The organism is Streptomyces sp. NPDC088147 (genome assembly GCF_044741565.1).
GTDB lineage: Bacteria > Actinomycetota > Actinomycetes > Streptomycetales > Streptomycetaceae > Streptomyces.
The window spans coordinates 114,682-576,054 of record NZ_JBIUSY010000004.1; the positions used below are offsets into that span (position 1 = coordinate 114,682).

A 461,373-nucleotide genomic window follows, 5' to 3' on the forward strand; every position below is an offset into this window, starting at 1 on the left:
ATCGGGGTCGACACCGCCCGTACCGTGCTGGAGGCGATGTACGCGGCGTCGCACGACCGGCTGCACGCCCCCGCGCCGATCCTCGGCCAGCTCAGCGAGGCCGGGCTGACCGGCCGCAAGTCGGGGCGCGGTTTCTATACGTACGAGGCGCCGGGCAGCGGCACGGTCGTGCCGGACGCGCTCACCCCGCGGTCCGGCCGGGAGGGCGGCGCGGGGCGGCCCGTCCGCTCGGTGGGCGTGGCGGGCTCCGGCACGATGGCGAGCGGTATCGCGGAGGTCTTCGCCAAGGCGGGATACGACGTCGTGCTCGCCGCCCGTACCCCGGAGAAGGCCGAGGGCGCCGTGTCCCGTATCGCGAAGTCCCTGGACCGCTCGGTCGACAAGGGGCGGATGACGGCCGAGACGCGCGCCGGCACGCTGGCGCGGATCACCCCGGCCGGTTCGCTCGACGCGCTGTCCGAGGTGGATCTCGCCATCGAGGCGGTGGCCGAGGATCTGGAGGTCAAGCAGCGGCTGTTCGCCACGCTCGACAAGGTCTGCCGGCCGGGCGCGGTGCTGGCCACCACCACCTCGTCCCTCCCGGTGATCGCCTGCGCCCGCGCGACCTCGCGTCCGCGGGACGTCGTCGGGATGCACTTCTTCAATCCGGCCCCGGCGATGAAGCTCGTCGAGGTGGTCCGTACGGTCCTCACCTCCGACGAGACGGTGGCCACGGTCCACGCCGTGTCCACGGCCGTCCGCAAGCACCCGGTGGACTGCGGGGACCGCGCCGGTTTCATCGTCAACGCGCTGCTCTTCCCGTACCTGAACAACGCGATCAAGATGGTCGAGGAGCACTACGCGACCCTGGACGACATCGACGCCGCGATGCGGCTGGGCGGCGGCTATCCGATGGGGCCCTTCGAGCTCCTCGATGTGGTCGGCCTGGATGTCTCGCTGGCCATCGAACGGGTCCTGCACCGCGCGTTCCGGGACCCGGGGCTGGCTCCGGCGCCACTCCTCGAACACCTGGTGGCCGCGGGCTGCCTCGGCCGCAAGACGGGCCGCGGCTTCCGCGAGTATGCCCGGCGCTGACCCGGGCGCGGGCTGGGGCGGGCTGCTCGATCCGGCGGACCGGGCACCGGACGGCGGGGCGCGGGAAACGGCGTCCGGCACGGCCGGCGGTACACCGGGCGGTCCGCCCCCGCAGGCGCGCTCTCCTGCACCGATGCAGTACGTTCACCTCATGTCCCAGCCCGCCAAGTCCTCCCGTACGAACCCCAGGACCGACGTTCCCGAGAGTGCCGCCGGTACCCGCGCCGCCGCCCAACGGCTCAAGATGCGCCGTGAACTGGCGGCCGCGGCCATGGAACTGTTCGCGACCAAGGGGTACGAGGCGACGACCGTCGACGAGATCGCCGCGGCGGCGGGGGTGGCCCGCCGTACCTTCTTCCGGCACTTCCGCTCCAAGGAAGAGGCGATCTTCCCCGACCACGACGACACGCTCGTACGGGCGGAGGCGGTCCTCAACGCCGCCCCCGCCCATGAGCATCCGCTCGACACGGTCTGCCGGGGCATCAAGGAGGTCATGCGGATGTACGCGGCCTCCCCCGCGGTCTCCGTGGAGCGCTACCGGCTGACCCGCGAGGTCCCCACGCTCCGGGAGCGCGAGATCGCCTCGGTGGCCCGCTACGAGCGGCTGTTCACCCGCTATCTGCTGGGCCACTTCGACGAGCGCGACCACACCGACGGCAACGACGACCCGCTGCTGGCCGAGGTGGCCGCGTCCGCCGTCGTCACCGCGCACAACCATGTGCTGCGCCGCTGGCTGCGGGCCGGCGGCCAGGGCGACGTGGAGGCGCAGCTCGACCACGCCTTCGCGATCGTGCGCGACACGTTCGGTACGGGCATCGGCGCGGGCCGGACCATCGGCGGCAAGCCGGAGCATCTGGCGGCCTCGGCACGCACCACCGGGGACGTCCTGGTGGCGGTGGCGCACACCGACGCCCCGCTGGACGAGGTCATGCGCACCATCAGGCAGGCGCTCAGAAACGCCTGAGCGCCCCCGGCATCTCCCCGGCGCATCTCACCCGGCGCACCGGACCCGCGAGGTCCGGTGCGCTTTCGTCCGCCGGCCCTCGCCTACGCCATGCGCTCGCTTGACCGCGCCCGGTGATATTTGTCGCGGAATGAGCGGTAGACATTGCTCATGCGTGCCCTACGGGTGACAAACGAGAGAAATTGTTGGCACCCAGTGCCTTGTCAGCTGTCACAGGGTGCCATAACGTGAAGTTGTCCGGCTGTTCCCGCAAGCCCTCTCGCTTGTGCGCCAGGACGCCTGCGTCACAGGCACCTCCGCGCCCACCCGGCGCCGCCGATCAGCACGAGCGGCTCGATCAGCACGCGTACCCGCACCCCGCCGAACCGACGGCACACCTCCACCGCACCAGCAAGCAGCCCCCCGCATCTCGCACCCTCAGCTTCGCCGGAGGCACCATCGTGAAGGAAATCCTGGACGCGATCCTTTCGCCGGACAGTACGTCCGCCGACTTCGCCGCACTGCCGCTGCCCGGTTCGTACCGGGCGGTGACCGTGCACAAGGACGAGACGGAGATGTTCGCCGACCTCCCCACCCGGGACAAGGACCCCCGCAAGTCACTCCATCTCGACGACGTGCCGGTGCCCGAACTCGGCCCCGGCGAGGCCCTGGTGGCCGTCATGGCCAGCTCGGTGAACTACAACTCCGTCTGGACCTCGATCTTCGAGCCGCTGCCGACCTTCGGGTTCCTGGAGCGGTACGGCAAGCTCAGCGAGCTCGCCAGGCGGCACGATCTCCCGTACCACGTCATCGGTTCCGACCTGTCCGGCGTGGTGCTGCGCACCGGGCCCGGTGTCAACGCCTGGCACCCCGGCGACGAGGTCGTCGCGCACTGTCTCTCCGTCGAACTGGAGTCGTCCGACGGCCACAACGACACGATGCTCGACCCCGAGCAGCGGATCTGGGGCTTCGAGACCAACTTCGGCGGTCTGGCGGAGCTGGCGCTGGTGAAGTCCAATCAGCTGATGCCCAAGGCCCGGCACCTCAGCTGGGAGGAGGCGGCGGCCCCCGGTCTTGTCAACTCCACCGCGTACCGCCAGCTGGTGTCCCGCAACGGCGCCGGGATGAAGCAGGGCGACAACGTGCTGATCTGGGGCGCGAGCGGCGGACTCGGCTCGTACGCCACCCAGTTCGCGCTGGCGGGCGGCGCGAACCCGGTCTGTGTGGTCTCCAGCGACCGGAAGGCGGAGCTGTGCCGGGGGATGGGCGCCGAGGCGATCATCGACCGCAGCGCCGAGGAGTACCGGTTCTGGAAGGACGAGCACCACCAGGATCCGCGCGAGTGGAAACGGTTCGGCAAGCACATCCGCGAGCTGACCGGCGGCGAGGACGTCGACATCGTCTTCGAGCACCCGGGGCGCGAGACCTTCGGCGCGAGCGTGTATGTGACCCGCAAGGGCGGCACGGTCGTGACCTGCGCCTCCACCTCCGGCTACACCCATGAGTACGACAACCGCTATCTGTGGATGTCGCTGAAGCGGATCATCGGCTCGCACTTCGCCAACTACCGCGAGGCGTGGGAGGCCAACCGGCTGGTCGCCAAGGGGAAGATCCATCCCACCCTGTCGAAGGTGTACGCGCTGGAGGACACCGGCCAGGCCGCGCACGACGTGCACAGCAACCGCCATCAGGGGAAGGTCGGCGTGCTGGCGCTGGCGCCGCGCGAGGGCCTCGGTGTGCGCGACGAGGAGCTGCGCGCACGCCATCTCGACGCCATCAACCTGTTCCGCGACGCCCCGGCGGGGCGGACCGCCCCCCACACCCGTGACAGCTGAGGGTTCCTCATATGCCTGACCGCCAGAAGGACCGGCCCTGGCTCATGCGGACGTACGCCGGTCACTCGACCGCCGAGGCGTCCAACGAGCTGTACCGGCGCAATCTCGCCAAGGGGCAGACGGGCCTGTCCGTCGCGTTCGACCTCCCGACGCAGACCGGCTACGACCCCGACCACGTCCTCGCCCGCGGCGAGGTCGGCCGGGTCGGGGTGCCGGTCTCGCACCTCGGCGACATGCGCCGGCTGTTCCAGGACATCCCGCTGGAACGTACGAACACCTCGATGACCATCAACGCCACCGCCATGTGGCTGCTGGCGCTCTACCAGGTGGTCGCGGAGGAGCAGGGCGCGGACATCGGCCGGCTCCAGGGGACGACACAGAACGACATCGTCAAGGAGTACCTCTCGCGCGGGACGCATGTCTTCCCGCCGGTGCCGAGCCTGCGGCTGACCACGGACATGATCACGTACACGGTGAACCACATCCCCAAGTGGAATCCGATCAACATCTGCAGCTACCACCTCCAGGAGGCGGGGGCCACTCCGGTCCAGGAGATCGCGTACGCGATGTCCACCGCGATCGCCGTACTGGACGCGGTGTTCGCGTCCGGCCGGATCCCCGAGGAGCGCAAGGGGGACGTGGTCGGCCGGATCTCGTTCTTCGTCAACGCGGGTGTCCGGTTCGTCGAGGAGATGTGCAAGATGCGGGCCTTCTCCCGTATCTGGGACCGGATCACCCGGGAGCGGTACGGCATCGAGGACGCCAGGCAGCGCCGCTTCCGCTATGGCGTCCAGGTCAACTCCCTGGGGCTGACCGAGGCGCAGCCGGAGAACAACGTCCAGCGGATCGTCCTCGAAATGCTCGCCGTGACGCTCTCCAAGGACGCCCGCGCCCGCGCCGTGCAGCTGCCCGCCTGGAACGAGGCGCTGGGGCTGCCCCGCCCCTGGGACCAGCAGTGGTCGCTCCGCATCCAGCAGGTGCTGGCGCACGAGAGCGATCTGCTGGAGTACGCGGACATCTTCGACGGCTCGCGGGTCATCGAGGCCAAGGTGGCGGACCTGGTCACCGAGTCCTTCGCCGAGATCGACCGGATCGAGGCGATGGGCGGGGTGATGACCGCCGTCGAGTCCGGCTATCTCAAGTCGCGGCTCGTCGCCTCGCACGCCGAGCGGCGGGCGCGGATCGAGTCGGGCGAGGAGAAGATCGTCGGCGTCAACTGCTACGAGTCCACCGAGCCCAGTCCGCTCACCGCCGATCTCGACACCGCCATCATGACGGTCGATCCGGCGAACGAGGCCGGGGTGGTGGCCGCTCTCCAGAGCTGGCGGGTCAACCGCGAGGAGGCGCGGGCCACCGACGCGCTGACCGCTCTGAAGAAGGCCGCCGCGGGCACCGACAACCTGATGGCCGCCACGCTGGAGTGCGCGCGGGCCGGGGTGACGACCGGTGAGTGGTCCTGGGCGCTGCGGGACGTCTTCGGCGAGTTCCGGGCGCCCACGGGCGTCAGCGGCGCCCCGATCGCGGTCTCCGCGGAGACGGGCACCGCGCTCGCGGCCGTACGGGAGAAGGTGGCCCGTACCGCCGAGGAGCTGACCTCGGCTGGGGGCGCCCCGGGCGGCGGGCGGCGGCTGCGGCTGCTGGTCGGCAAGCCGGGTCTGGACGGGCACTCCAACGGCGCCGAACAGATCGCGGTCCGCGCCCGCGACGCCGGCTTCGAGGTGGTCTACCAGGGCATCAGGCTGACGCCCGAACAGATCGTCAGTGCCGCGCTCGCCGAGGACGTGCACTGCGTGGGCCTGTCGATCCTGTCGGGCTCGCACGCGGCGCTGGTGCCCGAGGTCCTCGGGCGTCTGCACGAGGCGGGCGCGGGCGACATCCCGGTGATCGTCGGCGGGATCATCCCGAACGCCGACGCCGAGGAGCTGCGGGCGGCCGGAGTGGCCGCCGTCTTCACCCCGAAGGACTTCGGGATCACGGAGATCATCGGCCGTATCGTCGACGAGATCCGTACAGCGAACAAGCTCGACCCATGGGAGGTCCACGCATGACCGCGCCTGTTACCACCGAGACGGCCGGAACCGCCGCGAGCCGGCTGCGCCCGCGCCGCTCGTGTCTCGCCGTACCGGGGTCGAACCCGCGCTTCCTGGAGAAGGCCCAGGGGCTGCCGGCCGACCAGGTCTTCCTGGATCTGGAGGACGCCTGCGCGCCGCTCGCCAAGGAGGGCGCCCGGCACACCATCGTCGACGCACTCAACAAGGGCGACTGGACGGGCAAGATCCGGGTCGTACGGGTCAATGACTGGACGACGCACTGGACCTACCGCGATGTGATCACGGTGGTGGAGGGCGCGGGACACAATCTCGACTGCGTCATGCTGCCGAAGGTCCAGGACGCCCAGCAGATCATCGCCCTCGATCTGCTGCTCACCCAGATCGAGAAGACGATGGGCTTCGAGGTCGGCAGGATCGGGATCGAGGCGCAGATCGAGAACGCGAAGGGCCTGGTGAACGTCGACGAGATCGCCGCCGCCTCGCCGCGTCTGGAGACGATCGTCTTCGGTCCCGCCGACTTCATGGCGTCCATCAACATGAAGTCCCTCGTCGTCGGGCAGCAGCCGCCCGGCTATGGCGCGGACGCGTACCACTACATTCTGATGCGCATTCTGATGGCGGCCCGTACCCACGATCTCCAGGCGATCGACGGCCCCTACCTCCAGATCCGCGATGTGGACGGCTATCGCGAGGTGGCGCGCCGGGCGGCGGCGCTGGGCTATGACGGCAAGTGGGTGCTCCACCCGGGCCAGATTGAGGCGTCGAACGAGATCTTCTCGCCCTCCCAGGAGGACTACGACCACGCCGAGATGATTCTCGACGCGTACGACTACTGCACGTCGGAGGCGGGCGGCAAGAAGGGCTCCGCGATGCTCGGCGACGAGATGATCGACGAGGCGAGCCGCAAGATGGCGCTGGTCATCTCGGGCAAGGGCCGGGCCGCGGGGATGCGGCGTACCACCTCGTTCGAAGCCCCGGAGGCGTGACGATGCGGTTCGGACGCACCTTCGAGGAGTTCGAGGTCGGCGCGGTCTACAAGCACTGGCCGGGCAAGACGGTCACGGAGTACGACGACCATCTGTTCTGTCTGCTCACGATGAACCACCATCCGCTGCACCTGGACAGCAACTACGCGGAGAAGACGACCGACTTCGGGAAGAACGTCGTCGTGGGCAACTACGTCTACTCACTGCTGCTGGGCATGTCGGTGCCGGACGTCTCCGGGAAGGCCATCGCCAATCTGGAGGTGGAGTCGCTCAGGCACGTCGCGCCGACCTTCCACGGGGACACGCTCTACGGCGAGACGGCCGTGCTGGAGAAGACGCCGTCGCGTTCGAAGAGCGACCGCGGAATCGTGTACGTGGAGACCCGTGGCTACACGCAGGACGGGACGCTGGTCTGCGTGTTCCGACGCAAGGTGATGGTCCCCACCGAGGCGTACATCAAGGAACGCGGCGGGGACCAGCCCGGCCGCCCCGAGCTGCGGGAGAAGTGACAGAGACATGAGCCGACTCGCCCAGACAGCCGGACTGACCGACATTCAGCGGGAGATCCTGGCGACCGTGAGGGACTTTGTCGACAAGGAGATCCTCCCGGTCGCCACCGAACTGGAGCACCGCGACGAGTACCCGGACCAGATCGTCGAGGGGCTCAGGGAACTCGGCCTGTTCGGGCTGATGATCCCCGAGGAGTACGGCGGCCTGGGCGAGTCCCTGCTCACCTACGCGCTCTGCGTGGAGGAGATCGCCCGGGGCTGGATGTCCGTCTCCGGCATCATCAACACCCACTTCATCGTGGCGTACATGCTCAAGCAGCACGGCACCGAGGAGCAGCGGGCCGCCTTCCTGCCACGGATGGCGGCCGGCGAGGTGCGCGGCGCGTTCTCGATGTCGGAGCCCGGTCTCGGTTCCGACGTCGCGGCCATCACGTCCAAGGGGATCAGGGACGGCGACTCGTATGTACTGAACGGCCAGAAGATGTGGCTGACGAATGGCGGCACCTCGCATCTCGTCGCCGTACTGTGCCGCAGCGAGGAGGGGCACCCGGAGGGCACGGCTCCGCACAAGTCGATGACCACGTTCCTGGTCGAGAAGGAGCCCGGCTTCGGCGAGGTGCGGCCCGGTCTGACCATCCCGGGGAAGATCGACAAGATGGGCTACAAGGGGGTCGACACCACCGAGTTGATCATGGACGGACTGCGCATTCCGGCCAATCGGGTACTCGGCGGGACCACCGGCCGAGGGTTTTACCAAATGATGGACGGCGTCGAGGTCGGCCGGGTGAATGTCGCGGCGCGTGGCTGCGGGGTCGCACAGCGCGCCTTCGAGCTGGGTGTCTCGTATGCCCAGCAGCGTCATACTTTCGGCAAGCCCATCGCCCAGCACCAGGCGATCCAGTTCAAGCTGGCGGAGATGGCCACCAAGGTCGAGGCCGCCCATGCCATGATGGTCAACGCGGCACGCAAAAAGGACTCCGGGGAACGAAACGACCTGGAGGCAGGGATGGCGAAGTACCTCGCCTCCGAGTACTGCAAGGAAGTCGTCGAGGACGCCTTCCGCATCCACGGCGGGTACGGTTTCTCGAAGGAGTACGAGATCGAGCGCCTCTACCGCGAGGCGCCGATGCTGCTGATCGGCGAGGGTACCGCCGAGATCCAGAAAATGATCATCGGCCGCCGACTGCTGGAGGAGTACCGATTCCAGGGATAATTGTCGCTTCTGTCCGGGTTTAATGGCGAAGAAGATCACACCCTGTCGCCCTCTGGCGCTGGCTTCAAGCCGCTCGACTCGGGCCCTGGCTTGCTCAGTTGCGTGCCGAAACCAGTACCATCGCTGGAAAGCCGCCGCCGTCCCCCCGTTGCCAGCGCGGCATCATCCGCTACGAAGGTCATCCATGCCCCACAGCCAAACCTCTGCACCACGCGTTAGCTTCCTTGGTGGACGCCTCGCCCGCGGAGCATCGCCGTGGCTCCTGCCGACCGTCGCCACCGCGGCGATCGGTCTTGTCCGCGCACGTCACTCGAAGCGCGCAGCGGTCCTCGCTGTGCCCGCCACCGCGCTCGCGGCGGGCATGCTGTGGTTCTTCCGCGACCCCGAGCGCGAGATCACGCAGGGCCGGGTCATCTCCCCGGCCGACGGTGTGGTGCAGAGCATCATGCCGTGGAAGGACGGGCGCACCCGGGTCGCCATCTTCATGAGCCCGCTGAACGTCCACGTCAACCGCGCGCCCCTCGCGGGAACCGTGACATCCGTGGAGCACATCCCCGGCGGATTCGTTCCGGCGTTCAACAAGGAGAGCGAGAACAACGAGCGCGTTGTCTGGCACTTCGACACCGAACTGGGCGACATCGAGATGGTGCAGATCGCCGGCGCGGTTGCCCGGCGCATCGTGCCGTATCTGCCTCAGGGGACCAAGGTGGAACAGGGTGAGCGCATCGGCCTGATCCGTTTCGGCTCGCGTGTCGACATCTACCTTCCGGAAGGTGTCGATGTCGCCGTCGAGGTCGGTCAGACCACGACCGCAGGGGTGACTCGAATTGACCGTGATTGATCCTGACACGCAAGCAGGCTGGGCGGCGGAGGCCGAGGCCGAGGAGGAGGACGACGCGGAAGACATGCCGCTCTCTCTGCGGCTGTCGATAGCGGACACCCTCACGCTCGGTAACGCCACCTGCGGCTTCATGGCCGTCTACTTCACCACCACCGGCATCCTCATCCCGCATCTCACGGGCAGCGACGAGAGCGGCATGGCGCGGCACTCCGCCGCGACGGCCGTGATCCTGATGCTGGCGGCGGCGATCTTCGATCTCTTCGACGGACTCGTCGCGCGCAAGCTGCGCAGCTCACCGATGGGCGCGGAGCTGGACAACCTCTCCGATCTGATCAGCTTCGGCCTCGCCCCCGCATATTTCGTACTGGTGTACGGGATGGTCGCGGACGACGCGCATCAACGGGTCTCCGCGCTGGCGGCGATCGTCGTGCTGCTGGCCGTGGTGCTACGGCTGGCGCGATTCTCCTGCGTGACCGTGAAGAACGGCATGTTCCAAGGGATGCCGAGCCCCTTCGGCGCCCTGACCGTCATCTCGATCGTCCTGCTCGAACTGCGCTTCGTACCGACGCTGCTCGCGATCATCGGGGTGGCCTGGCTGATGGTGAGCCGGGTCGAGTACCCGAAGCCGCGGGGCGTGCTCGCGGTGGCGATGCTCGGCTGGATCGTGGCCGCGATGGGGCTGCTGGCGGCCTGGGCGTTCGAGGCGCCGGGTGGTCAGCTGCTGCTCCAGACCGGCTGTGCGCTCCAGGTGGTCGCGGGAGCCGTGATCCCGCTCTTCGCCACGGCCCGGCGCGTGAACACGTTCCGCGGCAACCGTCGCGAGGCGCGGGCGGCGCACCGCGAGGCACGGGCGGCGCAGCTGCCGTAGGCGGGGCTGTCGCCGTGCGGCGAATGATCGTGAAGGGCCCGGACGCGTGCGCGCGTCCGGGCCCTTTCCGGTGTGCTCCCTCTTCCGCGGGCCCTGCCCCTCTGGAATGATCGACCGCCATGACCGGGGGATCGATACATCAGCTTTTCGAAGAACGGGCACGGCTGACGCCCGACCATATCGCCGTCGTCACCGACAGTGACCGGATCGGTTATGAGCGGCTGGACGCCGAGGCCGGGCGACTGGCCGCGTATCTCGCCACGAACGGCGGACTGCCGGATTCCGGATCCACCGTCGCCATCTGTGCGCAACGCCCGGCCGAGGTGCTGGTGGCGATCCTCGCCGTACTGAAGGCGGGCCACGCGTACGCCGTCGTGGACCCGGGAACGCCGGCCCGGGAGCTGCACCGGTTACTCGGTCTCGCCCACGCCGAGGCCGTCATCACGAACACATCGCTGCTCCCCCGGGTCGACGACGGCCGCGGCCGGACGGCCATCTGCCTGGACACCGCCGCGGCGGACATCGCCCAGACGGAAGCCGCCCCGCGCGACGCGGCGGGCCGTACGTCCGGCGGACCGGCCGCCGTGCTGTTCACGGCCGGGACGACGGGCAGCCGCACGGCCGTCGCCACCGGGCACGACCGGCTGCTCGCCGCGTACGCCGCCTGGTCCCAGGTCTACGGGCTGTCGCCGGAGGACCGGCTGCTGGTGACCGCGCCGCCCGCGGCCGTCGAGTTCACCGGCGGCTGGATACGCGCCCTGTGCTCGGGTGCGACGCTGGTGCTCTCCGAAGGTCCGGTCACGGCCGGCCGGATCACCGCCAGGCGGATCACGGTCGCCGACATGAACCCCGCGACCGCGGCCGCGCTGCTGGACGAGGAGCTGCCGTCGCTGCGTCTGCTCGCGGTGGGCGGCGCACCGCTGCGCCTCGATGAGCAGCTGCGGCTCCAGGGGCTGCTGCCGGCCGTCGGGGCGCGTGTGCTGAGTGTGTACGGGACGGCGGAGGTCGCCGGCTGCGGTACCTGGTTCGAGCCCGAGCAGCTGCCCGGTCCCGTGGCGTATCCGGAGCGTGCCGCGTATCTGGGGCTGCCGTTCCCCGGGGGCGCGGCCGAGCTGCGGAAGGGGCGGATATGGCTCACCCCTCCGGAGGGCGGCGACGCGGTCCCCACCGGTGACATCGGCCGGCGGCAGGGCGAAGGGCCGCTGGAGTACCGCGGCAGGACGGCCGACCGGGTCACGATCGACGGCAGGACGGTCGACACCTACCGGGTGGAGACGGCGCTGGCCGACCACCCCCACATCCAGGACGTGGTCATCACCGGGGACCGGGGCCGCACCGGGAGCCGTCTGATCGCGTTCGTGGTGCCGAGCGCCGGGGCTCCGTTCGGGGCCGCACCGGAGGCCGCCTCCCTGCGGGCCGGGCTCACCGGCCTGGTCCCGGCGGGGGACGTCCCCGCGGCGGTGGTGCGCCTCAAGAAGCTGCCGCTGAACGCGGCCGGGAAGGTGGACCGGGCGGAGCTGCCGCTGCCACCGATCCCGGGGGCCGTGCGGGCGAGCGGCAAGAGCGGGGCGGGCGACGACGTGAACGAGGCCGCGGTCGCCGCCCTGGTCGGGGTCTGCTCCGCATTTCTCGCCGGCGCGCTCACCGGCGTGATCTTCCCCGGCGCCACGGATCTGACCGGGGTGCCGGGGCCGTGGAACGCGCTGTTCGTCCTGCTCTATCTGGCCGAGTGGCTCGCGTTCGGCGTCGGGATGGGGTTCCTGGTGGCGGGCCGGGGGGTGATGCTGCGACGGAGCGAGTCCCGGGGGCTGACGACGGCGGCCCATCTGGCGATCGTCTACCTGCTGGTGGCCTGGTGGCCGCAGGACAACCTCTACCGGCTGACCGCCAAGACCGACTGGCCGCAGCAGGCGGCTCTCGTCTACGCCTTCAATGTGCCCTTGATGATCGCGGCGCTGATCGTGGTGATCTGGATGGTGGCGTCACTGCCCGCCGTCAGAGAGCGGGACCGGTAGGAGCGGCGGGACGCGGAGGAGCGGCGAGGCGAGGAGGGGCGCCAGGGCCGGGAGGACCGTCAGGGCCGTGAGGACCGTCAGGGGCGTGAGGAGCGCCAGGGCCGGGAGGAGCGTCCGGGGCGGAAGGAGCGGCGCCGCCGGGAGGAGCCGCCGGGGCCGCTGGTCCGGGCGGCGTCGGCGAAGATCCTGCCGAGGTCCTGAGCCGCGCCGCGGACCAGCGCCTCGGCCGCGTCGAGACGGTCCGCCGTGCGGGCGGCCAGCACGACCCCCAGAAACGGGGCGGGGTCGAAGGCGGCCGTGGGGATCGAGGGCACGAACACCGCCCCGCTCCCGGCACAACGCTCCGTCAGTTCCCGAAGCCACGGCAGGAGTTCGGCGTCCGGGAGCCGGGCGCCGAGCGGGATGTGGTCCAGGGAGCGTACGAGATGATCGCCGCCCCTGGTCTCATCGAGGCGGGCCTTCACCATGAAGGCGACGGACGGTCCCGTCAGCCGCAGATTGATCTCCGTCGGTGCGAGCCGGCCGGCCGTGGCGGTCACGAAATCGACGTCGTACCAGCCGCGGTAGCCGCTCGCGGCTAGTTCGAGGCCGACGGCGTGCCCGAACCGCAGGGCGACCGAGGCGGCCCGGCCCGGGACGGCCCCGGGGCCGACGGTCGCTCCCCGGTACGCCGTGCCCGCCACGTCCATGCGCGCGGCGCCGACGTCGTGCACCACGCCGGCCATGTCCACGAGGCCGTCGTAGGTGAGGTCGCGCGGGCTGTCGCCCTGTTCCGGCACGGAGCCGTCCGTCGCGTCCGCCACGTAGTCCTCCACGAGGAGCGGGCCCCGGGGCAGTGCGCGCAGCACCGGCAGCAGAGCCCGTAGGGATCTGACCACGCGGGTACCCGAACCTCCCACGCCATGCTCGGTCTTGACGACACCGCCCGCGCCGGAGCGGACCAGTGCGAGGAGCAGCCGGGCCGCCTCGCGCCGATTGGCCGCCGTCCGCTGAACGGCCACGGTGATGGCGGGATGCGCGGGGGCCAGCCGCCGGAAGAGGCCGTTGGCCGCGCTCTTGGACTCGTAGCGCAGCGCCCCGGGCGGGAGGGGCTCCCCGGACAGCTCACCGGACGGCCCCGTGTGCCCCCACGGTACGAAGGGCAGCCCGAGCCCGCGCAGCCGACGGGTGAGGGCGGGGCGTGCGAGGACCGAGGCGGCGAGCACGGGGCGGGGGGCCTCGTCGGCCTCGGGGACCCCGTCGGCGTGGCGGGACCGGACGGCGGTGAGGCCGTCGTACACCTCCACCGAATCCCAGGCCAGTTGGCGGCACAGAAGCTCGGCCCAGCCCGGTGGCACCGTCACCTGGAGCACGACCGCGGCCGGGTGCGGACTGCCCAGCACGGCCAGGCAGGAGTAGTGTCCGCTCGCCCGGAGCGCGAGCGGGGTCAGCGCACCGAACTGCGCCTGGAACTCCGCGCCGTTGCCGAGTTGTACGGTGCGCAGTCCACGCGTCCAGGCCTGTACCCAGGCCCTGCGCGGAGGCGGTTCCACCAGCAGCCGGGACAGCGTGCCCCCGCCGGGGACGGGCCGCGCGCCCAGTGCCCGGTAGAAGTCCACCGCGTGCGGGTCGGAGTCGATGGTCAGCCGCTCGAAGCCCAACTCGCGAGCCCTGTCCAGGACATGGGCGTACAGTGCGCGGCCGATGCCCCGGCCGATCGCACGGGGTTCGACGAAGAGCAGGCCGAGCGTGCCGTCCGGGGCCCGGCCCTCCAGCGAGGCGACGCCCAGGGCCTCCCCCGATGTCTCGTCCTCGGCGACCGCCAGCCGACGGGCCGTCACCTCCCCGCTGGAGATGGTCAGTTCGTCACGGCAGGCGGCCAGGAACGCTTCGTCGTAACCCCAGTGCGCCTTGGAGCGCAGCACCAGCGCGCTCAGCGCGGGTGCCTCGTCGGGGCGCGCTTCCCGTATTCGCACACCCCGACCTTAGGCCCTGGCCCAGGGCCTGTCCTCGCAGTCCCGTTGCCGCAGTCCCGTTGACCGGCTGGGCTCTGAGCGGGAAGTCCCGCTCAGTGCGGGAAGTACCGCTCAGAGCAGGAAGTCCCGCGCGATCTCCGTCGCGAGGCGTTCCAGCAGCGGGCCCGCCTGCGCCATGGAGACGGCCGGATCCGGTTCCAGCCCGCTGAGGGCGTAGGCGCGGCGGATACCCGCCCTGCCCAGCGCCTCCGGAGGGAGCGTCAGCCGGCCGCAGACCGCGATGACCTCGATGTGCCGCGCGCGGGCCGCCGCCGCGACGCCCGCCGGGGCCTTGCCGTGCAGGGTCTGCTCGTCCAGGGAGCCCTCGCCCGTGATGACGAGGGTCGCCCGGGAGAGGGCGTCGGCGAAGCCCAGTACGTCGAGCATGACCTCGATCCCGGGACGGAAGCCCGCGCCGAGGCCGACCAGCGCGCCGTAGCCGATACCGCCGGCCGCTCCCGCGCCCGGCGAGAGGGCGAGATCGGCGGCACGGGAGCCGATGGCCGCCTCCAGGACCGTGGCGTAGTGGGCGAGGGCCGCGTCGAGGGTGGCGACATCCTCCGGGCTCGCGCCCTTCTGCGGCCCGTAGACCGCGGGGGCGCCCTTGGGACCGGTCAGCGGATTGTCGACATCGCTGGCGAGAACGATCTCCGTCCGGGCGAGACGTTCGTCCAGGCCGGAGAGGTCGGCGGTGGCCAGGTCGCGCAGCCCGCCGCCGCCCGGTCCGACCGGCTGCCCGGCCGCGTCCAGGAAGCGGGCGCCGAGCGCCGCGAGCATCCCCGCGCCGCCGTCCGTCGTGGCGCTGCCGCCGACGCCGAAGACGATGACGCGCGCGCCCGCGTCCAGCGCGGCGCGCAGCAGTTCGCCGGAGCCGTAGGTGGTCGCCGTCAGCGGCGCGAACACGCCGTCGGGCAGGCACTGGAGGCCCGAGGCCTCCGCCATCTCGACGACGGCCGTCCCGTCGCGCAGCGCGAAGGCCGCGGTCAGCTCGTCGCCGAGCGGGCCGGTGACCCGTACCTCGCGTCGCTCGAATCCGGCGGCCACGGCCGCCGCGACCGTACCGTCGCCACCGTCCGCGACGGGCAGGGTCTCGACCGCCACCTCGGGGACGATCCGACGCAGTCCCGCCGTCACCCGCTCCGCGACCTGTACGGCCGTGAGTGAGCCCTTGAACTTGTCCGCCGCGATGAGCACGCGTGCGGCCTCCGTTGCTGCTCCGTCCGTCACCATGTATCCCTTTGCTCTTCGAACAGGCAGTCGCGCCGTCCCCGACCCTATCCGCACGGCGGCTCCGTGCCCATAGGCCACCCTTGTGCGCCTATGGGCACCCACGTGCGTGACGCTCCTTGAACAGAGGAGACGCCCTAGGCTTTCCCGTGTGACACACACCGATACGGATACCGGGACCGATACCGACTATGCCGCGTACATCGCGGGTCTGCCCCGCGTCCTCGCCGGCGCGGCCGTGCTGTTCAGGGACGGCGCGGGGCGCGTACTGATCGTCGAGCCCAACTACCGGGACGGCTGGGCGCTGCCCGGCGGGACCATCGAGTCCGACGACGGCGAGACCCCTCGTCAGGGCGCCCGGCGGGAGACCCTCGAGGAGATCGGCCTCGACATCGAGCCGGGACGGCTGCTGGCGATCGACTGGGTGCAGGGGCGGGCCCGGCCGCCGATCGCCGCGTATCTGTACGACGGCGGGGTGCTGGACGAGGAGCGGCTGGCGGCGATCCGGATCCAGGAGGAGGAGTTGCTGTCGTGGCGGCTGCTCGACCGCGCCGAGATCCCGGCGTTTCTGCCGGGCTCGCTCGGACTGCGGGTACTGGCCGCGCTCGACGTACTGGATTCCGGCGCGGGCGCGGTGGAGCTGGAGAACGGGCACCGGGCCGGGCCCGGCCCGTCGTCACCGGCGTGAGGGCGGCCCGGGAGCCGGGGGTGGCGGTCCGGGGGCCGGGCGTGGCGGCCCGGGGGCCGGGCGTGGCGGCCCGGGGGCCGGGCGTGGCGGTCCGGGGGCCGGAAAAGGGTTCCGGGCAGGGGTTCCAGGGAGGAGTTTCGGCGGCGAGTTGACCTTCAGGTTGCCTGAACGTCGACAATCGCCGGCATGGACCTCGACACCAACGGCACCGCTCACCTCCTGGGCATCAGCGCCTTCGCCCGGCGCGTCGGCCTCGCGCCGAGCGCACTGCGTTTCTACGACGACTGCGGTGTGCTGCGGCCCGCGCACGTCGATACGACGACGGGCTACCGCTTCTACCGCCCCGACCAGGACATCCGGGCCCGGCTGCTGCGGAGTCTGCGGGCGGCGGGGCTGCCGCTGGCCGAGGTCACCGTCGTGCTCGACGGCGACGAGGACGAGGCCCGCGCCGTGCTGGAGCGGCACCGGAACACCGTACGGGACCGGACGCGGACGGCCGACGCCACGATCGAGGCGGTGCTGCGGTCCCTGCCGGGCGACGGAACGCGCGTGGAACCCGGGGCCGGGGCGGGGGACGGGACCGCGAGCGGGGCCGTCACGCTCGTACGGCTCGGGGGCGTGGAGCTGGCGAGCGCCTTCCGCCAGGTCGTGCCGGCCGCCGGGCACGACCCGGAGCACCCGGAACTCGGCTGCGTCCTCGTCGAGATCGAGGACGGTGAGGTCCGGCTGGTCGCCACCGACCGCTACCGGCTGTCGACGCGGGTCCTGAGACCGGTGGGGGCGGTCGAGGGGCCCGCTCGCCGGCTGCTGCTGACGGCCGGTTCCCTGCCCGGGATCGGGGCCTGGGCGGCGCGGTGCGCCGCCGTGACGATCGAGGCGGGCCCGGACGGGGCCACGCTCCACGAGACGGCGGGCACGGCGTCCCGCGAACTCCCCGTCTCGGCCGCCCTGTTCCCCGCGTACCGGGAGATGCTGTCCGCGCTGACACCGGCCCGGCACCGGCTGGTCGTGGACCGGACCGCCCTGCTCGACGCCGTCAACGACTGCGGCGAGGCACCGGCGATCGTGCTGCGGCTGGGCGAGGACGAGGTGACCGTCTCCCTGCCCGATGACTCGCGGGCCACGGCTCTGCCCGCCGTCTGCCCCGGCGAGCAGCCCCCGCCCATCGGCTTCGACCCCGCCGTACTGGCCCCGGCCCTGGAGGCGAGCGTCGGACCCGATGTCCTGCTGGAGATCGCCTCCGCCACCGAGCCCGTGGTGGTGCGCTCCGCCGACCAGGGCAGCTTCACCACCCTGGTGATGCCCGTCGGCCTCGTCAGCGTCGGCAGCCCTGGCGCCCCTGCCTTCTGACCCACCGTCCGACCGCGCCATCCGACCGCGCCGTCCGCCCCCGTCGGCGTGACGCATCGCACCACTGAGGAAATGAGGAGAGGTCATGGACCCCGAGAACCCCGTCGTACGGCTCTGCGCGCAGGGCATGACGGCAGAGACCGAGGGCCGGGAGGCCGACGCGCGCGAGCTGTTCCTCCGGGCCTGGGAAGCGGCCGCGGACGACTACGAGGCGTGCGTCGCCGCGCACTACCTCGCCCGCCACCAGCCGACCCCGGAGGAGACTCTGCGCTGGAACCAGGAGTGTCTGACCCGCGCCGACCGGGTCGGCGACGACCGCGTCCGCGGCTTCTACGCCTCCCTGCACGGCAACATGGGCCGTGCGCAGCTCGCGCTCGGCCGGCCAGGGCCGGCCCGTACGCACTTCCGGTCGGCGGCCGGGCATCTCGACGACGTACCGCCCGGCCCGTACCGGGAATGGGTCCGGCTCTGCGTCGCGAGAGGGCTGCGGGCCACCGACGACGCGCCGACGGCGGACGATCCCGTCCACGCCCTGCTGACGCGGCTGTGCGCACGCGCCGATCTCGAAGCGCTGAGCCTGCTCCTCCCCGCCTATATGGGCAGCCTCGGCGCACCCGAGGACGAGGAGCGCCTCACCACCGCCCTGCGCATGCTCCACGCCGAGAAGCGGCTGCCCGCCCCGGAGCAGTCCGCACTGAGCGAGGCCATCGCACTGCGCTCGGCCTGACTTGGGCGCTGCTGGGCGGGGTGGGTGAGAGGCCGTCATACGTGAGGGACCGTCAGGGGCGGTTCCCTCACGTTCATTCCACGTTGGCCCTCCGTGCACGGCCGCCCGGCATCATCCTGGAGTCCCAGGACTCGGAGGCATCATGCGAAGGCACCCGCGCGGCCGGTTCGCGGCCCTGTTCATGTCCGTGGTCGTCGTATCGGCCGTCGTCGCCGGGGTCGACGTCGGCACGGCGCGGGCCCTGTCCCCCTCCGAGGCCGCGCCACCCGCCCGCCCCACTTCCCTGCCCGCCTCCCTGCCCGGCCGTCCCGCCGCACTGCCCGCCCGTATCGACGGCGGTACATGGCAGTCCGGCCATCTCCAGGGCATGGCCATCGACCGGCGCAAGGGCCGTATGTACTTCTCCTTCACCAACCTCCTGGTGAAGACGGATCTGGCCGGCAAGCCCCTCGGTTCCGTCACCGGCTTCACCGGACACCTCGGTGACCTGGACTTCAACGAGGACGACGGGCGGGTCTACGGCTCGCTGGAGTACAAGGCCGCGAAGGCGTTCTACATCGCGGTCTTCGACGGCGACCGCATCACGCGGATGAACATGGACGCCGCGTCCACCGACGTGGTCTCCACCGTCCATCTCCAGGAGGTCGTGGAGGACTACACGGCCGACATGAACGGCGACGGCGTCTTCGACGGCGACACCGCCAACACCCCCGACCACCGGTACGGGTGCAGTGGCATCGACGGCGTCGCGTTCGGGCCCTCCTTCGACCGCGAGGGCGGTACGAGACTGACCGTCGCGTACGGGGTCTACGCCCACACCGGCCGCCAGGACAACGACAATCAGGTCCTGCTCCAGTACGACGTCCGGCGGTGGAAGCAGTACGAGCGCCCGCTGACGGAGGACGCCCCGCACACGAGCGGCCCTTCCTCCCCCGACGGCAAGTACTTCGCGTACACCGGGAACACCACGTACGGCGTGCAGAACCTGGAGTACGACACGGACAGCGGCAACTGGCTGATGGCCGTGTACAAGGGCACCAAGCCGGGCTTCCCGAACTACTCGCTCTTCGTCCTCGACGGCTCGAAGCGGCCCGTACCCGGCACCGTCCCGGGTCAGCGGCCCTCCGAGCGCGGCCAGTTGCTGACGCTCCTGCCGCGCGGGCTGCATGACACCGGCTCCGGGGTGTACGGCTGGGAGTCGGCCGGACAGTACGGGCTGATCTCGCTGGGCGGTGGCCGCCACTACGTGGCCGAGGCCGGCACGGTCCAGGTCGACGGCGTCACCCAGCAGACCGGCCGCGCGGTCCTGCACCGCTGGACGGGGCTGACCCCGAACCCCTTCGCGCCCGTGACACCGCCGCCGGTGGGGCCCGTACCGCGCCGGTGACGCCGGGAAGCCGGTGCCGGCCGGGGGCCGGTGACGCCGGGAAAGCGGTGGCGGCCGGGAGCCGGTGAAGCCCGGCAGACGGTGCCGGCCGGGGGCCGGTGAAGCTCCCCTGACCGGCGGGCAATCCGTTCGCCGCCCCCGGCGTCGCTGCGTACCCTCGCGGCATGACTCTCGTCGCGATCCTCAGCGGCGCCGGGATCTCCACGGACTCCGGCATCCCCGACTACCGCGGGCCCAACGGGCTGTGGCGGCGCGATCCCGGCGCCGAGAAGCTCGTCACGTACGACTCGTACATGTCGGACCCGGAGATCCGCCGCCGCTCCTGGCGGATGCGGAGCGAGAGCGCCACGCTGAGCGCCGAGCCCAATGCCGCGCACCGGGCGGTGGCCGAGCTGGCGCGGGCGGGGACGGCGGTCCGGGTGATCACGCAGAATGTGGACGGCCTCCATCAGCTGGCCGGCCTTCCCGCCCGCAAGGTGCTCGAACTCCACGGCACAGCACGCTCGGTGAGCTGTACGGGGTGCCATGCGCGCTCCTCGATGGAGGAGGCGCTCGCGCGGGTCGCGGCGGGTGAGCCGGACCCGCGCTGTCCGGAGTGCGGCGGGATCCTCAAGTCGGCGACGGTGATGTTCGGCGAGCGGCTCGACCCCGAGGTGCTGGCCCAGTCGATGGCGATCGCCAAGGCGTGCGAGGTGTTCCTCGCGGTCGGTACGACCCTTCAGGTGCAGCCGGCCGCCTCGCTCGCGGGGATCGCCGCCGACCATGGAGCCCGGCTGATCATCGTCAACGCGGAGCCGACGCCGTACGACGACCGGGCCGACGAGATCGTCCGCGAGCCGATCGGTACGGCGTTGCCCGCGCTGCTGAAGAGGTTCCACCCCGGCTGACCGACAGGGGCGACCGGGGTGGCGTCGTCAGAAGAGCGTGGCGGTGGCCACGGGCTCGGCCGCCGCTCCCTCGAAGACCAGCAGTCGCTGCTTGCGGTCCAGACCGCCGCCGTAGCCGGTGAGTCCGCCGGTCGAGCCGATCACCCGGTGGCAGGGCACGATGATGCCGACCGGGTTCTTGCCGTTGGCCAGTCCCACCGCGCGCGAGGCGCCCGGTTTGCCGAGGAGCTCGGCCAGTTCGCCGTACGAACGCGTCTCGCCGTACGGGATGCGCTGGAGCTGGCCCCAGACCTCGCGCTGGAACGGCGTGCCGTTCATCCGCAGGGGCAGATCGAACTCGGTCAGCTCGCCGTCGAAGTACGCGCCGAGTTGGCGCACCACCTCGTGGAAAGGCCTCGGATCCGGTTCCCCGAAGGTCTCCTCGGGCGGGCGATGCCGCTGGCCGACCATATAGAGGCCGCTCAGCGTGCCGTCGGTGGCGACCAGAGTCAGTGGTCCGTAGGGGCTGTCGATCACGGTGTGGACGACGCGCCGTCCTCGTTCCGCTGTCGTGGCTGTCGTCGCTGTCGTAGGTGTCGTAGGTGTCATGGCTGTCGTAGGTGCCGGAAGTGTCGCGTCGGTCGTGTCTGTCGTGTCTGTCATGGCGAACTTCCTTACACAGGCAGATGGTTGATGGCGTGGTCCTCGGTGGCCCACAGATACTGCACGGCATACGCCCGCCAGGGCCGCCACGCGGCGGCGCGCGCGGTGAGCGCGGCGGGTGTCGACGGCAGACCGAGGCCCGCCGCGGCCCGGCGCATGCCGAGGTCCGTGGGCAGGAACGCGTCGGGGTCGCCGAGCGCGCGCATGGCGATCACCTCGACCGTCCACGGCCCGAATCCGGGCATGGCGATGAGCTGTTCCCGCGCCCGGTCCCAGTCGCTGTCCGGGCCGAGCCGGAGCGAGCCGTCGGCGAGGGCCGCGACGAGCGTGGTGAGGGTGGTGCGTCTGGTGCGCGGCAGGGCCAGCGCCTCGGGGTCGAGCGCGGCCAGCGCCTCCGGGGACGGGAAGAGATGGGTGAGCCCGCCCTCGGGGTCGTCGACCGGCACGCCGTGCGCCGTGACCAGCCGGGCCGCGTGGGTGCGGGCCGCGGCGGTGGAGACCTGCTGGCCCAGCACGGCGCGCACGGCGAACTCGGCGGCGTCGACGGTACGGGGCACGCGCCGCCCCGGCGCCTTGTCGACCAAGGGGGTCAGCAGCGGGTCGGCGCGCAGTTGTTCGTCGACGGCCACGGGGTCGGCGTCCAGGTCGAGCATCCGGCGGCAGCTGCTGATGGCGAGCGTGAGATCGCGCGGATCGGTGAGCGAGAGCCGGCACGCGATGTGGTCGGGGCGCGGGCTGAGCGCGACGATGCCGTGTCCGTACGGCAGGGAGAGTGTGCGGCGGTACGCGCCGTCCCGCCACTCCTCGACGCCCGGTACCGCGGTCGCGGCGAGATGTCCGAAGAGGTTGTCCGGGTTGAGGGGCGCCCGGAACGGCAGCCGCAGCGAGATCACCCCGGGGGTGGCCGTCGGCGCCGTACCGTCCGTACCGCGCGCGCCGCTCGTACCGGCCGGGTCCGTACCGCGTGTACCGCGGGCGCCGCGTGTACCGCGGGCGCCACGCGCGCGCAGTTCGCTCGGCGACAGTGCGAACACCTCGCGAACGGTGTCGTTGAAGGCCCGGATCGAGGAGAAGCCGGCCGCGAAGGCGATGTCCGCCATGGGGAGGCCGGTCGTCTCGATCAGCAGCCGGGCGGTCTGCGCGCGCTGGGCGCGGGCCAGGGCGAGCGGTCCGGCGCCCAGTTCGGCGAGGAGCTGCCGTTCGATCTGGCGCGCTGAGTAGCCGAGCCGCCCGGCCAGTCCGGGGACACCCTCGCGGTCGACGACACCGTCCTGGATGAGCCGCACGGCGCGGGCGACGGCGTCGGCACGGGCGTTCCACTCCGGCGAACCGGGGCTGGTGTCGGGCCGGCACCGTTTGCAGGCGCGGAACCCGGCCTGCTGGCAGGCGGCGGCGCTGGGGTAGAAGGTCATGTTCTCGGCCTTGGGCGGTACGACGGGACAGCTGGGCCGGCAGTAGATCCCGGTGGTCAGGACCGCGGTGAAGAACCACCCGTCGAACCGCGCGTCCTTGGACCGCACGGCCCGCACACAGCGCTCGGTATCGGTGTACATGTCTCCAGCATCCGTGACACGGCGGCTCCCGGCTGGCAGGAATCCGACATCAGCCTTCGGCGGGACTCACCTCTCCAGGGCCGCCATCGCCGTCTCGAACGCCGTGTACGCCCGCTGGTTGAAAAGCACGAACCGCACCTCCTCGATGGTCCGCGCTCCGGCCACTCTCGCCCGCGTCCTCAGATCCGCCGCCTTCCCCGGACCCTGCGCCTTCTCCATGGTCTCCCAGGCCGCGAGGGTCTCCCTGACCGTGCGCACGGCGATCCGGGCGGCGTCGTCCAGCGGCCACCGGTGGTTGCCGGTGGAGATGGCGGGCATCGCGACCGTGCGTGCCCCCAGCTCGGCCGCGACCTCCAGCGACGTGCGGTAGCAGGAGGCGAGCAGGCTCGACCGGTCGTCGTATCTGTCCCAGCGCGGTCCCACTGTGTGGATCACCCAGAGGGCCTGGAGGCGGCCCGCGGTGGTGGCGGCGGACTGTCCGGTGGCCAGCCCGCGGCCGTAGCGGGTTTCGCGCAGCTCACCGCACGCCTTCGTGAGGGCCCGCCCGGCGCGGGCGTGGATCAGGCCGTCGACGCTGTCACGGCTGCCGCCCACCAGCTGGGAGTTCGCGGCGTTGACGAGCGCCTCGGCACGCTGCTCGAGGAGGTCTCCGAGGACGAGAGTCAGGTTCGTCATGCGCATGGCCTCCTCGGACCCGGTACGGGCCCTGCTCAGCGGCGGCTCGGTGGCGGCTCGACGGCCGTCGGGTCACGGGGGGCGACAGCCGCCGGGTCACGGGGGGGCGCGGCTCGGCAGCCGCCGGGTCGGCGCGGGAGTCGGCTCAGACGGCGCGCAGCTTTCGCCACACCGCCTTCGCCGCGTTGTGCCCGGACATCCCGTGCACCCCCGGCCCCGGCGGGGTCGCGGACGAGCAGAGGAAGACCGCGGGGTGCGGGGTGGCGTATGGGAAGAGGGAGATCTTCGGGCGCAGCAGCAGCTGGAGCCCCGAGGCGGCGCCGCACGCGATGTCCCCGCCCACATAGTTGGCGTTACGGGCGGCCAGCTCGGGCGGGCCCGCGGTGGCGCGGGCCAGGACGCGGTCGCGGAAGCCGGGCGCGAAGCGTTCTATCTGCCGCTCGACAGCGTCCGTGAGGTCGCCCCGCCAGCCGTTCGGGACATGGCCGTACGCCCAGAAGACATGCTTGCCCTCGGGCGCGCGGGACGGGTCGACGAGGCTGGGCTGCGCGGTGATCAGGAACGGCGTCGGCGGCGCCTGTCCGCCCGCGGCCTGGCGCAGCGCGGTGCCGATCTCCCCGCTGGTGGGGCCGATCTGGACCGTGCCGGCCCGTCTGGGCTCCTCGGCCGTCCAGGGCACGGGCCCGTCCAGCGCGTAGTCGATCTTGAAGGCGCTCGCGCCGTACCGGTAGCCGTCGTACGCCCTGCCGAGGCCGGCGATCCTGGCCAGGGCGGTCGGTGAGGTGTCGAAGACATACGCGCGGGCCGGCGGCAGATCGTCCAGCCGCTTGACCTCGTAACCGGTGTGGACCGCGCCCCCCAGGTCGCGGAGGTACGCGGTGAGGGCGTCCGAGACCGACTGGGAACCACCGCGGGGCATCGGCCAGCCGCCCGCGTGGGCGGCGAGCGCGAAGACCAGACCGACGGCGCCGGTCGCGAACCCGTTCAGCGGGGCGATGACATGCGCGACGAGTCCGGCGAACAGGCCCTTCGCCTTCTCGTCGCGGAACCGGCGGGCCAGCCAGGTGGACGGCGGCAGTCCGGTGAGACCGAACCGCGCCAGGGTGACGGGGTCGCGCGGCAGCGCGGTCGACGGCAGGGACATGAAGTCCCGCGCCAGACTGTCCCATTTGCCGAGGAACGGAGCGACGAGCCGGCGGTACGCGCCCGCGTCGCGCGGCCCGAACGACGCGGCCGTCTCGGCGACGGAGCGCGACAGCACGGCCGCCGTCCCGTCGTCGAAGGGATGCGCCATCGGCAGCTCGGGATGGAGCCAGTCCAGCCCGTACCGGGCGAGCGGCATCGTCTTGAAGACGGGCGATCCCGCGCCCAGCGGATGGACGGCGGAGCAGGGGTCGTGGCGGAATCCGGGGAGCGTCAGCTCTTCCGTCCTGGCGCCGCCCCCCACGGTGTCCTTGGCCTCGAACACGGCCACGGAGAATCCACGCCTGGCCAGCTCGACCGCGGCGGTCAGCCCATTGGGGCCCGCCCCCACGACGACGGCATCGAGCATCGAGGTCACCTTCGGACTCCTTTGTCAGCCGATGGCAAGGAGCCCCAGGATATTCCCGGGCACTGACAGCCCGAACCCCGGTACTGTCCGCGACGATGAACGCGACGATCGAAGCGATGGCGACACGCCTGATGTCCGTGCGCGGCGTACGCGCCGTGGCCCTCGGCGGCAGCCGCGCCCGGGGCACGCACCGCCCGGACTCCGACTGGGACCTGGGCGTCTACTACCGCGGCGAACCGGACGTCGCCGCGCTCGCGGCGCTGGCCGCCGAGGTGACCGGCTCCCCGGTGGAGGTCGCGGGCCCCGGCGGCTGGGGTCCGTGGGTGAACGGCGGCGCCTGGCTCTCCGTCGACGGGGTCGCGGTGGACTGGATCCTGCGGGATCTGGACCGGGTGGAACGCGTCTGGGCGGAGTGCCGGGAAGGCCGGTTCGAGATCGGCACGCAGCCGGGCCATCCGCTCGGCTTCTGGTCGCCCGCGTACGCAGGGGAGGTCGCCCTCTGCCGCGTACTGGCGGACGCGGAGGGCGAGTTGACGGCGCTGCGGGCGGCGGCGCGCCGCTATCCGGAGCCGCTGCGGACCGCGCTCACCGGGGCGGTCTGGGAGGCGGACTTCTCGGTGGCGGCGGCCCGCAAGGCGGCGGGCTCCGGCGGGACGAGGACGGGGGCGGAGGCGCGGGCGCGGGCGACGCGCTGTACGTGTCGCTGTGCCTGTCCCGGGCCTTCGGGATCCTCGTACAGGCCCTCCTCGCCCACCACCGGGTCTGGTGCCTCAACGAGAAGGGCGCGCTCGCGACAGCCGCCGCGCTGCCGCACACGCCGCCGGACTTCGCGCACCGGGTCGCGGCGGCGCTCCGGGCGCTGGACGCGCCGGCGGTGGAGGCGGCGGGCACGCTGGTACGGGACGTACGCGCGGTGCTGGACGGCGACGCCTGACGGCGTACGGGCACGACCGGGGCGTGACGGCGTACCGGCCCGCCCGGCCACATACCGGCGGTGACGACGTACCGGCGGTATGTGGTCGGGCGCACCGGCGGTGACGACGCTCAGCCTCCGGCGAGCAGCCGTTCCCGTACCCGCTCGGCCGTCGCCGTATCCCTGGCCGCCGTGAAGGGCAGCGCGTTGTCGCCCGTGATACGGAACCGCTCGCCCGTGAGCGTCAGCTGGGCGCCGCCCGCCTCCTCGACCAGCAGGAGGCCCGCCGCGTGGTCCCAGGCCAGCTCCCAGTTGAACGCCACGGCGTCGAGCGCGCCCCGCGCCACGCCCAGGTATTCGAGCCCCGCGGAGCCGCACGGGCGGGCTTCGATGCCCTCGGTGCGCAGCCCCAGGAGTGCGTGTTTCTGCTCGTCGGTGGTGTAGTCGGGGTGGGACATCGCGACATGGAGCGCCGCGCCGGGCGTGGGTGCTCCGGTGTGCAGGGGGACACCGTCGAGGGTGGCGCCCCGGCCGCGTACGGCGATCGCCATCTCGTCCAGCGCCGCCGCGTACGTCCAGGACGCCAGCACCTCGCCGCCCTGCGCGAGGGCGACGAGCGTGCAGAAGCCCCGCTCGCCGCGGACGAACGGGCGGGTGCCGTCGACCGGGTCGACGATCCATACGGGCGCGTCGCCGCGCAGCGCCTCGTACAGCGTCGGGTCCGCGTGCACCGCCTCCTCACCGACCACGACGGAGCCCGGGAGCAGCGCGGTGAGGGCGGCGGTGAGATGTTCTTCCGCGCCCCGGTCCGCGACCGTCACCAGATCGTGCGGGCCGTGCTTCTCGACGATCTCGTGCGCGGCGAGCTGGCGGAAGCGCGGCATGATCTCCGCGGCGGCGGCTGCCCGTAGCGCCTCCTCGACGGCGGACACGCGCGGGCCGCGGGCCGCCCCCGGGAGGGGAACCGTTCCGTACACAGAGTCATCGATCATGCCCCCAGCCAACCACGCCCGGCGGGCCTGGCGCGTGCCGGGCCGTATGACGGGACGGTGGACGGCCGGGGACCGGAGACGGTCCCGGGGGCGACGGCCCGGCCGCGGCCGTCGCCGGGCGGCGCTCAACGGCCCACGGCGTACCCCTGCATGCCGCGCGGGTTGGCCGCGGCCGAGAGGATGCCGGTCTCCGGATCCCTGGCGACCGCGCAGAGCCGTCCCTCCGACCAGGGATCGCCGACGGTGACCTCGTGGCCCCGGCGGCGCAGTTCCTCGATGACCTCCTGGCCCATCCGGGACTCCACGGTCACGCTGCCGGGGCGCATACCGCGCGGGAAGAAGGAGCCGGGGAAGCTGTCGTTGTGCCAGTTGGGCGCGTCGATGGCGCCCTGGAGATCGAGTCCGCCCCGTACGGACGGCCGCAGGGCGAGTGCCAGGAAGAAGTGGAGCTGCCACTGGTCCTGCTGGTCGCCGCCCGGCGTGCCGAAGGCCAGTACCGGTACGCCGTCGCGCAGCGCGAGGGACGGGGTGAGGGTGGTACGGGGCCTGCGGCCCGGGGTCAGTGAGTTCGGCAGCCCGGGGTCCAGCCAGGCCATCTGAAGCCGGGTACCGAGCGGGAAGCCCAGCTCGGGCACGACCGGGTTGGACTGGAGCCAGCCGCCGCTGGGGGTGGCGGCGATCATGTTGCCCCAGCGGTCGACGATGTCGAGGTGGCAGGTGTCGCCCCGGGTGGCGCCGTCCTTGGCCACGGTCGGCTCCCCCGCGCCGGGGATCCCGAGCGGGTCGAAGCCGGGCTCGCCCGCGGCGACGGCCGTCGCGTGGCCGCTGAGCGCGGGTGCGCGTCCCCCGGGGCTGCCGGGGCGCAGCTCGTACGAGGCGCGCTCGCCGATGAGGGCGCGGCGCGCGGTGTTGTACGGCTCCGACAGCAGTGCCGCGAGCGGGGTGCCCTCGGCGGCGGCGTCGCCGTACCACGCCTCCCGGTCCGCCATGGCGAGCTTGCAGCCCTCGATCAGGAGATGGACGTACTCCGCCGAGCCGTAGCGGGGCAGTTCGGCCGCGCGGGAGGGCAGCAGGGCGAGCTGCTGGAGGAGGACGGGGCCCTGGCTCCAGCCGCCGGCCTTGCACAGGGTCCAGCCGTTCCAGTCGTAGGTGGCGGGCGCCTCGTAGGTCGCGGACCAGTCCGCCAGGTCGGCGGCGGTGAGGGTGCCGGTGTGACGGGCGCCGCTGGTGTCCATGGTGGGGCGGGCGGAGTGCGCGACCAGGGCCTCGGCGATGAAGCCCGTACGCCAGACCGCTCTGGCGGCCTCGATCTGGGCCACCCGGTCCGCGCCACCGGCTTCCTCGGCCTCCGCTGTCAGCCGGCGCCAGGTCGCGGCGAGCGCGGGATTGCGGAACAGCTCGCCGGGCGCGGGTGCCTTGCCGCCGGGGAGGTAGACGTCCGCGGACGAGGTCCACTCCGTCTCGAAGAGTTCACGGACGCTCTCGACGGTCTCGCCGACCCGTTCGACGGGGGCGTGGCCGTCCTCCGCGTAGCCGATGGCGTAACGCAGCACCTGCGCCAGGGACTTGGTGCCGTGGTCGCGCAGCAGGAGCATCCAGGCGTCGAAGGCGCCCGGTACGGCGGCGGCCAGTGGCCCGGTGCCGGGGACGAGTTCGAGTCCGAGCGAGCGGTAGTGCCCGATGGTCGCGCCCGCGGGAGCCGGGCCCTGACCGCAGAGGACCCGTACCTCGCCGCCGGCGGGCGCGAGGATGATCGGCACCTCACCGCCGGGTCCGTTGAGATGGGGCTCGACGACATGCAGGACGAATCCGGCGGCGACGGCGGCGTCGTAGGCGTTGCCGCCGTCCTCCAGGACAGCCATCGCGGACTGCGAGGCGAGCCAGTGGGTGGAGGAGACCATGCCGAAGGTGCCCTGGAGGGTGGGACGGGTAGTGAACATATGACCTCTCGCCTAGCGGCTTCCGCCCAACGGCCCGCGCCGGTCGGTGCTCAGGACCGGCGCTGGGGAGAATCCGGGGAGTTTAGACCAGTTACCTCCCTCGCCCACACCCCCGGCAGGCGATCGACCGCCCTGCGCCCCCTCTTCCCCGCCTCCGGCCGTCGGCCGGTGTGGGCTCGTCGCGTTCGACGACCCCGCGGGCCAACGTCCCGAACTTTTCTTCCCGTCACGGACCTGTCGCGGCGAAAGGAATGCGCCCGCGCCCGCGTCACGACGCCGGCGAAGACATGCTCCGGCTGTCGTTCGTGGTGACCCGTGGGGCAGAGTCAGGGGCATGTCTACGTATCGGACGATGCCGTTCCACCTTGAGACCGAGCGGCTGACACTGCGGCCGTGGGCCGAGTCGGACGCCGCCGAGTTCTCTGCCCTCCTCTCCGAACGCGGCAATGGGACGCCCACGGTCGAGCACAGCCGGACGTCCATCGCGAAGCTGCTCGCCGCGACGGCGACAACGGGGATCGCCCTGCTGCCCATCCAGCGCCGGGACGAAGGCGACTTCATCGGCTACTGCGGGTTGATCATCGGCCGCTCCACCGTGGAGGAGCCCGAAATCGCGTATGAGTTGTTCCGGCGCGCGCACGGGCGTGGCTACGCCACCGAGGCGGCCGGCGCGGTGCTCGACGCCGCTGTCGCGACCGGGCGGAAGCGGCTCTGGTCGACCGTCGGCGCGTGGAACACACCGTCGCTCCGTGTCCTCGAGAAGCTCGGGTTCGAGCGGGATCACGTGTCCACGGACGACAGCGGTGAAGTGGTGTGGCTCACACGCGCGTTGCCGTGACGCGGGGCCCGCCCGGGGACGCGTTCGGCGACGAGGCCGATGAACACCGCCACCGCCGGGATCGCACCGGCCCGGTCACCGGGTGCGCAGCGCCCGGAGCCGGGTGTCCGCGCTGGCGAGCAGCATGTCCAGGGCGGCCGGGTAGGCGCTGTGGTTCATCCGGGCGGCGAGCAGTTGGGCGGTCGCGGCGATGTGCGGGTACTTCTCGGCCGGCAGCCGGGCGTAGGTGGACTCCCATTGCCGTTCGTCGGAGGTGCGGGAGGTGTCGGTCAGGGCCAGGGAGGCGGCGTCGAGGGCCGCGAAGGCCAGGCTCTGGTCGATGAAGGCGTGGAAGATCAGGACCGCGTCGGGGTCGGGGAAGCCGGCGGTGCGCAGGATGCCGAGGACGGCCTCGTCGGCGGCGATCTCGCGCGGGCGGCCGGTGACGCGGCTGGCGGTGAGCACGGCGGCCTGCGGGTGGGCGAGGTAGGCGCCGTGGATGCGCCGGCCGAGTTCGCGCAGGTCGGTGCGCCAGTCCCCGGTGGCGGTCCAGCCGTCGAGGGCTCGGCCGATCAGTTCCTCGCCGATGGCGAGGGTGAGGCCGTCCATGCCGTCGAAGTACCGGTAGAGGGTGCTGGGATCGGCGCCGAGGGCGATGCCCAGGCGGCGGACGGTGAGTCCGGCGCTGCCGTGTTCGCGCAGCATCCGCAGGGCGGTCTCGACGATCAGCCGCTCGGACAGGACGGTTCCCCGCCGGGTGGGGCGACGCCGTCTGCGCGCCTCTTCCGGTACCACCTCTTTGGGCATGGTGTGTGCCTCCCCTGCCGGGACGGACGGCCCCGGCCCCGCCGGGCGGTCGCCCACGGCTCTTATGCCAACACCATTGACCTTAACTCGCACGCCCGGCTTTCATCCCCTCCCATGGGGCGCGGACCCACGCGTACCCCACCGAGAACCGAGAGAGGGGTTCGTCATGCGTGTTCTGCTTGTCGGCGCCGGTGGCGTCGGTACCGCGATCACCCGGATCGCGGCCCGCCGGGACTTCTTCGGCCACTTCGTGGTCGCCGATTACGACCTCGCGCGCGCCGAGGCGGCCGTGGCCGCGCTGGACGACGACGGGGGCCGGTTCACCGCGCGCCGGATCGACGCCTCCGACCAGGCCGCGGTCGTCGCCCTCCTCACCGAGGAGCGGTGCGACGTGCTGCTGAACGCCACCGATCCACGGTTCGTGATGCCGCTGTTCGAGGCCGCTCTCGCGGCGGGCAGCCACTACATGGACATGGCGATGTCACTGTCCCGGCCGCATGCCGCGCTGCCGTACGCGCGGTGCGGGGTCACGCTGGGCCAGGAGCAGTTCGCGCGAGCGGACGCGTGGGAGAAGTCGGGCCGGCTGGCGCTGGTCGGCATGGGGGTGGAACCAGGGCTGTCCGACGTCTTCGCCCGGTTCGCGGCCGACGAACTCTTCGACGAGATCGAGGAGATCGGCATCCGCGACGGGGCGAACCTGACCGTCGAGGGATACGACTTCGCCCCGTCGTTCAGCATCTGGACGACCATCGAGGAATGTCTGAACCCGCCGGTGGTGTACGAGCGCGAGCGGGGCTGGTTCACCACCGAGCCGTTCAGCGAGCCGGAGGTCTTCGACTTCCCCGAGGGCATCGGCCCGGTCGAGTGCGTCAACGTCGAACACGAGGAGGTGCTGCTGGTGCCGCGCTGGGTGGACGCCGGGCGGGTCACCTTCAAGTACGGGCTGGGCGACGACTTCATCGACAAGCTGAAGACCCTGCACGCGCTGGGGCTGGACGCGACCGAGCCGGTCACGGTCCGCGGCGCGGACGGCGCCACGGTACGGGTCTCCCCGCGTGACGTGGTCGCCGCCTGCCTGCCTGACCCTGCCACGCTCGGCGAGCGGATGACGGGGAAGACCTGCGCGGGCACCTGGGTGAAGGGCGTCAAGGACGGCCGGCCGCGCGAGGTGTACCTCTACCACGTGGTCGACAACCAGTGGTCGATGCGGACGTACGGTTCCCAGGCCGTGGTGTGGCAGACCGCGGTCAATCCGGTCGTCGCGCTCGAACTCATGGCGGGCGGGGTCTGGACCGGGACCGGCGTCCTCGGCCCCGAGGCGCTCCCGCCGCGCCCGTTCCTGGACCTGCTGACCGCGTACGGCTCCCCGTGGGGGACTCGTGAGTACGGGTCCGGGCAGGGCTGACCGGACACCCCGAGCGGAGGGACCCGGGCGAGGCTCGGTGAGCTTCCGTCCACGGGGTGCGGAGCGCTCAGCGCCCCGTCCAGGGGAGGATATTCGAGGTGACACCCCGCGCGACCACCCAGTAGTCGCCGGAGGCCCCCATCGGGAAGGCGCCGAACTCGCGGGTGCCGTCGGCGTCGATGGTGTGGGTCCTCTGGTCGTACGGATCGTCGGTGGCGTCCGTGTCGGTGTACGCGTAGATCGTGACGTCCTCGTCCGGCGCGAAACCGGTCAGGTTGACGTTCATCTCGTTGCCGTGTCCGCGGACGATGAAGATCTTGCCCGGTACCTGGTCGGGCGTCGTGGGCTCGGAGGCGGTTTCCTCCGGCGGGCGCTGTGGCCGGGGAGGGGGCGGCGGCCCGGGTGCGGGGTTCCCCGACGACGCCTTGGGTGACGGGGATGGCCTCGGCGCGGGAGTGGCGGTCGTCCCGCCCGGGTCGTCCGGGTCGTCCGGAGCACGGGGCGGCGTCCGCGAAGGCGTTCGCGTGGGAGCCGCGGAGGCGGAGCGGGACTGCGACGCGCTCGGCCCGCGGGTGTGCTCGACCGGCTGTTTGGCGGCTCCCTGATCGTCCGGCCCGGAAGAGGAATGTGTCCTGACGACAACGGCGATCGCCACCACGATCGCCACCGCGAGCAGGACCGCGAGCAGAATCGCGGCCAGGCGTGTGACCCGGCTCGCGCGCAGGAGTTCCCGCAGGCGGCGCGGCTCCCGTGCGTTGCCGTCGAGCGCCACGGGGCAGGGCCGTGACGCATCGTCGTGCTCACCCGTAAGGACATCGGCCGACGGTGACGGAACGGTCTTCCGCGACGGGCCGGCCGGCTTCGGCGGTGCGTCGGGTTTCAACGAGTCGAGGGCATGCAGCAGTGTCCGTATCAGTTCCTCGCTGGGGCCCTCCGTGTAGTGCACATTGCCGGAGATGGCGATGGCGTGCGGTCCCGCGTGCGCGTCACCCGTGTCCTTGGCCTGCTGGCTCGATGTCCCGTTCGGCGGCCGTGCCTCTTCCTGTTCAGGGGAGTCCGTCTCGCCGGGCTGGTCCTTCCGCACCGCCATCCAAGCTTCCTTGCGGGCCCCTCGTCAGTCGTCGGCCGGTCAGCGGCAGTGGACACCCGAGCAAGCGAGGCCGGGGCCCTCCGCGATCGCGTCCCCGGACCGCTGGACCCTGGCCGACCTGCCATCGGCGCGGCTCTCGCGCAGCACGCCACTGATCGCCCGGCCCCCGTCACGTGCGCTCGACCGTCCGGTGTCGGTCGCGACATCAGTGGCATCAGCAACACCAGCGGCATCAGCGACGTCGGCGATATCGGTGGCCTCCGTCGCACGGGACTCAGAAGCGGGCGCAGGCCCGGCAGCGAGGGCGGCAGCGGGGGCGAGTGCAGGCTCGGGAACGGGTGCGGGCCCGGGAACGGCAGGCCGGGCGAGCAGACTCCATGCCAGAGCGATGACGCCGGTCGCGCCCTGGACGGAGGCGGCTGCCAACTGGCCGCTGTCAGGGCCGCCGAGCAGCCAGTACAGAGGCGTGGAGACGATCGCCGCGCCGGCGCTCGCCATGATCACGGCCTTGACGGCCTTCGGTACGAGCACGTGTTCCTCCCCCAGTGGTTCAACGATTCGTCGCACCCGTCGACTCCCACGGACGGTGGTCCGGCACTCGGAACAGATGCCCCGACCGTGGACAAAGACGGAGGCAATACGTCTAACGACGCTCGGCCGAAGAGGTGACGATCGTCGTCCGCTCCGGCTTCCGGGCGAACCGGCCGCCCGCACCGCCGAGTCTGAGAGCCTTGGGTATCCGGCGACTGACGAGGGGCAGACTGTTTTGGCTGTTGACATACCGGCGGACGTACAGGAGCGCTGCAAGGATCTGGGGCAAGGCGTGGGATACGCCCTGAAGGTGCTGTGCATTCAGCTTGAGGACAACCCGCTGCTGGGCACTCCCCTGGAGGATCCGTCCCTCTACACCGCTCGGATCGACGGTGAAACCTTCGAGGACTGCCCGGAACTGAACGTGCGCTACGCCTACGGCCCTCCTCTGCTGACGGAGGGACAGGTACAGATCAGGAGCGTCGAGGGAACGCGGTCGCTCGTCGGCGAGTCCGACGAGGACGGCGGGGAGGGCGGGGACGGCGGGGACGGCCACGAACAGGCGCCCGACCCCCGCCTGGAAGAGCTGGGGGCACGCCAAGTGGCTCGCGCGTGGCAGGGGATCGAGTCATGGCTGCGCGAACATGCCCCCGCTTCGTACGCGTCGCTCAGGGCCGGCGCGTCCGAGGACGAGATCGCCGCACTGGAGGCGGCACTCGGCGTCCAGGTCCCGGCGGGGCTGAAGGCGCTGTGGCGGCTGCGCGCGGGCGTCCACCGTGTCGCCGGGGCGGGGTTCCTGCTGGAGAACCAGGCCCTGATGACCCCCGACGCGGTGATCGCCTTCCATCAGCAGCAGATGCTCTCCCAACAGCAGGGCGGCGACGACGAGTTCACGATATGGAAGCCTTCCTGGATTCCGGTCTGCTCGTTCGGTGTCGGCGACCACACCTATGGCCTCTATCTGGACACGGAGACCGGACAGCTCTGCCACTGGAGCAGGTACGCGGAGCGTTGGCCCGAGTTCGAGTCGCTGACCACCTACCTGGAGGAGATGGAGGACGCTCTCGCGGCACCTTCCCTCGTCACGGGCGCCAAGCCCGGACTGGTGAACGGCGCTCTGATGTGGGGGCCGCCGAACTGGCCCGATCCGGGGGCTCCTTGGGTGCCGTTCACCAGGTGACTCGTGGGGGGGACCGGCCTGGGCCGGTCCCCACTACGTTCAGAATGCTCCTTGACCTCCACCGACGGAGGCGTCTGCGTCGGCGTCTGCGTCGGCCCGGTGGCGCAGTCCGAGGGCGTCCCTGCCCGCGTACCGGGCCTGGGTGCCCAGTTCCTCCTCGATGCGGATGAGCTGGTTGTACTTGGCGGTCCGGTCGGAGCGGGACATCGACCCGGTCTTGATCTGCCCGCAGCCGGTGGCCACGGCGAGGTCGGCGATCGTGGTGTCCTCGGTCTCCCCCGAGCGGTGCGACATCACCACCGTGTAGCCCGCCCGGTGGGCGGTGCCGACGGTGGCCAGGGTCTCGGTGAGGGTGCCGATCTGGTTGACCTTCACCAGGACCGAGTTGGCCACGCCGTTGCCGATGCCCTCGCGCAACAGCGTCTCGTTCGTGCAGAACACGTCATCGCCGGTGAGCTGGCACCGGTCCCCGAGCCGTGCCATGAGCAGCCGCCAGCCGTCGAGATCGTCCTCGGCCATCGGGTCCTCGATCGAGGCCACCGGGTAACGGGCGACGAGTCCGGCGAGGTAGTCGACGTGCTCCTCGGGCGTACGGCGACGGCCCTCGCCCGCGTAGTCGTAGACCCCGTCCCGGAAGAACTCCGACGTGGCCGGGTCCATGACGATGGTGATGTCCTCGCCGGGCTTGTAGCCGGTGCGCTCGACGGCCCGTACGGTGAAGTCCAGTGCCTCGTCGGCCGTGCGCAGGGCGGGCGCGAAGCCCCCCTCGTCACCGACGCCGGTGCTGTGACCGGCGGCGATGAGGTCCCGGCGCAGGGTGTGGAAGACCTCTGAGCCCATGCGTACGGCCTCGGCGAAGGTCGCCGCGCCGATCGGGGCGATCATGAACTCCTGGAAGTCCAGCGGGTTGTCGGCGTGCGCGCCGCCGTTGATGATGTTCATCATCGGTACGGGCAGCAGCCGCGCGTCGACCCCGCCGACGTACCGGTACAGCGGCAGCCGGTGGGAGGCCGCGGCGGCCTTGGCCACGGCGAGCGAGACGCCCAGGGCGGCGTTCGCACCGAGCCGCGCCTTGTTGGGGGTGCCGTCCAGCTCGATCAGCGCCGCGTCGACCGCGGCCTGGTTCTCGGCGTCGAGGCCCGTCACGGCGTCCGCGATGGTCTCGTTGACGGCGTCGACGGCACGGCGGACCCCCTTGCCGTGGAACCGGCCCGGGTCCTCGTCGCGCAGTTCCACCGCCTCCCGCGCGCCGGTCGACGCCCCGGACGGTACGGCGGCGCGGCCGGTCGAGCCGTCCGACAGTTCGACGTCCACCTCGACGGTGGGGTTGCCCCGGCTGTCGATGATCTCGCGGCCGAGAACGCGGGTGATGGCGGTCATGGTGCGGCTCCTCAGATCCTCGGATGTGATCCCGTGGAAGGCTCACTGATCCTCTAGAAAGTTCCCAGCTGAAACAAAGTGAGTTCCGAAAGGGAACTTACTATGGAGGCATGAGAACGCACAACGCCGACGCGGCCTGCGGCATCGCCCAGGCCGCCACGATCGTGGGTGACCGGTGGAACGTCCTGATCCTGCGCGAGATCGCCCGCGGCCATGTCCGCTTCGACGCCCTCGCCGCCGAACTGGGCCTGTCCCGCAAGGTCCTCACCGAGCGGCTGGGACGGCTCGTCGCCGCCGGCGTACTGCACCGCAGCCTCTACCAGCGCCGACCGGTGCGTTACGAGTACCTGCTCACGGAGGCGGGCGCCGGACTGCTGCCGCTGCTGGTGGCCATGCAGGACTGGGGCGACCGCTGGGTGCTGGGCGACGGAAGCGTGACCGCCACCGCGACGGAGGACGGCGCGGAACACGCCCGTATGCACGCGCTGACCGGCAGCAGGCTGCCCGTGGACCTCGAACTGCCCGGCAGCGACGGGGTCCTGCGCGACGCCGTCGCCCCTGACGCCGCCGCCACCGTCCTGTTCACCTACCCCGCCACCGGAGTCCAGTGGGAGGAGCCGCTTCCCGGCGCGGCCGGCTGCACCCTGGAGAACCGGCTGTTCCGCGACTCCTGGCCCGCCTTCCACGACGCGGGCGCCGCCGTCCATGGCGTCAGCACCCAACTGCCCCACGAACAGGCGGCGTTCGCCCACGCCGAGTCGGTGCCGTACCCCCTGCTGTCGGACACCCACCTGCGCCTGGCCGCCGCTCTGCGCCTGCCCACCTTCCGCGGCGCCGGACAGGTACGGCTCAAACGCAGTGTCCTCGTCCTCGATCCGCGGCGGACCGTACGGCATGTGCTCTTCCCCGTCGGGGACATCCCTCACGCGGTGGAGGAGGCCCGGCGGCTCGCGACGGCGCTCGCCACCGGTCACGGCTGAGCACCGCGCGCCTCCGCGCCCCGGCTCCGGCTCCGGCTCCGGGCAGGGCAGGGCAGCGCCGGGCTCGTCGCCAGCCCCTGCGCGTGCCTGCCCGTCGTGCTGTACTGGCCAGATGAAGCGCAAGCACACGCGGGCGTCCGCGCCCCGCGCTGAGCAGCCCGGCGAGGTGGCTTCTTCCGATACCGTCAGCGCCGAGCGGGCCGACGAGGTGCGCGCCAGGGTGCGGCTCATGATAGAGATCACCGCGCGGGCCGGATCGTACCGGAAAGGCCTGGTCAAGGCCGCCGAACGCCTCAGCCCGGAGGAAGCGGTGATCCTCGACGATCTGGAACGGCACGGGCTACAGGTACCGCAGTTGCGCGACGTGCTGCGCGGCGGGCATGTGCTGGTGGACGATCCGCGGCTGTACGAGCGCTGGCGGTTCGCCAAGGGCAGCCATCCGCGGATCTCCAGCCACCACCGCGACATCGACAAGACGCTCTACCCCGACATCGGGATGCGCGGACAGGTCGTACGGGAGAAACTGCACGGCCGCACGGCACAGGGCACCTGGGTGCAACTGGAGAAGACCCCGGCCGCGTTCGGCGGGTCCAAGCTGCCTCGTCCGAGCGACGTGCGGCATCTGATGGACTACGTGGTGTACAAGTTCACCAACAGCAACGTCGGGCCCTGGGGTCTGTCGCGGATGACCGAACGGCGCCCGCTGTACCTCTCGCCGGTTCTGGCGATGCCCACATCCCTGACACCGCCGATCGCGCGGTCTCTGACCCAGGCGCTGCGCCGGATCGAGGCGAACGACGACGTCACGGCCGTGTCCCAGGAACTCGCGGCCCGTTTCCCGCCACCGGACCGGCCGGATCTGGCCGGCGAGCTGGGCCAGGCGCTGTCCGGCAGGGCCGGCCGGGGCTTGTTCGGCAACTCCGACGTGTGGGTGACGCAGACCCCGTCCCGTACCGCCGCCGCGGTTCTCCGTGAGAGTCGCGAGGCGCCACCTGCGGGCGGCCGGCCGGCAGGAGGTTCGTCATGAGCGATGATCAACGCGGCACTTCTCCGGCGTCATCGCCGGAGCCGGGCGAGGCGTCCGTTCCCCAGGGGCTGGTCTCGGCCGTGGTGAATCTGGTGAACACCGGGCCGGTGCTGCTCGGTGCGTACACCATCGCCGAACTCACCGCCGTGGACGCGATCGTGGACTTCCTGGAGGCCCGGCCGTCGGACGAAGAACTCGCCGAGGCCGTCCGCTCGCTGGCCGCACGCCAACTGCTCCTGGCGGGCTCCTCGTCCGAGGAGGTCCAGGTACGGGGAGACCTCGGTATCGCCGTGGCGTTCCAGCAGCGGGCCAGGAAGGTGCTCGACGCCCGTACGACCGGGACGAGTCCGGGCGAGCCGTGGCGGATCCTGCTGCTCCCCCAGCCCGAGCGGATCTGCCTGATGGTCCGCATCGACGCGCTCGGCGTCCACCAGATCGGGCTGTACAAGCTCGACGAGGCGCTCCGTACGCTCACCGACTGGCTGCCCCGGGGCCCGTCGGCGGATGCCGATCCGTCGATGGACGCCGATGCCGTGCTCACCGGGTCGGAGCGTTCCGCGCTGGTCACCGTCACCCAGTACAGCGTGCGGGGTTCGGCCGAGACGGCGGGCACCAGTACCGACCTGATCCTGGCCCGTAACGAGGGGCGGCTGCACGTCCTTTCCCGGGACCCGCGGCACCGGGACGGGCTGGTCCCGGCCCCGTCGGGCGGCAGGGACGGTGTCCGCGACAGGCTGGTGGACCTGCTGGCCGCGTGAGGGCTCCCGGCACGTGAGGGCTTCCGGCGCCCCACCGCGGGCGTGCGCCGGGGTGGGCGTGCGCCAGAGTGGTCAGACGGGCTTGATCCGGGCCCGCAGCAGGCAGAATTCGTTGCCTTCCGGGTCGGCCAGGACGTGCCAGCTCTCGGTGCCGGTCTGACCGATGTCGACGGGCCTGGCGCCGAGAGCGAGCAGCCGCTCCAACTCGGCGTCCTGGTCGCGGTCGGTGGCGCTGACGTCGATGTGCAGGGGGAGCTTCCCGGTCCGCGGCGCGCTGCTGGGGCTGAGGACGAGGGTGGGCAGCGGACCGCCGAAGCCGGCGCCGGGCGGCCCGATCTCGATGCTTCCGTCGTCCTCCCGGCCGAGTTCGACGTAGCCGAGGACCCCGCTCCAGAACGCGGCGAGCCGATCGGGGTCGGCGACGTCGATGACCAGCTCACTGATACGGCATGCCATGCCCGTCAGTGTACGGAGGCGGCGTGAGGGGGTCGATGTACGGAGGCCGGCTTTGAGGGGGGCGATCGTCGGCCGCGCGCCGGAGTCGCCCGGCCCGCTCCGGTCAGGTCAGGTCAGGTCAGGTCAGGTCAGGTTCCGCGGGCACGGGCCACTCGTCCGCGAGGATCGACCAGACCTCGCTGTCGTGGCGGACACCGCGGTACGGATAGCACTGCCGGAGCACTCCGTCCCGGGTCATCCCGAGCCGGCGCGCGGTCCGGATGCTGCGGGTGTTGCCCGCCGAGGCCCACCATTCGACCCGGCTCATCCCGCGCTCCCGGAACGCCCAGTCGATGCACACGCGGGACGCCCTGGTGATCAGGCCGCGCCCCTCGGCGGCGGCCTCCAGCCAGCAGCCGAGCTCGCACACTCCGGAGGCGGCGTCGAACGTGCGGAACATGACGCCGCCGACCAGTGTGCCGTCCAGCCAGATGCCGAAGATCCGTGCCGTGTCCTTGGCCTGGTTGTCGGCGTAGCGCTGGAGGACGGCCGTGGCCGAGGGCAGGTCGGTGCTGAGTGTCGCCCAGGGGATCCAGGGGTCCACGGTGGGTCTGGCGCGGTCGATATGGGCCAGGAACTCCGGCGCCTGCCAGGGTTCGAGGGGGCGGAGCTGGGCGTCGTCACCCAGGGCGAGCGCGAACACGGGGGATCTCTTTCCTATGAGGTACACGAAGCCTGTGAGGCACATGAGAGGTACGTAACGAGCGTTCGGTATGTAAGGTAGCAGCATGCCGCCAGCACGAGGAGACCGTGACGCCCGCCGCGAGGACGTATCGGAGGCGGTGTGGCGGACACTCGCCGACAAGGGGTTCGGCGGACTGACCCTGCGCGCCGTGGCCGCCACGATGGGCGTCTCGACCGGGATGCTCATGCACTACTTCCCGACCAAGCGCGCGCTGGTCGTCCACGCCCTGGACGTGCTGGAGCGGCGGACCGCGGACCGTCCCCGGCGCGACCGCCCCGCCGAGGGCCTGGCGGCCCTGCGCGCGACGCTGCTGGACATCCTCCCGCTGACCCCCGACGACACCGTCCGCAACCGCGTCTGGGTCAGCTCCTGGGACCTCGCGCTCGCCGACGGGGAACTGGGCGCGGACCAGGCCGGCCGCTACGCACGTATGCGTTCCGCGATCCGCCCGCACTTGGAGGCCGCCCGGCGCCTGGGCGAACTGCCCGGGAGCGCGGACACGGACCAACTCGCCGCCACCGCCGTCGCGTTCACGCACGGTCTCGTCGTCCAGGCCCTCTTCGACCCCGAACGGTTCTCCGTGACCGTACAGACGTCGATGGTCGACGGTTTCCTCCGGTCCCTCGCGGCCGACGGCCCTCCCGCCGAGGACGGCGCGCGTACGCGGGACGCCGCGGCGCGTACGCCGGACGCCGCGGCGCGTACGCCGGACGCCGCGGCGCGTACGCCGGACGCCGCGGAATGAACCGCCCCGGCACGGACGTTGCGCTGAGCGGTACACGCCCCGGTCCACGGACGGGCCGGCGGCCGGATCTGGAGGCATGACCGTGCACGGTGAGTACAAGGTCCCCGGCGGCAAGCTCGTCGTGGTCGATCTCGACACGGAGGACGGACTGCTGCGCCATGTCCGGGTCGCCGGGGACTTCTTCCTGGAGCCCGACGACGCGATCGAGTCGATCGACCGCACGCTGGAGGGCGCCCCGGCCGACACCGACGCCGCCGGGCTCGCCGCCCGTATCGAGGCGGCGCTGCCGCCCGGCACCGTGATGTACGGGCTCAGCACCGAGGGCGTCGCCATCGCCGTACGCCGCGCGCTGGCGCGCGCCACCGACTGGACGGACTACGACTGGCAGCTGATCCACTCGGCGCCGGAGTCCCCCGCCCTCCATATGGCACTCGACGAGGTCATCACCACCGAGGTCGCCGCCGGACTGCGCCCGCCCACCCTGCGGGTCTGGGAGTGGGCGGCGCCCGCCGTGGTGATCGGCAGCTTCCAGTCACTGCGCAACGAGGTCGACGCCGAGGGCGCGGAACGTCACGGCATCACCGTGGTCCGCCGCATCTCCGGCGGCGGCGCGATGTTCATCGAACCGGGCAACACCATCACGTACTCCCTCTCCGTTCCCGACTCCCTCGTCAAGGGCCTTACCTTCGCCGACAGTTACGCGTATCTGGACGACTGGGTGCTCGGCGCGCTCGGCGACATGGGCATCACCGCCTGGTACCAGCCCCTCAACGACATCGCCACCGACGCCGGCAAGATCGCGGGCGCCGCGCAGAAGCGGATCGTGAGCGGTACGGGCGCGGTGCTGCACCACGTGACCATGGCGTACGACATCGACGCCGACAAGATGCTCGACGTGCTCCGCATCGGCCGCGAGAAGCTCTCCGACAAGGGCACCCGAAGCGCGAAGAAGCGCGTCGATCCGCTGCGCCGGCAGACCGGACTGCCGCGCGAGACCGTCATCGAGCGGATGATCGACTCCTTCCGCGGCCGGTACGGACTGACCACGGGCAAGGTCAGCGACGAGGAGATGGCGCGCGCCCGGGAGCTGGCCGCGACGAAGTTCTCCACCCCGGAATGGACGGCCCGCGTGCCGTAGAAGGGTCCGGACGGGCCGCCGCGGTGCGCATCGCCAGGGCGGCGCCCACGCGGTAGCCGATCACGGCGGCCCATCCGGACCAGGTGGCCGCCGTCGCCGGATTCCACCCCGGCTTCCTGGTCACCGACGCGCCGGACAGCCCGCACCGCCTCGTCTCCGCACTCACCGCCCAGGTCCACCTCGGCCTCGCCGAGAACGACATGTCGCCCGAGACGATCAGCGAGCTCAACCAGGCCCTGGACGCCGCGGGGGTCGGCTACACCACCGAGATCTACCCCGGCACCGTCCACGGCTACACCATGTCCGACACCGACGCCTTCGACGCCGCCGCACTGCGGCGCCATTGGGACCGCCTGCTCCCCCTCCTCGACCGCACCCTGGCCACGCCCTAGCCGGAGTCCTCAGACCCCCGCCCGCCCCGCCGAGCGCGGCAGCATCAGCGCCACGTACAACGCCAGCGATACCACCAGACCCACCGCCCACCCGTAGTCCGCGAGCGGCTTGAGGAAGGGGATCAGTCCGTCCTCGGGGAACGGGCCCTTCCCCGGGGCCGAGTGGGAGCCGCCCACGGCCAGGACGCCGCCGGCGACGAAGGCGAGGACCGCCCGTGGGTTCCAGCCGTTGCGGTACCAGTAACGGCCTCCCGGACGGTACAGATCGGCCAGGTCGAGGACGGTGCGGCGGATGATCCAGTAGTCCGCGATCAGGATGCCCGCGACCGTACCGAGCAGACCGCCCACCAGACCGAGCCAGGTGAAGATGTACAGCTCGGGGGTGGCGGTGAGCTTCCACGGCATGATGACGACCCCGACCACACCCGTGATCAGCGCGCCCGTACGGAAGTTGATGAGCTTCGGCGCGAGATTGGCGAGGTCGTAGGCGGGCGAGACGACATTGGCGGCGATGTTCACGGAGATCGTCGCGATCAGCACGGTCACCAGCGCGAAGAGCAGGCCGAAGACGTTGTCGGTCTTCGCGGCCAGCTCGACCGGGTCCCAGACGGCCGCCCCGTACACCGCCTGTGAGCCGGAGGTGACGAAGACCGAGAGCAGCGCGAAGAGGGTCATGGTCGTGGGCAGGCCGAGCGACTGGCCCCAGATCTGGGCGCGTTGGCCCGCGCCGAAGCGGGTGAAGTCGGGGATGTTCAGGGACAGCGTGGCCCAGAAGGCGATCATCCCCATCAGGGACGGGAAGAAGACCGGCCAGAAGTCGGCGCCCCAGCCCAGCTCGGACGGCTGGTCGAGCAGCGGTCCGAGGCCGCCCGCTTTGACGGTGATCCAGACCAGCAGCACCAGCGCGCCGACGATCACGAAGGGCGCCGCCCAGTTCTCGAAGCGCCGCAGGGTGTCCATCCCCCGGTAGATGATGGCGAGTTCGAGCGCCCAGAAGAGGACGAAGCAGAGCCAGAGGGTCCACGGCTGGCCGCCGATCGTCGACGCCTCCGCCCAGCCGCCGAAGATCTTGCCGAGCAGGACGAAGATGCCCTGGCCACCGATCCAGGTCTGGATCCCGAACCACGCGCAGGCGACGCCCGCCCTGATCAGCGCGGGCAGATTCGCGCCGCGCAGCCCGAACGAGGCGCGCGCGAGGACCGGGAAGGGGATGCCGTACTTCGGCCCCGCGTGCCCGGTGAGCAGCATCGGGAACAGCACGATCACATTGGCCAGCGCGATCGTGAAGACCGCCTGTTTCCAGTCCATGCCGAGCGTGACCAGCCCGGAGGCGAGCAGCCAGGACGGGATGTTGTGCGCCATCCCGACCCACAGGGCGGCGAAGTTGTACGTCGTCCAGCGACGGCGGGCCACCGGTACGGGCAGCAGATCCGCGTTGGCGAAGCGGCTGTCGTCGGGGACCACTCCGGGCGGGAGTTCGACGCGGCCCTGGGGATCGGTCCGCGCGGTGGCTATCGGTTCTCCGGAGCCGGGGTCCGGGCCGGCGGGCTGTGCGGTCGAGGTCATGGCGGTGGGACCCTTCGTTCGAGAGCGGGATTCGGGGACGTCGAACGAGGCCGTGCGGGCGGGGGTGGACCGGAGGAGCGCGGTCGCGCGGATCAGTCCCGGAGCGCGGGGATGATCTCGGCGCCGTACGCGTCGATCGTCGCTTCCTTCGCGTCATGCATGTCGTAGACGGCGAACTGGTCGACGCCCAGGTCGCGCAGCGCCCTCAGCTTCTCGATATGCGCCTCGGCCGGCCCCAGCAGACAGAACCGGTCCACGATCTCGTCGGGCACGAAGTCCGTGGACGGGTTCCCGGCCCGGCCGTGGTGGCTGTAGTCGTACCCCTCGCGCCGCTTGATGTAGTCGGTCAGCGCGTCGGGCACCAGCCCGGAGTGCTCTCCGTACCGGCTCACCAGATCGGCCACATGATTGCCGACCATGCCGCCGAACCACCGGCACTGCTCGCGCGCGTGCGCGATGTCGTCGCTCACGTACGCGGGCGCGGCGACGCAGATCGTGACGGAGTCCGGGTCGCGTCCGGCGTCGGACGCCGCCGTACGGACCGCCTTGACCATCCACTCGGTGAGGAACGGGTCGGCGAGCTGGAGGATGAAGCCGTCCGCCTTCTCCCCCGCCATGGCCAGCGCCTTGGGTCCGTACGCCGCCATCCACACCGGCAGCTTCCCGTCACGCACCCAGGGCAGCCGCAGCGGGCGGCCGTCGACCACGGCCTCGCGCCCCTCCCCGAGATCGCGGATGACGTCGATGGCCTCGCCGAGCCGGGCCAGTGTGTTGGGTTTGCGGCCCACGACCCGCATCGCGGAGTCGCCGCGCCCGATGCCGCACACGGTGCGGTTGCCGTACATCTCGTTGAGCGTGGCGAACGTGGAGGCGGTCACCTCCCAGGTCCTGGTGCCCGGATTGGTCACCATCGGGCCGACGGTCAGTGTGGTGGTGTGCTCCAGGATGCGGCTGTAGATGACGAACGGCTCCTGCCAGAGCACGGCCGAGTCAAAGGTCCAGCCGTACGTGAAGCCGTTGCGTTCCGCGCGCCGCATGAGGCCGACGACCGCCGACGCGGGCGGGTCGGTCTGGAGGACGAGTCCGAAGTCCATGGCCTGGTCACTCCTAGGTCTCAGGTGAGGTACTGGCAGAGGGAGCGGGGGGTGTACTGCCCGTGTCCCGCCCGTCCGGTGAACTGCCGTTTGTCGATGACGAGTTCACCGCGCGAGAGGACCGTCTCGACCTGTCCGGTGATCCGCTTGCCCTCGTACGCGGAGTAGTCCACGTCCATGTGATGGGTCTCGGCGGAGACGGTCTGCTCGGTGTGCGGGTCATAGATGACGACATCGGCGTCGGCGCCCGGCGCGATGGTGCCCTTGCGCGGATAGAGGCCGAACATCCTGGCCGGGGAGGCGCAGGCGATCTCGATCCAGCGGCGGCGGGTCAGCTTCCCCTCGACGACGGCCTGATGGAGCAGATCCATCCGGTTCTCCACCCCCGGCAGCCCGTTGGGGATCTTCGAGAAGTCGCCGCGGCCCATCTCCTTCTGGCCCACGAAACAGAACGGGCAGTGGTCGGTGGAGACCACCTGGAGATCGTTGGTACGCAGTCCGCGCCAGAGCGCGGCCTGGTGCTCCTTGGGCCGGAGCGGCGTGGAACAGACGTACTTGGAGCCCTCGAAGTCCGGCTCGGCGAGGTTGTCGGTGGACAGGAAGAGGTACTGCGGACAGGTCTCGCCGAAGACGGGCAGCCCCTTGTCGCGGGCGGCGGCGAGTTCGGCGACGGCTTCCTCCGCCGAGACGTGCACGACGTACAACGGCGCCTCGGCGACCCGCGCGAGCTGGATCGCCCGGTGGGTGGCCTCGGCCTCCAGCAGGACCTTCCGTACCTCGCCGTGGTAGCGCGGGTCGGTGCGTCCGGCGGCCAGGGCCTGTTCGACGAGGACGTCGATCGCGATGCCGTTCTCGGCGTGCATCATGATCAGCCCGCCGTTGTGCGCGGCGCGCTGCATGGCCCGCAGGATCTGGCCGTCGTCGCTGTAGAAGACACCGGGATAGGCCATGAAGAGCTTGAAGGAGGTGACGCCCTCCTGGACCAGGAGGTCCATCTCCTTCAGGGAACTCTCGTTGACGTCGGCCATGATCATGTGGAACGCGTAGTCGATGGCGCAGTTGCCGTCGGCCTTGGCGTACCAGGCGTCGAGTCCGGCGCGCAGTGCCTGTCCCGGCGACTGGATGGCGAAGTCCACGATGGTGGTCGTGCCGCCCCAGGCCGCCGCCCGGGTACCGCTCTCGAAGGTGTCGGCGGCGAAGGTGCCGCCGAACGGCATCTCCATGTGCGTATGGGCGTCGACCCCGCCCGGGATGACGTACTTGCCGGTGGCGTCGATCGTCCGGCCGGCGGTCCAGCCCTCGGCCACGTCGGACCCGTGCGCGGCGAGGGCGACGATCCGGCCTTCCTCGATCAGGACGTCGGCGTGGATCTCGTCGGCGGCGGTGATGACGAGTCCGCCGCGGATCAGGGTGCGGGTACTGCTGCTCATGCTGGTGGCGCTCCCTTTCGTACGGTCGGCCTGGTGCGGTCCGGGCCGGGCCGTCGAGGCCCGGCCGGCGAATCGGTCCGTCAGGGCCCGACTACGCCCCGCGCAGGGCCTGTTCGAGGATCGCGGCGCCCTCTTCCGCCTCGGCGACGGTCAGCGAGAGCGGTGGGGCGATCCGCAGCACGCTGGTGTTGTGGCCACCGCCCTTGCCGATCAGCAGACCGCCCTCGCGGGCCGCTTCGAGCACGGCCGACGCCGTCTCGGGGGCCGCCTGGCCGGTGCTGGGCTTGATCAGCTCGATGCCGATCATCAGCCCGCGTCCGCGTACCTCGCGTACGGAGTCGATCCCTGCCCCGATGGCCCGCAGCCGCTCGATGAGCAGTCCGCCGACGCGGCGGGCGTTGCCCTGGAGGTCGTGCTCCAGCAGATACGAGAGGTTGGCGAGTCCGGCCGCCATGGTGACGGGGCTGCCGCCGAAGGTCGAAATCGAGTTGGCGTCCAGGCAGTTCATGATGTCGGCGCGGGCGACGACACCGCCGATGGACATGCCGTTGCCGATGCCCTTGGCGAAGGTGAGGATGTCCGGCGAGCCGTTCTCACCGTGTGCCTGCCAGCCCCAGAAGTGCTCGCCGGTACGGCCCCAGCCGGTCTGCACCTCGTCGCTGATCCACAGGATGCCGTGCCGGCCGAGGACTTCGCGGAACGCGGCGTACAGCCCGTCCGGCGGGGCGGTGAACCCGCCGACGCCCTGCACCGGTTCGGCGATCAGCGCGGCGGGCGTGCGGGTGTGGCCGAGCAGATCCTCCAGATCGGCCACGCACGCCTCGATGAACCGCTCGTCGGTGAGCCCGGCGTACGGCCCCCGGTTGCGGACGCCGCCGTGCACGTACAGCGTCTGGAGCGGCGAGAGGCCGGTCGGCGACCAGCCGCGGTTGCCGGTGATGGACACGGTGGAGAAGGACCGGCCGTGGTAGCTGTTGCGCATCGCCAGGATCTGGTGGGAGCCGCGGTACGCGGTCGCCAGCATCAGCGCCGTGTCATTGGCCTCGGTGCCCGAGGTGGTGAAGAAGACCCGGGCGTCCGGGATGCCGGACAGGGCGGCGATCCGTTCGGCGAGTTCGACCATCGGACGGTTGAGATAGAGCGTGGAGGAGTGGATGATCCGCCCGGCCTGCTCGCTCACCGCCTTGGTGACCTCGGGGAGCGCGTGGGCGGTCATGGTGGTGAGGATGCCGCCGAAGAAGTCGAGATAGCGGTTGCCCGCCGCGTCCCAGACATGGCGGCCCTCGCCGTGGGTGATCTCGATGGGCTCGTCGTAGTAGAGCGCGAGCCAGTCGGGGAGCACGGCGCGGTGGCGGCCGTACAGATCGTTCGCGAGTGGACGGGTCACGGCCGCACCAGCCCCTCGTACGCGTCGGGGCGGCGGTCCCGGTAGAACGCCCACTGCTGGCGCACCTCGTCGATCAGGCCGAAGTCCAGGTCCCGTACGACCAGTTCCTCCGCCTTGTCGCTCGCGGGCTCGCCGACGAACTGGCCGCGCGGGTCGACGAAGTAGCTCGTCCCGTAGAAGTCGTTGTCGCCGTACTCCTCCTGGCCGACGCGGTTGATCGCGGCGACGAAGTACTCGTTGGCGACGGCGGCGGCCGGCTGCTCCAGCTGCCAGAGGTAGCTGGAGAGACCGCGGGAGGTGGCGGAGGGGTTGTAGACCAGCTGCGCGCCGTTCAGTCCCAGCTGGCGCCAGCCCTCGGGGAAGTGCCGGTCGTAGCAGATATAGACACCGACCTTGCCGACCGCCGTGTCGAAGACGGGCCAGCCGGCGTTTCCCGGCTTGAAGTAGTACTTCTCCCAGAACCCCTTGACCTGCGGGATGTGGTGCTTGCGGTACTTGCCGAGGTACGAGCCGTCGGCGTCGATGACCGCCGCGGTGTTGTAGTAGAACCCGGACTGCTCGACTTCGAAGACCGGGACGACGATCACCATGCCGGTCTCGCGGGCGAGCTCCCGCATCCTGGTGACGGTCGGGCCGTCGGGGACGGGTTCGGCCCACCGGTAGTGCTCAGGCTCCTGCACCTGGCAGAAGTAGGGCGCGTTGAAGACTTCCTGGAACCCGATGACCTTCGCGCCTTGCAGGGCAGCCTCGCGGGCGTGCTCCTCATGCTTGGCGATCATGGATTCGGTATCGCCCGTCCAGGTCGCCTGGACGAGTGCGGCGCGTACGACTCTGGCCACGAGCTGCTCCTTCGGCGGGTGCGTCGATGAGCTCTACGCACGTAGATTCGATGCGTAGGAGGAGAACGTAAGCCCCGTCTCACACTGGGGCAAGACCATCGCCGTTAACCCGCAGAGTCGATCAAGTTTCACACCCGAGCGGTCGACATTGGGCAAGATGCATCAAATCCATCACCTCCCGGGCGGTCCCGATCACGCCCGGGGACGGCCCCGATCGCCTCCGCGACCGGCCGCCGATCACCTCGGGAGCCGGTCAGGTGCTGACGATCCCGGCCACCCGCAGGGCGTGTACGAGATCGCGCTCACGGGCCACCGAGACCGCGCGGGCGGCGTCGATCAGCTGGGGAACCAGCCGGCGCGGGTCGGGCGCGGCGATGAGCACCGCGTCCTCGGGCGTACGGGCCTGGACGAAGGCGCTGAGCAGCGCGTGCGCTTCGTGTGCGCGGCCCGCTTCGCCGAGGGCGAGTACGGCGTCGCTGATCTCCCCGGCGGGACGGGAGACGCCCTGGCGCAGCAGCTGTCCGCAGTCGCCGTCCCGGCCCGCCGCGGCGAGCGCCCCGGCCGCCGCGGCGAGCCGCGCGGGCGGCAGGAAGGCCGCTTCCCACAGCAGCTCGGCCCAGTCGGCGCCGAGCCCGGCGCGGTGCAGTTCGGCGGCGAGCAGCGGGAACTGCTCGGGGGGCCTTCCGGCGGCTTCGCAGAGGACGACATGTGCCTCGCCGGTCCGGCCGTCGGCGCGCAGCCGGACGAGCGTGGCGACCGTCTCGGCGGCGGCCCGCAGATCCTCGGCGGAGTGCCGGGGCGCGGGCGGGGCGACGGGCGCGGCGGGCACGCCGCCGAAGCGGGCGCCGCGCGGGGAGGCGGGGGCGGACGGCGGCGGGGCGGGCAACGCGGGCGCGGACACCGGCTCGTCGAGGTCGTCGACTTCGAGCCCGGCGAAACGGGCGCCACGAGGCTTGCGCCGGGGCGCGGGCGCGCGTTTCTTCTTCCCTTCGGGCTTCCCGTCGGGCTTCTCTTCGGGCTCCGGCGCCCCCTGGGGGGCGGTGGAGGTGGGTTGAGCGGCGGATGCGGGGGCCTCGGGCGCCGGTTCGGAGCCGGGCCGGCCCCGGTCTGCCCAGTGCGGAAACTCCCTCTCCCCGGCATTATTTGACGCAGCGTCAGTAGACGCGGCGGCAGTCGGCGCGACGTCGGTCCGCCCGTCCGGTATCCCGCCGGACGGCTCGGCGCCGGGCCGGTCGAAGACCGAGGGCTCCTCCGCGCGGAACCAGCCTTCCGGGGCCGGCGGGCGCGCGGGCCTGGCGGCGCGGGCCGGGGGCTCCAACGACGCCAGCCGGGTGCGGAGTTCGACGCAGCGGGCGGAGGCGCGGGCATGGTCGTCGCGGATCCAGGCGAGGTCGTGGGAGAGCTGTTCGGCCCGGGGCGAACGCTCCGGGGTGGTACCGAGCAGCCGGATCAGCTCCTCGGCCCGGCCCGCCGCGTGCGCCTGTTCGCGCACCATCAGCCGCAGCCGGTCGGACAACGCCTCGGAACCGCCGGGGCGCCGGTCGTGCGCGGCGGCGGACGCGGCGTGGAGCAGGCCGGCCCGCTCGGTCTCGGCCGCCACCACCCGGTCGTCACGTCCGGCGGCGAAGTCCTGGAGCAGCGATTCCACCACGTCCCAGGGCGGCACCTCGGTGCCGTCGAAGCAGGCGCGCAGACCATCGGGGTCACGGTGGCGGAAGACTCCGTACCAGCCGCCCTCCGGATCGAGGAGGGACGTCAGATCCCTTAAATACCGCGCGAACGCCCCGATTTCCGCTGGAAGTTGATGCACCGCCATCGCCGGCCCCGTCCCTGCCCCGCCGTGCTCCGCCGAAGGGAGCCCTCCGGTCCGCTGGCATTCGACCTCAGCCGTGTTACAGGGCGGCTACGGACAGTTTTCCGGGACGGTTCGGTGACCTCACCGCGGCGCGGGGGCGGCCGGAGTCAGAAGGTGACGACGATCCCGGTGTGCGGCTGCTTGCCGCGCCGTGCGACCCTGGCCGGCCAGGAAACCAGCCAGAACTGCCAGGTGTACTTGCGGGCGAGCAGCTTACGGATCCGGTCCAGCGCCGCCGTCTCCTCGACCAGCCGCGCCGTGCCCTCGGCGCTCGGCGCGCCCTGGGCGATCCGCCCGCGCACATCACACGCCGTCACCACGACTGTGCCGTTGTTGCGGATCCGCTTCACTTTCCAGGCGTCGGACCTGGTCCAGACGACCAGTTCGCCGTCCGCCACCGCGTGCCAGACGGGGGTGGCGACCGCCGTACCGTCCTTGCGGTAGGTGGTGAGGCTGACATAGCGGCTGCGGCCGAGTGCGTCGAGGGTGGTCACGGGCGGGAGACTACGCGGTCCCCGCCGTCCTCGACAGCCCTGACCACCCGCGATCGCGGAAGAGACCGGACCGGGACCGGACCGGAATCAGACCGGCACCAGCACGCAGCTCGCGGCGATCTCGTCCATCGACAGCCCCAGCGCCCCGGCCAGCGCCGCCACGGTGAAGAAGGCGGGCGTCGGCGCCCGGCCGGTCTCGATCTTGCGCAGGGTCTCGGCGGAGAGTCCGGCGACGGCGGCGATCTCCACCATGCTGCGCGCGCCACGCGCCTCACGGAGCAGCCGGCCGAGCCGCTCGCCGCGTTCGCGCTCTTGAGGGGTGAGAGGGCTACGTACCATCTCGTCATTCTAATACCGCCGCACAAGGGTGCCCCGAGCCCTTCGCGACCGGTATAGTTATTGGAATGGTGGAGATCAAAACCGAGGCGTCCCTGGACGCCATGCGCGCCGCGGGCCGGGTTGTCGCGCAGGCACTGACCGCGGTACGGGACGCGGCGGCCGTGGGCAGCACGCTGCGCGCCCTCGACGAGACCGCGCGCGCCGTCCTGCGCGAGGCGGGGGCCGGTTCGCCCTTCCTCGACTATCACCCCGACTGGGCGCCCACCCCCTTCCCCGCCGTCATCTGCGCCTCCGTCAACGACGCGATCGTGCACGGCATCCCCGACGGCTACCGGCTGCACGACGGCGATCTCGTCAGCATCGACTGCGGCGCGGTGCTCGACGGCTGGGTCGGCGACGCGGCGATCAGTTTCACGGTCGGCCACGCGCGCCCGGACGACGTACGGCTGATAGAGACGGCCGACAGGGCACTGGAGGCCGGTATCGCGGCGGCCGTCGTCGGCAATCGCATCGGTGACATCGCCCATGCGATCGGCCGTGTCTGCCGCGGCGCGGGCTACGGCATCCCCGACGGCTTCGGCGGCCACGGGGTGGGCCGGACGATGCACGAGGACCCGGGTGTGCCCAACGAGGGGCGGCCGGGGCGCGGCATGCCGCTGCGGCACGGCATGGTGCTGGCGATAGAGCCGATGCTGATAGGCAGCGGCACCGACCGGCACTTCACGGACCACGACGGCTGGACGATCCGCACCCTGGACTCCAGCCGCGCGTCCCACGCGGAACACACCGTCGCGATCACCGACGACGGGCCGCGGATCCTCACGGCGCTCTGAGCACACGAGCGCGAGGCCCCCGAGCGCGCGGCACCCGAGCGCGGGGGCGGGCCGGGCCGGTCAAGCCGGGCGGGACCGGTCATCCCCGGCCCCGCCCGTCCCGCCCGTCTCCGCTCGGAAGGCGTTCCGCGAGCGCCCTCGGCCGTCCTACTTGCCGTCCGGGCGCACCACCATCGCCGAGCCGCCGCCCCTGCGGACCTTCTCCGCCGCGGCCAGCCAGCGGCCGTCCGGCAGGCGCTGCACACCGGTCGCCGCGCCGATCTCCGGGTTCTGGCTGAACACATGCCCCAGCGCTTCCAGTTGCTTGCGCACGGGGCTGTTCCAGAGGCCCGGCTCCAGTTCCGTGGCCGCCGTGTTGCGCTGGCTGGCCCGGGGCGCCGCGATCGCGTCGACCAGCGGCAGACCGCGGTCCAGCCGGCCGGTCAGCGTCTGGAGCACGGTGGTGATGATGGTCGCGCCGCCCGGCGAGCCGACCGCCAGCACCGGCCGGTCATGGGAGTCCAGCACGATCGTCGGGGAGATGGACGAGCGCGGGCGCTTGCCCGGTCCCGGCAGGTTCGGGTCGTGGACGGCCGGATTCGCCGGGGCGAAGGAGAAGTCCGTCAGCTCGTTGTTGAGCAGGAAGCCCCGACCGGGCACGGTGATCGCGCTGCCGCCCGTCGACTCGATGGTCAGCGTGTAGGCGACGACGTTGCCCCACTTGTCGGCCGCCGTGAGATGCGTGGTGTTCTCGCCCTCGAAGGTGGTCGGCGCCGCCGTCCCGCCGGGCGCGCACGGCGTGGGATCGCTCGGATCACCGGGCGCCAGCGGGCTCTTGAGGACCTCGTCGTCCTTGATCAGGCAGCCGCGCGCGTCCGCGAAGCGCTGGGACAGCAGCCCCTGGGTCGGTACCTTCTCGAAGGCCGGGTCACCGACCCAGCGGCCCCGGTCCGCGAAGGCGATCCGGCTCGCCTCGATGAACCGGTGCAGATACTGCGCCTGGCTCGCCTTCGAAAGGTCCGTTCGCTCAAGGATGTTGAGCGCTTCGCCGACGCTCGTACCGCCCGAGGACGACGGCGCCATGCCGTACACGTCGAGTCCGCGGTACGAGACCTTCGTCGGCGCCTGGCGCTTCGTGCGGTAGGCGGAGAGATCGCGCGCGGTGAGATCACCGGCGCGCGCGTTGCGGCCGGAGTCCGGGGCCACGGGGGGTTTGCGTACGGTACGGACGATGTCGCGGGCCAGCTCGCCCTCGTAGAGCGAGCGGGTGCCGGTGCGCCCCAACTCCTTGTACGTACGGGCCAGATCGGGGTTCTTGAAGGTGGAGCCGACGACCGGGAGCTGTCCGCCGGGCAGGAACAGTTCGGCGGTGGCCGGGAAGTCCGCGAACCGCTCCTGGTTCGACTGGGTCTGCGCGCGGAAGGTGTCGTCGACGACGAAGCCGTCCTTCGCCAGCCGTTCGGCGGGCTTGAGCAGGTGGGAGAGCGAGCGGCTCCCCCAGGCGTCGAGCGCGGTGTTCCAGGTGGCCGGCGTCCCGGGCGTACCGACGCTCAGCCCGCTGGTCACGGCGTCCGCGAACGGGAGCGGCTTGCCGTTCTCCAGGAAGAGCGAGGTGTTGGCCGACTTCGGGGCGGTCTCGCGGCCGTCGATGGTGTGCACCGTACGGGACTTGGCGTCGTAGTAGACGAAGTAGCCACCGCCCCCGATACCGGCGGAGTACGGCTCGGTGACGCCGAGCGCGGCGGCCGTGGCCACGGCCGCGTCGACCGCGTTGCCGCCGTTCCTGAGCACCTCGATACCGGCGGCCGAGGCATCGGCGTCGACGCTCGCGACCGCTCCCCCATACCCCGTCGCCACCGGTGTCTTGGCCGGCGGACGTGTCTGTGCGCTCGCACCCGTCGCACCCGTCGCGCCCTTCGTGCCCGTCCCCGCGACCGACGGGGGCGCGCAGGCGCCCACCGAGAGCAGGGTCGCGGCAACGGCCGCCATCGACACATTCCGCACAGCGGTGCGACGCATCCGTACCTCCAGTCGAGAACCGTTCGCGCAGCGTAGCGCCGACGCCCCCGCCCCGTCAGGACCGTCTCGAACTGTGTTCGCCTCGTCCCGCTACGATGCGCGCCCATGACTGACGACATACGCACCATCGTGCTCGGCGTAGTCGCCGCCGGTATCTGCGCTTCCCTGGGCTGGCTCGCCCGTACCCATCTCTGGCGCCGCAGGCTCCGCCGCAAGCAGGCGTTCTTCGGCCTGCCGGGAAACTCCGAATGTCTGCTGGTCGTCAGTCGTGAGGCGGGCGGCGACGGCGCGGTCCACCGCTACGACGTCTCCGCGCTGCTGGAGCTGGCCGCGCTGATCAAGGACTGCGGCGCGCACGCCGAGATCGTCCAGCACGACACCGCGCGCCAGGGCTTCGGGGAGCGTACGGAATTCTGCCTGGGCGGTCCGTACGCGAATCGTCGGATGGCGGCCCATCTCGGTTCGCTGCTGCCCGGTGTGAAAGTCGACACGAGTACGGAACCCGGGCCGGACCGGGGCTCGTTCCAGATCGGCTCCGAGCGCTACCGCGCGGAGGGGGGCGTCACCGAGTACGTCCTGCTGGCGCGGCTCACCGTCGGGGAGGGGGCACGGCCCGTCTTCCTCTTCTGCGGCCAGCGGGCCATCACCAACCAGGCGGCCACCCGCTATCTGTTCCGTCACCACGAGAGGCTGGCGCGCAAGCACGGCCGCGACTCGTTCTGTCTGCTGCTGAAGGTGGTCAACTCGCTGGCGTACGGCCCCGATGTGGTGGAGCTGGTCGCGGATGTGACCCGGGCGGCCCACGAGCCGGTCCCCGCCGGTGCGTGAGCGACAGCGCGGAGGCGCCCGGCGCCGGGGCGAACGGCGCCGGGGCGAACGGCGCTTCCCAAGTGGCCCGCCCGCCGGGTGCGCTCCCCGTGGAGCACAACCCGACCGGCGCACAGCTGACCTTCTTCCCGTCCGTACGAGATCCGCACGAGAAGTGATCTCCGGCTGCCGCCGGACGGGCCACTGCCCCTGAGCTACTGCCCGCCCGGCAGCAGCGTCCCTGGGGAGGCCGGGTCGACGCCCACAGCCTCTGTTCTCGGGTTGCGCCGCTGCCGCCCGGCCAGCCAGTGGGCGAACCAGGAGAGCAGCATGCACATCCCGATGTAGATCGGTGAAATCACCATCACCACAGGGATGAACGGCAAATCGTAGTCGAGATTCGAGGCGATGAGCTTTCCGGCATGGAGGAACTCCTCATAGGTGATCAGATAGCCGAGTGATGTGTCCTTGAGAGCGACCACCAGCTGGCTGATGATCGTGGGCAGCATGGCGCGGACCGCCTGCGGCACCAGCACGTACGTCATGACCTGCGTTTTGCGCATGCCGAGGGCGTACGCCGCCTCCCGCTGACCGCGCTCCACCGAGTTGACTCCGGTACGGAACACCTCGGCGAGCACGGAGCCGTTGTAGAGCGTCAGTCCCGCCACCAGCGCGGGCAGTGCCTGCACCTTCAGCGCCACGAAGATGAAGAAGATCATCACCAGTACGGGCATGGCGCGGAAGAACTCGACCAGCGAGGTGGCCAGCCAGCGCACCGGCCGGTGCTCGGAGAGCCGGCCGCAGGCGAGGACCGCGCCGAGTACGAGCGAGAACACCGCCGCGAACGCGAAGGCCTTGAGGGTGTTGCCGAGGCCGCGCAGCAGCAGGTCCTGGATGCCCTGGTACTCGAAGGGTGTCCACTTGGTGGCGGTGAACTGGTCGGTGGCGAAGAGGAGATGGAGCAGCCAGCCGAAGAGCGCGGCGACCGCGGCCGTCGCCAGCACGCCGTACCAGCGGTGCCGCCGCTCCGTCCGGGGCCCGGGAAAGTCGTACAGCGCGGTCGAGTCGCTCCGGGACGTCTTCGTGGTCCGCGGGGGCCTGGGTGTCTTCGGGGCCGTCGAGGTCATCGGGCGACTCCCCAGTGCTTCTCCATGAAGTGGAACAGCGCGCTGATGGACAGGGTGATGATCAGATAGCCGACGGCGATCCAGACGAAGGTCCAGATGATGCTGTAGCCCATCTCGCTGAGGCTCTTGTACGTGCCGAGCAGTTCGGTGACGCTGAACGCCCCCGCGATCGCGGAGTTCTTGGCGAGGGCGATCAGGGTGGATCCGATGGGCGGGATGACCGCACGGAACGCCTGCGGCAGGACGACACCGCCCAGGGTCTGCCCGAAGGTCATCCCGAGGCTGCGGGCCGCCTCTCCCTGCCCCTTGGGCACGGTGTTGATGCCGGAGCGCAGCACCTCGCAGATGAACGCGGAGGTGTAGCAGCCGAGCGCCAGGACCGCGAAGAGCTGGAAGGGGAGGACGAGACCGAAGCGCGGCAGTCCGAGGACGACCGCGAAGAAGAGCAGCGTCAGCGGGGTGTTGCGCAGGACGGTGACCCATACGGTGCCGAGCGCCCGCAGGGCGCGGACCGGCGCGACCCGGAACGAGGCCATCACGAACCCGAGGGCCAGCGCGAGCAGTGAGGCGTAGACCGTCAGCTCGACCGTACCGAGGAAGCCCCTGCCGTAGAGCGAGAGGTTGTCGGTGAGTACGTCCATGGCTCCTGCCTCAGCTCGCCGGGTAGCGGTCGATCGGCGGGGGCGGGGTGGCCCGGCGCCCGGAGAGGCCGAGGGTCGCGTCGTACGCCTTCTGCCAGTTGCCGTTCCTCTCGTTGACCGCGAGGGCGTCGTCGAGCGCGAGACGCAGCGCGTTGTCGGCGCGCGGTACGCCGATGCCGTAGGGCTCCTTCGAGAAGGGCTTGCCGACCACCTTGAGCTCGTCGGGCACCTTGGCCGCGTAGCCCTGGAGGATCGTGTCGTCGGTGGTGACGGCGGCGACCTGGTACGTCAGCAGATTGTCCACACAGACGGAGTACGTGTCGTAGCCGACGAGTTGGATGCGCGGGTAGTCCTGCTGGATCCGCTGGTACGGGGTCGATCCCGAGGCCGAGCAGACGCGCTTGCCGTCGAGGTCCCGCGGCCCGTGGATGCCGTTCTCGTCGGTCCTCACCAGCAGGGACTGGCCGGCCATGTAGTACGGGCCGGCGAATCCGACGAGCTTCTTGCGGTTCTCGTTGATGGTGTACGTGCCGACGTAGTAGTCGATCTGCCCGTTCTGGAGGGCGGTTTCCCGGTTCGCGGAGGCGATCGTACGGAAGCGGATGGTCTTCGGATCGAAACCGAGGGACGCCGACATCATCTTGGCGATCTCGATGTCGAAGCCCGAGTAGACGCCGGTGGCCGGGTCCTTCTCCCCCATGTAGGGCTGGTCCTCCTTGGCGCCGACGATCAGATGGCCGCGCCGCTTCGCCTTGGTCCAGGTCGGTGAGCCGGGCAGCCGGAAGGCGGTGTCCACCCGGTAGTGGGGCAGCGCGTCGGCCCGCGGGCCCTTCACGGGCGGGCTGCCCGGCTTTCCGCAGCCGGCGGCGAGCGCCGCCAGCAGGGCGAGCAGGAGCGGCAGGAGCGGTGCCGTGAGCGTTCTCCCGCGCGGTGCCCGACCGGAGATCATGGACCGCACCCCCTCAGTGCTTGAGGATCTTGGAGAGGAAGTCCTTCGCCCGGTCGCTCCTCGGAGCGGTGAAGAAGTCCTCCGGGGTGCGGTCCTCGACGATGCGGCCGTCGGACATGAAGACCACGCGGTTGGCGGCGGAGCGCGCGAAGCCCATCTCATGGGTGACGACGACCATCGTCATGCCCTCACGGGCGAGCTGCCGCATGACTTCGAGCACCTCGTTGATCATCTCCGGGTCGAGCGCCGAGGTGGGTTCGTCGAAGAGCAGGACCTTGGGGTCCATGGCGAGCGCGCGGGCGATGGCGACGCGCTGCTGCTGGCCGCCGGAGAGCTGCGCGGGCAGCTTGTCGGCCTGCGGGAGAAGTCCCACCCGGTCGAGCAGCTCCCGGGAACGCCGGTCGGCGTCCTCCTTCTTGCGCTTGCGGACCTTGATCTGCGCGAGCGAGACATTGTCCAGCACGGTCCGGTGCGCGAAGAGGTTGAACGACTGGAAGACCATGCCCACTTCCGCGCGGAGCCGCGCGAGCCCGCGGCCCTCGGCCGGCAGGGGCGTTCCCTCGATGGTGATCAGGCCCGACTCGATCGTCTCCAGCCGGTTCATCGTCCGGCAGAGTGTGGACTTCCCGGAGCCGGAGGGGCCGATGACCACGACCACTTCCCCGCGGGCGACCGTCAGATCGATGTCCTGGAGCACATGCAACGGCCCGTAGTACTTGTTGACGCCCCGCAGTTCGATCAATGAATCGACGGCCATGCGCTGCCCCACCCACTCCCGGCTGTGTCGAAGTCAGCGCAAACTATCCAGCCGGACAAGGGACTTCGCGCTCGACACGCACACATGGGACATAAGCCGTATTTACTGCAAAAGAGGCCGGACTCAGGCCTCGGCGGCCTCCGCGTAGACCTGGGACAGCTCGGGCGCCCCGGTCGCCGCCCACTCCAGACCGGACTCGACGACCTGGATCTCACGCCCGGAGACGAGCCGCACCACGGGGTGCCCGCCGGGCCAGATGTGCCAGACGGCGCCGGGCACCGTACGGACGATCACCGTGCCGAGATACAGCCCCGCGTCGTTGCCCAGCCAGGGCAGTTCCTCGGGGTCGTCGCGCCAGCGCGGCGGCAGCTGGTCGAGCGCCTCCAACGAGGCCGGGGAGTCGTCCAGTTCGAGGCCGTTCTGCCCGGCGCGGGCGCGCAGCAGCTCGCACTCGGAGAGCAACTCGGCCACGCCCTCCGGGTCACCGTCGACGACGGAGGCGAGCGAGGCCCCGTCCTCGCCGCCGTGCCGCTTGCGCCAGTTGTCCAAGAAAGGGATGTTCATACCACTCAGCCTGCCATTCGCCCCGCCGGGGCACCATAGGGCGCGCGCAACGGCCGGTGGGCCGCGAGCGAGTGAACCGAGCCTCTACAGAGGGACCTCGATATCGACGACCACCGGGGCGTGGTCGGACGCGCCCTTGCCCTTGCGCTCCTCACGGTCGACATAGCTGTCCTTGACCGCGCCCGCGAACGGCCCGTTGCCGTAGACCAGGTCGATACGCATGCCCTTGTTCTTCGGGAAGCCCAGCTCGCGGTAGTCCCAGTAGGTGTACGGACGGTCGTACTTGAGCGGACGGGGCACCACATCGGAGAGCCCCTCGCCGCGCAGCGCGGCGAGCGCCGCGCGCTCGGCGGGGGTGACATGCGTGGCCCCCTCGAAGCGGGACAGGTCCCACACGTCCTCGTCGGCCGGGGCCACGTTGAAGTCGCCGAGGACCGCGAACGGCCGGGCGCCCGCCGCGTCGTCGGCCACCGCCTCGCGCAGCGCCTCCAGCCAGCGCAGCTTGTACGCGTAGTGGTCATGGCCGACCTCGCGGCCATTGGGCACATAGACGGACCAGAGCCGGACCGGGCCGCAGGTCGCGGCGATCGCGCGCGGTTCCGTCACGCCTTCGTACTCCGGTCCGCCGGGAAGCCCCTTGACGATGTCCGTCAGACCGACCCGGGAGATCAGCGCCACTCCGTTCCACCTGCCGGTGGCGTTGACCGCCGACTCGTAGCCCAGCTCACGCAGCTGTTCCGCGGGGAACTGCTCTTCCGTGCACTTGGTCTCCTGGACGCACAGCACGTCCGTACCGGTGCTCTCCAGCCAGGCCAGCAGCCGGGGCAGCCGGGCGGTGATCGAATTGACGTTCCAGGTGGCGATGCGCATGCGGGACAGCCTATCGGCGGGGTCCGACAGTCACAGCTCGGCCGAGCGGCCCGGGGCGAGCCGGCAGTGCTCCGCGCCGCCCAGGTTGCCGATCTGGGTGTCGTAGATGGGCCGGGCCAGCTCGGTGAGCAGTGCGTCGTGGACGTCGAAGGAGCGCCGCGGTCCGACCTCGCGCACGTACTCGATCACCTCGGAGATCTTGTTCCAGGGCGCCTGTACGGGCAGCAGGAGCGTGTCGACCGGGTGGTCGGGAACGGTCAGCGCGTCGCCGGGGTGGAAGACCGAGCCGTCCACGAGATAGCCGACATTGGTGATCCGCGGGATGTCCGGGTGTATCACCGCGTGCAGCTCGCCGTGGACCCGGACGTCGAAACCGGCCGCGGAGAACGTGTCGCCGTGGCCGACCGTGTGGACACGGCCGGGGAAGGCGGCGGAGATCTGGTCGGCGACGCTGCGCAGCGTCCACAGCTCCGCCGCCGGGTTGGCCTCGAGGCCGGCCCGCAGATGCCCCTCGTGGAAGTGATCGGCGTGCTCATGGGTGACGAGGATGACGTCCGCGCCGTCCGTGGCGTCGTCCTCGGTGAATCCGCCGGGATCGATGACGAGCGTACGGCCGTCCTTCTCCAGCCGGACGCAGGCGTGTGCCTTCTTGGTGAGCTTCACCGCTGACCGCCTCCCTCGCTGTCGGTGCCGCGTGCCCTCTGTGCCGCGTACTGTCCCGCGTACGGATGCGCGCGTACTGCCATCCTGCTACGCATCGGGCGTGGTCTCCTCCTGGATCACGGTCCGTGCCACCCGGAACGCCGTGTTCGCCGCCGGTACGCCGCAGTACACGGCCGTCTGGATCAGCACTTCCTTGATCTCGGCGGGCGTGAGGCCGTTGCGCAGCGCGGCCCTCGTATGGAAGGCCAGCTCCTCCAGATGGCCGCCCGCGACCAGGGCCGTCAGGGTCACGGCGCTGCGGGTGCGGCGGTCCAGGCCCTCCCTGGTCCAGACCTCTCCCCAGGCATAGCGGGTGATCAGCTCCTGGAAGTCTCCGGTGAAGTCGTCGGCGGTGGCCATGGCGCGGTCCACATGGGCGTCGCCCAGGACCTGTCTGCGCACCCGCATGCCCGCCTCGTACGGGTCGGGCCGCCCGGAGGTCACGGCCTCGGGCTGCTCGGCGGGCGCGATCTCGGCGACCGGGCCGATCGTCGCCGAGAGCGTGGGCGCGGGGCCGCGGTCGGGCAGCACGGTGAGGCCGGTGGAGGTGTCGGACGGGTTGTACCAGGCGGTGGAGAAGTGGTGGACGAGCAGATCCGTGACGGCGGCGGGCTGCTCGACGGGCGCCAGATGGGACGCTCCGGGCACCAGCGCGAGCCGGGCGTCCGGTATCCCCGCGACCAGCGTGCGCGCCTCGGCGGGCCCGGTGACATGGTCCTCGGCGCCGACCAGGACGAGGGTCGGGACGGCGATACGGCCCAGCTCCGCCCGGATGTCGAAGGCGGCCAGCGCCTCGCAGGAGGCGATGTAGCAGCCGGGGTCGGTCGTACGGACCATCTGGACGGCCCATTCGACGATGGCCGGCTGGGCGGCGGCGAAGCCGGGGGTGAACCAGCGCTCGGGCGCGCTGCGGGCCATCGGGTCCAGCCCGTTGGCGCGGACGATCACCCCGCGCTGCCGGAACTCGTCGGCCGTGCCGAACCGGGGCGAGGCGGCCACCAGCGCGAGCGAGGCGATCCGGTCGGGACGGCGCAGAGCCAGCTCGGCGCCGATGGCACCGGCGATGGAGCAGCCCACGTAGCCGAACCGCTGCACCCCGATCTCGTCGAGCGTGGCCAGCAGCCGTTCCGCCAGCTCGGGAACGCTGGTCGCGGCGTGCGCGGGGGCGCCGCCGTGGCCGGGCAGGTCGAAGCGCAGCACCCGCCATTGACGGGCCAGCTCGGGCACCTGACGATCCCACATGTGCCACGTCGTCCCCAGGGAGGGGCCCAGGATCAGGATGGGGGCGTCTTCCGGCCCGTCCATGCGGTATTGCAGGGTCTTAGTCATCGTCTCGCTCACCCGCCCACGCTCCCATATCCCGCGATTCCTCACGGGAGAGGGTCGGGGTCGGCACGGGAAAGGGCCGGGGTCCGCACGGGAAAAGGCCGGGGCGGTGGCCGGACCTGCCCACGGATCCGCCGACGGATGAAGATCCTCGGCGGCCGGCTTCACCTGTCGGCGCCTCGGAAGTGTCCCGTCCAGGATCAGCCGGAGCGTTCCTCCCCGTCCTCGTCGCTCGTGCGGGGTGGCGTCGTACCGGCCCGGCGTGCCGGGCCGGTCTCGCTCACCGGAGGGCGTCGCTCACCGGAGGGCGTCGAGCAGCCGGTTCGCGGCCACCGTCGCTCCGTCGGTGCGGATCCTGGTGCCCAGAGCCTTGGCCCGCGCCCGGGTCCCGGGCGCCAGGGCCGTCTTGAACGCGATGCCGAGGGACTCGACGGTCGGAGCCGGACCGTCGGGTGCCGCGCCGATTTCCAGGTCCGCCACCCGGCCGGCCCAGTACGGGTTGTCCGCCAGCCGGAGAGCCACCACCACTTGCGGCACGCCCGCACGGGCGGCCGTCAGCGTCGTACCCGCGCCGCCGTGGTGCACCACGGCGGCCACCCTGCCGAACAGACGCTGTTGGTTGATCTCGCCGATGGCGAAGCAGTCGTCCCGGTCGTCGACCGGGTCCAGGTCCGCCCAGCCGCGGGAGACGAGTGCGCGGTGGCCTTGTGCGCGGATCGCCTCGATGGCCCCGCGGACGATGTCCGGCGACGGGCGCATGCTGCCGAAGCCCACGTAGACCGGCGGCGCGCCCGCGTCCAGGAACGTCACCAGGTCCGCCGGGAGCGGGCGTTCGTCCGCCAGGGTCCACGCACCGGTCTGTATCACGTCGAGTCCGGGGGTCGCCCGCCACGGCCCCAGGACCGGGTCCGCCGCCAGCCACGGCCGGCCGGTGAAGACGTGGTCGCGGACGTTGTCGACCGGTGGCAGACCGATCGACGCCCGGTGGCCGTTGAGCGCCTCACCGAATTGCGCGTTCACGTGGTGGGCGTCCCGCTCCCACAGCGTCCGGTTGTCACTCACCTCCGGCTCCGGCCAGCCCGCCCGCGGGGGCGGCGCATGGTGCGGCGACGGCAGGTTGACCGCCGAATAGCTCGCGTGCACGTAGCGGATGCCCGCCGCCTCGGCCACGGACCGGGCGGCGATCTGCGCCAGGCCGGCCACCACCATCGCGTCGCATCCGTCGGCCGCCGCGGGGAGGATGTCGAATTGCGCGTCGACCAACTCGTCCCGGTACCGGGACAGTTCCGCCGCCGACGGCAGACTCGTCCCGCGCATCAACGCCCGTACCGGTGGCCCGACCGGCACCAGTTGCACTCCGATGCCCGCCAGCCGCTCCGCGAACTCCTCGTCCGGCGGGGCGCACATCCGCACCTCCACGCCGAGCGCCCGTAGCCGTACCGCGAGTGCCACCAGTGGTTCGACGTCGCCACGCGTCCCGTATGTGGACAACAGCACCCGCATTCCGCGCCCTCTTTCGCTCTGTCTTCCCCTACCGTCCCGGCCTGTGCCGCCTAGGGCGTGTGCGGCAGCAGTGTACGTCGCGTGGTACTGAACGCGGCGGCGGGCGAGTGGGTCAACTCGGCTGTCCCGACGCAGACTTCCGGCTCCGTGGGCAGCGGAGAGCCTCCGCCGGGACCCCCTCGCCGACGATCTCGTCGATCATCAGCGCTCCCTCTCGCGTGGAGCCGTCCCCGGTGACTACGGTGAGCGCCGGCGTGCCTTTCAGGCCGACGACGGCGTCGGCCCCGGGCCGCCCGTATCCGCCGAGGCGCGCAAGGTTCCCGATCGTCACCACAACCTGAGAGCCACTCCATGCAGAGTTCGTCCGTGCCCGGCCCCGATGTTTCGGTCATCCTGCCCTGCGCCGGATTCGGAACGCGCTTCGGGGCGCCCTACTCGAAGGAGCTGCACTGTCTGGCTCCCGGGGTCACTGTGCTGGACCGCAGCCTGGAGGCCGTCGTCGAACTGGCCAAGAGCGGACTCCACGTGCGTCTGGTCGTCGTATTCGGGACGCACAAGCTGGACACGGTGCGTTATCTCGCGCGGTACGCCGAGACCTTTCAGATGGTCTTCGTCTACCAGGACGAGTCGTTCGAACCGGGGCTCGACGGGGCGATCCGGTCCGCCCTGCCGATGACGCACGGGCCGGTGGCCCTCGTCCTGCCCGACATCGTTATCACCGGCGCGGGCAGTACCGGCAGTCTTCTCGCCGCATTGCGGCAGACAGAGGTGGCGGGTTGGAGCGTCATAGCCGCCGAAGAGCGAGATCCCGACACACTGCGGCAGATGGGCGCGCTGGCCGTGGTCGAGGGGGGCGGCGTCGCGACAGTGGAGGCGGCCACCGACAAACCGGCGGACCCTTCGGGCTTCAACGCGTTCTGGGGCATGGTGGCGGTCACCGCGGAGGAGGCACACCGGTTGCCCGACGTGGTGAGCGAAGGCGCGGACAGCCCGCTGGCCGGTGCGGTCGCTCTCATGGTGGAGCGCATCGTCAACTACAACACCGCCGCGGGCTGACGCCCCGGGCGCGGACGCCGACGAAGCTCGTGCGTGGTCTTCCTCGGAACGGCGGGCGGGTTCAGAGGTGGTCGTCGTGCGTGGCCGGCCGGCGCGGAGGAGCTGCCGCGCCCGTGGTGGACCGGCGACGCCACCGCCACAGCAGCGCGGCGGCGAACGGGATGAGGAGCAGCACCACCAACAGCGCCTGCGGCGTTGCCAGGTCCCGTACGGACCAGCCCGACCCGTCGCCGGACGGGCCCGGTCCCGCCGCCTGGCGCGGGGTCGGGGCGCCGAGCCACAGTGCGGACGTGTCCCCGCCGGCCGGCCGCGTCAATGAGGTGTCGACGTCCTTGAACAGGTCCCCGTACCGTGCGTCGACCGACCGGTCCGAGAGCTGCCGGAGCGGAACGGAGGTGAGGTCGACACCGCCGTAGAAGTAGCTGTACGTATAGAGGTAGTTCCCTTTTCGCACCTTGCGCGTGAAGTCGTAGTCGCCCTTGGTGTACGAGCGGACATACTGGTCGAACGTGTCGGTGGGCTTCCAGTCGGCCTTCGTCGTCCACGCGGCGATGTCGCCCCGGTCGATGAGGTCGCCGTAGGTGGTGTCCTGGGACCTGCTCAGTTCGCGGTACCACTCGGCCGCGACGCGCGCGAGGTGGACGCGGCGCAGATCGGCGTACTGCGCACCGGAGTTGACCTGTTTCGTCAGCTCCGGGAGAACCAGGCCGCGGAAGAGAGCCTCGTTGCGGGCGACCGTCGCGTCGTCCTGCTCCGGGCAGTTGCCCAACGGGCCCTCGTCGGCGGGGAGGGCGACGTACTCGGACTCCATCTTGACCTTGAGCGGCGCCTTCAGGATGTACAGCTTGTCGCCGTCACGGTGGACGTCCGCGGTCCCGGGCACGATCCACACCCGTGTGGGCATGCACTCGCCCGTCAGCCGGTCCAGGTACTCCTTGCCCAAGGCCGTGTCCGGATGGATGATCCGGCCCACATCCTTCTTCAGCCGGAGGTCCGCCTGGAGCATGACCCGGCCCACGTCCGTACGGCCCATGTCGGCGTCGACGACACGGTCGGGCTCGGTGGGGTTGAGGTTCACCCAGTACGTCGAGGGGTCGAGCTCCAGCCAGACGAAGAACGCGTCGGAACTGAGCCGGGCCGCGTCCACACCGCCGGTCGGGGAGGTGCCGCCGGTGGTGGACGTGGGGGCCTCGAAGGAGTACTGGAGGCCGCTGCCGTCGCCCGGATCGGAGAGATAGCGCAACTGGAGGGAGGAGAAGTCGATGCCGCCGGGGGCTTGGGAGACTGGTTCCGACAGCGCCCTGACCAGGCCGCTGTCGGGTACGCCGCCCGCGCCGCCCGTCGTACCGTCGCCGCAGTCCGCCTGCACGGCGCCGGGCCGGTGGGCGAATGCCGCCTGGTGCACGAAGCCGCCGGACCGCGCGACGGACGCCGCCTGTTCCGCACCGGAGGCCGCCGGACCGCGACCGAGCCCCAGCGCACAACTGCCGCCGGTCTTGAAGACGTTCTTCGTCTGCTCGGCCCGTTGGGCCCGGCGCTTCTGGTTCGCCGCCTTGCGCTCCTGGAGTCGCTGCCGCTCCCGCGCGACCTCCTTCCCGAACTCCGCGTTGTTCTCCGTGGCGGGCTTCGCCGCCCGGATGCCCTGCGCCAGATTCTCGGTCGACCCCTTGCCGTCCTTGACGAGGTAGAAGACGTCCGCGTTCTTCGGAATCCGTGGAGCGCAGGTCCGGCAGGGTGAGCGATCGCTTCCCACGGCGAAGATCCTGTCGGGGTCCCCGACCCCGAGGTAGGGCAGCTCCCGCACGATCATGAGGATCTCGGAGTGGTTGGCCGCAACGTCACTGGACGCGTCGTTGGACTGCCGGACGATGGCGAACTTCTGGATCTGCGGGCGGCCGGCGAGGCGGAGCTGCTGGTAGAGCGCGGGATCGGTCTGCTTCAGCTCCGCGACGTCCATGACCTCGTAGCCCGCGGTGTCGACGCCGTCCAGGCCGGTGATGTCCACGAAACCGACGGCCATGTTCCGGAACGGCTTGTCGTCCAGGCGCCTCGCTTCCCGGGCGACGTAGAGCATCCGTCCGACGGGGTTGCCGAAGAAGTCGTCGACCTGTGTCATCGAACGGCCGGACGGTGTCGGCTCCTTGTCCGCGGCGACGGCCCGCACCGCCGCCGCGGGCTCGGCCGCGGCACCTCCCGGCAGCGACACGGGAGTCAGCGCCAGCAGGCAGGCGGCAGCCCAGGCGGACCACCTCGGCAGGGCACGTCGTCGCGGGCCTGGGCATACGACAGCGGGCGGCATCGGCTGCGGCTCCTTCCCGTTCCCCTACGGGTGTCCCGGACAGCGCCTGAGGCATGACGCGGGTCGCCTGGCATGACCGGCTCCCGAACAGGGTCCACCCGGGCATGAAGTCGTAAGGGAATACGCCGAATCGCTCACAAGCGGTTCCCATGTTCCTCACATGGAACGCCGGATGCTTTCGGCTTTCGACGAATGTGTTCGGACCGGTGCTCGGGCGTCCGCCTATCGGTCCGTACGGGTGTTCGTCATTCCCGCCGCCGTCACCGCGCTGCCGCCGAGGGCCGTCAGTGTCGCCTGGTAGGCCGCCTTCTTGTTGCCGTTGCGGTCGAACAACAGCGGGTTCTCCCCGCTGCGCCAGGAGTCGCTGTCGCGAATGCCCCATACGGTGATCCCGGTGCACCGCGAGACGTTCATACACGCCCGGACGGTGTTCGCGTACGCGGTCGTCGGCGCCTGGGCGATGTCGAGTTCGGTGATCTGTACGTCCACACCGAGTGCGGCGAAGTTCGACAGCGTCGTCTGGAAGGCGGCCGGCGGGCCGCCGGTGCCGAAGTGCGCCTGGAAGCCGACACAGTCGATGGGCACGCCGCGTGCCTTGAAGTCCCGCACCATGCGGTACACGCCCTGCGTCTTGGCGTCGCTCCAGTTCTCGATGTTGTAGTCGTTGTAGCAGAGCTTGGCTGCCGGATCGGCCGTCCGGGCGGTGCGGAAGGCTTCCTCGATGAAGCCGTCACCGAGCAGGTTCTGGAACACCGAGGGGCGGTGCCGGCCGCCGCTCCCGTCGGCGAACGCCTCGTTGACCACGTCCCAGGCCTGGACCTTGCCCCTGTAGTGGTTCATCACCGTACTGATGTGGGTGTTCATCACGCCGCGCAGTGTGTTCGCGTCCGTGAGGGAGCTGACCCAGGCGGGCAGCTGGGAGTGCCAGACCAGTGTGTGACCGCGCACGCGCTGGCCGCGCGCCGAGGCGCGGTCGACGATCTGGTCGGCGGGAACGAAGTTGAACGAGCCGCGGGACCGCTCGATGGTGTCCCACTTCATCTCGTTCTCGGGCGTGACCGAGTTGAACTCGCGGTCCAGGATCGTCACATACGTCCCGTCGCCCAGTTTGCCGGCCGCCACGGCGGTTCCGAAGTAGCGTCCGGACTGGGCCGCCTGGGCGCCCAGGGTGCTCGCCCGGATCATTTCGGGCTCCGCGGCGGGCGCGGGTACGGCGGCGACCCCGGTCGCCAGCAGCACGGAGGCGGTCAGCAGCCCTAACGCCGAGGCGCGGGACCTGTTGCGTCGCGTGGGGGGATTCATGGTTCTCCTCGTACGGTCGGAGACTGATACGGAAGCGAGAGCGGATGCGGATGCGGATGCGCTGTGCGTTGCGGAGGGGGCGGTACGAGCCATGGAATGTCGGTCGTTCGCTTTTCCTCGCGTGCGGATTCGAATCGTTTCGACAACGTGGCGCGAACCGCCCCCGGCTCTGGAGAACGAGACAGAGGGCCGCCCGTCCCGCGCGCTGGCGTGATGCACGCGGACCGCGTCGGGTCGGGTCGGTCATGGTGCGAGACGTGCGCGTTCGAAGTGTCGGACGCGTGCCGGGGCTTCGGGCAATCAGGATGATAGAAGTCCCAGCGAAGGCGTCAATACCCCTCGCTCCATGAGGACTTGGGTCTCGCGGCGGCCCCGGCCCGCCAGATGGGCCGACGGCTCTCAGAAGGCGATGCGGACCTTGAGGGCCGAGCGGTCGTCCATCGCGCGATAGCCGTCCGGGACGCCGTCCAGGTCCACCGTACGATCGAAGACCAGGCCCGGGTCGATCGCACCGGACAGCACATCCGGCAGCAGCTCGGGGATGTAGGCGCGGGCGGGGGCGACACCACCGGCCAGCGCCACATTCCGGTCGAACATCTGGGCGATGGACACGCCGGCGGAGCCGCCGTGCGGCACACCCACGTAGCCGACCGCGCCGCCGTCGCGGGCGAGCGAGATCGCGGTGCGCATCGACTCCTCGGTGCCGACGGCCTCCAGGACGGCGTGCGCGCCCCGGCCGCCGGTCAGCTCGTTGACGGCCTCGATCGCGGCGTCACCGCGCTCGGCGACCACGTCCGTGGCACCGAAGGCGCGGGCGATGTCCGTACGGGCCCGGTGGCGGCCGAGCGCGATGATCCGGTCGGCACCGAGCCGGCGGGCGGCGAGCACACCGCACAGGCCGACCGCGCCGTCGCCGACCACGGCGACCGTGACCCCCGGCCGGACCCTGGCGGCGACCGCGGCGTGGTGGCCGGTGCTCATCACGTCGGACAGCGCGAGCAGGCCGGGCAGCAGCTTCTCCTCGCCGGCCGCCTCCTTGGGCAGCTTGACCAGGGTGCCGTCGGCGAACGGCACGCGGACGGCCTCGCCCTGGCCGCCGTCCGAGCCGACCTCGCCCCAGATTCCGCCCTCGGGGCAGGAGGTGTGCAGGCCCTCCCGGCAGAAGTCGCAGCTGCCGTCCGACCAGACGAACGGCGCGATCACGAAATCACCGGGGGTGAATCCGTTCACCTCGGAGCCGGTCTCCTCGACGATCCCGAGGAACTCGTGGCCGATCCGCTGCCCGGCGACCCGGGACGCCACGCCCCGGTACGCCCACAGGTCACTGCCGCAGATACACGCGTTGACCACCCGCACCACGGCGTCGGTCGGCCGCCGGACCACCGGGTCGGGCACCTCCTCGATCCGGATGTCGTTGAGGCCATGGATCACGGTGGCACGCACGAAAACTCCTGGGCACTGCTCGGCACGGGTTGACGGAGACCAGAGTCGCCGCACAAGCGTTCCCATGTCCAGCTACATCTTCTACAGAATCTCTTTAAGATGAACTAATGCTCGATGTTCGACGACTCATTCTCCTCCGTGACCTGGACGTACACGGCACCGTGACCGCCGTGGCCGAACTCCACGGCGTCACTCCTTCCGCCGTCTCACAGCAGCTACGACTCCTGGAGGAGGAGACGCGCACCCGGCTCCTGGAACGCACGGGACGTTCCATCCGCCTCACAGCGGCCGGACGCCGGCTGACCGAGGACACCGAGAACGTGCTCACGGCTCTCGAACAAGCCCAGAACCGCCTGCACACCGGAACCGGGAGACCGGTCGGCCCCCTCCATTTCGCCTGCTTCCCCAGCGCCCTCACGCCCCTGGCCGCCCCACTCTGCGATGCCCTGGAGAGCGTCCACCGGGATCTGCGGCTGCACATCACCGAGGCCGAACCCGAAATCGCGGTCCGGCTCCTCCTCCAGCGTCACGTCGACATCGCGCTGGTCTACCGCTACACCAACCTCGCCACACCCCCGCACCCCGGCGTCGAAACCCACACCCTGCGAACCGATCCGCTGGTCGCGGTCCTGCGCGGCGATCATCCAGCGGTTCACCCAGAGGGATCCCCGGTCGAGCTGCGGGACCTCGCGAACACCCCGTGGATCACCGCCCCGCCGCAAACGGCGTGCGGGGATGCCGTCCTCCAGGCCTGCCGGTCAGCCGGTTTCACCCCGCAGGTACGACATACCTGCACCGACTTCGCCGCCATGATCGCCCTCGCCGCGAGCAGCGGCCATACGGTCCTCATCCCCCGCATGGCCACGGCCCACCTCCCGCCGGCACTGAGCGTACGACCGGTGACCGACACCACGCTCGCCCGCACGATCGAGACCGCCGTCCGCCACGGCACCGCCAACGAACCCGCGATCGCCGCATGCCTCACCGCACTGCACACCCTCACCCCCGACAGCCCGGCAGACACAACGAACACACCGGACACCCCCGAGGACAATCCCTCCAGGACAAGTGCCGGAGAACGAGGGCGGGTTCAAGCGGTCGGTACATGACCGCGGTTCGGGCGCTCGGCTCAGATCTCGGCCGGGCCGCCATAGCCGGCAGCCCGGTGACGGCGGCCGGCCGTTTCAGTGGCCGAAGTCGGGGCCGTCGCCCGGCGTCGGCTCCCCTCCCAGATCCGTGGGCCTGATGAGCGTCGGGCCGGACGTGCTGATGCCGGACGGGCCGCCGCGCAGGATCCGCACCGTGTCGTCGGCGCCGCTCTCGTTCCAGGTGCCGCCCGCCAGTTCGGCCGCGCCGTCGCCGTTCAGGTCCTGGATCGCCAGGGGCCCCATCGGGAGGCCCGTGCTCCGCGCGTTCGTGCCGGTCAGGCCCTCCGGTCCGCCGCGCATCACCAGGGTCACCGACTCGGTGCCCTGGGCGGTCTTGACCGGAGCGCTGAACGCGACGTCGGCGTAACCGTCCCCGTTCACATCACCTGTCGCCGGCGTGGAGCCGAAGCCGCAGTGGGAGGAGACCGGTCTGCCGGGCAGCCCCGCTGTCTTCTCGTTGATCGTCGTGGGCTTCAGGCTGGCGCTCTGCCCGCTCTTTCCGCCGTAGGCGACCATCAGCCGGCTGCCGCCCTCGGGCACGGCCACGTCGCCGATGCTCTCGCAGGTGAGGCTGACGATCACATCGGCGAAGCCGTCCTTGTTCACGTCGGACGTGAGGGTGACCGAGCCGTACATGTCCTTGCCGTGCGCGTCCTTGAGGCGCGGGCCCTTCTTCAGTACGCCGTCGGCCGCGCCGCGGTACACGACGGTGGCGCGGGGGACCGGCATCTCGTCCGCGTACACGTGCGACCAGGTGACCACCAGATCGTCCTTGCCGTCGCCGTCCACGTCGCCGACGCCGGTGGGCCGGGGCGTGTAGTACGACGACGTGCCGGGCGTGAGGTCGAGCGTCTTCGTACGGGCGGGCCTGCCCGCCCGGGTGAACGGGCCGAACCATACCGTCGCCTCGGAGCCCGTGTTTCCGGTCGTGACGAGGTCGGCTCGGCCGTCGCCGTCGAAGTCGCCGGCGACCGGCGTGGCGCCGGTCAGCCCGACCGCTCCGGAGAGCTTCTTCTTGCCGCCCCAGACCACGAAGACCGTGTGGGTGCCGGCCTGCGTGATGAGGTCGCCGCGGCCGTCGCCGTCGAGGTCGGCCGAGATGGCGTGGCTGCCGAACCGGCCACCGGTGCCCGCCTTGCCGAGGCCGAGGCTGTCCTGGGTGATCACCTGGTGGCGCCGGATGTCGGGGCCCGCCGTCGAGCCGGGCACCACGGCCACGTAGCCGGCGGCGTATTTTCCGTCGACCGTGGCCGAGGTGTCGGTGATGACGAGATCCTCGTTCCCGTCGCCGTCGAAGTCGGCGCGGGCCCCGTCGGTGTCGGGGTCGGCCGCGGGCCGCTTCGTGGCCGTGGCGGTCTGCGTGACGCCCGGAGGGACGGTGGAGTCGGGTACGACGTCGGGCGCCCCGCAGGCGGCTACCGCGATCAGGGCCAGGGGGGCGACACGTCGTTTCCTCATACGGGGTTGGACCGGGGCCGCCCCCGAATGGTTGTGGGGACCGCCGGACGGACCGTACGGCGGTGCCCACGACGATCGCGGTCGTCCGAAGTCGGCTTGTTCTCCCGCACAGGCGCCTCACCGCCCACTGTTCGCCGTCGTGTGCGCCTGGTTGGCTGAGGCGGGCCGGACGGGCGCCCAGCACGCTCGGACCACCGGCGTTCCATGAATCACCTTGTGCCCGACCACGGGATTCCATCGACTTGAGGAAGAGGTCCTTCATGCACGTGACACGCCGTCTCTCCGCCCTGGCCGCGACCGTCGCCGCGCTCACCCTGGCTCTCGTATCGCCGGCCGCCGCCTCCCCGGCCCCTGCCCCGGCTGCGTCGGCCACGGCCGCGGTGGGGCCGGTGCAGCTCTCCATCGGCGGTCTGGGGAGCGGCCCGTACAACGTCGCCGTGCAGTCGGCCGTCGCCACCGCCGCGGACAGCGCGGTGGCCAGAGGCTTCGACCCCGCCCGGTGCAACCTGGTCAAGGGCCCGACGATCGTCAACCAACTCCCCAACGGATATGTGCAGGTCGCCGTCGAATACCTCTGCGCGGGAGAACCGTACGCCCCGGGTCCGACGTTCATGCTGAACCGCTATCACAAGAGCTCCGACACGCAGAGCAACAGCTGGTACCACCCCGCCGGATACCAGTTGCAGGGGCCGCTGGGCTCGCTCTACACGTACGCGGCTCCCGGCACCACTCCGCTGTACCTCTGCCAGGTCAGGGGTGACCACTTCACCAGCACGGACGTCAACTGCGAGGGCCAGCAGTACGTGACCCGACTCGGCTGGCTCCACACCAGTCCCCCGGCGGGCGTGGCCACCGTTCAGTTGCTCCGCTGCCTGCGGAACGAGAACCGGCAGATCTTCGACTCCATCCAGCCCAACTGCGAGGGGCAGATCCACGGAGGCGTACTCGGCTACACCCTCGCCTGACACCCTGGTCGGGCAAGGGCCGGGGCACCGCTCCGCGCAGTGTCGTTTCGGCGATGAAATCGCTGGCCCATACGGGTGAGCTGGTGGCCGAGGGGCTGTCGCGGGCGTACGCGGACTGCCTAAAACCGGGGGTGTGATCAAGAAACTCGTGTGGCGCGGCCTTCCCGCGCTCGCCCTCGCGGCCCTGCCCATCCTGGCCGCCGTTCCCGCCGCCGACGCCGCGGGCAGTGACCGTACCGTCCAGAACACGCAACCCCGAGAGGCGCAGCGGGTCGATTCCCGTTTCTACGCGCCCGCCACCCTCGGCAAGAACCAGGCATGGACCTCCGGCAACGGCCGCGCCATCCTGCGCGTCCAGAGCGACGGCAATGTCGTCCTGTACAAGGACAACCGGGCCGCCTGGCAGGCCCCGAACGTCTACCCCAACGCCGACCGCCTCGTCATGCAGGAAGACGGCAACCTCGTCGTCTACAACAGGGCCGGCCGGGCCCTCTGGGCCGCCGGAACCTGGCAGAAGGGGCGCTACCTCGCCGTCCAGGACGACGGCAACGTCGTCGTCTACAACAGCGCCAACCGGCCCGTCTGGGCGACCAACACCGGCGACTGACCGGCATTCCCGATCCAAACGGCCGCCGCGCGCGTGACATCGCCGAACGTGCGCGTCGGCCGCTCGGAACGGGCGGCCGGGCCGGTGCCGGGTGAACCGAGGTGCCGGGTGAACCGAACGGTATGCCTCTTGGCCGGTCCTCCGACTCCGGGCCGGATACGCCTCGTTCAAGATCTGCACCAGGGCCGCGGTCGGCGGGAACCGCTGCGACGCCCTCCCGGCGGGCCCGATGATCTGACTCACGGCCGCGCCGGACGGCGAGTGCCCGCTGCCGGCCCAGTACGCCGACATCCCACGCACCGAGGTCCACTTCATGGAGACGGCGGACGCGATCGGCCCGCTGGGCACCACGTCACGAGCGAGAGCCCCTGCACCCCGCTCGCCCCCGCCTTCGCGAAGCGGGCGTGCCGGATCAGCCGAGGTCGAGCAGTTCCTCGTAGAAGCCGCCGAACCCGTTTCCCCGGTCGACGAGATGGATCTCCAGGATCCAGTGGCAGCGGCGCCCGGCCTTGTCGGTGCGCCGCAGCGGGGTGTCGTTGCCGGGCGCGATGTACGACTCGACGTCCGCGCCGTCGATCGTCTCGTGCGGGAACTCGCCGACCAGATGCCCGGCGTGCCAGCCGCCCAGTTCCCATCCGGCGTCGGTGGCGAGCCGCTCGACCTCGGCGTACAGCGCCTTGCCGGTGATCTCGGGCTCGCTCTCGAAGAAGCGCCGGCCGGCCGCGAAGACCCTCGGGAGGTCGTCCCGCAGCCGGAGCCTGACCGGGTCGTCGCCGAGGACGAACGTCCGCCCGAAGTCGGCCTCGTACTCCTCGAAGATCGGCCCGAAGTCGGCGAACACGATGTCGTCCGCGCCGATCAGCCGGTCCGGCGGATTCTCCCGGTAGGGCATGAGCGTGTTCGGCCCGGAGCGCACGATCCGCTTGTGCCAGTGCCGGGTCGTGCCGAACATCTCGTTCGCCAGGTCCCGGATCCGGTCGCTGAGCGCGCGTTCGCCCTCCCCCGGGGCGACAAGCCCGCGCTCCTCGATCTCCGCGAAGAGCCGGACGGCCTTCGCCTGGGCATCCAGCAGACGCGCGGCGCGCGTCGGTTCGTCATCCGCCATGTGGGCGACCGTATGCACGTGAATCATCGTCCCGCAACCGAATTCGCCGGGGCGGCGAACCCGTCGTCGCCGTACGCGTCGGTCGCTCTCGTCAGTGGCTTCACGGGCGTTACGGGCGTTACGGGCGTTACGGGGTCGTGGTGGAGACGACGTACACCCGGGGGAAGCCGGGTTCCGTCAGGTCCACCACCACGTCCTGGCTGGGGCGCGGGCCCTTCTGCTGGTGGCTGGTGCCCGCCCAGTCGTGGCCGGGGATGTCGAAGTTCCAGCCGACGGTACGGCGGTCGCGCGGCGTGATCGTGATCGCGTCGTCCTGGAGCGCGGAGCGGCTGGTGCCCATCTCGGTCAGGAACGTGTCGAGCCGTCCCGAGGTGACGTCGAACTGGACGTACAGCCGGCTGGTCTTCCAGTTGCTCGTCTCGAAGTAGCGCACCCGGGTGGCGCCCAGCGGTATCGGCACCTCGAAGATGCGGCGCTTCATCTTGGAGGGGCGCGTCGGCTGGAGACCGGTGGCCGCGGACTCGGCCTCCTTGTTCCGGCCGCTCTCGCGGCTCTGCCCGGCCGAGATCACCAGGTAGCCGGCCGGGATGCCGATGAGCAGCACGATGACGATGGCCGTCAGCCAGCGGCGGCGATTGCGGTGCCCGCGGTCCTCGGGCGGCTTGCTGCCGCCCTCGTCGCGCACGGGCACGGGGAGCTCCACGGTCATGAGGGCGGCTCCTGCGTCGTACGGGGTTCCTGCGTCGGGCGGGCGGTGCGGATGGCCTGGGCGTATCTCTCGTAGCGCTCATGGCGCTCCACCCGGCGGCGGTTGGCGCGGCGGAAGCGCCGGGCCACCAGCCGGGCGAGGTCGGCGGCGCCGACCATACCCGCCTCGGGGCCGAGCTGTGCCTTGGCGATCCGTGCCTCGGGGCGGTAGCCGCGGCCGGTGAGATGGCGGCGGAAGGCGTCGCGGGCGGGGCCGATCAGCAGATCGTCGGCGGCGCTGACCCCGCCGCCGATGACGAAGCAGGACGGGTCGAGCGCGGCGGCCAGATTGGCGATGCCGACGCCGAGCCACTGGCCGATGTCCTGGAACAGCTCGACGCACATGGCGTCGCCCTCGCGGGCGAGTTCGGTGATCAGCGGTCCCGTGATGTCCTGGACGTTGCCCTTGACGCGGTCGATGATGTTGTACGCGACCGGGGAGTCGGCGGCGGCCAGCTCCCTGGCCTCCCGTACGAGGGCGTTGCCGGAGCTGTACTGCTCCCAGCAGCCCCGGTTGCCGCACGGGCAGCGGTGGCCGCCGGGCACGACCTGCATATGGCCGAATTCGCCGGCGACGCCGAACTTGCCGCGCTTGACCCGACCGTCCTCCAGGATGGCACCGCCGATACCGGTACCGAGCGTGATCATGACGAGATGGTCCTCGCCGCGTCCGGCGCCGAAGCGCCACTCCGCCCAGGCCGCGGTGTTGGCGTCGTTGTCGACCATCACCGGCACGGCGAGCCGTGAGGAGATCGCGTCCCTGAGGGGTTCGTCGCGCCAGGCGAGATGCGGCGCGAAGAGCACCTTGGAGCGGTCGGCGTCGACCCAGCCGGCCGCGCCGATGCCCACGGCGTGCACATCGTGGCGGTCGGAGAGGTCGAGGACCAGCTCGACGATGGTGTCCTCGACGACCCGGGGGCTCTTGGACTTGTCCGGCGTCTCGGTCCTGAGCTTCTCCAGGATGTTGCCGTCGGGATCGACGACGCCGGCCATCACCTTCGTACCGCCGATGTCGATACCGACGGTCGGGACGCGGGGCGCGGTGAGGAGGGAGCGGCGCTCACGGGTGCCGACGGTCCTCAGGACGGTGGCGCGGGCGGTGCCGCGGTGTGCGAAGTCGCGGTAGGTGCTCATCGGCCCGTCCCGGTCTCGTCCGTCGGCGCGAGCGGCTCCGGCTCGCCGTGCCGGGTGAGTGGGCGGCTGCGTACGCGCACGAGTCGTGTCGTCCCTGCGGGGTCGGGGGCCGCCTGGCCCGGACGGGCGGCGGCGGCGGACGGTGTCCGCCGTGCCAGATTCTGCCATCCGGGGCGGGCGTGGTCGCTGTGCGGCCCGGCGGGGGCCGTACGGTGACCGCCGCGTCCCAGGTCAGTCCCTGTCGCCCGGACCGGCACCGGTGCGTCCGCCGGAGTGCCCGCCGAGATGGGCGGGCGCCGGGGCGCGCTCCAGTTCGTGGCTCAGCTCCTCCAGCTCGGAACCGCCCGCCATCTGCCGTGTCAGCTCATCCAGGGTGATCGAGTCCTTGGTGTGGCTGCCCGACATGACGCCCCGCTTGAGCAGGACGAAACGGTCACCGACCAGATACGCGTGGTGCGGGTTGTGGGTGATGAGTACCACTCCGAGTCCCGCGTCACGTGCCGCGGCCACGTACTTGAGCACCACGCCGGACTGCTTCACCCCGAGGGCCGCGGTCGGCTCGTCCAGGACGAGGACCTTCGCGCCGAAGTAGACGGCACGGGCGATGGCCACACACTGGCGCTCACCGCCGGACAGCGTGCCGATCGGCTGGTCGACATCGCGCAGGTCGATGCCCATCCGCAGCAGTTCGGCCCGGGTGGTCTCGCGCATTCGGGCGACATCGAGCCGTTTGAAGGGACCGCTGCCCCTGGTCGGCTCGGAGCCGAGGAAGAAGTTTCGCCAGACCGGCATCAGCGGTACGACGGCGAGGTCCTGGTAGACCGTGGCGATCCCGCGGTCCAGGGCCTCGCGCGGGGAGGCGAGGGTGGTCTTCTCGCCCTCGATCAGGAAGTCGCCCGCGTCATGCCGGTGCAGCCCGGCGATGATCTTGATCAGCGTGGACTTGCCCGCGCCGTTGTCGCCCAGCACACAGCTGATCTCCCCCGGGTGGACCTCCAGCGAGACGCCTTCGAGGGCGCGGATATTGCCGTAGTACTTACTGACGTCGTCGAGTTCGACCAGCGCGCCGCTCGTACCGCCCGTCGCAGCGCCATCACTCGCCGCGGCACCGTCCGCCGTAGCACTGCCCGCCGTCGTGTCGCCCGTCATCGTGTCGCCTCCGCACGCTTGCGCACCCACGCGTTCAGCAGGGTGGCGAGAAGGAGCATCGCTCCGAGGAAGAACTTGAACCAGTCCGGGTTCCACTCCGCGTAGACGATGCCCTTGCTGGTCATGCCGAAGATGAACGCGCCGACCGCCGAGCCGATCGCGGAGCCGTAGCCGCCGGTGATCAGACAGCCGCCGATGACGGCCGCGATGATGTAGATCAGCTCGTTGCCGACACCCTCGCCGGACTGGACGACGTCGAACGAGAACAGCAGATGCTGGCCCGAGACCCAGGCGCAGAAGGCCACGCCCATGTACAGCCCGATCTTCGTCCGCAGCACCGGGACACCGACCGCGCGGGCGGCGTCGGCGTTGCCGCCCACCGCGAAGATCCAGTTGCCGAAGCGGGTCCGCAGCAGGATCCAGGTGGCGAGCGCGACCAGTCCGGCCCACCACAGGATGGTGACCTTCAGCTCGACGCCGCCGAGGGTGAGCTGGGAGGCGAAGAGCTTCCTGGCGGAGGGGAAGCCCTCCATGTCGCCGATGCTCTTGGTCGAGACCGTGTCGCTGATCAGCTTCGTCAGCCCGAGATTGAGCCCGGTGAGCATCAGGAACGTGCCCAGCGTGATGATGAAGCTCGGCAGTTTCGTACGGGTCAGCATGACCCCGTTGAAGACCCCGAAGGCCAGCGTGACCAGCAGCGACACCAGGACGCCCACCCAGACGTTCGCGGTCATCTGGAAGCTGAACATCGAGGAGACCAGCGCGGAGCTGGTCACCATCACACCGGCGGAGAGGTCGAACTCGCCGCCGATCATCAGCAGCGCCACCGGGACGGCCATGATCCCGAGCGTGGAGGCCGCGTAGAGGACGGTGCCGAAGCTGGACAGCTGGAGGAACGAGTCCGCCACGAACGAGAAGAAGAGGAAGACGGCGAGCGCGCCGACGACCGAGCCCAGCTCGGGCCGGCCGAGCAGCGTGCGCAGCGGGGAGGCGTGCAGCAGCCGCTCGTCGTCGCCCGCGGGCCGGCCGGGGCGGTCCTCGGCCGGCGGGGCGGTCGCGGTCATCGGGTGCCCCGCTTCGTGTACGCGGCGAGCGCGCCGGCGTCCTTCCGCGTGATGATCTGCGGCCCGGTCAGCACGGGACGTCCGCCGCCGAGGACATCGGCGTTGTACCGGTAGAGCCAGAGCAGGTCCACGGCCTCGTACCCCTGGAGGTAGGGCTGCTGGTCGACGGCGAAGCCGAGCGCGCCGGAGGTGAGCGAGGAGGCGACCTTGGCGTTGAGGTCGAAGGTGTCGATCTCGGCCTCGCTGCCCGCGGACTCCTTGGCCTTGACGGCGGTGTCCGCGAAGGGGGCGCCGAGGGTGACGACGGCGTCGATGCTCCGGTCGGTCTGGAGCTTGGCTTCTATGGACGCCTCGACGTCGGGCATGTTCGTGCCGTCGACGTAGAGGTTCTGGAGCTGGCCGTCGAAGGTCTTCTTCGCTCCGGCGCAGCGCTGCTCGTGGCCGACGTTGCCCTGCTCGTGGATGACGCAGAGGGCCTTCTTCTTCCCGCGTTTGTCCAGTTCGTCGCCGACGGCCTCGCCCGCGATGGTCTCGTCCTGGCCGATATGGCTGAGGGCGCCGAAGGACGCGGATTCCGCCGCTCCGGAGTTGACGGTGATCACCGGGATACCGGCCTTGACCGCCTTCTCCACGACGGCCTTCATGGCGTCGGGCTTGGCGAGCGTGACGATCAGTCCGTCGACCTTCTTGTCGATGTAGGACTGTACGAGCTGGGCCTGCTGCTGGCCCTCGTCGCTGTTGGCGTAGAGGAACTTGATGTTGTCCTTGACCGCCGCCTGCTTGGCGCCGCTCTGGACGATGTCCCAGAAGGTGTCGCCGCTGCCCGAGTGGGTGACCATGGCCACGGTCCACTCGGGGGTGTCCACCGCGGCCCGCCCCTGGGCCGCCGCCTGCTGGGCCCGCTCCTCCGCGCGCTTGCCGCCGGTGCTGCTGCACCCCGCGAGAACCGAGGCCGCGAGTACCGCCGCCAGCACGGCGCTCGTCGCGCGTACCCCTGTCCGAACCCTTGCCACGACGCCGCGCCCTTCTTGCCGAACTCCGCTGTGCGGCCGGGACCCATTCGCTCCCGGCGCCGCCCAAGTATCGGTCATGCCTGTTCGGTGGCCGGTCGGCGGGTACCGGGGCGGGCGGACTCCCGGGCGAGCCCGGCCCGCTTCCCGCCCTCCGTTTCCGGTGGTTCGCGTGCTGCGAGGGGTTCGCGCCATGGATCCGCCTTCTCTCCCGGCCGCCCCGTTGCGGCTGGAGGGAGTTCTAGCCGGGCCCGCACGGACGCGTCAATACTTTGTCCGTACATGCTGACGAGGAGACGGCGGTGGTGTGGCCGTCACGGGCGCACCAGCAGCTGGAACTCGAAGGAGTAGCGCGAGGCGCGGTAGATGTGCGAGCCGAACTCCACGGCCCGTCCGGTGTCGTCGAACGTGGTCCGCTCCATCGTGAGCAGCGGGGCCCCGGTGGGTTCGGTGAGCCGTTCGGCCTCCTCGGCGGTGGCGGCCCGCGCGCCGACCGTCTGCCGGGCGCTGTGCAGGGTGATCCCGGCGGAGCGCATCATCCGGTAGAGACCGGTCGCCTCCAGACGCGGGGTGTCGCAGTCGAACATCCCGGTCGGCAGATGGTTGCGCAGATACGCCATCGGCTCGTCGTGCGCGTACCGCAGCCGTTCGACGAGCCGTACCTCCGCGCCCTCCGCCACCCCGAGCGCGGCGGCGACCTCGGCCGTGGCCGGTTCGACGGTATTGCGCAGGACGCGGGTGGCCGGGCGCTGGCCGGCCGCCTCCAGATCGTCGTAGAGACTGCTCAGCTCCAGCGGGCGCTTGACCTGGCTGTGCACGACCTGCGTGCCGACGCCCCGGCGGCGCACCAGCAGCCCCTTGTCGACCAGGGACTGGATGGCCTGCCGGACGGTGGGACGGGACAGCCCGAGCCGGCCCGCCAGCTCGATCTCGTTGCCGAGCAGGCTGCCCGGCGCCAGCCGGCCGCGCTCGATGGCCGCCTCCAGCTGCTGTGCGAGCTGGAAGTAGAGCGGGACCGGGCTGGTGCGGTCGACGCTGAGCTGGAGCGGCGTGTCGTGATCCGTCTCCGGTCCGGGCGTCTCCTGTCCGGGGTGGGCTGATCTCGGCTGCTGGGGCACGGGGCGAGCGTAACCGCACGGCATGTTGACGGGAAGTCGGTACGTTCGATTGTCAGGACAAACTCTTGACATGACGAGTGCCCTGTGGCCACCTTGGGGCCATGCGCATCGGACTTATCGGCACCGGCCGTATCGGCACCTTTCACGCGGACGTGCTCGGCCGCCACCCCGACGTCGGCTCGCTGGTGGTCGCGGACACCGACGCGGACCGCGCGGCTCAGGTCGCCGTCCGTACGGGATCGACCGCCGTCCCCTCCGTCGACGAGATCTTCTCCCAGGGCCTGGACGCCGTGGTGATCGCCTCGGCCACCGCGTCCCACGCCGAGCTGATCAGCCGCGCCGCACGGGCCGGACTCCCCGCCTTCTGCGAGAAGCCGATCGCGCTGGACCTGCCGGGGACGCTGGGCGCGCTGGGCGAGGTGGAGTCGGCGGGCACGGTGCTCCAACTGGGCTTCATGCGCCGCTTCGACGCGGGGTACGGCGCGGCGCGCGAGCTCGTACGGTCGGGCCGGCTCGGCCGACTGCACACCGTACGGGCGATCACCTCCGACCCGGCGCCGCCGCCCGCCGCGTATCTGCCGCTCTCCGGCGGCCTGTACCGCGACTGTCTGGTGCATGACTTCGACATCATGCGGTGGGTGACCGGACGCGAGGTGGTCGAGGTGTACGCGACGGGTTCGGACGCGGGGCCCGCGATGTTCCGCGAGGCCGGCGACGTGGACACCGCCGCCGCGGTCCTCACCCTGGACGACGGGACGCTCGCGACGGCCACGGCCACCCGCTGCAACGGAGCGGGCTACGACGTACGGATGGAACTGGCGGGCGAGCTGGACCAGGTGGCGGTCGGTCTGGACGACCGTACGCCGATCACCTCGACCGAGCCGAAGGGCCCGTCGGCCCCCGCCGGCCCGTGGCCGGGCTTCCTGGAGCGGTTCGCCCCGGCGTACGAGGCCGAGCTGGACGCCTTCCTGAAGGTCGTCTCCGGCGAGCTGGAGAACCCGTGCGACGGCCGGGAGGCGCTGCACGCGCTGCGGATCGCGGAAGCGTGCGAGCGGTCCCGGCGCGAGCGACGCCCGGTGCGGCTGTCGGAGATCCCCGCCCAGGATGGTTAGGGCGTGTTGCGAAAGTAGGAATAAGCGTCGTCCGCCCGCAGGGCGTCGCAGGCCGGACGGGACTTTCGCAGCACGCCCCGAGCGGGCCGCTCTTCCTTCTGTTCCTACCAGCGCACCGGCAGCCCGCGCACCCCGCGGATCAGCAGTCCTGGCAGCCACTCGTAGGGGCCCGCCGCCGGGTCGAGCGCCAGGTCCGGGCAGCGCTCCAGCAGCGTACGGATGGCGATCCTGCCCTCCAGCCGGGCCAGCGGCGCGCCCAGGCAGAAGTGGATGCCGTGGCCGAAGGCGAGATGGCCGGGGCCGCGGCCCGGGGTGGCGGAGCGGTGGATGTCGAAGCTGTCCGGATCCGGGAAGCGGGACCGGTCGCGGTCGGCCGAGGCCAGAGAGATCAGGACCATCTCGCGGGCCGGTATCACCGTGTCGCCGTAGGTGACCGGCTCGCTGGTGAACCGTGCGGTACTGGTCTCCACCGGCCCCTCGAACCGCAGTGTCTCCTCGATCGCGCCGTCGAGCAGACCGAAGTCGGCCCGCAGAGCGGCCAGTTGACCGGGGTTGCCGAGCAGCGTCCGGACCGCGTTCGCGATCAGGTTGACGGTCGTCTCATGACCGGCGATCAGCAGGACATAGGCCCAGGCGCGCAGCTCGGCCGCGGAGAGCCGGTCACCGTCCTCCGCGCTGGTGCGCAGCAGGGTGGAGAGCAGATCGTCGCCGGGCGCCGAGACACGCTTGTCCTCGATGAGCGCGTCGAGATACGCGCAGAGCTCGATGGTGTTGTCGCGCGCGCCGGTGGCCGTGGTCGGCGCGACGATCTCGTTCGTCCAGGCCCGGAAGGTGTCACGGTCCGCGTGCGGCACACCGAGCAGTTCGCAGATGACGGTGATGGGCAGCGGGAAGGCCAGCGCGTCGACCAGATCGCCCTGTCCGGCCGGGACCATGGCGTCCAGCAGGTCATCGGTGATCTGCTGGACGCGCGGGCGCAGCTTCTCCACTCTGCGCGGGGTGAACTCGGGGGCGACCAGCTTGCGCAGCCGCGTGTGGTCCGGCGGGTCGAGGGTCAGGACGTGCGGGCCCATGATCGCCTCGTCGGTCGACTCGTACCCCATGACGGAGAGCGACTTCGACAGCCGCGCGTCGGCGAGGGCGAGGCGCCCCTCCTCGTATCCGACGACCAGCCAGAAGCGATTGCCGTCCGGGGTCCGGATCTCGTGGACGGGGCCGGTCTCGCGCATCTTCTCGTAGTACGGATAGGGATTCGCGTTGAAGTCCGGTCCGTAATCTGCCAGTTCGATAGCCGCCATCGGATCAGCGTACGTCGCCGCCGCGGCCACCGTCCTCCCCCATGGCCGGATCCGCATCATGTACCAACAGGGCGATCTGGACACGGTTGTTGAGGCCGAGTTTGGCCAGGATGCGGGAGACATGGGCCTTGACGGTGGGGACGCTCATATAGAGCCCGGCGGCGATCTCGGCGTTCGACTGGCCGCGGCCCACGGCGAGCGCGACCTCCCGCTCGCGCTCGGCGAGGGAGTCGAGCCGGTCCGCCGCCGCGGCGTCCCTCCGGGCGCCGGCGGGCGCGCCCGCCACATGGGTCATGAGCTGGCGGGTGACCGCGGGCGAGAGCACCGGGTCCCCGGCCGCCACCCGCCGTACCGCGGTGACGATCTCGGCGGGCGGGGTGTCCTTGAGAACGAATCCGGCCGCCCCGGCGCGCAGCGCCCGCAGTACCTGTTCGTCCGCGTGGAAGGTGGTCAGCACGAGCACCTCCGGGGCGTCCTGGCGGCGGCGCAGCGTCTCCGTGGCCGTCAGACCGTCCACCGCGGGCATCCGGATGTCCATCAGCACCACATCGGGCACGGTCCGCTCGATCAGCGCCGGGACCTCGGCGCCGTCGGCGGCCTCCCCGACGATCTCGATGTCGTCGGCGCCGCCGAGCATGAACGTCAGTCCCGCGCGGACAAGGGGGTCGTCGTCGACGATGATCAGCCGGATACTCATGAGGCCCACGGTAGCCAAGCGCGAACGGCGAACCCGCCGTCGCCGGTGGCTCCGTGCTCGAACCGGCCGCCGGCCAGCAGCGCGCGCTCGGTCAGCCCGATCAGCCCCTGGCCGGAACCCGGCACCCGCGGGACCTCGCCCCGCGGCGCGGCGTTGCGCACTTCGACGGTGAGACCGTCCCCCGGCCCGCCGCTCACCTCGACGGTGGCCTCGGTGCCGGGCGCGTGCTTGCGGGCGTTGGTCAGGCCCTCCTGGGCGATGCGATAGGCGGTACGGCCCGTGGCGGCGGGCACCTCGGCCGGATCGTCGACCCGGGTGTCCAGCGTCACCTTCATCCCGGCCTCCCGCGACTCGGCGACCAGCGCGTCCAGGGTGGCCAGCGTGGGCTGCGGCCGGTGGCCCTCGTCTCCGGGCGCCCTCAGCACTCCGATGATCATGCGCAGGTCCTGGAGTGCGTCGTGCGCGCTGTCCCGGATCACCCCGGCCGCCCTGGCGACCTCGGGCGCCGGTGCGTCCGGCCGGAACTCCAGCGCGCCCGCGTGGACGCTGAGCAGCGTCAGCCGGTGCGCGAGCACATCGTGCATCTCCCGCGCGATGGCCTCGCGCGCGAGCCGCTGCGCCTGCTCGGCCCGCAGCTCGGCCTCGGCCTCCGCCCGCGTCGCCCGCTCGCGCAGCGCGACGACCAGCTGACGCCTGGCCCGTACGAGCATGCCCCAGCCGGTGACCATCAGGACCAGTACGACGGTCGCGATGAGCGAGGTCACCAGTGACGTCCCCGGATCGGGCCGGATCCACGCCTGGAGGCACCCGGCCACCAGGGACAGCCCGCCGACGGCCGCGACGGTGCGGAACGGCCGGTGCACGGCCACGCAGAAGAGCGCCACGAGAGCGGCCCCGCCGGTGACCGGCGCGACCACGTTGACCACGGCGAGCACGACCGCGAGCACCACGGGCCAGCGCCGCCGCGTCCACAGCGCGCAGCAGGCCAGCACGCCCACGATCATGTCGGCGAAGACGATGTTCTCGGAATTGCCGGCCTTCTCGCTGGCCTCCAGGGCGAGCAGGCCGATGGTGGCGGCGAGGAGGAACATCAGGGTGTCGATGATCCAGTCCCGCACGGTCCGCCGCGGTCGGGCACGGCCACGGTCGCCGGGCAGCTCGGGGCCTCGTGGGTCGATCATCTCCGAGGGGAGCAGCCAGGGGTAGTCCGTGCGTGTCATATCGACAATTTACGCAGGTGGGGCGGGGCCGACCGCGTCGGCGAGGTCGGAAGCTACCAAAGTCGGCCGAGAGCCGACGATGGTTTCGTCGGGTGCGCCTTCCGGCGGGGGGTGTGGGCAGGGGTGCGTCGCGACCCGGCCGTGCGCGAGGCGGCGGCACCCTCCCGGACCCGGCCCCGCCACGACGGCCGCACCCCCGCCGGAGGCGCACCGCACCGCAACCCGCCGCGCCCCGACTACCCCCCGCCCAGCTCCCCGTGCCGCGCCGCCAGCCTCGCCGCTCCCCCCTCTGTCAGCCCCCCGAACACCCGCAGTCGCGACACCCCGCCGTCCGGGAAGATGTCGAGCCTGACCTCCGTCGCCACCACCGCCGCCCCCAGTGCGAACCGGTGGCTCGTGTCCGGTTGCAGCCTCGTCCGGGGCAGCGTCTCCGTCCACTCCCCCGTCTCCCCGTCCCGTACCGACAGCGTCGCCCACCCCGCCGCGTTGCCCTTCAGGTACGCCGTGTCGATCTCGACCGCGCGGATCTCGGCCTGGGCCACCAGCCGGTAGTGGATCCAGTCGTTCCCCTTGTCCCGGCGGCGCCGGGTCTCCCAGCCGTCGTCCATCTTGTGGGAGCGGCCCGGCTGGATGGTGTTCGTGGCGGGCGAGTAGAAGCGGTCGGAGGCGTCCTCCACCCCGCCGCCGTTCTCCAGCGCGACGAGGTCGAACGTACCGAGGACGGCGAGCCACGCGGGGTCGGGCGCGACCTCGCCGTGGACGCGGAGCCGGGCGATGCCGCCGTCGGGGTGCTGGTTCAGCCGCAGATGCGTGAAGCGCTGTTCCACATCGACCGCGAAGCCGTTCGCGGCGTGGCCGCCGATGGCCGTACGGGGCACCAGTTCCGTCCACTTCACGCCGTCGCCGAGCAGGTCCTCGGGCGATGGGGAGCCGGGCAGCGAGGTGGCCTCCACCGAGACCGCCTGTGGGTAGTTGCCGCGGAAGTGGGCGGTGTCGACGACGATTCCCCGGATCACCCCCGGCGCGCCGAGCCGGACCAGGGCCCAGTCGTGGTCCGCGTCGGCCGGGTGCGGCGACCCGGCGCCGGAGCCTCGGCGGCGGCGGGTCTCCCAGCCGTCCATGATCTTGCCCTTGTGGCCGAAGCGCTCCGGGTCGAACTCCGCCGCTCCGGGCTTCAGCAGGTTCTCGCGTTCGGCGAAGAACTCGTCGTTGGCGGCGATGACACCGGCCCCCAGCCTGCGGTCGGCGAGATCGGCGAGGTGGGCGAAGGGAAACTCGGTGGTGCGGTAGTCGGCGTACGGATCGCCGCCGCCGTACGGGCGGGCGTCACCGGTGAACAGGGCTTCGGGCACGGTCAGTTGGTCCTTTCGAGCAGATGGCCGGTGGGTTCCGTGAGCACGCCGTCATGGATGATCCGGGTGCCGCGCAGCCAGGTGGATCTGATGACGCCGTACAGCGTCCTGCCCGCGTACGCCGTCACCTGATTGCGGTGGTGGAGGCGGGCCGGGTCGACGGTGAAGGTCTCGTCGGGCGCGAGGACCGCGAAGTCGGCGTCGCGGCCCGTCTCGATGGCGCCCTTGCGGGTCAGTCCGGCGAGCGCGGCGGGGGCCGTCGACATCCAGCGGACGACGTCCTCCAGCGGCCGCCCGCGGCGGCGGGCCTCGGTCCATATCGCCGGCAGGCCCAGCTGGAGGGAGGAGATACCGCCCCAGGCGGTCGCGAAGTCGGGGGTCTTGAGCTCGGTGGTGCAGGGCGAGTGGTCGGAGACGACGCAGTCGATGGTGCCGTCGGCGAGGCCCTGCCAGAGCGCGTCCTGGTTCGCGGCCTCGCGGATCGGCGGGCAGCACTTGAACTCCGTTGCCCCGTCCGGGACTTCCTCGGCGGTGAGGGTCAGGAAGTGCGGACAGGACTCGACGGTGATCCGGACGCCGTCCCGCTTGGCCTCGGCGATCAGCGGCAGCGCGTCGGACGACGACAGATGCAGTACGTGGACCCTGGCGTCGAGCCGCCGGGCCTGCGCGATCAGGCTCGTGATCGCGGCGTTCTCGGCGTCGCGCGGCCGGGACGCCAGGAAATCGGCGTAGGCGGGGCCGCCCGGCGGGGGCGCGGCCGCCAGCTCGCGCGGGTCCTCGGCGTGCACGATCAGCAGTCCGCCGAAGCCGGTGATCTCGGCGAGCGAGCGGCCGAGCTGTTCCTGGTCCAGCGCGGGGAATTCGTCGACCCCGGACGGCGACAGGAAGCTCTTGAAGCCGAAGACCCCGGCGTCGTGGAGCGGGCGCAGGTCCTTGACGTTGTCCGGGACGGCGCCGCCCCAGAAGCCGACGTCGATATGGGCCTTCGTCCGGGCGACCTCGCGTTTGGTGCGCAGATGGGCGGCCGTGGTGGTGGGCGGCAGGGAGTTCAGCGGCATGTCGAGGAGTGTGGTGATCCCGCCGGCCGCCGCCGCGCGGGTGGCGGTCCAGAAGCCTTCCCACGCGGTGCGTCCGGGGTCGTTCACATGGACGTGTGTGTCGACGAGGCCGGGGAGCACGACATCGCCGCCGACGTCCTCCAGCCGGGCGCCGGGCGGCACCTCCGCGTCGTACGGCAGTACGCCCGCGATCCTGCCGTCGGCGACGGCGATCGAGGCCGCCCGCGTCCCCTCCGGCGTGATGACGCGCGTCGAGCGCAGTACCAGGCTCACATCGGACACCGGTGCCCCTCACTGAGCGAGATTCAACAACCTGTTGAAGGAGTCTTCACTCCCGATCCTGACCAGTCAAGACGGGACCGGGCCTGAATGTTTCCGTGAAGTGAAAACTTGATTTCGCAATATAGAATGGACGGATCGCCCACAATTGACCGCGGACGCCGGACAGAAGCGTCCTGACCGGCGGAGACGCTCCACCATCGATCAAGTACCCGGCCGCACGGCCCGGTAGGCTGCTTGCCTGCACCGCTCGCCCTGAAAGGACCGTTGTCGTGCCGTCGTCCAGTGCCAGCACCACCGACGCCACCAAATCCGCCCCCGCCGGCGGCGTCCAGTCCCTTGAGCGCGCCTTCGACCTGCTCGAACGAATGGCGGACGCGGGCGGCGAGGTCGGGCTCAGCGAACTCTCGGCGAGCAGCGGGCTGCCCCTGCCGACCATCCACCGGCTGATGCGCACGCTGGTGGCCTGCGGCTATGTGCGCCAGCAGACCAACCGCCGGTACGCGCTCGGCCCCCGGCTGATCCGGCTCGGCGAATCCGCGTCGCGCCTGCTCGGCACGTGGGCGAGGCCGTATCTGGCCCGGCTGGTCGAGGAGACCGGCGAGACGGCGAACATGGCGCTGCTCGACGGCGACGAGATCGTGTATGTCGCCCAGGTCCCCTCGAAGCACTCGATGCGGATGTTCACCGAGGTCGGCCGGCGGGTACTGCCGCACTCCACGGGCGTGGGCAAGGCGCTGCTCGCGCACATCCCGCCGGAGGAGGTCCGCGCCCTGCTGTCCCGTACGGGGATGCCCGCCGCCACCGAGAAGACGATCACGACACCCGACGGCTTCCTGGACGCCCTGGAGCTGGTGCGCCGGGCGGGGTACGCGGTCGACGACAACGAGCAGGAGATCGGTGTCCGCTGCCTGGCGGTTCCGGTGCCCAACTCCCCCACGGCCGCGGCCATCTCCATCTCGGGTCCGGCGGGCCGGGTGACGGAGGAGGCCACGGAACGGATCGTTCCGGTGCTCCAGGAGGTCGCGCGGGATCTCTCCGAGGCCCTGGCGAACACGGCGCAGGCCCAGTCACACGCCTAGAGCGTGTCTTCGACGGAGTGCCGTCCGCCCGGAGGGCGGGCTCGGCGACGCCCGGCACGCGCGCTCGCCGCGTCCTCGGAGTCGTCCGTGAACGTCCGGTACGCAGAGGGTCCTCCGCCGCCGAGCGTGCTCACTCCACGGGTTTGAGTTCCTGTTCGGCCCAGACGATCTTGCCCTCGGCGCTGTAGCGGGTGCCTCGTTTCCAGGAGAGCCGCGCGACGATGAAGAGGCCCCGGCCACCCTCGTCGGTCGCACGGGCATGGCGCATGCGCGGGGCGGTGTCGCTGGCGTCGGAGACCTCGCAGACAAGCACGCGGTGCCGGATCAGACGGAGGGTGACGGGCGCGACACCATGGCGAAGGGCGTTGGTGACCAGTTCGCTGACGATGAGTTCGGTGGTGGCCGCGAGATTCTCCAGTCCCCATTCGGTCAGCTGAGCGGTGACCAACGCGCGGGCCCGACCGACGACGACCGGATCGTCCGCCAGCTCCCAGGAGGCGACCTGCGTCGGGCTGAGAGAGCGGGTCCGGGCGAGGAGCAGCGTGGCGTCGTCGAACGGTGCCTGGGCCGGCAAGGTGTCGATCACGGCCGAGCAGAGCTGTTCCAGGGGGCGGTCCGGCCGCGCCGCCAGGGCAGTGCCCAGTCGCAGCAGCCCCGCGTCGATGTCCTGGTCGCGGGTCTCGACCAGTCCGTCGGTATAGAAGGCGAGTACGGAGCCCTCGGGAAGTTCCAGCTCCGCGGCTTCGAAGGAGGCCAGCCCGACGCCGAGCGGCAGGCCGGACGGCAGGTCGGGGAAGGTGACCTGGCCTTGTGGCCCGATGATCGCGGGCGGCGGGTGCCCCGCTCGTGCCATCGTGCAGTGCCGCGTCACCGGGTCGTAGACGGCGTAGAGGCAGGTGGCCCCCACCGCCACGGTCGTGTGGTCCTCGCAGTCGGTGCCCTCCTCGGCGAGGCGGTCGATCGTGTCGTCGAGATGGGCCAACAGCTCGTCGGGGGGCAGGTCCAGGTTCGCGAGCGTATGCACGGCCGTGCGGAGCCTGCCCATGGTCGCCGCGGCGTTGATGCCGTGCCCGACGACGTCACCCACGACAAGCGCGACCCGGGCGCCGGACAGGGGGATCACATCGAACCAGTCACCTCCCACACCGTCCTCCGTGTCCGCCGGAAGGTAGCGGGAAGCCACCTCGACGGCGTCCCCGCCGGTGATGCGGCGCGGGAGCAGGTTGCGTTGCAGTGCGAACGCCGCGGCACGCTCGCGGACGTACCGGCGGGCGTTGTCCAGTGACAGCGCGGCGCGAGAGACGAGTTCCTCGGCGAAGAGCAGATCATCCGCTTCGAAGGGCGCCGGGTCCTCCATGCGGACGAAGACCGCCACCCCCAGTACCGCCCCGCGCGCGTGGATCGGCACGACCATCAGGGAGTGCATCCCGTAGTCGTGGATCTTCTCCGACCGCCCCGGATCCTGACCGAGCCACGTACTGCCGACGTCCAGCACCGGTTCCAGGTGGGATCTGCCCGAGGTCAGGACCTCGGTGAAGGGCGAGGACGCGGGGACGAAGACCTGCTCCCCCCGTGGCCAGAGGGACTCCGGGGCGCCCTCGTGGATCGATGCGACCCCGGCTCGGCGGAAGGCCGGTATACGTCCGTTCGTCGCGCCGAGCCGGGCCAGGGAGTCCTCGCCCAGCGGTACCGCCTCCGCCAGGTCGACGGTGACGTACTCCGCGATGCGCGGCACGGCGAAGTCGGCGAGTTCCTGCCCGGTCCGCATCACGTCCAACGTGCTGCCGATCCGTGTGCCGGCCTCGCTGAGGACGGACAGGCGCTCCCGTGCTCGCTGTCTGTCCGTCACATCCACGCTCATGACGCACACACCCAGGACATGGCCCTGAGCGTCATCGAGGCGGAAGAAGGAGGTCGAGAACGAATTCTCCCGGCGTGGCACCGCTCTGTCGGGCGCGCCCGGCAGACACACCCGGTATTCGAGGTCGACTGTCGGGATGCCGCTCTCCAGGACCTGCCGCATCACCGACTCGACCTTCTGGGCCTCGCTTCCCGGCAGTACCTCCGTCAGCCGCCGCCCGAGCCGTACTTCACGGGGGAGGCCGTCCTGGAGTGCCAGGGCGTCGTTCACCCAGGTACAGCGCAGTTCCGGATCGCGGACGGCGATGCCGATCGGCGCACTGGACAGAAGCGACTCGACCCCCGTCCCGTTCACCGGCCACGAGGAGATCCCGGTCATGTCGGCCACGGAGACGAGCCAGTGGGTCCCCGCGCCCTGCCCCGACAGCGGGCAGGCCCGGAGGGTCACGTCCAGAGGGCTGCCGTCGCGGTGGCGGAGCCCGGCGCCCCCGGGCCGGCCGCACTCGGCGCGGTCCCGCTCCGCGCGTGACCATGCCGTGGAGACACCGTCAAGGGTCGGCAGCACCTCCGTGGCGGCGCGGCCGACCGCGTCCGCGGCCGGGAAACCGACGAGTCGCTCAGCGGCCTGGGTCCACCCGACCACGGTCCCTTCCGCGTCGACGACCGCTATGGGCGCGCCGATCGTCCGTCCTGTCCCGCCTCCGGCGTTCGGCGGCATGTCCCTAGGCGTGACCATCGCGGCCATCCCTCCTGTCGGGTGCGTACCGGACGACAGGAGGACCCGTGTCGGCGATGCGATCGAGCCAATCCGCCAGCAGCGCGCGCTCGGAACGCGTCAGCACGGTGGTGCCGCGGTCGCGCAACGCCTCGCGCAGGGCCACGGCCCGCCCCGCGAGGTCCGTCGCCGCCTCCTGCTCGCACTCGCCCGCGGTCGTGATCGTTCGCAGTACGTGTTCGCGGGCGACCGCCGGAAGTCCGAGATCGCGCTCGGAGGGCGGGGTCGCGATCAGTGACAGCACGACACCGAGACCACTGGCGTGCATGAGCCGGGTCGCACGCTCCACGCTCATGCGGAGCCGGCCGGCGACCGCCACCCGGGTCAGGTTCCGGCGCAGGATCGCGTGGGTCTCCGACCCCTCGGGGATGTCCCCTCGGTAACGCCCTTCGCCGTACATGAGTACGTAGAAGCCCGGCCGCGAAAGGCCGAAATCCACATGCAGGTCCCACGAGCGGCGCAGATCGGCGAGGGGGTCGTCGGTCTCCTCCAGGGCCCGCTTCTCGATGAGGTACTGGCGGAACCCGTAGGCCGCGAGCGCGTCGAGCAGTCCCTCCTTGTCACCGAACAGCCGGTACAGCGTCGGTGGCTGAACCCCGGCCGCGGCGCTCACCGCCCGGGTGGATACAGCCGCGCGGCCCTCGCTCGTCAGGAGGTCCGCCGCGGCGCCCAGCACCCGTTCCCGGGTGCGCGCGGTCCGCTTCTGCATACACCTAATTTACAGGTGATATCACCATTTCGAACTCATTGATATGATTTTTACGAGAGTCCGACATCGCCATCATCGCCCCGGCGAGAAGCACGGGCTCCGTGAGAAGCACGGGCTCCGTCAGCGCCTGCGGGGCGCGTCCCCGAAGAGATCGACCGCGGCCCGTACGCCCATCAGCGCCTGCCCCAGCGCGCTGACCGAACCGATCGAGCCCACGATCAGCAGCAGCGAACGGCGCATACGGGATGCCTCGGGGGCGCCGCTCGCCACCATCGCGGCAAGGGCCGCCAACTCGTCCTCCGCGATGGCACGGTCCCTGAACTCGGCCTGATATCCGGCCAGTTCACGTCTGAGCCGGGACACCGCGGCCCGCAGCTCCGCGACCCTCGGGTCCTCGCCCTTCTCTGCCACCGGCGTCTGCCCCACGCTCCGTAACAAAGCTCTCCCCCTCGCACCTCGCCCGCACACGCCGTTGTGCCGGGCCCGTTCCTGTACCGCCGCACACCAAAGGCCGACTCCTCGGACGGTGGTCAAGCGCCAAGGTTCGCGGGCAAGTTAACGCCATTACGCGCGGTACGCGCCACTCCACAGAGCGAAGTACGACGGATTGAGGTACGCAGTACTCATGCCAGGCACAGCGAAGGACACGAGCCCGCCCTCTCCCCCGGTGGCCGGGCTGCTGCTCGCCGCCGGCGGCGGGCGCAGGCTGGGGGGACGGCCCAAGGCGCTGCTGACGCATCGGGGGCGGCCGTTGGTCGAGCACGGCGCGCGCGCCCTGCGCGAGGGCGGATGCGGACCGGTGCATGTGGTGCTGGGGGCGGCGGCGCGCGAGGTACGGAGCCGGGCCGAGCTGCCGGGATGCGTACTGGTCGACAATCCGCGGTGGGCCGAGGGCATGGGGTCCTCGCTGCGCGCGGGGCTCGCCTCGCTGGTGGGCACGGACGCGGAGGCGGTGGTGGTGCTGCTGGTGGACCAGCCGGGGATCGGTGCGGCGGCGGTGGCCCGGGTGGTGGGCGCGTACCGCACCCCGGATTCGCTCGTGGCGGCCTCGTACGACGGGAAGCGCGGCCATCCCGTGCTGTTCGGCGCCCGCCGGTGGGCGGAGATCGCGGCGGACGCGGAGGGTGATCGCGGTGCCCGCGCGTATCTGCGGGCACACGAGAACGAGATCGCGCGCGTGGAGTGCGGGGATGTCGCGCGGGCGTACGACATCGACACGGAGGAAGATCTGTCGCACCTGGAGTGAGGGCCCTGGCACGCGGAGCCACGGTCTGTCGACCCGGAGAATCTCGATATCAACAAACCATTGAACTTCCACCATGAGGAAACTATTATCCACAGGTCAGAAGCGCCCTATCCGCCGAACGGCGCCCGCGACCGTCCCCCCACGCCTCGGCACTCCGTGCCGTTCTGGGCCGAACGGCGGTCCCAGGCACCGCCCGTGAAGGAGTGACAGCTCATGTCCGCACCAGCGCCCTCCCCGCTGGCCGTCGTCGATGCCGAACCACTGCCCCGGCAGGACGAGGTGCTCACCGAAGCGGCCCTCACCTTCGTGGCGGAGCTGCACCGGCGGTTCACCCCGCGCCGTGACGAGCTGCTGGCCCGCCGCGCCGAGCGCCGGGCCGAGATCGCCCGTACCTCCAGCCTGGACTTCCTGCCGGAGACCGCGGCGATCCGCGAGGACGACAGCTGGCGGGTCGCGCCCTCGCCGGCCGCGCTGGACGACCGCCGGGTGGAGATCACGGGTCCGACCGACCGGAAGATGACCATCAACGCGCTCAACTCCGGTGCGCGCGTCTGGCTCGCCGACTTCGAGGACGCCTCCGCCCCCACCTGGGAGAATGTGATCCTCGGCCAGCTCAATCTGAGCGACGCGTACCAGCGCCGTATCGACTTCACCGACCCGCGCTCCGGCAAGTCGTACGCCCTCAAGGACGCCGATCAGCTCGCGACCGTCGTGATGCGCCCGCGCGGCTGGCATCTGGCGGAGCGTCATCTCCAGCTGAACGGCGAGCAGGTGCCGGGCGCGCTGGTCGACTTCGGGCTGTACTTCTTCCACAACGCCAAGCGCCTGATCGAGCTGGGCAAGGGCCCGTACTTCTATCTGCCGAAGACGGAATCGTATCTGGAGGCCCGCCTCTGGAACGATGTCTTCGTCTTCGCCCAGGACTACGTGGGCATTCCGCGGGGGACCGTCCGCGCGACCGTGCTGATCGAGACGATCACCGCCGCGTACGAGATGGAGGAGATCCTCTACGAGCTGCGCGACCACGCCTCCGGGCTGAACGCGGGCCGCTGGGACTATCTCTTCTCGATCGTCAAGAACTTCCGGGACGGCGGCGCCAAGTTCGTGCTGCCGGACCGCAACGCGGTGACGATGACGGCCCCGTTCATGCGCGCGTACACCGAACTGCTCGTCCGTACCTGCCACAAGCGCGGCGCCCACGCGATCGGCGGCATGGCGGCCTTCATCCCGTCCCGGCACGACGCCGAGGTCAACAAGGTCGCCTTCGAGAAGGTCAAGGCCGACAAGGACCGCGAGGCGCACGACGGCTTCGACGGGTCCTGGGTCGCCCACCCCGATCTGGTCCCGATCGCCCTGGCCTCCTTCGACGCGGTCCTCGGCGACCGCCCGAACCAGAAGGACCGGCTGCGCGAGGACGTCTCCGTCGCCGCGGGCGATCTGATCGCCGTCGACTCGCTCGACGCGCGGCCCACGTACGAGGGCCTGCGCAACGCCGTCCAGGTCGGCATCCGTTACATCGAGGCGTGGCTGCGGGGCATGGGCGCCGTCGCGATCTTCAACCTGATGGAGGACGCGGCGACCGCCGAGATCTCCCGTTCGCAGATCTGGCAGTGGATCAACGCGGGCGTCGAGTTCGACCACGACGGCCGTACCGTACGCGCCACCCCGGAACTGACCCGCACCCTCGCCGCCGACGAACTCGCCGCGATCCGCGCCGAGATCGGCGAGGAGGCCTTCGCGGCCGGCCGCTGGCAGCAGGCCCACGATCTGCTGCTGACGGTCGCGCTCGACGACGACTACGCGGACTTCCTCACGCTCCCGGCGTACGAGCAACTGCGCGGCTGACGCCTCCCGGTGTACGGACCGCCCCCGGTGTCCCGCACGGCGCCGGGGGTCTGCGCGTGCCGGATCTCAGAGGGTCTCGGGGGACGGAAGCCTCGGTACGCTCGCGATCAGCCGCCGCGAGTACGGATGCGAGGGCGAGCCGAGGACCGCCGCGGTGTCGCCCTGCTCCACGACCCGCCCGTTCTCCAGCACCGCCGTCCGCTCGCACAGCGCCGCCACCACCGACAGGTCGTGCGAGACCATCGCGATGGTCAGCCCCCGTGTCTCCTTCAGCTCGACGAGCAGGTCGACGATCCTGACGCGGGTGGTGACATCGAGCGCGCTGACCGGTTCGTCGGCGAGCAGCACGCGGGGGTCGCACACCGTGGCTCTGGCGATGGCGATGCGCTGGCGCTGGCCGCCGGAGAACTCGTGCGGATAGCGGCGGGCGGCGTCGGCGGGCAGACCGACCGCCTCCAGCGCGGCGGCGACGCGCGGATCCTCCGCCCCGCGCGCCGCCGGCCGGCTCAGACCGAGCGAGCGCAGCGGCTCCGCGACGATGCCGCTGACCCGCTGCCGGGGGTCGAGCGAGGAGTACGGGTCCTGGAACACGCTCTGTACGCCGCGCCGGAAGCGGCGCATCTGCTCGCGGTCGCGGAGCCTCAGCTCGTCCCCGTCGAACAGGATCCGCCCGCTCGTGGGGCGGGTGAGGCCGAGCAGCAGCCGCAGCACCGTGGTCTTGCCCGCCCCGGACTCGCCGACCAGCCCGAGGCTGCGGCCCGCGGTGATGTCGAGGGAGACGTCGTGCAGGACGGGGGGCGCGCCCCGGTAGGCGAACCCGGCGTCCCGCGCGGCCAGGATCGCGGGGGCGGCGGCCCGCGCGGGGACGGCGGCCCGGGGGCCCGGCGGCGGGGTGGCCGGCCCCGGGGTGCCCGTGATCGGAGTGGTCATCGGACGATCCGTTCCAGTGCGCTTTCGAGGTGCCGGGCGCTGTCCACCAGATCCCGGGTGTACGGGTGCCGGGGGCGCCGCACGATGTCGTCCACGCTGCCGGACTCGACGGCCGACCCGTCCTTGAGCACCAGGACGTGATCGGTGACGGACGAGACCACGGCCAGGTCGTGGCTGACGAACAGCAGCGCCATGTCCCGCTCGGCGACGAGCCCGTCCAGCAGCGCGAGCACCTCCGACTGGACGGTGACATCGAGGGCGGTGGTGGGCTCGTCCGCGATCAGCAGGGCCGGTTCGCAGGCCAGCGCCATGGCGAGCGCGACCCGCTGCCGCTGTCCGCCGGAGATCTCGTGCGGATAGGCGCGCGTGATCCGCTCGGGGTCGGGGAGCCGTACCTGATCGAGGGCGTCCGCCACGGCGCGGCGCAGCGCCGCTCCGCGCAGCCCGCGCCACCGGCGCAGCGGTTCGGCGAGCTGGCCGCCGATCCGCATCAGCGGGTCGAGCGCGGTGAGGGGCTCCTGGAAGACGGCGGTGGCGGCCCGGCCGCGCAGGGCCGTCAGCCGCTGCTCGGTCGCGCCGATGACGTCCGTGCCCGGTGCGTCCGGGGCCGTCCTCAGGACGATGCTGCCCGAGGCGGTCATTCCGGAGGGCAGCAGGCCCAGTACGGCGAGCGCGGTGAGGGACTTGCCGGAGCCGGACTCGCCGACCAGGCCGAGCCGCGAGCCCGCGCCGACCGAGAACGTCAGGCCGGAGACCAGGGTCCGGCCCTGACCGGTGCGGATCGTCAGTCCGTTGACGTCGAGCACCCGCGTATCGCGCGCGTTCATCGGGTCCTCCGCCGGGTGGGGTCGAGGGTGTCGCGCAGTCCGTCGGCGATCAGATTGACGCCCACGACCAGCATGACCAGCAGTACTCCGGGGGCGATGACCCCGGTGGGAGCGGTGAACACGGTCGCCTGTGCCTCGTGGAGCATGCGCCCCCAGGACGCGTTCGGCGGCGGGGCGCCGAGCCCGAGGAACGACAGGCTCGCCTCGGCCATGACGGCGAGGCCGAACTGCTGGGCGAGGTTCACCCCCAGGGTGGGCCAGATATTGGGCAGTACATGGCCGGTGATGACACGGGGCCAGGAGGTGCCCGAGGTGCGCGCCGCCGTGATGTAGTCCTGCGCCAGCACCCGTTTGACCAGGATCCGGGTCAGCCGGGCCACCACGGCCGTCATCGCGAGCCCGATGGCGAGGATCGCGGAGCTGAGCGAGGCGGAGCGGGCCGCCACCATCAGCATCGCCAGAAGGAGGGTGGGGAAGGCGATCAGGACGTCCAGCAGGGTGGAGAGGGTGTCGTCGAGCCATCGGGTGGCGAAGCCCGCGGCGAGACCGAGGCAGACACCAAGCACCGTCCCGATCGCGAGGGCGCCAAGTCCGGCCTCCAGCGCGATGCGCGCGCCGGTCATCAGCTGGGTCAGCAGATCGCGGCCGAGCTTGTCGGTGCCGAGCAGATGCGGCAGTCCGGGCGCCGTGAGCCGGCCGCCCGTCGTGTCGTCGGGGGCGTACGGGACCCAGAACAGCGAGACCAGCGCGGTGACGACGATCAGTCCGAGCAGGACGCAGCCGGCCACCAGGGCCGGGGAGCGCCGGGTACGGGTGGCCGGCCGCGCGCTCTCCACGGCGGGCACGGCCGCCGGGGTGAGGTCCGTGGCCTCGCCAGGGCCGGGGGTCAGATCGGTGCGCTCGCTCATCGGGTGCCTCCCGACAGTCGGCCGCGCAGCCGGGGATCGATCAGCCGCTGCGCGAGATCACTGAGGAAGCCGATGACCAGCACCGCGAAGGTGCTCACGAAGAGGACCCCCTGGACCGTGGGGTAGTCGTGCTGGGCGACGGCCTGGGCGAGCAGGCTGCCCAGGCCCGGCAGCGCGAACACCGTCTCGACGACCACCGCGCCGAGCAGGGTGGTGGCGAGTTCGATCCCGAGGACGGAGACGACCGGCACCGCGCCGTTGCGCATGCCGTGCCGCCACATCGCCCGGTTGAAGGACGAGCCCAGGGCCCTGGCCGTACGCAGATAGTCGCTGTCGAGGACGTCCAGCGCGGCGGACCGTACGTACCGGATGAGGGAGGCCGACATCACCAGCGCGACGGTGATCACCGGCAGGGCCAGCGAGGTGAGCGCCTCCCCCGGCCGCGCCCAGCCGTCCGGCGGGAAGCCTCCGGCGGGCAGCACCCCGAGGCGCAGCGCGAAGACGGTGATGAGGATCATCCCGATCCAGAAGACCGGGACGGCGATGCCCAGTTGGGAGATCCCGCTGATCAGCGTCCCGTACCAGGTGGCCGACCGGTGGGCCGCGATGAAGCCGACGGGGACGGCGATCACCACGGCGAGCAGGAAGGAGAGCAGCGTCAGCGGGACGGTGACATCGAGCCGGGAGGTGATCTCCGGGCCCACCGGGAGCGTGCTGACGAACGAGTTCCCCAGGTCGAAGGTGGCGAGTTGGTGGAGCCAGTGGACGAACTGTTCCGGTACGGGGCGGTCCGAGCCGATCTCATGGCGGGCGGCGGCGATCTGCTCCGGGGTGGCGCCGACCGAGAGCAGGGAGTTCGCCGGGTCGCCGGGGAGCAGCCGCAGCAGCAGGAAGAGCACCACGCTGGCCAGGAACAGTGAGCCGGCCAGGAAGGCCAGCCGTCGCAGCAGGTAGGAGATCATCAGGCAGGGGGACCGATCGACGGAAGTGGGGAGTCCGCGGTGCGGGCCCGGAGTGAGGCGGCCGGGCCCGCACGGCGGGGGCGAGCGTCAGCTCACATGGAGCGTCAGCTCACATGGAGCGTCAGCTCTTCTTGATGCCGTAGGCGTGGAACTGCGAGTTGAGACCGTTGAGCGGGTAGCCCGACAGCGTGGTGTTGGCCACGACGATCTGCGGGTAGAGGTAGAGCCAGTCGCTCGCCGCGTCCTCGGCGATCTGCCGGTTGACCTTCTTCAGCAGGGCCGTCTGCCCGTCGGTGGTGTCCGACTGCTCGGCCTGCTTCACCCACTCGGTGACCTGCTTGTTGTCGTAGCCCCAGTAGAAGTCCGGGTTGCCGTACCAGACGACATCCCGGTCGTTGACGTGCTCCTGGAGCGTCGCGCCGAAGTCGCGGTTCTTGTAGACCTTGGTGTACCACTCGTCCGGCGTGATGATGTTGATGTCGACCTTGATACCGACCTTGGCCAGTTCCGACTTGATGAAGGTGGCGGCCGTCGGGTGCGGGTCGTAGTTGGGGGTGTCGAGCGTGAAGCGGAAGCCCTTGGGGTAGCCGGCCTCGGCGAGCTGCTTCCTGGCGAGCGTCACGTCGTACGGGTTGACCTTGGTGAGGTCCTCGTACCAGGGGTCGGTGGGCGGGACCATCGAGCCGATCAGTGTGCCGTGGTCGCCCCAGACCGACTGGAGCAGCTTCTTGTTGTCGATCGCGGAGCTGACGGCCTTGCGCACCTTGACGTTGTCGAACGGCTTGACGCGGTCGTTGAAGGCCAGCAGCAGCTTGGTGGTCGAGTTCCCGTCGTTGACCTTGTAGTTCGGGTTGTTCTTGAACTGGTCGAGGGCGTCCGGGCTCTGCTCGCTGGTCACCACGTCCACGGCGTTGGTGAGCAGCGCGTTGTTGAGGGCGGTCGCGTCCTTGTAGTAGTGGAAGACGACCTTCGCGTTGGTCGCCGGCGTACCCCAGTACCCCGGGAAGCGCGCCAGGCTCAGCGCGGAGCCCCGGGTCCACTTGTCCAGTGTGTAGGGGCCGGTGCCGTCCTCCGAGGTCTTGAGGTCCTTGGCCGCGGAGTTGACCACCCACACATAGCTGAGGTTGTAGACGAAGGAGATCGACTTGGACGAGAGGGTCACCTTGACGGTGGCCGGGTCCGGGGTCGTGATCGACTTGACCATGTCGAAGCTGCTCTTGCGCGCCGACTGGGAGTTCTCGGCGCGGACCTTCTCGATGCTGTACTTCACATCGGCGGAGGTGAGCGCCTTGCCCGAGTGGAACGTCACGCCGTCGCGCAGGGTGAAGGTGTACGTGAGGCCGTCCGGGCTGACGGTGTAGTCCTTGGCGAGCCGCTTCTCTGTCTTGCCGCTGTCGGTGAGGGTGAACAGCCCCTCGTAGACATTGCCGTTGAGCGCCTCGGTCACGCCCTGGCCGCCGCCTCCGGTGTTGTCCAGATTCTGCGGTTCGTAGAGCGAGCCGATACCGACGGTCGCGTTCTTGTCGTACGAGCCGGAGGGTGAATCGCTCGTCTTGTTGTCGGTCCCGGCGCCGCAGGCGGTGAGGGCGAGGGACAGGGTGACCACCAGGGTGCCGCCGAGCAGCGGTACGGACTTTCTCATCACTTCTTCTCCTGATCGACTGCCGGACGGGGTCCCCGGGGAGGGGTGGTGGGATCCGGCCGTGGTGCCTCGGGTGTGCTCAGTTGACCGTGTAGCCGTCGCGGAAGACCGGAAGCTTCTCGCCCGCCTCGACGGGCAGGTGCAGCCGGTTCTGCCGCGGCGGCAGTGGACAGTTGTACTGAGCGGAGAATCCGCACGGCGGCACGAAGGCGTGGTTGAAGTCCAGTACGACCGTCTCGCCGCCCGGCTCGCGCGGGACGAACAGGAAGCGGCCGGCGCCGTAGGTGTCGCCGCCGTTCGTCGGGTCACCGAAGACCAGGAGGAGCGTCCCGTCGTCGTCGAAGGCCGACAGCGTGTAGTCCACACCGTCCAGTGTGACGTGGATATCGCCGGGGACAACCAGTTCGCGGCTGCCCCCGCTGTCGCGCATGTGCTCGAACGGCACCCGGCGCTCGGTGGATACCGGGGTGAAGGTGGCCTCGATCACCCAGTCCGGACGGAAGGGATATGAGGCGATATGCGAGAAATGCCGGATGGCCGGAGCGTTCGCGTCCCAGAAGCGCAGCGCCTCTTCCGGCTCGCCGGTATGGAGGTTGGTCCGGCGGACGGTGGTGAGGGTCACACCGTCCGGGACCACGGTCCTGGCGCGCTCCTCGGCGGCGTCCACTCCGGGATCCAGCCACCGGGTCTCTGTCAGCGCCAAGTTGCCGACGGGGCCGGTCACGGCGGTCCGCCGCGCGGCGTGCCAGGTCTCCAGCGCCGTCCGGGCCTCGTGGAGTTCCTGGGCCTCCTCGGCCTCCTGGGCCTCCTCGGCCTCCTGAGAACGCGTATGCAGGGACATGCGGGACTCGCTCCGGTCTGACGGAAGGGTTCGATCCCGCGCGGCATCGCTGTGGGGTCTGGAACGAGTGGATCGTACATACATAGGGTTATTTCCAGCCATGATTGACCATCCTTCGAGACAGGATGTCTCGAAGTGCTCCGGAGCGATGAGTTTCGGCGGCCGGGCCGGTCTCCCTCATATGGACACACAGACAGAGATGGAGCCGTTCGACCTGGGGCCCGCGTGCCGCGAGGTCGCGCGGTTGCTGGGCGGTATCAAGGATGACCAGCTCTCCGGCCCGACGCCCTGCCCCGACTACGCGGTACGCGAGGTGCTGGCGCATCTCGTCGGACTGACGGTGGCGTTCCGCGACGCCGCGGCGAAGAAGCCGGGGCCGACGACGGACACACCGCCGGACGCGGCCCTGCCCGTACTGCCGGACGACTGGCGCGAGGTGCTGCCCCGGCAGCTGGACGAGCTGGCCGAGGCCTGGCGTTCGCCCGCCGCGTGGGAGGGCGGCACCCGGATCGGCGGAGTCGATCTTCCGGGTGCGGTGGCCGGACTGGTGGCTCTCAATGAAGTACAGATCCATGGCTGGGACCTGGCGCGGAGCACGGGGCAGCCGTACGCCCCCGCCGAGGCGTCGCTCCGGGCGTCGTTCGCGATGCTGACCCCGCCCGCGGTGGCCGGATCCGGCGGGCCCGGCGGAGCCGACACGACCGACGCGACCGACGCGGGCGACGGCTCGGGCCAGGCTCCGGACGGGGTGTTCGGGCCGCCGGTCGACGTCCCCGAGGACGCCCCGCTGCTGGACCGGGTGGTCGGCCTGACCGGCCGCCGCCCCGACTGGCGGCCCGGGGAGTGAGCCGGGGCCGGCCGCCCGAGGGTCCGGGGGGCTCTGCGGTCGGCGGCCCGGGAGCGACGCCCCGGTCATCGGCGGGCCACCGAGTGCGGTCAGCCGGTGGCCGGGGCGTCGGTGCGCCGGGAGGCGGTGACGGTAGCGGTGGCGGTGCGCAGCAGTGCGCGGGCCTTCTCCTGGAAGCGCGCGTCCGAGGAGACCACGTCCGGTTCCACGCCCGTGCCCCACACCCGGTGGTCCCGTTCCGCCAGGCAGGCCAGCCGGTGGAGTTCGGGCTCCGTCAGGGATTCGGGGCCGAGGGCCGCGAGCGCTTCCAGGGCGCCCATCGGGTCGGCGTCGCGCTCGGCGCAGCGCAGCAGGGTGTCCGCGAGACGCACGCGGTGGGCATGGTCCGCGTGGTGGGCACAGTCCGCCCGGTGGTGCGTGACGGCTCCGATGGCGAGCAGGGCCTGGGCCATCGCCGGGGCCCGTTCGGGATCGGCCAGGCCCCGTTCCAGTGCGGGACGGAGCGCCGCCGCGGCCGGGCCGAGGCGGGCGGCGGCGCGGGCCGCGTTCACGGCGGTCCAGCGCATCCACTCGGTGTCCGTCGCCTCCAGGACGGCCGCGATCACCGGCAGCGCTTCCCCGGGATCACCGGTCACCCTCCACAGGGCCAGGGCGATGTCCAGGTCGGCGTCCAGGCGCGGTGCCGTCACGCGGTGCTCGTCCGTGCTGAGCGCCGCCCGCAGCCGCGGAAGCAGTACGGCGGCGTCCTCGCCGAGATCGGCCGTGGCGCGGGCGGCCTGCCGTATGCGGTGGGTGTCGTCCGCGGCGAGTTCCGCGGCGAGGACGGTCAGCAGCGGTTCCGGGCCGCCGGTGACGGAGTCGCCGGCGAGGGAATGGAGCGCACGCGCGGCGGCGAACCGGCCCTGCTCGGGGCCCGATACGGCGGCCTCCGCCAGCGGTCCGACGGCCCGCCCTGGGTCGACGGCCGCCAGCGCGGCGGGCACGAACACGGGGAACCTGCCCAGCGACGCGGCCAGTTCGGGGAAGGCGGGCGCGGCCCGCTCGCCCCAGGAGGCGAGCAGCCGGACGAGATGGATCGGCTCGTTCCCGCCGAGCTCCGGCGCGGTCAGCCTGGCCCTGGCGGCGGCCAGCAACTCCGGGTGGTACGGGAACGGTCCGTCGCGCCGGTCGTACGGGAATCCGCAGGCGGCCCCGAGGGCCGCCGGGCGCTCGGGCAGATCACGCGCGAGCAGCGGGGCGGCCCGCTCCGGGGCCACGCCGACCAGGGCCTTGAGCGCGCGGTCCGCCAGGTCCCGGGCAGGGCCCGCGTCGCCGCCGCCTGAGGCGAGCGCCGCCAGCGCGGGCGCCGCGGCGGCCGCGTGCGGTCCGAGCTTGTCCAGGGCGCTGAGGGCGGGCCGCGCGGAGACCGGGTCGTCCAGCAGCGCGATCAGCGGGTCCGCGAGCCGGGCGGGTGCGCTCCGTGAGGTCACGCACGCCTGTTCCGTCGCCCACAGGGCCTCCGCGCGGATGTCGTCGTCGGGGACGCGCAGCGCGAAGTCGAGCAGCGCCAGGGCGGCTTCGCGGTCGTCGGAGGTGTCGCGCTCCAGCAGGGCGTCGACGATGCGGTGGAGCGGTTCCGTCTGCTCCAGATCCAAGCGGCCGGCGACCAGGGGGTCGGCCGGCAGCAGGGAGAGCACCGCCCGGTGGTGCGTCCCGGTCCAGGGCAGTCCCAGGTCCAGCGAGCCCAGGACCGCGGCGATGCGCAGCTCCGCCGGCTCCCCCGCCTCCAGCGCGGCGGTGACCATGGCCGCAGCGGGGCCCGCGGAGTCGAGCAGCACCGCCCCGGCGAGCAACTCGGCCCGTACGAGCGGCTCTTCCTCCCGCTCCCAGCACCGCAGCAGTACCGGAAGAACCCGTTCCGCGGCCCCCGTGCGCGCCGCCGCCCAGACCGCCGCCTGCCGCACCGCCGCGTCCTCCGCGTCGACCAGAGGCAGGATCAGGGGCAGTTGGCCGATGACTGCGGCCTGGCACTCGCCGGGCGGCGTACCGTCGTAGACGCCCTCGCTCTCGGCTATCCCTCCGAGCAGGACCAGCAGGTCTCCGGTCCGCACCCCGGCGGCGGCCAGCCCGGCGAGATACGGCACGGCCCGCGCGGACGCCTCGTACACCGATCCCTGGTGGAGGATGCTGCTGTACAGCTCGCCCAGGGCCTCCGCCGCCGCCTCCTCGTCCGCGCCCGCCAGTGCCCGCAGCTGTTCGGGCAGGTCTTCGGCGCTGCCGTACGCGTGTTCGAGTTCCGCCCACGGCTGGGCATCGAGATCGGCTAATACCTGTACGAGATCCATGGCCGGAATGCTGCCACGAGGGTCTGACAACGGCCTCCGGCCGAGGGTGACACGCAGCGGCGCCACCGGGGACGGTATCGCCCCAAGTGACCGGCCCACACTCCTTCTTCACAGACGGACGGGTATACGGCACCTCCGGGCTTTGGTAGGAAAGCTTCCTAACAGATACGGCCGCAGGAACTCTCCCCACTTCCCACCCTGGAGGTCAGGTGCCCACCCCCCGCATTCGCACCGTTCTGCTCGCGCTGACGCTGGTCGCGGTCCCCACCGCGTCCGTGGCCCACGCGGCAGCGGAGCCCCCCGCCGCCTCACCCGCCACCTCTCCCGCCGCCTCGCCTGCCATCGGCGGCGCCGTGGCGGCGGCCGCCGGACTCGACGACCCGGCGAAGAAGGACATCGCCATGCAGATCGTCTCCAGCGCGGAGAACTCCTCGCTGGACTGGAAGGCGCAGTACGGCTACATCGAGGACATCGGCGACGGCCGCGGCTACACCGCGGGCATCATCGGATTCTGTTCCGGCACCGGCGACATGCTGGATCTCGTCGAGCTGTACACCCAGCGCAAGCCCGGCAACCCGCTCGCCGGCTACCTGCCCGCCCTGCGGGAGGTCGACGGCACCGACTCGCACGACGGTCTCGACCCGGGGTTCACCGCCGCCTGGAAGCAGGCGGCCAAGGACTCCGCGTTCAAGACCGCGCAGAACGATGAACGCGACCGGGTCTACTTCAACCCGGCCGTGAACCGCGGCAAGCAGGACGGTCTGGGCACGCTCGGGCAGTTCGCGTACTACGACGCCATCGTGATGCACGGCGACGGCGGCGACAGCACCAGCTTCGGCAACATCCGCAAGCGCGCGCTGGCCAAGGCGAAGACCCCGGCCCAGGGCGGCGACCAGACGGCGTATCTGCACGCCTTCCTCGACGCCCGCGTCTGGGCGATGAAGCAGGAGGAGGCCCACGAGGACACCAGCCGGGTGGACACCGCGCAGCGCGTGTTCCTCAACAAGGGCAATCTGAACCTGGATCCGCCGCTCGACTGGAAGGTGTACGGCGACAGCTTCCACATCGGCTGACACACCGACAGGTCCGGCCGGGCCGGGCCGGCGGGTACGGAACCGGGTCCGCCGGCTCCGTACCCGCCGCCCGCGTTCACGTCACCGTCTGAGCCACCGGCGCGGATTCCGGCGCCGGTTCCCGCGCGGCTTCCGGCGCCGCCTCCACTCGCTCCCCGTCCGGACTCCTCTTCGCTCCCAGGTGGTTGAAGGCCAGGTTCAGGACGATCGCCACCACGCATCCCGTGCTGATCCCCGAGTCGAGCACCACCAGCAGGTCCTTGGGGAAGGCGTGGTAGAAGTCCGGCGCGGCGATCGGTATCAGCCCTATGCCCACGGCCGCCGCGACGATCAGCGCGTTCTCGCCTTTCTCCAGCGCGGCCGTGGCCAAGGTCTGGATTCCGCTCGCGGCGACGGAGCCGAACAGGACGATCCCCGCGCCGCCGAGGACGGGCAGCGGTACGAGCGCGATCACGGACGCCAGCACGGGACAGAGCCCGAGCAGCACCAGGATCCCGCCGCCCGCCGCGACCACGAAGCGGCTGCGGACCTTGGTCATCGCGACGAGACCGATGTTCTGGGCGAAGGCGCTGCACATGAAGCCGTTGAACAGCGGGCTGATGGCGCTGCCGAGGGTGTCGGCGCGCAGGCCGCCCTCGATGGTCCGCTCGTCCGCGGGGCGTCCCACTATCCTGCCCAGCGCGAGCATGTCGGCGGTGGACTCCGTCATGCAGACGAGCATCACGACACACATGGAGATGATGGCCGCGATCTCGAACTGAGGGGCGCCGAAGTGGAACGGCGCCGGGAAGCCGACGAGACCGGCGTCCTTGATCGCGTCGAGGCTGGTCATCCCCATCGGGATGGCGATGACCGTACCGATGACGAGACCGATGAGGATCGCGATCTGCTGGAGGAAGCCGCGCAGCAGCTTCCGCAGCACCAGCACGACGACCAGGGTGAGGGCGGCCATCCCTATGTTCCGCGTCGAACCGTAGTCGCCGGCCCCGGCGTCGCCGCCCTGGGACCAGGTGAAGGCGACCGGCAGCAGCGAGACACCTATCAGGGTGATGACGGTGCCGGTGACGACGGGCGGGAAGAAGCGCACGAGCTTCGAGAAGTACGGGGTGAGCAGAAAACCCAGCACACTGGCGACGATGATCGCGCCGAAGATCACGGCGAGTCCGTCGGCGCCCCGGTCCTTGCCGATGGCGATCATCGGGGTCACACCGGCGAAGGAGACGCCGTTGACGAAGGGGAGCCGGGCACCGATCTTCCAGAAGCCGAGGGTCTGGAGCAGGGTGGCTATTCCGGCGGTGAAGAGGCTCGCGCCCATCAGGAACGCGGTCTCTTTGGCGTCGAGGCCCACCGCGGGCCCCACGATCATGGGCGGGGCCACCACACCCGCGTACATCGCGGCCACATGCTGGAGGCCGCTGGTGAACATCCTGGCGGGCGGCAGCCTTTCGTCGACCGGATGCTTCCGGTGGGGATCGACGTCGGCTGCCCCGGCGGGCCGGGACGTCGGCGGGGACAGTGGCTCTGTTCGGGGTTCGGTCGGCACGGCGGTTCCTCCGGTCGGTGACGCGCCGGCGGCGGCGCGGGTATCAGGGAGGTGTTACGAGGTGGGTACACCTGTCTGCGCGTGCGGGCACAGGACACATGTCACCGTCCCGGGAGGTGAGGTACCGGCAGCTGCGGTACGACACCTCCCGGTCACGGCTGCCACGGACCCCGCTCGGGTCCATGGCCTCCGGTCGCGGGCCGTCCCCCACGACCGGACATTCCGGCGGGATCAGCCCTGTGCGGCGATCCGCGCGAGACGCTGGGCCTCGCTCCGTGTGTCACGGGCGATGGCGTCCTCGTCCACCGTGGTCAGGTGGCCGTCCTCCACCACGGTCCTGCCGTTGACGAGGGAGAGTGTGACGGGGGCGGCGGCGCCGAAGATCAGCGCGGTCACCGGGTCCGCGATGGAGGCGTGGGCGAGGGTGTCCAGCCTCCACAGGACGAGGTCGGCCAGCTTCCCGGGCTCGATCGAGCCGATCTGGTCGGCGCGGCCGAGGACTTGAGCGCCACCGTACGTACCGAGGCGCAGCGCCTGGCGGGCGTTGAGCGCCGATTCGCCGTGGGCGCTGAGGCGGTTGATGAGCAGCGCGTTGCGCAGTTCGGTGTGGAGTTCGCCCGACTCGTTGGAGGCGGTGCCGTCCACACCGAGGCCGACCGGTACGCCGGCTCTCAGCATGTCGGGGACCCGCGCGATCCCGGCGGCGAGCCGGGCGTTGGACGAGGGGCAGTGGGCGACGCCCGTGCCCGTACGGCCGAAGGCGGCGATGTCGGCGTCGTTCATATGGACGCAGTGGGCCATCCACACGTCGGAGCCGAGCCAGCCGGTCGACTCGAAGTAGTCGGTGGGCCCCATCCCGAACAGTTCCTTGCAGAACTGCTCCTCCTCCACCGTCTCGCTGCCGTGGGTGTGCAGTCTGACGCCCTTGCGGCGCGCCAACTCGGCTGCCTGCTTGAGCAGTTCGGTGGTGACGGAGAACGGCGAGCACGGGGCCACGGCGATCTGGGTCATCGCGTCGAAGGAGGCGTCGTGGTGGGTGTCCATGGTCGCCTCGGTGGCGGCGAGCGCGCCGTCGAGGGACTCGACGGCGAAGTCCGGGGGCAGTCCGCCGTCCGAGACACCGCGGTCCATGGAGCCACGGGCGAGGGTGAACCGTACGCCCATCTCCGCGGCGGCCCCGATGATCGCGCCCGACAGGTCGCCCGTGCCACGCGGATAGACGTAGTGGTGGTCCATCGCGGTGGTGACACCGCCGCGGACCATCATCGCCAGGGAGCCCTGCGCGGCGGCGCGGACCATCTGTTCGTCGAGCCGCGCCCAGGTCGGGTAGAGCGCGACCAGCCAGTCGAACAGGTTGTGGTCGGTGGCGAGTCCGCGGGTGAGCCACTGGTAGAAGTGGTGGTGTGTGTTGACCAGGCCGGGGGTGACGAGATGGCCGGTGCCGTCGACACGGCGGACCACGTTCTCCAGGCGGGCCGGGGCCGGGCCCGCGCCGACCGACTCGATCCGGTGGTCCGCGACGACGACATGTCCCGAGGCGTACTCGGTGTCGTGTGCGTCCACCGTCGCGATGGCGCAGTTCTCGATGACGATGCGCGAAGCCGCCATGGCGGTTCCTCTTCCTGAGTTCGGGCCGGCAACGGGTCAGAGGTTGGTCAGATCGACCGGGATCTGCGGCTCGGTTCCGTCCCGCAGGACGGTCGCCTCGATCAGTCCGTAGGGGCGGTCCGCCGCGAAGTAGACCTCGTTGTCGTTCTTCAGTCCGAACGGCTCCAGATCCACCAGGAAATGGTGCTTGTTCGGCAGCGAGAACCGGATCTCGTCGATCTCGCCGCGGTTCTCGATGATCCTCGAACCCATCTGGTAGAGGGTCTGCTGGAGGGAGAGCGAGTAGGTCTCGGCGAAGGCCTGGAGCATGTGCTTCCTGGCCTGTTCGTAGGAGTCCTCCCAATTCGGCATGCGCGTGTCGTCGCTCGACCAGTGGTAACGCCACCGGGCGGACACCTCGGTCGCGAGAATACGGTCGTGCGCCTCTTTGAGCGTCGTGTACTTGTCCTTGACGTAGCCCCAGAATTCGGAGTGCGTCGAGTTCAGCACGGTCAGATCCTTCAGACCCGAGATGACCTGCCAGCGCTCGCCGTCGAAGGTGATCTGGGCGAGCCGGGTCTCCTGGCCCTTGCGGACGAAGGAGTGCCTGGCCTCATCGGCGCCGATGGACCCGGAGCCGGTGTCCGGCGTCCCGATACGTTCCCAGGAGTATTCCTCGATCCGGATACGCGCCTGCCTGATCGGTTCCTGGCTGGTGACGAAGTGCCGGGCGAGATGGATACCGAACTGCTCGGCCGATTCGACGCCGTGTTCCTTGGCGAACGCGTAGACCGTGTTCTTGGTGGTGTCGGTCGGCAGCACATGCGCGTTGGAACCGGAGTAGTGGACGTCCTCCATCTCGCCGGAGAGCGCGACGGAGACATTGAGGTCCTTGATGTGATGGGTGTCGCCGTCCCGCGTGATCTTGACGACGCGGTTCTCCGCCTTGCCGTACTGGTTCTGTCCGAGCATCACAGGGCGGCTCGGGCGGGACTGATCGGTCATGTCTGCTAGCTCCCTCGGTATACGGAGTAGCCGAACGGGTTGAGCAGCAGCGGTACGTGATAGTGCTCGCCGGGAACGACGGCGAAGGTGATCGCCACTTCCGGGAAGAACACACCGCTGTCCCTTGCGCGGGGGGCGTCCTGCTGCGCCTCGGCTTCTTGCCTGCTGATGAAGTACGCCTCGGTCTCGAAGCCGAGACGTACCTGTGTGGTGCCTTCCGGCAGGGCCGGCAGGTCCGTGCAGCGCCCGTCGCCGTCGGTTCGCGAACCACCGAGCGTCTCCCACCGCGTGCCGGGGCCGCCGCGGGCCGCGAGCGAGATGGTGACGCCCTTCGCGGGGCGTCCGATGCTGGTGTCCAGGATGTGCGTGGACACCGAGGCGGTGGTGGCGGTGCTCATGAGTCGTCGTCCTCCGCTACGAGACGGGTCAGCCGGATCCGGTTGATCTTGCCGAGTTCGGTGCGCACGATGGCACGCTCCCGTTCCGGTGTGTGGCCCATCCGGGTCTTCAGCGCGTCGCGCATCTGCTCACCGGTGGCGCCGGTGGCGCAGATCAGGAAGACATGCCCGAACCGCTCCTGGTAGGCCAGGTTGAGTGCGAGCATCTCGGCCTTCAGTGCTTCCGGGGCACCGGCCATCCCCCGCTGTTCACGGGCGGAGGCCGGGTCTCCCGGCTTCGGCCGGCCGATCGGCGGGTGACCCGCCATCGCCTCGGCCAGATCCGCGCCGTCCAGCGCCACCGTCGCGGTGTCGCTGGCGGCGAGGAGAGCGTTCAGGCCGGTGTACGGGCGGCGGGCGAGGAGTTGGGCCCCCCACGCCCGGCTGGCGCACACCTCGTGCAGTGCGGCCAGAGCCACGCTGTCGGGCGAGGTGTTGAACCGGGTGAGGCCCGGTTGCGGTGTCGACGTCACGGGAGCCTCCGTGGCTGTGCTGGGCGGGCTTCGCATAGCTAACGCCCTCGGCAACACCGCGTCAACACTTTGTTGAAATCTCGTATACGGAAACCCGGCGCCGGGGCCTACTCGCCCCCGGCCGTGCTTTCCCGCGCGCTTTCGCGCGCGTTTTCCCTGTTCAGGTAGTTGTAGACGGTGAAGCGGCTGACCCCGAGGGCGCTCGCCACCGTCTCGACGCCGTGCCGTACGGAGAAGGCACCGCGCGCCTCCAGTATCCGGACGACCGACTGCTTGGACTTGCGGTCCAGCTCGGCGAGCGGCATGCCGTGCCGCCGTTCCAGCGCCGCCAGGATGTGGTCCAGGGAGTCGGACAGCTGGGGCAGCCGTACGGCGAGCAGTTCCTCACCCTCCCAGGCGAGTACGACATCGTCGGGCTGGGCCTCGCCGGGCGCCATCAGCTCACCGCCCATGGCGTCGACCAGCGGCTTGACCGCCGCGACGAAGGGGTGGTCCAGCGGCTCGGCCATCAGCCGTTCTCCCCGTCCCCGGCCGCGGTGCCGTCCTCGGCCACACGACCGTTCCCGGCCGCATGACCGTTCCCGTTCACATGACCGTTCCCGATCACATTGACCTGGAGGGAGACCCGGGTCGCCCCGGCGGCCAGCGACCGGCGCAGCAGCGCGTCCACCGCGCCCAGCACCGCGTCCGCGCCGCCCTCCACCGTATTGCCGAACGGCCCGACGTCCACGGCGTCCAGTTCGGCACCCTGGACGACCTCGCGGGCCACCAGCGCGTGGGCGGGCGCCTCGTCCAGGTCGAAGGGCTCGGTCGTGAACTCCACTCTCAATCGCACGCGCTCAACCTACTGCGCGGGCGGCGAATTCCGGGAGCCCTCTTGACAGCCCCCGAGCCACCCGGGCAGTCTTCCATCAAGCAGAAGATAACTTCCGCAATACGGAAGGAGCGCCTGACTCCTCATGGCCCCTCTCCTCACGAACGGGCGCGGCACCGAGCAGCGCTTCGATGTGAACCTGTCCATCCTCTTCACCGAACTCCCGCTGCTGGAGCGCCCCGCCGCCGCGGCGGCGGCCGGCTTCGACGCGGTGGAGCTCTGGTGGCCCTGGACCGACACCCCCACCCCGCCACAGGCCGAACTCGACGCCCTGGAGAAGGCGCTCGACGACGCGGGCACGCGCCTGGTGGGGCTGAACTTCTACGCCGGACAGCTGCCCGGCCCGGACCGCGGGGCGCTCTCGGTGCCCGGCGAGGAGTCCGACCGGTTCGTCGCCAATATCGAGGTCGCGGCCGACTTCGCCGCCGCCACCGGCTGCAAGGCCCTCAACGCGCTGTACGGCAACCGCGTCGAGGGCGTCGATCCGCGGGCGCAGGACGAGCTGGCCCTGGAGAACCTCGTACGGGCGGCCCACGCGGCCGACCGGGTCGGGGCGATCCTGCTGATCGAGGCGCTCAACAAGCCGGAGTCCCCTCTGTACCCCCTGGTGAGCGCTCCCTCCGCGGTCGAGGTCGTGGACCGGGTCAACGCGGCCAGCGGACTCGGCAACGCCGCGTTCCTGCTCGATCTCTACCACCTGTCGATGAACGGCGAGGACCTGAACGAGGTCATCGACCGTTATGCCGAGCGGACCGGCCACGTACAGATCGCGGACAACCCGGGCCGCGGTGCGCCGGGGACCGGATCGCTGCCGCTCGGAGATCTCCTCGGCCGGCTGCGCAAGGCCGGGTACACCGGCTGGGTCGGCCTGGAGTACAAGCCGGGCGACCGGCCGAGCGCCGAGTCCTTCGACTGGCTCGCCGCGGGGGCCTGACCGGCCCGACAGGGCCCGGGTCCCCCGACCGCCGGCCCGCCAACCGACCGTATTCACGCGCGTGTTGCGATGTGCGCGGGTATCGAAAGAGGCACCCTGATGAGTAATCTCCCCACGATCGCGTGGATCGGTCTCGGCATCATGGGCTCCCCCATGTCCGAGAACCTGATCAAGGCCGGCTACTCCGTGACCGGCTTCACGCTGGAGCGGGACAAGCTGGACCGGCTGGCCGCGGCCGGCGGTACGGCCGCGGGCTCGATCGCCGAGGCGGTACGGGACGCCGATGTGATCGTCACGATGGTGCCCGCCTCCCCGCAGGTCGAGGCCATCGCGTACGGAGAGAACGGCATCCTCGCGAACGCCCGGTCCGGCGCGCTGCTGATCGACATGTCGTCCATCACCCCGCGGACATCGGTGGACCTGGCGAAGAACGCGGCCGAGAAGGGCATCCGCGTGCTGGACGCCCCGGTCTCCGGCGGCGAGGCGGGCGCCGTCGAGGCGGTCCTCTCCATCATGGTCGGCGGCGGACAGGCCGACTTCGACGAGGCCAAGCCGCTGCTGGAGGCGCTCGGCAAGACCATCGTGCTGTGCGGGCCGCACGGCTCGGGCCAGACGGTGAAGGCCGCCAACCAGCTGATCGTGGCCGTGAACATCCAGGCGTGCGCCGAGGCCGTGGTCTTCCTGGAGAAGTCCGGCGTGGACCTCGCCGCCGCGCTGGACGTCCTCAACGGCGGGCTGGCCGGTTCGACCGTGCTGACCCGCAAGAAGGACAACTTCCTCAACCGCGATTTCAAGCCCGGCTTCCGGATCGATCTGCACCACAAGGACATGGGCATCGTCACCGACGCCGCCCGCAATGTGGGCGCCGCGCTCCCCGTGGGCGCCGTGGTGGCCCAACTCGTCGCCTCCCTGCGCGCGCAGGGCGACGGCGGGCTCGACCACTCCGCGCTGCTGCGCTCGGTCGAGCGCCTCTCCGGTGCCGACGTCTGAGCCCGGCTGCCCCACTGCCCGCTGTTTCACTGTCCGGCTGTCCCGCTGTTTCACTGTCCGGCTCCATGACTCTCCGGCTCTCCGGCTCCCCCTGATCTCCGGGCAGCGGTGGCGCTGACACCTGTCCTGTCGCGCCCAGGCGCCGCCGCCGCCCGGAACCCACCCTGCCGCCGGGCCGCCGGGTAGCTGGGCAGTCGGGCAGTCGGGCCACCGGGAATCGGCATCCGGAACAACGATCTCCATGTTCAACAAACTGTTGATGTCTTGTTCAAGGCGAATTTACGCTTCTGAAACCGTCAGCGACCAGCAGCCACCGGAGAAACCCGGCCACTTCCACGCGGTGGTCCGGGCGTACGGCCGGCGCGTCGAGGGCGCGGTCCGCGCGTCGCGCGGGGACCGACGAGCCACGCACGGGAGATGACGGGAGGTCAGCTCCCGTGCGTCGTCCCGTACCACCGGCCCCGTATGAGGGGTGGCCGGCGGTACGGGCAGCGAAAGGACCGCGGCGGCGTGCGAGCCAGTGCGGTGGTGAAGGGAACGGCGGTTCTTCCCGGCCTGAGGGAAGGGCAGCGCGTCTCCCGTCGCCGCCGCCGCGGTCCCGACCTTCTTGCCCTCAACGCCCCGCGCACAGCGTGGAGTACGGACGATTCCCGTGCTCCACGCTCTTTCGCGTGCCCGGTGCCGGGCGGACACTGGAGCGGTGAGGACACTGTGGCGGAGGGCCGCTCCCGTGCTCGCCGTGTCGGGGATCGGGGCGTTCGTCGTCGGGGTCGGCTCCGCCGTTTCCGGTGCGGGGCCTTCCGGACTGGTCTGGCTCGGCGTCCTCGGGGGCGTGCTGCTGATGGTGATGAGCGGAGTCACCACGGACGCGGAACCGACGGGAGCGACGGAGCCGACGGGAGCGACCGGACCGGCGGGACCGGCCGCCGGTGCCGACGCCGGGCAGAGCGGCCACAGCTGGTGGGCCGACGACTCCGCGGTCGCGCACGCTTCGGGCGCGAAGGAACCGGAGCCGAAGGGGAGGTCCGGGACGGACTCCGGCGGCTGCGGGGGGTGACGGCGGCGGGGGATGCGGCGGCGGCTGTGGCGGATGCGGGGGCTGCGGCGGGTGACCGTACCGGCCCGGACGGGCCCGGACCGGCCCGTACGGGACGGCCCCCACGAGACGGCCCTCACGAGACGGTCACTACAGGGCGGTCACTACGGGTCGGCGGACACGGCAGAGGGCCTCGGTACCGGAGCGATCCGGTACCGAGGCCCTCGCTGCCGCCGGGTCAGGGTCAGGTCAGCGGCAGGATCTCCGTGGGCGCGTGCCACGGCTCGGTGGCGAGGTCCTCGAACTCGTTCACGCTCGCGATGTCGCTGCCGCTCATCGCGATATTGGTGACGCGTTCGAGGATCGCCTCGACGATCACGGGGACACGGAACTCGGCGGCCAGCTTCTTGGCCTGCTCGAAGGCCGGCAGCAGCTGGTCGGGCTCGGTGACCCGGATCGCCTTGCAGCCCAGGCCCTCGGCGACCTTCACATGGTCGACGCCGTAGACGCCCAGCTCAGGTGAGTTGAGGTTCTCGAACTCCAGGTTGACCTGGAAGTCGATGTCGAAGTTGCGCTGCGCCTGGCGGATCAGACCCAGATACGCGTTGTTCACCAGCACGTGCACATACGGGATGCGGTGCTGCGCGCCGACCGCCAGCTCTTCGAGCATGAACTGGAAGTCGTAGTCGCCGGAGAGCGCGACGACCGTGGCCTCGGGGTCGGCGGTGGCCACCCCCAGCGCGGCGGGGATGGTCCAGCCGAGCGGGCCGGCCTGGCCGCAGTTGATCCAGTGGCGCGGCTTGTAGACGTGCAGCATCTGCGCGCCGGCGATCTGGGAGAGACCGATGGTGGTGACGTACCGGGTCTCGGGACCGAACGCGCGGTTCATCTCCTCGTACACGCGCTGCGGCTTGAGCGGCACGTTGTCGAAGTGGGTACGCCGGTGCAGCGTGGCCTTGCGTTCCCGCGCGGAGGCGGCCCACGTGGTGCGGTCGGGCAGTTCGCCCGCGGCCTTCAGTTCCCTCGCCACCTCGACGAAGAGCGTGAGCGCGGCCCCGGCGTCCGAGGCGATGCCGTAGTCAGGGGCGAAGATCTTGCCGATCTGGGTGGGCTCGATGTCGACATGGACGAAGGTGCGTCCGCGCGTATAGACGTCGAGCTTGCCCGTGTGGCGGTTGGCCCAGCGGTTGCCGATGCCGAGGACGAAGTCGGACTCCAGGAACGTGGCGTTGCCGTAGCGGTGCGAGGTCTGGAGCCCCACCATGCCGGCGTTCAGCTCGTGGTCGTCGGCGATGACGCCCCAGCCCATCAGGGTCGGCACGACCGGCGTGCCGGTGAGTTCGGCGAACTCGACCAGCAGGGCGGAAGCGTCGGCGTTGATGACACCGCCCCCGGCGACGATCAGCGGGCGCTCGGACGCGTTCAGCATCCTGACGGCCTTCTCGGCCTGCGCGCGCGTGGCGGCCGGCCGGAAGACCGGCAGCGGCTCATAGGTCTCGGGGTCGAACTCGATCTCGGTGAGCTGGACATCGATCGGCAGGTCGATGAGGACCGGCCCGGGGCGTCCCGAGCGCATGAGGTGGAACGCCTGCTGGAAGACGCCGGGGACCTGCGCGGCCTCCAGGACGGTCGTCGCGGCCTTGGTGACCGGCCGCGCGATCGAGGCGATGTCGACGGCCTGGAAGTCCTCCTTGTGGATCACCGCGGTGGGCGCCTGGCCGGTGATGCAGAGGATCGGGATGGAGTCGCCGATCGCGGAGTACAGGCCGGTGATCATGTCCGTGCCCGCGGGCCCGGACGTACCGACGCAGACGCCGATGTTGCCCGGGTGCGTACGGGTGTAGCCCTCGGCCATGTGCGAGGCGCCCTCGACATGGCGGGCGAGCGTGTGATGCACCCCGCCCGCGGCCTTGAGGGCGGCGTAGAAGGGGTTGATCGCGGCGCCCGGCACACCGAACGCGTTGCTGACGCCTTCGCGCTTGAGGATCTCAACTGCCGCTCGGGCGGCGGTCATTCGAGGCATGAAGTGCTCCTGCTTCGGCCGGCGGATCAGGGCTCTGTCGCGCCACCTGAGAGCACTAATTCCGTGATGCGGAAGTTTAGTTCTACTATCCGGAATCAATCTAAGGTCCTCGCGGTACGCCGTCAAGGGATCGGCGAAGACCCTCCCCCCTGGGCCGCCCTTGGTGGACGATGAACGGGGAGGTCGGGATGGGAGAGGGCGTTTCGGTGTGCTGTCCGTCGTGCGGCAGCCGCCATACGTTGACGGCGTCGGTCTATCCGTGCGCGTGCGGTGCTCCGGTGGCACCGGCGCTGCCCGGGAGCGCCCTGGTGGAGACGGTCACCCGGCGCGCCTGGGCGGACGAGTGGGTGACGGTCCGCTGTACGGCCTGCGCGCGCGAGGGCCAGTGGCCACGGCCGGAGCTGGGCTGTCCGTGCGGGGCGATGCTGCGGATCGCGGTGGAGCCGGCGACACCCGGGCCGGCCACGCGCGAGCCCGCGACACACGAGCCCGTGCCGGCCGAGCCCGCGACACCCTGGCCGGTGACAGCCGAGTCCGTGCCGGCCGAACCGACGACGGCCGGAGAACCGGCTCCCGAGCCCCAGGCCCCCGAGCGGCCCCCGGCGCTACGGCCCGTCCACGAACAGTCCACGTCGGAACGGCCCGTCCACGAGCAGTCCGCGTCGGAACGGCCCGTCCACGAGCACCCCGCGCATATCCCGCTGCCCCGCACCGCCGCCGCGCCGCGCCCCGCGTTCCGCCCCGTGACGATCCGTACGGCCCGCGACGCGGTGACCACGGCCGCGCTCTATCTGCGCTGGCTCGGCTTCAAGAGCGTCGTCGAGTCCGCAGAGCCGCCCGCGTCCGGCATCGTCGCGCCGCCCGGCACCGGTCTGCGCGGACCCGATGTGGTCGCCCAGGTCGACCCGACCACCGGCCCGGCGTCCCTGCGCTCCGTCGAGTGCCTCTGGCTCAACGGCATGAACGCGTCGGCGGCGAGCGTCTACTTCTCCCTCGCGGGGTACGCGGCCGACGCCCGTGCCCGCGCGGACGCTCTCGGCCTCCCGCTCTTCGTACTCGACCTCACCGGCACGCCCCAGCCCGTCAACGGCCCGGCGGACGAGCTGGTCTCGGCCGGGGCGCACCACCCGTAGAAGCCGCGGGAACAGCCCGCGCCATAATCACGTCATGCTCATTCGTCCCGCCGCCCCCGCCGACCTCCCGCTTCTCCAGGACATCGAACGGGCGGCGGGCGAACCGTTCCGCGCACGGGGGATGGCCGCGATCGCCGATGACGCGCCGCCCGCGCTCGATCTGCTGGAGCGCTACCGGCGGGCGGGCCGCGCCTGGGTGACGGACGACGGGACCGGCCGGCCCGTCGCGTATCTGATCCACGACACCGTCGACGGGGCGGCCCATGTCGAACAGGTCTCGGTCCACCCGGACGCCGCCCGCCGGGGCGTCGGCCGCGCGCTCCTCGGGCATCTCGCCGAGCGGGCCGTCCACGCGGGACTGCCCGCCCTCACCCTCACGACGTTCGCCGAGGTCCCCTGGAACGCCCCGTACTACGCGCGGCTCGGCTTCCGTACCCTCACGGAGGACGAACTCACCGACGGGCTGCGGGAGATCCGCCGTACGGAAGCCGCACACGGCCTGGACCGCTGGCCGCGTGTCTGCATGCGACGCGCTCTCTGACAGACGCGAGGGAACGCGAACACACGCGCACACGGACACGGACACGCGAGCAGACGGGCACACGCCCACTCGGGCACACGGGCACACGGGCACACGGGCACACGGGCACACGGGCAGACAGACACACGGGCACACCGAAACCGGTCAGCCCCCGGAAGGCCCCGAGAACCGCTCGCGCAGCTCGATCTTCCGCACCTTCCCGCTCACCGTCATCGGGAACTCGGCCAGGATCTCCACCCGGCGCGGGATCTTGTAGTGCGCGAGCCGTTCCCGGCAGTACGAGACGATGTCCGCCAGGGCCGGCGGATCGGCCGGGTCGCGCGGGATCACACAGGCCAGGATCTCCTCCCCGTACTTCTCGTCAGGGACACCGACCACCTGGACGTCCGCGACCTTGGGGTGGCCATACAGGAACTCCTCGATCTCCCGGGGAGAGACGTTCTCGCCGCCTCTGATGATCATGTCCTTGATCCGGCCGACGATCTGGGCGTAGCCGTCCTCGCGTATCACCGCCAGATCGCCGGTGTGCATCCAGCGGCCCGCGTCGATGACCTCGGCCGTACGCTCGGGCTCGTTCCAGTAGCCGAGCATCACGCTGTAGCCCCGGGTGCAGAGCTCGCCCGCCGTGCCGCGCGGCAGTGTCACCCCGCTGACCGGATCGATCACCTTGACCTCGATATGCGGCAGGGCCCGGCCGACCGTGCCCGTACGGCGTTCCAGATCGTCGTCGCGCCGGGTCTGGGTGGAGACCGGTGAGGTCTCGGTCATGCCGTAACAGATGGAGACCTCGGCCATGTTCATCTCGCTGACGACGCGCTTCATCACCTCCACCGGGCAGGGCGAGCCCGCCATGATGCCGGTGCGCAGCGAGGAGAGATCGTACGAGGCGAATTCGGGGAGGTTCAGCTCCGCGATGAACATCGTCGGGACGCCGTACAGCGAGGTGCAGCGCTCCCGTTCGACCGCGCGCAGTGTCGCCCCGGCCTCGAACGACGGCGCCGGGATGACCACGCACGCGCCGTGGGAGGTGACGCCGAGGTTGCCCATGACCATGCCGAAGCAGTGGTAGAAGGGCACCGGCAGACAGACGCGGTCCTGTTCCGTGTAGCCGACCGTCTCGCCCACGAAATAGCCGTTGTTGAGGATGTTGTGGTGGGAGAGGGTGGCGCCCTTGGGGAAGCCGGTGGTGCCCGAGGTGTACTGGATGTTGATCGGGTCGTCGCAGGACAGGGTGGCCTCGCGCGCGGCGAGTTGACTCTCCGTCACCTCACCTGCGGTGGAGAGCAGTTCGTGCCAGCTCGGATCACCGATGTAGTGCACGGAGCGCAGTTCGGGGCAGCGCGCCCGGACCTCCTCGACGAGGGCGCGGTAGTCGCTGGTCCGGTGGGCGAGGGAGGCGACGAGCACGGAGATCCCGGACTGGCGGAGCACGAACTCCACCTCGTGTGCGCGATAGGCCGGGTTGATGTTCACCATGATCGCGCCGATCCGGGCGGTCGCGTACTGCACGAGCAGCCACTCGGGGCAGTTGACCGCCCAGATCCCGACCCGGTCGCCCTTCGCCACGCCGCGTCCGAGCAGCGCCCGCGCCAGTTCGCCGACCGCGGCGCCGAACTCCGCGTATGTCCAGCGCCGTTGGGAAGGGACGTCGACCAGCGCCTCCCGGTCGGGGAAGGCGGCGATCGCCCGGTCGAGATTGGCGCCGATCGTGTCGCCGAGCAGCGGGGTCGTACCGGTGCCGTGCGTGTACGAGTTCACCGTCGCGGCGCCCGCCGTCGTCATCGCAGGTCCCCCTCGTCGTACTCGGCACCGGATCCCTGGGCCGTACGCTCCCGCAGTTCGATCCGGCGGATCTTCCCGGACACGGTCTTGGGCAGTTCGGCGAACTCCAGCCGGCGCACCCGCTTGTACGGCGCGAGGACCGCCCGCGAGTGGGCGAAGATGACCTTCGCCGTGTCGGGGCCCGGCTCCCAGCCCTCGGCGAGGACGACATACGCCTTCGGCACGGCGAGCCGCACCGAATCGGGCGCCGGGACGACCGCGGCCTCGGCGACGGCCTCGTGCTCCAGCAGCGCGCTCTCCAGCTCGAACGGCGAGATCTTGTAGTCGCTCGCCTTGAAGACGTCGTCGCTGCGGCCGATGTAGGTGATGTAGCCGTCCGCGTCGCGCGCGCCGATGTCACCGGTCCGGTAGTAGCCGCCGGCCATCGCCTCGGCCGTACGGTCGGGGTCACCGTGGTAGCCCGTCATCAGGCCGACCGGACGGGCCGAGAGATCGAGCGCGATCTCGCCCTCCCGCGCGCCGGGCGCGCCGGTGACCGGGTCGAGCAGTTCGACCTTGAAGCCGGGCGTCGGCCGCCCCATGGATCCGGATGTGACCGGCTGGCCAGGGGAGTTGGCGACCTGCACGGCCGTCTCGGTCTGGCCGAAGCCGTCCCTGATCGTCACGCCCCACGCGCGCCGGACCGTCTCGATGACCTCCGGGTTGAGCGGCTCGCCCGCCGCGACGGCCTCGCGCGGCGGTGTGCGCAGCTGGGTCAGATCGGCCTGGATCAGCATCCGCCAGACCGTGGGCGGGGCGCAGAAGCTGGTGACGCCCGCGTCGTCCATCTCCGCCATCAGCCTCGCCGCGTCGAAGCGTGTGTAGTTGTGGACGAAGACGGTCGCCTCGGCGTTCCAGGGGGCGAAGAGGTTCGACCAGGCGTGCTTGGCCCAGCCCGGCGAGGCGATGTTCAGATGGACGTCGCCCGGCTTGAGCCCGATCCAGTACATCGTCGCGAGATGGCCGATCGGATACGAGACATGCGTGTGCTCGACCAGTTTGGGGCGGGCGGTCGTGCCGGAGGTGAAGTACAGCATCAGCGGATCGTCCGCGTGGGTGACGCCGTCCGGCTCGAAGACGGCGGACCGGTCGTACGCCTCCTCGTACGAGGACCAGCCCTCGGGGGCGCCCCCGGAGCCGCTTTCCGGGCCCGCGCCGACCACGATCCTGGTGAAACCGCCCGGTACCGCGTCGAACTTCCCGGTGTCCTCGGCGCGGACGATCACATGGGCGGCCCGGCCGCGCTCGATACGGTCGCGCAGATCGGCGGGGCCCAGGAGCGGGGTGGCGGGGATGACGACGGCCCGCAGCTTCATCGCCGCGAGCGCGGTCTCCCACAGCTCGACCTGGTTGCCGAGCATGACGACGACACGGTCCTCGGCCCGTACGCCCTGCTCACGCAGCCAGTTGGCGGCACGGTTGGAGCGGGCGGACAGCTCGGCGAAGGTGACGCGGACCCGGCGGCCGTCCTCCTCGACGATATGCAGGGCGACACGGTCGTTCCCCCGCCCGTCCGGGCCTTCGGCGATCCGGTCGAACCAGTCCAGCGCCCAGTTGAAACGCTCGGGACGCGGCCAGTCGAAGCCCGCGTACGCCGTCGCGTAGTCCTCCCGGTGCGCCAGGAGGAAGTCCCTGGCCGCCCGGAACCGCTCGGTCGGATCGGCCGGAATGTCGGCCGCCCTCGGCTTCCTCGCCGTCATGTGTCCTCCTCATTGCCGGACGCTCTCTGACATCGTGTAATCAGTGACGCGGGTCTCACCACCCCCGGATGGGGGTGAGGGACGGTGGCGACGGGAGGAAGAGGCGTGGCCGAGCCGGTCGAGGCGGCGGAGATGCGGGCCGCGCTGCTGCGGCTGCGCAGGACGACCGGGCTGCCGGTGGCGTTCGGCGGGCTGCTGCACGAGGCGGGACGGATGGACATCGCCGAGCTGAACGGCGCGTCGACGGGCGCGCTGCGCGGCCTGGGGATCTCCGCCGGCAACGGCCTGGGCGGCAAGTCCATCGCGCTGTCCCGGCCGTGCGCGGTGACCGACTACCGCGAGGCGCGGCACATCAGCCACGAGTACGACGCGGCGGTGGCGGCGGAGGGCCTGCGCTCGGTGCTCGCGGTGCCGGTGGTCGTACGGCGCGAGGTGCGCGGGGTGCTGTACGGAGCCCTGCGCAGCGCCCTGCCGATCGGCGAGCGCACCTTCGACGCGGCGGTCGCCGCCGCGCGGGACGTGGAACAGGCGCTGGTCGTACGGGACGAGGTGCGGCGGCTGCTCGACGTCAGCCGCGAGCCCACGCCCGGACCCGCGGCCTGGGAGGAGGTCCGCGCGGCCCACAGCGATCTGCGGGCGCTGGCGCCGCGCGTCGTCGACGCGGAGCTGCGCGCGGAACTGCTCGGCGTCTGCGGGCGTCTGGCGGGCGCGTCGGACCCGGGGGGCGCCCCCGGCCGGGCGGGCGGCGCGCCGCGCCGTACGCCGGTCGCGCTGGCGCCGCGCGAGGTGGACGTCCTGACCTGCGTGGCATCGGGCTCGACCAACGCGGCGGCGGCCGAACTGCTCGGGCTGCGGCCGGAGACGGTGAAGGGTTATTTGCGCGCGGCGATGCGCAAGCTGGGGGCGCACACCCGGCTGGAAGCGGTGGTGGCGGCGCGCCGGGCGGGCCTGCTGCCCTGACCTCGGCCGCGGCACGCCGGCCTCCGCACCGCGGACACTCACCGCACTGGCCTGGCGGCGTCCCCGGCATTCCCGTCACACTGTGCCCGTATGTGCGACTGGAGGTACTGACATGGTGTCCACGGACCGTTTCCTGGCTTTCGCCGCGATGTCCCTGCTGGTGATCGTGATCCCGGGGCCGAGCGTGCTGTTCGTGATCGGCCGCGCGCTGGCGCATGGCCGGCGCACGGCGATGGCGACGGTGCTGGGCAATGTGATCGGTTCGTACGCCCTGGTGGTGGCGGTCGCGCTGGGGATCGGCGCGCTCGTCGAACGGTCGGTGACCGTCTTCCTCGCGGTGAAGCTGGCGGGCGCGGCCTATCTGGTGTTCCTGGGCGTGCAGGCGTTCCGGCACCGCAAGGACATGCGCGCCTCGGCCATGGCGGCGCCCGCGGGCCCGGCGCGCGGTGATCTCCGTACCGTCGGGGACGGCTTCGTCGTGGGGATCACCAATCCGAAGGGTGTGGTGTTCTTCGCGGCCGTGCTGCCGCAGTTCGTGGACCACTCCGCGGGTCACCTTCCCGTACAGATGCTGCTGCTCGGGCTGGTACCGATCGCCATCGGTCTGGTCACGGACACGCTGTGGGGGCTGGGCGCGGCGGCGGCGCGCACCTGGTTCGCCCGCTCGGAGCGCCGGCTGTCGGCGGTGGGCGGAGCGGGCGGCTGCGCGATGATCGGGCTCGGTGTGACGGTCGCGGTGACGGGCCGCGCGGACTGAGGGCCCAGACGGGCCCGAGCGGGCCTGGCGGGTGCGGGGGCCGGTCACCGCGACCGTCACGCGCCGGTGCGGCGCCGCGCGGCGCGGCGCCAGGATCGCGTCAAGATGAGGTCTCCCCAGGTCAACGCCGCGTTATGGCCCGGCCTTTTCGCCCCGTCCGGGGCATAGCTTCCAGGTGTCGGAGCGGTACCCACCGCTCCGACGGGTCAGACAGCGATCGACTCCCCTGGGAGGAAACCATGGAGCGCCTCATTTCCGAGGACGCGGACGGCGGCTCGGAGCCCGCCCCGGCCGCGGACCCCGACGCCGACCCCGACGAACCCCGGACGGCCCGGCCGCTGTACGTACCCGTACGGCTCGGCTCGGCCGGCGGCCACCAGCTGCGGTTCGCGCGCACGCCGCTCGGCGCGCGGACCGCGATCGGTTTCACCAGCAGCCTGCGGCTGACGGCCGTCCTCGGTGAGGGGCAGGCGTGGATCAGGCTCGCGGAGCCCGCGCTGCGCGCACTCGCGGAACCGCTCGGCGCGGCCCTCGTCACCGTGGACCCGCAGCTGACCGCACCCGCCATCGGCGGCCGGCCCGCGCCGGCCGGCCCCTGTGCCCGGCGCGCCCTGGAGATGCCGGAGGCGATGGCCGTATGACCGCCCAACCCCAGCTGCTGGTCAGCGAGTTGAACACGCCGACGGTCTGGCCCGCGTCCGCGGCCCTGGCCCCCGGCGGCGATATCGCGGTGGCCGGAGTCTCCCTCGCGGAACTGGCCGAGCGCTACGGAACCCCCGCCTATGTCCTGGACGAGGAGGAGGTACGGGCCCGTGCGCGGGCCTGGCGGCAGGCGCTGCCCGACGCCGATGTCGTCTACGCCGCCAAGGCGTTCCTGTGCCGCGCCGTCGTCGACTGGATGGAGCAGGAGGGCCTCGGCCTCGATGTCTGTTCGGCGGGCGAACTGGAGCTGGCGGCCACACGCGGCTTCCCGCCCGAGCGGATCGTGCTGCACGGCAACGCCAAATCCCCGCAGGACCTGAGGACCGCACTGCGCCTCGGTGTCGGCCGCGTCGTCATCGACTCGGCCTGCGAGACGGCCAGGCTGGCGGCACAGGTGCAGGGGCCGGACGCCCAGCAGGTGATGGTCCGCGTACTGCCCGGGATCGAGGCGGGCGCGCACCCCAAGATCCGTACGGGAGCGGACGGCCAGAAGTTCGGGCTGTCCCTCGCGGACGGGAGCGCGGAGGACACGATCGCCCGCGTCCTCGGTCAGCCCCGGCTCGAACTCGTGGGCCTGCACTGCCATCTGGGCTCGCAGATCACCGAGCCCGGCCCGTACGCCGAGGCGGTACGACGGCTGGTGGCGTTCATGTCCGTCCTCCGCGACCGGCACGGGGTGACACTGCCCGAACTGGACCTGGGCGGCGGTTTCGCGGTCGCGTATCTGCCGGGCGATCCGGCGCCGACGCCCGCGGAGTACGCCGGGCTGATCACCGGCACACTGGCGAGCGCCTGCGCCGAGCACGGCCTGCCGGTCCCGCGGCTGACCGTGGAACCGGGCCGCTCGGTCATCGCCCCGGCCGGGATCGCCCTCTACCGGGTGCTGTCGGTGAAGCGCACCGCCGGGCGGGTCTTCATCGCCGTCGACGGCGGGATGAGCGACAACCCGCGGCCCGCGCTGTACGGGGCGCGATACACGGTCCGCCGGGTGGGCCGAGCGTCCGACGCGCCGATGCGCACGGCGACGGTCGTCGGCCGGCACTGCGAGGCGGGCGATGTGCTCGCGGAGTCGGTGGAGCTGCCGGAGGACATCAGACCGGGGGACGTACTGGCGGTACCCGCCGCCGGGGCCTACCAGGTGTCGATGGCGTCGGGCTACAACATGACGGGCCGCCCGCCGGTGGTGGCGGTCTCCGGGGGAAGATCGCGGCTGCTGGTGCGCCGGGAGAGCTTCGAGGACCTGCGCGCCCGGGATGTGGGCCTCTGAGGTTCCCCGGGGGATCCGTGTGGCGCCAAAGCACGGACCCGGAGGTCGTACGAGGTGGCCGAGGCCAGGGTTGTGAGCAGCCGCTTCCCCTCCTCGGCCGCCTCCGCCCGGTATACGCGGGGCAGTGGATCGAAGGCGGGACGATCGGCGTCGCGATGACTCCGTCTGGTTCTCCGTCACAAGCCGGACCCGGCGGGGACCCGTCCGCCTGCCGGGTCCAGTAAGTGATATCCCCCGCGTGACGCAGGTCCCTGATACGCGGGGGTGATCACCATGTTCTGGCGGGGGTGCGAAGAACAGCGGAGGGTTGGACTCGTAGCGCGGGTGGCGATCTTCCTGACATAGATGGTCTACAGAAGCGAGCTGTCGATGTGGGGCTGCGCACGCTCGGGCCGGACCCCGACTTCGTCACTGTGTCGGAGTGGCTTCGGTATGCGGTGAGCGTGGCGAGCGGCGGAGCGCCGGCTATGGCAGTGCGGCTGCGCAGATTCCCCCAGGACTGTGCGGATGAGGGGAACATCATCCGGCGTGGGCGAGCGACGTGAGACCGGCGTGAGGCAACAGCGCTCCCCCGGTTCTCAGCTTCGCGTTGACCGTTCACATGACCGCCTCCACATTTTGGTCACAACTCGATCACCTCTCGCGCACTCCGCTCACCTGTGACCTTCCTTCGCCGTTACCTTCATCCCTCCACAAACACCCTTGGGGGACGCATGTCGCAGAGCCACCAGCCGCCGTGGGGGCAGCCGCCCCAGCCGCCCACCGGTCCGAATCCCTACGTTGCGCCCGCGACCCCACCGGCACGGCCCAAGTGGACGCGGAAGCGGATCCTGATCCCAGCCGCGTTCCTGGTGTTCTTCATCGGCGTCATCGCAGGGACCGACGCCCCCGCTCAGACGGAGAAGGCGGCCAGCACCAAGGCGGCGCCTGAACCGACCATGACGGTGACCGCGACAGTCACGACCACGCCTCAACCCGCAATCACCAAGACCGTGACGGCCAGTCCGGAGCCGGCGCCCACCGTCACGAAAACCAAGACCGTGCGCGTCACCGTCGCCCCGGATGCCGACAGCGGGAACGACGACAGCGGTACGTCGAGTGACGGCGGCTCCACTTACTACGCGAACTGCACTGCGGTCCGAGCCGCGGGTGCCGACCCTATCTACTCGGGCGACCCCGGCTACGGAAGCCACCTGGACCGTGACGGAGACGGCGTCGCCTGCGAATAGCGCGTCGCATGACGAAGCCCTCCGCTGCCGCCAGCACGAGGGGGCGTCCGACGGTTCCGGCGGCGGGTCCATGATCCCTCTCCTACTGGATATCAGCGCCGCGGAGGGGGTCCGGTCCCAGGATCAGAATGCTGCTCGGCCCATGCTCCGAGGCGGGCGCTGTCCCGCCGGCACGCCGGAGCACCCGAGTCGTCCGCCGCGGGCTGAAGCGAGTAGCCGTCGGGAAAGGTCAGGCCGCCGGCTCCGTCCGTACCCGCAGGCCGGGCGGACTCTGCGCGGCGGCCGGGCCCGGCACCGCCGAGTCCCTCCCCGTCGCTCCCGATTGGCCGGGGGATGGGGGGTGACGCTCGGCGCCGCCAGGCCCTGTCCCCAGGCAGCCGACCGGACCGGACAGCCCCGGAATCGGCACTGCCACCTCGGCCCGGCTCGGCAGATCTCGAGACCGCGTGACTCTCCTTCGCGCTGGGGAGCCGGCCCGCGTCCGGATCCCGATCGCGCTTGTCAGCGGCCGTACTTGATCTGTTGTTCCCGGCCGAACCGACGACGGACACGCCGGTTGTTCGCCATCAGGCCGCCCTCCAAGTGCCCGAAGTCCTGAAAGTTTCCAGGTGAGTCAGCGCGTTCAGGGTTCTGATTCGTCCGACCATCGTGCGCCCTCATCCGGAATCAGACGATGCCCTCGCTCGAATCGAATCGGTTCCAGCCACCCCTGGATGGTGTGGCGCTTCCCGCTCGCTTGGGCATCGGCCTTCACGACGCGCCGAGTTGAAGGTTGATGCGGCTGATCAACTCGTCCCGGCGAGAGCGCAGTTCGGCCGGGGCGCAGGTGACGGCGATCCGGTGGGCCTCGACCAAGGGGCCGAGCTCCGGCGGGGGCTCGACCACGTCCGCGAAGAGCGGTGCCATCCAGACGGCTGTCGGTGCCTGTGACTCGGCGCCGCTGCGCAGGGCGGCCGGGGCGGGTGGAAGGTGGCCGGCTTGGCCGTGCAACATACGGGCAGTGAGGATGGCTGCCTCCCAGGCGCGCATATTCTCAAGGCGCACGTGCGAGGCCAGTTCGTCACGCAGCGCGCACAGGTCGCTCCAGGCCCGCTCATGCTCGCGCAGTGCCTCGCCTGCCCGCCGCACCTGCCAGGCGTACGCCATCCGGGCCCGCAGCAGGCCACGACGGGCCTCGGCGGCACTGTCCGCGTATGGATTGTGGGCGACGACCTTCATCGCTACGGCGGTGATCGCAAGCACCAGCATCAGTACGGCGACCCAACCGGGCGCGTAGCGGGCGCCCTCGACCTCCTCACCCGCCCCAGTGTCGCGGGCGCGCAGGACCGCCCACACAGTAACGGTGAGCAGCACGGATGCGAGGTAGAGGGCGGGAAGGGAGAGCGAACCGAGCAGCGACAGTACGGGGCGGCGCTCGCGGAGGGCGCGGAGCTGCTCGCGTACCCGATGCAGCGGGGCCGCGATCGCGTGCCCGGACAGCATCAGGGCCAGGGCCAGAATGACACCGGGCAGGAAAGAGACCGACTGTTCGATCAGCGAGACGGCCTCCTCACTTGTGGTGAGGTACTGGAAGACTCTCATGAAGTACCACGCGTCGAACACAGCCATGGCGGCGACGACTGGCCACCGCAGCAGGCGTATCCACATTTCGCGGCGACGCCGGTCTTCGGCCCCGTCCGCCGCGTGCCGCGTCTCGACCGCCTCTTGGGCAGCCCGGGTCGTCCGGAGGGAGGCGGCGGCTTCGAACCGGGCCAGGGACTGGACAGCCTCCTCTGTCCTTGCATGGGCGCCGATTGCGCGGGCCCGTGCGGCGGCCAACTGCCCTCGGTTGTGGCTGACGAGTTCGGCAACATCGCGGGCTGCGCGTAGGAGCATCCGCATCTCACCGTTGTCCAGGTGCTCCGGGTCGCGTTCGGGGCCCTCCTCAGCGCTTTTCACCAGGTGCCTGATGTCGCATCCACAGCCGTGGTGGCAGGGAATGCCTCGGTGGTTCTGGGACATGAACGACGTCCTTTTCTACGAGCTGCTTCTCGTATGGCAGTGGGTTCCGGCAAGACGATCAGCGACGCACCGTCACCGCGATCTCCACCCGGCGGTTGCAGGCCATGGCCGCGTAGTCGGGTACTCCATCGCGCTGCTCCGGGGAGCATTTGGGACGGTCGTCGGAGTAGCCATGAACGGAGGCCACCACGGTCCCGCGCTCAGCGAGGGCAGACCGGACGGCCAGCGCACGGGCCAGGGAGAGCTGCCTGCCGCGCCGCTCGCTGCCGCGCGAGTCGGTATGTCCGGAGACGGCTACCGAGACGGGATCGAGCTCCTTGATACGGCGCGCAGCGTCGTCCAGCGTGCTCCGCGCTGCCTGAGACAGCTCTGCGCGGTCCGTCCCGAACAGGACAGAGCCGGGGAGAATGATCGTCGTGATCCGGCCGGTCGGCTGCTCCGAGACGGCGGGGAAGGTCACCTCCGGTTCGGTCTTCCCCGCTTCGGTGTTGCTCCCCGCCTCGCGTGTACGGGCGCTGGCGGTCACCCGACACGCCGAGGCAGCAGTTGCCTCGCACATCCGGGTCCAGAAGGCGGCAAGCCAGGCAGTCTGCGGCGAGGACGGCACCTCGCCCCGGGCAGCGCGGCCTATGCCCACGAGGCTCACCTCTGCACTCTTCAGATCGGGCAGTTCGCCCGTCCTTTCACAGCGCGCCACCATCGCCGTGATCTCCGCCGTACCGTCGAACCCGGCGGAACGCAAGTCAGCACAGCCGGTGTTGACAAGCCCGTCCGTCGCGACGACGATCCGGCGGCGCCCCTCGGTGGAGCCCAGTTGATCAGCAGCCGCGGCGAGCGCACCGAGAACATCCGTACGATCGCTACTCGGCGTGTCGGCTGACATCTGCCGCAGCCGTTCCTCGAAGCAGCCGCGCCGACTGCTCCGATGGTCCCTCTTCCGCATGTCGTTGCCCTCGACAGGCGTGACGGACGCCCCGTCCACCTCCCAGTCGACGGTGGCCCGGGTTCCGTCGAAGCCGGCCACGGAAAGGATGCCGCCTTCCAACTCCGACTGTGCGAGCCCCCTGGCAGCCATCACAGTGGCCGCCCAGTCCGGTACCCGGGCTCCCTGCGTGGCCGCCGCGTCCGGCTGGGTCGAGGAGCTGCGGTCCAGGAGGACGACGGTCCGCTGCCCGGTCCCGCCCTTCTCGTCGGACGTACGGTCCAGCCAGGCGCAGGACCGTGCCTGGGGTGTGTCGAAGGCACCGCAGGCGCTGCCCGCCACAACGACGGTCAGAGCCAGAGCCACGGTGAGGAGTCGGCTGGGGCGCGTTCGGTTCAAGAGGCTCATTGCTCTCTCCAGGGTTGGTGAAATACACATTTATGACTGTTCTTGGGAGGTATCACGGGAGTTACTGGAGTCCTCAGCCGCTCGGTGCCAGGAGGTCTCCGTGTCCAGCCCCGCCCCCATCGCCGGAAACACCAGCCCAGACGCCCGCGCAGGCGAGGAGAAAGCCGTCGACCTCCGGTCGGGGCTGGCCGTTTACACCTCACTCCAGGCATCGAGCCAGTTCGCCGACGCGAAGGCCGGCATCCTCGGTGCCGTCCAGGCGGGACTGCTGGCCACCGCGGTCCCGCAGGGCGGTGTTGTGCGCGAGGCATGGGAGCGTGGCGGGCCCGGCGCCTGGGTCGGGGTCGGCCTTCTGGTACTGCACGTGGCGGCGTTCCTGCCCGCCGTGTACTGCGTGGCCCAAGCGCTGCGCCCCCGCCTGGGGCCCCCGCCCGCCCCGAACAGGTTCAGCCTGCCGCTGCTGGCCACCGCCGACGGCACTCCTCCCCCGCCGGACGAGGACAGCGAACGGGAGGAGATCTGGCAGCTCATTCCCATACTGGCCCGGGTGGCGATGGCGAAGCACCGATACATCGCCCGGGGAGTGGTCTGGACGGGGCTGATGGCGGTGGCCGCCGGTCTCTCCTTACTCGCCGGTCCGCTGTTGGCCTGAGCCACCGCGCCGGGTTGCCTCAGCTCAGTCCCGGGCCGGCTGGGGCAGCGGCTCGGACGGCCCGCCGCCGGAGCCCAGCTCGCCCGGCAGTGGCAGACCGAACACCCGCATCGCGTGCGTGAGCTGCTGCTCGTTCTCGAGGACGAACTCGAAGAGATCCTGCGCGTGATACGCCTTTATCTGCCGATCCAGGATCTTGGCGAACTCGTCGATCTGCTTGTGCCGCTGCCGGAACATGTCGCCGACCTCGGTGGCCGCCTGGTCCGGTCGCTCGGCCAGCAGAACCGCCCAGGGCGTGAGCCAGGACAGGGTGTCCTCGTTCTGCCGCGGACCGGCCAGCCCACCAGCGAGAAAGGCCCGCCACTTCTCGGCGACATCGCTCAGCCGCTCCACTTGGAGCGCTGACTTCGCATACCGGTGCTCGATGTCCTGGAGTTCCAGGGCGGCCTTGCGCTGCTGCTCAACCACCTCCGGCGCAAGGTGGAAAAAAGCGACGGTACGACAGCTCACCAGCCCGTTCTCGAAGCACTCCCCCTCCCGCAGAGCGTCGTTGACGGCGCGCTCCGCCTCCTCTGCATGGAACGGCTCATAGGCTCGGGCGACTTCGCGGACGCGTTCTATGAGCCGCTCGGGCATGGCCAGCTGATAGCCGTCGATGGCGCGGTTCAGCGTCTCCGAATCGAGTCGCCCCTCGGCGCACCAGTCACAGCGGATCTCGACCTGGAAGCCGAACCCGCCTCCCTTGGCAGGGGTCTCGAAGGTCACCGTGGACTCGCGGTGGACAGCCACGATCTCCGGTACGTCCATGGTCATGGCTTCCAGGGGCGGCACGGCGTGTCCCGGCCCGCCTCCGAAAAGAGTGCGCAGCCAGCTGAACGGGCCGCGGCGCGATGTGCTGGTCACGTCGACCACCTTTCCGTCACTAGAGAACCGATGTATCGGGCTGTTTCGTCATCGGGGAGCTGATGGCCCCACAGCCGCAGGTAGAACACGAACCGCTCGCGCATGCCGTCGCCCTCGGCTCCCGGCTCGGGAAGCTCTGCGATGAAATCGGCCACCAGGCCATCGAGGCCCGGCTCGTCTCCGGCCTGCTCCACCCACAGACGCATGGCGTTCCAGCCGCACTGACGGTGCTGGAGGCTGGTGCTGAGCAGGACCTGCCGGGTCAGCCGCAGCAGGTGGGCACGTGAACCCGGATCCTTCAGGAAGGAGGTGACCGCTCTCTCGCCGCGGAATCTACTGAACCGCTGGAGGCACTGGGCCGCGTCGTCGCGCAGCCAGTGGCGTGACGAGGCCGACCAGTCGGCCAGCCGTTTCAGGACCTGGACCTGCGATCCGGCCGCGTAGATCTCCCGTACTGCGGCCCACACGCTCTTCATCCCCGACTGGGCGATCCGCTCCAGACTGTCCAGGGACTCGGCCGGGAACATCGCGCCGATCCCCGTGCCGTACGCGGCCTGGGCGCAGGTTCGGAAGTCGCGCCGCTGGGACCAGCGCCACAGCAGACGCTGGACCCGGGAGACGAGTAACGGGTCGGCCACCGCCCGTTCCAAGGCCCAAGCCGCCGCGAATCGCTTCCGGTCGGCGTGCTCCCCCTTGTCGGATGCCCACCCTACGAGCAGTTCCTCATGCACATAGGCCCAGTCGAAGGTCGCCAGCAGACCGACCGTCTGGGCGGCCGATACCCTGATGTCCTCCTCACCCCTGACGACCAGGCTGTCCAGCCACTCCAACAACGGACCTCGTGCCCCGCTGTGGTCGTGCCACAGCACCTCCATGACCGCCTCACCGAGACCCCGCTGGCTGACCCGCACCAGGCACTCCGGGTGCCGGGCCCCGACCGGGTGACCGTTACGGTCGGTGAACTCCACGTCGGAGTGGTCCAGCCAGTCCTGCACGCTCTCCTCGAACAGCGGCATCTCGGGCGCGGAGGAGGGTGAGCGCACACCATGCAGCAGTTCCGCCAGCCGGTGGGACTCCCGGCTGACCCGGCTCAGCGTCGTCCCGTCGAGCACCACACAGGCCAGCAGAAACGCCCGGGACCACAGGGACACCGCGGGCTTTCTCGCACCGTCGGAGCCGGCCGTCTGTGGCTGTCCGAGCAGCTTCACCGCTTTGGCCCGCAAGCCGGTCGCGAGCCCCTGGACGATCTGGTCGGCGTCCTCACCGTCGTGCGCGCGTCGAGCCAGTTGACGGGCCAGAGCGGCAATCTCCGCCATGGATCTGCGCCCGCGCAGATCCTCCCGGAGACGCTCGTGCTCCAAGAGTTTGCGGCATGCCTCCGGCAGGTCGGCGAGCAGGACCGTCAGATGCCGTTCCAGCACACGGAGCCGAAGGTCATCCGCGACCTCGTGCTCGACTACGTGTCCTTCCAGACTGCCGACCGGCACCTGGTCGTCGACGGTGATCACCAGTGGGGAGCGGCGGTAGGTCTCGTCCCGCAGCCGGTTGAGCAACTGCGCGCGCAGTTCCCTCGCCCACTCCTTCCCATCGCTCTCGATGACATGACCCCGGCTCGGCTGAAGGCCCCCGTCCTCCTTCAGCAGCCGCCGTACGCCAGTCTCGGAGTCCAGGACGACGACGCCGGTGTCCATCGCCTCCCGCGCGGCGAGCAGCGCGGTGGTGTAACGCCCGGAACCGGGCGCCCCGCGCAGCACCGCGACCCCGTGCTTGGCCAGATGCTCCACCAAGACGTTGTGGGTGGCGGGTCCCACGTACAGTTCGCGCTCACGGTCCAGGTCGTCCTCCGGGACCCGGCCGTCGACCGGGTCGACCGAAGGGGTGCTGTAGTAGGTGTTCTTGTAGATGGTCCCGGCCGCGTCCCCACTGCCGAAGCCGACGGCTCCGCCTTCGATTCCCCCTTCAATCAAGGCCACAGGCAGGCCCCGCCGACGTAACCACCGAATGTGGTCGGCCTGTTCGTCCGATGCGTCCACGCCGGCGGGTGCGTACGCGGCTTCCTCTTCGTCCGCGGACGGCTCCGCGACGGTGTTGTCCTGGTTCTCGCTGGTGAGGTTGGTCATGCCGTCCATGCCTGGGGCCCCATCACCGGTTGTACTTCTTGTGCATGGTCTCGGCGGCGTCGCCACTGCCGAAGTGGAAGACGCCACCCTTGTTGTGCTTCACCACATTGCTGGGCGCCGGGGCCGGGGATCCATCCGGTTCCGGATCCGGATCGGCAACGTACGGCTCCAGTTCCTCCGGACCATGCTCCGGGACATGGATCCAGCCGTAGCCGCTGAACTCCTTCTCCCGGATGTGCACCCGGGTGTACCGCCCCGGATCCAGGCTCTGGCCCTCTCCTCGAAGTCTGACGACGTCCTGGTAGAGCTGGTCGGAGACGATCAACGCGAGATCGGTGGATTCCAAGGCCCCTAACACCCGCTTGAGCTGAGGCGCGTTGAGGTAGCGGGCCACGGAGATCGGGGCGGGCCCGCTGTAGCCGAGGGCAGCCGTACGCGCCACGCCGAAGTCGATCGCGAGGCGGAGCCGCATACGCTGCCCCTTGGCAAGGTTGGCGTTGCGTTCGCCGAGCCGCGTAGCCAGGTTTCGTACGAAGCCCCCGAGCACCACCGGCTCCGGAGTCTCGAGTGGCAACACCGCGAATTCCTGGTCGCCCTGCGGCTGACGCTCCCAGGTCGTGCGGTCCAGGCCACTGAGCACCGCCGCCTCTTCCAACACCCGGACAAGGTCTGCCTGAAAGCTCTCCTGACTCGGGGTGTCAAGGCGGCTGTACTTCTCCACGTCGGCGGCCATGCACAGATGGCGCGTGATGATCTCTTGCAAGTGAGGCTGTGAATGCGACTGCGATGTCATGGACTCGGGTCACCCGTCTGCCGTAGTTGAGGGGGTCGGGCGTCAACTGTGCAGCGAGAAAAGGGGAATACCGAGTGGGTCGTAGAAATACTGTTTTCGGCAGGAGAGACGGACGGCGCCGGCGTTACGGGACAACCGCGTCCAGCCGGGCGACTTCTCGCAGCCGGTCCAAGTCCAGGACGGTGGTACGGCGGTAGCCGGTCGTGATGAGACCGCCCCTGCGCAGTTCGGCGAGCGCCTTGTGGATGGTGACCTCCGCCGAACCTGTGAGCGCCGCCATTTCCGGCTGGGTGAGGTCGACTCCGATAACCAGACCACGCGGGACCGGGTGCCCGTACGAGGTCGCCAAGTCGGCGAGTACGCGAGCGAGCCGCACTTTCAGCGGATACCCCCCGAACTCCACTCGTCGTTGGTTCGCCCACCGCAGCCGTCGGACGACGATCCGGTTGATCGCCCGGGCAGCCTCGGAATGAGAGTCAAGGAAAAGCCGCAAATCGGACTCGCGAACTATGCTGGCGGCGACCTCCCCGCAAGCGGTGACCGTGGCCGACCTCGGCGCATCCTCGTCCATCGCGGCCATCTCGCCGACTATGTCGCCGCCGACCCGGATGGCGAGCAGTGCTTCGTGCCCGTTGTCCAGCCGGGAAGTGACCTTGACGAATCCGGAGCGCAGAAGCACCACATGGTTGGAGCGGTCGCCCTCGCGGAGCAGGGCTTCCTCATGCAGGTAACGGCAGCGGGTGCCGAGCTTGAGCAGCTCGGTACGGACGGGCTCCGACAAGCCGCCGAGAAAGCTGCGGGCGGGCCACCCTTCCCTGCCCGGTGACACGAACTGCTGCGTCAAGGACTCTCCTCGCTTTCTCCGCTTCAACTCTGGTCTGCCGCTGATCCGTGGGAATCATCTGTTCCAGAAGAGCAGTTGCCCGAGCACCGGGGCAGAGTGCGCGCGGGGCGGAGTTGATGCGCTCGGCGCGCGCCGGGGGCGCACGCCGATCGGTGAGCGCCCGGAATGGTCCGCTGCCGGGGGACCGATTCGCGCGACACTCGGGTTCGCTCACCTGGCCTCGGTCTGAGCCCCAGGCCAGGGACACGGCCCCGACACTCGCCGCGCTTCGGGCAGGGACTACGACTTCGCCCTCGGCGGCAACGGACACCTCTACCGAGGCAACCGCCTCGCCACTCGGCAGCAGCGTGCCTTGCGGACAGACTCCGTCCTCTACCGGTCACGGTGCGGTGAAAACATGGCGACACGCGGGCGCCCGGTTTGTTAGCTTCCGGACCATGAAGCCGCTCACCGAGGACGAGATCCGCGGATCGTTCGTCAACTGTTCCAAGGGCGAGGCCCGCAGGATGAACCTCCCCCGGGAGCTGTCCGACCTGCCCTGGGCCGATCTCGACTTCCTGGGCTGGCGTGATCCCGGGGCTCCGGACCGCGGCTATCTGGTGACGGAGCGCGCGGGCGCGTGGGTGGGCATCACTCTGCGTGGCGCTTCGTCCGGGCAGAAGAATTTCCTCAAGTCGAGCATCTGCTCGATATGTGTCACCTCGCACGCCGCCTCCGGGACGGACCTGATGACCGCGCCCAAGGTCGGTGCCGCGGGCCGGCAGGGCGATTCCGTCGGTATGTACATGTGCGCGGACCTGGCGTGCCCTCTGTACGTCCGGGGCAGGAAGAAGTCCCTCGGCCGGCGGCTGGAGGAGTCCCTCACGGTGGAGGAGCGGCTGGCCAGGGCCCGGACGAATCTGGACCGCTTCCTGGACAAGCTGTACGAGAGCGCGACGACGACAGCGGTCTGACGGCGCGGCCCGTGGTGCCGCCGGTACGTGGACGGCGGGGCGGCCCGGGTCTCCCCGGACCGCCCCGCCGTGCCCACTCAGCGCCGTGCCCGCTCCAGCGTCATGCCCGCTCAGCGCGCCGTATCCCAGGTGCCGTACAGGCCGAGCCCGGCGCCGCGGCCCGGGTCTCAGGCTCCGCCCGGTCCCACCGGGCGGCGGGACGGGCGCGCGAGGGTGTAGCCGCCGATGCCCGCGAGCGCGCCGAGCACACCGCCGGCCACGGTCCAGATCCAGCGGTCCGTCCACCAGCCTGAGGACCAGCCGTCCTCGGGCTCGACGCCGGAGGCGGCGAGCCGCGCGCCGTCGCCCGGCCCGCTGTCGGTCCCGGTCCCGGTCCCGTCTCCGTCGTCGGCCGCCGAGACAGTGGTACGGCCCGGGGTCAGCGGGACGGCCAGCCGCCCGCCGACCGCCGAGGCGCCGCCCTTGTCGGGTGTGGCGGCCTCGATCTCCGCCCGTACCGGCAGCCCGAGGTCCACCTCCTGCGCGTTCAGGACGGTCAGCCGTACGTAGTAGCTGCCCGGCAGCGGATCGTTGGACCACGGCTCCGCCCAGGCCCGTACGGTGCGCAGCGTGCACCGCAGCTCGACCGTGCGCGCGTCGGCCGCGAGCGCCTTGGTCCGGGCGCCGTACACGCACGGCTGGTGGCGGCGCAGTCCGTCGTAGACGTCCACCTGCCAGGTGGTCGCGCCCTTCCTGGCCGCGGCGGACTCGGGGAGCGTGACCTTCGCCGTGACGGTCGGGCGCTGCCCGGCGTCCGCGGGGAACACCCAGTACAGGTAGTCGCCCGAGGAACCAACCGCCGTGGCCCGCTGGCCCGGCCGGAACGCGGTGGCCGTACGGAACGAGGTCCCCGCCTCCGTCGGCGCCTCGGCGGTGCCGGAGCCGTCCGAGCCGTCCGAACCTTCGGAACCGTCGGCCGAGCTGCCGGCGGGCGTCGGGGTCTCGTCGGCGACGGCGCCGCCCGCCGTGCCGAGAAGCAGCACACCGGCCAGCAGGGAACCCGTGAACATACCGGTGATACGCATCAGTTGCTCCTCCATACGAGACGCAGGCGCGAGAGCCAGCCCCAGAGCAGTCCGGCGACCAGTCCGGTGAGGGCCAGGGTGCCGAGCAGCCACCAGCCGCGGCCGAGACCGAACGCGGCGAGGTCGGACGGCTCGTCGGGCGAGTCGACGAGGTCGACGGTCAGCTCGACGGGCAGGCCGGGGGTGGTCTTGACGGAGGGGGGCGCGGAGAAGGCGTTGCTGACCTGGAGACAGACCGTCTCGGCGGCCGGCTTCACCTCGTCCTCGTCCTCGTCGAGCGGTGGCTTGGGGTAGCGGAGCCCCGACGAGATCACGTCGGTGCGTCCGTCGCCCGCTTCCGAGCCGCGGACGATCTCCCTGCCGTGTACGGTCACGGCGCGCAGCAGCACGCCGTAGTCCCGGTTGACGGCGCGGTCGGCGCCGACGCTGACGGAGGCGCGCAGCTCCTGGCCGGGGAGCACGTCCACGCGGTACCAGCGGTGCTCGGAGAACTTCTCGCGGTCGCTGTAGAGACCGGGCTTGATCCGCGGGGCGTCGGCGCAGCGCGCGGCGCCCTCGGTGGCCACCGGAGTGACGACCGGGTCGGCGGCGCGGTCCACCAACTGCGTGACGCGGCGCGAGAGTTCATCGGTGTGCTGGACGGAGGTGAAGGTGCCGCCGGTGGCCTCGGCGATACAGGTCAGCTGCCGCCGGGTCTTGTCGTCGGGGACGAGGCCCAGGGTGTCGATGGTGAGATGGATGCCCTTGGCCGCGATCTCGCGCGCGACCTCGCACGGGTCGAGCGGGGCACAGGTGTCCTCGCCGTCGGTGATGAGGACGATGCGCCGGGTGGCGTCGTCGTCGCCCTCCAGGTCGTCGGCCGCGCCGAGGAGTGCGGGGCCGATGGGCGTCCAGCCGGTGGGGGCGAGGGTGGCGACCGCGGTCTTCGCCTCGGTGCGGTCCAGCGGCCCCACCGGATAGAGCTGCTTGGTGTCCTTGCAGCCGACCTTGGTGTCCTTGCCGGGGTAGTCGGCGCCGAGGGTGCGGATGCCCAGTTCCACTTCCCGCGGAACCGCGTCGAGCACCTCGTTGAACGCCTGTTTCGCCGCCGTCATCCGGGACTGGCCGTCGATGTCGCGGGTCCGCATCGAGCCGCTGACATCGAGGACGAGGTCGACCTTCGGGGCCGGTTTCCCGGTAGGTTCGTCGGCGGCGGCAGCGGCGGGAGGGAAGAGCCCTACGGCCAGGGTGGCCACCAGACCGCACACGGCGGCTGCCGGCCATTTACTTATGATCATCGCCGGATGATAGTGAGACTTCCCCCACCGGACCAAAAAGGAACTGATGGGTCGTCAGTTTCTTTTCCGACCCCCCGAGGTGACGTCATGCACGGGAACACCGAACCGTCCGAACGATCCACCGGGTCCACAGGCGGACCGGACAGGACCGGTCTGAACCGCCGCCGCTTCCTGGGCGCGGGAGCGCTCGCCGCCGCCTCGGTCGTCGCTGCGGCGTCCGCTTCTTCCGCCGCCCAGGCCCAGGCCACGGCCCCCTCCTCGGCCCCCGCGTCCGCCCGCCCGCGCGCCGCCTCCCGGCCGCTGTTCCTCGGGACGTACACCTCCGCCGGCGGCGGTACCGGTGTCGGCCTGGCGACGTACGACACGGTGACGGGCACGATCTCGGGCGCCGGTACGGTCACCGGCGTCGACAACCCCTCGTATCTCGCCGTCCATCCGGACGGCACCACGCTCTACACCGTCAATGAGCAACAGGACGGCGGCGTCACGGCGATCGCCCTGCCCGGGGCCGGGGGCGGGAGCCCGACCGTGCTGGGCACGCGCGCCACGGGCGGCGCCGGGCCCACCCATCTGTCGGTGCACCCCGGCGGAGACTGGCTGCTGAGCGCCAACTACACCTCCGGCAGCGTCGCCGTACACCCCATCGGGGCCTCGGGCGCGCTGGGCGAGCGTACGGACCTGGTCACGCACTCCGCGCCGCCGCCGGGCCCCGGGCAGCAGGGCCCGCACGCCCACCAGATCCTCACCACGCCGGACGGCGGCCATGTCGTCGCCGTCGACCTGGGCAACGACACCGTCTATACGTACCGCCTCGACACCGCGGCCGGGACGCTGGCCCAGGTCTCGTACGCGCGGCTGCGGCCCGGCGCGGGCCCTCGCCATCTCGCCTTCCACCCGTCGGGCGCGTTCGCCTATCTGGCCAACGAGCTGGACAACACCGTCGTCGTCTGCGCGTACGACCCCGCGACCGGTGAACTCACCCCCGGGGAACCGCAGTCCACCGGTGCGGGGCAGGCGGGCGGCAACTTCCCGGCCCAGCTGGTGGTCACCGGCGACGGAGCCTTCGCGTATCTCGCCAACCGCGGTCACAACAGTCTGACGCGGTACGCCGTCGAGGAGTCCGGCGCGAGGCTGCGGCTGCTCGACACCGTGCCGGTCGGCGGTGACTTCCCCCGGCAGCTCGCCCTCTCCCCCGCCGGGAACCTGCTGTTCGCCGCGAACCAGCGCTCGAACTCGGTGACCGTCTTCCATGTCGACCCGGAAAGCGGCGAACTGCGCTCAGCGGGCGCGCCGTTCGGGTCGCCGGTGGCTGTCTGCGCGCTTCCGCTCTAGGTGCTTCCGCTCCAGGTGCTTCCGCTCCAGGTGGGGATGTGGTGGTTCTCGCGTCCGGGCCGGGGCCCGTCGCTCCTGGGTGAGGCGCTCGGCGGCCGCGCCGTGAGAGGGCCGGGAGCGAACCACGAGTGGGCCGGGAGTCAGCCGCGAGGGGCTTCGGGAGGGGCGTGAGAAGGGTCAGCCGTCGACGGACACGCGCCGCGCCACCGCGGCCAGATGCTCGCGCAGGGCGACGGCCGGACGTTCGGGGTCGCCGGACTCGAACGCCGCCAGGATCGCCGCGTGTTCGTCCACGGCCGACTCGATGTCCGTCGTGCCGGGGTCGGCCGTCTGGCGCAGCCGCAGCACCTGGGCGCTCAGGGACTCGGCGGTCCTGAGGAGGAAGCGGTTGCCGGAGGCCCGGATGATCGTGAGGTGGAACTCCCAGTCCGCCGCGAAGCACTCGCGCAGATCGGGGAAGCCGGCCGGTCGGCCCCGGGCGCCCCGCGACGTCCGTACGCGATGGGCGTGGAGCACGTGCCGGGCGTGCGCGGTACGCAACTCGGGCAGCAGGTCACCGGTCCTGGGGACCGCGCGCTCCACGGCCGCGGTCTCCAGGATCGTGCGCAGGTCGAACAGCTCCGCGAGCTGCTCCGGTGACAGCGGCGGGGCGACGCGGTAGCCCTTGAGCGCCACCCGCGAGATCAGACCGGTGTGTTCGAGCTGGACGAGCGCCTCGCGCACCGGGGTCGGCGACACCTCCAGCTCCCGGGCGAGGGAGTCGATACCGAGCGAACTCCCCTGCGGGGTCGAGCCGTCGAGCAGCCTCTCCAGAATCGCGTCGTACACACCGTCGCGGAGGGCCCGGCGAGGCACTGCCGGCTTTCGGCCGGCGGCCGGGGCGGCCAGGGCACTGCTCTCGTTCCCGTTCATCTCGCCCGCCATCCTAAGTGCCCCTCCCGGCGATGTCCGCCCCGTCGCGGCGCCCGGCACACGCGCTGGCCGTCCCGGCGGCGCCGGGCCGGCCGGGTGAGGTCGGAGCGCCTCCAATTGAATAGATCCTATAGGGTCTATGATCCACATTCCCGGTCCCGGCCACCTCTGACAGACCCGGAGACGACGATGTCCCACACCGCACAGGACTGGCCCATCGGCGCCGCCGTCCTCCCGTTCCCGAACATCCAGGGCCCGAACATCCAGGGCCCGAACATCCAGGGCCCGAACATCGAGGGCCCGAACATCGAGGGCGGGGCCTCCGGCCCCGACCCCGAGGGGATCCGGCCGTGACCGTGCTGACGAACGACCCGCGCGCCTTCGCCGACGAGGCCCTCGCCGGGTTCGCCGCCGCCCACGCGGATGAGGTCCGTGCGGTGCACGGCGGTGTCGTCCGCGCCTCGGTCACCCCGCCGGGCCAGGTCGCCGTCGTCATCGGCGGCGGCACCGGCCACTACCCCGCGTTCGCCGGCTGGGTCGGGCCCGGCTTCGCACACGGCGCGGCCTGCGGCCAGGTCTTCGCCTCCCCCTCCGCCTCGCAGATCTGCTCGGTGGCACGGGCGGCGGACAACGGGGGCGGTGTGATCCTCGGTTTCGGCAACTACGCGGGAGACACCCTGCACTTCGGGCGCGCGGCCGAACAGCTCCGCGCGGAGGGCATGGACGTCAGGACCCTCGCGGTGACCGACGACATCGCGTCGGGACCGGCCGAGAACACCGCGCCGCGCCGGGGCATCGCGGGCGACTTCCCCGTACTGAAGATCCTCGGTGCCGCGGCCGAGGCCGGACTCGGCATCGACGCGGCCGTACGCACGGGCCGCAGGGCCAACGCGGCCACCCGCTCGCTCGGCCTCGCCTCCGGCGGCTGCACCCTGCCGGGCGCGGACCGGCCGCTGTTCACCATCCCCGCCGGGCGGATGAGCGTCGGCCTCGGCATCCACGGCGAGCCCGGGATCGCGGAACTCCCCCTGCCCACCGCCGACCGGGCCGCCGATCTCCTGGTGGACAGGATCCTGGCGGAGCGGGCGGCGGCGTCCGGCGGCGTGGGCGGATCCGACCGGGTGGCGCTGCTCCTCAACGGTCTGGGGGAGGCCACGTACGAGGAGCTGTACGTCGTCCACCGCCGCGTGGCCGAGCGGCTGGCCGCCGAGGGCCTGACCGTCGTCGCGCCGGTGGTCGGCGAGCAGATCACCAGCCTCGGGATGGCCGGGCTCTCCCTCACCCTGACCTTCCTGGACGCCGAACTGGAAGCGCTGTGGACGGCTCCTGCCGCCGCCCCCGCCTTCCGCCGTGGCGCCCTCGCGCCCCGGGTGGCGCGTACCGACGATCTGACCACCACCCACCGGGTGCCGCCGGTCGTACCGGGCGGCCCCGGCTCCCGGGCCCTGGGGGCGCGGCTGGCCGCGGCCCTGCTGACGGTGCGCGACACCGTGGCGGCCCATGAGGCACGGCTCGGGGACCTCGACGCCGTGGCGGGCGACGGTGACCACGGCATCGGGATGCGGCGCGGCGCCGAGGCCGCGGCGGCTGCCGCACGGGAGGCGGTCGCCCTCGGCGCGGGCGCCGGTACGGTGCTGGCGCACGCCGGTGCGGCCTGGTCGGAGCGGGCCGGCGGCACCTCCGGCGCGCTGTGGGGCGCGGCGCTGACGGCCTTCGGCGCGGTGCTCGGCGACCACGACGGCGTGACGGCCGGATCGGGCGCTACGGCGGCCGGCGGCGGTACGGCCGGACGCGACGCCGACGACGGTGCCCGGCTGACCCGTGCCGTGCGGGCCGCGGTGGACGTGGTGCTGCGGATCGGCGGAGCGAGACCCGGCGACAAGACGCTGGTGGACGCCGCCGTGCCGTTCGCCGACCGGCTGGAGGCGGCGCTGCCCACGGCCGGGTTCGCCGCCGCGTGGGCACAGGCCGCGCGGGCCGCGGGCGAGGCCGCCGAGGCGACCGCCGCCATCGCCGCGCGCCTGGGCCGGGCCCGTACCCATGGGGTCCGGGGCCTCGGCTCGCCCGACCCGGGGGCCGTCTCGTTCGCCCTGATCGTCGCCGCGCTCACCCCCGGGTCCTCCGACGCCCCCGGCCCGGCCGGCTCTCCGGGCCCCTCCGGCTTCCCCGATTTCCCCGGCCTCCCCGGCTTCCCGGGCTCCTCCGGCTTCCCCGGGGCGAAGCGCTGAGGCCGCGTGGCACCACGACCCGGGCCCGGCCGGGCGGTGGTGCTCAGCGGGTGAAGGTGCGGCGGAACGCGGCCGGGGTGCGGCCGGTGCGACGCAGGAAGAACTTGCCGAAGTTGGTGGGCTCGCTGAAGCCGAGCCGATGACTCACCGCCGCGACCGCCAGGTCGGTGTAGGCGAGCAGCCGTTTGGCTTCGAGGGTGATCCGGGCGTCCAGCAGTTCGCGCGCGGAGAGGCCGGTGGCGGCGGTGCTCGCCCGGGTCAGTGTGCGCACGCTGTAGCCGAGCCGGCCCGCGTAGTCGGCCACACGGTGGGTTCGGGCGAAGTCGCGTTCCACCGCGGCGGCGAACCGGGCGGCGACGCTGTCGGGGTCGCCCAGGGCGGGGCCGTCCGTGTCCGTGCGGCCGATGCGCAGCAGCATCACGCTGAGCAGATGCCGTCTGGCCTCGTCGCCGGACGCGGTGTGGCAGTCGGCCTCCAGACGTAGCTGACGGGCCATCTCCCGGATGCCGGCGTACGCCGCGGTGCCGGGGCGCCAGGCGGGGCCCCGGTGGATGTCCCCCAGCAGCCGCGCCAGTTCGGTCGAGGGCGAGGCGGGCGCCTCGTCGGTGAAGAGCACCAGCTCCCCGTCCACCGGGGGCCCGAACCGCTGTACCTGACCGGGGCGTACCCACAGCACGGTCCCGGGGCCGAGCCGGTACTCGACGAAATCCACCTCGTGCCAGGTCTGCCCCGCGTCGACCAGCATGAGCCGGTGAAATCCCGTGCGATGCGGTTCGCCGAGAGTGTTCACGGCGCGACGGCCGATTTCCGCGCGATCGAGCACTTCGAGTTCGAGGCCCGGACCGTCCGGTGCCTTGAACCCGATGTGCCGTACGCCATCACGTCCGATTGCGACCATGTCGAGTCCGCTCGTCACCTTTCCGGGCAAGTCCCCCATTTTAGAAGATCGAGGCATCAGGCGAAGCAGGAAGGTGACTGTCATGAGCAGGGTTGTTGTGTTCGGCGCGGCCGGGCAGCTCGGACGGCGGATCGTGGCCGAGGCCGCCCACCGGGGTCACGAGGTGACCGCGGTGGTGCGCCACACGGAGACCGCTACGGACCTCGCCGGGGAAGCGGCCGTGGTGGCGGGGGACGCCACCTCGGCGGAGTCCGTCGCCCCGCCGGCGAAAGACGCCGACGCGCTGGTGACCGCCGTGAGCGCACCGGGCCGGGAGATCTACCGCACGGTGGCCGAGACGATGACCGATGTCGTCGCGGCGCTGCCCCGTCCGGCGCCACGGATCATCCACATGGGCGGCGGGGCGACACTGACCACCCCGGACGGGACCCGGATCCTGGACCTGCCGTCCTTCCCCGCCGAGTACCTGGACATGGCCTCCGGGCAGGCCGAGGCGCTGGACTTCTACCGGACCAGCACCGGGGTGACCTGGACGTATGTCTCACCGCCGCCGGTGCACTACGCGGTGGGCGACCGGACCGGGAGCTACCGCACCGGGCGGGACCAGCCGGTCACGGGGGCCGACGGCGAGGCGCGGCTGAGCTACGAGGACATGGCCGTGGCCGTTGTCGACGAGATCGAGCACCCGAGATTCCTGAACACCCGGTTCACAGTCGGCTACTGAGCGCGTTCGCCGGCCGAACCACCCTCCCCCGCGGCGAGACCCGGCCGCGACGGCCCCCTCAGCGGCACCCACGCCGGTCGCCGCGGCGGCACCCGCGCCGGCCCCCGCGGCGACTTCTCCGCACAGCGGTCGGCGGCGGCGTACCGCCACCGCGGCACCACCGCCCCGTCCCCGGTGGTTGGATGGGAGCAGGCCCGTTCCCCGCCCGCACCGCGTGCCCCACCCATGGCGCTTCCCGTTCCGGCCGGCAGCCCCCGGGCCCAGACTGGAGGTCGCTCGATGGTGACGAAGGGCCGTACGGGGGGCCAGCCCACCCTGGAGGAGGTCGCCGCGCTCGCGGGGGTCGGCCGGGGCACGGTGTCCCGTGTCATCAACAACTCGCCCCGGGTGAAGGACACCACGCGCCATCTGGTCGAGCAGGCCATCGCCCAGCTCGGCTACATACCCAACCGGGCCGCCCGCGCCCTGGCGGGCAGCCGTACCGACGCCGTGGCGCTGGTGATACCCGAGACCGAGAAACGCTTCTTCGCCGAGCCGTACTTCTCCGAGATCGTCCACGGCGTGGGCGACGGTCTCGCCGACACGGATCTGCAACTCCTGCTCACCCTCGTCCGCACGGAGAAGGAGCGCGACCGCTTCCTCCAGTACGCGCGCGCCCGCCGGATCGACGGGGTCCTCCTCGTCTCCGTGCACGGCAGCGACCCGTTGCCCGATCTGCTGGCCGGGATGGAGATGCCGACGGTCCTCAGCGGTCGCAGGTCCGGGGACGAGTCCGTGTCGTACGTCGACTCCGACAACGTGGGCGGCGCGCGCGCCGCCGTGCGCCATCTGTCCTCGTCGGGCCGCCGGGCGATCGCCACCATCACCGGTCCGCTGGACATGTACGTGGCGCGGTGCCGCCTGCGCGGCTACGAGGAGGCGGTGGGCGAACACGGCACCGGCCCCGCCCCCTCCTGGATCGCGCACGGCGACTTCACCGAGGAGAGCGGACGCCGTGCGATGGCGGAACTGCTGCGCCTCCATCCGGATCTCGACGCGGTGTTCGCCGCCTCGGACCTGATGGCGGTGGGCGCTCTGCACGCCCTGCGGGCGGCGGGCCGCAGGGTGCCCGAGGACGTGGCCGTGGTGGGTTTCGACGACTCGCCCCTCGCCCGCCACACGGACCCTCAACTGACCTCGGTGCGCCAGCCGGTGGAGGAGATGGGGCGCACGATGGCCCGGGTGCTGCTGGAGACGATCAACGACTCCTCGGCGGCCTGGCAGCACGTGGTCCTGCGCACGGAACTGGTACGACGGGCGTCGGGCTGAACGGTCCCGCCACGGCGGCGCCGTTCCGTGCCGTACCCCGTGGGGGACACGGCACGGAACGGCGACCGTTCGCTCAGAGCGAGCCGAGCCGCTCCAGGGGGAACGGCGGCTGGGCCAACGGCCGTACGGCGAGCCGGGTGAGCGGCAGTACGTTGTCGTCGCCCGCCGTGCGGTTGGCGTGCAGTACGTCGCAGTGGACGCAGCGGTGGACGAGTACCCATTCGCCGTCCCCGCGTACGGAGATGGCGAGCGGCTCCATCCGGGCACCGCAGTCGGCGGCCCGGTCGCCCGGGGTGTCGTCGACATGACGGCTCCACAGGCAGTTCGGGCAGTGGTTGCGGTGGCTGGTGCCGGCCGCGGCCATCGGTACGTCGAGACCGCAGTGGAGACAGCGGAAGGACTCGGCGCGCGCTTCGAAGCGCGCGCGTCCGGAAGCACGTCCGGAAGCACGTCCGGACGTGTGTTCAGGGGTGTGTTTGGAGGTGTGTTCGGGGGTGCGCTTTGACGTGTGTCTGGAAGTGTCGCGGGACATCGTGAGAACGACTCCTGGTGTGATGCGCGGACGGTCGGGGATGAACGCCGTCTCGTACCAGGGAAGTCCGCTCCGGTCGGCGATGCCTGTCGGCCGTGCGTGTCAGCAGCGGTGCCGGGAAGACATCACGGAGAGAGAACTGCCTCGGTCAAGAGAACGGTTCCGACCGGCCACAGGCATACAACACCACCCTTTGAACATCGCCAGGAGCTCCCGGTGAGCGCCGCCTCGATGAAACAGGCGGCCGGGCCCGCGCGGCAACCGAATATCCGGAGGGCCGGACATCCGCTGATGAGGAGGGCCGGACATCCCCGTACGCCGACGGGACCCTCAGGCGACCGACCCGATCGCCCGCGTCCTCGGCCCGTCGTGGTGGATCGGGGTGTGCGCGCCCGTGAGCGGGACTCCGCTGCCGCCCCGCCGGACCGCGACGATCTCCGCCGCGATCGACAGCGCGGTCTCCTCGGGCGTACGGGCCCCGAGGTCAAGCCCTATCGGCGAGTGCAGCCGGGCGAGTTCGCGCTCGGTGACACCGATCTCGCGCAGCCGCCGGTTGCGGTCCTCGTGGGTACGGCGTGAGCCCATCGCGCCGACGAAGGCGACGGGAAGCCTGAGGGCCAGCTCCAGCAGGGGCACATCGAACTTGGCGTCGTGGGTGAGTACGCAGAGCACCGTACGGCCGTCGACCGGCGTCGACGCCAGATAGCGGTGCGGCCAGTCGACCACGATCTCGTCGGCGTCGGGGAAGCGGTCCCGGGTCGCGAAGACGGGGCGCGCGTCGCAGACCGTAACGTGATAGCCGAGGAACGCGCCGGTACGCACCAGCGCGGCGGCGAAGTCGATGGCACCGAAGACGATCATGCGTGGCGGCGGGACGCTCGACTCGACCAGGAGCGTCAGCGGCTGTCCGCACCGCGATCCGCGCTCCCCGAGCACGACCGTGCCCGTACGGCCCGCGTCCAGCAGGGCGCGGGCCTCGGCCGCCACCGTACGGTCCAGCTGCGGGTGGCCGCCGAAGCCGCCCTCGTACGATCCGTCGGGGCGCACGAGCAGGGCGCGGCCCCGGAGCACGTCCGGTCCTTCGGTGATCCTCGCGAGCGCCGCCGCGTCGCCGCGGGCGGCGGTGGACAACGCCGCCGCGAACACCGCCCGCGCGGCGCGTCCCGCGGCGTCCGACCGTACCGGCGTCACCAGGATGTCGATGACCCCGCCGCAGGTCAGACCCACGGCGAAGGCGTCCTCGTCGCTGTAGCCGAACCGCTCCAGGACGGTGGTGCCGTCCCGGAGGGCCTGTTGGCACAGCTCGTACACGGCCCCCTCCACACAGCCGCCGGAGACCGAGCCGATGGCCGTGCCCGCGCTGTCGACGGCGAGCGCGGCTCCCGGCAGGCGGGGTGCGCTGCCGGTGACCGCCACGACGGTGGCGACGGCGAAGTCGCGTCCCTGCCCGACCCACCGGCTCAGCTCTTCGGCGATGTCCAGCATGTCGGTCTCCTCGGGTCTGATGGCCACGGTCGGTGGGTGGGGTCGGGTGCGGTCGGGAGCGGGAGGCTGGGTCAGGAGACGCCCAGCCAGGATTCGATCGGGTGGAGCGCGTAGAAGACCACGAAGATCACGGTGAGGCCCCACATGAAGGCCCCGATCTCGCGGGCCCTGCCCTGGGCGATCCGGATCGCGACGTACGAGATGACGCCCGCCGCGACCCCGGCGGTGATGGAGTACGTGAACGGCATCAGGACGACGGTCAGGAAGACCGGGACGGCGACGGCGCGGTCGCCCCAGTCGACGTGCCGGGCGTTCTGCATCATCATCGCGCCGATGACGACCAGGGCCGCCGCCGCGACCTCGCCCGGGACGATCTGGGTGATCGGGGTGAAGAAGAGACAGGCCGCGAAGAGGAGGCCGGTGACGACGGAGGCGAAGCCGGTACGCGCTCCCTCGCCGACGCCCGTCGCGGACTCGACGAAGACGGTCTGGCCCGAACCCCCCGCCACCCCGCCGATGGCCCCGCCCGCGCCGTCGATGAACAGTGCCTTGGACAGGCCCGGCATGCGGCCCTTGTCGTCGGCGAGCCCGGCTTCCGTGCCGACGCCGATGATGGTGGCCATCGCGTCGAAGAAGCCCGCGAGGACGAGGGTGAAGACGATCATGCCGATGGTCATCGCGCCGACCTGTCCCCAGCCGCCGAACTCGGCCTTCCCGAAGAGCGAGAAGTCGGGCATGGAGACGGCACTGCCGGTCAGCTCGGGCGGGCCGCTGTTCCATGCCTTGGGGCTGATGCCGCCCGCGGCGTTGAGGACGACGGCGACGACCGTCCCGATGACGATGCCGATCAGGATGGCGCCGGGCACCTCGCGGGCCTGGAGCATGAAGATGAGCAGCAGGGTGACGCAGAAGATCAGGACGGGCCAGCCGGCGAGTTCACCGGCGGGGCCGAGCGAGACCGGTCCCCCGCCCTGCGAGGCGTGTACGAAGCCCGCCTTCACCAGTCCGATCAGCGCGATGAACATGCCGATGCCCATGGTGATCGCGTGTTTGAGCGCGAGCGGGATGGCGTTCATGATCATTTCCCGCAGGCCGGTGACCACCAGCAGGCAGATCACCACTCCGTACATCACGCACATGCCCATGGCCTGCGGCCACGTCATCACGGGCACGACCTGGCCGGCCACCACACCGGAGACGGAGAGCCCGGCGGCGAGCGCGAGGGGCACCTTTCCCACGAAGCCCATCAGCAGCGTGGTCAGAGCGGCGGCGAAAGCGGTCGCGGTGATCAGGGCCTTCTGGCCGAGAGTGTCGCCCGCGACGTCCTCGCCGGAGAGGATCAGCGGGTTGAGCAGCAGGATGTACGCCATGGCCATGAAGGTCGTGACGCCGCCGCGCAGTTCGCGCGCGACGGTCGAGCCGCGGTGGGACAGGTGAAAGTACCGGTCGAGCCAGGACCTGCCGGCCGGGGGACGTGAGCCGGTGCCGGCGTCCTCGGCGGTGGTCCTCGGCTCCACTGACGAATGGGTCATGTATGCCTGCTCCCAAGGTTCAAAGGGGCACCCGCGAAAAAACGGGGACTGCGGGATTTGGGATGGTGCGTGGGCTGCACGACCCGGGGGACGGCCCGAGACGAATCGAAGGCGCGGTCCCGGGCGGCACGAGCGGCGCCGCCCGGGGACTGCTGGTGGGACTGCTTGCGGGACTCTCTGTGGAACTGCCCGTGGAACTCCTCTTCGGTGGACGGCAATTGATGGTGTGTCAGGTGCCGGTGAGGTGCTCCGGTCGTACCGGCGTCCTGTTCAGCTCCAGACCCGTCGCGTTCCTGATGGCCGCCAGGACCGCGGGAGTCGACGACAGGGTCGGAGCCTCGCCGATGCCGCGCAGACCGTACGGCGCGTGTTCATCGGCCAGTTCGAGGACGTCGACGGGGATCGTCGGCGTATCGAGGATGGTGGGGATCAGATAGTCCGTGAAGGACGGGTTGCGCACCTTCGCGGTCCTGGGGTCGACGATGATCTCCTCCATCACCGCCACCCCCAGGCCCTGGGTGGTGCCGCCCTGGATCTGCCCCAGGACGGAGAGCGGGTTGAGCGCCTTGCCGACGTCCTGGGCGACGGCCAGCTCGATGACCTTGACCAGGCCCAGTTCGGTGTCCACCTCGACAACGGCGCGGTGTGCGGCGAAGGAGTACTGGACGTGTCCGTTGCCCTGTCCCGTCCTGAGGTCGAAGGGCTGGGTGGGACGGTGGCGCCACTCCAGCTCCAGGTCCACCGCCTCGTCCTCCAGCACGTCCACCAGATCGGCGAGGACCTCGCCGCCGTCGGTGACGACCTTGCCGCCTTCGAGCAGCAGCTCGGCGGTGGCCCAGGCCGGGTGGTACGTACCGAACTTGCGCCGGCCGATGTCCAGGACCTTCTCCCGGACGTTCTCGCAGGTGTGCTTCACCGCTCCACCCGTGACATACGTCTGACGGGAGGCGGAGGTGGACCCCGCCGAGCCGACCCGGGTGTCGGCCGGCTGGATGGTGACCTGCGAGACACCGAGTTCGGTACGGGCGATCTGGGCGTGGACGGTGACGCCGCCCTGGCCGACCTCCGCCATCGCGGTGTGGACGACGGCGACCGGCACCCCGTTGATCACTTCGAGCCGTACCCGCGCTGTGGAGTAGTCGTCGAAGCCCTCGGAGAAGCCGACGTTCTTGATGCCGACCGCGTAGCCGACACCCCGTACGACCCCTTCGCCATGGGTGGTGTTGGAGAGCCCGCCGGGCAGCGCCCGTACGTCGGCCGCCTCGCCCGCCACCAGCCACTGCTGCTCGGGCGGGAGCGGCCTGGCCTTGACCCGGCGCAGCAGTTCGGCGACCGGCGCCGGGGAGTCGACGCGCTGTCCTGTCGGCAGCAGCGAGCCCTGTTCCATGGCGTTGAGCTGCCGGAACTCCACCGGGTCCAGATCCAGCGCCGCCGCCAGCCGGTCCATCTGCGCCTCGTACGCGAAGCACGCCTGGACGGCGCCGAAGCCGCGCATCGCGCCGCAGGGCGGGTTGTTGGTGTAGAGGGCGATCGCCTCGATGTCGACGTCGTCGATGACGTACGGGCCGACGGAGAGGGAGGAGGCGTTGCCGACGACGGCCGGGGAGGCGGAGGCGTACGCGCCGCCGTCCAGCACGATCCGGCACTTCATATGGGTGATCCTGCCGTCGCGGGTCGCGCCGTGTTCGTACCAGAGCTTCGCGGGGTGCCGGTGCACATGGCCGAAGAAGGATTCGAACCGGTTGTAGACGATTTTCACCGGCTTGCCGGTGCGCAGGGCCAGCAGACAGGCGTGGATCTGCATGGAGAGGTCTTCCCGGCCGCCGAAGGCGCCGCCGACACCGGAGAGCGTCATCCGGACCTTGTCCTCGGGCAGGCCGAGTACGGGCGCGATCTGGCGCAGATCGGAGTGCAGCCACTGGGTGGCCACATACAGATCGACGCCGCCGTCCTCGGAGGGCACCGCGAGACCGGACTCGGGGCCGAGGAACGCCTGGTCCTGCATGCCGAAGACATAGTCGCCCGAGACGATCACATCGGCGCGCGCCGCTGCCGCGTCGGCGTCGCCGCGGACGATGGGCTGGCGGTGGACGATGTTCGGGTGCGGGACATGCCCGATGTGGTGGTCGTCGCGGTTCTCGTGGATCAGCGGGGCGCCGGGCGCGGTCGCGGATGCCTCATCGGTGACGACCGGCAGTTCGGCGTAGTCGATCCGTATCTTGGCGGCGGCGCGACGGGCGGTCTCGGGGTGGTCGGCGGCCACAAGGGCGACCGGCTCACCGTGGTGCCGGACCTTGCCGTGGGCGAGGACGGGGGTGTCCTGGATCTCCAGACCGTAGTTCTTGACGGCCGTCGGGAGATCGTCATAGGTCAGGACGGCGTAGACACCGGGGGTCGCGAGCGCCTCGGCCGTGTCGATCGACCGGATCTCGGCGTGCGCCACGGTGGAGCGCAATGTATGGCCCCACAACATGTCTTCGTGCCACATGTCGGAGGAGTACGCGAACTCTCCGGTGACCTTGAGTATGCCGTCGGGACGGAGTGTCGACTCGCCTATGCCGCCCCTGGTCTGCGAGCCCTGGCTGATCGTGGTGGGGGCTCCGGCGGGGGCCCCGGGGCTGGTGGAAGCTCCAGGGCCGGCGGAGGCCAGGGGGCCGGTCGAGACCCCGGGGCCTGCGGAGGCTTCGGTGCCGGTGGGTGAACCAGTCGTGGCCATGCTCAGACCGCCTCTTCCTGACGGGCGGCCGCGAGGCGGACCGCGTCGAGGATCTTCTCGTAGCCGGTACAGCGGCAGAGGTTGCCCGACAGCGCCTCACGGATGTCCGCGTCGCTCGGGGAGGGGTTGCGCTCCAGCATCTCGTCGGCCGCGACCAGCAGGCCCGGGGTGCAGAAGCCGCACTGCACGGCGCCCGCGTCGATGAACGCCTGCTGGATCGGGGAGAGTCCGCCCGCCTCGCCGGTCCGCGAGTCCGTACCGCCCGGCTGCCACCGCTGGGCGCTCCGCAGGCTCGTACCGCACGCACCCGAGGCGCAGCCGTCGCCGGGATGGGCGCTGTCGCGGTGCTCGGCGTAGTCCGCCAGGCCCTCGACGGTGATGACCTCGCGGCCCTCGGCCTGGCCGGCCGCCACCAGACAGGAACAGACCGGGACGCCGTCGAGCCGCACCGTACAGGAGCCGCATTCGCCCTGCTCACAGGCGTTCTTCGAGCCCGGGAGGCCCATGCGCTCGCGCAGTACGTACAGCAGGCTCTCGCCCTCCCAGACGTCGTCGGCTTCCTGCCTGCGGCCGTTGACCGTGAACGTGACGCGCATGGCTATGCAGCTCCTTCGAGGGTCCGGCCGGTGCCGCCGCCGTCGGCGCGGTACTGCTCCCAGGTCCAGCCGAGCTGGCGGCGGGCCATGATGCCGACCGCGTGGCGGCGGTACTTCGCGGTGCCGCGCACGTCGTCGATGGGGTTGCAGGCGCCCGCGACGAGGTCCGCGAACCGCGTGGCGACGGACGGCGTGATGGTCTTGCCGCTGTCCCAGAAGCCGCCCTCGTCGAGCGCCGCGTTCAGAAAGATCTCGGCGTCCCGCGCCCGTACGGGGGTGGGCGCCGCCGAGCCGATGCCGGTCCGTACGGTCCGGGTCCCGGGGTGCAGGGCCAGCCCGAAGGCGCAGACCGCGATGACCATCGCGTTGCGGGTGCCGACCTTCGAGTACTGCTGCGGTCCGTCCGCCTTCTTGATGTGCACCGACTTGATCAGCTCGTCGGGTTCGAGGGCGTTGCGCTTCACGCCGGTGTAGAACGCGTCGATCGGGATACGGCGCGCGCCGCGTACCGACTCGACCTCGACCTCGGCGCCCGCGGCGAGCAGCGCCGGGTGCGCGTCACCGGCCGGGGAGGCGGTGCCGAGGTTGCCCCCGACGCCCCCGCGGTTGCGGATCTGCGGCGAGGCGACGGTGTGCGAGGCGAGGGCGAGGCCCGGCAGCTCCGCCCGCAGGTGCTCCATGATGTGGGTGTACGGGACGGAGGCGCCCAGCTGGACGTTCTCTTCGCCGACCACCCAGTCACGCAGCTCGTCGATCCGGTTCAGGTCGAGCAGGTACTCCGGCCGCCGGTGATCGAAGTTGATCTCGACCATGACGTCCGTGCCACCCGCGATGGGCACAGCGGTGGGGTGCTCGGCCTTGGCGGCGAGCGCCTCCTCCCAGCTGGCGGGGCGAAGGAAGTCCATCTTGGCTCTCTTCTTGATCGTCTTGGTGATCGCTGGGGATCGCTGGTGATCACTGAGCTCCGGGGACGGCCGGTCTCACAAGTACACAAGCAGCGCTTCCGCCTGGTGCAGTCACCGAAACCATGAAGGAATTGGCTGGTCGCCTTCCGAGTCTTGTAGATTCGAACGAAAGGCGAAGACCGGGTAACCAGAAGGTCTTCGTGCCGAAACGCAAGGTGCGAAATCAGAGATCGGCGGCGACGAGATGCGGCTGCGCGCACTGCTGGAAACCGACGCGCTGGGCCTGCGACTGCTCGGCGGCGAGGAGGAGCTGGACCGGACGGTCCGCGGGGTGATGACCACCGACCTGCGGGACCCGAGCCGCTATCTGTCGGGCGGTGAGCTGGTCCTCAGCGGCCTCGCCTGGCGGCACTCCGCCGAGGACTCGGAACCGTTCGTACGTATCCTCGCGGGCGCCGGGGTGGCCGGGCTCGCCGCGGGCGAGGCGGAGCTGGGCGCCGTCCCGGAGGACCTGGTCACGGCGTGTGCGCGGCACCGGCTGCCGCTCTTCGCGGTGGACGAGGACGTGGCGTTCGCGACGGTCACGGAGTATGTGGTGCGCCAGGTGTCCGGCGAACGCGCCGGGGATCTCGCGGCGGTCGTCGACCGGCACCGCAGGCTGATGACCTCGGGCCCGGCGGGCGGTGGCCCGGATGTGGTCCTCGATCTCCTCGGCTCCGATCTCGATCTGCGGGCGTGGGTGCTCTCCCCCACCGGCCGGCAGATCGCGGGCGCCGGTGCCCCGCTGTCACCGGCGAGGGCCGCCGTGCTGGCCGGTGAGCATCTGGCCGCCACCCGCGCCGGTCGCCGTAGCCCGTATCGGACGACCGTCGACGGGACGGCATACTCCCTCTTCCCGGTCCGCAATGTGGGGCGCGGGACCACACCGACCGCCTTCCGGGATGTACGCGAGACCGTGCTCTCCGACTGGCTGCTCGCGGTCGAGGCGGATGCGGGCGACTGGCCCGCGGCCCGGCTGGACCTGCTCCAGGGGGTGACGCAGCTGATCGCGGTGGAACGGGACCGGCGCGAGGCGGCCCGTACGGTACGCCGCCGGCTCGCCCAGGAAGTCCTGGAGCTGGTACAGACGGGCGCCGCCCCGGCCGAGATCGCCGCCCGGCTGCGGGTGGCCGCCCCCGTGCTGCTGCCCGGACTGGGCACGGCGCCGCACTGGCAGGTCGTGGTGGCCCGGGTGGAGTGGGCGGGGAACGGCACGGACACCGGCGAGGGCGGCGCGGCAGGCACCGGCGGTACGGGCGGCTCCGCCGCGGCACTGGTCGAGGCCGGCGCGGTGGCCCAGTCGGTGCTGGAGGAGATCCTCGTCGACCCCGCGTGGACGGGGCCGGGCACCGGAGCCGGGGCCGGAGCGGACGCCACCGACCGGATCGCGGTGGCCCATACGGAGGACGAGGCGATCGCGCTCGTACCGCTGCCCGCGGCGCCCGTGGAACGCGTGCCCGCCGAGCCCGCGTCCGTCCCGGACGCGGGCGAGGGGGCGCTGCCCGGCGGCGCCGACGGGGCGGAGAAGCCCCAGGACGCCCCCGCCGCGGACCCCGGCCTCCACGCGGACGCGCTGCTGGCCGCCGTACGGAACCCGCTGTCCGCGGGGCTCGCGGACGACGGCCGGCTGACGCTGGGCGTGAGCGCGGCGGTGCACTCGGCGGAGGGCCTGCGCGGCGCGCTGGAGGAAGCCCGTCACGCCCGCCGGGTGGCGGCGGCCAGGCCGGGCCGGGTCTGCGCGGCGGGCCACCATGAACTGGCCTCCCACGTACTGCTGTTGCCGTTCGTCCCGGACGACGTACGGCGCGCCTTCACCGCGCGCCTGCTGGACCCGCTGCGCGACTACGACCGGCGCCACCGCGCGGAGCTGATCCCCACGCTGGAGGCGTTCCTCGACTGCGACGGCTCCTGGACGCGGTGTGCGGCCCGGCTGCATCTGCATGTCAACACGCTGCGGTACCGGGTGGGCAGGATCGAGCAGCTCACGGGGCGCGATCTGGCGCGCCTGGAGGACAAGTTGGACTTCTTCCTGGCGCTGCGGATGAGCTGAGATCGCGGACGGTGGCCGCCGGGTCACCGGGTGCCAGGGGACGGGTGGTTGACCGCCATCACCCGGATCGGTCACGAGAAGATCCTCTCCCGCCGCGAGGACGGACCGCGGTGCGCCCGCCGTGTCTCCCGCCATGCCGGTTGTCCCAGGTGAGAGCCCTCACGGCGGTCCGGTGCGCCCCGGTGGGCGGCCTCGCGCACCCCGGTCGCCCGTGCCCCGCGGCCACCGCCGACGACCACGTGATTGTGAAATTTTTCACCTGACCTATTGGCCCGGCGTGCCGATCCATGCTGAGATGCGTCCACACTCAACAGCACAATGGCGCGCTCGGGGAGGGCAATGTGGCGCATACCGCCATGTCTGGTTCCGGAACCACCGCTGGTGACGACCCTCTCCAGACCGCGGTATGGCGGCTGCGCTCGCGCGGCTGTTGGACCGACGCAGCGGCTCTGCTCGCACCGCACTCCGCCGTCCCGGCCCGGACGCTCCAGCGGGCCTCGCTGCTCATCGAGCGCTGTCTGTTCACGGGCGGCGGCTGGCCGGAGGCCGAGGACGCGCTCCGCTCGGCGGAGGCCACGGCGCGCGAGGACCACGAACGGGGCGCCGCCGCGTGCGAGCGCGGCCATCTCGCCTACGCCTCGACCGTCCTCGGCGTACGCGACCGGGCGGACGAGGCGCGGTCGGCGCTGGGGCGGGCGGCGGCGCTGCTGGATCCGACGGCTCCCGGGCGCGCGCTGCTGGACTTCCGGCGCGGTCTGGTCGCGGAACACCTCGCCGACTCCCCGCAGTCGGCGCGCGCCGCGTACCGCCGCGCCCACGCCGCCGCCACGGCGCACGGCGAGACGCTCCTGCTCTCCTTCACCTGGCGCCATCTGGCCGGACTGGCCCTGCGGGAGGGCGAGTTGGCGGAGGCGCGGCACGGCTTCGGCGAGTCCCTGCGTATCCGGGAGGAGTTGGGCTACCTGGTGGGCACGGCCCCGGCCCTCGCCGCCCTGGCCGACGCGGAACCGGAGCCGGAGGCGACCCGTCTGCGCGCAGAGGCCGGGCGCCTGTTCCGGCTGCTGGGCGGCGTCCCCACCTGGCTCGCGGACCAGCTCGCCCCTCCGGCGTCGCCGGCCCCCGCGGTCTGAGTGACGGGGAGGCCGCGCGGCAGCGCGCTCGCCGCGGTCCGGACGAAGCCCTCCGGCCCGGTGTAGACCGGCCCGCCCCACGAACGGGTGAGGAAGGGACGTTTCCGCAGCGGCTGTCCGAGTGAAGGGGCGCATACGCGCGTGACGAGGTGGCCAGACTGCCCCCGCTCCACCGCCACCTCCGGCTCCTCCACCTGTTCCCCGCCACGCGCGCGGGAACGGGCACACGCACAGAAAGAGGTCCCGTGAAGAGTCTCGGAAGGACCCTGGTCACCGCCGGCGCCGCCGCCGTTCTCTGTGTCGGCTTCCCGCTCAACGCCCACGCGGCCGAGGGGCTGCTCTTCTATACGTCGGAGTACGGCGCGATCGTCCTGGAGAACCCCACGGACGGCCTGTGCTACAGCGTCGGAACCGCCCAGGACCCGCAGAACTCCACCGACCGTGTCGCGACCTTCTACAGCGCGAAGCGATGCGCGGGCACCGCCACCCGGCTCAAACCCGGCGAGGAGGGCTTCCTCACGTTCGCTTCGGTGAAGTTCACCCGCTGACCGGGTCCCCCGGCAGCGGGTCAGTGGTCGGGATCGAGGTTGACCATCTTCCTGGGGTCGACGATGCGGTCGAAGTCCTGTGCCGTGATGTAGCCGGTGGCGAGGGCGGCTTCGCGCAGTGTGGTCCCCTCGTCGTCGGCCTTGTGGGCGATCCGGCCGGCCTTGTCGTAACCGATCTCCGGGGAGAGCGCGGTGACGAGCATCAGGGAGCGTGCGAGATAGGTGTCGATCTGCTCGCGGTGCAGGCCGGCGCCCTCGACGCAGTAGACGCGCAGCTTCTCGCACGCGTCCGCGAGTATGCGGGCGGAGTGCAGGAAGTTGTTGATGACGACGGGCCGCATGGCGTTGAGTTCGAAGTTGCCCTGGCTGCCGGCGAAGGCGATGGCGCTGTCCTCCGCGAGCACCTGGACGCAGACCATGACCATCGCCTCGCACTGGGTCGGGTTGACCTTGCCGGGCATGATGGAGCTGCCGGGTTCGTTCGCGGGCAGCGCGAGTTCGCTGATGCCGCAGCGCGGGCCCGAGGCGAGCCAGCGCAGGTCATTGGCGATTTTCATGAGCGGTACGGCCAGCGCCCGCAGCCCGGCCGACGCCGCCACGATGGCGTCCAGACTTCCCTGTGCGGCGAAGGAGTTGGCGGCGGTGCGGAACGGGCGGCCCGTCAGCTCGGCGATCTCCTGGGCCACTTGCCCGCCGAAGCCCTCGGGGGCGTTGAGGCCGGTACCGACCGCGGTCCCGCCGACGGCCAGTTCCCACAGGCCCGGCAGCGTCGCTTCGACGCGGTCGACGGCGCCGGACAGCTGGGCGGCGTAGCCGGACCACTCCTGGCCCACGGTCAGGGGGACCGCGTCCTCGAGGTGGGTGCGTCCGATCTTGACGATTTCCCACCAGTCACGGGACTTGGCGTCCATCGCCTGCCGTAGCTCCCTCACTTTCGGGAGCAGGTGCTCGTCGATCTGCCGTACGGCGGCGATGTGCATGGCGGTGGGGAAGGTGTCGTTGGAGGACTGGCCCATGTTGACGTGATCGTTGGGGTGGATCGGCGTCTTGGAGCCGAGGGTGCCGCCGACAAGCTGGATCGCCCGGTTGCCGATGACCTCGTTGACGTTCATATTGCTCTGGGTGCCGGAGCCGGTCTGCCACACGTACAACGGGAAGTGGTCGTCCAGGGCGCCGCGGATCACCTCGTCGGCCACGTGGGCGATCAGGTCGGCCTTCCACTTCGGCAGGCGGCCCTGGCGTCCGTTGACGAGTGCGGCGGCCTTCTTGACGTAGCCGTAGGCGTGGTAGACGGACGTGGGCATGCGGTCGTTCCCGATGGAGAAGTGGATCAGGGACCGCTGGGTCTGGGCGCCCCAGTAGCGGTCGGCGGGCACGTCGACGGCGCCCATCGAGTCGGTTTCGCGGCGGTGGCCGGTGGCGTTGATGCCGATCGGCACGTCCCGTACCCTCGGCGGCTTTTCCTCGGCGTTCTGATGACGGGTGGTCACGGCGACGCCTCCTTACTCGTCCTTCTCGTCCTTGTTCGTCCTTCTCCTCTTCCGTATCCCGCTTCGCTTCTCGCTTCTCGCTTTTTCGGGCAGTGGTCACAGGCCCGGCTGCCGCATGGCTTCCCTGTACGGCCCGGACCGGGTCACCCAGCCGACAGGGCTCGTCACTCCGCGCATTTCCCGCCCCTAATTCCATGCTTGGACTTTTCCGCCGCGGGCGCCACCGGAGGCCCTGGAGCAGCCGTTTCCATGCCGACAGCGCGGCTTTGGGCCGAGGCGAACCGCCGTGGCCGCCGCACATACCGTTACGGCCTCCGCACCACCTCACCACCTGCTCGCCATGAACGCACCGGGTTGACGTCTCCGGTACACCTCCACCGGCAGAACAAAAGGAACACATCACCCACAATGCGGGCAATAATTGCGGCCCGAGGCGGCCCGAGACGAACGAGGAACGAGCACCAACAGGCCCAAAAGGGGAACCTTGCTGAATTTCCGTCAGATGCCAGATACAGAACAGAACGACATGGACGTCGCCCCATCGTGTGGTGATAAGATCGCCAAGCTTGCCAAGCGGTGCCAAACCCGCTATGGCATAAAGGAAAAGTCAGCGCATCGGCCCAGAATTCCGCCACCCCCGGGGGAGAACTATGCCATTAGCCGGGCCTTTCAAGGCAGTCCGGCAGGCGACCATGCGCCGACCTGTCCCATAATCAGTGACCGCGATATGTCTGTGACCGCGAGATCACTCGAACGTACCCTCCAGACATTCAGTACCTGGTGGCCCAGTCGCCCGAAGAGAGTCTTATGACGCAATACTTCCAGGATCCAGCGCTTTGGGGTCTGATCGCTGGTACTCCTGTCGCCGCGACCGCGATCATTCGCGGAAGAAAATCGATCGCCGAGCTACGGAAGGAGAAACAGGAGCTCAAGGCTCATTACGCCACCCTTGAGGACCATTACGCGGAGGCCGTGGAAGAGGCCAAGGACAGGGCGGAAGAAGCCACCAAGACGGCGCTGAAGTCCGCCATGCGGACGCTTCAGGGTCTCGCCAGCGAACAGCAGCTGGCCATCACCAAACTTCAGGACAAGTACGGCGAACTCCAGATTCTCCAGGACCTCCTGGACATCGACCACATGAATTCGCAGTTCGCCCGGCGTGCGCAGTCCATCGCCGTGCTCTGCGACGGATGGCTCGGCCGTCAGCGCGATCCGGCCTCGCTGTACGACGTGGTCCGCAGCGCGAAGGGCCGTATTCGCCACTTCACCCGTGTCGAGATCCGGGCCCAGAGTAATTTCGCCATTGTCAGCCGGGCCGTCGAGCCGGTCGCGCTCACCCTCGCCGAACTGCTGGACAACGCCACCAGTTACTCGGCGCCGGAAACAGTGATCGAGATCAATATCCGGCCCGTGCCCAAGGGCGTCTGCATCATCGTGGACGACGCCGGTGTCGGCATGAACGAGGAGGAGAAGGCCAGGGCGGCCAAGCTCCTGTCGAGCGAACGCTCCCCCGGCGTCTCCGGTCTCGGCAATCCGCCGCAGTTCGGCTTCACCGTGATCGGCGTGCTCGCCGCTCGCTACGGCTTCACCGTGTCCGTGGATTCCACGTCACCCTACGGCGGTGTGCGCGCGGTGGTGCTGCTCCCCGACGAGCTCCTCACCGCCCTGCCTGAGCGCGCGCCCGAGCCCAAGCCCACGCCCGAGCCCAAGGAGTTCCCCACCGTGGCAGCGTCCTCCCCGATGCCGCCCGAGGAAAACCCGGTGGCTCCCTCGACCACATTCGGCGGTCTCCCGAAACGCCGGCGGAGAGGCGCGATATCCATCGTGCCGACCGCCGACAGTTCGGACGCCCCGGCTCGCTCCAGCGAACAAGCCGCCTCCGTCATGGGCGCGTTCCAGCGGGGTACGCAATCGGGCCGCCGTACCACCAACGCAAGCAGCGAAGGGCATGAGACTCAGTGAATTACGATCTGTCATGGATGCTTGACAGTGCCCTTGAAGTACCCGAAGCACGGCACGCGATCCTCGTCTCGGCCGATGGCCTGCTCATGGCCCGCTCGAAGGACGTCGGCAAGGATCACGCCGATACCGTCGCCGCGGCGATGAGCGGAATGCAGTCGCTGAGCCGCACGGTCGCCGACTTCTGCGGCGCACCGCCGAACAACCGGCCGCACTGGCGCCAGACGCTGGTGGAGTTCGATCACGGCTGGGTCTTCCTCATCTCCGCCGGCGAGGGCGCCTATCTCGCCGTTTCCGCGTCGCCCGACGTCGACATGGCCGAGATCACCTTCCGTATGCAGCAGCTCGTCGGCCAGCTCGGCAAATCCCTGACCAGTCCCCCTCGCGAGATTGCTGACACCAAGGCATGACCACAACAGATGAGCCGGATCAGGAACCAATAGCGCCGCAATTAGTGCGACCGTATGTCATCACCAACGGCCGCAGCCTGCTCGGTGACCATGAGTTTTCCTTGATCACTCTGGTCACAGCGGCCGAGGACGTACCCAGAGCGGCGAATCTCGACCCTGAGAAGCGCCGTCTGCTGGAGTTGTGTTCGGGTGGCTATCTCTCGGTCGCCGAAATCGTCGGACACTCTCATCTCCCCGTGGGTGTCGTCAAAATCCTGCTGTCCGACCTCACGGAGGAGGGGTATCTCTTCACGCGCGCCCCGATACCTGCCGCGAAACTCGTCGACCGGCAGATACTCGAGGAGGTGCTGAATGGTCTTCAAGCCCGCTTTGGATGACGGTGTCTATCTGCGCGAGTCGGTGCAGACCGCTGCGAAGATCCTGGTGGTCGGGCATTTCGCCGTGGGCAAGACGACATTCATCGGGACCATGTCCGAGATCCCGCCGCTGCGTACCGAAGAAGTGATGACGCAGGCCGGCGAGGGAATCGACGACCTCAAAGGCACGCCCGGCAAGACCACGACGACGGTGGCCATGGACTTCGGCCGCCTCACGCTCAGCGACAGGCTGGTCCTCTACCTCTTCGGCACACCTGGACAGCAGAGATTCGTCCAGGTGTGGGAAGACATGTCCCGGGGCGCACTCGGGGCATTGGTGCTGGTGGATCCCGAGCGTCTCGAAGAGTCCTTCCCCGTGATGGACCTCGTCGAACACTACGGAATTCCCTACACCATAGCGGTCAATCGATTCGACGACACAGCGACCCATCAGGACGAGGAAATACGAGAGGCGCTCGATCTGCTGCCGGAGACGCCCCTCGTCAATTGTGACGCGCGGGACCAGCGGTCATCAGCGAACGCGCTCATCGTCCTCGTCCGCTACCTCCAGTCACGCCTTCGCTAGGAGTTCGGCATGCAATCTCATTCGGAATTCCAGGCTCCGCCACCTGGCTGCCCGGCGCACAACAGCGGCTTGCGTGTGCCCCTGTACGGTCCCGAGTTCGCTGCCGACCCGGACGCCTTCTACGAGCACATGCGGCAGTACGGCCCGGCCGCGCCCGTCGAGCTGGCCCCTGGGGTGGAGGCCTCGCTCGTCACGGACTACGCGGCGGCGCTCCATGTGCTCCAGAACCCCGAGGCGTTCGCGCGGGACTCGCGCCGCTGGCGCGCGCTCAACGAGGGGCGGGTGCCTCTCGACAGCCCGGTCCTGCCGATGATGATGTACCGGCGGAACCCGATGTTCACCGACGGCGCGGAGCACTTGAGGCTCCGTCAGGCCGTGACGGAGAGCCTGGCCAAGATCGACACGCACCGGGTGACCCGGCACGTCGAGCGCGTGGCCTCGTACCTCATCAGCCAGTTCAGCGGCCGGGGCAAGGCCGATCTGATCGGCGACTACGCGCAGGTGCTGCCGCTGCTGGTCTTCAACGACCTGTTCGGCTGCCCGGCCGAGATCGGTGACCGGCTGGTCTTCGGGCTCTCCGGCATCTTCGACGGCATCGACGCGGAGAAGGCGAACGAGGTCCTGACGGAGGCGCTGAGCGAACTGGTCGCGCTCAAGCGGGCCACGCCCGGCGAGGACGTGACCTCCTGGCTGATGCAGCATCCGGTCCGGCTCACCGACGAGGAGATGATCCATCAGATCCTGCTGCTCATCGGTGCGGGCACGGAGCCGCTGTCGAACCTGATCGCCAACTCCCTGCGGGTGCTGCTGTCCGACGACAGGTACACCGACGGACCGCACTCGGCCGGCCTGCTGGTCGAGGACGCCATCAACGACGTCCTCTGGAACAGCACCCCCATAGCCAACTACGCCGCGCACTACCCGCTGTACGACGTGGACCTCAACGGCAGCAAGCTGGACGCCGGTGACCCCGTGCTCATCAGCTTCGCCGCCGCCAACACCGACCCGAGCCTGTCCGTGAGCCGTCAGACGCTCAGCAAGCGGGCGCATCTGGCCTGGGGCGCCGGCCCGCACGCCTGCCCGGCGAAGGACCCGGCGCTGCTCATCTCCGTCCTGGCCATCGAGAAGCTGCTCAACGGCCTGCCGGACATCGAGCTGGCGGTGCCCGCGGACACACTGCTCTCCCGGCCCGGCCCGTTCCACCGCGCGCTCAGCGCGCTTCCGGCCCGTTTCACCCCGGTTCGGAAAGAGAAGTCGGAATCGGTACCGTATCCGGCGAACATCGGGCGTACTGCCGGAAATGCCCCCGCTCAGGAGTCCCAGAACAAGCCGCAGAAGGGTAGCTTCTGGAGCGGATTCCTCGCCTGGTGGAAGGTGTGAGATCCGCAACAAAGCGCGGCCCTTTACCTTCGCATGAAGGTTCAACCGTAGGGGTAGACAGGGTGGGCGAATCTTACGTGATGCCTTGAAAAGGAGTCTCTGTGGAGCCCTCCCTGACTACCTCGTCAGTAGATCGACGCGCTGTAGTCTCCATATTCTCCCGTCTGCGTACATCCAATGGCCAATCGAATCCATTGCCTCTCTACGCAGAACTCAGAGCGATGGGAGATGTCATCCCCGCACCCTGGGGCGGGCATCTGGTGACCTCCTTCAACCTCTGCGACCAGGTGCTGAGGAACAAGGCATGGCTGGTTCCCGACAGCGAGTGGCGCGCCAGGCAGGGCGCGGCAACCCGCTGGAACGCCTCCTCTTCCCGGGAAATGGGAAAGACACTGCCCGCCCTGAATCCGCCGCACCACACCAGGGTGCGGCGGTCGGTCGGGAACACCTTCGACCGTAAATCCCTCGCGAATGCCAAGGATTCCGTCGAGAAGGCCACGGAGCGATTGCTCGACCGGCTCACCGATACATTGCGGAGCGGTCAAGCCGATTTCAGTTCGCTCGTCGGCGACGAATTGCCCATCATCACGATCGGCGAATGGCTCGGGCTACCGCCCTCCGATTACCACTTGCTCCGCTCACTCACCCGCGATCAGGTGTACTCGCAGGAATTGCTGCCGACACCGAGTCAGCTCGCGCTGTCGGACGCCGCCACCGCCCAATTGCGCGAGTACTTCACGGCGGTGATACGCGAGCGCCGCCGCGCGCCGGGCGACGATCCCATCTCGGAGTGGCTGCGGACCTGGGACGATCTCGAAGCCGACCAGGAGACGGTCGACGAGGCCGTCTACTTCCTCTCCTTCCTCTTCCTCCTGGCCGCGCCGGAGACGACGTCGACGCTCCTCTGCCACATGGTGTGGCTCCTGCTGAAGCACCCGCGCCAGCTGGCCTGGCTGCGCACGCATCCGGAGCACATACCGGGCGCCGTCGAGGAGGTGCTCCGCTATGACTCGCCGAACCATGTGATCAGCAGGGTCGCCGCGGAGGACACCACCCTGGGCGGCGCGGATGTCCAGCGGGACCAGATGGTGCATCTCCTCGTCGGCGCCGCCAACCACGACCCGGAGCAGCACGCCGAGCCGGAGCTCTTCGACGTACGGCGCAAGGCCGCGCACCTCAGCTTCAGCGGCGGGATCCACTACTGCGTCGGCGCCCCGCTCGCCCGGCTGGAGGCGACGACCCTGCTGACGTCCCTGCTGAGGCGGCTGCCCGATCTCCGTCTCGACGGGGATCCCGTCTGGGCGCCCCGCGTGGGTTTCCGGCGGATGACGGAACTCCCGGTGACCAGAGCCTGACCTGTAGTCAGGGCAAATGGGACGCGACATTCGCAACGCGGCGCATGGCGACGCGACACATTGAGAACCGACATCTACACAGGGAACAGCGTGGTGGACGAGTTCAAGGCACTCCGGGTCATACAGGACGGGCCCGTGCTGAAGGTGGAGTTGAACTCCCCCGAGACAGGCAATGCCGTCTCCGGCACGCTCCTGGACGAACTGCTCTCCGTACTGGGCACCCTTCAGAACGACCCCGGAATACGGGTGTTGATCCTCTCCGGCGCGGGAGACGACTTCAGTCTCGGCGGAGATCGCGCGGAATTCGCCGAATTCCTGGCCGCGGACCCCAGTGGGGCGAGTCTGCGCATCCTGGGCAAGAAGGCACGCCGGGTCTGCGACGCGCTCGCGACGGCCGACGTGGTCACCATCGCGCGCCTGCACGGCGGCGTCATCGGGGCGGGACTCGCTCTCGCGGTGTTCTGCGATCTGCGGGCAGGGGCGGACGACTGCCGTTTCCGTATGCCCGAACTCGCCCTGGGTATGCCTCCGGCCTGGGGAGGGGCCCTGCCGAGGCTGATGCAGGAGGCGGGAGCCGCCAAGGTCCGCGAGCTGCTGCTGACCGGCGACAATTTCGACGCGGCGACGGCGGTGGAGCTGTCCGTCCTGCACAAGGTCGCCCCGGTGTCCGAGCTCGACAACGCTGTCGACGCGTGGGTCAGGCCGATGGTCCGCCGGTCCCCGGCCGCGCTGCGTACCGCCAAGGTGATGCTGAACGCGTACGGGGGCGCGAGCCGTCTCGCGGACACCACCCTGCTCGACGCGGAGCTGATGACCTCGGCACTGACCATGGCGGCGGCCGCCTCCCGTCATCGCTGACGCCGGTGTGGCACAACGGGATCCGCACAACGGGATCCGCGGGGAATCCGCGCGGTGTCAGCCGGCCGAGCCCGTGAAGTGCTCCCGTATCAGCGACTGCACCACCGGCAGGTCGCGCGCCATCAACGCGTCGAGCAGCGCGGAGTGTTCCGCGGCGTCCGCGACCAGATCGGCACGCCGTACGGCCGGGGCGCTGACCAGCGGCCACTGCGAACGGCGGTGCAAATCGTCGGCCACCATGACCAGTTGCTCGTTGCCCGAGAGGGCGAGCAGCGCGTGGTGGAAGGCGCGGTCGCACTCCGCGTACGCCGCCCGGTCCCCGACGGCTGCCGCGGCGCCCGTCGCCTCCGCCAACGGGGTCAGCCGCGCCCACCGTTCCGCGGGTACGGTACGGGCCAGCCGCAGCATCACCGGCACTTCGAGGAGCGCGCGCACCTCGGCCAGTTCGGCCAGTTCACGGGCGCTGCGTTCGATGACGCGAAAGCCGCGGTTGAGCACGACCTCGACGGCGCCCTCCAGCGCGAGCCGCTGCATGGCCTCGCGTACGGGGGTGGCGGAGACGCCGAAGCGCTCGCCGAGCACGGGAGCGGAGTAGACCTCGCCGGGCGCCAGCTCACCGCTGACGAGCGCGGTGCGCAGGGCGTCGAGGATCTGGCCGCGTACGGAATGACGACGCACCGGCGGGGACGGGCAGGCGGGCGAGGACGGGGGCGGGGACGGTGCCGAGGACGGAGGCGGGGAAGGGGACGGGGAGTGCGCGGGGGCCCCGGCGTCCTCCCGCTCACTGTGCGTGTGCTCGCCGCGCGCCTGCTCCGGCACCTGCCGGGATCCGGGGGCCGGCGCCCCGGGCACATACGGCCGCGGCACGGCCGCGTCGCGCGCTTCGCCCTGCTCCATTCCTGTCCACCTCCTTCTCCTCGCCTGTGCACGATAGGCCGACCGGGCCGCAGTTCAAACCTCGATCACATCGGGTAAGGTAAGGCTTACCTGCAAACGATCCCGATTCGGTGGTCCCTGCATGACCCTGCCCACCCTGCTGCCCGGCCTCCTCGCCTCTCCCGTGACGGACGCGTACGCCCGTCTGGCCGAGGTGTTCCCCGCGCTGAGCATCGACCAGCTCACCGAGAGTGAGCGGCCCCCCGCCGGGAGCGGCTGGGTGAGCGCGGCGGATCTGGCGGCCGGGGGCGCGGCCCTCGATACGTTCCTCGCCTGGGACGAGGAGCAGGTGCGCCGGGACTACGGACAGGAGGCGCGCCCCGATGTGGTCGCCGGCTTCGCCTTCCACCGGTACGCCTGGCCGGCCTGTCTGCTGATCACCGTGCCCTGGTTCCTGCACCGCAGGGTGCCCCGCCTGCCCGTCGAGACCGTCTCCTTCCACCGGGCGCTGGGCCGGATGACCGTCCGGATCGATGAGTTCGCCTGCCTGCCGGACGACCCGGCCGCGACACTGCCCGGCGCCCGGATCGTCCCGGACGAGGAGGCCCTGCGCGCCGAGGTGCGGGAGGCCGTCGCCGGCCATCTCGCACCGGTCCTCGACGGTTTCGCCCCGCGGATGCGGCGCGGCCGGCGGGCGCTGTGGGGGATGGCGACCGACGAGATCGTCGAGGGCCTCTGGTACATCGCCCATCTGCTGGGCGAGGAGCGGTACGCGATGGCGGAGCTGGAACGGCTGATGCCGGGCACGACCGCGCCGTATGTCGGTACGGCGGGTTTCCGCGAGCTGACCGGACCTGACGGCGAATCTTTGCCGACCCGTGACCGGGCCAGTTGCTGCCTGTTCTACACACTGCGCCCCGAGGACACCTGCGTCACCTGTCCGCGTACCTGCGACAACGACCGGGTCAGGAAGCTCGCCGCGAGCGTCTGACCCCGCGTCACCCTCGGTCCCACGCCACCCGCAGGGGTGATATTAATCGAACATGACAGCCACCTGCCGAACGGCAGTGTCAGCCGTTCGTGCCTCTTCACGTGCTGCACCGCCTCGTTGGTGTTCTCTTGTCCCGAAACCCCCTGAGCGTCACCGCACTTCCGCCAAAATGGCGTCCCAAACGCCCTACTGCGATGCAAGGAACACCGCATGCGACTGACTGACATATCGCTGAACTGGCTGCTTCCCGGCGTCGTCCTGCTCGTCGGAATCCTGGTGGCGGTGGCGGTGTTCGCGCGCGGCAAGCGCGCGGCTGACAAGCCCGCACCCGTCGAGGATTCGTGGGAACGCAGCGAGGAGCGGCGCAGGCGCAAGGAAGCCATCTACGGCATCGCCTCCTACGCGCTCCTCTTCTGCTGCGCGGCGGTCGCCGCCGCGCTCTCGTTCAAGGGCCTGGTCGGCTTCGGCCAGGAGAACCTCGGTCTCAGCGGAGGCTGGGAGTATCTCGTCCCGTTCGGTCTCGACGGAGCGGCGATGTTCTGCTCCGTGCTCGCGGTGCGCGAGGCCAGCCACGGCGACGCGGCCCTCGGCTCGCGCCTGCTGGTGTGGACGTTCGCCGGTGCCGCCGCCTGGTTCAACTGGGTGCACGCGCCCACGGGTCTCGGCCACGAGGGCGCTCCGCAGTTCTTCTCCGGCATGTCCCTCTCGGCCGCGGTCCTGTTCGACCGCGCGCTGAAGCAGACCCGCCGCGCGGCACTCCGCGAGCAGGGCCTCGTCCCCCGCCCGCTGCCGCAGATCCGGATCGTGCGGTGGCTGCGGGCACCCCGCGAGACCTTCGGCGCCTGGTCGCTGATGCTGCTGGAAGGCGTCCGTACCCTGGACGAGGCGGTCGACGAGGTACGCGAGGACCGTCGCCAGAAGGAGCAGAACCGGCACCGCAGGCGGGAGCAGGAGAAGCTGGACCGGGCGCAGATCAAGGCGCTCAACCGCCAGCACCGGGCCTGGGGCCGGGCACGTGGCGGCCGTCAGGTGGCCCTTCCCGCCGTGAACTCGGGATCGGGCTCGCCGCCGGCCGTCGAAGCCGCCGCGGAGCCTGCCATAGTGGAGCCCGGCCAACTGAACCAGCACTCCAGGCTCTCCCTTCAGCCCGTGAAGGCCGCTGAGACTCCCCGTACGGTCGATCTGACCGCGGAGGACGACACCATGGCGCTGCCCAGGCTCGACTCCCTGGAGCGCAAGCTCAAGGATCTGGAGAAGCAGTTCGGCTGACGCGGGCAGGTCGGCCGACGCGACCTCGGGGGAACAGCACTCGGACCGGTGTGACGGACAGCCGTCACGCCAGTCCGCTGTTTCGTCCCGGCGCGCGCTCTCCCGCACCCGTCCTGCCTCCCTCACCGCGCTCTCCCACACCGCGCTATCCCCACACCGCGCTCGCCCACACACCACTCTCTCCCCCACACCGCGCACTCCCCCGCACCCCGCTCACTCGCTTATCGCGCGCTCCCCTTCACCGGCCCTACGCCGCCTCGCCGTTGAGCTCGAACCACACCACCTTGCCCACCGGCCTCGCCCGTATCCCCCAGTCGTCCGCGAGGCTCCGTACCAGCGCGAGCCCCCGCCCGTGCGTGGCGTCGTCGGGCACCGGCCGCTCCGGCGCGGGCGGCGTCGGCACCCCGGCCACGAAGTCCCGTACCTCCACGCGCAGCCGGGAGTCCGCGATGGTCGCGGTGACCACGGCGCCGTCGTCCGTGTGCACCAGTGCGTTCGTGACCAGCTCGCTGATCAGCAGCTCGGCCACCGCCGCGGAGTCCCGCTCCTGCCAGTGCCGCAGCATCTCCCGCAACGCGTGGCGTACTTCGGGGACGGCCGCGAGATCGGCGCCCCCGACTCTGCGCCGCAGACCTCTCATCACTCTGTCCCCCCGGTCATGACGTCCCTTTCCCCGATGGTCCCGACCCGCCCCACGCTCGTATGCGTACAGGAGATGCATTCCCCACCCGGAATAGACCACTCATCGTGTTCATCACCTGATCGCCGCAGCGGAGGCACGGGGCGCGCGGCGGGTGCGCGAGGACTGCCCGGGGAAGTGAGGGGGGAGTGAAACCGTGCGAACCGATCCCGAGGAGCGAGGAGCACCGATGCACGACGACCGATCCCTGGTGGAAGGGCGGCTGGAACGGGCGCTGCGCCAGTTCATCCGTCCCGCGCAGTACGCGGCCCGGGAGCCGCTCGCGCTCTCCGTCTGGCACGCGCCGGGCGAGCCCGTGCCGGTGGAGCAGGCGCTCCAGGGCGGCTACGAGCCGTTCGCGACCGGTACGGAGTGGGGTTCTCCCTGGTCCACCAGCTGGTTCCGGCTGGAGGGCGTGGTCCCCGAGTCCTGGGCCGGGCGGCCGGTCGAGGTGGTCATCGACCCCGGGTTCACCGGTGAGGGGCCCGGTTTCCAGGCCGAGGGCCTGGTGTACGACGCCGCGGGCGTCCCCCTCAAGGGGATCCATCCGCGCAACCGGCACATCCCGGTCGCCGCGCCCGCGGCCGGTGGCGAATCCGTACGGCTGCTGCTGGAGGCGGCGGCCAACCCAGCCGTCCTGCACGACTTCGAGCCGACGCTCCTCGGTGACGTACTGACCGCGGGCGACCGTCCGCTCTACCGCTTCGCCGCCGCCGACCTGGCCGTCCTGGACGAGGAGGTCTGGCATCTGGTCCTCGATGTCGAGGTGCTCACGGAGCTGATGCGCGAGCTGCCCGCGGACCGCTCACGCCGCCACGAGATCCTGCGCGCCCTGGAGTCGATGCTCGACGCGCTCGATCTGCACGATGTGGCGGGCACGGCCGGCGCCGCGCGCGCCGAGCTGGCGGAGGTGCTCTCCCGGCCCGCGTCCCCGAGCGCCCACCGGATCTCGGCGGCGGGGCACGCGCATATCGACTCGGCCTGGCTGTGGCCGCTGCGGGAGACCGTACGGAAGGCGTCACGGACCTTCGCCAATGTCACGGCGCTCGCCGCCGACTACCCCGAGCTGGTCTTCGCCTGCTCACAGGCGCAGCAGTACGCGTGGGTGCGGGACCACCAGCCGCACATCTGGGAGCGGATCAAGCAGGCGGTGGCGGACGGGACATGGGCGCCGGTGGGCTCCATGTGGGTGGAGTCGGACGCCAATATGCCGGGCGGTGAGGCGCTGGCCCGGCAGATCGTGCACGGCAAGCGGTTCTTCCAGGAGGAGCTGGGCGTCGAGACGGAGGAGATCTGGCTGCCCGACTCCTTCGGCTACACGGCGGCCTTCCCGCAGCTGGCGAAGCTCGCGGGGGTGAAGTGGTTCCTCACCCAGAAGCTCTCCTGGAACCAGTCCAACAAGATGCCGCACCACTCCTTCTGGTGGGAGGGCATCGACGGTTCGCGGGTCTTCACCCACTTCCCGCCGGTCGACACGTACAACTCTCAGTTCCATGGCAGCGAACTGGCCCACGCGGAGCGGAACTTCGCCGAGAAGGGGCGCGCGTCCCGCTCGCTGGTGCCGTTCGGCTGGGGCGACGGCGGTGGCGGCCCCACCCGGGAGATGATGGAGCGGGCACGGCGGCTGAAGTCCCTGGAGGGCTCGCCCCGGGTCGAGATCGAGCACCCGGCGGCGTTCTTCGCGGCGGCCGAGGAGGAGTACGGCGACCGGGCCCCGGTCTGGTCGGGCGAGCTGTATCTGGAGCTGCACCGCGCCACGTACACCACGCAGGCCAAGACCAAGCAGGGCAACCGGCGCGCCGAACATCTCCTGCGGGAGGCCGAGTTGTGGGCGACGGCGGCGGCGCTGCACTCGGGGGGCCGCGCCGCTTCGTACGCGTATCCGTACGAGGAGCTGGACCGGATCTGGAAGACGGTGCTGCTGCACCAGTTCCATGACATCCTGCCGGGCTCGTCGATCGCCTGGGTGCACCGGGAGGCGCGCGCGACCTACGCGGCGGTACGGGACGAGCTGAACGGCATCATCGGGGAGGCGCTGGCGGCGCTGGGCGGCGACGGGAGCGCGGTGGGGGTGTGGAACGCGGCCCCGTTCGCCCGCCGCGATGTCGTCGCGGCCCGCGCCTCCGAGGTGGCGGAGGGTGTCGTGACACAGCCGCTGGCCGACGGTGAGGTGCTCGCCCCGGCCCTGGCCAGGGCGGTGGCGCCGGGCACGTTCACCACGCTCGCCCCGGCCCCCGTGACGGCGGTACCGGCCGACGGCGGCTTCGTGCTGCGCGATCAGCGGCTGGAGGTGGTCATCGACGCGGACGGGCTGCTCGCCTCCGTATGCGATCTCGTCGCGGGCCGCGAGGTGCTGGCGCCCGGCGGCCGGGGCAATCTGCTCCAGCTGCACCCGGACCACCCCAACCAGTGGGACGCCTGGGACATCGACCGGCACTACCGGCATCGGCACACCGATCTGACCGCCGCCGACTCCGTCGAGCTGATCGAGGAGGGGCCGCTGAGGGCGACGGTACGCGTGGTACGGACGTTCGGGGCGTCCCGGATCACCCAGGAGATCGGTCTCACCGCCGACACCCGGCGGGTCGATATCGTCACGGAGGTCGACTGGCAGGAGTCGGAGAAGGTCCTCAAGGCCGCGTTCCCGCTCGACGTGCACGCCGAACGGTCCACCGCCGAGGTGCAGTTCGGTCATGTGCACCGGGCGACGCACGACAACACCGGCTGGGACGCCGCCCGGTTCGAGATCTGCGCGCACCGCTGGCTGCGGGTCGCGGAGCCCGGTTACGGCGTCGCGGTGCTCAACGACTCGACGTACGGGCACGATGTGACCCGGACGCCGCACCCGGACGGGCTCGGCACGACGGTACGGCTGACGCTGCTGCGCGCCCCGCACAGCCCGGACCCGGAGACCGATCTGGGCACGCACCGCTTCCGCTACGCGCTGCTGCCCGGCGGGACGGTGGAGGAGACGGTACGGGAGGGCCTGGCGCTCAATCTGCCGCTGCGCGTGGCACCGGCGCCGGAGCAGCCGCCGCTGGTGAACGCCGACCACCCGGCGGTGACCGTGGAGGCGGTCAAGCTCGCCGAGGACCGGAGCGGGGATGTGATCGTGCGGCTCTACGAGTCGGCCGGCGGCAGGGCGGAGGCGACACTGCGGGTCGGCTTCCCGGTGATCGGCGCGCGGGTGACGGATCTGCTGGAACGGCCGCTGCACGACGCGGAGACGGACGAGGAGGGACTGCGGCTGCGGCTGCGGCCGTTCCAGATCCTGACACTGCGGCTCACGCCCGCCTGAGCTTCAGGGCGAACCGGGCCACAACCATCGCGGCGCGGCGTACCGGGCCGCACCTGTCAGGGCCGTGGCACGTTCCGCAGGTTGGAGCGTGCCATCTGGACCATGCGGCCCACCCCGCCGTCCAGGACGATCTTGCTGGCCGAGAGCGCGAAGCCCGTCACCATGTCGGCACTGATCTTCGGCGGGATGGACAGCGCGTTCGGGTCGGTGACGACATCGACCAGCGCGGGGCCCTTGTGCTTGAAGGCGTCCTTGAGCGCGCCCGCGAGCTGCCGGGGCTTCTCCACCCGCACCCCGTGGGCCCCGGCGGCGCGGGCGACGGCGGCGAAGTCCGGGTTGTGGTTGGTCGTGCCGTACGACGGCAGCCCCGCCACCAGCATCTCCACCTCCACCATGCCGAGCGCGGAGTTGTTGAACAGCACGATCTTCACCGGCAGGTCGTACTGGACGAGGGTGAGGAAGTCGCCCATCAGCATGGAGAACCCGCCGTCCCCCGACATCGAGACGACCTGGCGCCCGCGGTCGGTGAACTGCGCCCCGATGGCCTGCGGCAGCGCGTTGGCCATCGAACCGTGGCTGAACGAGCCGATGACCCGGCGCCGTCCGTTCGGTGTGAGGTAACGGGCCGCCCAGACGTTGCACATGCCGGTGTCGACGGTGAACACGGCGTCGTCGTCGGCGAGTTCGTCCAGCACGGAGGCGACGTACTCGGGGTGGATCGGGACGTGCTTCTCGACGTTGCGGGTGTACGCCTTGACCACGCCCTCCAGCGCGTCGGCGTGCTTCTTCAGCATCTTGTCGAGGAACCTGCGGTCCGTCTTGGCCCGCACGCGCGGTGTCACACAGGTCAGGGTCTCGCGGACATCTCCCCAGACGGCGAGGTCCAGCTTGGAGCGGCGGCCGAGGTGCTCCGGCCTGATGTCGACCTGGACGATCTTGACATCGTCGGGCAGGAAGGCGTTGTACGGGAAGTCCGTGCCGAGCAGGATCAGCAGATCGCACTGGTGGGTGGCCTCGTAGGCGGCTCCGTAGCCGAGCAGTCCGCTCATCCCGACGTCGTACGGGTTGTCGTACTGGATCCACTCCTTGCCGCGCAGGGCGTGCCCGACGGGGGACTTGACGCGCTCGGCGAACTCCATCACCTGGGCGTGCGCGCCTGCCGTGCCGCTGCCGCAGAAGAGGGTGATCCGGTTCGCCTCGTCGATCATGCGGACGAGCTTGTCGATCTCCGCGTCCCCGGGGCGCACGGACGGCCGGGAGGTGACGAGCGCGTGCTCCTCCGCCTTCTCGGGGGCGGGCGCGGAGGCGATGTCGCCGGGGAGGGTGACCACGCTGACGCCGCTCCGCCCGATGGCGTGCTGGATCGCCGTCTGGACGAGGCGCGGCATCTGTCTCGGGTTGGAGATCATCTCGTTGTAGTGGCTGCACTCACCGAACAGCAGATCCGGGTGGGTCTCCTGGAAGTAGCTGAGACCGATCTCGCTGGACGGGATGTGGGAGGCGAGGGCGAGGACGGGCGCCATGGAACGGTGGGCGTCGTAGAGGCCGTTGATGAGATGCAGATTGCCGGGACCGCAGGAGCCGGCGCAGGCGGCGAGCCTGCCGGTGATCTGGGCCTCGGCGCCGGCCGCGAAGGCGGCGGTCTCCTCGTGCCTGACCTGGATCCAGTCGATCGCGCGGTTGCGCCGGATGGCGTCGACGACGGGGTTGAGGCTGTCCCCGACGACTCCGTACAGCCGTTGGACCCCTGCCTTGACGAGGATGTCGACGAACTGTTCCGCCACGCTCTGCTTGGCCATGGAAGCGCACCCCTTCTGTCCGGTGTCCATCAACGCACGCCGGACGGGGTTACGCCTCCCAGACGCCGACCGCTGTGCGGTCGTCGGCGTAACCCTTCACCCGCAGCCGGGTGTCCGCGAGGAACTCGGCCATGTCCGGTGGACCGCCCGGACCCCAGCGGCCGGCCAGTTCGCGGGCGAGCGCGGGCTCGCCGCGCAGCGGTTCGGCCAGACCGGCGCTGCACAGCAGGAGGGTGTCACCCGGCCGGGCCACCGACGCGCGGAACCGGAACGGCTCGGGCGGCGGAGGAGGCGGTGCCGCCTCGCCCTGCGGGGAGGCGGCGTGCGGGGAGGCGTGCGGGGAGGTGGTGTGCGGGGGTGAGGGGTACGGCGACGGGGGGTACGCGGACGAGGTGTACAGGGACGGGGGCTTGGTGATCGCCAGATCCAGCGTCAGCCTGTCGCCCTCGGGTGTTTCGGGCGGCGGGGAGCCGAAGCCGACCACGGGCGCGCCGGTGGAAGCGGCGGGATCGGCGAAAGGCGGCTCCAGGTCCTGCCACGCGCCGTCCCTGAGCCGGAAGAGGCCACCGTCACCGACGCCGAAGAACACACGGGTACGGCAGCCGGGATCGGCGGAGAGCAGCAGACAGCGCAGGTCGGCGGTGTACTGCCCCGGAGGCAGTCCCTGTTCGGCGGCGCGGGCCCGGAGCTTGCCGAACCCCCGGTCGGTCAGCCGGTGCAGCCCGGACTTGAGGTCGCCCCTGCGGCCCGCCCGTATGTCCGCGGAGAGGCTGCCGTGGCTGTGTCCGACAGCGCCGCCGATCCAGCGTGCCACGTCCGCCGCGGCGCGATGGGCGCCCTCGGTGGCGCGGGCCCCACTGGCCACGGCGACGAGGACGAGCGCGTCGGCGCCCTCCCCGAAGCGGGCGGTCAGGAGCGCGTCGCGGCGGGGATCGCCGCGGTAGCGGGCGGAGTCGCCCCGTACGGACATGGCCCGCAGGGTGTACGCGCCGTAGCGCGCGCCGTCGAGGACGGTGTCGGCGACGATCTCGTCCAGCCGGTCGGCGTGCGCGGCGGGCAGGGCGGTGGGTTCGGGGTCGTAGGTGGGCAGCCCGTCGCCCACGTGGGTGACGGGGGCGGGCGGGACAGGCGGGACAGGCGGCGCATACGGCGCGGTATGGGCCGGCCGGGCGGCGGAGGCGGGCGGGGTGGCGGGGGGCGCGGGCTCACCGGGCGCGGGGGGTACGGGAGTTGACCGACGCGGGTCCGGGGGCCGGGGCGGGTCCGGGGGCCGGGGCGGGTCCGGGGGTCGCGGAGAGGGCGCGGGCGGAGTCGGGTGCGGGGACGTGGGCGGGGGTGACCCGGCCGTCGCGCCCGGCAGCGGCCGTGCGTCGCTGGGCGCGTAGGGGGCGGCCGGCTCCCACGGCGCCCCCGCGGCGGGCCGCTGAGCGCCCGATCGCTCCGGAGTCACGTCTTCCGGCCGCGTCCCGGCCGCGTCCGACACCCGGTCCGCGCCCGCGCCCGGGTCCGGGTCCGCGCCCGGGTCCGCGTCCGGGTCCGGGTCCGGGTCCGACAGCGCGTCAGCCGCCGAGTCGAAGCGATCATCGAGCGTGTCACCCGCCGCCGGGCCGGGGCCGGTGTCCGGCGCGGACGCGTCGTACAGCCGGTTCCACCAGTCGCCGTCGGCCGGCCTCTCCCCCTGCTGGCTCATGAGCCTATTTTCGACCGCGGCGGGGGCGCGAAAACGGCGCGCGCGGAAAAAGCGGGGAGAAACCCGGAATCCGCCGGGCGACCCCACCCCCCACGGGAAGGACGCCCGGCGGACGTTCACAGATTCGAGCAGAGCCGAGTCATGCATACCCAGGGGGCATATGACCGGGTCTGTTGCTGCTGTGATGGCGCCACCTTGGCAGACAAAGGGCCTGTACAGGGATGATGGGGAGCGGCGGGTTTACGCCGTGGCCGGTTTCCGCCACGGCGCATGGCGGAAAGAGCGCGGCCGGGGAGGCCGCGCGGGCGTCCAGGGAGGGGTTGGCAGGGATGCTGGGAGCGATAGGTCTCGACGAGAGACAGGAGTCCGCGTACCGCGCGCTGGTGGCGATCGGCGCCGCGGAGGTGGCGGATCTGGCCCATCGGCTCGCGCTCCCCGAGCCCGACACCGAACGGGCCCTGCGCAGGCTGGAGCGGCAGGGCCTGGCCGCGCAGTCCTCGTCCCGGGCCGGTCGGTGGGTCGCGGCGCCACCCGCCGTCGCGCTCGGCGCGCTGCTCACCCAGCACCGCCATGAGCTGGAGCAGGCCGAACTGGCCGCCGTGCTGCTCGCGGAGGAGTACCGCGCGGAGGCCACCGAGCCCGCGGTGCACGATCTGATCGAGGTGGTGACGGGCGCGAGCGCGGTGGCCCACCGCTTCCGCCAGTTGCAGCTGGGTGCCGCGGAGGAGGTCTGCGCCCTCGTCACCGGCCGGCCGGTGGCCGTGACCGGGATGGACAACGAGGCCGAGGAGCGGGCGGCCGAGCGCGGGGTCGCGTACCGGGTGGTGCTCGAACGCGAGGTGCTCTCGCTGCCGACCGGTGTCACCGAACTGTCCGCCGCGCTCGGCCGCGACGAACAGGTCCGGGTGACCGAGCGCGTGCCGACGAAGCTGGTGGTGGCGGACCGCGCCCTGGCGATGGTGCCGCTGACGGGCCGTGGCGTCGGGCCCGCGGCCCTGGTCGTGCACGCCAGCGGACTGCTGGAGTCGCTGATGGGACTCTTCGAGGCGGTGTGGCGCGAGGCGCTGCCGCTGCGGCTCGGTACGGGCGGCACGGTCATGGAGCTGGACGCTCCCGGCCCCGACACCACCGACCTGGAGATCCTCTCCCTCCTGCTCGCCGGCATGACCGACGCGAGCGTGGCCAAGCAACTGGACCTGGGGCTGCGCACCGTACAGCGCCGGGTGAAGGGGCTGATGGAGCTGAGCGGGGTGACGACCCGTCTCCAACTGGGCTGGCACGCCTACGAGAAGGGCTGGGTGGCACGCGACCCCCGGCCCTGAGCCCGCGACCGCCTCCGGCCGACCAGGACGGTCCCGGGACTTACCGTCCAGGACGGTCCCGGGACTTACCGTCCAGGACGGTCCCGGGACTTACCCGTCCTGGACGGTTCCGGGAGTACCGTCCTGGACGGTGCCGGGAGTACCGTCCTGGACGGTGCCGGGAGTACCGTCCTGGACGGTGCCGGGACGGATGCGTCGCGAGAGACATCCGTGTGAGGCTGGGACCATGACCGAATTCAGTGAGGCCGAGCGCGCGTATCTGAGGTCCCAGAGGCTGGGGCGGATGGCGACCGTCGATCCCAAGGGACAGCCGCAGGCCAACCCGGTCGGCTTCTTCCCGCAGGACGACGGCACCATCCTGGTCGGGGGCCTGGCGCTGGGGACCACCAAGAAGTGGCGCAATCTCCAGGCGAATCCGCGGGTGGCACTGGTCGTCGACGACATCGTCAGCACCGATCCGTGGCGGGTGCGCGGCGTGGACATCCGGGGTGAGGCGGAGCTGCTGACCGGACCGCACGACCTCGGTCCGCACTTCAGCGAGGAGCTGATCCGCATCCACCCCCGGTGGATCCACAGCTGGGGGCTCGACTGACCCGCACGGCCGCCGCGTGACCGGTCACGCGGAGCCCGGATCCGGCTCCGCGCCCGTGGCCGTGCCCGTGCCCGCGTATACGGCGAGACCGGCGCGGTCCGCGTCGGCACCGTGCGGACGATCCAGACTCTCCGGACCGTCCGGACCTTCGAGACGCAGATGCCGGGTCGCGTAGGACCGCCAGGGCCGCCACGGCTCGGCGGCGCGTTCCCCCTCGGGCCCCGCGTCCGGCGCGACATCCGGGTCGCCGAGCGCCCGCATCCGGATCAGCGCCGCCGTACGCCGGGTCACCCCGGGCACGGCCAGCAGGGCCCGCTCGGCCTCGTCGCGGTCCGCTCCGGGGTCGAGCCGTACGGTGCCGTCGGCGAGCGCGGTGGCGAGCGGGCCCGCCACCGGGTCGGCACGCAGGGCCGCCGGCTCAGGGAACAGCCGGTCGACCCGGCCGTGGGGGTGGTCCACCGGCTCGCCGTATCTCTCGACGAGCCGCACGGCCTCCGCGTGGCCCACGAGCGCGCGCAGCGCGTACTCCTCCGGTTCGGCCGCGCCGGGTGAGCGCAGCCCGGGGCGGGCCGCGACGAGCGGGGCGAGCCGCGGGTCGGCGCCGAGCCGCTCGTCCACGGCGTACGGATCGGCGTCGAGGTCGAAGAGCCGGCGCAACCGCTGTACGGCGGTGGTGAGGTCGCGCAGCTCGGTGAGGTGGATCCGCGCCTCCAGCCAGCCGCTCCGGACGCGTGCGTCCCCCGTGCCGTCCGCGGCACGTCGGTCGCGACGGTCGCGTGCGTCGCCGGCCGGCCGGGCCTCGTCCACGGAGACGAAACCGGGACCGTGCGGCAGCCGCAGCGTACGGCGGTAGGTGCGGGTGCCGGGTTCGCCCGTCACCTCCTCCGTGTGCGGGAGCGCTTCGTCGGCGAGGAGGTCGAAGACCTCGCGCGCCGCGTAGGGACCCCGGTGGGCGAGCCGCAAAGGGATGCCGGTGAGAGGCGGCAGGTCGGTGCGCGACGCCCCGTCCGGCGGGAGCATCGCGGCCGTGGTCGAGGCGCGGGTCCCCGCCCCGGTCCCCGCCCGGGTCCCCGATTCGGCGCGCAGCGCGCTGGGCGTGCGGGCGTAGATCTGCCGGATCGTGTCGTTGAACTGGCGCACGCTCGCGAAGCCGGCCGCGAACGCGATCTCCGTGACCGGCAGCCCGGTCGTCTGGAGCAGCACCCGTGCCGTGTGCGCCCGCTGGGCGCGGGCGAGGGCGACGGGTCCCGCGCCCAGTTCGGCGGTGAGCTGGCGCTGCACCTGCCGGGCGCTGTAACCGAGGCGCCCGGCCAGCCCCGGCACACCCTCCCGGTCCACGATCCCGTCGCCGATCATCCGCATCGCGCGGCCGACGACATCGGCGCGTACGTTCCACTCCGCCGACCCGGGCACGGCGTCCGGCCTGCACCGCCGGCAGGCGCGGAAGCCATGGCCCTGGGCGGCGGCCGCGGTCGGGTAGAACCGCACGTTCTTCCGCTTCGGGGTCACGGCGGGGCAGCTCGGCCGGCAGTAGATCCCGGTCGTCTCGACGGCGAAGAAGAACGCGCCGTCGAAACGCGCGTCACGGCTGGCGACCGCCTCGTATCTCGTCTCCTCGTCCATCACGGTTCCAGTGTGCGACGGCCCGGCCCGCCGGACTGGCGGATTTCGGACGCCGCGGTCCACGTGTACGGCGCGTCCGGCGGTCCGGGGCGTACGCGCCCCCGGCCGCCGGGCGCGCGTACCCCCGTACGCCCGGCCCGTGGCTACCGGATCCGTCCGCGCTTGGCCTCCATGGCCGCGCGGCCCTCCGCGCCCTTGCGCTTCCAGTCCCGCCGGATCTCACCGCGCAGCCGGGCGTCGGTCTTCGCGACGATGCGCTGGTTCTCGCGCAGCAGCTTGCGGTAGCTCTCCAGCCGCCGCACGGACAGCGAGCCGTCCTCCACCGCGGCGAGCACGGCGCATCCCGGCTCCGCCAGATGCGCGCAGTCGTGGAACCGGCACTCCCCGGCGAGCCCCTCGATCTCCGAGAAGACCTGCCCGACGCCGGTCTCGGCGTCCCACAGCCCGACCCCGCGCAGCCCCGGCGTGTCGATGAGCACGCCGCCCCCGGGGATGGTGAGGAGATTCCGGGTCGTGGTGGTGTGCCGCCCCTTCCCGTCCGCGTCGCGGGTGGCCTGGACCTCCATCACCTCGTCCCCGAGCAGGGCGTTGGCGAGGGTCGACTTCCCCGCCCCGGAGATACCGAGGAGGACGCTGGTGCCGCCCGACAGCACGGCGGAGAGCACATCGATGCCCTCCCCCGTGGCCGAGCTGACGGACAGCACCTGCACTCCGGGCGCGGTGTTCCGTACGTCCTCGGCCAGATGGCCGAGGACGGCGGGGTCGGCCACGAGGTCGGCCTTGGTGAGCACGATGACCGGAAGGGCGCCGCTCTCCCAGCCGAGGGCGAGAAAGCGCTCGATCCGCCCGAGGTCGAGTTCGACGGCGAGGGAGACGGCGATGACCGCGTGATCGACATTGGCCGCGAGAACCTGTCCCTCGGACCGGGTGGAGGCCGTGGACCGTACGAACGCGGTGCGCCGCGGCAGATACTCCCGTACGAACCGGGGATCGCCGGCCGGGTCCACGGCGGCCCAGTCGCCGGTGCAGATCACCCGCAGGGGATCACGCGGCGTCACGAACTCGGTGTCGGCGCGCACCAGTCCTGACGGGGTGACGACATCACACTGGCCGCGGTCGACCCGCACCACGCGGCCGGGCACCAGACCGCGTTCCGCGTACGGGGCGAACGCGGCTTCCCAGCCCTCGTCCCAGCCGTACGGAACGAGCGGGTGTGACGTGGGGAAAGCCAGCAGAGAGGAGAAAGACAAGGGGAACCCTTCACAAGGGTGGCCCCGGCACGCGCGTGGGCGCGAGAGAGAAACAGAGGAAGGTCAGCCGGAGACCACGGGGGTGGGATTGATGAACTTCTGTTCCTGGGCAGCGCCCAGCGTGGTGACAGTCATCAATGTCCTCACCTCCGGATTCCTCGTTCCGTTCCGTTCCGATCCGGACTGATCCGCATCGGCCGGAACCGCGACAGCCGACAACCGACGGCGTCGGTCGGCCGTACGGCGCTCACCCTAGCCGTACCGGACGAGATGACGCGAGGTATTTATCCGGTCCCGTCCGCCGGTACGGCCGGGGCCGCCACCTCGGCGGACGCCGCCGCGTGGCACGCGCCGCGGCCGTCGGCGCGGGCGACGATACGGCCCGCCTCGACCCGTACGGCGGCCTCGGTCGCGTCGCTGACGGCGGGCAGGCCGGCCGCCGCCGCGAAGGCGCCCGACTCGTCGAACACCACTTGCAGCCGGGGCCAGGCCGGCGGCGGGAACGCCTGGCGCAGACAGTTGCAGAGGTCGGCGACGGTCAGCCGCGCCAGTGGCGCCAGTTCGGCGGGGTCGCCGGTGACGAGGACGGCGGTGATACGGGCGCCGGGCGGTGCGGCCCGTACCGCCTCTTCCACGGCCTCGATCCGGTGCAGACCGAGGATCGCCACCACGCCGTCGTCCGTGAGCCGCGCGGGCCCGCCGCGTACCGCGTCCCGCACCCGCGGCGGGTCCCACGGCTCGTCGGTCGGCCATGCCTGGGTGATCACATGCGGGGGCGGCCACCAGTCATGGAGCACGAGACCGGCCAACTGCTCGACGGCGCTGACGACATTGAAGGGCTCCACGAATCCGGGCGCCACGGCCGCGAGCCGGCTCGCGCCGTGCAGGAGGGTGAGCGCGGCCTCCGCGACCCGCACCTGGCTGCCGGACCCGTCGTACCCCTCGGGCGGCCGGAGGCGCTCCAGGGCCAGCCCGAGCAGGATCGCGTCCAGTTTCATCAACTGCGCGAAGGGCCGCCGGATCCGCCCCTCGGCGAGGACTTCCGGCATCACATGCATCCCGAGCCGGGCCGGGCCGTGTTCCTCGTCGGTGTCGGCGAGCGGCAGCCGTGCGACCCACGCGCGGGCGAGCGCGCCGAGCGCGTCACGGGTGGTCTCGGAGACGGCTTCGGGCGCGCTCTCACGTACGGACTCGGACAGGGAATCGGATCCTGACAGGGAATCGGCCAGAGATACGGATACGGACGCGCGCAGAGACACGGAAACGGACTCCTGCTCGGCGAGTCCGGCCAGGACGGCGAAGTAAAGGGCCCTTTTCCCGGGGAAGTTGGAGTAGACCGCCCCGCGCGTCAGTCCGGCGCGTCCGGCGATATCGTCGACCTTGGCGTCCCTGAATCCGCGCTCCGCGAACTCGTCCCTGGCGGCGGCGAGTATCTTGGCGCGGTTGTGCTCCTGCAGCTCCGCTCTGCTGAGCCGGCCCATCGCCCTCACTCGTCCCCGCTTTGCTGTTCAGTGCCGCTTCAAGATACCGTGACCGTTCAGATGGTGATGTCATATGGTCCAACCATGCGACTGCCGCACAACCGTTGAGGAGACGCTTCCCAGTGGCACACATCGGTGACGGCGGCGAACTGCTGAGGTGCACTTTCTGCGGGAAGAACCAGAAGCAGGTCAGAAAGCTCATCGCGGGTCCGAGTCCGGTCTGCATCTGCGACGAATGCGTCGGGCTCTGCAACGAGTTGATCGCGGAGGAGCTCGACGGCGAGCACGGGGACGGGCACTGGGAGCTGCCGAAGCCGCGCGAGATCCACGCCTTCCTCGACCAGTATGTCGTCGGCCAGACGAACGCCAAGATGGCCCTCTCGGTGGCGGTCTACAACCACTACAAGCGCGTCCGGACGGACGAGCGCGCGGAGGCCGCGCACGGCGGCGAGCCGGTCGAACTCGGCAAGTCCAACATCCTGTTGATCGGCCCGACCGGCTGCGGCAAGACGTATCTGGTCCAGACGCTCGCCCGGATGCTCGACGTGCCGTTCGCGATCGCCGACGCCACCGCGCTCACCGAGGCCGGGTATGTGGGTGAGGACGTCGAGAACATCCTGCTGAAGCTGATCCAGGCGGCCGACTACGACGTCAGGAAGGCCGAGACCGGGATCATCTACATCGACGAGATCGACAAGGTGGCCCGCAGGAGCGAGAACCCGTCGATCACCCGCGATGTCTCCGGCGAGGGCGTCCAGCAGGCCCTGCTGAAGATCCTGGAGGGCACCGTCGCCTCCGTACCGCCGCAGGGCGGCCGGAAACATCCGCAGCAGGAGTTCATCCAGATCGACACGGCCAACGTGCTGTTCATCGTCGGCGGCGCCTTCGCCGGTCTGGAGCGCATCGTCGAACAGCGGGCCGACCGCGGGGGCATCGGCTTCGGCGCGACGATCGCCGGCAAGGAGGAGCGGGAGCGGCGGGACGTCTACGCCGAGGTGATGCCCGAGGATCTGCTGAAGTTCGGGCTGATCCCGGAGATCGTCGGCCGCCTTCCGATGGTGACGACCGTCCAGCCGCTGGACCGGGCGGCGTTGACACGGATCCTCACCGAGCCGCGCAACGCGCTGATCAGGCAGTACCAGAAGCTCTTCGAAATCGACGGCGTGGAGCTGGAGTTCACCGAGGACGCCATCGGCGCGATCGCCGAACAGGCGCTGCTGCGCCGCACCGGCGCCCGCGCGGCCCGCGCGATCCTCGAAGAGGTGCTGCTCAATGTGATGTACGAGGTGCCGAGCCGGGACGATGTGGCGCGGGTCGTGGTCGACCGCGACACCGTGCTCGACAACGTCAACCCCACGCTCGTACCGCGCGAGAAGCCCGCCCGCGCCCGGGAACGCCGCGACCGCTCCGCGTAGCGCCCGGCGGCTGACCTGGGTGGGTGACCGGGGTGGGTGACCGGGGGGGGCGGCCGGGTGGGTGACCGGCCTGGTTCGGTGACGCGTTCGAGGGCGAAGCGGCGGACGAGGGCGGCGACGAGCAGCGGCCCGGCGCACGGCCGGACGCGCGCGGGGCGGCGGCCCACGGCCACCGCCCCGCGTGTCATACCGGCCCGCCCGGCCGGCCCTGTCGGGTTCGGGCTCCGCTTCCGGCTCGGGCTCCCGTTCCGTCGAGTCCCGTCAGGTCTCAGATCTCCCTCATGTCCAGCCAGACCGCCGTGTCCGGCGGCAGCAGCGTGATGTCCCGCTCGGCGCCGGCCGTCAGCTCGCCGCTCGCCAGCAGCGGCTTCGCCCCGGCGGGCAGGGCCAACGGAAGGGGCGCGTCGGAGAGGTTGACCCGGCAGACCAGGCCCGCGCCCTTCCTGAAGGCCAGTTCGCCCGGCGCCGACGGCAGCCACACGAAGCTCTCGTCGCCGAGGAAGCCCCGGCGCAGGGACAGCGCCGTACGGTACAGCTCCAGGAAGGAGTCCGGCCTGCCGGACTGGGCCTCCACCGACCATGTGCCCCAGTCGTCGGGCTGCGGCAGCCAGCTGCCGCCGGGGCCGAAGCCGTACGAGGACCCGGCCGTGGTCCACGGCAGCGGCACGCGGCAGCCGTCGCGGCCCTTCACCCGGTGTCCCGTGCGCTCCCACATCGGGTCGCGCAGCGCGTCCGCCGGCAGATCGGTGACCTCGGGCAGGCCCAGTTCCTCGCCCTGGTAGAGGTATGTCGTACCGGGCAGCGCGAGGGTCAGCAGCGCGGCGGCCCGCGCCCGCCGGCCGCTCAGGGCGTCGTCGGGCTCCGGGTCCCGGCCGTCTGTCCGCAGCCAGGCACGGAGGTCGATGCCCTCCGGCAGCCCGTACCGGGTGCGGTGGCGCACCACATCGTGGTTGGAGAGCACCCAGGTCGGCAGGGCCCCGGCCGAGGCCGCGCCGGTGAGTGAGGTGTCGATGACCTCGCGGAAGGAGCCGGCGTCCCATGGGCAGCGCAGATGGAAGAAGTTGAACGCCTGGTGCAGTTCGTCGGGCCGGGTGTAGAGCGGCAGCCGGGCGGCGCTCACCCCCGCCTCGGCGACCATGATCCGGGGCGGGGCGTACGAGTCGGTGATCTTCCGCCAGACGCGGTAGATGTCATGGACCTCGTCGCGGTCCCAGAAGGGGTGGTTCTCGCCGCTGGGCGGGGAGTTGAGGGGCGCGGTGTCACCGCCGCGGGTGTCGCGCAGCGGCGCGGTGAGGTCCTTCCGCAGCCCGTGCGCCACATCGATGCGGAAGCCGTCGACCCCGAGGTCCAGCCAGAAGCGCAGGACGCTCTCGAACTCCGCCGTGACGTCGGGGTTCTCCCAGTTCAGATCGGGCTGCTCGGCCGCGAAGATATGCATGTACCACTGGCCGTCGGGGACCCGCGTCCAGGCCGGGCCGCCGAACTTCGACTGCCAGTCCGCGGGCGGCTCGGCGCCGTCGGGGCCGCGTCCCTCCCGGAAGACGAAGCGGTCGCGGGCGGCCGAGCCGGGCTCGGACGCCAGTGCCTCGGCGAACCAGGGGTGCTGGTCGGAGCAGTGGTTCGGCACGATGTCGACGATCGTACGGAGCCCCAGCTCGCGGGCCCGGCCGAGCAGTGCGCGGAAGTCGTCGAGGGTGCCGTGCCGGGGGTCGACGTCCCGGTAGTCGGCTACGTCATAGCCTCCGTCGGCCAGCGGGGAGCGGTAGAACGGCGTGAGCCAGACGGCGTCCGCGCCGAGTTCCGCGACATGGCCGAGCCGGTCGGTGATCCCGCGGAGGTCGCCCATCCCGTCGCCGTCGGCGTCGGCGAAGCTGGGGACGTAGATCTGGTAGACGACGGACTCCCGCCACCAGTCGCGCCCGTGGTCTCTTCCGCCGTGGCCGCCGGTGCCGTGGCCGCCGAAGCCGTAGCCGGAGCTGTGGCCGCTTCCGTCGCCATCGCCATCGCCGTTGCCGTCGCCGTCCGGGAACGCGTGCTGAGTCACTGATACCTCTCGTGCTGGGCTGAGGGGGCGCTGAAACTGTAGTGGTGCGGTGCGATCATCCCTTCACCGCACCGGACGCTCAGCCCGTCCCCTCGTACGCCCGACGGCCCTCGGCGTAGGCCGCTCCACCGTGCGCGAGGCGCTGTGCGCCACGGCCGTCGCCGTGGCGCACAGCGCCGTACTGACCGATCCGTTCACCGCGTTCCCGCCCGCGCGGCGACGGTGAAGCGGACCGCGAGCGGGTCAGCGGCCCAGTTCGCGCATCAGCTCGGCCTTGTTCATGGACGAGCGGCCGTGCACATTGCGGCGCTGCGCCTCGGCGTACAGCTGGTCGTACGTCGGTCCCGCGGCCCCGCTGTGCGAGCGCTGCCCGCCGCGCTTGGAGGACGCCATGTCCTGGATCGACGTCTTGCTCGCCGTACGGGACTCCCCGGCACGGGCCCGTTCCTTGTTCACGGTGCGCGCGGCGATCTCCTCCGACCGCATCGCGCTCTCGCCGCGCTCTCGCGCGCTGTCCTTGATGTGTTCGTACTGGCGCTCACGTTTGGGGCTGGAGCCTCGTGGCATGTGGATCACTCCTCATGGTCCGTTTTATGGCGGATAGTGCGGATGATGCTCTTGAGGTCACCCTCCTACCCCCCTTCGGGACCGGCAACTTGATGGCGACGGCACGCGCGCGGCCGTACGGGTCCCCTCACCGGTCGCGCCGCGGACGAGGCGTTCCGTCCGGCGCTGCGCGGCGCCCCGCGGCACCGCCCGCCTTCCCGCCGGTCCGACCAGTCGGTACGTTCCAGGGCAACCGGATCGGCAAGCGGGCCACCCGGCCCGCCCGGGGCGACGGAGGGCCCGATGACACCACAGGCACCACACATACAGGGACACTGCGACGAACGGTTCGCCGCCGTGCGCGCCGCGTTCGAGCGGAACTTCCAGGAGCGCGACGAACTCGGCGCGGGCGTCACCGTGCTGGCCGGCGGCGAGACGGTCGTCGACCTGTGGGCGGGATGGGCCGACGGCGCACGGACCCGGCCGTGGGAGCGCGAGACCCTGGTCAACGTGTGGTCGACGACCAAGGGGCCGACGGCCCTGTGCGCGCATCTGCTGATCGACCGCGGACTGCTCGATCCGGACGCGCCGGTCGCCGCGTACTGGCCCGAGTTCGCCGCGGCCGGCAAGGAATCCGTGCTCGTACGGCATCTGCTCGCGCACCGCGCGGGGCTGGCGGGACTGCGTCGGCCGCACTCCGTCGAGCAGCTCTACGACTGGGAGCTGACCACGTCCCGGCTCGCCGCGACGGAGCCCTGGTGGGAGCCGGGCACCCGGTCCGGCTATCACCCGATCACCTACGGCTTCCTGGTCGGCGAGGTCGTCCGACGCGTCACGGGCCTGCTGCCGGGTGAGTTCCTGCACCGGGAGGTGACCGGGCCGCTCGGTATCGACTTCACCATCGGGCTGCCGGAGAAGGAGGCCGCCCGCGCCGCCGAGCTGGTGCATCCGCGCGTGCCCCTCACCCCCGAACAGACCGCCGCCTTCGGCCGGATGGAGCCCGTCGCGCTCGCGGCCCTGGGCAACCCCGCGACCGGCGCGGCCGAGGCCAACACGGCCACGTGGCGCGCCGCCGAGCTGCCCGCCGCCAATGGGCACGGCACGGCCCGCGCGGTCGCGGCGCTGTACGGGATCGTGGCCGGGCGCGGGCGCCTCGGCGAGCACCGCGTGCTCTCCCCGGAGACCGTGGAGCTGGTCCGCGAGGGCCAGGGCGCCTGCCGGGACCTGGTGCTCGGCGCGGGCTTCGCCCATGACACGGAGATCGGCCTCGGACTCTGGCTGAGCGGAGCCAACGGCTCGTACGGCCCCAATCCCAGGGCGGTCGGCCACGACGGCTTCGGCGGTTCCTGCGGCCTCGCGGATCCGGAGGCGGGCATCAGCATGGGTTACGTGATGAACCGGATGGGGTCGCACATCGCCGATGATCCACGCAAGATGGCCCTGATCGACGCGCTGTACAGCGCGCTGTAGCCCGCGTCGCCGCCGCGCCGCCAGCCCGCGTCACGCCGCGTCGCCGCCGTGCCGGGGCGCGGCGGCCCGCCGTGACCGTCCTCGGCTCATCCGCAGCACACGTCACACGGGTACGCAAGGGCGCCCCGCCGGTCGAATCAGCGCTCCATCTCGGGCCGTTGCGCACCCGTTCGACACCCGTACCAATGAAATTCAGCCATGATCAACACGAGGGCAATTCGGCGGTACGTCACATAAACGGGCGACGGACGCGCATAGATATGAGCGATCATCCTCCTCCCGCCGGGAACACGAAACCGCTGCGTCATACATCCAGCACCCTCGGTGAAGCATGTGTGTTTGTGACGGCTCTCCGCGTGGCCGAATGACGTCAGGACACAAATCCCCTGCCTGGCACGGGCTTTGACGGGCGTTTGCCGGCGCTTTGCCATCCGCACAGGCTTTGCAGCAGCTCACACGCCCGCCGTCGGCCGGGCCCGCGGGCCCGGCCGACAGGCCGGTCCGCCGCGGGACTTCGGGGAGCGCGGGGACCGCGACGGCCCGCTCTCGCAGTCGGTCCAGAAGTCGGCCTTGCTTCGAGGGCGGGCGGAGTCAACGATTCGGACCGTGCGGTTGACAGGTCCACGGCCAAAACCGAATGGCCATGGACGATCGCATCCCCAACGGCCTGCTCACCCAACGGGCCACGCGGTTCCCCCACCAATGGAGGATTTTGTGACCTTCAAGCGCTTCTCCCCCCTCGGCTCGGTTTCCAGACGAGCCCAGCTCATCGCCGCCGCCTCCGGTCTGGTGACCGCCGTCGCGATCGCCGTCCCGGCGGCCGTCGCCGCGCCCGCCCCGGCCCCCCAGCCGACCGCGGCGCAGTTCGCCACCGCCAGCGCCGCCATCGCCGAAGCGGACGTCGCCGGTACGGCCTGGTACACGGACAAGGCCACCGGCAAGATCGTCCTCACCGTCGACAGCACGGTCTCGAACGCGGAGATAGCCACGATCAAGGACTCCGTGGGCGACGCCGCGGGCGTCACGGTCAAGCACACCCCCGGCAAGATCAACAAGCTCATCGCCGGCGGCGAGGCCATCACCACCAGCGGCAGCCGCTGTTCGCTCGGCTTCAACGTCCGCAGCGGCTCGACGTACTACGCCGTGACCGCCGGACACTGCACCAACATCGGCGCCTCCTGGAACATCGGCACCAGGGCCGGTACGAGCTTCCCGACCAACGACTACGGCCTCATCCGCCACTCCAACGCGGCCGCGGCCGACGGCCGGGTGTACCTGTACAACGGCTCGTACCAGGACATCACCTCCGCCGCGAACCCCTCCGTCGGCCAGAGCGTCCGGCGCAGCGGCTCGACCACCGGTGTCCACAGCGGCACGGTCACCGGCCTCAACGCGACCGTCAACTACGGTAGCGGCCAGATCGTCTACGGCATGATCCAGACCAACGTCTGCGCCGAGCCCGGCGACAGCGGCGGCGCGCTCTTCGCCGGCAGCACGGCGCTGGGCCTGACCTCGGGCGGCAGCGGCAACTGCTCCTCCGGCGGCACCACGTTCTTCCAGCCGGTCGTCGAGGCCCTCAACGCCTACGGCGTCAGCGTCTTCTAAGCGACACCCTCCCTCGGACCGCCCGACGGGCCGCGCACCTGGTGCGCGGCCCGTCGTGTCGTTGTGACGTACGCGGGTGTCGTTGTGCCGTACCGGGGTGGCCACCCCGGGAGTCAGCCGGTGGCCGCCGCGGGCAGCGTGACCTCGAACCGGCAGCCGCCCGTCACATTGCGCACCTCGGCCCGGCCCTCGTGCGCCTCCACGATGCCCCGGACGATCGCCAGCCCGAGGCCCGCGCCCGCGGGCGGGGTACGCGCCTCGGTGCCGCGCCAGCCGGTGTCGAAGACCCGTGGCAGGTCCTCGGACGGGATACCGCCGCAGCCGTCCGTCACGGAGAGCACCACGGATCCCGCGCGCCGTTCGGCCGCCACCGCGACGGTGCCGTCCGCCGGGGTCCGGTGGATGGCGTTGACCAGGAGATTGGCGAGGACGCGGGTCATCTCCTTGCCGTCCACCTCGACCGGTACGGCCTCCACCCGGCCCCCGACCAGCCGTACGCCGTGCTGTCTGGCGAGCGGATCGGCGCCCGCGAGCGCCTCGCCGACCAGGTCGTACGCCGACATCCGGGTCGGGGCGAGCGCCAGCGCCCCGGCGTGGATACGGGACAGCTCGAAGAGATCGCCGACCATCGAGTTGAGCCGCTCCACCTCGGCCCTGATCTGCCGGAAGTAGCGCTCCGGGTCCTGGACGACACCGTCCTCCAGCGCCTCGGACATGGCGCGCAGTCCGGCGAGGGGCGTCCGCAGATCGTGCGAGATCCAGGCGACCAGTTCGCGCCGCGAGGTCTCCAGCGCCCGTTCGCGCTCCCGGGAGGCGGTCAGTCTGGCGCTGGTGGCCGCCAGCTCGCGCCCCAGCGCGGCGAGTTCGGCGGTGGAGGCGCCGCCGGGCGCGGCGAAGCTGCCGCCGTCGCCGAACGAGCGGGCGGCCAGCGTCAGATCGTGGCTGCGGGCGACCACCCAGCGCCCCAGCAGCAGCGCGGTGGCCAGCGAGACGACCGCGGCCATCGCCACGACCGTGGTGACGACGGAGAGGTCGTGGGCGGACAGGAACATCGCGCGGGCGACGACGAGCGTGCCCGCGAACATCGCGGTGACGGCCACGGCGGCGACGACGGTCAGGGCGACGGCGACGGAGCGGTCCCGCAGCAGCCGCAGGACCAGCGCGCCGAGCAGCCCGGCGGCAGCGGCGCCGAGAAAGGCCAGCAGCGCGATCAGCGCCATGTCACTCACGGTGCCCCCGGCTCCCTTCGGCGGGTACGTGTGCGGGAGGTATGGGTACGTGTACGTGTGCGGGCGCGGGTACGGGTACATGTGCGGGCGCGGGTACGGCCTCCACGGAAGCGCCCGCGTCGTCGGCCGGGGCCCCCTCGTCGGCCGGCACGTCGAAGCGGTAGCCCACGCCCCAGACCGTCCGGATCAGCCGCGGCCTGGCCGGATCGTCCTCGATCTTGCCGCGCAGCCGCCGTACATGCACGGTGACCGTCGACAGATCACCGAACTCCCATCCCCAGACGTCGTGCATCAGCGTCTCCCGGCCGATCGCCAGGCCGGGATGGCGCATGAGGTGGGCCAGCAGATCGAACTCGCGGAGCGTGAGCGCGAGCGGCCTGCCGTCCTTGGTGGCGCGGCGGCCGGCGAGGTCGAGGGCGATACCGGCCCGCCGCAGCTCGGGCTCCGTGGCCCCGGCCGCGCGCCCCTGGTCACCGCTGTGGCGCCGCAGTACGGACTCGACGCGGAGGACCAGTTCCCGGGGGCTGAAGGGTTTGGTGACATAGTCGTCCGCCCCTATCTCCAGCCCGAGGATCCGGTCGTCCTCGTCGCCGCGCGCGGTCAGCATGATCACCGGAACGGGCGCGGTGGCCCGCAGCCGCCGGCATACCTCCAGGCCGTCCATACCGGGCAGCATCAGATCGAGCACCACCAGCGCGGGCGGGCCGGCGGCGGCGAGCCGCAGCGCCTCGGGGCCGTCGGCCGCCCGGTCCACGGAGAAGCCGGCCCGTTCCAGATAGCCGGTGACGACCTCGGCGACGGTCGGATCGTCGTCGACGACCAGGATGGAGTGCATACGTCCAGTCTCCTCGGGCGGTGGCCGGTGCACCGCCTCTCACCTCTTACGAAACCATGACGGCCAGACCACGACGGCCCCGGATCCCGGCACGTCCGATTCGTTCAAGACCTGCCCGGCCCGTGTTCGTACGGTGGGCGCATGACCACTGATCCCACGGCCCCCGAGCCCATGACCACTGATCGCATGACCCCTGCTCCGGGCAGACCGCGACTCGACGCCGTCGGCCTGGTCGTCTCCGACATGGCCGCCTCGCTCGCCTTCTACCGCCTGCTCGGTGTGGACGTCCCCGCCGGCGCCGACGCCGCGCCCCACGCCGAGGCCACCCTGCCCAGCGGGCTGCGGATCCTCTGGGACACGGAGGAGACCGTCCGCTCCTACGATCCGGGGTGGACCAGGCCGCAGGGCGGCGAGCGGATCGGACTCGCCTTCCTGTGCGCCGGCCCCGCCGAGGTGGACGCGACCTACGAAGCGCTGGTCGCGGCCGGGCACACCGGGCATCTCAAGCCCTGGGACGCCGTCTGGGGACAGCGTTACGCGGTGGTGCTCGACCCGGACGGCTGCGCGGTCTCGCTGTTCGCCAGCGCCGCGTAGGCGCCGAGCGTGAGCCCGGCCAGCTCGCGGGTCTCCCGGGCGAGATGCGCCTGGTCGGCACAGCCCGCCGCGAGCGCCGCCGCGGCGAACGGCGCCCCGTCCCGTACGAACGCCAGCGCGCGCTGGAGCCGCAGCACCCGTGCCAGGGTCTTCGGCCCGTAGCCGAAGGCGTCCAGCGAGCGGCGGTGCAACTGCCGGGCGCCCAGGCCGACGGCATCGGCGGTGGCGGCGACCGTACGGCCCGCTTCCAGGGCGGCGACGACCGCCCGGAGCAGCGGGTCCGGCGGTTCCGCCGCGGCGGCCCGGCGCAGCGCGACGGCCTCCAGGGCGGCGGCCGGGTCCTGAGCCGCCGCCGGCCCGGCCGTCAGCCGGCGCACCTCGGCAGGCGACCACAGGTCGGCCAGCTCCACGCGCCGGTCGCGCAGCTCGTGCGCGGGTACGCCGAGCAGCGCCGGCGCGGTCCCGGGAGCGAAGCGCACTCCGGCGCAGTACAGCCCGGCGATCCCCTCAGGGGCGTACGCGTGGGTGTCCGGCCCCGCGACCAGCAGTCTGCCGCCGATCCACAGCAGGTCCATACAGCCGTCCGGCAGGACGGGATAGGGAGGGGAGCCGTCGTCGGCCCCCGCCGTCCGCGTCCAGACGATCGCGCCGTCCAGCCGCGACGGCCGTTCCTCGTACATACGGACCAGGCTAAAGCCTCGTCGTCGCCGCGGATCAGGCCAAAGCCTCGCCGGGACGCGGGCCGTTGATCCAGAATGGGCGTTCGGCAGGTCCGGCAGGACGTTGGACGTTTCGATCGCGGGGGCGACGATGACGGCACTGATGGAGTTCACGACCGACAGCGGTGCCACCGTCGTGGTCGAGGTCGACCGTGACACGCCGGGCGCCAGACCGGTGGCGCGCGGCAACTCTCTCGCACAGGCGGGCCACACCTTCGGCGAGGCGCTCCAGGGGATCCGCTCGGCCGCGGAATCCGCCCTCGCGGTGTTCCGGGACGGCTCGCTCAAACCGGACGGTGTGGAGCTGGAGTTCGGGGTGAAGCTGATGGCGGAGGCGGGGGCGGTGATCGCCAAGACCTCGGCCGAGGGCCATATGACGGTCAAACTCTCCTGGAACCCGGGCGCGACCGGGGAGCCGGGCGCGGCCGTCGGCCGGGGCCCGGCCACTGACCCGGGTCCGGCCGCTGACCCGGACGCGGCCGTCGGTCCTGCGGTCGCCGGGGACTCCGGACCGGCGGGGAGTCCGGGAACGGCCGGCCGGTGACGCGCTCCCCCGCCTGGCACGCCAGGATCGACGCCGACGGGGCGGTGGGCTCCGGCTTCCTCATCGCCGACCGTACGGTCCTGACGTGCGCCCATGTGGTGACGGGCGACCGGGCCTCGGTGGTGTTCCCCGGTGCGCCGGGGCTCGCCCCCGTACCGGCCAGGGTCGTCCTGCGGGGGCACACCTGGACGGGCGGCGACCGCGACCCGGGCGATCTGGCCGTCCTGGAGCTGGACCGGCCGCCGGGCCTCGCCCCCGCGGCCTTCGCCCCCCTCGACGCGCCGTACGCCTCGCCCACGCCGAAGCTGGTGGCGTACGGCTTCCCCTACGGGTACGACGAGGAGGGCGTGCAGAGCGAATTACGCTCCACCGCCCGCCAGTTGATCCGCGACGAGTGGGCGCAGCTGGCGGGCTGGCGCGGGTATGGGCAGGAGACCGACCACGGGTTCAGCGGCGCCGCCGTGATGCTGGAGGACACCGGCGCGGTGGCCGGGATGGTCGTCTCGCACGATCCGGTGAGCCACACCAGCCGGATGATCCCGGCCCGGATCCTCGCCCGGTACTGGGCGCCGCTCGCCGATCTCGTCCCCACCCCCGGCTATCCGGCGGAGGAGAAGCGGAGGCTGCGCGAGCTGGTGGCCCGCGCGGGCTTCCCCGGCTCCCCCGCCCTCTACGGCTCCCCCGGCCCCCACAGCTCCCACGCTTCCCCCGACCCCCACGGCACCTCCGCCTCCCCCGCCCTCGTCGGCGCCCTCGGCAGACTGCTGCGTGCCGCCGTCGGACCCCTGGGCGTCGAGCCGCCGCCCGGAGAGCCGGGCAGCCTCTGGGAGGCGGTCTGGTATCTGCTGTCGGAGGCCGGGCGGCCGGAGCCGGGAGCGCTGCCGCTCGCCGAGCTCACGGTACGGCTGGCCGGGCTGGTCGGTGACGAGACACTGGGCACGGAGCTGCGCGACTGGTCCCGCGCGCACCGCGCGCGGCACGATCCACCGCCCGTGGCACCGCACACCGGGAGCCACACGGCCGTGGGGATCATGAGCCACGCGCCACGGATGCCGTACGCCACCGAGCACGCCGCGCAGGAGGCCGCACCGTACGCGCCGGCCCCGTACGCGCCGGCGCCGTACACCACCGCACCGTACGAGGCCCCGCACGCGAGCGCGCTCCACGCGCCCGCCCCGGCCGTGTCCGTGATCCCGGCGCCCGCCGTCGGGATACCGTCCGTTCGCCCCTCCCCCCGCCGCTGGTCGCCGATCCTCGTCGAGATCAAGCGCAGCGGGGCCGACCGCGGCGCGCTGCTGGTCGGGGTGTCCGCGTACCGCGACGGAGGACGGCGCCTGGTCGGTGAGGAGCGGCTGCCGGAGCGCGAGGTCCGGGCCTGGGTGCTGGACCGTATCGATGACGCGTTCGCCGAGATCGACACCGAGGGAAGAGAGCTGATCGCGTTCGCGCTGCCGCGCGCCTGGCTCAACAAGCCGGTCGACCAGTGGACCGCGCGCAAGGGGATGAGCACACCGCTGGGGTGTGTCGCGCCGGTGGTGGTGATGGACCATGACCGGCGGAGCAGCAAACGGCTCCAGTTCCGGCTGAAGAAGATGTGGGACGTCCTCGACCGGCAGCCCGGCTCGCCCGTCCACCCGGTCAGCTGCGCGGGCTCCGCGCGGCCCGAGCTGCTGACCGTGCAGCTCCAGGACGTGCTGGGGCCCGTGGGGCTGACCAGACCGCCGCGGAGCAAGGGGGACCGGCTGCACACCGCGGTACTGGACGCCCCCGCCCCGATCGTGCTGTGGCCGCGCACGGGCTGCGCCGGCGGGGCGGACTGCGGTGACTCCTGCCGGGGCACCGTGTTCCTGAACGCGCTGGCCGACCAGCTCTCCGTCCTGCCGCCGGGCGATCTGCCCGAGCGGATCTTCGAGCTGCGCAAGCGCGCCTTCGGCCACGACGGGCCCGAGCCGCACTGGGCCGCCGGCCTCTCCTTCGTCTGGGAGGATCCGCGGTGGTTCCCCGACGTCCCCCCGCTGAGCCGGTCGCCGGTCGGCTGAGCCGGCAGCCCGACCCCGCCGAAGCCGAGACCTGGAGAACGGAATGCCTCTGTGGCCCGTCTACACCGGAGCCGATGAACCGCACGACGGCATCGGGCGGTTGCCCGAGCCGCCGCCCTGGCGCGCCTTCGACGGCGGTCCCGTGATCGAGCCGCCCCAGGACGACCCGGCGCCCTCGCCGGACCGGGTGCACCGCGCGCAGGCCTACCGCGCGACGGAGGAGAGCGTGCAACTGGTCAACGCGGCGCTGTACTTGAGGCGGCCCCTGCTGGTGACGGGCCCTCCGGGCAGCGGCAAGTCGAGCCTCGCGTACGCCGTGGCACGGGAGTTGGGGCTCGGTCCCGTACTGCGCTGGAACATCACCAGCCGGAGCGCCCTCGGCGACGGCCTGTACCAGTACGACCCGCTCTCCCGGCTCTACGCGGCGGGCCGGGACCCCGAGAGCGGCGATCCGGAGCACACCAATATCGAGGACCATCTGCGGCTGGGCCCGCTGGGCACGGCACTGCTGCCGTACGAGCGGCCCCGGGCGCTGCTGATCGACGAGATCGACAAGAGCGATCTCGATCTCCCGAACGACCTGCTGAACGTCCTGGAGGAGGGCCAGTACGAGATCCCCGAGCTGGTACGCGCCGCGCGCACCCGCACCACCGCACAGGTGCTGGTCGCCGACTCGGACCGGCTGGTGGCGCTGGAACGGGGGCGGGTGCGCTGCCGTGCGTTCCCGTTCACCGTTCTGACCAGCAACGGGGAGCGGGAGTTCCCGCCGGCGTTCCTGCGGCGCTGCGTCACGCTGGAGCTGAAGCAGCCGGAGGCGGCGCATCTGGAGGCCATCGTCCAGGCGCATCTGGGCCCGCTCGACGGGCAGGCACGGGAGCTGGTCCACCGGTTCCTGGAGCGGGGCAGCGGTGGCGAGCTGGCGACGGACCAGCTGCTCAACGCCATCTATCTGACCCGGGCCTCGGGGCTCGAAGCGCCGACGCGCGACGAGCTGGCGGACCGGCTGATGAGCTATCTGAGCCGGGCACCGGAACCCGATGACTTCTGACCGGGCGCTCTCCGGACCGGCCGCGCTGCACGAGGTGCTGACGGCGGCGGGCGGCGACCCGCCGACCGGCAGGGAGCTGGCCGAGGTCCTCTGGCTGGCGACGCATGTACGGCCCGAACCCGAGCCGGGCGCCGGGCCGGACTCCGGGGACGCCTGGCCGGACGCCGCCTCCGAAGCCGGGCGCGGGCACGTTCCACCGCCGCCCGAGCCGGACACAGCGCCTCGTACGGCCGTCCCCCGCGGGGAGGCCCAGAGCATGGGTCCCCGGGGGATTCCCGGCGGGGCCATGCCGGTCCCCGGCTCCGGAGGCGCCCCCTCCCCGAACGGTCCGGACGGCCGGGTCGCCCTGTACGGCCTGGCGCCGGGCGCCCTCGGCGGGCGGGCGGCGGCGCCCCCGGCTGCGGACGCGCGGTCCGAGGTGCTCGCCCCCGCACCGCCGATGATCTCCCATCCGCTCGCGGTCCAGCGGGCGTTGCGTCCGCTGCGCAGGACCGTGCCGTCGACGCGCGCACGGGAACTGGACGAGACGGGCACCGCGCACCGCATCGCCGAGCACGGCGCCCGGCGCGGCCGGTGGCTGCCCGAGCTGCGGCCCGCACCGGAGCGCTGGCTCCATCTGGCGGTCGTCCTGGACTGCGGCCCGACGATGGCCATGTGGCAGCCGCTCGCGCGCGATCTGTCCACGGCCTTCGGCCAGACGGGCGCGTTCCGCACGCTGGAGCTGGTACGGCTCGACGCGGACGGTTCCGTGCCTCCCCGGCAGTGGACGGCCGGACGGACGCTGGTGCTGATCCTCAGCGACACGATGGGCCCGCAGTGGCGGCCGGAACCGCGGGGAGCGGCGGGAGCCGCCGGCCGGCGGTGGTACCGGACGCTGCGGCGGTGGACCCGCGAACTGCCGGTGGCCGTGGTCCAGCCGCTGCCGGAGCGGATGTGGCGGCACACCCCGCCCGCACCGGTGCCCGGACTGTTCACGGCGGCCGGTCCCGGCGCCCCCACCACCGCGCTGCGCTTCACGCCGTACGACGGCGAGGCGCGGGGCGTTCCCGTGCCGGTGCTCGAACCGACGCCGGACTGGCTCGGCCACTGGGCCGGGCTGGTGGCGTCCCCGGCCGGCGCCGAATTCCCGGGGGCGGCGGCCCTGTTGCCCACGGGCCCACCGGCCGGGCCGTCCGCCGCGCTCCCCGAGGACGGAGTCGGAGACAGGGACGAGGACAGGGACGACGGACTGATCCCGCGTGACATGCCGGCCAGGGAACTGGTGCTGCGCTTCCGCTCGGTCGCCTCTCCGCAGGCGGTCCGGCTCGCGGCCCATCTGGCGGTCGGCCCACCGCATCTGCCGGTGATGCGGCTCGTACAGGCGGCCATCGAGGAGCGTCCGCAGCCGCAGCATCTGGCGGAAGTGGTGCTGAGCGGCATGCTCACGGCCGTACCGGGCCCCGCCGGTTCCTATGACTTCCGGCCCGGCGTGCGCGAACTGCTCCTCGGTGCGCTGCCGCGTACGGGGCTGGCCCGTACGGTCGGCCTGCTCGAACGGGTGGGGGCCGTCATCGAGTCGCGCGCGGGCTCGGCGCCCGGTGAGTTCCGGGCACTGCTCGCCGGCGGCGGCCGGGCGGGGTACGGCCGGGCGCCGGGCGAGCCGTTCGCGCTGGTGAGCCGGGAGAGCGTACGGCTGCTGCGGGGGCCCGAGCCGGAGGGCGGCGGACGGGAGCTGGTCGGGCGCTACCGGCTGACGGAGGTCGTCGGACGCGGTGCGGACGGTGTGGTGTGGCGGGCGCACGACCGCTACCGGGACCGGCGTCAGGACCGGGACCATACGGTCATCGTCAAGGTCTTCGACAGCCCGGGGGCGACGACAGATTCCCTCGTGGAAAGGGCGCGGGCGGAGCACGAGACCACCGCCCTGCTGCGGCACCCCGGTGTGGTGAAGGTGCGTGAGCACGGGGGCGACGGTGACGTCGGCTATCTGGTCAGCGAGGCCCTGGAAGGCCGAACCCTCGGCGAACTGCTGGTGGAGAACGGACACCGTCCGCTCCCCGTGGCCGAGATCATCGGCATCGCGGCGCAGGTGCTCGACGTCCTCGCCCATGCCCGGGAGAGGGGCGTCCGGCCGGATCCGCCGTCCCTGACGACCATCATGCGGCTGCGGGACGGGCTGGTGAAGCTCCGCGGGTTCGGGGGCGCTCCCCCGGACGACGCCTACGACGAACTCCACGCCCTGGGCCGTGTGCTGTACGAACTCGCCACCGGTGTCGAGCCCTTCGGCGCCACGAACGCCCTGCCGGCCCCGCTGGAGGCGGCGATCACGGATCTCCTCTCCGGCGCCCCCGAGACCCGCCGGCGCGGCGCCGACGCGCTGAGGTCGGCCGTACCGGACAGCGTCTGGCAGTACGGCGTGCTGGGCCCGCTGCGGGCGATGCACGGCGGGCGCGACCGTACACCCGCCGCGCGCCACGCACAGATCATCCTCAGCAGGCTGCTGCTGGCCCGTGGCGAGCCGGTGTCCGATTTCGAGCTGAGCCTCGCTCTGGGGGAGGCACCCTCGCACCGGGACTCGGCCCTCGTCGGGAACGTGATCGACACCCTGCTCGACGACGGGCACGCCGTGGAGGGCCCCGAAGGCGACTACCGTCTGCGGCTGGACACCGAGTTGGACCTCTCGCTCGCCGAACAGCTGGCCGCCTCCGCCGCGCGTGCGGCGGAGGCGGGCGGGACCGGGCGCGCCGCCGGGCTGTACGACGCGGCGCTCGGGCACTGGTACGGGGAGCCGCTGGACGGTGTCGAGGGCGCCTGGGCGGAGCGGGAGCGCGAGCGACTGCGCGCGTGGCGCCGCACGTTGGAGGCCGCACGCGCCGCGCTGCCGGAACCCGGCACGGCGAGCCGGCCGGGTTCCGGAACCGCGCCGGGGGCCGCACCGCCGAACACGCCGCAGACCGCACCGCAGAGCGCGCCCACGCCCCGGCCCGACACCGCGCCACCCGCCGAGGCCGCGCCGCCCCCCGAGGCCACGCCCGTCGCCCGGCCCTCCTGGCTGCGCCGTCTGTTCGGCGGCGGCGAGACCGCCGAGGACGAGAACACGGAGACCTGGGTGGGCAGAGAGAACGACGACACCGAGAGGCCCTAACTCCCCTGGCCGTCACGCCCCTTGTCGCGGTTCTCCCGCACCCCGTGCAGCCCCGACCTCATCCGCGACTTCACATCGTCCGGCGGCAGGAACCGGGACCAGCGCTCCGGGAACTCCGACGGCATGTCCGGGTCGGTCACATCGTCGTCCTGCGGCCCGTCCGGTCCCTCCGCCGCGACCGCGCGGGCCACCAGCTCCGCCGCCTGGGCCGCGCGCAGCCGCTCGTTGGCCGCCCGCGCCGCCGCGGTGGCGACCGACGGCCACACGCGGTCGATGGCGGCGTTGACCGCCGCGCCCACCAGCACCGCGAACGCCGAGACACCGATCCAGAGCAGTACGGCGATGGGGGCGGCGAGGGAGCCGTAGATGGTGGGCCCCTCGACCGTACTGGTCAGATAGATCCGCAGCAGGAAGCTGCCGAGCACCCACATCCCGAGGGCGACCAGACCGCCGGGAACGTCCTCGATCCAGCGCGACCGCGCCGGTACGGAGACGTGGTACAGCGTGGTGAGGAAGGCGATGGAGAGCAGGATCACCACCGGCCAGTACAGGACGCTGACGACCTCCGTGCCCCAGGGGATGAACTCCACGACCCGGTCGGGGCCGACCACGGCGAGCGGCAGGACCACCGCGCCGATCAGGATCGCGACGATGTAGAGCAGGAAGGCGAGCAGCCGGGTCGCGACGATGCCGCGCCGGCCGTCGAGCCCGTACATCACCGTGATGGTGTCGACGAAGACATTGACCGCCCGGGAGCCCGACCACAGCGCGATCGCGAATCCGAGCGAGATGACATCGGGCCGCCCGCCGTGCGTGATGTCGGCGAGCAGGGGTTTGGCGATCTCGTCGACACCGCGCTGCGAGAGCACCGTGCCGGCCGCCGCGAGGATGTTCCGCTCGATGGAGGCGACGGTGGTGGTGTTCGTCCAGTCGTCCACGTAGCCGAGCAGCCCGATGAGTCCGAGCAGCAGCGGCGGCAGCGAGAGGAGGGTGAAGAACGCCGCCTCGGCCGCGAGACCCAGGATGCGGTACTCGATGCACGAGTTGACGGTGTCCTTCAGCAGCAACCAGGCCATCTTCCGCTTGGATACGTCGCGATAGAGCACTCGGGCCCGGTGGAGTCGACCCGCTGGTCGCTCGGGTGTTTCTTTTGCTGCCTGCACCTCCTTACCGTATCGGCATGGCAGCCAGCACCCACACAGTGACCAACCAGGTTCCGCCCCTGGTGGGGTACGACGTCTTCAGCGCCGACCGTGCCCTGACCGAGGGCGTGGAGCGGCACAGCGCGCCCGCACTCCTCGACGAGACCCGTGCGGAGCTGACGGCCCTCGGCCGGGCCGCCGGATCCGCCGAGGCCCAGGAGTGGGGTGCGCTGGCCAACGAGAATCCCCCGAAGCTGCGCACCCATGACCGCTACGGGAACCGGATCGACGAGGTGGACTTCCATCCGGCCTGGCATCAGCTGCTGGGGCGCTCGGTCGGCGCGGGGCTCACCGACGCCTGGGGCCGGCCCGGTGGCCATCTGCGCCGTGCGGCCGGCTTCTTCCTCTGGACGCAGGTGGAGGCCGGGAACGGCTGTCCGGTGTCGATGACGCACGCCGCGGTGCCCGCGCTGCGTACGGAGCCGGCGCTCGCCGCCGAGTGGGAGCCGAGGCTGACCTCCCACCGGTACGAGCCGGGGCTGCGGCCCGCCGCGGAGAAGGCCGGCGCGCTCTTCGGGATGGGCATGACGGAGAAGCAGGGCGGCAGCGACGTACGGGCCAACACGACGCGGGCGGTGCCGCTGGACGCGGCCGGCGAGTATCTGCTGACGGGACACAAGTGGTTCTGCTCCGCGCCGATGTGCGACGGCTTTCTCGTCCTGGCGCAGGCGCCCGGCGGTCTGACCTGTTTCCTCGTACCGCGTGTGCTGGCCGACGGCACCCGCAACGTGTTCCGTGTCCAGCGGCTCAAGGACAAGCTGGGCAACCGCTCCAACGCGTCCGCCGAGGTCGAGTTCGACGGGACGTGGGCGCACCGGGTCGGCGAGGAGGGCCGCGGGGTGCGCACCATCATCGAGATGGTGGCGGCGACCCGGCTCGACTGTGTGGTGGGCTCGGCCGCGCTGATGCGGCAGTCGGTGGCGCAGGCGGTGCATCACGCCACATATCGCGCCGCGTTCGGCGGTGAGCTGATCGACAAGCCGCTGATGCGCAACGTACTCGCCGATCTGGCGCTGGAGTCGGAGGCGGCGACGACGCTCGCGCTGCGGCTGGCGTCCGCGTACGACACCGTCCAGAACGGCGGGGACGGCGCGGACCGGGAGCGGGCCTTCCTGCGGCTCGCGGTGCCCGCGGCCAAGTACTGGGTGACCAAGCGCTGTACGCCGGTCGCGGCCGAGGCCCTGGAGTGCCTGGGCGGCAACGGCTATGTGGAGGAGTCGGGTATGCCGCGGCTGCTGCGCGAGTCGCCGCTCAACTCGATCTGGGAGGGCTCGGGGAATGTGCAGGCCCTTGATGTGCTGCGGGCCCTCCAGCGCGAACCCGAGGCGCTGAACGCCGTGCTCCGGGAGGTCGGCGAGGCGCGGGGAGCCGATCACCGGCTGGACGGCGCGATCAAGGGGCTGCTGACCGAACTGGCCGATCTGTCCGGCGTGGAGGCGCGGGCCCGGCGGCTGGTGGAGCGGCTGGCGCTGGTGCTCCAGGGCTCGCTGCTGGTGCGGTGGGCGCCGCCGGAGGTGGCCGACGCGTTCTGCGCCTCCCGGCTGGGCGGGGACTGGGGTACGGCCTTCGGCACGCTGCCCCCCACGCTCGATCTGGCGTCGGTCGTGGACCGGGCACGGCCGGACGGGACTTAGCGGGGGCCGCCGGACAGGGCCGAGGCGCTGTCCGGCGGCAAGCCGGGGTGGCGCCGCGCCGACACGGCACCACCCCTGACTTGCTTTCACTTTCACGCGCTCACCCGCGGTCCGCCAGAGTTGCAGGCCGTTGCAAGCGGGTGCGCTGGATATTCCAAAGCACCGCAGGTGACACGGGGGCCCGATGAAGGACGTACCGCTGAAGGACGACGCACCACTGAACGACAAGGACACACCACCGCACGACGTGCCGCTCGATCTGGCACGGCTCATGGCCATGGACGGTGCGCGGGCCGCCCGGCTGCTGCACCGGGTACGGGACGCCGCGCTCGCGGGCGAGCCGCCGCCGGTGGCTCCCCGGCCGGTGATCGAGGCGTCCTGGCGGCGGATGCTCGATATCGGGCTGGATCCCGACCGGTCCGCGAACGGTGTGCCGCTGGAGCCGGACGAGCTGGAGCGGCGCAGACGGGCCTCCGCGCTGGGCGAGGCGATGGACACGCTCAGCGGTGCCCTCCGCGAGATCGTCCACTCCTCGCGCCAGGTGATGGTGGTGACCGACGACGAGGGGTGGGTGCTGTGGCGGGAGGGCGGTGTCGCCACGCTGCGGCAGGCGGACGACGTCAGGCTCGCGGAGGGCGCCGCCTGGTCCGAGCGGGTCATGGGGACCAACGCGATCGGTACGGCACTGGCGGTGCGCCGGCCGGTGCAGGTCCACTCCGCCGAGCATTTCGTCCATGACCTGCACACCTGGACCTGCGCGGCGTCGCCGGTGCACGATCCGCGCGACGGGCGGCTGATGGGTGTGGTCGATGTGAGCGGCCCGGCGACGGGCTTCCATCCGACGACGCTGGCGCTGGTCAGTTCCGTCGCCCGGCTCGCGGAGAGCGAGCTGCGCCAGCGGCACGGCCGGGCCGTGGAGCGGCTGCGTTCGGTGGCGGCGCCGATCCTGTGCCGGCTGGGGGGCCGCGCCCTGGCGGTCGACCCCGATGGCTGGACGGCGGCGGTGACGGGCATGCCGCCGGTGGACCGGCTGCCGCTGCCGAAGACACTGCGGGCGGGCCGGCTCTGGCAGCCCTCGCTGGGCATGTGCACGGTCGAGCCGCTGCCGGGCGGCTGGCTCCTGCAAGTGGACGAGGAGTGTCCGCCCACCGAGACGCCCAGCCGGGTGGTGCTGGACCTGAGCCGCCCCCGGCGCTGGTCGGTCGCGGTGTCCGGGTCGGCGGGCGGCTGGGCGCAGGAGCTGACCCCGCGCCATGCCGAGCTGCTGTACATCCTGGCGGTGCACCGGGCCGGGCGCAGCGCGGCGGAGCTGGCGGGCGATGTGTTCGGCGACCCCACCAGGACGGTGACCGTACGGGCCGAGATGTCGCGGGTGCGGCGCCATCTGTCGGGCGTGCTGGCGCACCGGCCCTACCGCTTCAGCGAGGAGGTCGAGGTGGAGGTCGTACGGCCCGAGGACCCCGCCGATCTGCTGCCGCACTCGACGGCGCCCGCGGTGCTCGGCGCGCGGCGGCTGCCCTGTCCGTGACGCCGGCGGAGCCCGAGTCCCCAGGGCCGCGTCCCGGAAGGTTCGGGCGGCGTGGTTCTCTGTCCGGTATGAGCATCTCCGTGACCACCTGGTCCCTGGAACAGACCTCGCCCGACGATCTGCGGCCCGCCGCCGCGCCCGGGGGCGACGTGCGGATCGTACGGGCGGAGGTGCCGTCGGCGGAGTTCAGCCGGTTCCTGTACACGGCCGTCGGTGACGATGTGAGCTGGCGCGACCGGCTCGCGCTGACGCGGGAGCGGTGGCAGGAGATCATCGCCGCGCCCGGGGCGGAGACCTGGGTGGCGTACGAGCGGGGCACCCCGGCGGGGTACATCGAGCTGGCGGCGCAGGACGGTGCCACGGTCGAGGTCGTCTACTTCGGGCTGATACCGGCCTTCCGCGGCCGGCGGATCGGCGGCCATCTGCTGTCGTACGGCGTGGCCAGGGCCTGGGACCTGGCCGAGCGGTGGCCGGGTACGGAGCCGACCAAGCGGGTCTGGCTGCACACCTGCTCGAAGGACGGGCCGTACGCCATGGACAACTACCTGCGCCGGGGCTTCCGGCTCTTCGACACCAAGATCGAAGAGGAGCCGTAGACCAGGCCCTAAACCCGCCGGGCCCGTGACGGGCACCACATCGTCTCGCATCATGGGACACCTGAGTCCAGATCATGGACGGCAGTGGACTGCCCGGAGATCCGCGTGACACGCTTCCGTCATGTCCCGAGCTGGAATTGCCTTGGTGAGTCGGCTGCACGTCGACCTCGGCCGCATGTCCAGCGCCATCTGTCCGGCGGGCTGAGAGTCCCGGCACCGCCGCGATCCAGCGCTCTCCCGCTGTCCTGAATTCTCTCTGAGATCCTCAGCCGCGCACCGCCGCGCCCACGCGCGGGTGTGCGGCTCAGAGCCGCCCTCCTGCATGTCTCGAAGGACGTATCCGCCATGGCCGCCACCCCGGAAAAGCCCTCCAGCGCCACGCCACGCCGCAAGGTGAGCCGTCACCGCGGCGAGGGCCAGTGGGCCGTGGGTCACTTCACTCCGCTCAACGGCAATGAGCAGTTCAAGAAGGACGACGACGGTCTCCATGTGCGGGCGCGCATCGAGAACGTCTACTCCAAGGCCGGGTTCGACTCGATCGACCCCAACGATCTGCGCGGCCGGATGCGCTGGTGGGGTCTCTACACCCAGCGTAAGCCCGGGATCGACGGCGGCAAGACCGCGATCCTGGAGCCGGAGGAGCTGGACGACGAGTACTTCATGATGCGGGTACGGATCGACGGCGGCCGGCTGACCACCGAGCAGCTGCGGGTCATCGGCGAGATCTCGCAGGAGTTCGCGCGCGGGACGGCCGACATCACCGACCGGCAGAACATTCAGTACCACTGGATCCGGATCGAGGACGTGCCGGAGATCTGGAACCGGCTCGAAGCGGTGGGGCTCTCCACGACCGAGGCGTGCGGTGACACCCCCCGCGTGATCCTCGGTTCGCCGGTGGCCGGTATCGCCGAGGACGAGATCATCGACGGCACCCCGGCGATCGACGAGATCCAGCGCCGGATCATCGGCAACCCCGACTTCTCCAATCTGCCGCGCAAGTTCAAGTCCGCGATCTCCGGATCGCCGTCGCTGGACGTGGCGCACGAGATCAACGACATCGCGTTCGTCGGGGTCGAGCACCCGGAGCACGGCCCCGGCTTCGACCTCTGGGTGGGCGGCGGGCTCTCCACCAACCCCAAGATCGGCCAGCGGCTCGGCGCCTGGGTGCCGCTGGACGAGATCCCGGACGTCTACACCGGTGTCATCTCGGTCTTCCGTGACTACGGCTACCGCCGGCTGCGCACCCGCGCCCGGCTGAAGTTCCTGCTCGCCGACTGGGGCGCGGAGAAGTTCCGCCGGATCCTGGAGGACGAGTACCTCAAGCGCGCGCTCGTCGACGGCCCCGCGCCCGAGCAGCCCGTCCACCGCTGGCGCGACCACGTCGGTGTGCACCGGCAGCGCGACGGTCTCTTCTACGTCGGATTCGCGCCGCGCGTCGGCCGGGTGGACGGCGTCACGCTGACGAAGATCGCCGAGCTGGCGGCGGCTCATGGCTCGGGCCGGCTGCGTACCACCGCCGAGCAGAAGATGATCGTCCTCGATGTGGCGGAGGACCGGATCGAGTCGCTGGTCGCCGGTCTCGAGGCGCTGGACCTGCGGGTCGACCCGTCTCCGTTCCGGCGCGGCACGATGGCCTGCACCGGCATCGAGTTCTGCAAGCTGGCGATCGTCGAGACCAAGCGGCGCGGCGCCACGCTCATCGACGAACTGGAGCGCCGCATCCCGGAGTTCGACGAGCCGATCACGATCAACGTCAACGGCTGCCCGAACGCCTGCGCCCGTATCCAGACCGCGGACATCGGTCTCAAGGGCCAGCTGATGCTGGACAAGGACGGCAACCAGGTCGAGGGCTTCCAGGTGCATCTGGGCGGCGCGCTGGGCCTGGAGGCCGGATTCGGCCGCAAGGTCCGCGGTCTGAAGGTCACCTCCGAGGAACTGCCCGACTATGTCGAGCGGGTGCTCGGACGGTTCCAGAAGGAGCGCGAGGACGGCGAGCGTTTCGCCAGCTGGGCGGCGCGCGCGTCGGAGGAGGCGCTGTCGTGAGTGAGCGCGCGGCCCCCTTCTACTGCCCTTACTGCGGCGACGAGGACCTGCGTCCGAACGAGCAGGGACACGGCGCCTGGGAATGCGCGGCATGCAATCGCGCCTTCCAGTTGAAGTTCCTCGGGCTGCTGTCCCGTGGACTCCAACGGAGCGATGGAGGCGAAGAGATATGACAGCGCTGACGGAGACCGACGATCCCCGTGCCCTCGCCGAGCGCGCGGGCCGCGCACTCGAGGACGCCTCGGCCCTGGAGATCCTCACCTGGGCCGTCGACACCTTCGGCGAGCGGTTCTGCGTCACGTCCTCGATGGAGGACGCGGTGGTCGCCCATCTCGCCTCCCGGGTGCGGCCCGGTGTCGATGTGGTCTTCCTCGACACCGGCTACCACTTCCCCGAGACCCTCGGCACCCGGGACGCGGTGGACGCCGTGATGGACGTCCGGGTCATCACGCTCACCCCGCACAGGACCGTCGCCGAGCAGGACGCCGAGCACGGCCCCCGCCTGCATGACCGCGACCCCGACCTGTGCTGCGCCCTGCGCAAGGTCGCGCCCCTGGAGGAGGGCCTGACGGCATACGACGCCTGGGCCACCGGACTGCGCCGCGACGAGTCCCCGAGCCGGGCCGGCACCCCGGTCGTCGGCTGGGACGAGAAGCGCGGCAAGGTCAAGGTCTCCCCGATCGCCCGGTGGACGCAGGACGACGTGGACGCCTATGTCGCCGAGCACGGTGTGCTCACCAACCCGCTGCTGATGGACGGTTACGCCTCCGTGGGGTGCGCCCCCTGCACCCGCCGGGTGCTGGAGGGCGAGGACCCGCGCGCCGGACGCTGGGCCGGACGTGCCAAGACCGAGTGCGGGCTGCACGGATGACGGGCCGTCAGGAGGAGGGACGTGCGAGCGTGACGGAGCCGACGGATGCGACGGGGACGGCGGACACGAAGGGGACAACGGAGCTGGGCGCGACGGTCTGGCTCACCGGACTGCCGAGCGCGGGCAAGACGACCCTCGCGAACGCACTGGCGGACCGGCTGCGCGCCGAGGGCCACCGCGCCGAGGTGCTCGACGGCGACGAGATCCGGGAGTTCCTCTCCGCGGGCCTCGGCTTCAGCCGCGAGGACCGGCACCTCAACGTGCAGCGCATCGGCTTCGTCGCCGAGCTGCTCGCGTCGAACGGCGTCAAGGCGCTGGTGCCGGTGATCGCACCGTACGCGGACAGCCGTGAGGCGGTGCGCAAACGCCATCGGACCGAGGGCACCGGGTATCTGGAGGTGCATGTGGCCACGCCGGTCGAGGTGTGCTCCGTACGCGATGTGAAGGGGCTGTACGCCAAGCAGGCGGCCGGCGAGATCTCCGGGCTGACCGGGGTGGACGACCCCTACGAGGCACCGGACTCGCCCGATCTGCGGATCGAGTCGCACACCCAGTCCGTCCAGGAGTCCGCCGCCGCGCTCCACGCACTGCTCACCGAGAGGGGTCTCGCGTGACCACCACCGTCGCCGCCGTCACCGAGGGCACGGACGCCCCGTACGCGCTGAGCCATCTGGACGCCCTGGAATCCGAGGCGGTGCACATCTTCCGCGAGGTGGCGGGCGAGTTCGAACGGCCGGTGATCCTCTTCTCCGGCGGCAAGGACTCGATCGTCATGCTGCATCTGGCGCTGAAGGCGTTCGCGCCCGCGCCGGTGCCGTTCTCACTGCTCCATGTGGACACCGGGCACAACTTTCCCGAGGTCCTCGAATACCGCGACCGTACGGTGGCCGCGTACGGACTGCGGCTCCATGTCGCCTCCGTGCAGGAGTACATCGACGCGGGGAAGCTGCGCGAGCGGCCCGACGGCACCCGCAATCCGCTCCAGACCGTGCCTCTCACCGAGAAGATCCAGGCCGAGCGGTTCGACGCGGTCTTCGGCGGTGGCCGGCGCGACGAGGAGAAGGCCCGCGCCAAGGAGCGGGTGTTCTCGCTGCGCGACGAGTTCTCGCAGTGGGACCCGCGCCGTCAGCGGCCCGAGCTGTGGCACCTCTACAACGGCCGGCACGCCCCCGGCGAGCATGTCCGGGTCTTCCCGCTCTCCAACTGGACCGAGCTGGACGTCTGGCAGTACATCGCCCGCGAGGGGATCGAGCTGCCGCAGATCTACTTCGCCCACGAGCGGGAGGTCTTCCCGCGCAGTGGCATGTGGCTGACCGCCGGGGAGTGGGGCGGCCCCAAGGAGTCCGAGACCGTCGAGAAGCGGCTGGTGCGCTACCGCACGGTCGGTGACATGTCCTGCACGGGCGCCGTCGACTCCGACGCCACCACGCTCGACGCGGTGATCGCCGAGATCGCCGCCTCCCGGCTCACCGAGCGCGGCGCGACCCGCGCCGACGACAAGCTGTCCGAGGCCGCGATGGAAGACCGCAAGCGCGAGGGGTACTTCTAGCCATGACGAGCACGAGCACGAGTGACAGCGCCACGGAGCGGTTCGCGGAGCGGCTGTCGGCCACCACACTGCTGCGGTTCGCCACCGCGGGCTCGGTCGACGACGGCAAGTCCACGCTCGTCGGCCGGCTGCTGCACGACTCCAAGTCGGTGCTGACCGACCAGCTGGAGGCCGTCGAGCACGCCTCCCGCAGCCGCGGCCAGGAGGCACCCGACCTGGCGCTGCTCACGGACGGACTGCGGGCCGAACGCGAGCAGGGCATCACGATCGATGTCGCCTACCGCTACTTCGCCACGCCCCGGCGGCGGTTCATCCTCGCCGACACCCCCGGGCATGTGCAGTACACCCGGAACATGGTGACCGGCGCCTCCACCGCCGAGCTGGCCGTGGTGCTCGTGGACGCCCGTAACGGCGTGGTCGAGCAGACCCGCCGGCACGCCGCGGTGGCCGCCCTGCTGCGGGTCCCGCATGTGGTCCTGGCCGTCAACAAGATGGACCTCGTCGAGTACGCGGAGCCCGTGTTCGCCTCGATCGCCGAGGAGTTCACGGCGTACGCCGCCTCACTGGGCGTCCCGGAGATCACGGCGATCCCGATCTCCGCGCTCACCGGTGACAACGTGGTGGAGCCGTCCGCACACATGGACTGGTACGGCGGCCCGACCGTGCTGGAGTATCTGGAGACCGTCCCGGTCAGCCATGATCTGGCCGAGTGCCCGGCGCGCTTCCCGGTGCAGTACGTGATCCGCCCGCAGAGCGCCGAGCACCCCGACTACCGCGGCTACGCGGGCCAGATCGCCTCCGGGGTACTGCGCGTCGGCGACCCGGTGACCGTCCTGCCCTCGGGCCGTACGAGCACGATCGAGGGCATCGACGCGCTGGGCGTCGGCGTGGGCGCGGCCACCACCGTGGACCTCGCCTGGGCCCCGCAGTCCGTGACCGTCCGGCTCGCCGACGACATCGACGTCTCGCGGGGCGATCTGATCGCGCCCACCGCGCAGGCGCCCGTCACGACCCAGGATGTCGAGGCGACCGTCTGCCATGTCGCCGACCAGCCGCTGACCGTGGGCCAGCGGGTGCTGCTGAAGCACACCACCCGTACGGTCAAGGCGATCGTGAAGGACATCCCGTCCCGGCTGACCCTGGACGACCTCTCCCAGCATCCGGCCCCGGGACAGCTCGTCGCCAATGACATCGGGCGGGTGAAGGTCCGTACCGCCGAGCCGCTCGCGCTCGACAGCTACGCGGACTCCCGGCACACCGGCTCCTTCCTGCTGATCGACCCCGCCGACGGAACGACGCTGAGCGCCGGTATGGCGGGCGACGCCTTCGCCGCGGCCCCGGCGCCCGACACCGTGCCCGCCGTCGACGACGAGGGCTGGGACTTCTGATGACATCCGGACAGGACCTGACGGTCCACGACGTCTACGCGACGTTCGCGAAGGAGGGCGGCCGGGTCGGCAGCGGCGCCCTCGGCGCGGGAACGGGCGGGGTGGCGCGATGTGCGCGATGACGTACGCGCACCGCATGCGCGCCCGCACCCCCCACCCGCGGTACCCGCACGACCCGCACCACCCGTTCCGCCGAAAACCCGCCGACTTCCCGGCCGCGCCCCCGACTCCGTAGAAAAGGGCGTGAGCACCGGGCCAACGAGAGGACCCCCTCCCGTGCCTGTCTCCCGCACCACCGCCCGCCGCAGACTCACCGCCGTGGCCGCGCTGCCGCTGCTCGCCGCCGCGCTCACCTCCTGCGGCTACGGCTCCGAGGCCGACAAGAGCGACACCGCCTCCCCGGCCGCCGAGGGCAAGGCGCTCTCCGTCGACACGGTGAAGATCGGTTACTTCCCGAACCTCACCCACGCCACCGCCCTCGTCGGTATCCAGGAGGGTCTCTTCCAGAAGGAGCTGGGCGGTACGAAGGTGGCGCCCTCGACCTTCAACGCGGGCCCCTCCGAGATCGAGGCCCTCAACGCGGGCAGCATCGACATCGGCTTCATCGGCCCCTCGCCCGCCATCAACGGCTACACCCAGACCGGCGGCAAGAGCCTGCGCATCATCGGCGGCTCCGCCTCGGGCGGGGTCAAGCTCGTCGTCGACCCGGCGAAGATCAAGACCCTGGACGACGTCAAGGGCAAGAAGATCGCCACCCCGCAGCTGGGCAACACGCAGGACGTGGCGTTCCTCAACTGGATATCCGAGAAGGGCTGGAAGGTCGACGCCCAGTCCGGCAAGGGTGATGTCTCCGTCGTCCGTACGGACAACAAGATCACCCCGGACGCCTACAAGTCCGGTTCCATCGACGGCGCGTGGGTGCCGGAGCCGACCGCGTCCAAGCTCGTCGCGGAGGGCGCCAAGGTGCTGCTCGACGAGTCGGATCTGTGGCCGGACAAGAAGTTCGTGATCACGAACATCATCGTGTCGCAGAAGTTCCTCGGCGAGCACCCGGACGTGGTCGAGGCCGTGCTGCGCGGCTCCGTGAAGACCAACGAGTGGATCAACGCCAACGAGGACAAGGCGAAGGCGTCCGCCAACGAGGCGCTGAAGACGCTCTCCGGCAAGGCGCTGCCGCCCGAGGTCCTCGACCCGGCGTGGCAGTCGATCCAGATCACCAATGACCCGCTGGCCGCGACGCTCCAGGCGGAGGCCGATCACGCGGTCAAGGCCGGGCTGCTCGAGAAGCCGGACCTGAACGGCATCTACGACCTGGGGCCCCTCAACAAGGTGCTCAAGGCCGCCGGTCAGCCCGAGGTGGCCGACGCCGGTCTCGGCGCCAAGTAGGCCAGGACCAGGACCGTATCCACCCGTTCCCAGGAGGTGACGACCATGGCCACCACGTTCGCCAAGGCCGCCGAGAGCACCCCGGCGGTGGACCACGCCGCCCGTATCGCGCATGTCTCGAAGTCCTTCGTGACACCGGCCGGGCAGCAGCTCGTCCTGGACGACATCACGCTCGACGTCGCACCGGGCGAGTTCGTCACCCTCCTGGGAGCCTCGGGATGCGGTAAGTCGACCCTGCTCAATCTGGTCGCCGGGCTCGACCGGCCGTCCGCCGGGTCCATCGAGACACCCGGCGGCCGGCCCGCCCTGATGTTCCAGGAGCACGCGCTGTTCCCGTGGCTGACCGCGGGCAAGAACATCGAACTGGCGCTGCGGCTGCGCGGCGTGCCCAAGCAGGAGCGGCGCGGCGAGGCGGAGCGGCTGCTCGGTCTCGTACGGCTGGAGGGCTCGTACGGCAAGCGGGTGCACGAGCTGTCCGGCGGGATGCGGCAGCGGGTCGCGCTGGCGCGCGCGCTCGCCCAGGACAGCCGGCTGCTGCTGATGGACGAGCCGTTCGCGGCGCTCGACGCGATCACCCGGGACGTCCTGCACGACGAGCTGACCCGGATCTGGCGCGAGACAGGTCTGTCGGTCCTCTTCGTCACGCACAACGTGCGCGAGGCGGTACGGCTCGCCGAGCGCGTCGTCCTGCTGTCGTCACGCCCCGGCCGGGTGGCCCGCGAGTGGCGGGTCGACATCCCGCAGCCGCGCCGTATCGAGGACAGCGCCGTCGCGGAGCTGTCGGTCGAGATCACCGAAGAACTGCGTGGGGAGATCCGCCGCCATGGCCAGCACTGAGACGACGCGCGAGGACACGTCGCCGGGGGACGCGGCGCGCGAGGACACGTCGCCGGGCGGCACCGCTGCGGGTGGCACGGCTCCCGGGGACACGGCTCCGGGGAACGCCTCGTCGCACGGCGACATGGCCGGCCTGGAGGCCGGGCTCGACGCGCTGGACACCGTACAGACCGGGCGTACGCCACTGCGCGAGACCCTCGTCAAGAAGGTGCTGCCGCCGGTCGTCGCCGTCGCGCTGGTGCTGGTGGTGTGGCAGATCCTCGTCTGGGCCCAGATCACCGACGACTACAAGCTGCCCTCGCCCGGAGCGGTGTGGGGCGAGGTGTCCGACGCCTGGACGCAGGGCACCCTGCTCGGCTACATCTGGACCAGTGTGTCGCGCGGCCTGCTGGGCTTCCTGCTGGCGCTGGTGATCGGCACACCGCTGGGGCTGCTGGTCGCCCGGGTGAAGTTCGTCCGCGCGGCCATCGGCCCGATCCTCTCCGGACTCCAGTCGCTGCCGTCGGTGGCCTGGGTGCCGCCTGCCGTGATCTGGCTGGGGCTCAACGACTCGATGATGTACGCGGTCATCCTGCTCGGCGCGGTCCCCTCGATCGCCAACGGCCTGGTGTCCGGCGTCGATCAGGTGCCGCCGCTGTTCCTGCGGGCCGGGCGTACGCTCGGCGCCACCGGACTGCGCGGAACCTGGCACATCGTCATGCCGGCCGCGCTGCCCGGTTATCTGGCCGGGCTGAAGCAGGGCTGGGCGTTCTCCTGGCGTTCGCTGATGGCCGCGGAGATCATCGCGTCCTCGCCCGATCTCGGTGTCGGTCTCGGGCAGCTGCTGGAGAACGGCCGTACGGTCGGCAGTATGCCGATGGTGTTCCTCGCCATCTTCCTGATCCTGATCGTCGGTATCGCCATCGATCTGCTGATCTTCAGCCCGCTGGAGCGACGTGTGCTGCGCGGCCGTGGTCTCCTGGTGAAGAGCTGATCCCATGCACGAGTCGCACCGCGCGCATCGCACGCACCACAGGTATTCCAGGTATCCCATGACCCACGCACACCCTCCCGTCCTGCTGGTCATCGCCCACGGCAGCCGCGACCCCCGGCATGCCGCGACCGTGCACGCCCTCGCCGGGCGGCTGCGGTCGCTGCGGCCGGGGCTGCGCGTGGAGACCGGCTTCCTGGACTTCAACGCCCCGTCCGTCCCCCAGCTGCTCGACCGGCTGGCGCTGGAGGACGTACGGGACGTGATCGCGCTGCCCCTGCTGCTGACGCGCGCCTTCCACGCCACATCCGACATCCCCGCGGTGCTGCGCGAGGCGTCGGCGCGCCACCCGCTGATGCGGATCCGGCAGGCCGAGGTGCTCGGCCCCTCGCCGCTGCTGACGGACGCGCTGGAGCGGCGGCTGTACGAGGCGGGGCTCACCCCCGCCGACAAGGGCTCGACCGGGGTCGTCCTGGCCTCGGCGGGCTCCTCCGACCCGGAGGCGATCGCGGTGATCGCTGAAATCGCGCGGGAGTGGCGGCACACCGGTTGGTGCGCCGTGCGGCCCGCGTTCGCCTCCGCATCACTGCCCCGCACCGAGGACGCGGTGCGCGCGCTGCACGCCGAGGGCGTACGGCGGGTCGCCGTGGCCCCGTACGTCATCGCCCCGGGCCGCCTGCCCGACCGCATAGCGGCCGGTGCCCGGGAGAGCGGCGCGGAGGTGCTGGCCGGGGTGCTGGGCACCGCCCCCGAGCTGGCGCGGCTGCTGCTGCGCCGGTACGACGAGAGGGCCTCGGCCCCGGAACGCCTCAGAACGCTGGCCCGCCCGGCGTAGCGGTACCGTTCGGCCCTATTCATTCCGCTCGTCCATACGGAGACTCGGAGGAGCGGAAGGTGGTAACCATGGAATCCAAGGAATGGACCGTGCGGATCCACATCACGGAAGAGGGTGACGAGACCACGGCCGATGCCGTCCTGACCAGCCTCGATACCTCACGCATCGCGGGCAGGGGCATGGCCCGGCGCAATCCGATCGACCGGACCGTACCCGAGATAGGCGACGAACTCGCCGCCAGCCGCGCGCTGGAGGATCTGGCCATCCGCCTGCATGACGTCGCCTCCGACGACATCGTCGACCTCGCGGGCCCCGCGGAGGCGTCCCGCAGATAACGGCGACCGGAAGTACCCCCTGCGAGCTGCGGCGGGAGGGTACGATCCGGTATGTCGTTCTGGACACCCTCACCGCCGACCGGCTGGAGCGGGCGCTCTCCCCGACCGGGATCGCCTCGGAACGGAACCGCTTCCCTCTCCTCGACCGGACCTCGGCCGCGGTGCCGCGTCTGTGCGAGGCCCACGGCCTCGCGTTTCCGCCCTGGTTCCCGTCGGCCAACGACGCGCTGACGTGGACACGCTCGAGGCGTCCACCACAGCTGCCACGCCCGCCAGGCCCACGGCGTCTGCCACGCCCGCCACGCCCGCCACGCCTGCCACGCCTGCCACCGACTGACGGAACCAAGGAGCACCTACGCATGACCACCGCGGCCACCGTGGTACGCGCGGAAGATGTCGATGTCGTCCGCGACGGAAAGCTGCTGCTGGACTCGGTCTCACTGACCGTACGCGGCGGGGAGCACTGGGCACTGCTCGGTGCCAACGGCGCGGGGAAGAGCACCCTGCTGGGGATGGTGGGCGCGGTCACGCACCCCACCCGCGGCACGGTCGAGATCCTCGGAGAGTCCCTCGGCCGGGTCGATCTGCGGCAGCTGCGCGCCCTGCTCGGCCATGTCAACCCCCGTCATCCGCTGCGTTCGCCGCTGCGGGTGCGTGATGTCGTACTGACCGGGCTGACGAACTCGGTCGAGCCGGTGCCCCGTTGGTCCGCCACCCCGCGCGAGCGCGAGCGCGCGGGCGAACTGCTGGCCATGCTGGGGATGGACGGCAAGGGCGAGGCGCGCTGGCCGACGCTCTCGCAGGGCGAGCGCGGCCGGACGCTCATCGCCCGCGCGCTGATGCCCCGGCCGAGGCTGCTCCTGCTCGACGAGCCGGCCACCGGTCTCGATCTCGCCGCGCGCGAGCAGTTGCTGAGCAGTCTGGACGCGCTGCGGCGGGAGCATCCCGAGCTGGCGACGGTGCTGGTCACCCACCATCTGGAGGAGCTGCCCGCCTCCACCACGCATGCGATGCTGCTGCGCGCGGGACGGTGTGTGGGGGCGGGGCCCGCGGACGAGGTGCTCACCACGGACCGGGTCAGCACCTGCTTCGACCATCCGGTGCGGATCTCCCGTACGGACGGCCGGTGGACGGCGCGCGCCGAGCGGGTCGGTCCGGCCGCGGCGCGCGTGCGGGAACGGGCACAGGAACGAGAGCGCGCACAGGGTCCCGGGCTAGTCGAACAGCGTGCCCTGGTGGAAGAAGAGCAGCCAGCGGTCATCGGTCAGCCGCCACAGTGAACTGCGGTGGGCCCGGCGGCCGTTGGAGTCGCTGTCGTAGGTCAGCTGCACCACATCGGGAGCGAGTCGCACGCCCCGCATCTTGGAGGTGGTGATCGGCCGGGGCACCGAGGCGCCGCCCTGCTCCGTGAGCATCGTGATGACCGAGGCGCGGTCCCACTCGCGGCCGGAGGCGCCGAACTCCCTGAAGTCGGGGTGGAGCAGCTCCGCGAGCAGGATCGGCGAGGACCGTACCGCCCGGTCGAGCAGCCGCAGTTCGGCCCGGATGGCGGCGGAGATCGCGGAGGTTCGGTCAGTCACGGGTGAGCTCCACCAGTTTGAGTACGGTGTTCCAGTTCCGGGAGGTGGCGATGACGCCCTTGAACAGAGCCGGCCTGGCCAGCGCCGCGGCGAGCTTGGAGCGTCCGAGGCCGTCCGGCGCGTACAGATACAGCGCGCGGTCGCCCAGCCGGAACTCCTCGGGGAGGTACGCGGCCGGATCGAGCGACGCGAGCCGCTCGGGGCCCACCGGCTCGGAGAAGCAGGTGAGATGGAGCTGCCTGCCCTCCAGCGCATGCGCCGGGAAGGGGCAGGCTTCGGCGACGGCCCGCAGATACGGACCGCCGCGCACCAGGCAGTCGACGGTGAACCCGAAGCGCCGCTCGATGGCGTGCTCCAGAGCGGCGGCGAGGGCGCTCTCGTCGTCCGATTCGCTGGTGAAGACGGCGTTGCCGCTCTGGAGGTGGGTACGGACATCGCCGTGGCCCAGCTCCGAGAGCAGCTCACGGAGGTCGGCCATCGGGACCCGCCTGTGGCCGCTCACATTGATCCCGCGCAGGAGGGCGGCGTACGTCGTGGTCATGAGCACACGATAGGACGGGAGGCCGCGCACGGGGCACCCGGCGCGAGCGGATCACGGCGGGCGGGGACGACGGGCCCACACGGGCGCGACGGGCACATGGCGGGCACACACGGCGCGACGGCCGCCGCACTCCGTGGGGGAGAGCGCGACGGCCGCCGGATGTGCCGAGCCCGCCGGATGTACCGGGACTACTCGACGATCTTGAGCAGCTTGTTCGGGGTGCCCGCGGACGGGTTGGTGATGACGTCCGGGACGGCGCCATCGGTCAGGGCCGTGGCGACCTGGTCCGGGGTGGCGTCCGGGTGACCGGCGAGGTAGATCGCGGCGGCACCGACCACATGGGGCGTCGCCATCGAGGTGCCGGAGATGGTGTTGACGCCCGTGTCGCTGTCGTTCCAGTCCGAGGTGATGGCGGAGCCGGGCGCGTAGAGGTCCACCAGCGTGCCGTAGTTGGAGAAGCTCGACTGGCCGTCGGTCTCGGTGGACGAGGCGACCGTGATAGCCTCCTCGACCCGCGCCGGCGAGGTCGTGCTCGCGTCGCTGGAGTCGTTTCCGGCCGCGACGCCGAAGGTGACACCGGAGGCGATGGCGTTGCGGACGGCCTCGTCGAGGGCGGGGTCGGCGCCGCCGCCGAGGCTCATGTTGGCGACGGACGGGCCCTGGTGGTTGGCGGCGACCCAGTCGATCCCGGCGACGACCTGCTCGGTGGTGCCCGAGCCGTTGTCGTCGAGGACCCGGACGGAGACGATCTTCGCCTTCTTGGCGACGCCGTGCGAGGCGCCCGCGATCGTACCGGCCACGTGTGTGCCGTGGCCGTAGCCGTCGTCGGCGGAGTTGTCACCGTCGATGGCGTCGTAGCCGTAGCTGGCGCGGCCCTCGAAGTCCTGGTGGCTGATCCGGACGCCGGTGTCGAGAACGTACGCGGTCACGCCCTCGCCCGCGCCGTCCGGGTAGGTGTAGGCGCTGTCACCGGCGGTCGCGGTCTGGTCGATCCGGTCGAGACCCCAGGACGGCGGGTTGGTCTGGGTGGCGCTGACGGTGAACGTCCTGTTCTGGACGACCTTGTCGACGGCCGGGTCGGCCGCGAGGCTCTGGGCCTCCTGCGCGGTGAGCCCGCCGGCGGAGAAGCCGTTGACGGCGGTGCTGTAGTCGCGCTTCAGCTGGCCTCCGTACTCCTTGGCCAGATCCTTCTTGTCGGTCTTCCTGGCGGTCTTCTGGTCCAGCAGCACGATGTAGCTGCCGGCGACCGCGTCCTTGGCGTCGGCGCCGTACACCACTGCCTGTGCCGGAGCCGCGCCCGCTGTGGGGGAGGTGAACGCGGTGATTCCGGCCGCGGCGGCCACGGCGGTGAGGGCGGCGGTGAGCTTGATCCTTCTCGCGCGCTTCTGTATGGCCATGAAGAGGGGACTCCTCGTCACTATCTGTGGGGGGATCGCCCGCCGGACGGAAGATCTCCGACGGACTGATGCGAAACCCTGGCCGATTGACGCGCTCAGATCAAGGGCTTCATACAGCCGTGACGCGGTAAACAACATTTCGTAATAAGAAATCGGCCAGTCCGGAACACATCGGTCCTGACCGCCAACCCCCGGGAGGCGCAGGGGGCTTCGGACCTCTTTCATGAGAGATGTCCGCACGGCCCCGGGAGGAGGGGATCCCCCTCCCGGACCGCCGGGGCGCGGAACGACGCGGCTTGAATCCGACCCTGTCCCAACCCGGGCGGACGGGAGGCCCGTTCCGTCAGCGCGCACCCTCCGTCAGCACGCGCCGTTCAGTGCGCATCCGCCGTTCGGTGCGAGCACCGCTCCTTCACGCCCCGCCCTCCGTTCACGCCGCACCCGAGGGTCACGCCCCACCCGCCGTTCGGTCCGCGCCCGCCGTTCGGTCCGCGCCTGCCGTTCGGTCCGCGCGCTCGGGCAGGGCCTCCTCGATCAGGTCCGCCGCCCGTCGCGTGCCGCCCTCCTTCGCCATCTCACGCCCGATCTCCCCGAGCCGCCGGGCCACTTCGGGGTCCGAGGCCAGGGCGAGCACCGCCTCGCGCAGGGCCTCGGGGGTGGCCGCTTCCGTGTCGAGACGGCGGGCCACGCCCAGCCCGACCAGCATGTCGGCGTTGCCGAACTGGTCGACGGCCTGCGGGACCGCGACCATCGGCGTGCCCGTCGCCAGCCCCTCCTGACTGCCGCCGGCGCCCGCGTGGGTGATGAACGCGTCGGCCTGCTTGAGGACGGCGAGCTGCGGCACCCAGCGGTGCACCTCCACATTGGCCGGCACGTCGCCCAACTCCGCCTCGTCGACGTACGCGCCGATCTGCAGGACGACATGCCAGCCCGGCAGCCCTCCGAAGGCTTCGACGCACGCCCGGTAGAAGGCGGGCTGCTTGGTGAAGGCCGAGCCGAGCGAGACCAGCAGCACCCGCTCCGCCCCGGCGGGCCGCTTCCACTCCCCCTGGTCCGCGCGGTCCCCCTGACAGGCACCGACGAAGGTGAACACGGACTCGTCGACGGACTCGGCCTTGTACTGGAGCGCCTTGGGGATCAGTACGAGGGAACGGGCGGGCCTGGCGATCAGCCGGTCCGGGTCGGTGTGGTCCATGTGGTGCTCGTCCAGCCACTCCTGGAACCTCGCGCTGTACGCCCGTCCGCGTTCGGAGGCGCCGAGTTCCGCGCTCATCGACTCGCCGACGTCCTTCTCGTACCCCTCCCAGGCGACCGCGTGCGTCGAGAACTGGAGGTACGGAACGCCCCAGCGGTGCGCGAGCAGGGGCGCCGGATAGGACGTGGTGTCGCCGAGGACCAGATCGGGGCGGTCGTCCTCGAACGCCTCGGCGAGCTGCGGCAGCGCCTGGATGGCGTCGTCGAGGAACGGCTCCAGATTGTCGATCAGTTCCGTGCCCCAGTCCTCGGGGTCGTCGTCGGGGCCGGGCAGTACGGAGGTGTAGATCACCGGTTCCGCGCCGGTGGCCGCGACCTTCTCGGCGAAGGAGGCGGGGATCGCGTAACTGACGCGGTGCCCGCGGGCGACCAGTTCCCGGATGACCTCCAGGCTCGGGTTCACATGCCCGTGGGCGGCGATGGAGAACATGGCGATATGGGCGCGCTTCGATGGGGTCATGGTCCGACCGTAAACGAGACGAGACGTCTCGTACAACTTATTAAGGGCCCAGAGGTGGTCCCGAGTCCGCGAATGCGAGACTTTGCCGGACGGGTGCGATCACGGAAGCAAGAGAGAGCCATCGATGGACGAGACGCGGGCGCGGGAGATCCTGGCCGCGACGGGGCTGCCGCGCGACGCGGAGCTGCTGGCCCTGGGCGAGAACGCGGTGTTCGCAACGGCCGGACTGGTCGTCAAGGTCGGCCGGGACGCGACGGACCACACCGAGCTGCTGGAGCGGGCGCGGCGCGAGGTCGCCCTCGCGTCCTGGCTCGCGGAGTGCGGGATTCCGGCCGTACGGGCGGCCGAGCCGGAGGCACGGTCGGTGGACGGTCATCCGGTCACCCTCTGGCACCGGCTGCCGGCCGCCGTACGGCCCGCCGGGCCCGGCGATCTGGCGTCCCTGCTGCGGCTGGTGCACGCGCTGCCCGCCCCGGACCCGTCGCTGTTCACGCTCCCCCGCCGGGAGTTGCTCGGTGGCGTCGAGCGCTGGCTGCGGATCGCCGGGGACGCGATCGACCCGGCCGACGCCGACTATCTGCGCGGCCGTCGCGACGGCTTCGCCGAGGCCGCCGCCACACTCGTCCCCCGGCTGCCGAGGGGGCCGATCCACGGCGATGCGCTGCCGCGCAACGTCCATGTCGGCCCGGACGGCCCCGTCCTGGTCGATCTGGAGACCTTCTCCTCGGACCTGCGGGAACACGATCTGGTGGTCATGGCGCTGTCCCGCGACCGGTACGGTCTGCCCGCCGAGGCGTACGACACCTTCACGGCGGTCTACGGCTGGGACGTACGCGAATGGGCGGGCTGCCCGGTTCTGCGCGGCGCCCGTGAGACGGCCAGCTGCGCCTGGGTGGCGCAGCACGCCCCGGTGAACCCCAAGGCCCTCGACGAGTTCCGCCGCCGGGTCGCCTCGCTGCGTGACGACGATCCCGAGGTCCGCTGGTACCCGTTCTGATCCGTGGCCCCGTTCCGCTCAGCCCCGCCGCGCCCTGGTGGAGCACATCCGACGCCCCGTCCGGCCTGCCGCGTCCTCGGCCTCCGTCCCGGTCCCGGCGGCCCCGGCCTCCGTCCCAGGCACCGTCAGGGCGTGACCCGTGACGAGGGCTCGGCCGCCGGCTCGCGCAGCGGCCAGACCCCGTCGATCACCGCGTCCGCGTTGCCCTTCTTCCGCAGGAACGCCTGGAAGTCGGCCGCCCACTCGGCGTACCAGCCGATCTGACGCTCATGCAGCAGAGCCGGGGTCAGCCCGGCCACCGAGGCATGCCGCTCCGCTATCGCCGTGGCCACCCGGACCGCCGCCAGCGCGTCCGCGCCCGCTTCGTGCGCGGCGTCCAGCACCACGCCGTACTCCGCGCAGACCGCCTCCAGCGTGCGCTTGCCGCGGCGGTAACGGTCGACGGCGCGGTCGATCGTATAGGGGTCGATCACCGGCCCGACCGGCTCCAGCGGCGGCAGTCCGTGCCGCCGCAACTCGGCGCTGAGCAGCGTCAGATCGAATGGTGCGTTGTACGCCACGACGGGCACCCCGCGCGTCCAGTAGTCACCGAGGACCCCGGCGATCTCCGCGGCCACCTCGGGCGCCGGACGCCCTTCCGCCGCGGCCCGTTCACTGCTGATGCCATGGACGGCGGACGCCTGGGCGGGGATCCGGATGCCCGGGTCGGCCAGCCAGGTCCGCTGCCGTATCACCTCGCCGCCCCGTACCTCGACGACCGCGGCCGTCACGATCCGTGCCTCCAGCGGCTCCGTGCCGGTGGTCTCCAGATCGAATCCGACCAGTGATTCCCCATGCCAAGTCATCGTGGCCCTCCCTCATGGTGCGGTGGTGCTTCCCCCGTTGGACATTCACCCTGCCACGCACCACTGACAGTGCCCCGGCACGGGCCCCGTTCCCGGCTCCGGCTCCCGGCTCCGACAGGCGGGGCCGACAGGTGCCGGCTCCGGCGGACGCTCGCGGCAGCCGGCTCAGGAGACCGGCCGTGAGTCGGTCCAGACCGACTCGAACTCCTCGCGGTAGGTCTGGAAGAGACCGTGCTCGGAGTCCTGCCCCGTACGCACCACCTCACGCCCGCCGCCCCGCAGCACCAGTACCGGCGCCTCCATGCCCCGGGCCCTGCGCAGATAGGACTGGACGACGGCCAGCCCGTCGGGGCCGTCCCCGTCGACGAGATACGCGGTGAAGCGCGGGGTCTCGTCGAAGACATGGATCTCGAACGCGCCCGGATCGCGCAGTTTGGAGCGCACCCGGCGCATATGAAGGATGTTCATCTCCACCGACCGGCTCAGCTCGCCCTTCTTGAGCCCCAGCTCGCGCTCCCTGCGCTTGACCGCGCTGCTCGCCGGGTTGAGGAAGACCAGCCGTATCCGGCAGCCCGACTCGGCGAGCCGGACCAGCCGCCGTCCCGAGAAGTTCTGTACGAGCAGGTTCAGCCCGATCCCGATGGCGTCGACACGCCGGGCGCCGCCGAAGAGATCCTCGGCGGGGATCTGCCGTTGCAGCCGCACCCGGTCGGGGTGGACGGAGACCACGTCCGCGTACCGGTCGCCGACCAGATCCTCCACCGCGTCGACCCGGAGCCGCACCGCCGAGGGCACCCCGCTGCCGCCGCCCAGGATCTCCAGGAGCCGGGCCGAGGCCCGCTCCGCCTGGGCCAGGACCGTCTCGGAGAGCGCGCGGTTGCGGGAGACGACGTTGCGCGCGACCTCCAGCTCGTCCAGCGCCAGCTCCACATCCCGGCGGTCGTCGAAGTAGGGCTCGAAGCAGGGCCAGTGCTGGACCATCAGCTCCCGCAGCTGCGGGAGGGTGAGAAAGCTCAGGACGTTGTCGTCGGCCGGGTCGAGCAGATACCCCTTGCGCCGCGACACCTCCCGTACGGCGACGGCGCGCTGCACCCACTCCTGCCCGGCGGGTCCCGCGGCGGCGACCACCCACTCCTCGCCGTGCACGGGCTCGTAGATGGGCCGCAGCACCGCGGCGACCACCGCGCGCAGCCGCTGTTCCACGAGATTCAGCCAGATATAGGCGCGTCCTGCCCGCTGCGCGCGCGTACGCACCTCACTCCACGCGTCCGCGCCCCACTCCAGTTCCGCCCCGATCTCCATCGGTCGCGCGAGGGAGACCGCTCCGGGCGGGATCTCGCCGGATTCCCCCGCATGACCTGCGTCACCAGGGGGCAACTCCAGCCCTCCCGAGCTCACCCGCGCACCGCCTTCTCTCCCCTTCAACGATCAAGGAAGGGTACTCCGCATCCCGGAGGCAGTGCAGCAGGATGCACAGGCTCCTTTCCCAACTCCCTTGATCGTGAGGCTTGTTCCCGGCGCCGAGATCGGCCGGAGTGAGGTGATTCATAGCGGTTGACCCCGATACGTTCCCGAGTCCGCAGGGACACCGGTAGTCGCGCGGGACGGCCGGGACCGTCGCGGCGAGCCCGGCGACGGTCCGTCACACGAGGTTGACGCCAGGGCCCCTCCCTTGGCGCCGTCCCCCGTATACCCGCTGGTGCCGTCCCCCGCACCCCCTGATGCCGTCCCCCGCACCCCTGATGCCGCCCCTCGCGCCGCCCCGGCCGGGAACCGGCAAGAAGAGGCAAGAACCCATCGGGTTCCTAGGTGGTTGCCCTTCTTTCGGGGAAGATCTGGCTCAAGAGCCCCGCAGCACCCGGATCAGAAATGGAAGAGTCTTATCTATGCAGGTCTGGCCGGGACAGACGTATCCCCTCGGCGCCACGTACGACGGCGCCGGCACCAACTTCGCGGTCTACTCAGAGGCCGCCAACCGAATCGAGTTGTGCCTGCTGCACGACGACGGTTCAGAAACGGCGGTGGAGCTGCGCGAGACGGACGCCTTCGTACGGCATGCCTATCTGCCGGGCATCATGCCAGGTCAGCGCTACGGCTTCCGGGTCCATGGCCCCTACGAGCCGGAGCGCGGACACCGCTGCAACTCCGCCAAGCTGCTTCTCGATCCGTACGCGCGTGCGATCAGCGGCAGTATCGACTGGGGCGAGTCGGTGTACGGCTACCACTTCGGCAAGCCGGACTCGCGCAATGACATGGACTCGGCCCCCCACACGATGTCCTCCGTCGTCGTCAACCCCTACTTCGACTGGGGCGACGACCGGCTGCCCCGTACGGACTATCACCGCACGGTGCTCTACGAGGCCCATGTCAAGGGCCTGACCATGCTCCATCCGGAGCTGCCCGAGGAGCTGCGCGGCACCTACGCCGGGCTCGCCCATCCGGCGGTGATCGAGCATCTGACGGAGCTGGGCGTGACCGCGCTGGAGCTGATGCCGGTCCACCAGTTCGTCAACGACCACCGGCTGGTCGACGCCGGCCTCGGCAATTACTGGGGCTACAACACCATCGGCTTCTTCGCCCCGCACAACGCGTACGCGTCCTGGGGCGACCGGGGCGAACAGGTCCTGGAGTTCAAACAGGCCGTACGGGCGCTGCACCGCGCCGGGATCGAGGTCATCCTCGACGTCGTCTACAACCACACGGCGGAGGGCAACCACCTCGGCCCGACGCTCTCCTTCCGGGGGCTCGACAACGCGCAGTACTACCGGCTCGCCGACAATCCCCGCTACTACACGGACACCACGGGGACCGGCAACTCCCTGCTGATGCGCAGCCCGCACGTACTCCAGCTGATCATGGACTCGCTGCGGTACTGGGTGACCGAGATGCACGTCGACGGCTTCCGCTTCGACCTCGCGGCGACGCTGGCCCGTCAGTTCCACGAGGTGGACCGGCTCTCGTCGTTCTTCGACCTCGTCCAGCAGGACCCGGTGGTCAGTCAGGTGAAGCTGATCGCCGAGCCGTGGGACGTGGGCGAGGGCGGCTACCAGGTGGGGAACTTCCCGCCGCTGTGGACGGAGTGGAACGGCAAGTACCGCGACACCGTACGGGACCTGTGGCGGGGTGAGCCCAGGACGCTGGCGGAGTTCGCGTCGCGGCTGACCGGCTCGTCCGATCTCTACCAGGACGACGGGCGCCGGCCGCTCGCCTCCATCAACTTCACCACCTGTCACGACGGTTTCACGCTGCACGATCTCGTCTCGTACAACGAGAAGCACAACGAGGCCAACGGCGAGTCCAACCGGGACGGCGAGAGCCACAACCGCTCCTGGAACTGCGGGGCGGAGGGCGACACCGACGACCCGGAGATCCTGGAGCTGCGCAACCGCCAGATGCGGAACTTCATCGCGACGCTGATGCTCTCGCAGGGCGTCCCGATGCTCAGCCACGGCGACGAGTTCGCCCGTACGCAGGGCGGCAACAACAACGCGTACTGCCAGGACAACGAGGTCTCCTGGGTCCGCTGGCCGGAGAAGGGCGCGGAGACCGACACCACCATGCTGGAGTTCACCCAGGCGATGGTGTGGCTGCGGCGCGACCATCCGGTGTTCCGGCGGCGGCGCTTCTTCCACGGGCGTCCGGTGGAGGGCACGCACGACGATCTGTCGGACATCTCGTGGTTCACGCCGGAGGGCGAGGAGATGACCCAGCAGGACTGGCAGGCCGCGCACGCCAAGGCCATGACGGTCTTTCTGAACGGTGGCGCGATCTCCGAGCCGGGGCCGCGCGGTGAGCGGATCTCGGACGACTCGTTCCTGCTGATGTTCAACGCGAGCGCCGAGGAACTGGAGTTCGTGGTGCCGGTGAACCACGGCGAGCAGTGGAAGATCATGGTGGACACGGCCCGGCCGGAGGGAGTGACTCCGGGGCAGGGCGAGAAGGTCGACGGCGGTGAGCGGTTCACGATGATCGGCCGCAGCATGGCGGTGCTGATGCGGCCGGCCTAGGGCGTGTCTTCCACGTCCCGTCCGGTCCGTACGGAGGGGCGGCGCGCAGGGCCCGGAGGCCCGGTCGCCGCGCCGCCCCTCCCCCGCCCCCCGGGGCGGACCCCCGGGCGGGGATCTCGTACGGTTCCCGCATGACACAGACAGCGCGAAGCGGGGTACGTACGATCGTATGACTCCCACCGCGACCTATCGGCTCCAGCTCCAGCCGGACTTCCCGTTCACGTCCGCCGCCAGGGCCGTCCCCTATCTCGCCGCGCTCGGGGTCTCGCATCTGCATCTGTCGCCCGTCCTGGAGGCCGTACCGGGCTCGACGCACGGCTATGACGTGGTCGACCACTCCGCCGTACGGGCCGAGCTGGGCGGCGAGGAAGGGCTGCGGCGGCTGTCCGACCGGGCCCGTGAGCACGGCCTCGGGATCATCCTCGACATCGTGCCCAACCACATGGCCGCCGCGCCCCGGCACAACAAGGCGCTCTGGGAGGTGCTGCGCGAGGGCCGCGACTCGCCGTACGCCCGCTGGTTCGACATCGACTGGGCGGCGGGCGACGGCAAGCTGCTGCTGCCGGTGCTGGCCGGGCCGATCGGGGAGGAGCTGGACTCGGGCGGACTGAGCGTCGAGGACGGGGTGCTGCACCACGGCGACCAGCGCTTCCCGCTCGCGCCCGGCACCGAGCACCTGGGGCTGCCCGAGCTGCTCGACGCCCAGCACTACCGGCTCGCCTGGTGGCGGCTGGCCCGTACCGAGCTGAACTACCGCCGGTTCTTCACCATCTCCGAGCTGATCGGGCTCCGGGTGGAGGACCCGGAGGTGTTCGCCGCCACCCACGCCAAGATCATCGAGCTGGTACGGGACGGAGTCGTCCAGGGGCTGCGCGTCGACCACCCGGACGGACTCGCCGACCCGGAGGAGTATCTGCGCCGGCTGCACGAGGCGACGGCCGGGCAGTGCTGGACGGTCGTGGAGAAGATCCTCGCCGACGACGAGGTGCTTCCGGCCGGATGGCCGGTCGCCGGCACCACCGGCTATGACGCGCTGCGCCATATCGACGGGGTGTTCACGGACCCGGTGGGCGCCGAGGCGCTGGAGATGCGCTACCGCGAGGTCGCCGCGCCCGTCGGGGACCGCGGCGGTTACTGGGAGGGGACGGTGCGCCGGGCCGCGTACAAGGTCGTCTTCCATGAACTGGCCGCCGAGATCTCCACTCTGGTCCGGACGGCACAGCGCGTCTGCGCCGCCGACCCCGCGCTGCGCGACCACGCGCCCTGGGCGCTGCGCACCGCGATCCGGGAGCTGCTGGTACGGGTCCCCGTCTACCGCCCCTATACGACGGCGGGCGGCCCCTGCCCCGAGGCGGCCGAGGCGGCGGTCTCGGCGGAGGCGGCGCGGCAGGCGAAGACCGTGTTCCCGGTGGAGCGCGAGGCGACGGCCGTGGACGTGGTGCGGGAGCTGGCCCTCGGCAGGCTCGGTACGGGCCCGGACCATACGAGCTTCTGCGCGCGCTTCGCCCAGACCGCGTCCGCGCTGCGCGCCAAGTCGGTGGAGGACACGGCGTTCTACCGCTATGTGCCGCTGCTCTCCGCGAACGAGGTGGGCGGCGATCCCGGCCGTCCCGCGGTGACCCCGGAGCGGTTCCACGCGTACTGCGCCCGGCTGGCGCGCGACTGGCCGGCCACCGGCACCGTACTGACCACGCACGACACCAAGCGCAGCGCGGATGTCCGGGCCGGGATCGCCGTCCTGTCCGAGTGCCCCGAGCGCTGGTACGAGCTGCTGGAGCAGGTGGCGGAGGCCGTGCCCGCGCCGCCGCCGGATCCTCAGGTGGCCTGGCAGGCCTGGCAGACGGCGGTGGGCTTCACCCCGGCGGACGACGGCATTCTCCCGGAGGGCTCGCGGATGGTGCCCGCGCTGCTGAAGTCCGTACGGGAAGCCGGGCTGCACACCAGCTGGACGGAGGCGGAGCCGCTGTACGAGCAGGCGGTGGCCGCGTTCGTGGAGGCCGGTCCCGCCGGTCCCGCGCGGCGTGCGGTCGCGGCTCTCAGCCGCTCGCTGGCGCCGTACGCGCGGGCCTCCGCGCTGGGCGCGGCACTGGTACAGCTGACCATGCCGGGGGTGCCCGACCTCTACCAGGGCACGGAGCGCGCGTACTTCGCGCTGGTGGACCCGGACAACAGGCGCCCGTTCAGGACCGGACCGCCGGACGACAAGACGGTGATCACTACGGCGGCGCTCCGGCTGCGCGCTGAACGGCCCGAGCTGTTCGGCGAGTCGGGGACGTACGCCCCGCTGCCGGCGGCCGGTCCCGCCTCGTCGCACTGTCTGGCCTTCGTCAGGTCGGGGCGCGTGATCACCGTGACGACCCGGCTGCCGTACGGACTGGAGCGCTCGGGAGGGTGGCGCTCGACCGAACTGGCGCTGCCGCCCGGCCGCTGGCGCGATGTGCTGACGGGGCGTGAGGTGTCGGGCGCGCCCCGGCTCTCGGAGCTGCTCGACCAGTTTCCGGTGGCGCTGCTGACGAGCGACTGACGGGGCCGGCCGACGAACCGGCCGACGAACCGGCGGACGGGCCGACGGACCGGCGGACACTGCCGGACGGACCGGCGGACGGACCGGCCGGCCACCGTCCCGGCGGGCCGGACGGACCGCACTCGAAGCCTTTCGCACACGAAGCGTTTACAGAGTGGGCGGGCCGCGCTACGTTCCGAAATGGGAGCGCTCCCATTCTCCATCCACTTGTCATGATCACGACGAAGGGACTCGCGTGATGAAGCACCCCCCACGACGGCCGCGGTGGCTGTCGCATCCCCGGAGAGCCGTCCTCCTCGCCCTGCTCGCCGTACTCCCCGCCCTGCTGCTGGTCGTCGGCACCAGCGGGACCTCGTCCGCCCACGGCACCCCCATGCAGCCGGCCAGCCGTACGTTCATGTGCTGGAAGGACGGCCTGAGCAGCACCGGTGAGATCAAACCCATCAACCCGGCCTGCAAGGCGGCCGTCGCCGCGGGCGGCACGACCCCGCTCTACAACTGGTTCTCCGTGCTGCGCTCCGACGGCGCGGGCCGGACCCAGGGCTTCATACCCGACGGGCAGTTGTGCAGCGGCGGCAACACCACGTTCACCGGCTTCGACCTGGCCAGGAACGACTGGCCGCTGACCCATCTGACCTCGGGCGCGTCGCTCGACTTCTCGTACAACGCCTGGGCGGCGCACCCCGGTTGGTTCCGTGTCTATGTCACCAAGGACGGGTTCGACCCCACCAAGACCTTCACCTGGGCCGACCTGGAGTCACAGCCCTTCCTGACCGTCGACCACCCGCAGGTCACCGGGCCCGTCGGGACGGTGGAGGGCGCCTACAAGTGGACCGGCGACCTGCCCGGCGGGAAGTCCGGCCGGCACATCATCTACATGGTGTGGGAGCGGTCGGACAGCAAGGAGACCTTCTACAGCTGCTCCGATGTGGTCTTCGACGGCGGCAAGGGCGAGGTGACCGGAGTCGGCGACCCCGGAAACCCGACCGACCCGACCGACCCGCCCACCGACCCCACGGCGACCTGCACCGCCACCCGCACGACCACCGGCACCTGGTCGGGCGGCTACCAGACGGAGGTCACGGTGAAGAACACCGGCGGCCACCCGATCCTCGGCTGGATGGTGGAGTTCACCCTGCCAGGCGGCCAGCGGGTCGACAGCCTCTGGAACGGCAACGCCACCTATGGCGGACAGGAGGTGATGGTCCATAACGCCGACTGGAACGGCTCGTTGGCGGCCGGTGCCTCCACCACCTTCAGTTACGTGGCCACGGGAGGCCCGCCGGACACCACTTCGGCATCACCCTGTTCCGTGCACTGACCCGTACGGTCGCGTGCACTGACCCATGCGGTCGCGGGCGCTGACCCGTACGGTCGCGTGCGCCGAACGCACGGTCGCGTGCACCGACCCGCGAACCGCCCGGCCCGCCGTTCCTCCACCCCACCCGGAACGGCGGGCCGGGCCCCGGCGTCTCCGCTTCCCCGTCAGTGTGAGGCGAGCCGGAAGCCCATCGTCCCGAAGCTCACCAGATCGCCGTCCCGCACCTCGGCCGTCGTGGTCACCCGCCGGCCGTTGACCGTCGTGCCGTTGGTCGAGCCGAGATCGCGCAGGATCCACCGCCCGCCCTGCATGCTCAGTTCGGCGTGCAGCCGCGAGACCGTGTCATGGCTGAGCCGCAGCCCGTTGACCGGATCGCGGCCTATCCGCAGCGGATACGGGCCGGGTTGGGGCAGCAGCAGCTTCGGCAGCCGCTCCGCCTGCCAGGCCCTGCGCAGCCGCTGCGAGAACGCGGACACCCGGCTCACCGTGCCGAACACCCGCCGGGACAACGGGCCTTCGGATTCCAGATCCGCGGTGAGCAGCTTCAGCTCATCGGCCCTGCGCGCCGCCAGCGCCAGATCCATCCGGCGCATGAAGGTGTCGTGCGACAGCTTGCCCTGCGCGGCGCCTTCCCGGAGTACCGCGAGGACACGGTCGCGCTCGGCGTCGGAGAGCCGCGCGGGATACGTGTGGAACTCGAAGGAGGACGTCACAGACGTGATTGTCCTTCCGACGCACCTGAGGTGTCCAGACGGTCAGGGGTTCCCGCCGCCCCGGCCTCGCCGCCGGACGCCCCCGCCCCTTTCGCCGCCGTCGCCGCGCCTCGCGCCGTCTCGCTTGTCACGATGGAATTTGTCACCGTGTGGCGGAGACGAGTGGACAGTGCCGACGACGAGGGGGAACCACCCGTGCGGTTCGAGGTGTGGGCGCCGCAGGCGCAGGACGGGATCGTGCTCCGGCTGGCGGACGCCGGAGACGACGGGGACGACCGGAACGGCGGGCACGACGCGGACAACCGGACCGGCACCACCGGAGAGAGCGGCCGGAGCGGCGGAGACGGCGTGGGCGACGCGGGCGCCGGACTGCCCATGGAGCGCGATCCGGAGCGGGCGGACTGGTGGACCGCCGAGGCGCCCGCCGCCGACGGTACGCGGTACGGCTTCGCGCTCGACGGCGGGCCCGTACTGCCCGATCCGCGCTCCCGCCGCCAGCCGGACGGCCCCGACGGCCTGAGCGCCGTCGTCGACCAGTCGGCGTACGCCTGGCACACGCCGTGGCAGGGCCGCGATCTGCCCGGCGCGGTCCTGTACGAGCTGCACATCGGCACGTTCACCCGCGAGGGAACCTTCGACGCGGCGGCCGAACGGCTCGCTCCGCTGGCCGAACTGGGGATCACCCATGTCGAGCTGATGCCGGTGTGCCCGTTCCCCGGGACCCACGGGTGGGGGTACGAGGGCGTCTCGCTGTGGGCGGTCCACGAGCCGTACGGCGGTCCCGCGGGGCTCAAGCGCTTCGTCGACACCGCGCACGGTCTCGGCCTGGGCGTGGTGCTCGATGTGGTGCACAACCATCTCGGCCCCTCCGGCAACCATCTGCCGCGCTTCGGCCCGTACTTCACCGACACCCACCACACCCCGTGGGGGGCCGCCGTCAATCTGGACGCCCCGGGCTCGGACGAGGTGCGCGCGTATCTGCTGGGCAGCGCCCTGGCCTGGCTGCGGGACTTCCGGCTCGACGGGCTGCGGCTCGACGCCGTGCACGCGCTCGCGGACCAGCGCGCGCTGACCTTCCTCGAAGAGCTGTCGACGGCCGTCGACGCGCTCTCCGCCGAGCTGGGGAGGCCGCTCTTCCTGATCGCGGAGTCCGACCTCGGCGACCCGCGCACCACCACCCCGCGCGCGGCGGGGGGCCTCGGGCTGCACGCCCAGTGGAACGACGACTTCCATCACGCGCTGCACGCGGCGCTCACCGGTGAATCCCAGGGCTACTACGCCGACTTCGCACGCGAGCCGCTCGCCGCGCTGGCCAAGACGCTCACCCGTGTCTTCTTCCACGACGGTACGTATTCGAGCTTCCGGGCCCGGACGCACGGCCGCCCCGTCGACCGTACGCGAACGCCCGCGCACCGTTTCCTCGGCTACGCGCAAACCCATGACCAGATCGGCAACCGCGCGCTCGGCGACCGGCTCGCCGCCACCCTCTCCCCCGGACTGCTCGCCTGCGCCGCCGCACTCGTCCTGACCGGGCCGCACACCCCGATGCTCTTCATGGGCGAGGAGTGGGGCGCGACCACCCCTTGGCAGTTCTTCACCGACCATCCCGACCCGGTGCTCGCCGAGGCCGTACGGACCGGCAGGCGCCGGGAGTTCGCGGCGCACGGGTGGGCGGCGGAGGACATCCCCGACCCGCAGGACCCGGCGACGCGGGAACGCTCGTGTCTGGACCGCTCCGAGGCCGGGAAGGAGCCGCACGCGCGCCTGCTGGCCTGGTACCGCGAGCTGATCGCCCTTCGGCACACCCACCCGGACCTCTCCGATCCGGATCTGGCGGCGGTCCGGGTGGCGTACGACGAGGAGGCGCGCTGGCTGGCGTACCGGCGGGGGGATCTGCGGGTCGCGGTCAATCTCTCCGGCGAACCCGCGGAGATCCCGCTGCTCGGCGACGCGGGCCGGGTCCTGGCATCCTGGCAGCCAACCGAACCACCGGGCGCGAACGGCGTACTGCGGCTGCCGCCGCAGTCGTGCGTGGTCCTGGCGGGCGGCTGACGCGGACCCGGCCGCCGCGCCGAATCGGCCGGGTCCGGATGACCGGTACACACCTCGGGGCCGGGTACGCGAAGACCGGCCCTGCCGCGTCCGCCGCCCCGCCCCCGGCGGCGGGCGCGTCGAGGGTGGCCTTCCCCCGGACGCGGCGGCCGAGCGGCGCCTACTCGACGATCGCCATCTCACGCGGGGTGTTGTTGAGGCGCCGGCCGCCGTCCTCCGTGACCGTGACGATGTCCTCGATCCGCACCCCGAAGCGCCCCGGCAGATAGACACCGGGCTCGACCGAGAAGCACATGCCGGGGACCATCGGACGCTCCTCGCCCTCGATCATGTACGGCGGCTCATGGGTGGTGACCCCGATGCCGTGGCCGGTGCGGTGGATGAAGTATTCGCCGTACCCGGCCGCGGAGATGACCGCGCGGGCCGCCCGGTCGACGTCCTGGCAGGCGGCTCCCGGCCGTACGGCTTCGAACCCGGCCTGCTGCGCCTCGCGTACGAGATCGTGGACACGCCGCTCCTCGGCGCCGGGCTCGCCGACATGGACGGTACGGGTGGTGTCGGAGCCGTAGCCGTACTTGAGCCCGCCGAAGTCGAGGACGACCATGTCGCCGTGGACGATGACGCGGTCATCGGCCTCATGGTGCGGATCGGCGCCGTTCGGGCCCGAGCCGACCACGGTGAAGTCGACCTGGGAATGGCCGTGTTCGAGGAGGAGCGCGGCGAGATCGGCGGCCACGTCCGTCTCCCTGCGCCCGGCGAAGCGGACCTTCAGGATCTCGCCGTACGCGGCGTCGGCCGCCGCGCCCGCCGCCGCGAGCCGGGTCAGCTCCCGGGCGTCCTTGACGGCGCGCAGCATCGGCAGCGCTTCGGTGAGCGCCACGTACGAGGTACCGGGCAGCGCCTGTTGCAGCGCGAGCAGATGCATCGCCCAGGCGTTGTCGCTGACGCCGAACCGCCCGGCGGGGTCGAGCAGCGGGGCCGTCACACCGTACGGATCCTCGCCGTCCGTCCAGTCGCGCAGGGTGAGCGCCGGAGCGCCGGGGGCCCGTGCCGCGTCCGGCGCCTCCAGCGTGGGCACCACGAGCACCGGGTCCTGGCCCGCCGCGACGACGAGCATCGTGAGCCGCTCGGTGTCGGCGGTCGGCCGGTACCCGGTGAGATACGTCAGATCCGGGCCCGGCGCGATCAGTACACCCGCCAGCCCTGCCTCGGCGGCGGACCCGGCCGCGCGGGCCATCCTGGCGCGGTAGTCGTCGGCGGTGAAGGGCGGGGGCGGGGCGGTGGTGGGCATAGGTGCTCCTTCTCGATCGCTCGCGGACCGGGAGGCCGTCCACGGCAGGAGGTCATCCACGGCCAGGAGGTCGGCCGGATATGTTCCCCGACCGGAGGTGTTACGTGACGGGACGGCGTCCCCGACTGGATGTCTTCCTCAGATGTCGTCCTGCGACTCCTGGCGGGCCAGCCGTTCCAGCAGCTCGTGGAAGTCGTCGCCGACGACGATCCGCAGCCCCTCGCCGTCCCTGGCACTCAGCTGCGTGAGCGTGCCGGCGCGCCACCAGTAGACATACGGGCTGACCGCCCCCGGCGCGTCCTCGTACCCGGAGGCGGCGAACGCGGTCATGGCGTTGAGGGTCGGGATGATGGAGGTGTCGTGGATGACATGGAAGGCGAGCTGGTGCCTGAAGGGCATCGCGACCAGCGCGCCCTCCGGCGGGACCGGCCGGCCGGTGACCTTCGGTACGACCGTGTCCAGGGCCAGCACCCGGCTGGCTGTGTAGAACGAGTCGCCGAGGAGCACCTCGAAGCGCATCCCGTCGGAGTCCTTGACGGTCTCGTGCCCCTCGATCGGCAGCTCCTGGAGATTGCTCAGGGCCCGGTCGCGGAGGTGCTGGAGCCGGCCGAGCGGCTCCAGGGCCTCGTCGGTGAGCATCATGACGCTCTCGGGGAGGTCGAGGGCGAGCACTTCGTACAGCCCGGGGGCGACGGAGCGCGCGTAGCCGAAGGTCTGCGGGTCGAGGCCGTCCTCACTGATCACCCGGGGGTAGAGCTGGGCCCGGATCTGCTCGGGCGGCAGGGTGTCGAGCGCGGACGGGGAGTCCATGGTGCGCAGCACCATTCCCGCGTGCCGCCGGGCCAGATCGCCCCAGACGCGGGGACCGCGCTCGTCGTGGTGGCAGACGGCGGCGAGATTGCCCAGCCCGAACTGGCGGCCGGCGCTGTCGGTCACCTGGTCCGCGTAGAGCGTGACCTCGAGGCCGTGCTCGGCGAAGGCCTCCCGGACCTGGCTGCGGAACAGCGCGGCCTCGTCGACCGAGAAGAAGGGGAACGCGAGGTCACGGGGCGTATCGCGGCTGTCGCGCTTCGGCCCTCGTCGGAACAGCCCCACACCATCGCCTCCTGCCCGGTCGTCCGGTGATCGCCCGTCCCGGTGATCGCCCAACCTCTGATGCTAGTCGGAGGGGGTGACAACATGGCGGGCCGCATCCCGCCATCCCTGCGCCCGCCCACTCTTGCTGGACACCGGTCATACGTATAACGTACGCCGTATGCCTTATATCGCCCTGGTCACCCTTGTCGTGGACGACTACGACAAGGCGCTCGCGTTCTATACGCGGGTGCTCGGCTTCGAGCTGATCGAGGACACCGAGCGGGACGACGGATCGCGCTGGGTCGTGGTCCGTCCGCGCGCCGTCGTCGGCGGCGGCCGGGACCGCTCGGACCGCTCGGACGGATCGGGCGGCCCGGCACGCTCCGTGGGCCTGCTGCTGGCGCGCGCCAAGGACGACGCCGAGCGCGCGAGCATCGGCGTGCAGACCGGCGGCCGGGTCGGCTTCTTCCTCCACACCGACGACTTCACCCGCGACCACGCGCGGATGCGGGCCGCCGGGGTCCGCTTCCTGGAGGAGCCGCGCCATGAGCCGTACGGCTCGGTCGCCGTCTTCGAGGACCTCTACGGCAACCGCTGGGACCTGCTCCAGCCCGCCTGAGCCCCAGGGCCGCTTCCCGCCCCGCGACCCGGCCGGTGGGGGCCTGACCGCTGGTGGTCCCCGGATGGATCGCCCCGGGAGCGATCGCCGGGCCCGGGACGGGGCCCTGCTCGGGCCGGCCATGCTCGCCGGGCGGGTCGGTACTCTCGGCTGAGGGACACCCGGACCCTGGAGGCGCTGGTGGGACTGCGGGAACGGATCGCGGCGGAACTCACGGCGACCACGCACGGCGGGGATCTCAAGCTGGAGCGGTACGCGGAACCGCCCGGTGATCCCGGACTCTTCGGGATCGCGCCGGGGAGCCCGGTGTGGCGGGTGCACGGGCATGCCACCGGGATGCTCACCGGCGGGTTCGCCGCGCTCATGCTCCAGTCGCTGCATCCGCTGGCCATGGCGGGCGTCGACCAGCACTCCGACTTCCGCGCCGATCCGGTCGGGCGGCTGAACGGAACCGTACGGTTCATCACCGCGACCACCTTCGGCTCCTCGGCCGCCGCCCGCGAGGTGATCGACCTCGTCCGGCGGATCCACACCCGGGTGCACGGCACCGCCCCCGACGGCAGGCCGTACCGCGCGGACGACCCCGACCTGCTCACCTGGGTGCACACCGCCGAGGTGAGCAGTTTCCTCGCCGGCCACCAGACCTACGCACCCCGGCCGCTCCGGCTGACCCCCGCCGAGTGCGACGCCTACTACCGCCTGACCGCACCCATGGCCGAGGCGCTGGGCGCGCGGAACGTACCGCGCACGTCTCTCGAAGCAGAGCACTACCTGGCCCGCCTCCGCCCCCAACTCCACGCCACTCCGGCCGCGTTGGACTCCGTACGGTTCCTCCGCCGGTTCGGACGCACACGACGGGAGCGGCTGGTCGTGGGCTCGCTCATGAACGCCTCGGTCGGACTCCTGCCCGACTGGGCCCGCACCGAACTCGGCATCCACCGCCCGGCCCCCGTCCGCACCGGCTGGGACCGGCCCCTGGCGACGGCCGTCGGACGCACCCTCCAGTGGGGGCTCGGGCCCTCCCGGATCCAGGCCGCCGCACGGGGGCGGCTGGCGGGAGCGCGGCAGGGATGACGTCATGCGCGGGGGGCGTGGTCAGCAGACGGGCGACAGGCAGCGGACCGTGTAGTACACGGAGCTGCTGACCGGCTCGTACCGCCGGTCCAGGGTGAACAGGCCCCCCGGGCACGACCCCGGTCCCGGCCTGTTCACCCTGCCGGGACCGGCCCCACCCGCGGCAGAACTCCCGCCTGCGCCGCGACGCCATGCGCCGCGGCGCCCGCCGTCCGGACGGATGGATGGATGGACTGGCTGACGGACGGACGGACGGATGAACCGACCGACGGACAGACAGACAGACAGACGAAGGGAGTCTGACGACAGGACCTAGGAAGGCGACTTGCGCAGCAGCCATAAGCCCAGTCCCGACCCCACCACTCCAAGCCCGGCCACGACGCTCAGCGCGATCTCCGTCCCGCCGTCGTCCACCAGGAAGTTCAAGTACACGTTGGCCAGCAGGCAAACGATGAGCACGATCCAGAGCAGGGCTTTCATGGGGATTCCTTCACCTTCCAGGACGCTTTCCTCAGCACGTTCACTCTGCCGTACCGGGCCCGCCCGCACAGGAGGGCAGTCCCCCGAACCGGGGGTTCAGCACACCCCCCGAACGCGGGTGTGATTCCCTGACTCCGCCCCTGCGGGAGCGGGGGTCTGTGCGCGCCGCCCCTCGCCGGACGGTACCTTCGTGCTGCCGAACTCGACGCCGCCCGAGCCGGGTTGACGGCCGGGGCACGCAAGGAACGAAGGGGGCCGGCGCATGAGCCTGGCGCAGCTGCACTACACCTCGGCCCCGCAGGGACCGGACGGACCGGGCGGACCCGATGGACCGGGCGGGCCGGGCGGGCCGGACGGGCCCGGCTCCCGGTTCACCGCGGTCACCCCGGGCATACCGGGGTCGCTGCTCAAGGAGGCCGAGCCGCTGCTCGGATACGAGTCGCCGCGCGATGCCCCCGCGCACCCCGGCGTCGCCGAACTCGCCGCGTTCCCGCAGGCGTTCAGCCACAGCCTGCTCTCCGACGGTACGCGTCTGCTCGCCCGCGCGGTGCGTACGGGCGCGAACGGCGGCGGCCCGGCCGGCTCCCACACCCACGCCGTGCTGCTGCCCGGGGACGCGGGACTGCCCGGCGGAGGGCTGCCCATCTCCGCCTGGAACTCATCGCGATGGGCCTCCGCCGCCCCGGCGGACGGGTCCCCCGCGCAGCTGGAGGCGCTTCCCCCGTCGGGCCTTCTCGGCCGGGAGGCGCTGGTCGGATTCGCCGCCTCGCGCGGCCCCTGGCTCCCCGGATTCCTGGCCAGTCTGCGCGAGCTGACCGACGAGGCCCCCGGGCGGCAGGACACGGAGCGGGCGGCGCAAATCGTCCTCGTGGAGCGGGACACCGCCGACGTGGCCCTGTGGATCGCGCTGGCGTGCGCCGTACTGCCGCGCGACCGCGCCGACCTGCTGACGTTCACCACCTATACGCGCCGGCCGCGCGACGCCCGGCAGCGGATCGTCGGCGTGCTGCCCGGGGACGCGCCGGAGCCGGACGGACGCGACCACGGCTGCCGGGTGCACGACTGCACCGCCCCCGCGCCCCCGGAGCACGCGCCGGCGCCGGACATCTGGGCCGGTGTCGCGGCGCGCGTCTGGCTGGGCCGGGCTCCCGAACTGTTCACGGAGGCGGCGGCGCTGCCGGGCGGGGTGTTCGCCCCCGGCGCGCTGGCCGTCGTGGCGCTCTGCGCGGACCTCGCGCCCGGTCCCGACGGCCGTACGGCTGCGGCCGAGTGGGCGCGGACGCACGCGCGGGCCCTGGGCGACGCCCGGCTGCGCCGGCTCGTCGAGGCGTTCCAGGCGGGCGCCGAGGACCGTACGGCGGCCGAATTCGCCGCGCTGACACGGCTGTTCACGGCGCTCCCCGATGATCTCGGGCAGCGTCTGGCCGCCGGGCTCGCTCCCGAACTGCGCGCGGGCGTCGCGGACCGCGGCCCCGGGACCGCCCGGCCGGTGGAGCTGCTGCGGGTCGCCGATGTGCTCGGGGTGGACTGTACGGATCTGCTGCCCGGTCTCGCCCAGCGGCTGGCCCGCTCCCTGCTCGCCGAACCGGAGGCCGACGGCACCCCGGATCTGCTCACCGTCCTGGAGGAGCATTTCGAGCTGCGTACCGCACTGCTCAGCGCCCTGGACGCGCTGGCCGCCGAGGATCCGCCCGCCGCCGTCCGGCTGCTCGGCCGTACCGCGCTGGTTCTGTCGGGGGTCCAGGCGCTGCCGCATCTGCGGATGTGTGCCGGCGCGCCCTGGGCACCGGCCGGCGGGGGCGGCGACGGACTCGCCGCGCTGCATGCCGCGCTGCGCGCCTGCGGCGTCTCGCCCTTCACCGATCCGCTGGTGCTGCGTACGGCCGTACAGCTGGTGTGGGAGGGCGGCGCGCCGGCCCCGGGCGAGGCGCGGCGGCTGCTGAGCGAGACGGGTTCGGACGCGCACCGCGCCGCGGGCACCTGGCGCACGCTGGTCCGGGCCGCACTCGACAGCCCCGCGGACCTCGCCACCGTCACCGGCATTACCACCGACACCGAGGACGCGGACGCCGCCGCGCTCGCCCACGATCTGCTGCGCTGCTTCCCCGACGAGCTGGAGCGCCGCGTACGGGGCGCCCTGCTGCTCCTGGAGTTCGCCGGCGAGATCGGCGCCGGCCGGGCCGGACCGCCGTGGACGGAACGGGTGCTGGCTCTGCGCGCCGAGGCCGAGCCGGTGGAACCGGCCGTCCTGGCCCGGGTGTTCGGAACCCTCACGCGCCGCCTCCTCTCCGAGGAGCGTCCTGAGGGTGAGCTGTACGCCCTGATCCACTGCGGCGAGCCCCAGCTGCTCACCGCGTACACGACGGCCGCCCAGGAGGAGCGGGTGCGCGACCGGCTCCGTACCGCCCCGGCCTACGCCGCCGACTGCTTCATCGCGTGGAGCTCCCTGCCCGGCGCGAACCGGGCGTGGGACGCGGCGCGTACCTCACTGCTCGACAAGGTGCTGCGGCCGGCCGTGCGCGCGCTCTCCGACGAGGACACCGCCTCCGTCGAGCGGAGCCTGGAGCGGGCGGGGCTCCACCGGGCGGAGGAGTTCAGGGCCTGGAACCGCCCGGGGGCCCTCAGCCGGCTGAGCCGCCGCTTCGGCGGCCTCGGACGAGCCCGCTAGACCCTGTCCGTGACGTGGCGGCCGTCCGGCCCGGGGGCGGCGGTTGTGCCGCCCTCGGTGCCCGTCCGGGTATCAGCGGCGGGACTCGATCGTCAGGTCCCCCGCGGTCACATTGCGGACGTGGTCACTGGCGAGCATGTCGTGCGGGAAACCGAGTCCCGTCGCACTGGCCTCGTCGAGGCGGGCCAGCTGGGCGGCGGTGAGGTCGACCTCCAGGGCGCCCAGATTGTCCATCAGCTGCGCGGGGGTGCGGGCGCCGATGATCGGTGCCGTCACGCCCGGCTTCCGCAGGGTCCAGGCCAGCCCGACCTGAGCGGGTGTGCGGCCCAGCTCCGTGGCGACCTCCTTCACGACATCGGCGATGGCGAGATTGCGTTCGGTGACCGTGCCCAGGGCGAAGTTGAAGCTCTTGCGGGTGCCGTCGTCGGAGGCGACGTTCGTCGCGATCAGGTCGTCGCGGCTGTACTTGCCCGTGAGCACCCCGCCGGCCAGGGGTGAATACGGGATCACCCCCAGCCCCATCTCGCGCGCCATGGGGATCAGGTCGCGTTCCCCGGTGCGCTCGATCAGGCTGTATTCGATCTGCGACGCGACCAGCGGCGACCAGCCGCGCAGGTCGGCGATCGTCTGCATGCGCGACACCTGCCAGGCCGGGGCGTTGCAGATCGCCACGTACAAGATCTTGCCCTGCCGGACCAGATCGTCCATGCCGCGCAGAATCTCCTCGACCGGTGTCGTGAAATCCCACACGTGCAGGTAGAGCAGATCGATGTAGTCCGTGTCGAGCTGTCGCAGACTCGCTTCCACCGAAGTGAACAGGCTCTTGCGGTGGCTGCCCCCGGAATTCGGGTCGCCGGGCCGGCGCAGCGTCGTGTATTTCGTTGCCAGCACCAGGCTTTCGCGCCGGCCGCGGGTGAATTCGCCCAGCAGCCGCTCGGAGCTGCCATTGGTGTAGGTGTTGGCGGTGTCGATGAAGTTGCCGCCTCGCTCCACGTAGAGGTCGAACAGCTCGCGCGCCTCGTCCCGCTCGGCTCCCCAGCCCCAGTCGGTGCCGAAGGTGGCCGCGCCCAGCGCCATCGGTGAGACCCGCAGCCCGGAGCGGCCCAGCAGCCGGTAGGTGTCGAGGGTGAGGGACATCATGTCCTCCTGTGCTCGTGATCCGTTGTCGAGAACAAGGCTGTGACCGCCGCGGTCCATGGGTAAGGGAAAGAGCTTCCTGGGAACGCCAGTCCTACCCTGGCTGTTGGAACGCACATGACGACCCACACCGTGGACACCACACAGGAGCTGGCCGCGTTCCTGCGGACCCGGCGCGAGCGGCTGGACCCGCGCGATCTCGGTCTGCCGTCGCGTCGGCAGGCCCGGCGGACCCCGGGACTGCGCCGCGAGGAGGTCGCCGAACTGGCCGGGGTCAGCGTCGACTACGTCGTGCGGCTGGAGCAGGGGCGCGGACTGCGGCCCTCGGCGGACGTGGTGGAGGCGCTGGCCGGAGCGCTACGCCTGTCCCCCGTCGAACGCGCCTACCTCTTCGACCTGGCCCAGCAGCGCCCCCGCAACGCCGGCACGCCCGCCACCACCGCGGCGCCGCCGCTGGCCCGGCTGGTCACCGATCTGTCGCCGCTGCCCGCCATGCTGATGAACCACCGGTACGACATCCTGGCCTGGAACCACGAGATGACGAGGCTGCTCCTGGATTTCGGCACCCTGCCCCCGGCGCAGCGCAATTCGATGTGGCTGTGCCTGATGCATCCGGAGACACGCGAGTTCTACGTCGACCGGGAACACGTCGTACGGGAGGGGGTCGCTCACCTGCGTGCCGCGTGGGCCGCGCATCCGGAGGACCGGGCGTTGACCGACCTCGTCGCCGCATTCATCACTCATGACGAGGAATTCGCGCGGTTGTGGGCCGAGCGGGACATCAAGGCCAACGGCCGCGGACACAAGGTGATGCGGCATCCCGACGTCGGTGTGATCGCGCTGCACTTCGAGGTGCTTGTGCCGCTTCAAGATCAAGATCACCGGCTGGTGATCTTCCGTGCCGCGGACGACGAGAGCCAGTCGGCACTGGACCGGTTGTGCGCACGGTGACCCGGACAGCCTCGCGTGCGGACGGCGGCCTCGGACGGCCCCGGCCCGGCAGGGCCTGACGGAGCCGTCCACGCCGTGCCTCGGACGCGTCAGCTCTCGTCCGGGGCCAGCCGCAGCGAGATGCTGTTGATGCAGTACCGCTGGTCCGTCGGGGTCGGATACCCCTCGCCCTCGAAGACATGGCCGAGGTGCGAGCCGCAGCGTGCGCAGCGGACCTCGACCCGGACCATGCCGTGGGAGCGGTCCTCGATCAGCTCGACCGCGTCCGTGTCCTTCGGGTCGTAGAAGGACGGCCAGCCGCAGTGCGACTCGAACTTCGTGTCGGACCGGAAGAGATCGGCGCCGCACGCGCGGCAGGAGTAGACGCCGGTCGTCTTGGTGTCCGTGTATTCGCCGGTGAAGGCGGGCTCGGTGCCGGCCTTGCGGAGCACCTGGTACTCCGCGTCGGTCAGCTCCGCGCGCCACTGCTCGTCCGGCTTGTCGATGTCGTACGGCATGCGCTCTCTCCTCAGTCGGTCGGGAGGGCCCGGCCCGTCCGGCGGGCTAGTCCCCCAGGCGGGTCAGGATGTCAGGACCGAGGTCCGTGACATCGCCCGCGCCCATGGTGAGAACGAGATCACCGGGGCGCGCCATTCCCGCGACCGCCTCCGGGACGGCTCCCTTGTCGTGGACGGCCGTGACGTCGGCGCCCGCCTTCTCGGCCGCGTCGATGATCAGGGCGCTGGTGACACCGGGCAGCGGGTCCTCGCGGGCCGGGTAGATGTCCAGCACCAGCGAGGCGTCGGCGAGGGCCAGGGCCTGGCCCATCTCCGTGGCCAGCTCCTGCGTACGGGAGAACAGATGCGGCTGGAACACCACCAGCAGGCGGGAGCCGGGAGCCGCGGCGGCCCGCATCGCCTCCAGGTCGGCGGTCATCTCGGTGGGGTGGTGCGCGTACGAGTCGATCACCTGCACGCCCGCTGCCTCGCCCTTGAGCTGGAGCCGGCGCTTGACCCCGGTGTACGCGCCGAGGGCCGAGGCCAGGTTGTGCGCCGGAATACCGAGGGCGATCCCGGCGGCGAGGGCGGCGACCGCGTTGTGCGCGTAGTGCCGGCCGGGGACCGAGACGGTGAAGGTCAGGAAGCGGCCGTCGAGCAGGACGGTGACCTCGCTGGTCAGACCGCGCGCGGTGACCTTGTGGACGCGTACGTCGGCGCCCTCGGCCTCCCCGTAGGTGACGACCTTGAACGTGCCGGAACCCCGGACCCGGGAGGCCAGCTCGACGGCGCCCGGCTGGTCGGCGGCGATCACCAGCGTGCCACCGGGGACGATCTTGCCGGTGAACGCCTCGAACGACTCGTAGATCTCGTCCATCGACGCGTAGTTCGCGTGGTGGTCCAGCTCGACATTGAGGACGATCGCGACCTCGGGGTCGTACTTCTGGAAGCTGCGGTCGCTCTCGTCCGCCTCGGCGACGAAGATCCCGCCCTCGCCGTGCCGGGCGTTCGTACCGGGCCCCGCGAGGTCGCCGCCGATGGCGTACGACGGGTCGAGGCCCAGTTCCGTGAGGGCGACGGCCAGCATGGAGGTCGTGGTGGTCTTGCCGTGGGTGCCCGCGACGGCGATCGCGCGCAGCCCGCCCATCAGCGAGGCCAGCGCGTCGGAGCGGTGCACGACGGGTACGGAGAGCTCGGCGGCCCGTGCCAGCTCGGGGTTGTCGGCCCGGATCGCGCTGGAGACGACCACGCACGAGGCGTCGTCCGCGAGGTGCTCCGCGGCATGGCCGATATGCACGGTGGCCCCCAGCGCCCGCAGCGACTCGGCGGTCTCCGACTCCTTCGCGTCACTGCCCGCGACCTTGGCGCCGCGCTGGGCGAGGATCTTGGCGATACCCGACATTCCGGCGCCGCCGATACCGATGAAGTGCGGCCGTTCCATGGCGGCGGGGATACCGGGTGCCGGTGCCATACGTTTTCTCTCCCAAGGTGCGGGCGGGGTACAGCGTGCGGCGTGCAGCTGTAGGGCCCCCAGCCTATTCGCTGTGCGCGAAGAGTTTGAGCACCGGTACGCCGACCTTGTGGCGCGCCCGCGACGCCCAGTCCCGGTGGAAGAACTCCTCCACGTAGTGCGGCTCGGTGAGCACGATCACCTCATCGGCCCCGGACTCGTCCACGACCTCCTTGAGCCGGTCGAGCGGATGTTCCTCCACGACCTGGCCGGCGGCGGCGGATCCCTGGGCGCGCAGCGCCGCCAGTGAGTGTTCGAGAGCGAGTTCGGCCGGCCGTCTGGCTTCCTTGCCCGCCAGCACCTCGTCCTCCCTGGTCGCGTCCCGCAGTTCGCCGATCGCGATGTCGTCGATGGCGCGCAGCAGCAGATCCGCCTGGTCGCCACGCGGCTGCATGAGCACCACGAACGAGATCTCCTCGTCGCCGTGGAGGGTGGTGACGAACTCCACGTCCTCCCGCGACAGGGGCTTCTCGATCATCAATACGCTTGTGAACACGACAGGCGCCCTTCTTCTTCCAGGGCCGTGCGGCCCACTGCTGAAACCATCCTTCCCCGTGCCCGCACGGGGTCTGTGCAGTAAGTCTGCCCAGCGGGGGCTAACCGGAACGACAAATTCCGCTGATTGTCAGACACGCGGACCCCGGGTGGATCAGGCGCGCCGGTACCGGCTGAAGAGGAATCCGTCCTGCTCCAGCAGCGACGCCAGCGCGAACCGTTCGGGCACGGCGGGAGCCGGCCCGCCCGCGATGCGCTGCGCGTACCCCGAAGTGAGCATCGGAGACACGGTCAAGCAGAGTTCGTCCAGCATCCCCGTGGCCACGAACTGTCCGAGGAGCCGCGGTCCGCCCTCGGTGAGCAGCCGGAACAGTCCGCGATCCGCCAGGGCGCGCACGACCCGCTCCGGGTCGGCTCCCGGGCCGTCCCCGGCGATCACCACCTCCACGCCGGCCTTCTCCGCGGCGAGGATCCGCTCCTGAGGCGCCGCGGCGCCGGTCAGGACGAGCGTCGGGACGAGGGGGGCGGCGAACAGCGGCAGCGTGAAGTCCAGCTCCAGACTCGCGCTGACCACGGCGATCACCGGCGCGGGCGCCTGACCGGCCGCCGCCCGGCGCGCGGCGAAGGCCGCACGGGCGCGAGCGGGCCTGTACCCCTCAAGGCGAACCGTTTCCGCACCCACCACCACCGCGTCGGCGAGCGCCCGGAGGGTGCCGAAGACACGCATGTCGGCGGGTGAGGAGATGGACTGCGAACGGCCTTCGTGGTGGGCGGCGCCGTCCAGCGTGGACACCATGTTGGCGCGCAGCCAGGGCCGCGCGCCGCCATCCGCGCCCGCGGTGCGGGGGTACGCGTAGGCGTCGGCCAGCTCGTCGAGCGTCCAGTCATGGTCCGCGCCGGGATCCGCCCCGGAACCAGCCCCCGAATCCGCTCCGGAACCGGCTCCGGAACCAGCGGCGGAGTGTGTCTGATCGGTCACAGGGAACAGGCGTCGCATGCGAAGCAGTCTGGCATGGAGCATAGAGTTACGAACTGTGTCGTCCTCCACCACGGCGTCCGGCCGTCAGTCGATAACCGAAGCGGCCCCGCTCTCCCTCTGCGCACGTGAGCCACACGTCCCCGCCGACCGGCTGGTCGCGGAGATGGTGCCCCCGCCGCGCTTCGACTCCGTACGCTTCGACACGTACGTACCCGACCCCCAGCAGCCCAGTCAGACCGAGGCGGTCTCGGTCCTGAGCGCGTTCGCGGCGGGGCTCGGCGGAGCGCACGCGGCCGGCGGCGGACACGGCAAGCGGCGCTGGTTCGCCAGAAAGCCCGTGGCGCCCACCGGTCCGCGCGGTGTCTATCTGGACGGCGGCTACGGCGTCGGCAAGACCCATCTGCTGGCGTCGCTCTGGCACGCCACTCCGGCCGCTCCTGAGCAGAAAGCTTTCGGCACGTTCGTGGAGCTGACGAACCTGGTCGGCGCGCTGGGCTTCCAGGAGACCGTGCGGACGCTCAGCGGCCATCGGCTGCTCTGCATCGACGAATTCGAACTGGACGACCCGGGCGACACCGTCCTCGTCTCCACCCTGCTCGGCAAGCTGGTCGACGCGGGCGTGGCACTGGCCGCGACCTCGAACACCCTGCCGGGCAAGCTCGGCGAGGGCCGGTTCGCCGCCGCCGACTTCCTCCGCGAGATCCAGGGCCTGTCCGCGCGCTTCCGTCCGCTGCGCATCGACGGTGAGGACTACCGGCACCGCGGACTGCCCGCGGCGCCCGCCCCGTACTCCGACGAACAGGTGACCAGGGCCGCGTACGCGACCGAGGGCGCCAGTCTGGACGACTTCCCCGGGCTGCTCGAACATCTCTCCCGGGTCCATCCGAGCCGGTACGGAGCGCTCACGGACGGGGTGCGGGCCGTCTGCCTCACGGATGTCGCGCCGGTGCCCGACCAGTCGACCGCGCTGCGGCTGGTCGTCCTCGCGGACCGGCTGTACGACCGGGAGGTGCCGGTGCTCGCCTCCGGGCTCCCCTTCGACCGGCTGTTCAGTGAAGAGATGCTGAACGGCGGCTACCGGAAGAAATACTTCCGGGCGATCTCGCGGCTGACGGCCCTGGCGCGAGACGCGAAGGGGCTGGTCGCCGAGTAGGTTCGGTGGCGTAACTCCGCGGCGTCGCAAGGCCGTACGCGCCGTGGCGGCGTGACCATCCGACGCCGCGGCATCTCGACGCCGTAACACCGCGCGTCATCGCGTCTGCTGTACTCACACCCGTATCACCACGACCAAGCAGAAGGGTTCCACCATGGCCACCACGCGCCAGGCGCACACGGTCTGGGAGGGCAACCTCCTCCAGGGCACGGGCACCGTCACCTTCGACTCCTCCGGCATCGCCGACCAGGAGGTCTCCTGGCCCTCCCGCGCGGAGGCGGCGAACGGCAAGACCAGCCCGGAGGAGCTGATCGCGGCGGCCCACTCCAGCTGCTTCTCGATGGCGCTCTCCAACGGTCTGACGAAGGGCGGCACGCCGCCGACCAGGCTGACCACCCAGGCCGACGTCACCTTCCAGCCGGGCACCGGCATCACGGGTATCCACCTCACCGTTCAGGGCGTGGTCCCGGGTATCGACGCGGCGGACTTCGAGAAGGCCGCCGAGGACGCCAAGGCGAACTGCCCGGTCAGCCAGGCGCTCACCGGCACGACCATCACGCTGAGCGCGTCGCTGGCCTGACGCGACATCTGAGGCACGGGCGTGTTGCGAACGTCCCGCCCGGCCCGCGCCGCGGGCGGGCGGCGCCACCTTCGCAACACGCCCTCGCCGTGACCCGCGTGGTTCACGTGTCACACCCCACCGTGCTACACACATGCGGGTCACGTTTCCTGTCCGCCAACAGGGAGTTGCCTCATGTCCGCAACACGACGTCAGATCCTCGCCCGCACCGGCGCCACCGCCGCGGGTATCACCTTCAGCGGAGCGCTCTCCGAGCTCTTCTCCGGCACCCCCGCCGCCGCCCAGGGACTCGGTCACCGCGGCTACGGTCCGCTGGTCACCGACCCGGACGGGCTGCTCGATCTTCCCCGGGGGTTCGGCTACAAGGTCCTCTCCAGGGAGGGCGATCCGCTGCGCTCCGGCGAGGGCGCGGTCCCCAGCAACCACGACGGCATGGCCGCCCTCCCGGGCCGCCGGGGACGCGTGCATCTGGTCCGCAACCACGAGAACCGCGCCACCGCCCCGTTCCCCGTTCCCGCCGTGCCCGGCCTCACCTACGACCCGATGGGCAAGGGCGGTTGTACGGCGCTGGAGCTGGACGGCCGCAACAACGTGCTCGGCGAACGCGTCGCCCTCGCCGGGACCGCCGTCAACTGCGCGGGCGGCCCCACCCCCTGGGGTACCTGGCTCACCTGCGAGGAGACCGAGGACAGAGCCGGCACCAACGGCTACACCAAGGACCACGGCTTCATCTTCGAGGTCGACGGCGCCGATCCGCGCCGCACCGGCGCCGTACCGCTGACCGCCATGGGCCGCTTCCAGCACGAGGCGATCGCGATCGATCCCGGCACGGGCATCGTGTACGAGACGGAGGACGCCTTCGACCGGCCGTTCGGGCTCTTCTACCGCTTCCTGCCCCGGAAGCCGCTCGGCGGGACGGGATCGCTGCGCGCGGGCGGCGACCTGGAGGCCATGCGGGTGCCCGGGGTGCCCGATCTGTCGGCCGTCCAGGAGCCGGGCACCTCCTTCGACCGGGTGGAATGGGTCCCCGTACCCGACCCGCTGGCGCGCGAGACCCCGGTCCGGCTCCAGGACTTCGGGCCCAAGGGCATCACCCACGCGCAGAAGCTGGAGGGCTGCTACTGGGGCGAGCGCGCGGTCTACTTCGTGTCGAGCTTCGCGCGCAGCGCGGAGGGCTCGGCGGCGGACCACTACGGGCAGGTGTGGAAGTACGAGCCGAAGAGGCGCCGGCTCACGCTGGTGATCGTCTTCGGCCCCGGCACGGACATCCAGCTGCCCGGCGAGTCCCCCGACAACATCTGCCTCGCGCCGAGCGGCGGCCTGATGGTGTGCGAGGACGGCGGAGGCGCCCAGCATGTGTTCGGCGTGACCCGCCGGGGCGAGGTGTACGCGCTGGCCAGAGGCGCCCAGAACATCGGCACCGCGGAGGAGCCCGAGTGGGGCGAGTTCGCGGGCGTCACCTTCTCACCGGACGGCGCGACGATGTACGTGAACTGCTATACGCCGGGCACGACCTTCGCCGTGACCGGCCCCTGGCAGGAGTAGCCGGGAGCATCCCTCCGCGGCGGCGTCAGCGGTCGCAGAACGCCCCGATCCGACGCACCCTCTAAGGAGCCTGAGGAGCCGACCTAAGGGGTGCGCAGTGGCCAAGAAGGACAAGAAGGACAAGGCAGCCGGGAAGCGGCGACAGCCGCCACCGGCGCTCCGTGAGCTGCTGCGCATCCCCGAGGGCGAGCCCGTCGACCTCTCCTCGTACGACTCCCGGGCCACGCCGGGCGGCCCGGCGGACAAGGCGGCGGCGCTCGCCGCCGTCCCTCCGCTGGCGCAGCGTCTGGCAGGTCTCCAGGAGCGGCTGTACGCGGCCAGCACGGCGGGCGGCCCGCACCGGGTACTGCTGATCCTCCAGGGCATGGACACCAGCGGCAAGGGCGGCACGATCAAGCATGTGATCGGCCATTTCAACCCGGCGGGCTGCCGGATCAGGGCCTTCAAGACCCCGACCCCGGAGGAGCGGAGCCACCCCTTCCTGTGGCGCGTCAGACGGGCGCTCCCCGAGCCGGGCGAGCTGGGGATCTTCGACCGTTCGCAGTACGAGGACGTCCTGATCGCCCGCGTACGGGAACTGGTCCCCCGCCGTGATCTGGGCCGCCGCTACGGCCAGATCAACCGTTTCGAACAGAGCCTCGCCGACAACGGCGTGACGATCGTGAAGGTCTTCCTCCACCTCGGCCGCGACGAGCAGCACGACCGGCTCCTGGCCCGGCTCGACAACCCGGACAAACACTGGAAGTTCAGCCCGTCCGACATCGAGGACCGCGCGCTGTGGCCCGCCTACCAGGAGGCCTACGAGCTGGCCCTGTACCGCTGCTCGACGGCGGCAGCCCCCTGGTACCTGGTCCCGGCGGACCGCAAGTGGTACCGCAACTGGGCGATCAGCACGCTGCTGCTCGAACACCTGGAGGCGCTGGATCCGGAGTATCCGGAGGCCGGCTTCGACGTCGAGGAGAGCCGCCGGCAGCTGCTGGCGACGGACTGATCCCGGGCGTCACCGGGAAGCCGGGCGTCACCGTACGGGGCGACTTCGGCGTGGGCGAGCGCCGTGCGACCGTTCCGGGTGGATCATCATATATTTTCCATGAATGACCACATATGTACGTATTCTCGCCGCCGTCGCCGTTCTGGGTGCCGCGCTCGCCGGCTGCGCCGACGGCGCCGGCAAGGCCGTGATCTCCGGTTCCTCCGGCGCGCGCGCCGCCGTGACCGCCACTCCCGGGGCGTTGAAGGCGCCGCCGACCCTGGCCCCCGGCCCCGACGGACTGACCCCGGTCTTCAAGCGTGGGAACCCGGCCGCGGGCAAGACCGTGGCACTCACCTTCGACGCCGATATGACGGCCGATCAGGGAACCCGGGCGGCACGCGGCGAGCGGTTCGACAACCCTTCGCTGATCGCCCTGCTGCGCCGGCTGGAGGTGCCCTCGACGGTCTTCATGACGGGCCGCTGGGCCGAGGAGTACCCGACGCAGGCGAAGGAGATCGGCGAGGACCCGCTCTTCGAGATCGCCAACCACTCCTACAGCCACCACGCCTTCACGGCCGACTGCTACGGGCTGCCCCGGGTCGGCGAGACGCAGATGAACGACGACGTGCAGCGGGCGTTCACCGCGTTCCGCGAGGCGGGGGCGCGCAATGTGGTGCCGTACTTCCGCTTCCCCGGCGGCTGCTACGACGACGCGGCGCTCCGGGCGCTGGCGCCCTCCAAGGTAACCGCCGTCCAGTGGGACGTCGTCAGCGGCGACGCCTTCGCCACGGACGCGGAGGCGGTCGCGCAGCAGGTGCTGGAGGGGGTGAAGCCGGGGTCGCTGGTGGTGATGCACTGCACGCGCAGCGCGGCGCCGGCGACGGAGGAGGCCGTGGAGCAGATCGTCCCCGAGCTACGGAAGCAGGGCTACCGGTTCGTCAAGGTCTCCGAGCTGATGAGCCACTGACCGACCGACCGACCGGGCGTGGCCGGGGGTGGGGGTGAGGGTGAGAGTGGGCGCGGCCGGGAGGGGACAGCAGGACAGCGGGAAGGCCGTCAGCCCGAGCACGCTGTCCGCTGGGCCTCCTGCCACTCGCAGACGGGACAGAGCGTCGCGCCCTTGACCGTTTCCGGGTACTCCGTCGGCTTCGCGCACAGGACGCAGTCCGCGTACACGACCTGCTCCGACCTCTCGTGGGCTTCCGCCCCCTCGCGGGCTCGGGCCAGGTCGTCCATCGCGTCGTCCGTCACATCTGCCATCGCGTCTTCCGCCATACCGGCGAGCGTACTCAGCCCCGCCGCGTCGCGACCGCACAGGCCACCGCGCCCGCCGCCGCGGCCAGCAGCGCGGCGGCGGCGAAGGGCAGCCCCGGCACCTGCACGACGCCCGTCCGCGAGCCCGTCACCAGCCCGGTGATCGCGTACTTCGCCGGAGACCCGGTGCCGATCAGGGCCGTCAGGACGGCCAGCAGCGTGACGAGCAGCGACCACCCCCGGGCGCGCAGCAGCGGTCTCGCGCACAGCGCCCCCGCCGCCGCCCCGAGCAGCAGACAGACCGCCGCGGCCAGCAGCCCGGCGCCCCCCGCGGCCACCCGGGACACGTCGACCGTGTGGTCCGCGTTCTTCGGCTCGCTGATCACCGTGACCGTCAGCGTGGCCGCCGTCCCGAGCACCCCCGCGACGACCACGGCGGCCAGCAGCGTGGCGAGATGGGCCCGAAACGTTCCCTTCGCGGCGGCGGTGACCGCACGGGCGGCCGGCGGTTCCTGGGTGACGCAGATCCGGACCAGCCAGGCGGTGACGGGCAGCAGCGCCGCGGCCGTGTAGCCGAGCGAGTCCAGGACCGGCTGCCCCGGCCGGACCCCGACCGCGAGGAAGACCCCGTACAGCAGGAGCGGCGGCAGCCAGCGCTGCGAGCGCAGCAGCAGGGCGGTCTGATAGCGCAGCAGGGCGGTCATGCGGAGGGGTGCCTCGTTGTCGTGGAGGAGGAGGCCGGTCCGGAGGACGGCGGGCCCGAACACGTCGTACCGGAAGGCGGGATGGCGGGGGCCTCGGCGGCGGGCGGCGGTTCGGCCGCGGCCCCTGCCTCCCTGATGTGCCACGGCGGGCGCGCCGTCAGCAGCGCCCGCAGCAGCGCGTCGGAGTGCACGGCCGGCACGGTCAGCAGGACGGATCCGTCCTGGCACGGCACGGACGCCGGGGAGCCCGGCAGTCCGACGGGCGGCGCCGCCCCCGGCGGGCCCTCGGCCACGATCCGTACGCGCGGTCCGTGTGCGGCGGAGGTCTTGTCCGTACGGCGCACCAGCCCCCGGTCCACCACCGCGTACACCGCGTCCGCGGCCCCCGCCAGCCGCAGCGGGTCGTGGTCGACGAACACGACGGTGCCGCCCGCCGCGACGCGTTCGGCGACCGCCCGGTCCAGTTCCGTACGGGCCGACGCGTCGAGCCCGGTCCATGCCTCGTCGAGCACCAGCAGTTCGGGGCCGGCCAGCAGCGCCTGCGCGACCGCGACCTTCTGACTGGTCCCCTTGGACAGTTGGGACATGGGGGTACGGAAGTGTCCTGCCGCCCCGAACCGCTCCAGCCACTCGGCGGCGCGGGCCTCGGCGGCCGTGCCCCGCAGCCCGTGGATCCGGCCCAGACGCACCAGATAGCCACCGGCCGTGAAGGGCAGCGAGACCGGGAAGCGCTCGGGAACGTAGGCGGTCCGCGGGCGGCCGGTGAGCCGGCCCTCGGTCGGCGTGTCGATGCCGGCGAGCAGCCGCAGCAGGGTGGACTTCCCGCTGCCGTTGGCGCCCTCGGCACGCACCAGGGTGCCCGCGGCCAGATCGAGATCGATCCCCCGCACCACCCAGGGTCCCCGGAGGCCGTAACGACGGCCCACGCCCCGCAGAGTCCTCACCATGGAGGGGCGGCCGGCCCCGGTCAGTGTGCGGCGGCCTTCTGCGGGGTGCCCTCGCTGGGCCGGACGATGACGAAGCCCTCGCCCTGGAGCATCAGCTGGACGGCCTCGCCCGAGCCGCCGCGGATCATCGAGCCGACGGACTGCGAGCGGTGCAGCGAGGTGCTGAGCTGCGCGCTCCACCCGACGACCGCGTCGGTGTCGACGTACACCGGGGCCTGGCCCGTGACGGGTATCACGATGGGGTTGCCCTCGCATATGACGCCGAGCTTCCCGTAGCCGGTGAAGAGGCTGTTGAAGAGCCCGCCGCCGGTCATCCCGGCGCCCTTCACCGTCTTGATCTCGTACGAGAGGGTCGGGTCGAAACAGAGCACGTTGCGGCCGTTGATGGTGAGCGCGTCGCCCTGCTCGATATCGACGATGAAGCAGTTGGCGGCTTCCTGCGCGAACCACGCCTCCCCCTGGCCGCTGACCGTCATCAGCGGCAGGCCCTCGCCTGTGACGGCGCGCTTGAGCAGACCGCCTATGCCCTGGCCCTTGCGTTCGAACTGGAGGCTGCCGCGGAAGGCGATCATGGATCCCTGCCGTGCGTACATCTCGCCATGGACGGCGTACTTGATCGACTTGGAGTTCTGCAGCGTCATCCCGGGGGCGGTGGCCGGCTGCGCCAGGTACTGGTCGGAAAAGAGATCGCTCTTCATGCCGTGCATACTCACCCGGACGCGTGTGTTCCGCCAAGAAGGGTTTGCCCAAGAACCAAGGAAAGCGGGACCCGCGCTGGCTGGCAGACTGGATCCGTGAGCAGTGACATCAGCGACCGCGGCGACCACGTACCCGACCGGACCTCGCGCGACGAGGCTCCCCAGTTCGTACTGCCGCTGGTGGTCCGGATCGAGAAGGCCGCGCCGCCCGCCCGTACCGACGCCCTGGAGACGGCCGCCCGCGCGGTGCTCCTCATGCTCTCCGACGAGCGGTCGGAGGGCGAGGGAGAGTGGGCGAGGGCCGTACGGGAGTGGCAGGATGCCCGGATCCGCAAGGTGGTGCGGAGGGCGCGCGGCGCGGAATGGCGCCGCGCCTCGGCGCTCCCCGGGATCACGGTCCTGGGCACGGGGCCCGCGACGGAGACGTCGTCCACCGCCGAGGTACGGGTCTTCCCTCCCGTCCCGCTCGACGGCTGGCCCAAGGAGCTGGCCAAGCTCCAGGTCTCCGGCACCGAGCTGGACGACGCCGGGGCACCGCCCGCACCGGACCCGGAGCTGCCCGTGCTCTGGTTCAGCCCCGAGCTGGCCATGTCGGCGGGCAAGTCCATGGCCCAGGCCGGGCACGGCGCCCAACTCGCCTGGTGGGAGCTGTCGGACACGGAACGCAAGGCGTGGCGCGAGGCCGGCTTCCCGCTCGCCGTACGTACGTCGGGCGCCGCGCGCTGGCGCGAACTCACCACCAGTGGACTGCCGGTGGTCCATGACGCCGGATTCACCGAGATCGCCCCCGGGAAGACCGTGGTGGCCGAGGGGGGCAGCCGCCTCTGCCCCCTCCCGCGTAAGCGGTAAGCGCCGGCAGTCGGCGAACTCCGAGCGTGCTCTCGCGCGCGAGCACGCTCGGGAACCCCTGGCGTCGCGGGCCCGGCTGTCAGTCGGAGACGACGTGGAGGATCGCCGTACCGTCCTCGCCCGTCGCCGCCTGGATCACCACGGCGTGCGGCTGGGGACTCGGCCGGGCGGCGTCCCCCAGACCGCCGCAGGAGTTGCCGCTGCCGTTGTCGCGCAGGACCGTGATGCACCCTTGCCCCGGGCCGGTCGCCCCGCCCTTGGACTCTCCGTTGTCCGACGTCACCACGTAGGCGACCGTGTCGGGCCCGACCTCGGTCACGGACAGGGTCGCCGGACCGGCCGGGCCCTTGATACGGAACGTCACCGGCTCGGTCACCGCGATCTCGCAATTGCCGTCCGCGCAGGCGCCCACGTCACGCCCGTCCGCCGTGGACACCGACGGCCGCGCGGAAGAGGGTTGCGCGGAAGAGGGTTGCGCGGAAGGGGACTTCGAGGTCCGCCCATCGGGTGAGGCCGCCTTGCCGGACTCATCCGAGCCGCCGCATCCGGTCACCGTCACGGTGGCCAGCGCGGCGAGTACGACGCCCGTCCCCCACCGGTACGAGCGCCCTGTTCGCGGCCCGCGTGCCGCTGCCGTCGTGCCCATCACGTTCCCCCGTTGTCCCGTCCCGCCCGCGTGGGCTCGGTGTCCGGCAGCCAGTCTTCCCCCGTGGCACCGTCGCCACGCGCCACACGCCACGCCGACGGGAAGAGAACGGAGCGCTCGGGAGGGAATCGGGAGGGAAAAGGAGCGCCGGCGCGGGCGCGTCGCTGATCATCCGGCGCCGCGGAGCTGAACGCTCCGGCCGCGGCGTACGTATCTCCCGGTACCGCGAAGCGGGTTGACCAGCCGGTCGGTCGGCGGTTGGTTCAGCGGAGTCGTCATTCGGTTCGGGAGGCACCACATTGTTGCGACGCATCAACGGTACGGCGCTCATCATCGCGGCACTGGTCGTCACGGTCGGGGCCCTGGCCTTCCCCGTCTGGTCGTACGCCGACCGCTCCGGTACCGGTCAGGCGAACCTCAACGCGTCCAGTGTGGCCACCCAGTGGGGCCCGCTCTCCGCGACGGACCGCGACCTCCTGGTGAAGGTGCGGCTGGCGGGACTCTGGGAGCTGCCGGCCGGGCAGCAGGCCATCGAGCGCGCCCCCAGCCAGGCGATCAAGGAGTGCGGTGACCATCTGGTCGTCGGCCACACCGATCTCGACAAGCGGGCCCGCAATGTCGCGGCGAAGCTCGGGGTCGAGCTGCCGAACCAGCCGAACGAGCAGCAGCAGGGCTGGCTCAGGGAGTTGTCGGCCGCCACCGGCCAGGAGTACGAGCGTAAGTTCGCCAATCTGCTGCGCAATGCCCACGGCAAGGTCTTCGCGCTGATCGCGCAGGTCCGGCACACCACCAGAAACACGCTGATACGGCAGCTGGCGAGTGACGCCAACCAGACGGTCCTGGACCACATCACCATGCTGGAGGCCACCGGCATGGTCGACTTCGACTCGCTCGCCAACGAGGCGGCGGGCACCATGACGGCCAGCCCGACCGGACCGCCGCCCCCGAACGGGAATCTGCCGCCCGCGCCGGACGCCGTGGCGCCTTCCGGCAACGACACCTTCACCTCCCGGCCCTCCACCCAGCCGGGCGCCCCGACGGCGATCAACACCAGCCGGCCGGCGCCGGGGACCGATCCGTAGAAACCCGTCGGCACGTGAGCCCCGGCGCCGGGAGACGACCCGGCGCCGCCGTGGAACCTCAAATCATCCTCTGAACGTCCCCCTCTGCGGATTCACCGGCGCGCCGCGGGGTCATCACCTCTGCACCGCGCCCGTCGCGGACGGCGGACGGGGGACGACCTCGGACACCGAGGAGGGGGAGCCATGAACGACACACCACAGCTGGGGATCGGCATCGGCTGGCGCCCGGAGATCGCGGACACGGTCGAGGCGCTGTCCGGTGTCGACTGGGTCGAGGCCGTCGCGGAGAACATCTGCCCCGGCCATCTGCCCGACTCGCTGGTACGGCTGCGGGAACGCGGCGTCACCGTCGTACCGCACGGGGTCTCGCTCGGCCTCGGCGGAGCGGACCGTCCGGACGCGCGGCGGCTCGCGGATCTCGCGGAGCGCGCCGAGGCCCTCGGCGCGCCTCTGGTCACCGAGCACATCGCGTTCGTACGGGCCGGCGGGGCGCTCACCGCGTCCCCCGTCCTGGAAGCGGGTCATCTGCTGCCGGTCCCGCGTACCCGGGACGCCCTGCGCGTGCTCTGCGAGAACATACGCATCGCCCAGGACTCGCTGCCCGTGCCGCTCGCCGTGGAGAACATCGCCGCGCTGATCAACTGGCCCGACGAGGAGATGAGCGAGGGCCGGTTCCTCGCGGAGCTGGTCGAGCGCACGGGCGTACGGCTGCTGATCGATGTCGCCAATCTGCACACCAACCATGTGAACCGGGGCGAGGACCCGGCGAAGGCCCTGGACGAACTGCCGGTCGAGGCCATCGCGTACGTCCATGTCGCGGGCGGCGTCGAACGCGACGGCGTCTGGCACGACACCCACGCGCACCCGGTCACCGCGCCGGTGCTGGACGTACTGGCCGAGCTGCGCGCACGGGTCGCCCCGCCGGGCGTCCTGCTGGAACGGGACGACGACTTCCCGCCCGCGGCGGAGCTGGCCGGTGAACTCACCACGATCCGCGAGACGATCACGGCCGCGGCGGCCGTCGCGCCCCCGTGCCCGCCGACAGGAACGGGGACAGGAGCGCGGACGAGAGAGGTGACGGGAGCGGTGACGGGAGCGGTGACGGAGGAGCGCGACGCGGGCGGCACCGACGCCGCCCGCGGCCGCCTCGCGCTCGGTGAGGCCGCCCTGCTCTCCTCGCTGGTCGCCGGCACACCCGCACCCGAGGGGTTCGATCCACGGCGGCTGCGCGTCCAGAGCCGCGCCCTCGCCGCCAAACGCGCCGGGGTCGTCGCCAAGATCGCACCCGAGCTGCCGGAGATCCTCGGCGAGGGCTTCCGCCCGGCGTTCCTCGCGTACGCCGCGCACACACCCATGCGCGGCGGATACCGCCGCGACGCGCTCGACTTCGCCGAGAGCCTGCTGATCGAGAGGCGCCCCGAGGACTCCGCCGCCCGGCGACGGCTGACTCTCTGGTGGCGTGAACGGGCCGCCTCGCGGCCACCGCGCCGGGCGACCCGTATCTTCCGCGTGGCCCGCGCCGCGCTGGCGGGGAGGTGAGGGCGGTGACGACGATCCTCCTCATCGCGGTCCCGCTCGCGGTCGCCGTCTCGTCCGTGCTGCTGATCGCCGGGGTGGTCCGCTCGCGCGGCGGGGTGACGGGCACTCCCGCCGTCCACGACGTGTGGGAGGCCGCCTTCCTCGGCGGCGGTCCCGGCAGGGTCGTGGACGCCGCGCTCGCCGGGATGCACGCGGACGGCCGGCTGGCCATCGGCGGCCCCGGGATCGTCGCCGTCATCCGGCCCGTCGCCCATCACCCGGTGGAGCAGGCCGTGCTCCAGGAGCACGCCATGGCGCCCAGCGGCGCCCTGCACGCGCTGCGCCTCGCGGTGATGCGCGCCCCCGCCGTACAGCAGGTGGGCGACGCGCTCGCGGCGCGCGGGCTGGTGGCACCCCGCGCGCGGACGCGCCCGTGGCGGACCTGGGGCGTCACTCAGGGGGTGCTCTGTTTCATCGCCCTGCCCGCGTCGTTCATCGCGGGCGCGGTGGCGACCTTCGGCTCCTCCGGGTCCGGTGCGGGCGGGATGTGGGCGTTCGCGCTGTTGCCGTTCCTGTTCGGGGGCACGGTCACGGGGTTCGTCTGCGCCGCCTTCGCCGGGCGGCGGATCACCGGAGCGGGGCGGCGGGCGCTGCGCGGCTTCGTCGTGGGGCTCGCGCACACCGACGCCTCGGCGGCGCACCAGGTCGCGGCGCACGGGGTGGCGGGGGTGCCGGACCCCGAGCTGCGGGAGCAGTTGCGCACCGCCGCGCGGCTGCGGCCGGGGCGTGACTTCGCGCCCGCGGCACATATGTCCGCCGGCGTGGTGGCCTGGTGCTCGGGCGCCGATCCCGGGTCGGGCACGGGATGCGGGGGTTCGGGGTCGGGCTGTGGCGCGAGCTCCTGCGGCGGCGGTTCAGGCGGTTCCGGCGGGTCAGGCGGGGACGGGGGCGGAGGCGGCAGCAGTTGTGGCGGCGGAGGCGGAGGCTGCGGGGGTGGCGGCGGAGGCACGTGAGGACCGGGTTCCGCGCGGCACATCCCGCCCCGTACGGCCACTCCTCGGACCCTTCGGAGTGGCCGTACGACGCATCGGGGTCATTGCGGCCGACACCGCGCACGGATGCTTGTCCGGCTCCGCCGCGCTGCTGACCCTCTGTCTGCGGATCACTCTCCGATCCGTACGCACCGAAGGGAACGCGATGAGAGCAGTAGCGAAATACGGGGCACTGGCCACCCTCGGCTCCGTGGTCCTGTCGGCCCTCGTCGCCGCCCCCGCGGACGGCGCGGACGCCACCGCCGGCGCGGCCCGTGGTGTCGTCCGCGCCGCCCAGCGCGCCGCCACCACCGGCATCACCTTCGGCGCCTGCCCCAAGGCCGAGCGGCTGCCCGCCCCCATCGTCTGCGGCACGGTCGAGGTCCCGCTCGACTACGCCGAGCCCGACGGCCGGACGATCCGTCTCACCGTCAGCCGTGTGCCCGCGAGCGGGGGTCCGGAGCGGCGGCAGGGCGCGCTCGTCTTCAACCCCGGCGGCCCCGGCGCCTCCGGCATGTACTTCCCGATGGCGGCCGAGGTGCCCCACTGGAAGCGGATCGCCGAGGCGTACGACCTCATCGGCTACGCACCGCGCGGAGTGGGCCGCTCCGCGCCGCTCTCCTGTGAGAATCCGGCGGACTTCGGCAGAGCCCCGACGCAGTCCCCGGTCCACCCCTCGGAGTCGTACAAACGCGAGCGGATCGCCGAGGCCAAGGCGTACGCGCGGGGCTGCGCCCGCGGCGCCGGCGCGGCGCTCCCCCACTACAACTCGCTGAACAACGCCCGCGACCTGGATGTGCTGCGCGCGGCGCTCGGCGAGCAGAAGCTGACCTTCATGGGCGCCTCGTACGGCACCTACTTCGGCGCGCTCTACGCGACGCTCTTCCCCTCGCACGTGGGCCGGATGGTCTTCGACTCCGCCGTGAACCCGGACCCCGAGCAGGTCTGGTACCGCAACAACCTCGACCAGTCGGCCGCCTTCGAGCGGCGCTGGGAGGACTTCCGTACCTGGGTGGCCAAGCATGACGCGACGTACCACCTGGGCACCGACGCCGAAGCGGTGCGCCGGAGTTACGAGAAGGTGCGCGCCGGGGTCGCGCACAAGCCGGCCGGCGGGAAGGTCGGGCCGGGGCAGCTCCAGGCGGCGATGCTCGGGGCGGGCTACTACGACGACTACTGGCCGTCGCGCGCCTCGGCCCTCTCCGCGTATCTGAAGGGCGATCAGCAGCCGCTGATCGCACAGGCCGCGCCCCGTCCGGCCGCCGCCGCGGAGAGCGAGAACGCCAACGCGGTCTATACCGCGGTCGAGTGCGGTGACGCGCCCTGGCCCACGGACTTCGCGGTGTGGGACCGCGACAACACCGCGCTCGCGCGGCACGCGCCGTTCGAGACCTGGGACAACGTCTGGATGAATCTGCCGTGCGCCTACTGGACTGCGCCCCGGCAGCGTCCGGCCGAAGTCCGCACCCTGCCGGGCCAGTTGCCGCCGACGCTGATCCTGGCCGCGGAGCGGGACGCGGCGACGCCGTACGAGGGCGCGGTGGAGCTGCACAAGCGGCTGGCCGGTTCGGCCCTGGTGACCGAACGGGACGCCGGTACGCACGGGGTGTCGGGCGGCGGCAACGCCTGTGTCACCGCGATCGTCGAGGACTACCTGCTGCACGGAAGGACACCGGCGCGGCGCGCCGAGTGCGCGCCGCACGCGGAGCCGGACCCGGTGTCGGCGGAACCGGCCAACAGGCTTGTCGACCTGCACAGAAGGCACAACCCGGGGGCTCGTTTCTGAGCGTGCGGGAGCACGACGTGGGAGCACCACGCGGGAGCACCGCGGGAGCACGACGCCGGAGCACCCTGGGAGCACCACGCGGGAGCACCGTGAGAGCCGCCGTCCGCCCACCGCTCAGCGTGGTCCGCCGGCCAGCACCTCCAGCGGGTCGGCCTCGCCCTCGCAGGAGAACGCGGAGGCGCGCATGGCGTCGATCCGTTCGCGCTGCTCCGCCTTCGGCAGCGCCGTAAGCCTCTTCCACGCGGAGCGGGCGGCCTTCTCCGCCATCTCGGCCGCCGGGCCGGGGGCGGAGGGCAGCATCCGGAAATCCCCCATGACCCAGCTCGACGCGACGCTCTGCACATCGAGCCCCCCGAAGGAACACTCCGGTGCCATGCCCAGGCCGAGCAGCGCCCGGGTCAGATCCTCGTCGGTCTTCGCGTAACGCACCACCTCGTCGTCGAAGTCGATGAGCACGTCCTCGCGGGACCGTTCCTTCACCTCGAGGTACGGCACGATCGTGGTGCGCTCCCGGATCCCGGCCGGTGCCCGGCTGCCCAGGGCTCCCTTCATCAGGCCCAGCGCCTTCTCGCCCGGACCCGTGAGGCCGGCCAGGCGGGTCCGCTGCATCGCGGTGACGCACACCGCGCCGTCACAGACCTTCTCCGCCGCGGCCTTGTCCAGGACGTACGTCTCCTCCGGCGTGGAGGGCAGGATGAGCAGGGCCACCGCCCCACCCACCACGGTGGGGACCAGTGCGAGCAGCCGGGCGCGCCTGCTGGCCGCGGCCAGCAGGCCGAAGCCCGTCGCGGTCAGCGCGATCACCCAGACCACCTGCCCGGCGTGCACGGACGCGGAGAGCGTGAAGAGCGTCTCCCGCGTTTCCCTGACCGCCGGGGCCAGCAGTGCGATCCGGCCCCACGGGCCCGCGCCCCTGGCCTCCTCCCAGGTACCCACCCCGCTCGCGAGGGGGGCCGACTGGATCAGCAGGAGCTGGCCGAGCAGGAAGGCCGCCATGGTCGCCATGGGCGGGGTGAACACGGAGGGCAGGCTGCGCCCGATCCCGATGCCCAGCACCGCCCCCGCGGCGAGGAAGAGCGCCCCCACCAGTGATACCGGCACCCAGCCGACGTGCGTGTACTCGGTGTGGGCGAGTACCTGGACCCCACCGATCACGACGAGGACGGCGAAGGCCGAGGCCAGCACGACCGCTGACGTCCCCCCGAGCGAGGCCGCGCGGTGCCAGGCGGGCCGCGGCGTGCTCGACAGCAGCTCGGGCATCTTCGAGCGGCTGTCCCGCAGCCCCTGCAGGGCCCCGGCGCCCAGGGCGAGCGGCCACGCGTAGAACAGCACGCCGCGGGTCCACATCGCCATGGACGTCCACTGGGCCGTCCACGCCGAGGAGTCCTCCGCCGCGTCGCCCCCCAGCAGGAACAAGAACACCACGGTGCTCGCCGTGATCCCCAGGCCCGCCCACGGGGCGAGGGAACGCCGTGTCTCGATGCGCAGAATCCGGCCGTTCACCAGGTGCCCTTTCCCTGCTCGGTGGGGGAGAGCAGCGCCGAGTAGCCGCGCTCCAGCGGGCTGTCGCCCACATGCCCGGAGGTGCCGGCCGCGGCGAGCTCGTCCGGGGTGCCCTGGAACACCAGCCTGCCCTCGGCGAAGACCACCACGCCGGTGCAGGCGGCGGCGATGTCCTCCACCAGGTGCGTGGAGACCACCACGCACGTGTCGGTGCCGAGCTGTTGCAGCAGTTCGCGGAAGCGCAGCCGCTGGGCGGGGTCCAGTCCGGCCGTCGGCTCGTCCAGCAGCAGGATCTTCGGGTCGTTGACGATGGCCTGGGCGATGCCGACCCGTCGCACCATGCCGCCGGAGAGGGCCTTCATCTTGTCGTCGGCGCGGTCCGCCAGCCCCACGCGATCCACCGCGTGCTGGACCTTCGCGGGGATGTCCGCCTTGGGCACCTCCTTCAGCCACGCCATGTACTCGACGAACTCGCGTACCGTGAAGCGCTTGTAGTAGCCGAACTCCTGCGGCAGGTAACCGATCCGGCGGCGTAGCGCGCGGTGCTCGCCCAGGCCGCCCGCCGGCTCACCGAGGAGTTCCAGCGTGCCTTCCGTCGGGCGCCGCACGGTGGCCATCGTCCGGATCAGCGTCGTCTTGCCGGCTCCGTTGGGGCCGACCAGCCCGTGCACCCCCGTGCCGAGCGACAGGTCGAGCCCGTCCACCGCCATGCGGTTCTTGCCGACCCTGACCTTCAGCCCCGTGGCCCGGACCTCCCAGGCGTACGTCTGCGGCGCGATCCCCGTCGCGCTCACCGCGGTCATCATGGTGCGTTCCTCTCCTGCGTCCACCGATGAGTTCCCAGCGCGGAGCGCGCGAGGGCGGCACGGCGCCCCGCCCCCTGAGGGGCCGTTCTCACTGGTCTCACGCCCGCTAGACGGACGGCCCGCACGTCAGGATTTCCCACCGCGTATGACCCCCGTCACATGCGGGGAGAACAGCTGACGGCGCGGATACGCAGTACTCGCACCACGCGATGTCCCAAGGGCGGGCCCGGGGCGAACGGAACGGCATGGGAGCTAGAACACGTCGCGCAGGGTCTCCAGGAGGCGGGCGATGTTCGCCTCGTCGCGGCGGTAGTAGGTCCACTTGCCCCGGCGGGTGGCGACCACCAGCCCCGCCTGCCGCAGCATCGCGAGGTACTGCGAGGTGGTCGACTGCCCCAGACCCGCACGCTGCTGGATGTCGGTCACGCAGACACCGATCTCGACGTCGTCGGGCTCCTGGCCGGGGAAACTCATCGGCTCCTTGAGCCACACCAGCATCTGGCGGCGGGCCGGGTTGGACAGGGCCCGGAACACAGCCAGCAACTCCGCCTCCGAGAACACGCGGTGATCGTAACGCATGTACATATTGACGATTCGCGATATCTCGATCTAATCTCATCGCATGCCGACTTCGATGCGTGTGATGGAACTCGTCCGCTTCGGTGCCGCGGACACCGCGTTCGCCGCCCGAGAGCTGCCCAGACCCACTCCCGGACCCGGCGAGGTGGTGGTGCGCGTGCTGGCCACGTCCGTGAACCCTCTCGACCTTCAGACCCGGCGCGGGGACTACCGCGACCAGGTGGCGCTGCCCGCGGTGATCGGCAATGACGTGTCGGGCGTGGTGGTAGAGACCGGCCCTGGGGCGGACGACTTCCGGCCGGGCGACGAGGTCTGGTACCTGGCGCCGATGTTCACCGGGCGGGGAACCTACGCCGAGTTCCACGTGGTCGACCAGGCCCTGGCCGCCCGCAAGCCCGCGCGGCTGTCGCACGTCGAGGCCGCCGGTCTCGCGCTCGTGGGCGTGACGGTGTGGGAGGCGCTGGTCGAACGCGCCGGGCTGCGGGTCGGGGAACGGGTCCTGGTGCACGGCGGAGCGGGCGGGGTCGGCTCGGCCGCGATCCAGCTCGCCCGCGCGATGGGAGCCGAGGTGGTCACCACCGCGCGGGCAAGGGATCACGAGTTCGTCACCGGACTGGGAGCCGACATCGCGATCGACTTCTCGGCCGGTGACTACGTGCCGCAGGTCCGCGCGCTGGGTGGGGTGGACGTCGTGCTGGACACGGTGGGCGGGGACACCCTCACCCGCAGCCCGGAGGTCCTCGCCGACCGAGGCCGTGTGGTGTCCATCGTGGACATCCCCGAACCCCAGAACCTGCTCGCCGCGTGGGGCGTGAACGCGACCTACCACTTCGTCTTCGCCGGCCCCGGCCGGGCGAAGCTCACGGCCCTCGGCCGGCTGGTCGACCGGGGCGGACTCCGGCCGGTGATCGGCGCCGTGCTGCCGCTGGCCGACATCGCACAGGCGCACGCACTGCTGGAAGGCGGCTCTGCCGGCGAGGGCCGCGGACGCCCACGCGGCAAGATCGCCGTCGCCGTGCACCCCCTGGACGAGTCTCCGCGCCGGACCACGTCCTCGCCTTGAGCGACTCGGCCGTCCTGGGCCGGGACGTTCGCGCCTCGATGCCAGCGAGTAGCGCGACAGCACCTCCGGCGTCAGGACGGCCTCGGCCACCCTCCAGCGGGCTCGGCGCGGTCGGCTAGACCAGGCGTATCACCGCCGCGGGGCAGCGGGCCGCGGCGTCGCGTGCCGCCTCGTGCCGCTCGGACGGGGGGCTGTCGTCGAGGACGACGACCAGGCCGTCGTCGTCCTGGTCGAACACCTCGGGGGCGGCCAGCACGCAGACCCCCGCCGCCACGCACTTGTCGGTTTCGGTATGCACACGCATCAGAGCACCTCGTCCCAGGCGACCGGCAGTGCGGTGGGTCCGGTCACCACCGTGTCGGTCTTGAATTCGATCTGCTCGAACGGAACGGCCAGACGCAGGCTGGGGATCCGGCGCAGCAGTGTTTCGAGCACGGTCTTCAGTTCGAGTCGCGCCAGTTGTTGCCCGGCGCACTGGTGCGGGCCGTGGCCGAATCCGATGTGCCTGGCGGCGTCGCGGGTCACGTCGAGCCGGTCGGCCTCCGGGAACTGTTCCGGGTCGTGATTGGCGGACTGGATGGCGGCGATGACGAAATCGCCCGCCGGTACGCGCTGTCCGCCGATCTCGGTGTCGCGGGTGACCACCCGCATGATGCCGACACCGACGCCGAGGAACCGCACCAGCTCCTCCACCGCGCCCGGTACCAGCGCCGGGTCGTTCCGCAGGGCCGCGAACTGGTCGGGGTGGTGCAGGAGTGCCAGCACGCCGTAACTGATCATGCTGGCCGTGGTGTCGAAGCCCGCGACGAGCAGACCCGCCGCCGTCGCGACCAACTCGGTGTCGGTGAACGGCTGTTCGCTGCGGTCGCCCCGTTCGATCAGGTTGCTGAGGATGTCAGCACCGGGCTCGTGTCGCCGTCGGCGTACGAGGGTGTGCAGGTAGCCGAAGAGCGCCTCGAACGAGGCGGCTTTCTGCTCCGGGTCGGAGGTCGCGGTGAAGAGCGCGGCCCCCGCCTCCTGGAACAGCGGGTGGTCGGTGGCGGGGACTCCCAGCAGTTCGGCGATGACGGTGGAGGTGAGCGGTACGGCGAACTGCTGGTAGAGGTCCACCGGCGGGGCCGACTCGCCGAGTGCGTCGATCCGTTCGTCCACGATCCGCTGCACTGTGGGGCGGAGCTGTTCGATGCGTTTGATCATGGAGAGTTCGGGCCCCAGGATCCGGCGGAACCGCAGGTGCTCGGCCCCGTCCATCCGTGAGAACGCGCCCTCCGTCACCGGCGCGTCGGGCGGCATGTCGGCCAGGACGTGGGCCGCCTGTCCTGAACGGTTGCTGAATCGCTCGGGATCGCCCAGCACTTCGCGTACGTCGGCGTAGCGAGTGACCAGCCACGCCTCGATGCCGGTGGGGCCCACCACTCTGGCCACCGGAAGGTCGGTCCTGAATCCGGCGACCTCGGGCGCCGGCCGGAAGGGGCATTCCCGCTCGCGTGGAAGCGGCAGCGGGAGCGGGGGTTCAGCGCCGGAGAGGGGGGCGTGAGCGGAAACAGCCATGGCATTCCCGTCGGTCGTGGGGGCATTGGTGCACGACATGCAAAATGTCTGCAACGGACAAATTAGCACTCGCGACCACACCCCGCACCCCTCACCCGGAGAATGACCGGATCAGTTGCGGCGGAGAACCACCGGGGGTACTTTGCGGCGACGCGTCATCCACAGGAAAGGTCGGGGCTGTTCGTGCGTACGAATGTCCCGGAGACGGCGGGGCTGCGGGAACGGAAGAAGCTGCACACGCGCCGGGCGCTGATGGAAGCGGCGACCGAACTGTACGAGCGCAAGGGTTTTCACGCGACGTCCCTGGAGGACATCGCCGCGGTGGTGAACGTCTCGCCCCGGACCCTGACCCGTTACTTCGGCTCGAAGGAAGGCGTGATCCTCGGATACGAGGACGACGACCACGCCGCCCTGCTGCGCGAACTCGCCGCACGTCCGCCCGGGGAATCCCCGCTGGAGGCTCTGCGGGCCGCCACCCTGGCCGTCATCGACGGCAGTTCGGGCGAGGACGGCGAACGCTACCTGCGCGTCCAGCGCCTGATCCTGGCCAACCCGCCCCTGCTGGCCAGGAGTCTGGAACGGACCACGGAGCAGTGCCATGTGCTGGCGGGTGTGCTCGCCGGACGCATGGGAGTGGACCCCGACGCGGACATGCACCCGCGGCTGGTCGTCGGAGTGGTGGGGGCGGCGGTGCAGACCGCGAAGGAACGCTGGCTGCGCGCCCCGGGCGAGCCGGCGGAGCGGTTGCCGGACCTGGTCCGGAAGGCCCTCGACCTTCTGGAGCCGTAGGCCGGGCACGTCCGGCCCGGACCACGCGGTGATGCCCACGGGCGGCGAGGATGTCGTCCCGGCGTCCGGCTGCCGGACGCAGCCGGACGCCGGCACTCAGCAATCGAGAATGGCCCGGCAGACCGCGAGGACCCGCGGTCCTGGCTCGCCGAGGGCGAGAGCCGTCGCCTGCTCCCGAATCGTGGGGTGGGCGAAGACGAGCCTGGCGCTCACGTCCTCGTCGAGGAGCGCTCCGATCCGCGTCGTCATCCGGGCCGCTTGCAGCGACGTACCGCCCAAGGAGAAGAAGCTCGTCTCCGGGTCGACCTCCCCGGCGAGGCCGAGGGTCTCCGTCCAGAGCATGGCGAGCACCGACTCCACAGGCCCGGAGGCTTCCCCCGTACGGGACGATCCGATCGGCAGGGCACGCGAGGCCAGTGCCAGTCGGTCCACTTTCCCGTTGGCGTTCAGGGGAAACGCCTCCAGGATCTCGATCGCCGCCGGCACCGCCACCCGTGGCACGCGGGCGGCGGCATGGTTCAGCAGTTCCGGTACCGAGACGCGCCCGTCCGGCTCGGGAACGACGTGACCGACCAGCCGCTTCCCCCCTCCTGCCTGGCGCAGGACGACGACCGCGTCCTTGACCGCCGCGTGTCGGCGCAACGCGGCCTCGACCTCCGCGATCTCCACCCGAATCCCGTTGATCTTGACTTGGAGATCGGACCTCCCCATGAACTCGATGGTGCCCTCGGGCCGTCGGCGCCCGAGGTCGCCGGTCCAGTACGCGCGCCGGTCGGAGCCGGCGCGTGGCCGGAAGGCCGTGCTCGTCTCCTCCCCGATATATCCGCGTGCCAGCCCGACCTCGCTCTCCACACACATCTCGCCGGTGACCCAGTCCGGGACCTCATGTCCCTCGGCATCGACGATGTAGTACCGCTGGTTGCGCATCGGGACGCCGTAGGGGATCGACGGGCCGTCGCAGACGTACCCCGCGGGGAGCGGGTTGATGATCGACCACACACACGTCTCCGCGGGACCGCCGGACGCGACGACCGAGATGCCCGGGAACACCTTCTCAGCGCGCGCCGGAAGATCGACGGGAATCCAGTCACCGGCGAGCACCACGGCGCGCAGCCCTTCCAGCGTCCGCCGACGCTGCTCGGCGTGGTCGACCAGCAGCTCGAACAGCGCCGGCGCGGAGTTCCAGACCGTCACACCTCGCGACTCGACGAGCTCCAGCCAGTGGGCGGGATCCACACCGCGGTCCGCGTCCGGCATCACCACCGAGCCACCGGCCATGAACATGCCGAAGACGTCGTACACCGAGAGGTCGAAGTGGAAACCGGAGACCGCGAGGACCCGGTCCCGGGACGAGACCCGCAGCTGTTCGTTCATATGGGCGAACGCGTTCGCCGCGCCTACGTGCGGTACGACGAGGCCCTTGGGCTTCCCGGTGGAGCCGGAGGTGTAGATGACGTACGCGTCGTCGCCGACCGCCGGCCCGCCTCGTTCGAGTGGCTCGTGGGTGAGGAGTTCGTCCATCCGTACGACCGTCTTCGTACCGAGGTCCCGCCCACGCTGTTCGAGTGACCGCTCGGTGATGATCAGCGCGGCCCCGGCGTCGTGCAGCACCGCCCGCAGTCGCGCGTCGGGCTGCTCGGCGTCGAGCGGGAGATAGGCCAGTCCGGCGGCGGCGACGGCGTGTGCGGCGAGTATCTGCTCCTGGCTCTTGGGCAGGAGCACGGCCACCGGGGCCCCGGCAGGGGCGAGTCCGACGATCCCCTCGGCCGCCCGGAGTATCCGCTCGGCCAGCTCTCCCCGGGTCACGACGGAGCCGTCCGCGGCGATGAGAGCGGCGTGGCCGGGGTCGTCACGCGCGCCGTCCAGCAGCGCCCGGGTGAGCGGCAGCCGGGGAACCGGGCCGTCGGTGTCGTTCATGGTCCGGCGTCGTTCGAGCTGCTCCGGCGGGATGAGGTCGAACCGCTCGCACTCCCATGCCCCGGGGTCGTCGACGAGACGCCGCATCAGCCGGCCGAAGGCGCCGAACATGGCGGAGATCATGCCGGGGGGAAAGGCGGAGAGCCGGTGGTCCCAGCTCCAGTGGAGCTCCCCGTCGAGCTCCGCGACCTGGAAATCGAGGCTCACCTGCGGGGTCTGGGTACTCGTGTGGACGGCCTCCCCCAACGCGGTGTGGAACTCCTGCGGAGGCTGGCCCAGCAGACTGGTCAGCACGACCGGGAAGCCGACCTCGGTCCGCCCGCGGAGGAAAGCCAGCTTACGGGCGACATGGATCCCGCTGAAGTCGCTGTGCGGCAGGTCCTCCCACAATTGGCGCTGGGCCCGCTGCGCGCGTGCGGCGAATGTCGCGCCGTCGCCGCGCATCTCCAGCAGCACGGTGCTCGTGAAGTCACCCACCACGCCGCTGAACGCGTCCCCGGCACGGACCGCCGGGAACACGGGAACGTTGACGACGAAGTCGGGGCCGCTCCCCCAGGCGCGCAGAACCTCGGCGAACACCGCGGCGAGCAGGGCGGTCGGGGTGACCGACCGGTGTGCCGCCTGCCGCGTGAGACGGCCCGTCGTCCGCGCGTCCAGCGCGTCCTCCAGCCGGACGAACGTGGTCTCGTCGCCGGTCGCGGAACCGGACCCGGGCAGTGCGGGAGCGGGCGGCAGCGTCTCCAGCCGATGCGTCCAGTACTCCTCGGCACGCCGCCACGCGGGACCGGTGGCCTCCTCGCGCTCGCGCTCCAGGACGAAGTCCCGGAACGTCACGCCGGGCGCGGGGGGCAGCGGCGCGCCCCGGTACAGGGCCGCCAACTCCGGTACCAGCACATGGAAATAGCTCCACGCGTCGGCGACCAGCAGATCGAGGCTGAAGTGGACGCGCTGCCGCCCGTCCGGCAGGAGTGTCACCTGGACGTCCCACAGCGGGAACGTCATGGGGTCGAACAGCCTGTGCGACTGGGCGGTGCGCAGGCGCCCGAGGCTCTCGTCCGCCTCCTCGGGAGACAGCCCGGTCCAGTCGTTGAGGGTGACCTCCCACGCAGGTGGGTCGGCCAGCACCCGTTGACCTCCCTCGGGGCACATCACCGTGCGCAGCGCCGGGTGGCGGTCCACCAGCGTGCGCCACGCGGCGGCGAGTGCCCGGGGATTCGCGGTCGCCGACTCCCACTCCCAGTAGCCGTGGCAGCCGACCGAGCCGTAGTCCATCCCGGCGTCGCGCCCCACCAGATAGGCCTCCTGAGTAGCCGTCAGCGGGAAGACGTCCTGGGCGTCGTCCGTGCCGTGCCGTTCCTTGGCCATACGCTCCCCGGTCATGGCAGCATCGCCTCCTTCGGACCGGCCGTGGCGGGTTCGCGCCTGGCCGGAAGGTCGTCCAGCTCCCCGCAGATCTCGGTCATCCGGCGGCGCGCCTCCGTACGGGCCGCGTCCGGCAACGTGTACGAGGTGTCACCCGTGACCTCCACGGCCCGCAGGACGTCGGCGACCAGCTCGGCCGCCCTGCGGGCGAGGCCGGCGTCTCCGCCTCGCGCCGCGAGCGCGTTCGTGCCGATCCGCAGGCCGCCGGACACGGCCGCGGGCCGTATGTCGCCGGGCACGGCGTTGCGGTTGACGAGGATGCCGCAACTCTCCAGCGCCTTCTCGGCGACCCAGCCGGTCATCCCGGTGCCACGCAGGTCGACCAGGATCATGTGGTTGTCCGTTCCCGAGCTGACGAGCGAGAACCCGCGTTCGGTCAACACCGCGGCGATGCCCCGGGCCGTCGCGAGGATCCGCCGGCAGACGTCGTGGAACTCCGTCGTGGCCACGTAACCGAACGCCCACGCCTTCGCCGCGATCGCGTTGGGCGCGGGGGTGCCCTGGACGCCGGGGAACACCGCGGCGCGCACCCGCCGCTCCAGCGCCGCCGGGTCGGGCACGTCGGTGCCCCCGAGCACCACGCCGCCCCGAGGACCCGCCAGTTGCTTGTAGGTACTGCTGGTCACGAGGTGCGCGTACGGCACCGGCGACGGGTGCAGACCGGCCGCGACGAGTCCCGAGATATGGGACACATCGGCCAGCAACGCGGCACCCGTCTCGTCCGCGATCTTACGGAACATGGCGAAGTCGATCTCGCGGGGATACGCGCTGCCCCCGCAGATGATCACGGCGGGCCGGTGTCTCCGCGCCAGTGCCCGCACCTCGTCCGGATCGATGAGGCCGTCCGGCGTCACACCGTAGTGACGCGCCCCGTACAGGGTGGAGGTGATCGACGAGCGGGCACCGTGGGAAAGATGACCACCCGCCTTGAGGGACATCGACAGCACCGTCCCGCCCTCGGGCATGAGGGCTCGGAGCGCCGCCAGATTGGCGTTGGTGCCGGAGTGCGGCTGCACGTTGGCGAACGGGGATCCGAATACCTCGCGGGCCCGTCGGCAGGCCAGTTCCTCGATGCGGTCGAAGAACTCGCACCCGGAGTGGTACCGGCGGCCCGGATATCCCTCCCCGGTCACGTTGGTCAGGACCGAGCCGTTGCACCACCGCACCTGCCAGGGTGCCGTCGACGCCGCCGCCACCAGCTGCAACGTCTCGCGCTGGCGCCGCTCCTCGGCTGCCAGCAGCGTGAACACCTCGTCGTCGACGGCCGTTCCGTTCCGTTCGGCGTCGGTTGCCGAGTCCATGTCGTCCCCTCCCCTGCGGGTGGCGCCGACCCTAGGTACGGCCGGTCAGAGCGGAGAGAGAAGAGGACGGTGAACTCTGAACCGATTCGTAACCGGCGTTCCTAGACTTGTGCGGGCTCCTTGTCGATTTCCTTATCCGGAGGCGAAAGAGAACCGTGACTGGGCCTGAACGAGACATCGGGGCGGCAGCGGAGAACGCCGAGCAGGGCCGGTCCGAACCAGACCCGCGCCGCTGGAAGTTATTGGCGGTACTCGCGACCGTGCAGTTCATCATCTTCCTCGACGCCACCATCGTGAATGTCGCGCTGCCGTCCATCCGGGACAGCCTCCGGCTCAGCGAACAGCAGTTGACGTGGGTCGTGAACGGATATCTGCTGGCGGCCAGCGGGCTGCTGCTCGTCGGCGGCCGGCTGGGGGACGTCTTCGGGCGGCGGAAGCTGTTCGCCGTCGGGGCCGGTCTGTTCGCGGCCGCGTCCGTCCTGGCAGCGGTGTCGGTCAACGCGGAGACCCTGCTGACGGCCCGGTTCGTACAGGGCGTGGCCGAGGCCTGCGCGGCTCCGGCCGCGCTCGGCATGATCGCCCTGACCTTCACCGACCCCAGGGAGGCACAGAAGGCCTTCGCCATCTGGGGTGGCCTCTCCGGGCTCGGAGCGACGCTCGGCGTCGTGCTGTCCGGCGTCCTCACCGATCTGATCAGCTGGCGCTGGATCTTCTGGATCAACCTGCCGCTGGCCCTCGTGCCTCTCGTGCTGGTGTTCGTCTACGGCCGGGAGAGCACGATGGACGGCAGGCGCGCCGTCGGCCCGGTGGGCGCGATTCTGGTGACCGGCGGAATGGTGGCGACGGTTCACGGCATTCTTCAGATCACCGCCCATCCGGTGGCGAGTGCCGATGTCGCCCTGCCGCTGATCGGAGGACTCGCCGCCCTGGCCGCTTTCGTCGTCCTCCAGGCGAAGTCCGCCCATCCGCTGATGCCACTGTCGTTCCTGCGCAACCGGGTACGGGCCGCCGGCTATCTGGGACTCTCCTTGCTGAACGCCGCGACGGCCGCGATGTTCTTCCTGCTGGTGCTGTACATGCAGAACGTGCTGGGGTACAGCCCTCTCGCCAACGGGCTCGCGTGGGTGCCGTACTGCCTGATGTTCCTGCTCGGCCTGCGCGCGGGGCTGACCGCCATGTCCAAGCTGGGTGCCCGCGCCGTCATCACGGCCGGGCTCGGCATCGCCGCCCTGGGGATGGGGTGGCTGGCTCTGGTCCCGGTCGACGGTGACTTCTGGACATCGCTGCTGCCCGGCATGGTGGTCCTCGGCTTCGGCGGCGGAGTCACCTTCCCCGCCGTCCAGACGGCCGCGCTCTCCAGTCTGTCCATGCAGGACGCCGGCCTCGGCTCCGGCATCATCACCACGCTGGGCCAGCTCGGCCAGGCCGTGGGCCTGACCGCCCTGGTCACCGTGTCACTGGCGGTGACGGCCGGCTCCGACGCGGGCGGCGACCAGGCCGTGGTGGACGGGTACGGCATCGGCCTGGCCATCGGCGCGTGCGTCCTCCTGGCGGGCGCGATCGCCACCCGGGCCACCTTCGGCACCGTGAACCGGGATGTCGCCAAACTGGCCTGAGAGAGGCCCACGCGGGCCGGCCAGCCGGGGCCGACCCGCGTTCCTCTCGCCAACACGCCTATGAATAAGGCGAGTTGTGCTGAATTTCATGGAAAGTCCTTGTAGAGTCACCTGGTATGACTTCACCCCATGTGGTCTTCTACCGGAGCATGAATCTCGGCCACGCCGGCAGCCCGGATCGAGCGACGCTGGAAGCGGCGCTCTCCGCCGCGGGAGCCGCCTCGGTCACGTCGTTCCAGACGAACGGCACCGTACTGTTCGAGGCGGACGACCCCGTGGGCGTCGTCGAGACGGCGTCCCGGACCCTGAAGTCGGCTGCGGGCTACTCCGAGGCCGCCGTCGTCCGCAATGTGGGTCTGCTGATCGATGTCCTCGACAGCAACCCGTTCGACGGGCATGAGGACAGCCGTACGTACCGCAAGACCTTCACCTTCTTCGACGGCGGAAAACCCATCGGGCTGAAGCTGCCCTGGACGAACACGAGGGACGACGTCGACATCGTCGGACTCCGCGAGGGCCTCGCGCTGAGCGTCATCCGCAAGGCCAAGTCCAACGCGGGGAGCCCGACCGCCGAGATCGAGCGGCTGACCGGAGTACCGGCCACCACCAGGACGCTGGGCACCATCGAACGGCTGGTGAAGGCGGCGGGACGCGGCTGAGCGGGAGGATCCGCGCCCGGTGCCCGTGCGACGCGGGTGCCGGCCTCGCTCCGGCGGGGCTATCGGCCCGGCCAGGCGGCCACCACCTGATGTGCCTGGGCCGGGTTGAGGCGCGGATCGCACAGGGGCTCCGGAGCTCCGGGCGGCCAGGCCCAGCCGGCCTCGTCCGAGACGCACTCGACGACGGGGGCCGGGGACACCTCCAGATGGAGCCCGCCGGCCACACCCCGCTCGGCCGTGACCGCGGCGTGGAAGGCCCGTACCTCCCGGACCAGGGAGCCGACCAGCCGGATCTTGCGGCCCTGCGGACTGCGGAAGGTGTTGCCGTGCATCGGGTCGCAGAGCCAGACGACCGGGTGTCCGGCCCGGCGCACCGCCGCGACCAGCGGGGGCAGCAGGGCTTCGACCCGCCGCTCGCCCAGCCGTGCGATCAGGGAGAGCCGGCCCGGCTCCCGGCCCGGGTCGAGCCGGTCGCAGACCGCCACCAGTTCGGCCGCCGTCATGCCCGGCCCGACCTTGCAGGCGACCGCGTTGGACACCTGGGACAGCAGCTCCACATGCGCTCCGTCGAGCTGCCGGGTACGGTCGCCGATCCACGGCCAGTGTGTCGAGGTCAGGACGGGCCGCCCGTCGTGGCGCCGTACAAGAGGCAGCTCGTAGTCCAGGACGAGCGCCTCGTGGCTGGTCCAGACGCGAGGCAGGGCGTGGCCGCTCCTGGCCGGACGGGCCGAGGCCAGGACTCCGGCCACCTCCGCGGCGGCCCGGTAGCCGGCGGTCATACGACGCGGGTCCGGCGTCCGCGACTCGGCGTCGAAATCGGGACCGTTGACCAAATGGCCGCGGAAGGCGGGGAGTTCACGGCCGTCCCGTACCTCGGTGGCCTGCGAGCGGGGCTTGGCGTACTGCCCGCCGATACGGCCGACGGTGACCACCGGCCGCCGTGCCCGTGCGCCGAGCGCGTCACCGAGCGCGTGGAGCAGGCCGGCCCTGTGGGCGATCCGCTCGGGCGTCGCCTGTTCCGGGACCTCCGCGCAGTCACCGGCCTGGAGCACCAGCAGCCGGCCCCCGGCGACCTCGGCGAGCAGGCCGCGCAGCTCGGCGGCCTCGGAGCCGCTCACCAGGCCCGGCGCCGATGCCAGTCGCGCGGTCACCCCGGCCACGGCGGCCGGATCAGGCCAGTCCGGCTGCTGCCACGCCCGACGGGCACGCACCGCGCGGACCACCGCCTCGGAAGCCGGGTGCGCACGCACGGAGCCGATGAGATCACGGCCGGCAAGGGACACGGTTCAGTCCTTCGTTTCGGGGACTCGACGGAAACGGCCAGGATCGCCCTCGCCCAGCCGCAGCGCCTCGGTGACGAGGGCGCGGATGACCTGCGGCCCGTGTTCGGTGAGCACCGACTCCGGGTGGAACTGGACCGAGGTGAAATCGGGGCCGCGCAGCGCGTGCACCTCTCCGGTGGCCGGGTCCCGGCTGACCTCGACCAGCCCGCCGTGATGGGGCTCCGTCACCTGGGAGATCTCCGACCAGGCGGAGAAGGTGTTGTAGAAACCGGCGTCGACGCTCTCACCGAACAGGTCGATCCGCCGTCGGACCCCCTGGTTGGGCTCGGGACGGCACCGGACATCGAGGCCGAGGAGGCGGCACAGCACCTGGTGCGAGAGGCAGACGGCGACCAACGGCTTGCGTCGTTTCAGGAATTCGCCGACCAGTGTGTGCAACCGGTCCATCTTCGGCTGGTCCGTGCGGCCCGGGTCTCCCGGCCCCGGCCCGGCGACGACGAGGTCGTAGCCGTCGGGCGCCGGAACGTCGGTCCACGGGACGACCGTGACCGCCAGACCGATCGCCCGCAGCTGATAGGCGAGCATCGCGGTGAAGGTGTCCTCGGCGTCGATCATCAGCACGCGCTGACCGGTCAGTTCGGGCACCAGCCAGTCCTCCGGGGTCCGCGGGGACAGCCAGAACCGTGCCAGCCCCCTGTTGCGCTCTCGCAGCAGCCTCCGGGCCCGGGGGTCACGGGCGATGTCCGGCCCGGCGGGCCGGGGTGCGGCGACACGGTCCCCGTGCAGGGCGGACAGGAAGCCGGCCACCTTCGCGTGGGTCTCGGCCACCTCGCTCGCCGGGTCGGAATGGCGTACGACCGTCGCGCCCACCCCGACGCTCAGCCGGGCGTCCGGGGTGAGCTCCGCGGTGCGGATCAGGATCGTCGAGTCCATCGTCGCCGCGCCGTCGGCGTCCCGGCCGATCAGCGCGGCCACCCCGCTGTAGTATCCGCGCCCCGCCGGTTCATACCGGGTCAGGACCTCGCAGGCGTTCTGGACCGGGCTTCCGGTGACCGTGGGCGCCAGCAGTGTGCGCCGGAGGATCTCGTGCGGCGGGAGCACGGTCCGGCCGCGGACGAAGTACTCACTGTGGGTAAGGTGCCGCATCCGCCGCAGATACGGGCCGTCCACGCGCAGGCCGGCGTGGCAGATGCCCGCCATCATCTTCAGTTCCTCGTCGACCACCATGTAGAGCTCCTCGATCTCCTTCCGGTCGGCGAGGAACGCGAGCAGACCGTCGAGGGTCGGCCCGCGCCCGGAATGGCGGTACGTTCCGCTGATCGGGTTCATGGCGGCCTCGCCCGCGCCGAGGCTGATGTGCCGCTCCGGGCTGGCGCCGACGAACGTCCGCCGTCCCGTGTGGATCAGGAACGTCCAGTGGGCTCCCGACTCTCCCCTCAGCAGCCGCCGGAACAGGGCCAGTTCGGTCGCCACCGAACTGTCGCGCAAGCGTGCCGAGTAGCTTCGCCTGATGACGAAGTTCGACCCGGACCCGGCACCGATCTCCCGCGCCACCACCTCGCGCACGATCGCCGCGTACCGGTCGTCGTCCAGGTCGAACCCCGCCTCGCCGAACGGGACGTCGATGTCCGGAGCCGTACGCAGAAACCCGTCCAGGTCCAGCGTCGACCGCTGCTCGATCCGCAGGGCCAGCAACGGTGCCCCGTCGTCGGTACAGGCGTAGCCGCGCTCCGCGACCTGCCGAAAGGGCACGACGACCAGGGTCGTCGGCCCGGCCGCCCGCGGGCCGTCCGCCGGCGGCTCCTCCGCCGGCAGCTGCGCGAGGTACGACAGCTCGGCCACCGGCCCGCGGAGCAGTTCCAGGACGCCGGGCGCTGTCATACCCGGGCGGTACAACAACGCGAACGGCTCCCCGTCGTCCAGACCGTCCACCGGCAATCCCTCCCGCGCCGCTTCCGCCACCGGTGGCACCGCGCTCAGGCGCGCGGCCGGATCGACACCTTGAGGTTCTCGGGCATGAAGAACCCCCCTTCGGCCACCGACAGCTCGTATGCCTCGGGGACCTCCACATCGAAGGAGCGCACGATCTCGGCCAGGGCCAGGCACGCCGCGTGCAGCGCGAACTGACGGCCGATGCAGGCGCGCGGGCCCGTCCCGAACGGCTTGTAGAGGTGGGGTTCCCTGGCCCGGACACGCTCCGCGCGGAACCGGTCGGGGTCGAAGGCGTCGACGTCGCCGCCCCAGGCCGCGTCCCGGTGCAGGCCCATGGTGAGCACCGCCGCCCATCCGCCGGCCTTCACCTCGTGCTGCCCGCCGATGACCGTGTCCTCCGTGGCGACCCGGAGAAACGCCGGGGTGGGGGCCCAGAGCCGGAGCGTCTCGTCCACCGCCCTGCGCAGGGTACGCAGCCGGTGGACGCTCTCGAAGCCGATCCGCGAATCGCCGGCGGTCGCGCCGATCTCGGCGCGCACCGCCGCCAGCAGGCTCGGATCCCGGGAGAGGAAGTAGAGGCAGAAAGTGATCAGCGACGCGGTGGTGCCGTAGCCCGCGACCATGAACGTCGTCACCTGGTAGCGCATGTTCTCGCTGGACAGCTGCTTTCCGGTGACCTCGTCGCGCGCGTGCATCATCGTGCCGAGGATGTCGCTGTGTGTGGTCTCCGCCGACCGGCGACGGGTGTCGATGACATCGTCCACGGTCTTGTTCATGGTCTCGATCCAGGCGCGGAACTGCTCCTCCCGCTGCTGCTGGACCTGCGGTGGCAGCACCGAGTAGGCCAGCGCGTTCACCATGGAGCTCACATAGGGGTGGTTCTGCCCACCGCCTTCGTACGAGCCGAAGTCGAAGCCGAAGCCGGCCTGCCCGATCATGTCGAGCGCGAGCGTGGTGGCGCTTTCGGCGAGATCGACCCTCTCGTCGTCGGCGGTCCTGGTCCAGTGCTCGACGAGCCTCGCGACGGAACCGGCCATCTCGTGGTGGTAGCGCTGCAACGCCTCGCGGCTGAAGGCCGGCAGGAGTATGCGGTGAGCGAGCGCCCAGTTCTCCTCGTCGTTGTAGGCGGTGAACAGCCCGTCACCCGTGACCGGCCGGAACGCCTCGATGCCGAAGCCGGTGAACTTCTCGAAACGGGTGTCGTCGAAGAGGTCCTTGGCGATGTCGGCGCCGGTGACGACCACCATGCCGAAGCCCGGCGCCTGGGTCTCGAAGATCGGCCCCAGTTCCCTCGACCACTGGTACATCCGCTGCATGGGCCGCACGAAGTCGGAGTTCTCCATGTCCAGGGTGTCCGGCCGGCGTCCGGCCGGGTGCGGAATGCCGTCGAGTCCCGGCCACATTTCCTTCAGGTCCACTGTGTTCCCTTTCCTCTCCGATTCACTTGCCGTGACACCCGGTCGGTACGTGCGGCACCGCCTTACGCCGGCCTCCTGGCCGGGACGCCCACGGGGGACCGGTCCCGTTCGCCGGCGAACTCGTCGGCCAGCAGGTCCGTGCCGGTGAGCTGCCGGTGCTCGCGGAGCACCCGGGCCAGCCGCGCCATCCGGACCACCATGCGGCGAAGCATCTCCATGCCCTCCTCGTCCGTGAGGACCTCGCCCTTCTCATTGCCGAACAACACGGCCGGGAAGCCGTACCCGGGGACGATCATGCGGTTCAGCAGGACGTTGTCGAGCAGTTGGTTGTGCACCTCGACGTGGGAGTACCTGCGTCCGGTGACGAAGACGCCGCCCACCTTGTTGGTCAGCACGCGGTCGAACCGCAGATGACCGGTTCCGGAGCGCTCCAGGAACGTGGGCATGGTCGGCGCTGATCCGAATCCGTGCACGGACGTGGCGTAGATGAGGGCGTCCGCGGCGGCCATCCGCTCGATCAGCGCCGGCAACCCGTCCTCGATCTCGCACGGCCTGCTGCGGAAGTTGCAGTCACCGCACGGCCCGCACGGCGACAGACGCAGGTCCCACAGGCGTACCACTTCGAGATCCGCGTCCTCGCCTGCCAGGATCTTCTCGACCTGTCCGAGCGCGTGCGTGATGTTGCCGTCCGGGCGCTCGGAGCCGTTCAGGGCGAGGAACCTGAGCCGCTTCGCGGACGTACCGGCGCCGTCCGTCCTGGTGTGAGTCATGACCGTCCCTCACCGAGTACGGCGAGCGCCGGGCCGGAACCGGACCGGAAGCCGGCTCAGCCGATGGACGGTGAAGCTCGGCTTCCAGGCGAGCTGCTCCTCGGGGACGGCCAGTTCCAGACCGGCCAGCCGGTCCACCGTGACGCGGAAGGCGATCTCGCCCTCCAGCCGGGCCAGGGGAGCGCCGATGCAGTAGTGGGTGGAGTGCCCGAAACTCAGATGCGGGTTGGTCTCACGGCGCACGTCGAAGCGCGCGGGGCACGACACGGCGCGCTCGTCGTGGTTGGCCGTGGGCAGGCAGATCGCCACGTGGTCTCCCTTGGGGATCCTCACACCCGCGAGTTGGAGGTCGTCGGCGGCGAAACGGTAGGTGATGCCCGATACGGCGCTGTCGTAGCGCAGCATCTCCTCCAGTCCTCGCAACGTCGCGTCGCGGGACCGGTCCTCGCGGAAGAGCCGCAGTTGCCCGGGGTGGCGCAGCAGTGCGAGGAGACCGTTGGCGAGCAGGTTGACCGTCGTCTCGAAGCCCGCCGACAGGAACAGGAAGGCATTGGACCGTGCCTCCCGCTCCGTCATCCGACCGTCGTCGACGGCCTCGGCCATCGTCGTCATGACGTCGTCGCGCGGGTCCCCCCGGCGGCTGGCGAGCAGTTCACCGGCGAACGCGTCGAACCACTCGCCCGCGGCGGCGATGTCGGCGCCGTTGGCAGAGGTGTTGACGCCGGTGATGACCGCGGCCCGCGCCTCGAAGTCGGCTCGCCGGTCCTCCTCCACACCGAGAACCTCGCTGATGACCGCGATCGGAAGGGGCAGGGCGACGGCCGGTATGAAGTCCGCCTCGCCCCTCTCGACGATCTCGTCGATGAGACCGTGGGTGAATTCCGTCATCCACGGACGGAGCTTCTCGACCTGGCCCCGGGTGAACGCCTTCTTGACGCTCTCCTTCATCCTGCCGTGGTCGGGCTGGTCGGCGAAGAGGAGGTGCCGGCTCAGCGGGAAGTCGCTGTTCGCCAGGGTGAGATAGGGCATCAGCTTCTCGTTGGCGGCCGACACGCTGCGGACCAGACCGGGGTGCGAGAGCGCCTCCTTCATCTCGGCGTTGCCGAGCACCAGCCAGGCCGGCATCCCGTCGGGGAGCAGGATGGGCACGCAACCGCGGCGCGTGCCCAGATCGCGCTCCAGGGACGCGACGTCACTGAAGTGCTCGACAGTCAGTGGTACGGCCTCGCGGACGGACATGTGCGTCAGCTCCTCTGTTCGCCGGAGGTCTCACTGTGCACCGCGGCGGTTATCCCGGCTCGTCCGTCGTCGTCGGCCGCTTAACCGTGGCTGAACCCCGTGGTGCGAGCCTCGGCCGTCCATAACGGCAAGCCCCCGGTGACGGGCGCTGACGGCAGGGGTTCTTCACATGACCACGGAAGAGAAGGAACACTCCCTCGGCAACGAGGCCGGCGAACGGCCCAACGCGTGCCGCATCTACGGCCGGCTCATCGGCGGGGACACCGTCGCCGAAGCCGACGGGGTGGCGCTGGCGCGCCTGTTGAGCATCAATCCGGGCACTCCGGCGGTGGCCCGCGAGAACCGCCGGTTCATGCTCCGTGCCGCCCGGACACTCGCGTCGGAGTTCGGGGTGCGGCAGTTCCTCGACCTCGGGTGCGCGTTTCCCACCGAGGACTCGCCGAACCTGCACGAGGTGGTGGCCGCCCGGCGGACGGAGACCAGGGTCGTCTACGTCGACGTGGAGGCCGACGCCGTGACCGCGTGGCGGGACCGGCTGGGTGACACCGAACACGTGGCAGCCGTGCGGGGCGCTGTCCAGGACCCGGCGGCCGTACTGGGGAACGCCCTGGTCCGTGACACGCTCGACTTCTCGCAACCGGTCGCCCTGGTGCTCACCGGCGTGTTCCCGTTCGTCTCCGACGAGGACGACCCGTGGGGGCTGCTGGCCCGCTTCCGGGACGCCACGGCCCCCGGCAGTTATCTGATCCTCTCCCATGCCCTGACGTCGGAGGACTGGCCGGAGGGCGCCGAAGAGGTGCTGCGGCTCTACCGGGAGGAGATCCAGCCGATGTTCCCGCGGTTCGAACGGGACGTCCTGCGTTTCTTCGAGGGTTACGAACTGCTGGAGCCCGGCGTCGTGTCCACCCCCGCGTGGCGGCCGGACGAGGAGATCCCGCCGGAGGTGGTGTCCTTCAAGCGGGCCGTGGCCGGGGTGGGCAGGAAGGTCTGAAGACGCCCGCCGTCGCCCGGACGGCCGGTGCCCCGGCAGCCCCTCCGGCTGCCGGGGCACCGGCCGTTCAGCGCTCGCCCAGCAGACGTTCGGCCTCTTCGTCGTCGAGGGAGGCCACGAACCGCACGAGCGCGTCCCGCTCCGCACGCGCCGCGTCCAGCAGCTTCCCCACGCCGCGCGGGGTGGCGTCCGAGAACAGGTCGTCCATGAGGAGTTCCAGGCCGAGTTCGTCCCTCGCCCTGGCCACGGTCCGCGCGACCGTCAGGGAGTGCCCGCCGATCTCGAACAGGTTGTCCGCCACGCCGACTTCGCCGCCCGTCATGGCCGACCAGCCGGCCATGACCCATTCCTCGTGCGGGGTCGGCTCGGCGGCGTCCGGCCCAGCCGGCCCCCGCGCCCGCCCCGTCACGGCGCCGTCCGCCGCCTCCTCGACGACCCGCCGCCGGTCGACCTTCCCCCTGGTGCTCAGCGGTACGGACGCGGACTGCCCCACGACCGACGGCACCATGTGCTCGGGCAAGAGTGCCGGGAGACGCTCCCGCACCGCACGGGCCGCCCCGTCCTCGCCGGTCACCAGGAGGTGAAGGGTGCCGTCCCGGACGGCCGCGGCGGCGTCCCGCACGCCGGGCGAGCGACGCGCGGCGGCCTCGATGTCACCGAGTTCGACGCGGTGGCCCCGCACCTTGACCTGGTCGTCGGCGCGCCCGAGGAACTCGAACGTGCCGTCTCCGCGACGGCGCGCGAGGTCACCGGTGCGGTAGGTACGGCCGGGTTCCGCCTCGACGAAGACGCGCGCGGTGGCCTCGGGCTGTCCCGCGTATCCGTCGGCGAGCGCCGGACCGCCCAGGCACAGCTCGCCGACGATGCCGGGCGCCAGCGGGCGCAGTGTCCCGGGGTCGGCCACCCAGGCGGTGTAGCCCGGCAACGGCGTGCCGATCGGGAGGTCGCCGCCGCTGTCGGCGTCGGTGGCGGACACGGTCGCGCCCAGCGCCCACACCGTCGCCTCGGTGGGCCCGTAGAGATTGACCAACTCGTCGGTACGGCGGGCCAGTTCGCCGGCCACGTCCGGCGGCAGGACCTCGCCGCCGGACAGCACCCGGGGAATCCGGTGCTCCTGCCGCCAGCCTCCGGCCATGAGGACCTTCATCAGCGACGGCGTGCCGTGCACCACGTCCACCGCCCCCTCCTGGATCAGCCGCACCGCGCGGCCGACGCCGTGCACGCCCGCCCCGCCGGCGAGCACAACGGTCGCCCCCGCGGTGAGGGGCAACAGAAGTTCGTACAGCGAGATGTCGAAGGTGGTGGCCGTCATGGCGAGCACACGGTGCCCGCTCCCTGCGAAACCCCTGCTCGCCATGGCCGCGGCGAACGTGGAGAGCGCGCGATGGCTCACCCGGACGCCCTTGGGCCGGCCCGTGGAGCCGGACGTGAACATCAGATACGCGGTGTCGCAGGACCGCCGGACGAAGGGCGCCGCGGCCAGCCCCTCCCCCGTGAGCGGTTCCCCGCCGCCGCTCCCCGGAGCCGGACTCCCGCCGGCCTCCGTGCGGTCGGACAACAGCGGCCCGTCGTCCCGGCCCGCCGTGGGCGCGTCCCGTACCAGCAGCCGGGCACCGGCGTCGTCGAGGATCATCCGCAGCCGCTCGGCGGGAAGCCTCGGATCGACCGGGAGGTACACGCAGCCCGCCTTGAACACGGCGAGCAGGGTGATCGGCACGAGGGCGGAGTGTTCCAGCAGGCAGGCGACAACGTCTCCGGGTCGGGTCCGCGCGGCCAGCCGGGACGCGAGCGCGTCGGACCGGGCGTCGACACCGCGGTAGTCGATCTCCGCGTCCGGTGTCCTCAGCGCGACGCGGTCCGGCCAGGTGCTCACCGCCGTGTCGAAGGACGCCAGTGCGGCCGGGGCCCGTACCGGCCCCGGTGTGACGGACACCGCGGCACTGTCGTAGGGGACGGTCAGCGAGCCGAGCGGCCCGTCTCCCTCGGCCATGCCCTCGACCAGTGCCACGAACTCGGCCGCCAGTTGTCCGATGTGGCGGCGTGAGTAGGTGGCGGTGGCGAAGTCGAAGCGGATCCGGGCGGCTTCCCCGTTCGGCGACACCGTCATCTGGAGGCCGACCCGGGCCGTGCCGTTGTGCAGCCCGTGGACGCGCCAGCCGAAGCCGTCGTCCACCGCCACGACATCGTCCGCGACGAACGGGTCCATGGTCACGAGCACCTCGTACAGCGGATTGCGGCCGGGGTTCCGTGGCGCGCCGAGGGCCCGTACCAAGGACGCGAAGGGCACCTCGTACGGGGTGCGCCCGCAGGCGGGCCCGTCGACGAGGGAGCGGACCACCTCACGCACCGTGCGAGCCGGGTCGGCGTGGACCCGGACCGGGACGGTGTCGGCGAACGGGCCCACGCACTCCATCTGTGACGAGGTGGACCGCCCGGTGACGGAGAGCCCGTATACGGCGTCGGGTGTGCCGGAGTGCCTCGACACGACAGCGGCGAGGCAGGCCAGCACCGCCGCCGCCTCTCCGCCCCCTTCGGTGTGCGCGACCGCCCGCAGCCGCTCCCACGCCGGGGCCGGCAGGTCGACGGTGACGTGGTCGCCCCGGTAGCGGCCGGCCGCCCCGCCGGGCCGCAGATCGCCGGGCAGCCGCGCGGGAGGCCGCCCGCCGAGATGCCCGCGCCACCACTCCGCGGCGGATACGGAGACATCCCCGCCGCCGAGTGCACCCTGCCGGGCGAGCCCCCGGAAGGCGGGCTCGTGCGGTCCGCCGGGCACCGAACGCCGCCGGTACCCGGTGGCCACCATGCTGACGATCTCCGCCATCGACATGCCGTCGGCGACCGCGTGATGGCCGATCAGCACCAACAGGTCCGGCTCGGTCCCCGAAGCGGACCGCAGGAGGGTCGCGGTGAACAGTCCGCCCCGCTCCATCCGGACCGGCTCGCGGGCCAGTTCCGCCGCCCGCTCCCACACCCGGGCCGCCTCCTCGGTGCGCACCCGCACCGGCGGCGTGCCGGCCACGACCGACCACAGGGCTCCGTGGCCGTCCGCCTCGAACCGGCCGCGCAGCACCGGGAGCCGGGCGGCCGTCTTCTCCACGACCTCGGTCAGCGCCGCCTCGTCGTACGTTCCCAGCAGCTCCAGCGCGAAGGGGACGGCGTACGGGGACGGTGCGTCACCCACGGCCTGGTCGACGTAGAACTGCGCGGCCTGCCCCACCGAGGCGGGTACGGGGACGGCGGGATCGGAGAGGTCCCGCCCGGCCGGGGCCGCGGCGCCGACGCGCTGTCGTCGCTCCTCCTGGCTCATCGCCGCCCACCGTTCGAGGGTCATCGGGCCCGTCCTTCCCGGTACGCGCCGTCCCCGGCGTCCCCGAGCCTCGAGACGATCACCTCGGCGAGCTCGTGCGGCCGGTGCTTGGAGAAGTAGTGCTCACCACCGCGGATGACCGACAGGGTCACCCCGGCGCCGTACCGGCCCCAGTCCGTGTACCGCTGCTCGAAACCGGCCGTGGCCGGGTCCTCGCTGCCGACGACACAGTGGACCGGTGCCGTGATCGGTTCGATGTCCCTGCCGTGCTCCTCGTGGTAGAGCGTGATCATCTCCCGCAGGTCGTGGCGGACCACCCGCAGCATTCTCGTCAGGTCGCTGTCGTCGAGTACGCCGGCCAGGCCACCGAGGCCCCGGATGTGTCCGAGGAGCAGGTCGTCCTCCGCCTCCCGTACCAGTCGCATCGAGCCCTCGGGATCCAGGTCGGGAAGCGCCGCGCCGAGGAACACGGCCCGCACCTCGACGCCCCTGGCCTCACAGGCACGCGCCAGTTGGACGGCCGAGGCGCAGCCCGCGCACTGACCGTAGATCACCACAGGGCCCGGGAGCCGGCCGGCGATCTCCTCGGCGCATCGCCGGGCCACTTCGCGGATGCCCCGCAGGTCGCGGCGGTCCGCCGGGTCGTGGCCCGGCAGGTTGACGGCCCAGACATCGAAGCGGTCGCCCAAGGCGTCGGCGAGCGGCTGGTAGACGACGGCGTTCCCGCCGCCGTGCGGGAGGCAGACGAGACGGTCCCGTTGCCGTCCCGGAGCCTCGCCGGGCGGTTGTGCCGGTCCCGCCGACAGGCGCAGCAGCAGGTCGAGTGCGCCGTGGTCCGCGCCGGCTCCCCCGTCCAAGTGCTCCGCGAGCGCCGCCACGGTCGGGTGTTTGAAGACCGCGGACGCCGGCAGATCGCGCGAGACCAGTTGTGCGGCGCGCACCGCCTTGAAGGAGTCGCCGCCCTGCTCGAAGAAGTCGTCGTGTCTGCCGAGGGCCTCGGCCCCGAGCACCTGGGTCCAGGCTTCGGCGACCCGGCGTTCCGTCGGTGTGGCCGGCGGCTCGGAGAGGGGTCCCGGCGCGGGCGGCGCCAGGTCGCTCGCCGCGAGGGCTCGGCGATCGGTCTTGCCGTTCGGTGACAGCGGGAACGAGCGCAGCACCTTGATCCTGGCGGGCACCATGAACCCCGGCAGCACGGTCCTGAGGGCACCTCGCAACTCCTTGGTGTCCACGTCGAGGTCGGTCGCCACATAGGCGACGAGCTCCTTGCCGCCGCCGGGCCCGGTGGCGGCCAGCACCGCGACCTTGTGGAAGTCGCCGAGCGCGTTCAGCGCCGACTCGATGTCCCCGGGCTCGATGCGCAGCCCGTGGATCTTGATCATGTCGTCGTCGCGGCCGAGCAGTTCCAGGTACCCGTCGGGACGCCACTTGGCGATGTCGCCGGTCCGGTAGCGCCGTGCGCCCAGCACATGCACGAACCGCTCGGCGGTGAGCTCGGGCATCCGGTGGTATCCGGCCGCCAGGCCGTCGCCGCCGAGAAGCAGGTGGCCGGGGACTCCGACGGGGCTCAGCCGGCCGTCGTCGTCGACCACGACCGCCGTCTGGTTCGCCATGGGCTTCCCGTACGGAATCGACTTCCAGTCCGGCGCGACCGTCGTGCAGGAGTAGTACGTGGAGTGGATCGAGGCTTCCGTGGCACCTCCCAGGACGGCGAACCGGCTGTCCGGGAAGAGGGCGTACCAGCGGGCGGGCGCCGTGAGGGCGACCCAGTCGCCGCCGAGCACCGCGCAGCGCAGGGGCGGCGCCTCCTCGGCCGAGCCGCTCTCCAGATGGCCGAGGAACATCTCCAGCAGGGCCGGTGCGGAGTTCCACACCGTCACACCGTGGCGTACCGCCCTCTCCTCCCAGTGCGCGGGGTCGCGGGCCAGCTCCTGGTCGACCACGACGGCGGCACCACCGAAGCCCGGCACGCCGAGCAGCTCGAAGACCGACATGTCGAAGCTCGGCGACGACACCGTGAGGACCCGGTCGTCCGGTCCCAGGCCGAGCCGTTCCGCCAGGTCGGCGAGGTTGTTGAGGATGCCTCCGTGGCGTACGGCGACCCCCTTCGGGCGGCCGGTCGAACCGGAGGTGAAGATGACGTACGCCACATCGTCGTGGCCCACGTCGGGCAGCGGGGTGCCACCGTCCCGTCCCTCGGCCTCCAGCACGGGCACGGTGACGTCGTCCTCGTCGATGAGCAGCGCGAGGGCGGCCGTACGGGAGATGAGCGCGACCCGCTCAGCGGGGTAGTGCGGGTCGATCGGCACGAAGGCGGCCCCGGCGGCCATGGCGCCGAGCACGGCACCGAGGTAGTGCGCCCCGGGCTCCAGGCGGACTCCGACCATGTCGCCGCGTCCGACACCCCGCCGCAGCAGGGCGGTGGCGACGCGGCCGGCCAGCTCGGACACCTGGTGGAACGACCACCGGTCGCCGGTGGCCTCGACGAGGGCGAGTGCTCCAGGCGTGACCCGTGACTGGCGGGCGAACAACCCGTGGAGGCTGTCGGGCAGTTCGAACTTCCGCGCGGTGTCGTTGTGCCGGGCCAGCTCGGCGGCTTCCGCGTCCGCCATCACCGGGAGGTCCAGGACCCGGCGCGCGGGATCGAGCACGCCGGCTGTCAGACAGGCCTCGTACGCCGCGAGCATGCGCTCCGCGGTGGAGCGGTCGAAGAGTTCGGCGTCGTACTGGAAGTGCAGCCGGGTGCCGTCGGGCCGGTTGCGCACGCTGACGAGGAGGTCGTACTTGGCGGTGCCCGCGACGAAGTCGTCGTCGAGGGTGGCGTCCAGGCCGGGCAGCCGCAGTGCGCTGTCGGGGGTGTTGTCCTGCTGGAACAGCACCGGTGTGACCGAGCGCCCGGTCCCGTCGCGGACGCCCTCCAGGGTGTCCACCACCAGTTCGAAGGGAATGCCCGCGTGCGGCTGACCGCCGAGCACGGCCGCCTTCACGGACGCGACGACGTCCGCGAAGGTGTCGTGGGCACGCACCTCGGTCCGCAGCACCAGGGTGTTGACGAAGAAGCCGACGACTCCGGCCAGGTCCTCGGAGTCGCGTCCGGCCGCCGTCGTACCGACCGCGACGTCGTCACGGCGCTGGTAGGCACGCAGCACCACGAGGAAAGCGGCCAGTACCACCATGAAGGGGGAGGCGCCGCACTCCGCCGCGACGGCACGCACCCGCCGCGCGACCCCGGACTCGACCCAGCGGGCCACCTCGCCACCGAGCTGGGCCGATTCGGCGGGACGCGTCCTGTCGGTGGGCAGCGCCGGGGGGCGCAGGTCCCGGAGCCGGTCACGCCAGTAGGCCAGCCCCTCCTCGAATCCGCCGGTCGATTCGCGTTCGGCCTGTTGGCGCGAGAACTCGGCGTAGGAACGGCCCGCGGGTGGCAGCCGCACCGCCTCCGATGCCGCGTTCGCCTCGTACACGGACGCGAGTTCCCGCATGAAGACGCCCATGGACCACTGGTCACAGGCGATGTGATGGATGGTCAGCAGCAACAGCCAGTGCTCGCTGTCGATCTCCACCAGCGCCGCGCGGAACACCGGTCCGCGTGCGAGGTCGAACGGCTTCGCCGCCTCGGCGTGGACCAGCCGTTCGGCGGCCTCCTCGCGGAACCGCGGGGGCAGGTCGGCGACCGAGTGCCGGGAGAGGACGGTCGCGGGCACCGGCCCGGCTTGCTGGCGCAGCTCGCCGTCCACCTCGTGATAGGTGGTTCTGAGCACCTCGTGCCGTTCCAGCATGATCGTCAAGGCGCCGGTCAGCGCCGGTACGTCGAGCCGTCCCGAGATCCGGTGCAGGATCGGCACCGTGAAGGCCGGTCCCGGCGCCAGCTCGTGGACGAGCCACATCCGGCGCTGCGCGTGGCTGGCCGGGGCGTCGGTGGCCCGCCGTACGGCCGGATCGGCGGCCTTGCCCGGCACGGAGTTCCCCGTCATCGACTCCAGCAGGCGGCGTTGTGCCGGAGAGAGAGCGGGCCACTCGTCCTCGATGGATGTCACATGGGCCTCCCGACGTGGTTGTCCGCCGAAAGCTAGGAGCGACGGGTTATGAGGGCCCCGTACCTCCCCGCGAGGTGCGTAACTTCCCTCTAACCGCGACGGACGACCATTCCGAGCGAGGAGGGGCCATGGAGACGTACGACGTGGTGGTGGTGGGCGCTCGGTGCGGCGGCGCGCCGCTGGCGACGCTGCTCGCCCGGCAGGGCCTGAGCGTGCTGCTCCTCGACCGGGGAGAGCGTGGCACCGACAAGCTGTCGACCCTGTACATCCATCAGCAGGGGGTCGCCTTCCTGCGGGACTGGCGGGTCCTGGAGCAGGTGAGGGCGACGGGGGCGCCGCCCATCACCGGGCTCACCTACCGGGTGGGGGACGTGGAGCTGCGCGCGCCCGGTCCGTTCGTCGGTGGTGGCGACGCCGCGTACGCGCCGCGGCGCAGCGATCTCGACGAGGTGCTGTGCCGGGCCGCCGAGGCGGCGGGCGTGGCCGTGGTCCACGGCGCGTCGGTCACCGGGCTCCAGGAGGAGAACGGGCGTCCGGCCGGCGTGCGGTACCGACGCGCGGGCCGCTGGCAGCAGGCCCGCGCGGGTCTGGTGGTGGGCGCGGACGGGCTGAGGTCGACGGTGGCGAAGCTGGTGTCGTCCTCCTCGTACGCGGTGCACTCGAAGCTGAGCTGTTGTCTGTACGGGTACTGGGCCGGGCTGGACGCGGGTTTCGAGCAGTACCAGAGCGACGGGCTGTGGGTGGGTGTCATCCCCACGTCGGAGGCGCATGTGGTCGCCTGCTATTTCCGGCAGTCCGAGTTCGCCCGGGTGCGGCTCGACGTGGAGAGCGCGTACGACCGCTGTGTGCGCACCGCCGCCCCGGGGGTCGCCGGACAACTGGCGGATGCCACCCGGATCGGGCGGCTGATCGGCATGGGCGACCAGCAGAACTATTTCAGGACGGCCGCCGGCCCCGGCTGGGCACTGGTCGGGGACGCGGGCCACCACAAGGACTCGCTGACCGCGCGCGGCATCACGGACGCGTTCGTACAGGCCGATCTGCTGGCTCGGGCCGTGGCCGGCGCGGGATCCATGGAACCTTCGCGGCTCGACGCCGCGCTGGCCGGCTACGCGGCGGAACGGGACCGCCGGATGATGCCGTTCTACCGCTCCACGCTCGCGGTGGCCCGGCTGGACGTGGAGGCCGAGCGGCTGGAGGAGCTGCGGCACGTCGCCGCCTCACCGGAGCTGAGCGCCCTGTACGGCGCGGCGGTCGCCGGTGCGATGACGCCCGAGGAGTACCGCCTGCATTCCGCGGCGCTGACGCCATGACACCAGGAGGACGAAGATGACCGGACCGACGGATGAGCCCACCGGCCTGCGCGGCGACGCCGACATGTACACCAAGCCGGTACTGATGATCTACGACCCGATAGCGCTGGGGATGGTCTGTCCCGTCGCGTGGCGGTGCTCGCGCCGGACGATGCTGTCCTTCTACAACGACAGTGTCCGGGGGCATCATCTCGACATCGGGCCGGGCTCGGGCTTCTTCCTCGACAAGTGCCGGTTCCCCGCGGGAAGGCCACGCGTCACACTGCTGGACCTGAACGAGCTGGTGCTGCGCACCGCGGCCAGACGCGTCGCCCGCTACGCACCGAGGACCGTGGTTCGCGACGTGCTCGGCGAACTCGATCTCGGAGACGAGAAGTTCGAGTCGATCGCCCTGCAGAACGTGCTGCACTGTCTGCCCGGGACGATGAAGCAGAAGGGCGTGGTGTTCGACAACATCCGGCCGCTCCTCGCCGACGGCGGGGTCCTCTTCGGCTGCACCGTACTCGGCAAGGACATCCGGCTGCCGGCCCACGGGCGCTGGATGATGGAGAAGTACAACCAGGCCGGCTCGTTCCGGAATACGGAAGACAGCCTGGAGGAGCTCACGTCGCAGCTCAGCGCACGCTTTCGCCGCTATTCCGTGCGGACGCGCGGTGCCGTGGCGTTCTTCGAGGCGCACCGCTGAGCGTCCTGAGACGGCGCCGGCCGGTCCGGGCGGGCGCGGTGCGCCCGCCCGGACCGGCCGCCTCGTGCCGGCGGTGTCGCGCTGCCGCGCGTACCGCCGCTACGTCGTCACGTCACATCGCCGCATGACCGCCGACAGCGCCATCCGCGTCTCCCCGCTGACCGATACACCGAGTTCACCGAGAAGACGGCTCTCGCAAACGCTGTACCATTTCAGCGCCATTCCGAGCTCTCCACGCTTTCCGTGGATTTCCATCATCAGGCGGTACGTTCCTTCGTTGTACGGGTCGATATCGCTGGCCCGCTGACACCATTCGATCGCACCGAAATCGTCTCCGCACTCGACGGCCAGTGCGCCGAGCCGCTGTACGACTTTCAGGGCCGTCGACTGATACCAGACCCTTTCCTCTTCCGCCCAGCGCGACTCCTCTGCCGGAAGAAAGGGGCCGCGGTACAGAGAGACCGCGGATTCGTACTCCCGGACCGCGGCGGCCCGGTCGCCTTTCCGTTCGAAAGACATCCCCCTCTTGGCGTGTCCGCGGAAGGCCTCGCAATCCACCCAGGCCCCCGGCGCCTGCAAGATGTACCCGAAGTCCTGGTACTCCACTCGCACACCCGAGCGGTCGTCCATGAGGGCCCCGTCGGCGAGCGCCTTGCGCAGGGCATGCGCGGCGACCTTCAGCGAACTACTGCTGGGCGACTTGTCCTCGCCCGGCCACAGCACCTCGCTCAGGATCTCGCGGGGCACCACGACACCCCTGCGGGTGATGAGGTATTGGAGCATGCTCCTGGCCTTGCCGGCACGCCACCGGGTGATGGACACCCCGTCGGCGGCCACCTCGAACCCGCCTAACAATCTGACCTGCACTTCACCACAGACCACGCTTCCCCCCAGCTTCCCCTGTGATCTCACCCCGTGTGAACGAATCGCCCTCCCCCGGCGCAGACACTTCGTCAGTACCTCCTGAAGCAACTGCCTACAGGGGCGACAGGCCAAGCTTAAATGATCCAAAATAAGAAAGAAAGCGTCCAAGGTGATCCCGACGTGGCATTTCCTCCTTTATCGATCATGAAATAAACACCCCTCCTTACCCTGGCAACCGACCTCCTAAACCTCCGCCGAAAGGGAGTAATTCCTTTTCGCATAACCCATCCCGAACCGGGGCTCATTAGCGTGCAGCGCATGACGCTCAGGATGGAAGTCGGCGCGCCGAAGGCCCCATCGCCCGACGACGAACAACATGCCTCGTACTACACATCGTTGCTGGACATCGAAGAGCGATGGGACGGCGATCCCTCCTCGGAGGTACTCCGCGCGTGGCGCGGACAGCGCACCGCCGAGGTGACCGACTGGGTCAGAGCCCGTTCTCCCTTCTACGCGGAGCGGTTGGGCCGCGAGCGGGAGGCCGCCGGGGGAACGTTCTTCACCACGAAGGACGACCTCGTGACCGCCGGCCTGTCCGTTCTCAGCGGTCCGGTCGGCGAGGCCCAGGTGTACTACGAGACGACCGGCACCACCGGTCCGCCCACTCCCTGCCCGCGTTCCTCGCTGGAGGTCGCGGCCAGCAACCGGGGCATCATCCGTGCCTGGCAGGAGATGCTCGCCCGGCGCTTCCCGGGTGAGCGGCCGTTCGTGGCCGTGATGGGCCCTTCGGAGCTGTACGCCTTCGGGGATGTCTTCGGCAATGTCGCCCAGTCCTGTGGGCTCGGCCATGTGAAGCTGTGGCCCGACTCACCGCGCGTGGGGTTCGCGAAAGCGCTCAGGCTACTGCGTCAGCTGGCTGTCTCCGTGGTGGTGTGCGCCCCGTCGATGGTGCTCGAACTCGCCCGGGAAGTGCTGCGCGCCGGCCACGACCCGGCCGATCTGCCGGTGTCGCAGTTCCTGGTCCTGGGCGAGGTGTGCACGCCGGAGTTCCGCCGCAACGCCGAGACGCTCTGGCCCCAGGCACGGGTCGGGCCTGGCATGTACGGATCGCAGGAGGCGATGTGCATCGCGGGAGGCTGGCCCGACGGAAGACTCAGACTGTCCGAACTGAACTACTCGGCGGAGCTGGTGGACCCCGGCACCGGTGAACCCGTCACCGGTGACACCGGCGAACTGGTGGTGACCATGCTCACGCCAGGTGTGAAGCCGCTGATCCGGTACCGCACCGGGGACCTGGTGCGGTTCGACCCCTGGACCCCGGGCGACCTGCCGGGCCGGGCGCTCACCGTGCTGGGCCGGGCGAAGGACGACGTCCGGTTCGCCGACGGCCGTTCGGTCACGGCGTACGACCTGGAGGAGGCCGCGCTCGAAGGGCTCGAACGATGCCTCGGCTACCAGATCGTCCTCGATCACCGGGCGACGGCAGCGGGCCCGCCGGCGGATCTGCTGACGCTGCGACTGCGGTTCGCCGACCCGGCACCCGGGCGTGATCACTGGGCGGCGGCCGCCGGCCGGATGACCGCTCTCACCGGAGCCGAGGTCCGGGTCGAGGTCGTGGACGACCTCGACGCCCGGACTCAGCAGGGCTCACTGATCAGCTGGAAGGCCGCGCGGGTCGCCGACCGTCGCCCCGGCCCCGTGCGAGCCCCCTGACCCCGCGACCGCGACCGCGACCGGCAGGGCTGGCCGCCCCACTCACCGGAGGAGAAGTGTCCGAAGAACGCGTCTCGTCATCACCACCGGCGCGGCAGCCCGGCGTCCGCATCGCCGGGGACCACCACGCCCCGCACCCCGCCATGAGCCACGCCGTGGGGGACCTCTCCGACGGAGAGGCCTCCGGTGTCTCCTTCCGGGCCGCCGTGCTGGCCACCATGGCCCGGTACTGCCGTGGCGGCCGCGTCGATGTCGCCGACCACCGGGAAGTGCGGTCGTACGACGTCGACATCGACTCCTCCCTCAGCGCGCTGCTCACGCTGGCAGCGACCCCCGGCGAGCCCGTCCCGGGGACGGCGGAGGCGTCGGTCGCGCTGCTTCCCGTCGGTACCGCCCCGGTGACGGACGCGGCGATCCGTGTGCACACGGACGGGCGGCAGTACGTGACGACCTCACCCGCGCGGCTGCACGGCCAGGTCGCGGTACGGCACTTCGCCCAGGCCGTCCGGACATTCCTCGACGTGTTCGCGGCGGCCGACGGCGAGACGCTGGACCGGCTGCCGGTGGCGGCCGTCGGCATTCTCTCCGCGGACGACACCGGTGCCGAACTCGCCCTCGGCCGGGGCGAGTTCCTGCCGCAGACAGAGGAACAGGTGCACCGGACGGTCGTCCGGCTGGCCGCCGAGGTTCCGGACCGGCCGGCCATCGAGGACGGGGACACCCGCTTGACATACCGCGACCTGGGGATCGCCGTGCTGGCGACCCGGGACCGGATGCGGGCGGCCGGGCTCGCCGGCCGGGGCACGGTCGCCGTGGCCATGGAACGCGGTGCCGGCAGTGCGGTGGCCCAGCTCGCGGCGTTCGCCTCGGAATGCCGTGTCGTGCTGGTCGACCCGGCGCTCCCGGCGGCCCGGATCGCGTACATGCTCCGCGACTCGGAAGCCGGGCTGGTGGCGGTGGCCTCCGACGACGACGGGGTGGCGAGGACGGCGGCGTCCCTGGGCATCGCGGTCCTCACCCCGTCACCCACCCCTGGCGTTCCCGACACGCACCGGACCGCCGCCGGCCTCCTGGAGGCCGCGGTGTCCTTGCCCGAACTCTCCGAGGACGCGGTCAGCCATATCGCCTACACCTCGGGCTCGACCGGTGCGCCCAAGGCGGTGCAACTGCGGCACGGCCCGATGCGGAACACCGCGGCGGCGCTCGGTGACGCCTGCGGGCTCTCGTCGAGCAGCCGCGGCTCCTGGTTCTGTCCGCCCGGTGTGGGAATGGTCGAAGTCGACATGTTTCCCGTGCTCGCCGCCGGTGGCACGGTCGTGGTCGCACCCCCGTCGATCAGCACCGATCCGACGGCCGTGCGGACGTGGCTGACCGACCGGAGCATCACCCACACACTGCAGACCACGGCCGTCGCCGAGCAGTTGCTCACGATGGAGTGGCCCGCGGCCCCGGCCCTGGTCTCGATGCGGGTCGCCGGCGAGAAGCAGCGTGTGTGGCCGGCCCCGGACTGCCCGTTCCAGGTGCTCAACGTCTACGGTTCGACCGAGGCGAACGTGGTCGCCGTCTGCGATCTCACCCAACTGGTGCGGGCGGGAGCCGGCCGGTCCGACCTCTCCCCGCCCATCGGCCGCCCGGTGAGGAACGTCAACATGTACGTCCTCGACGAAGAGCTGCGTCCAATGCCCAGGCACTCGGTGGGCGAACTCTGCGTCTCGGGGCGCGGCCTGTCGCGCGGTTACCTCCACCAGGACGCGGCCAATGCCGAACGGTTCCTGCCGAACCCGATACCGGAGGACGACTTCCCGGTGCTGTATCGCAGCGGGGACCTCGCGTGGATGGACAGTACCGGGCTCGTCAATGTCATCGGCCGCCTGGACGACGAGGTGAAGGTCGCGGGGTATCGCGTCCACCCCGGAGCCGTGGAGGGGCAGTTGTCCACCATCCCGGGGGTCGCCGCCTGCGCCGTCGTCGCCGCGGCCCTCGGCGAGGGCGGGTCCTACCTGATCGCCTACGTGGAAAGGGCGTCGGGCTCCCGCGGGGCCTCCCTCACCGGTACGGGCATCCGCGAGGAGCTGGAGCGGCTGCTCCCCGCGTACATGATCCCCTCCACCGTGCGGTTCCTCAGGCTCCCTCTGACCCGCAACGGCAAGGTGGACCGGGCCGCGCTCCGCGACGCGGACACCGGACGCGGCGGGCTGGACACCGAGTACCGGGCGCCTTCGTCGGATGCCGAACGCCTGCTCGTCCATCTGTTCACGGAGATCCTGGGCCGGAGCCTCGTCGGAGCCGACGACCACTTCTTCGAACTGGGCGGCAGCTCGCTGAGTGCCGCGGCACTCGTCCGAAAGGCCACCGACGCGTTGGGAGTGGAACTCACCATGGTGGACCTCATGGAGGCGCCGACGGCCGCGCGCCTGGCACGCCGCATCCCGGCGGGGTAGAGGTGATCCCGGCGGGAGCCACCGACTCGGGCTCCATCGGCCGCGATCGACGCGGAACGGGGAGGTACGGGGGAAGAATCGGCTTCTCCCCCGCGGGTCACCGCGTTCCGCGGGTCGGCGGCCGATGGGAACCCGGAGCCGGACCCGGTGTCGCTGGACGAGCGGGTGAGCGGCCATGAGCCGCCGCCGATCGTCTGATCTTCCGGGCGGGGTGGCCCGGCCGTCCCACAGCGGGCCGGCCGGGCCACCACATCCACATCGCTTCCGGAGGCCGGAAGCCGGGGTTACGCGAGCCCCGCCACGAGGTCCGCGACCGACTTGCGGCGGCCCGTGTAGAACGGGACCTCTTCCCGGACGTGCATCCGGGCCTTGGAGCCGCGCAGATGGCGCATCAGGTCGACGATCCGGTACAGCTCGTCGGCCTCGAAGGCCAGCACCCATTCGTAGTCGCCGAGCGAGAACGAGGCGACCGTGTTGGCGCGCACGTCGGGGTAGCCGCGGGCCATCTTCCCGTGGTCGGCGAGCATCGTGCGACGCTCCTCGTCGGGCAGCAGGTACCAGTCGTAGGACCGTACGAAGGGGTAGACGCTGACATAGTCGCGGGGCGTCTCGTCCGCCAGGAAGGCCGGGACGTGCGACTTGTTGAACTCGGCGGGGCGGTGCAGCGCCATGTTCGACCAGACCGGCTCCAGCTGCCGTCCGAACCGGGTGCGGCGGAAGCGGTTGTACGCGTCCTGGAGTTCGTCCGAGGTCTCCGCGTGCCACCAGATCATGACATCGGCGTCCGCGCGCAGCCCGGACACGTCGTAGGTGCCGCGCACGGTGACGTCCTTGGCGCCGAGCTGGTCGAACAGCTCCTGGACCTCGTCCGCGAAGCCGGTCCGGTCCTCGGGCAGCACGTCGCGCAGCTTGAAGACGGACCACAGCGTGTAGCGGATGACCTCGTTGAGGTCCTTGGCCTTCTTGCCCGCGTTCGGGGTCTTCTCTGGTGCAGCAGTCATGGGGCTATTCTCCCGCGCCCCGTCCCGTGCCCCGCGCCAGGGTCGACGTGGCGATGATCTCGTCGGCGGCGCGCCGGGCGGACGCGACGCAGGCGGGGATGCCGACGCCGTCGTACGCCGCGCCGCACAGCCGCAGCCCCGGGAGCTTGGCGACGGCCTCGCGGATCCGGGCGGTTCTCGTCCGGTGGCCGACCGGGTACTGCGGCAGACCGCCGGTCCAGCGGGTCACTTCGGTGGCCACCGGCTTCGCGGTGAGCCCGACCGCGTCGCCGAGGTCGTGCAGCGAGACGCCGACGAGATCGGCGTCCTCGCGCTCCAGTTGCTCCTCCTCGCCGTACCGTCCGATGGAGGTGCGCAGGATGAAGAGACCGGGCGCGGCGTCCGCGACCCACCCCCACTTCCGGGTGGAGAAGGTGGACGCCTTGATCGTGCGGCCGTCCACGGGCGGTACGAGGAAGCCGCTGCCGGACGGCATCGCGCCGAGATCCGCACGCCGGAACGCCATCGTGACCAGCGCCATCGAGGCGTACTCGACCGTGGCGAGTTCGGCGGCCGCGGCCGGTGACTCGTCGGAGAGCAGCGCCGAGGCGGACCACGCGGGGGTGGCCAGCACGACGCCGTCGGCGTCCAGGGAGCGCCGCTCGGTGCGGATCCGCCAGCCGTCGGGGGTGCGCCGGAGGCCGAGGACGGGCGTCTCCATGAGGATCTCGCCGCCGCCCGCCCGTACGGCGTCCGCGACGGCGCCCGGCAGGGTTCCCACGCCGCCGGCGATGCCCGCGAAGACCGCGCCCGGCGCTCCGCCGTCGCGCTGTCCCGCCGCGGCCGCGGCCTGGACGTCGCGTACACCGGCCAGCAGCGAGTCATGGGTTCTGGCGATGTCGAAGAGCTGAGGGACGGCCGCCTTCATGGAGATGCGGTACGCGTCGCCCGCGTAGACGCCGCCGAGCAGCGGTTCCACCAGCCGGTCGACGACCTCGCGGCCGAGCCGCTCGGCGACGTACTCGCCGACCGCGACATCGTCGCCGACCTCGGTGGGCGGCAGTTCCGGCTCACGGGCGAGCCTGGCGAGCCCTTCGGCGGAGAGCAGCCCCGCGAGGGCGGCCGGGTCGCCCGGCACCCCCATCACATGGCCCTTGGGCATGGGCCGCAGCTCCCCGCGCGACCATACCGAGGCGGTGGTGGCGGTGGGCGGCTGGAGCAGTTCCCCGAGCCCGACGGCCTCGGCCAGGTCGACGGCCTCGGGCCGGCGCGCGAGCATCGACTCGGCCCCGAGGTCGACGGGCGCGCCCTCGATCTCGCCGGTCCGCAGCTTGCCGCCGAGCCGGGCGGTGGCCTCCAGCAGCGTCACCCGGACCCCGGCGCCCAGCAGTCGGTGCGCGGCGGCGAGACCGGCGATACCGCCCCCGATGACCACGACATGACCTGTGTGCGTGTCCACGTGCTGCGCGCTCGACTCCATGCCCCCACTCTCTCAAACCGTCATGGACGTTCCATAACGAGTCCCGACCGTGACCGCTTCGGAACCGTGGATGAGCATCCGTACACGCGCCTCACACGTCGAACCGTCAGCACACTCTCATCAACCGTCCCTGGGGGGCCGACATGCGCGCGATGCCAGCGTTCGCGGCAGCACTACTCACCGTCTCACTCGCTCTCGCCGGATGCAGCGCCTCCGACGGCGGTGAGAACAAGTCGGCGGCGGACAGCGCCGCGAAACCGGTGCGGGAGGGGCAGGCGGACGCGGCGGACGCCCCGTCGGGGGCCGGTGCGCCGGCGTCCGGCAGCGAGGGGGCGGACGCCAAGCAGCGGCCCGCGCCGGCCGGTACGCATGTGATCCGCACCGCCGAACTCACCGTGCGCGTCAAGAACACGGAGAAGGCGCTCGCCACGGCGCGGTCCGCGGCCGTGAACTCCGGCGGTCTCGTCGAGGACGAGTCCACCGAGCGGATCGCCGGTGACCATGTCGGCTCGCGCATCGTGCTGCGGGTGCCGCAGGACGCGTACGACGACGTCCTGGCCGAACTGACGGGCACCGGCACGCTGGTGGCGCGCAAGGCCAACGCGAAGGACGTCACCGACCAGGTGGTCGACGTGAACAGCAGGATCGCCTCGCAGCGGGCGAGCGTCGCGCGCGTGAGGGAGTTGATGGACCAGGCGACGCGACTCAGCGATGTGGTGGCGCTGGAGGGCGAGTTGAGTACGCGTCAGGCCGACCTGGAGTCGCTGCTCTCCCAGCAGGCGTCGCTCAAGGACCGCACCACCCTGGCCACCATCACACTGGAGCTCACCGAGACTCCGCCCGTCACGAAGGAGAAGGAGGAGGACGATCCCGGGTTCCTGGACGCGCTGGGCGGCGGCTGGGACGCGCTGACCGTGACGGTGCGGTGGATCGCGGTGGTGATCGGCGCGGTGGCACCGTTCGCCGCCGTGCTCGCGGTGCTCTATCTGCTGTGGCGGCTGGTACGCGGCCGGCTGCCCCGCAGGCCGGAGCCCGTACCGCCGCCCTGGCCCACCCCCGCGCACACGCCCGGGGACGAGCCCTCGCCCGAACCCGCCAGGCCCACCGCCCGGAGGACACCCGAGCACTGATCCCGTGACGCCCGCGTAGCGTTCCCCCTGAGAACACGGGAGCGAGAGGGGCGCGCAATGGCGGCGGAGCGCATGGTGGTCATCGGCGGCGACGCGGCGGGCATGTCCGCCGCGTCGCAGGCCCGCAGGCTCAGGGGCCCGGAGGAGCTGGAGATCGTCGCGTTCGAGCGCGGCCACTTCACCTCGTACTCCGCGTGCGGCATTCCGTACTGGGTGGGCGGGGACGTTTCCGGCCCCGATGACCTGATCGCCCGGACGCCCGAGGAACACCGCGCACGCGCCATCGATCTGCGGATGCGCACGGAGGCCGTGGAGATCGACGTGGCCGGGCAGCGGGTGCGCGTACGCGATCTCTCCGCCGGTACGGAGAGCTGGACCGGCTTCGACAAGCTCGTCGTCGCGACGGGCGCCCGCCCGGTGCGCCCGCCGCTGCCCGGGATCGACGCGCCGGGCGTGCACGGCGTGCAGAACCTCGACGACGGGCAGGCGCTGCTGGACGCCCTCGGCGCCACCGAGGGCCGGCACGCGGTCGTCGTCGGCGCGGGCTATATCGGTGTGGAGATGGCGGAGGCGCTGCTGAAGCGCGGCTATCGGGTCACCGTGGTGTACCGCGACGAACAGCCGATGGCGACGCTCGACCCCGACATGGGCCGGCTGGTCCAGGAGGCGATGTCCGGGATGGGCATCACCACGGTGGGCGGCACGGCGGTCACCGGCATCCGCACCGGCGCGGACGGCCGGGTACGGGCCGTGGTCACCGACGCCGCCGAGTATCCGGCCGATGTCGTCGTGCTCGGCATCGGCGTGGAGCCGGAGACCACCCTCGCCCGCGCCGCGGGACTGCCCCTCGGGCCGCACGAGGGGCTGCTCACCGACCTGGCGATGCGGGTGCGCGGCCACGAGAACATCTGGGCGGGCGGGGACTGCGTGGAGGTCTTCGACCTGGTCGCGGGCTCGACCCGGCACATCCCGCTGGGCACCCACGCGAACAAGCACGGCCAGATCATCGGCGCGAACGCCGGCGGCGGCTACGCGGTCTTCCCCGGGGTGGTCGGCACGGCCGTCAGCAAGGTCTGCGACCTGGAGATCGCCAGGACGGGGCTGCGGGAGAAGGACGCCCACCGGGCGGGCCTCCAGTACGTCACCGCGACCATCGAGTCCACCAACAGCGCCGGTTACTACCCCGGCGCCGCCTTCATGACGGTGAAGATGCTCGCGGAGCGCCGTACGGGCCGGCTGCTGGGCACGCAGATCGTCGGCCGCGAGGGCGCGGCGAAGCGGGTGGACATCGCGGCGGTGGCGCTGACGGCCGGGATGACGGTGGAGGCGATGACCACCCTGGACCTGGGCTACGCCCCGCCGTTCTCCCCGGTCTGGGACCCGGTGCTGGTCGCCGCGCGCAAGGCGACGGCGACGGTACGGAAGGCGGGGGTGTAGCCGCGGACCGGTCGCTCAGCGGGCGGTCTGTGTGTGGACGTACTCCACGAGCCGCGTCAGGGCGTCGGGGTCCATGCTCGGCAGCACCCCATGGCCGAGGTTGAAGACATGGCCCTCCAGACCGGCCGCCGCGTCCAGCACCTCACGGGTCTTGGCCTCCACCGCCGCCGTCGGGGCGAAGAGCACGGCCGGGTCGAGGTTGCCCTGGAGCGCCTTGCCGGGGCCGACGCGGCGGGCCGCCTCGTCCAGCGGGACCCGCCAGTCGACGCCGACGACATCCGCGCCGGCCTCGCCCATGAGACCGAGCAGCTCGCCCGTACCGACCCCGAAGTGGATGCGCGGGACGCCGTACGGGGCGACGGCGTCGAAGACCTTCGCCGAGGCGGGCAGCACGGAGCGGGTGTAGTCGGCGGGGGCCAGGGCGCCCACCCATGAGTCGAAGAGCTGGACGGCGCTCGCGCCCGCCTCGATCTGCACCTTGAGGAAGGCGGAGGTGATGTCCGCGAGCCGGTTGAGCAGATCCGCCCACAGCTCCGGGTCGCCGTACATCATCGCCTTGGTGTGTTCGTGGTTACGGGACGGGCCGCCCTCCACGAGATAGCTGGCGAGCGTGAACGGCGCGCCGGCGAAGCCGATGAGCGGGGTGGCGCCCAGCTCGCCGGTGAGCATGCCGATCGCTTCGGTGACGTACGAGACGTCGTCCGGGGTGAGATCGCGCAGCCGGGCGAGATCGCCGCGGGTCCTGATCGGCTCGGCGACGACGGGGCCGATCCCGGGCTTGATGTCGAGGTCGAGGCCGATGGCCTTGAGGGGGACGACGATGTCGCTGAAGTAGATCGCGGCGTCGACCTTGTGGCGCCGAACCGGCTGGAGGGTGATCTCGGTGACCAGCTCGGGCCGCATGCAGGACTCCAGCATCGGAATCCCCTCGCGCACCTTCAGATACTCCGGCAGCGAACGCCCCGCCTGCCGCATGAACCAGACCGGTGTGTGCGGCACCGGTTCACGCCTGCACGCCTTCATGAAGGGCGATTCGTACGTCTTCGTCTGCTGGCCCGAGGGGCGGTCAATGGCGCTCACGCCCAGAATCTTCGCATGTACGGGGAAGCCGCTGCCCCGGCCCGGGTGTCCTTCCCTGCGCGAGACGCGCGTTCCGCCTACTCTTCCCCGCATGGCTGCGGCTCAGGGACAGTTTTCCGATCATTCCAACGGCACCGACGGAACGGGGGGCGCGGAGGGGGATTCCGGCCCCGCCGCGTTCCGTTCGGCGGTCGAAGCACTGCGAACGGCGCGGCTGCGTCCCGAGATCGAGGTCGACCCGACTCCGCCGCCCAAGCGGCTGGCACCGTACGCGTACGCCCTGGAGGCGGCGGTCGTCGACGGCGACGACGATCTCGCGGACGGCCGGCTCATCCTGCTCCACGACCCGGCGGGTCACGACGCCTGGCAGGGCGCCTTCCGGCTGGTGACGCTCGTACGGGCGGAGCTGGAGCCGGAGATGGCGGCCGACCCGCTGCTGCCCGAGGTGTGCTGGTCGTGGCTGACCGGTGCGCTGGAGGCGCGCGGACTGTCGTACGGGGAGGCCAGCGGCACCGTCACCCGCGCCGGGTCGCACTACTTCGGCGGCCTCGCCGAGCGCCGGCCCGCCACCCAGATCGAGATCCGCGCGTCCTGGACTCCGCGCGAGGGCCGGGGCGGGGTGCCCGACGCGGCGGCGCATCTGGCGGGCTGGTGCGATCTGCTCTGCCAGATCGCGGGGCTGCCGCCCGCCGCGACGGGACCGGCCGCGGGCGCGGCGGACCCGGGCGCCGGCGCGGGTGTGGTCTCACTGCCCCAGCGGCGCGGACCGCAGGTCTCCTGACCGTCCTCCCCCTCGGCTCCTCCGGTCCGCCGCTCGCACGGGAGACCGCGATACCGGCCGATGCCGCCCGATACCGGCGGCCACGACGACGCTGACGGCCCCTCACCGCACCGCCACGGGTGGGGCCAGTCGTAGGATGATCGATCACTCGTCCGAATTGCCCGAATTGTTACTCACCAAATCGTGATCATTCTCTAAAGGCGGGCGGGATTGCTGCCGAAGAGGTCAATGACCCTTCAAGCACGGATCGCCCCGGCTTCATCCCCAGAGCCGGCCCCGTCCCGCACCTTCCCAGGAGGCCTGGTGTCCGTTCTCCTCGAGCAGCCCGCAAGCCTGGTCGCCTACCGCCCGAACAAGCCGACGGCCATGGTCGTCGTGGCCGACCCACGCGTCCGCTCCACCGTCACCCGCCACCTGTGGGCCCTTGGAGTACGTGACGTCATCGAGGCGTCGTCCATCGCGGAGGCCCGCCCCCGCGTCGGCAATCCACGCGACATCTGCGTTGCCGACGTCCACCTGCCCGACGGTTCCGGGCTGACCCTGCTGTCCGAGACCCGAGCCGCGGGCTGGCCCAACGGCCTCGCCCTCTCCGCCGCCGATGACATCGGCGCGGTGCGCAACGCCCTCGCGGGCGGCGTCAAGGGCTATGTCGTCACCGGTACCCGTACGAACATCGGCCACCCGGGCCGGCCCGGCGCCGCCCCCATCGGCGCCGGACAGCGGATGCACCGCCGTCCTCCGGGCGCCCCGAGCCACCCGGGCGGTTACCGGGAGCTCTCCGGCCGCGAGGTCGAGGTGCTCCGGCTGGTCGCCGAAGGCCAGTCCAACAAGGCCATCGGCGTCTCGATGGGCCTGTCCGCACTCACCGTCAAGAGCCATCTCGCCCGGATCGCGCGCAAGCTCGGCACGGGCGACCGGGCGGGGATGGTCGCCGTGGCCCTCCGTACCGGAATCATCCACTGACCACTTCTCGCCCCCACCGCCCGTCGACGGAACGTTCCGTCGACGGGCGCCTTCCGTTCACGGATACCCTTGACAGGTGACCGACGCCCAAGAGACCGCAGCAGAGCCAGCACTGCGAACCACCGGGGGCCAGCGGCGGCAGCCGCTCATGTCGCTGCCCCCGGACGACGTCGACTCGGCGCCGATTCCCTTGCTGGAGCCCCGCGAGGGCATTCCGCCGGTGGTTGCCACCGATGAGGCGCTCGCCGAGGTGATCGCGGCCTTCGCCGCGGGCACCGGCCCCGTGGCCGTCGACGCCGAGCGGGCGTCCGGTTACCGGTACGGCCAGCGCGCCTATCTCGTCCAGCTGCGCCGCGAGGGCGCGGGCTCGGCGCTGATCGATCCCGTCGGCTGCCCCGATCTCTCCGGTCTCGGCGACGCGCTCGCCGGGGCGGAGTGGATCCTGCACGCGGCGACACAGGATCTCCCCTGCCTGCGCGAAATAGGCATGATGCCCACCCGGCTGTTCGACACGGAACTGGCAGGCCGGCTGGCGGGCTTTCCCCGGGTCGGCCTCGGGGCGATGGTCGAGAACGTCCTCGGCTACGCCCTGGAGAAGGGCCACTCCGCCGTCGACTGGTCGACCCGTCCGCTCCCCGAGCCCTGGCTGCGCTACGCCGCGCTCGATGTGGAGCTGCTCGTCGATCTGCGGGACGCGCTGGAGAAGGAGCTGGACCGCCAGGGCAAGCTCGACTGGGCGCACCAGGAGTTCGAGGCGATCGCCTCGGCCCCGCCGCCGCCCCCGCGCAAGGACCCGTGGCGCCGTACGTCGGGGATGCACAAGGTGCGCCGCCGCCGTCAGATGGCGGTCGTACGGGAGCTGTGGACCACCCGCGACCGGGTCGCGCAGCGACGCGACGTCTCCCCCGGCAAGGTGCTGAGCGACGCCGCGATCATCGAGGCGGCACTGGCTCTGCCGGTGAACGTGCACGCGCTGACCGCGCTGCCCGGTTTCGGCCACCGGATGGGACGCCGGCAGCTGGAGCAGTGGCAGGCGGCGGTCGACCGGGCCAGGGCGCTGCCCGACACGGAGCTGCCCCAGCCGGGGCAGCAGGTGGCGGGACCGCCGCCGCCGCGCTCCTGGGCGGACAAGGACCCGGAGGCGGCGGCCCGGCTGTCGGCGGCCCGCGCGGCGGTCTCGGAGCTGGCCGAGCGGCTGAACATGCCGCAGGAGAACCTGATCACGCCGGACACGGTGCGCCGGGTCTGCTGGGAGCCGCCGCACGAGCCGACGGTGGAGAAGGTGGCGGAGGCGCTCACGGGCCACGGGGCGCGGGCCTGGCAGGTCGAACAGGTGGCGCCGCTGCTGACGCGCGCGCTGTCGTTGCCGGACTGACCCACCACGTCGTACCGACCTGTCGTGTCGTACTGACGGTACGCCCCGGGCCCGCGGGTCCGGGGCGCGCCGACGTCGAAAGGGAGAGCGCGCGGAGGTTCGTGAGGAACGAGCGAATCGAGCACGGTCGACCGTCGACGTCGGCGCGCAGCGCCCCGGCGGCGAACCGAGCCCTCAAAAAAAGAGGCCGGGGCTGGGCAGCATGGTTACCCACAAGTAGCATAGAAGTGGAAGCGCGTCCCAAGCGCGCCCCGCAGTGCCACCCCGCACCCTGGAGGAGAGCCATCGTGCCTCGTACCGTCAGGGATGTCGTCTTCGTCGACGGCGTCCGCACCCCGTTCGGCAAGGCGGGCCCGAAGGGCATGTACCACGAGACCCGTGCCGACGATCTCGTCGTGAAGGCGATCCGGGAGCTGCTGCGCCGCAACCCGGACCTCGACCCGGCCCGGATCGACGAGGTCGCCATCGCCGCCACCACCCAGATCGGTGACCAGGGCCTCACGCTCGGCCGCACCGCGGGGATCCTCGCCGGGCTGCCGCAGTCCGTGCCCGGGTATTCGATCGACCGGATGTGCGCGGGCGCGCTGACCGCGGTGACCAGCACCGCGGGCTCCATCGCGTTCGGCGCGTACGACATCGTCGTGGCCGGCGGTGTCGAGCACATGGGCCGCCACCCCATGGGCGAGGGCGTCGACCCGAACCCGCGCTTCGTCTCCGAGAAGCTCGTGGACGACTCCGCGCTCTTCATGGGGATGACCGCCGAGAATCTGCACGACCGCTTCCCGCGGCTGACCAAGGCGCGTGCCGACGAGTACGCGGTGCGCTCGCAGGAGAAGGCCGCCAAGGCGTACGCGAACGGCACGATCCAGCAGGACCTGGTGCCGATCTCCATCCGCCGCACCTCCCCCGAGGCGGGGGAGACCGGCTGGGGGCTCGCGACGGCCGACGAGCCGATGCGGCCGGGTACGACGCTGGAGATGCTGGCCGGGCTGAAGACCCCGTTCCGGCCGCACGGCCGGGTCACCGCGGGCAACGCCGCGGGGCTCAACGACGGTGCGACCGCCTCGCTGATCGCCGCCGAGGACTTCGCACGCGAGCAGGGCCTTCCGGTCAGGATGCGGCTGGTCTCGTACGCGTTCGCCGGCGTCGAGCCGGAGGTCATGGGGTACGGCCCGATCCCGTCGACGGAGAAGGCGCTCGCCAAGGCGGGGCTGTCGATCTCCGACATCGGTCTGTTCGAGATCAACGAGGCCTTCGCCGTACAGGTGCTGGCCTTCCTGGAGCACTACGGCATCGCGGACGACGACGAGCGCGTCAACCAGTACGGCGGCGCCATCGCGTTCGGCCACCCGCTGGCCTCCTCCGGTGTCCGGCTGATGACGCAGCTGGCGCGGCAGTTCGAGTCGCACCCGCACGTCCGCTACGGGCTGACCACCATGTGCGTCGGCTTCGGCATGGGCGCGTCGGTCATCTGGGAGAACCCGCACTTCGACGGAGGCACCAAGTGAGCACCAGCACCGCCGAACTCCTGAAGGGCGCGGCCGAACTGTTCCCCGGCGAGGTCGTCACGCAGGCGCACGTACGCCATCTCGACCTGCCCTCGGGCGCCGGGCGCTTCGCGCTCATCACGCTGGACAACGGCCTGGACCACACCAAGCCGACCACCTTCGGCCCGCAGTCGCTGGCGAACCTCAACGCCGCGATCGACCAGGTCGAGAAGGAGGCCGCCGACGGTACGGTCGTCGGCGTCGGGATCACCGGCAAGCCGTTCATCTTCGCGGTCGGCGCCGACCTCAAGGGCGTGGAGCTGCTGGGCCGCCACGAGGACGCGCTGGCGATCGGCAAGGGCGGCCACGAGGTCTTCAAGCGGATCGCCGCGCTGGCCGTGCCGACCTTCGCGTACTACAACGGCGCGGCCATGGGCGGCGGTGTCGAGATCGGTCTGCACTGCCAGTACCGCACCGTCTCGGCCGCGCTGCCCGCGTTCTCGCTGCCGGAGGTCTTCCTCGGTCTCGTGCCCGGCTGGGGCGGCTGCACGCTGCTGCCGAACCTGATCGGCGCGGACCGCGCGGTCTCGGTCGTCATCGAGAACTCGCTCAACCAGAACAAGCAGCTCAAGGGCGTCCAGGTGCACGAGCTGGGCATCGCGGACGCGATCTTCGACGGCGCCGACTTCCTGGAGCAGTCGCTGATCTGGACCGCGTCCGTACTGAAGGGCGAACTGGCCGTCGTACGCCCCGAGGTGGACCGTGGCGAGGCGTGGGACCGCGCGGTGGAGCGCGGCCGGCAGATCGCCGACTCCAAGGTGCACGGCGCGGCTCCGGCCGCCTATCGCGCGCTGGACATCATCGCCGCCGTCAAGGACGGCGACCTCCAGGCCGGCTTCGACGCCGAGGACCGGGCCCTCGCGGACCTGATCATGGGCGGCGAACTGCGCTCCGGCATCTACGCGTTCAATCTGGTGCAGCGGCGCGCCAAGCGGCCCGCGGGGGCTCCCGACAAGTCGCTGGCGCGGCCGGTCACCAAGGTCGGCGTCGTCGGCGCGGGGCTGATGGCCTCTCAGCTGGCGCTGCTCTTCCTGCGCCGCCTCGAAGTCCCGGTCGTCCTGACGGACATCGACCAGGAGCGGGTCGACAAGGGCGTCGGTTACGTCCACGGCGAGATCGACAAGCTGCTGCTGAAGTCCCGTATCAACCTGGACAAGGCCAACCGGCTCAAGGGCCTGGTCTCGGGTGTGCTGGACAAGGCCGAGGGCTTCTCGGACGCGGACTTCATCATCGAGGCCGTCTTCGAGGAGATGGGCGTCAAGCAGAAGGTGTTCGCGGAGGTCGAGGCGGTGGCCCCGGCGCACGCGATCCTCGCCACCAACACCTCGTCGCTGTCGGTCTCCGAGATGGCGTCGAAGCTGAAGCACCCCGAGCGGGTCGTCGGTTTCCACTTCTTCAACCCGGTCGCGATCCTCCCGCTGCTGGAGATCGTGCGCGGGGAGCGGACCGACGACGCGTCGCTCGCCACGGCGTTCGGGGTGGCGAAGAAGCTGAAGAAGAGCGCGGTGCTGGTGAAGGACGCCCCGGCGTTCGTCGTCAACCGCATCCTCACCCGCTTCATGGGCGAGATCCAGAACGTTATCGACGAGGGCACTCCCGTCGCGGTGGCGGAGCGCGCGGTCGAGCCGCTGGGGCTGCCGATGTCCCCGCTGGTGCTGCTCGAACTGGTCGGCCCCGCCATCGGTCTGCATGTCTCGGAGACCCTGCACGGCGCGTTCCCCGACCGCTTCACGGTCTCCGGGAACCTCGCGGCGGTCGTCAAGGCGGGCAAGCGCGGCTTCTACGTCTACGACTCGGGCAAGCCGGAGCTGGACCCGGAGGTGACGGCGCTGCTCAAGCAGGGCGATGTCGTCCTCACCGAGGAGCAGACACGTGACCGGGTGCTGGACGCGGTGGCCCAGGAGATCGGTCTGATGCTGGACGAGGGCGTCGTGGCCGAGGCACAGGACATCGACCTCTGTCTGCTCACGGGCGCGGGCTGGCCCTTCCACCTGGGCGGCATCACCCCGTACCTGGACAGGGAAGGCGTCTCGGAGCGGGTGAACGGCAAGCGGTTCCTGGCACCGGGCGTGGCGAGCGTCCCGGCGTAGTCGGGCAGGGCCGGCGCTCGGGAGCGTACGGCGATCGGGCCGGTACGGAAGGGGACTTCCGTACCGGCCCGGTCCGTGGTGACGTCCGTGGGTGCCGGTGCGGGACGTGGCCTCCGTACGCCGCTCAGATCCGGGTCCACGCCTCCAGCGCCAGACCGGGCTCCGCCTTCTGACGGGCCGTCCGCAGGGTGCCGTCCTCGCCGGTCACCGCCAGGATCACCCGCCCCCGGCCGTCCAGCGCCAGCGCGGGCGCGCCGGCGCAGCGCTCCCCGGTCGGGGTCCAGTGGAGGCCCGCCGTCTCGTTCTCCGTCGGATAGGCGGCGATGTGCGGGCGGCCGTCGGCGCCGCGCTGGGCCAGGATCGTGCAGTCGTGGCCGTCCACGGGCGTACGCAGCAGGGCGAGCGGGCCGGTGCCGGGACCGCCCAGCCGGGCGGGTTCCGTCCCGGGGCGCCAGGCGCGTACGGTGCCGTCGCCGGCGTCGCGCCAGAAGTGGGTGAGCCGTCCGCCGCCGGTGCGGCAGGCGGTGATCGTGCCGGGCGCGACCCCGGCCTCCGGTTCGTCCTCGGCGCGCTCCAGCTTGGCGTCGGGTTTCGGGCGCAGCCAGCGCACCACGGTGCCCCCGGCCGGGACGAGGACGTCGATCAGTCCGTGGTCGGTGACGGCCGCGGCGGTCTCGCCGGTCAGCTCCGTGTCCTCGGCGTTGGCGCCGCCCCAGGGCTGCCAACGGCCGGTCGGCGACTGGTGCTTGGCGGAGAGTCCGCCGTTCGCGTTGCGGAGGAACAGATGCACCGAGCCGGTGGTGTCCAGGACCGCGGACGGCAGGCCGATGTCCACGCCCTTCTCACGGTCTTTCCCGTGCGGGTTGCCCAGCGACTGCCAGTCCCTGAGCGGGCGGCCCGTCTGGTACTGGACGGCGTGGACGAGATCGGTGTCGGCGGGCCCGTCTGCGCGCGGACGTTTCCGTACCCCCACCAGATGGACGAAGCCCTCGGCGCTCTGGGCGACCGACAGATACGGCAGCAGGCCCCGGGCGGCCAGCGGCTCGGGCCCCGACCAGTCGGGGCCGCCCGGCCGGGTCTCCGTCCAGCGGAGCACACCGTCGGCGGTCGGCGCGTACGCGGTGAGCCTGCCGTCCTTGCCGCGCAGCAGCCAGCCGGTGGTCGCGGGGAGGGTGTCGTCCATGAGCGGCGCGGGCGGCGTACGGCGTGGCTTCGCGCCCCGGTCGGGGGCCAGGCCCGCGCTGTCCCCCGACCGCTTCGACGTCCGTCCGGACCGCGGTGTCATGGCCCACTGCCACCTTCCCGAGCGCGGAAAACCCAGAGCTCGATAGTACTCAGGGGCGGCGGCGGGGGCTCCGGGAGGCCGTACCGGGCGGTGTTGTGCGAGGCTGCGGATGTGCTGATGCGGTGGATCGTCGACGCGGCGAATGTGGTCGGCTCCGTTCCCGACGGGTGGTGGCGGGACCGGCGTGGTGCCACCGAGCGGCTGCGCGACTCGCTGGTGCCGTACGCCGCGGAGGGCGCGGCCGGGCGTCCCGGGCCCGTCGAGGTCGTGCTCGTCGTGGAGGGCGCCGCGCGGGGCGTGGAGTCCGTCCCGGGGGTACGGGTGGAGGCGGCGGCCGGTGGCGGGGACGATCTGATCGTGGAGCTGGCCGCGCGGGCGGCGGCGGACGGCGCGGGCTGTGTGGTGGTCACGGCCGACCGTGAACTGCGCCGGCGGGTGGCGGCGCACGGCGCGGAGTGCGCCGGGCCCAGGACCGTACGCCGGGCACCGGAGCGACGGCCGGCCCAGCGCCGGCCGTCGGAGGCTCGGCCCCGGGAGGCTCAGCCGCCGGACGCGGGCCCGGACCTGACCGGGGACAGGACCGCGGGCCGGAACACGGACGGGCCGTCGGGCGGGCTGGCCGGAGGGCTCTCGGACGGGCCCTCGGACGGTTCGCCCGGCGAGGGGACGTAGAGCACCGCTCCGTCGACCGTCCCGGGCAGCGGTTCGTAGCCCCGGGCGAGCAGCCCGCGCAGCGTGGGCAGCCGGTCGGGGGCGAAGGGCTTGCCTCGTGAGTCGTCGACGACCAGGGCGGGCGGGCGCGCGCGCAGTTCGTCGACGAGTACCGGCCAGGTGCCCGCCATCGCGTACTTCTCGCCGACCCGGGGACCGTCCCTGCCGCCGCTGTAGTTGGTCAGCAGACCGGCCGTCAGATAGCGGCTGGCCGGGGCGCGGTCGGCGAGCCAGTAGATCTCCGGGTGTATCCCCCACACGAGGACCCGGTCCGCGGGGGCCGTACGGGCCCGTACGGCGTCCGCGAGGCGCTGGGCGTGGGCGAGTTCCGGCCGGGGCGCGAGGAGGCCCCAGGTGAGGAACAGCGCGCACGCGCAGGCCGAGGTGAGCAGCGCGGAGGCGAGCCGGTCCCGGGGCAGCAGGCGCAGCGCGGCGGTCGCCAGGAGCACCAGCGGCGGGATGAGCTGGAGGAAGTAGTGGCCGAAGAAGTGGAACCCGAGCAGGACGGCGGCGGACGAGGACGCGAGCCATACCCAGAGGTCGGCGCCCGGTCCGCCGGGGCCGCCGCGGGCGCGCAGGGCGCGGACGACGGGGGGCAGCAGTCCCGCGCAGGCGAGGCAGAGCAGGGCGGTGTTCGCCAAGGCCCGGGAGAGCACATGGAGTTCGGAGCCGGTGAGGGTGGCGTACGCGCCCGATCCGGTCACCGCCCAGAAGAGGAAGCCGGACGGTGAGGTGAGCAGGGCCACGGCCAGTACGGGCAGCACGAGCCCGGCGGAGAGCCTGCCGAGGGCGGCCCGGACGACAGGGGCGGGCGCGGTGCGCGAGTCGTTCCAGAGCAGCCACAGGACCGGGGCGAGGACGGCACCGCCGGTCTGTTTGGTCAGCAGGGCCCCGGCGACGGCGAGCCCGGCGGCGCCCCAGCGGCCCCGGCCCGCCCACCGGACCGCCGCGACGGTGAACGGCAGTATGAAGACCTCGAAGGTGGCGGCCTGGGCGTCCTCGGGGTTGAGCCCGATGGAGACCAGCGGATAGAGGACCCCGGCGGTACGGCCCGCCCGGTCGCCCCAGCGCTCCCGGGCGACGGCGGCGAGCAGCGCCGCGGTGGTCAGGTGGGCGAGAACGGCGAGTGCCTTCACCGCGTACAGGGATTCGTCGCCGAAGAGCGCGAACGCCGATTCGTAGAGCCAGGGCAGCAGCGGCGGTTTCCGGTCGACGACGGTGTCGTACAGGGCTCCCCCGGCCGCCAGTATCCGGGCCTGGACGGCGAGATAGCCCTCGTCGGGGCTCCACAGCGGCGGGCGGAAGGAGGGCAGCCGGGTGACAAGGGTCAGCAGCGCGAGAACGGGGAGCAGCCGGCGCCAGTAGCCGGTGGTGGGGCGGACCGGCCGGGCGGGGGCCGGTGCGGGGTGCGGGGCGGAACGCCGCGGGGGCGTGACGTACCGGAGGGCGGGCGGCTCGACGACCATGCGCGGCACAGTAACCGGCCCCGCCGCCCGTGCCGGAGCAGGACATACGGGGCCGGACCGCGTGGCGGACCCTCCCGTGGGGTGACGGGCCGTCAGCCGTTCTGTGCGAGGCGGCTGTGCGCGCGTCCGTACACGACGTACACGACGACGCCGATGACCATCCAGACGCCGAAGCGGAGCCAGGTCTCCGCGGGCAGGTTGAGCATCAGCCAGAGGGAGGCGAGCACGGACGCGATCGGCAGGTACGGCACCAGCGGGGTGCGGAACGAGCGTGGCAGGTCGGGGCGCTCCCTGCGCAGGATGATGACGCCGAGCGCCACCACGACGAAGGCGAACAGTGTGCCGATGTTGACCAGTTCGGCCAGTTCCTCGATGGAGGTGAAGCCGGCGACGATCGCGACGATCAGCCCGAGCAGGACGGTGGAGCGGTACGGCGTGCCGAACCGGTGGTGGACACGGGAGAAGGTACGCGGCAGCAGTCCGTCACGGCTCATCGCGAAGAACACGCGGGTCTGGCCGAGCAGCAGGATCATGCAGACCGAGGTGAGTCCGACGGCCGCGCCGAAACTGATCACCCCGGCCCAGAAGGGGTGGCCGACCGACTTGAAGGCGTCGGCGAGCGGGGCGTCCACCGTCAGCTGGCTGTAATGCTGCATTCCGGTGACGACGAGCGAGACGGCGACATAGAGCACGGTGCAGATGAAGAGGGAGCCGAGGATGCCGCGGGGGACGTCGCGCTGCGGGTTGACGGTCTCCTCGGCGGCGGTCGCGACGATGTCGAAGCCGATGAACGCGAAGAAGACGACGGCGGCGGCGGTGAAGATGCCCAGGACGCCGAAGTTGGTGGGGGTGTAACCGGCCATCAGCTGGATGAGCGGGGCCCTGAGCCCGCCGCCGCCCGCGGCGGGCTCGGACGGCGGGATGAACGGCTGGTAGTTGGCGCCGTTGACGAAGAACGCTCCGACGATGATCACGAGCAGGACGACGGTGACCTTGACGCCGACGATGATGCTGGTGACGCGCGAGGAGAGCTTGACGCCGACGACGAGGATGCAGGTCAGGACGAGGACGAGCAGGAACGCGAGCAGATCGAAGCCGAACTTCCCGTGCTGCGTGCCGGAGAGGAGGTCCGGCAGGCTCGCCCCGGCATTGCCCAGCAGCGAGCGCACATAGCCGGACCAGCCGACCGCGACGACCGCGCAGCCCAGCGCCAGTTCCAGCACGAGGTCCCAGCCGATGATCCAGGCGGGCAGCTCACCGAGCGAGGCGTACGAGAAGGTGTACGCGGATCCGGCGACCGGCACCGTCGAGGCGAACTCGGCGTAGCAGAGGGCGGCCAGCGCGCAGACGACCCCGGCGACGACGAAGGCGATGGCGGTGGCGGGCCCGGCCGTCTGCCTGGCCACGACACCGGTCAGGACGAAGATGCCGGTGCCGATGATCACGCCGACGCCGAAGACCGTCAGATCGAGCGCGGAGAGGGACTTCCTGAGCGCGAACTCGGGGTCCTCGGTGTCGCGGATCGACTGCTCGACGTTCTTGGTGCGGAAGACGCCGCTTCCGGCTGGTCCCGAGTCCTGCTGCGTACTCACCGGCGTACCTCCGTGTGCGCGTTCATCCGGCCATGATCGAGAGGCGTCCTCCCGCCAGGCACCCGATATGGGCGGATTTCACACGGATGGGCCGATTGGACCACCCTTACAGGGCGGCCCCACCGGCCCATCGGCCACGTCGGTACGTCGGCACGTCGGCGCACAGGTACGTCAGCGCGCAGATACGTCAGCGCGCAGGTACGTCGGCGCGCCGTGGCGACGACGGTTCAGTCGCGGGCGGCCTCCGTGGGCGAGTCCACCAGCCGGCCGTCCAGCCGCGCGACCAGGCCGGTGACCTGGCGCGCGATGTCCGGCGCGGTCAGCCCGATCTCGGCCATGACCTCCTTGCGGGAGGCATGGTCGAGGAAGCGCGGCGGAATGCCGAAGTCCCGCAGCGGCACGTCGACCCCGGCGTCGCGCAGCGCCTGGGCGACCGCCGAGCCGACGCCGCCGACCCGGCTGTTGTCCTCGACGGTGACGACCACGCGGTGCTGCTCGGCGAGCGGCGCGAGCGCCTCGTCGACCGGCTTGACCCAGCGCGGGTCGACAACCGTCGTCGAGATGCCCTGTTTATCGAGAAGGTCGGCGATGTCCAGGCACATCGGGGCGAGCGCGCCGATGGAGACGAGCAGGACGTCCGCCGTGCCCTCCTCGGTCCTGCGCAGCACGTCCATGCCGCCGACCCGGCCGACGGCGGCGACCGCCGGGCCGACCGCGCCCTTGGAGTAACGGACCACGGTCGGGGCGTTCTCCACCGCGACGGCCTCGCGCAGCTGGGCGCGGACCTGGTCGGCGTCGCGCGGGGCGGCGATCCGCAGCCCCGGCACGCACTGGAGCATCGACAGATCCCACATGCCGTTGTGCGAGGCGCCGTCGGTGCCGGTGACCCCGGCCCGGTCCAGGACGAACGTCACCCCGCAGCGGTGCAGGGCGACATCCATCAGCAGCTGGTCGAAGGCCCTGTTGAGGAAGGTCGCGTAGAGCGCGAACACCGGGTGCACCCCGCCGGTGGCGAGGCCCGCGGCGGAGACCGCGCCGTGCTGCTCCGCGATCCCGACGTCGTACACCCGGTCGGGGAAGGCCTTCGCGAACTTCTCCAGACCGACCGGCTGGAGCATGGCCGCCGTGATGGCGACGATGTCCTCGCGCTCGTGCCCGAGCTTGACCATCTCCTCGCCGAACACCGAGGTCCAGTCCATGCCGGCGGCGGCGATGGGCAGACCGGTGTCGGGGTGGATGGGACCGATGCCGTGGAAGTGGTCGGCCTCGTCCTGCTCGGCGGGCTTGTAGCCGCGGCCCTTCTCGGTGATGCAGTGCACGATGACCGGGCCGCCGAAGCGCTTGGCGCGCAGCAGCGCGGACTCCAGGGCCTCGATGTCATGGCCGTCGATCGGGCCCACGTACTTCAGGCCGAGGTCCTCGAACATGCCCTGCGGGGCGATGAAGTCCTTCAGGCCCTTCTTGGCCCCGTGCAGGGTGTCGTAGAGGGGCCTGCCCACGACCGGGGTGCGGTCCAGGATCTCCTTGCCGCGGGCCAGGAAGCGCTCGTAGCCGTCGGTGGTGCGCAGGGTCGCGAGATGGTTCGCGAGACCGCCGATGGTCGGCGCGTACGAACGCTCGTTGTCGTTGACGACGATGACGAGCGGACGGTCCTTGGCGGCGGCGATGTTGTTCAGCGCCTCCCAGGCCATACCACCGGTCAGCGCGCCGTCCCCGATCACCGCGACCACGTGGTCGTCCTTCTTCAGGACCTCGTTGGCCTTCGCGAGACCGTCGGCCCAGCCCAGCACGGTGGAGGCGTGGGAGTTCTCGATGATGTCGTGGTCGGACTCGGCACGGGACGGATAGCCGGAGAGTCCGTTCCTGCTCCTGAGCTTCGAGAAGTCCTGACGGCCGGTGAGCAGCTTGTGGACGTACGACTGGTGCCCGGTGTCGAAGAGGACCTTGTCCTTGGGGGAGTCGTACACGCGGTGCAGGGCGATGGTCAGCTCGACGACACCGAGGTTGGGACCGAGGTGGCCACCGGTCTTGGAGACCGCGTCCACGAGGAAGGACCTGATCTCTCCGGCCAGCTGCTCCAGCTGCTCCGGGCCGAGCCGGTCCAGATCGCGCGGTCCCCTGATGCGGGTCAGCAACGCCACCCGTGCCTCCTAAGCGTATGAGCTGTCGAGCATGCCGATCTGGCGAGTCTAATGTTCCACTCGCGCGAGTGGTCGGCGGGCGGTGGGTTCTACGTCACCCGATCGACGGTACGTACGTCATATCGGCTGTGCTCCGGGCCACGGCTGTGCCCCGCCCCGGAGCACAGCCGTGCCCGGCACCCTCGTGAGGGTGCCGGGCACGGCGCGCGGGACCGCGGTCAGGCGCGACCCGCGGTCTTCTGGGTCTTGCGGGTGACGGAGTCGATGACGACGGTGGCCAGCAGCACACCACCGGTGATCATGTACTGGATCGGGGTGGCGATGCCCTCCAGCGCCAGTCCGTACTGGATCGAGGTGATGACCATGACACCGAGCAGCGCGTTCCAGGTGCGGCCCCGGCCACCGAAGAGGCTGGTGCCGCCGATGACGGCCGCCGCGATCGCGTTCATCAGCAGGTCGCCGGTGCCGGCGCCCTGGTTGGCCGCGGCGATCTTGGAGGCGATGAAGAGACCGCCGATGGCCGCGAACGTACCGGCGATCGAGTAGACCGAGACCCGGATCAGGGTGACGTTGATACCGGCGCGGCGGGACGCCTCGACGCTGCCGCCGAGCGCGAAGACCTTGCGGCCGTAGGTGGTGCGGCGCAGCACGAAGTCGGTCGCCACCAGGATCAGCAGGAAGATGACCGGCGCGAGGGGCAGACCCTTGTACTGGTTGAACATGAACGCCGCGGCGAAGGCGACGACCGCCAGGACCACCGTGCGCAACGCCGTCTCGCTGACCGGCCGGGACGGGACTCCGGCCGCCTCACGGCGGCGGTTCTCCAGGAAGGACGTCAGGAAGAACGCCACGACCGCGACGAGGGCGAGACCGTAGGCCGCCGCGACATCGGTGAAGTAGTAGGTGGTGAGCTTGGCGACCAGGCCGTCGGGGTTCAGGTTGATGGTGCCGTTGTCGCCCAGGATCTGCAGCATGAAGCCGAGCCAGAACAGCAGACCGGCCAGGGTGACGGCGAACGCGGGCGCGCCCACGCGGGCGAAGAAGAACCCGTGGATCGCGCCGATGACCGCGCCGCTGACGATGGCGACCACCAGGGCCAGCCACTCGTTCATCCCGTGAGTGACACTCAGCACGGCGACGATCGCGCCGGACACGCCGCTGACCGAGCCGACCGAGAGGTCGATCTCGCCGAGCAGCAGGACGAAGACGATACCGACGGCGATCATGCCGGTGCCGACCATGGCGACGGAGATGTTGCTGAGGTTCTCCGCGGACAGGAAGTTCGAGTTCAGGCTCTGGAAGACCACGCAGATGATGAGCAGACCGATGATGACCGGGAGAGAACCCAGATCACCGGCGCGTATCTTGCGCTTGAACTCGGAGAGATAGCCCGCGAATCCCTGCTCGCGCACCAGCAGCCGGGGGTCCACCGCGGTGACCGCGCCCTCCGCCGCGGCGGGGGCGTCGACCGGGGCCGGGATCTGCTCTCCCGGGGTCTTCTCAAGAGACGTGGAGGTGTTGTCCGTACTCACTTCTGAACCTCCACGGTGCGCGACGCGCGGCGGGTCACGGCATTGTCCGTGGCGCCGGTGATGGCGGCGATGATCTCTTCCTGAGAGGTGGACGCGACGTCGAAGACGCCGTTGTTGCTGCCCAGCCTGAGCACGGCCACCTTGTCGGCGACGGCCTTGACGTCGGCCATGTTGTGGCTGATGAGGAGCACGGCGAGACCGCGCTCCCGGAGCCGCTCGACGAGGTCGAGCACCTGGGCGGTCTGCTCGACGCCGAGGGCCGCCGTGGGCTCGTCGAGGATCACGAGCTTGGGGTCGCCGAGCATCGACCGGGCGATGGCCACGGTCTGCCGCTGGCCGCCGGAGAGCGAGGCGATCGGGATACGGACACTGGGTATCCGGATCGACAGTGTGGTGAGCAGTTCGCGCGAGCGGCGCTCCATCTCGACCTCGTTGAGGACGCCCCAGCTGCGGAGCTCCCTGCCGAGGTAGAGGTTGCCGACGACGTCGATGTTGTCGCAGAGCGCCAGGTCCTGGTAGACGGTCGCGATGCCCAGGTTCTGGGCGTCGTGCGGCCGGCCGATCGAGACGGGGCTGCCCTCCCACTCGATGACGCCGTCATCGATGGGGTGTACGCCGGCGATGGTCTTCACCAGCGTTGATTTCCCGGCGCCGTTGTCGCCCACGAGGGCGACCACCTCACCGGAGTGGACCTCAAGCTCTACGTCGGTGAGCGCCTGGACGGCACCGAATCGCTTGGAGACCCCTCGCAACGCCAGCACGGGCGTAGCGGTCACGTGAACCATCTCCTTCGCCGCCTGACCGGCGGGGATGCCGCGCCGGGGGGAGGCGCGGAGGTCGAGCAGAAGAGACAAGCAAGGGGGCCGGCCGCGCGGGACCGGTCATGGACGACGCGCGGCACGGCACACGGGACGCACCGGAGGGGCCGGAGTGGTTCCGTCCGGCACCCCGCCCCAGCCGCGGGGCATTGACGGTCGGGGTGCCGGACAGGCTTTCACCGGGGGAGGTCACCGGGCGGTCCCTGAACGGGCTACTTCAGGCCGATCGCGTCGCAGCCGGCCTTGTACTTGGCGGTGCAGATCTCGCCGGGCGTGTAGATGCCTTCCTTGATGACCGTGTCGCTGATGTTGTCCTTCGTCAGCGAGACGACCGGGACGAGCACGGACGGGACACCCTTGGTGGTCGGGCTGTCCACGGTCGTCTTCGCGATGGAGTCGAGCTTCTCGCCCTTGGCGAGCGCGACGGCCATCTCGGCGGCCACGGCCGCCTCCTGCGGGTAGGACTTGTAGACGCTCATGAACTGCTCGCCCGTGACGATGCGCTGCACACCGGCGAGTTCGGCGTCCTGGCCGGTGACCGGCGGGAGCTTGCTGAACCCGGCGCCCTTGAGCGCGGTGATGATGCCGCCCGCCATGCTGTCATTGGCGGAGTAGACGCCGATGATCTTGTCCTTGCCGATGGCGGAGATGGCGCCCTCCATGTTGGCGTTGGCGTTCTCCGGCTTCCACTCCTTGGTGTCGTACTCCTTGCCGATGTTCACCTTGCCGTCGAGCTCGGAGTGCGCGCCCTTCTTGAACAGGGCGGCGTTCGGGTCGGTGACGGCACCGTTCATCATCACGATCTGACCGGACTTGGCCTTGGAGCCGAGCGCTTCGAGGAGCGCCTTGCCCTGGACCCGGCCGACCTCTTCGTTGTCGAAGGAGGTGTACGCGTCGATCGGCCCCTCGGCGAGACGGTCGTACGCCACGACCGGTATGCCCGATTCCTTGGCCTTCTTCACCGAGCTGGCGATGGCCTTGGAGTCGACCGCATCCACGACCAGCACGTCGACCTTGTTGGTGACCATGGTGTCGACCTGCTGGTTCTGCAGCGTCGCGTCCTGCTTGGCGTTGGCGTAGACGACCTTGCCCGTGCCGTCGGTCAGCTCGCTGACCTTCTTCTCGATCAGCGGCTTGTCGAACTTCTCGTACCGCGCGGTCTGGTTCTCCGGCAGCAGCAGGCCGACCGTGATCGGGCCCTTCTTGTCCGACGTGGACGCTTCGGCCTTGTCTCCGGACTCCTTCGCGCTGCCACAGGCGGCGAGGGAGACGGCCATAGCGGTAGCGGCGGTGGCCACGGCAGCACGACGCATCTTCGCGTTCACTTCAAAAACCTCCCTGACGAGGCCGCGTCGTTGCGGCCGAGGTGGCAGGAAGTCAACTCCGGCACGGGGCCAGCGTCAAGGAGTAAATCCTTAACGAGATGACAACGGTGCCATTCGTTATCTAAGTGAAGGCAGGCGTTCCCGCCGGAAGGGCGCTCTCCAGAAGGGTCGAATCGCCCATCTCGCTCAGGACGAGGGCGAGTGCGCCGAGCACCTCGGCCCGGCCGCCGAGCGCCCCCGGGAGCACCGACAACTGCCGTGCCGCGCTGGGGATCGCGTACCGGGAGACGGACTCGCGGATGGGCCCGAGCACCAGTTCCCCAGCCTCCGCCAGATCCCCGCCGAGCACCACCCGGCTGGGGTTCAGGAGATTGCACAGATTGGCCACGCCGCTGCCGATGTGCCGGCCGACATCGGCGATCACCCGGCGGCAGCCCGGATCGCCCTCCCTGGCGAGCTGGACGACGCGCTCCAGGGTGAGGTCCGCGCCGTGGCTGGGCTGGAGCAGCGGCAGTACGTAGCGGGCCGCCGTGAAGGTCTCCAGGCAGCCGCGGTTGCCGCAGCGGCAGACGGGGCCCGACTCGTCGAGCGTGATGTGCCCGATCTCGCCGGCCGTACCACCGGGACCGCGGTAGATCTGGCCGGCTATCACCAGCCCGGCGCCGACCCCGCTGGCGACCTTGATGTACGCGAGGTCCTTCACCCCCCGGCCGCTCCCCCAGACCAGCTCGCCGAGGGCGCCGAGGTTGGCGTCGTTGTCGACGTACACCGGTACGCCGAGCCGCCCGGCCAGCTCGTCGCTGGGGTTGATGCCGGTCCAGCCCGGGAGGATCGAGGTGGAGCCGAGGGTGCCCGACTCGACGTCTATCGGCCCCGGGACGCCGAGGCCGACTCCGATCACCTTCTGACGGCTGACGCCGGTGGTGACGATCAGCCGCTCGACGAGTTCCTCGGCCCGGCCGAAGCCCTGGGCGGACGAGGCGTCCACGTCGAGGGGCTCCGACTCCTCCGCGAGCACCTGGTGGGCGAGGTTGCCGATCGCCACCCGCAGATGCGTATGGCCGAAATCCACCCCGATGACCGTGCCCGCGTCCCCGCTGAGCGAGACACTGCGGGCCCGGCGGCCCCCCGCCGAGGTGGGCGTGACCTGGACCGTCCCGCCGTCCTTCAGCTCACGGACGATATTGGAGACCGTGGCCGCCGACAGCCCCGTGCTTCTGGCGATCTCCGCCTGGGTGAGCGAACCGGCCATACGCACCGCGCGTACGACCCGTTCGAGGTTGGCCCGGTGCAGAGACGACTGCGACCCCGGAGTCTCCACGACTCATCCACTCCTGCCCTTGGCAGGCGGCACGACCACCGCCCCCGGCCGGGGCCGCGCCAATGAGACCCCGACGTATCTCCAACTTGTGAACCCTAAGCTCAGCCCTCGGGGCACCTCCCCGTCAAGACCTTGAGCAATGGGAACACGCCGAACCGCCCGCCGACCGGGGCCGACGGGCGGTTCGTCCGGATCTCGGCTCCGGAACGAGCGGACTACTTGAGCGCTCCGGCCGTCAGTCCGGCCACCACCTGACGCTGGAAGATGATGTACGCGGCGAGCACGGGCAGCATCGCCATCACCAGGCCGGCGAAGAGACCGGACCAGTCCCCCTTGTACCCCTGGCTGACGGCGAGCTGCACCAGCCCCTGGGAGAGGACCTTGTTGTCGGGGTCGGTGTTGAGCACCGTGGGCAGCAGGTACTGGTTCCACTGCCCCAGGAAGTTGAAGATCCCGACGCTGATCAGACCCGGCTTGGCCATCGGCAGCATCACCTGGAAGAAGGTCCGGGTGTGCGAGGCCCCGTCGATGATCGCCGCTTCCGCCACCGAGGTCGGGAGCGTTCTGAAGAACGAGGTCAGGAAGAAGACCGTGAACGGCAGCGAGTAGGCGATGTAGACCAGGATCAGGCCGTGGATCGTGTTCAGCAGGCCCATGTTGTTCATGACGTAGAACAACGGGACCAGCGCGAGGATGATCGGGAAGCTCATCCCGCCGATGAACAAGTAATAGATGAACCGGTTCCCCGGGAACTCGAAGCGGGCCAGTACGTACGCGGCCATCGAGCCGAGCAGCAGCGTGCCGACCAGTGAACCCGCCACCACCAGAACGGTGTTGAGGAAGTAGTCGCTCATATGCGCCTGGGTCCAGGCACGCGACCAGTTCTCGAAGCGCAGCGTGTCCGGCAGCGACCACGGCGAGGTGAAGATCGACTTGTCGTCCTTGAAGGACGTCATGACCGCCCACAGCAGCGGCATCGCGACCAGGAAGGCCCAGATGACAAGCACGCCGTGGGAGAAGACATTGAGGACGCCGCCGGTCCTCGACTCCTTGTCGGGCGGAGCGGCCGTCTTGGTCACGGCGGGCCGGGTCCGTACGGCGTCGGCCGGCGGAGGCGTGTCGGCGGGGGGAGGGGTCTCAGTGGTCTTCATCAGAACTCCAGCCGCTCACGTCGACCCAGCCGCATCACGATGGCGGCGAAGGCCAGCGTGACGATGAGGAGGGCGACACCGATCGTGGTCGCATAGGCCGCCTGACCGTCACGGAACGCCTTCTGGTAGACGAGCAACGTCAGCACATTGGTGGAATCGGCGGGACCGCCCGGTCCCACGGTCATGATCTGGACCACCGCGAAGGACTCCGCGCCCAGGGCGAGGATGCCCATATAGACCCAGCCGGACTGCACGGTGTCCCACAGCAGCGGCAGGGTGATCCGGAAGAAGGTGGTGAAGCGGCTCGCACCGTCCAGCAGCGCCGCCTCGTAGAAGTCCTTCGGGATGGAGGCCATGCCCGCAGAGAAGAGGACCACGAAGAAGCCGGTCGTGCTCCACACCAGGACGGCCATCACACACCACAGCGCGAGCTTCGGATCGCCCAGCCACTCCGGCTTCACACTGTCCAGACCGACCGCGCTGAGCGCCGAGTTGATGGCGCCGCTGTTCGGGTTGTACGCGAACTGGAAGAGCAGGGCGACGATCGCGATCGAGAGCACTTGCGGGAAGAAGTAGACGATCTTGTAGAACGAGGATCCGCGGACCCCCGAGATGGCCGCCCCCTTCCGGCTGCGCCCGCCGACATTCAGCATGAAGGCGAAGAACAGCGCCAGACCGAGGACCACCACGGGCAGCAGGAGCGCGAAGGTCAGACTGTGCTGGAGGGAACTCCAGAAGGTGTCGTCATCGAGCATCCGGATGTAGTTGTCGAAGCCCACCATCGCGAAGTCGGGGCTGAGACCGGTCCAGTCCGTGAACGAGTAATAGATGGACTGGATGAATGGCCATACGACAAAGAGCGCGTATATCGCCAGGGGGAATACCAGAAACCCCACAATGAACCGGTATTTGCCGTGCTGCATGTCTCCCGACCCCGAATCTCCGGCGGGTATCGCCGTGCTGCCTTGGGGGGCCCGTGCGCCGGGCCGGAACCGGAAGCCCCGGCGGGGCCTCCGGTCACTTCCGCTCCTACTGGTGCTTGTAGTGCTTGATGGAGGTGTCCTTGGCGGCCGCGTCGGCGTACTCCTGGCACTTCTTGATGGCCTCGGCGGGGGTCAGGCGTCCGGCCATCATCTCGCCGAGCGCGCCCACACCGATCTTTTCCTTCTGGAGGGCCACGTACCAGTCCTGGAGCCGCGGGTTGAGCACGTTGGCGCCGGCCTTGGCCAGCGCGTCCACCCCGGATTGCAGCGCGGTGGAGAGGGTGAGTCCGTCGGTGCCGCCGTTGAAGGAGCTCAGCGACTTCACCTTGGACGTGAAGTTCTTCGACGACGCCTCGCTCAGCATGATGCGCAGCTGCTCCATGCCGCCGTCGGGGTTCTTGGCGTTCGCCGGCACGACGAAGGGCTCGCCGCCGGACGCCCAGAGCGTGCCGAACGGGAGCTTGTCCGAGCTGTCCAGGCTGGACGGCGCGGCCACCTTCATCTGGAAGTCCTTCGGCGTGGTCTTCGCCGCCTCGTTCTCCACCCAGGAGCCGTTCGGGATGAACAGGGCCTTGCCCTCGGTCCAGGCGGTCTGCGACTGGATGTGGTCGAGTCCCGGGGTGCCCTGGAGGATGTAGCCCTTCTTGAACAGCTCGAAGTACGCCTCGAAGGCGGACTTCACGGCCGGGTGCTTCCAGGCGTTGGGCTCCAGGTTGTCGATGGCGTCGAGGACCTCGCGGCCACCGATCTTGCCGATGAACGGGTAGAGCGAGAAGGGCACGTAGTACGGGTACTTGCCGGCGTACGTCCAGCCCGCGATGCCCTTCTTCTTGGCCTTCGCACAGAGGGCCAGCATCGCGTCCCAGTCCTCGGGGTACTCCGCGTCGAGCTTGTCCAGCGCGGTCTGCGAGTACCACACGCCGTAGACGGTGTACGCGTAGTAGAGGATCCACACCGGGTCGCCGTCGAACTGGCCCATCTCCACGACGCCGGGGCGCAGCGTGTCGCGGACCTTCTTGGCCGGGTCGTCGACGGAGGGCGCGTCCAGCAGCGGGGTGAGGTCGGCGAGCTGCTTCTTGCCGACGAGAACGCCCATGTCCATCTGCTCGGCGCCCGAGTTGTCGATCAGGTCGGGCGGGGTGCCGCCGTTGAAGCGCGGCTGGAGCTCGGACTGGATCTTCTGGGTCGGGGTGAACTTCACCTCCGCGTCGGGGAAGGCCTTCTCGTACTGCTTGACGGCGTCCGTCGCGTACTCCGTACCGAATCCGCCGTCGAACAGGACGAAGTCGAGAGGAGCGCTCGCGTTCACGCCGAGCGGGTTCTTCTCGGTCGCCTTGCCCTTCTCGACCTTCTTGTCGCTCCCGCTGTCGCTGCTGGCGCACGAGGCCAGGAAGCTCATCGTCGGGACGGTGATCAGACCGATCGCGGCGGACCGCTTGATCACATCGCGACGGCCGAGGCCCTCGCTGTTCTGAGCGGAGGTGGATCCCATGCTCAAGTCCTCGCCTTCTCCAGGACTCAGGCGGTGTACCGGTCGCCCGTCCTTCTCTTCTGAGGCGAAGGGCCCCGCCACCGCGGTCAAATGTAGCTGGGTCGTGCGGAATTGCTGCGCTCGATCGTGCCCGATCGTGCTCGATCGCATCGCTTGGGGGGACGCCGACAGGTATAGTCCACTTCCCGCCGACGGGGCAAGATCGAAAGCAGGTTTGGACGGCAGTCTTTCCCGAGTTGAGACCTCGTGGATATCTGAGCCGGGTGTGTACTCATTCGACCACCTCGGTCTCTCCAGAATGAGCCATTCCGAACACGCCATCCCCGCAACACCCTTGACACCACACGACACTTGGCCCCTACTGGACCCTGCGCTCCCGTTTGACAACGTTGTCCAACTTGGTACGCAGGACGAAAGGCTCGGTATGCGGCAGAGAACCGGACCCCGGCGCAGACAATGGCATACGGCCGCCCTGGTGGCGGCCGCCTCACTGCTCGTCGTAACAGCACAGTCGGCGGCTATAGCACAACCCGCTCAACCGAAGTCGGCGGAAAGGGAATTCACCTCCTCCTTCGAAGCGGACGAACCCCAGCCGGAGTGGCGCAACACCGTCGAAGTGGGACCCGACGGAGAGAAACGGGCATCCGGCGTCGACGGCGGCTTCACCAACGGAATTCCGGGCAATGTCACGGACCGGGTCGTGGAGCTGCGGGCCAGCGACGAGAACACGGGCGGCGGTGAGACCAAGGAGAACCTCGTCGATGTCCAGTCGGCGACGAAGTGGCTGGCGTTCGAGCCCACCGCCTGGATCGAGTTCGATCTCGACGAGCCGGTCAAGGTCGTCACGTACGCGCTGACCTCCGCGAACGACCACGCCGAGCGCGACCCCAAGGACTGGACGCTCCAGGGCTCCACCGACGGCAAGGAGTGGAAGGAGCTGGACTCCCGGAAGGGCGAGACCTTCACGGAGCGGTTCCAGACCAAGTCCTACGACGCCGCCGTCGAGGCCCCGGCCGCCTACCAGCACTTCCGGCTGGACATCACGGCGAACAACGGCGCCTCGGACGCGACCCAGCTGGCCGACGTGCAGTTCTCCGACGGGGACACGAGCACGCCCGCGCCGCAGGACATGCGCACCCAGGTGGACCGCGGCCCCTCCGGCTCCCCCACCGCCAAGGCCGGCGCCGGATTCACCGGCACGCGAGCGCTGAAGTACGCCGGTACGCACCAGCCGGAAGGGCGGGCGTACTCGTACAACAAGGTCTTCGACGTCCGGACGGCCGTGCGGCGCGACACCGCGCTCTCGTACCGGATCTATCCCTCCCTCCCGGAGACGGATCTGAACTATCCGGCCACGAACGTCTCGGTCGATCTCGCCTTCACCGACGGCACCTATCTGAGCGATCTGAAGGCGACCGACGCCCATGGCGGGCTGCTGACCCCGCAGGGCCAGGGCGACGCCAAGCGGCTCTACGTCAACCAGTGGAACCAGGTGGACGCCCGGATCGGCGCCGTGGCCGCCGGCAAGACCGTCGACCGGATCCTGGTGGCGTACGACTCCCGCACCGGCCCCGCGAAGTTCCAGGGCTGGATCGACGACATCAGCCTGGCGCCCAAGCCCGCCGAGAAGCGGCTCGCGCATCTGTCGGACTACGCCTCCACCACCCGGGGCACCAACTCCAGCGGCTCCTTCTCGCGCGGCAACACCTTCCCCGCGACCGCCGTGCCGAACGGCTTCAACTTCTGGACGCCGGTGACCAACGCCGGTTCCACCAGCTGGCTCTACGAGTACAGCCGCGCGAACAACGCCGACAACCTGCCGACCGTGCAGGCCTTCAGCGCCAGCCATGAGCCGAGCCCCTGGATGGGCGACCGGCAGACCTTCCAGCTGATGCCGTCGGTGGCCGCCGAGACGCCCGACGCGTCCCGTACGGCGCGGGCGCTGCCCTTCCGGCACGAGAACGAGACCGCGAGGCCGCACTACTACGGCGTGACGTTCGAGAACGGTCTCAAAACCGAGATGACCCCGACCGACCACGCGGCGATGATGCGGTTCACCTATCCCGGCGACAACGCCAGCGTGGTGTTCGACAACATCTCCAACGCGGGCGGGCTCACGCTCGATCCGGCGACCCGTTCCTTCTCCGGCTTCTCCGATGTCAAGAGCGGACTGTCGACCGGCGCGACACGGCTTTTCGTATACGGCGTCTTCGACGCGCCCGTCACCGCGAGCGGCAAGCTCACCGGCGGCGGGGGCGCCGACGTCACCGGCTATCTGCGCTTCGACGCCGGCAAGGACCGTACGGTCACCCTGCGCCTGGCGACCTCGCTGATCAGCCTCGACCAGGCGAAGAAGAACCTCTCCGACGAGATCCCCGCCACCACCCGCTTCGAGCGGGTCGAGGACCGGGCGCAGAGCGCCTGGGACGCCATCCTGGGACGGGTGGAGGTGGAGGGCGCGGACCACGACCAGCTGACGACGCTCTACTCCAGCCTCTACCGGCTGTATCTGTATCCCAACTCCGGCTTCGAGAACACCGGTACGAAGTCCCGCCCGAAGCAGCAGTACGCCAGCCCGTTCTCGCCGCAGACCGGGCCCGACACCCCGACGCACACCGGCGCGAAGATCGTCGACGGCGAGGTGTACGTCAACAACGGCTTCTGGGACACGTACCGCACGACCTGGCCCGCGTACTCCCTCCTCACCCCGAAGAAGGCGGGCGAGCTGGTGGACGGCTTCGTCCAGCAGTACAAGGACGGCGGCTGGATCTCCCGCTGGTCCTCCCCCGGCTACGCGGATCTGATGACCGGCACCAGCTCGGACGTGGCCTTCGCCGACGCCTATGTCAAGGGGGTCGACTTCGACGCGGAGGCGGCGTACGAGGCGGCGCTGAAGAACGCGACGGTGGTGCCGCCCAGCTCGGGTGTGGGCCGCAAGGGCATGGAGACGTCGCCGTTCCTCGGCTATGCCTCCACGGAGACCCATGAGGGCCTGTCCTGGTCGCTGGAGGGCTACCTCAACGACTACGGCCTGTCGAAGATGGGCGAGGCGCTCTACAAGAAGACGAAGAAGGCGCGGTACAAGGAGGAGTCCGACTACTTCCGCAACCGCGCCCAGAGCTATGTCTCGCTCTTCGACTCGAAGGCCGGCTTCTTCCAGGGCCGTAACCTCAAGGGCGACTGGCGGGTCCCCTCCGCCTCGTTCGACCCGCGGGTATGGGGGTACGACTACACCGAGACGAACGCGTGGGGCTACGCCTTCACGGCGGTGCAGGACAGCCGCGGGCTCGCCAACCTCTACGGCGGACGCCCCGGTCTCGCGGACAAGCTGGACACCTACTTCTCGACCCCCGAGACGGCCGGCCCCGAGTTCGTCGGCTCGTACGGCGGCGTCATCCACGAGATGACGGAGGCGCGTGACGTACGGATGGGCATGTACGGCCACTCCAACCAGGTCGCCCACCACGCCGCGTACATGTACAACGCGGCCTCGCAGCCCTGGAAGACCCAGGAGAAGGTGCGCGAGGTCCTGGGACGGCTGTACGTCGGCAGCGAGATCGGCCAGGGCTACCACGGCGACGAGGACAACGGCGAGCAGTCGGGGTGGTACCTCTTCTCCGCGCTCGGCTTCTATCCGCTGGTGATGGGCAGCGGGGAGTACGCGGTCGGCTCGCCGCTCTTCACCAAGGCGACCCTCCGTCTGGACAACGGCCGCACGCTGGTCGTCAAGGCGCCGAAGAACAGCGACAAGAACATCTACGTCCAGGGCCTGAAGGTCAACGGCAAGTCCTGGAACTCCACGGCGCTCCCGCACGATCTGCTGGCACGCGGCGGGCAGCTGGAGTTCGCGATGGGCCCGAAGCCGTCGTCCTGGGGCACGGGCAAGAACGCGGCGCCCGTCTCGATCCAGCAGGACGACAAGGCCCCGTCACCGCGCACGGACGTCCTGACCGCGTCGGGCCCGCTCTCCGACAACTCCTCGGGCACCTCGGCGCCGGTCGAGTCCGTGGAGCTGCCGGTGCCGTCGGCGACGAAGGCGGTCCAGTACACGCTGACCTCGTCCACGGCCGCGAAGGCCCCGGCAGGCTGGACACTCCAGGGCTCGGCGGACGGCACGAACTGGCGGACGCTGGACACGAGGACGGCGCAGTCCTTCGCCTGGGACCGGCAGACCCGGGCCTTCACGATCGCCAAGCCGGGTACGTACGCGAAGTACCGCCTGGTGAGCGACGCTCCGTCGACCCTGGCGGAGGTGGAACTGCTCCGCTAGCGGAGTGAGCCGAACAGCCGGAACGGGTCACCCGCACACGCGGGTGCCCCGTTCCGCCACGCCGGGACCCCGGTCCGCCCGGACCCGAAGCCAGGCCCTACCGGGTTCGCCGACGCCCTATCCGGTCCCGCACCGCGAGCGCGCGGGGGTCGTCGTAGTCGGCGAGGAGCGCCAGCGCCTCCGTCCAGTGCCCGAGCGCCGCTTCCAGATCGTCGGCGAACAGCGCCTCGGCCAGACCGTCGAGGGCCATGGCCTCGTCCCAGGTGTCACCGAGTTCACGGTGAACGGCGACGGCCCGCCGGTGGAAGTGCGCCGCCTCCTCGTGCCGGTCCATCCGCCGGTACACCTCGGCCGTGCTGTTCCAGGCGAGCGCTTCCCGGCTCTGGTTTCCCAGCCGGCGGTGCAGGGTCGCGGACCGCTGGTAGGAGGCGAGCGCGTCCGCCGACCGGCCGTTGGCCTGCTGGGCGTCGCCCAGCGCGAGGAGCCAGTAGCCTTCGAGCCGGTGATCGCGCAGCGTGAGGGCGATGTCCACGGCGTCGCGGGCCGAGGCGAGCGCCTTCTCCGCTTCTCCCTGTTCCCGTTCCAGGTGACTGAGGAGTCGCAGGATGTTGCCCTCGCCCCGTGGATTGTTCAGGGCGCGGTGGGACGTCAGCGCCCGCCGGGCGGCGGTGAACGCCTCGGGGAGACGGCCGGCGCGGTCGTGGGCTCCGGCGAGATTGGAGAGCACTGTCGCCTCCCAATGGGCGGCGTCCTGCTCCCGGAAGGCCGTGATGGCCTGCTCGAAGAGGTCGGCGGCCCGGGTGAGTTCCCTCCTGTGGAGATGAACCAGTCCGATCAGGTTGAGCGAGTGTGCCTCCCCGGCCCTGTCCCCCAGCTCACGCCAGATCCGCAGGGCCGCGCTGTGGTTCTCGTGGCTCTCGCCGAGGCGGTTGTTCCTGGTGTGGCTCATCCCCAGCTCGGTGAGCAGCTGAGCCTCTCCCCGGCGGTCACCCAGCCGGCGCGCCGCCGCCAGGCCGATGCGACCGACCGTCGGCCAGTCGGCGACGGGAGCGGAGGGAGAGTACGCGTTGGCCAGAACCGCTGACAGGTGCCAGGCGAGCCGGTCGTCTCCCGTATCGGCGGCGACGCGCACGGCCTGGAGCAGGTTGGTGTGCTCGCGCTCCGCCCAGTCCACGGCGGCGTCGAAGTCGGCGAAGGACAGAGGCCGTACCTCCGCCGCGGGCGGGGACAGCTCCAGATGGAGTTCGGCGGGGCTGATCCAGCTCTGCGCGGCGTCCGCGGTGTGCAGATACCAGTCCAGTACCCGGCGCAGCGCCGCCGTCCGTCCCTCGGGCGGTTCCTCATGCTGCGCCTGGTCGGTGGCGTAGGCCCGCAACAGGTCGTGGAACTGGTAACGGTCCGGCGCGGTCTGTTCCAGCAGATGGGCGCCGACGAGGGAGTCCAGCAGCTGCCGGGCACGCGGAGCGGTCAGTCCGGCGAGAGCGGCGGCGGCATGAAGGCCGAACTCGGGGCCGGGGTGCAGACCGAGCAACCGGAACAGCCGGGCCGCGCTGTCGGGCAGAGCACGGTAGGACCAGGCGAAGACGGTACGGACCGCTTCGGCCTCCTCGTCGTCCCCCGTGCTGAGAGCTTCCCAGAGGCCGCTCTCGTCCCGCAGGTCCGCGATCAGGTCGTCCAATTTCATATGCGGTCGGCTGGCGGCGCGTTCGGCGGCGATTCGCAGGGCCAGTGGCAGCCGGGCGCAGAGTCCGGCCAGTTCGGTGAGCTTCTCCAGATCGTCTTCCGGCCGGTAGCCCGCGGTGACGGCCCGCAGCAGGGCCACGGCCTCCGGCTGTGGCAGCGTTCCCAGGGTCAGTCGGCGTGCCCCGTCCCTGACGGCGAGTCCGGACAGCCGGCTGCGGCTGGTGACGACCACCAGACAGCCCCGCGCTGCCCGGCAGCAACGGGCGGACCTGGCCGACCGTGGCAGCGTTGTCAAGGACGATCAGCATCCGGCGGTCGGCCAGAAGGGAGCGGTACAGCGCGGCGGCGGCATCGACGTCCTGTGGCACCGACCGGGGCCGTACACCGAGCGCGCCGAGGAAGCGGTGCAGAGCTTCCGGCGCCGTGACCGGCTCGCCGGGGTCGTAGCCACGCAGATTGACGTAGAGCTGACCGTCGGGAAAGCGGTCCTGTACCTGATGGGCCCAGCGAAGGGCGAGCGAGGTCTTTCCCGCGCCGGCGGTACCGGCTATCACGCAGACGGAGATGACGAGCGGCTGACCGTCCTCATCGGCCAGAACGGCGTTCAGCTCGTCGAGTTCATGCGTGCGATTGACAAACCCCCGCACATCAGCGGGGAGTTGCCGGGGTGTGGTGTGCGTGGAACTGTCCTCGGCCTCCGCGGCGTGGTCATGGAAATGGATTCCCCCGCTCACGCTTCCGGCCTGGACAACATCGCGCGAAGTGCCCGACAGGTCATTGTGCGACCTGCCGGGGCGCTTCTCGTCTCCGCCGTGCTCGTTGATCGTCCTACTCCGCGTTCGTCGTCGGCGGGGGAAGATGCGCCACCTCGCGAGCGAAGTAGCTCTCCACGTCCTCGCCCGCCCCGTAGAGTTCCTTGATGTAGCTCTCCCAGCGTCCGACGATCCCGGTGTCGGAATAGCGGATCGCGCCTTGCGAAGCGCCGGACTCGTCATAGAGCACCTGGTAGAGCGTGCTTCCGCCGAGGATGACCACTTCCGGCAGGGGGCCTTCGCTCTCCGCCGCGGCTAATACTTCGGCATTCACCGTACGGATTCTCTCACCGTATTCCGCTCGCTGCCGCAGTGAATGGAGCTCCCATTGCAGATAGGGCGTCAGCGGCCGTTCCACTACACGCACCCGATGGAAGACGAAGCCACGACGTTCGTCGTCACGGGCGGACTCGAGGAGATCATCGCGTCGTTCGTCGATGAGTCGCAGCGCCTCTTCCCACGCGCCTCGGGAGAGCGCGTCCCGGCTGGCACTGCCCTGTTCCTGGAAGTGCTGCCGCCGTTCGAGCTTCCAGGACTCGGCGTCACGGATCGCCGCGTCCCGTTCCCGGAAGTCCCGCTTGTAGACATCTCGTACGAGCCTCTCGCCCCGCTCGGGCGGGAGAGTCGGAGCGCGCAGGTCAAGCATCCGCGATATCCGTCTTGGCGGCGCTGAGCATGCTTCCGGGGATGACGACCAGTCGTTCGTCGGCGGCGAGAGTGACGCCCTTCGGCAGCCGCGGACCGTAACAGGAGGTGAGGTCCCGGCCGATCACCGCGATATCACCGTTGTCGAGCTGCCAGATGTCCGGGCAATCGTCGCGTCCATCGGAATGGCCTAATTCCTCGGCCGACTTTCCGAGTCGCCGCTCGAATAACGCGGACGGATCTGCCTCCCAGGCACGTGCCATGCCTGCCTCCACTCAGGGTTGATTGAGTGCGCAACTGAGCCACAGTCTATGTGTGCCCGATTACTCAGAGCAACGTGCTGTGGGGGCGGGTTCTCGCCATAGAACGCGGTGAGAGCTGTGCCCCGTACGCGTACGTACGGGGCACAGCCCTCAACCGACCGTGATGGAGCCCTACTTGCGGATCAGGCTGCGCAGCACGTACTGCATGATGCCGCCGTTGCGGTAGTAGTCCGCCTCACCCGGGGTGTCGATACGGACGACCGCGTCGAACTCGACGCCCGTGTCCGTCGTCACCTTGACCGTGCGCGGGGTGGTGCCGTTGTTCAGCTCCGTCACGCCGGTGAAGGAGAAGGTCTCCTCGCCGGTGAGGCCCAGGGCCTGCGCCGAGGCGCCCTCCGGGTACTGGAGCGGCAGCACGCCCATGCCGATCAGGTTCGAGCGGTGGATGCGCTCGTACGACTCGGCGATGACGGCCTTCACGCCCAGCAGCGCGGTGCCCTTGGCGGCCCAGTCGCGGGACGAGCCCGAGCCGTACTCCTTGCCCGCCAGGACGACCAGCGGGGTGCCGGCGGCCTGGTAGTTCTGGGAGGCGTCGTAGATGAAGGAGACCGGGGCGCCCTCGACCGTGAAGTCGCGGGTGAAGCCGCCCTCCGTGCCCGGGGCGATCTGGTTGCGCAGCCGGATGTTGGCGAACGTGCCGCGGATCATGACCTCGTGGTTGCCGCGGCGGGAACCGTACGAGTTGAAGTCGCGGCGCTCGACGCCGTGCTCCGTGAGGTACGTGCCGGCCGGGGTGTCGGCCTTGATCGCACCGGCCGGGGAGATGTGGTCGGTGGTGACCGAGTCGCCGAGCTTCGCCAGCACGCGGGCGCCGGTGATGTCCTCGACCGGGGAGGTCTCCATCGTCATGCCCTCGAAGTACGGGGGCTTACGGACGTAGGTGGACTGCGGGTCCCACTCGAAGGTGTTGCCGGTCGGGATCGGCAGCGCCTGCCACTGCGCGTCGCCCGCGAAGACGTCCGCGTAGGACTTGTTGAACATGTCCTCGCCGATGGCGTTGGCCACGACGTCGTTGACCTCGGCCTCGGTGGGCCAGATGTCCGCGAGGTGGACCGGCTTGCCGTCCTGGTCGATACCCAGGGCGTCCTTGGTGATGTCCACCTTCATGGAGCCGGCCAGGGCGTACGCGACGACCAGCGGCGGCGACGCCAGGTAGTTCATCTTGACGTCCGGGTTGATCCGGCCCTCGAAGTTGCGGTTGCCGGAGAGCACCGAGGTGACCGCGAGGTCGTGCTCGTTGACGGCCTTGGAGACCTCCTCGGGCAGCGGGCCCGAGTTGCCGATGCAGGTGGTGCAGCCGTAACCGACGAGGTTGAAGCCGACCTTGTCGAGGTACGGGGTGAGACCCGCCTTGTCGAAGTAGTCGGTGACGACCTTCGAGCCCGGGGCGAGCGTGGTCTTGACCCACGGCTTGCGGGTCAGGCCCTTCTCGACCGCCTTCTTGGCCACCAGCGCGGCGGCGACCATGACGTACGGGTTCGAGGTGTTGGTGCAGGAGGTGATCGCGGCGACGGTGACGGCGCCGTGGTCGATCTCGTACGTCGTGCCGTCGGGGGCCGTGACCAGGGTCGGCCGGGTCGGCACGCCGTTGGCGGAGGCCGGGGCGTCGGAGGCCGGGAAGGACTCCTTGCCCGCCTCCTCGTCCTCGGAGACGTAGTTGCGCACGTCCTCGGCGAACTTCTGCTTGGCCTCGGCCAGGATGATGCGGTCCTGGGGGCGCTTCGGGCCCGCGATGGACGGGACGACCGTCGCGAGGTCCAGCTCCAGCTTCTCGGAGAAGTCGGGCTCGGCGGCCGGGTCGAGCCAGAGGCCCTGCTCCTTGGCGTACGCCTCGACGAGCGCGACCTGCTGGTCGCTGCGGCCGGTCAGGCGCAGGTACTTCAGCGTCTCGTCGTCGATCGGGAAGATCGCGGCGGTCGAGCCGAACTCCGGGGACATGTTGCCGATGGTGGCGCGGTTCGCGAGGGAGGTGGCGGCGACGCCCTCACCGTAGAACTCGACGAACTTGCCGACGACGCCGTGCTTGCGCAGCATCTCGGTGATCGTCAGGACCAGGTCGGTGGCGGTGGTGCCGGCCGGCAGCTCGCCGGTCAGCTTGAAGCCGACGACGCGCGGGATGAGCATGGAGACGGGCTGGCCGAGCATCGCGGCCTCGGCCTCGATGCCGCCGACGCCCCAGCCCAGCACACCGAGGCCGTTGACCATGGTGGTGTGCGAGTCGGTGCCGACGAGGGTGTCGGGGTACGCCTGGCCGCCCCGGACCATGACCGTACGGGCCAGGTGCTCGATGTTGACCTGGTGGACGATGCCGGTGCCCGGCGGGACGACCTTGAACTCGTCGAAGGCGGTCTGGCCCCAGCGCAGGAACTGGTAGCGCTCCTTGTTGCGGCCGTACTCCAGCTCCACGTTCTGCGCGAAGGACTCCGGCGTGCCGAACTTGTCGGCGATGACGGAGTGGTCGATGACCAGCTCGGCCGGGGCCAGCGGGTTGATCTTCGCCGGGTCGCCGCCCAGCTCCTTCACGGCCTCACGCATGGTGGCGAGGTCCACGACACACGGCACACCGGTGAAGTCCTGCATGATCACACGGGCGGGGGTGAACTGGATCTCCTGGCTCGGCTGTGCCTGCGAGTCCCAGGAGCCGATGGAGCGGATGTGGTCGGCGGTGATGTTCGCGCCGTCCTCGGTGCGGAGCAGATTCTCCAGCAGCACCTTCAGGCTGTAAGGGAGGCGTGCGGAGCCCTCGACCTTGTCCAGCCGGAAGATCTCGTACGACTCGTCGCCCACCTGCAACGTGCTGCGGGCGTCGAAGCTGTTCGCCGACACGACAGTCTCCTTCATCAATGTGCGCGTACTACCGTCATGCTGCCGCCACGACTCCTCGCCGATCCGCTAAGGTAAGGCTTAGTTAGGTCACCCTTACCGGCTGGCGGCCGCGGTACGCCTTCGGCAGATATCTCGATGTCGAGATAACTCTAGTACATGACCGCCGCGCGGTCATGCGCGGGTACGGCGCGGCCCGCTCCCGGGGCCGTCGGCCGGGGCGGCGGGGCGGGTCGATGCGGCAGGTCGGCGGGGCGGGCCGGTAGGACGGATCCATCGCGCCCGGCCGGTGAGCCCGTCAGCGGGTCGGCACGTTGTACGACATCAGGGCGGCCTGCCGCAGCCCGCCGGCCGGGGCCACGGGCACGCGCAGTTCGGTGATCGCGCAGTTGCGCATCGCCGGGAACACCCGCCGGTACTCGCTCCCGGGGATGCCCAGCAGACGGCACAGGACCAGCCGGAACAGCGTGTTGTGCGCGACCGTCAGCACGCGCTCCCCCCGGCGGGTGTCCGCGAGACGGAGCAGGGCCCCGGCGCCGCGGGCCGCCGCGGCCACCGGGTCCTCGCCGTCCGGCAGCGGATGGGCGGCCGGGTCGCGGCGGAACGCCGCCACCTCGCGGGGATGGGTCGCTTCGAGTTCAGCGATGGTCCGGCCCTCGGCGATCCCGAAGTCGACTTCGAGCAGGTCCGGTTCGACGACCGCCTCCAGCCCCGTCATCCGGGCCGCGGGCTCCGCCGTGCGCCGGGCGCGGGAGAGGGGAGAGGTCACGATCGCGTCGAGTCCGGCGCCCGCGGCCCACACCCCGAGCGCCTCGGCCTGCACCAGGCCGCGCGGGGTCAGATCGATGTCGCTGATACCCGTGTAGCGGTTCTCGTCGTGCCAGACGGTCTCGCCGTGGCGGGCGAGGAAAAGGGTGGTGCTGGTCGTCATCCGTGCTCCCGTGCGTAGGTGGCCGCGTCCGAGGGCAGCCAGCCGCGCTGTTCGAGGGCGTCGACCAGGGTCGCGAAGGGCCCGTCGAAGCGCCGGCCGGCCTCCGGGCGCGGTTCCAGAATCGTACGGACGCGCACCATGCGGCGGGCCGCGTCGTCGCCCGTCACCGCGTGGGCGGCGAGCACCGCCATGCCGAGGGCGGAGTCGGCGTGTTCGGGGAGGGCGGCGGGCCGGCCCAGGACGTCCGCGCGCAGCTGGTTCCAGTAGCCGCTGCGGGTGGCGCCGCCGGTGAAGGTGACCGGTCCGTCGATCGGGGCGCCCAGGAAACGTACGTATGCCAGACAGAGCCGCTCGGCGAGCGCGACGCCCTGGAGCAGCGCCGCGTAGTGATCGGCGTCGTCGGAGGGGCGGCCGAGCGTGAACGCCTCGGCGTCCGCGGCCAGGAACGGGAAGCGTTCGCCGCGCGAGACCAGGGGGTACGAGACGACGCTCGCCGGCTCACGGTCCGCGGCGAGACGGTCGAGGCGCGCGAGATCAGCTCCGGGGAACGCGTGGGTCAGGGCGCCGGCGCCGACGCTGGAAGCCCCGCCGGGGAGCCAGTGCCCGTCCGGGGAGCGGTGGTTGTAGAGGACACCGGCGGGGTCACGGAGGGGGGTGGCGGTGACGCCCTTGAGGACGAGTGTGGTGCCCAGGACGGTGTTCCACCGGCCCACCTCCCAGGCGCCCGAGCCGAGTTGGGCCGCGCAGCCGTCCGTCATGCCCGCGATGACCGGGGTGCCCTCGGCGAGGCCCGTGTCGGCCGCCGCCTCGGCGCACACCGTACCGAGCGGGGTGCCGGGGGCCACCACGGCGGGGAAGTCGAGGCCCGACAGGCCGAGCCGGTCGTGGACGGCGGTGGGCCAGGAGCGGGTGTGGAGGTCGTAGCCGGTCTTGAGGGCGTGGCTGGAGTCGGTCGCCACGGGCCGCCCGACCAGGCGTGCGGTGATGAAGTCCGGCTGGTGGCAGACGCGGGCGCCCCGGAGGGTGCCGGTGTCGCCGAGGCCCTTCGCGCCGATGCCGGGCGCGCCCCGGCCCGCGCCGGTGAGCCAGAGCAGTTTGGCCAGCGCCCAGCTCGGCTGGATACGGAGGCCGAGCGCGTCCCACACGTCGGCGCCGGTCTCCTGCGCGTACCGCGCCTCGGCCCCGGCCCGGCCGTCGTCGTACATCAGCGCCGGGGTCAGGGGCATCCCGCGCGCGTCGGTCAGCAGGACGGTGCCCGACGTGCCGCACACCGCGACTCCCCGTACGCGCGCACGCCCCCGCGTGGAGGCGGACGCGGGAGCGGAAGTGGAGGCGGAAGCGGGAGCGGACAGGGCGCTCAGCGTCTGGCGGATGGCGTCACCGGCGCCCCGCCACCAGTCGGCGGGCAGTTGTTCATGGCGGTCCCCCTCACGGTGACCGGTGAGGGGTGCGGAGCCGCGGCCGAGTACCCGCCCGTCGTCGGTGACAGCCAGAGCGCGTACGCTCTGCGTCCCCAGGTCGACCCCCATCCACACGTCCTGGTGGCGTACGTCCTGGTGGCGTGGGTCCGTCACGGGTTCCCGCCTTCTTGTCGTCGTCCGGTGTTCTCGTGGATGTTGATCTCACGATGCATTTCACACCCTGGATGCGGATTCCATTGAGGGCTTCGGTACGGCTTCATGAATCCGGACTCCACGTCTCACCTGGTAAGGAACGGGCTGACGCGGTGCCGGACGGGTTGACCAGGCCATCGACCGTGGTGAAGACTGCCGAACGGTACCTCAACAATCTATGTTATAACCTCAGGGCTTCATGTTATTCATGAGGTGAACAGGACCGAGGAATGTCACAGGACAAGAGCCAGCGGGGTCCCATAGAGCGCCGCCGGGAGATCTCCGACCATGTGCTGACCGAGGGCTCGGCATCGGCGTCGGACCTGGCGGAGCGGTTCGGCGTGAGCGTGATGACGATCTACCGCGATATCGACGAACTGGAGAGCGAGGGCGTCCTGCGGAAATTCCGCGGGGGTGTCACCGCGCAGCCCTCCGGGGTGTTCGAGAGCAATGTCGCCTACCGCAAGAAGTCCATGCGGCCGGAGAAGGAGGCGCTCGCCGCGAAGGCCGCGACGCTGATCGACCCGGGGATGTCGGTGATGATCGACGACTCGACCACCGTGCTGGAACTGGCCAGGCTCCTGCCCCGTATCGAACCGCTGACCGTCGTCACCAACTTCCGGGAAGCGCTGAATCTGCTCGCCGGTGAACGCGGCATCCATCTGATGGCCCTGGGCGGCGACTACGACCCCCTGCACGACTCCTTCCTCGGGGTGCCCTGTGTGGAGGCCGTCGAGGCGCTGCGGGTCGACATGTGTTTCGTCTCCACCTCGTCCGTCTACGGCGACTTCGCCTTCCACCAGGAACAGCGCATCGTCGCCGTCAAGCGCGCGATGCTCAAAGCCGCGGGCCGCAATGTGCTGATGATCGACCACTCCAAACTCGGCCGCACCGCGCTGCACCGGCTGACCCCGCTGTCGACGTTCGACCTGATACTGGTCGACGACCGCACCCCGCCCGAGGTGCTGCGCTCCCTCGACGAGAGCGGCGTCCACTACGAGGTCGCCGAGACCTGAGCCCGGCCCCCGGCCCCCCCCTCCGGTCCCGGCCCCCGTCCAGTCCCGGCCCCCCTCCAGTCCCCGTCCGCCCGCCAGTCCCGTCCCGCCCCGATCGTCAAGGAGACCTCAACGATGAGAATCCTCGCCGCCGGCGACCACTTCGTCGCCCCCGATCTGTTCACCCGGGAGCTGACGGCCGAGATCGGCACGGACCACAGCATCGGCCAACTGCGCCTCCCCTGGCCGCTGACGCCGTTCGGGCCGGTCTCCGAGGTCGACGAGGCGTCCGGTGACGAGGACACCCTCCTCACCGCGCTGCGCGGGGCGCGCGTGTGTGTCACGCAGATGGCCCCGGTGACCCGCAAGGTGCTGGACGGCTCGCCCGATCTGCGGCTGGTCGTCGTCGGCAGGGGCGGCCCGGTCAACGTCAACCTCGACGCGGCGAAGGAGCGCGGCGTCCAGGTGTGCAACACTCCCGGCCGCAACGCGGCGGCCACCGCCGAGTACACCGTCGGGCTGCTGCTGGCCGCGATGCGCCGGATCCCGGAGACCTCGGCGGCGCTCGCGGCGGGCCGCTGGGCGGGCGAGTTCTACACGTACGACAACTGCGGTCCCGGTCTGGACGGGGCGACCGTCGGGCTCATCGGCTGCGGCGCCGTCGGCAGCCGGGTGGCCCGCGCGCTGACCGCCCTCGGCGCGCGGGTCTGTCTCTACGACCCGTACGCCGACCCGGACACGCTGCGCGCGTCCGGCACGCCCGTCGCCGACCTGGACGAACTGCTGCGCCGCTCCGATGTCGTCTCGCTCCACGCGCGGCTCACGCCCGAGACACGCGGGCTGCTCGGCGCCCGCGAACTCGCCCTGCTGCCCGAGGGCGCGGTGGTGGTCAACTGCGCGCGGGGCGCGCTCCTGAACGAGGACGCGCTCTGCGACGCGCTGGAGTCGGGCCGGCTCGCGGCGGCGGGGCTGGATGTGTTCGCCGTGGAGCCGCCGCCCGCGGACTCCCGGCTGCGTACCGCTCCCCGTCTGGTCATGACGCCCCATCTGGCCGGGGCGAACATCTCGGTCGCGCACAACGCGGCGCGTATCGCCGCCGCGGAGGTGGGCCGGTTCCTGCGCGGGGAACCGCTCGCCCATCGTGTGATCTGACCGCGCGCCGTTTGACAGTACGTCGCCTGGCCTCACCTGTACGTCGCACGCTGTTGTGTGACGTCTTGTGAACGCTCGTCACGCTCGCCGCATCGACCGGAGGAGACAGGGTGTTCGTCGGACTGGACATGGGAACCTCGATCGTCAAGGCCGCGGCCTTCGCCGAGGACGGCACGGCACTGCGGGTGGAATCGAAGCCGATCTCGCTCGGCGGCCGGGGGGACGGTGTCGAGCAGGACGTCGAAGAGGTGGTCCTCGCCGCCACCGACGTCCTCGGCTCGGTGACCGGCGGACGCGCGCCCGCCCTGGTCGCGATCACCGGTCAGGGCGACGGCCTGTGGCTGGTCGACGCCGAGGGTCGCGCCGTACGCCCCGCCCTGTCGTGGATGGACGGCAGGGCCGGTGGTCTCGTCGCGGGGTGGATGGACGACGGCACCGCGGAACAGATGTACCGGCGTACGGGGAACGTGCTCTTCCCCGGCTCCCCCGGGCCTCTGCTGGCGTGGCTCGACCGCAACGAGCCGGAGTCCCTGGACGCCGCCACGACCGCCGCGTGCTGCAAGGACGTCGTCCAGTTGCGTCTCACCGGCGAGCGCGCCACCGATCTCTCGGACGCGTCCGTTCCGTTCCTCGATCCGCGCACCCGGACCTACTCCCCCGAGGCGCTCGCGGCCCTCGGGGTGGAGCACCGCGCGGGGCTGCTGCCGCCCATCGCGGCGACCCTGCCGTACGGCGAGGCCCATGGCCGCACCCCGGGCCTGTCGCGCGGTACCCCCGTCACCTCCGGTCCCTACGACCTTCCCGCGAGCGCGATCGGCGCGGGCGTGACCGAGCCCGGCGACGGGCTGCTGATCGTCGGTACCACTCTGGCGTGCCAAGTCGTGGTCGAGCGGGTCGCGTTCGACGACGACCCCGTCGGCTTCCATCTCGCGCTGGCCCGGCCCGACCGCCATATGCGGGCGCTGCCCGCGATGACCGGTACGGTCGCGCTCGACTGGGTGCTCGATCTCACCGGCACCACCCACGACCAGGTCTCCGGCATCCTGGACGCGACCCCGCGCGGCGCCCGGGGGGTCGCCGCGCTGCCCTATCTGTCACCGTCGGGCGAACGCGCGCCGTTCGTCGACCCCACCGCGCGCGCGGAGTTCACCGGTCTCGATCTGCGGGCCTCGCGCGAGGATCTGGTGCGGGGCATGTGCGAGGCGATCGCGTTCGCGGCGCGGCACTGTCTGGAGGCCGCGGGGCTCACCGGCGAGTTGGCCGTGTGCGGGGGCGGGACGCGCAGCCTCGCCTGGCTGCGGCTGTTCGCGGATGTCCTCGGCCGCCCGCTGCGGGTCGCGCGGGGGCCGGAGCCGGGCGCGCGCGGCGCCGTGCTGGCCGCGGTCGAGGCCCGCGGAGCGGAGCTGGGACAGAGCCTGGACGGCGCGGCGTGGACGGCGCCCGACGCCGTGGTGGACCCGGATCCGGCGGGCGTCGCGTTCTACGAACAGGCCTATGCCGACTATCTGTTCAGGGTCGGAAGCGCGCGTGCCCGGTGGCGGGGGCCGGCCGCGGCCCACTGAGCGGCGGCCGGCCCGCGCGGACGTTCACAGGGGCGGGGGCGGACATTCACGGGGTGCGCGGACGTTCACGGGGGGCGTTCACGGGGCGAGCGGACGTTCACGGGGTGGGTCCCGGCGGGCCGGTGATCAGCCGTACGGGGCCCATCAGGCCGGTGACGCGCTGCCCGGGGAAGACGAAGTGGGTCGGGCTCGTGGCGTCCAGGTACGGGGCGAGCGTGCCGAACACGGTGATCTCGACCGTACGCTCCCCCGGCCTGGCCAGCCCCGTCAGATCGAAGACGTACGGAGAGCACACCCGCACCCCGGCGGTGACGCCGTCGACCCGTACCTCCGCCGTGCCGCGTACGCGCCCCAGATCGAGCGAGACCTGGCCGGTACCGCCGCCCAGGGTCATCACGCGGCTGTAGCGCACACCGCCGCTGTACTCGGCGAGGCCGCGTGATTCCCAGTCCCCGGTGCGGATCCGCCCGGGGCCGACCTCGCACCGCACGGGGCCCGCGAGCGCGGCGCCGCCCTGGTGGCCGGGGCGGGTCTCCACCCGGAGCGTGGCGGTCCGGGTCCCGGAGGGGCCGCCGGCCGACAGATCGACGGTCACGGTATGTGTGCCGGCCACAGCGCCGCTGTTGGGTCCACTGCCGTCCACGGATGTCACGGTGTGTTCGCGACCGTCGAGAAACACAGCGGTCGCGCCTCGCGTGACGGCCGTCAACCGGTCCGCACCCGGCGGGAGTTCGCACCGGAACCACTCCACGTCCGGCTGGGCTCCGGGAACGGCGAAGCCGACCGGTACGACCGTGCCGTCGTCGGCGTCCGGGTCCAGCCAGGCGGCGCCCGGGAGCGGATGCGGCCGACGGCGCAGATACAGCGCGGCCGGATCCCCCACCTGTTCCCGGCGCACCACGACCGGCAGCTGTTCACCGGCGCGCTCGGCCCGCCATGTGCCGTCACTGTGCACGGTCGTCACGCACCGGCCATGGACGTCGTAGAGGGCCGCGTCCACCAGGACGGCGGGGTCCTCACCGTCATCCGTCTCCACCGCCAGCTGGTTGACGCCGATCCGCAGGGCCGACGCGATGTCGTGCCGTCGTACGCGCGGCACGGCGTGTTGGGCGTACGGGTCGAATCCGCCCTGTATGCCGACCACATGACCGTTGACGCGCAGGACGCAGCGCCCCCGCGCCGCGATCTGGACGATCGCCCGGCCGGGAAGATCTGTCACGGTGAGGGTCGTCGCCACGGAGGCGCGGCCACCGGGCGCGAGGATCCACTCGGGACGGCGGTAGCGCTCCGGATCGCGGACGAGCGCCACGTGCGCGCGCAGATCGATGTCCTGATTAGGTGTCAGGTCGAGTTCGAGGAGATGGCCGCCGGGCGCGAGCCGTACCGGCCCCAGGGCGAGATGGCCGCCGTCGTCCAGTGCGACGGGGACGCCCCCGAGCCGTACCGTCTTCGCCGCCGCGGCCCCGATCGCCAGATGTCCGTCGAAGGCGTCGTCCAGGAGCAGTTCGGTCCGGACGCGTGCCACCGTCCCGGCGGCGGTCGGGCCGATCCGTACGAACTCCTCGGGCACATGCCCCTTGGGGCCGAGGACGTCACGGTGGATCGGGTCCTTGTGGATGCCCCGGGTGTCGGACCATTCGAGCACCGATCCGCCGTCGCCACTGCCATCGGCACTGCCGTCGCCGTCGCCGTCGAGCAGGAGTGCGTGGGGCCCGAAGGTGGCGTGTGCCCTCGGCCGGGCCGGGTCGCCCGCGCGGCCCCGCCGGAAGGTACGGCACTCGACGACGGCATGACGCTGGCGCTCACCGGCGCCAACGGGAGCGGCAGCACCGCCGGAACCGCCAGGACCGCCGACTCCGCCGGACGGGACTGTCGCGGGCCGCGCGAAGTCGCCCCAGGTGTTGTCCATGGTCGGGACCAGCGTCATGTCCCACTCGGCGTCCGGCGGGACCTCGGCCACCGTGCGTACCGCCCTCGGCGTACCTGCCGTACCTGCCGTGCCCGCTGTGTCCGTCGTGTCCGCCGTACGAGCCGTGCCTGCCGTACGGGCCGCGCCGCCCGTGACCGGATCTGGGTCCCCGCCCCCCGTGCGCTCCGCCGTCCGCGTCGGAAAGACCAGGACCACCGCGGGCCCGCGGTCGAACGGCACCACGGCCTCCACGGCCCGTTCGTCGTCCTCGGCGGCCCGGACCGGTACGGTACGCGGCTCACCGCCGAAGGGATCGAGCAGTACGGCCGGTCCCTTCACATCCCGGACCCGCACGTGTGCCTGCCGCACATAGCGCCCGGGGTCGAAGTCGTAACGAGCGTCGATCCAGCCCTGTGCGGCGCCCCGTTCGTCGGGAGCGGCGACCGCCGCCCGGGTCGCGCGAGGCGCGTCGAAGGAGGCCGCGGTCAGGAACACCACCGTCGCGTCGTCCACCCGGCGCGCGAGCGCGGGAACGGATGCCCGTACGACCGGTTCCGTTCCGGCCCGCCCCAGGCCCTGTCCCGGGTCCCGTTCCCGCCGCAGCGCCTCGCCCAGACCGTCCGCCGTGGGGACGAGGACCGCGCGGCCGTCGGCGAAGCACGCGCGCAGTTCGTCCCGTACCTTGTCCGGTCCCGCTGCGCCGTCCCGGCCGATGACATGCTCGGGGAGCGCGCCGATCGCGATCAGCTCCCCTCCCCCCGAGGCGAATTCGATGAGGCGGAGCGCGGTGTCCTCTTCGAGCGCCGTGCACGCGGGCAGCACGACCCTCGCGTAGCTCTCGCCCGCCACGCACAGCCGTGTCCCCGCTGTCCCCGCTCCCACGTCCCTGACCTGGGCGCGGGCGAGGGAGTCGTCGTCGATCACATCGGCGTCCAGACCCAGCCGGTCGGCCACCCCCGGCACGGTCCTGAACCACGTCATGTCCCCGACGAGTTCGAGATAGACCGCCTGGGCCCTGCGCGCGTCGGCGGACACGCCGTCGAGTGCCGCGCCGGTCTGGGCGGTGGTCGTGGGCAGCAGGATCGCGGTGTCGCACAGATGGCTGCCGAGGCTGAGGATCGCGCACAGCCGGGTGACGGCGTCGGCGAAGACGCGATGGTGCGTCCAGTACGGCTGACGCCAGTCGGTGCCCGGCGGCGCCCACTCCCACCAGCCGCCCTTGGTCGTGTAGTAGACGGCGTGCGGGTTGTAGAGGGTCGCGCCGGCGCGCAGCCACGGCAGGAGCCAGTCGTAGGTCTCCTCCAGCGTGCCGCCCCAGCCGGTGGAGTGGAATGCCTCGATCCAGGTACGGGGCCTGCCGTACAGATGGGCGAGGGAGGAGTGGATCCGGGCGTCCCCGTGGTGGTCGGAGCCGGGCGCGGAGAACCAGCGGTGGGTACGGGCGTAGTCGGCGTACAGCTCGACTCCGGCGACCGGGTGTCCGGCGCGGGCCGGGTCCTGCTGGTCGCAGCCGACGACCAGCCCGTGCCGCTCGTGCCAGGCGGCGAGCGGGCGGAAGAAGGCGGCTTCGGCGAGTTCGGCGCGGGTCAGATGGTAGTCGTGGCGGATCCGGTGGACGTCGGGGCGGTCCGCGCCGTCCTCGTACAGGGCGTCCAGATGCGGTACGAGGTCGTAGCCGCGCTGCCGCCGGAAGGTGTCGGCGAACTCCGTCGACCAGGTGGGCAGGGAGGGCAGTTCGTCCTGGAACGAGCCGACGACGACGGTGCCGAGGCGGTCGCCGAGCCGCCGCTCGAACTCGCCGTGCACCCCCGCCAGCAGCGCCGCGCAGGCGTCCGCGCCGAGGTAGTCGAAGCCGAGGGCGGTGTGGTGATGGAGCGTCAGCCGCCACCGTCCGGGGCCGGGCGTCCGTACGATCGCGGCCCGTCCGTCCGCGACGAGCGGGAGCGGGATCGCGGGACCGGTGGGGGTTCCGTCGCCGTCGACCCGTTCCGCGAGGCCCGCCAGCGGCAGCGCGTGGGCGGGGCAGCGCAGTTCGCCGGGGCCGTCGACCACCGCGCGTACGCGGTCGAGCCGGCGGCCCGCGTACCGGGGTCGCTCATCGACCAGACGGGCCTGGAGGTCGGCTCCGGAGAATCCGAGCTGATCGTAGAACCAGAGCCCGATGCCCAGGTCGCGGGCGTCGTCGCAGACCCCTTCGAGCAGCGCCCACCAGGCGTCGGAGAGGAACGGCGGGTCGTCGGCGTCGGAGCCGAACAGCGGGCCCGACGGTGCGAGGTTGAGCAGGACGAGGTTGAACACCCCGCCCTCCGCGAAGCGTTCGAGCTGGTCGCGCAGGCGCGCACGGTCGAGCCGTTCCCCGCTCCACCACCAGATGGCGGTGGGCGAGAACGCGCGCGGCGGTTCGGTCAGGACCTCCGCGATGCTTGTGGGGAGGGAGGGTCCTACGTACGTCATGAGATGTTCCTCAGCCTTTGGTTCCCGGCCGTTTGGCTCTTCGGCCGTCAGCCCTTGAGCCCGCCCTCGAAGCCCTTGATCACATAACGCTGGAGCAGCAGGAAGACCACGAGGATCGGCAGGGCGGCCAGCGCCAGCCCGGCGAACACCAGGCCGTAGTCGGAGACGTACTGGCCCACGAACGAGAACACGCCCACGGGGACGGTCTCCTTGCCGGATCCGCCGAGGTACAGCAGCGGGGTGAAGAAGTCGTTCCAGATGAAGACCGCGTTCAGGATGATCACGGTGCCGGTGATCGGCCGCAGCAGCGGGAAGACGATCCGGGTGAACGCCTGGCGGTGGTTGCAGCCGTCGATGAGCGCGGCCTGCGCGTAGTCCTGGGGCAGGGCGCGGATGAACCCCGTGTAGAGGAAGACCGTGAACGGCAGCTGGATGCCCGTGTAGAAGAGGACCATGCCGTGGTACGTGCCGAGCCAGCCCAGGTCGTCGACGAGTTTGTACAGCGGGATCATGCCGAGCTGGAAAGGCAGCACGATGCCCAGCAGGAAGAGGACGTACAGCCCGTAGCCGAGTCCGCGAGCGCACCGCGCGAGGTAGTAGGCACCGGTGGAGCCGAGGACGATCAGCAGCAGCAGGCTGGTGACGGTGATGATCGTGCTGTTGAGCAGGGCGGGTCCGAGGGAGGCGGAGGACCACGCGTTGCCGAAGTTGGCGAAGGTGGGCGGCGCGGGCGGGGACAGCGGCGACTCCGCGATCTGCGCCGGGTCCTTCATAGCCAGCGTGACGAGCGCGTACACCGGGAACAGGAACACCACCGCGGCGGCGGCCATGACCAGTTCCAGGACATAACCGCCGTACCGGGGACGGCGCTTGCGGGGCGTGCTGCGGGCGGTCGTGGTGACGGTGGCGCTCACGCGGTGACCTCCCGGGCGCGCAGATACCGGAGCTGGACGAGGGAGACGGCGGCGACGAACAGCGCGAGGACGAGCGCCACGGCGGTGCTGTAGCCGAACTTCCCGAAGACGAAGGCCTCTTTGTACAGCACGGTCGAGAGCGTCTCGCTCGAGGTGCCGGGGCCGCCGTTGGTGGCCGCGTAGACCTGGTCGAAGAGCTTGAGGCCGCCGATGGTCGACAGCATGAGGTTGATGGTCAGCGCCGGGGCCAGCAGCGGCCAGGTGACATAGCGGAAGCGCTGCCAGGTGCCCGCGCCGTCGATGCGGGCGGCCTCGTGGAGTTCGGCGGGCACGCCCTGGAGGCCGGCGAGGAAGATGACCATCGAGTATCCGGCGTACTGCCAGACGACCATGGCGGCGACGGACCAGAGGGCGAGCGAGGGGTTGCCGAGCCAGTCCTGACGGAGCCCGCCGAGGCCGAGTGCGCCGAGGATGCCGTTCAGCCCGGCGCCGTTGTCCGGGTTGTAGACGTACTTCCACAGGAAGGCGACCATGACGGGGCTGACGACGGCGGGCGCGAAGAAGATCACCCGGAGCAGCGACCGGGACTTGATGTTGGCGTTCACGCCGAGCGCGAGCAGCAGGCCGATGCCGTTCTGGACGACGACCACCGCGAGGGTGAGCAGCAGGGTGTTGCGGACGGATTCCAGGGCGCGGTCGTCGTCCAGCAGGGTACGGAAGTTGTCCAGGCCGACGAAGGCGAAGTCGCCGATGCCGGACCAGTCGGTGAAGGCGTACACCACCCCGGCGAGGCTCGGGTAGAGGACGACCACGGCGTACACGAGGAGCGCGGGGACGACGAAGGCCCAGGGCGGGACGGTGGCGTCGCGATGGCGCCCGGTCCGTCCCGCCGGAGCGGGTGCGCCGCTCTTCACGGGCCCCGCGCCGACCGCCGCGCCCGGCTCCTCGCGGCCGGACGTGGCCGTGTCCGGAAAGGAGTTCACGATTTCTTCCCGTACGCCTGGTCCATCGTCGCCAGCGCGCCGGCGACGTCCGTCTTCCCCGCGAGCAGATCCTGTACGGCGGCGAAGTGGGCGGGCTGGACCTCGGCGTTGGGCCAGCTCTGGTCCATGAAGGGAACGGCGTGGTCGGCGTCGATGATGGGCAGGAAGTCGGCCAGGGCGGGGTCGATCTTTGTGGTGGCGTCGCGGGTGAAGGGGATCGCCGAGACGGCCGTCGCCCAGCGGTTGATGTTCTGCTGCTGCCCGAGGAATTCGATGAACGCCTTGGCCTCGGCCGGGTTCTTGGCGTGGGCGGCGACGCCGAGGCCGACGACGATGCCCGCCGGGATCCACGGCTCGGCGGCGTTGTCCCCGCCGGGGAAGGGGAACATGCCGAGGTCGTCGGGGGTGGGCGTGGCCTGCCGGAAGTTGGCGAGCACCGCCGAGACCTGGACGGCCATGGCCGCCTTCCCGCTCGCGACCAGCGAGGTCTGCTGTTCGTAGGTGGTGCCGTTGGGGTTGTCGTTGAAGAAGCCCTTGCGCTGGAGTTCCTGGTACTTGCCCATCGCGTCGGCCCATCCCGAGCCGGCGAAGGTGGCCCGGCCCGCCGCCATGTCGGCGTTGAAGCCCGGGGTCTTGGCGTAGACGGCGTTGGGGACCAGCGCGTAGCTGATGAGCTGGGTGACCCACGGGGTCTGGGCGCCGAGCGCGATCGGCACTATGCCCTTGGCCTTGAGCCGGGCGCAGACGTCGAGCAGTTCGCTCCAGGTCTTCGGCGGCTGGACGCCCGCCGTGGCGAAGGCCTTCTTGTTGTAGATGGCGCCGATGACGCTGCTGCCCGCCGAGTAGAGATAGGTCTTGCCGTCGTGGCGGTAGGCGGGGTCGAAGTTCTTCGGGATGCTCCGGGTCCACTTCTGTCCGCCGAGGTCGGTGAGCAGTCCCGCCTTGGCGAGTTCGACCATGGACATCGCGCTGCCGCTGCCGGGGTACAGCACATGCACATCGGGGGCGTTGCCGCCGGCGAGCTGGGTGCGTACGACCGTCTGCACCTGGTCGGTGGGGGCGAAGGAGGTGGAGAAGGCGGGTTCGGGGTGGCTCTCGCGGTAGAGCGCGAGCAGTTCCTCTATGGGCTTCTGCTGGTCGGCGACGCCGACGACACGCACCTTGTCGGAACCGCCGGAGCCGGAGCACGCGGTGAGCAGCGGGGGGAGCGCGGCCAGGGCGGCGACCCCGCCGCCGGCGCGGAGGAACCCCCGGCGGCTGACCGTGCCCGGGACAGACGCCGGCAGGCTGCGGGAACCCGTGGTCATGGTGTGTCCTCCTCGTGGGATCCGGCGAGCGACGCCGCCGGGCTTGGAGCACGTCGGGGCGCGGCGCTCGCGACGGGCGCCGTGGGGTACCCGCCCGTGGGACGCGAGGGGTACGTGGGACGCGAGGGGTACGACGCGGTGAAGCGGTAGACGCCCGAGCCGACGCGGTAGACGGAGTGTCCGGAGGCGGTGGCGGTGCGGGGGTCGGAGGCGGTGTCGGCGCTGTCCGTGGTGGCGCTGTCGGTGGCGGCGGTGCTGTCGGTGGCGGGGATGGTTGCGAGGAGCGTGAGGTGCTCGCCGTCCACCGGGACCGCGCCCGATTCACGGACGGAGCCGTGGTCGTCGGTCGGTACGTGCACCTCGGCGCTCGCGCCCGGCGGGACCTGGACGCGCAGGCCGATGGTGTGGTCGTGGCGTTCCCAGCGCACCGCGACGGTGCCCCGGGCGGATTCGTAGCCCGCGCTCGCGTGGCCGAGTCCGCCGGGCCGTGGCCGGATCAGCAGCCGCCGGTATCCGGTGGAATCCGGGCTCTGGTCGAGTCCGGCGACGCCCCGGTAGAGCCATTCACCGATCGAGCCGAGCGCGTAGTGGTTGAAGGAGTTCATCGAGGGGGCGCGGAACCCCGTATCGGGTGTCCAGCCGTCCCAGCGCTCCCAGATGGTGGTGGCGCCGTGGCGCAGCGGGAACAGCCATGAGGGCACGTCGGTACGGCGCAGCAGGGCGTGTGCCAGATCGGCGCGGCCGTACGCGTCCAGCACGGGCGCGGCGAGCGCGACGCCGAGGAAGCCGGTCTGGAGCGCGGGCCCGGCCGCCTCGACGAGTTCGGCGAGCCGCTGGGCCGCGGGGCCGGTCGCGTCCTCGGGCAGCAGGCCGAAGGCGAGGGCGACGAGATAGCCGGTCTGGGTGTCGCCCGCGATCCGTACGGTGGTCTCGCCTTCCGCGTTCTTGTCGGTCGTCACGAACCGTTCGGTGAAGGCGGTACGGATGTCCGCGGCCAGCCGGTGGTGGTCGCGCGCCACCTCCGGGAGTCCCAGCACCTCGGCGGCGCTCGCGGTGAGGTGGGTGCTGTGCGCGAAGTAGGCGGTGGCGATGACCTCGCGCGGGGTCGGAACCCCGGGGGCGAGCCAGTCGGAGAAGTGCGGCCCGACCTGCCGGCGCCAGATGAGGTCCGGGTTGTGACGGTGGATCAGATCGACCCAGGCGCGCATGGCGGGCAGCGCGCGGGAGAGGAAGCGCGGGTCGTCGTAGGTGCGGTACAGATGCCAGGGGATGATCACGCCCGCGTCGCCCCAGCCGGGGGCACCCTCGTCGGCGACGCCGGTGAGGCGCGGGGCCACATTGGTGAAACCGCCCTCGGGGGTGCGGGCGTCCTCGATGTCGCGCAGCCACTTGGTGAAGAACGCGGCGACATCGGCGTTGAGGGCGGCGGTCGGCAGGAAGACCTGCGCGTCGGCGAGCCAGCCGAGCCGTTCGTCGCGCTGCGGGCAGTCCGTGGGCACACTGACGAAGTTCGAGCGCTGTCCCCAGACCACACAGTCGTGGAGCCGGCGGATGTCGGGGTCGGAGCAGTCGAACGCGCCGGACCATGGTGTGTCGCTGTGCAGCGCCACGGCGACGACATCGGAGTCGTACAGCCGCGGCACTCCGCTGATCTCCACGAAACGGAACCCGTGGTACGTGAAGCGCGGCTCGAAGACGAGGTGTTCACGGCCGTCACCGATCAGTACGTCGGTGGCGGCGGCGGTGCGCAGGTTCGCGGTGTAGAGGCGGCCCGTCTCGTCCAGCGCCTCGGCGTGGCGTAGGACCACCCGCGCGCCGGGGGCGAGTCCGGCGACGCGGAGGCGTACCCGGCCGGCCAGGTTCTGGCCGAAGTCGACGATATGGGTGTCGTGCCGGCGGCCGGGAGGGGTGTCGTGTCCACCGTCGGCCGCGACACCGTCGTCGTCGTGGGGGACGCGGGTGATGGAGCGGGGGCGCAGGGCGGTCGTGGCCCGTACCGGTTCGTCGACGGACGCCACAAGAAGGTGATGGCCGGTGTCCGTGATCTGTGCCGGTGACCACTCCGTGTCGTCGAAGCCGGGCAGATCCCAGCCGTCGGCCGCGTGCCGCAGATCGTGGCACTCCCCCATGAGCAGGTCGGCGTGGCGGATCTCGCCGGTGCGGGTACGCCAGGTGTCGTCGGTGACGATCGTGGTGGTACGGCCGTCGGCGTGGTCGATGTGAAGCTCCGCCAGGAACTGCGGGAACGCGCCGTAGTGGGCGCCCGCTCTGCGGGGCTCGAAGCCGACGAACCCGCTCCACCAGCCGTCGGCGAGGGTCGCGGCGAGGACGTTCTCGCCGTCGCGGACCAGTTCGGTCACGTCGTACGTCTGGTACTGGACGCGGCGGGTGTAGTCGGTCCAGCCGGGCGCGAGTTCCGCGTCGCCGACCCGGGTGCCGTTGAGGCGGACCTCGTACAGGCCGCGCGCGCTGACATAGAGCCGGGCGCGGAGGGCGGCGGGGCCGGTGAAGGCGCGCCGCAGCAGGGGGCAGGGGGCGAGACCGTGGTCGTCCAGGGCGCGTTCGCCCTCGGTCGGCGCGTCCATGACCGGGATCGGGCGGGGATCGTGGCCGATCCATGAGGCACGCCACTCGTCCGCGCCGCGGAACGCGGTCTCGAACCAGGACGTCTCCTCGACGGGAGCGCCCGGATCCCTTCCGCCCGGATCGGTCCCGGCGGGGCCTCTGTCGCCCGGATCCGTCGCGGCCGGCCAGACGGCGACCCGCCAGTGGTAACGCGTACGGGACGTGAGCGCGGGGCCGGTGTAGACGGCCCCGATCGCGTCCGGGTCCTCGACCCGGCCGGTGTCCCACAGGGGCTGACCGCCCTCGTCCAGGTCCTCGGCCCGGTCGGCGACCCGTACGCGGTACGCGAGGGGCGCGTCGCCCCGGCGCGCGGACGCGAGCCGCCAGGAGAACAGGGGCGCGGCCTCGTCGATGCCGAGCGGGGTGGCGCGGTGGTCGCATCGCAGGGCGTAGGGCCGCAGGGACACGAGCACGTCCTTCCTTCGCGCCGGGAGCGGCGCGTCGACGTCGACTGTTCGTCAGTTCGTCTGCTCGTCGTCACGTGTACGGCGTGAAGACGACCATCTTCGAATGTGAAATCTAACGTGAATTCTGTGGCGTGGAGACTATGAGCCCCTCGCAAGAGGTGTCAAGAGTGTTACCGAGGTGCGCATTAGCCATCTCATGCCGCAATCGATCTTCGCTCGGGAGGCCCTTACAGTCGCCTACGACAAGCGCTGTAGCCCCACAGCGGGTGCTCTTGTACCCCGTTATTCTCATGTGATATTCACCGTGTGATTACAACATGAACGGACGTTAAATCAAGCGTCGATACCCCTTCGAGTACCTCGGCTCGGGCGGGGATCCCGCACGACGGAACGGACCAGCATCCATGCCACTGAACAGTGGGATCGACAGATCCAGAGGGTTGGGGCGACGCGCGATGCTCGGCGCCTCGGGAACGCTCGCGTTGGCGTTCGCCGCCGGCACCCTGTCGGCCGGCCGGGCCGGAGCCGCCGAGCGGTTCACTGAGGACCCCTTCACCCTGGGGGTCGCGTCCGGCGACCCCTGGCCGGACGGATTCGTCCTGTGGACCCGCCTCGCGCCTCACCCCCTCGCCCCCGATGGCAACGGCGGCATGCCGCCCCACGCGGTCACGGTCCTCTGGGAGGTCGCCGAGGACGAACGCTTCCGGCGTGTCGTACGCCGGGGACGGACCAAGGCGGTGGCGGAGCTCGCCCACTCGGTCCATGTCGAACTGACGGGCCTTCAGTCCGGCCGGCAGTACTACTACCGCTTCAGCGCCGGCGGCGTGATCAGCCCCGTCGGCCGCACCCGCACCGCGCCCTCGCCGCACAGCCGGCCCAAGGAGCTGAACTTCGCCTTCGTCTCCTGCCAGGCGTGGTTCGAGGGCTTCTACACCGCCTATCGCCATCTCGCGCAGGAGGACGTCGATCTCATCCTGCATCTCGGCGACTACATCTACGAGAACCCCATCGACGCGATGGGCGGCGTACGCCAGGTCCCCGTCGCCGCCGAGCTGCGCCCCGAGCCGATGGACCTCGCCCAGTACCGGAACCGGCACGCGCTGCACCGCTTCGACCAGGACCTGATCGCCGCTCACCAGGCCCACCCGTTCGCCGTCGTCTGGGACGACCACGAGGTGGAGGACAACTGGGCGGGCGACATCTCCAAGCTCGACAACGAGCCGGACCAGGACCCGGCGGTGTTCCGGCAGCGCGCCGCCGCCGCGTTCCAGGCGTACTACGAGCATCTGCCGCTGCGCCTGCCCAACAAGCCGAGGGGCTTCGAGGCCCGGCTGTACCGCAAGCTGGGCTACGGGCGGATGGCCTCGTTCCATATCCTTGACACCCGGCTGTTCCGCGATGACCAGCCCTGTGGTGACGGCACGAAGAGCGGCTGCGACGAGCGCCTCGAACCCGACCGCAGCATCCTCGGCGCCGAGCAGGAGAGCTGGCTCTACAACAGCCTCGGCCGCTCGGGAACGACCTGGAACTTCATCCCGCAGCAGATCCCGATGAACCAGGTCGACACCGACCCCGGCGCCGGCCAGGCGTTCGTGATGGACTTCTGGGACGGATACGCGGCCTCGCGGCAGCGGCTGTTCGACGAGATCGCCGCGCGCCGGGTGAGCAACCCCGTCGTGCTCACCGGCGATATGCACCGCCATCTCGCCGCCAACCTCAAGCGGGACTTCGACGACCCGGACTCCCCCACCGTCGGCGTCGAATTCGTCGGCACCTCCATCTCCACCAAGATGGACGGCATGGATCTGGACCCCTCGGGGGCGAGCCTGCTCGCGGCCAACTCGCACATCGAGTTCACCAACTACCAGCGCGGCTATGTCCGCTGCACGGCCACGCGGGAGTCGTGCCGCGCCGACTTCAAGGTGCTGCCCTACGTCACCCGGCCCGGCGCGCCCGTGTCGACCCGGATCTCCTATCTCACCGAGGCCGGACGGCCGGGGCTCCAGCGCGCCTGACGGCACGTCAGCCGTACTGACCCGTACGGCGGCGCTGCGGTTGCCGGGGCGGCCCCCGGCTCCCACCATCGGAGCGTGGGTGGCCGCCCTCGGCCCGTCCCGCGGGGATCCGTCCCGGATCGGTCCCCGGAGATTCCGTCCCCGGGGTTCCGTCCCCGGGGATCAGCCTCCGGAGATCCGCCCGGGTGGTCGTCACCCGGGCAGCTCACCCCCGCAGGGCGCTTATCTCACACCTGAGATAATCTTCCCCTATGGCAGACGACTACCTCGTACGCATCGGCAAGCTCATCCGTGACGCACGTCAGCATCGTGGCTGGACACAGAGTCAGCTCGCCGAGGCTCTGGCCACCAGCCAGAGCGCCGTGAACCGCATCGAGCGCGGTAACCAGAACATCAGCCTTGAGATGATCGCGCGCATCGGTGAGGCGCTCGACAGTGAGATCGTGTCCCTCGGCTACGCCGGGCCCATGCATCTGCGGGTGGTCGGCGGACGCCGGCTCTCCGGCTCCATCGACGTCAAGACGAGCAAGAACGCGTGCGTGGCACTGCTCTGCGGTTCGCTGCTCAACAAGGGGCGCACGGTGCTGCGCCGGGTCGCGCGCATCGAGGAGGTCTTCCGGCTCCTGGAGGTGCTCAACTCCATCGGCGTACGCACCCGCTGGATCAACGACGGCGTCGACCTGGAGATCTCGCCCCCCGCCGAGCTGGACATGGAGGCGATCGACGCCGAGGCGGCCCGCCGTACCCGCTCCATCATCATGTTCCTCGGCCCGCTGCTGCACCGGATGGACACCTTCCGGCTGCCGTACGCGGGCGGCTGCGACCTCGGCACGCGCACGATCGAGCCGCACATGATCGCGCTGCGCCGGTTCGGGCTGGACATCGCCGCGACCGAGGGCCTCTACCACGCCCAGGTGGACCACTCGATCTCGCCGGACCGCCCGATCGTACTGACCGAGCGCGGGGACACCGTCACCGAGAACGCGCTGCTGGCCGCCGCACGCCACGACGGCACGACCGTCATCCGCAACGCCTCGTCCAACTACATGGTCCAGGACCTGTGCTTCTTCCTCGAAGCGCTGGGCGTCCGGGTCGACGGCATCGGCTCGACCACCCTGACCGTGCACGGTGTGCCGTCCATCGACGTGGACGTCGACTACTCCCCCTCCGAGGACCCGGTCGAGGCGATGAGCCTGATCGCCGCCGCCGTGGTCACCGAGTCCAAGCTGACGATCCGCCGGGTCCCGATCGAGTTCCTGGAGATCGAGCTCGCGGTGCTGGAGGAGATGGGGCTCGACCACGACCGCACCACCGAGTACTCCGCCGACAACGGGCGTACCCGTCTGGTGGACCTGACCGTGCGGCCGTCCAAGCTGGAAGCGCCGATCGACAAGATCCACCCGATGCCGTTCCCCGGGCTGAACATCGACAACGTGCCGTTCTTCGCGGCCATCGCGGCGGTGGCGCAGGGCCAGACCCTGATCCATGACTGGGTCTACGACAACCGCGCCATCTACCTCACGGACCTCAACCGCCTCGGCGGCCGGCTCCAGCTCCTCGACCCCCATCGCGTCCTGGTCGAGGGCCCGACCCGCTGGCGCGCGGCCGAGATGATGTGCCCGCCGGCCCTGCGGCCCGCCGTGGTCGTCCTGCTGGCGATGATGGCGGCGGAGGGTACGTCCGTACTCCGCAATGTGTATGTCATCAACCGCGGTTACGAGGATCTGGCGGAGCGGCTGAATTCCGTGGGCGCGCAGATCGAGATCTTCCGCGACATTTAATCGGAATGCGCGGACTCATACGGACCCCGCCGGCCCCGGAATCATCTCCGGGCCGGCGGGGTTTCTCGCATTGATGCGGATCGCTTTCGCTGCCGCTATCGCTATCGGATCAGGCCGGTGGGCTGAGCGGCACCCACGACCTTGCCGAGGGCGTAGGCACCCGTGACGAGAGCCGCGCCTCCGGTGAAGGCGAGGGCCGGCGTGGCCAGAACCGGCGACGCCTCGTGCGCCAGCCAGCCGGGGGTCTCCTCGGTGAGCCCGCCGAGACTCTCCATCTGCGCGTTGAACTTGTCTTCGATCATGTGTCCCTCCCCATGAGGAATGTGCGGTGGACATGCGGAAGGCGGCCGGGGAAAGGGATGGATGCGCAGCCCTTTACGACCCGGACTCACCTGGGGAGAGATACAAGCATCTATTCGAACTGAGCGAGTATGACGCGGATCACAATTAAATGGAGCGGGGAATTCCGATGCTATTCCGGCACCATGACATTTATCAGCTATCTCCATGACATCCGTCAGCCGATGCCATGAGAAACCTCATCGCCGGCACCGGCCGCACGGTGATGCCGTATACACATATCTCCACGCTTGTGTGACCGAGGTCACACCCTCTCGGGCGGGGGTGGCACGCGCAACGCCGCGCCCGGGGAAGGACGTTCATCCCCCGGGCGCGGCCGACTACGGGTCACACAGCTCGGCGCGCTACTTCAGCAGGTACGCCTTCACGATGGTCGTCTCGTAGGTGTTGCCGTTCTTGTCGGTGAGCTTCGCCTTGAACGAGACCGACTTGGCCGTCTTCGGGTGGCTCAGCGACAGGCTCTTCTTGCCGTCCTTGCCGGTGGTCACCGGGGCCTTCGCCCACGTGGTCCCACCGTCGTAGGAGACCTGCACGGACAGGGACTTGAAGCCCTTGCCCGACGCCGGGCCCTCAAGGGTCAGCGGAACGGTGAGCTTCTTGCCCGCCGCCGCGGTGCTGCCCAGGTCCAGCTTCGGGGCGAAGCGGACGGTGGAGAGCGGAAGGTTCACGATGGTGTCATCGGCGGGCTTCTTCGAGGCGAACGTCCACGCCGCGGTGACACGGGTGCTGACACCGGCGACCTTGGTGGAGCGCGACGCGTCCGTGCTGATGCGGTACGCGGCGGACTTCGCGGGCAGACCGGCGATGAACTGGCAGAGGGCGTCCTTCTCGTCGAGGACGTTCTTGCCGTCGACGGTGATCAGCGTGCGCTGCTTGGAGACCTCCGACTGGCCGAAGTGACCGGCTCCGTCGGTGAACTCCGGGATGCAGACGGCCATTTCCTCACCCAGGCGCTGCGCGGTGTTGTTCGCGTCCACCTTCGGGCTGAAGACACCGACGTTGTACGTCTTCTCGTAGGTCTTCTTCGCCTGGTACGCGCGGGGCGGGTCGGACTGGAGGTACACGCCGCCCTCCTCGCCCGTGCCGTCCTGGCCGATGTTGAACTCCCACTGGAAGCCCTGGGGAGCGGTGACGTATGTCTTCGCCGTGGTCGGGAGGGCGAACGGCTGGGTGACCGTGCCGACCCCGAACGTTTCGTCCTTGCTCCAGAACGGGTTGACCGTGCCCTTGCGGCCCTTGGCCGAGGCGCCGGTCTTGATGTTCACCAGGGCCAGTTCGCTCTTGGACGCAATGTGGGTGAAGCCGGTGTACATCGAACCGGCGCGGTTGTAGAGCAGGTTGTAGCTGGTGCTGCCCTTCTGCCAGGTGCCGCCCAGCTGGTTGCTGAACTCCTTGGCGGGCAGTGCAGCGCCGAGCTGCGCGGTACGGAAGCCCTGGAACGAGGGCAGGAACCAGGTGCTGCCGAAGGAGTTGCTCCCCGAGTCAATGGTGTAGTTGAGATACGTGTCGAGCAGCTTGGCGGAGTCCGGCGCCGTGATCGAGACCGGCTTCGCCTTGCGGGCGTCGAAGGTGACCGTGGCGTTCTTGGTGACCGAGAACTTCGGCTGGACCATCAGCGCGATGTCCGGAGGCGTGTCGCCGCCCCTGGGGGTCTGGACCGGTGCGTCGAGCGTGTACACGCCCTTGGGGACCCGGATCTTGGCGATGCCGTCGCCGTCGGTGTCGTACGGGTTCTCCCAGAAGTCGGCGCCGAGGCCGTAGACGGTGGTCTCGGCCTGCGCGGGCTTGCCCTTGGTGTCGACGAACTTCATCGTGAGGTCGTACGACTCGACCTCGCGGGTCACCGCGAACGACGTACGGGCCTGCTGGCCGCCCTCGGTCGCCTTGGCGGTGACCGCGCCGGAGTACGTGCCGTCCAGGGTGCCGACGCGGGTGTCCGCGGTCAGCGCGACCTCGGCGGTGCCGCCTGCGGGGACGGTGACCTGCTTCGCGCCGAGCGCGAAGAAACCGGCCGGGGCGGGCTTGCCCTTGGGGCCGATGGTCGCCACCGACAGGTCGAGGGTGACCGGCTTCGTTCCGCTGTTGCGGTAGGTGATCGACTTGGTCACCGGCTTGTCGTCGGTGTGCGGCCACTGCTGGGTGCCGAAGCCCAGCGAGGTCTGCTCGCTCGCCACCGTCTGGGTGATCGCCCTGGCCACATCGGCACGGCCGGTGCCCTGCTGATGGGCCGTCAGTCCGGTGCCGGGCTTGGCCGAGGCGGTCAGCGTCTGCTTGATCCGCTGCCCCGTCCAGTCCGGGTGCTGCTGGGCGAGGAGAGCGGCGGCGCCCGCGACATGCGGGGTCGCCATCGAGGTGCCCGACATCGACACATAGCCGTCGGCGGCCGGGTCACCGATCTGTCCCTGGGCCGCCTTCGCCGCGACGATGTCCACCCCGGGCGCGGTGATGTCCGGCTTCAGCGAGCCGTCGGCCGTCGGGCCCACGCTGGAGAAGTCCGCGATCTGGTCGGCGCGGTCGACCGCCCCGACGGTGAGCGCGGAGGCCGCGCTGCCGGGCGAGCCGATCGTCGAGGCGCCGGGGCCGTCGTTGCCCGCGGCGATGACGAAGAGGATGCCCTTCTCGGCGGAGAGCTTGTCGACCGCCGTCTCCAGCGGGTCCGTCTCCGCCGTGTCCCCGCCGCCGAGGCTGAGGTTGGCCACCTTCGCGCCCTGGTCGGCGGCCCACTGCATGCCCGCGATGATGCCGGAGTCCTCGCCGAATCCGGAATCGTCCAGCACCTTGCCGTCGAGGATCTTCGCGCCGGGCGCGACCCCCTTGAACGTGCCGCCGGACTTGGCACCGGAGCCCGCGGCGGTGGACGCGACATGCGTGCCGTGGCCGAAGTGGTCGACGGTGTTGCCCGCGCCGGAGAAGTCCTTCTGGGCCAGTTCCACACCCTTGAGGTCGGGATGGGTCTCGTCCACGCCGGTGTCCAGGACGGCGATCTTCACGCCCTTGCCGTCGTATCCGGCCTTCCAGGCGGCGGGCGCGCCGATCTGCGGAACGCTCTTGTCCAGGCTCGCCCGGCGCTTGCCGTCCAGCCATACGCGCTCGATGCCCTGCGCGACCGTACGCTGCTCGCCCCGCCGCTCGCCGGCCGCGGTGAGGGCCTGCCACACCTCGGCCGTACCGTTCTTGGGCGCGGTCACGGCCTCGCCCTTGACCGCGGGCAGGGCCCGGCGTACCGAGACGTCCGCGGCCGAGATGGCCGACTTCGCCCGCGCCTTGTCCCCGGCGGCCGTGGCGTACGACACGATCAGCGGGAGCGTCGCGCGGTGCGCGTCGTCGTAGCGGTCCTTGATGAGCTGGCTGACATTGAACAGCCGCCGGTCCAGCTTGCCCTGGGCCACCAGCCGGGACGCGTCGGAGGGCAGCACGTACGTGGCGCCGGCGATCCGGTTGACGGTTATTCGGATGTTCTCGCGGCCCTTGGCCGGCTCCACCCGCGCCACCCGGCCCTTGGCGTCGACATGGACGCGGTCACCGGTGATCAGGGTGACGACAGACGACTCGCCCTTCGCCTGCCGCGCCTTCGCGGCGAACGCCTCCGCGCTGTCGCCGGCCGGTGCGGCGTCGGACGCGGCTCCCGTGGCGACGCCCGTCGTCAGGCCCGCGGTGAGCAGCGCCGCCACCATGGCCGCGCCCGCCCTGCTGCTGTTTCTGAGCAACTCTCCCCCAAAGGTGAGGTGTTGTGTCGAAGAACCCCCGAAGCGACGCATACCGGGAGGGTGCTGATCAACCGGAACCGCGTCGGCACGGAAGACGGAAGGCCGCCTCATGGGGTTCATCCGCACCACGGTCGAATTGACGCCACTTTTGACGGCGATGATCAGCCACGAGCGGTGCGGGTGGGCCCTCAACTGGGCCCGGGGGCCCTGCGCTTGGGCCCGGACCCATCCCTAGGCTGCGGAGACTCCGGGGGGAAACAGCAGACGACGTGCGCGAGGAGAACTGATGAAAGGTGCCGTACGGTTGCGCAGATGGCATGCGCATGACCACATACTCGGCCCCCCGCCACGTCGCGACCGGGGTCAGAGCGGGGCCGAGTACGCGGCGATGGTCGGGGTGGTGTCCCTGGTCGTGGCGGCGATCGTCGGGCTCAGCGTGCCCACCGACGAGGCGACCGGGCTGAAGAGCGCGGTCTGCCGAATACTTCACCCGCTGAGCGGCGCCGAAGCCTGCTCCTCCGGCGACTACGAGGACGACGGGGACGGCGGCGGGGGCGACGGGGACGGGGGTCCCGGCGACCCGTTCGTGCCCAACGGCGACCCGTTCGAGCCCGCGAAGTGTCTGCTGTCCCAGGACCAGACCAAGACCACCGTCGTCATCCAGATCCTCTTCATCAAGATCAGCAGCTCGGAGACGGTCAAACTCCAGCAGTGGTCCGACGGCACCGTCACCCTGGAGCGCGTGACCGAGAGCGGAGCCGGCGTCACGGCGAGCATCTCCGCCGGCATCCCGGGACTGAAGGACTGGGGCGGCAGCGCCTCGCTGAGCGGCAGCTATGTGAAGGGCAGCGGCAGCGGCGGGCAGTGGCTCTTCAACGGGAACAAGAGCGGCGATCCCCAGGCGGATCTGGCGGCCAACCTCGAAGACGCCCAGCAGTTCACCGAATACCTCAAGGCACAGGGCGAGTGCAACAGCAGGCCCGCCGGTCCGCGCTCCTCCGAGCTGGGGATGATCTGCGGCTACCACGCGGGCAAGAAGAAGCCCGACCTCGAACCGGAGAAGGCGCCCGACGTCGACATCACCAAGACCTCCACCGAGGCGTCCGGTGGTGTGAGCTTCGGAAAGACCTTCAAGAGCAACGGCAAGAGCGGCAAGGACACCAAGGGCGGTAAGGACGGCAAGGGCGCCGACGGCCCCAAGGACCTCGGCAGCATCTCCTTCGAGGGGCTCTCGGGCGCGATGACCGAGGACGTGGTCGTCATGCGCGCCAAGACCGGCCCGGACGCCGGGAAGATCACCTTCGTCTACACCTTCTCCGTCAGCGGCACGGCGGGCGGGGTCGCCCAGGCCAAGGGCAGCAGGATGCAGCAGGTCGCGGTCACCTACGACGCGGCGGCCTACGACCAGGAGGAGAAGGACGACAAACCGCACCACCCGCAGAAACTGACGATCACCACCAGCCAGGAATCCGGAGACGGCCCCGGCATCCAGACCGGCGCGGGAGCCAACGCCGGTCCGGTGACGATCGACGTCGGGGGCGGCGGCGGAACCGTCCAGTCGAAGATCCACACCGAGTCCGCCGAGGTCACCCTCGACAACGACACCGACAGCACCGCCGTCGAGGACTGGCTCCGCGGACGCGGCGACGCCCCCGCCAGCAACCCGCTCCCCACCCCCTCCGACGCCGCCGAAGCACTGGACGACGACGCGGGACCCATCGAGCGCCTGATGCACGACAAGGGCAAACTCTCCCGGCTCGACTACAACGCCAACACCGACTGGTGGAACGCCTCACTCGGCATCGGCTTCGGCATCTCCGCCGGACAGGTCAGCCTCGGCTTCAAACTCTTCGGCATCGACATCACCCACGAGGAGAAGAACCAGACCATCACCGGCGACCCGACCTACGCCACCGGCCCGCAGAGCGGCGGCGCCCGGCCCTGGGTGGAGTGGAAGAACTGCACACGGACCAAGCCCATCCCGACCTGACGGTAAGTGACCTGACGGTAAGTGAATTGACGGTAAGTGAACCGACGGTGAGTGACCTGAGGGGTGAGTCACCTGTCGGGTGAGCGACCCGAGGGGGCTGTTCGTGGGGGCCGGTGGTCCCGCGAACAGCCCCCTCGCGGGGCCGACGACGATCGGCCGGAGGGCCTCCGCGCGGCGGGCGGCGCGCGCCAACGGCCGCGCCGGTCAGGGCAGTACGGCGATACCGTCCAGCTCGACCAGCGCCTGTTCGTCCCAGAGCCGTACGACCCCGATCACCGCCATCGCGGGATAGTCACGCCCGGCCAGCCGGCGCCAGATCAGGCCGAGTTCGGCCACGTGGGCCCGGTAGTCCGCGACATCGGTCGCGTACACGGTCACCCGCGCGAGATCCGCCGGGCCGCCGCCCGCCGCCGCGAGGGCCGTGAGGAGATTGCCGAGCGCCGTCTCGAACTGGGCGGGCAGGGTGTCCCCCACGACGGCGCCCGCCGCGTCGAGCGCGGTCTGTCCGGCCAGCAGGACCAGCCGCCCACCGGTGGCGGAGACGGCGTGCGAGAAGCCGGTCGCGGGCGAGAGCCCGGCGGGGTTGAGGCGCTCCAGGCTCATCGGACCCCCTCCCGTTCCGCGTGCGAGGAACCGTACAACTCCCTGGCGATGATGGTGCGCTGGACCTCCGTGGCGCCCTCGTAGATCCGCGGCGCCCGGACCTCGCGGTAGAGATGCTCCAGCGGATGGCCGCGCTGGAGGGCGCGGGCGCCGTGCAACTGGACGGCGGCGTCGACGACGTACTGCGCGGTCTCGGTGGCGAACAGCTTCGCCATGGCCGAGCGCCGCGGCACGTCGGGGGCGCCCGTGTCGTACGCCGTGGCCGCCGCGTACACCAGCAGCCGCGCCGCCTCGGTACGGGTCGCCATCTCCGCGATCTGGTGCGCCACCGACTGGAGTCGGCTGAGCGGGCCGCCGAACGCCCTGCGTTCCGCGGTGTGTTCCAGGGCCGCGTCCAGCGCGGCCTGGGCCATGCCGACGGCGAAGGCACCGACGCTGGGACGGAACAGGTTGAGGGTGGTCATGGCCACCCGGAAGCCGTGGTCCACCTCGCCGAGGACATCGTCGCCGGTCACGGGTACGGAGTCGAAGGCGAGCGCGCCGATGGGGTGCGGCGAGAGCATCTCGATCGGGGTGCCGGTGAGCCCGGGACGGTCGGCGGGGACGAGGAAGGCCGTGACCCCGCGGGCCCCGGCGCCCCCACCGCCCCCGTCCCCGGCGTCCGTGCGGGCGAAGACGGTGTAGAAGTCGGCGTCGGGGGCGTTCGAGATCCAGCGTTTCTCGCCGGTCAGCAGCCAGCCGTCGCCGTCCGGGACGGCCCGCAGGGCGAGCGCGGCGGCATCGGATCCGGCGCCCGGCTCACTGAGCGCGAACGCCGCCACGGCCCGCCCCGCGCGCACCTCGGGCAGCCACCGTGCGCGCTGCCCGCCGCTCCCCGCCAGGACGAGCGGGTACGCGCCGAGGCCCTGGAGCGCGAGCGCGGTCTCGGCCTCCGTACAGCCCTGGGCGAGGGACTCGCGCAGCAGGCACAGTTCCAGCGCACCGGCCCCGAACAGCCGCTCCAACAGGCCGAGTTCACCGAGGGCGGCGATCAACGGACGGTTCACCTCGCCGGGTTCGCCCCGGTCGGCGATCGGGCGCAGCCGTTCCACGGCGAGGGCGCGCAGCCGCGCGCACCAGTCGGTCTGTACCGGATCGAGCGAGAATACGGGCATCCGGGCCCCCACTTCCAGCGCGTCTATCGCGGACCGTTGACTGTCGTCATCTTCACGATACGCTCGATGGGCGAGCCCGCCCCAGCACCGACCCACCCCAGCACCTCGATGGACGACCCCACCACCGCAAGGGGGCGCACCATGGAGCTGACACCGTCGGCCCACCGGGACACCTTCGCGCGCGACCATCTGCCGCCCGCGGACCAGTGGCCCCGGCTCCTTCCCGTCCCGTACGCGCCGGACTCCCCCGGCGGTCCCGACCGGCCCGACCGGCTGAACTGCGCGGCCGAGCTGCTGGACCGTACGGTCGAACGCTTCGGCGCGGACCGGCCCGCCTTCCGCGGGCCCGGCGGAGAGGTCTGGACGTACGGCGAGTTACGCGGGCGCGTCGACCGGATCGCCCATGTCCTCACCACCGATCTGGGCGTGGTGCCGGGAAACCGGGTGCTGTTGCGCGGACCGACCACGCCCTGGCTGGCGGCCTGCTGGCTGGCGGTGCTGAAGGCGGGCGCGGTGGCCGTCACCGTGCTGGCCCAGCAGCGGGCCGCGGAGCTGGCCACCATGGGCGAGATGGCGCGGATCGGCCATGCGCTGTGCGACATCAGGTCGGTGGACGAGCTGGTCCGCGCGGAGATACCGGGGCTGCGGATCACGACCTATGGAGCGGACACACCGGACGATCTGCTGCGGCTGACGGACGGCAAGCCGACGCGCTACACGGCCGTGGAGACGGCGGCGGACGATGTGGCGCTGATCGCCTTCACCTCGGGGACCACGGGCCGGCCCAAGGGGTGCATGCACTTCCACCGTGACGTTCTCGCCATTGCCGACACCTTCTCGCGACAGGTGCTGCGCCCCGGGCCCGACGATCTCTTCGCGGGCAGCCCGCCGCTCGGCTTCACCTTCGGTCTCGGCGGTCTGGTGATCTTCCCGATGCGCGCCGGGGCCTGCGCGCTGCTGCTCGAACAGGCCCGGCCCGCCCAGCTGTTGGCGGCGGTCGCCCGGCACCGGGTGTCCGTCCTGTTCACCGCGCCGACCGCCTATCGCCTGATGCTGGACGAGCTGGCCGCGCGCCCGTACGACATCTCCTCCCTGCGCCGCTGTGTCTCGGCGGGCGAGAATCTGCCGGCCGCCACCTGGCAGGCCTGGCGGGAGCGCACCGGGCTGCGGGTCATCAACGGCATCGGGGCGACCGAGCTGCTCCATATCTTCATCTCCGCGGCGGACGAGGAGATCCGGCCGGGCACCACCGGGGTGCCGGTGCCGGGGTGGCAGGCGCGCGTCGTGGACCGGTCGGGCGCGCCGGTGCCCGACGGGGAACCGGGGCTGCTGGCCGTCCGCGGCCCGGTGGGCTGCCGGTATCTGGCGGATCCACGCCAGCGGGAGTATGTCCGGGGCGGCTGGAATCTGACCGGCGACACCTATGTACGGGACCCCGAGGGCTACTTCCGCTATGTGGCCCGCGCGGACGACATGATCATCTCGGCCGGGTACAACATCGCGGGCCCGCAGGTCGAGGACGCGCTGCTGGCCCATCCCGATGTGGTCGAGGCGGCGGTGGTGGGCCTGCCCGACGAGCTGCGCGGCCAGGTCGTCGCGGCGTATGTCGTGGTGCGGGACGGGGTGGCGCGCGGCGAGGGGACGGCCGCGGCGCTGCGGGAGTTCGTCCGGGCCCGGCTCGTGCCGTACAAATGCCCGCGCGCGGTGGTCTTCCTGGACGCGCTGCCCCGTACCCCCACCGGCAAACTCCAGCGCTTCCGGCTGCGGGTTCCGGGCCCGGGACCCGCCCCCGACGGAGCCGGGGACCTCTCCGAGAGGCTCTAAAGTGATCAGGTGGCCGAGCAGCACACCCCCCGATCCCTGATCGTCACTCTGTACGGCGCGTACGGGCGCACACCGGACGACACCCCCCTCGCCGTGGCGGAGCTGATCCGTCTGCTGGGCGCCCTCGGTGTGGACGCGCCGTCCGTACGCTCCTCGGTCTCCCGGCTCAAACGCCGTGGCCTGCTGGTCCCCGAGCGTACGGCGCGGGGCGCGGCCGGATACGCGCTGTCGGCCGAGGCGCGCCAGCTGCTCGACGACGGGGACCGCAGGATCTACGCCCGGCCCGCGCCCGAGCTGTCCGACGGCTGGGTCCTCGCCGTCTTCACCGTCCCGGAGTCCGAGCGCCACAAGCGCCATCTGCTGCGCTCCCGGCTGACCCGGCTCGGCTTCGGAACGGCGGCGCCCGGCGTCTGGATCGCGCCGGGCCGGCTCCACGAGGAGACCCGGCACACGCTGCGGCGGCTGCGGCTCGACTCGTATGTCGATCTGTTCAGCGGGCAGCACCTCGGCTTCGAGGCGACGGCCGACGCCGTGGCCCGCTGGTGGGATCTGGACGCGATCGCCACCCAGCACGAGGAGTTCCTCGACGCGCACGAGCCGGTGCTGCACGCCTGGGAGGACCGGATCCCGGGCTCGCGCTCCGGCACGCACTCCGGCGCGGGCGGAGGCGCGGACGGAGACGCGGGCACAGACGCGGCGGAGGACGCGTACCGCGACTATCTGCTGGCCCTGGACTCCTGGCGGCATCTGCCGTACGCCGACCCCGGTCTGCCCGCAGGGCTGCTCCCGGAGAACTGGCCGGGCGCGCGGTCCGCGGAGGTCTTCACCCGCCTGCACCACCGGCTGCGGGACGCAGGGCTCGCGTTCGTGGAACGGCCGTTCACCGAAGAGTGAGGCGCGGCTTCGGATCGTCGGTGCGGCCGGCCGGGGGTGTGCGGCTGCCCGCGCGGTACGGCGGCGGCCAGGGCGCGGCCGGGCCCTCGTACCCCTGGGCCCCGGCGGCGTGCAGCGTCCACTGCGGGTCGTGGAGATGGGGCCGGGCCAGCGCGCACAGGTCGGTACGGCCCGCGAGCAGCAGGGAGTTGACATCGTCCCAGGAGGAGATGGCCCCCACGGCGATGACCGGCACGGACAGGGTGTTCCGGATCAGATCGGCGAACGGGGTCTGGTACGAGCGGCCGAACTCGGGCCGTTCGTCGGCGACGACCTGGCCGGTGGAGACATCGATCGCGTCGGCGCCGTGCGCGACGAAGGCACGGGCGATCTCGACGGCGTCCTCGGGGGTGGTACCGCCGGGCGCCCAGTCGGTGGCGGAGATCCGGACCGTCATGGGCCGGTCGTCGGGCCAGTCCGCGCGGACGGCGTCGAAGACTTCGAGCGGGAAGCGCAGCCGGGCGGTGAGCGAGCCGCCGTAGGCGTCGGTACGCCGGTTGGTCAGCGGGGAGAGGAACCCGGAGAGCAAGTAGCCGTGGGCGCAGTGTAGTTCGAGCAGATCGAAGCCGCTGCGCTGGGCCCGCCGGGCGGCGGCGGTGAACTGTTCGCGGATCGTGTCGAGCTGACGGCGGTCGAGCTGGTGCGGGACCTCGCTGACACCGGGGCGGTACGGCAGCGGTGAGGCGGCGACGAGCGGCCAGCCGCCCACGGGCAGCGGCTCGTCCATGCCTTCCCACATCACGCGGGTGGCGCCCTTGCGGCCCGCGTGCCCGAGCTGGACGCCGATGGCCGTGCCCGGTGACCGCGTGTGCACGAATTCGGTGACTCGGCGCCAGCCGTCGCCCTGTTCGCGGTTGTAGAGCCCGGCGCAGCCCGGGGTGATGCGTCCCTCCGGGCTGACACACACCATCTCGGTCATGACGAGTCCCGCGCCGCCCAGGGCGCGGGCCCCGAGATGGACGAGATGGAAGTCGCCGGGGACGCCGTCCACGGCGGAGTACATGTCCATCGGCGAGACGACGACGCGGTTGCGCAGGGTCAGCCCGCGCAGCCGGAAGGGCGTGAACATCGGCGGGGTGCCGGGCGGGCAGCCGAAGTCGCGCTCCACCGCCCGGGTGAAGCGGGGGTCGCGCAGCCGCAGGTTGTCGTGGGTGACCCGGCGGCTGCGGGTGAGCAGCCCGAAGGCGAACTGGCGGGGCGGCTGGTCCGTGTAGGTGGCCAGTTCCTCGAACCAGCGCAGGCTGGCGGCGGCGGCACGCTGGGTGGACTCGACGACCGGGCGGCGCTCGCTCTCGTACGCCGCGAGCGCGTCCGGCAGTTCCGGGCGCTCCTCGATACAGGCGGCGAGGGCGAGGGCGTCCTCGACGGCGAGTTTGGTGCCGGAGCCGATGGAGAAGTGGGCGGTGTGGGCCGCGTCGCCTATGAGGACCGTATGGCCGTGGCTCCAGCGCTCGTTGACCACGGTGCGGAACGCGCTCCACGACGAGGCGTTGGCGCGCAGCGGACGTCCGCCGAGCGCGTCGGCGAAGATCTTGGCGCAGCGGTCCGCGGACTGCCGCTCGTCGAGGTCCGCGAATCCGGCCGCCCGCCAGACCTCTTCACGCATCTCGACGATGACCGTGCTCCGCGCGCCGGCGGCGCCGTTCGCGTAGGGGTAGCCATGGAGCTGCATCACGCCGTGCTCGGTCTCGGCGATCTCGAAGCGGAACGCGTCGAGGGCGAAGTCGGCGGCGAGCCAGACGTAGCGGCAGCGGTGGGTGGTGATCGTCGGGGCGAAGACCTCGGCGTGTGTCCCGCGGGTGAGGCTGTGGACCCCGTCCGCGGCGATCACCAGGTCGTACGCGGTGGCGAGTGCGGCGGCGGGCGGGGCCTCGGTGCGGAACCGCAGCCGTACGCCGAGGGACGCGCAGCGCTCGTGCAGGATCTCCAGCAGCCGGCGCCGGCCGAGCGCCGCGAAGCCGTGGCCGCCGGAGGTGAGCGTACGGCCGCGGTGCACGATGTCGATGGTGTCCCAGCGTACGAACTCGGCCTGGAGCGCCCGGTGGACGACGGGATCCGCGTGCTCGATACCGCCGAGTGTCTCGTCGGAGAGCACGACACCGAAGCCGAAGGTGTCGTCGGCCGCGTTGCGTTCCCAGACGGTGATCTCGCGGGCCGGGTCGAGCCGCTTGAGCAGGGCGGCGGCGTAGAGCCCGCCGGGTCCGCCGCCGATGACCGCGACGCGCGGGACGCGGGCCATCAGCGGCCCTGCCACTTCGGGGGCCGCTTCTCGGTGAAGGCGGCGTGGAACTCGCGGTAGTCGGCGCCGTTCATCAGCAACGCCTGGGTGGCGGCGTCCAGTTCCACGGCGGCGGCGAGGGGCATGTCGAGCTCGGCGGTGAGCAGGGCCTTGGTCTGCGCGTACGCGAGCGCCGGGCCTTCCGCGAGCCGGCGCGCCAGCGCGGCGGCGCGCGCGTCGGCCAGGCCGTCGCCGGTGAGTTCACTGATCAGCCCGATACGTTCGGCCTCGGCGGCGGGCACCGGTTCGCCGAGCATCAGCAGCCGGGTCGCGTGCCCGAGCCCGACCACGCGGGGCAGCAGATAGGCCGCGCCCATGTCGCCCCCGGAGAGGCCCACCCGGGTGAAGAGGAAGGCGAAGCGCGCGGACGGGTCGGCGATCCGGAAGTCCGCGGCGAGCGCGAGGACGGCGCCGGCGCCGGCGGCGACCCCGTGCACGGCGGCGATCACCGGGAAGGGGCACTCCCGGATCGCCCGGACCACCTGGCCGGTCATCCGGTTGAAGTCGAGGAGCCGGGCGGTGTCCAGGGCGAGGGTGGCGCCGATGATCTCGTCGACGTCGCCGCCGGAGCAGAAGCCGCGGCCCTCGCCCGCGAGCACGAGGGCGCGTACGGAGCGTTCCCGGGACAGCTCGGCGAGCAGATCGCGCAGATCGGCGTAGGCGCCGAAGGTGAGCGCGTTGAGCTTCGCGGGGCGGGCGAGGGTGACGGTCGCGACGCCGGCGTCCCGGTCCCGGGTCAGTCGCAGATGGCGCCATTCGTCGGTGCCGGACGCGGAGCCGGTGAACGGGCTCATGGAGTGCGGCCTCCTTCGGCGTACCTCAGTCGAACCTGAGTGAACCTCGGCGAGCCTCGGCGGACGTCGGCGCGCTTCGGCGACGTCCGGCGCCACGGAGAAGTATCACCTGAATATGACCGTCGTCACAAGTACGCGATACGCCCGTGACAGGCTCGCGATGCGCCCGCGTCCCTTCCGTGACAATTCCGCGAGATTCCGCCCGTAGGCCGCTGAAGGTCCCGGTGGGCAAGGGCCATTGGTCCCGTGCCCGGCGGGCGGGCGCCTCTTGTTAACCCGCTCACGCTCCGTATGGTTGAACGTGATAGCAATTACCCCCGCACCCCCCGGCCGCACTTGTGCCTTGATCGGACCGCCCGCCATGCCAGAAGCCGCAGACTCCCCCTGGAGAGTCACGCTGCCCCACAGTGTCGAAGCCGTGCCGATCGCGCGCGCCGTCGTCCGTGACGCTCTGGCACATCTGGAGGAGCCGACGCACAGCGACACGGCGGAGCTGCTCACGGCGGAGCTCGTCGCCAACGCCATCCAGCACACCCTGGGGAGTGAGCCGATCGAGCTGGTCGTGGCGCTGCTGCCGACCGGCTGCCAGGTCGAGGTGCACGACTGCGACCCGGCCCCGCCGGGCAATCTCTCGCATCCCGGGACGATGCCGGACCCGTGGCAGGAGGGCGGGCGCGGGCTCCTGCTGATCAGTACGCTCAGCTCGGCCTGCGGCCACCGCACCACGGATCAGGGCAAGGCGGTCTGGTTCACGCTTCCGGCGGTCTGAGCCGGGCCCCGGGGCCCGGTCGCTCCACCTGGCCCCGGGACTCGTACGCTCCATCGGCCCCGGGACTCGTACGCTCCACCGGTCCCGCTACAGGGCGGCGTCGCTCCCGGACATCGTCGCCACGAGCACGGCCTTGATGGTGTGCATCCGGTTCTCGGCCTCGTCGAAGACGACCGAGTGCTTCGACTCGAAGACCTCGTCGGTGACTTCCAGCTCCGTCAGCCCGTGCCGCTCATGGATCTCCCGGCCCACCGCCGTGCCCAGGTCGTGGAACGCCGGAAGGCAGTGCAGGAACCTCACGTCGGGGTTGCCCGTCGCGCGCAGCACGTCCATCGTCACGGTGTACGGGCCGAGCGCCCCGATCCGCTCGTCCCAGACCTCCTTGGCCTCCCCCATCGACACCCAGACATCGGTGGCCACGAAGTCCGCGCCCGCCACGCCCTCGACGATCTCCTCGGTGAGGGTGAGCCGGGCCCCGCTGTCCGCGGCGGCCTCGCGGGCCAGGGCGAGGATGTCGTCCGACGGCCAGTAGGCGCGCGGCGCGACGATCCGTACGTCCATACCGAGCAGGGCGCCGGTGACCAGATACGAGTTGCCCATGTTGAAGCGGGCGTCCCCGAGGTAGGCGAAGGCGATCTCCGTCAGCGGCTTGTCGGTGTGCTCGGTCATCGTCAGCACGTCGGCGAGCATCTGGGTGGGGTGCCACGCGTCGGTGAGGCCGTTGAAGACGGGGACACCGGCGTACGCGGCCAGTTCCTCGACGGTCTCCTGGGCGTCCCCGCGGAACTCGATACCGTCGAACATCCGCCCGAGCACCCGGGCGGTGTCCTTGGCCGACTCCTTCTTCCCGATGTGCGAGCCGGCCGGGTCGATATAGGTCGTGGAGGCACCCTGGTCCGCCGCCGCCACCTCGAAGGCGCAGCGGGTGCGGGTGGAGGCCTTCTCGAAGATCAGGGCGATGTTCCTGCCGCGCAGCCGCTGGACCTCGGTGCCCGCCTTCTTCGCCGCCTTGAGTTCCGCGGCCAGATCGATCAGGCCGCGGAACTCCCCGGCCGTGAAGTCCAGCTCCTTGAGGAAGTGGCGGCCTTCGAGGTGTATCGCCATGATGGCTGCTCCTGGGGCACGAGTCGCGAAGAGTGGGGAGGATACCGGACACTGGAACTATATACGACGACCTGCATCGCTATACGGCCCACCTGACCCACACCACGCTCCTCGCGCCCCGCGCCCACATCCCCGCCCGCATCCGCATCCGCCGCGTCCGCCCGGATCCGCACTCGCGTCCGCCCGGACCCGCGCCCGCGTCCGCCCGGACCCGCGCCCGCGCCTACACGGCGTCACGTTCCACCGGGCAGCTCATACAGCGCGGCCCGCCCCGGCCCCGGCCCAGCTCGCTGCCCGGGATCTCGATCACCTCGATGCCCTGTTTCCGCAAATGCGTGTTGGTGGTGACATTGCGCTCGTAGGCGACGACGACCCCGGGCTCGACCGCGAGCACATTGCAGCCGTCGTCCCACTGCTCGCGCGCCGCCGAGTGCACGTCCTGGGTGGCGGTCAGCACCCGGATGTCTGCCAGGCCCAGAGCCGCCGCGATGGCACGGTGCATATGCTCCGGCGGATGGTCGGTGACCTTCAGCTCCCGGCCGTCGCCACCCGGTTCGATGGTGTACGAGCGGAGCATGCCGAGGCCCGCGTACTGCGTGAACGTATCGCCGTCGACCATCGTCATCACGGTGTCGAGGTGCATGAACGCCCGCCGCTTGGGCATGTCGAGCGCCACGATCGTGGTGGCGGAACCGGCCGCGAAGAGCCCGCGCGCCAGCATCTCGACCGCCTGCGGGGTGGTGCGCTCGCTCATCCCGATCAGCACGGCCCCCTTGCCGATGACCAGGACATCACCGCCCTCGATGGTGGACGGGTAGTCGTCCTGCCCCTCCGACCAGTGGTGGAAGGCCCCGGCGGCGGGCCCGGTGAACAGGGGGTGGTGTTTGTAGATCGCCTCGAAGTGCACGGTCTCGCGCTGCCGGGCGGGCCAGCGCATCGCGTTGATGCTCACGCCGTCATAGATCCAGGCCGAGGTGTCCCGGGTGAAGAGATGGTTCGGCAGCGGGTCGAGCAGGAAGTCGTCCAGCTCCATCGCGTGGAAGCGGACGGACACCGGCTCCGCGTGCTGCTCCAGATACTCCCGCTTGGTCATCCCGCCGACCAGCGCCTCGACCAGCCGGTCCGTGGGCTGTCCGTCGAAGACCGCCCGGAGATGGCCGGTGGCGAGCGGACCGTACTCCTTCTCGTCGAAGACCCGGTCCAGGACGAGCCGCCGGGCCGCCGGGAGGTCCAGGGACTCCCTCAGCAGATCGCCGAAGAGGTGCACCTGGACGCCCCGGTCGCGCAGGAGCGCGGCGAACGCGTCGTGCTCCTCCTGGGCGCGGCGTACCCAGAGCACATCGTCGAAGAGCAGTGTGTCCTTGTTGCCGGGCGTGAGGCGTTTGAGCTCCAGATCCGGGCGGTGCAGTATGACGCGGCGCAGCCGCCCGGTCTCGGAGTCGACATGGAATCCCATGTCTCCCATCCTCACCGTGTGGAGCGTGGTTCACGCGGCGAACGGCCGAGGTCCTGTCCCGAGGTCCTGTCCCGAGGTCCTGTCCCCGGGAGCGGGTCCTGCCCCGGGAGACAGGACCCGCTCCACCGTCAGAGCCGGGGGTCGACCGGTTCCGACTCCAGGGCCAGGACCGCGAAGACGGCCTCGTGGACCCGCCACAGCGGTTCGCCGTCCGCCAGCCGGTCCAGGGCCTCCAGGCCGAGGGCGTACTCCCGCAGCGCCAGCGACCGCTTGTGGCCGAGGAAGCGGTTGCGCAGCCGCTGGAGGTTGTCCGGGCGGGTGTACTCGGGCCCGTAGATGATCCGCAGATACTCCCGGCCCCGTACCTTCACGCCCGGCTGCACCAGCCGGTTCCCGTCGTCCCGTACGAGCGCCTGGAGCGGCTTGACGACCATGCCCTCGCCGCCCCGCTCCGTCATCTCCAGCCACCAGTCGACACCGCCGCGCACCGATTCCGCGTCGCCGGTGTCCACGATCAGCCGCCGGGTGACCTGGAGCAGACCGGTCGGGTCGTGCTCGACCAGCCGGTCCAGCCAGGCCAGCTGCTGGTCGTGCGGGACGCCGGCGAGGCTGCGGCCCTGGACGGCGAGCAGCTGGAACGGCGCCAGGCGCACGCCCTCCAGTCCCTCCGTCGGCCAGCAGTAGCGCCGGTACGCCTCGGTGAACGCGGCGGCGTCCGTCGCGCGTCCGCGCTGCGCGGCCAGCAGTCCCCCGACCTCGACGCCCCGGGACGCGGCGGCTTCGAGCGCCCGCGTGACGGCGGGGAAGGCCGCCCCGGCGGCGGCGCCCACCGCGGCGTACTGGGTACGCAGCAGGCCGGTGGCCTTCAGCGACCAGGGCATCAGCTCGGCGTCCAGCAGCACCCACTCGGTGTCGAGTTCCCGCCACAGCCCGGCGGCGGTGACGGCGGTGCGCAGCCGGTCGAGGATCTCCTCGGTGACGGCCTCGTCGTCGAAGAAGGGCCTGCCGGTACGGGTGTGCAGCGCGCCGGTCGGCCCGGCCACGCCGAAGCGTTCGCGCGCCGCCGCCGCGTCACGGCAGACCAGCGCCACCGCGCGGGAACCCATGTGCTTCTCCTCGCACACGACCTGTCCGACGCCGTCCGCGCGGTACTGCGCGAACGCCTCGGCCGGGTGCTCCAGGTAGCCGTCCCGCTCCGAGGTGGCGGTGGGCGCCATGGTGGGCGGGAGATAGGCGAGCAGCCGCGGGTCGACCGCGAACCGGCTCATCACCTCCAGGGCCGCCGCCGCGTTCTCCTCACGTACCGCGAGGCGCGCCATGTGGCGGGTCTCCACGATCCGCTTGCCCCGCACATCCGCGAGATCCAGCGGACGGCCCTCTCTGCCGCCGGGCGCCTCCGTGACCAGCGGTCTGGCCGGCTCGTACCAGACCCGCTCGGCCGGTACGTCGACGATCTCGCGCTCGGGCCAGCGCAGTGCGGTCATCCGGCCGCCGAAGACCGCTCCGGTATCCAGGCAGAGGGTGTTGTTGATCCATGAGGTGTTCGGTACGGGTGTGTGGCCGTACACCACCGCCGCCCGGCCCCGGTACTCCTCGGCCCAGGGGTAGCGCACGGGCAGGCCGAACTCGTCCGTCTCCCCTGTGGTGTCGCCATACAGCGCATGGGAACGGACCCGGCCCGAGGTGCGCCCGTGGTACTTCTCGGGCAGCCCGGCGTGGCAGACGACCAGCTTGCCGCCGTCCAGGACGTAGTGGCTGACCAGGCCGTCGATGAACTCCCGCACCCGGGTGCGGAACGCGTCGTCCTCCCGCTCCAGCTGCTCGATGGTCTCGGCGAGCCCGTGGGTGTGCTGGACCTGCTTTCCCTTCAGCCAGCGACCGAGCTTGTTCTCGTGGTTGCCCGGCACACACAGGGCATTGCCCGCCGCGACCATGCCCATCACCCGGCGCAGCACGCCGGGGCTGTCGGGGCCGCGGTCGACGAGGTCCCCGACGAAGACCGCCGTGCGGCCCCCGGGATGCGCGCCGTCCTCGTAGCCGAGCTTGCCGAGCAGGGTCTCCAGCTCGGAGCGGCAGCCGTGGATGTCTCCGATGATGTCGAAGGGGCCGGTGAGATGGGCGAGGTCGTTGTAGCGGCGTTCGAGAACGATCTCGGCGCTCTCCACTTCGCGCTCGCCGCGCAGGATATGCACCTTGCGGAAGCCCTCGCGCTCCAGACCGCGCAGCGAGCGGCGCAGTTCGCCGCGGTGCCGCTTGATCACATGGCGCGGCATTCCGGCCCGGTCGGGGCGGGCCGCGTTGCGCGCGGCACACACCTCCTCGGGCAGGTCGAGGACGATCGCGACGGGCAGTACGTCGTGCTCGCGGGCGAGCCGCACGAGCCGCTTGCGGCTCTCCGGCTGGACGTTGGTGGCGTCCACGACGGTGAGCCGCCCGGCCGCGAGGCGCTTGCCGACGATGTAGTGGAGTACGTCGAAGGCGTCGGCGGTGGCGCCCTGGTCGTTCTCGTCGTCCGCGACCAGACCGCGGCAGAAGTCGGAGGAGACGACCTCGGTGGGCTTGAACCGGCTGCGGGCGAAGGTGGACTTGCCGGAGCCGGTGGCGCCGATCAGCACCACGAGGGAGAGATCGGGCACCGGCAGGGGACGCCGTGCGGCGTCGGTGGTGACGGGAGCGGTGGTGCTGGTCATGCGGCCTTCTCCTCCTTCCGTGTGGTCTGTGTGGTCCGTGTGGTCCGTGTGGTCCGCGTGGTCCGCGGGTCGGTGGCAGTGGCGGTGAACACCGCCATCTGCGTGGGCGGGCCCACCTCGGGGTCGTCGGGGCCGACCGGCCGGTACGTCACGTCGTATCCATGGCGCCGTGCCACCTCCCCGGCCCAGTCGCGGAACTCCGCGCGGGTCCACTCGAAGCGGTGGTCGCCGTGGCGTACGTGTCCGGCGGGAAGCGTCTCCCAGCGCACGTTGTACTCGACGTTCGGTGTGGTCACGACGACGGTCCCGGGGCGGGCCGAGCCGAAGACCGCGTACTCCAGGGCGGGCAGCCGGGGCGGATCGAGATGCTCGATGACCTCGCTCAGCACGGCGGCGTCGTATCCCTTCAACCGCTTGTCGGTGTACGTGAGCGCGCCCTGCGTGAGCGTGACGCGCTCGGCCTGGCGCTCGCTCATCCGGTCCAGCTTGAGCCGGCGCGCGGCGATGGTGAGCGCCCGTACGGACACGTCCACGCCGACGATGTGCCGGAAGCGCGCGTCCTTGAGCAGCGCCTGTACCAACTGGCCCTGGCCACAGCCCAGGTCGAGCACCGAACTGGCGCCCGCGTCGCGCAGCGCGGTCAGGATCGCCTCACGGCGCCGGGAGGCGAGCGAGACCTCCTTCGACGGCGCGGCCCCGGCGGCGTCCCCGGCCTGGCCGACGTCCCGGGGCTCGGCTGCGTCCCCGGCCTCGGTGCCGTCCCGGGGCTCGGTGGCGTCCCCGGCCTCGGTGCCGTCAGCGTCCTCGGCGGGGATCTCCTCCACCGCGTTGTCGATCGCCTCGACGTCGATGTCATCGGCCTCGGCGAGCCTGACCAGCTCAAGACGGGCCATGGCCTGCCGGGTCAGCCCCCAGCGGCGGGCCAGATAGCGGCTGGTGATCAGCTGCTGCTCGGGGTGCTCGGCCAGCCAGCCCTCGCCCGCCCGCAGCAGCTTGTCCACCTCATCGGGCGCGACCCAGTAGTGCTTCGCGTCGTCGAGCACCGGCAGCAGGATGTAGAGCTGGCGCAGCGCGTCGGCGAGCCGCAGCTCGCCCTCCAGCACGAGCTGCACATAACGCGAGTCGCCCCACTGCGGGAAGCGCTCGTCCAGCGGCACCGGCTCCGCCCGTACCGAGGCCCAGCCCAGCGGTCCGAAGAGCGCCTGTACCAGCTCGGCGCCGCCGCGCGCGGGCACCGCCGGGATCTCGATCCGCAGCGGCAGCGGGTTCGCGGCCCGCTCGGGGAGCGCGGTGCAGACGCCGCGCAGGGCGCTCTTGAAGACGGTGCTCAGCGCGACCGCGAGCAGCGAGGACGCGGCGTAGGGGCGGTCGTTGACATACCGCGCGAGGGCCGCGTCGGGGGCGCCGCCCCGGCCCTTCCCCTTGCCCCGTCGCACCAGCGCCACCGGATCGATCTCCAGCAGCATGGCCGCCGTGCAGCGTTCGGTGGACGCCTCGGGATAGAACACCTGGGCGGTGCCGTGCGACGTGGAGAACGTCTGCGCCCGGTCGGGATGCTTGTGCAGCAGGAATCCGAGGTCGGTCGCGGGACGCTCCGGGGTGCCGGTCGTACTGATCGTCAGGAACACCCGTACGAGTATTGCCCGCCGGATCCGCCACGACCAGGGGTTTTCCCGATGGCTCCGTCGGCCCCGCGCCCGCCGGAGCCAACGGCGGCGCGTCGTCGGGGTCCGCTCAACGCCCGGTCAGCGCGGTCAGCTCCGCGATCCGCTCCGGCCCGACCCGGCAGCAGCCGCCGACCAGCCGCGCCCCCGCCTCCTGCCAGGACCGCACCCGGGACGGATCGAAGGTGGCGTCCCCGCGCCAGCTCCGCGTCCTCGCGTCCCAGCCCTCCCCGCTGTTCGGATAGACGACGACCGGCTTGCCCGTCACCGAGGCGGCCAGCTCGACCGCGCGGTCGGTGTCCCCCGGCGCGCAGCAGTTGATCCCCACGGCGATCACCTGGTCGTCACCGGCCGCCAGGGCGAAGGCGTCGGCGAGCGGCTGTCCCGCCCGGGTGCGCCCGCCCTCGACCGAGTACGAGAGCCAGACCGGCACCCCGCAGCCGGCGGCGGCCCGCAGCAGCGCCTCCGCCTCGTCGGTGTCCGGGACGGTCTCCAGCGCGAGCACGTCCGGACCGGCCGAGGCGAGGGTCTCGATCCTCGGCCGGTGGAACCGCTCCAGCTCCCGCACCGGCAGTCCGTACCGGCCCCGGTACTCACTGCCGTCGGCGAGCATGGCGCCGTACGGACCGACCGAGGCCGCCACCCACACCTCGTCCGGTCCCGCCGCGCCCGCCCGGCGTGCCAGCTCCACACTGCGGGCCAGCAGCGCGCCCGCCGTGTCACGCGCCACCCCGCGCCGCGCGAAACCCTCGTACGTCGCCTGATAGCTGGAGGTGATCAGCACCCGCGCGCCCGCCCGCACATACGCCGCGTGAGCCGCCTCGATCTGCTCCGGGCTGTCCACGAGGAGCCGCGCCGACCAGAGACCGTCGGACAGATCGCAGCCCTGCGCGGCGAGCTGGTTGGAGAGACCGCCGTCGAGAACGACGGTCCCTCCGGCGAGGGCGGCGGCGAGTGTGCGGGTGGGTTTCACGGTCGCTCCAGTACGCGGTACGGCGGGGACGAGCCCCCGGCCCGACCGGCTCGGCCCGGCCCGGTTCAATCCGGCTCGGCCCGGCCCGGCTCGGTTCAATCCGGCTCGGTCCGGCTCGACTCGGCCCGGTCGGCTCTCTAGCTCAGCTGCGACTGGATCTGCGAGGAGATCAGCTCCAGATGATCCAGATCGTCCAGATCCATCACCTGGAGATAGATCCGCGACGAGCCGACGGCGCCATAACGGCCGATCTTGTCGACCACCTCGTCGGGCGAGCCCGCGAGCCCGTTCACCTTCAGCTCCCCCACCTCCCGTCCGAGGGAAGCGGCCCGGCGGGCCACCTCCGCGTCGTCCTTGCCGACGCACACGATCAGCGCGTTCGAGTAGACAAGATCGTCCGCCTCGCGGCCCACGGCCTCGGCGGCGGCCCGCACCCGGGCGAACTGCCGCTCGGTGTCCTCGATGGAGGCGAACGGGAGGTTGAACTCGTCCGCGTACTGGGCGGTCAGCCGTGGTGTGCGCTTCGCGCCGTGGCCGCCGATCAGGATCGGTACCTTGCTCTGCGCGGGCTTGGGCAGCGCGGGCGAGTCGGTCAGCTGGTAGTGCGTGCCGTCGTAGGAGAAGGTCCGGCCGGTCTCCGTGGCCCAGAGACCGGTCACGATCGCCAGCTGCTCCTCCAGCCGGGCGAACTTCTCCTTGGGGAACGGAATCCCGTACGCCTTGTGCTCCTCCTCGAACCAGCCCGCGCCCAGGCCCAGCTCGATCCGGCCGCCGGACATCTGGTCCACCTGCGCGACCTGGATGGCCAGCACACCCGGCAGCCGGAACGTACCGGCCGTCATCAGCGTGCCCAGGCGGATCCGCTTGGTCTCCCTGGCCAGCCCGGCCAGGGTGATCCAGGCGTCCGTCGGCCCGGGGAGCCCGTCGGCGGACCCCATCTTCAGATAGTGGTCTGACCGGAAGAAGGCGTCAAAGCCCAGGTCCTCGGAGGCCTTGGCCACGGTCAGCAGTGTCTCGTAGCTCGCCCCTTGCTGGGGCTCGGTGAAGATTCGAAGATCCATGCCCTCCATCCTGCACCTTCGGGCAGGGCTCCCCTCTGCCGTCCCCGCCGATCCTGCTCTCCCGATCCCGCTCCTTCTCCCTCTCCCGACCCCGCTCACGCTCCCTCTGCCGCTGCCACTCCAGCCCCAGCTGCCGCTCCTCGCGCTGGCGCGCCCACTCCCGCTCCCGCGCGCGGTCCCGCGCCACGAGCAGGCGCAGCATCTCGCCCACGCGATCGTTGGACTCGTCGGCCGCGTCGATCGCGTCGATGCACTGCCAGTACAGCCCCTCCTCGTCCGTGGCACAGGCCACCGCCACCAGCGCGATCCCGACCTCCCCCAGCAGTGCGCCGAGTCCGGTCAGGGCCGCCCGGATGTCGGCCACCCCGGAGAGCTGTCCGGCCCGTATCCGGCGGATGCGCGGCCCCGGACGGTCCGGTAAGCCGTCCGGCGGCCAGTCGACCGGTCCGTACGGTCCCTCCGATCCGTACGGTCCGAACGATCCCTCCGGCCCGTCGAGCCCGTTCGGCCCGTCCAGCCCGTTCGGCCCGTCCAGCCCGTTCGGTGCGGTCAGCCCGTTCGGTGCGTCCGGTACGTCCGGGAATCCGCAGTCGCTCCCGCCCCCCTCGGCCAGCTCCCGCGCCTCGCTCTTCAGCTCCTTCGGTCCGTTCAGCGCCAACTGGACGCCGATCGCACGGGCGAGGCTCTGCGCCTGCCACGCCTCGGCGATGACATCCCATTCGTCCGTGCTCCCGGCCAGGGCATGCCGGCTCACTCCGATGAGCCGTTCCGCATCCATCCGCAGCCCCCGTTCGTACGACAATCCTGCCCACGCAACTCCACTACCCAGAGTGAGGGATTGGCGACGGAAAGGCCAGAGCAATGGGGAAATCTCTGGACAGCAGGCTCGTTGTGCATAACTTGCCCACTCCGTAGAGTGACGATCAGGGCGAATCGCGGGCATCTGTCGGTCGCTTGCGCGGGAAGCGGACCTCATTCCGGTCCATCTTGGCGGCGAGCGCCACGAGCGGGTCGATCCCCAGCACCTCGCAGAACTGGAGCAGATAGGCCAGCACATCGGCGACCTCGTCCGTGACCCGGTGGGCCGTCTCCGGGTCCTCCATCACCCGCGCCGACTGCTCGGGCGTCAGCCACTGGAAGATCTCCAGCAGTTCCGACGCCTCGACGCTCAGCGCCGCCACCAGATTCTTGGGGGTGTGGTACTGCTCCCAGTCGCGCGCCGCCGCGAACCGCGCCAGTCTGCGCTGCATTTCCGCTACATCGAGTTCCGTCACGGGTCCAGGTCTACCACCGTCACCCCGGCGGCCCCCCGCGCGCAGGAGGCGTCGCCGACCGCCCCGACCAGGCCGATCCTCCCCTCCGCGCACACCGACGAGGCCAGCGAGAGCAGTTCGCCCGCCTGCCGCCGGTCCAGGCTCCGGTCGAATCCGTCCGCGAGGACGGTGAGCGACCGCAGCCCGAGGGGCACCTCGGACGCCTGGTCCACGGCCAGCACGCCAGGACCGGTGAGCAGCACGAGCGCGAGCGCCAGATATCTCAGCTCGCCCTCGCCGAGCCGGCCGACGGGAGTGGCCGCCCTGACACCCGAGGAGTCACGGGCGAGCAGCGCGCGTACCGTACCGTCGGCGAGCCGCTCGACGGCGAGTTCGGTCACCGGCCCCGCGCATCCGGCCCGCGCCGCCGCGGCCAGCCGGGCCCGCCTGCGGGCGCAGCCGTCGCGCGAGCGGTCCAGCGTCCGGTCGAGGACCGCCGCCAGATTCTCGCAGCCACGGCGCAGCCGCCCCATTCCGGCGGCCACCGGATGCCGCATGAGCTGGGGCTGCGGATCGCAGACGAACACGGACCGCAGGGCCAGCACGGTCTGTTCCGCGGCGGCGAGCACCAGCGACTCGCCGGCCGTGCGGCCTCCCACCCGCAGCGGGAGCAGCGCCGTGCCCAGCCGGTCGTCGGGCAGCGGGGCCCGGGTCACCGGCACGGCGCCGGCCGTGTGCCAGGCCGCCTGGACCGTGGGCCGCCCCGGGTCGCGCAGCGCCGTGGTGAGCAGGGTCTGCCCGCGGCCGGTCAGCCGTTCGCCGACGATACGGAGTTCGGGCTCGGCCTGGACGGCGAGATCGAGCCGTACGGGACCGACCGGGCCGTCGACGGTGCAGCCGATCCGGAAGCCGCGCCGCCCCTGGGCGTCGGGCGCGGCCCGTTCCGGAACACAGGCGACCGGATCGGGGAAGACCGCGGCGAGGGGTACGCCGGCGCCGAGCCTGGCGAGCGCCTCGTAGGCGCGCAGCGCCGTGGACTTCCCGCTGCCGCTCGCTCCGGTGAACAGCGTCATGGGGCCCAGGGGAAAAGCCGCTCCGCGGTGCGAGGTGAAGGCGGAGAGCCGCAGTTCGGTGATGGTGGGACGCGCGCGGGTTGCTTCCATGGCCGGACCGTATGCGGCCCAAAAGCTGCCGAACCGTTACGCCTCGGCCACCTTCCTACGATCGGGGGACGACGTCCGCCGCGATCCCCTCGACCTCCGTGCCGATGGGGGCCAGCAGGAAGACGTTCTTGTCGACCCGGTGCATCCCGCTGCCGAGTCCGAAGACGACTCCGCTGCTGAAGTCCAGGATGCGTTTGGCCACATCGGGCTCCGCGCCGGTCAGATCCAGCAGCACCGGAATCCGCGCGATCAGATGGTCGGCGACCTCCCGCGCGTCCCCGAACACCTGCACCCGCAGCACGATGAAGCGCCGGTTCTCCGCCGTGAAGTCCTGGGAGGCGGTGCGGTGATCGACCCGTGAGGGCCATTCGTCGCGGCCGCGCAGCGGAACGACCTGGGCCAGGCCCTCCCACTGCTCATCGGTGGCGTCGTATCCGTCGTACCTGCCGTAGCGGCTCATCGGACCATCCCGCCCGCGCGTTGTGTCTGCATTCGGCCATCCTCCCGCGCCTCACCCGTTCGGCCCAACAGCGACACGGCCCGACGGCGACACGGTCCGGAAGCGGACCGGCTTCGCCGCCCAGGACCGGAAACCGCCGCCGACGCGCCACTGGAACGCCGGCAGAGCACAGCCGGAACGCCGCCGCAGCAGCACCGGAACGCCGACGGAGCACGGCCGGAGCCGCCGACGGGACCCCGCCCCCACGACAGCGAGTCCGCCTCGCCGGGGTCCCCTCCTCACACCACGCACCCATGGCATCAACGGGGCGTCACGGACTCCCTCTTCACCTCCAGGCCCGCCGGCGCCTCGATCTGCGCCGTACCGTCGGCCGCCACCGAGATGTCCAGGCGCCCGCCCGCGACGTCGAGACCCTCCACCGTCAGCGGCCGGTACGCCTCGGCGAACGCGGGCGCGACGGTCAGGGTGCCGCCGGGGACATCGGCCGAGAGCCCCAGCGCGGACTGGAGGACCATGACGGACGAGGCGGCGGCCCACGCCTGCGGCCGGCACGACGCCGGATAGGGCGAGGGCACCGAGTCGGTCGCCGAGCCATGACCGGCGAACAGCTCGGGCAGCCGGGCGTCGAAGCCCGCGGAGGCGGTGAGCAGCCCCGCGGCGAGCCCCGCCGCGGCGTCCGGGAACCCGGCCCTGGTCAGCCCGTGCACCGCGATCGCGGTGTCGTGCGGCCAGATGGAACCGATGTGGTAGCCGTACGGGTTGAAGCCCACGGAGTCGCTGCTCAGAGTGCGCAGCCCATGGCCCGAGTCGAGGTCGGGCGCGCTGAGCCGGGCGGCCAGCAGGGCGCTCTCCTCGTGGTTGAGCAGGCCCGTGCCCAGCAGATGCCCGAAGCCCGAGGTGACCGAGTCCACCGGCCGCTTGTCGCGGTCGAGGGCGACGGCCGGGTAGGCGCCGCGCTCGTCCTCCACCCAGAAGTGGCTGCGGAACCGGTCGGACAGCCGCTCGGCCCACTCCTCCCACTGATCGGCGCCGGGCCGGCCGAAGGCGCGCAGCAGCGCGGCGCCGCCGCGGGCCGCCTCGTACGCGTACGCCTGGACCTCGCACAGCGCGATCGGAGAGGTGGCGAGGCGTCCGTCGCGGTGCCGGATGGAGTCGCCGGAGTCCTTCCAGCCCTGGTTGGCCAGACCGCGTCCGGTGTGGTCGATGTACTTCAGGAAGCCGTCGCCGTCGGCGTCGCCGTGGTCACGCATCCAGGCGAGGGCGGCCTCGGCGTGCGGCAGCAGCTGTTCGACCTGGTCGGGGGCGAGCCCCCAGCGCCAGGAGTCGTGCAGCAGCGTGATCCACAGCGGGGTGGCGTCGACCGTCCCGTAGTAGGACGGCGGCAGCGAGAAGCCCTCGTTGAAGTCCTGGCTCCCGCGGCGCACTTCATGCAGGATCTTGCCGGGCTGCTCCTCGGTGTCCTGGTCCGTCCTGACGCCCTGGCGGCGCGCGAGCGTACGCAGCGTACCGGCGGCGAGTCCGGTGCCCAGCGGCAGCAGCATCCGGGCCGCCCACAGGGAGTCGCGGCCGAACAGCGTGAGGAACCAGGGGGCTCCGGCGGCCAGGAACTGGTCGTCGGGCGCCTCCGGGTCGGTGAGGCGCAGCCGGTCGAGGTCGGCGGCCGACTGGCTGAGCCAGTGGTCGAAGCGCCGGTCGGCGCTGCGCAGCACCGGGGTGCGCCAGGGGACGCTGTCCGCCGTGGGGGCGGGGAACTGGTCGCCGTCCTCGTGAGCGGCGTCACAGTGCAGAACGGCCGTCCAGACCGCTCCGGGCGCCAGCTCGATGTCGTACTCCAGCCGTCCGGACGCCGGGTCGACGGCGGCGGGCGCCGGGGTGGAGGTGAGGCGTACGGCGAACGCCTCCTTGGACCAGTCGAGTCCGCCGGCGGTGGCGGTCGCGGGAACCGGGCTCTGCGCGTGCCCGGTCTTGACGCGCTCCATCGCGGCGAGGTCGGTGGCGGCGGTGACGATCAGCCGGAGCCGGACGTTCTGCCGTCCCGCGTTGGAGACTTCGAGGGTCTCCTCCAGCCGCCCGGGGGTGACGCGCCGACGGCGGTGCAGGGTGACCGCCGGGTCCGGGGTCTCCTCGCCGAGGCCGCGCAGCACTCCGCGGAAGGCCGCCCGGTCCGCACCGTCGAAGGCTCCGCGTACCGGCGCGATCGCGATCCCGTCGGCCTCGACCGTCAGCCGGGCCAGCGCTCTGCTGTCGCCGTGGTAGAAGCCTTCGGCGCCACCGCCGATCTGCCCGTCCGCGTGGGATATCACGAAGCTCGGCGCGTACAGCGTCACACAGGCGTCGTGCAGGAACGGCTGGAGGCCCTCGGCCGAGGGGACCGCCGCTGCGACGGAGTTCATAGTGTCGTGGGTCTTGACAGTGGTGGACAACAGAGCAGAACCTCTCAGTCATTGGAGCGTTCCAAGAACCCTAACGACGACTTCAGCTCGTTGACAATGGCATTTGAACGCTCCAATCAACTCGTCGTTTCGCACAAACCGTTCCGGAGACCGTCATGCCCCGCTCCCCCAACGCGCCTTCGCCCAAGGCCGGTCCAGTGACCCTGGCCATGGTCGCGCGGCGCGCCGGGGTCTCTCCACAGACGGTGTCAAATGCCCTTAATTCGCCCGAACTGTTGCGTTCCGAGACGCTGGAGCGGGTCCAGCGCACCATCGACGAGATGGGGTACCGCCCGCACCGGGCGGCGCAGACGCTGCGTACCCGCTCCAGCAAGCTCATCGGCTACGGCATACGTCCCGCGCCGGGCAACTCGGCGCCGGTGATGGACCGCTTCCTGCACGCGCTGTCCCAGGCGGCCGACGAGGCGGGCTACCGGATCCTGCTGTTCGCCTCGCCGCCCGGCAACGCCAGTCTGGACGGGCACGAGGAGCTGATCGATCTGCACAGCGTCGACGGGTTCGTGCTCAGCGGCACCGACCGCGGCGACCCCCGTCAGACCTGGCTGGCCAAGCGCGGCATACCGTTCGTGGGCTTCGGACGGATGTGGTCGGGCCGGCAGATCGGCGACTGGGCGGATGTCGACGGCGCCTCGGGCACGGACGCCGCGGTCGAGCACCTGGTGGCCCTGGGGCATCGCAGAATCGCGTTCCTCGGCTGGCCGCGCGGCTCCGGTGTCGGTGACGACCGGGCCGAGGGCTGGCAGCGCGCCATGCGCCGGCACGGTCTGCCGGTACGCGGCCGGCGCGCGCAGAGCGTCGACGACACCGCCTCGGCGCGGGCCGCCGTGGCACCGCTCCTCGACACGGGGGCGACGGCCGTGATCGCCGCCAGCGACATGCTCGCGATGGGCTGCTACCAGGCGCTGCGCGAACGGAACGCCGCGCCGGGCAAGGACGTCGCCGTCATCGGCTTCGACGACTCCCCCACCGCGGCCCTGCTCTCCCCCGGCCTGTCCACCGTCGCCCAGCCGCTGGAAGCCGCGGGCCACGAGTGCGTACGCCTGCTGCTCGCCCGGATCGCGGAGCCCGGTGCCCCGCCCGAGCGTGTCCTGCTCGAACCGTCCCTTGTCGTCCGCGACAGCACACCCGCCCCGGGAAGCTGACCGCGCCGTCACCGCCCGGGGCGAAGAACGCTCCCGGGCCATCCCCGCACAGCACGCCCTTCCGGGCCGCTGAGCCGCTCGTTCCCATTACTTCTGGAGGAATTCATGGTCACCCGCACGGCCGCCGCCGCCGCACTCGTCACCTGCGCGGCGCTCCTGGCCGCCACAGGCTGCTCGTCCAACTTCGACAGTGGCAAGGACCAGGCACAGGACAAGGCCGAGAAGCAGAAGCTGACCGTCCTGATCGCCACCTCGGGTGACGCCGAGACCCAGGCGGTGAAGGCCGCGGCCGCCTCCTACGCGAAGAAGTCCGGCAACACGGTGACCGTCGAGGTCGCCAAGGACATGAACCAGCAGCTCGCGCAGGCCTTCGCCGGGCACAAGCCGCCGGACGTCTTCTACGTCAACTCCGACCAGTTCGCGAACTACGCCAAGGGCGGCTCGCTCTACGCGTACGGCGACCAGATATCCGACGCCTCGGACTTCTCCGAGCAGCTGCTCTCGTCGTTCTCGTACGAGGGCAAGCAGGTCTGTCTGCCCAAGGACACCTCCACCCTCGGTCTCGCCATCAACTCCGACCTGTGGAAGAAGGCCGGGCTGACGGAGAAGGACTACCCGAAGACCTGGAAGGAGCTTCAGAGCGTCGCGGACAAGCTCACCGCCAATGGCGTCACCGGCCTGGTGACCAGCGACGAGTACCAGCGCCTCGGGGTCTTCATGAAGCAGGCGGGCGGCTGGCTCACCGACGCGGACCAGAAGAAGATGACCGCCGACACCCCGGAGAACGCCGAGGGTCTCGCCTTCGTCCAGTCGATGCTGAAGTCGGGCTCGATGAAGTTCGCCAAGCAGGTGGACACCAGCTGGGGCGGCGAGGCGCTCGGCAAGGGCAAGGCCGCGATGACCATCGAGGGCAACTGGCTCGACGGCGGCATGAAGCTCGACTACCCGGACGTGAAGTACGCCGTCGCCCCGCTGCCCGCGGGTCCGAAGGGCGAGGGCACACTCGCCTTCAGCACCTGCTGGGGCGTCGCCGCCGACAGCACCCACCAGGCCGCGAGCGTCGACCTCGTCAAGCACCTGAGCTCCGCCGACCAGCAGCTCGCCTTCGCCGACGCGTTCGGTGTCATGCCGTCGCGGACGAGCGCGCTCACGACGTACGCCGAGAAGACCCCGCAGGCCAAGGCGTGGGTGGACGGCAGCGCGTACGCGCAGGGCCCGGTCACGATCGCCGGCTTCGACAAGGTGCTGAGCCAGTTCAACACCGACCTCCAGTCGCTGCGCACCGCCGACCCGAAGAAGATCCTCGCCGACCTCCAGCGCAACGGCGAACAGGCGATCGCGAAGGGCAACTGAGCCCCATGCCCCTCCGTACTGTGCGCGTGCCCCGCGCACACCGATCGACCGGCACACCGGGCGAACCTGACACGCCCGGCGTGACCGGTACGACCGCGACGGCCCGTGCCCGCGCCCCGCGCGCGGGCCGTCGCGGGGACCAGCGCAGGGAAGGCACCTGGGGCTGGCTGTTCGTCAGCCCCATGGTGCTGGTCCTCGGGCTCTTCCTGGTCCTGCCCATCCTGATGGCGCTGTGGGTGAGCCTGCTGAACTGGGACGGGCAGTCCAACCCGTTCAGCGGCGAGGCCGACTTCGTGGGCCTGGACAACTACCGGACGCTGTTCACGCAGGACGGTCTCGACCGCACCCTCTTCGCGACCGCCCTGCGCAACAACGCCTATTACGTCCTGCTGACCGTGCCCCTGCAGACCGGGCTGGCGCTGGGCCTGGCCCTGATCGTCAACCAGAAGCTGCTGCGGGCGCGTGGCGCGCTGCGTACGACCTTCTTCTTCCCGTCGGTCACCAGCTCCATCGCCGTCTCCACGGTCTTCCTCTTCCTCTTCCAGGGCAGTGGGGCCGTCAACTCCCTGCTGTCGTGGATCGGTGTGAAGGGACCGAACTGGTTCGCGGACCCGCGCGGGGTGCTCTCCCTGATCCTGGGCGGTCTCGGGATCGTCGATCCCGAACGGCCCTCCGGGATGCTGGCGGACCACTCCTTCATGGGGCTGTCGTGGTTCGAGTGGCTGTCCGGCCCCTCGATCGCGATGTGCACGATCATCCTGCTGGCCGTCTGGACGACCTCCGGCACCTTCATGCTGATCTTCCTCGCGGCGCTCCAGGACATCCCCCGGGAGCTGGAGGAGTCGGCCGCCCTGGAGGGGGTCAACCGCCGTCAGCTGCTGCGGTACGTGACGCTTCCCGCGCTGCGTCCCGTGCTGTTCCTGGTGCTCACCCTGGGGCTGATCTCCACCTGGCAGGTCTTCGACCAGGTGTATGTGATGGGCCAGGGCGCCCCGGGCAATACGACGCTCACGCCCGCGTTCCTGTCGTACTCCGCGGGCTTCGACAACGCGGACTTCGGGCAGGGCTCGGCGATCGCGTTCGTGCTGCTCGCCCTGATCCTCTGTCTGACCGCGTTCCAGCGCTGGGCCCTGCGGGAGCGCGGCGCACGTAAGGGGAGGAAGCGATGAGCGCCGGTGGTACGGCCGTACGCGCCCGCGTCGAGCGGGCCCGGCTCCGGCGCGCCGCCCGCAACCCGGCCCGCCCGCCGGTCCTGGGACGGTTCCCGGTCCCGCTGCGGGTGCTGGGGTACGCCCTGGTGGTGGGGGTGGCGCTGCTCTATCTGCTGCCGTTCCTCCTCCAGTTGGTGACCGGTTTCAAGACGGACCCGGACGCGGCGGCGCATCCGCTCTCCCTGCTGCCGACCACTCCGACGACGGCGGCCTACCAGCGGCTGTTCGGGCTGAGCGAGTCGGCGGACGGTGTGCCGTTCCTGCGCTGGCTCTCCAACTCGGCGCTGGTCGCGGTGATCGTGACCGCGGGCCGGGTGCTGTTCGACTCGATGGCCGGGTACGCGCTGGCGCGGCTGCGCTTCCGTGGCCGCTCGGTGCTGTTCGGCTTCGTGCTCGCCGTGATGGCGGTGCCCGGAGTGGCCCTGCTCATCCCGAAGTTCCTGGTGCTCAACACGTTCGGGATCTTCGACACGTACACCGGCATGATCCTGCCGCTGCTGGTGGACGCGGCGGGCATCTTCATCATGAAGCAGTTCTTCGAATCGGTGCCGCGCGAGGTCGAGGAGGCCGCGCGGGTCGACGGCGCGGGCGTGTTCCGGATCTTCTGGTCCGTCGTCCTGCCGATGGCCAGGCCCGCGCTGATCACGCTGACGATCCTGTCGTTCCAGGGATCGTGGAACGAGTTCACGCACTTCCTGGTCGCCACCCAGTCCGGTCAGTACGAGACGCTCACCACGGGTCTGGCCCGCTTCGTCTCGGGCGGTCTCGGCGGCGGCACGCAGTATCCGCTGAAGCTGGCGGCCGCGCTGCTCTCCACCCTGCCGGTGGCCGCGCTGTTCTTCTGCTTCCAGCGCTACTTCGTCAACGGCGCCAATTCGGGCGCGGTCAAGGAGTAGCGGCACACCGGAACACGGCCGGAGCCGGGCTCCGGCACTGCCCCGTCGCCTGGTAGGGCGACGGGGCAGTCGCGTATTGCGCCGAAGAGGTGAAACAGCCAGGGCTGTCGGGGATGTCCCACAATTCGGCGGCGCCCGCGTCGCGAATGTGTCGGTGACAGAGCGCGTACCCGCGGTGGTGCGGGCGCCGAGGAAAGAGGGGGCGTGATGGGCGCGGAGCACATCGACACCCGGCCGCTGGAACCCACGACGCGGGACGACATCATGGCGTTGCAGACCGCGGCGTCCCTGGAGAACCTCGCGGTGAGCGTCTACCGGACCGCCGCCGCGCTGCCGTTCATCAAGGACGGCAACGCGACGCTCCAGGAGTTCATCGCCACCACCACCCGGCACCACGAGGAACACGCCAAGGCGTTCAACACGGCCGCCGTCCAGGCGGGCGGGCAGCCGCAGACCGGGACCGACCCGAAGTACGCGGCCGTCGTCCAGCGGGCGCTGCCGGCCGCCAGGACCCCCGAGGACGTGATCGCGCTCGCCCTCTCGCTGGAGGACGTGGCCGCGCAGACGTACACCAGGAACGTGGGCGGGGCAGGCACCGCGCGACTGCGCCGGCTCTTCGCCTCCGTCGCCCCGGTCGAGGCCCAGCACCGCGCCACACTGCTGACCGTTCAGTCGCTGCTCGGCTCGGGCGACAGTGATCTGATCGGGATTCCGACGGACGCCGCCGCGCTGCCCGCCGCCGCCGGGACGGCCGGATTCCCCCACACCTTCTACCCGACCGGCAACGCCTCGCCGAACTCCGAAGGGGCCGTGCGGTGACGGCCGCGCCCGAGGGGACCGGCGGGGAACTGCCCGCTGCGGGCCCCGCCGACGAGGCCGGGGAGCACGGCCCCGGCCGCCGCGGGTTCCTGCTGGGGGCGGGAGGCGCCGGGGCCACGCTCCTGCTGGCGGCCTGCTCCGGCGGGAAGGACCTGTCCTCACGGTCGCCCGTCGACCAGGCCAGCGTGATCGCGCACCGGGTCGACTACCCCGGCGATCTGCGGACGGTCGCGCTGGCGGTCGCGCTGGAGAACCAGGCCGTGGGCGTCTACACCTCGGCGCTGGAGGCGGTCAGGGCGGGCAGGCTCGGGACCGTACCGCGCGCCCTGACGAGCTTCCTCACCCGGGCGAAGGCGCAGCACACCGACCACGCCAGGGCGTGGAACGCCGTACTGACCCGCGCCGGCAAGCCCGCCCTCACGGAGGTGCCGCTCTCCGACCAGAAGGAGATCACCGCCACGCTCGACAGGGCCACCAGCGCGGCGGACGCCGCCACGCTCGCGTTGCAGCTGGAGGAACAGGCCGCGCAGACCTATCTGATGGCCACCTACAGCGTGCACAGCACCTCGGAGATGAAGACCGCGGCCACGATCGCGCCCGTCGAGGCGATGCACGCCTCGGTCCTGCGCTTCATCCTGGGCGAGTACCCGGTGCCGGACGCGTTCCTGCCCGTCGACCGGGCAGCCAGAACGAGTCTGCTGACGGTGTGAGCGGGGGCTTGTCCGGCCGGGGGTGCGTGCCCCCGGCGGCGGGCAGCCCCCGGCTCCGGTGCGAGACTTGCTGACGGCTGTCCCGCCCACCAGGGATCACGGGGCGGCCCTCAGGCCCGTACCGCTCCGGAATCGAGACACCGCCTTGCCGTCCGCCCCCGCCGCCCGACCGTCCATGGCTCCACTGCTCGCGTCGGCACTGGCACTGGCTCTGGCGCTCTCCGGATGCGCCGCCTCCGACTCGGCGGACGGCTCCGGCGCCGCTCCTCCGCAGACCGGGGCCTCCTCCACCACCGATCACGCGGTACGCCCGCCCCGGGCGAACGACCCCTTCGACTACCAGCTCGGCGGCGCCTACGACCCGCCCGACGGGGTGCGGACGGTCATCAGGGACCGTACGGCGGCCCCGGATCCGGACCCCGGCATCTACAACATCTGCTACATCAACGCGTACCAGACCCAGCCGGACGCCGTGGCGTGGTGGCGGAAGAACCATCCCGACCTGCTGCTCCGCGACGCGGACGGTGCGACCGTCATCGACGAGGACTGGGCGGAACCGCTGCTGGACATCTCCACCGAGGACCGCCGCGAGCGGCTGGCCGGCATCGTCGGCGGCTGGATCGACGGCTGCGCCGACCGGGGATTCGACGCCGTCGAGGCGGACAACCTGGACTCGTATCTGCGCTCGGACGGCCTGCTCGACCGGGCGGAGGCCGCCGCCTTCGCCCGGCTGCTGGCCGGGCGTGCCCACGGGGCGGGCCTGGCGATCGGCCAGAAGAACGCGGCGGAGATGGCCGGGGTACGGGACGAGATCGGCTTCGACTTCGCGGTCGCGGAGGAGTGCGCGCGGTACGAGGAGTGCGACGCGTACGCGGACGCCTTTGACGACAGGGTGCTGGTCGTCGAGTACCGGCGGGCGGACCTCACCGCCGCGTGCCGGGAGTGGGGCGACCGGCTGTCCGTCGTCCTGCGGGACCGGGACGTCGTACCGGCCGGAGAGCCCGGCCATGTCAACGCCCGCTGCTGAAGGGCGACTTGGCCCCGGGACCGCCGGCCGCCGGCACCCCGCCCCGTCAGGCGTCGCGCCCCCGCTCCCGTCGCTGGGCCAGCAGCTCCTTGCGGCGCGCCTCCTCCTCGTTGAAGAGCGCCGCGAGCCGCTGTGTGTGCTCGTCGAGTTCGATGGGGGCGTCCTCGTCGTCGTCCTCGGAGATCAGCCCCTCCGCGACGGCCTGCTGGTGCTGCACCATCACGGGAGGCTGCGGGTCGGGGTCGGAGGGGCGCGGGCCCTCGGGGCCGTCCGGCCCGATGCGGACCAGGCGTTCGATCCGTACCACCCTGAACCGCCGTCCCTCCACCTCCACTTCATTGCCGCGCTCCGCGTCGAGCCGGTCCGCCGCTGCCGCGTACGGTGCGCGCCGGTCCGGTTCGAGGCCGAGCTGCCACGGGATCATGACGCGCAGCGCGACGGCGAGGGTGTCCCGCGCGCCCTGCGGTGTGGTGCACGTCCCGGTGGAGTCGGGCCGCCAGCGCCCGGACTCCTTCTCCGCCGTCATGAACGTCGCCGGAAGGAGGACCCCGCCGGGGTGCGTCCGCGCCGCGATCCGGGAATCGTCGCGGATCTCGTCGGGTACGGTGCCCGACTTGCGTACCAGCGAGAGCAGTTCGACCTTGAGGATGCCCTGGGACATACCGGTGGCGATGACGGGGTCGAAGACGAACCCGGCGGTGGGATCCGGGGCCTTGTGGGACTCGCCGGACTCCATGGGGTCGGGGTCGGTCGGGCGCGGGGGCTCCGGTCCGTCGGGTCCCGAGCGTACGTAGCACTCCGCGCGGGCGACCCGGTGGCGGACGCCGAGCACGGTCAGCTCGTCGAGGGTCTCCCACTCCATCCGCTCGGCGGCCCGCATGCACTCCTCGTATCCGGCCCGGTCACCGGCCTTCTCGCACTGCGCGGCCCGTCTGCGGAACTGCGAGCCCATGGTGTCGCGGCCGTCCTGTGGGGCCAGCCCCGAGAACGACGAGATCAGCTCCCAGCCGCCCGCCTCGCGTTCGCGCACCACTCCGAAGAGCGGTCCGCCCGCGGAGAGGATGTCCGGATAGCTCTCCCGCGCCCGCCATGCCTCCACATCGGCCACCGCCTCGACCGGCCCCTCCGGTCCTGACACCCGGATCGTCCGGTACGCGGGCACGTTCTCACCAAGCTCAGCCATGTCCATGAGCATGCCCGTACGGCCGGGGCGCACGGGGCGATTCCATGGAAAGAACCACCGACCGCGTGACACCGTGCCGTACCCGTACATACGTACGCCCATCCGGGCGGGCAGGGAGCCGAACCCGCGTACGGCTATCTCGGCCGGCGAAGGCGCCAGGGAAGTCTGAGTCCACGGCGGGCGGCCCATCGCGGCAGCGCGGGGCCGGAGAAACGGCCGCCGTACGGTCGCGGGCGGCCGGTGTCCGCGCCGGCGGCGCCGTCCGGCGCCGAGCCCGTGTCCAGCGGAGGGCGCAGGCCCTCCTTGTCGTAGCGGGTCGCGGCGATCGTCGCCACGAGCTGCTCCTCGGTGAACGTCTCGGAGCCCCGCACATGCGGGACGAAACCCACGAGGACGCCGTCCTCCACCACCTCGGCCCGCAGTCCGAGCACTCCGTCGATGTCCCAGATCGCCTCGCCACCCTCGGCGAGCACGATCTGCACCCCGCACTGGTAGACCCCCAGGTGCGCCAGATGGGCCATCACCCCGCGGGCCCGCAGCGACGACACGAGACGGCCGGCACGATCCTCATCCATCCGATGGCCATCTCCCTGTGCGGCAGCTTCTGGACGGATATGTCCTCTGGCACTCATGGTAGGCCGATTTCCGCGGAGGGCGACTTCCCGTTTTCCGCGGAGGGCGGCTTCCCGTTCTCTCCTGCCCCGCCGGACCGCACGGCGACCGACGGGGCCGGCGGTCAGCGCGAGTACTGCGGCGGTACGCGCCCGGAGGCCCAGCCGGAGACTTCCGGCTCGTCCAGCGAGCGGACCCAGAGGTCCACCAGCGCGACGGTCCGCGCGTCGGGCCAGGGGCCTACGCCCATGATGCGCATACCGGCCTGGTCCGCGGCCTGGATCCCGCAGTGGGAGTCCTCGATGGCCAGGGTGTCGGCCGGGTCGGCGCCGCAGAGTCTCGCCGCGGTGAGATAGACGTCCGGATGCGGCTTGGGCCGCATCTCGTCCTCGGGCACCACGATGTGCCCGAAGAGGTCGAGCAGGCCCGCGGTGTCGAGGCTGGATTCGACGACCTCGCGCGGGCAGTTGCTGGCGACGGCGAGCGGCGCGAACTGCGCTGCCATTTCGACGAGTTGACGTGCGCCGGGCATGGTCATGGGGTTGTCGGCGACCCGGGCGCCGAAGTGCGCGAGCAGCCGGTGGGTCATCTCCTCGCCGAGGTCCGGGCGCCCGGCCTCGTCCGCCATCAGGCGCCCGCATTCGCTGTAGTGGAGCCCTTTGGCCCGCTCCGCGAAGCCGGGAGCGGGGGTGAATCCGTACTCGCGCAACGCCAGAATGCGCGCGTCCTGCCAGTGGCATTCGGTGTCCATGAGAGTGCCGTCGCAGTCGAAGACGATGGCTGAGGGAGTCCAGGAAAGGATGCGTTGAGCTGTCATCCGCGTGCTTCCGTTCAGGAGTGCCCTAAAAGCGGCAGCGCTGGCCGCCGCAACGGTGCGAAACACCGCGGGCGTGTTGGTCACCCGTTGTCGGACGGGTGCGATCCCTGGCGGGCGCGGCCTTATGGAGAAGGCCAGTTCCGGCGACCGCCAGGAACATAACGATCGCTACGCTAGAGAGGACTACTCTCGGCAGTCAAGCGATTGCATTTAGTGTCTAAATCTGTTTATTGGTAGCGGAGGACTCCAAAGGCCTTCTGTTCGCCGTCCTGGAGAAAGCGGAAGACGCAGGTCGCGTGGTGCGGCACGCACAGAACGCGGGCGGCCGGGCTGTATTCGATGAAGCGCGCCGTTTTCAGCCGACCGGCGGTAGGCCGCAGCAGCCTTCCGCCGCTTTCGAAGGCCGCCGCCTGCCGGGCCGCCTCCAGTACGACCATGCCCGGGACGTGATCCGACGCGTGGTCGAAGAAGAAGGGATGCCGCATATCCGCGGGGTCCACCAGCAGGGTGGCGCCCTCGGTCCCGATCACGACATCGTGTGCGCCGGTCACCCCCAGCCGCCGGGCATCGGGGCGGGCCGGGGCGTCCGCGCGGGGGACGGACGGAGCGGCGGCCCCCGCGCGGCCCGCCCGTACGGTGCCGTACTGCTCGGGTTCGAGGAACCGCGCACCCCCGCCGGCCAGCGCGAAGAGTGCCCCGTCGGCCAGATAGGAGACCTGGAGACGCAGCCCGGTCGCGGATCCGTCCGGGGCGTGGCGCACATGGGCGACCCGCACCCGGCAGGTGACGCGGGTGGCACCGGAGGCCGCCCGCGGCTCGGACGCGGGGTCGAGGTCGAAGAACAGATCGGTGATGATCAGGCTCGCGGCGGGTGAGACCCCGAAATACCGCAGCGGAATGTAGATCCCGAGCTGACGCAGTGTCTCGACGATCATCAACGGGCTGTGCAGATCGGCGCCGTCGCGCGGAAACGTCGGATGAGAGCGGGGCCAGGAGGCGGCGGCTTCGAAATCGCCGTTTTCGGTCTGACGTACGTCGGTGAGCAGCACCTCCGCCACGGAGACGCGATGCACCATCTCGCGGTCGACGGTGCGCGACCAGGACAGCGGCCGGACTTCCCCGGCGATGTCACCAACCGATGTATTCATGCGATAAGAACATCGCAATTCTCCGGTACGCGCACCCCAGCCCGCCCCCGCCACACGCCGTCACGCCCCGCGTGAAAAGCCGCTACATTGCGTGCTGTCATTTAACGGAACGGGAATCCGGGGTACACGTGCAGGTTCGGGCGGAGCAGGTTCGGGCGAAAGCGACGCGCAGGTTTCTCCTGGAGGCTGCGGCACATTTGTTCGATGAGCGCGGCTATGCCGGTACCAGCATCAGTGATATCAGCGCGCGGTCCGGCCGTACCAGCGGGGCCATCTACTTCCACTACGCCAGCAAGGAGAATCTGGCCCTGGCCATTGTGGAGGAGCATTTCGCGACCTGGCCCGAGCTGATCGGCCGTTACAAGGCGGCCGACCGCCCCGCGCTCGAAAGGCTGGTCGCCCTGAGTTTCGATGTGGCCAGAGCTTTTCGCGACGATGTCGTCATCCGCGCCGGTTCCCGGCTGTGGGCGGAACGCGCGGCCATCGACGTCACGTTGCCCCGGCCGTTCGTCGGCTGGCTGGAGACGGTCACCGCGCTGCTCGAAGAGGCCCGCGCCGAGGGAGCGCTCGCCCCGGGCGTGTGTCCCGAAGTGGCCGCGCACGGACTGGTCTGCGCCTTCTTCGGGCTGCACACCGTCTCCGACGCCCTGGAGGGACGGCGGCAGATCGAGGAGGGCCTGTCGGATCTCTGGCTGCTGCTCCTGACCGCGCTTCAGACGGATCCCGACCCGGCGCTGCTGCTCGCGCGGGTGCGGGAACGGGAGCGCGCCGAGGGAACGGCGGACGAGCGCCGGGCGCGGTTCGGGGGCCGCGTACTCACCAAGAGCGGCTGAGCGCCCGGCCGCGCGTTTTCAACCAGGTCCCCCGTACGGCGAGTTGGGGCGCCGCCCGGTTCTCCCCGGGCGCTCAGGTCTCCTCGGGCGCTCAGTTCTCCTCGGGAGCTCAGTTCTCCTCGAAGTAGGCGTCCAGGACGGCGTCCAGCTCTTCCGTCCACTCCTTGAGCCGGTTCCTGCTGTCGGCCTCGACCTCCGCGTCGAACCAGCGGCGCTCCGACACATGCACCGTGACCGTGAACCGGCGCCCGAACCGCGGGGTCTTGATCTCGACCGCGCCGATCTCGTCCCACCAGAAGTCGGCCTCCTGGTCGTCCAGCCGGAACCGGACGCCCTCGCTGTTCGCGGTGATCGAGCCGCGCCGGTCGGCGGCCTCGAAGACGGGGCCGTCCTCGGCGGAGGCGTCCTCGGCGGAGGCGTCCTTGGCGGGGCCGTCGTCGGAGTCGTCGCCGCCGGAGGGGTCGTCACCGTCGGAAGAGGCGTCCTGCGAGGGGGCCTTCCCCTCCTCGGAGGCTTCCTTCGCCGCTTCGGCCGTGCCGGTGGCGCCGTCCGTGTCGAGGGCGGGCTCATCGGGGACGTCCTTCGCGGGGGCGTCCGAGGGGGCCACGCCTTCGGGCGCGCGCTCCTCGGTCTCCGCCCGCTCCGAGTCCGTCTCCGCTGTCCCGGCGGGGCGGGGGACCATGAGGCCGGGAACGTACGCCGGGTCTTTCCCCACGGCACGCTCGGGCCAGATATTCGAGTCTATGCGCTGCTCCACGTCCGGAAGTATGGACGAGAATCCTGTGCGAGCCCAGCCCGGCTCGCGTCCGGCCGCCCGCACGCGGCATCCGGCCGCTCGTACAGACGCACCTTGTTCGAACAGCAACTGCCCTCATCACATACCCTGTTACCGCTCGCGCCCACCCGCATCGCCCGAAACCGATGCCTCGTCGACGCGGGGCTCCTTCACCAGGTTCTTTCCCCGCCTCCACGCCATGGGAGCGTTCTATGACGGCCCAGACACCCAAGCCCTGGATCGACACGAGCAAGCCGCATCCCGCCCGTGTCTACGACTTTCTCCTCGGTGGCAAGGACAACTACGCCACCGACCAGGCGGTGGGGGCACAACTGCCGGCCGAGGCGAGGGCCGCCGCACGGCAGAACCGTGCCTTCATGCGCCGCGCGACCGCCTGGCTGGCGCTCAGCGGCGTCGACCAGTTCCTCGACATCGGCACCGGCATCCCGACCAGGCCGAACCTGCATCAGATCGTCCAGGAGATCAACCCGAAGGCCCGGGTCGTCTACACCGACAACGATCCCATCGTCCTGCGGCATGCCGAGGCCCTGCTGGTCAGTGCGCCGGAAGGCGCCACCGACTACATCCAGGCGGATGTCCGCGAGCCGCGGGCGATCCTGGAGCACGCCCGCGGTTTCCTGGATTTCAGCCGCCCGATCGCGCTCTCGCTCATCGCCCTCATGCACTTCATCCCGGAGGACGAGAAGCCCTACGACATCGTCGGGACCCTGGTGGAAGCCCTTCCCGGCGGCAGCTATCTGGTGCTCTCGCACGCCGCGTCCGATCTCTACCCCGAGCTGGTGGAACAGGTGGTCGCGCAGTACAAGCGGGGTGGCATCACGCTCGGCTTCCGTACCCGCGCGGGGGTGGCGCGGTTCTTCGAGGGCATGGACCTCGCCGAGCCGGGACTGGTCACGGCCCCGCACTGGTACAAGGACACGGCCGCGCCGACGGAAGAGGAGAGCGGCGGATACGACAGCGGTATCTACGCCGGAGTCGCCCGCATACGCTGACCCGACCGTTGTTCTGTCGCTCCGCCGCTTCCCACGTGCCGTCGTCGCGTCGTCGCGTCGTTCCGTGGAGATCGGCTCGTTTTGCCTGGGAGGGCGTGGTCCGGGGACACTGCGTGGTGCCGCAGATCCCCCCACCGTCCCGAAGGCAGCCTGACCGCTCATGCACGACCAGACCCCGCCCGACATCCCGGCCCGGACCGACACCGACCGGACGGACACGGACCGCACCGATACGGACCGCACGGATACGGGCGCTGCCGCGGCCACGGCCGCGGCGGCCACTCGGACACCGCTCGCCGGCGGGCTCAAGCAGCGCCATCTGACCATGCTCGGCCTCGGCGGGGTCATCGGCGCCGGGCTCTTCGTCGGCTCGGGGGCCGGGATCGCGATGGCCGGGCCCGGGATCGTCGTCTCGTATCTGATCGCGGGCGCGCTCGCGATGTGTGTGATGCGGATGCTGGGCGAGATGTCGGCCGCGATGCCGGCGTCGGGTTCGTTCTCCGTGTACGCCGAGCGCGCGCTCGGCCGCTGGGCGGGGTTCAGCGCGGGCTGGCTGTACTGGTTCCTGCTGGTCGTCGTCCTCGCGGTGGAGGCGACGGGCGCGGCGCAGATCGCGAACGGCTGGCTGCCCTCGGTGCCGCAGTGGGCGTGGGTGCTGGTCTTCATGGTGTTCTTCACCGGCACGAACCTCGCGGCCGTGAAGAACTTCGGCGAGTTCGAGTTCTGGTTCGCGGCCCTGAAGGTGTTCGCGATCGTCGCGTTCCTGGTGCTCGGGCTGCTGGCGGTCTTCGGCCTGCTGCCCGACACCGACCCCGTCGGCTTCACCCACCTCGCCGGGCAGGACGGCTTCCTGCCCGGCGGCTGGCAGGGCGTCATCTCGGGCGTGCTCGCCGTCGTCTTCGCCTTCGGTGGCCTGGAGGTGGTCACGATCGCGGCGGCGGAGTCCGACGACCCGGTGCGTTCGGTGTCCCGGGCGGTGCGCAGCGCGGTGTTCCGGATCCTGTTCTTCTACGTCGGTTCGATGCTGGTCATCGTGACGGTGCTGCCTTGGACGGCGCAGCGGGCCGGACTGAGCCCGTATGTCACCGTCCTCGACGCCATCGGTGTCCCGTCCGCCGCGCAGATCATGAACATCGTGGTGTTCGTGGCCCTGCTGTCGGCGCTCAACGCCAACCTCTACGGATCGTCCCGGATGGTCTTCTCGCTGGCCGAACGGGGTGAGGCGCCGACGTCCCTGCTGAAGGTGAGCGGCGGCGGTGTGCCCCGACGGGCGGTCCTCGCGTCCGTGGCCTTCGGCTTCGTGTCGGTGCTGCTCAATCTCCGATGGCCCGACTCGGTCTTCCTGTACATGCTCAACGCGGTCGGCGCGGTGCTTCTCTTCGTCTGGGCCCTGATCGCGGTGTCGCAGCTGCGGCTGCGGCGCCGTATCGAGCGGGAGGCACCGGAGCGGCTGGTGCTGAGGATGTGGCTCTTCCCCGGGCTGACCTGGGCCACGCTCGCCGCGATGGCGGTCGTCTTCGGCCTGATGCTGACGAATGACGCGGCGCGCCCGCAGCTGCTGTGGTCCCTGGGCGCGACGGCGCTCGTGCTGGCGGCGGCGGGGGTACGGGAGCTGCGCGCGCGGCGCGCCTGACCCGGGAGACGCGGGGACGCGGGACACGGGGACGGACGGGGAGACGCGCGAACGCCGGCAGGCCGGACAGGCCCTGAGGGCTGTCCGGCCTGCCGCGACGGGTGTGAGGGCCTGTCAGTAGGGGCCGTTCACGTTGTCGATCGAGCCGTACCGGTCGGCCGCGTAGTTGCTCGCGGCGGTGATGTTGGCGACCGGGTCGTAGCTGTCCGTCGACGTACCGGGCACGTGGTAGGCCTGGAACGTGGGGTCGATGACCTGAAGCAGGCCCTTGGACGGGGTGCCGGCGGCCGCGTTGGAGTCCCAGTTGTTGATGGCGGCCGGGTTGCCCGAGGACTCGCGCATGATGTTGCGGTAGATGCCCTCGTAGGAGCCGGGGATGCCGTGCTGCGCCATGACGTCCAGCGACTCCCGGATCCAGCCGTCCAGGTCGTCGGTGTACGTCTGCGCGGTCGTCTGGGTGGCGGCGCCGGTGTCGGCCGAGGCGGTCTCGTCCGTGGTGGCGGTCTCGTCGGCCGGGGCGGTCTCGTCGGCGGTGGCGCTCTCGTCGGCCGTGGAGTCGGCGGTGGAGTCGGCCGGGGCCTCCGACGCGGACTCCGTTCCCAGCGTCAGCGTGAGACCGGGGTGGATCAGCGACGGGTTGCCGCCGATGGCGTCGCGGTTGTCCTCGTACAGCTTCTGCCAGCCGCCGCTGATCGAGTACGCGTCCGCGATCTTGGACAGCGAGTCCCCCCAGACCACGGAGTAGGTCGCCGGGATGTCCGTCTGAACGGCGGCGGCCGGAGCCATGGGCAGCTTGGCGGTGGCGGCGGTGTGCGCCGGGGCCGCTTCCGCGGTGGTCGCGGCCAGCAGGGGGAAGGCGAGTACGGCACCGCCCGTGCCCGCGGTGACGAGGCCTCTGGCGACGGGGTTGTTCTTGGGACGACGGTGCTTAGCCTTTGAGGCCATGACGAATTCCTCTCCTCCGCCTGCGAGGTGAGCTGTCGGGTTCGGGCTGGAGATGCCCGGCCGCGTGCTGATCGCGGCTTCACCCCAAGCCGGTCCGGAGTACGGATCGGCGACTTACCTGGGTCCCCCGCTCCTGCCGTACGTGGGTGGGTGTGGGTTTCCGGATGGCGGCAGGATTAGGCGTTCCATCCGGAGTGACGAGAACGTAAGCGAGGACGACCGGGCGAAACAAGCCCTGAATTCACAACGGAATCCAATTCACGATTCCGACCCCGAAAGATCTCGTTACCCACCCGATACCGGGGCTCTCAACTCGCCTTCCCTGCGGACGAAATGAACGACGAGACGGCCCTCGCGACCCGGCACTTACGTGACACACATCACGCCCATGACGGAAATGTCCAGCTCAGGGCACCCCCCAGAGAGGAGAAAGTCGCATGAAAGACACCGAAATGGACTTCGGGAAGAACGGAGATAAATCGCCCATAAAGGAACGTTGCGCCACGCCCGGTCCGACCCCGGCACTCGGGCCCACAACCGGAAAGGCGCGCACCCCCGCAGGGCGCCGTATCGCACATGATCACGTAATACGGAAGCCGCCTCGTACGGTCCCTCACGGACCCCGGCGGATCCCATGCGATCCGCTTCGCTCGGCCATTGAACCGCTCAACGCCATGGAATTGGTGGAGCCTTGAGCCTTTCTGACTCTCTATCGCTTCCGGAAAATGGCGGGCCACGCACCGGCTCCGCGACGGACTTTCACCGGGGAACGGGCTGAATTCATCGAATCCCCTTTATTCAGAAGGCAGTTCACAGCGACCGTGGCGCGTACGGGACGTATTCGGTGCCGCGTACCCAACTCGCTTGGCCGGCGCGCCGGTTCGGGGGATCGGCCCGTCGGTACGGGGCGAGCCGGGTCTCGTCGACACCGTCCGCCGCCCGCGGAGCGGGGTCATACGCAAGCACCGCAGCGACAGGATGTCGCTGCGGTGCGTGGGATCGTGAGTGGGAAGGTCTCCTAGGGCGTGTCTGGCGCCGACGTCGGCCAGTCCGCCCGGCCCGCCGCGGTGAAGCCGAGGAGTTCGCGGCTGCGGGTGGTGTCGAACAGCGACGCGTGTCCGTCCAGCGCGCCCCGGATCTCGCTGGTGGGGTGGTACGCCTCCAGCAGCTCGCGGGTGGGCTCCAGCGCCGCGCTGTCGGGCGCGGCCACGTTGACGACATGGTGGCCCGTGAGGTCGGCCGTCAGGGCGGCCCGTACGGCTCGGGCGGCGTCCGGCGTGTGCAGCCAGCCCCACAGTTCGCGGCGGTTGGGCGCGGGGTCGCCGTGCACCTCGGCCAGCCGCTCCCGCAGCCGGTCGCCCGCCCCGACGAACGGGAACCGCAGCATGACCGTGGCCGTGCCGTAGCGCCGGGTCGTGAACTCCGCCGCCTTCTCCGACATGACCTTGGACAGTCCGTAGGAGTCGACGGTGAGGTCCGGGTGGTCCTCGTCGACGGGGACGTACACCGGGTGCAGGTCCCGGTCGGCCCACGCGATACCGACGGCCGCCGCGCTGGAGGCGCCGACCACGCGCGGCACCCCGAGCCGGCCCGCCTCCTGGAACACCAGGTAGGCGGCGAGCACGTTGGCGCGCAGTGTCTCCTCCTCCGACACGATGCCGGGCGCCGGGTACGCGGCGAGATGGACGACCCCGGCGAACACACCGTCCTCCCCCGCCGCCTCCCGGGCGGCCGCGAAGCTCTCCGTGACGGTCTGCGCCTCGCCGAGGTCGCCGGTGACGAACCGGACACAGCCGTCCTCGCCGTCGCCCCGCTCCAGGTCGGCGCCCACGACGCGGAAGCCCGCGCCGATGAGGTCGGCCACGACGGCCCGGCCAATCCCGCCGGCCGCGCCGGTCACCAGTACCGTCCGGCCGTCGCTCTCCCCTGCTGTCCGCCCGCTCATCCCTTGACCGCTCCCATCAGTCCGTTGACGAAGTAACGCTGGGCGCACAGGAACAGGACGATCACCGGGACCACCATGATCAGAGCCGCCGCCATCAGCGAGTTGTACTGCACGACGCTCTGCGACTGCATCGCCTGGAGCGCGATCGGCAGGGTGTACGTGTGCGGGTCGTTCAGCGAGATCCGGGTGAGCTGATACTCGTTCCAGGTCGGGATCGCCGTGAGCAGCGCGATGGTGATGACGGCGGGCCTGGCCAGCGGCAGATAGATACGGCTGAAGATCCGCAGCTCTCCCGCGCCGTCCATGCGCGCCGCCTCGCGCAGCTCCCCCGGTACCGATCTGAACGCGTTGGTCAGCATCAGGATCGCCAGCGGGGCGCTGCCGTTGACGAACGGCAGGATCAGGCCCCAGTGCGTGCCGAGGATGTCGAGCTTGCTCTCCAGCAGCACGATCGGCAGCAGTGTCACCACTCCGGGCACGAAGAGCAGCACGAGGAACAGCCGGTACAGCCACTTCTTGCCGGGGAACGCCAGCACGGAGAAGGCGTACGAGGCGGCCGAGTAGACCACCACGACCAGCACGGTCGTCAGGACGGTGACCTTGACGCTGTTGAGGAAGTAGTCGAAGAAGTCGAGCTTGTTCCAGGTGTCGGCGAAGGTACGGAGGGTCGGGTCGTGCGGTATGAGATGACCGCCCTCCTGCACCTCCTTGTTGGTCTTGAAGGCCGCCGAGACCATCCACAGGAAGGGATAGACGCTGACCGCCGCGTAGGCGGCGAGCACGATCCCGACGAGGGCACGGACGGCGGTCCTGCCGACGGGCCTGCGTCCGCCGGTCCGCGGCACGGTCCGGTCCTGGACGCGGATGCCCGCCCGCCGCGGTGGGGAAAGCGTTTCGCCGCTCATCCCATCCTCCTCATCACCCGCTGGTTGATGAAGGCGACGACGAGGGCCGCCAGGAACAGGAGCCAGCCCAGGGCGCTGGCGAGACCCAGCGTCGGGGACAGCTCGGAGAGGAAGGCGAGCCGGTAGGTCTCCAGCCCCAGGACGCTCGTGGAGTCGCCCGGACCGCCGTTCGTCATGATCAGGAAGGACTGGAAGCCCTGGAGGGAGTCGCGCACGTTGAGCAGGAGCACGACGACGGTGATGGGCTTCATGAGCGGCCACACGACGGTCGTGGTGGAGCGCAGCCAGCCGGCGCCGTCGATCTGCGCGGCCTCCAGCAGGGAGCTGTCCAGCGACTGGAGTCCGGTCAGATACAGCAGCATCGCGACCGGCACGGCCGACCAGACCATGACGACGATCATCGTGGCCAGCGCGGTGTCCGGGTTGCCGAGCCAGCCCTGCGGCTGCTGGAGCGAGCCGAGGCCGACGGTCTTGAGGAGCAGGTTGACGGCGCCGTTCGGCTCCAGGATGTAGTTCCAGGCGAAGTAGACGGCGATTCCGGTCGTCACGTACGGCACGAAGTAGACGGAGCGCAGGACGCCCTGGAAGCGCTTGACCTGGTTCAGGACGAGGGCCAGCGGAAAGGCGACGAGCACGGTGAGCAGGGGCACCGCGATGACGACCCACAGGGTGTTGACCGCGGCCTTCTTCACGATCGGCCAGTACGTCGGGCTGCCGCCGAGCAGATCCGTGTAGTTGCGGAAGCCGCGCCAGTTCCACTCGGGCCAGAAGCCGTTCCACTGGGCGAAGCTCAGTGAGAAGCCGTAGACGATGGTGTAGACGCCCATGACGGCGAACAGGACGATCGCGGGGGCGACGAAGAGGTAGCCCCAGGCGGCCTGCCTGCGCTTCTCGCGCAGTGCGCCGAAGAGTCCGCGGCGGGGTGCGCCGCCGCCCGGCTGCCCGGCGGACGAGGGGCCCGCGCCTTTCCCGGTGCCGGTGCCGACGGCCGTCGCCGTACCGGTTCCGGCCGTCATTTGTTCTGCTCCGCCCAGTAGGACTTCAGCATGGAACTCATCTGGGCACCCGTACTTTCCGCGCTGCGTGACTTCAGCGGGGTGAACTGGGCCAGTACGGCTCCGACCTTTCCGGGGTCGTACAGGCTGGGACGGTAGGCGGTATAGCCGGCGTTGTAGGAATTCGCGCCGGAGCCGAAGGCGGCTTCCATGGAATTCAGGACCGGACCGAGCGCCTCGCTCTGGCTCTTGTCGAGATCATTGGGCGGCACGTCGAGTGCCTGTTTTCCGAAGTCGGCGGCGACCTCGTCCCTGGAGAGGAACTTCAGCCATTGCAGGGCCTCGTCCTTCTTGTCCGATTTCCGGGTGATGGAGAGGCCCGTGAGCGAGAACGGCGAGAGCTGGAGGCCGGGGATGGCGGCGTCCTCAGGCGGCGGCACGGGAAACGTCATGAGGTTGTCCGCGTCGTAGCCGTTCTCGGCGAGAAACGCCAGCGTGTAGGTGCCGCCGATGTCGAAGGACGCCTTGCCCTGGGCGAAGGCGAGATCCGCCTCGTCGATCCCCTTGGACTGGGTGCCCGGCATCCAGTACGGGGTCACCTCGTTGTAGGTGTTCAGCACTTTCTGGCCGTTGGGCGACGACCAGCCCTGGGAGGCGTCCGGGCCGAAGAGCGCCTCGAACTTCTCCTTCCCGAGCAGGCCGAACGCCATCGGCTGCATCAGCCATTCGAGAGCCGTGGAGGGCTGCTTCACACCGACGGTCACCCCGCCGTTGTCCGGGTATGCCTTCTTCACCTTGTCGAGGGCGTCGATGAATTCCTCCCACGTGGCCGGCGCCCGGGTGACCCCGGCCTTCGCCGCGCGGTCCTTGTTCATATAGACGACGCCCTGGGTGCCGACGGTGAGCGGCACACTGAATCGCTGCCCCAGTCGCACGCCCTGGGTCTTGGAACCCTCGGTGAGCGACGCCTTGTAGACGTCGGGGGTGACCGTGCCGTCCTTGAGGACCTGGGGGAGGTACTGGTCCAGCCATTTCTGGTCGACGTCCTTGGAGAGGTCTTCCAGCAGGCCCGCCCCGCCGAACGCGAGGTCATCGCCGTTGGCGTGCACTTCGAGCACATCGGGCAGATCATTGGTGCGGGCCGCGGCCTGGACCTTGGTCAGAAAGGCGTCATCCGGCGTCACCGCCTGAATATTCACCTTTGTTCCGGTCTCGGCGGTGAACTTTTCCGCGGCCGCCCGCAAAGCGGCCACATGGGACTGCTTGAAGGTCCACATGGAAAGTTCATCGCGTCCGGCACCGTTCCCGCCGTTCGAACCGCAACCCGCGATCAGCACACCCATAGCGGCGACCGAAGCGAGTATCGAGGTGCGACGCGCGGCTGGGAGAAGTCGTATCACGTTCCCAGCGCCTTTCTTCGGGGCTGTCCGTCCAGCTCCTCTATGACGCAGCGAATCTAAATCGACTTGATGTACGGTGTCAACAGTTGTAACACCGGGAAAACACGGACGTGCCATCACCTCGGAGGGGACCCATGACGGCAGCGAAGACACGGGATACGACAGCGAGCACGGAGCGGGCGGAGACGGCGGAGGTGCTGGCCCCGGCCCCCTGGACGCGATCCGGCTCCTCGCAGGGTGCGGACTCCTCACGGAGCCCCTCGGAGGGCTCCGACTCCTCGCGGGGCTCCGACTCCCTGCGGGGCTCCGACTCCCTGCGGGTGACGGCGGTCCGCACGTTCCTGTGCGCCCCGCAGGGCTGCCCCTACGTGATCGTGCGCGTGGAGACGAATCAGCCCGGCCTGTACGGGCTCGGCTGCGCCAGCGACCCGCAGCGAACCCTCGCGATCCGTTCGGTCGTCGACGACTACTTCGGCCCGATGCTGCTGGGCCGCGACCCCCACGACATCGAGGACCTGCACCGGCTGCTGCTCAACAGCGGCTACTGGCGCGGCGGTTCGATCGCCCAGAACGCCCTGGCCGGCGTCGATGTGGCGCTCTGGGACATCAAGGGCAAGGCGGCGGGGCTGCCGCTGCACCAGCTGCTGGGCGGCCGGGCCCGGGAGGCCGCCGAGGCGTACACGCACGTGGACGGCGAGGAGGCGGGCGAGATCGCCGAGCGGGTGCTCGCCGCCGCCGAGCGCGGCTACCGCCATGTCCGCGTCCAGGTCGCGGTCCCCGGCACGGACACGTACGGCACGGCCCCGCGCGACGAGGCCGAAGCCCGCCGGCGCCGGCTGCGCGCGGGGAGCTGGGACTCACTGGGCTATCTGCGCCATGTCCCGCCGGTGCTGCGCGACATCCGGGAGCGGGTCGGCACGGGAGTGGAGCTGCTGCACGACGCACACGAGCGGCTGACGCCCTCGCAGGCCCGTGAGCTGGTGCACGAGGTGGAGGACGCCCGGCTGTTCTTCCTGGAGGACGCCCTCGCCCCCGAGGACGCGGCCCACTTCGGTCAGCTCCGCCGGGCCGGCTCGGTCCCGCTCGCGGTGGGAGAGCTGTACCACGACATCACGATGTACCTGCCGCTGCTGGAACAGCGGGTCATCGACTTCGCGCGGATCCGTATCCCCACCCTGGGCGGTCTGACGCCGACCCGCAAACTCGTCGCGGCCTGCGAGCTGTTCGGGGTGCGGACGGCGCCGCACGGTCCCGGCGACGTCAGCCCCGTCGGCATGGCCGCCAACCTGGCCCTGGACATCAGCTCCCCCGCCTTCGGCGTCCAGGAGGCGGCCCCCTTCAAGGAAGCCACCCTGGAGGTCTTCCCCGGCGCGCCCGTGCCGCGCGAGGGGCAGCTGTACCCCTCCGAACAGCCGGGCCTGGGAGTGGACTTCGACGAGTCGGCCGTACGCAGGTACCCGGTGACCGAGCCCCTGGAGCACGACCGCTGGGCGCTGCTGCGCAACACGGACGGGAGTGTGCAGCGGCCCTGACCGTGCCGTGAGCGGCCCCGGCCGTCGCCGTACGCGCGTGAGGCCCCGCCGGCCGGCGGGGCCTCACCCGTATCAGCGGCTCGCTCCCTGTCCGCGGCTCACCGCCCGCCCGCGGCTCACCCCAGCAGCAGGGATTTCGGCTGCGCGGAGAGCGTCCGGTCCAGGACGAGCGACGCCGCTCCCACGGCCGCGACGTTCTCGCCGACGGCGGTGGTGATGACCAGCGTGGGATGGATCGGCTTGACGAACGGGGACTGCGCGACCATCGGCTCGATGAGGGCGAGGAGCCGGTCGGCGAGGAGGTGCCATATCGGGCCGCCGAAGACGATGGTGTCCACGTCCAGGAGCGTGGCGGCCGCGCAGACACCCCGGCCGATCCGGACCCCCCAGCGGTCGATGATGCTGCCGGCCCGCTCCTCTCCCCGCTCGGCGAGGACCGCCAGCTGTTCGAGGCCGCGCTGGGCGTCCCCGGGATCCATGGGGGTGAACTCCCCGCCGAGCACACCGAGCGCGATGGCCTCGTCGACCAGGACCCGCGTCGAGCAGGCCGCGCCGAGACCGCCGACCTCGCCGACGTTGCCGGAGACGCCGCGCAGCACGGTGTCGTCGACGACCAGCCCCATGCCGGAGCCTGTGCCGAGGTAGAAGAAGAGGAAGTTACGGCTCTCGGTGGCCGCCCCGGACCAGCGCTCGGCGACGACGGCCGCGATCACGTCCTTGTCCAGCAGGGCGGGATAGCCGGTCGCCTCGCTGAGCTGGTCGCGCAGCGGAACGCTTCCCCAGCCGGGCAGTTCCGGCGGGTCCACGACCAGCCCGGCCGCCGCGTCGATCGGTCCCGGCGCGGCGATCCCCAGGCCCAGTACGCGTTCCCTGTCCACGCCCGACTCGGCCACCAGCGCGGTCACCGAGGCGGCGATGCCCGCCACGACCTGGTCGGTGTCGCCGCCGCGCGGAGTCCGTTCGCTGCGCTGGGCGACGACCGTACCGAGCAGGTCGAGCAGTACGTACGTGATGACGGCCGGGTCGAGATGCACGCCCACGGCGTAGCGGGCCCCGGGGGCGATCCGGAGGAGCGTACGGGGTTTGCCGCTGCCGGTGCTCTGCTTCCCTGACTCGCGGGCCACGCCCTGGTCGAGCAGTCGGCGGGTGATGTTGGAGACGGTCTGCGCCGACAGCCCGGTGGCCTGGGCGAGTTCGACCCGGCTCAGGCCCGCGGAGTGGCGCCGGATCGCGTCCAGGACGACGGATTCGTTGAAGTCACCCATGCGCGGCAGGTTGGTGCCGCGCCTGATCGACGCCTTCCCGGCGCTCGCCTTCTTGCTCGTCAAAGTCCGTCTCCCGGCCCCGGAAAGGGACGGCGGCCAGATGCCGCCGTTCCCTGGGTGCGTCAAATCGATGGAATCGTACCGGCTGGGGCGTGATGCGTGTCCGCAAAGCCCGCTTGTGCCGGTATCAGCCCAACTGCTCGATGAGGATGAGCGACCAGGGGCTGACGGCCGTGTCCAGCCGCAGCACCCCGTCCTCGCCGGCGGCGACGGTCCGTACCTCGGTGGCACGGGCCAGCCGGTCGAGATGGGCGAGCTGCTCGCGGGTGGGCGCGGCCGGCGAACCGAGGGCCCGCCAGGCCCCGATGGCGTCCCCGTGCGCGGAGTCCAGCACCTCGACCCGGAAGGGGGCGCCGGCCGCGAGCGCGCCGATCTCCAGTGCCAGCCGCCGGGGCCGCCCCTTGGCCTGGGTGATCTCGGCCACGGCCCGGTCGTCGAAGGAGGCGGGCACGGACTTGGGCTCCTCCTCCGGGTAGTGGTGGACGAGCGCGGTGATCCGGCCGGTGGCGGCCGAGCGGGTCACGACATGGTCCTCGCCGCGCTCGATCAGCTCGTCACCGAGTGTGTGCAGCATGCGGTACGCGTGGAAGGTCGGCTTGGGGATACCGGGCAGCGTGATCATGCCGAAGCCGCCGTGGAACAGCTCGTCGCCTGCCCCGCCCTCCTCGAAGACGTCCGTGAACGTCCAGTACGCGAGCGAGTCGACCGTACCGAGCGAGTGCAGGATCGAGCGCGTGACGTAGGTGGCGGCGGGCAGCGTGTCATGGGTGTGGTCGCGCGGCGAGGAGGACGAGGACCACTCGGTGAGATGGATCTCGGCGTCCGGGTACGGGCTCTTGGCGATCAGTTCGCGCAGCAGGGCCAGGTCGACCGGGGTGGCGTCCTTGCCGCGGGTGAGCTTCTCGCCCTGGCCGTGCTCGTCCAGCGCCCAGTCCGTGGGGTACGGGTGGGTGGAGACGAAGTCGACGGGCAGCCCTTCCGCGACGCAGTAGTCCAGGAAGGCCGCCATCCACACCGGACGCCATTCCAGGTCGTCGATGTCGTCGCGGCCCGCGACGATGCGCCGGGAGACATCCTCGGACTCGCCGCCGAAGCGCTCGTCGGGCACGAAGTTGGAGGTGGCGGGGCCGCCGACGCGCAGCCGCTCGTCCACGTTCTTCACCGCGCGCGCGGTGACCTTGTACAGCTCGAAGTACTCGGAGCGGGTGCCGTGGAAGAAGCCCCGGAGGTTGGCCTCGTTCCACACCTCGAAGTACCAGCGGCGCACCTCCTCGATCCCGTACCGGGTGATCCAGTGGCGGGTGATGCCGTCGATCAGCGCGGCCCATTTGTCGAGGTCAACGGGCGGGGCGCCGTGCGCTCCCCACCAGAAGACGGTGTTGGTCTCCCGGGCGAGGGCACGCGGGCTGAAGCCGAACTCCACGAACGGCCTGACCCCGAGGTCCAGCAGGAAGTCGAAGAGTGCGTCGACGTACTGGAAGTTGTGGACCGCGGTGCCGTCCTCACGCTCCGTGTACACGAACATGTCGTCGTGGAAGAGCCCGTGGAAGCGGATGTACTCGAAGCCGCACGCCTCGTGGGCCTCGCGGAGCTGGCGCTGCCAGTCGGCGCGCAGCCCCTCGTTGGCGCGCCCGGCGCCGACGACGCGGCTCCAGAAGTGCGGCAGCGGGGTCGCGGGGGCGTTCGCGAGGGCACTGACCGTGATGTCGCCCGACATGGTGGTTCCTTCCGTCCCGGTACGGCAGGCAGTGGTGCTGGTACTGATGCTGGTGCTGCTGGTGGTGGTACTGGTGGTGCTGTGCGACAGACGATAAATCAAAATGATTGATATATCTAATCCCGGGACGTGACCTGTCCGGACCGTTACCGCCCCTGCCGTCGCGGAGGCCGCCGGCGATACGTTGGATTCCATGTATGCGACGCGAGTCAGCCACCGCGTGAAGGCCCCCCGCGCGGCCGTCTACCGAGCGCTTCTCGACCCGGAGGCGCTCGCGAGCTGGCGAGTGCCCGACGGCATGACCAGCCACGTGCACGCGTTCGATCCCCGCGAGGGCGGAACGTTCCGCGTCTCCCTCACCTACGACGACCCGGCCGCCACCGGCAAGTCGGCCGCGCACACCGACACGTACCACGGCCACTTCGTACGGCTCGTGCCGGACGAGCAGGTGACCGAAGTGTTCGCGTTCGAGACGACGGACCCCGGCATGAGCGGCACGATGACGATGACGACCACACTCACGGACGCGGACGGCGCGACGGATGTCGTGATCGTGCACGAGGGTATGCCCGACGCCGTACCCGCCGCCGACAACGAGCTGGGCACCCGCATGGCCTTGGCGAACCTCGCGCGGCTGGTCGAGTCGGACGGGCGACCGGACGGCGAGAGCGCGGAGCCCGGATAACCGAACAGGCGCCCCGCGGCACCGTCAGCGCTCGTCAGAGCCGGATTCCGCGCTCCGCTCCCCCTTCGTCCCAGCCACCGGAAGCACATACTGGCCGGCGAGACGCGCCAGGTGCAGCGGGAGCGGACGGGCGAGTGGGGGGTAGTCGTCGTGATAGCGCAACTGATGCGCCAGCGTCTGTCCCTCGGTCTCCCGCTGCCGGCGTTGCTCCGCGCCGGCGCGGTCGACGGGCCGCCCACCCGCCGGGGTGGTCGCGTCGTCACCGCGGTCGCCCGCGCCCACGCTTGCCACGTCCGAGCCGGGAGTCTCGGAGAGGAGCAGCAACAGCTTCGGATACGGCACCCACTCGGTGCGCTCGGCGTCCCACCCTTCGATGACGCCGGGGCCGTCTCCGGGACGGACTCGCACCGCGACGAGACGGCGGGCGGGGCAGCGCGTGGGTCCTTTCCTCGTGTGGCGGACGAGCCAGAGCGCCGCGTACTGGATGTCGCCGGGGATTCCGGCTCCTGAGCGGACCCAGTTCAAGCACTCGGACAACGACGATCACCCGGTCGCCTACAGCACGTTCACGTTGGACGGCCGTGGACTGAGGCTGGACCGCCTCGCGATCGGCGGCTGCCGCCGATCGCGACGGTCCTGGAGCCTCCGCCCTTACGGTCCGGCTGCGCATCGTGATGCGGTACGCCTTGTCGGCCAGGACCACATCCGGCCTGGTGCGCTGGTGGCCAGGAGGCCTCCGCCGGCCTCCGACAGTCACGTCAAGTCGTTCTACGACACGGTGCCGAGCGGCGAGACCAGCGGCCGCAGCGTGAGCAAGCAGCCGCTGGACCCCAACGACCCGCTGTCCGGGTACAAGCAGGGCGGTCTGAACGCCCAGGCGTACGACGTGAGCGGCGTCGACACGCGTATCCGCTACGACAGCGGCCGCAACCCTCCGTTCACTGTCATGACGTCGATGCCCGCCAAGTCCTGGCGAAAGCCGAGAAAGGCCAGCACCACATGTCCGTCGACCAGACGTCCTGGGAAGCCGCGGTACGCCACTTGTACGAGGACGCGTACCCGTACGACGCCACGGGCCCGCGTCGTCACGAGAACTGGGTCCTCGACGTCCTCGCTCTGATGGCACGGGCCCCGGACCCCCGCGGCTGGACCGGTCTCGATGACGCGGCTCAGAACCCGGAGCGCGAGGCGTCCCCCACGTATCCCTTCGTCGCCCACCCGCCGGAGTACATCGCGAGGCGTCTCCAGGAGATCGGTCGGGACAGTGCCGAGAACCTGCTCCTCGCCCTTACGGACGACGGCTGCACCCTGTCCAACCTGAGTCGCTTCGCCGAAAGCGAGGAGGAGCTCCGGGCGATGGCGCGCACGATCCTCGCGCGCTACGGAGACTCCGCCCGTTTCCACACCAACGTCAACAAGCCCGGTCACGTGAGCGGCACGCTCGACTTCACGTCGTCGGGCTGGGCGTACAGCCCGCTGAGCGTGTACTCGGAGGACTACGGCCTGATCGTCGTCTCGGACACCGAGGTGGGCATGTTCTGGAACTTCGCCGACTACTGAAGCGCCTGCCACCCAGCGCCTCGGGGCCGACCGACCTGTTACACAGGGCGAAACAGGTCGGGAAACGACCCTGATACAGAAAGCCGCAGGTCAGACGCCCTTCGCCATGGGCTCAAGGATCGCCACGCACTCCACGTGGTGCGTCATCGGGAACAGGTCGAAAGCCCGCAGCGTGCGCGGGCGGTAGCCGCCCTCCCGGAAGTACGCCAGATCGCGGGCGAGTGCGGCCGGGTCGCAGGCGACGTAGGCGATGCGGCGGGCACCGAGGCTCGTGAGGTGTTTGACCGTCTGCTTGCCCGCGCCCGCGCGGGGCGGGTCCAGGACGATGAGGTCCGTCTCGGTGATCCTGGTGCGCGGCAGCAGCTGGTCGACCTTGCCCTGTTCGATCCGGACCCGGGGCATGTCCTGGAGGTTGTGCCGGGCGTCCTCGACCGCGCGCTTGCCGGATTCGATGCCCAGTACCGCGCCGGTCTCCCCGACGCGCTCCGCGATGGCCCCGGCGAACAGGCCCACTCCGCAGTACAGATCGAGCGCGGTCTCGCCCTTCCTCGGCATCAGGCCCTGCATCACGGCCTCCACCAGCAGCTGCGGCGCCTGCGGGTGCACCTGCCAGAAGCCGCCCATGCCGACGCGATACGTACGGCCGTCGGCGCGCTCGCGGACGAAGGCGCGGCCGTGGACGCGGTGCACTCCCCCGTCGTGCTCGTCCACCCGCAGCACGGACACCGGCTTGTCCAGTTCCACCAGCGGCAGCCGACCGCCCTCGCGCGGGGTGAGGATCACTTGCCGGTCGCCGGAGCCCGACGCGGCGATCGCCTCGACCGTGGCGATCTGCGGCCACTCGCGCCGCTCGACGCCCAGCTCGCTGACGCCTTCCGTGGCGATCATGCAGTGCTCGACCGGCTCGACCTCGTGCGACCGGTGCTTGCGCAGCCCCGCGCGTCCGTCCTCGTCGACCGCGTACTGCACGCGCGAGCGCCAGGCCGGTACCTCGCCCGCGGGCAGCTTGTCGCCGGGGGCGGGCATGACCGTACCGTCCCAGCCCGCCTCCTCCGGGGTGAGGCCCGCGAGCCGCTGGAGCTGTTCGGCGATGACCTCGCCCTTGAGGCGGCGCTGCACGCCCGGCTTGGCGTGCTGCCAGTCGCAGCCGCCGCACTTGCCGGGGCCGGCATACGGGCACGGGGCCTCGACCCGGTCCTTCGACGGCTCGACGATCTTCACCGCGTCGGCGCGGAGATAGCGGGAGTCCTCCTCGCCCTCCGTCACACGCGCGACGATCTTCTCGCCCGGCAGTGCGTGCCGTACGAAGAGCACGCGGCCTTCGGCGGTACGGGCGATGCAGTGGCCGCCATGGGCGACGGGGCCCACCTCGACCTCGTACTCCTCCCCGATCAGCGAAGCCTGGGGTTCTGTTGACATGGGAGGTGGCTCCAAAAGATCAGAGGTGGGAACGGCGAAGGGGAGGGGGAGGGGGAGGGGGAGGGGGAGGGCGAAGGGGAAGGGGAAGGGAAAACGGGGAGGAAAACGGGGAGGGGTGGACGACAGCCCACCAGTCTACGTGCGCGTCACCCACCCGGCTGCCACGAGCCGGATCCCCCTCCGCCCCCTCCGCCCGCTCGGCCGACTCCGCCCGCTCGGCCCCCTCCGTCCGCTCGGCCGGGTCCGCCCCCTCAGTCCTTCCGATCCCGGTCCCGGTCCCCCTCCTTCGGCCGCGCGTCCACGGGACCGCGCCTGACCGCGCCCGGCGCCACATACGCCGCGCGCCGCTTCGCCCGCTTCTTCGCCAGCTCCGAGGACTCCAGCTGGTACGGCACCGACGTCACCATCACACCCGGCGTGAAGAGCAGCCGCCCCTTGAGCCGCAGAGCGCTCTGGTTGTGCAGCAGATGCTCGTACCAGCGGCCGACCACGTACTCCGGGATGTAGATGCTCACCGCGTCGCGCGGATTCTCCGAGCGCAGACCGCGTACGTACTCGATCACCGGCCGGGTGATCTCGCGGTACGGGGAGTCGAGGATCTTCAGCGGTACGTTGATGCCCCGCCGCTCCCACTCGTCCCTGAGCTGCTTCGTCTCCGCCGCGTCGACATTGATGCTGAGCGCCTCCAGGGTGTCCGAGCGCATCAGCTTGGCGTACCCGAGGGCACGCAGGGTGGGCTTGTGGACCTTGGAGACCAGGACGATCGAGTGCACCCGGGACGGCCGGGCGCTGTCGTCGGACGGCCCCTCTGCGGCGGCGATCTCCGCGGAGACCCGGTCGTAGTGCTTACGGATCGCGGTCATCGTCCCGTAGAAGATCACCATGCCGAGCAGCGCGACCCAGGCGCCATGGGTGAACTTGGTCGCCAGTACGACGACGAGTACGAGACCGGTGAAGAAGGCGCCGAAGGTGTTGATCGCCCGGGACCGGATCATGTGGCGGCGCTTGGCCGGGTCCCGCTCGGTCCGCAGATGGCGGTTCCAGTGCCGGACCATGCCGGTCTGGCTGAGCGTGAACGAGACGAAGACACCGACGATGTAGAGCTGGATCAGCCGCGTGGAGTCCGCCCCGTAGAGGCCGACGAGCAGTGCGGCGGCCCCGGCCAGCAGGACGATTCCGTTGGAGAAGGCCAGCCGGTCGCCGCGGGTGTGCAACTGGCGCGGCAGATAGCGGTCCTGGGCGAGGATCGAGCCGAGCAGCGGGAAACCGTTGTACGCGGTGTTGGCGGCCAGGAAGAGGACCAGCGCGGTGGCCGCGGCGAGCAGGACGAACAGGAACGTGCCGCTGCCGAAGACGGCGGCGGCGACCTGGGAGATCACCGGGTTCTGGACATAGCCGGAGCCGACCGGGACGCCGTCGCGGAGCAGATCCGTGCCGGGCGACTCCGCCATCCGCACATCGGTGGCCATGGCCAGGCCGATGATGCCGCAGAACATCGTCACGGCCAGGCCGCCCATCAGGGCGAGGGTCGTGGCCGCGTTCTTGCTCTTCGGCTTGCGGAAGGCCGGGACGCCGTTGCTGATCGCCTCGACGCCGGTCAGCGCGGCGCAGCCGGAGGAGAAGGCCCGCAGCAGCAGGAAGACCAGCGCGAAGCCGGCCAGTCCCTGGTGCTCGGGCTTGATCTCGAGGTCGGATGTCGGGGCGCGCATGGTGTCGCCGAGTACGAGCCCGCGGAACGCGCCCCAGGCGATCATGAGGAACACCCCGCCGACGAAGACGTACGTCGGGATCGCGAAGAGCTTCCCGGACTCCCGTACGCCCCGCAGGTTCATCAGCGTGAGCAGCACGATTATCACGATGGCGGACAGGACCTTGTGCTCCACCACGAAGGGGATCGCGGACCCGAGGTTCTCCACGCCGGAGGAGATCGACACCGCCACGGTCAGCACATAGTCGACGAGGAGCGCGCTGGCGACGGTGAGTCCGGCCTTGGGGCCGAGGTTGGTGTTCGCGACCTCGTAGTCGCCGCCGCCGCTCGGATAGGCGTGCACGTTCTGCCGGTACGACGCGACGACCGTGAACATGAGGACCACGACGGCCAGCGCGATCCACGGGCTGAAGGTGTAGGCCGACACACCCGCGATGGACAGGACCAGGAGGACTTCTCCCGGCGCGTACGCCACCGAGGACAGCGGGTCGGAGGCGAAGACGGGCAGGGCGATGCGCTTGGGGAGAAGGGTCTCCCCAAGCCTGTCGCTGCGCAGCGCCCGCCCGATCAGGATGCGTTTGGGCACGTCGGTCAGTTTGGACACGGAAGGGATCGTATGCGTTCGAACAACATCGCGTGCGGGCACCACCCCCTCCCGCGGCCCGGCATGTCCGGGGGCCTCCGGGCACGGTACGCGCGCCTCACCGGGTGAGGGTCAGCGTGCACCGCGCGGTCGCCAGCGAACTGTTCCCCGCGTAGAGATCGATACGTCCCGGCTCCACGAGGAAACGGCCCGCGGGGTCGTTCGTCCAGAACCCGAGGTCCTCCGCGCCGAGCCGGAACCGCACCACCGCGCTCTCCCCCGCGCCGAGCGTGACGCGCCGGAAGCCGCGCAGGCGCCGCACCGGCTGGACGATCGAGGCGGCCCGGTCATGCACATAGAGCTGTACGACCTCGTCACCCGCGCGCTGCCCGGTGTTCCGTACGGCGACCGCCACCTCCACCTCGGCGCCGCCCGACAACTCCGCGACGCCGACGGCGTCCCGGCTCGGCTCCGGCGCGCCGATCTCGAAGCCGGTGTAGCTGAGGCCGAATCCGAACGGGAACCGCGGTCCGCGCCCGATGTCCAGATACGACGAGGTGAACGGCGCCCCGGGGCCGTCCGGTCCGGACGGGCGGCCGGTGTTCTCGTGGTTGTGGTAGACGGGGATCTGCCCCACCGAGCGCGGAAAGCTCACCGGCAGCTTGGCACCGGGGTTCACGTCTCCGAACAGGGCGTCGGCGAGCGCGTGACCGGCCTCGATGCCCAGGTGCCAGGCCGCCAGCACGGCCGGCGCCCGATCGAGCCAGCCGTCGACGGTGAGCGGGCGCCCGCCGACGAGCACGACGACGAACGGCCGGCCCGTCGCCGCGATCGCCCGGATCAGCTCCTCCTGGCCGGCGGGCAGCGAGAGGTCGCTGCGCGACGACGCCTCTCCGCTCAGCTCCGTGGGCTCGCCGGCCACCACCACGGTCAGGTCGGCGGAGCGCGCCGCCGCCACAGCGGCCTCAAGGTCCTCCGCGTGCCGGACGACGGCGGTGTCCGGGAGCGCCGCCCGTACGCCGTCGAGGACGGTGACCGCGGGGAAGCGGGACGCGCCGGGCCCCGACCAGGTGCCGTGCAGATCGGTGGAGTCCGCGAACGGGCCGACCACGGCGACCGAGGAGAGGCTACGGCTCAGCGGCAGCGTCTCCCCCTCGTTCTTGAGCAGCACCACGCACCGGCCCGCGGTCTCGCGGGCCGCCGCCCGGCTCTCCGCCGTCGGGCCGGTCAGCGCGGCGCCCTCGTCCACGTACGGCCGCTCGAACAGCCCGAGGCGGAACTTCAGCCGCAGCACGCGCGCCACGGCGTCGTCGAGACGCCCGGCGGAGAGCGTCCCGCCACGCAGCGACTCCCGTCCGTGGTCGGCGAGTTCCGTGCTGACCATCTCCATGTCGAGGCCCGCCTCGAACGCGAGCCCGGCGGCGGCCGCGGCGTCCTCGGCGAAGCCGTGCACGAGCAGTTCGTGGACCCCGTTCCAGTCGCTCACCACGACGCCGTCGAAGCCCCACTCCCCCTTGAGGATGTCGGAGAGCAGATGCGGGTGGGCGTGGGCCGGGACGCCGCTGACGGTGTTGAAGGCGGCCATCACCGTCGCCGCGCCCGCCTCCACGGCGGCCTTGAACGGCGGCAGATAGAGATTGCGCAGACGCTGTTCCGAGACATCGACCGTGTTGTAGTCACGGCCGCCCTCGGCGCCCCCGTACGCGGCGAAGTGCTTGGCGCAGGCGGCGATCCGGCGCGGATCGCCGAGGTCGTCGCCCTGGTGGCCGCGGACCTTGGCCGTCGCGAACGCGGCCGTCAGATACGGGTCCTCCCCGCAGCTCTCCGCGATCCGTCCCCAGCGCGGATCGCGGGTCACGTCCATCATCGGCGCGAACGTCCAGTGCACCCCGTTGGACCGGGTCTCGGCGGCGGCCACCTCGCCGTCCCGCTCGGCGACCGCCGGATCGAAGCTGGCCGCCTGCGCGAGCGGGATCGGGAAGGTGGTCCAGAAACCGTGGATCACGTCGAAACCGAAGAGCAGCGGGATACCGAGCCGTGACTCCTCGACGGCGATGCGCTGGAGGGCGTTGGTGTGCGCGGCGCCGTGCAGGTTGAGTACGGAGCCGAGCACCCCCGCGCGGGCCGCCGTCTCGATGAGATGGTTCTGCCCGCCGCCGGGGCCGGTGTCCCCGGTCCACGCCAGCTGCTGGAGCTGGCCCAGCTTCTCCGCGTCCGTCATCCGGGCCAGCAGCTCCGCGACGCGCCCGTCGTCCGTACGGTCCCCGTAGTCCGTACGGTCCCGGTCGTCCGTACGGTCCCCGTCGTCCGTACGGTCCCGGTCGTCCGTACGGTCCCGGTCGTCCGTACGGTCCTGTTCCTGGTCCATGCTCCCGCGTCCCAACGTGCCTGGAGGTGGGGGCCACAGGGCCCCGCCGCGGTACGGATCACCGTCGGCGCCGGTGATCCGTACCCCTTCCGACGGCGGGTAGGCCCACGACGTCCCCTCCCGGTGCGGACATCGCCGGGGACACCGTCCGCCGCGGCGGTCTCACACGTACGGGCGGGAGGGGTCGTACGGGATATAGGGGGAGACGAAGACGTAGTCCGGCTCGTGCTCCGTGTCATGGCCGGTGTGGCGGGCGACCACGAACTGGAAACCCCGGGGCGGCGCGCCGTCGCCCGTCCCCTCGTGCACGGACCGGGCCACCGAGTTCCGCAGCATCCGGTAGGCCGTGGTACGCGTCATGTCGCCGCCGGACTTCCGCATGACCGCGATCAGTTCATGGCAGATGTCGAAGAGCGCCTTCTCCCTGCGGCGGCCGGGGAACCACACCATCTGGACGGGACGGCGCGGTGTGATGGCCGACGCCTCCTCCCAGTCGGTCTGCCGCCCGTCGGCCGTCTCCGTGCGGAGCAGGACGTGGTAGTCGTGCTGCGCGGGCTCGGGGGCGAAGAAGCGCCAGTTCGGTACGGCGATGCCTGTCTTGTCGTACTCCGCGAGCCGGTCGAACTCCCGCTTGGGGTGCTGGCTCAGCACGGTCAGGGTGAACCAGGCGGCCAGACCGCCGATGGTCAGCGCGGTCACCGCGTCACGGCCGCCCGCCGCGCGCGATATAACGCCCGGTATACCGCCCGCTCCGCGCGGTACGCCCGGCACCGGAACGTCAAAGCCGCGAACGGGCATCGGCCGTCTCCTCCTCGCGATCGGCGGCGCCGTCGGCCAGCCCGCCGATGAACTCGGTCATCAGCCCCGCCACCCGCGTGGCCGAGGCCCGTTCACCGACCACGGCGTCGCGGTGCACGTCCAGTACATGCCGGACCGAGCGGGGCGCCACCTGCGCGTACTCGTCCTGAAGATCCTTCTGGGCCTCGGTCAGTTCGTTCGTCCTGGCGCAGGTGACCAGACACACCGGTACGCCGGTCGCGGGCAGCGGTCCCTCGTACAGCCGGAACCGCGCGAGGCTGCCGCGCCACTCGCGCAGCGCCGCCGACCACACGGCCGGGTCCCGGTACTGCGCCTCGGCCAGCTCGCGTACGCCGGAGGGCAGTTGGCCCAGCCAGTCCGGGCTCTTCAGCAGCGGACCGAGACACAGGCGCAGGGATATCGCCATCTGGCGGAGGACATCGGTCACCCGCTGCCCGTCCGGATCCTGTGTGCCGGTGTTCTCGCTCATCTCGCCCGGGTGGCTGGGGTCGATCAGCCCGAGGCCGACGACCTGTCCGGGCAGCCGCCGAGCGGCCCTGGCGACCAGATAGCCGCCGAGCGAGTGGCCGATGAGCACGACGGGCCGGTCGCCCGCCACATGTGCGACGAGGTCGGCCAGATCGTCGGCGCCGGAGTCGATGTCGAAGTGCCGGGATCCGGCGTAGCCGCTCCGGCCGTAACCGGCGCGCTGATAGGTGACCACCGGATGGCGCTCCGCGAGTTCGGAGACGAGCCACTCGGCGCGTTCGGGGGTCGAGCTGAGGGCGTGCTCCAGGACGACGACCGGCGCGTCGGGGCCGAGCGCCCCGGCCGGTTCCCCGGCCCACCGGTACACGAGGGTGTTGCCCGACGCCGTCGTCATCTCCCGCTCGTCGCCCCGCCCGCGCAGCACGGTCCAGCGTTGCCGGGTACGGGAGACGACGCCCGCGGCGAGAGCGGCCGTCAGCAGAGCGCCGACGGCCACGGGGAAGGCGTCGTCGCGCCGTTCCACCCGGCCGTCCGGCCATGCCCTGACCCGTGGTCCCGCGATGTAGAGCACGGCGGAGTGCAGGGAGCAGAAGGACGTGAGGAAGCGTCCCAGGCCCATCACGCCCGCGTTGGCGAGATGGAAGCCGCCGACCGCGGCCACCAGCACCGGGGCCGCCCGGCCCTTGGCCAGATGGACCACGGGGAACGCGCACTCCAGCGCGAGCACACCGGTGCTCAGCGCGTGCGAGGTGCGCGGATACTTCGTGAGCAGACGCCAGGTCGTGGCCTCGCCGTAGGACTTGGTACGCATCACTCCGGGCAGGGCCCGGCCGCTGCGCCAGGTCGGGCTGGACACCTTGACCCAGCCGGACGTCGCGTACGAGAGCACCGACTGAAGGCCGGCGAACCACAGGCAGGCGTCGACCGCCCGCGGCCGGTTCTCAAGGGCCCGCGCCACCGTCGCGGTGGTCTGTACGAGGAACGCCACCTGGTCGGAGCCGTCGGTGCCGTAGTGGTTGCGCGGGTACAGCGCCAGCGAGGTCGCCGACAGGACCAGGTCGGCCGCGAGCCGTCCGCGCCTCGGGAGCGGGGCGAGGAGCGCCGCCGCCGCGACGACCCGCGCGCCGTGCAGCACCCGGCTGCCCCGGGGGCCCGACACCACGTCGAGCACCTTGCGGACCGGCGCCGGCCAGGCACGGAACTGTTCCCTGCCAACGCGCCAGTCGTTCATCCCGCCGGGCAGCCGGTCCTTCTCCGTGACCAGGTATTCCAGGCTCGACACCAAGTGGGTCGTCGCACTGAGCCGTTCCATGGTGGTGACCGCCGAGGAGCGGCTCACCCTGGGCGGCGACACGGCGGCACGCAGCAGCCGCGGCAGTCTCGCCATAACAGATCTTCCCCTTCGTGCCGGCCGAGGAGCCGGCTGCGGTCGGCGGTGCGCCGGGCCGGACAGCCGCCGGACAACTGCCGGACAGCACGGTCCGGCGCACCGGTTGGGCCGGGAGACTCAGAGGTTGTAGCCGGCGACGAAGGCCGCCACCAGCGCCGCGCCGACCTGGACCGCCGCGGGGCAGCAGATGACGGAGTCGGGAACGTCGACCCGCTGCACCTCGGTGGTGTGCAGCGGAACGGTCGCGAGAGCGCTGCTCTCGTTCACATGGTTGGCCAGTAGGGACATGCTGGGCTCCTGATCAGATGGTCGGTGGAGAGGGCGAGGGAGGCGGTGAGGGTCACTGCTCCTCGGTGAGGCCACCGCCCAGCGCGTAGCCGAAAGCGATACCGGCGGCGAAGGTGACGAGCACGGCCGGGCAGCAGACGGCGGAGTCCGAGGGCTCCATCTGGTGCACCTGAGTCGTGTGCAGCGGCACCGTGGCCAGAGCACCGCTCATGTTCACCTGGCGGGACAGAGAAGACATCGCGTTCTCCTAGGGGGAGTCGGTCGTTTCGGGCGGGGATCAGCCTGTGTAGGAGACCCCGAAGCTGATGCAGCCGGTCACGAGCACGATGCAGATGATCGGCTCGATCTCGGAGTCCGCCATCTTCCGCACCTCGTTGCTGTGCAGCGGAATGGCCGTCAGAGCGGTGCTGTCATTGACACGACGGGCGAGATGGGACACGGGAGATCTCCTTCACACAGTGGGGTGAGCGGTCAGAGACGGGAGCCACGGGTCAGCCCCCGTGCGCCGCGAAAGCGACGTCGACCGAGGCCCCGTTGGTGGCCGTGTTGGCGATGCAGATCACGGGATTCGGTTCCGCCGGCCTCTGAACCGCGGTGACGTGCAGGGGAACAGCGGCCAGGACGCCGCTGTCGTTGGCGCTCCGCGCCAGATCGGACACGGGAACGTCCTTTCCTCTCAGGACGGTCGCGCGGACACGACCGGGCCTGGATCAGCCGATGTGACCGGCGACGTATCCCGCGGCGAAGGCGACCACCACGGCGGCGGCCGTCGCCGGGGTGCTGATGACCGAGTCCGGGGACTCGACCATCCGCACCTCGGTGGTGTGCAGGGGGATGGTCGCGAGGGAGTTGTTGTCATTGACACGCTGAGCAAGAGCTGACACAGAAATCCTTCCGGAGACAGGGATCTCAACTGCCGCAGGGAGCGCTTGAGTTGACGCGCTCATCATGTTGCGCACGCGGGAGATACGTCAACTGTTATGGATGTAACTTTGCATCGCATTCATATCAGCTAACGGCGCACGTCGGAGGTGCCCGCACGGACCCGGCCCCGGATCGCGTGGACCGCGGCGGAGTGCCGGAAGGCGTCGGTCACCCGGAGCAGCCAGGCCGCCTCCGCCTCGACCGTCCCCGGCATCGGCGGCGGGGTGTGCGCGGCCCGGCCGAGGAGCGCGCCGTCCTGCCGCTGTCCGGCGCGCTTGTTCTCCAGCGCCGCGGCGATGACGGCGGCCTCGACGACCGCGTCGTGATCACGCTCGTCCGTGCGCCGCAGCTCCTCGGCCACCCACACCGGAACGTACGGATGGAGGTAGGGGCGCAGGGCCAGATGGCCGTCGCGGATCTCGATGACCCGGCGGTACAGGGCGAACTCCGTACGCCGCGGACCGGGGCGGCGGCCGGCCGCGGACGCGGGCAGCGCGATCTCCGGGAGTTCGACGTACAGGGCCGCCCACAGCGGTTCCAGGGCGCGGTACGCGCGGTGGGCGCGCAGCCACCTGCCCGGCGCCGAGAGCCGTCCGCCCCACAGCGTGGCGCTGGCGCCGCCGGTGGCCAGGACGGCGGTGATCGCGCCCAGCACGCTGGACACCAGGTCCTCGCCCAGCCCCTGCCGCCCGTCGGCCAGATTGACGGTGATGTCGTGCAGGGCCCACGAGGTCCACACCACGCCGCACACGGCGGCGAGCGTCATCAGCCGCAGCCCCGTGCGCAGCAGGCCCGGTACGGTCCCCCGTGCGTGGCGGGCCAGTTCGCGGCCCAGGACGCACAGACACCAGGAGCCGTAGCCGGCGAAGACGGCGTTGTACCCGGCGAGCAGCGGGCCCCGCCCGTCCGGGACCACGAGGGAGTCGCCGAGGATCCTGGGGCCGGCGGCGAGGAACAGCGCGATGGACACCGTCTGGACGGCGAGTGCCAGGGAGACCTGCCGCCGTACGGCGGGGCGCGCGGGCCCCGGCGTCTTGAGCGCGAGGGCCACGAGGACGAGAAAGCTGAAGGCTCCCGTCTTCAGCTGGTGGGTGAGCAGCATGACGGCCTCCGACGCCGGTAAGAGGCGGCCCAGCGCGCTGAGTGTGGCCGGCGCGTTGAACAGCATCGCCAGCCCCATGCACAGCGCGAAGCCGACGACATGGCGCTGCGCGGAGTCGGCCCCCTTCCGGCGGATGACCACGAGCCGGTGCACGGCGTACGCGAGGAAGACGCCGGCCGCGAGATAGGCGGTGAGGTCAGCCATCCGCGCGGGTCCGCCGCCCGTGGGTGCCGAACAGCGTGTGCAGCCGGGATCCCCCCGGCTCCGCGGGCGGCGGGGCGGCGCTCGTCCGGTCGAGCCCGGCGGCGCGCGTGAGGATGAGGGAGGCGACGAGTTCCGCCTCCTGCTCCTGCGGCTCGGTGTAGACGCTGCGGCCGAGGACGCGCTGGACCAGCGAGGCGGGCAGATGGGGCATCAGGACCTGGGCGGCGGTGGCCGCCGCGGGAGCGGTCTCGTGGTGGCCGCAGATGATGTGGGCGGCCTCGTGGAGCAGGATGTGCTGCTGGTGCAGCGGCGTGGTGTCGGCCGCGTAGAGGATGCAGTCCGCGCGGTCCGTGGTGATCAGCAGGCCGCATGGGGTGTGCGGTCTGGCCACGACCGGGACGAGATCGATGGGTCGCCCCCGCGTCCGCGCGAGCATGTCGATGAACACCGTCGCGTCGAACGGGCTGGGCAGCTGAAGTGCCTCGACGGTTCGCAGGCAGCGCTGCCACTGCCGTCTGAGACCCCGGTCAGTCCTCACGCACCACGCACCGTTCCCCATCCTCGGCATCCTCGGGCTTCGTCCGGACGTCCGTCACCCGGAAGGTTCAGCCGCCGCCCCGCCCGGGGCCGTCCCGCTCCGCACCGTCCTGCTCCGAAGCCCGCTCCGGACCCCGTTCCGGACCGCCTTGCTCACGCCGGGCGATCACATCGATCAGATCGCTGATCGTGCCGACGCTCTCGGGGGAGAGATTGACGGCGCGCAGGGCCACACTCCGCACCCCGGCGTCACGCAGCGCGGCGAGCAGTTCCAGTTCCCGGGCGATCGCGGCCCCCTGGTCACCGTCGAAGAAATAGGCGACCGGAACGTCGAAGAACCGTGCCAGGGCTTCGAGATGCCGCTTCGTGGGGTTGTCACGCCGTCCGGTGCGCAACTGCCACAGATAGGTGGCGGAGAAGCTGTCACCGGTCGCCTCCCGGCAGGCGCGGGCCACTTCCTCGTGGCTGTACTGCTCCCGGTTGGGCCGGCGTACGGCTCTGAACAGCCCGTCGATCTTGTCGGCCAACGAGGATTCCGCGGACTCCGGCTCGGCCATCCTCTGCCTCTCGCACGACTGATCAGCCCAGATGGAACCGGGCCGCACTGCCCTTCACTCTAGCTGCCGGCTGACACGGACGGGTGAACCCGGCGGACTCCTGCCCGTCCGGCGGCGGCCCGCGCGGCAGGGGACAACCGACGGGGCACACACCTGATCTCCCGTTCCTGGTTGCCGATACGGTGGGCGTGAGCGCGGACGAGGGCGACATCCCCGGCACCGCTCGGGCCCATGACCGGCAATCCGTCGCGGCATGGTGCCCCGCGGGCCTCCAAGTGCCCGCAACGTGTTGCCCGGCGAGCCGAGAGAAGAGAAATGAGCACGATGTATTCGCAGTTCAGGTGGGGTATGAGGAGTGCGGGGTAGGGCCGTGCATATTGTCATCATGGGCTGTGGCCGGGTGGGTGCCGCACTCGCGCAGAACCTGGAGCAGCAGGGGCACACCGTCGCCGTCATCGACCAGGACCCCACCGCGTTCCGACGGCTCGGCTCCGGTTTCGGCGGCCGTCGCGTCAGCGGCGTCGGGTTCGACCAGGACACCCTGCGCGACGCGGGGATCGAGGACGCCGGCGCCTTCGCCGCGGTGAGCAGCGGCGACAACTCCAACATCATCGCCGCCCGGGTGGCGCGCGAGATGTTCGGCATCGAGAACGTGGCCGCCCGTATCTACGACCCGAAGCGCGCCGAGGTCTACCAGCGGCTGGGCATCCCGACCGTGGCCACGGTCCGCTGGACCGCCGACCAGATGATGCGCCGGCTGCTGCCGTCCGGCGCGGAGCCGCTGTGGCGCGATCCCAGCGGCGGCGTCCAGCTCGCCGAGGTGCACACCGCGGAGAGCTGGATCGGCCACAAGATCAGCACGCTCCAGGAGGAGACGGGCGTCCGTGTCGCGTTTCTGACCCGGCTGGGCGAGGCGATGCTGCCGACGTCCCAGACCGTGCTGCAGGAGGGCGATCTCGTCCACGTGATGATGCGTACGGACGACATCGAGAAGGTCGAGGCGGCATTCGCCGAGGGCCCGGAAGGAGGCGTGAACTGATGCGCGTCGCGATTGCCGGGGCAGGTGCGGTGGGCCGTTCCATCGCGGGCGAGCTGCTGGAGAACGGGCACGAGATCCTGCTGATCGACAAGGCACCGACGGCCATCTCGGTGGAACGGGTGCCGCTGGCGGAATGGCTGCTGGCCGACGCCTGCGAGATCACCTCGCTGGACGAGGCGGCGCTCCAGCGCTGCCATGTCGTGATCGCCGCGACCGGCGACGACAAGGTCAATCTGGTCGTCTCGCTGCTCGCGAAGACCGAGTACGGCGTCCCGCGGGTGGTGGCCCGGGTCAACAACCCCAAGAACGAGTGGCTCTTCAACGAGTCCTGGGGCGTGGACGTCGCGGTCTCGACGCCGCGTCTGATGTCGGCGCTGGTCGAGGAGGCGGTGAGCGTCGGCGATCTCGTACGGCTGCTGCGCTTCAGCCACGGCGACGCCAACCTGGTCGAGCTGACGCTGCCGCCGGAGTCGGCGGTGACCGGTACGCAGGTCGGCGATGTGACCTGGCCCGAGGACACCTCGCTGGTCACGATCATCCGCGGGACGCGCGTTCTCACCCCGAATCCGGAGGAGACCCTGGAGGCGGGCGACGAGCTGCTGTTCGTGGCGGCCCAGGCCCGCGAGGAGCAGCTGGAGGATCTGCTGTCGGTACGGCGCGAGGAGACGACCGGCTGACGCTCCCGGGCGCCGGACGGGACTCTCCGGGCCCGGACAAGCCTTCGGGCGCCGGACAGGCGAAACCCCGCCCGTCCGGCGCCCGAAGGCTGTCCGCTCAGACACGCCCTAGCGGCGGTGCCGCGGCCCCGACCCGTCGGTCGTCGCGGCGACGGCCGCCGCGCGCTCCTTCTCCGCCCGCTCCTCCGCCTCCATCTCGGCGAACACATCGATCGGCGGCGGCGCCTTCGCCAGGAAGACCCAGGTCAGATAGACCGCCAGCAGGAACGGCGGGATCTTGAGCGCGATCAGGATCCAGCCGAGCTGGGTGGTGTCCGCCCACCAGTAGAGCGGGAAGAGGATCGCGCACTTGGCGAGCAGGATCAGCCCCCAGGCCCAACTGGCCTTGGCGTACGCCTTCTTGCGGCCCGGGTTACGGGTGCGCCAGGAGAGGTTCTCCTTGAAGACGGGGCCGAGGATCAGTCCGATCAGCGGCACGCCCGCGAGCGTGGTGACGATGTACGCGACCGCCAGCCCCAGCGTGTAGAGCATGCCCGGCAGATAGAAGTCCTTGGCATCGCCGGTCATCATCGCGAAGACGACACCGAACGCGACGCCGAAGACGCCGCTGAAGGCGTGCTTGACGGTGTCCCGGCGGATCAGCCGGACCACGACGAGCAGCAGCGAGACGGCCAGCGCGGCGATCGCCGACGCGTGCAGGTCCTTGTTGACCGTGAAGATCGTGACGAAGAGCAGGCCGGGAAGGACCGTCTCCACCATGCCGCGCAGACCGCCGAAAGCCTCGAAAAGAGCCGCCTCGGTGACGGCTTTCGCATCACCGTCCGAAGCGGCCGGGGTGCCGGAGGACGCAGTGGCGGGTGAGGCGGAGGAAGCGGTGGGGGAAGGGGTCGAGGCGGCGGGCTTGTCGGGTGACGTCACCGGCTACTCCTGTCCGAGTGGTCGGAGTTCGTATTTGGGATTGAACAGCACCCGCCGGCCGTGGCTCAGGGAGATCCGGCCGGAGGCGATCAGCTTGCGGCCCGGCTCTATGCCCACGATCGAGCGCCGGCCCAGCCACACCACGTCCAGCGGCGCGGTGCCGTCGAACAGCTCCGCCTCCAGCGCGGGTACGCCGGCCCGCGGACGCAGGGTGACCGTCCGCAACGTACCAGTCACCCGGACGATCTGGCGGTCGTTGCAGTCGGAGATGCGCGTACAGCCCGAAGCCTGCGCGTCCTCCTGCAGTTCTTCCGACTCCAGATCCTCCTGGGAGCTGGAGAGCCGGTCGAGCATCCGGCGGAAACGGCCGGTCGGCTTCTCAGCACTCATGCACAAAGCGTACCGGGGTATGGGCGCGCCGGATCAACGCTCGAACCGATAGCCCATGCCCGGTTCGGTGACGAAGTGCCTGGGGTGCGACGGATCCGCCTCCAGCTTGCGGCGCAGCTGCGCCATGTAGACCCGCAGATAGTTGGTCTCGGTGCCGTACGACGGGCCCCAGACCTCCTGGAGGAGCTGCTTCTGGCTGACCAGCCGGCCGGTGTTCCGTACGAGCACCTCCAGCAGATGCCACTCGGTCGGGGTGAGGCGGACGTCCCTGCCCTCGCGGTGGACCTTCTTGGCGGCCAGATCGACGGTGAACCCCTCGGTCTCCACGACCGAGACCGTCTCGTCGCCGTCGCCGCCGACCGGCTCGGCCCGCCGGACCGCCGCGCGCAGTCTGGCCAGCAGTTCGTCCATGCCGAAGGGCTTGGTGACATAGTCGTCCGCGCCCGCGTCCAGCGCCTCGACCTTCTCGTCGGAGGTGTGGCGCGCGGAGAGCACCAGGATCGGTACGCGGGTCCAGCCGCGCAGGCCCTTGATCACCTCGACGCCGTCCATGTCCGGGAGGCCGAGATCGAGCACGACGACATCGGGGTGGCGGGCCGCGGCCAGTTCCAGCGCGCTCGCGCCGTCGGAGGCCGCGTCCACCTCGTACTTGCGCGCCTTCAGATTGATCACCAGCGCGCGTACGATCTGCGGCTCGTCGTCGACCACGAGCACCCGGGTCATAGGGGCCTGCCTTTCTGCTGTCCCGGTCATGTGAGGGACCGGGCGGGTGGTTCGGGGCGTACCGGCTCGCGTCCGGACGCCGCTGAGAGGGTGAGGACCATGGTCAGACCGCCACCGGGGGTGTCCTCGGCGGCCAGCGTGCCCCCCATCGCGTCCACGAAGCCGCGGGCGACCGCCAGTCCGAGGCCGACGCCGGCGCCGCGCGGCGCGTCGCCGTGGCGCTGGAAGGGTTCGAAGATCCGTTCCTTGGCATCCTCGGGGACCCCGGGGCCCCGGTCCACGACCCGTACCTCGACCCGCGCGCCCAGCGCGCTGGCCGCGACGGTGACGTGCCGTCCCTCGGGGCTGTACTTGACGGCGTTCTCGACGATATTGGCGACCGCGCGCTCCAGCAGACCGGGGTCGACGTTCACCATGGGCAGCGATTCGGGGATGTCCAGCTCCACGCTGTTCTCCGGGACGCCGCCGAGCGCCCACGGGACCACCTCATCGAGGTCGATCTCCCGCATCAGCGGGGTGACGGTGCCGGTCTGGAGCCGGGACATGTCGAGCAGATTGCCGACCAGATGGTCCAGCCGGTCGGCGCCGTGCTCGATGCCCTCCAGCAGCTCCGCCCGGTCCTCCTCTGACCACTCGACGTCGTCGGAGCGCAGCGAGGTGACCGAGGCCTTGATGCTCGCCAGCGGGGTGCGCAGATCGTGGCTGACGGCCGCGAGCAACGCCGTACGGATGCGGTTGCCCTCGGCGAGCGCGCGGGCCTGTTCCGCCTCCCCCACCAGGCGCTGCCGGTCGAGTACGACGGCGGCCTGGGCGGCGAAGGCGGCGAGCACCCGGCGGTCCTCGGCGGGCAGGACGCGGCCGGTGAGCGCCAGCGCCATATGGTCGCCGACCGGCATGTCCACATCGGCGGACTCGGGGCGGTCGACGGGGTGCGGTCCGACGCTGCCCGCCCGGGTCCAGGGGTCGACATCGCTCATACGTTCGAGAAGCGCCACGGACTCCATGGAGAACGTCTCACGCACCCGCTCCAGCAGCGCGTCCAGCGTGGTCTCCCCGCGCAGCACGCTGCCGGCCAGGAACGAGAGGATCTCGGACTCGGCGCGCAGCCGGGCCGCCTGGTGGGTACGGCGGGCCGCCAGATCCACCACGGAGGCCACCGACACGGCCACCGCGAAGAAGATCACGATGGCGACCAGGTTCTTGGGATCCGCCACGGTCAGCGTGTGCGTGGGCGGCGTGAAGTAGAAGTTGAGCAGCAGCGAGCCCGCGGCGGCCGAGGCGAGCGCGGGCCGCAGCCCGCCGAGCAGCGCGGCCAGCACGGTCAGGAAGAGGAACAGCAGGACGTCGTTGGCGAGTCCCAGGCTGTTGTCCAGCGCCGTCAGCAGCAGCGAGAGCAGTACGGGCGCGGCGACCCCGGCCAGCCAGCCCCAGACGATCCGGGAGCGGCCGAGCCTGGCCCCGCGCGCCACCGGCAGCCCGCGCCCCTTGGCGGCCTCCTCGTGCGTGACGATATGGACGTCCAGATCGGGCCCGGACTCCCGGGCCACGGTGGCGCCGACACCGGGTCCGAAGATGTACTGCCAGGTCTTGCGCCGGCTGGAGCCCAGCACGATCTGTGTGGCGTTGACCCCGCGCGCGAATTCGAGCAGCGCGGAGGGGATGTCGTCGCCGATGACATGGTGGAAGGTGCCGCCCAGATCCTCGACCAGCTTGCGCTGGACCGCCAGCTCCTTGGGCGAGGCGGCGGTCAGACCGTCGCTCCTGGCTATGTAGACGGCCAGGATCTCGCTGCCGGAGCCCTTCGCGGCCATCCGGGCGGCGCGGCGGATGAGCGTACGCCCCTCCGGCCCGCCGGTGAGTCCGACGACGATGCGCTCCCGGGCCTGCCAGGTGGAGCGGATGTTGTGCTCGCCCCGGTACTGCTGGAGGTATTCGTCCACCCGGTCGGCGACCCAGAGCAGCGCCAGCTCACGCAGCGCGGTGAGGTTGCCGGGGCGGAAGTAGTGCGAGAGCGCCGCGTCGACCTTGTCGGGCTTGTAGACATTGCCGTGCGCCATCCGCCGCCGCAGCGCCTGGGGTGACATGTCGACCAGCTCGATCTGGTCGGCGCGCCGCACCATCTCGTCGGGGACGGTCTCCTGTTGCCGTACACCGGTTATCGACTCGACGACGTCGCCGAGTGACTCCAGGTGCTGGATATTGACCGAGGACACGACCTCGATCCCGGCCTTGAGCAGCTCTTCGACGTCCTGCCAGCGCTTGGCGTTGCGGGAGCCGGGCACATTGGTGTGCGCCAGCTCGTCGACCAGCGCGACGGCCGGGCGGCGCTCCAGCACCGCGTCGATGTCCATCTCCGTGAAGACCGTGCCGCGGTACTCCAGCTCGCGCCGCCTGACGGCTTCGAGCCCGTGCAGCATCACTTCCGTACGCGGCCGGTCATGATGCTCCACGAACGCCACGACACAGTCCGTGCCGCGCTCCACCCTGCGGTGCGCCTCGGAGAGCATCGCGTACGTCTTGCCGACGCCCGGTGCCGCGCCCAGATAGATCCGAAGCTTGCCGCGTCCCATGGCCCCATTGTCTTCCAGAAGAGCCACCGCGTCCGACGCGTCGGCTGCGTCGAAAATACAGCCAGGAAAAGCGGCAAAAGGGGCGGCACCGGTCTCGTGAGTCGGTCTTGACACGATTCTGATGGTCAGCCGACCATCTCCCGCAGCGCGACGTTGAGCGCGAGGACATTCACCCGGGGTTCCCCGACGAAGCCGAGAACGCGCTGCTGGGTGTGGTCCTCGACCAGTTTCTCCACCTGCGCGACGGAGAGATGGTTCCGTTCGGCCACCCGGTGGACCTGGAGCCGGGCGTACGCCGGTGAGATGTCCGGGTCGAGGCCGGAGCCCGAGGAGGTGACGGCGTCCGGCGGCACGGCGGAGGCCGGGACCCGGTAACCGGGGGTTGAGTTGTCCTTGACGACGGCGGCCTTGGCGTCCTTGACCCACTTGATCAGCTCTTCGTTGTCGCCCGACCGGTTGGTGGCCCCGGAGAGGATCAGCTTGTACTGCGTGTTGACGCTGTTGCTGCCCAGGCCGTTGGACGGGCGCGGCTGGAACCACTTGAGGTCGGGCGCCGGGGTCTCCTGGCCCTTCTTCAGCGGCAGGTCGTAGCGCTGGCCGATGAGCGAGGAGCCGACGACCTTGCCGGCCTCCTTGACCTCGGACCCGTTCGCCTGATGGGGGAAGAGGCCCTGGGCGACGCCGGTGACGGCCAGCGGGTAGAGCACCCCGCACAGGACGGTGAGGACGAGGAGAGCGCGCGCTCCGGCTCCGAGGAGCCGCGCGGTGTTGCGTGCCGAGCTGTTCATGGATGTCATGCCGTTCACCCGATGCCGGGGATGAGGGAGAGGAGCAGATCGATGATCTTGATGCCGATGAAGGGGGCGACCAGTCCGCCGAGGCCGTAGATCCCCAGATTCCTGCGGAGCATCCTGTCGGCGCTCATCGGCCGGTAGCGCACGCCTCTGAGCGCGAGCGGTACGAGCGCGACGATGATCAGCGCGTTGAAGATGACCGCGGAGAGGATCGCGGACTCCGGCGAGGACAGCCGCATGATGTTGAGCCTGTCCAGGCTCGGATAGACGACCGCGAACATCGCGGGGATGATCGCGAAGTACTTCGCGACGTCGTTGGCGATGGAGAAGGTCGTCAGCGCGCCACGGGTGATGAGCAGCTGCTTGCCGATGCCGACGATCTCGATGAGCTTGGTCGGGTTGGAGTCCAGGTCCACCATGTTCCCGGCCTCCTTGGCGGCCGACGTACCGGTGTTCATGGCCACGCCGACATCCGCCTGCGCCAGCGCCGGGGCGTCGTTCGTCCCGTCGCCGGTCATCGCGACGAGCTTGCCGCCCGCCTGCTCGCGCCGGATGAGGGCCATCTTGTCCTCGGGGGTGGCCTCGGCGAGGAAGTCGTCCACGCCGGCCTCCTCCGCGATCGCCCGTGCGGTCAGCGGGTTGTCACCGGTGATCATGACGGTCTTGATTCCCATGCGGCGCAGCTCGTCGAACCGCTCCCGCATCCCCTCCTTGACCACGTCCTTGAGGTGGATGACACCGAGCACCCGGGCCCCGCCGGCGTCCTCCAGGGCGACCAGCAGCGGCGTGCCACCGGCCTCCGAGATCGCGTTGGTGAGTTCCCTGGTGTCCTCGGACACCGGGCCGCCGCGCTCCTCGACCCAGGCGATGACCGAGCCGGTCGCGCCCTTGCGGACCTTGCGGCGCGTCCCGTTCTCCACGAGGTCGACGCCCGACATCCGGGTCTGGGCCGTGAAGGCCGCCCATTCGGCGCCGGTCAGCTCGCCCTGGTGGCGCTCGCGCAGCCCGTACTTCTCCTTGGCCAGCACCACGATGGAGCGGCCCTCGGGGGTCTCGTCGGCCAGCGAGGAGAGCTGGGCCGCGTCGGCGAGTTCGGCCTCCGTCACCCCCTTGACCGGAACGAACTCGGCGGCCTGCCGGTTGCCGAGGGTGATCGTGCCGGTCTTGTCGAGCAGCAGGGTCGAGACATCGCCCGCGGCCTCGACCGCGCGCCCCGACATGGCGAGCACGTTCCGCTGGACGAGCCGGTCCATGCCCGCGATGCCGATCGCGGAGAGCAGCGCGCCGATCGTGGTCGGGATCAGACAGACCAGCAGCGCGATCAGCACGATCATCGACTGGCGCTGGCCCGCGTAGACCGCGAACGGCTGGAGCGTAACGACCGCGAGCAGGAAGACGATGGTGAGGGACGCGAGCAGGATGTTCAGCGCGATCTCGTTGGGGGTCTTCTGCCGGGCCGCGCCCTCCACCAGCGCGATCATCCGGTCGATGAAGGTCTCGCCGGGCTTCGTCGTGATCTTGACGACAATACGGTCGGAGAGGACCTTCGTCCCGCCGGTGACGGCCGAGCGGTCGCCGCCCGACTCCCGGATGACGGGCGCCGATTCACCGGTGATGGCCGACTCGTCGACGGAGGCGACGCCGTCGACCACATCACCGTCGCCGGGGATGATGTCGCCTGCCTCGCAGACGACCAGATCGCCGACGCGCAGCTCCGTACCGGGCACCCGCTCCTCGCTCGCGCCGATGACGCGGCGGGCGACGGTGTCGGTCTTGGCCTTGCGCAGGGTGTCGGCCTGCGCCTTGCCGCGCCCCTCGGCGACGGCCTCCGCCAGATTGGCGAAGATCGTCGTCAGCCAGAGCCAGATGGCCACGGCCCAGCCGAACCAGTCACCCGGTTCCAGCGCGGCGAAGACCGTACTCATGACGGAGCCGATGAGGACGACGAACATCACGGGCGACTTGGCCATCGACCGGGGATCGAGTTTCCTCAACGCCTCCGGGAAGGAGCGCAGGAGCTGCTTGGGGTCGAACAGGCCCCCGCCGACGCGTCCGTCATCGGGTTTGTGCCCGGTGGGAACATCGCTGTGCGGCGCGCGGGCCGGAGTGGTACTGGACATCGCGTCCTCATGCTTCGTACGAGTGTTCATGACGCCAGCCCTTCGGCCAGCGGCCCCAGCGCCAGCGCCGGGAAGTAGGTCAGTCCGGCGACGATCAGGATCGTGCCCACGAGAACCCCGCTGAACAGCGGTTTCTCCGTCCGGAGCGTGCCCGCGGTCTTGGGTACGGGGCTCTGCTCGGCGAGCGAGCCGGCCAGCGCGAGGACGAACACCATGGGCACGAAGCGGCCGAGCAGCATCGCCAGCCCGATCGTGGTGTTGAACCACTGGGTGTCCGCGTTGAGCCCGGCGAAGGCCGAACCGTTGTTGTTGGCGCCCGAGGTGTACGCGTACAGGATCTCGGTGAAGCCGTGCGGCCCCGAGTTCGTCATGGAGTTGCCCGGGGTGGGCAGCGCCATGGCCACGGCGGTGAAGCAGAGCACCAGCGCCGGGGTGATCAGGATGTACGACGCGGCGAACTTGATCTGGCGGCTGCCGATCTTCTTGCCCAGATACTCGGGCGTACGTCCGACCATCAGACCCGCGATGAACACCGCGATGACGGCCATGATCAGCATGCCGTAGAGACCGGAGCCGACGCCGCCGGGCGCGATCTCACCGAGCTGCATGCCCAGCAGCGCGATGCCGCCGCCGTATCCGGTGAACGAGGAGAGGAAGGCGTTGACCGCGCCGGTCGAGGTGAGGGTGGTGGCCACCCCGAAGATCGACGAGCCGGCGACCCCGAAGCGGGTCTCCTTGCCCTCCAGCGCGCCGCCCGCGATGTCGAACGCCGGGCCGCCGTGGTGGAACTCGGTCCACATCATCAGCGCGGTGAAACCGAGCCAGATCGTCACCATCGCGACGAGGATCGCGTAGCCCTGGCGGAGGCTGCCCACCATCCGGCCGAAGGTGCGCGTCATCGCGAACGGGATGAGCAGGATCAGGAAGATCTCGAAGAGGTTGGAGACCGGATTGGGGTTCTCGAAGGGGTGGGCGGAGTTGGCGTTGAAGTAACCGCCGCCGTTGGTGCCCAGCTCCTTGATGACCTCCTGCGAGGCGACCGCGCCGCCGTTCCACTGCTGCGCGCCGCCCATGAACTGACCGACCTCGTGGATGCCCGCGAAGTTCTGGATGGCACCGCAGGCGACCAGGATGATCGCGCCGATGACGGAGATCGGCAGCAGGATCCGGACGGTGCCGCGCACCAGGTCCGACCAGAAGTTGCCCAGCTCACCGGTGCGGGAGCGGGCGAAGCCGCGTACGAGCGCGACCGCGACGGCCATGCCGACGGCGGCCGAGAGGAAGTTCTGCACCGCGAGGCCGCCGGTCTGTACGACGTGGCCCATGGCCTGCTCGCCGTAGTACGACTGCCAGTTGGTGTTGGAGACGAAGGACGCGGCCGTGTTGAACGCCTGGTCCGGGTCGATCGACGCGAAGCCGAGCGAGCCCGGAAGACCGCCCTGCACCCGCTGGAGCAGATACAGGAACAGGACGCTGATCACGGAGAAGGCGAGGACCCCGCGCAGATAGGCGGGCCAGCGCATCTCGGTGGCGGGATCGGCGCCGATGGCACGGTAGATCCACTTCTCGGCCCTGAGGTGCTTGGGCGAGCTGTAGACACGGGCCATGTAGTCGCCGAGGGGGCGGTAGACCAGAGCGAGCGCCGCTATCAGGGCGAGCAGCTGGAGCACACCGGCGAGGACGGGGCTCATCACTCAGAACCTCTCCGGGAAGAGGAGGGCGAGGACGAGATAGCCCAGCAGGGCGACGGCCACGACCAGGCCGACGATGTTCTCGGCGGTCACAGCTTCGTCACCCCCTTGGCGATGAGAGCCACCAGCGCGAAGACCGCGATCGTGGTGGCGACGAAGGCCAGATCGGCCATCGGGTGCTCCTGAATGAGTGCGGGAGGATATGACCCCCTGAGGAAACCCGCTGTTTCGGCGGACTCCGCCTCCGTTGACGGGTCTCATACGGAGGGGAGCTCTCGCTTGACGCGTTTCCTACGGTCACACCCGTGACCAGTGAGGAGACAAGGGGAAACGACGATGGGCCGCACCCCGTGAAGGGGTGCGGCCCACGCTATTTCCGATCAGGTGTCAGCGCACTTCGGTGATCTCCGGACCGCGCTGGAGCTGTCCCATGCCACCGGAGAAGCGGGATCCCTCCTGCTCCTCCTGCTGGACGCCCTCGGCCACCATCTGCGCGTCGTCCGGCAGCTTGAGGACGATGGGGTCGCGGGGCGCCATCGGTCCCTCGCCGCGTACGACGACGGTGTCCCTGAAGATCTGTTCGAGCAGCCCCGCGGCCTCGGGCTGCACCGCGCCCTGCCCGGAGATCACACCGCGCAGGAACCAGCGCGGTCCGTCGACGCCGATGAAGCGCACCAGCTGTACGCCTCCGGTGCCGTCCGGCAGCTGAACGGGGACCTGGGCGCGCAGCTCCCAGCCCAGCGGGCCCTCGACCTCGTCGATGATGCCGCCCTGCTGGGTGATGCCGGAGGCGATCTCCTCGCGGACCTCGCCCCAGATGCCTTCCTTCTTGGGCGCGGCGAAAGCCTGGAGCTGTACGGCGCTGTCGCGCACGACGACGGTGGCGGCGACGATCGCGTCACCGGCGACCTCCACCCGCAGCTCCATGCCGTCGACGGCGGGGACGAAGACGCCCCCCAGATCCACCCGGCCCTCTTCGGGCTTGGAGATCTCGGAGATGTCCCAGGGACCGTCGGGCCTGGGCGCCGGCGGAAGGTTCGCCCGGCGGGGCGTGTCCCCCGCCTCGCTGTCATCGGCGTCCACGCCGACGCCGTCCGTGAACTGCCCGGCCTCGCCCGCTGCGTCCGCCGTGTCCTCTGCGGAACCACTCTTCTTGCGACGTCCGAACACGTCACTGTCCTTCCCGGTCGGATACGACCGAAGCGTATCGATTCCCACCCTGTACCCCGCCCACGGCGGAATGACCACCGGTGGAGCCGAAGCCCCCCTCGGCCCGCGCGGAGCCGGGAAGTTCCGCCACCTCATGGAAGCGCACCTTCTCGACCCGCTGGACGATCAGTTGGGCAATCCGGTCGAACCGCTCGAACCGAACGCTCTCGCGCGGGTCCAGATTGACCACGATCACCTTGATCTCTCCACGGTACCCGGCATCCACCGTCCCCGGGGCATTCACCAGAGCGACACCGCAGCGGGCGGCGAGCCCGGAGCGGGGGTGCACGAAGGCCGCGTAGCCGTCGGGCAGGGCGATGGCCACCCCGGTCGGCAGGACCACACGCTCACCGGGGGCGAGCTCCGCGGCCTCGGTGGTGACCAGATCGGCTCCCGCGTCACCCGGGTGTCCATACGACGGAAGCGGGGCTTCCGGATCGACACGGCGGATCAGTACGTCCAGGGGGCCGGCAGGGGCAGGGCTCATGGGTTCACCTCGAAGGCGCGGGCGCGCCTGATCTGGTCGGGATCGGCCATGGCCGCCCGGATCTCCTCCTGGCGGCCGTTGTCGATGAAATGATCGACCTTGACCTCGATGAAAAGGGCATCGGCGCGGACGGCGACGGGGCCCTCGGGGCCACCGAGCCTGCCGGTGGCGGTGCAGTAGATCTTCCGCCCGTGGACGGCGGTGGCCTCCGCCTCCAGATGGAGCGACGTGCCCACCGGTACGGGCCGTACGAACTCGGTCTGGAGCCGGCCGGTCACGGCGATCACGCGGAGCAGCCAGTTCAGCGAGCCGAGCGTCTCGTCCAGCGCGGTGGCCAGCACACCGCCGTGCGCGAGCCCGGGGGCGCCCTGGTGAGCGGGCTTGACCGTGAACTCCGCGGTGATACGGACTCCCTCACCGGCACGCGCCAGCAGCTGGAGTCCGTGGGGCTGTGCCCCGCCGCAGCCGAAACAGTGTTCGTAGTGCGCGCCGAGCGGCTCACCGGGGGCGGGAGCGTCGGGATGCCGTACCGGCGGTACGGCGTCGGCCGGCGGTGTCAGGGGCCCCGGCCCCGCGGGGGATCCGGGAGGCGCTCCCGGGGATGGCACGTTACTCACAGGCGCAGACCTTACCCGCGCGGTCGCCCGGGAGCCGCACCGTGCCAAGCTTGGCCTCATGGAGCCTTCCGCCACGCGCTACGACGAACGCCTGACCGCCCCCCCTTCCTGGTGGGGGATCGCCGCCCTGATCGCCGTCGCGGGCGGTCTGATCACGCTGCCGATGGGGCTGCTGCCGATGCTCGGCGGGGTGATCGGCGCGGGCGCGCTGGCCGCGGCCGGGGTGAGTTCCTACGGCTCGGCACGGATCCGGGTGGTGGCCGACTCGCTGGTCGCGGGCGAGGCGAGGATCCCGGTGTCGGCGCTCGGCGAGGCCGAGGTGCTCGACGACGAGGAGGCGCGGGCCTGGCGGCTGCACAAGGCCGACCCGCGCGCCTTCATGCTGCTGCGCAGCTACGTGCCGACGGCGCTGCGCGTGGAGATCACGGACCCGGAGGACCCGACGCCGTACGTCTATCTGTCGACGCGGGACCCGAAGGCGCTGGCGGCGGCGCTGAACGCGGTACGGACCGGCTGAGAGCCGCTCGGGGGCCTGCGGCTGTTCCCCAGCCCTTAGTGGCCCAGTTCCCTGGGCAGCTCGGCGGGAAGCTCCGTGGGCCGCTCCAGCGGGGGCAGCGCGGGCAGCGCGTCCCAGGGGATCTGGCGGGCCCGCAGGTCCTTGCGGATGCGCTCGGCGACCTTCTTGGTGTCCCGCCGGTTCATCATCGCGCCGACGGCCGCTCCGATCATGAACGGAACCAGGTTCGGCAGACTGCGGACCGTGCGCTTCATGATCTGCTGCCGCAGCTCGCGCTTCATCCGGCCGCTCAGCGCGCCGTTGAAGGTCGACGGTTTGGTGATGTCGACCCCGCGCTCCTCCGTCCAGGACGTCAGATAGGCGGCGCTGCGCTCCTTGAGCGAGCCGGGCGGGCGCAGTCCGTAGACCTCGTGCAGCTCCGCGATGAGCTTCAGCTCGATCGCGGCGACGGCGGTGATCTCGGCTGCCAGCTCGGCCGGCATCGCGGGCGGTACGGGCAGCATCGCGGCCGCGCCGATACCCGCGCCGACCGTCGAGCTGCTGTTCGCGGCGCCCGCGACCAGCTTGTCCGCCAGCTCCTCGGGACCCAGGCCCGGGAACTGCTTGCGGAGGGTGGCGAGATCGCGGACCGGGACCCGAGGAGCGTTCTCGATGATCCGGTCGGCGAGATGGGCCAGCGCCGCCTTGGCGCTGTCGCCGCCCCTGCGTACTCCCCGTTTGACGGTGTCCAGGCGCCGGCCCCCGGTCTTGGGGCCGCCGTGGTCTTCCTGGTCCGCCTCGAGCGAGGCCGGCCGGCCTCGCTCGTCGTCACCCGCGCCGGAACGGGGCGACAGGGCGGAGTGCTCGGCAGCGGGCTGAACGCCTTCTGCCGGGCCTGTGCCGCCCTCATACACCTCCGGTGAACTCTTACGCCGGAAGCGCCGTTTCCGGAACGGTGTGTCGCCTGCCACGGGCCTGACCTCAGTCGCAGTCGCGGCAGATGGGCTGACCGTTCTTCTCCCTGGCGAGCTGGGAGCGGTGGTGCACCAGGAAGCAGCTCATGCAGGTGAACTCATCCGCCTGCCTGGGCAGCACCCGGACGGACAGCTCCTCGTTGGAGAGATCCGCGCCGGGCAGTTCCAGGCCCTCGGCCTGCTCGAACTCGTCGACGTCGACCGCTGAAGTCGACTTGTCGTTCCGACGGGCCTTCAGTTCCTCAAGGCTGTCCTGATCGACGTCGTCATCGGTCTTGCGTGGGGTGTCGTAATCCGTTGCCATGTCGCTCTCCCCCTCTGGGTGTCTGTGGTGTCTCAGCGCGGGTAACGCGTGAGAGGCCGGACTTGTGCCCGACCTGAGGCGGAGATTTTGCCTCACATCAAGGTCTGTTACTCAATCGACACCCAACCGGACTCACGTGGAGTGATCGGCTTCGGGTGGCGAAGGGGACCGTACACGGTCCCAATGTCGTACTTCACGGGCGCCACCCCGTGTACTTCCCGTGATCCCGACCCCTGGAAACCCGGACTTTACCGGCTTTCCGTTGAAGGCTTGATCACGCAGAGTGGATAGGCGGGAATTCGCCCCTGTGATCGATCACACATGGGTCCGCCCAAAACTGATGGCGAGAATTCCGCGCAAAGCGAACAAAGCAATCTTGCTGCCTGAACACTCCGCGCAGTCTCTCAGACCGGGAGAGTGACACGCATCACGAGTCCACCGCCTTCGCGCGGTTCGGCGTGAATTCGTCCGCCATGGGCACGCGCGACGGATCTGGCGATCGAAAGCCCCAGGCCAACGCCCTTGTCACTGCCGGTGCGCTCGGTCCGTAGCCGCCGGAACGGCTCGAAGAGATTGTCAATCTCGTACGCGGGAACCACGGGACCGGTGTTCGACACCACCAGGACCGCCTGGCCCTGCTCGATGGCGGTGGTGACCTCTACCCAGCCGTCCTCCGGGACGTTGTACCGGACGGCATTCTGCACCAGGTTCAGCGCGATCCTTTCCAGCAGGACGCCGTTCCCCTGCACGACGGCGGGCACGCGCTCGCCGCGGATCTCCACGCCCTTCGCCTCCGCCTCGGAGAGCGCCTGGTCCACCGCGCGGGTCGCGACCTCGGCGAGATCGACCGGTTTTCGCTCCACGATCTGGTTGTCGCTGCGGGCGAGCAGCAGCAGGCCCTCCACCAGTTGTTCGCTGCGCTCATTGGTGGCCAGCAGGGTCTTGCCGAGCTGCTGGAGCTCCGTGGGCGCCCCCGGATCGGAGAGATGGACCTCCAGCAGGGTGCGGTTGATCGCGAGCGGTGTGCGCAGCTCGTGCGAGGCGTTCGCGACGAACCGCTGCTGCGCGCTGAAGGCCCGCTCCAGCCGCTCCAGCATCTCGTCGAAGGTGTCGGCCAGCTCCTTCAGCTCGTCGTCGGGGCCGTCCAGCTCGATGCGCCGGGACAGGTCGGAGCCGACCACGCGACGCGCGGTACGGGTGATCCGGCCCAGCGGGGAGAGGACCCGGCCGGCCATCGCGTAGCCGAAGGCGAACGCGATGACGCTGAGGCCGACCAGCGCGAAGAGCGAGCGGCTGAGCAGATCGTCGAGCGCCTGCTGGCGCTGGTGGTTGACGCAGGCGTTCATCGCCGCGTTGAACTCCTCCGGGGGCGCCTGGTCCGGGAAGTTGCAGACCTCGCTGCTGACCTTGCCCGTCACGATCTTGAACGGCAGCTCGCTGCCCACGTGCAGGGCCTGCGCGGCCAGCAGATAGATGATCGAGAGCAGCAGGATGCCGGCGATCAGGAACATGCCGCCGTAGAGCAGCGTGAGCCGTATCCGGATGGTCGGACGCACCCAGGGCAGCGACGGGTCCGGGCGTCTGGGGTCCCAGGTCGGTTTCGGCGGCGCCGCGGGGGGCGCGGGCGTACTGGACACCGACATCAGATCCGGTAACCGGAGCCGGGCACCGTGACGATCACGGGTGGCTCGCCGAGCTTGCGGCGCAGTGTCATGACGGTCACGCGCACGACGTTCGTGAACGGGTCGGTGTTCTCGTCCCACGCCTTCTCCAGGAGTTGCTCGGCAGAGACGACGGCGCCCTCGCTGCGCATCAGGACTTCGAGCACCGCGAATTCCTTGGGGGCGAGCTGGATCTCCCTGCCGTCACGGAAGACCTCGCGGCGGTTGGGGTCGAGCTTGATCCCGGAGCGCTCCAGTACAGGAGGCAGCGGTACGGTCGTACGACGGCCGAGCGCCCGTACCCGCGCGGTCAGCTCGCTGAACGCGAAGGGCTTGGGCAGATAGTCGTCCGCGCCCAGCTCCAGCCCCTCGACCCGGTCGCTGACGTCGCCCGAGGCCGTGAGCATGAGGACGCGGGTCGGCATCCCCAGTTCGACGATCTTCCGGCAGACATCGTCGCCGTGGACGACGGGGAGGTCGCGGTCGAGCACGACCACGTCGTAGTCGTTCACCCCGATCCGCTCCAGGGCCGCCGCTCCGTCGTACACCACGTCGACGGCCATGGCCTCCCGGCGCAGTCCGGTGGCCACCGCATCGGCGAGCAGTTGCTCGTCCTCGACGACGAGTACGCGCACGTCGCTGTTCCTTCCTCTGGGCCCGTCACCCGTGATCAGGGCAGGTTGTATCACTGGCTGTGCGGGGCCATCCTGCCCTTAACGGCCATAAACCGGCGGTAAGACGATGCTGGATGACCTGGCACATCCGGGAATGAACCGGATTTGTGGATGCGTTGAGGTTTCTCGACGGCGGAGCGTGGGGAAGACGATTTCACACCCGAGATCACGCCCTGTTTGTGGCATGCCACACCCTTATCTGTCATCCAGAGGCAGTGGGTGCGTGATCTTCCCGCCGTCGGCACACCCCCGTGCCACCGACCACGACGTCGGCACACCCCCGTGCCACTGACCCACGACGAGGGGGCGCAATGGACGCGTTCACCGCCGGGCTTCTGCAGCGTATAAGGGCCACGGAAACGGATCTCACTCATGCCCGTGAAACGGGCGACGACTTCCTCGCGGATGTCGAACAGGAAGAGCTGGACGACCTTCGCCGGCTTGCCGCCGAGCATGGCGTGGATGTGGAGGTCGGCGCCGCCACGGGCGTCTGACCTGCGCCGCGGTCGTACAGACACCGTCGTACAGCCATAGCCGTACAGACATACAGAATCACGACATTTACAGAGCCGTAGATACCTACAGAGAAGGGCCCCGGCACCGAGGGGAACGGTGCCGGGGCCCTTCCGTGTCCTGGCCCGTCCGTCCTAGTCGTGCCAGGCGCCGTACTCCTCCAGCAGCGCCTGGAGGGGTTCGAAGACGCCGGGGGTGGCGGCCACCGTCAGGTCGTAGCCGGGCCGGGTGCCGGGACGGCCGCCCGTGAGCGCGCCCGCCTCACGGGCGATGAGATCACCGGCCGCCAGGTCCCAGGGGTGCAGTCCGCGCTCGTAGTAGCCGTCGAGCCGTCCGGCCGCGACATCGCACAGGTCGGACGCCGCCGAGCCGCCGCGGCGGATGTCGCGCAGCTGGGGGATCAGCCGCTGGGCGATTCCGGCCTGGTGGGCGCGGACGGCGGTGACGTAGTTGAAGCCGGTCGACACCAGCGCGCGCTCCAACGGCGGAGCGGGACGGCAGCCGATCGGGCGGTCGTTGAGGAAGGCTCCGCCGCCGCGCACGGCGCGGAAGATCTCACGGCGCAACGGGATCGCGACGACTCCGGCCAGCGTCTCGCCGTCGCGTTCGGCGGCGATGGAGACGGCCCAGGTGGGCAGCCCGTAAAGGTAGTTGACCGTGCCGTCCAGTGGGTCGATGACCCAGCGGACCCCGCTGCTGCCCGCCGAGCTGGCGCCCTCCTCGCCGAGGAAGCCGTCGTCGGGGCGGTGCTCCGAGAGATAGCCGGTGATCAGTTTCTCGGCCGCGATGTCCATCTCGGTGACGACATCGATGGGGCTGGATTTGGTGGCGGCGACGGCCAGATCGTCGGGGCGGCCGTCACGCAGCAGCGCGCCGGCCCGGTTCGCCGCCTCCAGGGCGAGGGCGAGCAGTTCCCCGCTCAGGGCGTCGTCGGCCGCGGTGTCCTTGTGCGCGGTGTCCTCGTTCGGGGCGTCCTCGTGCGGGGCGTCGGTCACAGCGGGCTCCTTCAGGCGTACGGGCTGTCGGCGCCCGCCGCGGCGGGCCTGGGGGCACGGGCGGGGCAGCAGCCGACCGGGCAGAGGTCATGGCTCGGGCCGAGCGCGCCCAGGGAGCAGCGTTCCGTCGCGCGCCCCCGCTCGGTGGCGGCGCGTTCCAGGAGGAGATCGCGGACGGCCCCGGCGAAGCGCGGATCCGCCCCCACCGTCGCCGAGCGGCGTACGGGCAGCCCCAGCTCGGCGGCCTTGGCGGTGGCCTCGGTGTCGAGGTCGTACAGGACCTCCATGTGGTCGGAGACGAAACCGATGGGGGCCATCACGACGGCGGGGACTCCGGCGCCGTGCAGGGTCTCCAGGTGGTCGCAGATGTCCGGCTCCAGCCACGGGATGTGCGGGGCGCCGCTGCGCGACTGGTAGACGAGCCGCCAGGGGTGCTCCACGCCGGTCTCCTCACGGACCGCGTCCGCGATCAGCCGGGCGACGTCGAGATGCTGGGCCACATAGGCGCCGCCCTCCCCGTGGGCCTCGACGGGCCCCGAGGTGTCGGCGGCGGCGTCGGGGATGGAGTGGGTGGTGAAGGCGAGGTGCGCGCCCGCGCGTACGTCCTCCGGCAGGTCCGCGAGCGACGCGAGCACGCCGTCGACCATGGGGCGCACGAAGCCGGGGTGGTTGAAGTAGTGGCGCAGCTTGTCCACCCGGGGTACCGCGAGCCCCTCGTCGGCCAGGGTGGCGAGCGCGTCCGCGAGGTTCTCGCGGTACTGCCGGCAGCCCGAGTACGAGGCGTACGCGCTGGTGGCGAGGACCGCGATACGGCGCCGGCCGTCCGCGACCATCTCGCGCAGGGTGTCGGTCAGATACGGCGCCCAGTTGCGGTTGCCCCAGTAGACCGGCAGGTCCACCCCGTGCTCGGCGAAGTCCTTGCGCAGTGCCCCCAGCAGGGCGCGGTTCTGTTCGTTGATCGGGCTGACCCCGCCGAACAGGAAGTAGTGCTTGCCCACTTCCTTCAGCCGTTCCTTGGGGATGCCGCGGCCCCGGGTCACGTTCTCCAGGAACGGAACCACATCGTCCGGGCCCTCGGGACCGCCGAAGGACAGCAGAAGAAGAGCGTCGTAGGGGGAAGTCGCGAGCTGTTCTGGCATGTGTCCGATCCTCCCACCCGGCTCTCCGCGCGCGGCAACCGCGCCCCGCCCCGCACCGCCCAGTACCCCCCGGGGAGCCGCCCGGAGCTCCCGAAGCCGCCCGGCCGGAAATCGGGGCGCGCGCGGCGGGCCCCGGCCGTAAGCTGTATCGCCAGATTCATTCCTTACCGGAGCGTCCGTTGCCCAGTTCCTACCACGCGATATTCGCCGCTCCCGGTACCAAGGGATTCAGCGCGGCCGGTCTGATCGGCAGGATGCCGCTGGCCATGATGGGCATCGGCATCGTGACGATGGTCTCCCAGCTCACCGGGCGCTATGGACTGGCGGGGGCGCTCTCCGCGACGCTGGCGATGTCCGCCGCGCTGTTCGGTCCGCAGATCTCCCGGCTCGTCGACCGGCACGGCCAGGGGCGGATCCTGCGCCCGGCGACCCTGGTCGCGGTGACGTCCGTGGCGGGGCTGCTCGTCTGCGCCCAGCAGTCCGCCCCCGACTGGACCTTGTTCGTCTTCGCCGCGGGCGCGGGCTGTGTGCCGAGCCTCGGCGCGATGGTGCGGGCGCGCTGGGCCGCGATCTACCGGGGCTCACCGCGCGAGCTGCACACCGCGTACGCGTGGGAGTCGATCGTCGACGAGGTGTGCTTCATCTTCGGCCCGATCGTCTCGATCGGGCTCTCGACCGCCTGGTTCCCGGAGGCGGGCCCGCTGCTCGCGGCCGTCTTCCTGGTCGTCGGTGTCGTCTGGCTGACCGCGCAGCGCGCCACCGAGCCCGTACCGCAGCCGCGTGAGCAGCACACCGGGGGTTCGGCCCTCCGCTCCCCCGGGCTGCGCGTCCTGGTGGCGACCTTCGTCGCGACCGGGGCGATCTTCGGCGCGGTCGATGTGGTGACGGTCGCCTTCGCGGAGGAGCGGGGTCACAAGGCGGCGGCGAGTCTGGTGCTGGCCGTGTACGCGCTCGGATCCTGTCTCGCCGGGGTGGTGTTCGGGCTGCTGCACTTCACCGGGCCTCCCGCGCGGAGGTGGCTGGTGGGTATCTGCGTGATGGCCTTGAGTATGATCCCCCTCCAACTGGCCGGGAACCTGCCGTTCCTGGCCGTGGCGCTCTTTGTCGCGGGTCTCTCCGTCGCGCCGACGATGGTGACGACGATGGCCCTCGTCGAAGCGCACGTACCGCGCACCAAGCTGACCGAGGGCATGACCTGGACCAGTACCGGGCTCGCGGTCGGCGTGGCGCTCGGCTCGTCGGCCGCAGGCTGGGTGGTCGACGCGGCCGGGGCCGAGGCGGGGTACGGAGTGCCCGTCGCGGCGGGCGCGGCCGCGGCCGTGGTGGCGTTCCTGGGTTTTCGCCGGCTGCGCGGGCCGGTACCGAGTCGGGGAGGGCACGGGGCGGATGACCGGGAACCGTACGACGGCCACAAGAACGTGGCGTAACTGGGCGGGGACCGTCACGGCCCGTCCCGCCCGCGTGGTGTCCCCGGCCTCCGTCGAGGAGCTGACCGCGACCGTACGCCGGGCGGCGGAGGACGGTCTCCGGGTCAAGGCCGTCGGTACGGGCCACTCCTTCACCGCCGCCGCGGCCACCGACGGGGTGCTGATACGCCCCGATCTGCTGACCGGCATCCGGGAGACCGACCGGGCGGCGGGCACGGTCACCGTCGCGGCGGGCACCCCGCTGAAACGCCTCAACACCGCGCTGGCCAGGGAGGGACTGTCGCTCACCAATATGGGCGACATCATGGAGCAGACCGTCGCGGGCGCGACCTCCACCGGTACCCATGGCACCGGCCGGGACTCGGCCTCCATAGCCGCGCAGATCCGGGGCCTGGATCTCGTCACGGCCGACGGCTCGCTGCTGCGCTGCTCGGCCGAGGAGAACCCGGAGGTGTTCGCCGCCGCCCGGATCGGGCTCGGCGCGCTGGGCGTGGTCACCGCGGTCACCCTGGCGGTGGAGCCGGTCTTCCTGCTGACGGCCCGTGAGGAACCGATGAGCTTCGACCGGGTCACGGCCGAGTTCGACCAGCATGTCGCGGAGAACGAGCACTTCGAGTTCTACTGGTTCCCGCACACCGGCAACTGCAACACCAAACGCAACAACCGCAGCGCGGGCCTCGCGGCCCCGCCCGGCCGGCTCAGCGGCTGGATCGAGGACGAACTCCTCTCCAACGGGGCCTTCCAGGCGGCCTGTTCGCTCGGCCGCGCCGTTCCCGCGACGATCCCCGCACTCGCCAAGATCTCCAGTCGCGCCCTCTCCGCCCGTACGTACACGGACATCCCTTACAAGGTCTTCACTTCCCCGCGCCGGGTGCGCTTCGTGGAGATGGAATACGCGCTGCCGCGCGAGGCCGCGATCGGGGCGCTGCGCGAGGTCAAGGCGATGATCGAGCGTTCCCCACTACGGGTGAGTTTCCCGGTGGAGATACGGACGGCTCCGGCGGACGACATCGCGCTCTCGACGGCGTCGGGCCGGGAGAGCGCGTACATCGCGGTGCATCTGTACCGGGGCACGCCGTACCGCTCCTACTTCACCGCCGTGGAACGGATCATGACCGCGCACGGCGGCCGGCCGCACTGGGGGAAGATCCACACCAGGGACGCGGCCTATCTGTCCGGGGTGTATCCGCGCTTCGGTGAGTTCACCGCGCTACGGGACCGGCTCGATCCGGACCGGCTGTTCGGGAACGACTATCTGCGCCGGGTCCTCGGGGACTGAGTGCCGATGCCCGCTCTCGCGCCGGCCGGCGCACCGGCACTCTCCCCGGCCCCCGGGGCGGTACGGCTACTGGCCCGCCGTCCCTGCGTCGCCCGTCCCGGAGTCATTCGTTCCGGAGTCGCCCGCCCCGGTGTCACTCGTTCCGGTACTGCCGGAGCCGTCGGAGGGCGTCGGTCCCGGACTGGACCCGCCGGAGCCGGAGGGGGTCGTCGAGGGTGTGGCGGACGGGGTGGGCGACGGATCCTGGCCGCCGCCCGAGCCCGTGTCCGTGCTCGGTCCGGTGCCGGGCGAGCGGCTCGGGTCCGTACCGCCGCCGGTTCCGTCCGACGGCCGCCCGTCCGGTGTCCCGCCCGGATCCCCGGCGGGGCCCGGGGAGTTGGCGGGGTCCTTCGACGGGGTGGAATCGCCGCCACCGCCGCGCACGACGTATCCGACGGTCGTTCCCCCGCTTCCGCTCAGATCCCGCCCGGCGGCCAGTTCGAATCCGGTGATGCCGACCATCGCCACCACGAAGACGACAACGGCCGCGCGGAGCGGGCGCTTCCAGCCCCGTACCCGGGTGCCATGGGTCGTGGCCGCCCCGAACTCCCCGTCCGGCGGCGGCGGATGACCGGGGCCGTCGTCCCGCAGCAGGACCTGCCGGGCCCCCGGCTTCGCCTGGACGGTGACCTCGCGTATCTGTTCGCCGGTCCGCCGGAACAGGTGCTGGAAGACCGGGCCGCCGCAGGTGGCGATCACGCTCACCACACCGGCGCCGACGATCGTCCCGTACACGCCGAGCCGGGAGGCGAGCACGGCGGCGGCGACCGCCGCGAGCGCGCTGCCCGCGACCTGCGGCACGCTCAGTTCGAGCCGCTCCCGCCGCTCTCCGGATACCTCGCTCTCGTCCTGCCGCGTACCGCTGCCCGACCTCTGATGCATCTACAGTCCCTGATCGCCCATCTGCCCCACCTTGCACCAAGAAAGGACAACTGAGCGAAACGGATAGTTCCGATTTCGGGGATTCTGTGAAGCAGGACACCCGTTCGGGATCGTCACCACGACTCAACTCCCCTACCCTGGGAGAACTTGGGCGGCGCGCCGGTCCACCCCCGTGGCCCGAATGGAGTACTGTGGCGAGCCCTGGGGCCGGACTCCCTCATGGGCGTCCGGGACCTACGGGAAGGGGGCCGAACGTGGCACTCGATCCGGCGGAGCCGTGGCACCGTACGGGCACCTGCTGCAGAGAGTGACTGGGTTCGTCACTCCGCGTCGCAAACAGGTAACCGTGTCATCGGCGATCCAGGACCCATGCCCGACACGCCGGGCAGCACGGAAAGGTTGTGGCAGGCTGCACCCGGGCAGGCCACACTCGACTAGCGGAAGCAGCGACGCACGTGACGTCGGCAGGCACCACCCGGGAGGTCCCCATGCCCGAACTGCGTGTCGTGGCCGTCTCCAACGACGGCACACGACTGGTGCTCAAAGCTGCCGACAGCACGGAATACACGCTTCCGATTGACGAGCGGCTGCGCGCGGCCGTGCGCAACGACCGTGCCCGTCTGGGCCAGATCGAGATCGAGGTGGAGAGCCACCTCAGACCACGGGACATCCAGGCGCGGATACGAGCCGGTGCCTCCGCCGAGGAGGTCGCGCAGCACGCCGGGATCCCGGTGGACCGGGTCCGCCGCTTCGAGGGGCCGGTGCTCGCCGAGCGCGCCTTCATGGCGGAGCGGGCCAGGAAGACCGCCGTGCGCCGCCCCGGTGAGAACACCGGACCCCAGCTCGGTGAGGCCGTGCAGGAGCGGCTGACGCTGCGCGGCGCCGACAAGGAGACCGTGCAGTGGGACTCCTGGCGCCGGGACGACGGCACATGGGAAGTCCTGCTGGTCTATCTGGTCGCGGGCGAGCCGCACTCCGCGAGCTGGACGTACGACCCGCCCCGGCGGCTCGTACAGGCCGTGGACGACGAGGCGCGCGCGCTGATCGGTGACACCGACGACACGGTCGCCACGAAGGAGCCGAGCTTCCCGTTCGTGCCCCGGATCGCGCGGCTGCCGCGCGACCGGCCGCTGGATCGTTCCCTCGACCGGCAGTTGGAGCGGCCGGTCGCCCCGGAGCCGGACGATACGAGCGAGCGCGACTCGCTGACCAGCCTGCTGGAGGCGGTGCCGAGCTTCCGCGGCGACATGGTGGTGCCCGAGCAGCCCGCGGGCCCCGCGGCGGACCAGGAGGACGAGCCGGAGGCCGAGGAGCCGGTGGCGCCCGCCGCCTCCGCCGGTGCGGGGTCGGCGTACGCGGATGTGCTGATGCCGCGTTCGGTGGCCGGTCACCGGGACCGGCTCACGGGTACGACGGACCGGCAGGCGGAAGCGGACGGCGTACGTCCGGGCCGGCGGGCCGCGGTACCGAGCTGGGACGAGATCGTGTTCGGTACGCGCCGCAAGAAGCAGGATTAGCGCGTACGCACTCGCGTAAGGGAGGGCCGGTACTCACCACAGCTGGGTGAGTACCGGCCCTCCGGCGTTCATGGTGTGCCGGGGATCCGGCTCACTGGGGGTCCGGGCCCTTGGCGACCGGACGTGTGGTGTCGGCGGACCATTCGGACCAGGAACCGGCGTACAGCGCCGCCGGGATGCCAGCGATCTCCAGGGCCAGCACCTCATGCGCGGCCGAAACCCCCGAGCCGCAGTAGACGCCGACCTTCGAATCACCGGTGACGCCCATCTTCGCGAAGCGGGCCACGAGGTCCTGAGCCGGGCGGAACCCACCGTTTTCAGCCACATTCTCCGACGTGGGCGCCGACAGCGCGCCGGGGATATGGCCGCCGACGCGGTCGATCGGCTCGACGTCGCCGCGGTAGCGCTCGGCCGCCCGCGCGTCCAGGAGAAGCCCCTCGCGGGCCAGGGCCGCCGCGGCGTCCGCGTCCAGCAGCGGGAGCGCGCCGGGCGCCGGGGTGAAATCGCCCTCCGCCGGCATCGGGATCTCGGTGGTCACCGGGCCGGTCCAGCCGGCGAGTCCGCCGTCCAGGACCCGGACGTCCGGGTGGCCCGCCCAGCGCAGCAGCCACCAGGCGCGGGCCGCCGCCCAGGACTGTCCGCCGTCGTACACCACGACCGGCGTGTCCTGCGAGACTCCGGCCCGGCGCATCGCCGCACCGAAGGCCGCCACCTCGGGCAGCGGGTGCCGGCCGGCCGCGCCGGGCGGGCCCGCCAGCTCCTGATCGAGGTCGATGTAGACGGCGCCCGGCAGATGACCGGCCTCGTACTGCGCGCGTCCTGGCGGACCGCCGAGCTGCCAGCGGGCGTCGAGCAGGACGGGCGGGCGCGGCCCGTCCGACTCGCAGGCGAGTTCTGCTGCGGTGATGATGGCTGTCATGGAGGCCATCCTCGCGTACGTTCCGGGCCGCTCGTAACGCTGGAGAAACGGGGGGTAAACAGCGAATCGAGATCCCGCCAAATGCGGCGCGGCCGTCCGGCGCCGGATGGCGGTGGGTGACAGCATCACCACGGCCGTACGGCCATGTCCCGCACGGCGGCTCACGCTCGTCCCGGGCCGCCACCACGAAGGTCCGAGGAGAGAGTGACGATGACCGAGGCAGCGATCCGGCGCACACCCGGCACACCCTGCTGGGTGAGTCTGATGGTGCACGGCCTTGCCGCGACCGAGGAGTTCTACGGAGCGCTGTTCGGCTGGGAGTTCGAGCCGGGACCTCAGCAGCTCGGACCGTACGTCCGCGGACTGCTCGACGGCAAGGCGATCGCGGGCATCGGCCAGCTGCCGCCGGACCGGCAGCTGCCCATCTCCTGGATGACCTATCTGGCGACGGACGACGCCGATCTGACGGCCGAGACGATCAGGAGCTGCGGCGGCACCGTCGGGGTGGGACCGCTGGACGCGGCCGAGGCCGGCCGGATGGCCATAGCCGCGGACCCGTCGGGCGCGGTCTTCGGTATCTGGCAGGCGGCGGCGCATATCGGCACGGCCGTGGCCGGCGCCCATGGCACCCCGATCTGGAACGAACTGATCACGCGTGAGACATCCTCGGTCGGGAAGTTCTACGAGGCGCTCTTCGACTATGACGTGGAGGAGGTCGTCTCCGCCGACCTCGACTTCATGACGCTGCGTCTGGAAGGCCGCCCCGTGGCCTCTCTGCACGGCGTGGGCCGGTCCCTCAACCGCGATCTCGGCTCGCACTGGATGACGTACTTCGAGGTGGACGACCTGGACGCCGCCGCGGGGCTGGTGGCCGAGCTGGGCGGTCATGTGATCACGCCACCGCGCGAGGAGCGGTACGGGCGGCTCGCGACGGTCGCGGACCCTGAGGGCGCGGTCTTCACGATCGTGCGGTCGGCCACGCGCTGACCGGCGGCGTGCCGGTCACCGCCGCCCCGGTCCGTGACGCGGCCCGGCGACGCCGCTCGGCGGCACGGCTCAGACCGGGAGCACGTCCGGGGAGAGGGTGGCCGCCCGCGCGGTGGCCGCGGTCATCCGGCGGCGGTGATGGCGCCGGCACAGCACCTCGTACCCGACCTGGTTCCCGTTCTGGTGGACATCCCCGACCACGACCTGCGCGCCCTCGACCACCATGGCGCCGCCGACCGTCCGCGCGTTGTGCGTGGCCCGCGCGCCGCACCAGCAGAGCGCCTCGACCTGGAGGACCTCGACCCGGTCGGCCAGCTCCACCAGCCGCTGGGAGCCGGGGAAGAGCTTGGAGCGGAAGTCGGTGGTGATGCCGAAGGCGAAGACGTCCAGTTCCAGATCGTCCACCACCCGGGCGAGCTGGTCGACCTGCCCGGGTGCGAGGAACTGGGCCTCGTCGGCGATGACGTAGTCGCACCGGCCGCCCTTGGAGAGCCGGTCCACCAGATACGCGTAGAAGTCGAAGCCCTCGGCGGCCTCGACGGCGTCGGTCACCAGGCCGAGGCGGGAGGAGAGCTTGCCCTCGCCCGCGCGGTCGTCACGGGTGAAGATCATGCCCTGGAGCCCGCGCGCGGAGCGGTTGTGTTCGATCTGAAGAGCGAGGGTGCTCTTTCCGCAGTCCATCGTTCCGGAGAAGAACACCAGCTCTGGCATGAGGGGGTGACGGCCTTTCGGTGAGCGGAGAGAAGAGCCCGGAAACCGCGACGCGCGGTCCTTCAGGCGCTAAGAGCGTACTTCGAGGAGCGGGACGAGCTGCTCGACGGGGGTCATCGAACCATGCATCCCGACCATCGCCGACTCGTGCGGCTCCCGTACGGAGGCGGTGATCACCACATCGTCGTGGGCCGCCGCGACGACATCGCCGATCCTGCCGTACACCCGCTCGTCCATCGCGCCGGGCGGTCCGAACCAGCCCGCCGCGATCGCCTCGTCCCGGCTCGCCACCCAGAAGCGCTCGCCGAGCACCTCGCGCCAGACGGTGAGCACATCGGTTGCGGCACCCGGTACGGCGTAGACATGGCGGGCCCGGCCCTCGCCGCCGAGGAGCGCCACCCCGGCGCGCAGCTCCCAGTCCTCGTCGAAGTCGATGCGCGACTCCTCGTCGAAGGGGATGTCGATCATGCCGTGATCGGCGGTCACATAGAGCGCGGCCCGGGGCGGCAGTTGCTCGGCGAGGCGCTGGACGAGCCGGTCGACGTACATCAACTGGCCGCGCCAGGCGTCGGAGTCGACGCCGAAGCGATGGCCCTTGCCGTCAACCTCGCTGTAGTACGTGTAGACCAGCGACCGGTCCCCCGCGCCGAGCTGCTCGGCCGCCAGATCCATCCGTTCCTCGCCGGAGAGCCGGCCGAGGAAGGTCCCGCCGCTGAGCGCGACCTCGGTGAGCGGGGTGTGGGCGAAGGTCGGTGACGAGACCTGGGCGGTGTGGACACCCGCGGCGTCGGCGAGCTGGAAGACGGTGGGGTACGGCTGCCAGACGTGCGGCGCGGTCCAGGGCTTCCAGCGGAGCTGGTTCATCAGCTCGCCGGTCGCGGGGTCGCGGACCGTGTAGCCGGGCAGGCCGTGGACGGCGGGCGGCAGGCCCGTACCGACGGAGGCGAGGGAGGTCGCGGTGGTGGCCGGGAAACCCGCGGTGAGCGGGCGTCCCGTGTTGCCGCGCGAGCTGCCGAGCAACGAGGTCAGATAGGGCGCTTCGTCCGGATGTGCCGTGATCTGTTCCCAGCCGAGGCCATCGATCAGGAAGACGCAGTTCCGGTCGGCGGGGGTCAGTTCCGGGATGGCCGCGGTCAGGTTCGGTACGCCCTGGCCGGCCGCGAGCGTGGGCAGCAGATCGGCGAGCGAGCCGCTGCCGTACTCGGGCAGCGGCGCGGTGTCGAGGGCGAGCGGGACGGGGTCCTGCCAGAGGGCTTCGGCGGCCATCAGCGGCCGGGCGCCGTTCCGGCGGCGGTGGCTTCGGAGAGGGCCTGGGCGAACGCGAGCGTCTGGCGGACGGTGTCGGGGCCGTCACCGGCCTCGCTGACGCGCAGGCTCAGATCGTCGGCGGTGGAGCTGCCGGTGTAGCCGTGGTCCGCCTCGCAGTTGGGGTCGCCGCAGGCGGCGGGCTCCAGATCGATCCGTGAGACGGCGCCCCAGCCGATGGTGAGCACGACCTCGCGCGGCGGGGTGCCGGGGGTGTACGACTCCGGGTTGGCGACGACGCGGCTGACCACGACCGACGAGATCCGGTCGAGCTTGACCGACTCGGTGGAGGTGGTGGCGTACGGGGTCGGGGAGCTGGAGTCGGCGGCCTGCTCGTCGGTGTGGCTCACGATGAAGCGGTGGGCCGTCAGCACGAGGACGGTGACATGCCTCCGCACCTCGTTGGCGTCGAAGGTCGTCTCCTGATGCACCAGGTACGACGCGATCGGCTCGCCACCGACAGCGGCCTCCACCGCCTCGGCCACGAGAGCCGGGTAGTAGCCGCTGCGCTCGATCGCCGTGCGCAGCCCCTGGGTCGTCGTACCGGTCTTCGCCATGGGCTCCATCCTACGGTGGCCGGGTGGCTGCCGGAGACGCTCCGTAGGGGCCTCATCCGGCCGGAACCTCCGGGACCCGACCGGCGGTCGGCGCCGGTCAGTAGCTGGGGAGGCTGCGCGGGCCGAGGTCGCCGCGGGCGGGCGGCGGTGCGAGCCGGACGTTCGCGCCGAGGACGGTCAGTCCACGCGTGGCCACGACCACGGGCTCCAGGGTGACGGAGACGATCTCGGGGTGGTCGTCGACCAGCCGGGAGACCCGCAGGAGCAGCTCCTCCAGCGCGGGGGTGTCGACCGGCGTGGAGCCGCGCCAGCCGAACAGGAGGGGCGCCGAGCGGATGGACCGGATCTGCTCGGCGACATCGCGGTCGGTGGCCGGTACGAGCCGGTGGGCGAGATCGCCGAGGAGTTCGGAGGGTGCGCCGGCGAGCCCGAAGGAGAGCACGGCTCCGGCGGCGGCGTCGATGGCGGCCCGTACGACGGTGTCCACGCCGCGCGGGGCCATGGCCTGGACGACGGGCCGCAGCTCGGCGGGGCCGCCGAGGGATTCGGTCAGCTCGCGGTGGGCGAGGCGCAGTTGTGCCTCGTCGGCGAGGTCGAGCCGTACGCCCCCGAGGTCGGAGCGGTGGCGCAGATGGGGCGCGGTCGTCTTGAGCGCGACGGGGTAGCCGAGCCGCTTCGCCGCGGCCACGGCGTCGTCGGGACCGGGTGCGGGGAGGGTGGGGCGTACGGGGATGCCGTACAGCCCGAGCAGTTCCCGGGTGTCGGCCGCGCCGAGCGGCACGCCGTGGGGGTCGGGCGCGTCTCCGAGCAGCCGGGCGATGAGTGCGGCGGCGGCGCTCTCGTCGATGGCGTCGTCGAGATACTCGGGCACCTTGCCGGGCTCGGCGCTCTGCCGTCGCCACTGGGCGTACCGGACGGCTTCGGCGAGCGCGCGGACGGCGCGTTCCGCGGCGGGGTAGGCGGGGATGCGGCCGGACGCGGCGGGTGCGGGCGGGCCGGCGGAGGCGGGCGGTGCGGCGGGGGCGGGCGATGCCGTGGGGGCGGGCGGTGCGCCGGCGGGTCGCGGAGGCGCGGACGGGGGCGCGGCGGTGGGAGCGGGGGCGGACCCGGCCGGGCCGCGCGCGCTGCGCTCCACCACCGCCAGCGCCTCCGCCAGGCCCTCGATCTCGACATGGACCACCGCGACCGGCTTCCCCGGGACGCTCGTCACGGTCTCGCGCAGCACGGTGCCCAGGGCGCCGCCGTCTGCGGGGTCCGTCGTACCGGTCTCCCCCACGTGCGGGATCGCGGTCACCACCACCGCGTCGACGGCCGGGTCGGACAGGGCCGAGGCGAGGGCGGCGCGGAAGTCCTCCGGGGTCGCGGCGGTGGTCAGGTCGCGGGGCGGCGAGGGGCGCAGGCCCTCCGTCAGACAGGCGTCATAGGTGAGCAGACCGAGGGATTCGGAGTTGCCGAGGATCGCCACGCGCGGGCCGGCCGGCAGGGGCTGGGAGGCGAGCAGGAGGCCCGCGTCGACCAGTTCGGTGACCGTGTCGACCCGGATCACCCCGGCCTGCCGCAGCAGCGCCGAGACCGTCGCGTCCGGGATACGGGTGACCGGGACGGCGTGGCCGGGCGGCGCGCTGCCGCTGTGCCGCGCCCCCTTGACGACCACGACCGGCTTGAGCGCCGCCGTACGGCGGGCGAGCCGGGTGAACTTGCGCGGATTGCCGATCGATTCGAGGTAGAGGAGGGCGACATCGGTGTCCGGGTCCTCGTACCAGTACTGGAGGATGTCGTTGCCGGAGACGTCCGCGCGGTTGCCCGCGGAGATGAAGGACGACAGGCCCGCGCCGCGCCGGTAGAGCCCGGACAGCAGGGCGATGCCGATGGCTCCCGACTGGGTGAACAGTCCGATACGGCCCCGGTCGGGCGGCTCGGGCGCGAGGGAGGCGTTCAGCCTGACCGCCTCGGCCGTGTTGATGATCCCGAACGCGTTGGGGCCGATGATGCGCATCCCGTACGAGCGGGCCTGCCGCACCAGTTCGCGCTGGCGTTCCAGGCCCTCGGGGCCGCTCTCCGCGTAACCGGCGGAGAGGACCACCAGGCCGCGGACGCCGTGCCGGCCGCAGTCCGCCACCGCTTCCGGCACCTGCCGCGCCGGTACGGCCAGGACCGCGAGGTCGACGGGGTCGCCGATCGCCGCGACGGACCGGAAGGCGGGGACGCCGTCGAGTGCGCGCAGGTCCTCGGCGAAGGCGTGGTTCACCGCGTACACGCGTCCGGTGAAGCCCGCTTCGAGCAGATTGCGCAGGACCGTGCGGCCGACGCCGCCGGGCACGCGTCCCGTGCCGACGACGGCGACCGAGCCGGGCGTGAGCAGGCGCTGCACCGAGTGGGCCTCGGCGCGCTGTTCGCGGCCACGCTGCACGGCGAGGGATTCCGCGGTCGGTTCGAGGTCCAGGGTGAGACGTACGGAGCCGTCCTCGAAGCTGCGCTTCTGTGTGTAGCCGGCGTCCCGGAACACCTTGATCATCTTGCTGTTGGCGGGCAGCACCTCGGCGGCGAAGCGCCGGATGCCCCGTTCGCGGGCGACCGCCGCGATGTGTTCGAGCAGGGCCGAGGCGACGCCGCGTCCCTGGTGCGCGTCCTGGACGAGGAAGGCGACCTCGGCCTCGTCGGCGGGCGCGGTCGCCGGGAGCCCCCGCGCGTCGATGCGGTCGTACCGTACGGTCGCGATGAACTCGCCGCCCACCGTCACGGCGAGGCCCACCCGGTCCACGTAGTCGTGGTGGGTGAAGCGGTGCACGTCCCGGTCGGAGAGGCGCGGGTAGGGGGCGAAGAACCGGTAGTACTTCGACTCGTCGGAGACCTGTTCGTAGAAGCTGACCAGCCGCTCCGCGTCGGCGGTGGTGATGGGCCTGATCCGCGCGGTGCCTCCGTCGCGCAGCACCACGTCCGCTTCCCAGTGGTCCGGGTACGCATGGTCCGGCGGCGTCTCCATGGGCAAAGCCTACGGCGCGGGCGCCGCCACGGCCCGGGGCCGTGGCACGGGACAGGTCCGGCGCCGGGGCCGGGGTCCGTCCAGGGTCGGCACCGGAGCATTTCGTGGCACATGAGACGCTGGTCTAGACATCGTTTTTGAGACTTGAAGGGCAACACCATGGCTGAGCGCCGCGTCAATGTCGGCTGGGCCGAGGGCCTGCACGCCCGTCCCGCCTCCATCTTCGTCCGCGCCGCCACGGCCGCCGGCGTCCCGGTGACGATCGCGAAGGCCGACGGCAACCCCGTCAACGCCGCGTCGATGCTCGCGGTGCTCGGTCTGGGCGCGCAGGGCGGCGAGGAGGTCGTGCTGGCCTCCGAGGCGGAGGGCGCCGACGCCGCTCTGGACCGGCTGGCGAAGCTGGTCGCCGAAGGGCTCGACGAGCTTCCCGAGACGGTCTGAGCGTATTTCCACGACGGAGCCGGGGTCCACTTGAATTCAGTGGACCCCGGCTCCGTTTTCCGTGCGGGCAACAAAAAGGACACCCGGGTTATTTCTCTCCTTTGTATACGGCGCGATTGTTAATTGCGGACGCTCGCGATGTTTACGGCGTGTTGCGAAACCCTCACCTTTTCCCGGCCGCGCTCCGGCCGCTTCAGCCGGTGCACCGCCGCCGTACGCTCCGCGTGCAGCGCCGTCAGCGTCCGCGCCCGCTCCGCGTCGCCACGCGCCACGGCGTCCACGATCGCGCCGTGCTCCGCCCAGGACTCCACCGGGTTGGCGGGCTGGTCGACCACGTACATCCAGGCGATCTTGTGCCGGAGCTGGGTGAGCGGGGCGGTGAGCGCCGGGCTTCCCGACGCCTGCGTGAGCGTCTCGTGGAACCACGCGCCGAGTGAGCGCAGATCCTCGCCCTGACCTCTGCGGGCCCGCTCCTGCCCCAGTCTGACCAGGCCGCGCAGGACCTTGAGATGGGCTTCCGTACGGCGCTGGGCGGCGCGGGCGGCGCCCAGCGGCTCCAGCAGCAGCCGCACGTCGAGCAGGTCCGCCGCCTCCTGCTCCGTGGGTTCGGCCACACAGGCGCCGACATGGCGGCGGGTGGTCACGAAGCCCTCCGACTCCAGCGTGCGCAGGGCTTCGCGCACCGGGACGCGGGAGACGCCGTAGCGCCGTGCCAGCTGCTCCTCCGTGAGCCGACCGCCACGTTCGAATACGCCGGAGATGATGTCGTCGCGAATAGCCGTGCATACCGAGTGCGCGGGAATGCGCATGTCCGAACCTCCGCCTTAATCCGCGCGAAACGCTGCCGATCGACGCCTGTTCCGTGACTCTATTGCAATCATCGCGAATTTCCGATGGGTGCCCGGAATCCATGGATATCTTTTGGCCAGCGGACCGTGGCGGGCGCGGGAGGCGACGCCGAAGGCCCCGGCGCTGCGCCGGGGCCTTCGGGGGGGGATCGGGGTCAGACGTTCACGCCGTGCGCGCGCAGGTACGCGACGGGGTCGATGTCCGAGCCGTAGTCGGGGCCCGTCCTGGCCTCGAAGTGGAGGTGCGGCCCGGTGACGTTGCCGGTCGCGCCCGAGACGCCGATCGGCTGCCCCGGGGTGACGCTCTGGCCGACGGCGACGCCGATCGAGGAGAGATGGCCGTACTGGGTGTACGTGCCGTCGCTCATCCGCAGCACGATGTTGTTGCCGTACGAGCCGCCCCAGCCCGCCTCGACCACGGTGCCCGCTCCCACGGCCACGACGGAGGTGCCGGAGGCGGCGCGGAAGTCGACGCCCGAGTGGCTGCCGGAGGACCAGAGCGAGCCGCCCGCCCGGTACCCGGTGGTGACGTACGAGCCGGCGATGGGGAGCTGGAAGGCGTTGAGGCGCTCGCGCTCGGCGGCCCGCGCCGCGCGCTCCTTCTCCGCGCGGAGCTCCTGGGCGCGGGCCTCCGCCTCGCGCGCCGCCTCCGCCTTCGCCGCGGCCTTGGCCCTGACCTCGGCGGCGGCCCGGCGCTGCGCGTCGGCCTGGGCGTCGATGGTGCCGGCGAGGGAGTCGTTGATGACCAGGGCCTGGGTCAGACCGGTCGGCTGGGCGGCGGCCACGTCGGTGCCGGCGGCGAGCGCCGGGGATGTGGCGAGGGTGCTGATGACGCCGGTGGCGGCGAGGGTCGCGGCACCCGCGACGCTCGCGCTCCTGCGGCTCATACGGCTGCGGGCACGATGCTTCCCGGTGGCACGGGTGAACGCCATGGGGTGGCTGGTCCTTTCCTTCCTTCTCGCCTACCGGGTTAGCTGACGGGTTCGGAGCAGGAAGGTCTCCTACGGGCGCCCTTGCCGCGCGGAACGGCGGCGGCGCCCGATTCACCCCAGGGACTTCATGGGTCCCCGGCTCCCCAGGCTCGCGCCTGACGGGGACTCGGCGATGGCTGTCCGGTGCCGCGGACGCGGCGCAACTGGCGAACAGCCGGACCGACGTTAAGCGGGTGGTCTTTCAATCACCAAACAGACAGGCCCCTTTGTAGCGCACACCACAGGGCAGACAGCCACCCTCCCCCATAAAGAGGGACATAAAGGGAAACCCCGGCGGCCGAAGCCACCGGGGTTCCATGAAGAAGCCGGATCAGCCCGTGACGACCGTCACTTCGCCGATCCCGAGAGCCGTGACCGGCTCCTTGATCTGCGCGGCGTCGCCGACGAGCACGGTGACGAGCCGGTCCACCGGGAAGGCGTTGACGGCCGCGGCCGTCGCCTCGACGGTGCCGGTCTCGGCCAGCCGCGCGTACAGCTGCGCCTGGAAGTCGTCCGGCAGGAACTGCTCGACCTGGTCGGCCAGCGTGCTCGCGACGGAGGCCGCCGTCTCGTACTTCAGCGGGGCCACCCCCACCAGGTTCTGGACGGCCACATCGCGCTCGGCGTCGGTCAGCCCCTCGGCCGCGAGGGTCCGCAGCACCTTCCACAGGTCGTCCAGCGCCGGGCCGGTGGACGCGGTGTCCACGGAGCCGCTGATGGCGAGCATCGCCGCGCCGGTCGCACCGCCCGGCGCGTCGGGCGCCGAGGAGCGCAGCACCTGGCCGAAGGCGCGTACGCCGTAGGTGTAGCCCTTCTCCTCGCGCAGCACCCGGTCGAGCCGGGAGGTGAGCGTGCCGCCCAGGCAGTACGTGCCGAGGACCTGGGCGGGCCAGACCCGGTCGTGCCGGTCGGCGCCGATGCGGCCGATCAGCAGCTGGGTCTGGACGGCGCCGGGCCGGTCCACGATCACCACGCGGCCCGTGTCGTCGGCGGTCACGGGCGGCACGGGGCGGGGAGCGACGGTGTCGCCGGTCCAGGTGCCGAGGGTGTCGCCGAGGATCTTGTCGAGATCGACGCCGGTGAGATCACCGACGATCACGGCGGTGGCGGTGGCGGGTCGTACATGCGCCTCGTAGAAGGCGCGCACGCCCGCGGCGTCGATGCGCTCCACCGTCTCCTCGGTGCCCTGGCGCGGCCGTGACATGCGCGAGGAGGCCGGGAACAGCTCCTTGGCGAGCTGCTTCGCGGCGCGGCGGCCCGGGTTGGCGGTCTCGTGCGGGATCTCGTCGAGACGGTTGCGTACGAGCCGCTCGACCTCGCTGTCCGCGAAGGCGGGGGCCCGCAGTGCCTCGGCGAGCAGGCCGAGGGCCTTGGGCAGCCGGGAGACGGGGACCTCCAGGGAGATCCGGACGCCCGGGTGGTCGGCGTGCGCGTCGAGCGTGGCGCCGCAGCGCTCCAGCTCGGCGGCGAACTCCTCGGCGCTGTGCTTGTCGGTGCCCTCGGAGAAGGCCCGCGCCATGATGGTCGCGATGCCGTCGAGCCCCTCGGGCTCGGCGTCCAGCGGGGCGTCGAGATTGATCTCGACC

General features: G+C 71.2%; 384 protein-coding genes, 6 pseudogenes and 2 riboswitches (2 of these 392 cut by a window edge). Of the genes and pseudogenes, 163 read left to right on the forward strand and 227 right to left on the reverse strand.

Features of this window, described 5'->3' with window-relative positions:
• The 10 genes from ACIOGX_RS15670 to ACIOGX_RS15715 form a co-directional block, all read left to right on the forward strand.
• On the forward strand, window positions 1–1,074 hold the 3' portion of the coding sequence (locus ACIOGX_RS15670) for a 3-hydroxyacyl-CoA dehydrogenase family protein (RefSeq protein ID WP_356510122.1). 708 nt of this gene lie to the left of the window's left edge; 1,074 of the gene's 1,782 nt are visible here — the last part of the coding sequence; the start codon falls outside the window, past its left edge; its stop codon occupies window positions 1,072–1,074.
• Window positions 1,075–1,225: 151 nt separating this feature from the next.
• Window positions 1,226–2,038, forward strand: a complete 813-nt coding sequence (locus ACIOGX_RS15675) for a TetR family transcriptional regulator (RefSeq protein WP_193563919.1) — start codon at window positions 1,226–1,228, stop codon at window positions 2,036–2,038.
• Window positions 2,039–2,478: 440 nt separating this feature from the next.
• Window positions 2,479–3,852, forward strand: coding sequence for a crotonyl-CoA carboxylase/reductase (ccrA, locus tag ACIOGX_RS15680; RefSeq protein ID WP_384764970.1), 1,374 nt, complete (start codon window positions 2,479–2,481; stop codon window positions 3,850–3,852).
• A gap of 11 nt (window positions 3,853–3,863) precedes the next feature.
• Window positions 3,864–5,900 carry a protein meaA gene (locus tag ACIOGX_RS15685; protein WP_356510126.1) on the forward strand — a complete coding sequence of 679 codons (2,037 nt, stop codon included), beginning with the start codon at window positions 3,864–3,866 and terminating at the stop codon, window positions 5,898–5,900.
• Window positions 5,897–6,889 carry a CoA ester lyase gene (locus ACIOGX_RS15690; RefSeq protein WP_356510128.1) on the forward strand — a complete coding sequence of 331 codons (993 nt, stop codon included), beginning with the start codon at window positions 5,897–5,899 and terminating at the stop codon, window positions 6,887–6,889. Before ACIOGX_RS15685 ends, ACIOGX_RS15690 begins: the two co-directional genes overlap by 4 nt.
• A gap of 2 nt (window positions 6,890–6,891) precedes the next feature.
• Window positions 6,892–7,398 carry a MaoC family dehydratase gene (locus ACIOGX_RS15695; RefSeq protein WP_401913566.1) on the forward strand — a complete coding sequence of 169 codons (507 nt, stop codon included), beginning with the start codon at window positions 6,892–6,894 and terminating at the stop codon, window positions 7,396–7,398.
• 7 nt (window positions 7,399–7,405) lie between these two features.
• The gene (locus ACIOGX_RS15700; protein ID WP_356510130.1) at window positions 7,406–8,611 is read left to right on the forward strand and encodes an acyl-CoA dehydrogenase family protein; all 1,206 of its coding nucleotides are present in this window, start codon (window positions 7,406–7,408) and stop codon (window positions 8,609–8,611) included.
• A 184-nt stretch (window positions 8,612–8,795) separates the two neighbouring features.
• Window positions 8,796–9,452 (forward strand): phosphatidylserine decarboxylase, encoded by a 657-nt coding sequence (locus ACIOGX_RS15705; RefSeq protein WP_129768100.1) that lies wholly within the window; start codon window positions 8,796–8,798, stop codon window positions 9,450–9,452.
• Entirely contained in the window at window positions 9,445–10,320 is an 876-nt protein-coding gene (pssA, locus tag ACIOGX_RS15710; protein WP_356510132.1) for a CDP-diacylglycerol--serine O-phosphatidyltransferase, read from the forward strand. The genes ACIOGX_RS15705 and pssA overlap by 8 nt, the downstream gene beginning before the upstream one ends.
• Window positions 10,321–10,439: 119 nt before the next feature.
• Window positions 10,440–12,335 carry an AMP-binding protein gene (locus ACIOGX_RS15715; protein WP_401913571.1) on the forward strand — a complete coding sequence of 632 codons (1,896 nt, stop codon included), beginning with the start codon at window positions 10,440–10,442 and terminating at the stop codon, window positions 12,333–12,335.
• 77 nt (window positions 12,336–12,412) lie between these two features.
• Here ACIOGX_RS15715 and ACIOGX_RS15720 read toward each other — a convergent pair whose 3' ends face one another.
• Window positions 12,413–14,290: a GNAT family N-acetyltransferase gene (locus ACIOGX_RS15720; RefSeq protein ID WP_401913574.1), complete on the reverse strand. Its 1,878-nt coding sequence runs from the start codon at window positions 14,288–14,290 to the stop codon at window positions 12,413–12,415.
• A 111-nt stretch (window positions 14,291–14,401) separates the two neighbouring features.
• Window positions 14,402–15,559, reverse strand: coding sequence for a glycerate kinase (locus ACIOGX_RS15725; RefSeq protein WP_356510138.1), 1,158 nt, complete (start codon window positions 15,557–15,559; stop codon window positions 14,402–14,404).
• Between the two features lie 148 nt (window positions 15,560–15,707).
• Here ACIOGX_RS15725 and ACIOGX_RS15730 point away from each other — a divergent pair, with 148 nt between their 5' ends.
• The 5 genes from ACIOGX_RS15730 to ACIOGX_RS15750 all read left to right on the forward strand — a co-directional run bounded on the left by ACIOGX_RS15730 (window position 15,708) and on the right by ACIOGX_RS15750 (window position 20,595).
• Window positions 15,708–16,244 carry an NUDIX domain-containing protein gene (locus ACIOGX_RS15730; RefSeq protein WP_401913578.1) on the forward strand — a complete coding sequence of 179 codons (537 nt, stop codon included), beginning with the start codon at window positions 15,708–15,710 and terminating at the stop codon, window positions 16,242–16,244.
• Between the two features lie 186 nt (window positions 16,245–16,430).
• Window positions 16,431–17,594 (forward strand): MerR family transcriptional regulator, encoded by a 1,164-nt coding sequence (locus ACIOGX_RS15735; protein ID WP_401913581.1) that lies wholly within the window; start codon window positions 16,431–16,433, stop codon window positions 17,592–17,594.
• Between the two features lie 85 nt (window positions 17,595–17,679).
• Window positions 17,680–18,321, forward strand: a complete 642-nt coding sequence (locus tag ACIOGX_RS15740) for a hypothetical protein (RefSeq protein WP_356510144.1) — start codon at window positions 17,680–17,682, stop codon at window positions 18,319–18,321.
• A 142-nt stretch (window positions 18,322–18,463) separates the two neighbouring features.
• The gene (locus ACIOGX_RS15745) at window positions 18,464–19,708 is read left to right on the forward strand and encodes a hypothetical protein (protein WP_401913584.1); all 1,245 of its coding nucleotides are present in this window, start codon (window positions 18,464–18,466) and stop codon (window positions 19,706–19,708) included.
• Window positions 19,709–19,872: 164 nt separating this feature from the next.
• A complete protein-coding gene (locus tag ACIOGX_RS15750) occupies window positions 19,873–20,595 on the forward strand; it encodes a Sir2 family NAD-dependent protein deacetylase (RefSeq protein ID WP_356510148.1) in 723 nt (240 codons plus the stop codon).
• Between the two features lie 27 nt (window positions 20,596–20,622).
• Here the strand turns inward: ACIOGX_RS15750 and ACIOGX_RS15755 are convergent, their stop codons facing one another.
• The 4 genes from ACIOGX_RS15755 to ACIOGX_RS15770 form a co-directional block, all read right to left on the reverse strand.
• Window positions 20,623–21,183, reverse strand: a complete 561-nt coding sequence (locus tag ACIOGX_RS15755; protein WP_401914213.1) for a methylated-DNA--[protein]-cysteine S-methyltransferase — start codon at window positions 21,181–21,183, stop codon at window positions 20,623–20,625.
• Window positions 21,184–21,248: 65 nt separating this feature from the next.
• A complete protein-coding gene (locus ACIOGX_RS15760) occupies window positions 21,249–22,790 on the reverse strand; it encodes an AlkA N-terminal domain-containing protein (RefSeq protein WP_401913587.1) in 1,542 nt (513 codons plus the stop codon).
• Window positions 22,791–22,856: 66 nt separating this feature from the next.
• Complete coding sequence (locus tag ACIOGX_RS15765; protein WP_401766499.1) at window positions 22,857–23,465, reverse strand: macro domain-containing protein; 609 nt, start codon at window positions 23,463–23,465, stop codon at window positions 22,857–22,859.
• Window positions 23,466–23,610: 145 nt separating this feature from the next.
• Complete coding sequence (locus tag ACIOGX_RS15770; RefSeq protein ID WP_356510156.1) at window positions 23,611–25,026, reverse strand: NAD(P)/FAD-dependent oxidoreductase; 1,416 nt, start codon at window positions 25,024–25,026, stop codon at window positions 23,611–23,613.
• 86 nt (window positions 25,027–25,112) lie between these two features.
• Between ACIOGX_RS15770 and ACIOGX_RS15775 the strand changes: the two are divergent.
• A pseudogene (locus ACIOGX_RS15775) lies at window positions 25,113–25,951 on the forward strand (nucleotidyltransferase domain-containing protein).
• A gap of 110 nt (window positions 25,952–26,061) precedes the next feature.
• Here ACIOGX_RS15775 and ACIOGX_RS15780 read toward each other — a convergent pair.
• Together ACIOGX_RS15780 and ACIOGX_RS15785 are read right to left on the reverse strand one after the other, a co-directional pair.
• On the reverse strand, window positions 26,062–26,922 hold the full coding sequence (locus ACIOGX_RS15780) for an inositol monophosphatase family protein (protein ID WP_356510160.1): 861 nt from the start codon (window positions 26,920–26,922) through the stop codon (window positions 26,062–26,064).
• Window positions 26,923–27,047: 125 nt separating this feature from the next.
• The gene (locus tag ACIOGX_RS15785; protein ID WP_401913592.1) at window positions 27,048–28,862 is read right to left on the reverse strand and encodes a gamma-glutamyltransferase family protein; all 1,815 of its coding nucleotides are present in this window, start codon (window positions 28,860–28,862) and stop codon (window positions 27,048–27,050) included.
• Window positions 28,863–29,196: 334 nt separating this feature from the next.
• Between ACIOGX_RS15785 and ACIOGX_RS15790 the strand changes: the two genes are divergently transcribed.
• Window positions 29,197–29,700 carry a GNAT family N-acetyltransferase gene (locus tag ACIOGX_RS15790; protein WP_401766490.1) on the forward strand — a complete coding sequence of 168 codons (504 nt, stop codon included), beginning with the start codon at window positions 29,197–29,199 and terminating at the stop codon, window positions 29,698–29,700.
• A 75-nt stretch (window positions 29,701–29,775) separates the two neighbouring features.
• Here ACIOGX_RS15790 and ACIOGX_RS15795 read toward each other — a convergent pair whose 3' ends face one another.
• Window positions 29,776–30,486, reverse strand: coding sequence for a TetR/AcrR family transcriptional regulator (locus ACIOGX_RS15795; RefSeq protein WP_401766488.1), 711 nt, complete (start codon window positions 30,484–30,486; stop codon window positions 29,776–29,778).
• Window positions 30,487–30,652: 166 nt separating this feature from the next.
• Here ACIOGX_RS15795 and ACIOGX_RS15800 point away from each other — a divergent pair, with 166 nt between their 5' ends.
• The gene (locus ACIOGX_RS15800) at window positions 30,653–31,891 is read left to right on the forward strand and encodes a saccharopine dehydrogenase family protein (RefSeq protein WP_401913595.1); all 1,239 of its coding nucleotides are present in this window, start codon (window positions 30,653–30,655) and stop codon (window positions 31,889–31,891) included.
• A 67-nt stretch (window positions 31,892–31,958) separates the two neighbouring features.
• Here ACIOGX_RS15800 and ACIOGX_RS15805 read toward each other — a convergent pair whose 3' ends face one another.
• Together ACIOGX_RS15805 and ACIOGX_RS15810 are read right to left on the reverse strand one after the other, a co-directional pair.
• Window positions 31,959–32,981, reverse strand: coding sequence for a hypothetical protein (locus tag ACIOGX_RS15805; RefSeq protein ID WP_401913598.1), 1,023 nt, complete (start codon window positions 32,979–32,981; stop codon window positions 31,959–31,961).
• A 39-nt stretch (window positions 32,982–33,020) separates the two neighbouring features.
• The gene (locus ACIOGX_RS15810) at window positions 33,021–33,512 is read right to left on the reverse strand and encodes a hypothetical protein (protein ID WP_401913600.1); all 492 of its coding nucleotides are present in this window, start codon (window positions 33,510–33,512) and stop codon (window positions 33,021–33,023) included.
• A gap of 235 nt (window positions 33,513–33,747) precedes the next feature.
• Between ACIOGX_RS15810 and ACIOGX_RS15815 the strand changes: the two genes are divergently transcribed.
• On the forward strand, window positions 33,748–34,692 hold the full coding sequence (locus ACIOGX_RS15815) for an SMI1/KNR4 family protein (protein WP_401913603.1): 945 nt from the start codon (window positions 33,748–33,750) through the stop codon (window positions 34,690–34,692).
• A gap of 39 nt (window positions 34,693–34,731) precedes the next feature.
• Here ACIOGX_RS15815 and eno read toward each other — a convergent pair whose 3' ends face one another.
• Window positions 34,732–36,072 carry a phosphopyruvate hydratase gene (gene eno / locus ACIOGX_RS15820; protein WP_401913606.1) on the reverse strand — a complete coding sequence of 447 codons (1,341 nt, stop codon included), beginning with the start codon at window positions 36,070–36,072 and terminating at the stop codon, window positions 34,732–34,734.
• A gap of 110 nt (window positions 36,073–36,182) precedes the next feature.
• On the opposite strand from eno, the gene ACIOGX_RS15825 reads away from it, so the two are divergent.
• The 3 genes from ACIOGX_RS15825 (at window position 36,183) to ACIOGX_RS15835 (ending at window position 38,837) form a co-directional block, all read left to right on the forward strand.
• Window positions 36,183–37,052, forward strand: coding sequence for a winged helix-turn-helix transcriptional regulator (locus ACIOGX_RS15825; protein ID WP_401913608.1), 870 nt, complete (start codon window positions 36,183–36,185; stop codon window positions 37,050–37,052).
• 112 nt (window positions 37,053–37,164) lie between these two features.
• Window positions 37,165–38,079 (forward strand): hypothetical protein, encoded by a 915-nt coding sequence (locus ACIOGX_RS15830; protein WP_401913611.1) that lies wholly within the window; start codon window positions 37,165–37,167, stop codon window positions 38,077–38,079.
• Window positions 38,076–38,837: a hypothetical protein gene (locus ACIOGX_RS15835; RefSeq protein ID WP_401913614.1), complete on the forward strand. Its 762-nt coding sequence runs from the start codon at window positions 38,076–38,078 to the stop codon at window positions 38,835–38,837. Before ACIOGX_RS15830 ends, ACIOGX_RS15835 begins: the two co-directional genes overlap by 4 nt.
• 72 nt (window positions 38,838–38,909) lie before the next feature.
• Here the strand turns inward: ACIOGX_RS15835 and ACIOGX_RS15840 are convergent, their stop codons facing one another.
• Window positions 38,910–39,293 (reverse strand): VOC family protein, encoded by a 384-nt coding sequence (locus ACIOGX_RS15840; protein ID WP_401913617.1) that lies wholly within the window; start codon window positions 39,291–39,293, stop codon window positions 38,910–38,912.
• Between the two features lie 118 nt (window positions 39,294–39,411).
• The gene (locus tag ACIOGX_RS15845; RefSeq protein ID WP_387013601.1) at window positions 39,412–39,975 is read right to left on the reverse strand and encodes a GNAT family N-acetyltransferase; all 564 of its coding nucleotides are present in this window, start codon (window positions 39,973–39,975) and stop codon (window positions 39,412–39,414) included.
• 85 nt (window positions 39,976–40,060) lie between these two features.
• Here ACIOGX_RS15845 and ACIOGX_RS15850 point away from each other — a divergent pair, with 85 nt between their 5' ends.
• From ACIOGX_RS15850 to ACIOGX_RS15860, 3 genes and pseudogenes are all read left to right on the forward strand, one after another.
• Window positions 40,061–40,762, forward strand: a complete 702-nt coding sequence (locus ACIOGX_RS15850; protein WP_401913621.1) for a TetR/AcrR family transcriptional regulator — start codon at window positions 40,061–40,063, stop codon at window positions 40,760–40,762.
• 82 nt (window positions 40,763–40,844) lie between these two features.
• A complete protein-coding gene (locus ACIOGX_RS15855; RefSeq protein ID WP_401914216.1) occupies window positions 40,845–41,900 on the forward strand; it encodes a biotin/lipoate A/B protein ligase family protein in 1,056 nt (351 codons plus the stop codon).
• A gap of 65 nt (window positions 41,901–41,965) precedes the next feature.
• Window positions 41,966–42,292, forward strand: a pseudogene (locus ACIOGX_RS15860) (dienelactone hydrolase family protein); the annotation flags it as partial.
• Between the two features lie 9 nt (window positions 42,293–42,301).
• On the opposite strand, the gene ACIOGX_RS15865 reads toward ACIOGX_RS15860, so the two are convergent.
• The 8 genes from ACIOGX_RS15865 to ACIOGX_RS15900 all read right to left on the reverse strand — a co-directional run bounded on the left by ACIOGX_RS15865 (window position 42,302) and on the right by ACIOGX_RS15900 (window position 51,296).
• Window positions 42,302–43,858 carry an NCS1 family nucleobase:cation symporter-1 gene (locus ACIOGX_RS15865; protein ID WP_356510190.1) on the reverse strand — a complete coding sequence of 519 codons (1,557 nt, stop codon included), beginning with the start codon at window positions 43,856–43,858 and terminating at the stop codon, window positions 42,302–42,304.
• Window positions 43,859–43,950: 92 nt separating this feature from the next.
• Window positions 43,951–44,952 (reverse strand): TIGR03842 family LLM class F420-dependent oxidoreductase, encoded by a 1,002-nt coding sequence (locus ACIOGX_RS15870; protein WP_356510192.1) that lies wholly within the window; start codon window positions 44,950–44,952, stop codon window positions 43,951–43,953.
• 20 nt (window positions 44,953–44,972) lie between these two features.
• On the reverse strand, window positions 44,973–46,382 hold the full coding sequence (hydA, locus tag ACIOGX_RS15875; RefSeq protein ID WP_401913625.1) for a dihydropyrimidinase: 1,410 nt from the start codon (window positions 46,380–46,382) through the stop codon (window positions 44,973–44,975).
• Between the two features lie 91 nt (window positions 46,383–46,473).
• Entirely contained in the window at window positions 46,474–47,769 is a 1,296-nt protein-coding gene (locus tag ACIOGX_RS15880; protein WP_401913628.1) for an aspartate aminotransferase family protein, read from the reverse strand.
• A complete protein-coding gene (locus ACIOGX_RS15885) occupies window positions 47,766–48,608 on the reverse strand; it encodes a nitrilase-related carbon-nitrogen hydrolase (protein ID WP_129768134.1) in 843 nt (280 codons plus the stop codon). Before ACIOGX_RS15885 ends, ACIOGX_RS15880 begins: the two co-directional genes overlap by 4 nt.
• A gap of 253 nt (window positions 48,609–48,861) precedes the next feature.
• On the reverse strand, window positions 48,862–50,424 hold the full coding sequence (locus tag ACIOGX_RS15890; RefSeq protein ID WP_401913631.1) for a hypothetical protein: 1,563 nt from the start codon (window positions 50,422–50,424) through the stop codon (window positions 48,862–48,864).
• Window positions 50,425–50,570: 146 nt separating this feature from the next.
• Window positions 50,571–50,957, reverse strand: coding sequence for a PPOX class F420-dependent oxidoreductase (locus ACIOGX_RS15895; RefSeq protein ID WP_401913634.1), 387 nt, complete (start codon window positions 50,955–50,957; stop codon window positions 50,571–50,573).
• Window positions 50,958–51,044: 87 nt separating this feature from the next.
• The gene (locus ACIOGX_RS15900; RefSeq protein WP_129768137.1) at window positions 51,045–51,296 is read right to left on the reverse strand and encodes a helix-turn-helix domain-containing protein; all 252 of its coding nucleotides are present in this window, start codon (window positions 51,294–51,296) and stop codon (window positions 51,045–51,047) included.
• A gap of 65 nt (window positions 51,297–51,361) precedes the next feature.
• On the opposite strand from ACIOGX_RS15900, the gene map reads away from it, so the two are divergent.
• Window positions 51,362–52,129, forward strand: a complete 768-nt coding sequence (gene map / locus ACIOGX_RS15905) for a type I methionyl aminopeptidase (RefSeq protein ID WP_356510202.1) — start codon at window positions 51,362–51,364, stop codon at window positions 52,127–52,129.
• Window positions 52,130–52,276: 147 nt separating this feature from the next.
• Here map and ggt read toward each other — a convergent pair whose 3' ends face one another.
• Window positions 52,277–54,127, reverse strand: coding sequence for a gamma-glutamyltransferase (gene ggt, locus ACIOGX_RS15910; protein WP_401913638.1), 1,851 nt, complete (start codon window positions 54,125–54,127; stop codon window positions 52,277–52,279).
• 105 nt (window positions 54,128–54,232) lie between these two features.
• On the opposite strand from ggt, the gene ACIOGX_RS15915 reads away from it, so the two are divergent.
• Entirely contained in the window at window positions 54,233–54,955 is a 723-nt protein-coding gene (locus ACIOGX_RS15915; protein ID WP_356510206.1) for a hypothetical protein, read from the forward strand.
• Complete coding sequence (locus ACIOGX_RS15920; RefSeq protein ID WP_356510208.1) at window positions 54,952–55,113, forward strand: hypothetical protein; 162 nt, start codon at window positions 54,952–54,954, stop codon at window positions 55,111–55,113. The genes ACIOGX_RS15915 and ACIOGX_RS15920 overlap by 4 nt, the downstream gene beginning before the upstream one ends.
• A gap of 36 nt (window positions 55,114–55,149) precedes the next feature.
• Here the strand turns inward: ACIOGX_RS15920 and ACIOGX_RS15925 are convergent, their stop codons facing one another.
• The 9 genes from ACIOGX_RS15925 to ACIOGX_RS15965 form a co-directional block, all read right to left on the reverse strand.
• Complete coding sequence (locus tag ACIOGX_RS15925; RefSeq protein WP_356510210.1) at window positions 55,150–56,061, reverse strand: amino acid ABC transporter permease; 912 nt, start codon at window positions 56,059–56,061, stop codon at window positions 55,150–55,152.
• The gene (locus ACIOGX_RS15930) at window positions 56,058–56,702 is read right to left on the reverse strand and encodes an amino acid ABC transporter permease (RefSeq protein WP_356510212.1); all 645 of its coding nucleotides are present in this window, start codon (window positions 56,700–56,702) and stop codon (window positions 56,058–56,060) included. Before ACIOGX_RS15930 ends, ACIOGX_RS15925 begins: the two co-directional genes overlap by 4 nt.
• Before the next feature lie 10 nt (window positions 56,703–56,712).
• On the reverse strand, window positions 56,713–57,651 hold the full coding sequence (locus ACIOGX_RS15935) for a glutamate ABC transporter substrate-binding protein (protein ID WP_356510214.1): 939 nt from the start codon (window positions 57,649–57,651) through the stop codon (window positions 56,713–56,715).
• 13 nt (window positions 57,652–57,664) lie between these two features.
• Window positions 57,665–58,408, reverse strand: coding sequence for an amino acid ABC transporter ATP-binding protein (locus ACIOGX_RS15940; RefSeq protein WP_356510216.1), 744 nt, complete (start codon window positions 58,406–58,408; stop codon window positions 57,665–57,667).
• A gap of 123 nt (window positions 58,409–58,531) precedes the next feature.
• Window positions 58,532–58,972: a DUF6278 family protein gene (locus ACIOGX_RS15945; RefSeq protein WP_356510218.1), complete on the reverse strand. Its 441-nt coding sequence runs from the start codon at window positions 58,970–58,972 to the stop codon at window positions 58,532–58,534.
• Window positions 58,973–59,056: 84 nt separating this feature from the next.
• Entirely contained in the window at window positions 59,057–59,842 is a 786-nt protein-coding gene (locus tag ACIOGX_RS15950; protein WP_356510220.1) for an exodeoxyribonuclease III, read from the reverse strand.
• Between the two features lie 30 nt (window positions 59,843–59,872).
• The gene (locus ACIOGX_RS15955) at window positions 59,873–60,505 is read right to left on the reverse strand and encodes an MBL fold metallo-hydrolase (RefSeq protein WP_356510222.1); all 633 of its coding nucleotides are present in this window, start codon (window positions 60,503–60,505) and stop codon (window positions 59,873–59,875) included.
• Between the two features lie 87 nt (window positions 60,506–60,592).
• Entirely contained in the window at window positions 60,593–61,885 is a 1,293-nt protein-coding gene (gene pcaC, locus ACIOGX_RS15960; RefSeq protein WP_401913647.1) for a 4-carboxymuconolactone decarboxylase, read from the reverse strand.
• Window positions 61,886–62,167: 282 nt separating this feature from the next.
• Window positions 62,168–63,373, reverse strand: a complete 1,206-nt coding sequence (locus ACIOGX_RS15965; protein WP_401913650.1) for a glycosyltransferase — start codon at window positions 63,371–63,373, stop codon at window positions 62,168–62,170.
• A 351-nt stretch (window positions 63,374–63,724) separates the two neighbouring features.
• Between ACIOGX_RS15965 and ACIOGX_RS15970 the strand changes: the two genes are divergently transcribed.
• The gene (locus tag ACIOGX_RS15970; RefSeq protein WP_401913653.1) at window positions 63,725–64,429 is read left to right on the forward strand and encodes a hypothetical protein; all 705 of its coding nucleotides are present in this window, start codon (window positions 63,725–63,727) and stop codon (window positions 64,427–64,429) included.
• Window positions 64,430–64,490: 61 nt separating this feature from the next.
• Here ACIOGX_RS15970 and ACIOGX_RS15975 read toward each other — a convergent pair whose 3' ends face one another.
• From ACIOGX_RS15975 to ACIOGX_RS15985, 3 genes and pseudogenes are all read right to left on the reverse strand, one after another.
• Window positions 64,491–66,635, reverse strand: coding sequence for a hypothetical protein (locus tag ACIOGX_RS15975; protein WP_401913656.1), 2,145 nt, complete (start codon window positions 66,633–66,635; stop codon window positions 64,491–64,493).
• A gap of 351 nt (window positions 66,636–66,986) precedes the next feature.
• A pseudogene (locus ACIOGX_RS15980) lies at window positions 66,987–68,030 on the reverse strand (endo-1,4-beta-xylanase); the annotation flags it as partial.
• Between the two features lie 399 nt (window positions 68,031–68,429).
• Complete coding sequence (locus ACIOGX_RS15985; RefSeq protein ID WP_356510231.1) at window positions 68,430–69,473, reverse strand: zinc-dependent alcohol dehydrogenase family protein; 1,044 nt, start codon at window positions 69,471–69,473, stop codon at window positions 68,430–68,432.
• Between the two features lie 107 nt (window positions 69,474–69,580).
• Here ACIOGX_RS15985 and ACIOGX_RS15990 point away from each other — a divergent pair, with 107 nt between their 5' ends.
• On the forward strand, window positions 69,581–70,582 hold the full coding sequence (locus ACIOGX_RS15990; protein ID WP_401913659.1) for a LysR family transcriptional regulator: 1,002 nt from the start codon (window positions 69,581–69,583) through the stop codon (window positions 70,580–70,582).
• Between the two features lie 75 nt (window positions 70,583–70,657).
• Here ACIOGX_RS15990 and ACIOGX_RS15995 read toward each other — a convergent pair whose 3' ends face one another.
• On the reverse strand, window positions 70,658–72,079 hold the full coding sequence (locus ACIOGX_RS15995) for an FG-GAP and VCBS repeat-containing protein (protein WP_401913662.1): 1,422 nt from the start codon (window positions 72,077–72,079) through the stop codon (window positions 70,658–70,660).
• Window positions 72,080–72,339: 260 nt separating this feature from the next.
• Here ACIOGX_RS15995 and ACIOGX_RS16000 point away from each other — a divergent pair, with 260 nt between their 5' ends.
• Both ACIOGX_RS16000 and ACIOGX_RS16005 read left to right on the forward strand, forming a co-directional pair.
• Window positions 72,340–73,044, forward strand: a complete 705-nt coding sequence (locus ACIOGX_RS16000; protein WP_387013572.1) for a hypothetical protein — start codon at window positions 72,340–72,342, stop codon at window positions 73,042–73,044.
• A gap of 133 nt (window positions 73,045–73,177) precedes the next feature.
• Complete coding sequence (locus tag ACIOGX_RS16005) at window positions 73,178–73,651, forward strand: hypothetical protein (RefSeq protein WP_356510239.1); 474 nt, start codon at window positions 73,178–73,180, stop codon at window positions 73,649–73,651.
• 412 nt (window positions 73,652–74,063) lie between these two features.
• On the opposite strand, the gene ACIOGX_RS16010 is transcribed toward ACIOGX_RS16005, so the two are convergent.
• The 7 genes from ACIOGX_RS16010 to ACIOGX_RS16040 form a co-directional block, all read right to left on the reverse strand.
• Window positions 74,064–74,756 (reverse strand): M24 family metallopeptidase, encoded by a 693-nt coding sequence (locus ACIOGX_RS16010; protein ID WP_129768159.1) that lies wholly within the window; start codon window positions 74,754–74,756, stop codon window positions 74,064–74,066.
• Window positions 74,757–74,883: 127 nt separating this feature from the next.
• Entirely contained in the window at window positions 74,884–75,465 is a 582-nt protein-coding gene (locus ACIOGX_RS16015; protein ID WP_356510243.1) for a hypothetical protein, read from the reverse strand.
• On the reverse strand, window positions 75,462–76,637 hold the full coding sequence (locus ACIOGX_RS16020; RefSeq protein WP_356510245.1) for an ROK family glucokinase: 1,176 nt from the start codon (window positions 76,635–76,637) through the stop codon (window positions 75,462–75,464). Before ACIOGX_RS16020 ends, ACIOGX_RS16015 begins: the two co-directional genes overlap by 4 nt.
• A 231-nt stretch (window positions 76,638–76,868) precedes the next feature.
• Complete coding sequence (locus ACIOGX_RS16025) at window positions 76,869–77,786, reverse strand: ATP-binding cassette domain-containing protein (RefSeq protein ID WP_401913667.1); 918 nt, start codon at window positions 77,784–77,786, stop codon at window positions 76,869–76,871.
• Entirely contained in the window at window positions 77,783–78,850 is a 1,068-nt protein-coding gene (locus tag ACIOGX_RS16030; RefSeq protein ID WP_356510249.1) for an ABC transporter permease, read from the reverse strand. Before ACIOGX_RS16030 ends, ACIOGX_RS16025 begins: the two co-directional genes overlap by 4 nt.
• A complete protein-coding gene (locus ACIOGX_RS16035) occupies window positions 78,847–79,863 on the reverse strand; it encodes a sugar ABC transporter substrate-binding protein (protein ID WP_356510251.1) in 1,017 nt (338 codons plus the stop codon). The genes ACIOGX_RS16030 and ACIOGX_RS16035 overlap by 4 nt, the downstream gene beginning before the upstream one ends.
• Before the next feature lie 311 nt (window positions 79,864–80,174).
• Window positions 80,175–80,978 (reverse strand): GntR family transcriptional regulator, encoded by an 804-nt coding sequence (locus ACIOGX_RS16040; RefSeq protein ID WP_356510253.1) that lies wholly within the window; start codon window positions 80,976–80,978, stop codon window positions 80,175–80,177.
• A gap of 101 nt (window positions 80,979–81,079) precedes the next feature.
• On the opposite strand from ACIOGX_RS16040, the gene ACIOGX_RS16045 reads away from it, so the two are divergent.
• Complete coding sequence (locus ACIOGX_RS16045; RefSeq protein ID WP_356510255.1) at window positions 81,080–82,090, forward strand: Gfo/Idh/MocA family oxidoreductase; 1,011 nt, start codon at window positions 81,080–81,082, stop codon at window positions 82,088–82,090.
• Window positions 82,091–82,194: 104 nt separating this feature from the next.
• Here ACIOGX_RS16045 and ACIOGX_RS16050 read toward each other — a convergent pair whose 3' ends face one another.
• From ACIOGX_RS16050 to allB, 5 genes are all read right to left on the reverse strand, one after another.
• Window positions 82,195–83,388 (reverse strand): cytochrome P450, encoded by a 1,194-nt coding sequence (locus ACIOGX_RS16050; protein ID WP_356510257.1) that lies wholly within the window; start codon window positions 83,386–83,388, stop codon window positions 82,195–82,197.
• 4 nt (window positions 83,389–83,392) lie between these two features.
• Complete coding sequence (locus ACIOGX_RS16055) at window positions 83,393–84,085, reverse strand: response regulator transcription factor (protein ID WP_356510259.1); 693 nt, start codon at window positions 84,083–84,085, stop codon at window positions 83,393–83,395.
• The gene (locus ACIOGX_RS16060) at window positions 84,082–85,305 is read right to left on the reverse strand and encodes a histidine kinase (protein WP_356510261.1); all 1,224 of its coding nucleotides are present in this window, start codon (window positions 85,303–85,305) and stop codon (window positions 84,082–84,084) included. The genes ACIOGX_RS16055 and ACIOGX_RS16060 overlap by 4 nt, the downstream gene beginning before the upstream one ends.
• A 236-nt stretch (window positions 85,306–85,541) precedes the next feature.
• The gene (alc, locus tag ACIOGX_RS16065; RefSeq protein WP_401913675.1) at window positions 85,542–86,657 is read right to left on the reverse strand and encodes an allantoicase; all 1,116 of its coding nucleotides are present in this window, start codon (window positions 86,655–86,657) and stop codon (window positions 85,542–85,544) included.
• A 2-nt stretch (window positions 86,658–86,659) separates the two neighbouring features.
• Complete coding sequence (gene allB / locus ACIOGX_RS16070) at window positions 86,660–87,997, reverse strand: allantoinase AllB (protein WP_356510263.1); 1,338 nt, start codon at window positions 87,995–87,997, stop codon at window positions 86,660–86,662.
• A gap of 269 nt (window positions 87,998–88,266) precedes the next feature.
• On the opposite strand from allB, the gene ACIOGX_RS16075 reads away from it, so the two are divergent.
• A complete protein-coding gene (locus tag ACIOGX_RS16075) occupies window positions 88,267–89,076 on the forward strand; it encodes an IclR family transcriptional regulator (protein WP_356510265.1) in 810 nt (269 codons plus the stop codon).
• Between the two features lie 130 nt (window positions 89,077–89,206).
• Here ACIOGX_RS16075 and ACIOGX_RS16080 read toward each other — a convergent pair whose 3' ends face one another.
• The 3 genes from ACIOGX_RS16080 to ACIOGX_RS16090 form a co-directional block, all read right to left on the reverse strand.
• Complete coding sequence (locus ACIOGX_RS16080; RefSeq protein WP_401913680.1) at window positions 89,207–91,672, reverse strand: SpoIIE family protein phosphatase; 2,466 nt, start codon at window positions 91,670–91,672, stop codon at window positions 89,207–89,209.
• Window positions 91,659–92,420, reverse strand: a complete 762-nt coding sequence (locus tag ACIOGX_RS16085; protein ID WP_401913683.1) for a TetR/AcrR family transcriptional regulator — start codon at window positions 92,418–92,420, stop codon at window positions 91,659–91,661. Before ACIOGX_RS16085 ends, ACIOGX_RS16080 begins: the two co-directional genes overlap by 14 nt.
• A 120-nt stretch (window positions 92,421–92,540) precedes the next feature.
• Window positions 92,541–92,858 (reverse strand): DUF5955 family protein, encoded by a 318-nt coding sequence (locus ACIOGX_RS16090; protein WP_356510270.1) that lies wholly within the window; start codon window positions 92,856–92,858, stop codon window positions 92,541–92,543.
• 187 nt (window positions 92,859–93,045) lie between these two features.
• Here ACIOGX_RS16090 and ACIOGX_RS16095 point away from each other — a divergent pair, with 187 nt between their 5' ends.
• Both ACIOGX_RS16095 and aceB read left to right on the forward strand, forming a co-directional pair.
• Window positions 93,046–93,666, forward strand: a complete 621-nt coding sequence (locus tag ACIOGX_RS16095) for an NTP transferase domain-containing protein (protein WP_401913686.1) — start codon at window positions 93,046–93,048, stop codon at window positions 93,664–93,666.
• Between the two features lie 213 nt (window positions 93,667–93,879).
• Window positions 93,880–95,511, forward strand: a complete 1,632-nt coding sequence (aceB, locus tag ACIOGX_RS16100; protein ID WP_356510274.1) for a malate synthase A — start codon at window positions 93,880–93,882, stop codon at window positions 95,509–95,511.
• A gap of 66 nt (window positions 95,512–95,577) precedes the next feature.
• On the opposite strand, the gene ACIOGX_RS16105 is transcribed toward aceB, so the two are convergent.
• The 6 genes from ACIOGX_RS16105 to ACIOGX_RS16130 all read right to left on the reverse strand — a co-directional run bounded on the left by ACIOGX_RS16105 (window position 95,578) and on the right by ACIOGX_RS16130 (window position 101,621).
• Window positions 95,578–96,441 carry an ABC transporter ATP-binding protein gene (locus tag ACIOGX_RS16105; RefSeq protein ID WP_401913689.1) on the reverse strand — a complete coding sequence of 288 codons (864 nt, stop codon included), beginning with the start codon at window positions 96,439–96,441 and terminating at the stop codon, window positions 95,578–95,580.
• Entirely contained in the window at window positions 96,438–97,268 is an 831-nt protein-coding gene (locus ACIOGX_RS16110; RefSeq protein ID WP_356510278.1) for an ABC transporter ATP-binding protein, read from the reverse strand. The genes ACIOGX_RS16105 and ACIOGX_RS16110 overlap by 4 nt, the downstream gene beginning before the upstream one ends.
• Window positions 97,265–98,176, reverse strand: coding sequence for an ABC transporter permease (locus ACIOGX_RS16115; protein ID WP_356510280.1), 912 nt, complete (start codon window positions 98,174–98,176; stop codon window positions 97,265–97,267). Before ACIOGX_RS16115 ends, ACIOGX_RS16110 begins: the two co-directional genes overlap by 4 nt.
• Complete coding sequence (locus ACIOGX_RS16120; protein WP_383963012.1) at window positions 98,173–99,138, reverse strand: ABC transporter permease; 966 nt, start codon at window positions 99,136–99,138, stop codon at window positions 98,173–98,175. The genes ACIOGX_RS16115 and ACIOGX_RS16120 overlap by 4 nt, the downstream gene beginning before the upstream one ends.
• Window positions 99,139–99,259: 121 nt before the next feature.
• On the reverse strand, window positions 99,260–100,780 hold the full coding sequence (locus ACIOGX_RS16125) for an ABC transporter substrate-binding protein (protein WP_401913694.1): 1,521 nt from the start codon (window positions 100,778–100,780) through the stop codon (window positions 99,260–99,262).
• A gap of 79 nt (window positions 100,781–100,859) precedes the next feature.
• A complete protein-coding gene (locus ACIOGX_RS16130) occupies window positions 100,860–101,621 on the reverse strand; it encodes a DUF1684 domain-containing protein (RefSeq protein WP_356510286.1) in 762 nt (253 codons plus the stop codon).
• Between the two features lie 181 nt (window positions 101,622–101,802).
• On the opposite strand from ACIOGX_RS16130, the gene ACIOGX_RS16135 reads away from it, so the two are divergent.
• Window positions 101,803–102,468 (forward strand): TIGR03086 family metal-binding protein, encoded by a 666-nt coding sequence (locus ACIOGX_RS16135; protein ID WP_401766387.1) that lies wholly within the window; start codon window positions 101,803–101,805, stop codon window positions 102,466–102,468.
• An 89-nt stretch (window positions 102,469–102,557) separates the two neighbouring features.
• On the opposite strand, the gene ACIOGX_RS16140 is transcribed toward ACIOGX_RS16135, so the two are convergent.
• Window positions 102,558–104,792, reverse strand: coding sequence for a hypothetical protein (locus ACIOGX_RS16140; RefSeq protein ID WP_401913697.1), 2,235 nt, complete (start codon window positions 104,790–104,792; stop codon window positions 102,558–102,560).
• Between the two features lie 209 nt (window positions 104,793–105,001).
• Between ACIOGX_RS16140 and ACIOGX_RS16145 the strand changes: the two genes are divergently transcribed.
• Window positions 105,002–105,865: a chitosanase gene (locus ACIOGX_RS16145; protein WP_401766382.1), complete on the forward strand. Its 864-nt coding sequence runs from the start codon at window positions 105,002–105,004 to the stop codon at window positions 105,863–105,865.
• 76 nt (window positions 105,866–105,941) lie between these two features.
• Here ACIOGX_RS16145 and ACIOGX_RS16150 read toward each other — a convergent pair whose 3' ends face one another.
• From ACIOGX_RS16150 to ACIOGX_RS16180, 7 genes and pseudogenes are all read right to left on the reverse strand, one after another.
• Window positions 105,942–107,381: a nucleobase:cation symporter-2 family protein gene (locus tag ACIOGX_RS16150; RefSeq protein ID WP_401914218.1), complete on the reverse strand. Its 1,440-nt coding sequence runs from the start codon at window positions 107,379–107,381 to the stop codon at window positions 105,942–105,944.
• A gap of 258 nt (window positions 107,382–107,639) precedes the next feature.
• Complete coding sequence (locus tag ACIOGX_RS16155; protein ID WP_401913700.1) at window positions 107,640–109,016, reverse strand: 8-oxoguanine deaminase; 1,377 nt, start codon at window positions 109,014–109,016, stop codon at window positions 107,640–107,642.
• Window positions 109,017–109,052: 36 nt separating this feature from the next.
• Entirely contained in the window at window positions 109,053–110,000 is a 948-nt protein-coding gene (gene pucL / locus ACIOGX_RS16160) for a factor-independent urate hydroxylase (protein ID WP_401913703.1), read from the reverse strand.
• A 5-nt stretch (window positions 110,001–110,005) separates the two neighbouring features.
• Complete coding sequence (uraH, locus tag ACIOGX_RS16165) at window positions 110,006–110,398, reverse strand: hydroxyisourate hydrolase (protein WP_356510298.1); 393 nt, start codon at window positions 110,396–110,398, stop codon at window positions 110,006–110,008.
• Complete coding sequence (uraD, locus tag ACIOGX_RS16170) at window positions 110,395–110,910, reverse strand: 2-oxo-4-hydroxy-4-carboxy-5-ureidoimidazoline decarboxylase (protein ID WP_401913706.1); 516 nt, start codon at window positions 110,908–110,910, stop codon at window positions 110,395–110,397. The genes uraH and uraD overlap by 4 nt, the downstream gene beginning before the upstream one ends.
• 107 nt (window positions 110,911–111,017) lie before the next feature.
• A complete protein-coding gene (locus ACIOGX_RS16175) occupies window positions 111,018–111,419 on the reverse strand; it encodes a helix-turn-helix domain-containing protein (protein WP_129768187.1) in 402 nt (133 codons plus the stop codon).
• 83 nt (window positions 111,420–111,502) lie between these two features.
• Window positions 111,503–111,745 (reverse strand): annotated as a pseudogene (locus ACIOGX_RS16180) (hypothetical protein); the annotation flags it as partial.
• Window positions 111,746–111,869: 124 nt separating this feature from the next.
• On the opposite strand from ACIOGX_RS16180, the gene ACIOGX_RS16185 reads away from it, so the two are divergent.
• From ACIOGX_RS16185 to ACIOGX_RS16195, 3 genes are all read left to right on the forward strand, one after another.
• A complete protein-coding gene (locus tag ACIOGX_RS16185; protein ID WP_356510302.1) occupies window positions 111,870–112,718 on the forward strand; it encodes a TIM barrel protein in 849 nt (282 codons plus the stop codon).
• A gap of 99 nt (window positions 112,719–112,817) precedes the next feature.
• Window positions 112,818–113,708, forward strand: a complete 891-nt coding sequence (locus tag ACIOGX_RS16190; protein WP_356510304.1) for a 2-hydroxy-3-oxopropionate reductase — start codon at window positions 112,818–112,820, stop codon at window positions 113,706–113,708.
• A gap of 700 nt (window positions 113,709–114,408) precedes the next feature.
• Window positions 114,409–114,765 carry a hypothetical protein gene (locus ACIOGX_RS16195; protein WP_401913711.1) on the forward strand — a complete coding sequence of 119 codons (357 nt, stop codon included), beginning with the start codon at window positions 114,409–114,411 and terminating at the stop codon, window positions 114,763–114,765.
• Window positions 114,766–114,988: 223 nt separating this feature from the next.
• On the opposite strand, the gene gcl is transcribed toward ACIOGX_RS16195, so the two are convergent.
• On the reverse strand, window positions 114,989–116,758 hold the full coding sequence (gene gcl / locus ACIOGX_RS16200; RefSeq protein WP_401914221.1) for a glyoxylate carboligase: 1,770 nt from the start codon (window positions 116,756–116,758) through the stop codon (window positions 114,989–114,991).
• Window positions 116,759–116,955: 197 nt separating this feature from the next.
• On the opposite strand from gcl, the gene ACIOGX_RS16205 reads away from it, so the two are divergent.
• Window positions 116,956–117,900, forward strand: a complete 945-nt coding sequence (locus ACIOGX_RS16205; RefSeq protein ID WP_401913714.1) for a hypothetical protein — start codon at window positions 116,956–116,958, stop codon at window positions 117,898–117,900.
• 34 nt (window positions 117,901–117,934) lie between these two features.
• Window positions 117,935–118,441, forward strand: coding sequence for a GNAT family N-acetyltransferase (locus ACIOGX_RS16210; RefSeq protein WP_401766367.1), 507 nt, complete (start codon window positions 117,935–117,937; stop codon window positions 118,439–118,441).
• A gap of 144 nt (window positions 118,442–118,585) precedes the next feature.
• Here ACIOGX_RS16210 and ACIOGX_RS16215 read toward each other — a convergent pair whose 3' ends face one another.
• Window positions 118,586–120,223 (reverse strand): AMP-binding protein, encoded by a 1,638-nt coding sequence (locus tag ACIOGX_RS16215; protein ID WP_401913717.1) that lies wholly within the window; start codon window positions 120,221–120,223, stop codon window positions 118,586–118,588.
• A complete protein-coding gene (locus tag ACIOGX_RS16220; protein WP_401913720.1) occupies window positions 120,220–121,962 on the reverse strand; it encodes an AMP-binding protein in 1,743 nt (580 codons plus the stop codon). The genes ACIOGX_RS16215 and ACIOGX_RS16220 overlap by 4 nt, the downstream gene beginning before the upstream one ends.
• Window positions 121,963–122,067: 105 nt before the next feature.
• On the opposite strand from ACIOGX_RS16220, the gene ACIOGX_RS16225 reads away from it, so the two are divergent.
• The 5 genes from ACIOGX_RS16225 (at window position 122,068) to ACIOGX_RS16245 (ending at window position 126,877) form a co-directional block, all read left to right on the forward strand.
• Entirely contained in the window at window positions 122,068–122,922 is an 855-nt protein-coding gene (locus ACIOGX_RS16225) for a helix-turn-helix transcriptional regulator (RefSeq protein ID WP_356510316.1), read from the forward strand.
• Window positions 122,923–123,034: 112 nt separating this feature from the next.
• Window positions 123,035–123,679, forward strand: a complete 645-nt coding sequence (locus ACIOGX_RS16230) for a LysE family translocator (protein WP_356510318.1) — start codon at window positions 123,035–123,037, stop codon at window positions 123,677–123,679.
• Between the two features lie 239 nt (window positions 123,680–123,918).
• The gene (locus ACIOGX_RS16235) at window positions 123,919–124,320 is read left to right on the forward strand and encodes an SAV_915 family protein (protein WP_401913724.1); all 402 of its coding nucleotides are present in this window, start codon (window positions 123,919–123,921) and stop codon (window positions 124,318–124,320) included.
• On the forward strand, window positions 124,317–125,648 hold the full coding sequence (gene lysA, locus ACIOGX_RS16240; protein ID WP_356510321.1) for a diaminopimelate decarboxylase: 1,332 nt from the start codon (window positions 124,317–124,319) through the stop codon (window positions 125,646–125,648). The genes ACIOGX_RS16235 and lysA overlap by 4 nt, the downstream gene beginning before the upstream one ends.
• Window positions 125,649–126,361: 713 nt before the next feature.
• Complete coding sequence (locus ACIOGX_RS16245) at window positions 126,362–126,877, forward strand: excalibur calcium-binding domain-containing protein (RefSeq protein WP_401913727.1); 516 nt, start codon at window positions 126,362–126,364, stop codon at window positions 126,875–126,877.
• 750 nt (window positions 126,878–127,627) lie between these two features.
• Here ACIOGX_RS16245 and ACIOGX_RS16250 read toward each other — a convergent pair.
• Both ACIOGX_RS16250 and ACIOGX_RS16255 read right to left on the reverse strand, forming a co-directional pair.
• Window positions 127,628–128,878, reverse strand: coding sequence for a hypothetical protein (locus ACIOGX_RS16250; protein ID WP_401913730.1), 1,251 nt, complete (start codon window positions 128,876–128,878; stop codon window positions 127,628–127,630).
• 58 nt (window positions 128,879–128,936) lie between these two features.
• Entirely contained in the window at window positions 128,937–130,208 is a 1,272-nt protein-coding gene (locus tag ACIOGX_RS16255; protein WP_401913733.1) for an OmpA family protein, read from the reverse strand.
• A gap of 100 nt (window positions 130,209–130,308) precedes the next feature.
• Here ACIOGX_RS16255 and ACIOGX_RS16260 point away from each other — a divergent pair, with 100 nt between their 5' ends.
• Window positions 130,309–130,860, forward strand: coding sequence for a hypothetical protein (locus tag ACIOGX_RS16260; protein WP_401913736.1), 552 nt, complete (start codon window positions 130,309–130,311; stop codon window positions 130,858–130,860).
• Window positions 130,861–130,884: 24 nt separating this feature from the next.
• Here ACIOGX_RS16260 and ACIOGX_RS16265 read toward each other — a convergent pair whose 3' ends face one another.
• The 4 genes from ACIOGX_RS16265 to ACIOGX_RS16280 all read right to left on the reverse strand — a co-directional run bounded on the left by ACIOGX_RS16265 (window position 130,885) and on the right by ACIOGX_RS16280 (window position 135,520).
• Window positions 130,885–131,763 carry a hypothetical protein gene (locus ACIOGX_RS16265; protein WP_401913739.1) on the reverse strand — a complete coding sequence of 293 codons (879 nt, stop codon included), beginning with the start codon at window positions 131,761–131,763 and terminating at the stop codon, window positions 130,885–130,887.
• Window positions 131,760–133,892, reverse strand: coding sequence for a hypothetical protein (locus ACIOGX_RS16270; protein WP_401913742.1), 2,133 nt, complete (start codon window positions 133,890–133,892; stop codon window positions 131,760–131,762). Before ACIOGX_RS16270 ends, ACIOGX_RS16265 begins: the two co-directional genes overlap by 4 nt.
• 13 nt (window positions 133,893–133,905) lie before the next feature.
• Complete coding sequence (locus tag ACIOGX_RS16275; protein WP_401913745.1) at window positions 133,906–134,646, reverse strand: hypothetical protein; 741 nt, start codon at window positions 134,644–134,646, stop codon at window positions 133,906–133,908.
• 154 nt (window positions 134,647–134,800) lie between these two features.
• Window positions 134,801–135,520, reverse strand: coding sequence for a Crp/Fnr family transcriptional regulator (locus ACIOGX_RS16280; protein ID WP_401913748.1), 720 nt, complete (start codon window positions 135,518–135,520; stop codon window positions 134,801–134,803).
• A gap of 437 nt (window positions 135,521–135,957) precedes the next feature.
• On the opposite strand from ACIOGX_RS16280, the gene ACIOGX_RS16285 reads away from it, so the two are divergent.
• A complete protein-coding gene (locus ACIOGX_RS16285) occupies window positions 135,958–136,473 on the forward strand; it encodes an FBP domain-containing protein (RefSeq protein ID WP_356510323.1) in 516 nt (171 codons plus the stop codon).
• A gap of 167 nt (window positions 136,474–136,640) precedes the next feature.
• On the opposite strand, the gene ACIOGX_RS16290 is transcribed toward ACIOGX_RS16285, so the two are convergent.
• Window positions 136,641–137,537 carry a hypothetical protein gene (locus tag ACIOGX_RS16290; protein WP_401913751.1) on the reverse strand — a complete coding sequence of 299 codons (897 nt, stop codon included), beginning with the start codon at window positions 137,535–137,537 and terminating at the stop codon, window positions 136,641–136,643.
• Window positions 137,537–138,814 (reverse strand): VWA domain-containing protein, encoded by a 1,278-nt coding sequence (locus ACIOGX_RS16295; protein ID WP_356510327.1) that lies wholly within the window; start codon window positions 138,812–138,814, stop codon window positions 137,537–137,539. The genes ACIOGX_RS16290 and ACIOGX_RS16295 overlap by 1 nt, the downstream gene beginning before the upstream one ends.
• A gap of 87 nt (window positions 138,815–138,901) precedes the next feature.
• Here ACIOGX_RS16295 and ACIOGX_RS16300 point away from each other — a divergent pair, with 87 nt between their 5' ends.
• Entirely contained in the window at window positions 138,902–140,146 is a 1,245-nt protein-coding gene (locus ACIOGX_RS16300; protein WP_356510329.1) for a lactonase family protein, read from the forward strand.
• Window positions 140,147–140,323: 177 nt separating this feature from the next.
• Here ACIOGX_RS16300 and ACIOGX_RS16305 read toward each other — a convergent pair whose 3' ends face one another.
• Window positions 140,324–141,058 (reverse strand): GntR family transcriptional regulator, encoded by a 735-nt coding sequence (locus tag ACIOGX_RS16305; RefSeq protein WP_401913755.1) that lies wholly within the window; start codon window positions 141,056–141,058, stop codon window positions 140,324–140,326.
• Between the two features lie 189 nt (window positions 141,059–141,247).
• On the opposite strand from ACIOGX_RS16305, the gene ACIOGX_RS16310 reads away from it, so the two are divergent.
• Together ACIOGX_RS16310 and ACIOGX_RS16315 are read left to right on the forward strand one after the other, a co-directional pair.
• The gene (locus ACIOGX_RS16310) at window positions 141,248–141,412 is read left to right on the forward strand and encodes a hypothetical protein (RefSeq protein ID WP_401913758.1); all 165 of its coding nucleotides are present in this window, start codon (window positions 141,248–141,250) and stop codon (window positions 141,410–141,412) included.
• Window positions 141,409–143,286 carry a dihydroxyacetone kinase family protein gene (locus tag ACIOGX_RS16315; protein ID WP_401913761.1) on the forward strand — a complete coding sequence of 626 codons (1,878 nt, stop codon included), beginning with the start codon at window positions 141,409–141,411 and terminating at the stop codon, window positions 143,284–143,286. The genes ACIOGX_RS16310 and ACIOGX_RS16315 overlap by 4 nt, the downstream gene beginning before the upstream one ends.
• A gap of 43 nt (window positions 143,287–143,329) precedes the next feature.
• On the opposite strand, the gene ACIOGX_RS16320 is transcribed toward ACIOGX_RS16315, so the two are convergent.
• Window positions 143,330–144,214, reverse strand: coding sequence for a helix-turn-helix domain-containing protein (locus ACIOGX_RS16320; RefSeq protein WP_401913764.1), 885 nt, complete (start codon window positions 144,212–144,214; stop codon window positions 143,330–143,332).
• 52 nt (window positions 144,215–144,266) lie between these two features.
• Here ACIOGX_RS16320 and ACIOGX_RS16325 point away from each other — a divergent pair, with 52 nt between their 5' ends.
• Window positions 144,267–144,908 (forward strand): NAD(P)H-binding protein, encoded by a 642-nt coding sequence (locus ACIOGX_RS16325; RefSeq protein ID WP_356510339.1) that lies wholly within the window; start codon window positions 144,267–144,269, stop codon window positions 144,906–144,908.
• Window positions 144,909–145,187: 279 nt separating this feature from the next.
• The gene (locus ACIOGX_RS16330; RefSeq protein ID WP_401913767.1) at window positions 145,188–146,216 is read left to right on the forward strand and encodes a LacI family DNA-binding transcriptional regulator; all 1,029 of its coding nucleotides are present in this window, start codon (window positions 145,188–145,190) and stop codon (window positions 146,214–146,216) included.
• A 73-nt stretch (window positions 146,217–146,289) separates the two neighbouring features.
• Here the strand turns inward: ACIOGX_RS16330 and ACIOGX_RS16335 are convergent, their stop codons facing one another.
• The 6 genes from ACIOGX_RS16335 to ACIOGX_RS16360 form a co-directional block, all read right to left on the reverse strand.
• Window positions 146,290–146,748, reverse strand: a complete 459-nt coding sequence (locus tag ACIOGX_RS16335; RefSeq protein ID WP_387014812.1) for an RNHCP domain-containing protein — start codon at window positions 146,746–146,748, stop codon at window positions 146,290–146,292.
• A gap of 330 nt (window positions 146,749–147,078) precedes the next feature.
• Window positions 147,079–148,233 (reverse strand): XdhC family protein, encoded by a 1,155-nt coding sequence (locus tag ACIOGX_RS16340; RefSeq protein ID WP_401914224.1) that lies wholly within the window; start codon window positions 148,231–148,233, stop codon window positions 147,079–147,081.
• Between the two features lie 71 nt (window positions 148,234–148,304).
• Window positions 148,305–149,765 (reverse strand): NCS2 family permease, encoded by a 1,461-nt coding sequence (locus ACIOGX_RS16345; RefSeq protein ID WP_387014815.1) that lies wholly within the window; start codon window positions 149,763–149,765, stop codon window positions 148,305–148,307.
• Between the two features lie 229 nt (window positions 149,766–149,994).
• Entirely contained in the window at window positions 149,995–152,481 is a 2,487-nt protein-coding gene (locus tag ACIOGX_RS16350; RefSeq protein ID WP_401913771.1) for a xanthine dehydrogenase family protein molybdopterin-binding subunit, read from the reverse strand.
• Window positions 152,482–152,483: 2 nt separating this feature from the next.
• On the reverse strand, window positions 152,484–153,077 hold the full coding sequence (locus tag ACIOGX_RS16355; protein WP_384764071.1) for a (2Fe-2S)-binding protein: 594 nt from the start codon (window positions 153,075–153,077) through the stop codon (window positions 152,484–152,486).
• A gap of 2 nt (window positions 153,078–153,079) precedes the next feature.
• Complete coding sequence (locus tag ACIOGX_RS16360; protein ID WP_356510348.1) at window positions 153,080–153,982, reverse strand: xanthine dehydrogenase family protein subunit M; 903 nt, start codon at window positions 153,980–153,982, stop codon at window positions 153,080–153,082.
• 244 nt (window positions 153,983–154,226) lie between these two features.
• Between ACIOGX_RS16360 and ACIOGX_RS16365 the strand changes: the two genes are divergently transcribed.
• The 3 genes from ACIOGX_RS16365 (at window position 154,227) to ACIOGX_RS16375 (ending at window position 157,749) form a co-directional block, all read left to right on the forward strand.
• Entirely contained in the window at window positions 154,227–156,071 is a 1,845-nt protein-coding gene (locus ACIOGX_RS16365; protein WP_401913775.1) for a PucR family transcriptional regulator ligand-binding domain-containing protein, read from the forward strand.
• Between the two features lie 341 nt (window positions 156,072–156,412).
• Window positions 156,413–157,201 (forward strand): hypothetical protein, encoded by a 789-nt coding sequence (locus tag ACIOGX_RS16370; protein WP_129768926.1) that lies wholly within the window; start codon window positions 156,413–156,415, stop codon window positions 157,199–157,201.
• A 245-nt stretch (window positions 157,202–157,446) separates the two neighbouring features.
• Complete coding sequence (locus ACIOGX_RS16375; protein WP_401913778.1) at window positions 157,447–157,749, forward strand: hypothetical protein; 303 nt, start codon at window positions 157,447–157,449, stop codon at window positions 157,747–157,749.
• A gap of 20 nt (window positions 157,750–157,769) precedes the next feature.
• Here ACIOGX_RS16375 and fumC read toward each other — a convergent pair whose 3' ends face one another.
• A complete protein-coding gene (gene fumC, locus ACIOGX_RS16380) occupies window positions 157,770–159,239 on the reverse strand; it encodes a class II fumarate hydratase (RefSeq protein WP_401913781.1) in 1,470 nt (489 codons plus the stop codon).
• Between the two features lie 807 nt (window positions 159,240–160,046).
• On the opposite strand from fumC, the gene ACIOGX_RS16385 reads away from it, so the two are divergent.
• From ACIOGX_RS16385 to ACIOGX_RS16415, 7 genes are all read left to right on the forward strand, one after another.
• Complete coding sequence (locus ACIOGX_RS16385; protein WP_129768923.1) at window positions 160,047–161,201, forward strand: sensor histidine kinase KdpD; 1,155 nt, start codon at window positions 160,047–160,049, stop codon at window positions 161,199–161,201.
• Window positions 161,198–161,608 carry a roadblock/LC7 domain-containing protein gene (locus tag ACIOGX_RS16390; RefSeq protein WP_356510356.1) on the forward strand — a complete coding sequence of 137 codons (411 nt, stop codon included), beginning with the start codon at window positions 161,198–161,200 and terminating at the stop codon, window positions 161,606–161,608. The genes ACIOGX_RS16385 and ACIOGX_RS16390 overlap by 4 nt, the downstream gene beginning before the upstream one ends.
• Complete coding sequence (locus ACIOGX_RS16395; protein ID WP_356510358.1) at window positions 161,605–161,985, forward strand: DUF742 domain-containing protein; 381 nt, start codon at window positions 161,605–161,607, stop codon at window positions 161,983–161,985. The genes ACIOGX_RS16390 and ACIOGX_RS16395 overlap by 4 nt, the downstream gene beginning before the upstream one ends.
• Complete coding sequence (locus tag ACIOGX_RS16400) at window positions 161,960–162,550, forward strand: ATP/GTP-binding protein (protein ID WP_356510360.1); 591 nt, start codon at window positions 161,960–161,962, stop codon at window positions 162,548–162,550. Before ACIOGX_RS16395 ends, ACIOGX_RS16400 begins: the two co-directional genes overlap by 26 nt.
• A gap of 9 nt (window positions 162,551–162,559) precedes the next feature.
• Window positions 162,560–163,930, forward strand: coding sequence for a cytochrome P450 (locus ACIOGX_RS16405; RefSeq protein WP_356510362.1), 1,371 nt, complete (start codon window positions 162,560–162,562; stop codon window positions 163,928–163,930).
• A gap of 221 nt (window positions 163,931–164,151) precedes the next feature.
• Window positions 164,152–165,285 carry a cytochrome P450 gene (locus ACIOGX_RS16410; RefSeq protein WP_356510364.1) on the forward strand — a complete coding sequence of 378 codons (1,134 nt, stop codon included), beginning with the start codon at window positions 164,152–164,154 and terminating at the stop codon, window positions 165,283–165,285.
• Between the two features lie 90 nt (window positions 165,286–165,375).
• Window positions 165,376–166,143, forward strand: coding sequence for an enoyl-CoA hydratase/isomerase family protein (locus tag ACIOGX_RS16415; RefSeq protein ID WP_401913787.1), 768 nt, complete (start codon window positions 165,376–165,378; stop codon window positions 166,141–166,143).
• A 57-nt stretch (window positions 166,144–166,200) separates the two neighbouring features.
• Here the strand turns inward: ACIOGX_RS16415 and ACIOGX_RS16420 are convergent, their stop codons facing one another.
• Entirely contained in the window at window positions 166,201–167,040 is an 840-nt protein-coding gene (locus tag ACIOGX_RS16420) for a GntR family transcriptional regulator (protein WP_401913790.1), read from the reverse strand.
• A 121-nt stretch (window positions 167,041–167,161) separates the two neighbouring features.
• On the opposite strand from ACIOGX_RS16420, the gene ACIOGX_RS16425 reads away from it, so the two are divergent.
• Both ACIOGX_RS16425 and ACIOGX_RS16430 read left to right on the forward strand, forming a co-directional pair.
• Window positions 167,162–168,010 (forward strand): (2Fe-2S)-binding protein, encoded by an 849-nt coding sequence (locus ACIOGX_RS16425; RefSeq protein ID WP_356510370.1) that lies wholly within the window; start codon window positions 167,162–167,164, stop codon window positions 168,008–168,010.
• A gap of 210 nt (window positions 168,011–168,220) precedes the next feature.
• Entirely contained in the window at window positions 168,221–169,279 is a 1,059-nt protein-coding gene (locus tag ACIOGX_RS16430; RefSeq protein ID WP_356510372.1) for a DUF2637 domain-containing protein, read from the forward strand.
• Between the two features lie 247 nt (window positions 169,280–169,526).
• Here the strand turns inward: ACIOGX_RS16430 and ACIOGX_RS16435 are convergent, their stop codons facing one another.
• Entirely contained in the window at window positions 169,527–169,919 is a 393-nt protein-coding gene (locus ACIOGX_RS16435) for an ATP-binding protein (protein WP_193563969.1), read from the reverse strand.
• A gap of 229 nt (window positions 169,920–170,148) precedes the next feature.
• On the opposite strand from ACIOGX_RS16435, the gene ACIOGX_RS16440 reads away from it, so the two are divergent.
• Window positions 170,149–173,256 (forward strand): alpha-mannosidase, encoded by a 3,108-nt coding sequence (locus ACIOGX_RS16440; protein WP_401913795.1) that lies wholly within the window; start codon window positions 170,149–170,151, stop codon window positions 173,254–173,256.
• 56 nt (window positions 173,257–173,312) lie between these two features.
• Here ACIOGX_RS16440 and ACIOGX_RS16445 read toward each other — a convergent pair whose 3' ends face one another.
• Together ACIOGX_RS16445 and ACIOGX_RS16450 are read right to left on the reverse strand one after the other, a co-directional pair.
• Window positions 173,313–175,055, reverse strand: coding sequence for a pyruvate dehydrogenase (locus ACIOGX_RS16445; RefSeq protein WP_401913798.1), 1,743 nt, complete (start codon window positions 175,053–175,055; stop codon window positions 173,313–173,315).
• Between the two features lie 49 nt (window positions 175,056–175,104).
• The gene (locus ACIOGX_RS16450) at window positions 175,105–176,745 is read right to left on the reverse strand and encodes a protein phosphatase 2C domain-containing protein (protein WP_401913800.1); all 1,641 of its coding nucleotides are present in this window, start codon (window positions 176,743–176,745) and stop codon (window positions 175,105–175,107) included.
• A 329-nt stretch (window positions 176,746–177,074) separates the two neighbouring features.
• On the opposite strand from ACIOGX_RS16450, the gene ACIOGX_RS16455 reads away from it, so the two are divergent.
• Together ACIOGX_RS16455 and ACIOGX_RS16460 are read left to right on the forward strand one after the other, a co-directional pair.
• Window positions 177,075–178,067 (forward strand): helix-turn-helix domain-containing protein, encoded by a 993-nt coding sequence (locus ACIOGX_RS16455; RefSeq protein WP_401766294.1) that lies wholly within the window; start codon window positions 177,075–177,077, stop codon window positions 178,065–178,067.
• A 226-nt stretch (window positions 178,068–178,293) separates the two neighbouring features.
• Window positions 178,294–178,659, forward strand: a complete 366-nt coding sequence (locus ACIOGX_RS16460) for a PPOX class F420-dependent oxidoreductase (RefSeq protein ID WP_383963136.1) — start codon at window positions 178,294–178,296, stop codon at window positions 178,657–178,659.
• 24 nt (window positions 178,660–178,683) lie between these two features.
• Here the strand turns inward: ACIOGX_RS16460 and ACIOGX_RS16465 are convergent, their stop codons facing one another.
• The 3 genes from ACIOGX_RS16465 to ACIOGX_RS16475 form a co-directional block, all read right to left on the reverse strand.
• Window positions 178,684–180,282, reverse strand: coding sequence for an Ada metal-binding domain-containing protein (locus tag ACIOGX_RS16465; RefSeq protein WP_401913805.1), 1,599 nt, complete (start codon window positions 180,280–180,282; stop codon window positions 178,684–178,686).
• A 143-nt stretch (window positions 180,283–180,425) separates the two neighbouring features.
• Window positions 180,426–181,532, reverse strand: a complete 1,107-nt coding sequence (gene rsgA, locus ACIOGX_RS16470; protein WP_356510385.1) for a ribosome small subunit-dependent GTPase A — start codon at window positions 181,530–181,532, stop codon at window positions 180,426–180,428.
• A 284-nt stretch (window positions 181,533–181,816) separates the two neighbouring features.
• Window positions 181,817–183,013, reverse strand: coding sequence for a helix-turn-helix domain-containing protein (locus tag ACIOGX_RS16475; protein ID WP_401913808.1), 1,197 nt, complete (start codon window positions 183,011–183,013; stop codon window positions 181,817–181,819).
• Window positions 183,014–183,135: 122 nt separating this feature from the next.
• On the opposite strand from ACIOGX_RS16475, the gene clpX reads away from it, so the two are divergent.
• Window positions 183,136–184,428, forward strand: a complete 1,293-nt coding sequence (gene clpX, locus ACIOGX_RS16480; protein ID WP_401766282.1) for an ATP-dependent Clp protease ATP-binding subunit ClpX — start codon at window positions 183,136–183,138, stop codon at window positions 184,426–184,428.
• 268 nt (window positions 184,429–184,696) lie between these two features.
• Here clpX and ACIOGX_RS16485 read toward each other — a convergent pair whose 3' ends face one another.
• Window positions 184,697–186,313 (reverse strand): glycoside hydrolase family 13 protein, encoded by a 1,617-nt coding sequence (locus ACIOGX_RS16485; RefSeq protein WP_401914227.1) that lies wholly within the window; start codon window positions 186,311–186,313, stop codon window positions 184,697–184,699.
• Window positions 186,314–186,521: 208 nt separating this feature from the next.
• Here ACIOGX_RS16485 and ACIOGX_RS16490 point away from each other — a divergent pair, with 208 nt between their 5' ends.
• Window positions 186,522–186,698 (forward strand): hypothetical protein, encoded by a 177-nt coding sequence (locus ACIOGX_RS16490; RefSeq protein WP_401913811.1) that lies wholly within the window; start codon window positions 186,522–186,524, stop codon window positions 186,696–186,698.
• A 17-nt stretch (window positions 186,699–186,715) separates the two neighbouring features.
• Here the strand turns inward: ACIOGX_RS16490 and ACIOGX_RS16495 are convergent, their stop codons facing one another.
• On the reverse strand, window positions 186,716–187,039 hold the full coding sequence (locus ACIOGX_RS16495) for a plasmid stabilization protein (protein ID WP_129768904.1): 324 nt from the start codon (window positions 187,037–187,039) through the stop codon (window positions 186,716–186,718).
• 282 nt (window positions 187,040–187,321) lie between these two features.
• On the opposite strand from ACIOGX_RS16495, the gene ACIOGX_RS16500 reads away from it, so the two are divergent.
• Window positions 187,322–188,488, forward strand: a complete 1,167-nt coding sequence (locus ACIOGX_RS16500; protein ID WP_401913815.1) for a serine hydrolase domain-containing protein — start codon at window positions 187,322–187,324, stop codon at window positions 188,486–188,488.
• Window positions 188,489–189,202: 714 nt separating this feature from the next.
• Entirely contained in the window at window positions 189,203–190,093 is an 891-nt protein-coding gene (locus tag ACIOGX_RS16505; RefSeq protein WP_356510395.1) for a S1 family peptidase, read from the forward strand.
• Between the two features lie 113 nt (window positions 190,094–190,206).
• On the opposite strand, the gene ACIOGX_RS16510 is transcribed toward ACIOGX_RS16505, so the two are convergent.
• Both ACIOGX_RS16510 and ACIOGX_RS16515 read right to left on the reverse strand, forming a co-directional pair.
• A complete protein-coding gene (locus ACIOGX_RS16510; RefSeq protein WP_384764035.1) occupies window positions 190,207–191,322 on the reverse strand; it encodes a sensor histidine kinase in 1,116 nt (371 codons plus the stop codon).
• Window positions 191,315–192,148: a response regulator transcription factor gene (locus ACIOGX_RS16515; protein ID WP_401914229.1), complete on the reverse strand. Its 834-nt coding sequence runs from the start codon at window positions 192,146–192,148 to the stop codon at window positions 191,315–191,317. The genes ACIOGX_RS16510 and ACIOGX_RS16515 overlap by 8 nt, the downstream gene beginning before the upstream one ends.
• 180 nt (window positions 192,149–192,328) lie before the next feature.
• On the opposite strand from ACIOGX_RS16515, the gene ACIOGX_RS16520 reads away from it, so the two are divergent.
• Window positions 192,329–192,751 carry a VOC family protein gene (locus ACIOGX_RS16520; protein WP_356510545.1) on the forward strand — a complete coding sequence of 141 codons (423 nt, stop codon included), beginning with the start codon at window positions 192,329–192,331 and terminating at the stop codon, window positions 192,749–192,751.
• Here the strand turns inward: ACIOGX_RS16520 and ACIOGX_RS16525 are convergent.
• Window positions 192,691–193,431 (reverse strand): helix-turn-helix domain-containing protein, encoded by a 741-nt coding sequence (locus ACIOGX_RS16525; protein ID WP_356510401.1) that lies wholly within the window; start codon window positions 193,429–193,431, stop codon window positions 192,691–192,693. The genes ACIOGX_RS16520 and ACIOGX_RS16525 overlap by 61 nt on opposite strands.
• Window positions 193,432–193,561: 130 nt before the next feature.
• Between ACIOGX_RS16525 and ACIOGX_RS16530 the strand changes: the two genes are divergently transcribed.
• From ACIOGX_RS16530 to ACIOGX_RS16545, 4 genes are read left to right on the forward strand one after another with little or no spacing between them, the layout of a single operon-like run.
• Window positions 193,562–194,014, forward strand: coding sequence for a CU044_2847 family protein (locus ACIOGX_RS16530; RefSeq protein WP_401913820.1), 453 nt, complete (start codon window positions 193,562–193,564; stop codon window positions 194,012–194,014).
• Window positions 194,011–196,053, forward strand: a complete 2,043-nt coding sequence (locus ACIOGX_RS16535; RefSeq protein ID WP_401913823.1) for a trypsin-like peptidase domain-containing protein — start codon at window positions 194,011–194,013, stop codon at window positions 196,051–196,053. Before ACIOGX_RS16530 ends, ACIOGX_RS16535 begins: the two co-directional genes overlap by 4 nt.
• Window positions 196,054–196,096: 43 nt before the next feature.
• Complete coding sequence (locus ACIOGX_RS16540; protein WP_401913826.1) at window positions 196,097–197,101, forward strand: AAA family ATPase; 1,005 nt, start codon at window positions 196,097–196,099, stop codon at window positions 197,099–197,101.
• Window positions 197,091–200,225, forward strand: coding sequence for an SAV_2336 N-terminal domain-related protein (locus tag ACIOGX_RS16545; protein ID WP_401913829.1), 3,135 nt, complete (start codon window positions 197,091–197,093; stop codon window positions 200,223–200,225). Before ACIOGX_RS16540 ends, ACIOGX_RS16545 begins: the two co-directional genes overlap by 11 nt.
• Here the strand turns inward: ACIOGX_RS16545 and ACIOGX_RS16550 are convergent.
• On the reverse strand, window positions 200,222–201,388 hold the full coding sequence (locus ACIOGX_RS16550) for a YihY/virulence factor BrkB family protein (RefSeq protein WP_129768895.1): 1,167 nt from the start codon (window positions 201,386–201,388) through the stop codon (window positions 200,222–200,224). The two genes, ACIOGX_RS16545 and ACIOGX_RS16550, sit on opposite strands and share 4 nt — an antisense overlap.
• A gap of 17 nt (window positions 201,389–201,405) precedes the next feature.
• Here ACIOGX_RS16550 and ACIOGX_RS16555 point away from each other — a divergent pair, with 17 nt between their 5' ends.
• The 16 genes from ACIOGX_RS16555 to ACIOGX_RS16630 all read left to right on the forward strand — a co-directional run bounded on the left by ACIOGX_RS16555 (window position 201,406) and on the right by ACIOGX_RS16630 (window position 216,679).
• Window positions 201,406–203,061 (forward strand): acyl-CoA dehydrogenase family protein, encoded by a 1,656-nt coding sequence (locus ACIOGX_RS16555; protein ID WP_401913832.1) that lies wholly within the window; start codon window positions 201,406–201,408, stop codon window positions 203,059–203,061.
• A gap of 271 nt (window positions 203,062–203,332) precedes the next feature.
• Complete coding sequence (locus ACIOGX_RS16560) at window positions 203,333–204,589, forward strand: GAF domain-containing protein (RefSeq protein WP_401914232.1); 1,257 nt, start codon at window positions 203,333–203,335, stop codon at window positions 204,587–204,589.
• 68 nt (window positions 204,590–204,657) lie between these two features.
• Window positions 204,658–205,185, forward strand: a complete 528-nt coding sequence (locus ACIOGX_RS16565; RefSeq protein ID WP_383963179.1) for a GNAT family N-acetyltransferase — start codon at window positions 204,658–204,660, stop codon at window positions 205,183–205,185.
• Window positions 205,186–205,306: 121 nt separating this feature from the next.
• Window positions 205,307–205,390, forward strand: coding sequence for a putative leader peptide (locus ACIOGX_RS16570; protein ID WP_326614601.1), 84 nt, complete (start codon window positions 205,307–205,309; stop codon window positions 205,388–205,390).
• Between the two features lie 140 nt (window positions 205,391–205,530).
• Entirely contained in the window at window positions 205,531–207,228 is a 1,698-nt protein-coding gene (locus ACIOGX_RS16575; protein ID WP_129768891.1) for a nitrite/sulfite reductase, read from the forward strand.
• 169 nt (window positions 207,229–207,397) lie between these two features.
• Window positions 207,398–208,099, forward strand: a complete 702-nt coding sequence (locus ACIOGX_RS16580) for a phosphoadenylyl-sulfate reductase (RefSeq protein ID WP_384764014.1) — start codon at window positions 207,398–207,400, stop codon at window positions 208,097–208,099.
• The gene (gene cysC / locus ACIOGX_RS16585; protein WP_401766253.1) at window positions 208,096–208,713 is read left to right on the forward strand and encodes an adenylyl-sulfate kinase; all 618 of its coding nucleotides are present in this window, start codon (window positions 208,096–208,098) and stop codon (window positions 208,711–208,713) included. Before ACIOGX_RS16580 ends, cysC begins: the two co-directional genes overlap by 4 nt.
• A complete protein-coding gene (gene cysD / locus ACIOGX_RS16590) occupies window positions 208,710–209,648 on the forward strand; it encodes a sulfate adenylyltransferase subunit CysD (RefSeq protein WP_401913838.1) in 939 nt (312 codons plus the stop codon). Before cysC ends, cysD begins: the two co-directional genes overlap by 4 nt.
• A gap of 2 nt (window positions 209,649–209,650) precedes the next feature.
• Window positions 209,651–211,036 carry a sulfate adenylyltransferase subunit 1 gene (locus ACIOGX_RS16595; RefSeq protein ID WP_387014876.1) on the forward strand — a complete coding sequence of 462 codons (1,386 nt, stop codon included), beginning with the start codon at window positions 209,651–209,653 and terminating at the stop codon, window positions 211,034–211,036.
• Window positions 211,036–211,158: a hypothetical protein gene (locus ACIOGX_RS16600; RefSeq protein ID WP_356510423.1), complete on the forward strand. Its 123-nt coding sequence runs from the start codon at window positions 211,036–211,038 to the stop codon at window positions 211,156–211,158. The genes ACIOGX_RS16595 and ACIOGX_RS16600 overlap by 1 nt, the downstream gene beginning before the upstream one ends.
• Before the next feature lie 154 nt (window positions 211,159–211,312).
• On the forward strand, window positions 211,313–212,422 hold the full coding sequence (locus tag ACIOGX_RS16605) for an aliphatic sulfonate ABC transporter substrate-binding protein (protein ID WP_356510425.1): 1,110 nt from the start codon (window positions 211,313–211,315) through the stop codon (window positions 212,420–212,422).
• Between the two features lie 45 nt (window positions 212,423–212,467).
• The gene (locus tag ACIOGX_RS16610; protein WP_129768885.1) at window positions 212,468–213,259 is read left to right on the forward strand and encodes an ABC transporter ATP-binding protein; all 792 of its coding nucleotides are present in this window, start codon (window positions 212,468–212,470) and stop codon (window positions 213,257–213,259) included.
• Window positions 213,246–214,232, forward strand: a complete 987-nt coding sequence (locus ACIOGX_RS16615) for an ABC transporter permease (RefSeq protein WP_401913843.1) — start codon at window positions 213,246–213,248, stop codon at window positions 214,230–214,232. Before ACIOGX_RS16610 ends, ACIOGX_RS16615 begins: the two co-directional genes overlap by 14 nt.
• 58 nt (window positions 214,233–214,290) lie before the next feature.
• Window positions 214,291–215,064, forward strand: a complete 774-nt coding sequence (locus ACIOGX_RS16620) for a sirohydrochlorin chelatase (protein WP_401913846.1) — start codon at window positions 214,291–214,293, stop codon at window positions 215,062–215,064.
• Window positions 215,065–215,132: 68 nt separating this feature from the next.
• The gene (locus ACIOGX_RS16625) at window positions 215,133–215,399 is read left to right on the forward strand and encodes a DUF1876 domain-containing protein (RefSeq protein ID WP_356510429.1); all 267 of its coding nucleotides are present in this window, start codon (window positions 215,133–215,135) and stop codon (window positions 215,397–215,399) included.
• A 359-nt stretch (window positions 215,400–215,758) separates the two neighbouring features.
• Window positions 215,759–216,679 (forward strand): ABC transporter ATP-binding protein, encoded by a 921-nt coding sequence (locus ACIOGX_RS16630; protein ID WP_401913848.1) that lies wholly within the window; start codon window positions 215,759–215,761, stop codon window positions 216,677–216,679.
• On the opposite strand, the gene ACIOGX_RS16635 is transcribed toward ACIOGX_RS16630, so the two are convergent.
• The 4 genes from ACIOGX_RS16635 to mgt all read right to left on the reverse strand — a co-directional run bounded on the left by ACIOGX_RS16635 (window position 216,614) and on the right by mgt (window position 220,631).
• On the reverse strand, window positions 216,614–216,979 hold the full coding sequence (locus tag ACIOGX_RS16635; protein ID WP_129768880.1) for a DUF4440 domain-containing protein: 366 nt from the start codon (window positions 216,977–216,979) through the stop codon (window positions 216,614–216,616). The genes ACIOGX_RS16630 and ACIOGX_RS16635 overlap by 66 nt on opposite strands.
• Window positions 216,972–217,520 (reverse strand): DUF1697 domain-containing protein, encoded by a 549-nt coding sequence (locus tag ACIOGX_RS16640; protein ID WP_356510433.1) that lies wholly within the window; start codon window positions 217,518–217,520, stop codon window positions 216,972–216,974. The genes ACIOGX_RS16635 and ACIOGX_RS16640 overlap by 8 nt, the downstream gene beginning before the upstream one ends.
• A gap of 188 nt (window positions 217,521–217,708) precedes the next feature.
• A complete protein-coding gene (locus ACIOGX_RS16645) occupies window positions 217,709–218,917 on the reverse strand; it encodes a S8 family serine peptidase (RefSeq protein WP_401913851.1) in 1,209 nt (402 codons plus the stop codon).
• Window positions 218,918–219,365: 448 nt separating this feature from the next.
• Complete coding sequence (gene mgt / locus ACIOGX_RS16650; RefSeq protein ID WP_401913853.1) at window positions 219,366–220,631, reverse strand: macrolide-inactivating glycosyltransferase; 1,266 nt, start codon at window positions 220,629–220,631, stop codon at window positions 219,366–219,368.
• 124 nt (window positions 220,632–220,755) lie between these two features.
• Here mgt and ACIOGX_RS16655 point away from each other — a divergent pair, with 124 nt between their 5' ends.
• Window positions 220,756–221,628 carry a phosphotransferase enzyme family protein gene (locus ACIOGX_RS16655; protein WP_401913856.1) on the forward strand — a complete coding sequence of 291 codons (873 nt, stop codon included), beginning with the start codon at window positions 220,756–220,758 and terminating at the stop codon, window positions 221,626–221,628.
• 125 nt (window positions 221,629–221,753) lie between these two features.
• Here ACIOGX_RS16655 and ACIOGX_RS16660 read toward each other — a convergent pair whose 3' ends face one another.
• Together ACIOGX_RS16660 and ACIOGX_RS16665 are read right to left on the reverse strand one after the other, a co-directional pair.
• On the reverse strand, window positions 221,754–222,473 hold the full coding sequence (locus ACIOGX_RS16660; protein WP_356510440.1) for a 3'-5' exonuclease: 720 nt from the start codon (window positions 222,471–222,473) through the stop codon (window positions 221,754–221,756).
• A gap of 165 nt (window positions 222,474–222,638) precedes the next feature.
• A complete protein-coding gene (locus ACIOGX_RS16665) occupies window positions 222,639–223,871 on the reverse strand; it encodes an SAV2148 family HEPN domain-containing protein (protein ID WP_129768875.1) in 1,233 nt (410 codons plus the stop codon).
• Between the two features lie 488 nt (window positions 223,872–224,359).
• On the opposite strand from ACIOGX_RS16665, the gene glgX reads away from it, so the two are divergent.
• The 3 genes from glgX (at window position 224,360) to ACIOGX_RS16680 (ending at window position 230,325) form a co-directional block, all read left to right on the forward strand.
• A complete protein-coding gene (glgX, locus tag ACIOGX_RS16670; RefSeq protein ID WP_356510442.1) occupies window positions 224,360–226,480 on the forward strand; it encodes a glycogen debranching protein GlgX in 2,121 nt (706 codons plus the stop codon).
• Window positions 226,481–226,649: 169 nt separating this feature from the next.
• Complete coding sequence (gene treY / locus ACIOGX_RS16675; RefSeq protein ID WP_387014897.1) at window positions 226,650–229,004, forward strand: malto-oligosyltrehalose synthase; 2,355 nt, start codon at window positions 226,650–226,652, stop codon at window positions 229,002–229,004.
• Between the two features lie 238 nt (window positions 229,005–229,242).
• Complete coding sequence (locus tag ACIOGX_RS16680) at window positions 229,243–230,325, forward strand: lytic polysaccharide monooxygenase (protein WP_401914236.1); 1,083 nt, start codon at window positions 229,243–229,245, stop codon at window positions 230,323–230,325.
• A gap of 164 nt (window positions 230,326–230,489) precedes the next feature.
• Here ACIOGX_RS16680 and ACIOGX_RS16685 read toward each other — a convergent pair whose 3' ends face one another.
• On the reverse strand, window positions 230,490–231,038 hold the full coding sequence (locus ACIOGX_RS16685) for a DUF1707 and FHA domain-containing protein (RefSeq protein ID WP_356510446.1): 549 nt from the start codon (window positions 231,036–231,038) through the stop codon (window positions 230,490–230,492).
• Window positions 231,039–231,233: 195 nt separating this feature from the next.
• On the opposite strand from ACIOGX_RS16685, the gene treZ reads away from it, so the two are divergent.
• Window positions 231,234–233,090 (forward strand): malto-oligosyltrehalose trehalohydrolase, encoded by a 1,857-nt coding sequence (gene treZ / locus ACIOGX_RS16690; protein ID WP_401914238.1) that lies wholly within the window; start codon window positions 231,234–231,236, stop codon window positions 233,088–233,090.
• 160 nt (window positions 233,091–233,250) lie between these two features.
• On the opposite strand, the gene ACIOGX_RS16695 is transcribed toward treZ, so the two are convergent.
• Both ACIOGX_RS16695 and ACIOGX_RS16700 read right to left on the reverse strand, forming a co-directional pair.
• Window positions 233,251–234,381: an aminopeptidase P family protein gene (locus ACIOGX_RS16695; protein ID WP_356510448.1), complete on the reverse strand. Its 1,131-nt coding sequence runs from the start codon at window positions 234,379–234,381 to the stop codon at window positions 233,251–233,253.
• A 138-nt stretch (window positions 234,382–234,519) separates the two neighbouring features.
• Window positions 234,520–235,476, reverse strand: coding sequence for a hypothetical protein (locus tag ACIOGX_RS16700; RefSeq protein ID WP_356510450.1), 957 nt, complete (start codon window positions 235,474–235,476; stop codon window positions 234,520–234,522).
• A 160-nt stretch (window positions 235,477–235,636) separates the two neighbouring features.
• On the opposite strand from ACIOGX_RS16700, the gene ACIOGX_RS16705 reads away from it, so the two are divergent.
• On the forward strand, window positions 235,637–236,077 hold the full coding sequence (locus ACIOGX_RS16705; RefSeq protein ID WP_401913862.1) for a VOC family protein: 441 nt from the start codon (window positions 235,637–235,639) through the stop codon (window positions 236,075–236,077).
• A gap of 177 nt (window positions 236,078–236,254) precedes the next feature.
• Window positions 236,255–237,151, forward strand: a complete 897-nt coding sequence (locus ACIOGX_RS16710; RefSeq protein WP_401914241.1) for an oxygenase MpaB family protein — start codon at window positions 236,255–236,257, stop codon at window positions 237,149–237,151.
• 312 nt (window positions 237,152–237,463) lie between these two features.
• Here the strand turns inward: ACIOGX_RS16710 and ACIOGX_RS16715 are convergent, their stop codons facing one another.
• Window positions 237,464–237,631, reverse strand: a complete 168-nt coding sequence (locus ACIOGX_RS16715) for a hypothetical protein (RefSeq protein ID WP_165371888.1) — start codon at window positions 237,629–237,631, stop codon at window positions 237,464–237,466.
• 262 nt (window positions 237,632–237,893) lie between these two features.
• Here ACIOGX_RS16715 and ACIOGX_RS16720 point away from each other — a divergent pair, with 262 nt between their 5' ends.
• On the forward strand, window positions 237,894–240,299 hold the full coding sequence (locus ACIOGX_RS16720; protein ID WP_401913865.1) for a GTPase-associated protein 1-related protein: 2,406 nt from the start codon (window positions 237,894–237,896) through the stop codon (window positions 240,297–240,299).
• Window positions 240,300–240,371: 72 nt separating this feature from the next.
• Here ACIOGX_RS16720 and ACIOGX_RS16725 read toward each other — a convergent pair whose 3' ends face one another.
• Entirely contained in the window at window positions 240,372–241,436 is a 1,065-nt protein-coding gene (locus tag ACIOGX_RS16725; protein WP_401914244.1) for an aldo/keto reductase, read from the reverse strand.
• Between the two features lie 117 nt (window positions 241,437–241,553).
• On the opposite strand from ACIOGX_RS16725, the gene ACIOGX_RS16730 reads away from it, so the two are divergent.
• Complete coding sequence (locus ACIOGX_RS16730) at window positions 241,554–242,387, forward strand: helix-turn-helix transcriptional regulator (protein ID WP_356510458.1); 834 nt, start codon at window positions 241,554–241,556, stop codon at window positions 242,385–242,387.
• 89 nt (window positions 242,388–242,476) lie between these two features.
• Here ACIOGX_RS16730 and msrB read toward each other — a convergent pair whose 3' ends face one another.
• The 4 genes from msrB to ACIOGX_RS16750 all read right to left on the reverse strand — a co-directional run bounded on the left by msrB (window position 242,477) and on the right by ACIOGX_RS16750 (window position 245,865).
• Complete coding sequence (gene msrB / locus ACIOGX_RS16735) at window positions 242,477–242,884, reverse strand: peptide-methionine (R)-S-oxide reductase MsrB (protein ID WP_030350719.1); 408 nt, start codon at window positions 242,882–242,884, stop codon at window positions 242,477–242,479.
• A gap of 46 nt (window positions 242,885–242,930) precedes the next feature.
• On the reverse strand, window positions 242,931–244,334 hold the full coding sequence (gene murC / locus ACIOGX_RS16740) for a UDP-N-acetylmuramate--L-alanine ligase (protein WP_383963233.1): 1,404 nt from the start codon (window positions 244,332–244,334) through the stop codon (window positions 242,931–242,933).
• Window positions 244,335–244,398: 64 nt separating this feature from the next.
• Window positions 244,399–244,869: an indole-3-glycerol phosphate synthase gene (locus ACIOGX_RS16745; RefSeq protein ID WP_401913870.1), complete on the reverse strand. Its 471-nt coding sequence runs from the start codon at window positions 244,867–244,869 to the stop codon at window positions 244,399–244,401.
• 153 nt (window positions 244,870–245,022) lie between these two features.
• Window positions 245,023–245,865, reverse strand: coding sequence for a pyrimidine reductase family protein (locus ACIOGX_RS16750; RefSeq protein ID WP_401913873.1), 843 nt, complete (start codon window positions 245,863–245,865; stop codon window positions 245,023–245,025).
• Between the two features lie 37 nt (window positions 245,866–245,902).
• Between ACIOGX_RS16750 and zapE the strand changes: the two genes are divergently transcribed.
• From zapE to ACIOGX_RS16775, 5 genes are all read left to right on the forward strand, one after another.
• Window positions 245,903–247,000, forward strand: a complete 1,098-nt coding sequence (gene zapE / locus ACIOGX_RS16755; protein ID WP_356510467.1) for a cell division protein ZapE — start codon at window positions 245,903–245,905, stop codon at window positions 246,998–247,000.
• Between the two features lie 154 nt (window positions 247,001–247,154).
• Entirely contained in the window at window positions 247,155–247,580 is a 426-nt protein-coding gene (locus tag ACIOGX_RS16760) for an OsmC family protein (protein ID WP_356510469.1), read from the forward strand.
• Between the two features lie 174 nt (window positions 247,581–247,754).
• The gene (locus tag ACIOGX_RS16765; RefSeq protein ID WP_401913876.1) at window positions 247,755–249,125 is read left to right on the forward strand and encodes an alkaline phosphatase PhoX; all 1,371 of its coding nucleotides are present in this window, start codon (window positions 247,755–247,757) and stop codon (window positions 249,123–249,125) included.
• A gap of 97 nt (window positions 249,126–249,222) precedes the next feature.
• A complete protein-coding gene (locus tag ACIOGX_RS16770; RefSeq protein ID WP_383963245.1) occupies window positions 249,223–250,116 on the forward strand; it encodes a PPK2 family polyphosphate kinase in 894 nt (297 codons plus the stop codon).
• Window positions 250,117–250,219: 103 nt separating this feature from the next.
• On the forward strand, window positions 250,220–251,065 hold the full coding sequence (locus ACIOGX_RS16775) for a polysaccharide deacetylase family protein (protein WP_401913880.1): 846 nt from the start codon (window positions 250,220–250,222) through the stop codon (window positions 251,063–251,065).
• Window positions 251,066–251,154: 89 nt separating this feature from the next.
• On the opposite strand, the gene ACIOGX_RS16780 is transcribed toward ACIOGX_RS16775, so the two are convergent.
• The 4 genes from ACIOGX_RS16780 to ACIOGX_RS16795 are packed head-to-tail and all read right to left on the reverse strand — an operon-like array spanning window position 251,155 to window position 253,701.
• On the reverse strand, window positions 251,155–251,334 hold the full coding sequence (locus tag ACIOGX_RS16780; protein ID WP_401914247.1) for a hypothetical protein: 180 nt from the start codon (window positions 251,332–251,334) through the stop codon (window positions 251,155–251,157).
• Between the two features lie 53 nt (window positions 251,335–251,387).
• The gene (locus tag ACIOGX_RS16785; RefSeq protein ID WP_401913883.1) at window positions 251,388–252,056 is read right to left on the reverse strand and encodes an ABC transporter; all 669 of its coding nucleotides are present in this window, start codon (window positions 252,054–252,056) and stop codon (window positions 251,388–251,390) included.
• On the reverse strand, window positions 252,053–253,003 hold the full coding sequence (locus ACIOGX_RS16790) for an ATP-binding cassette domain-containing protein (protein ID WP_401913886.1): 951 nt from the start codon (window positions 253,001–253,003) through the stop codon (window positions 252,053–252,055). Before ACIOGX_RS16790 ends, ACIOGX_RS16785 begins: the two co-directional genes overlap by 4 nt.
• 20 nt (window positions 253,004–253,023) lie before the next feature.
• Window positions 253,024–253,701, reverse strand: coding sequence for an AIM24 family protein (locus ACIOGX_RS16795; RefSeq protein ID WP_356510483.1), 678 nt, complete (start codon window positions 253,699–253,701; stop codon window positions 253,024–253,026).
• 96 nt (window positions 253,702–253,797) lie between these two features.
• Here ACIOGX_RS16795 and ACIOGX_RS16800 point away from each other — a divergent pair, with 96 nt between their 5' ends.
• Complete coding sequence (locus ACIOGX_RS16800; protein WP_401766188.1) at window positions 253,798–254,550, forward strand: peptidyl-tRNA hydrolase; 753 nt, start codon at window positions 253,798–253,800, stop codon at window positions 254,548–254,550.
• A gap of 79 nt (window positions 254,551–254,629) precedes the next feature.
• Here the strand turns inward: ACIOGX_RS16800 and ACIOGX_RS16805 are convergent, their stop codons facing one another.
• The gene (locus ACIOGX_RS16805; protein ID WP_401913890.1) at window positions 254,630–255,196 is read right to left on the reverse strand and encodes a hypothetical protein; all 567 of its coding nucleotides are present in this window, start codon (window positions 255,194–255,196) and stop codon (window positions 254,630–254,632) included.
• Window positions 255,197–255,498: 302 nt separating this feature from the next.
• On the opposite strand from ACIOGX_RS16805, the gene ACIOGX_RS16810 reads away from it, so the two are divergent.
• The 4 genes from ACIOGX_RS16810 (at window position 255,499) to ACIOGX_RS16825 (ending at window position 260,613) form a co-directional block, all read left to right on the forward strand.
• Entirely contained in the window at window positions 255,499–256,278 is a 780-nt protein-coding gene (locus ACIOGX_RS16810) for a DUF4142 domain-containing protein (protein WP_356510489.1), read from the forward strand.
• A gap of 183 nt (window positions 256,279–256,461) precedes the next feature.
• Window positions 256,462–257,817 (forward strand): DUF692 domain-containing protein, encoded by a 1,356-nt coding sequence (locus ACIOGX_RS16815; protein ID WP_401913893.1) that lies wholly within the window; start codon window positions 256,462–256,464, stop codon window positions 257,815–257,817.
• Window positions 257,818–257,822: 5 nt separating this feature from the next.
• Window positions 257,823–258,809 carry a TIGR04222 domain-containing membrane protein gene (locus ACIOGX_RS16820; RefSeq protein WP_401913896.1) on the forward strand — a complete coding sequence of 329 codons (987 nt, stop codon included), beginning with the start codon at window positions 257,823–257,825 and terminating at the stop codon, window positions 258,807–258,809.
• A 184-nt stretch (window positions 258,810–258,993) separates the two neighbouring features.
• Complete coding sequence (locus ACIOGX_RS16825) at window positions 258,994–260,613, forward strand: alpha/beta hydrolase (protein WP_401913899.1); 1,620 nt, start codon at window positions 258,994–258,996, stop codon at window positions 260,611–260,613.
• Between the two features lie 114 nt (window positions 260,614–260,727).
• On the opposite strand, the gene ACIOGX_RS16830 is transcribed toward ACIOGX_RS16825, so the two are convergent.
• The 3 genes from ACIOGX_RS16830 to ACIOGX_RS16840 form a co-directional block, all read right to left on the reverse strand.
• Window positions 260,728–262,116, reverse strand: coding sequence for a hypothetical protein (locus ACIOGX_RS16830; RefSeq protein ID WP_401913901.1), 1,389 nt, complete (start codon window positions 262,114–262,116; stop codon window positions 260,728–260,730).
• Window positions 262,113–262,922, reverse strand: a complete 810-nt coding sequence (locus ACIOGX_RS16835; RefSeq protein WP_401913904.1) for an ABC transporter ATP-binding protein — start codon at window positions 262,920–262,922, stop codon at window positions 262,113–262,115. The genes ACIOGX_RS16830 and ACIOGX_RS16835 overlap by 4 nt, the downstream gene beginning before the upstream one ends.
• A gap of 252 nt (window positions 262,923–263,174) precedes the next feature.
• Window positions 263,175–263,483, reverse strand: coding sequence for a metalloregulator ArsR/SmtB family transcription factor (locus tag ACIOGX_RS16840; RefSeq protein WP_356510501.1), 309 nt, complete (start codon window positions 263,481–263,483; stop codon window positions 263,175–263,177).
• Between the two features lie 61 nt (window positions 263,484–263,544).
• Between ACIOGX_RS16840 and ACIOGX_RS16845 the strand changes: the two genes are divergently transcribed.
• Window positions 263,545–264,564 carry a zinc-binding dehydrogenase gene (locus tag ACIOGX_RS16845; protein ID WP_401913906.1) on the forward strand — a complete coding sequence of 340 codons (1,020 nt, stop codon included), beginning with the start codon at window positions 263,545–263,547 and terminating at the stop codon, window positions 264,562–264,564.
• 115 nt (window positions 264,565–264,679) lie between these two features.
• Here the strand turns inward: ACIOGX_RS16845 and ACIOGX_RS16850 are convergent, their stop codons facing one another.
• Window positions 264,680–264,868 carry a ferredoxin gene (locus tag ACIOGX_RS16850; RefSeq protein ID WP_356510505.1) on the reverse strand — a complete coding sequence of 63 codons (189 nt, stop codon included), beginning with the start codon at window positions 264,866–264,868 and terminating at the stop codon, window positions 264,680–264,682.
• Window positions 264,868–265,989, reverse strand: coding sequence for a cytochrome P450 (locus tag ACIOGX_RS16855; RefSeq protein WP_401913910.1), 1,122 nt, complete (start codon window positions 265,987–265,989; stop codon window positions 264,868–264,870). Before ACIOGX_RS16855 ends, ACIOGX_RS16850 begins: the two co-directional genes overlap by 1 nt.
• Window positions 265,990–266,298: 309 nt before the next feature.
• Here ACIOGX_RS16855 and ACIOGX_RS16860 point away from each other — a divergent pair, with 309 nt between their 5' ends.
• Window positions 266,299–266,904: a TetR/AcrR family transcriptional regulator gene (locus ACIOGX_RS16860; protein WP_401913912.1), complete on the forward strand. Its 606-nt coding sequence runs from the start codon at window positions 266,299–266,301 to the stop codon at window positions 266,902–266,904.
• Window positions 266,905–267,000: 96 nt separating this feature from the next.
• On the opposite strand, the gene ACIOGX_RS16865 is transcribed toward ACIOGX_RS16860, so the two are convergent.
• Both ACIOGX_RS16865 and glyA read right to left on the reverse strand, forming a co-directional pair.
• Window positions 267,001–270,201: an amino acid adenylation domain-containing protein gene (locus ACIOGX_RS16865; protein WP_401913914.1), complete on the reverse strand. Its 3,201-nt coding sequence runs from the start codon at window positions 270,199–270,201 to the stop codon at window positions 267,001–267,003.
• Window positions 270,198–271,544, reverse strand: a complete 1,347-nt coding sequence (glyA, locus tag ACIOGX_RS16870; protein WP_383963286.1) for a serine hydroxymethyltransferase — start codon at window positions 271,542–271,544, stop codon at window positions 270,198–270,200. The genes ACIOGX_RS16865 and glyA overlap by 4 nt, the downstream gene beginning before the upstream one ends.
• Before the next feature lie 260 nt (window positions 271,545–271,804).
• Between glyA and ACIOGX_RS16875 the strand changes: the two genes are divergently transcribed.
• Together ACIOGX_RS16875 and ACIOGX_RS16880 are read left to right on the forward strand one after the other, a co-directional pair.
• A complete protein-coding gene (locus ACIOGX_RS16875) occupies window positions 271,805–273,160 on the forward strand; it encodes an MFS transporter (protein WP_383963289.1) in 1,356 nt (451 codons plus the stop codon).
• 116 nt (window positions 273,161–273,276) lie between these two features.
• Window positions 273,277–273,819, forward strand: coding sequence for a DUF1697 domain-containing protein (locus ACIOGX_RS16880; protein WP_401913918.1), 543 nt, complete (start codon window positions 273,277–273,279; stop codon window positions 273,817–273,819).
• Window positions 273,820–273,878: 59 nt separating this feature from the next.
• Here the strand turns inward: ACIOGX_RS16880 and ACIOGX_RS16885 are convergent, their stop codons facing one another.
• From ACIOGX_RS16885 to ACIOGX_RS16905, 5 genes are all read right to left on the reverse strand, one after another.
• Window positions 273,879–275,102 (reverse strand): 3-deoxy-7-phosphoheptulonate synthase, encoded by a 1,224-nt coding sequence (locus tag ACIOGX_RS16885; protein WP_401767222.1) that lies wholly within the window; start codon window positions 275,100–275,102, stop codon window positions 273,879–273,881.
• Window positions 275,103–275,105: 3 nt separating this feature from the next.
• A complete protein-coding gene (locus ACIOGX_RS16890) occupies window positions 275,106–276,983 on the reverse strand; it encodes an anthranilate synthase family protein (RefSeq protein ID WP_401913921.1) in 1,878 nt (625 codons plus the stop codon).
• A 95-nt stretch (window positions 276,984–277,078) separates the two neighbouring features.
• Window positions 277,079–278,452 (reverse strand): cytochrome P450, encoded by a 1,374-nt coding sequence (locus ACIOGX_RS16895; protein ID WP_401913923.1) that lies wholly within the window; start codon window positions 278,450–278,452, stop codon window positions 277,079–277,081.
• Window positions 278,453–278,514: 62 nt separating this feature from the next.
• The gene (locus ACIOGX_RS16900; RefSeq protein WP_401913926.1) at window positions 278,515–279,222 is read right to left on the reverse strand and encodes a flavodoxin family protein; all 708 of its coding nucleotides are present in this window, start codon (window positions 279,220–279,222) and stop codon (window positions 278,515–278,517) included.
• Between the two features lie 9 nt (window positions 279,223–279,231).
• Window positions 279,232–280,461, reverse strand: coding sequence for a cytochrome P450 (locus ACIOGX_RS16905; protein ID WP_401913929.1), 1,230 nt, complete (start codon window positions 280,459–280,461; stop codon window positions 279,232–279,234).
• Window positions 280,462–280,630: 169 nt separating this feature from the next.
• Between ACIOGX_RS16905 and ACIOGX_RS16910 the strand changes: the two genes are divergently transcribed.
• Window positions 280,631–281,452 carry an SAM-dependent methyltransferase gene (locus ACIOGX_RS16910; protein WP_384763900.1) on the forward strand — a complete coding sequence of 274 codons (822 nt, stop codon included), beginning with the start codon at window positions 280,631–280,633 and terminating at the stop codon, window positions 281,450–281,452.
• 67 nt (window positions 281,453–281,519) lie between these two features.
• Here the strand turns inward: ACIOGX_RS16910 and ACIOGX_RS16915 are convergent, their stop codons facing one another.
• Both ACIOGX_RS16915 and ACIOGX_RS16920 read right to left on the reverse strand, forming a co-directional pair.
• Window positions 281,520–284,783 (reverse strand): amino acid adenylation domain-containing protein, encoded by a 3,264-nt coding sequence (locus ACIOGX_RS16915; protein ID WP_401913933.1) that lies wholly within the window; start codon window positions 284,781–284,783, stop codon window positions 281,520–281,522.
• Window positions 284,780–288,793 (reverse strand): amino acid adenylation domain-containing protein, encoded by a 4,014-nt coding sequence (locus ACIOGX_RS16920; protein ID WP_401913936.1) that lies wholly within the window; start codon window positions 288,791–288,793, stop codon window positions 284,780–284,782. Before ACIOGX_RS16920 ends, ACIOGX_RS16915 begins: the two co-directional genes overlap by 4 nt.
• Before the next feature lie 128 nt (window positions 288,794–288,921).
• Between ACIOGX_RS16920 and ACIOGX_RS16925 the strand changes: the two genes are divergently transcribed.
• Window positions 288,922–290,106 carry an FAD-dependent oxidoreductase gene (locus ACIOGX_RS16925; protein WP_401913938.1) on the forward strand — a complete coding sequence of 395 codons (1,185 nt, stop codon included), beginning with the start codon at window positions 288,922–288,924 and terminating at the stop codon, window positions 290,104–290,106.
• Between the two features lie 16 nt (window positions 290,107–290,122).
• The gene (locus ACIOGX_RS16930) at window positions 290,123–290,791 is read left to right on the forward strand and encodes a class I SAM-dependent methyltransferase (RefSeq protein ID WP_383975379.1); all 669 of its coding nucleotides are present in this window, start codon (window positions 290,123–290,125) and stop codon (window positions 290,789–290,791) included.
• 99 nt (window positions 290,792–290,890) lie between these two features.
• Here the strand turns inward: ACIOGX_RS16930 and ACIOGX_RS16935 are convergent, their stop codons facing one another.
• Window positions 290,891–291,628: a BTAD domain-containing putative transcriptional regulator gene (locus ACIOGX_RS16935; protein ID WP_383965028.1), complete on the reverse strand. Its 738-nt coding sequence runs from the start codon at window positions 291,626–291,628 to the stop codon at window positions 290,891–290,893.
• Between the two features lie 345 nt (window positions 291,629–291,973).
• On the opposite strand from ACIOGX_RS16935, the gene ACIOGX_RS16940 reads away from it, so the two are divergent.
• Window positions 291,974–293,368, forward strand: a complete 1,395-nt coding sequence (locus tag ACIOGX_RS16940) for a phenylacetate--CoA ligase family protein (RefSeq protein ID WP_401913942.1) — start codon at window positions 291,974–291,976, stop codon at window positions 293,366–293,368.
• Window positions 293,369–293,424: 56 nt separating this feature from the next.
• Window positions 293,425–295,809 carry a non-ribosomal peptide synthetase gene (locus ACIOGX_RS16945; RefSeq protein ID WP_401913945.1) on the forward strand — a complete coding sequence of 795 codons (2,385 nt, stop codon included), beginning with the start codon at window positions 293,425–293,427 and terminating at the stop codon, window positions 295,807–295,809.
• Between the two features lie 284 nt (window positions 295,810–296,093).
• Here ACIOGX_RS16945 and hemQ read toward each other — a convergent pair whose 3' ends face one another.
• Window positions 296,094–296,810: a hydrogen peroxide-dependent heme synthase gene (hemQ, locus tag ACIOGX_RS16950; RefSeq protein ID WP_356510511.1), complete on the reverse strand. Its 717-nt coding sequence runs from the start codon at window positions 296,808–296,810 to the stop codon at window positions 296,094–296,096.
• Window positions 296,811–296,814: 4 nt separating this feature from the next.
• Window positions 296,815–298,269, reverse strand: coding sequence for a protoporphyrinogen oxidase (hemG, locus tag ACIOGX_RS16955; protein ID WP_384763878.1), 1,455 nt, complete (start codon window positions 298,267–298,269; stop codon window positions 296,815–296,817).
• 143 nt (window positions 298,270–298,412) lie between these two features.
• Between hemG and ACIOGX_RS16960 the strand changes: the two genes are divergently transcribed.
• Both ACIOGX_RS16960 and ACIOGX_RS16965 read left to right on the forward strand, forming a co-directional pair.
• On the forward strand, window positions 298,413–299,399 hold the full coding sequence (locus tag ACIOGX_RS16960; RefSeq protein ID WP_401913949.1) for a DUF4349 domain-containing protein: 987 nt from the start codon (window positions 298,413–298,415) through the stop codon (window positions 299,397–299,399).
• Between the two features lie 57 nt (window positions 299,400–299,456).
• Window positions 299,457–300,836 carry an FAD-dependent oxidoreductase gene (locus tag ACIOGX_RS16965; RefSeq protein ID WP_401913952.1) on the forward strand — a complete coding sequence of 460 codons (1,380 nt, stop codon included), beginning with the start codon at window positions 299,457–299,459 and terminating at the stop codon, window positions 300,834–300,836.
• Between the two features lie 15 nt (window positions 300,837–300,851).
• On the opposite strand, the gene hemE is transcribed toward ACIOGX_RS16965, so the two are convergent.
• Complete coding sequence (gene hemE, locus ACIOGX_RS16970; protein ID WP_401913953.1) at window positions 300,852–301,916, reverse strand: uroporphyrinogen decarboxylase; 1,065 nt, start codon at window positions 301,914–301,916, stop codon at window positions 300,852–300,854.
• 91 nt (window positions 301,917–302,007) lie between these two features.
• Here hemE and ACIOGX_RS16975 point away from each other — a divergent pair, with 91 nt between their 5' ends.
• The 5 genes from ACIOGX_RS16975 (at window position 302,008) to ACIOGX_RS16995 (ending at window position 308,672) form a co-directional block, all read left to right on the forward strand.
• A complete protein-coding gene (locus ACIOGX_RS16975) occupies window positions 302,008–302,697 on the forward strand; it encodes a DUF3000 domain-containing protein (RefSeq protein WP_401913955.1) in 690 nt (229 codons plus the stop codon).
• Window positions 302,698–303,000: 303 nt separating this feature from the next.
• Window positions 303,001–303,660, forward strand: a complete 660-nt coding sequence (locus ACIOGX_RS16980) for a response regulator transcription factor (RefSeq protein WP_030350743.1) — start codon at window positions 303,001–303,003, stop codon at window positions 303,658–303,660.
• A 76-nt stretch (window positions 303,661–303,736) separates the two neighbouring features.
• Window positions 303,737–305,035 carry an HRDC domain-containing protein gene (locus ACIOGX_RS16985; protein ID WP_401913957.1) on the forward strand — a complete coding sequence of 433 codons (1,299 nt, stop codon included), beginning with the start codon at window positions 303,737–303,739 and terminating at the stop codon, window positions 305,033–305,035.
• A 287-nt stretch (window positions 305,036–305,322) separates the two neighbouring features.
• Window positions 305,323–306,543, forward strand: a complete 1,221-nt coding sequence (locus ACIOGX_RS16990) for an acetyl-CoA C-acyltransferase (protein ID WP_129768836.1) — start codon at window positions 305,323–305,325, stop codon at window positions 306,541–306,543.
• Window positions 306,540–308,672, forward strand: coding sequence for a 3-hydroxyacyl-CoA dehydrogenase NAD-binding domain-containing protein (locus tag ACIOGX_RS16995; protein ID WP_401767246.1), 2,133 nt, complete (start codon window positions 306,540–306,542; stop codon window positions 308,670–308,672). Before ACIOGX_RS16990 ends, ACIOGX_RS16995 begins: the two co-directional genes overlap by 4 nt.
• Before the next feature lie 124 nt (window positions 308,673–308,796).
• Here the strand turns inward: ACIOGX_RS16995 and ACIOGX_RS17000 are convergent, their stop codons facing one another.
• Window positions 308,797–309,957, reverse strand: a complete 1,161-nt coding sequence (locus ACIOGX_RS17000; RefSeq protein ID WP_356511610.1) for a hypothetical protein — start codon at window positions 309,955–309,957, stop codon at window positions 308,797–308,799.
• A 117-nt stretch (window positions 309,958–310,074) separates the two neighbouring features.
• Between ACIOGX_RS17000 and ACIOGX_RS17005 the strand changes: the two are divergent.
• Window positions 310,075–310,446: pseudogene (locus ACIOGX_RS17005) on the forward strand (NTP pyrophosphohydrolase); the annotation flags it as partial.
• A 50-nt stretch (window positions 310,447–310,496) separates the two neighbouring features.
• On the opposite strand, the gene ACIOGX_RS17010 reads toward ACIOGX_RS17005, so the two are convergent.
• The 10 genes from ACIOGX_RS17010 to ngcE form a co-directional block, all read right to left on the reverse strand.
• On the reverse strand, window positions 310,497–312,134 hold the full coding sequence (locus tag ACIOGX_RS17010) for a glycosyltransferase family 39 protein (protein ID WP_401913961.1): 1,638 nt from the start codon (window positions 312,132–312,134) through the stop codon (window positions 310,497–310,499).
• Window positions 312,135–312,226: 92 nt separating this feature from the next.
• Window positions 312,227–313,726, reverse strand: a complete 1,500-nt coding sequence (locus tag ACIOGX_RS17015) for an amino acid permease (protein WP_401913964.1) — start codon at window positions 313,724–313,726, stop codon at window positions 312,227–312,229.
• A 227-nt stretch (window positions 313,727–313,953) separates the two neighbouring features.
• On the reverse strand, window positions 313,954–315,867 hold the full coding sequence (dxs, locus tag ACIOGX_RS17020) for a 1-deoxy-D-xylulose-5-phosphate synthase (RefSeq protein ID WP_129768832.1): 1,914 nt from the start codon (window positions 315,865–315,867) through the stop codon (window positions 313,954–313,956).
• A 218-nt stretch (window positions 315,868–316,085) separates the two neighbouring features.
• Entirely contained in the window at window positions 316,086–317,399 is a 1,314-nt protein-coding gene (locus ACIOGX_RS17025; RefSeq protein ID WP_356511616.1) for an ABC transporter permease subunit, read from the reverse strand.
• Entirely contained in the window at window positions 317,396–318,184 is a 789-nt protein-coding gene (locus ACIOGX_RS17030) for an ATP-binding cassette domain-containing protein (protein ID WP_030350753.1), read from the reverse strand. Before ACIOGX_RS17030 ends, ACIOGX_RS17025 begins: the two co-directional genes overlap by 4 nt.
• 245 nt (window positions 318,185–318,429) lie before the next feature.
• Window positions 318,430–319,530 carry a substrate-binding domain-containing protein gene (locus ACIOGX_RS17035; RefSeq protein WP_356511959.1) on the reverse strand — a complete coding sequence of 367 codons (1,101 nt, stop codon included), beginning with the start codon at window positions 319,528–319,530 and terminating at the stop codon, window positions 318,430–318,432.
• A 133-nt stretch (window positions 319,531–319,663) separates the two neighbouring features.
• Complete coding sequence (locus tag ACIOGX_RS17040) at window positions 319,664–320,863, reverse strand: ROK family transcriptional regulator (RefSeq protein WP_129768829.1); 1,200 nt, start codon at window positions 320,861–320,863, stop codon at window positions 319,664–319,666.
• 215 nt (window positions 320,864–321,078) lie between these two features.
• Window positions 321,079–322,014, reverse strand: a complete 936-nt coding sequence (locus ACIOGX_RS17045) for a carbohydrate ABC transporter permease (RefSeq protein WP_193563963.1) — start codon at window positions 322,012–322,014, stop codon at window positions 321,079–321,081.
• Window positions 322,014–322,937: a sugar ABC transporter permease gene (locus ACIOGX_RS17050; RefSeq protein ID WP_356511620.1), complete on the reverse strand. Its 924-nt coding sequence runs from the start codon at window positions 322,935–322,937 to the stop codon at window positions 322,014–322,016. Before ACIOGX_RS17050 ends, ACIOGX_RS17045 begins: the two co-directional genes overlap by 1 nt.
• A gap of 106 nt (window positions 322,938–323,043) precedes the next feature.
• The gene (gene ngcE, locus ACIOGX_RS17055; protein WP_356511622.1) at window positions 323,044–324,489 is read right to left on the reverse strand and encodes an N-acetylglucosamine/diacetylchitobiose ABC transporter substrate-binding protein; all 1,446 of its coding nucleotides are present in this window, start codon (window positions 324,487–324,489) and stop codon (window positions 323,044–323,046) included.
• A 424-nt stretch (window positions 324,490–324,913) separates the two neighbouring features.
• Between ngcE and ACIOGX_RS17060 the strand changes: the two genes are divergently transcribed.
• Entirely contained in the window at window positions 324,914–328,759 is a 3,846-nt protein-coding gene (locus tag ACIOGX_RS17060) for a GH92 family glycosyl hydrolase (protein WP_401913968.1), read from the forward strand.
• A gap of 97 nt (window positions 328,760–328,856) precedes the next feature.
• Here the strand turns inward: ACIOGX_RS17060 and ACIOGX_RS17065 are convergent, their stop codons facing one another.
• The 6 genes from ACIOGX_RS17065 to ACIOGX_RS17090 form a co-directional block, all read right to left on the reverse strand.
• Window positions 328,857–330,674, reverse strand: a complete 1,818-nt coding sequence (locus ACIOGX_RS17065; protein ID WP_401913970.1) for a tetratricopeptide repeat protein — start codon at window positions 330,672–330,674, stop codon at window positions 328,857–328,859.
• A gap of 596 nt (window positions 330,675–331,270) precedes the next feature.
• Window positions 331,271–331,900 (reverse strand): DUF6879 family protein, encoded by a 630-nt coding sequence (locus ACIOGX_RS17070; protein WP_401913972.1) that lies wholly within the window; start codon window positions 331,898–331,900, stop codon window positions 331,271–331,273.
• The gene (locus tag ACIOGX_RS17075; protein ID WP_401767256.1) at window positions 331,893–332,162 is read right to left on the reverse strand and encodes a hypothetical protein; all 270 of its coding nucleotides are present in this window, start codon (window positions 332,160–332,162) and stop codon (window positions 331,893–331,895) included. Before ACIOGX_RS17075 ends, ACIOGX_RS17070 begins: the two co-directional genes overlap by 8 nt.
• Before the next feature lie 171 nt (window positions 332,163–332,333).
• Window positions 332,334–335,048 carry an aconitate hydratase AcnA gene (gene acnA / locus ACIOGX_RS17080; RefSeq protein WP_356511631.1) on the reverse strand — a complete coding sequence of 905 codons (2,715 nt, stop codon included), beginning with the start codon at window positions 335,046–335,048 and terminating at the stop codon, window positions 332,334–332,336.
• A gap of 295 nt (window positions 335,049–335,343) precedes the next feature.
• On the reverse strand, window positions 335,344–335,976 hold the full coding sequence (locus tag ACIOGX_RS17085; RefSeq protein ID WP_401913976.1) for a histidine phosphatase family protein: 633 nt from the start codon (window positions 335,974–335,976) through the stop codon (window positions 335,344–335,346).
• Window positions 335,973–337,505 carry an FGGY-family carbohydrate kinase gene (locus tag ACIOGX_RS17090; protein WP_401914250.1) on the reverse strand — a complete coding sequence of 511 codons (1,533 nt, stop codon included), beginning with the start codon at window positions 337,503–337,505 and terminating at the stop codon, window positions 335,973–335,975. Before ACIOGX_RS17090 ends, ACIOGX_RS17085 begins: the two co-directional genes overlap by 4 nt.
• Before the next feature lie 314 nt (window positions 337,506–337,819).
• On the opposite strand from ACIOGX_RS17090, the gene ACIOGX_RS17095 reads away from it, so the two are divergent.
• The 3 genes from ACIOGX_RS17095 (at window position 337,820) to ACIOGX_RS17105 (ending at window position 341,298) form a co-directional block, all read left to right on the forward strand.
• Window positions 337,820–338,605, forward strand: coding sequence for a DeoR/GlpR family DNA-binding transcription regulator (locus tag ACIOGX_RS17095; protein ID WP_129768821.1), 786 nt, complete (start codon window positions 337,820–337,822; stop codon window positions 338,603–338,605).
• A 114-nt stretch (window positions 338,606–338,719) separates the two neighbouring features.
• Window positions 338,720–339,736 (forward strand): 2-hydroxyacid dehydrogenase, encoded by a 1,017-nt coding sequence (locus ACIOGX_RS17100; RefSeq protein WP_401913979.1) that lies wholly within the window; start codon window positions 338,720–338,722, stop codon window positions 339,734–339,736.
• Window positions 339,737–339,846: 110 nt separating this feature from the next.
• Window positions 339,847–341,298, forward strand: coding sequence for an FGGY family carbohydrate kinase (locus tag ACIOGX_RS17105; RefSeq protein ID WP_401913981.1), 1,452 nt, complete (start codon window positions 339,847–339,849; stop codon window positions 341,296–341,298).
• A 97-nt stretch (window positions 341,299–341,395) separates the two neighbouring features.
• Here the strand turns inward: ACIOGX_RS17105 and ACIOGX_RS17110 are convergent, their stop codons facing one another.
• From ACIOGX_RS17110 to ACIOGX_RS17130, 5 genes are read right to left on the reverse strand one after another with little or no spacing between them, the layout of a single operon-like run.
• Window positions 341,396–345,661, reverse strand: a complete 4,266-nt coding sequence (locus ACIOGX_RS17110) for a glycosyl hydrolase (protein ID WP_401913983.1) — start codon at window positions 345,659–345,661, stop codon at window positions 341,396–341,398.
• A 47-nt stretch (window positions 345,662–345,708) separates the two neighbouring features.
• Window positions 345,709–346,575 carry a carbohydrate ABC transporter permease gene (locus tag ACIOGX_RS17115; RefSeq protein WP_356511641.1) on the reverse strand — a complete coding sequence of 289 codons (867 nt, stop codon included), beginning with the start codon at window positions 346,573–346,575 and terminating at the stop codon, window positions 345,709–345,711.
• A complete protein-coding gene (locus tag ACIOGX_RS17120; protein ID WP_401913987.1) occupies window positions 346,572–347,558 on the reverse strand; it encodes a carbohydrate ABC transporter permease in 987 nt (328 codons plus the stop codon). The genes ACIOGX_RS17115 and ACIOGX_RS17120 overlap by 4 nt, the downstream gene beginning before the upstream one ends.
• A complete protein-coding gene (locus ACIOGX_RS17125) occupies window positions 347,555–348,865 on the reverse strand; it encodes an extracellular solute-binding protein (protein WP_401913989.1) in 1,311 nt (436 codons plus the stop codon). The genes ACIOGX_RS17120 and ACIOGX_RS17125 overlap by 4 nt, the downstream gene beginning before the upstream one ends.
• A complete protein-coding gene (locus tag ACIOGX_RS17130) occupies window positions 348,862–351,903 on the reverse strand; it encodes a family 78 glycoside hydrolase catalytic domain (protein ID WP_401913992.1) in 3,042 nt (1,013 codons plus the stop codon). The genes ACIOGX_RS17125 and ACIOGX_RS17130 overlap by 4 nt, the downstream gene beginning before the upstream one ends.
• A 398-nt stretch (window positions 351,904–352,301) precedes the next feature.
• Here ACIOGX_RS17130 and ACIOGX_RS17135 point away from each other — a divergent pair, with 398 nt between their 5' ends.
• Window positions 352,302–353,912, forward strand: coding sequence for an alkaline phosphatase D family protein (locus tag ACIOGX_RS17135; RefSeq protein WP_356511648.1), 1,611 nt, complete (start codon window positions 352,302–352,304; stop codon window positions 353,910–353,912).
• A 251-nt stretch (window positions 353,913–354,163) separates the two neighbouring features.
• The gene (locus ACIOGX_RS17140) at window positions 354,164–355,693 is read left to right on the forward strand and encodes a UDP-N-acetylglucosamine 1-carboxyvinyltransferase (RefSeq protein WP_129768815.1); all 1,530 of its coding nucleotides are present in this window, start codon (window positions 354,164–354,166) and stop codon (window positions 355,691–355,693) included.
• A 101-nt stretch (window positions 355,694–355,794) separates the two neighbouring features.
• Here ACIOGX_RS17140 and ACIOGX_RS17145 read toward each other — a convergent pair whose 3' ends face one another.
• The gene (locus ACIOGX_RS17145) at window positions 355,795–355,995 is read right to left on the reverse strand and encodes a hypothetical protein (RefSeq protein ID WP_129768814.1); all 201 of its coding nucleotides are present in this window, start codon (window positions 355,993–355,995) and stop codon (window positions 355,795–355,797) included.
• Between the two features lie 402 nt (window positions 355,996–356,397).
• Window positions 356,398–359,760 carry a S8 family peptidase gene (locus ACIOGX_RS17150; RefSeq protein ID WP_401913996.1) on the reverse strand — a complete coding sequence of 1,121 codons (3,363 nt, stop codon included), beginning with the start codon at window positions 359,758–359,760 and terminating at the stop codon, window positions 356,398–356,400.
• 304 nt (window positions 359,761–360,064) lie between these two features.
• On the opposite strand from ACIOGX_RS17150, the gene ACIOGX_RS17155 reads away from it, so the two are divergent.
• Complete coding sequence (locus ACIOGX_RS17155; RefSeq protein WP_401913998.1) at window positions 360,065–361,750, forward strand: hypothetical protein; 1,686 nt, start codon at window positions 360,065–360,067, stop codon at window positions 361,748–361,750.
• Between the two features lie 204 nt (window positions 361,751–361,954).
• On the opposite strand, the gene ACIOGX_RS17160 is transcribed toward ACIOGX_RS17155, so the two are convergent.
• Together ACIOGX_RS17160 and ACIOGX_RS17165 are read right to left on the reverse strand one after the other, a co-directional pair.
• Window positions 361,955–362,353, reverse strand: coding sequence for a RidA family protein (locus tag ACIOGX_RS17160; protein WP_383964937.1), 399 nt, complete (start codon window positions 362,351–362,353; stop codon window positions 361,955–361,957).
• A complete protein-coding gene (locus tag ACIOGX_RS17165) occupies window positions 362,350–363,507 on the reverse strand; it encodes an acyl-CoA dehydrogenase family protein (RefSeq protein ID WP_401914001.1) in 1,158 nt (385 codons plus the stop codon). The genes ACIOGX_RS17160 and ACIOGX_RS17165 overlap by 4 nt, the downstream gene beginning before the upstream one ends.
• A 141-nt stretch (window positions 363,508–363,648) precedes the next feature.
• Between ACIOGX_RS17165 and ACIOGX_RS17170 the strand changes: the two genes are divergently transcribed.
• Window positions 363,649–365,331 (forward strand): AMP-binding protein, encoded by a 1,683-nt coding sequence (locus ACIOGX_RS17170; RefSeq protein ID WP_401914253.1) that lies wholly within the window; start codon window positions 363,649–363,651, stop codon window positions 365,329–365,331.
• A 9-nt stretch (window positions 365,332–365,340) separates the two neighbouring features.
• Window positions 365,341–366,225 carry a PaaX family transcriptional regulator C-terminal domain-containing protein gene (locus tag ACIOGX_RS17175; RefSeq protein WP_401914003.1) on the forward strand — a complete coding sequence of 295 codons (885 nt, stop codon included), beginning with the start codon at window positions 365,341–365,343 and terminating at the stop codon, window positions 366,223–366,225.
• Here ACIOGX_RS17175 and ACIOGX_RS17180 read toward each other — a convergent pair.
• Both ACIOGX_RS17180 and ACIOGX_RS17185 read right to left on the reverse strand, forming a co-directional pair.
• Window positions 366,212–368,503: a bifunctional salicylyl-CoA 5-hydroxylase/oxidoreductase gene (locus ACIOGX_RS17180; RefSeq protein ID WP_401914256.1), complete on the reverse strand. Its 2,292-nt coding sequence runs from the start codon at window positions 368,501–368,503 to the stop codon at window positions 366,212–366,214. The genes ACIOGX_RS17175 and ACIOGX_RS17180 overlap by 14 nt on opposite strands.
• A complete protein-coding gene (locus ACIOGX_RS17185) occupies window positions 368,503–369,336 on the reverse strand; it encodes an enoyl-CoA hydratase family protein (protein ID WP_401914006.1) in 834 nt (277 codons plus the stop codon). The genes ACIOGX_RS17180 and ACIOGX_RS17185 overlap by 1 nt, the downstream gene beginning before the upstream one ends.
• 361 nt (window positions 369,337–369,697) lie before the next feature.
• Here ACIOGX_RS17185 and ACIOGX_RS17190 point away from each other — a divergent pair, with 361 nt between their 5' ends.
• A complete protein-coding gene (locus ACIOGX_RS17190; protein ID WP_356511663.1) occupies window positions 369,698–370,105 on the forward strand; it encodes an ATP-binding protein in 408 nt (135 codons plus the stop codon).
• Window positions 370,106–370,192: 87 nt separating this feature from the next.
• Here the strand turns inward: ACIOGX_RS17190 and argF are convergent, their stop codons facing one another.
• The 11 genes and pseudogenes from argF to ACIOGX_RS17245 all read right to left on the reverse strand — a co-directional run bounded on the left by argF (window position 370,193) and on the right by ACIOGX_RS17245 (window position 384,322).
• Window positions 370,193–371,209 (reverse strand): ornithine carbamoyltransferase, encoded by a 1,017-nt coding sequence (gene argF / locus ACIOGX_RS17195; protein ID WP_401914009.1) that lies wholly within the window; start codon window positions 371,207–371,209, stop codon window positions 370,193–370,195.
• Between the two features lie 223 nt (window positions 371,210–371,432).
• Window positions 371,433–372,665 (reverse strand): arginine deiminase, encoded by a 1,233-nt coding sequence (locus tag ACIOGX_RS17200; protein WP_356511666.1) that lies wholly within the window; start codon window positions 372,663–372,665, stop codon window positions 371,433–371,435.
• 128 nt (window positions 372,666–372,793) lie between these two features.
• Window positions 372,794–375,355 (reverse strand): polynucleotide kinase-phosphatase, encoded by a 2,562-nt coding sequence (locus tag ACIOGX_RS17205; RefSeq protein WP_401914011.1) that lies wholly within the window; start codon window positions 375,353–375,355, stop codon window positions 372,794–372,796.
• On the reverse strand, window positions 375,352–376,983 hold the full coding sequence (locus tag ACIOGX_RS17210) for a 3' terminal RNA ribose 2'-O-methyltransferase Hen1 (protein WP_401914014.1): 1,632 nt from the start codon (window positions 376,981–376,983) through the stop codon (window positions 375,352–375,354). Before ACIOGX_RS17210 ends, ACIOGX_RS17205 begins: the two co-directional genes overlap by 4 nt.
• A 106-nt stretch (window positions 376,984–377,089) precedes the next feature.
• Window positions 377,090–377,992, reverse strand: coding sequence for a homocysteine S-methyltransferase (gene mmuM / locus ACIOGX_RS17215; RefSeq protein ID WP_401914017.1), 903 nt, complete (start codon window positions 377,990–377,992; stop codon window positions 377,090–377,092).
• 137 nt (window positions 377,993–378,129) lie between these two features.
• Window positions 378,130–379,053: an LLM class F420-dependent oxidoreductase gene (locus tag ACIOGX_RS17220; RefSeq protein WP_356511674.1), complete on the reverse strand. Its 924-nt coding sequence runs from the start codon at window positions 379,051–379,053 to the stop codon at window positions 378,130–378,132.
• A 148-nt stretch (window positions 379,054–379,201) separates the two neighbouring features.
• Window positions 379,202–379,831: pseudogene (locus ACIOGX_RS17225) on the reverse strand (DUF6099 family protein); the annotation flags it as partial.
• Window positions 379,832–379,976: 145 nt separating this feature from the next.
• On the reverse strand, window positions 379,977–380,327 hold the full coding sequence (locus ACIOGX_RS17230; protein ID WP_356511676.1) for a nucleotide pyrophosphohydrolase: 351 nt from the start codon (window positions 380,325–380,327) through the stop codon (window positions 379,977–379,979).
• Window positions 380,324–381,469: an ATP-binding protein gene (locus ACIOGX_RS17235; protein ID WP_401914020.1), complete on the reverse strand. Its 1,146-nt coding sequence runs from the start codon at window positions 381,467–381,469 to the stop codon at window positions 380,324–380,326. Before ACIOGX_RS17235 ends, ACIOGX_RS17230 begins: the two co-directional genes overlap by 4 nt.
• 55 nt (window positions 381,470–381,524) lie before the next feature.
• Window positions 381,525–381,929: a cell division protein SepF gene (locus ACIOGX_RS17240; RefSeq protein ID WP_356511679.1), complete on the reverse strand. Its 405-nt coding sequence runs from the start codon at window positions 381,927–381,929 to the stop codon at window positions 381,525–381,527.
• A gap of 299 nt (window positions 381,930–382,228) precedes the next feature.
• Window positions 382,229–384,322 (reverse strand): glycogen debranching N-terminal domain-containing protein, encoded by a 2,094-nt coding sequence (locus ACIOGX_RS17245; protein ID WP_356511681.1) that lies wholly within the window; start codon window positions 384,320–384,322, stop codon window positions 382,229–382,231.
• Between the two features lie 155 nt (window positions 384,323–384,477).
• On the opposite strand from ACIOGX_RS17245, the gene ACIOGX_RS17250 reads away from it, so the two are divergent.
• The 7 genes from ACIOGX_RS17250 (at window position 384,478) to ACIOGX_RS17280 (ending at window position 391,540) form a co-directional block, all read left to right on the forward strand.
• On the forward strand, window positions 384,478–385,524 hold the full coding sequence (locus tag ACIOGX_RS17250) for a LacI family DNA-binding transcriptional regulator (protein WP_356511683.1): 1,047 nt from the start codon (window positions 384,478–384,480) through the stop codon (window positions 385,522–385,524).
• 105 nt (window positions 385,525–385,629) lie between these two features.
• Window positions 385,630–386,877 (forward strand): extracellular solute-binding protein, encoded by a 1,248-nt coding sequence (locus ACIOGX_RS17255; RefSeq protein ID WP_356511685.1) that lies wholly within the window; start codon window positions 385,630–385,632, stop codon window positions 386,875–386,877.
• An 80-nt stretch (window positions 386,878–386,957) separates the two neighbouring features.
• On the forward strand, window positions 386,958–388,046 hold the full coding sequence (locus ACIOGX_RS17260) for a sugar ABC transporter permease (protein WP_356511687.1): 1,089 nt from the start codon (window positions 386,958–386,960) through the stop codon (window positions 388,044–388,046).
• Complete coding sequence (locus tag ACIOGX_RS17265) at window positions 388,043–388,984, forward strand: carbohydrate ABC transporter permease (RefSeq protein WP_383964890.1); 942 nt, start codon at window positions 388,043–388,045, stop codon at window positions 388,982–388,984. Before ACIOGX_RS17260 ends, ACIOGX_RS17265 begins: the two co-directional genes overlap by 4 nt.
• Before the next feature lie 207 nt (window positions 388,985–389,191).
• Window positions 389,192–389,803 (forward strand): ferritin-like domain-containing protein, encoded by a 612-nt coding sequence (locus ACIOGX_RS17270; RefSeq protein ID WP_401914026.1) that lies wholly within the window; start codon window positions 389,192–389,194, stop codon window positions 389,801–389,803.
• Window positions 389,800–390,513, forward strand: coding sequence for a ferritin-like domain-containing protein (locus ACIOGX_RS17275; RefSeq protein WP_401914028.1), 714 nt, complete (start codon window positions 389,800–389,802; stop codon window positions 390,511–390,513). The genes ACIOGX_RS17270 and ACIOGX_RS17275 overlap by 4 nt, the downstream gene beginning before the upstream one ends.
• Window positions 390,514–390,688: 175 nt before the next feature.
• The gene (locus ACIOGX_RS17280) at window positions 390,689–391,540 is read left to right on the forward strand and encodes an endo alpha-1,4 polygalactosaminidase (RefSeq protein WP_401914031.1); all 852 of its coding nucleotides are present in this window, start codon (window positions 390,689–390,691) and stop codon (window positions 391,538–391,540) included.
• Window positions 391,541–391,586: 46 nt separating this feature from the next.
• Here the strand turns inward: ACIOGX_RS17280 and ACIOGX_RS17285 are convergent, their stop codons facing one another.
• The 4 genes from ACIOGX_RS17285 to ACIOGX_RS17300 all read right to left on the reverse strand — a co-directional run bounded on the left by ACIOGX_RS17285 (window position 391,587) and on the right by ACIOGX_RS17300 (window position 395,300).
• Window positions 391,587–392,723: a DUF5954 family protein gene (locus ACIOGX_RS17285; RefSeq protein WP_356511696.1), complete on the reverse strand. Its 1,137-nt coding sequence runs from the start codon at window positions 392,721–392,723 to the stop codon at window positions 391,587–391,589.
• A gap of 134 nt (window positions 392,724–392,857) precedes the next feature.
• Window positions 392,858–393,298 carry a hypothetical protein gene (locus tag ACIOGX_RS17290; RefSeq protein WP_383964877.1) on the reverse strand — a complete coding sequence of 147 codons (441 nt, stop codon included), beginning with the start codon at window positions 393,296–393,298 and terminating at the stop codon, window positions 392,858–392,860.
• A 161-nt stretch (window positions 393,299–393,459) separates the two neighbouring features.
• On the reverse strand, window positions 393,460–394,152 hold the full coding sequence (locus ACIOGX_RS17295; RefSeq protein WP_129773421.1) for an HAD family phosphatase: 693 nt from the start codon (window positions 394,150–394,152) through the stop codon (window positions 393,460–393,462).
• Between the two features lie 227 nt (window positions 394,153–394,379).
• A complete protein-coding gene (locus ACIOGX_RS17300; protein WP_356511700.1) occupies window positions 394,380–395,300 on the reverse strand; it encodes a ScbA/BarX family gamma-butyrolactone biosynthesis protein in 921 nt (306 codons plus the stop codon).
• A gap of 128 nt (window positions 395,301–395,428) precedes the next feature.
• Here ACIOGX_RS17300 and ACIOGX_RS17305 point away from each other — a divergent pair, with 128 nt between their 5' ends.
• Window positions 395,429–396,133, forward strand: a complete 705-nt coding sequence (locus tag ACIOGX_RS17305; protein ID WP_356511702.1) for a ScbR family autoregulator-binding transcription factor — start codon at window positions 395,429–395,431, stop codon at window positions 396,131–396,133.
• Window positions 396,134–396,242: 109 nt separating this feature from the next.
• Here the strand turns inward: ACIOGX_RS17305 and ACIOGX_RS17310 are convergent, their stop codons facing one another.
• Window positions 396,243–396,890 carry a hypothetical protein gene (locus ACIOGX_RS17310; protein WP_401914036.1) on the reverse strand — a complete coding sequence of 216 codons (648 nt, stop codon included), beginning with the start codon at window positions 396,888–396,890 and terminating at the stop codon, window positions 396,243–396,245.
• A gap of 230 nt (window positions 396,891–397,120) precedes the next feature.
• Between ACIOGX_RS17310 and ACIOGX_RS17315 the strand changes: the two genes are divergently transcribed.
• Both ACIOGX_RS17315 and ACIOGX_RS17320 read left to right on the forward strand, forming a co-directional pair.
• Window positions 397,121–397,921, forward strand: a complete 801-nt coding sequence (locus ACIOGX_RS17315; protein WP_401767302.1) for an SAM-dependent methyltransferase — start codon at window positions 397,121–397,123, stop codon at window positions 397,919–397,921.
• 325 nt (window positions 397,922–398,246) lie between these two features.
• The gene (locus ACIOGX_RS17320) at window positions 398,247–399,554 is read left to right on the forward strand and encodes an amino acid permease (protein WP_356511967.1); all 1,308 of its coding nucleotides are present in this window, start codon (window positions 398,247–398,249) and stop codon (window positions 399,552–399,554) included.
• 114 nt (window positions 399,555–399,668) lie between these two features.
• On the opposite strand, the gene ACIOGX_RS17325 is transcribed toward ACIOGX_RS17320, so the two are convergent.
• From ACIOGX_RS17325 to ACIOGX_RS17345, 5 genes are all read right to left on the reverse strand, one after another.
• The gene (locus ACIOGX_RS17325) at window positions 399,669–400,499 is read right to left on the reverse strand and encodes a LysM peptidoglycan-binding domain-containing protein (RefSeq protein ID WP_356511708.1); all 831 of its coding nucleotides are present in this window, start codon (window positions 400,497–400,499) and stop codon (window positions 399,669–399,671) included.
• Window positions 400,500–400,503: 4 nt separating this feature from the next.
• Window positions 400,504–400,692: riboswitch (cyclic di-AMP (ydaO/yuaA leader) on the reverse strand.
• Between the two features lie 825 nt (window positions 400,693–401,517).
• Window positions 401,518–402,444, reverse strand: a complete 927-nt coding sequence (locus ACIOGX_RS17330; protein WP_356511710.1) for an NAD(P)-dependent oxidoreductase — start codon at window positions 402,442–402,444, stop codon at window positions 401,518–401,520.
• Window positions 402,441–403,349 (reverse strand): carbohydrate ABC transporter permease, encoded by a 909-nt coding sequence (locus ACIOGX_RS17335; RefSeq protein WP_356511712.1) that lies wholly within the window; start codon window positions 403,347–403,349, stop codon window positions 402,441–402,443. The genes ACIOGX_RS17330 and ACIOGX_RS17335 overlap by 4 nt, the downstream gene beginning before the upstream one ends.
• Window positions 403,346–404,365: a carbohydrate ABC transporter permease gene (locus ACIOGX_RS17340; protein WP_384763753.1), complete on the reverse strand. Its 1,020-nt coding sequence runs from the start codon at window positions 404,363–404,365 to the stop codon at window positions 403,346–403,348. The genes ACIOGX_RS17335 and ACIOGX_RS17340 overlap by 4 nt, the downstream gene beginning before the upstream one ends.
• Entirely contained in the window at window positions 404,362–405,687 is a 1,326-nt protein-coding gene (locus tag ACIOGX_RS17345; RefSeq protein WP_401914041.1) for an ABC transporter substrate-binding protein, read from the reverse strand. Before ACIOGX_RS17345 ends, ACIOGX_RS17340 begins: the two co-directional genes overlap by 4 nt.
• 191 nt (window positions 405,688–405,878) lie before the next feature.
• On the opposite strand from ACIOGX_RS17345, the gene ACIOGX_RS17350 reads away from it, so the two are divergent.
• Window positions 405,879–407,276, forward strand: a complete 1,398-nt coding sequence (locus ACIOGX_RS17350; RefSeq protein WP_401914043.1) for an enolase C-terminal domain-like protein — start codon at window positions 405,879–405,881, stop codon at window positions 407,274–407,276.
• Between the two features lie 116 nt (window positions 407,277–407,392).
• Here the strand turns inward: ACIOGX_RS17350 and ACIOGX_RS17355 are convergent, their stop codons facing one another.
• Window positions 407,393–408,604 (reverse strand): ROK family transcriptional regulator, encoded by a 1,212-nt coding sequence (locus tag ACIOGX_RS17355; protein ID WP_356511720.1) that lies wholly within the window; start codon window positions 408,602–408,604, stop codon window positions 407,393–407,395.
• Between the two features lie 124 nt (window positions 408,605–408,728).
• Window positions 408,729–410,318 (reverse strand): GH39 family glycosyl hydrolase, encoded by a 1,590-nt coding sequence (locus ACIOGX_RS17360; protein ID WP_356511722.1) that lies wholly within the window; start codon window positions 410,316–410,318, stop codon window positions 408,729–408,731.
• Window positions 410,319–410,511: 193 nt separating this feature from the next.
• On the opposite strand from ACIOGX_RS17360, the gene ACIOGX_RS17365 reads away from it, so the two are divergent.
• Entirely contained in the window at window positions 410,512–411,003 is a 492-nt protein-coding gene (locus tag ACIOGX_RS17365) for an SRPBCC domain-containing protein (RefSeq protein ID WP_401914046.1), read from the forward strand.
• 24 nt (window positions 411,004–411,027) lie between these two features.
• On the opposite strand, the gene ACIOGX_RS17370 is transcribed toward ACIOGX_RS17365, so the two are convergent.
• The gene (locus ACIOGX_RS17370; RefSeq protein ID WP_401914049.1) at window positions 411,028–411,540 is read right to left on the reverse strand and encodes an RNaseH domain-containing protein; all 513 of its coding nucleotides are present in this window, start codon (window positions 411,538–411,540) and stop codon (window positions 411,028–411,030) included.
• 462 nt (window positions 411,541–412,002) lie between these two features.
• On the opposite strand from ACIOGX_RS17370, the gene ACIOGX_RS17375 reads away from it, so the two are divergent.
• The gene (locus ACIOGX_RS17375; RefSeq protein ID WP_401914052.1) at window positions 412,003–412,563 is read left to right on the forward strand and encodes a hypothetical protein; all 561 of its coding nucleotides are present in this window, start codon (window positions 412,003–412,005) and stop codon (window positions 412,561–412,563) included.
• Between the two features lie 90 nt (window positions 412,564–412,653).
• On the opposite strand, the gene ACIOGX_RS17380 is transcribed toward ACIOGX_RS17375, so the two are convergent.
• The 13 genes from ACIOGX_RS17380 to ACIOGX_RS17440 all read right to left on the reverse strand — a co-directional run bounded on the left by ACIOGX_RS17380 (window position 412,654) and on the right by ACIOGX_RS17440 (window position 424,930).
• Window positions 412,654–413,982 (reverse strand): class I SAM-dependent RNA methyltransferase, encoded by a 1,329-nt coding sequence (locus ACIOGX_RS17380; protein ID WP_401914054.1) that lies wholly within the window; start codon window positions 413,980–413,982, stop codon window positions 412,654–412,656.
• Window positions 413,983–414,233: 251 nt separating this feature from the next.
• A complete protein-coding gene (locus ACIOGX_RS17385) occupies window positions 414,234–416,294 on the reverse strand; it encodes an APC family permease (protein WP_401914057.1) in 2,061 nt (686 codons plus the stop codon).
• 97 nt (window positions 416,295–416,391) lie between these two features.
• A complete protein-coding gene (locus ACIOGX_RS17390; protein ID WP_401914260.1) occupies window positions 416,392–418,494 on the reverse strand; it encodes a glycoside hydrolase family 3 N-terminal domain-containing protein in 2,103 nt (700 codons plus the stop codon).
• Between the two features lie 309 nt (window positions 418,495–418,803).
• Window positions 418,804–419,439, reverse strand: coding sequence for a DUF5819 family protein (locus tag ACIOGX_RS17395; RefSeq protein ID WP_401914059.1), 636 nt, complete (start codon window positions 419,437–419,439; stop codon window positions 418,804–418,806).
• Window positions 419,420–421,315: an alpha/beta fold hydrolase gene (locus ACIOGX_RS17400; RefSeq protein WP_401914061.1), complete on the reverse strand. Its 1,896-nt coding sequence runs from the start codon at window positions 421,313–421,315 to the stop codon at window positions 419,420–419,422. The genes ACIOGX_RS17395 and ACIOGX_RS17400 overlap by 20 nt, the downstream gene beginning before the upstream one ends.
• A 120-nt stretch (window positions 421,316–421,435) precedes the next feature.
• Entirely contained in the window at window positions 421,436–421,606 is a 171-nt protein-coding gene (locus ACIOGX_RS17405) for a hypothetical protein (RefSeq protein WP_165372062.1), read from the reverse strand.
• Window positions 421,607–421,658: 52 nt separating this feature from the next.
• The gene (locus tag ACIOGX_RS17410; RefSeq protein WP_356511777.1) at window positions 421,659–421,844 is read right to left on the reverse strand and encodes a hypothetical protein; all 186 of its coding nucleotides are present in this window, start codon (window positions 421,842–421,844) and stop codon (window positions 421,659–421,661) included.
• A gap of 39 nt (window positions 421,845–421,883) precedes the next feature.
• Window positions 421,884–422,045 carry a hypothetical protein gene (locus tag ACIOGX_RS17415; protein ID WP_165372063.1) on the reverse strand — a complete coding sequence of 54 codons (162 nt, stop codon included), beginning with the start codon at window positions 422,043–422,045 and terminating at the stop codon, window positions 421,884–421,886.
• Window positions 422,046–422,097: 52 nt separating this feature from the next.
• The gene (locus ACIOGX_RS17420) at window positions 422,098–422,265 is read right to left on the reverse strand and encodes a hypothetical protein (protein WP_356511779.1); all 168 of its coding nucleotides are present in this window, start codon (window positions 422,263–422,265) and stop codon (window positions 422,098–422,100) included.
• Between the two features lie 51 nt (window positions 422,266–422,316).
• Window positions 422,317–422,490, reverse strand: a complete 174-nt coding sequence (locus ACIOGX_RS17425; RefSeq protein ID WP_356511781.1) for a hypothetical protein — start codon at window positions 422,488–422,490, stop codon at window positions 422,317–422,319.
• Window positions 422,491–422,618: 128 nt separating this feature from the next.
• Window positions 422,619–423,836, reverse strand: coding sequence for an MAB_1171c family putative transporter (locus ACIOGX_RS17430; RefSeq protein ID WP_401914066.1), 1,218 nt, complete (start codon window positions 423,834–423,836; stop codon window positions 422,619–422,621).
• Window positions 423,829–424,374: a ParH-like protein gene (locus tag ACIOGX_RS17435; protein ID WP_356511785.1), complete on the reverse strand. Its 546-nt coding sequence runs from the start codon at window positions 424,372–424,374 to the stop codon at window positions 423,829–423,831. Before ACIOGX_RS17435 ends, ACIOGX_RS17430 begins: the two co-directional genes overlap by 8 nt.
• Window positions 424,375–424,441: 67 nt before the next feature.
• On the reverse strand, window positions 424,442–424,930 hold the full coding sequence (locus ACIOGX_RS17440) for an XRE family transcriptional regulator (RefSeq protein WP_356511786.1): 489 nt from the start codon (window positions 424,928–424,930) through the stop codon (window positions 424,442–424,444).
• Window positions 424,931–425,300: 370 nt separating this feature from the next.
• Between ACIOGX_RS17440 and ACIOGX_RS17445 the strand changes: the two genes are divergently transcribed.
• Complete coding sequence (locus ACIOGX_RS17445) at window positions 425,301–425,969, forward strand: TrkA family potassium uptake protein (RefSeq protein ID WP_129773550.1); 669 nt, start codon at window positions 425,301–425,303, stop codon at window positions 425,967–425,969.
• Window positions 425,969–426,646: a TrkA family potassium uptake protein gene (locus ACIOGX_RS17450; protein ID WP_129773552.1), complete on the forward strand. Its 678-nt coding sequence runs from the start codon at window positions 425,969–425,971 to the stop codon at window positions 426,644–426,646. The genes ACIOGX_RS17445 and ACIOGX_RS17450 overlap by 1 nt, the downstream gene beginning before the upstream one ends.
• 108 nt (window positions 426,647–426,754) lie before the next feature.
• Here ACIOGX_RS17450 and ACIOGX_RS17455 read toward each other — a convergent pair whose 3' ends face one another.
• The 11 genes from ACIOGX_RS17455 to ACIOGX_RS17505 form a co-directional block, all read right to left on the reverse strand.
• Window positions 426,755–427,564 carry a DUF3159 domain-containing protein gene (locus ACIOGX_RS17455; protein WP_356511789.1) on the reverse strand — a complete coding sequence of 270 codons (810 nt, stop codon included), beginning with the start codon at window positions 427,562–427,564 and terminating at the stop codon, window positions 426,755–426,757.
• Between the two features lie 3 nt (window positions 427,565–427,567).
• Window positions 427,568–427,954, reverse strand: a complete 387-nt coding sequence (locus ACIOGX_RS17460) for an OB-fold nucleic acid binding domain-containing protein (RefSeq protein ID WP_165372066.1) — start codon at window positions 427,952–427,954, stop codon at window positions 427,568–427,570.
• 33 nt (window positions 427,955–427,987) lie between these two features.
• A complete protein-coding gene (locus ACIOGX_RS17465; RefSeq protein WP_129773558.1) occupies window positions 427,988–428,677 on the reverse strand; it encodes a response regulator in 690 nt (229 codons plus the stop codon).
• A 26-nt stretch (window positions 428,678–428,703) separates the two neighbouring features.
• Complete coding sequence (locus ACIOGX_RS17470; protein ID WP_129773560.1) at window positions 428,704–431,247, reverse strand: sensor histidine kinase KdpD; 2,544 nt, start codon at window positions 431,245–431,247, stop codon at window positions 428,704–428,706.
• A 125-nt stretch (window positions 431,248–431,372) separates the two neighbouring features.
• Window positions 431,373–432,035: a potassium-transporting ATPase subunit C gene (locus ACIOGX_RS17475; RefSeq protein ID WP_401914263.1), complete on the reverse strand. Its 663-nt coding sequence runs from the start codon at window positions 432,033–432,035 to the stop codon at window positions 431,373–431,375.
• A gap of 14 nt (window positions 432,036–432,049) precedes the next feature.
• Window positions 432,050–434,191: a potassium-transporting ATPase subunit KdpB gene (gene kdpB, locus ACIOGX_RS17480; RefSeq protein ID WP_401914072.1), complete on the reverse strand. Its 2,142-nt coding sequence runs from the start codon at window positions 434,189–434,191 to the stop codon at window positions 432,050–432,052.
• Window positions 434,188–435,852, reverse strand: coding sequence for a potassium-transporting ATPase subunit KdpA (kdpA, locus tag ACIOGX_RS17485; RefSeq protein WP_401914075.1), 1,665 nt, complete (start codon window positions 435,850–435,852; stop codon window positions 434,188–434,190). Before kdpA ends, kdpB begins: the two co-directional genes overlap by 4 nt.
• Window positions 435,853–435,855: 3 nt before the next feature.
• Entirely contained in the window at window positions 435,856–435,945 is a 90-nt protein-coding gene (gene kdpF / locus ACIOGX_RS17490; RefSeq protein ID WP_037727062.1) for a K(+)-transporting ATPase subunit F, read from the reverse strand.
• Between the two features lie 294 nt (window positions 435,946–436,239).
• Window positions 436,240–437,022: a DUF3710 domain-containing protein gene (locus tag ACIOGX_RS17495; RefSeq protein ID WP_356511796.1), complete on the reverse strand. Its 783-nt coding sequence runs from the start codon at window positions 437,020–437,022 to the stop codon at window positions 436,240–436,242.
• A 1-nt stretch (window position 437,023) separates the two neighbouring features.
• The gene (gene dut / locus ACIOGX_RS17500; RefSeq protein WP_356511798.1) at window positions 437,024–437,548 is read right to left on the reverse strand and encodes a dUTP diphosphatase; all 525 of its coding nucleotides are present in this window, start codon (window positions 437,546–437,548) and stop codon (window positions 437,024–437,026) included.
• Complete coding sequence (locus ACIOGX_RS17505; protein ID WP_356511970.1) at window positions 437,545–438,108, reverse strand: PaaI family thioesterase; 564 nt, start codon at window positions 438,106–438,108, stop codon at window positions 437,545–437,547. Before ACIOGX_RS17505 ends, dut begins: the two co-directional genes overlap by 4 nt.
• 115 nt (window positions 438,109–438,223) lie before the next feature.
• On the opposite strand from ACIOGX_RS17505, the gene ACIOGX_RS17510 reads away from it, so the two are divergent.
• Window positions 438,224–438,682, forward strand: coding sequence for a DUF3093 domain-containing protein (locus tag ACIOGX_RS17510; RefSeq protein WP_356511800.1), 459 nt, complete (start codon window positions 438,224–438,226; stop codon window positions 438,680–438,682).
• Between the two features lie 35 nt (window positions 438,683–438,717).
• On the opposite strand, the gene ACIOGX_RS17515 is transcribed toward ACIOGX_RS17510, so the two are convergent.
• From ACIOGX_RS17515 to ACIOGX_RS17530, 4 genes are all read right to left on the reverse strand, one after another.
• Window positions 438,718–439,632: a hypothetical protein gene (locus tag ACIOGX_RS17515; protein ID WP_356511802.1), complete on the reverse strand. Its 915-nt coding sequence runs from the start codon at window positions 439,630–439,632 to the stop codon at window positions 438,718–438,720.
• A 10-nt stretch (window positions 439,633–439,642) separates the two neighbouring features.
• A complete protein-coding gene (locus tag ACIOGX_RS17520) occupies window positions 439,643–439,939 on the reverse strand; it encodes a DUF4193 domain-containing protein (protein WP_030350183.1) in 297 nt (98 codons plus the stop codon).
• Between the two features lie 404 nt (window positions 439,940–440,343).
• Window positions 440,344–441,576 carry a HAMP domain-containing sensor histidine kinase gene (locus tag ACIOGX_RS17525; protein ID WP_129773675.1) on the reverse strand — a complete coding sequence of 411 codons (1,233 nt, stop codon included), beginning with the start codon at window positions 441,574–441,576 and terminating at the stop codon, window positions 440,344–440,346.
• Window positions 441,577–441,581: 5 nt separating this feature from the next.
• A complete protein-coding gene (locus tag ACIOGX_RS17530; RefSeq protein ID WP_030350181.1) occupies window positions 441,582–442,235 on the reverse strand; it encodes a response regulator transcription factor in 654 nt (217 codons plus the stop codon).
• Window positions 442,236–442,585: 350 nt separating this feature from the next.
• On the opposite strand from ACIOGX_RS17530, the gene ACIOGX_RS17535 reads away from it, so the two are divergent.
• A complete protein-coding gene (locus ACIOGX_RS17535) occupies window positions 442,586–442,768 on the forward strand; it encodes a hypothetical protein (protein ID WP_129773576.1) in 183 nt (60 codons plus the stop codon).
• Window positions 442,769–442,921: 153 nt separating this feature from the next.
• Here the strand turns inward: ACIOGX_RS17535 and ACIOGX_RS17540 are convergent, their stop codons facing one another.
• A complete protein-coding gene (locus ACIOGX_RS17540; protein ID WP_356511972.1) occupies window positions 442,922–443,710 on the reverse strand; it encodes an inositol monophosphatase family protein in 789 nt (262 codons plus the stop codon).
• An 83-nt stretch (window positions 443,711–443,793) separates the two neighbouring features.
• Window positions 443,794–444,921 (reverse strand): ferrochelatase, encoded by a 1,128-nt coding sequence (locus ACIOGX_RS17545; RefSeq protein ID WP_356511805.1) that lies wholly within the window; start codon window positions 444,919–444,921, stop codon window positions 443,794–443,796.
• Between the two features lie 179 nt (window positions 444,922–445,100).
• On the opposite strand from ACIOGX_RS17545, the gene ACIOGX_RS17550 reads away from it, so the two are divergent.
• Complete coding sequence (locus ACIOGX_RS17550; protein ID WP_383967622.1) at window positions 445,101–446,348, forward strand: MFS transporter; 1,248 nt, start codon at window positions 445,101–445,103, stop codon at window positions 446,346–446,348.
• Entirely contained in the window at window positions 446,308–447,627 is a 1,320-nt protein-coding gene (locus ACIOGX_RS17555; protein ID WP_356511809.1) for a D-arabinono-1,4-lactone oxidase, read from the forward strand. The genes ACIOGX_RS17550 and ACIOGX_RS17555 overlap by 41 nt, the downstream gene beginning before the upstream one ends.
• 66 nt (window positions 447,628–447,693) lie before the next feature.
• Here ACIOGX_RS17555 and ACIOGX_RS17560 read toward each other — a convergent pair whose 3' ends face one another.
• Window positions 447,694–448,548: a hypothetical protein gene (locus tag ACIOGX_RS17560; RefSeq protein WP_401914082.1), complete on the reverse strand. Its 855-nt coding sequence runs from the start codon at window positions 448,546–448,548 to the stop codon at window positions 447,694–447,696.
• Between the two features lie 455 nt (window positions 448,549–449,003).
• On the opposite strand from ACIOGX_RS17560, the gene sepH reads away from it, so the two are divergent.
• Window positions 449,004–450,065 (forward strand): septation protein SepH, encoded by a 1,062-nt coding sequence (gene sepH / locus ACIOGX_RS17565; protein ID WP_356511813.1) that lies wholly within the window; start codon window positions 449,004–449,006, stop codon window positions 450,063–450,065.
• Window positions 450,066–450,156: 91 nt separating this feature from the next.
• On the opposite strand, the gene ACIOGX_RS17570 is transcribed toward sepH, so the two are convergent.
• Entirely contained in the window at window positions 450,157–450,984 is an 828-nt protein-coding gene (locus tag ACIOGX_RS17570) for a sulfurtransferase (protein WP_401914085.1), read from the reverse strand.
• 210 nt (window positions 450,985–451,194) lie between these two features.
• Here ACIOGX_RS17570 and ACIOGX_RS17575 point away from each other — a divergent pair, with 210 nt between their 5' ends.
• Complete coding sequence (locus ACIOGX_RS17575; RefSeq protein ID WP_401767368.1) at window positions 451,195–451,971, forward strand: VOC family protein; 777 nt, start codon at window positions 451,195–451,197, stop codon at window positions 451,969–451,971.
• A gap of 69 nt (window positions 451,972–452,040) precedes the next feature.
• On the opposite strand, the gene ACIOGX_RS17580 is transcribed toward ACIOGX_RS17575, so the two are convergent.
• The 4 genes from ACIOGX_RS17580 to ACIOGX_RS17595 all read right to left on the reverse strand — a co-directional run bounded on the left by ACIOGX_RS17580 (window position 452,041) and on the right by ACIOGX_RS17595 (window position 457,527).
• Complete coding sequence (locus ACIOGX_RS17580) at window positions 452,041–452,682, reverse strand: thymidine kinase (RefSeq protein ID WP_356511819.1); 642 nt, start codon at window positions 452,680–452,682, stop codon at window positions 452,041–452,043.
• Window positions 452,683–452,751: 69 nt separating this feature from the next.
• Window positions 452,752–453,948 carry an alkaline phosphatase family protein gene (locus ACIOGX_RS17585; RefSeq protein WP_401914089.1) on the reverse strand — a complete coding sequence of 399 codons (1,197 nt, stop codon included), beginning with the start codon at window positions 453,946–453,948 and terminating at the stop codon, window positions 452,752–452,754.
• Complete coding sequence (locus tag ACIOGX_RS17590; protein ID WP_356511823.1) at window positions 453,948–454,544, reverse strand: DUF5998 family protein; 597 nt, start codon at window positions 454,542–454,544, stop codon at window positions 453,948–453,950. Before ACIOGX_RS17590 ends, ACIOGX_RS17585 begins: the two co-directional genes overlap by 1 nt.
• Window positions 454,545–454,641: 97 nt before the next feature.
• Complete coding sequence (locus ACIOGX_RS17595; protein WP_401914092.1) at window positions 454,642–457,527, reverse strand: GNAT family N-acetyltransferase; 2,886 nt, start codon at window positions 457,525–457,527, stop codon at window positions 454,642–454,644.
• Window positions 457,528–457,686: 159 nt separating this feature from the next.
• Between ACIOGX_RS17595 and ACIOGX_RS17600 the strand changes: the two genes are divergently transcribed.
• Window positions 457,687–457,968, forward strand: a complete 282-nt coding sequence (locus ACIOGX_RS17600; protein WP_030350167.1) for an HPr family phosphocarrier protein — start codon at window positions 457,687–457,689, stop codon at window positions 457,966–457,968.
• Window positions 457,969–458,087: 119 nt separating this feature from the next.
• Here ACIOGX_RS17600 and ACIOGX_RS17605 read toward each other — a convergent pair whose 3' ends face one another.
• The 3 genes from ACIOGX_RS17605 to ACIOGX_RS17615 form a co-directional block, all read right to left on the reverse strand.
• Window positions 458,088–458,777 carry a GntR family transcriptional regulator gene (locus ACIOGX_RS17605; RefSeq protein ID WP_356511827.1) on the reverse strand — a complete coding sequence of 230 codons (690 nt, stop codon included), beginning with the start codon at window positions 458,775–458,777 and terminating at the stop codon, window positions 458,088–458,090.
• Window positions 458,778–458,971: 194 nt separating this feature from the next.
• Window positions 458,972–459,748 (reverse strand): M23 family metallopeptidase, encoded by a 777-nt coding sequence (locus ACIOGX_RS17610; protein ID WP_401914096.1) that lies wholly within the window; start codon window positions 459,746–459,748, stop codon window positions 458,972–458,974.
• Window positions 459,749–459,761: 13 nt separating this feature from the next.
• A riboswitch (cyclic di-AMP (ydaO/yuaA leader) is annotated at window positions 459,762–459,930 on the reverse strand.
• 188 nt (window positions 459,931–460,118) lie between these two features.
• Window positions 460,119–461,373, reverse strand: the 3' portion of a protein-coding gene (locus tag ACIOGX_RS17615; RefSeq protein WP_356511974.1) for a pitrilysin family protein. It continues 128 nt past the right edge of the window; the window shows 1,255 of its 1,383 coding nt (coding positions 129–1,383); the start codon falls outside the window, past its right edge — the gene reads right to left on this strand; it ends in the stop codon at window positions 460,119–460,121.

Coding starts and splice junctions, on each gene's coding strand:
- gcl (WP_401914221.1), bottom strand. CDS start 116,758: ATGACCGCCGCCCGAGCGGCAGTTGAGATCCTCAAGCGCGAAGGCGTC.
- ACIOGX_RS17090 (WP_401914250.1), bottom strand. CDS start 337,505: ATGGGGGTCGACCTGGGGACGCAGAGCGTACGCGCTCTGGCTGTCACC.
- ACIOGX_RS16175 (WP_129768187.1), bottom strand. CDS start 111,419: ATGGCCGAGCCGCTGGACCACCCCTTCGTCGCGGCGGTCAAGCCGCTG.
- ACIOGX_RS15735 (WP_401913581.1), top strand. CDS start 16,431: ATGGACCTCGACACCAACGGCACCGCTCACCTCCTGGGCATCAGCGCC.
- ACIOGX_RS16435 (WP_193563969.1), bottom strand. CDS start 169,919: ATGAGAGGTCTGCGGCGCAGAGTCGGGGGCGCCGATCTCGCGGCCGTC.
- ACIOGX_RS17010 (WP_401913961.1), bottom strand. CDS start 312,134: ATGGTCGTCGAGCCGCCCGCCCTCCGGTACGTCACGCCCCCGCGGCGT.
- ACIOGX_RS16425 (WP_356510370.1), top strand. CDS start 167,162: ATGACCCTGCCCACCCTGCTGCCCGGCCTCCTCGCCTCTCCCGTGACG.
- ACIOGX_RS16625 (WP_356510429.1), top strand. CDS start 215,133: ATGGAATCCAAGGAATGGACCGTGCGGATCCACATCACGGAAGAGGGT.
- ACIOGX_RS17395 (WP_401914059.1), bottom strand. CDS start 419,439: ATGCCCGTTCGCGGCTTTGACGTTCCGGTGCCGGGCGTACCGCGCGGA.
- ACIOGX_RS16930 (WP_383975379.1), top strand. CDS start 290,123: ATGACCGGACCGACGGATGAGCCCACCGGCCTGCGCGGCGACGCCGAC.
- ACIOGX_RS15990 (WP_401913659.1), top strand. CDS start 69,581: ATGCTCGATGTTCGACGACTCATTCTCCTCCGTGACCTGGACGTACAC.
- ACIOGX_RS16805 (WP_401913890.1), bottom strand. CDS start 255,196: ATGGGCACGACGGCAGCGGCACGCGGGCCGCGAACAGGGCGCTCGTAC.
- ACIOGX_RS16560 (WP_401914232.1), top strand. CDS start 203,333: ATGGCCATGGACGGTGCGCGGGCCGCCCGGCTGCTGCACCGGGTACGG.
- ACIOGX_RS17280 (WP_401914031.1), top strand. CDS start 390,689: ATGGCTCCACTGCTCGCGTCGGCACTGGCACTGGCTCTGGCGCTCTCC.
- ACIOGX_RS16530 (WP_401913820.1), top strand. CDS start 193,562: ATGACGGCACTGATGGAGTTCACGACCGACAGCGGTGCCACCGTCGTG.
- ACIOGX_RS16395 (WP_356510358.1), top strand. CDS start 161,605: ATGACCACAACAGATGAGCCGGATCAGGAACCAATAGCGCCGCAATTA.
- ACIOGX_RS17350 (WP_401914043.1), top strand. CDS start 405,879: ATGACGGCAGCGAAGACACGGGATACGACAGCGAGCACGGAGCGGGCG.
- ACIOGX_RS16130 (WP_356510286.1), bottom strand. CDS start 101,621: ATGTCCCTGCATACGCGTTCTCAGGAGGCCGAGGAGGCCCAGGAGGCC.
- ACIOGX_RS17590 (WP_356511823.1), bottom strand. CDS start 454,544: ATGGCGAAGACCGGTACGACGACCCAGGGGCTGCGCACGGCGATCGAG.
- ACIOGX_RS15750 (WP_356510148.1), top strand. CDS start 19,873: ATGACTCTCGTCGCGATCCTCAGCGGCGCCGGGATCTCCACGGACTCC.
- ACIOGX_RS17285 (WP_356511696.1), bottom strand. CDS start 392,723: ATGGCTGAGCTTGGTGAGAACGTGCCCGCGTACCGGACGATCCGGGTG.
- ACIOGX_RS16905 (WP_401913929.1), bottom strand. CDS start 280,461: ATGTCCGTCCGCGAGGCCGTACCACTGACTGTCGAGCACTTCAGTGAC.
- ACIOGX_RS16295 (WP_356510327.1), bottom strand. CDS start 138,814: ATGATCATAAGTAAATGGCCGGCAGCCGCCGTGTGCGGTCTGGTGGCC.
- aceB (WP_356510274.1), top strand. CDS start 93,880: ATGTCCGCACCAGCGCCCTCCCCGCTGGCCGTCGTCGATGCCGAACCA.
- ACIOGX_RS16345 (WP_387014815.1), bottom strand. CDS start 149,765: ATGACCCATTCGTCAGTGGAGCCGAGGACCACCGCCGAGGACGCCGGC.
- ACIOGX_RS15945 (WP_356510218.1), bottom strand. CDS start 58,972: ATGAACATCCCTTTCTTGGACAACTGGCGCAAGCGGCACGGCGGCGAG.
- ACIOGX_RS17270 (WP_401914026.1), top strand. CDS start 389,192: ATGGGCGCGGAGCACATCGACACCCGGCCGCTGGAACCCACGACGCGG.
- ACIOGX_RS16155 (WP_401913700.1), bottom strand. CDS start 109,016: ATGGCGGCTTCGCGCATCGTCATCGAGAACTGCGCCATCGCGACGGTG.
- ACIOGX_RS17375 (WP_401914052.1), top strand. CDS start 412,003: ATGTCCGTCGACCAGACGTCCTGGGAAGCCGCGGTACGCCACTTGTAC.
- ACIOGX_RS15695 (WP_401913566.1), top strand. CDS start 6,892: ATGCGGTTCGGACGCACCTTCGAGGAGTTCGAGGTCGGCGCGGTCTAC.
- ACIOGX_RS16825 (WP_401913899.1), top strand. CDS start 258,994: ATGAGAGCAGTAGCGAAATACGGGGCACTGGCCACCCTCGGCTCCGTG.
- ACIOGX_RS15700 (WP_356510130.1), top strand. CDS start 7,406: ATGAGCCGACTCGCCCAGACAGCCGGACTGACCGACATTCAGCGGGAG.
- ACIOGX_RS15765 (WP_401766499.1), bottom strand. CDS start 23,465: ATGACGAACCTGACTCTCGTCCTCGGAGACCTCCTCGAGCAGCGTGCC.
- ACIOGX_RS17460 (WP_165372066.1), bottom strand. CDS start 427,954: ATGAGTGCTGAGAAGCCGACCGGCCGTTTCCGCCGGATGCTCGACCGG.
- ACIOGX_RS17095 (WP_129768821.1), top strand. CDS start 337,820: ATGTCACAGGACAAGAGCCAGCGGGGTCCCATAGAGCGCCGCCGGGAG.
- ACIOGX_RS16795 (WP_356510483.1), bottom strand. CDS start 253,701: ATGAAGAGCGATCTCTTTTCCGACCAGTACCTGGCGCAGCCGGCCACC.
- ACIOGX_RS16220 (WP_401913720.1), bottom strand. CDS start 121,962: ATGACGGCGAGGAAGCCGAGGGCGGCCGACATTCCGGCCGATCCGACC.
- ACIOGX_RS16730 (WP_356510458.1), top strand. CDS start 241,554: ATGACGACCCACACCGTGGACACCACACAGGAGCTGGCCGCGTTCCTG.
- ACIOGX_RS16385 (WP_129768923.1), top strand. CDS start 160,047: ATGACGCAATACTTCCAGGATCCAGCGCTTTGGGGTCTGATCGCTGGT.
- ACIOGX_RS16655 (WP_401913856.1), top strand. CDS start 220,756: ATGGACGAGACGCGGGCGCGGGAGATCCTGGCCGCGACGGGGCTGCCG.
- ACIOGX_RS16400 (WP_356510360.1), top strand. CDS start 161,960: ATGGTCTTCAAGCCCGCTTTGGATGACGGTGTCTATCTGCGCGAGTCG.
- ACIOGX_RS16340 (WP_401914224.1), bottom strand. CDS start 148,233: ATGCTGGACATCGCCGAAGAGCTGAGCCGGTGGGTCGGGCAGGGACGC.
- ACIOGX_RS17325 (WP_356511708.1), bottom strand. CDS start 400,499: ATGGCCTCAAAGGCTAAGCACCGTCGTCCCAAGAACAACCCCGTCGCC.
- ACIOGX_RS17000 (WP_356511610.1), bottom strand. CDS start 309,957: ATGACACCGCGGTCCGGACGGACGTCGAAGCGGTCGGGGGACAGCGCG.
- ACIOGX_RS16620 (WP_401913846.1), top strand. CDS start 214,291: ATGACCCACGCACACCCTCCCGTCCTGCTGGTCATCGCCCACGGCAGC.
- ACIOGX_RS15940 (WP_356510216.1), bottom strand. CDS start 58,408: ATGGCCGTCGATTCATTGATCGAACTGCGGGGCGTCAACAAGTACTAC.
- ACIOGX_RS17380 (WP_401914054.1), bottom strand. CDS start 413,982: ATGTCAACAGAACCCCAGGCTTCGCTGATCGGGGAGGAGTACGAGGTC.
- ACIOGX_RS15925 (WP_356510210.1), bottom strand. CDS start 56,061: ATGACCTCGACGGCCCCGAAGACACCCAGGCCCCCGCGGACCACGAAG.
- ACIOGX_RS15685 (WP_356510126.1), top strand. CDS start 3,864: ATGCCTGACCGCCAGAAGGACCGGCCCTGGCTCATGCGGACGTACGCC.
- ACIOGX_RS16125 (WP_401913694.1), bottom strand. CDS start 100,780: ATGAGAAAGTCCGTACCGCTGCTCGGCGGCACCCTGGTGGTCACCCTG.
- ACIOGX_RS17290 (WP_383964877.1), bottom strand. CDS start 393,298: ATGGATGAGGATCGTGCCGGCCGTCTCGTGTCGTCGCTGCGGGCCCGC.
- ACIOGX_RS16630 (WP_401913848.1), top strand. CDS start 215,759: ATGACCACCGCGGCCACCGTGGTACGCGCGGAAGATGTCGATGTCGTC.
- ACIOGX_RS17610 (WP_401914096.1), bottom strand. CDS start 459,748: ATGGCGTTCACCCGTGCCACCGGGAAGCATCGTGCCCGCAGCCGTATG.
- ACIOGX_RS16115 (WP_356510280.1), bottom strand. CDS start 98,176: ATGAGCGAGCGCACCGATCTGACCCCCGGCCCTGGCGAGGCCACGGAC.
- ACIOGX_RS17575 (WP_401767368.1), top strand. CDS start 451,195: ATGACCGAGGCAGCGATCCGGCGCACACCCGGCACACCCTGCTGGGTG.
- ACIOGX_RS17430 (WP_401914066.1), bottom strand. CDS start 423,836: ATGGCTGACCTCACCGCCTATCTCGCGGCCGGCGTCTTCCTCGCGTAC.
- ACIOGX_RS16960 (WP_401913949.1), top strand. CDS start 298,413: ATGCGCGCGATGCCAGCGTTCGCGGCAGCACTACTCACCGTCTCACTC.
- uraH (WP_356510298.1), bottom strand. CDS start 110,398: ATGAGCACCGCCACCACCGCCTCGGTGTCCACGCACATCCTGGACACC.
- ngcE (WP_356511622.1), bottom strand. CDS start 324,489: ATGGGATCCACCTCCGCTCAGAACAGCGAGGGCCTCGGCCGTCGCGAT.
- ACIOGX_RS16540 (WP_401913826.1), top strand. CDS start 196,097: ATGCCTCTGTGGCCCGTCTACACCGGAGCCGATGAACCGCACGACGGC.
- ACIOGX_RS16060 (WP_356510261.1), bottom strand. CDS start 85,305: ATGACACGCACGGACTACCCCTGGCTGCTCCCCTCGGAGATGATCGAC.
- ACIOGX_RS16705 (WP_401913862.1), top strand. CDS start 235,637: ATGCCTTATATCGCCCTGGTCACCCTTGTCGTGGACGACTACGACAAG.
- ACIOGX_RS16455 (WP_401766294.1), top strand. CDS start 177,075: ATGCTGGGAGCGATAGGTCTCGACGAGAGACAGGAGTCCGCGTACCGC.
- ACIOGX_RS16205 (WP_401913714.1), top strand. CDS start 116,956: ATGGGAGAGGGCGTTTCGGTGTGCTGTCCGTCGTGCGGCAGCCGCCAT.
- pucL (WP_401913703.1), bottom strand. CDS start 110,000: ATGACCGATCAGTCCCGCCCGAGCCGCCCTGTGATGCTCGGACAGAAC.
- ACIOGX_RS16495 (WP_129768904.1), bottom strand. CDS start 187,039: ATGCCACGAGGCTCCAGCCCCAAACGTGAGCGCCAGTACGAACACATC.
- ACIOGX_RS16910 (WP_384763900.1), top strand. CDS start 280,631: ATGACCACGGAAGAGAAGGAACACTCCCTCGGCAACGAGGCCGGCGAA.
- glgX (WP_356510442.1), top strand. CDS start 224,360: ATGCAGGTCTGGCCGGGACAGACGTATCCCCTCGGCGCCACGTACGAC.
- ACIOGX_RS16015 (WP_356510243.1), bottom strand. CDS start 75,465: ATGACCGTGGAGCTCCCCGTGCCCGTGCGCGACGAGGGCGGCAGCAAG.
- ACIOGX_RS17405 (WP_165372062.1), bottom strand. CDS start 421,606: ATGTCCCTACTGGCCAACCATGTGAACGAGAGCAGCGCTCTCGCGACC.
- ACIOGX_RS17390 (WP_401914260.1), bottom strand. CDS start 418,494: ATGACGGACGCGGAGAAGCTGGGCCAGCTCCAGCAGCTGGCGTGGACC.
- ACIOGX_RS16190 (WP_356510304.1), top strand. CDS start 112,818: ATGAGTAATCTCCCCACGATCGCGTGGATCGGTCTCGGCATCATGGGC.
- ACIOGX_RS16660 (WP_356510440.1), bottom strand. CDS start 222,473: ATGACTTGGCATGGGGAATCACTGGTCGGATTCGATCTGGAGACCACC.
- cysC (WP_401766253.1), top strand. CDS start 208,096: ATGACGGGCCGTCAGGAGGAGGGACGTGCGAGCGTGACGGAGCCGACG.
- ACIOGX_RS16865 (WP_401913914.1), bottom strand. CDS start 270,201: ATGACCGGGGAGCGTATGGCCAAGGAACGGCACGGCACGGACGACGCC.
- ACIOGX_RS15805 (WP_401913598.1), bottom strand. CDS start 32,981: ATGGCGGTGCGGAAGGACCAGCCCGGCGAGACGGACTCCCCTGAACAG.
- argF (WP_401914009.1), bottom strand. CDS start 371,209: ATGGCGATACACCTCGAAGGCCGCCACTTCCTCAAGGAGCTGGACTTC.
- ACIOGX_RS16600 (WP_356510423.1), top strand. CDS start 211,036: ATGACATCCGGACAGGACCTGACGGTCCACGACGTCTACGCGACGTTC.
- ACIOGX_RS16135 (WP_401766387.1), top strand. CDS start 101,803: ATGGACACACAGACAGAGATGGAGCCGTTCGACCTGGGGCCCGCGTGC.
- ACIOGX_RS16025 (WP_401913667.1), bottom strand. CDS start 77,786: ATGACGGGCGACACGACGGCGGGCAGTGCTACGGCGGACGGTGCCGCG.
- ACIOGX_RS16520 (WP_356510545.1), top strand. CDS start 192,329: ATGACCACTGATCGCATGACCCCTGCTCCGGGCAGACCGCGACTCGAC.
- ACIOGX_RS15830 (WP_401913611.1), top strand. CDS start 37,165: ATGAAGCGCAAGCACACGCGGGCGTCCGCGCCCCGCGCTGAGCAGCCC.
- glyA (WP_383963286.1), bottom strand. CDS start 271,544: ATGGACTCGGCAACCGACGCCGAACGGAACGGAACGGCCGTCGACGAC.
- ACIOGX_RS16680 (WP_401914236.1), top strand. CDS start 229,243: ATGAAGCACCCCCCACGACGGCCGCGGTGGCTGTCGCATCCCCGGAGA.
- ACIOGX_RS17555 (WP_356511809.1), top strand. CDS start 446,308: ATGACCGGGAACCGTACGACGGCCACAAGAACGTGGCGTAACTGGGCG.
- hemG (WP_384763878.1), bottom strand. CDS start 298,269: ATGGAGTCGAGCGCGCAGCACGTGGACACGCACACAGGTCATGTCGTG.
- kdpA (WP_401914075.1), bottom strand. CDS start 435,852: ATGAGCCCCGTCCTCGCCGGTGTGCTCCAGCTGCTCGCCCTGATAGCG.
- hydA (WP_401913625.1), bottom strand. CDS start 46,382: ATGAGCAGCAGTACCCGCACCCTGATCCGCGGCGGACTCGTCATCACC.
- ACIOGX_RS15850 (WP_401913621.1), top strand. CDS start 40,061: ATGCCGCCAGCACGAGGAGACCGTGACGCCCGCCGCGAGGACGTATCG.
- ACIOGX_RS15690 (WP_356510128.1), top strand. CDS start 5,897: ATGACCGCGCCTGTTACCACCGAGACGGCCGGAACCGCCGCGAGCCGG.
- ACIOGX_RS16880 (WP_401913918.1), top strand. CDS start 273,277: ATGACTTCACCCCATGTGGTCTTCTACCGGAGCATGAATCTCGGCCAC.
- ACIOGX_RS16760 (WP_356510469.1), top strand. CDS start 247,155: ATGGCCACCACGCGCCAGGCGCACACGGTCTGGGAGGGCAACCTCCTC.
- ACIOGX_RS16765 (WP_401913876.1), top strand. CDS start 247,755: ATGTCCGCAACACGACGTCAGATCCTCGCCCGCACCGGCGCCACCGCC.
- ACIOGX_RS17240 (WP_356511679.1), bottom strand. CDS start 381,929: ATGAGCCGCTACGGCAGGTACGACGGATACGACGCCACCGATGAGCAG.
- ACIOGX_RS16010 (WP_129768159.1), bottom strand. CDS start 74,756: ATGGCGGATGACGAACCGACGCGCGCCGCGCGTCTGCTGGATGCCCAG.
- murC (WP_383963233.1), bottom strand. CDS start 244,334: ATGGCACCGGCACCCGGTATCCCCGCCGCCATGGAACGGCCGCACTTC.
- ACIOGX_RS16965 (WP_401913952.1), top strand. CDS start 299,457: ATGGCGGCGGAGCGCATGGTGGTCATCGGCGGCGACGCGGCGGGCATG.
- ACIOGX_RS16270 (WP_401913742.1), bottom strand. CDS start 133,892: ATGGACGGCATGACCAACCTCACCAGCGAGAACCAGGACAACACCGTC.
- ACIOGX_RS16350 (WP_401913771.1), bottom strand. CDS start 152,481: ATGGCCACGACTGGTTCACCCACCGGCACCGAAGCCTCCGCAGGCCCC.
- ACIOGX_RS16255 (WP_401913733.1), bottom strand. CDS start 130,208: ATGAGCCTCTTGAACCGAACGCGCCCCAGCCGACTCCTCACCGTGGCT.
- ACIOGX_RS16330 (WP_401913767.1), top strand. CDS start 145,188: ATGGTGACGAAGGGCCGTACGGGGGGCCAGCCCACCCTGGAGGAGGTC.
- ACIOGX_RS16725 (WP_401914244.1), bottom strand. CDS start 241,436: ATGTCCCTCACCCTCGACACCTACCGGCTGCTGGGCCGCTCCGGGCTG.
- ACIOGX_RS16365 (WP_401913775.1), top strand. CDS start 154,227: ATGCGGCTGCGCGCACTGCTGGAAACCGACGCGCTGGGCCTGCGACTG.
- ACIOGX_RS17360 (WP_356511722.1), bottom strand. CDS start 410,318: ATGTCGGGCGACATCACGGTCAGTGCCCTCGCGAACGCCCCCGCGACC.
- ACIOGX_RS16555 (WP_401913832.1), top strand. CDS start 201,406: ATGGCAGCCAGCACCCACACAGTGACCAACCAGGTTCCGCCCCTGGTG.
- ACIOGX_RS16580 (WP_384764014.1), top strand. CDS start 207,398: ATGACAGCGCTGACGGAGACCGACGATCCCCGTGCCCTCGCCGAGCGC.
- ACIOGX_RS16450 (WP_401913800.1), bottom strand. CDS start 176,745: ATGAGCCAGCAGGGGGAGAGGCCGGCCGACGGCGACTGGTGGAACCGG.
- ACIOGX_RS17075 (WP_401767256.1), bottom strand. CDS start 332,162: ATGGCACGTGCCTGGGAGGCAGATCCGTCCGCGTTATTCGAGCGGCGA.
- ACIOGX_RS17100 (WP_401913979.1), top strand. CDS start 338,720: ATGAGAATCCTCGCCGCCGGCGACCACTTCGTCGCCCCCGATCTGTTC.
- ACIOGX_RS16570 (WP_326614601.1), top strand. CDS start 205,307: ATGTCCCGAGCTGGAATTGCCTTGGTGAGTCGGCTGCACGTCGACCTC.
- ACIOGX_RS16405 (WP_356510362.1), top strand. CDS start 162,560: ATGCAATCTCATTCGGAATTCCAGGCTCCGCCACCTGGCTGCCCGGCG.
- ACIOGX_RS16055 (WP_356510259.1), bottom strand. CDS start 84,085: ATGAGTATCCGGCTGATCATCGTCGACGACGACCCCCTTGTCCGCGCG.
- ACIOGX_RS16215 (WP_401913717.1), bottom strand. CDS start 120,223: ATGACGACGGCGGGCGCCGCGACGGTGAACTCGTACACGCACGGCACC.
- ACIOGX_RS15935 (WP_356510214.1), bottom strand. CDS start 57,651: ATGATCTCCGGTCGGGCACCGCGCGGGAGAACGCTCACGGCACCGCTC.
- ACIOGX_RS16595 (WP_387014876.1), top strand. CDS start 209,651: ATGACGAGCACGAGCACGAGTGACAGCGCCACGGAGCGGTTCGCGGAG.
- ACIOGX_RS17165 (WP_401914001.1), bottom strand. CDS start 363,507: ATGCCCGTATTCTCGCTCGATCCGGTACAGACCGACTGGTGCGCGCGG.
- ACIOGX_RS16310 (WP_401913758.1), top strand. CDS start 141,248: ATGTCCCACACCGCACAGGACTGGCCCATCGGCGCCGCCGTCCTCCCG.
- ACIOGX_RS17340 (WP_384763753.1), bottom strand. CDS start 404,365: ATGACGGCCGGAACCGGTACGGCGACGGCCGTCGGCACCGGCACCGGG.
- ACIOGX_RS16565 (WP_383963179.1), top strand. CDS start 204,658: ATGAGCATCTCCGTGACCACCTGGTCCCTGGAACAGACCTCGCCCGAC.
- ACIOGX_RS16020 (WP_356510245.1), bottom strand. CDS start 76,637: ATGAGCACCTACCGCGACTTCGCACACCGCGGCACCGCCCGCGCCACC.
- ACIOGX_RS17545 (WP_356511805.1), bottom strand. CDS start 444,921: ATGCCAGAACAGCTCGCGACTTCCCCCTACGACGCTCTTCTTCTGCTG.
- ACIOGX_RS15675 (WP_193563919.1), top strand. CDS start 1,226: ATGTCCCAGCCCGCCAAGTCCTCCCGTACGAACCCCAGGACCGACGTT.
- mgt (WP_401913853.1), bottom strand. CDS start 220,631: ATGACCCCATCGAAGCGCGCCCATATCGCCATGTTCTCCATCGCCGCC.
- ACIOGX_RS16105 (WP_401913689.1), bottom strand. CDS start 96,441: ATGACCACTCCGATCACGGGCACCCCGGGGCCGGCCACCCCGCCGCCG.
- ACIOGX_RS16575 (WP_129768891.1), top strand. CDS start 205,531: ATGGCCGCCACCCCGGAAAAGCCCTCCAGCGCCACGCCACGCCGCAAG.
- msrB (WP_030350719.1), bottom strand. CDS start 242,884: ATGCCGTACGACATCGACAAGCCGGACGAGCAGTGGCGCGCGGAGCTG.
- ACIOGX_RS17330 (WP_356511710.1), bottom strand. CDS start 402,444: ATGAGCGGGCGGACAGCAGGGGAGAGCGACGGCCGGACGGTACTGGTG.
- ACIOGX_RS16305 (WP_401913755.1), bottom strand. CDS start 141,058: ATGAACGGGAACGAGAGCAGTGCCCTGGCCGCCCCGGCCGCCGGCCGA.
- ACIOGX_RS15870 (WP_356510192.1), bottom strand. CDS start 44,952: ATGGACTTCGGACTCGTCCTCCAGACCGACCCGCCCGCGTCGGCGGTC.
- ACIOGX_RS15840 (WP_401913617.1), bottom strand. CDS start 39,293: ATGGCATGCCGTATCAGTGAGCTGGTCATCGACGTCGCCGACCCCGAT.
- ACIOGX_RS17180 (WP_401914256.1), bottom strand. CDS start 368,503: ATGGCCCGCGTCCCGCGCGTCGCGGTCATCGGCGGCGGACCCGGCGGG.
- ACIOGX_RS16050 (WP_356510257.1), bottom strand. CDS start 83,388: ATGGCGGCTATCGAACTGGCAGATTACGGACCGGACTTCAACGCGAAT.
- ACIOGX_RS15760 (WP_401913587.1), bottom strand. CDS start 22,790: ATGTACACCGATACCGAGCGCTGTGTGCGGGCCGTGCGGTCCAAGGAC.
- ACIOGX_RS17200 (WP_356511666.1), bottom strand. CDS start 372,665: ATGGGATTCCATGTCGACTCCGAGACCGGGCGGCTGCGCCGCGTCATA.
- ACIOGX_RS16780 (WP_401914247.1), bottom strand. CDS start 251,334: ATGGACGACCTGGCCCGAGCCCGCGAGGGGGCGGAAGCCCACGAGAGG.
- ACIOGX_RS17300 (WP_356511700.1), bottom strand. CDS start 395,300: ATGAATACATCGGTTGGTGACATCGCCGGGGAAGTCCGGCCGCTGTCC.
- ACIOGX_RS17585 (WP_401914089.1), bottom strand. CDS start 453,948: ATGGCCGCCGAAGCCCTCTGGCAGGACCCCGTCCCGCTCGCCCTCGAC.
- ACIOGX_RS16975 (WP_401913955.1), top strand. CDS start 302,008: ATGGCTGCGGCTCAGGGACAGTTTTCCGATCATTCCAACGGCACCGAC.
- ACIOGX_RS15755 (WP_401914213.1), bottom strand. CDS start 21,183: ATGACACCTACGACACCTACGACAGCGACGACAGCCACGACAGCGGAA.
- ACIOGX_RS17170 (WP_401914253.1), top strand. CDS start 363,649: ATGGAGCTGACACCGTCGGCCCACCGGGACACCTTCGCGCGCGACCAT.
- ACIOGX_RS17045 (WP_193563963.1), bottom strand. CDS start 322,014: ATGAAGACCACTGAGACCCCTCCCCCCGCCGACACGCCTCCGCCGGCC.
- ACIOGX_RS17320 (WP_356511967.1), top strand. CDS start 398,247: ATGCTCGGCCTCGGCGGGGTCATCGGCGCCGGGCTCTTCGTCGGCTCG.
- ACIOGX_RS16940 (WP_401913942.1), top strand. CDS start 291,974: ATGACGCTCAGGATGGAAGTCGGCGCGCCGAAGGCCCCATCGCCCGAC.
- ACIOGX_RS16850 (WP_356510505.1), bottom strand. CDS start 264,868: ATGCGTGTGCATACCGAAACCGACAAGTGCGTGGCGGCGGGGGTCTGC.
- ACIOGX_RS16140 (WP_401913697.1), bottom strand. CDS start 104,792: ATGGATCTCGTACAGGTATTAGCCGATCTCGATGCCCAGCCGTGGGCG.
- ACIOGX_RS16615 (WP_401913843.1), top strand. CDS start 213,246: ATGGCCAGCACTGAGACGACGCGCGAGGACACGTCGCCGGGGGACGCG.
- ACIOGX_RS15725 (WP_356510138.1), bottom strand. CDS start 15,559: ATGGTGACGGACGGAGCAGCAACGGAGGCCGCACGCGTGCTCATCGCG.
- ACIOGX_RS17160 (WP_383964937.1), bottom strand. CDS start 362,353: ATGAGCCTGGAGCGCCTCAACCCCGCCGGGCTCTCGCCCGCGACCGGC.
- ACIOGX_RS16285 (WP_356510323.1), top strand. CDS start 135,958: ATGAAGCCGCTCACCGAGGACGAGATCCGCGGATCGTTCGTCAACTGT.
- ACIOGX_RS17110 (WP_401913983.1), bottom strand. CDS start 345,661: ATGACGTACGTAGGACCCTCCCTCCCCACAAGCATCGCGGAGGTCCTG.
- ACIOGX_RS17560 (WP_401914082.1), bottom strand. CDS start 448,548: ATGCATCAGAGGTCGGGCAGCGGTACGCGGCAGGACGAGAGCGAGGTA.
- ACIOGX_RS17605 (WP_356511827.1), bottom strand. CDS start 458,777: ATGCGCATTCCCGCGCACTCGGTATGCACGGCTATTCGCGACGACATC.
- ACIOGX_RS16640 (WP_356510433.1), bottom strand. CDS start 217,520: ATGACCACGACGTACGCCGCCCTCCTGCGCGGGATCAATGTGAGCGGC.
- ACIOGX_RS16695 (WP_356510448.1), bottom strand. CDS start 234,381: ATGCCCACCACCGCCCCGCCCCCGCCCTTCACCGCCGACGACTACCGC.
- ACIOGX_RS16545 (WP_401913829.1), top strand. CDS start 197,091: ATGACTTCTGACCGGGCGCTCTCCGGACCGGCCGCGCTGCACGAGGTG.
- ACIOGX_RS16645 (WP_401913851.1), bottom strand. CDS start 218,917: ATGGCCATACAGAAGCGCGCGAGAAGGATCAAGCTCACCGCCGCCCTC.
- ACIOGX_RS17250 (WP_356511683.1), top strand. CDS start 384,478: ATGCCCCGCTCCCCCAACGCGCCTTCGCCCAAGGCCGGTCCAGTGACC.
- ACIOGX_RS17205 (WP_401914011.1), bottom strand. CDS start 375,355: ATGACCAGCACCACCGCTCCCGTCACCACCGACGCCGCACGGCGTCCC.
- ACIOGX_RS16715 (WP_165371888.1), bottom strand. CDS start 237,631: ATGAAAGCCCTGCTCTGGATCGTGCTCATCGTTTGCCTGCTGGCCAAC.
- ACIOGX_RS17315 (WP_401767302.1), top strand. CDS start 397,121: ATGACGGCCCAGACACCCAAGCCCTGGATCGACACGAGCAAGCCGCAT.
- ACIOGX_RS15740 (WP_356510144.1), top strand. CDS start 17,680: ATGGACCCCGAGAACCCCGTCGTACGGCTCTGCGCGCAGGGCATGACG.
- ACIOGX_RS17145 (WP_129768814.1), bottom strand. CDS start 355,995: ATGATCGAAGACAAGTTCAACGCGCAGATGGAGAGTCTCGGCGGGCTC.
- ACIOGX_RS16420 (WP_401913790.1), bottom strand. CDS start 167,040: ATGGAGCAGGGCGAAGCGCGCGACGCGGCCGTGCCGCGGCCGTATGTG.
- ACIOGX_RS17470 (WP_129773560.1), bottom strand. CDS start 431,247: ATGGGACGCGGCAAGCTTCGGATCTATCTGGGCGCGGCACCGGGCGTC.
- ACIOGX_RS17035 (WP_356511959.1), bottom strand. CDS start 319,530: ATGCGTCGTGCTGCCGTGGCCACCGCCGCTACCGCTATGGCCGTCTCC.
- ACIOGX_RS15995 (WP_401913662.1), bottom strand. CDS start 72,079: ATGAGGAAACGACGTGTCGCCCCCCTGGCCCTGATCGCGGTAGCCGCC.
- ACIOGX_RS16080 (WP_401913680.1), bottom strand. CDS start 91,672: ATGGTCACGCCTAGGGACATGCCGCCGAACGCCGGAGGCGGGACAGGA.
- ACIOGX_RS16230 (WP_356510318.1), top strand. CDS start 123,035: ATGGTGTCCACGGACCGTTTCCTGGCTTTCGCCGCGATGTCCCTGCTG.
- ACIOGX_RS16720 (WP_401913865.1), top strand. CDS start 237,894: ATGAGCCTGGCGCAGCTGCACTACACCTCGGCCCCGCAGGGACCGGAC.
- ACIOGX_RS17345 (WP_401914041.1), bottom strand. CDS start 405,687: ATGGGTGTGCTGATCGCGGGTTGCGGTTCGAACGGCGGGAACGGTGCC.
- ACIOGX_RS16750 (WP_401913873.1), bottom strand. CDS start 245,865: ATGCGACGCCTGTTCCCTGTGACCGATCAGACACACTCCGCCGCTGGT.
- ACIOGX_RS16120 (WP_383963012.1), bottom strand. CDS start 99,138: ATGATCTCCTACCTGCTGCGACGGCTGGCCTTCCTGGCCGGCTCACTG.
- ACIOGX_RS16900 (WP_401913926.1), bottom strand. CDS start 279,222: ATGACTCACACCAGGACGGACGGCGCCGGTACGTCCGCGAAGCGGCTC.
- ACIOGX_RS16085 (WP_401913683.1), bottom strand. CDS start 92,420: ATGCAGAAGCGGACCGCGCGCACCCGGGAACGGGTGCTGGGCGCCGCG.
- ACIOGX_RS16925 (WP_401913938.1), top strand. CDS start 288,922: ATGGAGACGTACGACGTGGTGGTGGTGGGCGCTCGGTGCGGCGGCGCG.
- ACIOGX_RS17030 (WP_030350753.1), bottom strand. CDS start 318,184: ATGGTTCACGTGACCGCTACGCCCGTGCTGGCGTTGCGAGGGGTCTCC.
- kdpB (WP_401914072.1), bottom strand. CDS start 434,191: ATGAACACTCGTACGAAGCATGAGGACGCGATGTCCAGTACCACTCCG.
- ACIOGX_RS16445 (WP_401913798.1), bottom strand. CDS start 175,055: ATGGCCAAGCAGAGCGTGGCGGAACAGTTCGTCGACATCCTCGTCAAG.
- ACIOGX_RS16410 (WP_356510364.1), top strand. CDS start 164,152: ATGGGAGATGTCATCCCCGCACCCTGGGGCGGGCATCTGGTGACCTCC.
- ACIOGX_RS17255 (WP_356511685.1), top strand. CDS start 385,630: ATGGTCACCCGCACGGCCGCCGCCGCCGCACTCGTCACCTGCGCGGCG.
- ACIOGX_RS16355 (WP_384764071.1), bottom strand. CDS start 153,077: ATGCGCGTCACGTTCACGGTCAACGGCCGCAGGCAGGAAGCCGACGAC.
- ACIOGX_RS17295 (WP_129773421.1), bottom strand. CDS start 394,152: ATGACAGCTCAACGCATCCTTTCCTGGACTCCCTCAGCCATCGTCTTC.
- ACIOGX_RS16335 (WP_387014812.1), bottom strand. CDS start 146,748: ATGTCCCGCGACACTTCCAGACACACGTCAAAGCGCACCCCCGAACAC.
- ACIOGX_RS17050 (WP_356511620.1), bottom strand. CDS start 322,937: ATGCAGCACGGCAAATACCGGTTCATTGTGGGGTTTCTGGTATTCCCC.
- ACIOGX_RS15950 (WP_356510220.1), bottom strand. CDS start 59,842: ATGCGCATCGCCACCTGGAACGTCAATTCGATCACCGCCCGGCTGCCC.
- map (WP_356510202.1), top strand. CDS start 51,362: ATGGTGGAGATCAAAACCGAGGCGTCCCTGGACGCCATGCGCGCCGCG.
- ACIOGX_RS16790 (WP_401913886.1), bottom strand. CDS start 253,003: ATGGTGAGGACTCTGCGGGGCGTGGGCCGTCGTTACGGCCTCCGGGGA.
- ACIOGX_RS17365 (WP_401914046.1), top strand. CDS start 410,512: ATGTATGCGACGCGAGTCAGCCACCGCGTGAAGGCCCCCCGCGCGGCC.
- ACIOGX_RS16890 (WP_401913921.1), bottom strand. CDS start 276,983: ATGACAGCGCCCGGCGTCCTGGAACTGCTCCGCGGGCCGGTGGCCGAG.
- ACIOGX_RS17600 (WP_030350167.1), top strand. CDS start 457,687: ATGGCTGAGCGCCGCGTCAATGTCGGCTGGGCCGAGGGCCTGCACGCC.
- ACIOGX_RS17465 (WP_129773558.1), bottom strand. CDS start 428,677: ATGACCCGGGTGCTCGTGGTCGACGACGAGCCGCAGATCGTACGCGCG.
- treY (WP_387014897.1), top strand. CDS start 226,650: ATGACTCCCACCGCGACCTATCGGCTCCAGCTCCAGCCGGACTTCCCG.
- ACIOGX_RS17440 (WP_356511786.1), bottom strand. CDS start 424,930: ATGGCCGAGCCGGAGTCCGCGGAATCCTCGTTGGCCGACAAGATCGAC.
- ACIOGX_RS17060 (WP_401913968.1), top strand. CDS start 324,914: ATGCGGCAGAGAACCGGACCCCGGCGCAGACAATGGCATACGGCCGCC.
- ACIOGX_RS17580 (WP_356511819.1), bottom strand. CDS start 452,682: ATGCCAGAGCTGGTGTTCTTCTCCGGAACGATGGACTGCGGAAAGAGC.
- hemQ (WP_356510511.1), bottom strand. CDS start 296,810: ATGACTGCTGCACCAGAGAAGACCCCGAACGCGGGCAAGAAGGCCAAG.
- ACIOGX_RS17595 (WP_401914092.1), bottom strand. CDS start 457,527: ATGGAGACGCCGCCGGACCATGCGTACCCGGACCACTGGGAAGCGGAC.
- ACIOGX_RS17335 (WP_356511712.1), bottom strand. CDS start 403,349: ATGAGCGGCGAAACGCTTTCCCCACCGCGGCGGGCGGGCATCCGCGTC.
- ACIOGX_RS16845 (WP_401913906.1), top strand. CDS start 263,545: ATGCCGACTTCGATGCGTGTGATGGAACTCGTCCGCTTCGGTGCCGCG.
- ACIOGX_RS15970 (WP_401913653.1), top strand. CDS start 63,725: ATGCAGAGTTCGTCCGTGCCCGGCCCCGATGTTTCGGTCATCCTGCCC.
- ACIOGX_RS17085 (WP_401913976.1), bottom strand. CDS start 335,976: ATGACGACCAGCACCACCCTTTTCCTCGCCCGCCACGGCGAGACCGTC.
- ACIOGX_RS15715 (WP_401913571.1), top strand. CDS start 10,440: ATGACCGGGGGATCGATACATCAGCTTTTCGAAGAACGGGCACGGCTG.
- ACIOGX_RS17190 (WP_356511663.1), top strand. CDS start 369,698: ATGCCAGAAGCCGCAGACTCCCCCTGGAGAGTCACGCTGCCCCACAGT.
- ACIOGX_RS17135 (WP_356511648.1), top strand. CDS start 352,302: ATGCCACTGAACAGTGGGATCGACAGATCCAGAGGGTTGGGGCGACGC.
- ACIOGX_RS16835 (WP_401913904.1), bottom strand. CDS start 262,922: ATGATGACCGCGGTGAGCGCGACGGGGATCGCGCCGCAGACGTACGCC.
- ACIOGX_RS16500 (WP_401913815.1), top strand. CDS start 187,322: ATGACACCACAGGCACCACACATACAGGGACACTGCGACGAACGGTTC.
- ACIOGX_RS16460 (WP_383963136.1), top strand. CDS start 178,294: ATGACCGAATTCAGTGAGGCCGAGCGCGCGTATCTGAGGTCCCAGAGG.
- ACIOGX_RS15800 (WP_401913595.1), top strand. CDS start 30,653: ATGCGTGTTCTGCTTGTCGGCGCCGGTGGCGTCGGTACCGCGATCACC.
- ACIOGX_RS15930 (WP_356510212.1), bottom strand. CDS start 56,702: ATGGACGTACTCACCGACAACCTCTCGCTCTACGGCAGGGGCTTCCTC.
- ACIOGX_RS16325 (WP_356510339.1), top strand. CDS start 144,267: ATGAGCAGGGTTGTTGTGTTCGGCGCGGCCGGGCAGCTCGGACGGCGG.
- ACIOGX_RS15745 (WP_401913584.1), top strand. CDS start 18,464: ATGCGAAGGCACCCGCGCGGCCGGTTCGCGGCCCTGTTCATGTCCGTG.
- ACIOGX_RS16235 (WP_401913724.1), top strand. CDS start 123,919: ATGGAGCGCCTCATTTCCGAGGACGCGGACGGCGGCTCGGAGCCCGCC.
- ACIOGX_RS16000 (WP_387013572.1), top strand. CDS start 72,340: ATGCACGTGACACGCCGTCTCTCCGCCCTGGCCGCGACCGTCGCCGCG.
- ACIOGX_RS16815 (WP_401913893.1), top strand. CDS start 256,462: ATGAACGACACACCACAGCTGGGGATCGGCATCGGCTGGCGCCCGGAG.
- ACIOGX_RS15965 (WP_401913650.1), bottom strand. CDS start 63,373: ATGCGGGTGCTGTTGTCCACATACGGGACGCGTGGCGACGTCGAACCA.
- ACIOGX_RS16440 (WP_401913795.1), top strand. CDS start 170,149: ATGCACGACGACCGATCCCTGGTGGAAGGGCGGCTGGAACGGGCGCTG.
- ACIOGX_RS16360 (WP_356510348.1), bottom strand. CDS start 153,982: ATGGACTTCCTTCGCCCCGCCAGCTGGGAGGAGGCGCTCGCCGCCAAG.
- ACIOGX_RS17245 (WP_356511681.1), bottom strand. CDS start 384,322: ATGAACTCCGTCGCAGCGGCGGTCCCCTCGGCCGAGGGCCTCCAGCCG.
- dut (WP_356511798.1), bottom strand. CDS start 437,548: ATGAGCCCTGCCCCTGCCGGCCCCCTGGACGTACTGATCCGCCGTGTC.
- ACIOGX_RS17400 (WP_401914061.1), bottom strand. CDS start 421,315: ATGGCGAGACTGCCGCGGCTGCTGCGTGCCGCCGTGTCGCCGCCCAGG.
- ACIOGX_RS17125 (WP_401913989.1), bottom strand. CDS start 348,865: ATGACCACGGGTTCCCGCAGCCTGCCGGCGTCTGTCCCGGGCACGGTC.
- ACIOGX_RS16250 (WP_401913730.1), bottom strand. CDS start 128,878: ATGTCCCAGAACCACCGAGGCATTCCCTGCCACCACGGCTGTGGATGC.
- ACIOGX_RS17510 (WP_356511800.1), top strand. CDS start 438,224: ATGGAGCCTTCCGCCACGCGCTACGACGAACGCCTGACCGCCCCCCCT.
- ACIOGX_RS16915 (WP_401913933.1), bottom strand. CDS start 284,783: ATGACCCTCGAACGGTGGGCGGCGATGAGCCAGGAGGAGCGACGACAG.
- ACIOGX_RS17265 (WP_383964890.1), top strand. CDS start 388,043: ATGAGCGCCGGTGGTACGGCCGTACGCGCCCGCGTCGAGCGGGCCCGG.
- ACIOGX_RS17475 (WP_401914263.1), bottom strand. CDS start 432,035: ATGAACAGCTCGGCACGCAACACCGCGCGGCTCCTCGGAGCCGGAGCG.
- ACIOGX_RS16110 (WP_356510278.1), bottom strand. CDS start 97,268: ATGAACGCGCGCGATACGCGGGTGCTCGACGTCAACGGACTGACGATC.
- ACIOGX_RS16775 (WP_401913880.1), top strand. CDS start 250,220: ATGACCACATATGTACGTATTCTCGCCGCCGTCGCCGTTCTGGGTGCC.
- ACIOGX_RS16290 (WP_401913751.1), bottom strand. CDS start 137,537: ATGCGTATCACCGGTATGTTCACGGGTTCCCTGCTGGCCGGTGTGCTG.
- ACIOGX_RS16245 (WP_401913727.1), top strand. CDS start 126,362: ATGTCGCAGAGCCACCAGCCGCCGTGGGGGCAGCCGCCCCAGCCGCCC.
- ACIOGX_RS17570 (WP_401914085.1), bottom strand. CDS start 450,984: ATGACAGCCATCATCACCGCAGCAGAACTCGCCTGCGAGTCGGACGGG.
- ACIOGX_RS17185 (WP_401914006.1), bottom strand. CDS start 369,336: ATGAGCCCGTTCACCGGCTCCGCGTCCGGCACCGACGAATGGCGCCAT.
- ACIOGX_RS15795 (WP_401766488.1), bottom strand. CDS start 30,486: ATGCCCAAAGAGGTGGTACCGGAAGAGGCGCGCAGACGGCGTCGCCCC.
- ACIOGX_RS17220 (WP_356511674.1), bottom strand. CDS start 379,053: ATGGATCTTCGAATCTTCACCGAGCCCCAGCAAGGGGCGAGCTACGAG.
- ACIOGX_RS16185 (WP_356510302.1), top strand. CDS start 111,870: ATGGCCCCTCTCCTCACGAACGGGCGCGGCACCGAGCAGCGCTTCGAT.
- ACIOGX_RS16525 (WP_356510401.1), bottom strand. CDS start 193,431: ATGTACGAGGAACGGCCGTCGCGGCTGGACGGCGCGATCGTCTGGACG.
- ACIOGX_RS16475 (WP_401913808.1), bottom strand. CDS start 183,013: ATGGGCCGGCTCAGCAGAGCGGAGCTGCAGGAGCACAACCGCGCCAAG.
- ACIOGX_RS17410 (WP_356511777.1), bottom strand. CDS start 421,844: ATGTCTTCTCTGTCCCGCCAGGTGAACATGAGCGGTGCTCTGGCCACG.
- ACIOGX_RS17535 (WP_129773576.1), top strand. CDS start 442,586: ATGGACGCGTTCACCGCCGGGCTTCTGCAGCGTATAAGGGCCACGGAA.
- ACIOGX_RS15915 (WP_356510206.1), top strand. CDS start 54,233: ATGACTGACGACATACGCACCATCGTGCTCGGCGTAGTCGCCGCCGGT.
- ACIOGX_RS15865 (WP_356510190.1), bottom strand. CDS start 43,858: ATGACCTCGACCGCACAGCCCGCCGGCCCGGACCCCGGCTCCGGAGAA.
- ACIOGX_RS16465 (WP_401913805.1), bottom strand. CDS start 180,282: ATGGACGAGGAGACGAGATACGAGGCGGTCGCCAGCCGTGACGCGCGT.
- ACIOGX_RS16095 (WP_401913686.1), top strand. CDS start 93,046: ATGCCAGGCACAGCGAAGGACACGAGCCCGCCCTCTCCCCCGGTGGCC.
- eno (WP_401913606.1), bottom strand. CDS start 36,072: ATGACCGCCATCACCCGCGTTCTCGGCCGCGAGATCATCGACAGCCGG.
- ACIOGX_RS15785 (WP_401913592.1), bottom strand. CDS start 28,862: ATGTTCACTACCCGTCCCACCCTCCAGGGCACCTTCGGCATGGTCTCC.
- ACIOGX_RS15790 (WP_401766490.1), top strand. CDS start 29,197: ATGTCTACGTATCGGACGATGCCGTTCCACCTTGAGACCGAGCGGCTG.
- ACIOGX_RS17235 (WP_401914020.1), bottom strand. CDS start 381,469: ATGGAAGCAACCCGCGCGCGTCCCACCATCACCGAACTGCGGCTCTCC.
- ACIOGX_RS16045 (WP_356510255.1), top strand. CDS start 81,080: ATGCGCATCGGACTTATCGGCACCGGCCGTATCGGCACCTTTCACGCG.
- ACIOGX_RS15900 (WP_129768137.1), bottom strand. CDS start 51,296: ATGGTACGTAGCCCTCTCACCCCTCAAGAGCGCGAACGCGGCGAGCGG.
- ACIOGX_RS15890 (WP_401913631.1), bottom strand. CDS start 50,424: ATGGCGGTGCATCAACTTCCAGCGGAAATCGGGGCGTTCGCGCGGTAT.
- ACIOGX_RS16030 (WP_356510249.1), bottom strand. CDS start 78,850: ATGACCGCGACCGCCCCGCCGGCCGAGGACCGCCCCGGCCGGCCCGCG.
- ACIOGX_RS15835 (WP_401913614.1), top strand. CDS start 38,076: ATGAGCGATGATCAACGCGGCACTTCTCCGGCGTCATCGCCGGAGCCG.
- ACIOGX_RS16785 (WP_401913883.1), bottom strand. CDS start 252,056: ATGACCGCCCTGCTGCGCTATCAGACCGCCCTGCTGCTGCGCTCGCAG.
- ACIOGX_RS17520 (WP_030350183.1), bottom strand. CDS start 439,939: ATGGCAACGGATTACGACACCCCACGCAAGACCGATGACGACGTCGAT.
- ACIOGX_RS16430 (WP_356510372.1), top strand. CDS start 168,221: ATGCGACTGACTGACATATCGCTGAACTGGCTGCTTCCCGGCGTCGTC.
- lysA (WP_356510321.1), top strand. CDS start 124,317: ATGACCGCCCAACCCCAGCTGCTGGTCAGCGAGTTGAACACGCCGACG.
- ACIOGX_RS16610 (WP_129768885.1), top strand. CDS start 212,468: ATGGCCACCACGTTCGCCAAGGCCGCCGAGAGCACCCCGGCGGTGGAC.
- ACIOGX_RS17140 (WP_129768815.1), top strand. CDS start 354,164: ATGGCAGACGACTACCTCGTACGCATCGGCAAGCTCATCCGTGACGCA.
- ACIOGX_RS15780 (WP_356510160.1), bottom strand. CDS start 26,922: ATGATCGATGACTCTGTGTACGGAACGGTTCCCCTCCCGGGGGCGGCC.
- ggt (WP_401913638.1), bottom strand. CDS start 54,127: ATGCGTCGCACCGCTGTGCGGAATGTGTCGATGGCGGCCGTTGCCGCG.
- ACIOGX_RS15825 (WP_401913608.1), top strand. CDS start 36,183: ATGAGAACGCACAACGCCGACGCGGCCTGCGGCATCGCCCAGGCCGCC.
- ACIOGX_RS16210 (WP_401766367.1), top strand. CDS start 117,935: ATGCTCATTCGTCCCGCCGCCCCCGCCGACCTCCCGCTTCTCCAGGAC.
- ACIOGX_RS15705 (WP_129768100.1), top strand. CDS start 8,796: ATGCCCCACAGCCAAACCTCTGCACCACGCGTTAGCTTCCTTGGTGGA.
- ACIOGX_RS16300 (WP_356510329.1), top strand. CDS start 138,902: ATGCACGGGAACACCGAACCGTCCGAACGATCCACCGGGTCCACAGGC.
- ACIOGX_RS17450 (WP_129773552.1), top strand. CDS start 425,969: ATGCGCGTCGCGATTGCCGGGGCAGGTGCGGTGGGCCGTTCCATCGCG.
- ACIOGX_RS17070 (WP_401913972.1), bottom strand. CDS start 331,900: ATGCTTGACCTGCGCGCTCCGACTCTCCCGCCCGAGCGGGGCGAGAGG.